Annotated in this window: 423 protein-coding genes, 1 tRNA gene, 2 pseudogenes and 2 riboswitches (2 of these 428 running past the window's edge); of the genes and pseudogenes, 299 read left to right on the forward strand and 127 right to left on the reverse strand. The window is 59.7% G+C overall.

Features of this window, described 5'->3' with window-relative positions; genetic code table 11:
* The 66 genes and pseudogenes from HQL44_04800 to HQL44_05125 all read left to right on the forward strand — a co-directional run.
* Window positions 1–1133, forward strand: partial view of a heparinase II/III family protein gene (locus tag HQL44_04800; protein ID MBF0267887.1) — the 3' portion only. It extends 376 nt beyond the left edge of the window; the window shows 1133 of its 1509 coding nt (coding positions 377–1509); the start codon falls outside the window, past its left edge; the stop codon is at window positions 1131–1133.
* 55 nt (window positions 1134–1188) lie between these two features.
* Window positions 1189–2454 carry a nucleotide sugar dehydrogenase gene (locus HQL44_04805; protein MBF0267888.1) on the forward strand — a complete coding sequence of 422 codons (1266 nt, stop codon included), beginning with the start codon at window positions 1189–1191 and terminating at the stop codon, window positions 2452–2454.
* A complete protein-coding gene (gene pgl, locus HQL44_04810; protein ID MBF0267889.1) occupies window positions 2451–3092 on the forward strand; it encodes a 6-phosphogluconolactonase in 642 nt (213 codons plus the stop codon). Before HQL44_04805 ends, pgl begins: the two co-directional genes overlap by 4 nt.
* 33 nt (window positions 3093–3125) lie before the next feature.
* Window positions 3126–3809, forward strand: coding sequence for a winged helix-turn-helix transcriptional regulator (locus HQL44_04815; protein ID MBF0267890.1), 684 nt, complete (start codon window positions 3126–3128; stop codon window positions 3807–3809).
* On the forward strand, window positions 3806–4309 hold the full coding sequence (locus HQL44_04820; protein MBF0267891.1) for a transcriptional activator RfaH: 504 nt from the start codon (window positions 3806–3808) through the stop codon (window positions 4307–4309). The genes HQL44_04815 and HQL44_04820 overlap by 4 nt, the downstream gene beginning before the upstream one ends.
* Before the next feature lie 75 nt (window positions 4310–4384).
* A complete protein-coding gene (locus tag HQL44_04825) occupies window positions 4385–5590 on the forward strand; it encodes a polysaccharide biosynthesis protein (GenBank protein MBF0267892.1) in 1206 nt (401 codons plus the stop codon).
* 5 nt (window positions 5591–5595) lie between these two features.
* Complete coding sequence (locus HQL44_04830; protein ID MBF0267893.1) at window positions 5596–6738, forward strand: aminotransferase class I/II-fold pyridoxal phosphate-dependent enzyme; 1143 nt, start codon at window positions 5596–5598, stop codon at window positions 6736–6738.
* Window positions 6735–7910 (forward strand): UDP-N-acetylglucosamine 2-epimerase (hydrolyzing), encoded by a 1176-nt coding sequence (gene neuC / locus HQL44_04835; GenBank protein ID MBF0267894.1) that lies wholly within the window; start codon window positions 6735–6737, stop codon window positions 7908–7910. Before HQL44_04830 ends, neuC (HQL44_04835) begins: the two co-directional genes overlap by 4 nt.
* Window positions 7907–8980, forward strand: a complete 1074-nt coding sequence (neuB, locus tag HQL44_04840; protein MBF0267895.1) for an N-acetylneuraminate synthase — start codon at window positions 7907–7909, stop codon at window positions 8978–8980. Before neuC (HQL44_04835) ends, neuB begins: the two co-directional genes overlap by 4 nt.
* Window positions 8977–9612 carry an acetyltransferase gene (locus HQL44_04845; GenBank protein ID MBF0267896.1) on the forward strand — a complete coding sequence of 212 codons (636 nt, stop codon included), beginning with the start codon at window positions 8977–8979 and terminating at the stop codon, window positions 9610–9612. The genes neuB and HQL44_04845 overlap by 4 nt, the downstream gene beginning before the upstream one ends.
* A gap of 2 nt (window positions 9613–9614) precedes the next feature.
* Window positions 9615–10667 carry a nucleotidyltransferase family protein gene (locus tag HQL44_04850; protein ID MBF0267897.1) on the forward strand — a complete coding sequence of 351 codons (1053 nt, stop codon included), beginning with the start codon at window positions 9615–9617 and terminating at the stop codon, window positions 10665–10667.
* A 10-nt stretch (window positions 10668–10677) separates the two neighbouring features.
* The gene (locus HQL44_04855) at window positions 10678–11982 is read left to right on the forward strand and encodes an N-acetyl sugar amidotransferase (GenBank protein ID MBF0267898.1); all 1305 of its coding nucleotides are present in this window, start codon (window positions 10678–10680) and stop codon (window positions 11980–11982) included.
* Between the two features lie 6 nt (window positions 11983–11988).
* On the forward strand, window positions 11989–12651 hold the full coding sequence (locus tag HQL44_04860; GenBank protein MBF0267899.1) for a serine acetyltransferase: 663 nt from the start codon (window positions 11989–11991) through the stop codon (window positions 12649–12651).
* A 2-nt stretch (window positions 12652–12653) separates the two neighbouring features.
* Window positions 12654–14549: a hypothetical protein gene (locus tag HQL44_04865; protein ID MBF0267900.1), complete on the forward strand. Its 1896-nt coding sequence runs from the start codon at window positions 12654–12656 to the stop codon at window positions 14547–14549.
* A gap of 70 nt (window positions 14550–14619) precedes the next feature.
* Window positions 14620–15609, forward strand: a complete 990-nt coding sequence (locus HQL44_04870) for a radical SAM protein (protein ID MBF0267901.1) — start codon at window positions 14620–14622, stop codon at window positions 15607–15609.
* 19 nt (window positions 15610–15628) lie between these two features.
* Window positions 15629–17305, forward strand: a complete 1677-nt coding sequence (locus tag HQL44_04875) for a sulfatase-like hydrolase/transferase (protein MBF0267902.1) — start codon at window positions 15629–15631, stop codon at window positions 17303–17305.
* Entirely contained in the window at window positions 17271–18581 is a 1311-nt protein-coding gene (locus HQL44_04880; GenBank protein ID MBF0267903.1) for a cation:proton antiporter, read from the forward strand. Before HQL44_04875 ends, HQL44_04880 begins: the two co-directional genes overlap by 35 nt.
* Window positions 18582–18593: 12 nt before the next feature.
* A complete protein-coding gene (locus HQL44_04885) occupies window positions 18594–20735 on the forward strand; it encodes a sulfate adenylyltransferase (GenBank protein MBF0267904.1) in 2142 nt (713 codons plus the stop codon).
* On the forward strand, window positions 20732–21268 hold the full coding sequence (cysC, locus tag HQL44_04890) for an adenylyl-sulfate kinase (GenBank protein MBF0267905.1): 537 nt from the start codon (window positions 20732–20734) through the stop codon (window positions 21266–21268). The genes HQL44_04885 and cysC overlap by 4 nt, the downstream gene beginning before the upstream one ends.
* 85 nt (window positions 21269–21353) lie before the next feature.
* On the forward strand, window positions 21354–23090 hold the full coding sequence (locus tag HQL44_04895; GenBank protein ID MBF0267906.1) for an ABC transporter ATP-binding protein: 1737 nt from the start codon (window positions 21354–21356) through the stop codon (window positions 23088–23090).
* Between the two features lies 1 nt (window position 23091).
* The gene (locus HQL44_04900) at window positions 23092–23790 is read left to right on the forward strand and encodes an acylneuraminate cytidylyltransferase family protein (GenBank protein ID MBF0267907.1); all 699 of its coding nucleotides are present in this window, start codon (window positions 23092–23094) and stop codon (window positions 23788–23790) included.
* Window positions 23787–23963, forward strand: coding sequence for a hypothetical protein (locus tag HQL44_04905; GenBank protein MBF0267908.1), 177 nt, complete (start codon window positions 23787–23789; stop codon window positions 23961–23963). The genes HQL44_04900 and HQL44_04905 overlap by 4 nt, the downstream gene beginning before the upstream one ends.
* 41 nt (window positions 23964–24004) lie before the next feature.
* Window positions 24005–24985 (forward strand): hypothetical protein, encoded by a 981-nt coding sequence (locus HQL44_04910; protein MBF0267909.1) that lies wholly within the window; start codon window positions 24005–24007, stop codon window positions 24983–24985.
* The gene (locus HQL44_04915; protein MBF0267910.1) at window positions 24985–26499 is read left to right on the forward strand and encodes a cobalamin-dependent protein; all 1515 of its coding nucleotides are present in this window, start codon (window positions 24985–24987) and stop codon (window positions 26497–26499) included. Before HQL44_04910 ends, HQL44_04915 begins: the two co-directional genes overlap by 1 nt.
* Window positions 26496–27647 carry a UDP-N-acetylglucosamine 2-epimerase (hydrolyzing) gene (gene neuC / locus HQL44_04920; GenBank protein MBF0267911.1) on the forward strand — a complete coding sequence of 384 codons (1152 nt, stop codon included), beginning with the start codon at window positions 26496–26498 and terminating at the stop codon, window positions 27645–27647. Before HQL44_04915 ends, neuC (HQL44_04920) begins: the two co-directional genes overlap by 4 nt.
* A gap of 26 nt (window positions 27648–27673) precedes the next feature.
* Entirely contained in the window at window positions 27674–28600 is a 927-nt protein-coding gene (locus HQL44_04925) for a hydroxyacid dehydrogenase (protein ID MBF0267912.1), read from the forward strand.
* Window positions 28597–29319, forward strand: a complete 723-nt coding sequence (locus HQL44_04930) for an acylneuraminate cytidylyltransferase family protein (protein ID MBF0267913.1) — start codon at window positions 28597–28599, stop codon at window positions 29317–29319. Before HQL44_04925 ends, HQL44_04930 begins: the two co-directional genes overlap by 4 nt.
* The gene (locus HQL44_04935) at window positions 29316–30674 is read left to right on the forward strand and encodes a hypothetical protein (protein MBF0267914.1); all 1359 of its coding nucleotides are present in this window, start codon (window positions 29316–29318) and stop codon (window positions 30672–30674) included. The genes HQL44_04930 and HQL44_04935 overlap by 4 nt, the downstream gene beginning before the upstream one ends.
* Entirely contained in the window at window positions 30671–31678 is a 1008-nt protein-coding gene (locus HQL44_04940) for a hypothetical protein (GenBank protein MBF0267915.1), read from the forward strand. Before HQL44_04935 ends, HQL44_04940 begins: the two co-directional genes overlap by 4 nt.
* Window positions 31679–31715: 37 nt before the next feature.
* Window positions 31716–33779 carry a radical SAM protein gene (locus HQL44_04945; protein MBF0267916.1) on the forward strand — a complete coding sequence of 688 codons (2064 nt, stop codon included), beginning with the start codon at window positions 31716–31718 and terminating at the stop codon, window positions 33777–33779.
* A 19-nt stretch (window positions 33780–33798) separates the two neighbouring features.
* A complete protein-coding gene (locus tag HQL44_04950) occupies window positions 33799–34956 on the forward strand; it encodes an NAD-dependent epimerase/dehydratase family protein (protein ID MBF0267917.1) in 1158 nt (385 codons plus the stop codon).
* Between the two features lie 12 nt (window positions 34957–34968).
* Window positions 34969–36714, forward strand: coding sequence for a hypothetical protein (locus tag HQL44_04955; GenBank protein MBF0267918.1), 1746 nt, complete (start codon window positions 34969–34971; stop codon window positions 36712–36714).
* A gap of 3 nt (window positions 36715–36717) precedes the next feature.
* Complete coding sequence (locus tag HQL44_04960; GenBank protein ID MBF0267919.1) at window positions 36718–37935, forward strand: N-acetyl sugar amidotransferase; 1218 nt, start codon at window positions 36718–36720, stop codon at window positions 37933–37935.
* Window positions 37936–37944: 9 nt separating this feature from the next.
* A complete protein-coding gene (locus HQL44_04965; protein MBF0267920.1) occupies window positions 37945–38976 on the forward strand; it encodes an N-acetylneuraminate synthase family protein in 1032 nt (343 codons plus the stop codon).
* Complete coding sequence (gene hisF, locus HQL44_04970; GenBank protein ID MBF0267921.1) at window positions 38973–39734, forward strand: imidazole glycerol phosphate synthase subunit HisF; 762 nt, start codon at window positions 38973–38975, stop codon at window positions 39732–39734. The genes HQL44_04965 and hisF (HQL44_04970) overlap by 4 nt, the downstream gene beginning before the upstream one ends.
* Window positions 39734–40378, forward strand: coding sequence for an imidazole glycerol phosphate synthase subunit HisH (hisH, locus tag HQL44_04975; GenBank protein ID MBF0267922.1), 645 nt, complete (start codon window positions 39734–39736; stop codon window positions 40376–40378). The genes hisF (HQL44_04970) and hisH (HQL44_04975) overlap by 1 nt, the downstream gene beginning before the upstream one ends.
* Complete coding sequence (locus HQL44_04980; protein ID MBF0267923.1) at window positions 40375–41451, forward strand: histidinol-phosphate aminotransferase family protein; 1077 nt, start codon at window positions 40375–40377, stop codon at window positions 41449–41451. Before hisH (HQL44_04975) ends, HQL44_04980 begins: the two co-directional genes overlap by 4 nt.
* Window positions 41452–41465: 14 nt before the next feature.
* A pseudogene (locus tag HQL44_04985) lies at window positions 41466–42545 on the forward strand (Gfo/Idh/MocA family oxidoreductase).
* A complete protein-coding gene (locus HQL44_04990; protein MBF0267924.1) occupies window positions 42545–43594 on the forward strand; it encodes a Gfo/Idh/MocA family oxidoreductase in 1050 nt (349 codons plus the stop codon). Before HQL44_04985 ends, HQL44_04990 begins: the two are co-directional and overlap by 1 nt.
* A complete protein-coding gene (locus HQL44_04995; GenBank protein MBF0267925.1) occupies window positions 43591–44361 on the forward strand; it encodes a 3-deoxy-manno-octulosonate cytidylyltransferase in 771 nt (256 codons plus the stop codon). The genes HQL44_04990 and HQL44_04995 overlap by 4 nt, the downstream gene beginning before the upstream one ends.
* The gene (locus tag HQL44_05000) at window positions 44358–45401 is read left to right on the forward strand and encodes a methyltransferase domain-containing protein (protein ID MBF0267926.1); all 1044 of its coding nucleotides are present in this window, start codon (window positions 44358–44360) and stop codon (window positions 45399–45401) included. The genes HQL44_04995 and HQL44_05000 overlap by 4 nt, the downstream gene beginning before the upstream one ends.
* Window positions 45371–46105: an SDR family oxidoreductase gene (locus tag HQL44_05005; GenBank protein ID MBF0267927.1), complete on the forward strand. Its 735-nt coding sequence runs from the start codon at window positions 45371–45373 to the stop codon at window positions 46103–46105. The genes HQL44_05000 and HQL44_05005 overlap by 31 nt, the downstream gene beginning before the upstream one ends.
* A gap of 4 nt (window positions 46106–46109) precedes the next feature.
* Complete coding sequence (locus HQL44_05010; GenBank protein MBF0267928.1) at window positions 46110–47171, forward strand: 3-dehydroquinate synthase; 1062 nt, start codon at window positions 46110–46112, stop codon at window positions 47169–47171.
* Window positions 47168–48109, forward strand: coding sequence for a phosphoglycerate dehydrogenase (locus tag HQL44_05015; protein ID MBF0267929.1), 942 nt, complete (start codon window positions 47168–47170; stop codon window positions 48107–48109). The genes HQL44_05010 and HQL44_05015 overlap by 4 nt, the downstream gene beginning before the upstream one ends.
* Entirely contained in the window at window positions 48106–48777 is a 672-nt protein-coding gene (locus HQL44_05020) for a class I SAM-dependent methyltransferase (GenBank protein ID MBF0267930.1), read from the forward strand. Before HQL44_05015 ends, HQL44_05020 begins: the two co-directional genes overlap by 4 nt.
* The gene (locus tag HQL44_05025; protein MBF0267931.1) at window positions 48774–49637 is read left to right on the forward strand and encodes a hypothetical protein; all 864 of its coding nucleotides are present in this window, start codon (window positions 48774–48776) and stop codon (window positions 49635–49637) included. The genes HQL44_05020 and HQL44_05025 overlap by 4 nt, the downstream gene beginning before the upstream one ends.
* A gap of 8 nt (window positions 49638–49645) precedes the next feature.
* Window positions 49646–50347, forward strand: a complete 702-nt coding sequence (locus tag HQL44_05030) for a glycosyltransferase family 2 protein (protein MBF0267932.1) — start codon at window positions 49646–49648, stop codon at window positions 50345–50347.
* Between the two features lie 6 nt (window positions 50348–50353).
* A complete protein-coding gene (locus HQL44_05035; protein ID MBF0267933.1) occupies window positions 50354–51937 on the forward strand; it encodes a hypothetical protein in 1584 nt (527 codons plus the stop codon).
* Entirely contained in the window at window positions 51934–53538 is a 1605-nt protein-coding gene (locus HQL44_05040; GenBank protein ID MBF0267934.1) for a heparinase II/III family protein, read from the forward strand. The genes HQL44_05035 and HQL44_05040 overlap by 4 nt, the downstream gene beginning before the upstream one ends.
* A gap of 1 nt (window position 53539) precedes the next feature.
* Window positions 53540–55399 (forward strand): asparagine synthase (glutamine-hydrolyzing), encoded by a 1860-nt coding sequence (gene asnB, locus HQL44_05045; protein ID MBF0267935.1) that lies wholly within the window; start codon window positions 53540–53542, stop codon window positions 55397–55399.
* On the forward strand, window positions 55396–56385 hold the full coding sequence (locus HQL44_05050; protein MBF0267936.1) for a glycosyltransferase family 2 protein: 990 nt from the start codon (window positions 55396–55398) through the stop codon (window positions 56383–56385). Before asnB (HQL44_05045) ends, HQL44_05050 begins: the two co-directional genes overlap by 4 nt.
* 152 nt (window positions 56386–56537) lie before the next feature.
* Entirely contained in the window at window positions 56538–58313 is a 1776-nt protein-coding gene (locus tag HQL44_05055; GenBank protein ID MBF0267937.1) for a glycosyltransferase family 39 protein, read from the forward strand.
* The gene (locus HQL44_05060) at window positions 58310–59509 is read left to right on the forward strand and encodes a glycosyltransferase family 4 protein (GenBank protein MBF0267938.1); all 1200 of its coding nucleotides are present in this window, start codon (window positions 58310–58312) and stop codon (window positions 59507–59509) included. Before HQL44_05055 ends, HQL44_05060 begins: the two co-directional genes overlap by 4 nt.
* Window positions 59506–61479 carry a glycosyltransferase family 39 protein gene (locus HQL44_05065; protein ID MBF0267939.1) on the forward strand — a complete coding sequence of 658 codons (1974 nt, stop codon included), beginning with the start codon at window positions 59506–59508 and terminating at the stop codon, window positions 61477–61479. The genes HQL44_05060 and HQL44_05065 overlap by 4 nt, the downstream gene beginning before the upstream one ends.
* The gene (locus HQL44_05070) at window positions 61476–61907 is read left to right on the forward strand and encodes a cupin domain-containing protein (protein ID MBF0267940.1); all 432 of its coding nucleotides are present in this window, start codon (window positions 61476–61478) and stop codon (window positions 61905–61907) included. The genes HQL44_05065 and HQL44_05070 overlap by 4 nt, the downstream gene beginning before the upstream one ends.
* Window positions 61904–63160, forward strand: coding sequence for a class I SAM-dependent methyltransferase (locus HQL44_05075; GenBank protein ID MBF0267941.1), 1257 nt, complete (start codon window positions 61904–61906; stop codon window positions 63158–63160). Before HQL44_05070 ends, HQL44_05075 begins: the two co-directional genes overlap by 4 nt.
* The gene (locus HQL44_05080; GenBank protein ID MBF0267942.1) at window positions 63160–64218 is read left to right on the forward strand and encodes an NAD-dependent epimerase/dehydratase family protein; all 1059 of its coding nucleotides are present in this window, start codon (window positions 63160–63162) and stop codon (window positions 64216–64218) included. Before HQL44_05075 ends, HQL44_05080 begins: the two co-directional genes overlap by 1 nt.
* Window positions 64215–65153 carry a Gfo/Idh/MocA family oxidoreductase gene (locus tag HQL44_05085; GenBank protein MBF0267943.1) on the forward strand — a complete coding sequence of 313 codons (939 nt, stop codon included), beginning with the start codon at window positions 64215–64217 and terminating at the stop codon, window positions 65151–65153. Before HQL44_05080 ends, HQL44_05085 begins: the two co-directional genes overlap by 4 nt.
* An 11-nt stretch (window positions 65154–65164) precedes the next feature.
* Entirely contained in the window at window positions 65165–65872 is a 708-nt protein-coding gene (locus HQL44_05090; protein MBF0267944.1) for a glycosyltransferase family 2 protein, read from the forward strand.
* A gap of 23 nt (window positions 65873–65895) precedes the next feature.
* Window positions 65896–67743: an asparagine synthase (glutamine-hydrolyzing) gene (gene asnB, locus HQL44_05095; GenBank protein MBF0267945.1), complete on the forward strand. Its 1848-nt coding sequence runs from the start codon at window positions 65896–65898 to the stop codon at window positions 67741–67743.
* Entirely contained in the window at window positions 67740–69329 is a 1590-nt protein-coding gene (locus HQL44_05100) for a heparinase II/III family protein (GenBank protein ID MBF0267946.1), read from the forward strand. Before asnB (HQL44_05095) ends, HQL44_05100 begins: the two co-directional genes overlap by 4 nt.
* A gap of 93 nt (window positions 69330–69422) precedes the next feature.
* Window positions 69423–70097 (forward strand): winged helix-turn-helix transcriptional regulator, encoded by a 675-nt coding sequence (locus HQL44_05105; GenBank protein MBF0267947.1) that lies wholly within the window; start codon window positions 69423–69425, stop codon window positions 70095–70097.
* Between the two features lie 75 nt (window positions 70098–70172).
* Window positions 70173–71180 carry a glycosyltransferase gene (locus tag HQL44_05110; protein MBF0267948.1) on the forward strand — a complete coding sequence of 336 codons (1008 nt, stop codon included), beginning with the start codon at window positions 70173–70175 and terminating at the stop codon, window positions 71178–71180.
* Window positions 71177–72379, forward strand: a complete 1203-nt coding sequence (locus tag HQL44_05115; GenBank protein ID MBF0267949.1) for a glycosyltransferase — start codon at window positions 71177–71179, stop codon at window positions 72377–72379. Before HQL44_05110 ends, HQL44_05115 begins: the two co-directional genes overlap by 4 nt.
* Window positions 72380–72399: 20 nt before the next feature.
* Window positions 72400–73140, forward strand: a complete 741-nt coding sequence (locus HQL44_05120) for an FkbM family methyltransferase (protein MBF0267950.1) — start codon at window positions 72400–72402, stop codon at window positions 73138–73140.
* Complete coding sequence (locus HQL44_05125) at window positions 73140–73967, forward strand: glycosyltransferase (protein ID MBF0267951.1); 828 nt, start codon at window positions 73140–73142, stop codon at window positions 73965–73967. The genes HQL44_05120 and HQL44_05125 overlap by 1 nt, the downstream gene beginning before the upstream one ends.
* A 22-nt stretch (window positions 73968–73989) precedes the next feature.
* On the opposite strand, the gene HQL44_05130 is transcribed toward HQL44_05125, so the two are convergent.
* Both HQL44_05130 and HQL44_05135 read right to left on the reverse strand, forming a co-directional pair.
* On the reverse strand, window positions 73990–75009 hold the full coding sequence (locus tag HQL44_05130) for a hypothetical protein (protein MBF0267952.1): 1020 nt from the start codon (window positions 75007–75009) through the stop codon (window positions 73990–73992).
* On the reverse strand, window positions 75006–75764 hold the full coding sequence (locus HQL44_05135) for a methyltransferase domain-containing protein (protein MBF0267953.1): 759 nt from the start codon (window positions 75762–75764) through the stop codon (window positions 75006–75008). The genes HQL44_05130 and HQL44_05135 overlap by 4 nt, the downstream gene beginning before the upstream one ends.
* Before the next feature lie 122 nt (window positions 75765–75886).
* Between HQL44_05135 and HQL44_05140 the strand changes: the two genes are divergently transcribed.
* The 10 genes from HQL44_05140 (at window position 75887) to HQL44_05185 (ending at window position 87415) form a co-directional block, all read left to right on the forward strand.
* Window positions 75887–76645 (forward strand): N-acetyltransferase, encoded by a 759-nt coding sequence (locus HQL44_05140; GenBank protein MBF0267954.1) that lies wholly within the window; start codon window positions 75887–75889, stop codon window positions 76643–76645.
* A gap of 39 nt (window positions 76646–76684) precedes the next feature.
* Window positions 76685–77302: an imidazole glycerol phosphate synthase subunit HisH gene (hisH, locus tag HQL44_05145; GenBank protein ID MBF0267955.1), complete on the forward strand. Its 618-nt coding sequence runs from the start codon at window positions 76685–76687 to the stop codon at window positions 77300–77302.
* Between the two features lie 10 nt (window positions 77303–77312).
* Window positions 77313–78092: an imidazole glycerol phosphate synthase subunit HisF gene (gene hisF, locus HQL44_05150; GenBank protein MBF0267956.1), complete on the forward strand. Its 780-nt coding sequence runs from the start codon at window positions 77313–77315 to the stop codon at window positions 78090–78092.
* Window positions 78082–79257, forward strand: a complete 1176-nt coding sequence (locus HQL44_05155; protein ID MBF0267957.1) for an N-acetyl sugar amidotransferase — start codon at window positions 78082–78084, stop codon at window positions 79255–79257. Before hisF (HQL44_05150) ends, HQL44_05155 begins: the two co-directional genes overlap by 11 nt.
* A 193-nt stretch (window positions 79258–79450) precedes the next feature.
* The gene (locus tag HQL44_05160; protein MBF0267958.1) at window positions 79451–81403 is read left to right on the forward strand and encodes a hypothetical protein; all 1953 of its coding nucleotides are present in this window, start codon (window positions 79451–79453) and stop codon (window positions 81401–81403) included.
* Between the two features lie 321 nt (window positions 81404–81724).
* Window positions 81725–82642, forward strand: coding sequence for a methionyl-tRNA formyltransferase (locus HQL44_05165; protein ID MBF0267959.1), 918 nt, complete (start codon window positions 81725–81727; stop codon window positions 82640–82642).
* Window positions 82643–82681: 39 nt separating this feature from the next.
* Window positions 82682–83671, forward strand: coding sequence for an NAD-dependent epimerase/dehydratase family protein (locus HQL44_05170; protein ID MBF0267960.1), 990 nt, complete (start codon window positions 82682–82684; stop codon window positions 83669–83671).
* Window positions 83668–84816 carry a DegT/DnrJ/EryC1/StrS family aminotransferase gene (locus HQL44_05175; protein ID MBF0267961.1) on the forward strand — a complete coding sequence of 383 codons (1149 nt, stop codon included), beginning with the start codon at window positions 83668–83670 and terminating at the stop codon, window positions 84814–84816. The genes HQL44_05170 and HQL44_05175 overlap by 4 nt, the downstream gene beginning before the upstream one ends.
* The gene (gene asnB, locus HQL44_05180; protein MBF0267962.1) at window positions 84816–86696 is read left to right on the forward strand and encodes an asparagine synthase (glutamine-hydrolyzing); all 1881 of its coding nucleotides are present in this window, start codon (window positions 84816–84818) and stop codon (window positions 86694–86696) included. Before HQL44_05175 ends, asnB (HQL44_05180) begins: the two co-directional genes overlap by 1 nt.
* 86 nt (window positions 86697–86782) lie before the next feature.
* Entirely contained in the window at window positions 86783–87415 is a 633-nt protein-coding gene (locus HQL44_05185) for a hypothetical protein (GenBank protein MBF0267963.1), read from the forward strand.
* Here the strand turns inward: HQL44_05185 and HQL44_05190 are convergent.
* Entirely contained in the window at window positions 87405–88373 is a 969-nt protein-coding gene (locus HQL44_05190) for a ketoacyl-ACP synthase III (protein ID MBF0267964.1), read from the reverse strand. The genes HQL44_05185 and HQL44_05190 overlap by 11 nt on opposite strands.
* 198 nt (window positions 88374–88571) lie before the next feature.
* Here HQL44_05190 and HQL44_05195 point away from each other — a divergent pair, with 198 nt between their 5' ends.
* Window positions 88572–89945, forward strand: a complete 1374-nt coding sequence (locus HQL44_05195; GenBank protein MBF0267965.1) for a hypothetical protein — start codon at window positions 88572–88574, stop codon at window positions 89943–89945.
* Here HQL44_05195 and HQL44_05200 read toward each other — a convergent pair.
* Window positions 89917–90963: a hypothetical protein gene (locus tag HQL44_05200; GenBank protein MBF0267966.1), complete on the reverse strand. Its 1047-nt coding sequence runs from the start codon at window positions 90961–90963 to the stop codon at window positions 89917–89919. The two genes, HQL44_05195 and HQL44_05200, sit on opposite strands and share 29 nt — an antisense overlap.
* A gap of 84 nt (window positions 90964–91047) precedes the next feature.
* Between HQL44_05200 and HQL44_05205 the strand changes: the two genes are divergently transcribed.
* The 13 genes from HQL44_05205 to HQL44_05265 all read left to right on the forward strand — a co-directional run bounded on the left by HQL44_05205 (window position 91048) and on the right by HQL44_05265 (window position 105996).
* Window positions 91048–92211, forward strand: a complete 1164-nt coding sequence (locus HQL44_05205; protein ID MBF0267967.1) for a hypothetical protein — start codon at window positions 91048–91050, stop codon at window positions 92209–92211.
* 7 nt (window positions 92212–92218) lie between these two features.
* The gene (locus HQL44_05210) at window positions 92219–94090 is read left to right on the forward strand and encodes an ABC transporter ATP-binding protein (protein ID MBF0267968.1); all 1872 of its coding nucleotides are present in this window, start codon (window positions 92219–92221) and stop codon (window positions 94088–94090) included.
* Between the two features lie 74 nt (window positions 94091–94164).
* Window positions 94165–95187 carry a UDP-N-acetylglucosamine 4,6-dehydratase (inverting) gene (gene pseB / locus HQL44_05215; GenBank protein ID MBF0267969.1) on the forward strand — a complete coding sequence of 341 codons (1023 nt, stop codon included), beginning with the start codon at window positions 94165–94167 and terminating at the stop codon, window positions 95185–95187.
* A complete protein-coding gene (locus HQL44_05220; GenBank protein ID MBF0267970.1) occupies window positions 95147–96076 on the forward strand; it encodes a sugar nucleotide-binding protein in 930 nt (309 codons plus the stop codon). The genes pseB and HQL44_05220 overlap by 41 nt, the downstream gene beginning before the upstream one ends.
* Entirely contained in the window at window positions 96073–97764 is a 1692-nt protein-coding gene (locus HQL44_05225; GenBank protein ID MBF0267971.1) for a carbamoyl transferase, read from the forward strand. The genes HQL44_05220 and HQL44_05225 overlap by 4 nt, the downstream gene beginning before the upstream one ends.
* Window positions 97754–98728 (forward strand): Gfo/Idh/MocA family oxidoreductase, encoded by a 975-nt coding sequence (locus tag HQL44_05230; GenBank protein ID MBF0267972.1) that lies wholly within the window; start codon window positions 97754–97756, stop codon window positions 98726–98728. The genes HQL44_05225 and HQL44_05230 overlap by 11 nt, the downstream gene beginning before the upstream one ends.
* A 25-nt stretch (window positions 98729–98753) precedes the next feature.
* Window positions 98754–99389 carry an imidazole glycerol phosphate synthase subunit HisH gene (gene hisH, locus HQL44_05235; protein MBF0267973.1) on the forward strand — a complete coding sequence of 212 codons (636 nt, stop codon included), beginning with the start codon at window positions 98754–98756 and terminating at the stop codon, window positions 99387–99389.
* 3 nt (window positions 99390–99392) lie between these two features.
* Window positions 99393–101471: an imidazole glycerol phosphate synthase subunit HisF gene (hisF, locus tag HQL44_05240; protein MBF0267974.1), complete on the forward strand. Its 2079-nt coding sequence runs from the start codon at window positions 99393–99395 to the stop codon at window positions 101469–101471.
* 29 nt (window positions 101472–101500) lie between these two features.
* Window positions 101501–102472 (forward strand): methyltransferase domain-containing protein, encoded by a 972-nt coding sequence (locus tag HQL44_05245; GenBank protein ID MBF0267975.1) that lies wholly within the window; start codon window positions 101501–101503, stop codon window positions 102470–102472.
* A 44-nt stretch (window positions 102473–102516) separates the two neighbouring features.
* Entirely contained in the window at window positions 102517–103413 is an 897-nt protein-coding gene (locus tag HQL44_05250; GenBank protein ID MBF0267976.1) for a hypothetical protein, read from the forward strand.
* Between the two features lies 1 nt (window position 103414).
* Complete coding sequence (locus HQL44_05255) at window positions 103415–104608, forward strand: N-acetyl sugar amidotransferase (protein ID MBF0267977.1); 1194 nt, start codon at window positions 103415–103417, stop codon at window positions 104606–104608.
* 5 nt (window positions 104609–104613) lie between these two features.
* Window positions 104614–105243 (forward strand): imidazole glycerol phosphate synthase subunit HisH, encoded by a 630-nt coding sequence (hisH, locus tag HQL44_05260; protein ID MBF0267978.1) that lies wholly within the window; start codon window positions 104614–104616, stop codon window positions 105241–105243.
* A 27-nt stretch (window positions 105244–105270) separates the two neighbouring features.
* Complete coding sequence (locus HQL44_05265; protein ID MBF0267979.1) at window positions 105271–105996, forward strand: imidazole glycerol phosphate synthase subunit HisF; 726 nt, start codon at window positions 105271–105273, stop codon at window positions 105994–105996.
* 6 nt (window positions 105997–106002) lie between these two features.
* Here the strand turns inward: HQL44_05265 and HQL44_05270 are convergent, their stop codons facing one another.
* The gene (locus HQL44_05270) at window positions 106003–106275 is read right to left on the reverse strand and encodes an acyl carrier protein (protein ID MBF0267980.1); all 273 of its coding nucleotides are present in this window, start codon (window positions 106273–106275) and stop codon (window positions 106003–106005) included.
* Between the two features lie 47 nt (window positions 106276–106322).
* Window positions 106323–107999, reverse strand: coding sequence for a radical SAM protein (locus HQL44_05275; GenBank protein ID MBF0267981.1), 1677 nt, complete (start codon window positions 107997–107999; stop codon window positions 106323–106325).
* A gap of 344 nt (window positions 108000–108343) precedes the next feature.
* On the opposite strand from HQL44_05275, the gene HQL44_05280 reads away from it, so the two are divergent.
* From HQL44_05280 to HQL44_05375, 20 genes are all read left to right on the forward strand, one after another.
* Entirely contained in the window at window positions 108344–109249 is a 906-nt protein-coding gene (locus HQL44_05280) for an AAC(3) family N-acetyltransferase (GenBank protein MBF0267982.1), read from the forward strand.
* A 762-nt stretch (window positions 109250–110011) separates the two neighbouring features.
* Window positions 110012–112057 carry an aminotransferase class III-fold pyridoxal phosphate-dependent enzyme gene (locus tag HQL44_05285; protein MBF0267983.1) on the forward strand — a complete coding sequence of 682 codons (2046 nt, stop codon included), beginning with the start codon at window positions 110012–110014 and terminating at the stop codon, window positions 112055–112057.
* Window positions 112058–112084: 27 nt separating this feature from the next.
* The gene (locus HQL44_05290; protein ID MBF0267984.1) at window positions 112085–112618 is read left to right on the forward strand and encodes a GNAT family N-acetyltransferase; all 534 of its coding nucleotides are present in this window, start codon (window positions 112085–112087) and stop codon (window positions 112616–112618) included.
* Window positions 112615–113631 carry a UDP-2,4-diacetamido-2,4,6-trideoxy-beta-L-altropyranose hydrolase gene (pseG, locus tag HQL44_05295; protein MBF0267985.1) on the forward strand — a complete coding sequence of 339 codons (1017 nt, stop codon included), beginning with the start codon at window positions 112615–112617 and terminating at the stop codon, window positions 113629–113631. Before HQL44_05290 ends, pseG begins: the two co-directional genes overlap by 4 nt.
* On the forward strand, window positions 113628–114686 hold the full coding sequence (gene pseI / locus HQL44_05300; GenBank protein MBF0267986.1) for a pseudaminic acid synthase: 1059 nt from the start codon (window positions 113628–113630) through the stop codon (window positions 114684–114686). The genes pseG and pseI overlap by 4 nt, the downstream gene beginning before the upstream one ends.
* A complete protein-coding gene (gene wecB, locus HQL44_05305) occupies window positions 114683–115765 on the forward strand; it encodes a UDP-N-acetylglucosamine 2-epimerase (non-hydrolyzing) (protein MBF0267987.1) in 1083 nt (360 codons plus the stop codon). Before pseI ends, wecB (HQL44_05305) begins: the two co-directional genes overlap by 4 nt.
* A gap of 62 nt (window positions 115766–115827) precedes the next feature.
* Window positions 115828–116853 carry a Gfo/Idh/MocA family oxidoreductase gene (locus HQL44_05310; GenBank protein MBF0267988.1) on the forward strand — a complete coding sequence of 342 codons (1026 nt, stop codon included), beginning with the start codon at window positions 115828–115830 and terminating at the stop codon, window positions 116851–116853.
* A complete protein-coding gene (locus HQL44_05315; protein MBF0267989.1) occupies window positions 116846–117745 on the forward strand; it encodes an NAD(P)-dependent oxidoreductase in 900 nt (299 codons plus the stop codon). The genes HQL44_05310 and HQL44_05315 overlap by 8 nt, the downstream gene beginning before the upstream one ends.
* Window positions 117746–117747: 2 nt before the next feature.
* Entirely contained in the window at window positions 117748–119127 is a 1380-nt protein-coding gene (locus tag HQL44_05320) for an SGNH/GDSL hydrolase family protein (protein MBF0267990.1), read from the forward strand.
* Window positions 119120–120220: a glycosyltransferase family 1 protein gene (locus tag HQL44_05325; protein MBF0267991.1), complete on the forward strand. Its 1101-nt coding sequence runs from the start codon at window positions 119120–119122 to the stop codon at window positions 120218–120220. Before HQL44_05320 ends, HQL44_05325 begins: the two co-directional genes overlap by 8 nt.
* Window positions 120217–121293, forward strand: a complete 1077-nt coding sequence (locus HQL44_05330; GenBank protein MBF0267992.1) for a glycosyltransferase — start codon at window positions 120217–120219, stop codon at window positions 121291–121293. The genes HQL44_05325 and HQL44_05330 overlap by 4 nt, the downstream gene beginning before the upstream one ends.
* 4 nt (window positions 121294–121297) lie before the next feature.
* Complete coding sequence (locus HQL44_05335) at window positions 121298–122416, forward strand: glycosyltransferase family 4 protein (GenBank protein MBF0267993.1); 1119 nt, start codon at window positions 121298–121300, stop codon at window positions 122414–122416.
* Between the two features lie 169 nt (window positions 122417–122585).
* Window positions 122586–124043 (forward strand): hypothetical protein, encoded by a 1458-nt coding sequence (locus HQL44_05340; GenBank protein ID MBF0267994.1) that lies wholly within the window; start codon window positions 122586–122588, stop codon window positions 124041–124043.
* Between the two features lie 61 nt (window positions 124044–124104).
* Window positions 124105–125322 (forward strand): class I SAM-dependent methyltransferase, encoded by a 1218-nt coding sequence (locus HQL44_05345; GenBank protein ID MBF0267995.1) that lies wholly within the window; start codon window positions 124105–124107, stop codon window positions 125320–125322.
* Window positions 125323–125352: 30 nt separating this feature from the next.
* Window positions 125353–126480 carry a DegT/DnrJ/EryC1/StrS family aminotransferase gene (locus HQL44_05350; GenBank protein MBF0267996.1) on the forward strand — a complete coding sequence of 376 codons (1128 nt, stop codon included), beginning with the start codon at window positions 125353–125355 and terminating at the stop codon, window positions 126478–126480.
* Window positions 126477–127244: a class I SAM-dependent methyltransferase gene (locus tag HQL44_05355; protein ID MBF0267997.1), complete on the forward strand. Its 768-nt coding sequence runs from the start codon at window positions 126477–126479 to the stop codon at window positions 127242–127244. Before HQL44_05350 ends, HQL44_05355 begins: the two co-directional genes overlap by 4 nt.
* Window positions 127245–127248: 4 nt before the next feature.
* A complete protein-coding gene (locus tag HQL44_05360) occupies window positions 127249–128415 on the forward strand; it encodes a glycosyltransferase family 1 protein (GenBank protein MBF0267998.1) in 1167 nt (388 codons plus the stop codon).
* Window positions 128412–129617: a hypothetical protein gene (locus tag HQL44_05365; GenBank protein MBF0267999.1), complete on the forward strand. Its 1206-nt coding sequence runs from the start codon at window positions 128412–128414 to the stop codon at window positions 129615–129617. Before HQL44_05360 ends, HQL44_05365 begins: the two co-directional genes overlap by 4 nt.
* The gene (locus tag HQL44_05370) at window positions 129614–131077 is read left to right on the forward strand and encodes an MBOAT family protein (GenBank protein MBF0268000.1); all 1464 of its coding nucleotides are present in this window, start codon (window positions 129614–129616) and stop codon (window positions 131075–131077) included. Before HQL44_05365 ends, HQL44_05370 begins: the two co-directional genes overlap by 4 nt.
* An 8-nt stretch (window positions 131078–131085) precedes the next feature.
* Window positions 131086–132402, forward strand: a complete 1317-nt coding sequence (locus HQL44_05375; protein MBF0268001.1) for a glycosyltransferase family 4 protein — start codon at window positions 131086–131088, stop codon at window positions 132400–132402.
* A 49-nt stretch (window positions 132403–132451) separates the two neighbouring features.
* Here HQL44_05375 and HQL44_05380 read toward each other — a convergent pair whose 3' ends face one another.
* The 3 genes from HQL44_05380 to HQL44_05390 form a co-directional block, all read right to left on the reverse strand.
* Window positions 132452–132727 (reverse strand): hypothetical protein, encoded by a 276-nt coding sequence (locus HQL44_05380; protein MBF0268002.1) that lies wholly within the window; start codon window positions 132725–132727, stop codon window positions 132452–132454.
* A 72-nt stretch (window positions 132728–132799) separates the two neighbouring features.
* Window positions 132800–133147 (reverse strand): hypothetical protein, encoded by a 348-nt coding sequence (locus tag HQL44_05385; GenBank protein MBF0268003.1) that lies wholly within the window; start codon window positions 133145–133147, stop codon window positions 132800–132802.
* The gene (locus HQL44_05390) at window positions 133102–133242 is read right to left on the reverse strand and encodes a transposase (GenBank protein ID MBF0268004.1); all 141 of its coding nucleotides are present in this window, start codon (window positions 133240–133242) and stop codon (window positions 133102–133104) included. The genes HQL44_05385 and HQL44_05390 overlap by 46 nt, the downstream gene beginning before the upstream one ends.
* Before the next feature lie 300 nt (window positions 133243–133542).
* Here HQL44_05390 and HQL44_05395 point away from each other — a divergent pair, with 300 nt between their 5' ends.
* The 8 genes from HQL44_05395 to HQL44_05430 all read left to right on the forward strand — a co-directional run bounded on the left by HQL44_05395 (window position 133543) and on the right by HQL44_05430 (window position 141812).
* Complete coding sequence (locus HQL44_05395) at window positions 133543–134118, forward strand: hypothetical protein (protein ID MBF0268005.1); 576 nt, start codon at window positions 133543–133545, stop codon at window positions 134116–134118.
* The gene (locus tag HQL44_05400; protein ID MBF0268006.1) at window positions 134119–135231 is read left to right on the forward strand and encodes a glycosyltransferase family 4 protein; all 1113 of its coding nucleotides are present in this window, start codon (window positions 134119–134121) and stop codon (window positions 135229–135231) included.
* The gene (locus HQL44_05405) at window positions 135228–135995 is read left to right on the forward strand and encodes a methyltransferase domain-containing protein (protein ID MBF0268007.1); all 768 of its coding nucleotides are present in this window, start codon (window positions 135228–135230) and stop codon (window positions 135993–135995) included. Before HQL44_05400 ends, HQL44_05405 begins: the two co-directional genes overlap by 4 nt.
* Window positions 135985–137601 (forward strand): hypothetical protein, encoded by a 1617-nt coding sequence (locus tag HQL44_05410; GenBank protein ID MBF0268008.1) that lies wholly within the window; start codon window positions 135985–135987, stop codon window positions 137599–137601. Before HQL44_05405 ends, HQL44_05410 begins: the two co-directional genes overlap by 11 nt.
* 83 nt (window positions 137602–137684) lie before the next feature.
* Window positions 137685–139193: a B12-binding domain-containing radical SAM protein gene (locus HQL44_05415; GenBank protein ID MBF0268009.1), complete on the forward strand. Its 1509-nt coding sequence runs from the start codon at window positions 137685–137687 to the stop codon at window positions 139191–139193.
* Between the two features lie 6 nt (window positions 139194–139199).
* Window positions 139200–139964, forward strand: coding sequence for a class I SAM-dependent methyltransferase (locus HQL44_05420; GenBank protein ID MBF0268010.1), 765 nt, complete (start codon window positions 139200–139202; stop codon window positions 139962–139964).
* A gap of 91 nt (window positions 139965–140055) precedes the next feature.
* A complete protein-coding gene (locus HQL44_05425; protein ID MBF0268011.1) occupies window positions 140056–141036 on the forward strand; it encodes a glycosyltransferase in 981 nt (326 codons plus the stop codon).
* Window positions 141033–141812 carry a class I SAM-dependent methyltransferase gene (locus tag HQL44_05430; protein ID MBF0268012.1) on the forward strand — a complete coding sequence of 260 codons (780 nt, stop codon included), beginning with the start codon at window positions 141033–141035 and terminating at the stop codon, window positions 141810–141812. The genes HQL44_05425 and HQL44_05430 overlap by 4 nt, the downstream gene beginning before the upstream one ends.
* Here the strand turns inward: HQL44_05430 and HQL44_05435 are convergent.
* Together HQL44_05435 and HQL44_05440 are read right to left on the reverse strand one after the other, a co-directional pair.
* A complete protein-coding gene (locus tag HQL44_05435; protein MBF0268013.1) occupies window positions 141790–142866 on the reverse strand; it encodes an O-antigen ligase family protein in 1077 nt (358 codons plus the stop codon). The two genes, HQL44_05430 and HQL44_05435, sit on opposite strands and share 23 nt — an antisense overlap.
* 122 nt (window positions 142867–142988) lie before the next feature.
* Window positions 142989–143954, reverse strand: coding sequence for a GDP-mannose 4,6-dehydratase (locus tag HQL44_05440; protein ID MBF0268014.1), 966 nt, complete (start codon window positions 143952–143954; stop codon window positions 142989–142991).
* Window positions 143955–144029: 75 nt separating this feature from the next.
* On the opposite strand from HQL44_05440, the gene HQL44_05445 reads away from it, so the two are divergent.
* A complete protein-coding gene (locus HQL44_05445) occupies window positions 144030–145148 on the forward strand; it encodes a glycosyltransferase family 4 protein (GenBank protein ID MBF0268015.1) in 1119 nt (372 codons plus the stop codon).
* Between the two features lie 3 nt (window positions 145149–145151).
* Window positions 145152–146399, forward strand: a complete 1248-nt coding sequence (locus HQL44_05450; GenBank protein MBF0268016.1) for a glycosyltransferase family 4 protein — start codon at window positions 145152–145154, stop codon at window positions 146397–146399.
* Between the two features lie 15 nt (window positions 146400–146414).
* On the opposite strand, the gene HQL44_05455 is transcribed toward HQL44_05450, so the two are convergent.
* Window positions 146415–147536 (reverse strand): DegT/DnrJ/EryC1/StrS family aminotransferase, encoded by a 1122-nt coding sequence (locus tag HQL44_05455; GenBank protein MBF0268017.1) that lies wholly within the window; start codon window positions 147534–147536, stop codon window positions 146415–146417.
* Window positions 147537–147553: 17 nt separating this feature from the next.
* A complete protein-coding gene (locus HQL44_05460) occupies window positions 147554–148513 on the reverse strand; it encodes a glycosyltransferase family 2 protein (GenBank protein ID MBF0268018.1) in 960 nt (319 codons plus the stop codon).
* Window positions 148514–148583: 70 nt separating this feature from the next.
* Between HQL44_05460 and wecB (HQL44_05465) the strand changes: the two genes are divergently transcribed.
* Genes wecB (HQL44_05465) through HQL44_05495 form a run of 7 tightly spaced genes read left to right on the forward strand, consistent with a single transcriptional unit; the run spans window position 148584 to window position 156695 of the window.
* Window positions 148584–149681 carry a UDP-N-acetylglucosamine 2-epimerase (non-hydrolyzing) gene (wecB, locus tag HQL44_05465; GenBank protein ID MBF0268019.1) on the forward strand — a complete coding sequence of 366 codons (1098 nt, stop codon included), beginning with the start codon at window positions 148584–148586 and terminating at the stop codon, window positions 149679–149681.
* Window positions 149678–150901 carry an O-antigen ligase family protein gene (locus HQL44_05470; protein ID MBF0268020.1) on the forward strand — a complete coding sequence of 408 codons (1224 nt, stop codon included), beginning with the start codon at window positions 149678–149680 and terminating at the stop codon, window positions 150899–150901. Before wecB (HQL44_05465) ends, HQL44_05470 begins: the two co-directional genes overlap by 4 nt.
* The gene (locus tag HQL44_05475) at window positions 150898–151890 is read left to right on the forward strand and encodes a glycosyltransferase family 4 protein (GenBank protein ID MBF0268021.1); all 993 of its coding nucleotides are present in this window, start codon (window positions 150898–150900) and stop codon (window positions 151888–151890) included. Before HQL44_05470 ends, HQL44_05475 begins: the two co-directional genes overlap by 4 nt.
* Window positions 151887–152834: an NAD-dependent epimerase/dehydratase family protein gene (locus HQL44_05480; protein ID MBF0268022.1), complete on the forward strand. Its 948-nt coding sequence runs from the start codon at window positions 151887–151889 to the stop codon at window positions 152832–152834. Before HQL44_05475 ends, HQL44_05480 begins: the two co-directional genes overlap by 4 nt.
* Before the next feature lie 32 nt (window positions 152835–152866).
* Window positions 152867–154783 carry a polysaccharide biosynthesis protein gene (locus HQL44_05485; protein MBF0268023.1) on the forward strand — a complete coding sequence of 639 codons (1917 nt, stop codon included), beginning with the start codon at window positions 152867–152869 and terminating at the stop codon, window positions 154781–154783.
* Window positions 154780–156357 carry a bifunctional phosphoribosylaminoimidazolecarboxamide formyltransferase/IMP cyclohydrolase gene (gene purH / locus HQL44_05490; GenBank protein MBF0268024.1) on the forward strand — a complete coding sequence of 526 codons (1578 nt, stop codon included), beginning with the start codon at window positions 154780–154782 and terminating at the stop codon, window positions 156355–156357. The genes HQL44_05485 and purH overlap by 4 nt, the downstream gene beginning before the upstream one ends.
* A gap of 14 nt (window positions 156358–156371) precedes the next feature.
* Entirely contained in the window at window positions 156372–156695 is a 324-nt protein-coding gene (locus HQL44_05495) for a YbjQ family protein (protein MBF0268025.1), read from the forward strand.
* Here HQL44_05495 and HQL44_05500 read toward each other — a convergent pair.
* Window positions 156692–161290: an NAD-glutamate dehydrogenase gene (locus HQL44_05500; GenBank protein ID MBF0268026.1), complete on the reverse strand. Its 4599-nt coding sequence runs from the start codon at window positions 161288–161290 to the stop codon at window positions 156692–156694. The genes HQL44_05495 and HQL44_05500 overlap by 4 nt on opposite strands.
* 100 nt (window positions 161291–161390) lie before the next feature.
* Here HQL44_05500 and HQL44_05505 point away from each other — a divergent pair, with 100 nt between their 5' ends.
* Window positions 161391–161714, forward strand: coding sequence for a hypothetical protein (locus HQL44_05505; protein MBF0268027.1), 324 nt, complete (start codon window positions 161391–161393; stop codon window positions 161712–161714).
* A 7-nt stretch (window positions 161715–161721) separates the two neighbouring features.
* On the opposite strand, the gene galE is transcribed toward HQL44_05505, so the two are convergent.
* From galE to HQL44_05590, 17 genes and pseudogenes are all read right to left on the reverse strand, one after another.
* Window positions 161722–162717, reverse strand: coding sequence for a UDP-glucose 4-epimerase GalE (gene galE, locus HQL44_05510; GenBank protein MBF0268028.1), 996 nt, complete (start codon window positions 162715–162717; stop codon window positions 161722–161724).
* Window positions 162714–163979: a glycosyltransferase family 4 protein gene (locus HQL44_05515; protein MBF0268029.1), complete on the reverse strand. Its 1266-nt coding sequence runs from the start codon at window positions 163977–163979 to the stop codon at window positions 162714–162716. Before HQL44_05515 ends, galE begins: the two co-directional genes overlap by 4 nt.
* Window positions 163968–165089, reverse strand: a pseudogene (locus tag HQL44_05520) (glycosyltransferase family 4 protein). Before HQL44_05520 ends, HQL44_05515 begins: the two are co-directional and overlap by 12 nt.
* A gap of 4 nt (window positions 165090–165093) precedes the next feature.
* Window positions 165094–166995 (reverse strand): asparagine synthase (glutamine-hydrolyzing), encoded by a 1902-nt coding sequence (gene asnB / locus HQL44_05525; protein MBF0268030.1) that lies wholly within the window; start codon window positions 166993–166995, stop codon window positions 165094–165096.
* A gap of 8 nt (window positions 166996–167003) precedes the next feature.
* Window positions 167004–167852: a glycosyltransferase family 2 protein gene (locus HQL44_05530; GenBank protein ID MBF0268031.1), complete on the reverse strand. Its 849-nt coding sequence runs from the start codon at window positions 167850–167852 to the stop codon at window positions 167004–167006.
* Window positions 167849–168946 carry a glycosyltransferase family 4 protein gene (locus HQL44_05535; GenBank protein ID MBF0268032.1) on the reverse strand — a complete coding sequence of 366 codons (1098 nt, stop codon included), beginning with the start codon at window positions 168944–168946 and terminating at the stop codon, window positions 167849–167851. Before HQL44_05535 ends, HQL44_05530 begins: the two co-directional genes overlap by 4 nt.
* An 82-nt stretch (window positions 168947–169028) precedes the next feature.
* A complete protein-coding gene (locus HQL44_05540; GenBank protein ID MBF0268033.1) occupies window positions 169029–170654 on the reverse strand; it encodes a hypothetical protein in 1626 nt (541 codons plus the stop codon).
* A 1-nt stretch (window position 170655) separates the two neighbouring features.
* Window positions 170656–172545, reverse strand: coding sequence for an asparagine synthase (glutamine-hydrolyzing) (gene asnB / locus HQL44_05545; GenBank protein ID MBF0268034.1), 1890 nt, complete (start codon window positions 172543–172545; stop codon window positions 170656–170658).
* 6 nt (window positions 172546–172551) lie between these two features.
* Window positions 172552–174207, reverse strand: a complete 1656-nt coding sequence (locus HQL44_05550) for a hypothetical protein (GenBank protein MBF0268035.1) — start codon at window positions 174205–174207, stop codon at window positions 172552–172554.
* A complete protein-coding gene (locus HQL44_05555) occupies window positions 174204–175724 on the reverse strand; it encodes a radical SAM protein (protein MBF0268036.1) in 1521 nt (506 codons plus the stop codon). The genes HQL44_05550 and HQL44_05555 overlap by 4 nt, the downstream gene beginning before the upstream one ends.
* Before the next feature lie 6 nt (window positions 175725–175730).
* Entirely contained in the window at window positions 175731–176468 is a 738-nt protein-coding gene (locus tag HQL44_05560; protein ID MBF0268037.1) for an SDR family NAD(P)-dependent oxidoreductase, read from the reverse strand.
* Window positions 176465–177787 carry an FAD-binding oxidoreductase gene (locus HQL44_05565; GenBank protein ID MBF0268038.1) on the reverse strand — a complete coding sequence of 441 codons (1323 nt, stop codon included), beginning with the start codon at window positions 177785–177787 and terminating at the stop codon, window positions 176465–176467. Before HQL44_05565 ends, HQL44_05560 begins: the two co-directional genes overlap by 4 nt.
* A complete protein-coding gene (locus tag HQL44_05570) occupies window positions 177784–178770 on the reverse strand; it encodes a glycosyltransferase family 2 protein (GenBank protein MBF0268039.1) in 987 nt (328 codons plus the stop codon). Before HQL44_05570 ends, HQL44_05565 begins: the two co-directional genes overlap by 4 nt.
* Window positions 178771–178846: 76 nt before the next feature.
* Entirely contained in the window at window positions 178847–179707 is an 861-nt protein-coding gene (locus HQL44_05575) for a dienelactone hydrolase family protein (GenBank protein ID MBF0268040.1), read from the reverse strand.
* A gap of 82 nt (window positions 179708–179789) precedes the next feature.
* A complete protein-coding gene (locus HQL44_05580; protein ID MBF0268041.1) occupies window positions 179790–180224 on the reverse strand; it encodes a hemerythrin family protein in 435 nt (144 codons plus the stop codon).
* A gap of 34 nt (window positions 180225–180258) precedes the next feature.
* Entirely contained in the window at window positions 180259–183045 is a 2787-nt protein-coding gene (locus HQL44_05585) for an EAL domain-containing protein (GenBank protein ID MBF0268042.1), read from the reverse strand.
* A 38-nt stretch (window positions 183046–183083) separates the two neighbouring features.
* The gene (locus HQL44_05590; protein MBF0268043.1) at window positions 183084–183392 is read right to left on the reverse strand and encodes a hypothetical protein; all 309 of its coding nucleotides are present in this window, start codon (window positions 183390–183392) and stop codon (window positions 183084–183086) included.
* Between HQL44_05590 and HQL44_05595 the strand changes: the two genes are divergently transcribed.
* The 5 genes from HQL44_05595 (at window position 183378) to HQL44_05615 (ending at window position 187367) form a co-directional block, all read left to right on the forward strand.
* Window positions 183378–184451, forward strand: coding sequence for a hypothetical protein (locus HQL44_05595; GenBank protein ID MBF0268044.1), 1074 nt, complete (start codon window positions 183378–183380; stop codon window positions 184449–184451). The two genes, HQL44_05590 and HQL44_05595, sit on opposite strands and share 15 nt — an antisense overlap.
* Before the next feature lie 57 nt (window positions 184452–184508).
* Window positions 184509–184787 carry a BrnT family toxin gene (locus HQL44_05600; protein ID MBF0268045.1) on the forward strand — a complete coding sequence of 93 codons (279 nt, stop codon included), beginning with the start codon at window positions 184509–184511 and terminating at the stop codon, window positions 184785–184787.
* The gene (locus HQL44_05605; protein ID MBF0268046.1) at window positions 184762–185046 is read left to right on the forward strand and encodes a BrnA antitoxin family protein; all 285 of its coding nucleotides are present in this window, start codon (window positions 184762–184764) and stop codon (window positions 185044–185046) included. Before HQL44_05600 ends, HQL44_05605 begins: the two co-directional genes overlap by 26 nt.
* Before the next feature lie 132 nt (window positions 185047–185178).
* A complete protein-coding gene (locus HQL44_05610) occupies window positions 185179–186516 on the forward strand; it encodes a hypothetical protein (protein ID MBF0268047.1) in 1338 nt (445 codons plus the stop codon).
* Complete coding sequence (locus HQL44_05615) at window positions 186516–187367, forward strand: DNA adenine methylase (protein MBF0268048.1); 852 nt, start codon at window positions 186516–186518, stop codon at window positions 187365–187367. Before HQL44_05610 ends, HQL44_05615 begins: the two co-directional genes overlap by 1 nt.
* Before the next feature lie 76 nt (window positions 187368–187443).
* Here HQL44_05615 and HQL44_05620 read toward each other — a convergent pair.
* Together HQL44_05620 and HQL44_05625 are read right to left on the reverse strand one after the other, a co-directional pair.
* Window positions 187444–187518, reverse strand: a tRNA-Gly gene (locus tag HQL44_05620).
* A 77-nt stretch (window positions 187519–187595) separates the two neighbouring features.
* Window positions 187596–188831 carry an SGNH/GDSL hydrolase family protein gene (locus HQL44_05625; GenBank protein ID MBF0268049.1) on the reverse strand — a complete coding sequence of 412 codons (1236 nt, stop codon included), beginning with the start codon at window positions 188829–188831 and terminating at the stop codon, window positions 187596–187598.
* 174 nt (window positions 188832–189005) lie between these two features.
* Between HQL44_05625 and trxA the strand changes: the two genes are divergently transcribed.
* The 7 genes from trxA to HQL44_05660 all read left to right on the forward strand — a co-directional run bounded on the left by trxA (window position 189006) and on the right by HQL44_05660 (window position 196686).
* A complete protein-coding gene (trxA, locus tag HQL44_05630; protein MBF0268050.1) occupies window positions 189006–189944 on the forward strand; it encodes a thioredoxin in 939 nt (312 codons plus the stop codon).
* 13 nt (window positions 189945–189957) lie between these two features.
* Window positions 189958–190155 carry a Trm112 family protein gene (locus tag HQL44_05635; protein MBF0268051.1) on the forward strand — a complete coding sequence of 66 codons (198 nt, stop codon included), beginning with the start codon at window positions 189958–189960 and terminating at the stop codon, window positions 190153–190155.
* 4 nt (window positions 190156–190159) lie between these two features.
* Entirely contained in the window at window positions 190160–190543 is a 384-nt protein-coding gene (locus tag HQL44_05640; GenBank protein ID MBF0268052.1) for a DUF971 domain-containing protein, read from the forward strand.
* A gap of 261 nt (window positions 190544–190804) precedes the next feature.
* Window positions 190805–191992, forward strand: a complete 1188-nt coding sequence (locus tag HQL44_05645) for an aminotransferase class I/II-fold pyridoxal phosphate-dependent enzyme (GenBank protein MBF0268053.1) — start codon at window positions 190805–190807, stop codon at window positions 191990–191992.
* The gene (locus HQL44_05650) at window positions 191989–194379 is read left to right on the forward strand and encodes a DNA translocase FtsK 4TM domain-containing protein (GenBank protein MBF0268054.1); all 2391 of its coding nucleotides are present in this window, start codon (window positions 191989–191991) and stop codon (window positions 194377–194379) included. The genes HQL44_05645 and HQL44_05650 overlap by 4 nt, the downstream gene beginning before the upstream one ends.
* A 183-nt stretch (window positions 194380–194562) precedes the next feature.
* On the forward strand, window positions 194563–195948 hold the full coding sequence (locus HQL44_05655) for a hypothetical protein (protein MBF0268055.1): 1386 nt from the start codon (window positions 194563–194565) through the stop codon (window positions 195946–195948).
* Window positions 195949–195963: 15 nt separating this feature from the next.
* A complete protein-coding gene (locus HQL44_05660; protein MBF0268056.1) occupies window positions 195964–196686 on the forward strand; it encodes a hypothetical protein in 723 nt (240 codons plus the stop codon).
* A gap of 17 nt (window positions 196687–196703) precedes the next feature.
* Here HQL44_05660 and HQL44_05665 read toward each other — a convergent pair whose 3' ends face one another.
* Window positions 196704–197987, reverse strand: coding sequence for an OFA family MFS transporter (locus HQL44_05665; GenBank protein MBF0268057.1), 1284 nt, complete (start codon window positions 197985–197987; stop codon window positions 196704–196706).
* 63 nt (window positions 197988–198050) lie between these two features.
* On the opposite strand from HQL44_05665, the gene HQL44_05670 reads away from it, so the two are divergent.
* The 4 genes from HQL44_05670 to HQL44_05685 all read left to right on the forward strand — a co-directional run bounded on the left by HQL44_05670 (window position 198051) and on the right by HQL44_05685 (window position 201455).
* Window positions 198051–198920: a universal stress protein gene (locus HQL44_05670; GenBank protein MBF0268058.1), complete on the forward strand. Its 870-nt coding sequence runs from the start codon at window positions 198051–198053 to the stop codon at window positions 198918–198920.
* Window positions 198921–198954: 34 nt separating this feature from the next.
* On the forward strand, window positions 198955–199623 hold the full coding sequence (locus HQL44_05675; GenBank protein MBF0268059.1) for an outer membrane lipoprotein carrier protein LolA: 669 nt from the start codon (window positions 198955–198957) through the stop codon (window positions 199621–199623).
* 252 nt (window positions 199624–199875) lie between these two features.
* Window positions 199876–200565 (forward strand): fumarylacetoacetate hydrolase family protein, encoded by a 690-nt coding sequence (locus HQL44_05680; protein MBF0268060.1) that lies wholly within the window; start codon window positions 199876–199878, stop codon window positions 200563–200565.
* A gap of 80 nt (window positions 200566–200645) precedes the next feature.
* Window positions 200646–201455, forward strand: a complete 810-nt coding sequence (locus HQL44_05685; protein MBF0268061.1) for an exodeoxyribonuclease III — start codon at window positions 200646–200648, stop codon at window positions 201453–201455.
* Here the strand turns inward: HQL44_05685 and HQL44_05690 are convergent.
* A complete protein-coding gene (locus tag HQL44_05690; protein MBF0268062.1) occupies window positions 201428–202018 on the reverse strand; it encodes a response regulator transcription factor in 591 nt (196 codons plus the stop codon). The genes HQL44_05685 and HQL44_05690 overlap by 28 nt on opposite strands.
* A gap of 104 nt (window positions 202019–202122) precedes the next feature.
* Between HQL44_05690 and ribA the strand changes: the two genes are divergently transcribed.
* From ribA to HQL44_05705, 3 genes are all read left to right on the forward strand, one after another.
* A complete protein-coding gene (ribA, locus tag HQL44_05695; protein MBF0268063.1) occupies window positions 202123–203259 on the forward strand; it encodes a GTP cyclohydrolase II in 1137 nt (378 codons plus the stop codon).
* 170 nt (window positions 203260–203429) lie between these two features.
* On the forward strand, window positions 203430–204464 hold the full coding sequence (locus tag HQL44_05700; protein ID MBF0268064.1) for a hypothetical protein: 1035 nt from the start codon (window positions 203430–203432) through the stop codon (window positions 204462–204464).
* Window positions 204461–204964 carry a L,D-transpeptidase family protein gene (locus tag HQL44_05705; protein MBF0268065.1) on the forward strand — a complete coding sequence of 168 codons (504 nt, stop codon included), beginning with the start codon at window positions 204461–204463 and terminating at the stop codon, window positions 204962–204964. The genes HQL44_05700 and HQL44_05705 overlap by 4 nt, the downstream gene beginning before the upstream one ends.
* Here HQL44_05705 and HQL44_05710 read toward each other — a convergent pair.
* Window positions 204952–205629, reverse strand: coding sequence for a YggS family pyridoxal phosphate-dependent enzyme (locus HQL44_05710; protein MBF0268066.1), 678 nt, complete (start codon window positions 205627–205629; stop codon window positions 204952–204954). The two genes, HQL44_05705 and HQL44_05710, sit on opposite strands and share 13 nt — an antisense overlap.
* Before the next feature lie 80 nt (window positions 205630–205709).
* On the opposite strand from HQL44_05710, the gene HQL44_05715 reads away from it, so the two are divergent.
* The 3 genes from HQL44_05715 to HQL44_05725 are packed head-to-tail and all read left to right on the forward strand — an operon-like array spanning window position 205710 to window position 210141.
* Window positions 205710–207617 carry a tetratricopeptide repeat protein gene (locus HQL44_05715; GenBank protein MBF0268067.1) on the forward strand — a complete coding sequence of 636 codons (1908 nt, stop codon included), beginning with the start codon at window positions 205710–205712 and terminating at the stop codon, window positions 207615–207617.
* 44 nt (window positions 207618–207661) lie between these two features.
* Entirely contained in the window at window positions 207662–209530 is a 1869-nt protein-coding gene (locus tag HQL44_05720) for a tetratricopeptide repeat protein (protein MBF0268068.1), read from the forward strand.
* Entirely contained in the window at window positions 209527–210141 is a 615-nt protein-coding gene (locus HQL44_05725; protein MBF0268069.1) for a thiamine phosphate synthase, read from the forward strand. Before HQL44_05720 ends, HQL44_05725 begins: the two co-directional genes overlap by 4 nt.
* A 77-nt stretch (window positions 210142–210218) precedes the next feature.
* Here the strand turns inward: HQL44_05725 and HQL44_05730 are convergent, their stop codons facing one another.
* Window positions 210219–211394 carry a porin gene (locus HQL44_05730; GenBank protein MBF0268070.1) on the reverse strand — a complete coding sequence of 392 codons (1176 nt, stop codon included), beginning with the start codon at window positions 211392–211394 and terminating at the stop codon, window positions 210219–210221.
* Between the two features lie 266 nt (window positions 211395–211660).
* A complete protein-coding gene (locus HQL44_05735) occupies window positions 211661–212833 on the reverse strand; it encodes a porin (GenBank protein MBF0268071.1) in 1173 nt (390 codons plus the stop codon).
* 254 nt (window positions 212834–213087) lie between these two features.
* Here HQL44_05735 and HQL44_05740 point away from each other — a divergent pair, with 254 nt between their 5' ends.
* The 4 genes from HQL44_05740 to HQL44_05755 are packed head-to-tail and all read left to right on the forward strand — an operon-like array spanning window position 213088 to window position 217790.
* Window positions 213088–213657: a DUF3576 domain-containing protein gene (locus HQL44_05740; GenBank protein ID MBF0268072.1), complete on the forward strand. Its 570-nt coding sequence runs from the start codon at window positions 213088–213090 to the stop codon at window positions 213655–213657.
* 8 nt (window positions 213658–213665) lie between these two features.
* Window positions 213666–216227, forward strand: a complete 2562-nt coding sequence (locus tag HQL44_05745) for a leucine--tRNA ligase (protein MBF0268073.1) — start codon at window positions 213666–213668, stop codon at window positions 216225–216227.
* The gene (locus tag HQL44_05750) at window positions 216214–216744 is read left to right on the forward strand and encodes a hypothetical protein (GenBank protein MBF0268074.1); all 531 of its coding nucleotides are present in this window, start codon (window positions 216214–216216) and stop codon (window positions 216742–216744) included. The genes HQL44_05745 and HQL44_05750 overlap by 14 nt, the downstream gene beginning before the upstream one ends.
* Entirely contained in the window at window positions 216741–217790 is a 1050-nt protein-coding gene (locus HQL44_05755; GenBank protein MBF0268075.1) for a DNA polymerase III subunit delta, read from the forward strand. The genes HQL44_05750 and HQL44_05755 overlap by 4 nt, the downstream gene beginning before the upstream one ends.
* On the opposite strand, the gene HQL44_05760 is transcribed toward HQL44_05755, so the two are convergent.
* From HQL44_05760 to HQL44_05790, 7 genes are read right to left on the reverse strand one after another with little or no spacing between them, the layout of a single operon-like run.
* Complete coding sequence (locus tag HQL44_05760; GenBank protein ID MBF0268076.1) at window positions 217738–218823, reverse strand: ParB/RepB/Spo0J family partition protein; 1086 nt, start codon at window positions 218821–218823, stop codon at window positions 217738–217740. The two genes, HQL44_05755 and HQL44_05760, sit on opposite strands and share 53 nt — an antisense overlap.
* Window positions 218820–219617, reverse strand: a complete 798-nt coding sequence (locus tag HQL44_05765; protein MBF0268077.1) for a ParA family protein — start codon at window positions 219615–219617, stop codon at window positions 218820–218822. Before HQL44_05765 ends, HQL44_05760 begins: the two co-directional genes overlap by 4 nt.
* Window positions 219604–220248 (reverse strand): 16S rRNA (guanine(527)-N(7))-methyltransferase RsmG, encoded by a 645-nt coding sequence (gene rsmG, locus HQL44_05770; protein MBF0268078.1) that lies wholly within the window; start codon window positions 220246–220248, stop codon window positions 219604–219606. Before rsmG ends, HQL44_05765 begins: the two co-directional genes overlap by 14 nt.
* Before the next feature lie 8 nt (window positions 220249–220256).
* A complete protein-coding gene (gene mnmG, locus HQL44_05775) occupies window positions 220257–222140 on the reverse strand; it encodes a tRNA uridine-5-carboxymethylaminomethyl(34) synthesis enzyme MnmG (protein ID MBF0268079.1) in 1884 nt (627 codons plus the stop codon).
* Window positions 222141–222142: 2 nt separating this feature from the next.
* Entirely contained in the window at window positions 222143–223447 is a 1305-nt protein-coding gene (mnmE, locus tag HQL44_05780) for a tRNA uridine-5-carboxymethylaminomethyl(34) synthesis GTPase MnmE (protein MBF0268080.1), read from the reverse strand.
* A gap of 7 nt (window positions 223448–223454) precedes the next feature.
* Window positions 223455–223790, reverse strand: coding sequence for a (2Fe-2S) ferredoxin domain-containing protein (locus HQL44_05785; protein MBF0268081.1), 336 nt, complete (start codon window positions 223788–223790; stop codon window positions 223455–223457).
* Window positions 223791–223793: 3 nt separating this feature from the next.
* On the reverse strand, window positions 223794–224045 hold the full coding sequence (locus HQL44_05790; GenBank protein MBF0268082.1) for a hypothetical protein: 252 nt from the start codon (window positions 224043–224045) through the stop codon (window positions 223794–223796).
* A 97-nt stretch (window positions 224046–224142) separates the two neighbouring features.
* Here HQL44_05790 and HQL44_05795 point away from each other — a divergent pair, with 97 nt between their 5' ends.
* Genes HQL44_05795 through HQL44_05810 form a run of 4 tightly spaced genes read left to right on the forward strand, consistent with a single transcriptional unit; the run spans window position 224143 to window position 228169 of the window.
* Window positions 224143–226116 carry a thioredoxin domain-containing protein gene (locus tag HQL44_05795; GenBank protein ID MBF0268083.1) on the forward strand — a complete coding sequence of 658 codons (1974 nt, stop codon included), beginning with the start codon at window positions 224143–224145 and terminating at the stop codon, window positions 226114–226116.
* Window positions 226117–226119: 3 nt separating this feature from the next.
* Complete coding sequence (locus tag HQL44_05800) at window positions 226120–226569, forward strand: methylated-DNA--[protein]-cysteine S-methyltransferase (GenBank protein ID MBF0268084.1); 450 nt, start codon at window positions 226120–226122, stop codon at window positions 226567–226569.
* The gene (locus HQL44_05805) at window positions 226566–227543 is read left to right on the forward strand and encodes a quinone oxidoreductase (GenBank protein ID MBF0268085.1); all 978 of its coding nucleotides are present in this window, start codon (window positions 226566–226568) and stop codon (window positions 227541–227543) included. Before HQL44_05800 ends, HQL44_05805 begins: the two co-directional genes overlap by 4 nt.
* A gap of 5 nt (window positions 227544–227548) precedes the next feature.
* Complete coding sequence (locus HQL44_05810; GenBank protein ID MBF0268086.1) at window positions 227549–228169, forward strand: class I SAM-dependent methyltransferase; 621 nt, start codon at window positions 227549–227551, stop codon at window positions 228167–228169.
* On the opposite strand, the gene HQL44_05815 is transcribed toward HQL44_05810, so the two are convergent.
* Both HQL44_05815 and HQL44_05820 read right to left on the reverse strand, forming a co-directional pair.
* On the reverse strand, window positions 228166–229311 hold the full coding sequence (locus tag HQL44_05815) for a murein transglycosylase A (protein ID MBF0268087.1): 1146 nt from the start codon (window positions 229309–229311) through the stop codon (window positions 228166–228168). The two genes, HQL44_05810 and HQL44_05815, sit on opposite strands and share 4 nt — an antisense overlap.
* Window positions 229308–230024 (reverse strand): Tim44 domain-containing protein, encoded by a 717-nt coding sequence (locus tag HQL44_05820; protein ID MBF0268088.1) that lies wholly within the window; start codon window positions 230022–230024, stop codon window positions 229308–229310. The genes HQL44_05815 and HQL44_05820 overlap by 4 nt, the downstream gene beginning before the upstream one ends.
* A gap of 146 nt (window positions 230025–230170) precedes the next feature.
* On the opposite strand from HQL44_05820, the gene secB reads away from it, so the two are divergent.
* Window positions 230171–230704 carry a protein-export chaperone SecB gene (gene secB, locus HQL44_05825; protein ID MBF0268089.1) on the forward strand — a complete coding sequence of 178 codons (534 nt, stop codon included), beginning with the start codon at window positions 230171–230173 and terminating at the stop codon, window positions 230702–230704.
* On the opposite strand, the gene dnaQ is transcribed toward secB, so the two are convergent.
* The 5 genes from dnaQ to HQL44_05850 are packed head-to-tail and all read right to left on the reverse strand — an operon-like array spanning window position 230697 to window position 234229.
* Entirely contained in the window at window positions 230697–231389 is a 693-nt protein-coding gene (dnaQ, locus tag HQL44_05830; protein ID MBF0268090.1) for a DNA polymerase III subunit epsilon, read from the reverse strand. The genes secB and dnaQ overlap by 8 nt on opposite strands.
* A gap of 2 nt (window positions 231390–231391) precedes the next feature.
* Complete coding sequence (locus HQL44_05835; protein ID MBF0268091.1) at window positions 231392–231985, reverse strand: dephospho-CoA kinase; 594 nt, start codon at window positions 231983–231985, stop codon at window positions 231392–231394.
* Window positions 231985–232830: a shikimate dehydrogenase gene (locus HQL44_05840; protein ID MBF0268092.1), complete on the reverse strand. Its 846-nt coding sequence runs from the start codon at window positions 232828–232830 to the stop codon at window positions 231985–231987. The genes HQL44_05835 and HQL44_05840 overlap by 1 nt, the downstream gene beginning before the upstream one ends.
* A complete protein-coding gene (maf, locus tag HQL44_05845) occupies window positions 232827–233411 on the reverse strand; it encodes a septum formation protein Maf (GenBank protein MBF0268093.1) in 585 nt (194 codons plus the stop codon). The genes HQL44_05840 and maf overlap by 4 nt, the downstream gene beginning before the upstream one ends.
* On the reverse strand, window positions 233408–234229 hold the full coding sequence (locus HQL44_05850) for a kinase/pyrophosphorylase (GenBank protein ID MBF0268094.1): 822 nt from the start codon (window positions 234227–234229) through the stop codon (window positions 233408–233410). The genes maf and HQL44_05850 overlap by 4 nt, the downstream gene beginning before the upstream one ends.
* A 397-nt stretch (window positions 234230–234626) precedes the next feature.
* On the opposite strand from HQL44_05850, the gene HQL44_05855 reads away from it, so the two are divergent.
* The 12 genes from HQL44_05855 (at window position 234627) to HQL44_05910 (ending at window position 244317) form a co-directional block, all read left to right on the forward strand.
* On the forward strand, window positions 234627–235643 hold the full coding sequence (locus HQL44_05855; protein ID MBF0268095.1) for a uroporphyrinogen decarboxylase: 1017 nt from the start codon (window positions 234627–234629) through the stop codon (window positions 235641–235643).
* A complete protein-coding gene (hemH, locus tag HQL44_05860; GenBank protein MBF0268096.1) occupies window positions 235643–236647 on the forward strand; it encodes a ferrochelatase in 1005 nt (334 codons plus the stop codon). The genes HQL44_05855 and hemH overlap by 1 nt, the downstream gene beginning before the upstream one ends.
* A gap of 5 nt (window positions 236648–236652) precedes the next feature.
* Entirely contained in the window at window positions 236653–237087 is a 435-nt protein-coding gene (hemJ, locus tag HQL44_05865) for a protoporphyrinogen oxidase HemJ (GenBank protein MBF0268097.1), read from the forward strand.
* Window positions 237088–237254: 167 nt separating this feature from the next.
* On the forward strand, window positions 237255–238511 hold the full coding sequence (gene rho / locus HQL44_05870; protein ID MBF0268098.1) for a transcription termination factor Rho: 1257 nt from the start codon (window positions 237255–237257) through the stop codon (window positions 238509–238511).
* 143 nt (window positions 238512–238654) lie between these two features.
* On the forward strand, window positions 238655–239005 hold the full coding sequence (locus HQL44_05875; protein ID MBF0268099.1) for a hypothetical protein: 351 nt from the start codon (window positions 238655–238657) through the stop codon (window positions 239003–239005).
* A 97-nt stretch (window positions 239006–239102) separates the two neighbouring features.
* Window positions 239103–239864: a (Fe-S)-binding protein gene (locus HQL44_05880; protein MBF0268100.1), complete on the forward strand. Its 762-nt coding sequence runs from the start codon at window positions 239103–239105 to the stop codon at window positions 239862–239864.
* A 4-nt stretch (window positions 239865–239868) separates the two neighbouring features.
* The gene (locus HQL44_05885; protein ID MBF0268101.1) at window positions 239869–241296 is read left to right on the forward strand and encodes an iron-sulfur cluster-binding protein; all 1428 of its coding nucleotides are present in this window, start codon (window positions 239869–239871) and stop codon (window positions 241294–241296) included.
* The gene (locus HQL44_05890; GenBank protein MBF0268102.1) at window positions 241293–241811 is read left to right on the forward strand and encodes a hypothetical protein; all 519 of its coding nucleotides are present in this window, start codon (window positions 241293–241295) and stop codon (window positions 241809–241811) included. The genes HQL44_05885 and HQL44_05890 overlap by 4 nt, the downstream gene beginning before the upstream one ends.
* A 25-nt stretch (window positions 241812–241836) precedes the next feature.
* Window positions 241837–242499 carry an LUD domain-containing protein gene (locus HQL44_05895; GenBank protein MBF0268103.1) on the forward strand — a complete coding sequence of 221 codons (663 nt, stop codon included), beginning with the start codon at window positions 241837–241839 and terminating at the stop codon, window positions 242497–242499.
* Between the two features lie 8 nt (window positions 242500–242507).
* Window positions 242508–243068, forward strand: coding sequence for a Smr/MutS family protein (locus HQL44_05900; GenBank protein ID MBF0268104.1), 561 nt, complete (start codon window positions 242508–242510; stop codon window positions 243066–243068).
* Entirely contained in the window at window positions 243065–243421 is a 357-nt protein-coding gene (locus HQL44_05905) for a helix-turn-helix transcriptional regulator (GenBank protein ID MBF0268105.1), read from the forward strand. The genes HQL44_05900 and HQL44_05905 overlap by 4 nt, the downstream gene beginning before the upstream one ends.
* Complete coding sequence (locus HQL44_05910) at window positions 243418–244317, forward strand: glycosyltransferase family 2 protein (GenBank protein MBF0268106.1); 900 nt, start codon at window positions 243418–243420, stop codon at window positions 244315–244317. Before HQL44_05905 ends, HQL44_05910 begins: the two co-directional genes overlap by 4 nt.
* A gap of 153 nt (window positions 244318–244470) precedes the next feature.
* Here the strand turns inward: HQL44_05910 and hslU are convergent, their stop codons facing one another.
* The 3 genes from hslU to pyrF are packed head-to-tail and all read right to left on the reverse strand — an operon-like array spanning window position 244471 to window position 247064.
* On the reverse strand, window positions 244471–245787 hold the full coding sequence (gene hslU / locus HQL44_05915) for an ATP-dependent protease ATPase subunit HslU (GenBank protein MBF0268107.1): 1317 nt from the start codon (window positions 245785–245787) through the stop codon (window positions 244471–244473).
* Window positions 245784–246338 carry an ATP-dependent protease subunit HslV gene (gene hslV, locus HQL44_05920; protein MBF0268108.1) on the reverse strand — a complete coding sequence of 185 codons (555 nt, stop codon included), beginning with the start codon at window positions 246336–246338 and terminating at the stop codon, window positions 245784–245786. The genes hslU and hslV overlap by 4 nt, the downstream gene beginning before the upstream one ends.
* A 3-nt stretch (window positions 246339–246341) precedes the next feature.
* Entirely contained in the window at window positions 246342–247064 is a 723-nt protein-coding gene (pyrF, locus tag HQL44_05925; protein MBF0268109.1) for an orotidine-5'-phosphate decarboxylase, read from the reverse strand.
* A 117-nt stretch (window positions 247065–247181) separates the two neighbouring features.
* Here pyrF and hisB point away from each other — a divergent pair, with 117 nt between their 5' ends.
* The 6 genes from hisB (at window position 247182) to HQL44_05955 (ending at window position 250721) form a co-directional block, all read left to right on the forward strand.
* Window positions 247182–247769, forward strand: coding sequence for an imidazoleglycerol-phosphate dehydratase HisB (hisB, locus tag HQL44_05930; GenBank protein MBF0268110.1), 588 nt, complete (start codon window positions 247182–247184; stop codon window positions 247767–247769).
* Between the two features lie 3 nt (window positions 247770–247772).
* A complete protein-coding gene (gene hisH, locus HQL44_05935) occupies window positions 247773–248420 on the forward strand; it encodes an imidazole glycerol phosphate synthase subunit HisH (protein MBF0268111.1) in 648 nt (215 codons plus the stop codon).
* Entirely contained in the window at window positions 248417–249160 is a 744-nt protein-coding gene (gene hisA, locus HQL44_05940; GenBank protein MBF0268112.1) for a 1-(5-phosphoribosyl)-5-[(5-phosphoribosylamino)methylideneamino]imidazole-4-carboxamide isomerase, read from the forward strand. The genes hisH (HQL44_05935) and hisA overlap by 4 nt, the downstream gene beginning before the upstream one ends.
* 96 nt (window positions 249161–249256) lie before the next feature.
* Window positions 249257–250018: an imidazole glycerol phosphate synthase subunit HisF gene (gene hisF, locus HQL44_05945; GenBank protein ID MBF0268113.1), complete on the forward strand. Its 762-nt coding sequence runs from the start codon at window positions 249257–249259 to the stop codon at window positions 250016–250018.
* Between the two features lie 11 nt (window positions 250019–250029).
* A complete protein-coding gene (locus tag HQL44_05950; protein MBF0268114.1) occupies window positions 250030–250353 on the forward strand; it encodes a phosphoribosyl-ATP diphosphatase in 324 nt (107 codons plus the stop codon).
* Window positions 250350–250721, forward strand: a complete 372-nt coding sequence (locus HQL44_05955) for a histidine triad nucleotide-binding protein (protein ID MBF0268115.1) — start codon at window positions 250350–250352, stop codon at window positions 250719–250721. Before HQL44_05950 ends, HQL44_05955 begins: the two co-directional genes overlap by 4 nt.
* Window positions 250722–251020: 299 nt before the next feature.
* Here HQL44_05955 and HQL44_05960 read toward each other — a convergent pair whose 3' ends face one another.
* From HQL44_05960 to HQL44_05995, 8 genes are all read right to left on the reverse strand, one after another.
* Complete coding sequence (locus HQL44_05960; protein ID MBF0268116.1) at window positions 251021–252547, reverse strand: YifB family Mg chelatase-like AAA ATPase; 1527 nt, start codon at window positions 252545–252547, stop codon at window positions 251021–251023.
* Complete coding sequence (locus HQL44_05965; protein ID MBF0268117.1) at window positions 252548–252793, reverse strand: hypothetical protein; 246 nt, start codon at window positions 252791–252793, stop codon at window positions 252548–252550.
* Window positions 252790–253218: a putative toxin-antitoxin system toxin component, PIN family gene (locus tag HQL44_05970; protein MBF0268118.1), complete on the reverse strand. Its 429-nt coding sequence runs from the start codon at window positions 253216–253218 to the stop codon at window positions 252790–252792. The genes HQL44_05965 and HQL44_05970 overlap by 4 nt, the downstream gene beginning before the upstream one ends.
* 170 nt (window positions 253219–253388) lie before the next feature.
* Window positions 253389–255026, reverse strand: coding sequence for an ankyrin repeat domain-containing protein (locus tag HQL44_05975; protein ID MBF0268119.1), 1638 nt, complete (start codon window positions 255024–255026; stop codon window positions 253389–253391).
* A gap of 129 nt (window positions 255027–255155) precedes the next feature.
* Window positions 255156–255812: a transglutaminase family protein gene (locus HQL44_05980; protein MBF0268120.1), complete on the reverse strand. Its 657-nt coding sequence runs from the start codon at window positions 255810–255812 to the stop codon at window positions 255156–255158.
* 48 nt (window positions 255813–255860) lie between these two features.
* Window positions 255861–257078: a D-alanyl-D-alanine carboxypeptidase gene (locus HQL44_05985; protein MBF0268121.1), complete on the reverse strand. Its 1218-nt coding sequence runs from the start codon at window positions 257076–257078 to the stop codon at window positions 255861–255863.
* Window positions 257079–257116: 38 nt separating this feature from the next.
* Window positions 257117–258061, reverse strand: a complete 945-nt coding sequence (gene gshB / locus HQL44_05990) for a glutathione synthase (GenBank protein MBF0268122.1) — start codon at window positions 258059–258061, stop codon at window positions 257117–257119.
* On the reverse strand, window positions 258052–258873 hold the full coding sequence (locus tag HQL44_05995; GenBank protein ID MBF0268123.1) for an undecaprenyl-diphosphate phosphatase: 822 nt from the start codon (window positions 258871–258873) through the stop codon (window positions 258052–258054). Before HQL44_05995 ends, gshB begins: the two co-directional genes overlap by 10 nt.
* 117 nt (window positions 258874–258990) lie before the next feature.
* Between HQL44_05995 and HQL44_06000 the strand changes: the two genes are divergently transcribed.
* Window positions 258991–259659: a glutathione S-transferase family protein gene (locus tag HQL44_06000; protein MBF0268124.1), complete on the forward strand. Its 669-nt coding sequence runs from the start codon at window positions 258991–258993 to the stop codon at window positions 259657–259659.
* Here the strand turns inward: HQL44_06000 and HQL44_06005 are convergent, their stop codons facing one another.
* Together HQL44_06005 and HQL44_06010 are read right to left on the reverse strand one after the other, a co-directional pair.
* Window positions 259660–260076, reverse strand: coding sequence for a hypothetical protein (locus HQL44_06005; GenBank protein ID MBF0268125.1), 417 nt, complete (start codon window positions 260074–260076; stop codon window positions 259660–259662). It lies immediately after the preceding gene.
* Window positions 260073–260828: a hypothetical protein gene (locus tag HQL44_06010; protein ID MBF0268126.1), complete on the reverse strand. Its 756-nt coding sequence runs from the start codon at window positions 260826–260828 to the stop codon at window positions 260073–260075. The genes HQL44_06005 and HQL44_06010 overlap by 4 nt, the downstream gene beginning before the upstream one ends.
* Window positions 260829–260896: 68 nt before the next feature.
* On the opposite strand from HQL44_06010, the gene HQL44_06015 reads away from it, so the two are divergent.
* Window positions 260897–261748 carry an SDR family oxidoreductase gene (locus HQL44_06015; GenBank protein MBF0268127.1) on the forward strand — a complete coding sequence of 284 codons (852 nt, stop codon included), beginning with the start codon at window positions 260897–260899 and terminating at the stop codon, window positions 261746–261748.
* On the opposite strand, the gene hemW is transcribed toward HQL44_06015, so the two are convergent.
* Genes hemW through rph form a run of 3 tightly spaced genes read right to left on the reverse strand, consistent with a single transcriptional unit; the run spans window position 261720 to window position 264206 of the window.
* Window positions 261720–262892, reverse strand: coding sequence for a radical SAM family heme chaperone HemW (hemW, locus tag HQL44_06020; protein ID MBF0268128.1), 1173 nt, complete (start codon window positions 262890–262892; stop codon window positions 261720–261722). The two genes, HQL44_06015 and hemW, sit on opposite strands and share 29 nt — an antisense overlap.
* Complete coding sequence (gene rdgB, locus HQL44_06025; protein MBF0268129.1) at window positions 262889–263488, reverse strand: RdgB/HAM1 family non-canonical purine NTP pyrophosphatase; 600 nt, start codon at window positions 263486–263488, stop codon at window positions 262889–262891. The genes hemW and rdgB overlap by 4 nt, the downstream gene beginning before the upstream one ends.
* A gap of 1 nt (window position 263489) precedes the next feature.
* Window positions 263490–264206, reverse strand: a complete 717-nt coding sequence (gene rph, locus HQL44_06030) for a ribonuclease PH (protein ID MBF0268130.1) — start codon at window positions 264204–264206, stop codon at window positions 263490–263492.
* 199 nt (window positions 264207–264405) lie between these two features.
* Here rph and hrcA point away from each other — a divergent pair, with 199 nt between their 5' ends.
* Genes hrcA through HQL44_06045 form a run of 3 tightly spaced genes read left to right on the forward strand, consistent with a single transcriptional unit; the run spans window position 264406 to window position 267274 of the window.
* Complete coding sequence (gene hrcA, locus HQL44_06035) at window positions 264406–265458, forward strand: heat-inducible transcriptional repressor HrcA (GenBank protein MBF0268131.1); 1053 nt, start codon at window positions 264406–264408, stop codon at window positions 265456–265458.
* A 15-nt stretch (window positions 265459–265473) separates the two neighbouring features.
* Window positions 265474–266061: a nucleotide exchange factor GrpE gene (gene grpE, locus HQL44_06040; GenBank protein ID MBF0268132.1), complete on the forward strand. Its 588-nt coding sequence runs from the start codon at window positions 265474–265476 to the stop codon at window positions 266059–266061.
* Between the two features lies 1 nt (window position 266062).
* Complete coding sequence (locus tag HQL44_06045; GenBank protein ID MBF0268133.1) at window positions 266063–267274, forward strand: sorbosone dehydrogenase family protein; 1212 nt, start codon at window positions 266063–266065, stop codon at window positions 267272–267274.
* Here the strand turns inward: HQL44_06045 and HQL44_06050 are convergent.
* On the reverse strand, window positions 267271–268791 hold the full coding sequence (locus HQL44_06050) for a penicillin-binding protein activator (protein ID MBF0268134.1): 1521 nt from the start codon (window positions 268789–268791) through the stop codon (window positions 267271–267273). The two genes, HQL44_06045 and HQL44_06050, sit on opposite strands and share 4 nt — an antisense overlap.
* A gap of 149 nt (window positions 268792–268940) precedes the next feature.
* Here HQL44_06050 and rsmI point away from each other — a divergent pair, with 149 nt between their 5' ends.
* From rsmI to HQL44_06065, 3 genes are read left to right on the forward strand one after another with little or no spacing between them, the layout of a single operon-like run.
* Complete coding sequence (rsmI, locus tag HQL44_06055) at window positions 268941–269738, forward strand: 16S rRNA (cytidine(1402)-2'-O)-methyltransferase (GenBank protein ID MBF0268135.1); 798 nt, start codon at window positions 268941–268943, stop codon at window positions 269736–269738.
* Window positions 269644–270078, forward strand: coding sequence for a YraN family protein (locus HQL44_06060; GenBank protein MBF0268136.1), 435 nt, complete (start codon window positions 269644–269646; stop codon window positions 270076–270078). Before rsmI ends, HQL44_06060 begins: the two co-directional genes overlap by 95 nt.
* 51 nt (window positions 270079–270129) lie before the next feature.
* Complete coding sequence (locus tag HQL44_06065) at window positions 270130–270759, forward strand: BON domain-containing protein (GenBank protein ID MBF0268137.1); 630 nt, start codon at window positions 270130–270132, stop codon at window positions 270757–270759.
* Here the strand turns inward: HQL44_06065 and HQL44_06070 are convergent.
* The 3 genes from HQL44_06070 to trpS all read right to left on the reverse strand — a co-directional run bounded on the left by HQL44_06070 (window position 270756) and on the right by trpS (window position 273463).
* Complete coding sequence (locus HQL44_06070) at window positions 270756–271733, reverse strand: glucosaminidase domain-containing protein (protein MBF0268138.1); 978 nt, start codon at window positions 271731–271733, stop codon at window positions 270756–270758. The two genes, HQL44_06065 and HQL44_06070, sit on opposite strands and share 4 nt — an antisense overlap.
* 112 nt (window positions 271734–271845) lie before the next feature.
* Window positions 271846–272394 (reverse strand): NifU family protein, encoded by a 549-nt coding sequence (locus HQL44_06075; protein ID MBF0268139.1) that lies wholly within the window; start codon window positions 272392–272394, stop codon window positions 271846–271848.
* A 64-nt stretch (window positions 272395–272458) separates the two neighbouring features.
* A complete protein-coding gene (trpS, locus tag HQL44_06080; GenBank protein MBF0268140.1) occupies window positions 272459–273463 on the reverse strand; it encodes a tryptophan--tRNA ligase in 1005 nt (334 codons plus the stop codon).
* A 142-nt stretch (window positions 273464–273605) separates the two neighbouring features.
* Between trpS and HQL44_06085 the strand changes: the two genes are divergently transcribed.
* From HQL44_06085 to HQL44_06095, 3 genes are read left to right on the forward strand one after another with little or no spacing between them, the layout of a single operon-like run.
* Window positions 273606–274613, forward strand: a complete 1008-nt coding sequence (locus HQL44_06085) for a glycosyltransferase family 9 protein (protein MBF0268141.1) — start codon at window positions 273606–273608, stop codon at window positions 274611–274613.
* Entirely contained in the window at window positions 274610–275728 is a 1119-nt protein-coding gene (locus HQL44_06090; protein MBF0268142.1) for a lipopolysaccharide heptosyltransferase family protein, read from the forward strand. The genes HQL44_06085 and HQL44_06090 overlap by 4 nt, the downstream gene beginning before the upstream one ends.
* Complete coding sequence (locus HQL44_06095; protein MBF0268143.1) at window positions 275719–276981, forward strand: AmpG family muropeptide MFS transporter; 1263 nt, start codon at window positions 275719–275721, stop codon at window positions 276979–276981. Before HQL44_06090 ends, HQL44_06095 begins: the two co-directional genes overlap by 10 nt.
* A 10-nt stretch (window positions 276982–276991) precedes the next feature.
* Here HQL44_06095 and HQL44_06100 read toward each other — a convergent pair whose 3' ends face one another.
* From HQL44_06100 to HQL44_06110, 3 genes are read right to left on the reverse strand one after another with little or no spacing between them, the layout of a single operon-like run.
* On the reverse strand, window positions 276992–278176 hold the full coding sequence (locus tag HQL44_06100) for a glycosyltransferase family 9 protein (protein ID MBF0268144.1): 1185 nt from the start codon (window positions 278174–278176) through the stop codon (window positions 276992–276994).
* 48 nt (window positions 278177–278224) lie between these two features.
* Window positions 278225–280042 carry a translational GTPase TypA gene (typA, locus tag HQL44_06105; GenBank protein ID MBF0268145.1) on the reverse strand — a complete coding sequence of 606 codons (1818 nt, stop codon included), beginning with the start codon at window positions 280040–280042 and terminating at the stop codon, window positions 278225–278227.
* Window positions 280043–280054: 12 nt separating this feature from the next.
* Window positions 280055–281044 carry an adenosine kinase gene (locus HQL44_06110; protein MBF0268146.1) on the reverse strand — a complete coding sequence of 330 codons (990 nt, stop codon included), beginning with the start codon at window positions 281042–281044 and terminating at the stop codon, window positions 280055–280057.
* 90 nt (window positions 281045–281134) lie between these two features.
* On the opposite strand from HQL44_06110, the gene HQL44_06115 reads away from it, so the two are divergent.
* The 13 genes from HQL44_06115 (at window position 281135) to HQL44_06175 (ending at window position 290697) form a co-directional block, all read left to right on the forward strand.
* Entirely contained in the window at window positions 281135–281806 is a 672-nt protein-coding gene (locus tag HQL44_06115; GenBank protein MBF0268147.1) for an EI24 domain-containing protein, read from the forward strand.
* Between the two features lie 63 nt (window positions 281807–281869).
* The gene (locus HQL44_06120; protein ID MBF0268148.1) at window positions 281870–282514 is read left to right on the forward strand and encodes a polymer-forming cytoskeletal protein; all 645 of its coding nucleotides are present in this window, start codon (window positions 281870–281872) and stop codon (window positions 282512–282514) included.
* Window positions 282511–282894 (forward strand): hypothetical protein, encoded by a 384-nt coding sequence (locus tag HQL44_06125; GenBank protein MBF0268149.1) that lies wholly within the window; start codon window positions 282511–282513, stop codon window positions 282892–282894. Before HQL44_06120 ends, HQL44_06125 begins: the two co-directional genes overlap by 4 nt.
* Window positions 282895–283079: 185 nt before the next feature.
* Entirely contained in the window at window positions 283080–285014 is a 1935-nt protein-coding gene (gene dnaK / locus HQL44_06130) for a molecular chaperone DnaK (protein ID MBF0268150.1), read from the forward strand.
* Window positions 285015–285058: 44 nt separating this feature from the next.
* Window positions 285059–286207, forward strand: coding sequence for a molecular chaperone DnaJ (gene dnaJ, locus HQL44_06135; GenBank protein ID MBF0268151.1), 1149 nt, complete (start codon window positions 285059–285061; stop codon window positions 286205–286207).
* Between the two features lie 49 nt (window positions 286208–286256).
* Window positions 286257–286517 (forward strand): type II toxin-antitoxin system CcdA family antitoxin, encoded by a 261-nt coding sequence (locus HQL44_06140; GenBank protein ID MBF0268152.1) that lies wholly within the window; start codon window positions 286257–286259, stop codon window positions 286515–286517.
* Complete coding sequence (locus tag HQL44_06145; protein MBF0268153.1) at window positions 286517–286825, forward strand: CcdB family protein; 309 nt, start codon at window positions 286517–286519, stop codon at window positions 286823–286825. Before HQL44_06140 ends, HQL44_06145 begins: the two co-directional genes overlap by 1 nt.
* A gap of 9 nt (window positions 286826–286834) precedes the next feature.
* Window positions 286835–287632, forward strand: coding sequence for a 4-hydroxy-tetrahydrodipicolinate reductase (locus HQL44_06150; protein MBF0268154.1), 798 nt, complete (start codon window positions 286835–286837; stop codon window positions 287630–287632).
* Window positions 287629–288261, forward strand: coding sequence for an endonuclease III (gene nth / locus HQL44_06155; GenBank protein MBF0268155.1), 633 nt, complete (start codon window positions 287629–287631; stop codon window positions 288259–288261). Before HQL44_06150 ends, nth begins: the two co-directional genes overlap by 4 nt.
* A gap of 84 nt (window positions 288262–288345) precedes the next feature.
* Window positions 288346–288693 (forward strand): helix-turn-helix transcriptional regulator, encoded by a 348-nt coding sequence (locus HQL44_06160; protein MBF0268156.1) that lies wholly within the window; start codon window positions 288346–288348, stop codon window positions 288691–288693.
* Complete coding sequence (locus HQL44_06165) at window positions 288690–289979, forward strand: type II toxin-antitoxin system HipA family toxin (GenBank protein ID MBF0268157.1); 1290 nt, start codon at window positions 288690–288692, stop codon at window positions 289977–289979. Before HQL44_06160 ends, HQL44_06165 begins: the two co-directional genes overlap by 4 nt.
* A gap of 194 nt (window positions 289980–290173) precedes the next feature.
* Window positions 290174–290404 (forward strand): hypothetical protein, encoded by a 231-nt coding sequence (locus HQL44_06170; protein MBF0268158.1) that lies wholly within the window; start codon window positions 290174–290176, stop codon window positions 290402–290404.
* 5 nt (window positions 290405–290409) lie between these two features.
* Window positions 290410–290697: a type II toxin-antitoxin system RelE/ParE family toxin gene (locus tag HQL44_06175; protein ID MBF0268159.1), complete on the forward strand. Its 288-nt coding sequence runs from the start codon at window positions 290410–290412 to the stop codon at window positions 290695–290697.
* Between the two features lie 3 nt (window positions 290698–290700).
* On the opposite strand, the gene HQL44_06180 is transcribed toward HQL44_06175, so the two are convergent.
* Window positions 290701–291534, reverse strand: coding sequence for a hypothetical protein (locus tag HQL44_06180; GenBank protein MBF0268160.1), 834 nt, complete (start codon window positions 291532–291534; stop codon window positions 290701–290703).
* Between the two features lie 60 nt (window positions 291535–291594).
* On the reverse strand, window positions 291595–293079 hold the full coding sequence (locus HQL44_06185) for a thymidine phosphorylase family protein (protein ID MBF0268161.1): 1485 nt from the start codon (window positions 293077–293079) through the stop codon (window positions 291595–291597).
* 36 nt (window positions 293080–293115) lie between these two features.
* Between HQL44_06185 and HQL44_06190 the strand changes: the two genes are divergently transcribed.
* From HQL44_06190 to HQL44_06215, 6 genes are read left to right on the forward strand one after another with little or no spacing between them, the layout of a single operon-like run.
* Window positions 293116–294033, forward strand: coding sequence for a DUF1848 family protein (locus HQL44_06190; GenBank protein MBF0268162.1), 918 nt, complete (start codon window positions 293116–293118; stop codon window positions 294031–294033).
* A gap of 12 nt (window positions 294034–294045) precedes the next feature.
* Window positions 294046–296889, forward strand: a complete 2844-nt coding sequence (locus HQL44_06195) for a [protein-PII] uridylyltransferase (protein MBF0268163.1) — start codon at window positions 294046–294048, stop codon at window positions 296887–296889.
* Between the two features lies 1 nt (window position 296890).
* On the forward strand, window positions 296891–298429 hold the full coding sequence (gene murJ / locus HQL44_06200; GenBank protein MBF0268164.1) for a murein biosynthesis integral membrane protein MurJ: 1539 nt from the start codon (window positions 296891–296893) through the stop codon (window positions 298427–298429).
* On the forward strand, window positions 298426–299544 hold the full coding sequence (gene ald / locus HQL44_06205; GenBank protein MBF0268165.1) for an alanine dehydrogenase: 1119 nt from the start codon (window positions 298426–298428) through the stop codon (window positions 299542–299544). The genes murJ and ald overlap by 4 nt, the downstream gene beginning before the upstream one ends.
* A gap of 8 nt (window positions 299545–299552) precedes the next feature.
* On the forward strand, window positions 299553–300086 hold the full coding sequence (gene ppa, locus HQL44_06210; protein ID MBF0268166.1) for an inorganic diphosphatase: 534 nt from the start codon (window positions 299553–299555) through the stop codon (window positions 300084–300086).
* A 4-nt stretch (window positions 300087–300090) separates the two neighbouring features.
* Window positions 300091–300600 carry an O-acetyl-ADP-ribose deacetylase gene (locus HQL44_06215; protein MBF0268167.1) on the forward strand — a complete coding sequence of 170 codons (510 nt, stop codon included), beginning with the start codon at window positions 300091–300093 and terminating at the stop codon, window positions 300598–300600.
* On the opposite strand, the gene HQL44_06220 is transcribed toward HQL44_06215, so the two are convergent.
* Genes HQL44_06220 through HQL44_06230 form a run of 3 tightly spaced genes read right to left on the reverse strand, consistent with a single transcriptional unit; the run spans window position 300576 to window position 304781 of the window.
* Window positions 300576–301988, reverse strand: coding sequence for a PAS domain-containing protein (locus HQL44_06220; protein ID MBF0268168.1), 1413 nt, complete (start codon window positions 301986–301988; stop codon window positions 300576–300578). The two genes, HQL44_06215 and HQL44_06220, sit on opposite strands and share 25 nt — an antisense overlap.
* The gene (locus HQL44_06225; GenBank protein MBF0268169.1) at window positions 301988–304249 is read right to left on the reverse strand and encodes an NADP-dependent malic enzyme; all 2262 of its coding nucleotides are present in this window, start codon (window positions 304247–304249) and stop codon (window positions 301988–301990) included. The genes HQL44_06220 and HQL44_06225 overlap by 1 nt, the downstream gene beginning before the upstream one ends.
* 4 nt (window positions 304250–304253) lie before the next feature.
* On the reverse strand, window positions 304254–304781 hold the full coding sequence (locus HQL44_06230; GenBank protein ID MBF0268170.1) for a hypothetical protein: 528 nt from the start codon (window positions 304779–304781) through the stop codon (window positions 304254–304256).
* Window positions 304782–304862: 81 nt separating this feature from the next.
* On the opposite strand from HQL44_06230, the gene HQL44_06235 reads away from it, so the two are divergent.
* From HQL44_06235 to HQL44_06255, 5 genes are all read left to right on the forward strand, one after another.
* Complete coding sequence (locus tag HQL44_06235; GenBank protein ID MBF0268171.1) at window positions 304863–305123, forward strand: hypothetical protein; 261 nt, start codon at window positions 304863–304865, stop codon at window positions 305121–305123.
* Between the two features lie 55 nt (window positions 305124–305178).
* The gene (locus HQL44_06240) at window positions 305179–306045 is read left to right on the forward strand and encodes a glycine--tRNA ligase subunit alpha (protein ID MBF0268172.1); all 867 of its coding nucleotides are present in this window, start codon (window positions 305179–305181) and stop codon (window positions 306043–306045) included.
* Window positions 306046–306048: 3 nt separating this feature from the next.
* Window positions 306049–308214 carry a glycine--tRNA ligase subunit beta gene (locus HQL44_06245; GenBank protein MBF0268173.1) on the forward strand — a complete coding sequence of 722 codons (2166 nt, stop codon included), beginning with the start codon at window positions 306049–306051 and terminating at the stop codon, window positions 308212–308214.
* 4 nt (window positions 308215–308218) lie between these two features.
* Complete coding sequence (locus HQL44_06250) at window positions 308219–310894, forward strand: pyruvate, phosphate dikinase (GenBank protein MBF0268174.1); 2676 nt, start codon at window positions 308219–308221, stop codon at window positions 310892–310894.
* An 87-nt stretch (window positions 310895–310981) separates the two neighbouring features.
* Complete coding sequence (locus HQL44_06255; GenBank protein MBF0268175.1) at window positions 310982–311401, forward strand: HIT family protein; 420 nt, start codon at window positions 310982–310984, stop codon at window positions 311399–311401.
* On the opposite strand, the gene HQL44_06260 is transcribed toward HQL44_06255, so the two are convergent.
* Window positions 311398–312306 (reverse strand): folate-binding protein YgfZ, encoded by a 909-nt coding sequence (locus HQL44_06260; GenBank protein ID MBF0268176.1) that lies wholly within the window; start codon window positions 312304–312306, stop codon window positions 311398–311400. The two genes, HQL44_06255 and HQL44_06260, sit on opposite strands and share 4 nt — an antisense overlap.
* Before the next feature lie 43 nt (window positions 312307–312349).
* On the opposite strand from HQL44_06260, the gene HQL44_06265 reads away from it, so the two are divergent.
* Entirely contained in the window at window positions 312350–314017 is a 1668-nt protein-coding gene (locus HQL44_06265; GenBank protein MBF0268177.1) for a tetratricopeptide repeat protein, read from the forward strand.
* Here HQL44_06265 and HQL44_06270 read toward each other — a convergent pair.
* The 3 genes from HQL44_06270 to HQL44_06280 form a co-directional block, all read right to left on the reverse strand.
* On the reverse strand, window positions 314007–314729 hold the full coding sequence (locus HQL44_06270) for a DUF2652 domain-containing protein (GenBank protein MBF0268178.1): 723 nt from the start codon (window positions 314727–314729) through the stop codon (window positions 314007–314009). The two genes, HQL44_06265 and HQL44_06270, sit on opposite strands and share 11 nt — an antisense overlap.
* A 13-nt stretch (window positions 314730–314742) precedes the next feature.
* A complete protein-coding gene (locus HQL44_06275) occupies window positions 314743–315762 on the reverse strand; it encodes an aspartate-semialdehyde dehydrogenase (protein MBF0268179.1) in 1020 nt (339 codons plus the stop codon).
* A gap of 160 nt (window positions 315763–315922) precedes the next feature.
* The gene (locus HQL44_06280) at window positions 315923–316417 is read right to left on the reverse strand and encodes a pentapeptide repeat-containing protein (GenBank protein ID MBF0268180.1); all 495 of its coding nucleotides are present in this window, start codon (window positions 316415–316417) and stop codon (window positions 315923–315925) included.
* An 84-nt stretch (window positions 316418–316501) separates the two neighbouring features.
* Between HQL44_06280 and HQL44_06285 the strand changes: the two genes are divergently transcribed.
* From HQL44_06285 to HQL44_06295, 3 genes are read left to right on the forward strand one after another with little or no spacing between them, the layout of a single operon-like run.
* Entirely contained in the window at window positions 316502–317386 is an 885-nt protein-coding gene (locus tag HQL44_06285) for a hypothetical protein (protein MBF0268181.1), read from the forward strand.
* Window positions 317383–318204, forward strand: coding sequence for a polysaccharide deacetylase family protein (locus HQL44_06290; protein MBF0268182.1), 822 nt, complete (start codon window positions 317383–317385; stop codon window positions 318202–318204). The genes HQL44_06285 and HQL44_06290 overlap by 4 nt, the downstream gene beginning before the upstream one ends.
* Window positions 318201–319286 carry a hypothetical protein gene (locus tag HQL44_06295; GenBank protein ID MBF0268183.1) on the forward strand — a complete coding sequence of 362 codons (1086 nt, stop codon included), beginning with the start codon at window positions 318201–318203 and terminating at the stop codon, window positions 319284–319286. The genes HQL44_06290 and HQL44_06295 overlap by 4 nt, the downstream gene beginning before the upstream one ends.
* Before the next feature lie 271 nt (window positions 319287–319557).
* Here HQL44_06295 and HQL44_06300 read toward each other — a convergent pair whose 3' ends face one another.
* The 4 genes from HQL44_06300 to HQL44_06315 form a co-directional block, all read right to left on the reverse strand.
* Window positions 319558–320076, reverse strand: coding sequence for a hypothetical protein (locus tag HQL44_06300; GenBank protein ID MBF0268184.1), 519 nt, complete (start codon window positions 320074–320076; stop codon window positions 319558–319560).
* 6 nt (window positions 320077–320082) lie between these two features.
* A complete protein-coding gene (gene metH / locus HQL44_06305) occupies window positions 320083–323520 on the reverse strand; it encodes a methionine synthase (GenBank protein ID MBF0268185.1) in 3438 nt (1145 codons plus the stop codon).
* 2 nt (window positions 323521–323522) lie between these two features.
* On the reverse strand, window positions 323523–324323 hold the full coding sequence (gene metF / locus HQL44_06310; GenBank protein MBF0268186.1) for a methylenetetrahydrofolate reductase [NAD(P)H]: 801 nt from the start codon (window positions 324321–324323) through the stop codon (window positions 323523–323525).
* A gap of 71 nt (window positions 324324–324394) precedes the next feature.
* A complete protein-coding gene (locus HQL44_06315) occupies window positions 324395–325390 on the reverse strand; it encodes a metalloregulator ArsR/SmtB family transcription factor (protein ID MBF0268187.1) in 996 nt (331 codons plus the stop codon).
* 308 nt (window positions 325391–325698) lie between these two features.
* Here HQL44_06315 and HQL44_06320 point away from each other — a divergent pair, with 308 nt between their 5' ends.
* The 9 genes from HQL44_06320 to HQL44_06360 all read left to right on the forward strand — a co-directional run bounded on the left by HQL44_06320 (window position 325699) and on the right by HQL44_06360 (window position 334112).
* Window positions 325699–326502 carry a VacJ family lipoprotein gene (locus HQL44_06320; GenBank protein MBF0268188.1) on the forward strand — a complete coding sequence of 268 codons (804 nt, stop codon included), beginning with the start codon at window positions 325699–325701 and terminating at the stop codon, window positions 326500–326502.
* A 115-nt stretch (window positions 326503–326617) separates the two neighbouring features.
* On the forward strand, window positions 326618–327280 hold the full coding sequence (locus tag HQL44_06325; protein MBF0268189.1) for an ABC transporter substrate-binding protein: 663 nt from the start codon (window positions 326618–326620) through the stop codon (window positions 327278–327280).
* Between the two features lie 105 nt (window positions 327281–327385).
* A complete protein-coding gene (locus tag HQL44_06330) occupies window positions 327386–327988 on the forward strand; it encodes a DsbA family protein (protein MBF0268190.1) in 603 nt (200 codons plus the stop codon).
* 4 nt (window positions 327989–327992) lie between these two features.
* A complete protein-coding gene (smc, locus tag HQL44_06335) occupies window positions 327993–331448 on the forward strand; it encodes a chromosome segregation protein SMC (GenBank protein ID MBF0268191.1) in 3456 nt (1151 codons plus the stop codon).
* Window positions 331449–331604: 156 nt separating this feature from the next.
* Window positions 331605–331976, forward strand: a complete 372-nt coding sequence (locus HQL44_06340) for an AtpZ/AtpI family protein (protein MBF0268192.1) — start codon at window positions 331605–331607, stop codon at window positions 331974–331976.
* A 46-nt stretch (window positions 331977–332022) separates the two neighbouring features.
* Window positions 332023–332745 carry a F0F1 ATP synthase subunit A gene (locus tag HQL44_06345; protein MBF0268193.1) on the forward strand — a complete coding sequence of 241 codons (723 nt, stop codon included), beginning with the start codon at window positions 332023–332025 and terminating at the stop codon, window positions 332743–332745.
* A gap of 47 nt (window positions 332746–332792) precedes the next feature.
* A complete protein-coding gene (gene atpE / locus HQL44_06350; protein ID MBF0268194.1) occupies window positions 332793–333020 on the forward strand; it encodes an ATP synthase F0 subunit C in 228 nt (75 codons plus the stop codon).
* A gap of 67 nt (window positions 333021–333087) precedes the next feature.
* Window positions 333088–333576, forward strand: a complete 489-nt coding sequence (locus HQL44_06355; GenBank protein ID MBF0268195.1) for a F0F1 ATP synthase subunit B' — start codon at window positions 333088–333090, stop codon at window positions 333574–333576.
* A complete protein-coding gene (locus HQL44_06360) occupies window positions 333576–334112 on the forward strand; it encodes a F0F1 ATP synthase subunit B (protein MBF0268196.1) in 537 nt (178 codons plus the stop codon). The genes HQL44_06355 and HQL44_06360 overlap by 1 nt, the downstream gene beginning before the upstream one ends.
* A gap of 281 nt (window positions 334113–334393) precedes the next feature.
* On the opposite strand, the gene HQL44_06365 is transcribed toward HQL44_06360, so the two are convergent.
* Window positions 334394–336235 carry a phosphoenolpyruvate carboxykinase (GTP) gene (locus HQL44_06365; GenBank protein ID MBF0268197.1) on the reverse strand — a complete coding sequence of 614 codons (1842 nt, stop codon included), beginning with the start codon at window positions 336233–336235 and terminating at the stop codon, window positions 334394–334396.
* Between the two features lie 79 nt (window positions 336236–336314).
* On the reverse strand, window positions 336315–338216 hold the full coding sequence (locus HQL44_06370; protein ID MBF0268198.1) for a DUF4914 family protein: 1902 nt from the start codon (window positions 338214–338216) through the stop codon (window positions 336315–336317).
* 145 nt (window positions 338217–338361) lie between these two features.
* On the opposite strand from HQL44_06370, the gene gloB reads away from it, so the two are divergent.
* The 4 genes from gloB to HQL44_06390 are packed head-to-tail and all read left to right on the forward strand — an operon-like array spanning window position 338362 to window position 342289.
* Window positions 338362–339087, forward strand: coding sequence for a hydroxyacylglutathione hydrolase (gloB, locus tag HQL44_06375; GenBank protein ID MBF0268199.1), 726 nt, complete (start codon window positions 338362–338364; stop codon window positions 339085–339087).
* Entirely contained in the window at window positions 339084–340619 is a 1536-nt protein-coding gene (locus HQL44_06380; protein MBF0268200.1) for an AAA family ATPase, read from the forward strand. The genes gloB and HQL44_06380 overlap by 4 nt, the downstream gene beginning before the upstream one ends.
* A 59-nt stretch (window positions 340620–340678) precedes the next feature.
* Window positions 340679–341542, forward strand: coding sequence for a universal stress protein (locus HQL44_06385; GenBank protein ID MBF0268201.1), 864 nt, complete (start codon window positions 340679–340681; stop codon window positions 341540–341542).
* A 9-nt stretch (window positions 341543–341551) separates the two neighbouring features.
* Entirely contained in the window at window positions 341552–342289 is a 738-nt protein-coding gene (locus tag HQL44_06390) for an SDR family oxidoreductase (GenBank protein ID MBF0268202.1), read from the forward strand.
* 68 nt (window positions 342290–342357) lie between these two features.
* On the opposite strand, the gene HQL44_06395 is transcribed toward HQL44_06390, so the two are convergent.
* On the reverse strand, window positions 342358–342915 hold the full coding sequence (locus HQL44_06395) for a class I SAM-dependent methyltransferase (protein ID MBF0268203.1): 558 nt from the start codon (window positions 342913–342915) through the stop codon (window positions 342358–342360).
* Between the two features lie 44 nt (window positions 342916–342959).
* On the opposite strand from HQL44_06395, the gene HQL44_06400 reads away from it, so the two are divergent.
* The 13 genes from HQL44_06400 (at window position 342960) to HQL44_06460 (ending at window position 355135) form a co-directional block, all read left to right on the forward strand.
* Window positions 342960–343427 (forward strand): DUF1178 family protein, encoded by a 468-nt coding sequence (locus tag HQL44_06400; GenBank protein ID MBF0268204.1) that lies wholly within the window; start codon window positions 342960–342962, stop codon window positions 343425–343427.
* 101 nt (window positions 343428–343528) lie between these two features.
* Window positions 343529–344200, forward strand: a complete 672-nt coding sequence (locus HQL44_06405) for an HAD-IA family hydrolase (GenBank protein MBF0268205.1) — start codon at window positions 343529–343531, stop codon at window positions 344198–344200.
* A gap of 22 nt (window positions 344201–344222) precedes the next feature.
* Window positions 344223–346190 carry an AsmA family protein gene (locus HQL44_06410; protein ID MBF0268206.1) on the forward strand — a complete coding sequence of 656 codons (1968 nt, stop codon included), beginning with the start codon at window positions 344223–344225 and terminating at the stop codon, window positions 346188–346190.
* Window positions 346190–346891, forward strand: a complete 702-nt coding sequence (locus HQL44_06415; protein ID MBF0268207.1) for an ATPase — start codon at window positions 346190–346192, stop codon at window positions 346889–346891. Before HQL44_06410 ends, HQL44_06415 begins: the two co-directional genes overlap by 1 nt.
* Window positions 346888–347790 (forward strand): DMT family transporter, encoded by a 903-nt coding sequence (locus HQL44_06420; protein MBF0268208.1) that lies wholly within the window; start codon window positions 346888–346890, stop codon window positions 347788–347790. Before HQL44_06415 ends, HQL44_06420 begins: the two co-directional genes overlap by 4 nt.
* Window positions 347791–347821: 31 nt before the next feature.
* A complete protein-coding gene (locus HQL44_06425; protein MBF0268209.1) occupies window positions 347822–348583 on the forward strand; it encodes an SDR family NAD(P)-dependent oxidoreductase in 762 nt (253 codons plus the stop codon).
* 3 nt (window positions 348584–348586) lie between these two features.
* Window positions 348587–349006, forward strand: a complete 420-nt coding sequence (locus HQL44_06430; GenBank protein ID MBF0268210.1) for a YjbQ family protein — start codon at window positions 348587–348589, stop codon at window positions 349004–349006.
* A 142-nt stretch (window positions 349007–349148) separates the two neighbouring features.
* Window positions 349149–349421 carry a DUF485 domain-containing protein gene (locus HQL44_06435; GenBank protein ID MBF0268211.1) on the forward strand — a complete coding sequence of 91 codons (273 nt, stop codon included), beginning with the start codon at window positions 349149–349151 and terminating at the stop codon, window positions 349419–349421.
* Window positions 349422–349427: 6 nt separating this feature from the next.
* Complete coding sequence (actP, locus tag HQL44_06440) at window positions 349428–350951, forward strand: cation/acetate symporter ActP (protein ID MBF0268212.1); 1524 nt, start codon at window positions 349428–349430, stop codon at window positions 350949–350951.
* An 84-nt stretch (window positions 350952–351035) separates the two neighbouring features.
* On the forward strand, window positions 351036–352484 hold the full coding sequence (locus HQL44_06445) for a CBS domain-containing protein (protein MBF0268213.1): 1449 nt from the start codon (window positions 351036–351038) through the stop codon (window positions 352482–352484).
* Between the two features lie 12 nt (window positions 352485–352496).
* Window positions 352497–353960 carry a DUF4118 domain-containing protein gene (locus tag HQL44_06450; GenBank protein MBF0268214.1) on the forward strand — a complete coding sequence of 488 codons (1464 nt, stop codon included), beginning with the start codon at window positions 352497–352499 and terminating at the stop codon, window positions 353958–353960.
* A complete protein-coding gene (locus HQL44_06455; protein MBF0268215.1) occupies window positions 353953–354648 on the forward strand; it encodes a response regulator transcription factor in 696 nt (231 codons plus the stop codon). Before HQL44_06450 ends, HQL44_06455 begins: the two co-directional genes overlap by 8 nt.
* Before the next feature lie 46 nt (window positions 354649–354694).
* A complete protein-coding gene (locus tag HQL44_06460; protein ID MBF0268216.1) occupies window positions 354695–355135 on the forward strand; it encodes a hypothetical protein in 441 nt (146 codons plus the stop codon).
* Here the strand turns inward: HQL44_06460 and HQL44_06465 are convergent, their stop codons facing one another.
* Genes HQL44_06465 through HQL44_06480 form a run of 4 tightly spaced genes read right to left on the reverse strand, consistent with a single transcriptional unit; the run spans window position 355136 to window position 358159 of the window.
* Window positions 355136–355804 carry an RlmE family RNA methyltransferase gene (locus HQL44_06465; GenBank protein MBF0268217.1) on the reverse strand — a complete coding sequence of 223 codons (669 nt, stop codon included), beginning with the start codon at window positions 355802–355804 and terminating at the stop codon, window positions 355136–355138.
* Entirely contained in the window at window positions 355801–356736 is a 936-nt protein-coding gene (locus HQL44_06470; protein ID MBF0268218.1) for a Ppx/GppA family phosphatase, read from the reverse strand. Before HQL44_06470 ends, HQL44_06465 begins: the two co-directional genes overlap by 4 nt.
* An 8-nt stretch (window positions 356737–356744) precedes the next feature.
* Window positions 356745–357764 (reverse strand): NAD(P)/FAD-dependent oxidoreductase, encoded by a 1020-nt coding sequence (locus HQL44_06475; GenBank protein ID MBF0268219.1) that lies wholly within the window; start codon window positions 357762–357764, stop codon window positions 356745–356747.
* A complete protein-coding gene (locus HQL44_06480) occupies window positions 357761–358159 on the reverse strand; it encodes a hypothetical protein (protein MBF0268220.1) in 399 nt (132 codons plus the stop codon). The genes HQL44_06475 and HQL44_06480 overlap by 4 nt, the downstream gene beginning before the upstream one ends.
* An 80-nt stretch (window positions 358160–358239) precedes the next feature.
* On the opposite strand from HQL44_06480, the gene tsaE reads away from it, so the two are divergent.
* The 5 genes from tsaE to addA are packed head-to-tail and all read left to right on the forward strand — an operon-like array spanning window position 358240 to window position 366680.
* Complete coding sequence (gene tsaE / locus HQL44_06485) at window positions 358240–358695, forward strand: tRNA (adenosine(37)-N6)-threonylcarbamoyltransferase complex ATPase subunit type 1 TsaE (GenBank protein MBF0268221.1); 456 nt, start codon at window positions 358240–358242, stop codon at window positions 358693–358695.
* Window positions 358688–359686, forward strand: coding sequence for a phosphotransferase (locus HQL44_06490; GenBank protein MBF0268222.1), 999 nt, complete (start codon window positions 358688–358690; stop codon window positions 359684–359686). The genes tsaE and HQL44_06490 overlap by 8 nt, the downstream gene beginning before the upstream one ends.
* Window positions 359683–360387 carry a nucleotidyltransferase family protein gene (locus tag HQL44_06495; protein MBF0268223.1) on the forward strand — a complete coding sequence of 235 codons (705 nt, stop codon included), beginning with the start codon at window positions 359683–359685 and terminating at the stop codon, window positions 360385–360387. Before HQL44_06490 ends, HQL44_06495 begins: the two co-directional genes overlap by 4 nt.
* A gap of 3 nt (window positions 360388–360390) precedes the next feature.
* Window positions 360391–363288, forward strand: a complete 2898-nt coding sequence (addB, locus tag HQL44_06500; protein ID MBF0268224.1) for a double-strand break repair protein AddB — start codon at window positions 360391–360393, stop codon at window positions 363286–363288.
* The gene (gene addA / locus HQL44_06505; protein ID MBF0268225.1) at window positions 363285–366680 is read left to right on the forward strand and encodes a double-strand break repair helicase AddA; all 3396 of its coding nucleotides are present in this window, start codon (window positions 363285–363287) and stop codon (window positions 366678–366680) included. Before addB ends, addA begins: the two co-directional genes overlap by 4 nt.
* On the opposite strand, the gene HQL44_06510 is transcribed toward addA, so the two are convergent.
* Window positions 366667–366921 (reverse strand): sulfurtransferase TusA family protein, encoded by a 255-nt coding sequence (locus HQL44_06510; GenBank protein ID MBF0268226.1) that lies wholly within the window; start codon window positions 366919–366921, stop codon window positions 366667–366669. The two genes, addA and HQL44_06510, sit on opposite strands and share 14 nt — an antisense overlap.
* Window positions 366922–367010: 89 nt before the next feature.
* On the opposite strand from HQL44_06510, the gene HQL44_06515 reads away from it, so the two are divergent.
* From HQL44_06515 to trmB, 13 genes are all read left to right on the forward strand, one after another.
* A complete protein-coding gene (locus tag HQL44_06515; GenBank protein MBF0268227.1) occupies window positions 367011–367433 on the forward strand; it encodes a MucR family transcriptional regulator in 423 nt (140 codons plus the stop codon).
* Window positions 367434–367539: 106 nt separating this feature from the next.
* A complete protein-coding gene (locus HQL44_06520; protein ID MBF0268228.1) occupies window positions 367540–367959 on the forward strand; it encodes a transcriptional repressor in 420 nt (139 codons plus the stop codon).
* 29 nt (window positions 367960–367988) lie between these two features.
* Window positions 367989–368798 carry a GNAT family N-acetyltransferase gene (locus HQL44_06525; protein MBF0268229.1) on the forward strand — a complete coding sequence of 270 codons (810 nt, stop codon included), beginning with the start codon at window positions 367989–367991 and terminating at the stop codon, window positions 368796–368798.
* Window positions 368799–368808: 10 nt separating this feature from the next.
* On the forward strand, window positions 368809–369636 hold the full coding sequence (locus HQL44_06530) for a 1-acyl-sn-glycerol-3-phosphate acyltransferase (protein ID MBF0268230.1): 828 nt from the start codon (window positions 368809–368811) through the stop codon (window positions 369634–369636).
* A complete protein-coding gene (gene miaB, locus HQL44_06535; protein ID MBF0268231.1) occupies window positions 369629–370939 on the forward strand; it encodes a tRNA (N6-isopentenyl adenosine(37)-C2)-methylthiotransferase MiaB in 1311 nt (436 codons plus the stop codon). The genes HQL44_06530 and miaB overlap by 8 nt, the downstream gene beginning before the upstream one ends.
* The gene (locus HQL44_06540) at window positions 370936–371892 is read left to right on the forward strand and encodes a PhoH family protein (protein ID MBF0268232.1); all 957 of its coding nucleotides are present in this window, start codon (window positions 370936–370938) and stop codon (window positions 371890–371892) included. Before miaB ends, HQL44_06540 begins: the two co-directional genes overlap by 4 nt.
* Complete coding sequence (gene ybeY / locus HQL44_06545; GenBank protein ID MBF0268233.1) at window positions 371885–372370, forward strand: rRNA maturation RNase YbeY; 486 nt, start codon at window positions 371885–371887, stop codon at window positions 372368–372370. Before HQL44_06540 ends, ybeY begins: the two co-directional genes overlap by 8 nt.
* Window positions 372371–372376: 6 nt before the next feature.
* On the forward strand, window positions 372377–373264 hold the full coding sequence (locus tag HQL44_06550; GenBank protein MBF0268234.1) for an HlyC/CorC family transporter: 888 nt from the start codon (window positions 372377–372379) through the stop codon (window positions 373262–373264).
* Window positions 373261–374820 carry an apolipoprotein N-acyltransferase gene (lnt, locus tag HQL44_06555; protein ID MBF0268235.1) on the forward strand — a complete coding sequence of 520 codons (1560 nt, stop codon included), beginning with the start codon at window positions 373261–373263 and terminating at the stop codon, window positions 374818–374820. Before HQL44_06550 ends, lnt begins: the two co-directional genes overlap by 4 nt.
* A 109-nt stretch (window positions 374821–374929) precedes the next feature.
* The gene (locus tag HQL44_06560; protein MBF0268236.1) at window positions 374930–375430 is read left to right on the forward strand and encodes a helix-turn-helix transcriptional regulator; all 501 of its coding nucleotides are present in this window, start codon (window positions 374930–374932) and stop codon (window positions 375428–375430) included.
* 114 nt (window positions 375431–375544) lie between these two features.
* Entirely contained in the window at window positions 375545–375925 is a 381-nt protein-coding gene (locus HQL44_06565) for a helix-turn-helix transcriptional regulator (GenBank protein ID MBF0268237.1), read from the forward strand.
* A gap of 87 nt (window positions 375926–376012) precedes the next feature.
* Entirely contained in the window at window positions 376013–377185 is a 1173-nt protein-coding gene (locus HQL44_06570) for a methionine adenosyltransferase (GenBank protein MBF0268238.1), read from the forward strand.
* A complete protein-coding gene (gene trmB, locus HQL44_06575) occupies window positions 377115–377897 on the forward strand; it encodes a tRNA (guanosine(46)-N7)-methyltransferase TrmB (GenBank protein MBF0268239.1) in 783 nt (260 codons plus the stop codon). Before HQL44_06570 ends, trmB begins: the two co-directional genes overlap by 71 nt.
* Window positions 377898–378112: 215 nt before the next feature.
* Here trmB and ptsP read toward each other — a convergent pair whose 3' ends face one another.
* The 7 genes from ptsP to HQL44_06610 are packed head-to-tail and all read right to left on the reverse strand — an operon-like array spanning window position 378113 to window position 384290.
* Window positions 378113–379882 carry a phosphoenolpyruvate--protein phosphotransferase gene (ptsP, locus tag HQL44_06580; protein MBF0268240.1) on the reverse strand — a complete coding sequence of 590 codons (1770 nt, stop codon included), beginning with the start codon at window positions 379880–379882 and terminating at the stop codon, window positions 378113–378115.
* On the reverse strand, window positions 379872–380147 hold the full coding sequence (locus HQL44_06585) for an HPr family phosphocarrier protein (protein MBF0268241.1): 276 nt from the start codon (window positions 380145–380147) through the stop codon (window positions 379872–379874). Before HQL44_06585 ends, ptsP begins: the two co-directional genes overlap by 11 nt.
* A 9-nt stretch (window positions 380148–380156) precedes the next feature.
* Window positions 380157–380555, reverse strand: a complete 399-nt coding sequence (locus tag HQL44_06590) for a PTS sugar transporter subunit IIA (protein ID MBF0268242.1) — start codon at window positions 380553–380555, stop codon at window positions 380157–380159.
* A gap of 25 nt (window positions 380556–380580) precedes the next feature.
* On the reverse strand, window positions 380581–381495 hold the full coding sequence (gene rapZ / locus HQL44_06595; protein ID MBF0268243.1) for an RNase adapter RapZ: 915 nt from the start codon (window positions 381493–381495) through the stop codon (window positions 380581–380583).
* Entirely contained in the window at window positions 381492–381926 is a 435-nt protein-coding gene (locus HQL44_06600) for a hypothetical protein (protein MBF0268244.1), read from the reverse strand. The genes rapZ and HQL44_06600 overlap by 4 nt, the downstream gene beginning before the upstream one ends.
* A gap of 31 nt (window positions 381927–381957) precedes the next feature.
* Window positions 381958–383598: a stimulus-sensing domain-containing protein gene (locus HQL44_06605; GenBank protein ID MBF0268245.1), complete on the reverse strand. Its 1641-nt coding sequence runs from the start codon at window positions 383596–383598 to the stop codon at window positions 381958–381960.
* The gene (locus HQL44_06610) at window positions 383598–384290 is read right to left on the reverse strand and encodes a response regulator transcription factor (protein ID MBF0268246.1); all 693 of its coding nucleotides are present in this window, start codon (window positions 384288–384290) and stop codon (window positions 383598–383600) included. The genes HQL44_06605 and HQL44_06610 overlap by 1 nt, the downstream gene beginning before the upstream one ends.
* Window positions 384291–384344: 54 nt before the next feature.
* Window positions 384345–384570: riboswitch (cobalamin riboswitch) on the forward strand.
* A 101-nt stretch (window positions 384571–384671) separates the two neighbouring features.
* Between HQL44_06610 and HQL44_06615 the strand changes: the two genes are divergently transcribed.
* The 9 genes from HQL44_06615 to HQL44_06655 all read left to right on the forward strand — a co-directional run bounded on the left by HQL44_06615 (window position 384672) and on the right by HQL44_06655 (window position 392825).
* Window positions 384672–385316: an energy-coupling factor ABC transporter permease gene (locus tag HQL44_06615; protein MBF0268247.1), complete on the forward strand. Its 645-nt coding sequence runs from the start codon at window positions 384672–384674 to the stop codon at window positions 385314–385316.
* Window positions 385313–385597 (forward strand): energy-coupling factor ABC transporter substrate-binding protein, encoded by a 285-nt coding sequence (locus HQL44_06620; protein MBF0268248.1) that lies wholly within the window; start codon window positions 385313–385315, stop codon window positions 385595–385597. The genes HQL44_06615 and HQL44_06620 overlap by 4 nt, the downstream gene beginning before the upstream one ends.
* Window positions 385591–386319 carry a cobalt ECF transporter T component CbiQ gene (cbiQ, locus tag HQL44_06625; protein ID MBF0268249.1) on the forward strand — a complete coding sequence of 243 codons (729 nt, stop codon included), beginning with the start codon at window positions 385591–385593 and terminating at the stop codon, window positions 386317–386319. Before HQL44_06620 ends, cbiQ begins: the two co-directional genes overlap by 7 nt.
* Complete coding sequence (locus tag HQL44_06630) at window positions 386316–387146, forward strand: ATP-binding cassette domain-containing protein (GenBank protein MBF0268250.1); 831 nt, start codon at window positions 386316–386318, stop codon at window positions 387144–387146. Before cbiQ ends, HQL44_06630 begins: the two co-directional genes overlap by 4 nt.
* Entirely contained in the window at window positions 387143–388306 is a 1164-nt protein-coding gene (locus tag HQL44_06635) for a glycosyltransferase family 4 protein (protein MBF0268251.1), read from the forward strand. Before HQL44_06630 ends, HQL44_06635 begins: the two co-directional genes overlap by 4 nt.
* The gene (locus HQL44_06640; protein ID MBF0268252.1) at window positions 388303–388950 is read left to right on the forward strand and encodes a pyridoxamine 5'-phosphate oxidase family protein; all 648 of its coding nucleotides are present in this window, start codon (window positions 388303–388305) and stop codon (window positions 388948–388950) included. The genes HQL44_06635 and HQL44_06640 overlap by 4 nt, the downstream gene beginning before the upstream one ends.
* A gap of 2 nt (window positions 388951–388952) precedes the next feature.
* A riboswitch (SAM riboswitch) is annotated at window positions 388953–389030 on the forward strand.
* A 51-nt stretch (window positions 389031–389081) separates the two neighbouring features.
* Window positions 389082–390269, forward strand: a complete 1188-nt coding sequence (gene metZ / locus HQL44_06645) for an O-succinylhomoserine sulfhydrylase (protein MBF0268253.1) — start codon at window positions 389082–389084, stop codon at window positions 390267–390269.
* A gap of 25 nt (window positions 390270–390294) precedes the next feature.
* Window positions 390295–391749 (forward strand): NAD-dependent succinate-semialdehyde dehydrogenase, encoded by a 1455-nt coding sequence (locus HQL44_06650; GenBank protein MBF0268254.1) that lies wholly within the window; start codon window positions 390295–390297, stop codon window positions 391747–391749.
* Window positions 391731–392825 (forward strand): glycosyltransferase family 4 protein, encoded by a 1095-nt coding sequence (locus HQL44_06655; protein MBF0268255.1) that lies wholly within the window; start codon window positions 391731–391733, stop codon window positions 392823–392825. Before HQL44_06650 ends, HQL44_06655 begins: the two co-directional genes overlap by 19 nt.
* On the opposite strand, the gene HQL44_06660 is transcribed toward HQL44_06655, so the two are convergent.
* The 8 genes from HQL44_06660 to HQL44_06695 are packed head-to-tail and all read right to left on the reverse strand — an operon-like array spanning window position 392822 to window position 401984.
* Window positions 392822–395479, reverse strand: coding sequence for a bifunctional acetate--CoA ligase family protein/GNAT family N-acetyltransferase (locus tag HQL44_06660; protein ID MBF0268256.1), 2658 nt, complete (start codon window positions 395477–395479; stop codon window positions 392822–392824). The genes HQL44_06655 and HQL44_06660 overlap by 4 nt on opposite strands.
* On the reverse strand, window positions 395476–396084 hold the full coding sequence (locus tag HQL44_06665) for a leucyl/phenylalanyl-tRNA--protein transferase (protein MBF0268257.1): 609 nt from the start codon (window positions 396082–396084) through the stop codon (window positions 395476–395478). The genes HQL44_06660 and HQL44_06665 overlap by 4 nt, the downstream gene beginning before the upstream one ends.
* 2 nt (window positions 396085–396086) lie before the next feature.
* The gene (accC, locus tag HQL44_06670; GenBank protein ID MBF0268258.1) at window positions 396087–397430 is read right to left on the reverse strand and encodes an acetyl-CoA carboxylase biotin carboxylase subunit; all 1344 of its coding nucleotides are present in this window, start codon (window positions 397428–397430) and stop codon (window positions 396087–396089) included.
* Window positions 397431–397433: 3 nt separating this feature from the next.
* On the reverse strand, window positions 397434–397883 hold the full coding sequence (locus HQL44_06675; GenBank protein ID MBF0268259.1) for an acetyl-CoA carboxylase biotin carboxyl carrier protein: 450 nt from the start codon (window positions 397881–397883) through the stop codon (window positions 397434–397436).
* Between the two features lie 7 nt (window positions 397884–397890).
* Window positions 397891–398361 (reverse strand): type II 3-dehydroquinate dehydratase, encoded by a 471-nt coding sequence (gene aroQ / locus HQL44_06680; protein MBF0268260.1) that lies wholly within the window; start codon window positions 398359–398361, stop codon window positions 397891–397893.
* 41 nt (window positions 398362–398402) lie between these two features.
* A complete protein-coding gene (gene cobT / locus HQL44_06685; protein MBF0268261.1) occupies window positions 398403–400346 on the reverse strand; it encodes a cobaltochelatase subunit CobT in 1944 nt (647 codons plus the stop codon).
* Window position 400347: 1 nt separating this feature from the next.
* The gene (gene cobS, locus HQL44_06690) at window positions 400348–401346 is read right to left on the reverse strand and encodes a cobaltochelatase subunit CobS (protein MBF0268262.1); all 999 of its coding nucleotides are present in this window, start codon (window positions 401344–401346) and stop codon (window positions 400348–400350) included.
* Between the two features lie 47 nt (window positions 401347–401393).
* On the reverse strand, window positions 401394–401984 hold the full coding sequence (locus HQL44_06695; GenBank protein ID MBF0268263.1) for a J domain-containing protein: 591 nt from the start codon (window positions 401982–401984) through the stop codon (window positions 401394–401396).
* An 80-nt stretch (window positions 401985–402064) separates the two neighbouring features.
* On the opposite strand from HQL44_06695, the gene HQL44_06700 reads away from it, so the two are divergent.
* The gene (locus HQL44_06700) at window positions 402065–402358 is read left to right on the forward strand and encodes a BolA family transcriptional regulator (GenBank protein MBF0268264.1); all 294 of its coding nucleotides are present in this window, start codon (window positions 402065–402067) and stop codon (window positions 402356–402358) included.
* Window positions 402359–402520: 162 nt separating this feature from the next.
* The gene (locus tag HQL44_06705; protein MBF0268265.1) at window positions 402521–402787 is read left to right on the forward strand and encodes a ribbon-helix-helix domain-containing protein; all 267 of its coding nucleotides are present in this window, start codon (window positions 402521–402523) and stop codon (window positions 402785–402787) included.
* Here HQL44_06705 and HQL44_06710 read toward each other — a convergent pair.
* Window positions 402753–403616, reverse strand: a complete 864-nt coding sequence (locus HQL44_06710; GenBank protein MBF0268266.1) for a hypothetical protein — start codon at window positions 403614–403616, stop codon at window positions 402753–402755. The two genes, HQL44_06705 and HQL44_06710, sit on opposite strands and share 35 nt — an antisense overlap.
* Before the next feature lie 59 nt (window positions 403617–403675).
* On the opposite strand from HQL44_06710, the gene HQL44_06715 reads away from it, so the two are divergent.
* On the forward strand, window positions 403676–405016 hold the full coding sequence (locus HQL44_06715) for a tetratricopeptide repeat protein (GenBank protein MBF0268267.1): 1341 nt from the start codon (window positions 403676–403678) through the stop codon (window positions 405014–405016).
* Here HQL44_06715 and HQL44_06720 read toward each other — a convergent pair.
* The 4 genes from HQL44_06720 to gmd are packed head-to-tail and all read right to left on the reverse strand — an operon-like array spanning window position 404973 to window position 411178.
* Entirely contained in the window at window positions 404973–407234 is a 2262-nt protein-coding gene (locus tag HQL44_06720; GenBank protein ID MBF0268268.1) for a tetratricopeptide repeat protein, read from the reverse strand. The genes HQL44_06715 and HQL44_06720 overlap by 44 nt on opposite strands.
* Window positions 407231–409171 (reverse strand): tetratricopeptide repeat protein, encoded by a 1941-nt coding sequence (locus HQL44_06725; protein ID MBF0268269.1) that lies wholly within the window; start codon window positions 409169–409171, stop codon window positions 407231–407233. The genes HQL44_06720 and HQL44_06725 overlap by 4 nt, the downstream gene beginning before the upstream one ends.
* A complete protein-coding gene (locus tag HQL44_06730; GenBank protein MBF0268270.1) occupies window positions 409168–410127 on the reverse strand; it encodes a GDP-L-fucose synthase in 960 nt (319 codons plus the stop codon). The genes HQL44_06725 and HQL44_06730 overlap by 4 nt, the downstream gene beginning before the upstream one ends.
* A complete protein-coding gene (gene gmd / locus HQL44_06735; protein ID MBF0268271.1) occupies window positions 410114–411178 on the reverse strand; it encodes a GDP-mannose 4,6-dehydratase in 1065 nt (354 codons plus the stop codon). Before gmd ends, HQL44_06730 begins: the two co-directional genes overlap by 14 nt.
* Before the next feature lie 71 nt (window positions 411179–411249).
* On the opposite strand from gmd, the gene HQL44_06740 reads away from it, so the two are divergent.
* The gene (locus tag HQL44_06740; protein ID MBF0268272.1) at window positions 411250–412398 is read left to right on the forward strand and encodes a glycosyltransferase; all 1149 of its coding nucleotides are present in this window, start codon (window positions 411250–411252) and stop codon (window positions 412396–412398) included.
* Here the strand turns inward: HQL44_06740 and HQL44_06745 are convergent.
* Window positions 412337–413770, reverse strand: a complete 1434-nt coding sequence (locus HQL44_06745; GenBank protein ID MBF0268273.1) for a tetratricopeptide repeat protein — start codon at window positions 413768–413770, stop codon at window positions 412337–412339. The genes HQL44_06740 and HQL44_06745 overlap by 62 nt on opposite strands.
* Window positions 413771–413992: 222 nt before the next feature.
* Here HQL44_06745 and HQL44_06750 point away from each other — a divergent pair, with 222 nt between their 5' ends.
* From HQL44_06750 to HQL44_06765, 4 genes are all read left to right on the forward strand, one after another.
* Entirely contained in the window at window positions 413993–415816 is a 1824-nt protein-coding gene (locus HQL44_06750; GenBank protein ID MBF0268274.1) for a flagellar hook-length control protein FliK, read from the forward strand.
* Between the two features lie 11 nt (window positions 415817–415827).
* Window positions 415828–416508, forward strand: coding sequence for a flagellar hook assembly protein FlgD (locus HQL44_06755; protein ID MBF0268275.1), 681 nt, complete (start codon window positions 415828–415830; stop codon window positions 416506–416508).
* A gap of 33 nt (window positions 416509–416541) precedes the next feature.
* Window positions 416542–418398, forward strand: coding sequence for a flagellar hook-basal body complex protein (locus HQL44_06760; GenBank protein MBF0268276.1), 1857 nt, complete (start codon window positions 416542–416544; stop codon window positions 418396–418398).
* Window positions 418399–418475: 77 nt separating this feature from the next.
* Window positions 418476–420149: a tetratricopeptide repeat protein gene (locus tag HQL44_06765; GenBank protein MBF0268277.1), complete on the forward strand. Its 1674-nt coding sequence runs from the start codon at window positions 418476–418478 to the stop codon at window positions 420147–420149.
* On the opposite strand, the gene HQL44_06770 is transcribed toward HQL44_06765, so the two are convergent.
* Window positions 420118–423135 (reverse strand): tetratricopeptide repeat protein, encoded by a 3018-nt coding sequence (locus HQL44_06770; GenBank protein ID MBF0268278.1) that lies wholly within the window; start codon window positions 423133–423135, stop codon window positions 420118–420120. The genes HQL44_06765 and HQL44_06770 overlap by 32 nt on opposite strands.
* Window positions 423136–423275: 140 nt before the next feature.
* Here HQL44_06770 and HQL44_06775 point away from each other — a divergent pair, with 140 nt between their 5' ends.
* The 4 genes from HQL44_06775 (at window position 423276) to HQL44_06790 (ending at window position 427145) form a co-directional block, all read left to right on the forward strand.
* A complete protein-coding gene (locus HQL44_06775) occupies window positions 423276–424142 on the forward strand; it encodes a hypothetical protein (protein MBF0268279.1) in 867 nt (288 codons plus the stop codon).
* A 2-nt stretch (window positions 424143–424144) separates the two neighbouring features.
* On the forward strand, window positions 424145–425275 hold the full coding sequence (locus HQL44_06780; GenBank protein ID MBF0268280.1) for a PQQ-like beta-propeller repeat protein: 1131 nt from the start codon (window positions 424145–424147) through the stop codon (window positions 425273–425275).
* An 81-nt stretch (window positions 425276–425356) separates the two neighbouring features.
* Complete coding sequence (locus HQL44_06785) at window positions 425357–426556, forward strand: pyridoxal phosphate-dependent aminotransferase (protein ID MBF0268281.1); 1200 nt, start codon at window positions 425357–425359, stop codon at window positions 426554–426556.
* Between the two features lie 79 nt (window positions 426557–426635).
* Window positions 426636–427145 carry a hypothetical protein gene (locus HQL44_06790; GenBank protein ID MBF0268282.1) on the forward strand — a complete coding sequence of 170 codons (510 nt, stop codon included), beginning with the start codon at window positions 426636–426638 and terminating at the stop codon, window positions 427143–427145.
* Window positions 427146–427152: 7 nt separating this feature from the next.
* On the opposite strand, the gene HQL44_06795 is transcribed toward HQL44_06790, so the two are convergent.
* Window positions 427153–427473 carry a BrnA antitoxin family protein gene (locus tag HQL44_06795; GenBank protein MBF0268283.1) on the reverse strand — a complete coding sequence of 107 codons (321 nt, stop codon included), beginning with the start codon at window positions 427471–427473 and terminating at the stop codon, window positions 427153–427155.
* The gene (locus HQL44_06800) at window positions 427415–427705 is read right to left on the reverse strand and encodes a BrnT family toxin (protein MBF0268284.1); all 291 of its coding nucleotides are present in this window, start codon (window positions 427703–427705) and stop codon (window positions 427415–427417) included. The genes HQL44_06795 and HQL44_06800 overlap by 59 nt, the downstream gene beginning before the upstream one ends.
* Window positions 427706–427956: 251 nt before the next feature.
* On the opposite strand from HQL44_06800, the gene HQL44_06805 reads away from it, so the two are divergent.
* From HQL44_06805 to HQL44_06825, 5 genes are all read left to right on the forward strand, one after another.
* Entirely contained in the window at window positions 427957–429996 is a 2040-nt protein-coding gene (locus HQL44_06805; GenBank protein MBF0268285.1) for an elongation factor G, read from the forward strand.
* 73 nt (window positions 429997–430069) lie between these two features.
* A complete protein-coding gene (locus HQL44_06810) occupies window positions 430070–432580 on the forward strand; it encodes a glycogen/starch/alpha-glucan phosphorylase (protein MBF0268286.1) in 2511 nt (836 codons plus the stop codon).
* An 87-nt stretch (window positions 432581–432667) separates the two neighbouring features.
* Window positions 432668–433492: a hemerythrin family protein gene (locus HQL44_06815; GenBank protein MBF0268287.1), complete on the forward strand. Its 825-nt coding sequence runs from the start codon at window positions 432668–432670 to the stop codon at window positions 433490–433492.
* A gap of 62 nt (window positions 433493–433554) precedes the next feature.
* A complete protein-coding gene (locus HQL44_06820; GenBank protein MBF0268288.1) occupies window positions 433555–434235 on the forward strand; it encodes an N-formylglutamate amidohydrolase in 681 nt (226 codons plus the stop codon).
* Window positions 434232–435008 (forward strand): methyltransferase domain-containing protein, encoded by a 777-nt coding sequence (locus HQL44_06825; GenBank protein MBF0268289.1) that lies wholly within the window; start codon window positions 434232–434234, stop codon window positions 435006–435008. The genes HQL44_06820 and HQL44_06825 overlap by 4 nt, the downstream gene beginning before the upstream one ends.
* A 75-nt stretch (window positions 435009–435083) precedes the next feature.
* On the opposite strand, the gene mutS is transcribed toward HQL44_06825, so the two are convergent.
* Both mutS and HQL44_06835 read right to left on the reverse strand, forming a co-directional pair.
* Complete coding sequence (mutS, locus tag HQL44_06830) at window positions 435084–437693, reverse strand: DNA mismatch repair protein MutS (protein ID MBF0268290.1); 2610 nt, start codon at window positions 437691–437693, stop codon at window positions 435084–435086.
* Between the two features lie 23 nt (window positions 437694–437716).
* Window positions 437717–438256 (reverse strand): hypothetical protein, encoded by a 540-nt coding sequence (locus tag HQL44_06835; GenBank protein ID MBF0268291.1) that lies wholly within the window; start codon window positions 438254–438256, stop codon window positions 437717–437719.
* A gap of 119 nt (window positions 438257–438375) precedes the next feature.
* Between HQL44_06835 and HQL44_06840 the strand changes: the two genes are divergently transcribed.
* On the forward strand, window positions 438376–439344 hold the full coding sequence (locus HQL44_06840) for a homoserine kinase (protein ID MBF0268292.1): 969 nt from the start codon (window positions 438376–438378) through the stop codon (window positions 439342–439344).
* Window positions 439334–439792, forward strand: coding sequence for a ribonuclease HI (rnhA, locus tag HQL44_06845; protein ID MBF0268293.1), 459 nt, complete (start codon window positions 439334–439336; stop codon window positions 439790–439792). The genes HQL44_06840 and rnhA overlap by 11 nt, the downstream gene beginning before the upstream one ends.
* Window positions 439793–440270: 478 nt before the next feature.
* Here the strand turns inward: rnhA and HQL44_06850 are convergent, their stop codons facing one another.
* A complete protein-coding gene (locus tag HQL44_06850) occupies window positions 440271–442325 on the reverse strand; it encodes a thioredoxin family protein (GenBank protein ID MBF0268294.1) in 2055 nt (684 codons plus the stop codon).
* A 28-nt stretch (window positions 442326–442353) separates the two neighbouring features.
* On the opposite strand from HQL44_06850, the gene HQL44_06855 reads away from it, so the two are divergent.
* The gene (locus HQL44_06855; GenBank protein ID MBF0268295.1) at window positions 442354–442935 is read left to right on the forward strand and encodes a YqgE/AlgH family protein; all 582 of its coding nucleotides are present in this window, start codon (window positions 442354–442356) and stop codon (window positions 442933–442935) included.
* A 276-nt stretch (window positions 442936–443211) separates the two neighbouring features.
* Here the strand turns inward: HQL44_06855 and HQL44_06860 are convergent, their stop codons facing one another.
* From HQL44_06860 to HQL44_06875, 4 genes are read right to left on the reverse strand one after another with little or no spacing between them, the layout of a single operon-like run.
* Entirely contained in the window at window positions 443212–443730 is a 519-nt protein-coding gene (locus tag HQL44_06860) for an amino acid-binding protein (protein ID MBF0268296.1), read from the reverse strand.
* Window positions 443731–443743: 13 nt separating this feature from the next.
* On the reverse strand, window positions 443744–445534 hold the full coding sequence (locus HQL44_06865; protein MBF0268297.1) for an EAL domain-containing protein: 1791 nt from the start codon (window positions 445532–445534) through the stop codon (window positions 443744–443746).
* A complete protein-coding gene (locus HQL44_06870) occupies window positions 445459–446094 on the reverse strand; it encodes a hypothetical protein (protein MBF0268298.1) in 636 nt (211 codons plus the stop codon). Before HQL44_06870 ends, HQL44_06865 begins: the two co-directional genes overlap by 76 nt.
* Before the next feature lie 19 nt (window positions 446095–446113).
* Window positions 446114–447970: a polyhydroxyalkanoic acid synthase gene (locus HQL44_06875; protein ID MBF0268299.1), complete on the reverse strand. Its 1857-nt coding sequence runs from the start codon at window positions 447968–447970 to the stop codon at window positions 446114–446116.
* Between the two features lie 134 nt (window positions 447971–448104).
* Between HQL44_06875 and HQL44_06880 the strand changes: the two genes are divergently transcribed.
* The 10 genes from HQL44_06880 to rnr form a co-directional block, all read left to right on the forward strand.
* The gene (locus HQL44_06880) at window positions 448105–449487 is read left to right on the forward strand and encodes a 3-deoxy-7-phosphoheptulonate synthase class II (protein MBF0268300.1); all 1383 of its coding nucleotides are present in this window, start codon (window positions 448105–448107) and stop codon (window positions 449485–449487) included.
* Between the two features lie 5 nt (window positions 449488–449492).
* Window positions 449493–450626, forward strand: coding sequence for a nicotinate phosphoribosyltransferase (locus HQL44_06885; GenBank protein MBF0268301.1), 1134 nt, complete (start codon window positions 449493–449495; stop codon window positions 450624–450626).
* Window positions 450623–452260, forward strand: coding sequence for an NAD+ synthase (locus tag HQL44_06890; protein MBF0268302.1), 1638 nt, complete (start codon window positions 450623–450625; stop codon window positions 452258–452260). The genes HQL44_06885 and HQL44_06890 overlap by 4 nt, the downstream gene beginning before the upstream one ends.
* Window positions 452261–452384: 124 nt before the next feature.
* Window positions 452385–453707, forward strand: coding sequence for a glutamate--tRNA ligase (locus HQL44_06895; protein MBF0268303.1), 1323 nt, complete (start codon window positions 452385–452387; stop codon window positions 453705–453707).
* Window positions 453704–455068, forward strand: a complete 1365-nt coding sequence (locus tag HQL44_06900; GenBank protein MBF0268304.1) for a cysteine--tRNA ligase — start codon at window positions 453704–453706, stop codon at window positions 455066–455068. The genes HQL44_06895 and HQL44_06900 overlap by 4 nt, the downstream gene beginning before the upstream one ends.
* Before the next feature lie 68 nt (window positions 455069–455136).
* Complete coding sequence (locus HQL44_06905; protein ID MBF0268305.1) at window positions 455137–455742, forward strand: hemerythrin family protein; 606 nt, start codon at window positions 455137–455139, stop codon at window positions 455740–455742.
* A gap of 47 nt (window positions 455743–455789) precedes the next feature.
* A complete protein-coding gene (gene dprA, locus HQL44_06910; protein ID MBF0268306.1) occupies window positions 455790–456920 on the forward strand; it encodes a DNA-protecting protein DprA in 1131 nt (376 codons plus the stop codon).
* A gap of 30 nt (window positions 456921–456950) precedes the next feature.
* Window positions 456951–459551, forward strand: coding sequence for a type I DNA topoisomerase (topA, locus tag HQL44_06915; GenBank protein MBF0268307.1), 2601 nt, complete (start codon window positions 456951–456953; stop codon window positions 459549–459551).
* Window positions 459552–459604: 53 nt separating this feature from the next.
* Window positions 459605–460477, forward strand: a complete 873-nt coding sequence (locus tag HQL44_06920; GenBank protein MBF0268308.1) for a DUF4405 domain-containing protein — start codon at window positions 459605–459607, stop codon at window positions 460475–460477.
* A gap of 50 nt (window positions 460478–460527) precedes the next feature.
* Window positions 460528–461373, forward strand: the start of a protein-coding gene (gene rnr, locus HQL44_06925) for a ribonuclease R (protein ID MBF0268309.1). It continues 1329 nt past the right edge of the window; 846 of the gene's 2175 nt are visible here — the first part of the coding sequence; it begins with the start codon at window positions 460528–460530; its stop codon lies off the right edge, out of view.

Consider the following 461373-nt stretch of genomic DNA (forward strand, 5'->3'; position numbering starts at 1 on the left):
GCCTCGCCCAGGACCTGAGGACGGCGGCCTCGCTGCAAGCCCGCCACTTGGCCCGCACCCTGAACTGGCCGCCCGAGGGGCGCCCCCGGCTGGCATCGGCCAAGGGGCTTCTTCTTTGGGCCTTGGCCGAGTCAAACGAAGACCTTCTGGCCTTGGCGGCAAATGCCTTGTCCGTTGAGCTGGCCCAACAGATACAGCCTGACGGAGGCCACATCAGCCGCAGCCCGGCGGTTCATCTGGACGTGCTCAAAGACCTGATCGACTTGAAGATCTGGCTGAACGCCGCCAATCGGGAATTGCCCGAAGGATTGCAAGGAGCGCTCGACCGCATGGGACCCATGGCGCGCTTCTGGCGCATGGGCGATGGCACGCTGGCCCATTTCAACGATACCGGCCATGTCCCGGCCGCCCAACTTTCCCTGGCCCTGGCCTTGTGCGGCAGCCGGGGCAAGCCGATGCCCAGCGCGCCCCATTCGGGATTCGAACGCTTAAGCGCCGGAAGAACCCTGGCCATCATGGATACAGGGAAACCGGCCAGTGACATCCACGCCCATGCCGGGACCTTGTCTTTCGAATTATGCGTGGGAAAGCAAAGAGTCGTCGGCAATATGGGCATGGCGCCTTTTCGCCAGCAGGAATGGCGCCAAGCCCTTAAGCACACCGCCGCCCATTCCACGGTAACGGCGGGAAACGCCGATTCCCAGCCCCTAACGGTGAGCGCCGAGCGCCAGGAAGACCAAGGGGCGGTATGGGTCAACGCCAGTCATGACGGCTATCTGCTTTCACACGGCCTCACGCACAAGCGCCGCTTGCATCTGGACGGTCAGGGAACGGTTTTACGGGGCGAGGACAGTTTGGAAGGCAAGGCGGGCGTTGACGTGGCCTTGCGGTTTCATCTCGATCCATCGGTACAGGCAGCGCTTTCGGGCGACGCCAAAGCCGTTTTGTTGAAGCTAGCGGATGGCGCCGGGTGGCGGTTCAGAGCCAAGGGGGCCTTGATCGAGATGGAATCCAGCGCCTTCAAATCGGGCGACGATCCGCCCAAGCGCAGCCAGCAGATCGTGCTGAAAGGTCAAACCGGAGAGGGGGGGGCCTTGGTCAAATGGGCCTTTGATTCTTTGGGCAAGCGTTGACAAGCCCAGCCAGCCCACTTAAATCTCGCCGTTCCGCAAGGATAAGGGGTATCGAATGACTTCGCTGAAAATTGCCGTCGTGGGGCTGGGTTACGTTGGCCTGCCCTTGGCCGTGGCTTTGGCCCGCAAATTTGAAGTGATCGGCTTCGATATCGACCAGCGACGAATAGCCGAACTTAAACAAGGACATGACCGCACAGGCGAGGTCGAACAGGCCCCCATGCGTTCAACCACGGCGCACCTGACAGCCAAGCCCGAAGACATGTCCCCGGCCAAGGTCTTCATCGTCACCGTCCCCACCCCCGTCACCCCCGACAACAAGCCCGACTTGGGGGCCGTACTCTCGGCTTGCCGCAGTGTGGGCAAGGTGATGGGCAGGGGATCGATCGTGGTCTTCGAAAGCACGGTCTATCCGGGCGTCACCGAAGACATTTGCGGACCTGAATTGGAGCGTGCGTCGGGCTTGGTCTGCGGGCGCGATTTCTTCCTGGGCTACAGTCCCGAGCGCATCAATCCAGGCGACCGCGAGCATACGGTGGACCGCATCACCAAAGTGGTGGCCGGGCAGACCCCCGAGGTGGCGCGCCAGCTTTGCGACATCTACGGCGCCATCACCACCGGCGGCACCTTCATGGCGGCCAGCATCAAGGCGGCTGAAGCGTCGAAGGTGATCGAGAACGCCCAGCGCGACATCAACATCGCCTTCATTAATGAAGTGACGATGATCTTCTCGAAACTGGGGCTTTCGATCCACGACGTGTTGGAAGCATCGGCCACCAAATGGAACTTCTTGAAATTTCAGCCGGGCTTGGTGGGCGGCCACTGCATCGGCGTCGATCCCTTCTATCTGGCTCAATGCGCCATCGACAACGGTCACCATCCGGATGTCATTCTGGCCGGTCGCAAGATCAACGATTCGATGGGCAGGTTCGTCGCCGAGCAAATCAATGCGCAATTGCGCCCCGGCTCGAAGGTGCTGGTTCTGGGCCTGACCTTCAAGGAAGACGTGCCCGACCTGCGCAATTCGAAGGTGATCGACGTCATCGCGGGCCTGCGGGAGCTTGGCCATGCGGTCGATGTGCACGACCCGCTGGCCGACCCCGAAGAAGCGCAGCACGAATATGGCATCGCCTTGATGCCCAGCCTGGAGGGGGCTTCGGGCTACCACGCGCTGATCGGCGCCGTCGCCCATGACGCCTACGCCAATTTCGGCCCCGACAGTTTCCTTCGCCTGTTGGAAGAGGACGCCCTGGTGGCCGACATCAAGGGCATGTGGCGCAAACGCGAGTTGCCTGCGGGCCTTAGGCGCTGGATGTTGTGAAGTCTGCCAGCTACACGCCTGAGAACCTAGCTCGTTTCATGGCTGCGGGCCTGTTGGACGGCTTGAAACATGCCCCCTACGTCAGCCTTGCCGTGTCGGGCGGGCGCACGCCCGAAGCGGTCTTCCCCCTTTTGGCGCAAGCCGACCTTGCCTGGGAGCGCGTCTGGATCACGCTGACCGACGAGCGCTGGTTGCCTCCCGACCATGAGGGCAGCAACGAGGGGCTGGCTAGGCGTTTGCTGCTGCAAGGCAAAGCCGGACGCGCCCGTTTCGTGGGCTTCTGGAGCGAGGCCAGCAGCCCCGAGAGCGCCCTGCCCGGCCTGGAATATCGTTTAAGTCAAATGCCTTGGCCGCTCGACATGGTCTTTCTGGGCATGGGGACGGACGGGCATGTGGCCTCCTTGTTTCCAAACGATGGCGCTCTCGAGGTCGAAACCGGGCGGGTGACCACAGCCAGAGGACCTGCCCCCTACACAGAACGCGCCAGCCTGGTATTGCCTGAACTTGTCCGCGCCAAGAGGGTGGCCCTGCTGGCCAATGGCTTGGAAAAACAGACTGTTCTGCAACGAGGAAGCAAAGCCTTGCCGGTTCATCGATTCCTGGCCCTTTCCAACGAGTCGGTCACTGTTTTCGGTTGACGTTCATCGAACGAACACGCTATCGTTCGCGCCGTGAACAAGCTGGGAATCGCCACCTTAGACGAGCAGGAATCAGGGCCGCTGGGTCTTTCCAGCGAGGCGGAAATCACGCTTGGTCTGTTGAACGCCGTTCACGACAACAGCGAGCACACCCAGCGTTCGATTTCCAAGGACCTGGGCATCGCGCTGGGCATGGCCAACGCCTATCTGAAGCGCTGCGCCAAGAAGGGGCTGATCAAGATCGCCCAGATGCCCCCCAACCGCTACGCCTATTACCTGACGCCGCAGGGATTCGCCGAGAAAAGCCGCCTGACGGCGGAATATCTGTCGCAATCCTTCAATCTGTTCCGCGTGGCTAGGCGCCAGTACGAGGATTTGTTTCAGTTATGCGCCGAAAATGGCTGGCAGCGCGTGGCGTTGGCGGGCGTTGGCGATATTGGCGAAATTGCGCTGCTAAGCCGAGGCGGCCATTCGATCACCGTGCTTGGTTTCGTCGATGCCAAGGCGGCGGCGGACAGCTATCTGGATCTGAAAGTGGCAAGACAGCCCTTGGAGTTTGAGCCGCTCGACGCCTTGCTGCTGACGGACATGAAGGACCCCCAGGGCACCTTCGACGCCTTGCAGGCCATTTTCGATCCCAAACGCGTTTTGTTTCCCGCCTTCATGAACGTGTCGCGCCGCCCGCCGCCAATCGTCGGCGAGGAGTTGGCGTCATGATGCGCTGGTACGCCGTTCATACCCAGCCCAAGGGCGAACGACTGGCTCAGGACAATCTGACGCGCCAGGGGTTCGAGGCCTATCTGCCGCTTTACAGCAAGAAGCGCCGTCACGCCCGCAAGACCGATTTTGTCCCCGCCCCTTTGTTCCCGCGCTATCTGTTCGTCAACATGGATACCGAGGCCACGCGCTGGCGCTCGATCCGCTCGACCTACGGCGTGGTGCATCTGGTCTGTCAGGGCGAAACGCCAGTCGCTCTTCCCGAAGGCGTGGTGGAAGCCATCCGTGCCCGCCAAGACGAAGGCGGACTCGTTCAACTAAGCCTTGCCCTTCCCTTCAAGCCCGGCGAGAAGGTTGAAGTGCTGGATGGTCCCTTGAAGGAATTGACCGGCATTTTCCAATCCATCTCGGACGATCAGCGCGTCATCGTGCTGCTGGAGATGCTGGGCCGCCCGGTCAAGGTGCGCCTGCCCATAGACGCAGTCGGCTCGGCCGCCTGACGTCGCTTTTCTTGCAAGCACTCCGGTGAACCTGTTTCACCCGGAGTGCGGTAGCCTGCCTGGACCCTGACGAACTTGTATCCCCGAGACCTTGACGATCCTCTGCTAAGCCGCCTTCTGGGGCGCCGCCAATCGTTGTTCGACGGCGACGTTAGGAACAATGCGCCAGAGCTGTCGGACGCCGTCAAATCCAGCCGCATCCTGGTGGTGGGGGCGGCAGGATCGATCGGTCAAGCCTTCGTCAAGCAGTTGCTGGCTTTCGCGCCAAAAGCGCTGCATCTGGCAGACCTGAACGAGAACATGTTGGTCGAGCTGGTGCGCGACCTGCGCTCCGGCAATGCTGACTTGCCCAAGGATTTCGCCACCTTCAGCATTGATTTTTGCGGCCCCGAATTCGCGGCCATGGTCGCGGCAAACGGTCCCTTCGACGTCTTCTTGAATTTCTCGGCCCTAAAGCATGTGCGGGCCGAGCGAGATCCCTTCAGCCTGATGCGCATGATCGACGTGAATGTCCTGGCTCTGGCCGATTTTCTCGATCATCCGGCCAGCCAAACGCTTAAGCGCGCCTTCTCGGTCTCCACCGACAAATCGGTGCGCCCCGAGAATCTGATGGGAGCCACCAAGAATCTGATGGAACGCGTCTTGTTCGCGCAGTCGCATCGGCTGCTGGCCAATTCGGCGCGTTTCGCCAATGTCGCCTTTTCCGCCGGAAGCCTGCTGGAGGGTTTTGAATACCGGCTGCAAAAGAACCAGCCGATCGCCGCCCCTTCGGATGTCCGGCGCTACTTCATCAGCCATGCGGAAGCCGGACAATTATGCTTGCTGGGCGCTTTTCTTTGCCAAACGCGCGATGTGGTGTTTCCCAAGCTGAACCCGCAAGACCATCTGATGAGTTTCGAAGCCATCGCCAGGGCCTTTCTGGCCAGCCACGGTTTCGACGCCCTGGCCTGCGCCAGCGAGGAAGAAGCCAGGGCGCGTTTCAAGGATCGTCCCGCCAAGGCTTGGCCTTGCGTTTTTTCAGGCTCCGACACCACGGGCGAAAAACTGGCCGAGGAATTCCTGCGCCCGGACGACAAGCCCGATCTGTCCCGTTTCGCCCAAGCGGGCGTCGTGCAGGAAGCCGTGGCGAACACTGGCCTGCTGAACGCCTTTCGCCAAGAAATCGGCGACATCAAGAAGCGGGCAAGCTGGAGCAAGAAAGACTTGGCGCAGGCCATTCGAAGAGCCGTGCCCGATCTCGTTCATGAAGAGCGGGGCAAAAGCCTGGACCAGAAGATGTGACGCGCGTGATCCCCCTATCCATCCCCGATCTGTCCGGCAACGAAGCGCGCTATTTGCAGCAGTGCATCGAGGATGGCTTCGTCTCGACCGCAGGCGCCTTTGTGCCCCGCTTCGAAGAAATGGTCGCCCTGGCTGTCGGCTCCCGCCAGGCCGTGGCCATCGCGTCGGGCACCTCGGCCCTGCATGTCGCCCTGGTGGCGTTGGGCGTCAAGCCGGGCGATCTGGTGGTTCTGCCCAGTTACACTTTTATCGCCAGCGCCAATGCGATTTCGCATGCGGGCGCAACGCCCTGGTTGTTCGACATCGCCCCCGACAGCTGGACTTTGGACCCCAAGCTGCTGGCCGAGCGCTTGGAAAGCGAAACCAAGCGCGTGGGAACGGACATCATTCACCGCGCTTCTGGCCGTCGCGTGGCTGCCATCATGCCGGTTTACGCCCTGGGCCTGCCCGCCGACATGGACCCGCTGACGGCCTTGGCCCGTCAATATGGGCTGCCCGTGTTGGCCGATGCGGCCGCCGCCATCGGCGCCGCCTATATGGGCCGCCCCATCGGGCGGCTGGGAGCCGATCTGTCGATGCTTTCCTTCAACGGCAACAAGACCGTCACCTCGGGCGGGGGCGGTGCCATCATCGGCGACAACCTTGAGCTGACCGGGCTAGTCAAGCATTTGGCCTCGACGGCGCGCACCGGCGATGATTACACGCATGACCGCGTGGGCTATAATTACCGGATGACGAATGTCGAGGCCGCCGTGGGTTGCGCCCAAATGGAGCGTTTTGAACAATTGGTCAGCGCCAAGAAGCGCATCCGCGTCGTTTACGACAGCGAATTGTCGGCCCTGCCCGGCGTCGGCCTTTTCCCCGCTCCGGCTTGGGCGGAAAGTGCCTGCTGGTTTTCCGGCGTCACCTTAGCCCCGCCCGCCCCCTCACCCGACCAACTGCGCCGTCGGCTGCGCGAGTCCGGCATCGAAGGGCGGCCTTTCTGGAAGCCCATGCACCTGCAAGACCCGTATCGAGACGCGCCACGCACCGACATGCCGGTCGCCGACGACATTTGGAAGCGCGTCCTGACCTTGCCCTGTTCGGCGCATCTGACCCAATCCGATCAGGCCAAGGTGATTGGCGTTTTGAAGGAGGCGCTGTCATGAGCAAGCGCGTTTGCATCGTGACGGGATCGCGGGCCGATTACGGTCTGCTGACCGGATTGATGCGCGAGATCGCCGCCGATCCAGGCATGGAACTGCAGGTCGTGGCGACGGGTTCGCATCTGTCGCAAAAATTCGGCCATACCGTGGATGTCATGCGGGCCGAGGGATTCAAGGTGAATGCCGAAGTTCCCCTGGAACTGGAAGACGACAGCCGTTTCGCCATGGCCAACGCCGCAGGTCAAGCGCTGTCGGGCATGGCCGACGCCTTTCGCCAGCTTCAGCCCGAAGTGGTGGTGGTGCTTGGCGACCGCTACGAAATTTTCGCCGCCGCCTCGGCCGCCCTTCTGCTGGGAATTCCCATCGCCCACATTCACGGGGGCGAATTGACCCTGGGCGCCATCGACGACGCGCTGCGCCACGCCATAACGAAAATGGCCAGCCTGCATTTCGTGGCTGCGCATGATTACGCCAGACGCGTGGTTCAAATGGGCGAGCCTGCCGAGCGCGTTTTCGAAGTGGGAGCGCCCGGCATCGATCAAATGCGCACCGTTTCCTATGCCGACGCTGAGAGTTTGGGCAAGGAGCTGGGCTTGGCCCTGTTCAATCCGCTGCTGCTGGTCACCTATCATCCGGTCACCAGACGCAGCAGCGGCGACGAAGGGGCGGCGATGGACGAGTTGCTGACCGCCCTCGAGCGCATGTCGGACGCTAGAATCGTCATTACCGGCGTCAACGCCGATGCGGGCAACCACATCGTCTCTGAGCGCATGCAGAACTTCGCCAACCGTCATTCCGACCGCGTCAGCTTGCACAACTCTCTAGGGCAGGCCAGATATTTGGGCGTCATGCGCCTAGCTGGCGCCGTGGTCGGCAATTCGTCGAGCGGCATCATCGAAGCGCCGGCGCTTGGCATTCCCACCGTCAATATCGGCGCGCGCCAGAGCGGGCGCTTGCGCTGCTATTCGGTGATCGATTGCGAGGAAGACGCAGGCGCCATTTTCAACGCCATCAAGAAGGCGCTTGATCCGTCCTTTCGCGCTTCCATCGCCGGGCAACCCCTGCCCTATGGACATGGGGGTGCTGCCCGCATGATGAAGGACGTCCTGAAAACCTTCTCTGCCGAGCAGTTGGCGGAACCCAAACCCTTCCATGACCTGATCGGGCGGCTGTGAGCGTATTCATCATTGCCGAAGCCGGCGTCAATCACAACGGCGACATCAAAAAGGCGATGGAACTAGTCGAAGTTGCCGCGCAGGCCGGAGCCGATGCCGTCAAGTTCCAGACGTTCAAGGCAGAATCTCTGGTCGCGAAAGACGCGCCTAAGGCCTCCTACCAAGTTCGCAATACAGGCGTTGATGATGGGCAATATGCCATGCTGAAAGCGCTTGAGCTAAGTGCTGACGATCATCGGGTTCTGCTTTCCCATTGCCAGAAGTTGGGGATTGGCTTTCTGTCCTCACCCTTTGATCGGCAAAGCCTCGATTTCCTTGCCGACGATCTGGGTTTGGGCGTTATTAAGCTGGGCTCTGGCGAAATCACCAACGCTCCTTTGCTGCTGGCGGCCGGTCGCAAGGCTAGGCACGTCATTCTATCGACGGGAATGAGCACGCTGGTTGAAATTGAAGACGCTTTGGGCGTGCTGGCCTTTGCAGCGACAACGCCTAACGATGCGCAGCCCGGCGCATCCTCCTTTCGCGCGGCATACGCCTCAAAGGAAGGAAAGCTGGCGCTGTACAACAAGGTGACGCTTCTTCACTGCACGACCGATTATCCGGCAATTCCAGAAGACGCTAATCTGAAAGCGATCCCCGCCATGGCGGAACGCTTCAAGTTGCGGGTCGGTTTCTCTGATCATACGCCGGGCATTGTCATTTCACTGGGCGCTGTCGCCCTTGGCGCCACCGTCATCGAAAAGCACTTGACCCTGGACCGAACGCTTCCCGGTCCCGATCACATGGCTTCGCTGGAACCTGGCGACTTCAAGTCACTCGTCGATGGCGTTCGGTTGTTGGAGGGCGCTCTTGGCGATGGCGTCAAGCGCTGCATGGCATCTGAACAGGGCAACCGGCTTGTCGCCAGAAAAAGTCTGGCCGCCATTAAGACCATTGCGAAAGGCGATGCCTATACGAAGGACAATATCGGCGCCCTGCGCCCCGGCGACGGCATTTCGCCGATGGCATACTGGGAAATGCTTGGCACTTCGGCCGCGGCAGATTTGAACCCTGGGGATCGCATCCAATGACCGCCGATGCCCGCATCGTCATTTTGGGAGCCGGAGGACACGGCAAGGTTCTAGCCGCCGCCTTGCTTCGCAATGGAACGCCTGTTTATGGCTTCGCCGACGCCGACCCATCTCTTTCGGGCCGGAAGATTCTAGGGATTGCCGTTCTGGGCGGCGACGAAATCCTTGAAAGCGGCATGTTGCTTGTAAATGGCATTGGCAGCACCGGACGCCCCGCCAGACGGCGGGAAGTTTTCGAAAAGTACAAAGGCATGGGCTTCTCATTCCTATCCGTGATCGACCCCAGCGCCATACTAGGCCCCGAAGTCGACATCGCTGAGGGCGCACAAATTCTGGCGGGAGTCGTTATTCAACCCGGCGCCTATATCGGCCGCAACAGCATTGTAAACACCATGGCCTCGATCGATCATGACGTGACTCTGGGCGCTCATGTGCATGTAGCACCCGGCGCCGTTCTTTCGGGCGGCGTTGTCGTAGGCGACGAGGTTCATATCGGAACCGGCGCCTGCGTCAAGCAAGGCGTGCGCATTGGCTCTGGGTCTGTGATTGGGGTCGGCGCGGCGGTTATTGCTGACGTAGCGGCTGATTCGCTTCTGGCAGGCGTGCCTGCCCGCTCTCTATTAACGAGTTGACCATGGCTGACTGGACCGCAACCTTACTTCCGCAAAATGCGTCGCTGGCCGAGGCGATCAGCGTTCTCGAAGGATCGCCCTACAAAATTTGTCTGGTCACCGACGAGACGCGCAAACTGATGGGCACCATTACCGATGGCGATGTGCGCCGCGCCATTTTGCGCGGTCATGGGCTTGACTCAGCCGCCGCCAACGCCATGAAGGAGACGCCAACGACGGCGCTGGTTGGCCAGCCGCCAGAAGTTCTGCGCGATCTCATGCTGCGTCTGGATTTAAGCCAGATTCCACTTCTCGATACTCAAGGCCGGGTCGTCGGGCTGACCACCTTGAAGTCGCTGGCGCATGCGGGAGAACCGCGCGACAACTGGGTGGTGCTGATGGCGGGCGGCCTTGGCAACCGTCTTCGTCCCCTGACCGAGGACGTTCCCAAACCTCTGTTGAAGGTAGGGCGCAAACCCCTGCTGGAAACCATCCTGGAAACCTTCAGAAGCCATGAATTTCGCAACTTCTACATTTCGGTCAACTACAAGGCCGAGATGATCAAGGCGCATTTCGGCGACGGCGAAAAGTGGAAATGCAACATCCGCTATCTCGAGGAAAGCGACCGGCTGGGCACCGCTGGCGCGCTGGGACTTATTCCAGAGATCCCGGATCAGCCGCTTTTGATCATGAATGGCGACGTGCTGACCAATGTCGATTTCTCGAGCCTGCTGGAATTTCACAACGAGCAAAGCGCCAAGGCGACCATGTGCGTGCGCGAGTTCGACTTCCAAGTGCCCTATGGCGTGGTCAATATCGACGAGCACCGGATCACCAGCGTGGTCGAGAAGCCCGTTCACAGCTTTTTCGTCAATGCCGGCATCTATGTCATCGAACCCGAGCTTCTGACCTTGGTGCCGAATCAGGCCAGCTTCGACATGCCGGAGCTTTTTGCCAAGGCGCTGGACCTAAAGATGACGACGGCGGCCTTTCCGATCCGCGAATACTGGACGGATATCGGACGGATTGACGATTTTCACCGCGCCAATGGCGATTACGACAGCATCTTCCTGTAAGAGAGACTCCATGACCCTTTTTCCCCGCATCAAGGCCGTCGATCTCGCCCCTTTCAAGATGGAAGGTCCCAACCTGCCGACCCGCTACGGCTTGCCCAGCGAGGTCAAATTTTGCAAACACTGCGTCATTTCCAACCAGCGCCCCAACTCGGCGCCGGAATTCGCCCATACGCAAGACAGCCAGAAGTCGACCATCAACTTCGACGCTGAGGGCGTGTGTGACGCCTGTCGCGCCGCCGAGCAAAAGGCGAAGATCGATTGGCTGGGGCGCGAGCAGGAGCTGCGCGATCTTTGTGACCGCTATCGCAAGCATGACGGCTCGTATGATTGCATCGTTCCCGGCTCGGGCGGCAAGGACAGTTTCTACGCGGCTCATGTGCTGAAGTATAAGTACGGCATGCATCCGCTGACTGTTACCTGGGCGCCCCACATCTATACAGACTGGGGCTGGCGCAACATGCAAAATTGGATTCATTCCGGTTTCGACAATATGCTGTCCACGCCAAATGGTCGGGTTCACAAGCTGCTGACCCGTCTGGCCGTCGAGGTCCTGTTCCATCCATTTCAGCCCTTCATTCTGGGGCAAAAGCAGATCGCCCCCAAGATGAGCGCGCTTTACGGCATTCCGCTGGTTTTCTACGGCGAGAACGAAGCAGAATACGGCAATCCGGTTTCCGACAACACGCAAGCCACGCGCGATTGGAGCTACTTTACCGCTGCCGACCCGGACAAAATCTATCTAAGCGGCGTTTCCGTCGCTGATTTGAAGAAGAGCTTCGGCATCGACGCCAACGACTTGTCCCCCTATATGCCTGCCGATCCAGAGGCCCTGAAGCGCACGAAGACAGAGGTGCATTATCTGGGCTATTACCTGAAATGGCATCCACAAAGCTGCTATTACTATTCGGTTGAACATGGCAATTTCGAAGCCAGCCCGGAACGCACGCCCGGCACCTATTCGAAATACAACTCCATCGACGACCGTGTAGACGACCTGCACTATTTCACCACGCATGTGAAGTTCGGCATTGGGCGCGCCACCTACGACGCCTCGCAGGAAATCCGCTCGGGCGACATTACCCGGGACGAAGGCGTGGCTTTGGTCAGGCGATATGACGGGGAGTTTCCCGAACGTTTCATCGACCAACTGATGGACTATCTGAGTTTGCCCGCCGAACAGTTTCCCGAGGCATCCAGTATGTTCGAACAGCCCGTCATGGACCGCGACTATTTTCTGCACCTAGCCGACCGCTTCCGCTCGCCGCATTTGTGGGCGAACGAAAATGGCGCTTGGCGACTGCGTCACAAGGTCTAGCGTTACATGCGTTCCAGCCTGGATCGCGACTCGTTGGCCGCCTATACCGGACGACAGCTTGCGTACTTCTTTCCCGATGATGCCCCGCCTCCTTCGGATTGGTCCATGTTGGTGGGCAAAGCGCTCGAGCGCGTAGAGACTTGCTTTCGAAACATCCGCCAGCGCTACTATCGAGACGAAGACGGGCAGGCGCTGTTCAGTCACCTGAACACGGATCAATACGCCGCCTACCTTTATCTGCTTGGCAACACCATCTTTCGTGAATCGGGCGATGCGGCCTTGCCCGCCAAATTGTATGGACTGAACAAGGCGTTGCATGGCCTGGACATATTCTATGAAGTTGAGTTGCCCGAAATCTTCGCCTTCGTCCACCCCGTGGGCACGGTCGTCGGACGCGCCGTCTACGGCAACTTTTTCTGCATCTACCAAAATTGCACGGTCGGCGGCGATCTTGAGGGAAACCATCCTACGTTGGGCGAAGGCGTTGTGATGTTCGGCGGTTCGCGCATTATCGGCAAGGCAGACGTCGGCTCTAACTGCCTATTGTCGGCAGGGAGCATCGTTTTGGCTGAGCATATCCCCGACAACAGCGTTCTATTCGGCATTTCGCCGCATCTGGTGAGGAAGCAGACGACGCGCAGCGTCAAGGCCGACATGTTCGGCGCCTAGCGATGCAAGTCCCAGATCAAATTTTAAGTGTCCTGAGCCAGGACGCCTTTCCCCAAGACCCTTGCGACCGCCTCGTCCTGGCCTCGTCGAGCGAAGAGTTGACGGACCTTGATCCCCGCCAGCCAGGGCTGGTTGTTTTCATCACGGATTGGCTGGGTTGGTTGACATGGCGGCAAAATGGCGGCCAAGCCGTTCATTACGAGAGTTATCTGTCCGAATGGCCGCAGGAGCTAGGTCCGCAGGAAAGTTTCCAACAGCGCGCCGTGACCTGGATGTATGACGACGGCACGGACGCGACGCTGTTCGAGGGCGTCTCGCTGGGCAAGCAATTCAACTGGGAAGTGACCGGCGTTCGCTTGGCGGCTGGGCGAATACTGTTTTCATTGTCGCAGGCGATTCAGCGAATGCAACCTCGCGAGATTGAGTATCGGGGCTTGAGGGCAGAATACGCATTCCTTGACGATTCCACACTTTTCGATCTGGCGAGCGCGGCGGCTGAACGCAAGAGCATGGCCTTGACTGATCGCAGAAGCCAAACAAGCGCTTTGCGCCGTCTTGATCCAGAACTGCCTTTCAATGGCGAGTTTTCGCCGCCGTCCCTGTCGCGTCGATTGACGCTACGCATGACGGAGCTGGTCACTGACGCCTTCTCTCGCCTATTTGGTCTCTTGCGCGGCCCAGCGCCGCGAATTTTCATTTTGCACAATTTGCTGGTCGTCAAGAGCCTGATTGAGCATCTGCCTGTCGGCCAGGCGATCCCGGTTCTTGTCGCCAGAATTCATCCCAAGCGCCCTTCCTTTTTGATCGACGCTTGGCGCAAGGGCGTGCGGTTGGTGGCGCTTCCCTCGTTGTCGTTGGGTCCTCAGGCCAGACAGAGGCTAGAGGAAATTCGCGGATGGATTGCCAAAGTCGCTGAGCGCGCAAATGCTTCGCCAGAGGATCGGGCCGTCAACGACTACCTGCGCCGTCATCTGATTTCCACTTCGACTCTTGAGGCCAAGGCCCATGAGGTCCTGCAGTTCAAGCGCCTGTTCGAAGCCGAACGGCCTTCGCGCATTCTGGTCGGCGACAGCGAGAACCATATGGTACGCATGGCCTGTGAGGTGGCGCAGGGGCTTGGCATCGGCGTTGACGAACTGCCCAACGGCATGTTCCTGACCGCCCAGCGCATGGACAGTCGTTCGGGCGATGGCGTGCGCGGCCCGGTGATCGATCGCTTTCTTGCCTGGGGCGAGGCCAATTTGCGCTGGGCCAAGCGTTCGAAGGTTGGCGTTGCAACGCTGCCCACAGGATATCCGGTGGCGGACAGTTTGCTGAATTGTCCAGCACCTGCTGCAACAGGATCGGGGCGCGCTCTTATTTTGCCGCTGCATGTGGACAAGACGGATCTGTGCGGACTGTACAGCGAAGTGTTCGTCAATCTTGTTCGCGCCGTTCAAGCAGCGAGGGACGCAGGCTATGGCGACATCCGCATCAAGGTGCATCCCGGCTTCATCAATCTCGACTATTACCAAGAAGTTGCGAAGCGCTTTGGCCTTGACGCGCTTGTCTTCAAGGATGGCTCATTGCTGCCTCACATCGAATGGGCGGATATCGTGATCGGACCCGTCAATTCCGGCGCCATGATCGAGGCGGCTGCTCTTGGCAGACCCTATCTTTCCGTGCTGAACCCACCCACCGCCATCGATCCCGATTTGACCCTGCCCGCCAGACCCATTCTACCAAGCCAGATTGCCGATTCCTTAAGAAGCAGAAGCTATTGCAATCCTAAAAGCATTTTATCAGACATTGCTGGTTGCCAAGAAGACAGACCGAGCGGACACCGTGTTTGGCAGGCCGTGCTGAAGGGGAACGGAAAGAAGACCACATCCCTCTCACCACACTGTGAGGCCGCCTGAACATGGCGGCAAGCAATGCTCAATTAATCTTCAATGCAGCGCAAGTCTTCAAACAGGACAAACTAGTCACATGACGCACCGCACAAATCCTTTCGCGCCGCTATACGCTCACTGCAATGCTGGCAATTCGAAGCAGAAGATCGCCAATCTTCCAGATTTTCCTTATATTATCGATATTGAGCTGACTAATTTGTGCAATTTCCGCTGCTTGATGTGCCCAACAGGCAATCATTCGCAACAACGTCTGCAAGGCTTGATGGCGGAAGATGTTTTCTATCGGATCCTTGATGAAATTCGAGGCCGTCAATTAGGGTTGCGTTTTATCCGCTGGGGCGAACCTCTAATGCACCCGAACGTGATCGACTTTCTGAAGGCCGCGAAGAAAGATGGTCATCTTGTTCATCTTAACACCAACGGCAGTTTTTTAACCTCTGAGATGGCCGACCGCCTGCTGGAAGTGCCCATCGATTCCTTGAAATTCTCGGTTCAGGGCGTCGACCGCGACAGTTACCGCGAAATGAGAAACATCGACTTCTTTGACAAGCTTCTCGAAACAGCGGCGATGCTGCATGAAAAGCGAGGCGCCAGGGCGCTGCCCTTTCTGCAAATCTCGACAACCGTCACATACGAAAGCAAGAAAACCCAGGATGCCTTCTTGGAACGAGTCAGCCATATCTGCGACGCCACCAACATCGGCGCCACCAACTTCGATTGGCTGGATCTGAATGCCGTGCGGCTGAAGCCTGCCGAAATAGATCTCTTGCGGACGTTGGCTAAGCAAGATTCCGTTCAGCGCATTCACCCCGAGTGCCCCGAAGTGTTCGACAAACTGTCCTTTAATTGGGATGGAAAGGTTACCGCCTGCTGCATGGACAGCAATGATCTGATGGTGGTTGGCGACATAAAGACGCAAGGTATTCAAGACATCTGGCGCTCTGATCGATTGAATGAATATCGCAGGATGTTGGCTGACATGCGCCATGACGATATCGAGTTGTGCAAGCATTGCTGGGATACCCATAACCTATTCGTGCCATCCCCTGACGATGCTGCCGAGTAGCCGATAGGGTTAGGCGTACATGTCGATATTCAAGAAACTTCTTTTGCGGGCAATCTATAGCCTGATCGGCTATCTGATTGCCAAACGCGATGCCCGCAGCTCATCCGCGAAGTGGTTTCCCAACTGTTTCGGAAAAAATTTCCTATACAGCCCACTGTTTCCTCAAGCCGATGGCAAGGCTTATTGGGCGAAGTATCATGCCGAAAAGCTGGATAATCCGCTGACCGTAAACTTCAAGCGCTTCAAGGCGGATATCTTAAAGGGTCAGCTCTGTTGTGCGGGGAGCTGGCACGAATTGAACATTGATGTTCCGTCAGCGCTGCCATATGCCGTTACGGGCGTCCCCATTCATCAACTTGATCGCGAATATGAGGCGTTGCTCCGCTGCAGCGGCAGTACGATGAGGTTGGGCGGCTTGGCGGCTGATCGGTTCTATTACCTGCCCATTCGTGAACCCGGTGAAGTCGCCCTGAAATCCGATCATAATTTGATCGTCGCCGAAGCTATCCCACTTCAACAGAAGAAGAAGCACCCTCTTCGCATGGTGATGACGGTTTTCATCGACAATTTCGGCTGGGACGTCCTTCACCACATCGATGTCGAAACATCACTTCCTAACATTTCCCGCTTTTTCTCGAAGGGGGCGGTTTTCGAGAACTGTTACAGCGCCTCGAACTGGACCCTGGCCGGCGTGGGATCCATCGTCTCCGGCAAGCTGTTGTCCTCGCACAATATGTTTCACTTTTCAAAAGACGACGTCCTTTTGGGAGACGGCTACAAGGTGTTGCCGGAATATTTTCAAGAGGACGGTTATCTAACGTTCCAGGTTTGCGGCAACACACGCAAGTCGCCAGGGTACCGTTACGTCAAAGGGTATGACCGGACTGTCTATCGCAATGAAATGCCGCTATGCGAGAGTCTGGATGTTCTGTACGACCATGTTCGCGCCTTTCCAGAACGCGATCATTTTGTTTGGCTTACGATTATGGACGCCCATCACACGCTGGCCGCCGAACCTGACGTTGCCAACCAACTTCAAGCGCATCTAATGGCGCAAGATTACGCCCGGCCCAAGGGAAAGTCTCCGATGCAGCTGGGATTCGATGCGCCTGTCCTTGCCCGATATGTCGAGGAATTGAAGCGGATCGATTTTCATCTAGGCATGCTCTTTTCCTTTCTTGAGGAACGCTACAGCGACGATGACATGGTTGTGGCGCTGGTCAGCGATCATGGCCCCGGATGCCTTAGCAACGACCCTCACCCCCTTGCGCACCAGAAAACACATGTGGCTTATATGTTGCGTGGGCGGGGCGTTTCACCTGGGCGCATTCAAGAAATCACCCATGTAACTGATATCTTGCCATCCTTGCTGAAGCTGGCCAGTTTGCCGCCGGCCAGTTCCATTGACGGGCGGCTCCCGGTAGCCTTGGGGGGAAATGAAGCCCGCAGTTTCGCAACGGCAGAGATAAAATATGCCGGGCTTCCCTACGAGGCGTCGATTAAGGATGCCGAGTTCGAGTTCTACCTGAAGACAAAGGCCCGCGTTGACGATAAGGGAAATGTCGATATCGCCGACCATGATGTTGAACTGTTCCCCAAGCTCGATTGGTCACGCGATGTAATTGCGGACCATCCAGAATTGGCCGCAGGCTACACGGCACATGTTGCAAGCATTTTGGGTCAAAGCCGGTCATGACTGCTTATTTTTCTGTCTGCGGCACATCATGAACGACACCGAGCTTCTGCGCTTCTTGCTGGCGACAGTGGCGCTGCTGGGTTCGGCACATTTCACTGGATATCTTTTCCAGCGTTTTGGGCTTCCAAGAGTCGTCGGCGAGATTTGCGGAGGCATTGTTCTTGGCAAGACGGGCCTGGGCTATGCCCTGCCAGACATACACGCTTGGTTGTTCGATGGCTTCGATGCCGAACCCAAACTTCTTGCCGCCTTTTATTGGCTTGGCCTCATTCTTCTGATGTTTACTTCGGGCTTCACCATGGAAAGTGGAAGGGCACGAACGAATTTGCGCTTGGTCGTGATTCTTGTGATTGGCTCAACCAGCCTGCCCTTCCTGGCCGGTTGGCTGGCAACGACAAGCGTTGATTTCTCTCCCTACCAAGGTTCGGCCAACAATGCCGCGGCACTTTCTTTGGTCGTAGCAATCGCCGTGGCCGTTACTTCGATACCTGTCATCTCACGCATATTTCTTGACCTTGGCATTGCCACCACTTCATTTGCTCGAAATGTTCTGGCAACAGCCGTCGCGCATGACATTATTTTGTGGGGTGTGCTGGCGGTGGCTACCAGCCTTGTCAGCGCTGGTTCAACTGACGGCTGGGCCATCGTCTTCACCATTGTCAAAACCGTTGTCTTCTTCAGCCTTTCCATCTGGATCGGGCCGCGCCTTCTAGACTATCTGACCCGCTCACGCTACAACCTTGTCCGGAAAGGTTCGCCAATCGGCTGGGTTCTGATTATTTGCTTTCTGCTAGCGGCCCTGGCTAGCATCCTAAATGTCAACGTTATATTCGGAGCGCTTATAGCAGGACTGCTATTCGGTTTGGCGCGCCACCCGGATATCGAGACTGTTCGCAGCCGGATCAGCGATTTTTCCTTTGCTTTCTTCGTGCCGTTCTATTTTGCCATGGTCGGCATGAAGCTTGACCTGATTGCCGAGTTCGACCCTCTCTTCACTTTGGCGTTCATCCTTTTCTGCACAGCCTGCCAAATGCTTGCGACCGTGGCCAGCGCTAAGCTGGCGCGGCGAGGCTGGGCTGAAGCATTTGATCTGGGCGTGGCGATGAATGCGCGCGGCGGCCCTGGCATCGTTCTCGCAACGGTCGCCCTGGAGTTTGGCATCATCAACGGCGTATTTTACACCACCCTGATTCTTCTGGCGATTTTGACTTCGCTTGCCGCTGGGTCTTGGTTCCGTCGCCAGTTGGTCTGCAATCGCCCCCCGCACCTCTACTAGGGAAGTAATGGTATGAGCACCGAAATACTGTGCACCTTAGGACCGGCCTCGATGAACGAACGCATCATATCGCGCCTCGAGCATTTGGGCGTGTCGCTGTTTCGGGTCAATCTTTCGCATACAAAATTGGAAGACGTTGAATCAGTCATTCGGTTCATCCAAAGCCACACCTCGGTTCCCGTTTGCCTTGACACTGAGGGTGCCCAGATACGCACGACGGCCTTAGTGGACGGACAAGTGACCTTGCGTGAGAACACCATGGTCACCTTGCACTCGCGGCTAGTTCCTGGCGATTCGTACAATATCGGCTTTTATCCACCCTCAACGATAGCGGAGTTGCAGGCTGGGGATTTTATCAGCATCGACTTTAATGCGGTGCTGGTTCAGGTCGTCGAGCCGGGACTTGAACGGGTCGCCGTTCGAATTGTCAGTGGCGGACAAATTGGTTCGAACAAGGCCGTCACGGTACACCGACCAATTTTGATGCCAGTTCTTACAGACAAGGACAAGGCAGCCATCGCCATCGGACGACGCTTGGGCATACGACATGTGGCGCTTTCCTTCGCCAACCGGGCGGATGACGTGGATGAGGTTCGCAACCTGACCGGAGACGCATTCATCATATCGAAGATCGAATGCCGCAACGGCCTAGACAATCTGCGGGCCATAGCGCAAAAGTCTGATGCAATCCTGATCGACCGCGGAGACTTGTCGCGGGAAATTCCCATTGAACGCATTCCATCGGCTCAGAAATACATCATCCGCACAACCAAGGAAATTGGCCGCAAGGTTTACGTTGCAACAAACCTTCTGGAAACCATGGTTTCATCGCCGCTTCCTACGAGGGCGGAGGTAAACGATATCTTCAACACCTTGCAAGACGGTGCGGACGGCCTGGTTCTTGCCGCAGAAACAGCTGTCGGCAAATATCCGATCAACTGTGCCGCCATGGTGGTTAAGTTGCAACGAGAGTTCAGCGAGGAAACCAAGGGTTTGCCGACGTCGGAAGTTTTCTCGCTGCTTCCGTCTCCGCATGGCGGAACTCTCAACATTGCCCTGTCCGGCGAGGAAGATAAGAACAGCATTCATGATTTGCGTCGAATTGCTGTCCCGGAGACCACTTTGAGGGATGCAGAACAAATCGCTCTTGGCGTCTATTCTCCTTTGTCAGGCTTTATGAATCGCGAAGAGCTTGAGGGCGTGCTGTCAAATTTCAGACTGCCTGACGGCGCAATCTGGACGATGCCGATTATTCTGCAACTGCCACTCGGGCAAAGAAGTGTCTCGACGGGTGATCGCGTGGCGCTGACATCCGATTCTGGCGCCATCCACACCGTCATGGACGTTTCAGAGACGTTTGTGATGGATCTGCACAAGCTGGCCGAGCGTTGGTTTGCAACCGATTCGCCCAAGCATCCGGGCGTGGCGCGCCTGCTTTCAGGAAGCGACGTCATGGTTGCCGGTAAAGTGCGGCTTTTTCAAAAATTGCCTTCGCCATGGCGGGCTTACGAGCTAACGCCCGAGCAGTGCCGTTTTATCTTTACGCAAAAGGGCTGGACACGGGTGGTCGGCTTCCACGGTCGCAATGTTCCGCATCGGGCGCATGAGCACATTCAGCAAGCGGCTCTTGACCTAACCCACGCCGACGGTCTTTTCATTAGCCCCGTCGTCGGGCCGCGCAAAAGCGGCGATTTCTTGCCGTCAGCCATTCTTAAGGCCTATGAGGCGCTGCTGGAATTCGGGATCTACCCCAAGGATCGCGCGGTGCTTGGCGCCTTTGCCAGCTACCCACGCTTTTCCGGCCCGCGCGAGGCGGTCTTTACCGCACTTTGCCGCAAGAATATGGGCTGTAGCCACTTCATCATCGGACGCGACCATGCGGGCGTCGGAAGTTTCTACGGCCCCAGCGACAACCGTCGTCTTTTCGAGAGTCTGGACGATCTAGGTATCGAACCGGTGTTTTTCGATCCCATTGGTTGGGATGTCGAGGCCAACGCCTATACCACTTCACCTAATGCGCTCTCAATTAGCGGAACAGAGGTCCGCATGGCTTTTTCCTCGGGTCAACCGCTCCCCAATTGGGCGATACGACCGATCGTGCAGGATGCGCTTAGGGCCGAAGTTGCTTTGGGTCGGGAGCTGTTTGAGCCGTGAGCGAAAGAGGATTGGTATTCTGGTTCACCGGTTTGTCAGGAGCTGGGAAGTCCACGGTGGCGCAATTGTCGAAGACAAGGCTTTGCGAATGCGGAATTTCCACGCTGGTGTTGGATGGCGACGATCTGCGCGCCGCAATTAGCCGCGATCTTGGTTTCGACAGGGAGAGCGTACGAGAAAACAACCGGCGAGTTGCCACTTATTGCGCAGAACGCCGATGGGACGCCAATGCCGTTCTCGTGCCGATAATATCGCCTTTCGAATCAGATCGCGCCATGGTCCGCGAAATATTGGAACCAGGTTTCTTCGAGATTTGGTTGGCGGCCGATATCAAGGCTGTTGTGACCCGCGACCCAAAGGGGCTTTATGCCAAGGCCAGATCCGGTGAAATTACCAACATGATCGGCTACGCGCCCGATTATCCCTACGAAGCGCCAAAGCGCGCCGACCTAGTAATCCAAAGCGATCAAGAGGAACCAGAAGTTTCGGCAGGAAAGCTGACGGCCTTTATCCTGGAAAGGTGCAAGACATGACTAGGGACGAGAGCAGACATTTATGCTGAGATCGCTAGCCCAACTTTATGCGTTGTTCAACGGTCAAACACGCCGTCGACTGCTAATGCTCTTTTTGGCCATGCTGCTTGGTGGACTGTTGGAAATGGGAGGCATCGGCCTGATCCTTCCGTTCCTGCAAGCCATTGTGCAGCCCGAGAAGTTGATTCAATTGTCGGGTAAAATTGGTATGGCGGAGTTTTTGGCAGAAATTGAGCCGCCGGCGCTGATAGTAGGACTCGCCTTGGTTCTGTTCGCGTTCTACTTTGTGAAAAACGTTTATTTGTATCTGCTGAATCGCTATTCCCTGTTCGTGACGTTTCAAGCCGAGGAGGCAATGAAGCTGCGCTTGCTTGGCGCTTACCTCGCCCTGCCCTATGCCGAGCGCTTGACTTACAATACCGCGCAGTTTTCCCGGACCATCATTCATTCGACCCACGTCGTCTGTAAAGGCTCCTTGAACGCAATGCTGATCCTGGCCATGGAGGGAATTCTTGCCCTGGCGGCGGTTTCTGTGCTGCTGCTAGCTGCGCCGGTTGGCGGGCTTGCTTCTGGCATATTGCTGCTGGCCTTGATGGCAGGTCTTTATCTTCCTTTGCGACGCAAGCTGGCGAATGGCGGACATGAAGCCAATCAACAGCAAGCGAAGATTTTTCTGTGGTTGAATCAAAGTTTTGGCGCCGTCAAGGAAACCATTCTCCTCAAGCGCGAAGCATTTTTTCTGGATCGATTCGGACACGAGACCGGTCGACTGGCGCAGATCATGGCGCGCAATCAAAGCATGATGCAGTTACCGCGCTTCATCGCCGAATTGGTCGTGCTCGGCGCCATTCTGGCCTATCTGGCCAGTTCGGTCGTCGTCAATCCTCAAGGCCTGGAAGACGCTTTGCCGATTCTGGGCGTTATCGCCGCTGCTGCTCTGCGCCTGCTACCTTCGGCAACCCGCATTGTGACCCAGCTGAACACTATTCGCCATGGAAGCTCTGCTTTGACGGCCGTCAGCGACGATATAGGGAAGCTGCCAAGCAGGGCGAAAATTGCGTCTGGCGGGGAAGGCGATAAAGTGACTTTTCAGTTCCGAATCCAACTGGAAGGCGTGGGCTTTCGCTATCCCGCCACTTCTGACAACGCCTTGAGCGACATTGAATTCTCCATTACTCGCGGCGAGGCCGTCGCGTTGGTAGGGCCTTCGGGATCTGGCAAGACAACTCTGGCAGATATCGTTCTTGGCCTGCTTTCGCCCAGCGCAGGACGCATTCTGGTAGACGGCAAGGACATTCAAGGCGATCTTAATGGCTGGCAGGACAAATTAGGTTACGTTCCTCAGCACATTTACCTGCTGGACGACACTGTGTTTCGCAACGTGGCCTTCGCCCTGCGCGACGAGGAGATTGACCCTGAACTCGTAAGAACGGCGCTGGCCAAAGTGCGCCTCCTGGAATATTTCGAGGGTCTGCCCGATGGCCTTGAGACGAGGCTGGGCGAGCACGGATCACGCCTTTCGGGCGGGCAGCGTCAGCGCATCGGCATCGCACGCGCGCTTTACCACAATCCAGATCTGCTTGTTTTCGACGAGGCGACCAGCGCCCTGGACAGCGGCACAGAGCGTGACGTTATTGAAGCCATCGACGCCCTGCGCGGCACGATGACTATGATCGTCATCGCGCACCGCATGAGTACCGTGCGCCATTGTGATCGCATCGTTGTGCTTGACAAAGGCCGCATCGAACTAATTGGGACTTATGACGAGCTTCAGGCGGCCAGTCCATTGTTTCAGAACTTGACCCAGCAACCGGCGGCCTAGCATGACTAATGCGCTAGCCGTCATTTGTGGACGCGGCGGGTCGAAGGGCCTGCCCCGCAAGAACGTGCTGGAACTGGGCGGCAAACCCCTTGTTGCTTGGAGTGTGGCGGCGGCGCTTGGCGCCAAATCGATCGGCCGAACTATTCTTTCTACTGACGACGATGAAATTGCAGCTGCCGCCAGACAGGCTGGCTGCGACGTGCCCTTCATGCGCCCTCCCGAACTGGCCAGCGACACGGCTTCGATCTATGACGTTCTTTTCCATGCGTTGGACAATGCTGGGCAGACCTATGACATGGTCGTTCTCCTGCAAGCCACGTCCCCACTACGGACATCGCGGGACATTGACGCTTGCATTGACCTGTGTGTCTCGACGAACGCGCCATCATGCATATCGGTGACGGTTGCAGCAAAGCCGCCCCATTGGATGTATGTGCAAGACAGCAATGGTTGTCTGCTGCCCGCGCTTCCCAGTGAAAGTCAGCTCGATAGGCGTCAGGACGCGCCCGTCTATTACCTACCCAACGGAGCGGTCTACGTGGCGCGAACCGATTGGCTAAGGCAGAACAATAGTTTCGTCGGCCATGGGACCAGGGCATATCTCATGCCCAACTGGCGGTCTGTTGATGTCGACAGTTATCTCGATTTGGTATATGCCCGCGCCATACTGGCCGAACTTGAGAAAGGGAACCTCATATGAGCAGCGTTCTTAAAGGCAACTTCCAGACGGCTAAATCCGTTGAGGCGAAAAAGGTCCTGGAGCCTGATGACCTTGATTCGCGCTTTGAGCGCGAAGCGATGAAGAAGCTGGGCGGGTCGATCGCCTACGTCGCCAAAAAGAAGGTGAAGTGGGCCGAGGAAGACAGCAAGTGAACAACCCCCAAGGATCGCTTGGTCTCCAACTGGTAGCCAAGATGGAGGAACTGACGTGGGACCGCCACGGCCCCATGGGCGTGGCCAATGCCAAACGCAACAATGCCTTCAAGGACAAGGGCAAATCTCTGGCGGCCCTTCGGCGCGAAAGCGTGGGAGACGGCAATTCTGCCGTGGTCATCGCCGCCGGACCTAGCCTGAAGCGTCAAGATCCCGCCAAATTGCTGCTGGAGCGTAGTTACAAAGGCGCCGTCGTTACCACTGAAAGCGCACTGCTTTACTGCCTACGCCAAGGCTTGGTGCCGGACCTTACCGTGACCTTGGACCCGCACGCCACGCGCATCGTCCGCTGGTTCGGCGATCCGCATCTTAGCCACGACTCGCTTAAAGCTGACGATTACTTCTCGCGCCAGGATATGGACAAGGCCTTCGCCGATGAAATGGCCGCCAACAAGGAAATTCTGAGCCTTCTGGATCAGTACGGTCCGCGCATCCGCATCGCCTTATCGACTTCGGCGTCAGAGGCGGTTGTCAACCGCGTGTTAGAAACCGGCATGCAGGTTTACTGGTGGAATCCCATGTTTGACGATCCCGATGCACCCGGCAGCATCACCGGTGAATTGCAGGCTATGAATAAATTTCCCTGCGTCAATGCCGGAGGCAATGTTGGCACCACCGCCTGGATGATGGCTGGGGAAGTTTTGGGGAAATCGCGCGTGGCGCTAACCGGCGTCGACTTCTCCTATTACGACGAGACGCCATACCGCAATACGCAATATTACAAGGAAGCGCTGGCTCTGGTTGGCGAGGAAAACCTCGACAGCATTTACATTCGCCTGTTCAATCCGCATGTTGAGGCATGGTTCTATACCGACCCGGCCTATATGTGGTATCGCGAGGCTTTCATGGAAATGGCAAAGGATGCCGATTTCCAAACTTTCAACTGCACGGGCGGCGGCATCGTCTTTGGAGACCCTGTCATTGTCTGCCCATTGGCGGAATTTTTGGATAAGCACGTCTGATGTCAAAGGTCCTCTTCATTAATCCCGTTGTGCGCGAGGAAGACGTTCCCCGCCATGTTCCTTATGGCATTGCGCTTTTGGCCGCCATCGCCATAGACAAGGGCCATCAAGTCCAGGTTTACGACGCCAATGCTTGGCGATTGGGAGAGGAGACATTGCGCGAGGTGCTGGCCGCAGATGATTGGCAGGCGATTGCGCTTGGCGGCATCACCACGGCGTATGGCTCAATAAAGCATACAATTAAAGTGGCCAGGGAAGTGTGCCCAAACGCCGTCATCATGCTGGGCGGCGGCGTGCTGACCAGCCTGCCCCAAGATATGATGCGCTGGTTGCCGGAGGTCGATGTTGGGTGCGTCGGCGAAGGTTTTGTCACCTTCCCAGAAATGCTGTCCATGATCGACAGCGGTCGGCGAGACTGGCAACAAATTCCCGGCACCATCTCGCGCGACGGCGCGGGAAATCCTGTTTTGTCCGCACAGCGCGCCTTGCTCGAAGATCTTGATTCCCTGCCCTATCCGGCCTGGGACCTCTTTCCGTTGGAAGAAGTATATTTCAAAAACAGTCAAATGCTTTATTCGCCGGAAGGCATGATGGCCCAAAGACGCCTCGACATCAATGTCAGCTACGGCTGTTCAATGATCTGCCGGTACTGTTACCATCTTGGCATCGCAGGCGACATGCGCTATGCCACCGGCGTGAACGGAGAAACGACGGTCGAATTTGACCAGCCCGGCAATTACACCAGATCCATTCGTTATCACAGTCCAGAATATATCGTGCGCATGGTTAAGCACATGCAAGATGCATACGCCGTCGATTACGTGCTGTTCCTAGATGAGAATCTGATGACGATGGATCAGCATTCCGGTCGCACCTGGATGAAGGAAATCTGCCGCCTCTGGCACGAGAACGGCCTTGCTCCAGTGCCGCGTCTTGATGAAGCGGGCATGATGACGGGCTGGACGGGCATTCATTGGTCAGGCACAAGCCACGCCACCCTTTGCACCAGGGAGGTATTGCAGATCATGCGGGCAGCCGGATGCTCGCATTTGGTCTATGGCTATGAGAGCTTTGCGCCGCATGTCTTAAAAACAGTTGGCAAGGGTTCGACCCCCGCCACCAACGAGCGCAGCTTTTACTGGACGCTGGAATCAGGCATCCGTCCAGTTCCAAATGTCATCATCGGATTCCCAAACGAGGATTTTGAATCCATTCGAGATAATATGGCCGCCTTCGAAAGGCTGGGCATTCAAGTCAGGCCGCATTTTGCAACCGCCTATCCAGGTTCGGAATGGTTTACCGTGTACCGCAAAAGCCTGGAAGAGCAGTATGGCGGCGATCTTGAGGCCTATATTCTCGATCTAGGCGATGCCACCAAGATCACAGGCATCATCTGCGAGAATTTCACGGCCGTTGAACTGATTGGTTTGCGCGAGCTGATGTGCGACGGCAACCATCGACTGATCGACGCCTATGAGCAAGCCTGGCTCCAGCGTCGAGGGCATAAGCCATGACGGCGGCCCGCAAAGTTTTCGTCCTTACGGGAAAGCGCGGCGGCTTCGGAGCCATGAAACCGATGCTTCGCCTGCTGCGCGACCGTGCCAACTTCCACCTGCAGCTTGTCGTCACCGATCAGCATGTCAGCGATAAGTTTGGCCGCACTATTCAGGAGGTCGAGCGCGAATTCAGCGTGGCGGCGGCAGTCGATATGGAGCAGAGTGACGATTCGCCAAAGGCGCGCGCCAAAGCTCTGGGCGTATGTCTTCAGCGCATGACCGACACCTTGACGGAATTAAAGCCGGATATATGCGTATTGTACGGAGACAGAGGCGAAGTGCTAGCCACAGCGACGGCAGCCACCATTCTCGGCATTCCCATTGCGCATTTGCAGGGCGGCGACGTTTCGGGATCACTGGATGAGCAAATGCGCCATGCCGTGACAAAATTATCGCATCTGCATTTTCCATCCACACAAGAGAGCGCCAACCGTATCTTGAAGATGGGCGAAGAGGATTGGCGGGTTCATGTGGTGGGTGACAATCACATCGACTTGATCGTTGCCGGTGATTATGCAAAACCCGACGAGGTTGAAGCTGAACTGGGCCTCGATTTGTCAAAGCCCGTCATCGTCGTTCTGCAGCATTCGGAAACGACGCAGCCCTCTGCTGCCTACAGCCAGATGGCGGAAACGCTGAAAGCGGTGGCCTCAACCGGGCATCAAGCAGTGGTGGTGCATCCTTGTTCGGATCAGGGATATGAAGGCATTTTGCGAGCCATTGACGAATTTGCCCCCTCCCCGCAATTCACGGTTCGGGTGAATCTGGACGCGCACTTATTCTGGGGTCTCTTGTCCGTGGCGTCGGTTATGGTCGGCAACTCCTCAGCGGGGCTGATCGAAACGCCCACTTTCCGCCTGCCCGCAATTAATGTCGGTCGCAGGCAGATAGGCAGGCTATGCGCCGAGAACGTCATCCATGCGCCTCACGAAGAGGACGCGATATCCAAGGCCCTGAGCGTTGCTCTGAGTGACGCCGCGTTTTTGCAACAAGTCAAGGCTTGCCGCCAACCCTTTGGCGACGGAACGGCGGGCATTCGCATCGTCGAGCTGCTGGGCAACATTCCTCTCGATCAGACACTGCTTGTCAAACGGATGACCTATTGAAACCCAGGGCCCTTTATTATAGCTGCTTGGCCTATCAGCCTGGGCCGCTGACGTTGGTTCACACAGCATTTGACGTTGTCGAACTGGAGGATCCGCGTTGCGACAAGGATGATATCCTGGCAGAGATAGACGTGCTGTTCGCTCCCCTGGGGTTTCCGGTCGATTCGTCTAGGATGAACCGCTGCAAGAGATTGCGTGCCATCGTCTCAAATACAACCGGCGTGCCGCATATCGACATGCAGGAAGCCAAAAGGCGCGGCATAGTCGTTTGTGCCTTGCATGATGAGCAGGCCTTTCTTGACACCATCACACCAACTGCGGAACACACGATAGGACTGATGATGGCCGCTTGGCGGCGCATTCCAGCCTGTCATGCCGCCGCTTGCGGTGGCGCGTGGGACCGCTTTCCCTGGGGTGCGCCCCGTATGCTCTCGCGCATGCGTTTAGGCTTGGTGGGCTATGGCCGCTTGGGGCGCAAGGTAGCTCAAATCGCCAAGGCCATGGGCATGGACGTCGCCTATTACGATCCTTTCGTGCCGGGCGGCATGACAGAGCTGCTTGCCCTGGCCAAGCGTTCGGACGTGCTAAGCTTGCATGCGCCAGCCACGGTGGAAACCAAGGGGTTGGTGCATCGAGAAATTCTGCAAGCCCTGCCTCAAGGCGCCATGGTCGTCAACACGGCAAGGGGAGAGTTGTTGGATAGTGAGGCGCTGCTCGACCTTCTGGAGGCAGGACACCTGTTTGCGGCGGCGCTCGACACGATCGACGGCGAGTATGACCCCGGATTCTCCAAATCCTTTGCCTCGTCACGTTTAGCCCGCTACGCCCGTGAGCATGACAATCTGGTGCTGACGCCCCATATCGGCGGCTCGACTGTCGATGCTTGGAGCGAAACCCAAACCCACGCAGTGATGAAGGCCGTCCGCGTCCTGGGATTGGAGATCGGACGATGATCGCCTGGGGGTTGGTGCCCGCCCGCGGCGGGTCAAAAAGCATTCCATACAAGAATTTGGTGCCCGTTGCGGGAATTCCTCTGCTGGATTACGGCGCTTTGGCCGCGCAGTCGTCTGGGGTCCTTGATAGGATTGTTTGCTCGACTGACGACGACATGATTGCAGGGCGCGCGCGCCACCTTGGAATCGAGGTCGACCGGCGACCTGATCACTTGGCTACTGACGATGCGGCTGTAGCCGACGTCGCGCGAGATTTCTTGAGTCGGCAACCGGTTGGCAACCGACCAGACGTCATCGTTCTCATTCAGCCAACCAGTCCATTTTTGTTGCCGCAGCACGTTCGAATGCTGGTCAAGGCTTTGGAATCGGATTTGACGGCCAATTCCGCCCAAACGGTAACGACGGTTCCACATAACCATCATGCCTGGAACCAGCGCGTGGTCGATGGCGATTATGTTTCTTTTCACTTCGAGGCAGAAAGAGCCATCGCCTACAACAAACAGAAAAAGCCCAAACTGTACATTTTCGGCAATCTCGTCGCAGCGCGCAGCCGCGCCCTATTGGCAGGCGAATCCTTTTTCGCAAAACCGTCGGTCTTCAAGGAAATCCCTTGGCCCTACGACCTTGATCTTGACTCGCCGCAAGATCTGAAATTGGCAGAGGCGATGCTAAGCGCTGGATTGGTCGATCTTCCACACATAATAAAGACTGAACCATGAGACTGTTTGACCGCGTCATATCCTTTGCCGTTGTGGCTTGCCTCCTTTTGTCAGTCGGGGTGCTGGCCTTTAGCACCTATCACTTTGGAAACGGCGCCCTGACCTGGCAAAAGGGATTGGTCGGTTTTGTCATTCCATCTGCAACCGCCCTGGGCGCGTGGATGACGCTGCGGGTTAGCCTTGCCGCGCGCAGGTTGATAGCGCTTTACGCGTTTTGCTGCGCCATTTCTGTTTACGCCGCACAAGCCTTTCTTTTATTTCGGCCGGCAGAAATGGAGAATTCTGCTGCCGCCCTTGGACAAAAGCTTGGCTTGCCCGTCGACCCTCGCACGAAGCGCGAAGTCATTGACGATTTGCGAAGCCAGGGCAAGGACGCTTGGCCTGCAGTCGTCACCACCAAATATCTGACCTCGCCGATTGAACATGATGGAAGGTCCATCTTGCCGCTTTCGGGCATCAGCCGCGTCCTGTCGGTCAATTGCAATGAATTCGGCACTTGGATGATCTATCCCGCCGATGAGCACGGCTTTAACAATCCTCTTGGTTTATGGCAAAGGCAGGTTCACATTCTTGCCATTGGCGATTCATTCGTGCATGGCGCCTGCGAACCGCCCGGCAAAGACCTTGTCTCTGTGCTGCGTGAAAGTGAACCCGCCACATTGAACATTGGCATCGGTGGCCGCGGTCCCTTAATGGAGCTGGCAACATTCATCGAGTACGCGCCGACGGTGCGCCCCGCACTGACCTTATGGTTCTATTACGATGGCAACGACCTTGTGAACCTAGCCGACGAGCGGAATCGGGAAATTCTGATGCGCTACCTGCGCCAGGATTTCAGCCAAGGGCTCATCAACCAACAAGATGCCATCGATACAGCACTCAAGCAGCTCGTCAATCAGGCCGCATCAGGAGATTTTCGCAAGTCTGCGAGAGCGGCAATCGTTGACTTCATCTTGCTGCGCCCGCTTCGCGCTACGCTTGGCCTGAATGCAACCGGCACCGTCGAAGTCCTGACTACAGTTGAGGATTATCTGTCCTTAATTCCCTTGTTCAAAGAAACCATGACCAAGGCCGTAAAGCTGGCGCAGAGCTGGAACGGCAAGATCGTGTTCGTATATTTGCCGTCTCTCGAAATGCTGGTAGATCCCAAACATATTGACACGCGGCAGGCCGTGCTTAACGCGGCACGGGACAGCGGCCTTGAAATCTTGGACCTCACCGCCGCCTTTAAGGCAGAGGATGCCGCTGCTACAAGATTTTGGTACGGCCCGGGAACCCATTATTCGGCGGAAGGGTACCGGTTCGTCGCTGAATCGGTTTCGCGCTCCATCGCCCAGACCAAGGACCTCCGATGAGACGCGTAAAGTGCGCCTCCTCTCTTGGCTTTGGCGCGTTTCTTTGCTTTCTTTTTCTGCTCGCGGATCTCGCTGTGTCTGTTACCGCCTTGCGCGATAGACCCGGCATTCCAGCCGGCCTTTACGTTCAAGATCAAGATCGCCCCTATGCCATGGCCCAAAATGTCGCCATCTCCATTGACGAAGGAGTTGCCTATACGGTCCGCACGAATGAGCGAGGATATCGGGATGATGCCTGGACGCTGAATGCCACCATACGTGTTCTTGTTCTTGGTGACGGCATGGCGACGGGTGCGGGCGGTCCAAGCGAGGATGCCTTTCCCGCAAAGGCGGGCCGCCTTCTAGAAAGGGCCAATGTCAGGCTCTACAATGCAGCGGTAGGCGGTTACGGGCTGCACGAGAACTTGGCGACGTTGAAGCGCGAGTGTGCATTTCTTAGGCCGACACTTGTCCTCACGGCATATTGGTATGATGACATGCTGCCTGTCGCTAGCGCGCCGTCAACTGTTGCTGCGCAAACGGACAAACCGATTTCAAGCTATTTCAAGCTGGCGCATCTAAGGGCCTGGCTTTCGTACTACGGCTGGCACCCGACGCAAATTGCTGAGCGTATTTGGGGCCTAGCTGATCTTGATGCCTCCTATTTGGCGCGATACCTGAAGACCGGACATGGCGACTTTCTGAAGAAGGAACGGGCAGAAGCGGCTGCTGACATTGTTCTCAAGATGCAGGCCGAGGCAAATGCATGCGGCAGCGGTTTTGCCCTGGCAGTTTTACCGACCTTTGCCGAAGCCTATTACGGGCTTCGCGAACCTGCGACGCAAAATTTGTTGGCCGCAATTGGTTCAAGCGTCAATGTGCTGGACATAAGGAACCACATTCCGCTCGGCAGCCGCCTGATGTCAGGCCTTGACAATCACTACGACAGATTTGGCAATGAAATGATTGCTGGCATTCTAGCGGATTTCGTCGGCAATTCCTTGGCGTTGTCTAACAAGCCATGAAGTATCGAGTCCGCCTTCACTTGATGGGTTATCATTGATGCCTTTATCCGTATATTTGGTTGATCTTACCTATACCCAGCAGACTGTCGCCGCCGATGTCATGCCTGCCGGCGTTGGGTGCCTAGCGACTTATGCAGAGGCGCATGGCGCCGCAACTGATCGCATTCGCCTGTTTAAATATCCCGAAAAGCTGATCGAAGCTCTAGAGGTCGATTCCTTTCCAAACGTCATTGGGTTCTCGAATTATATTTGGAACGGAACACTAGCCTACGAATTCGCCAAGACGATCAAGCGCCAGAACCCTGAAACGATCATCGTTTTCGGCGGCCCCAACTATCCGCTTGAACCTGCGCCTCAAATAGCGTGGCTCAAGGAACATCCAGCCGTCGATTTTTATGTCGCCAAGGAAGGAGAATTGGCCTTCCTACGTCTCCTGCATGCGCTGGCGCAAGGTGACGTCGATGCAGTAAAGCGCCAAAGCATTCCCTCTGTGCATGCCATCGCAAGCGACGGACAGGCCTTCATCTCCCCCCTAGGCGAACGAGTCGCCGAACTTGATGAGATTCCATCCCCCTACTCAACTGGCCGCTTGGATGAATTCTTCGATGGGACCTTGCTGCCCATTGTACAGACGAACCGCGGTTGCCCCTTCACCTGCACTTTCTGCATTGAGGGAGACAGCTTCTTCTCGAAGGTTTATCGCAACTCTGCAGACAAGATTGGCGAAGAGCTAAGCTATATCGGACGCAAGATGCAGGACGTGCGGAGCAGGGGTGGCCGCAACGACTTGTTCATCGCCGATTCAAATTTTGGCATGTACGTAAACGATCTTGATACGTGTCGCGCTCTAGCGCAGACCCGCCTCGACTTCGGATGGCCTGAGTACATCAATGTCGCTACCGGCAAAAACCAAAAGGAGCGCGTGCTGGAGGCATCGAAGATCATCGACGGCGCCTTGCGTCTTTCCGGCTCGGTGCAAAGCCTGACGCCAGAGGTGCTGGACAATATCAAGCGCAAAAATATTTCACCAGACGACATCATGGACCTGGCGCTGAAGGCCAGTGAAACTGGCGCGAACACCTACAGCGAAATCATTATGGCCTTGCCAGGAGAGACCAGAGCCACTCATCTCGAGACTATCCGCACGGTAATGGATGCAGGCTTCACAAATCTTTATCTTTTTCAGCTGATGATGCTTCCTGGCACAGAGTTGTCGGCGCCGCATACGCGGGAGAGGTTCTCCATGCAGGGACGGTTTCGCGTTCTTCCGCGCTGCTACGGCCACTTCAAGCTGGGCGGGGATGAAGTGCTGGCGGCAGAGATCGAGGAAATCTGCGTGGAAACCAGCACATTTTCCTTCGACGACTATGTCGTCTGTCGGCGATTCCATCTATTGGTGACGCTGTTTTACAACGATGGCGTTTTTGGCACGCTGCTGAAGCTGCTGCGCCTACTTAAGCTCTCGGTCTTTCGCTGGGTAGAGTGCATCGCCGAGACAAAGATGTCACCGCGCCTGCAAGGGCTGATCGACGCGTTCGATCAAGCGACGCAAGACGAACTTTGGACATCGCGAGAAGACCTTGAAGCCTTTACGAAAGCCCCGGGTTCAGTCGAGCGCTATATCGCAGGGGAGCTAGGCAACAATCTTCTGTATGTACATAAGACCCTGGCTATCACACAGTATGTTGACGAACTCGTCTTACTCTCCAGGGACAGCATGAGGAAGGTTTTGTCAGAGGGCGGGCTTGACACTCCCTCGCATTTAGCCTTCGTCGACGATGCTTTGACATACCACCGTTCTCGCCTGTTTGATCTCTTTTCTGATCTGGATCGCAAGGTGGAAGTGATGCAAGAATTTGACATCGCGGCCTTCGAAAGCGATCCGCAAGCTGCTGACATCGACAGTTATCGCCTTGAGACGCCGACTATGTATGTCTTCCAACTTGCAGACGAGCAAAAGGAGCTGATTCGCCGCAATCTTGGCATTTACGGCTCGACCCCGGTCGGCATAGGTCGCATCCTGTCGAAAGTTTACGTCAAGCGCATTTTGCGCCATTCCAAACCGCAGGCTGGCAAGGCCTGCACACTTCCTTCCCTATAAGACTAGAAGAGGTTCTTCCATGCGCATTATGATTTTGGGCGGTGACGGTTACCTTGGCTGGCCGACGGCTATGTACTTTTCTAAGCAAGGACACGACGTCGCGATCGTCGATAGCCTTAGCAAGCGCTATTGGGAGGCTGAAGTCGGTGCCGAGCCTTTGGTGCCTATCCGCACCCTTCAGGCCCGCGTGCGACGCTGGCAGGAGCTGACCGGGCGCAGCATAGACTTGTTCGTTGGCGACATCGCAGCCAACCACCGCTTTACCTACAACGTGCTGGAGAGTTTCAATCCAGAAGCAATCATTCACTATGCCGAGCAGCCCTCGGCGCCATATTCGATGCAGGATCGCGCCAGTTGTGTCAGCACGCAGCACAACAACGTCGTCGGCACACTGAATGTCATGTTCGCCATGCAGCACACCTGCCCTAAGGCCCACATGGTCAAGCTGGGCACGATGGGCGAGTACGGCACGCCCAACATTGACATTGAAGAGGGATGGCTGGAAGTCGAGCATAAGGGCAGAAAGGATCGTATGCTCTACCCCAAGAAACCAGGCTCCTTCTACCATCTCTCCAAGGTCCATGACTCGAACAATCTGGAATTCGCCTGCCGCGTTTGGGGTATGCGCGTGACCGATTTGAATCAGGGAGTGGTCTATGGCATAGACACCGATGAAACGACGCTGCATGCCGACTGCAATACGAGTTTTCACTACGACGCCGTCTTCGGTACTGTTCTCAACCGCTTTATCGTGCAGGCGGTATTTGGCGCGCCGCTGACTGTTTACGGCAAGGGCGGGCAGACGCGCGGCTTCCTTAACGTCCGCGACACACTGCGCTGTGTCGAACTGGCCGTTCAGAATCCCGCCGGGGAGGGTGAGTTTAGGGTCTTTAACCAGTTCACCGAGCAATTCTCGGTGATGGACTTAGCGCTGTTGGTTGAGAAAGCAGGCGCTACGGCAGGGCTTAAGGTCAAGATTGACCATATTGTCAATCCGCGAGTTGAGCAGGAGGAGCACTATTACAACGCCGTCCACACCGGCCTGCCAAAACTTGGACTTAAGCCGCACCTGCTTAACCAGGAACTGTTGCTGTCCATGATTGCCTATGTGCAAAAGCACAAGGAGCGCATTGATCCCAATCTCATTCAACCGACTGTTCGCTGGAAGTTGCGCTGAGCGAGACTTGTCGTGGCCTCGGTCGATCTCGTCTTTCTGAACGGCTGGACTTTTGTTCCTGCAGTTCTTAAGGCGGCGACCGGGCGCCCGGTTGCCATCCTGGGGCGCAACTTCGCTTTTAGGCCGTTCAGGCCTTTGTTGAACAAGCTGGCAGATGTCGCCGAAAATTCTGGGCTGTTCCGTCCGCTTTACGACTTATGCCCAGAGCTGGCCTATTACCGCGAATTTCTGGGCTATGCGGACCGCACAGACCTATTCGCCCGCACCCTGAACGCTCAGCGGCAACTATACGGCTTCTCGGTCTTCGACAGTCATGCGCCGGATTATGCCATCGCCGCCAAGCACGCCGCCTGCAACAATACGCGACTTTTAGCGCTGACCCCATTCTTGCTGCAAGCCTTGGAGGCACGCCGCGATGAAGGAGACACACGAGTCTCCGGCGTTGACCAGGACGCGCTAGCTCTGCATGAGGCTTACTTCGGGAAAGGCCCCGCGTTTTCCGTCGAAGCAAGACGAGAGATGCGCATCCTGACAAACGCACTGCATGCTCTTATGATGCTGGCTTATGGTTGCCTTTGGATATTGTCTCGCATACGGATGAACGCAAATCATGACGCGCGCCGCCGACTTGGTGTCGATTTTTCCGGAGCCGACGACAGGCGCGGTTTTCAGTTGGTTCGCGAAATTGTTTCCAGCCCTGGCGACGTGCTCTACGTCTTTCGTCGCCCAAATCCGCCGCCCCAAGATGTCTTGGCTGTCGCCGGTTATGCTTGCGCAGCCATCGGAGATGGATACTTCACGCCCAAAGCGGCGCTCGCGGCCATTAAGCTGCTGATTAACGACACGCTGCGTTTGGCGCGCCTAGCCATCAATTTGTCGCCGGAACTGTTCACGCAAGTCACCGCCATGCCCGTGCGCAGGCTTGCCTACCGCGCCTTTTTCAACCGCCACCCGTGCGACTACTTTCTAGCCCGCGACGATTACAACAGCGAGCACAGCTTGCGTTCTCAGGAACTAAGGCGGATCGGCGGCCGTTCGCTTGGCATCATGCACGCCATTCCGTCCGACAATGACGAGGAACCCAGCATGTGGTTCGTCGATTTTGATTATTACTACTGCTTCGGCAGGCGGATCGTTAAACACCACCCCGAGTGGCCCAAGCACATGACGGTTAGGCTGGAAGGCGCCTGGGCCATGTCAAGCCAGCAACTTGAGCGGCTGCATGATCCCAGACCCAACGATTTCATCTTCTACGGCCGGGGCGGTCTGCGAGAAGGTGCAATGATTGACGTCGTGCGCAAGCTGGCTGTGCACTTTAAGGATCGCACTGTCTATATCAAGCTGAAGGCTGGAAGCCGACGTTATCCACCAAACATGCAGGAATTGATGAAGGACCTGCCAAGGAACGTCTCTGTTATAGACCCCGCTGCAGATACCTACGACCTAATGTTCAAGGCGCAGTACGCTTTCAGCTCTGGCTCGACTGTCATTGCAGAGGCGCTGCAATATGGCTTAAAGGTCTTTGTGTTCGATCTGCATCCAGAGCTGCCCTTTGTATTCCGCAACTTTCCGGGCTTGATCGTCGGTTCGGCTGAAGAAATGATTAAGCGGATAGAGAGGATGGAAAGCGGGCAAGAAACATACGATGCCGCCAGATTCAGCGATCTGATAGAGATCGGTTCTCGGAACATATTCAAGGTCATTCGCAGCGATATGAGCCAGCCGCCCAATAAGGCGCCTAACTCTCAACCGAGGTAGATTATGCAGCAACAGACGCAAACGCCAACCGACGATGTATTGTTTGGTCTTCCCCGCGAAGTCAGATTCTGCAAGCACTGCATCATCTCGAACCAACGTCCTTCATCAACCGTGGAATTCAAGAACGAGAACAAGAAGGAGACGATTGGCTTCGACGAGGATGGCGTATGCTCGGCTTGTCGCTTTCATGAGCGAAAGTGGAGCGAAATCGATTGGGAGGCGCGCCACCGTCAGTTTCTTGAACTTCTTGACCGCCACCGCAGCAAGGACGGCAGTTACGACGTTGTCGTGCCGGGTTCAGGGGGCAAGGACAGCGTCTATGCTTCTCATGTTCTGAAGCATAAGTATGGCATGCATCCGCTAACTGTTACGTGGCCGCCGCACATGTATACCGACATTGGGCGCCACAATTTCGAGGCCTGGATCGCTAGCGGCTTTGACAATATTAGTGTGCATCCCAATGGCAAGGTGCATCGCTTGCTAACCCGCCTAGCCTTCCTGCGACTCTTGCACCCATTTCAGCCTTTCATTCTGGGCCAAAAGCAAGTGGGACCTAGGATCGCCCTTAAATACGGCGTTAAGCTTGTAATGTACGGCGAGAGCCAGGCCGAAGGCGGCACCAAGGTTGACGATGATGGGCGTGTCATGCCCAGGCATTTTTATTCGGCGCCATCCACCGAGAGGCTAAATGTCAAACTGGGCGGCACCAGCATTCCAGAATTGATGGGCATGGGCATCGATCTGTCTGAACTGCACCCCTACCTGCCGCTGGATATCAACGACGTCGCTAAAGCCGGAATCGAGGTCCATCACATGGGCTATTACGAACATTGGCGCCAGCAGGAAAAGTACTATTATGCCGTCGATAATTGCGGCTTTAAGCCCAATCCCGAGCGTCTGGAAGGCACTTACCAAAAGTATTCCAGTCTCGACGACAAGTTGGATAGCTTCCACTACTACACGACTTTCGTTAAGTTCGGCATTGGTAGAGCCAGCTATGATGCCGCCCAGGAAATCCGCAACCGCCACATTACCCGAGAAGAAGGCGTCGCTCTGGTTCAGCGCTATGACGGCGAATTTCCGAAGAAGTATTTTCCGGAATTTCTGGAATATACTGGCCTCGACGAGGAAGCTTTCTGGGCAAGGATTGACGCTAACCGCTCGCCTCACTTATGGACGAAGAAGGGCAACGAGTGGGTTCTGCGCCATCAGGTAAGCTAGGGATCAGACATGGAGCACTTCGCATCCTGCTTTGCCATTGGCGACCGGCGCATCGGACCTATGCACCCTTGTTTCGTTATTGCCGAAGCGGGGGTCAATCATTTCGGCAGTATGGAGAAGGCATGCGCCCTGATTGACCTTTCGGTACGGGCAGGTGCCGATGCCGTCAAGTTCCAACACTTCAAAACGGATCGGCTGGTCGGAGCCAGCGCCCCGGATTGGCGCGAACGCCTGCGAAGCAAGGAACTGCCTGATGACGACATACTGCGCCTTCGTGATTACGCGAAGGGACAGGGCATTATGTTTCTATGCACAGGCCATGATGAGGAAGCACTTGATTTTCTCGATAGAACGGTCGGCGTCCCGGCTTTCAAGATCGGTTCGGGCGAGGTTGGCAACTGGCCTTGGCTGAAGGAGATCGCCAAAAGAGGAAAGCCAATCATTCTGTCCACTGGAATGTATGGGATCGAGGATGTAAATGCAGCCACACGCGCAATTGCAGAGGGGGGTGAATCGCGATTGTCCTTGCTGCATTGCGTGACAAGTTACCCAACCGACCCCAAGGACGCAAATTTGTCGGCTATTGCACAATTAAAAGCGATTTTCAACGGCCCAGTCGGTTATTCAGATCATACCGTCGGCACAGCAGTGCCGTTGGCCGCGGTCGCATTGGGGGCCAGAGTAATCGAAAAACATATCACGCTTGATCGCGACGTCCCCAACGCCCAGGATTGGAAGGTTTCTTGTGACGCCGAAAGCTTTCCTCGCTTCGTAACTGAGATCAGGGAAGTCGAAGCTGCGCTTGGCGGCGCCGTGAAGGCGCCAACGCAAGCTGAGAGAAAGTCCGTCGCCTGGGCCAGGAAAAGTTTGTCTGCGCGCAGCGACATTCCTGCCGGCACTGTTCTGACGCAAGGCCATCTGCTGGCGCAGCGCCCCGGCAACGGCATCCCACCCAGCCAGGAATCCAGTCTGATCGGCCGAAAGGTCCGCTTTGATATTTCCGAGGGTACGCAATTGACATTCGAAATGCTTGAGTCATGAACAATCTGCGGCTAATCGCTAGGCTTGACATCAAAGGACCTAATCTGGTTAAGACCGTTCAGCTTGAGGGACTTCGTGTGGTCGGAGACCCCCAGGAACACGCGACGCGCTACTATCAATTGGGCGCCGATGAATTCATCTACATGGACATCGTCGCCAGCCTTTACGGGCGTAACAACCTGCAAGACATCGTCCGGCGAACGGCTGAGAAGGTTTTCGTACCCGTCACCGTCGGAGGCGGATTGCGCTCCGTCGAAGACGTGCGCTCGATCCTACTTGCAGGCGCCGACAAGGCGGCAATCAACACCGCCGCTATCGCTCGACCGCAACTGATCAGCGAAACGGCGGAGCAGTTCGGTTCGCAATGCATGGTCCTGTCGATTGAAGCCAAGCAAATTGCCCCTAGCAAGTGGGAGTGCTACACCGACAACGGACGTGAACGAACCGGGCGCGACGTTGTCGAATGGGCCAAGCACGGCGAAAGCCTGGGTGCTGGAGAAATTCTCATTACTTCAGTCGACCGCGAGGGAACGCGCAAGGGATTCGACATGGATCTGATTAAATCCGTTACCAATGCCGTCGGCATACCGGTCATTGCTTCCGGAGGACTTGGCAGTTCCGAGGACCTCATCAAAGTGGCAAGGGAGACCGAAGTCAGCGCAGTGGCAATGGCCGATATTCTTCATTTCAAACGAAAGACTTTGCCCGAAATCCGCCAGGCCGCCATTAGCGCTGGCCTTTCCGTGCGGAGAATATGATGACCACTGTGACTGTAATCGATTATGGCGTCGGCAATCTTTTGAGCGTGGCGCGCGCATTAAGTCAGATCGGCGCTACGCCCGTCGTGACGGACGATTTGAATCTAATTGCCAGTGCACAGCATCTAGTTCTGCCTGGCGTCGGCGCCTTTGCCCACGGCATGCAGGGCCTATCCAAGCGCGGCATGGACAAGTTGGCCATCGCCCACGCTCAAGCAGGAAAGCCGTTGCTGGGGATTTGCCTTGGCATGCAGATGCTGTTGGATGAGAGCGGCGAATTCGGTGTGCATGCGGGACTTGGCTTGATTTCCGGCAAAGTGTCGGCAATTCCCAACACCGACGCCCAGGGCAAACCGCACCGCATTCCGCATATTGGATGGAACGCTCTGAGGCCGCCGCAGGGGAGGGACTGGAGAGGCACGTTGCTGGAGAGTACCCCTGACGGCGCCTGCGTATATTTCGTGCATTCCTTTGCCGCCAACCCATCGCATGCCGCCGACAATTTGGCCGAGGTTGACTATAATGGACTTAAAATCTGCGCCGCCGTTCAAAGAGATAATGTCATGGGCTGTCAATTCCATCCCGAAAAGAGCGGAGACGTCGGTCTGTCCATTTTGAAGCGCTTCACGGAACTTTCGCAATGACCGTCCCCCGTCCCTCTGTTGCCGATCCGGCGCTTTCGCGACCCGACTGGACGAAGGCCCAGCCCCGCGACCCGACCAAATTGTGGCTCGACAAGAACGAGAATTGCGACCCAGAACTGTCGCGAATCGTGACCGCGGTCATGCGCTCGCTGCCGCCCGAAGCCTACTTTACCTATCCCGACAATGCGCCGCTCTATGCAAAGCTGGCCGACAGTTTGGAGCTGTTTCCCGAGCAGTTAATCTTGACCGCGGGATCCGACGGCGCCATCCGCGCCGTCTTCGAGGCCTATATTTCGCCGGGCGACGTGGTTCTGCACACCAATCCCACCTTCGCCATGTACAGCGTCTATTCGCGCATGTATGGCGCCAAAGCCATTGCGCTTGATTACCAGCCCTCAGACGATGGCCCGCAATTGCTGTCGGCACAAATTATCGAGGCGATTGCCAAGCAACGCCCGAAGCTGGTCTGCCTGCCCAATCCCGACAGCCCCACCGGCACCGTTTTTCCCATTCGAGAGATGGAGCTGATCATCCGGGCGGCAGGGCGCGTTGGCGCGCTGATCCTGATCGACGAAGCCTATTTCCCCTTCCACGCCGAAAGCTGCATCGCCTGGACGCGCCGCTTCGAGCACCTAGTGGTGGCGCGCTCGACCGGCAAGGCCTGGGGTTTGGCGGGCCTTCGCATCGGCTATGCCGCCGCCTCGCCAGAAGTCGCAAAGGTATTGCACAAGGTGCGCCCCATGTATGAGGTGAACACCGTCGCCGTGCACGCTTTCGAACGCATGCTGGACCATGCGGGGGATATGCTGCAATCGGTAAGGCGCTTGCAAGCAGGCAAGGACTTGTTCCTTTCAGAAATGACAAGGCTTGGCTATCGCACCTTGAAGGGGCAGGGCAATTTCTTGCATGTCGCCTTCGCGGCCAACGCCGACAAGGTGCATGCAGCGCTTGAGTCTTTGGCCTATTACCGCAAGGACTTCAACGAGCCTTGCCTTAAAGGCTATTCGCGCTTTTCGGCCACCACGGCCCAATTGTTCCAGCCCCTGATTGATCGCATCTCGGAGGTATCGTGACGCCCAACGCCATTCATGTAGCGGTTATCGGCTGCGGCAGGATCGCAGGCCATCATTGCCGTTCGATCGCCGGAATGCCCGGCGTGAAGCTGGCCGCCGTCTGCGATTTGGTTCCGGAGAAGGCCAAGGCTTACGGCGACGAGTTCGCCGTTCCCTTCTACACCGATTATCGAAAGCTGCTGACGCAGCATCCGGAAATCAGCGTGGTGGCGGTGATCACCCCATCTGGCATGCATCACGAACATGCGCTTGAGATGATCGAACGTTGGGGCAAGCATGTGGTGGTGGAAAAGCCCACTTTCATGAAGCCCAGTCAGTTGACCGACGCCTCCGAAAGAGCGCAAAAGGCTGGCGTGCAACTTTTTCCAGTTTTTCAAAACCGGCACAATCTGGCGGTCAAGCGCGTGAAGAAGGCCATCGATACTGGCGAATTGGGCGAGATTCGCATTATGGCGGTGCGTACGCGCTGGTGTCGCCCGCAGCGTTACTATGACATGGCCCCGTGGCGCGGCACTTTCGCCCAGGATGGCGGCTGCCTGACCAACCAGGGCATTCATCATGTCGATCTGCTGCGCCATCTGGGCGGCGAGGTCAAGCGCGTCTCGGCAACCATGCGCACGCTGGGGGCTTCAATCGAGGTGGAGGACACGGTTGTCGCTACCGTGACCTATGGCGATTCCAAGGTCGGCACGCTGGAAGTGACGACGGCGGCAAGGCCGATCGACTATGAAGCGTCGCTGTCCATCGTGGGGTCGGAAGGCTTGGCGCAGATCGGCGGCATCGCCGTCAACGAGCTTCAGGTTTTCACCCCCGATCCTTCCGCCTGTGCTGCCAATTCGGAAGATTTCTCCGGCTGCGTCTATGGCGAGGGGCACAAAGTGATCTACCAGGACATTGCGGCTTTCTTCAATGAAGGCAGGCCTTATCCCGTGACGCAGGAAGACGCTTTCGCCTCGATACGCCTGCTCAATTCCTTTTATCGCTCCGACGAGGCGAATGGCGGCTGGATTGACGTGATGGACGGCGGCGAATCGACCCGTCTGGGCCGCTACAGCGAGGAACTGGCCAATCTATACCGGACGGTCGAAGCATGATGCGGGTTGGCATTGCGGGCTATGGCGTCGTCGGCAAACGCCGTCGCCACTTCATCGATCTGCGCGACGACATGCAGACGGTCGCCGTCTGCGACCGCAACTTCGCCCAGGAAGGCGCGTTCGAGGATGGCGTCCGACATTACCAGACGCCCCAACGCCTGTTGGAGGCCGAGGATCTCGACGCCCTGTTCGTCTGCCTGACCAACGACGTGGCCGCCAACGTCACCATTGCCGGATTCGAGAAGGGCCTACATGTCTTTTGCGAAAAGCCGCCGGGGCGCGATCTGGCCGATATCGCGCGTGTGATCGAAGCCGAGCGGAAGCATCCGAAGCTGGTCTTGAAATACGGCTTCAATCACCGCTATCACGATTCGGTGCGCGACGCGCTGTCCATCATGCGCTCGGGCGAGCTGGGACGCGCCGTCAATCTGCGCGGCGTCTACGGCAAGTCCAAGTTCGTGAGCTTCGGAGCGCATTCCGACTGGCGCACCAAGCGCGAGCAATCGGGCGGCGGCATCTTGCTCGACCAAGGCATCCATATGGTGGATTTGATGCGCCTGTTCGCAGGCGAATTCACCGAGGTGAAAAGTTTCGTCGACAATCGTTTCTGGGGCCACGACATCGAGGACAACGCCTACGCGCTGATGCGCACGCATGACGGCGTGGTGGCGATGCTGCATTCCACCGCCACTCAATGGCGCCACCGCTTCAGTCTTGAGATAACGTTGGAGAAGGGCGCCCTGATCCTGTCCGGCATTCTTTCCGGCTCGAAAAGCTATGGCGCCGAGACGCTGACTGTGCTGTGGGCCGACGCCGAGGACGATTCAGGCGATCCCAGGGAACAAACCACGCGTTACCGCAAGGACCCGTCCTGGGCTGACGAGGTGGGCGAATTCGCCAACGCCGTCTTGCGGGGCGGAAAGATCGAAGCCGGCTCGTCGCTGGATGCCTGGAATACGATGCAGCTGGTCTATCGCATTTACTGCGCCGATCCGGCATGGCAAGCCAAGTGGAACCTGTTTGACAGCGTGGAGAACTTCATCCCATGACGCGCATTATCGGACTCGTCCCCGCCCGCATGGCGGCCAGCCGATTTCCCGGCAAGCCCCTGTTTCCTATCTTTGGGCGACCCATGCTGGAACATGTGTTCGAACGCGCCAAGATGTTCAAGCGCTGGGACGCCTTGGCCATCTGCACCTGCGACGAAGAGATCAAATCCTTTGCCGACGCCAGGGGCTATCCGGTCATCATGACGCGATCAGATCACGTGCGCGCCCTGGACCGCGTGGCGGAAGCCGCGACCAAATGCGGATTTGACATCCAAGATGGCGACATCGTGCTCAACGTGCAAGGCGACGAGCCGATGATGCACCCCGACATGATCGCCGCTACCATCGCACCGATGGAAGATCGCCCCCAGGAAGTGCAAGGCACGATCCTGGCCATGGATATCGTCGATGAGGCGCAGTACCGCAACCCGGACGCCCTGAAGATCATCTGGGACCTGAAGGGCAAGGTGCTTTACACGTCGCGAGCACCTCTGCCCTATTGCAAAAGTTTTTCTCCAGATTTGGGGGCCAGGCGCATCTACGGCATTTTCGGCTTTCGCTGGCATTTTCTGAAATTGTTCACCCAGTTGGAACCCTCGCCGCTGGAAGTCAAGGAAGCCTGCGACAGCAACCGTCTGTATGATCACGGCTACCACCAGCACATAGCGCCTTATCCCTATCGGCCCAGCTTTTCCGTGGACAGCCCGCACGACATCGCCACCGTCGAGGCGGCGATGGCGCAAGATCCCCTGTGGGGCAGCTATTGACCGAGCATCTTCGTTGCCCGGCCTGCCATGCCCACCCGCTGCAGTCGGGGGACGCTGGCCTTTCCTGCCCCGCCTGCGGCAAATCCTTTCCCATCGATCCGAATTTGGGGATCGTTCAGTTTCTTGCCCCCGAAGAAGCGGGATCCAACAAGGGAAACATCCAGGCATGGTGGAGCGACCTCTACCGCCAGCTCTACGAGCCAACCGACCGCGCCCTGACCCGAGAATCATTTGCCTGCAAGCTGGCGCAGACCGAAGACCTGTTTCGCAAGCGCCGATTGCTTCCGGTCGTCGAGATGCCGCTTTCATCCCTCGCTGGCAAGCAGGTACTTGAAATTGGGCCGGGCGGCGGGGCGCATTCCTGTCTCTTCGCCCAATACGGAGCCAAGGTCACGGCACTGGACATTACCCCGCCGCGCGCCGCCTCGACCAACAGGAAGCTGAAACTGATTGGCGACGGATCGGGACAAGCCTATCAGGGTGACGGCGAGAATCTGCCCTTCCAGGACGCCAGCTTTGATATCGTCTATTCCAATGGCGTTCTTCACCATTCGGAGAATACGAAGCGCTGTCTGGCCGAAGTCTTCAGGGTTCTAAAACCGGGCGGCAAGGCCGTGCTCATGCTTTACGCCCGCCACTCGGCGATTTTCTGGTGCAACATCGTGCCGCGCGGATTGTTCACTGGCGAGATGTTCCGCTGGCCAGAAGCCGAATGGATCGGGCGCGTCACCGAGGGCAAGCCCAAATTCGGCCAGACCAAGAACCCCTATACCCGCGTTTACAGCGAAGCCGAACTGAGGCGCGAACTTCAAATCTTCAAGATCACAAGCCTTAGAAAATCAAGTTTCCAGTGGGACAATTTCGCCATCCCGCGTCTGACGCAGTTTCGAAACTGGATTCTCATGCGGCTGGGGCGCAAGCCGCACCCTGGCGGCGAACTGGTCTATGGCGCGCCCTTCGTCGCTGAAACAGGGTGCGAGCTTTCGCTGGGCAAATATATCGGTTTTGCATGGAACATCGTGGCGGAGAAAGCGCAATGAGCGACAAAACGGCCCTGGTGACGGGCGGCACGCGCGGCATCGGCAGGGCCATCGCCGAGGCGCTGCACAAGCGGGGCGAGCGTGTCATCGTGACGGGAACGAAGCCGGACGGGCTTGCCCCCGACGGCTGCCAATATGAGGCGATCGACTTTGCCGATGGTCAGGCGACAGCCGAATTTGCCAGGCGCGTCGCGGCCATGGGCATCGACATCCTGATCAACAATGCGGGCATCAATAAAATCGCCCCCTTCGCCGAAATCGATCCTGGCGACTTCGCGGCCATTCAAGCCGTCAACGTCACGGCGCCCTTTCTGCTGGCGCGCGCCGTTTTGGGACACATGAAAACGTCCGGCTGGGGGCGCATCGTGAACGTCTCCTCGATCTGGGGAAAAATATCGCGCGCGCAGCGCGGCGCCTATTCCACCAGCAAATTCGCGCTGGACGGCATGACGGCGGCCCTGGCCGCCGAAGTTGCCGCCGATGGCATTCTGGTCAACTGCATAGCACCCGGCTTCATCGATACCGAACTGACAAGACGGGTGCTGGGGCCGGAAGGTTTTGCGAAGGTGGTTGCCGACATTCCAATCGGTCGGCTGGGCAAGCCAAACGAAATCGCCACCTTTGCCGCTTGGCTTGCCAGCCCGGAAAATACCTACATTTCCGGCCAGAACATAGCCATCGACGGGGGCTTCACACGTGTTTGAGCCTTTGGTCATACAGTCGCACAAGGGGCCTTACGAGGTTCACTTTATCGAGGGCGCTCTTGAACAGCTGAACCAATCCGACCTGTCGAAGTCGCATCTGATCATTGATCGTCGCGTGGCTGAACTTTACGCAGGCCAGATGGATCGCCTGCTGGCTCACCCTTCGCTGCTTCTGATCGACGCCACGGAAGACGCCAAATCGCTGGAACGCTTCCCTGGCTACGTGTCTCACCTCGTGGCCAAGGGCGTTAAGCGCGGCCATATGCTGGTCGCCATCGGCGGCGGCATCTTGCAAGACATCACCTGCTTTCTGGCGGCCACCATGTTGCGCGGCCTTGATTGGCGCTTTCTGCCGACCACGCTGTTGGCCCAGGCCGATTCCTGCATCGGCTCGAAAAGTTCCATCAATTGCGCCGACGCCAAGAATATTCTGGGCACCTTTACCCCGCCCAGGCGCATCGATCTGTCGACCCGTTTTCTCGATACCTTGGACGAGCGCGACGTGCGCTCGGGCATCGGCGAAATGCTGAAGGTGCACGCCATCGACGGACCGGCCTCGTTCCAAGCCATCGCTCTCGACTACCACGCCATGTTGAGCGAGCGCTCCGTCATGCTGCGCTATCTCAGGGCCAGCTTGGAGGTCAAGAAGCGCTATATCGAGCAAGACGAGTTCGATCAAGGGCCGCGCAACATCTTCAATTACGGCCATAGTTTTGGCCATGCCATCGAGGCCGCTACCCAGTTCGCTGTGCCGCACGGCATCGCCGTCACCATCGGACTGGACATGGCCAATCACATGGCGGCGTGGCTGGGGCTATGCGACCCCGGCTTGGCCGAGGCCAGGCGTTACGTCTTGAAGGAAAACTACAAAGGATTCGAGCGCGTCGCCGTTCCCTTCGACGCCTTCATGGCCGCCTTGGCCAAGGACAAAAAGAATGAAGGAGCAGGTTCGGTGACGGTTATCCTTCCCCATGGCGATGGACGCATCGAGAGACGAACCCTTGACGTGGACCAAACATTCCGGGCACTGGCTCAAGACTTTCTGGAATCGGTGCGCGCCCAATGATTAAAGTCGCCGTCGCCTCGCGCTCATTTTCCAAACATCCTGTCTTGCGCGCCGAACTGCTGGCCCGCTACCCATCGACCACCTTCAACGACGAGGGTAAGTCGCTGGCTGGCGACGAACTGGCGGCCTTTCTGCAAGGCCATGAGAAGATCGTCACGGCGCTTGAAAGACTGGATGACGCTTTGTTCGACCGCCTGCCCGGTCTGAAGGTGGTGGCGAAATACGGCGTCGGCCTGGACATGATCGACCTTGAAGCGATGCAGCGGCGCGGGCTTCAACTTGGCTGGACGGGCGGCGTCAATCGCCGTTCGGTTTCGGAACTGGTCATCAGCTATGCGGTGGCCCTGCTGCGCCATGTTCCGCAGGGACATGCGCAGGTTCTGGGCGGCGGATGGAAACAGTTGATGGGCCGCCAGTTGTCTGACCGCACGGTTGGCATTGTCGGTCTTGGCCATATCGGCAAGGATTTGACGCAATTGCTAAAGCCCTGGGGCTGTCGCGTCATCGCCCACGACATCAAGCCGATGCCAGATTTCTGCGCCCAGTGGGGCGTCGATATGATGGAGCTTGAGGCGTTGCTGCGCCAAGCCGACGTCATCACATTGCATTTGCCGCTGGATGACAGTACCCGCAACATTCTAAGCGCCGAACGGATGCGCTTGATGCGCTCAGACGCCATCTTGATCAACGCCGCGCGCGGCGGCCTGCTAGACGAAGCCGAGCTGAAGGCGATGCTGATGGAAGGCAGACTGGCGGGAGCGGCGCTGGATGTTTTCGCGGTCGAGCCGCCCACGGACATGGAACTGATCAAACTGCCCAACTTTCTGGTAACCCCGCATATCGGCGGATCGGCCGAGGAAGCGGTTCTGGCCATGGGGCGCGCCGCCATCGAGGGCTTGGACAGGTTTGGCGATCCGCTCAAGGTGGCGCAGTCATGAGCCACGCCCAATCCTGGAGCCAGCCGGGCGTGCTTGATTTCTTTTCCAAGGAACGCGGCACGACAAGCGATGTTTATCCGTCGGAATGGTTCTTTCTGAAAGATCGCCTGAAGGAGGGCATGCGCGTCCTGGACATCGGCTGCGCACAGGGCGGCTTCGCTTCGGTCTTAGGCGAGCATCTGAAGTCCTTCAGCTATACGGGCGTCGACATCAGCGAGGACATGATCGCCAAAGCCAAGCTGCGCCATCCTGGACAACGGTTCCTTTGCTGCCCCGAGGGCGATCTGTCCGCGCTGGGCGACGAAACATTCGATTTGGTTCTAGTCCTGGGCATTCTGCACCTGCACGAAAGCTGGCGGGCGACGCTTGCAAGCGCTTGGAAGCGCACGGGCGGGGCCTTGCTGTTCGATCTGCGAGAATCGGAAGGAGCCTCGTTGGAAGACAAGTCCGTTTCCTGGTTCGGCATGGATTTTTCGGGCGATGCCGAGCGGCCTGAATTGCGTTTGCCCTATATCGTTCTCAATGCCGGCGACGCCTTGGGCGAAGCCGTGCGCCTGACCGAGGGTGCTGCCAGACTTTCGCGCTATGGCTACCGCCATCCGCCATCAAGGGCTGCGCGCACGCCCCTGTCCATGATCATGACCTCAGCCTATCTGGCGGAAAGATGACCCTTATAAAAATCGCAAAATCGCTGGGCCTGGATACGCGGGCCCTGTACCACAAGCTCTCGGCGGCATCATTGGATGCTGCGGCCCAAGAGCAGGGCTTGGCCGAATTGCGCGAGAAATTGCGCCAAATTCTGCCCGACATTCGCGACCAGTACAGCGCCAAGCTGGATGAAGACGAGTATCTGCGCTTCTGGGAACGCAAGATGCGCACGCTGCACGCCTTTCAGGTGCGCATGGCGCAAGACGCCATCGCCCATGTCGGCGGCGACAACCTCGTTCTGGCCGATATCGGCGATTCGTCGGGCAATCACAGCACCTACATCAAGGCGCTTGAACCCAGGGTGTCGCGCGTGATCAGCGTCAATCTCGATCCCATCGCCGTCGACAAGGTAAAGTCCAAAGGCGGAGACGCCCTGCTGGCCAGGGCGGAAGAAATGGACCTGGAGGGCGTCGCCCCCGACATGTTCATGTCATTCGAGATGGTCGAACATTTAAGCGATCCCATCCGTTTTTTGCACCGTCTGGCAGAGCGCGGAAAATCGCCCTGGCTCTTGATGTCGGTTCCCTATGTAAGGCGGAGCCGCTTCGGCGGGCGCGAGCTTGACATGCCGCTAGAAGACCTGCCCGCGCAAATGACCGCCGAGGAATTGCATCTCTTCGAACTGTCGCCCCATGATTGGCTGCGGCTTGCCAGAATCTCGGGATTTATGCCCGTATTCTCGCGCACCTACCGGCAATATCCCCTGAAGCACCCCCTTGTCCTGACCCAGCCTCTATGGTCGCGCCTGGATTTCGAGGGCTTCTTTGCCGTCTTCTTGAAGCGCGACTTGTCGCTCGCCAACCGCTACACCGCATGGTAAGGCAAACTATGATCAAAATCAGCGTGCTTATCCCGGTTTACAACGAGCAGGCCACCATCCTGGCTTGCCTTGAGCGCGTGCGCGCGCAAAGTGTGCCGGGCGTCGAGTTTGAAATCGTCGTCGTCAACGACGGATCGAAGGATGCGACGGTCGAACGCTTGAAATCGCGACCTGATCTTTACGACCGGCTGATCGATCGGCCGGCCAACGGCGGCAAGGGCGCTGCGGTGCAAGATGGACTGCGCCAGGCCAGCGGCGATTATGTCTTGTTTCAAGACGCCGATCTGGAATACGACCCCGGCGACTATGCCGCCCTTCTGGCCCCCATCGTCGATCATCAGGCGGAAGTGGTGATGGGCAGCCGCTTCGTAGCGCCCAAGCAAACGCGCGTTTTCTATTTCTGGCACCGTCTGGGAAACAGCATGATCACGCTGCTGTTCAATCTGGTCAACAACACTACCTTTACCGACATTTATTCATGCTATCTGGCCTTCAAGCGCGATCTGATTGATCCTTCGCGCTTGACCACATTCGGCTGGGAGCAGCAGGCAGAAATCCTGACCAAAGCAGTCAAGGCCAGTCGGGTCTGGTACGAAGTGCCGATCAATTATCATGGCCGCAGCTATGCCGAGGGCAAGAAGATTCGCGCCCATCACGCCATTCCGGTTTTTCTGACCATCCTAAGCCAAGGCTTGCTGCCCAAGCGCTGATGATCCATGACCGTTCTTCTTAGCCGCTCCGCCCGCCCCCCAAAGTCGGGCTTTGATCGCTGGTGCGCCATTGCAGGAGCGCCGGGTCCTGCGGCTTTGCATCCCGCGATGAAGGCGCTTGACTTGGCACAGAAGCTGGAAGGCGCTTATGACGCTGCGGTCGAGGAATGGTGGAGTCTAGCGCAGGCGCTGGGACAGGAAGCGTCCAGCGTCCTGGCGCACACACCCGCTTGCGCCGCCAACATATCGGATTTCGGCCTGATGCTTGCCTGGACGCGCCTCGTCGACGAATGGGCAGCCGGTCCTGAAACCGTTCTGGTCATCTGCGACGATCCCTGGCTGTTTCGACATTTGGCGCAGCGCCAAGGGGTCAATCGCATCGCGTCCGCTCCGCCCTTGCTGCTGGCCGAGACCCTCCTTAAGTTGCGCGGCCTGTTAGCGCGCCTTGCCGCAAGTCGGCGTTTTGCTTCCTGGGCGCGAAAGCTGCAAGCGCACAGCCAGAAATGCCCCAAGGAAAGGCCTGCCCTTCTGGTCTATGCGCATCCGTCCAGTAACGCCGAGGGCTATGACGCCTATTTTGGCAAGCTGATGACGGATGTACCTGACCTCGTGCGCCTGATTCACGTTGATGGCACGCCCGACAAGGTGGCCCCCTTATGCAGTGATGGCCGCAGTTTCAGCCTGCATGGCTTCGGCGATCCGGCTTTTGCGCGTCGTTTGTGGAAATTTCAATGGCAACCGGTGATAACCGACAACTGGCTGGTGCGACGAGCCGCCGTCCTGGAAGGCTCGACCGCGCAGTCGGTCGCCATCGCTTGGCAGATTCATTGCGTCGTCGCCTGGATGGACAAGGCGAAGCCAAAAACCATCGCTTGGCCCTGGGAAAACCATTCCTGGGAGCGCGCCATGGTTCGCGCCGCCAAAGCCCGACGCGTTCGAACCATTGGCTATCAGCACGCCACGGTCGGCTGGCGCGAATGGAATTACGCGCCGCATTCCAATCCCGACGGTTCGGCCAGCTTACCCGACAGCATCCTGGCCGTGGGGCCTTCCGATCTGGCAAGGCTGATGCGCTATGGCTGCCCGCGCCATATTCTAAGCGTGGGCGGCGCTTTGCGCTTTCCCAAACTTCCGACCCCCAGGCAGGACACAACCGCCCCCGTCTTCGTGGCCTTGCCGTTCGACGCCGATATTTCCGTCCAGATGCTGGATGCCATCCGCCCCTTGGCCGCCGACGGCTATCGCTTCCTGGTCAAGGATCATCCGATGAATCCCTTTCAGATTGAGCCAAGGCCCGGCATCGAACCCACCGGCCAGCGATTGAGCGACATCGACGCAGTATCGGGCGTTCTTTACTGTCTGACCACGGTGGGGCTGGAAGCGGTGCTGGCGGGCCTGCCAACCTTGCGCTTCATTCCACAAGGCAAGGTGCCGGTCGACGTCATGCCGGACGGCGTGAAAATTCCAGCTGCCGATGCGAATTCCTTGAAGCGGGAACTGGCGCAGCTGGCTGCCCCGCCCGCCATCGATGCGCAGCAGGTCTTTGCGCAAGCAGACCCCGAATTCTGGGTCAAGGCGCTGTCGGCGTGACCTCTGCCTCTATTCGTAAACTTCGCCAACTTGCCAGTGACCAAACTTTGCAAAGCTGGCTATGGGCGCGACTGATTGGCCGCGAAGCGGCGCCTCCCACCTTCACGGCGCACCGCCCGCCCTATCTGGACGATTTGGACCTGGGCGCGCCGCCCCCGCCGACCGATTCCTTTGCCGCGCTCCGTGCTGCACCGCCAACCGGTCCCCTTCGTCTTGACTTGGCAGGCTTGGCGATTGATCTGCGCCCCGGCCAGGAAGCGGCGCTGTTCGACCACAAGTTCGACGATATCGAACAGCTGCTGGCCCTGCATCGATTCGCCTGGATCGATGAGACAACCGACCCCGCCTGGATCGCCGTCATCTGGAACACTTGGCGTCAGCGCTTTCAAACGCCGGATGCCGACTGGCCCTGGCATCCCTACACGGCGGCCGAGCGGGCCATCAATCTTCTGTCCTTCGCCAAGCGGCATGGCTTGGTGGAACCCTATGCCGACAGTTGGCGCACCCTGGCGGCGCACGCGCCCGCCATCGCCGCCAAGCTGGAATATTTCGGCCCCCATTACACCGGCAATCATCTGGCCAATAATGGGCGCGGCCTTTACTGCCTGGGCGTTCATCTGGGCTGGGAGCAGGCGGCAAGACTTGGCGGAACCATTCTGCTTCATGAGGCCAAACGGATTTTCAGCGCCAGCGGCCTGTTGATTGAAGGTTCAGCGCACTACCATTGTCTGCTGACCAGAAACTATGAGCTGGCGGCGCAGTGGGCCAGGGAGGCACAGCGCCCCGAAGCCGCCGCATTGGCTGAGATCGCTGCGAAGGCGCGCCATGCCGCGGGCGGATTGCTGCTGGCGGGCGGCCTGCCTTTGATCGGCGACATCTCCCCAGATCTGGCGCCTGCGCGTCTGACTTCGCATTTCAGCCGGACCGCAGCCGATCTGACCGCCGATGGCTGGCATCGCTTCGAGCATGGCGACTGGTCGATGCTGCTGTACGCGCCGCCCGACGGCTGGCCGCCGATGCCGGGACATGGACATCAGGATCTTGGCGGTTTCGAGCTGCACTGGAAGGGCATTGCGTTGATTGTCGATCCGGGGCGCGGACGTTACGGGGAAGATGGCGAGGCGGCACTTTATCGCAGCGCCGCCGTCCATAGCGGCATCACGCTTTCGCGGCAGGATCCCAGGCCCGCCAATCGGCCCTATTATTCGGATGCGTTCAGACGCCGGGCAGGTGGCGCGCCTCCCAAGGCAACGGCTTCGTCAAACGCCCTGACCTTGCAGTACGGCATTGGCAGGGCGAACGTCGCGCGCGTCTTCGCCGCCGACCTTGGCCGCTTTTCCATCAAGGACAATGTCGACGGATGTGGACGTTTTGAGATCGAGCGCGGTTTGGTGATCCCTTTGCCGGTTGACATTCAAGGAAACCAGGCCAGCATTCGCACGCCAGCGGGCGATGTTCGCCTGATCGCGGATGCGCCGCTGTCGGCCAGCCAGATCACGCGCTGGACGCGCTATGGCCAGGGACAGCCCGCCACGCGGATCAGCATCAAACAGGAGGCGCGCCTGCCCTGGCAAGGCCGCCTAAGCCTGGGGGCCGCCTGACATGTGCGGTTTGGCCGGTCTGTTCCTGCCCTTGGGCGTTGCGCCAGTCGCGGCGAACATGGACGCCATGCTGGGCGTTCTGGCCCATCGCGGCCCAGATGGCGAAGGGCGTTACACCAGCCCGGATCATCGCTTCCAGGCGGGTTTTCGCCGTCTGGCCATCATCGATCTGGCGACCGGCCAGCAACCCCTGACCGCCCAGGGGCGCGTCTTGATGGGCAATGGCGAAATCTACAATTACCGCGAATTGCGCCAGCGTTTTTCCTCGTACGCCTACACGACGGAAGGCGACATGGAAACCGCCCTGGCGGCCTATGACGCCTTAGGCGGCGCATTCGTTCACGAACTTAACGGCATGTACGGCATCGCCCTTTACGACCGGGGGCGACTGCTGCTGCTGCGTGATCGGCTGGGCATCAAGCCGCTTTATTGGACCAGACTGTCGAATGGCGGCATTCTGTTCGCGTCGGAACCCAAGGCCCTGTTCGCCTCGGGCCTTCTGTCGCCAGAAGTCGATGAATCAAGCGTTACCGCCTATCTCGCGCATGGCTATGTGCCCGCCCCGGCCACCTTGTACAAGGGGATCTACAAACTGCCGCCCGCCACTTTGATGACGGTGGAGCAGAATGGGGAAATCCGTTTTGAGCGCTATTGGCGGGCCAAGCCCAGCCAGCCGCCCCAGGAGGCCAAGAGCGAATTGCTGGCCTTGCTCGATGAAGCGGTGCGGCTGCAATTGCGCAGCGACGTGCCGGTGGGAGCGCTTTTGTCGGGCGGCATCGATTCCGGCCTGCTGGTCGCCCTGGCGGCCCGTCAGTCCGAGCGCCAGCTTAAAACCTATACCGTGCGCTTCGCGGGCGCTTCCTACGACGAATCGCCCCTGGCCGCCAAGGTAGCCGAAAGATACGGCACGCAACATCATTTGATCGATGTGGAAGCGGGCGACGTCGCCAAGTCCTTGCCTCGTCTGGCTTGGCATTGCGATGAGCCGCTGGCCGACGCCAGCTTGCTGCCCAACCAGATGATCGAGGATGTTCTGGGCCGCGAGATACGGGTGGCGCTGAACGGAACCGGCGGCGACGAGCTGTTCGCAGGCTACGGACGCTATTTCCAACTGCCGGTCGAACGGCGCTATCTGAAACTGCCCACCGTTCTGCGCAAGGGCATGATCGAACCCATAACCGGACTTCTTGATCCGCATCTGGCCTTTCGCCTGAAGCGAGCCGGTTTGATCGGTAAGAATCCGGGGAAATATCTGTGGGCGCATTCCACCCAGTTTCCGTCGCACTTTCTAGAACTGATCGGCCATGCCCGCTCGTTGCCTGCCCCGGCGCACTCGGCCTTCGCCGACGAGTGGGAAGGTGATGCGCAGGCAGGTTTGCTGTGGGCCGACATCAACACCTATCTGCCGGAAGATTTGCTGTTGCTGTTGGACCGTACCAGCATGGCAGCCAGCGTGGAAGGGCGCGTGCCCTATCTGGATCACCGGCTAGTCGAGATGGCGCTGTCGCTACCGCAAAGCCTGCGCACGCCGGGTGGGCGGCAAAAGGGCCTGGAACGCGCCATGGCCGAAGGTTTGTTGCCTGCTGAAATCATCGATGCGCCCAAGCAGGGCTTTGCGTCGCCGGTGCCAAAATGGATGGCGGGACCCTTGGGCGCAACCGCCCAAAAATTGTTGACGCGTAAAAGAAGCCTGGAGCGCGGCTGGTGGACGGCGATGGGGATCGAGCGTCTTTGCGCCGAACCCGCGCGTCACGCCTTTCGCATCTATCAGCTTTTGATGTTGGAACTGGCCGTGCGACTGCATGTGGAAGCGCCTTGTCTGGATGCGCCGGATTTCGGACTTGAGGAGTTGATCGGTTGAGCCAAACGGTAAGCGTCATCATTCCCGCCTGGCGATCCGCCGCCACAATCGGGCGCGCTTTGCGATCGGTCGCCGCTCAGACGGTCAAGCCTTTGGAAGTCATCGTCATCGACGACGGATCGGACGACGGCTCCTTCGAGGCGGCCGAGGCCTGCCGCGAGATGATGAACGGCATCCATCTTGTGGTGATCCGCCAAGACAACAAGGGAGCGGGAGCGGCCCGCAACGCCGGGGTGCGGGCTGCGAAGGGCGAATGGCTGGCCTTCCTCGACGCCGATGACGAATGGCTGCCAAACAAGTTGGAGCGCTCGCTGGCGCATGCCGAAGGGGCCAGCCTGATCGCGCACGACTATATCGAGGTCAAGGGCGGACATGAGACGCCTATGGATTGCACGCGCCATTTTAGGGCCGCAGAGGATCCCTTTGCGGCGCTGATGTTGCGCGGATTCATTCCTTCAATCACCGTTCTGGCCAGACGCGCCGATGTGCTGGCGGTCGGCGGCTTCGAAGAAAGCCTGCCCGCCGCCCAGGATTACGATTTGTGGTTGAAGCTGCTTTCATTGCCGGATGCGCGCCTCGCCATGTTTCCCGAAGCCTTGGCGCGCTATTACGTATCGGGAACCGGAATCACCAGCCAGGTCGAGCAGCGCAGACGTTGCTCAATGCGGGTTCTGATGAGGCACCTGGAGCAACTGTCGTCGCGCCCCAACGCCTTGCTCACGGCCTGGCGGCGCGTGATGATCATCCATTACGAAGCCTTGGCGGCGCACAGGGAGCAAGGCAAGCGCTTAGCCGCCCTTATTTCTCTACGCCACCTTCCCATAAGCATGATTCGACCTTTATTGGCGTTGCGCGGCGCAGAGCTGGCACTGGTTCACGGGTTGGCCGTTACGACGGCCTATCTTTGGTTTAGCCGTGGTTACTATATGGAAAAGCTGTCGGTTTTTTCGCAGTTCCTGCTTCCAAAGATGACTGGGTTTTTCTGATCATGATCGCAACCATTTTCACTCTGACTTGCGCATGCGTTTTTCTTGGCCTTGGCTGGCCTATCGCGACACGGCTTGACCCAGAAAGGCGCCTAACGCCGACCGAACGCGCGCTCTCCGGTTTTTTAATAGGCGTTTTGATACTTAGCCTGTTGGTTGGCGTTACGGGACGCTTCCGTCTGGATGCCCTCAGCATGGGCGGGCTTGGCGCCTGTTTGTCGCTGCTTTCCTTGCCTGGACTAAGGGCTCTTCCCTGGAAACATTTCGTCCACGAGCTTGGCAAGGGATCGCGCTGGCTCACCCTTCTTCTCTTGCTGGTCTGTCTGTCTTCATTCCTGCAAGGCCTAGCTCCGCCCAATGACTACGATAGTTTGATGTATCACCTCGCAGTTCCAAAATCAGACATCGAGCGTGGCTTCATCGCCCCAGACTGGGCAAGAGGAATGCCTCATGCCATGTTCCCCGATCTGGTCGGAAACTTGTCGCGTTTCGCGCTGGCTCTTGCGGGCGAGCAGGCTGCACAGCCTATGGCGGCTCTTTTGGGCATGGCGGCAACTTGCGGAGCCGGCCTGTTAGCCATCAGGGTTGGACTCAGCACGAATGGCGCGCTGCTGGCCGCTCTGATTTTCGCTTCGGTGCGAGCGGTCGTCTGGGAAATGGGGACCGTCGAGGTCGACGTTCCTTTGGCAGCCAGCGCCGCCGCCGCCCTGATCGTGCTGCTCGCAAGCCGACCACACCCAAAGCTGGGTCTAATGCTTCTGCTGGGGATCATGCTAGGCATAGGTTTCAACACCAAGTATCAGGGCGGCCTGGTCGCCGTGGCGTTGGCCCTGATCCCCGTCTATGACTGGATGCAGCGAAAGACGTCCTTTGCAGCGCTGGTCGTCATGGGCGCAAGCGCGTTGGTGGTTTTCGCTCCACACATGTACGCCAATTGGAGCATCACCGGAAATCCTGTCTTTCCGATGGTCAACAAAATTTTCGTGCCAGATGGCGTCGCCTTCTACCAGGATTACAATCTGACCTACGGAACAGGGCGCAACTTTGTCGATTTCCTTATGGCGCCCTGGACATTGTCGATCGCTCCCATGCAATTGTTCGATGGCATGGTTTTAGGCGCGCCGGTCTTCATGGCGCTGATGCCTGGCCTTTTGGCGTCGCGCAAGCAGTTGACGAATTTGGGGCCAATATTCGCTTTTGTCGTCGGCTATTTTGCGCTCTGGTTCTACGTTCAGCCACAGCAAGTTCGCTTTTTGATTCCAGCGACGCCAGCCCTGTCTGCCCTGGCGGGAGCAGGAGCGCTTTGTCTGTGGCAAGCCTCAAAGACCTCTGCGGCCAAGCGGCTGGGTGTCATTTGCGTATTTTTGCTTCTTGGCCTCAATGAGGCGATGTTCGTCGGCATCTATAGTCTGCTTCGCCTGCCGGCGGCACTTGGATTTGTAAGCCCTCTTGATTATCACGCCAAGACGCCGACCCTGCAAGGCGCCAACTATGCCACCTGCGTGTACATTACGGAGAATTTGAAGCCTGGCGAACGTTATCTGTCGCTTCTGGGACCCCATTCTTATTATTGTCCGCAGATCCAAACGCAGTTGCGCTATTTTAAGGACGAAGAACGTGACTGGCTGTGGGACAAACCTCGCCACAAGATTGGCTTTACAGACTTTCTGGCTAGGCTGGAAAAACAGGACATCCGTTTTGTTATCGTACCGGTGGCTGGCGAGAACCGTCGCAACGACACAGGCGCCCCGGTTTCTGTAGCCATCGATTTCAACGAATCTAGATTTGGCCCTTTCATTGAACCCGCAATCAGACGCTTGACCCCAGTTGCGACGGAGCGCTTTTCCGCCGTCTACGACGGTGCGCAGGTGCTGAAAGCCATGCGCGACATGCATTCAAGCGGCGATTATGCAGGCGAAGCCAGATGAAACAACCCTGCCGCATCCTCGTCAACGCGCTGCACGCCAAGACCGGCGGCGGCATAACCTATCTTCAAGCCATGCTGCCCAGACTGGCGGCAAGAAGCGATATTGAACTGCATCTGGCGATCCATGAAAGCCAGCTGGAGCAGTTTCCCGATAACCTGCCCAACGTGAAGCGTCACATTTCAATATTCAAGGATGGCTTTCTCCGCCGATTGATGTGGGAGCAATTCGTTCTGCCTGCTATTGCCTGGCAACAGGCGGATGTTACTTTCTCGCCTGCCAATTTCGGCCCGTTGTTCGCGCCCAGGCCCGTCGTGCTGCTCCGCAATGCCTTGGGCGTGGCCGATCATGATAAGCGCTTCGTAAAGCAGATGTATTGGAAGGCGCTAGGCGCTGTGACTTGGCTGTCGCTGGCCTTGGCGCCAAAAGCGATCGCCGTGTCGGCCTATGCAAAGCGACATTTGGCCTTTGGCTTCGCAAGCAAGGTGTCGGTCGTGCATCACGGCGTTGATGCGGGCCAGTTCATGCCGCCAGAAAGCAGCCGCCAAGACTATATCCTTGCCGTGGGCGATTTGACGGTGCAGAAGAATTTTCATACGCTGATCGAAGCCGTCGCACAGCTTCCCGGTCAGCGCTTACTGATCGCTGGCAAGATGATCGATCTTGTCTATGCCCGCCAGATTGAGGATCAGATCAAGCGCCTGGGGCTGAACGACAGAGTAATCCTGCTGGGCGGCGTATCGCGCGAGAGGCTGGCAGAGCTTTACGGGGAATGCAAAGCGTTCGCCTTTTCCTCGACGGTTGAGACCTTTGGCAATCCACTTCTAGAGGCCATGGCTAGCGGCTGTCCCATCCTTTGCTCGAACGCGGCCGCCATGCCAGAGATCCTGGGGGGAGCGGGTCTGCTGGTAGAAGCCCAGGATGCAAAAGCCTGGGAGCAGGCCCTTGCAAGGCTATTCGCCGATCCCGGGCTTTCTACAAGGCTGTCTTTGATGGCCCTGGCTCGCGCCAAGGACTTTTCCTGGGACGTGACCGCCCTACAAACAGCCTCTCTCCTGGCGGAGGCCAAAGGCGCTGGGTCGCCGCGTGACAAAATTGAGTTTGCGGCCTGGCTGTGGGTGGTGTTTATGCTGGGCGCTTATTTGTCGCAATTCCTGAATTTTCTACCGGCTATCAGCGCGGCGTTATCTGTTTCATGATTCTTTCGGGACTGACGGTTGGCCTGGAAATGTTATCCTGTGTCGGGCTAGGCGCACTGGCCTTGAGGCTGATGGGATTGCAAGCATCCATTCCCTCAATCGAGAGGCTGTCCTGGACTTTTGCGCTTGGCTTCGGCCTTTTATCCTTGTTGGTCTTTCCCCTGGCGCTACTTGGATGGATCAGTCAGGGGCATTTGATTTTATTGCTCGCTGGTTGCGCAGCTGGCTTGCCCTTTCTTTCTCATTCCTTCTGGTTGCGCCCTCATCTCGGCGGGAATCCGCTTTCTCTTTTTCTTGCAGCCCTCCTTGTGCTGGTGCTGGTCTTACATCTAGTCGGCGGGTTAGCCCCGCCAGCAGATGGCGACAGCATGGCTTACCACTTCGCCCGCATCAAGCAGACGGCGCTTCAGGGCCAATTGGTCTTTCTGCCGCAAGCGGTCGAGGGTGCGGCGCCGATGATGGCCCACATGACCTACCTGCCCGCCTACATTCTTGGCGGCGAACGGGCTATGACCCTTTGGACCACCGCCAGCGGGCTGATGACCAGCCTGTTCTTTTATGCCGTCGTCAGACGCTGGCTTACCCCACCACTTTCTTTGCTGTTGACGCTTATATTGCTGACGACGCCCGCCGTTGTCTTCGGCACTTCGTCGGGTCAGGTGGAAATTCGCAACGCCCAGTTCGTGATGCTGAGCGCGCTGGCAGTTATGCAATCGAGAAGTGATCGTCGATGGCATTGGCTGGTTCTTGCTGGGCTAAGCGCTGGGTTCTTCGCCGGGTCCAAAGTATTTGGATTGTTGTGGGTTGGAGCCGCAGGTTTAACGATCATCTGGCGGCGCGATTGGCTGAAGGCAGGAACGATCTTCGGCCTTTCGGCCCTGTTGTCCGCCTGCCCGTGGTATTTATGGAACGTCTTTGAAGCTGGAGACCCCCTGTTTCCGATGCTTTATCGGATTCTGGGCATGCCGGACGGACCCTATTGGACGGCTGGCCACCTAAATGATCTGCTGACCCATTTGCGGGCCACTGAACAACCAGCGCCACCCACTTTGGGCTGGTTCCTGGCCTACCCCTTTCTGGCGACGTTAAAGGGATTTCAGGTTTGGGAGTCTGGGCGCACGGGATTGGGCGTTTTCTGCCTGCTGGCTCTGCCCTTTTCGCTAGCTGGGGCATGGTTTCGCCTTGCCAGGCCTGGGCAAAGCCCTTTATGGACCATTGCTTGGCTTGTCCTCTTGTTCTACGCGCTGTGGTTCTTTTTCGGCACTGCGCAGCGGATCCGGCACCTTCTGCCTCTTTACCCTCTGCTGCTTCTTATTATGGGCGTCGCCGCCTTTCACTACGCCAACAATCTTCGTCCATACAAACCGCTTCTGGGAGCGACATTGGCGGTTATTGCCATTCAGACAGGCGGGTTAATCCTATTTGCCCTGTCGCCATTGAAATATCAATTGTCGAACGAACCACGTTCGGCTTTCCTTGAACGCTCGATTTCCTTTTACGGGATCGTCCCTTGGATCAATGAAAATCTTGCGTCAAGCGACCGGTTGCTGATCGATCAGCGCCAATTGCTCTATCATCTGAACATTCCCTATTTCTTCGCCCACCCACTCCATCAAGCCAGAATAGACCTGCGGCCAGATCAGCCGAATAACCCCGAGGCGCGCTGGCGTGAAATGCAGGGCTTGGGGATTACACATGCCCTGATAACGCCGTCCTTGTCCCAAAACGGCGCCAATTCCTCTATTCACCGCGCTTTTGCGACTTTCACTGAGTCCGGCTGCGCCAGTCTAATGCATGCCGAAGACGGCTATACCTTTGCTTCTAGAACGCTTTCCGGCCTCGTCAAATGGCAAGAGCGCTTAGAGATTTATCGCCTGACCCCACTTTCCTGCCCTATTGAGGCAAACTTGCAAAAATTGCCCGATACCGCTACAAACTCCCTGATTCCCAACGAAGAGAGCCGCAAATGACCGTACATCTCCGCCCCGTTACCCCAGAAGAGCGCGCAGGCTGGCCCAAGGACGTCATCGTTCCCTTGGAAAAGCCCTTCGTTGACGACCGCGGCGCCATTCAGCCGCTGGTCGACGTGCCGATGGAAAGCTGCGTGCTGATCCAGTCCAAAAAGGGCACGGTCAGGGCCAACCACGTCCACACCACCGACTGGCATTACTGCTATGTGCTGGACGGCGAGATCGACTATTACCATCGTCCGCACGGTTCCAGCGAAACGCCCGAGAAGATCACCATCGTCAAGGGCCAGATGTTCTTCACCCCGCCCGAAGTGGACCATGCCATGGTTTTCACCAAGGACACCTCGTTCCTGACCTGGGGCCGCAATTCCCGCGCCCAGGAAGTGTATGAGGCCGACATCCGGCGCATTCCGCCCATCAATCCGTGACCGTCTCAGCGAACGAACTTTGCCATCGCAGAACGGGCTGCCGCCTGTGCGGCTCGGACCGCCTGAGCCTTGTGCTGAAGCTGGCGCCGACACCGCCCGCCAACGCCTTTGTTCCGGCAAAAGAACTGGCCGTCGCGCAACCTTGCTTTCCCCTGGATGTCTTCTTCTGCGAGGACTGCAAGCACGTTCAGTTGCTAGACGTCGTCGATCCCAGGCATCTGTTTGAAAAGTACGTTTACGTTTCGGGCACCTCGCCGGTTTTCGTCAAGCATTTCGAGGACTATGCCGCCGATCTGTGCCAACGCTTCAAGCCCAGCGACGGCGCGCTGGCCTTCGATATCGGATCGAATGACGGCACGCTGCTGAGGGCTTTCAAGGCGCAAGGGCTTAGGGTGCTGGGCATCGATCCGGCCATCGAGATCGCCAAGCGCGCGACCGGTGCTGGCATCGAGACCATCGCGGGATTCTTTACGCCCGAGCAGGCGCAAGAAATCCGCAGCCAGCATGGCCCGGCGACTATGATCACCGCCAACAACGTCTTCGCCCATATCGACGATCTGGGCGGCGTGGCGGATGGAATCGCCACCTTGCTGGCGCCCGACGGCGTCTTCGCCTTCGAAGTCTCCTATCTGAAGGACGTCGTCGAAAAGACGCTGTTTGACACCATCTATCACGAACATCTGGATTACCACTCGGTCATTCCCCTGATCGGCTTCTTGAAGCGCCATGGATTGGAGCTGATCGAGGCGCTGCCAGTCGATTCGCACGGCGGTTCCTTGCGCGGCATCGCCAAACTGGCGGGCGGATCGTGGCCGGTCGGCGGATCGGTCGCCAAAGCGATTGCGCAAGAAAGCGCTATGGGGCTGGACAAGGCCGAGACCTTCCGCCAGTTCGCGGCCGATATCGAAGCCAAGAAGCAAAAGTTGAACGCGGTTCTGAAGGGCTTCAAGGCCGAAGGCAAGAAAATCGCCGCCTTTGGCGCCCCGGCCAAAGCCACCACCTTGATGTATCATTTCGGCATCGGCGCCGATCTGGTTGACTTCATCATCGACGACAGCCCGTTGAAGCAAGGTCTTTTCTCGCCGGGCATGCATATCCCCGTCCTGCCGGGCAGCGCCATCGTAGAAAAAAAGCCTGATATCCTGGTCATCTTGGCCTGGAATTTCGCCGCACCAATCATCGCCAAGAATCAGTCCTTCCGCGAAGCGGGCGGACGGTTCGTGATCCCCCTTCCCGAAGTCGAGGTCGTATAATGGAAGAGTTTCTCTTAAAGTCGGACGTGCAGGAAATCGCCGAGCGTCTGCGTGGACCCGCCCAGGATTTCGCGGGCAAGACGGTGCTGCTGACCGGCGGACGCGGCTTTCTTGGCCGCTACTTCATGGAAGTCTTTGCCGAAATGAACAAGTACCTGCCAAAGCCGGTGACTTTGGTGGCCCTTGACAATCTGATCACGGCAGGCAAGGAAGGTGCGAAGGTGGCCGAGTACCCGCACACCACCTTCTTCCAGCACGACGTCATCAAGCCCTATAAGTGGAAGGGCCCGCTGCATTACGTGATCCAGGCGGCGGGCATCGCCAGCCCCTTCTATTATCGCGCCTATCCGCTGGAGACGCTTGACGTCGCCATCAACGGCACGCGCAACATGCTGGAGCTGGCAGAGAAGCATCAGGCGCGCTTCACCTTCTTCTCGTCATCCGAAATTTATGGCGATCCCGATCCCAAAAGCGTTCCGACGCAAGAATCCTATCGCGGTTACGTTTCGTGCCAAGGTCCGCGTTCTTGCTATGACGAAAGCAAGCGCGTCGGCGAAACCCTGTGCTACATCTTCCATGAAAAGCACGGCACCCATACGAACTGCATCCGCCCCTTCAACGTGTTCGGTCCCGGGATGCAGGAAACCGACTATCGCGTATTGCCCAACTTCGGCAATCACATCAAGGGCAATCGCCCGGTCAGCGTTTACGGCAGCGGCAATCAGACGCGCACCTTCTGCTACATCACCGACGCCATGGTGGGCTTCTTGCTGACCATCCTGAAGGGCGTGCCGGGCGAGTCCTACAACATCGGCAATCCAAAGCCGGAAATCTCCATGCTGGAGCTGGTCAAGCATATCGAAACCGTGCTGGAACGCCCCGTGCCCTGCAACGTCATCGAGTATCCCGACAGCTATCCGGCAGACGAACCCAACCGGCGCTGCCCGGACATCAGAAAGGCCCGCCTGCAGTTGGGCTATGAGCCTTCGGTCGATCTGAACGAGGGGCTAAAGCGCTTCTTCACCTGGTCGAACCGCGTTTACACCGGCGAGCCGTGATTAAACTTGGCCTGATCGGGGCGGGCCGCTGGGGCCGCAATTACATCCGCACCATTGCGGCGATGCAGGGCGTGCGTCTTGATCTGGTGGCTAGCCAGAATCCGGAAACGGCGGCCCTGGTTCCCGAAGGCTGCCGCGTGGTTCCCGATTGGCAGAGCGTGGCCCAAGCACCCGGCATCCAAGGGCTGATCGTGGCGACGCCACCCGCCCTGCATGCCGAGATGGCGACGGTGGCGATCGAAGTGGGCCTGCCTGTCCTGATCGAAAAGCCGCTGACGCTTTCGCTGGCCGAGGCCTCGAAGCTGCGCGGTCTGGCCGCCGAGCGCTCCAGCTTCGTCATGGTCGATCATACGCATCTTTACAATCCGGCCTTCCGAGCACTCGGCGAGCTTGGCCTGCATCTGGGCCGCCTGAAAGCCATGTGGGGCGAGGCGGGAAATTACGGGCCGTTTCGCAAGGATGCGGATGTCTTGTGGGATTGGGGCTGCCATGACGTGGCGATGTGCCTCAACCTCGCTGGACGAATGCCGGACAAGGTTGCCGCCAAGCGACTTCAAGACAAGGCGATCGAAGGCGGCATTGCTCAGGATATCGAGCTTTCCTTGGCTTTTCCCCAGGAGATCGAAGCCAGGATCGAGCTGTCGAATCTGCGGGCCGAGAAGCGTCGGCGTTTCACCGCCTATTTCGATTTGGCGACGTTGCTTTTCGACGATCTCGCCCCCAATAAATTGGTTCTGCATCCCCCGTCCGACTCGTTCGCGCGTCCCGAGGGAGAGGGCGAAGCCATCGACATCGCGCCGACCTCTCCGCTGGAACTGGTGGTCCGCGAATTCACGGACGCCATCAAGTTCGAGCGCGAGGATTTGCACAATCTGGATCATGCCGTCGCGGTCGTCGCCGTGCTGGAAGAGGCCCAAAGGCGGATGAAATCATGACGGAAACACCCATGCGCAAATTGTCCATCGTTATTCCCTGTTACAACGAAGAGGCGACGCTGGAAGCCATTGTCCAGCGCGTGTTTGCAGCTGACGTGTCGGGCATGGAGCGCGAACTGCTGATCGTCGATGATGGTTCGCGCGATAGGTCTGTCGCCATCGCCAAGCAATTAGCCGCCAAGCATCCTGAAATTCGCGTGCTTGAGCACGGCGCAAACCAGGGCAAGGGCGCCGCGCTGCGCACTGGTTTCGCACAGGCTAGCGGCGACGTGGTTCTGGTGCAGGATGCCGATTTGGAATATAACCCGGCGGAATATCCCCGGCTTTTGAAGCCCATCCTGGATGGCAGAGCGGATGTCGTCTTTGGCTCGCGTTTCAGATCCAGCGAGGAAATGCGCGTTCTATACTTCTGGCACTATGTCGCCAATATGGGCCTGACCCTGGCATCGAACATGCTGACTAATCTCAACCTGACCGACATGGAAACTTGCTACAAGTTATTCCGCCGCGAGATTATTCAGGGCATCCATATCAAGGAAAACCGCTTCGGTTTCGAGCCGGAAATCACCGCCAAGATCGCGCATCTCGATCCTCAACCCCGCATCTACGAAGTGGGTATCAGCTATTCAGGCCGCACCTACAAGGAAGGCAAGAAGATCGGCTGGAAAGATGGCGTGCGCGCCCTGTGGTGCATTTTCTACTACAATCTTTTCCGCTGACATATCCATAAGCGCCCCCTGACATGTGCGGCATAGCCGGACTTTCAAACGCAACGCCCTCTTTGCTAAAGGAGATGGTCGAGCGGTTGGCGCATCGCGGCCCCGACGGCGACGGCGTCTGGACGGATTCGCAATCCGGCCTGGGTCTGATTCATACGCGCTTGGCCATCATCGATCTGTCGCACGGCGGCGCGCAGCCCATGCATTCGCCCTGCCAGCGCTATGTGATCGTCTTCAACGGCGAAATCTATAACCACAAGGAATTGCGCGGCGAGCTGGAACGCCAAGGCGAAGTCTTTTCATCGACCAGCGACACCGAGGTTTTGCTGCGCCTGATGATGCGGGAAGGCAAGCAGGCCCTTTCCAAGCTGGTCGGCATGTTCGCCTTTGCCTTATGGGACAATGAAGCCCGCGAACTGTTTCTGGCCCGCGACGCTCTCGGCATCAAGCCGCTGCTCTATGCTGCCTTGCCAAAGGGCGGCCTTGCCTTCGCCTCGGAACTGCTGGCTTTGGTGCATGTTCCAGGGGTCGACATCTCAATCGACCGACAAGCGCTCAGCGAATATCTGGCCTGCCTTTATGTGCCAGCGCCACGCACGATCTATGCAGGCATCAAGAAATTGCCGCCCGGTTGCTGGCTAAGCTGGAAGCCGGGCCAAGAACCGGCAACGGGGACATGGTGGCGACCGGGCTTTTCTGGCGACTCCCATATCCGATCCGTCGCCGACGCCACCGAACATTTGATGCCGCATCTTCGCCGCGCCGTTCGGGGTTGCCTGGTTTCGGATGTCGAGGTTGGTTGCTTCCTATCGGGCGGCATCGATAGTGGCGTCATCGCCGCCCTGATGGCCGAGGCCGCCCAGGAAAGGCAGGCCCCGCCGCCCCGCTCCTTCACCATGACCTTCGAGGAAGGCTTGTATGACGAGCGTGAGGCGGCGGCGCTGACCGCCAAGCATGTCGGCACGCGCCATCAGGAGCTTCCAGCACTACCCCGCGCAGCCGACTCCTTGCCCGCCATGGTGCGCGCTTTTGGCGAACCCTTTGGCAATCCAACCGCCCTGCTGATCTACGAATTGTCGCGCCGCGCGCGCTCGGAAGTCAGCGTCGCCCTGGTCGGCGATGGGGGCGATGAAGTCTTTGCAGGCTATCCCCGCCATCAAGGCGCTTTGCTGGCGGACGACACCCTTAAATTCATCCCCGAGTTTTTGCGCCGAAACATTGCGGCGCTGATTCCCGAAAGCCAATCCGGGCTGCATGCATTAAGAAGGGCGCGCGAGTTTCTCTCATCACCGGCCGATCCGGCGCAGCGCTATGCCTCGTGGGTCGAATATTTCTCGCCCCTGGAAAGACAGCAATTGCTGGGGCTGGATGAAACGCCCACGCGCCCCATTGCCGATCTCTATCGATCGCTGCCGCAGAAGCCGCTTCTCGATTGCGTACAGGCCACCGATTTACTGTCCTTCCTGCCGGGAAACCTTCTCGCTTACGGCGACGCCATGAGCATGGCGCATGCCTTGGAGCTGCGCTTGCCGCTGCTTGATCATCGCCTTGTCGAGGCGGTCAGCGCCATCCCCGCGAAATTGCGCTTCGCCAACGGCAAGAAGACGCTTTTGAAGGCCTGCGCTCAATCGCTGCTTCCCGGCGAGATCGTCAATCGGCCCAAACTTGGCTTCAATCCGCCGATGGCCAAATGGCTACGAACCGACTTGCGACCGCTGGTTCGCACTTATTTGACCCCAGAACGCATGGAACGCCTCGGCATCAATTGGGAGCCGGTGCGCGCTCTGTTGCACGAGCGCGTCCGCGACAATTCGCTTAAAATATGGGCCTTGCTTGTCCTGTCGGCCTGGCAGGAGACCTTCGACCGGTGAGCATCGGCCAGACGCTGCGTTGGGCCGTCCATCTTAGGCCCAGCCAAATTTTCTGGCGTCTACTGCGCAGGACGCAGCGGCGTTTCTTGAAGATGCCGAGCGGTCATGCGGAGATGCCGGTTTGCTTTCCCGCCGACCCCTGGCCGGGCAATGCCGAAAACGGCAAGCGCATTGCCGACGATGGCGTGATTCGGCTTCTCAATCTAGAACATGCCCTGGCGGCGCCCATCGACTGGACGCCACAGGATAAGGACGCGCTGTGGCGTTTTACCCTGAATTATTTTGAATGGCTGGCCGATCTCAAGGCGGCGGACAGGCCGCAAACGGCGCGGGATATGATCTTGGATTGGATCGCGGGCAACCGCGACCCACGCAAGGAGACATGGCATCCCTATCCTTTGTCCTTGCGTCTTTTCGCTTGGTTGAGATTCGCGCCATGGATACTCGAAGGTTCTGATCAGAAGTTTGAACGGTCCTTTCTGTCAAGCCTCGACGCCCATGCCGATTTGCTGGCGCGTATGATCGAATATGACGTCGGCGGCAATCATCTGATCAAGAATCTGAAAGGGTTGATCGCAGCGGCAGCTTGCCTGCCATCGCATGCGCATCTGCGTGATCGCTGGATGACGGCGCTAAAGGAACAGATCGACGAGCAAATTCTGCCTGATGGCTTTCATTACGAACGCTCGCCCTCGTACCATCTTCAGGTGCTGATCGATCTGATCGACATTTCAGATCTTCTGGATGCTCCGCCTGCCTGGCTTTCCGACGCCATCTTGCGCATGTTGCCTGCGCTGTCCACCATGCGCCACCCGGATGGCGGCTTAGCCTTGTTCAATGACGGCGATGTGGGCGACCCCAAATTGCTGGGCGCGCTGGACAGCCGCTTTGGCAAACCCGCCCCGCATCCCATGCTGCCCGACGCCGGGTATGCAAGGCTTGAAGTGGGCGATATGGTTGTCATTTTCGACGCAGGACTTTGCTGCCCAGACCATTTAACGGCGCATGCGCATGCAGATACTTTGTCTTTTGAGATGTCGGTCGGCAAGGAGCGCGTGATCGTCAATGGCGGCACCTATGCTTATCAAGACCCCTTACGCAATCACTTTCGCGGCACGGCGGCGCATTCGACCATTATGGTCAACAACGAGGATTGCGCGGAAGTGTTCGGAACCTTCCGGCTGGGACGACGGCCAAAGAAAGCCGAGCTGTTTTGGGATGGCGACTGGCTCGTCGGTCGCCATGACGGCTATCGGCATCTGGGGGTCACGGTTGAACGTCGTTTGCGGCTGACCGAAGAGGGGTTGGAAGGGAGAGATCGATTGCTGGGAAACAACCTCCTTCATTTCGGTTCGGCATTTATATCAATGCATAATACTAATTTTGAAAATCACAGTATGTATTCGCTAGCATTAAAACATAATGGCGGGTTCGTGCAGCACAAATGTAAGCTGGCGCCAACCTTTTTTAATATAATAGATTCAGAGGCGTTGTTGGTTTACTTAAATTATAAGCCGGTCTTAGCCGACAATAATCCAGAAGGCGTCGAAGCGCATGTCCTTCGCTGGACCTGGAGCAGGGGTTAGCGGCCGCCCACATGGCGACGCCACGATTTGGTTATCGCGCGATATATATTCCCTCTTTGACAATCAAGGCTTGAGTGAATTATGGTTCACGGCATGAATGAATCGGCGAGCGCCTCCACTGGCCTTTCTTTTCCCACCGGGTCGGATGGTTCGTCCGGAGCGGACGCCGCCACCACGGTTCACCTGTTTTCCGAAATCGAGCAAGGCGGCACAATTTCCCAAGAGTCGATCGCCACCAAGCTGGGCATCGCCGTCGGCCTAACCAACGCCTACATCAAGAAATGCGTGCGCAAGGGCTACATCAAGATGCAGAGGGTCCCTGCGCGCCGGTATGCCTATTTCTTGACGCCTGCCGGTTTTGCGGAAAAGGCCTCGCTTACGGCAGAGTATCTGTCGCATTCCTTCAGTTTTTTTCGTCGCGCGCGCAGCCAATGTCAAGAGCAACTGGCCTACTGCGCAAGGCGGGGCTGGAACAGGGTGCTGCTGGCTGGCACCGGCGAACTGGCCGAGGTGGCGGTGCTGTCGGCGATGGAAATTCCAGAAGTCCGCCTTACCGGCATTTTGGCACCGGGCAAGAACATCGGCCACTTCGCTGGCCTGCCGGTTTTGTCCTCGGCGGGAGGCGATTTCGACGCTGTTCTCATCACTGACACGGCGCGCCCCCATGTAACTTATGAAAATCTGCGGCAGCAGATGAATGATGATCGCATCCTGCTGGTTCCTCTGCTGCACATTGTGCGCAAGGACTGTTCGGCGGCGGAACGCTAGTTCCGCCTTTTTCTTTTTGCGCTTCGGATGTTTTCACCCGAAGTGCGGTAGCGCGCCTGCTTTCGAACAAGGATGATGAACGCAAGTCCCAAGGTCAGCATCGTCATGGCGGTCAGGGACGGGGCCTCCTATTTGCAGAGCACGCTAGAGAGCCTGCGTGCCCAAACCCTGCCGGATTACGAGTTGATTGCGGTCGACGATGGCTCCCAGGACGCCACTCCGGCCATTCTGGACGGCTGGCCGGACAGGCGAATGATCCGGATACGCAATCCTAGCCCGCTTGGCTTGGCGGCTTCTCTTAACCGCGGACTTGAAATTGCGCGCGCAGACTATGTCGCCAGACAAGATGCGGATGACTTGGCAAGGCCGGATCGACTGGCTGAGCAGGTTTCTTTTCTTGACGCCCATTCTTCTGTTGTCCTTCTCGGCTCGTCCTATCATCTGATCGACGAAGCGGGGCGAAACATCGGCATTCAGCGCCAGCCTTGCGACGATGACGCCATCCGCTGGCAGATGCTGTTTCACAACGCTTTCTGTCACAGTTCAGTCATGGCGCGCCGAAGCTGTATCGAGAAAAGCGGCTTTTACGACCCTTCTCTGACCTTCGCTCAAGATTACGACCTCTGGTCGCGTTGTCTTAAGTTTGGCCAGGGCGCCAATCTGGATGCGCCATTGATTTCCCTGCGTCAGCATATGTCCAGCATGTCGGCGGTGGCAAAGCAGGAGCAACAGCGAACCGCCGGCAAAATTGCTCTCTCCAACATGAAGGACGCCTTGGGTTGCGAGCCGGACGACACGTCGGCAGCTCTTTTGCGATCATGGTATTATGGTCTGCCCGAGCAATTGCCTGCAGGGGGCGCAGCGGCAATTTTGCTGATGCGAGATTTGCTGAAGCGCAGAGGCACCGACAGGGCCAAAGTGCAATGGGCCAGGCGCCTATTGCGACATCCTGACGCGCCGGTTGGGCCAACGATTCGCTATTTTATTGGCCAAGCCCCGCGGGCAGCCATGATTTCCTTGCTTTTGCGCCTGTTGGGGCGTACCGCCACAAGACCAGATCGCGTGCGCAAGATCGCCCAATGAACAATCCAAAACGGCGGGTGGCAGTGGTTGCCGCAGCATTCCCGCCAGCCGTTGGCGGAGGCGTCGCGGCGGCGCATCATCAGTTGGCAGGCCTTCTGCAGAAGGCGGGCGCCGAGGTGCGTAGATTCTCTTTTCTTGATTCGTTGCCCTCGGAGCAGGGCACCATTCGCCGCGACAGCCCACTGGTCTGGAAGCGTATCTCCCGGCGGGTCTGCGCTCTGGCCTTTCGCCTGCTTGATCCTTCCGGGCGCGCCTATCAGACGGCCGATATCCTGGAATGCTGGCCCGGCGCATATAAATTAAAGTCGGAAATTTCGGCTTTTGCGCCCGATGAAATCATCCTACCCGATCACGGCTGTCCGGGCTTGGCTCTGGGCAAATGGCCGAAATCCGCACGGGTGACATTGGTCTCTCATCACAACCCCATGCGCTTCGTGAACCAGGCCGGACTGAATGCCCATTCTAGGCTGGACGCGCGAAGCGCCGTCCTTCTTGAAAGCCTGTCTCTTCGCCATGTCGACCGGGTTGTTGCGCCTTGCCTTTACATGGCTGACTGCTTCAAATCCACTTATCGATTCTCCGGTCCCGTCGATGTCATTCCCAATCTTATCGACTTTGAAAGCCTTGATGACGTCATCAGTCATGATCCAAGACCCGAGATGGGCTTGGCGCCGGATGCAAAGCTGGTCTACGTTCCGTCGGCAGGCAGCGTCTTTAAGGGAAGCAAGATACTGCCCGAACTGCTGGCCCGCTTATGCAAACTTGTTTCCGAACCTTTTGGCGTCTTCTTGTCTGGCTCGATGACAGTTGAACAGTTGGGCAAATTGCCGGTCGGTCTGCCTGTGCATGCGCCTGGCTACCTTTCGGTTTGCGACAATTTGGCTCGCGTCAAATCGTGCAATCTAGCGCTGTCTCCCACGCTCATTGAGAACTTCAGCATGGCGCTTTTGGAAGCGCAGCTATTGGGTCTGCCGGTGGCCTCGTTCGATGTAGGCGGAAATGCAGAACTGATAGAGGAAGGCGTTACGGGAAGGCTGGCAAAGCCGGGTGATGTTGAGGCGCTGGCTCGCTTGGCGTCAACCCTGTTGCCCGAGGCCCTTGGCGACCGCCTAAGCAATATCCGCTATCGCAGCCGATTGCGGTTTGACCCTGATCGCTGGCTTTCCGCCTGGGCAGGACAGGATGCGCAATCAACATGATAAAATGTTTGATTCTAGGCTTGCTGCGCCAGCTTGGTTACGAGCTTGTTTCCATAGAAGGTCGAGGGACGCTTGAAGGCGTTCTTGCCAATGCCAAGCGCTGCGGCCTCAAGCCCGATCTGGTGATCGACGTAGGCGCAGGGCGCGGAGATTTCGCCAAAAGGGCCGCGGCAATATTTCCCGATGCCGCCTTGCTGCTCGTCGAGCCATTGTCCGAATTTACTCAGGCCCTGAATGATTTGTGCGCCACACTGCCTCAGGCGCGGTGGATAGCTGCCGTCGCTTCTGACCAAACCAGCTCCATGACACTCAATGTTCATCCCGATCTTTTCGGCTCTTCCCTGCTGCTTGAGGATGAGTGTACGAACGTTAACGGAACGCCACGTTCTGTGTCTTCGATCACGCTCGATTCGCAAATTATCGAGGCCCACGCGATTGTTTTAAAAATCGACGTCCAGGGCGCCGAGTTGAAAGTGCTTGCGGGTGCCGCAGACGTCCTGAAGCGCGCCGAACTCGTGATCCTTGAAACCTCGTTCTTTCACTTCTTTCCGCAAGGCCCGCTTTTCGACCAAGTCGTCAGCTTCATGCTTGATCAGGGCTTTGTCCTTTATGATCTTTTCGGTCTTTCTCACCGACCTCTCGATGGAGCCTTGGCCCAAGTTGACGCGGTTTTTGCCAAAAGGGAGGGCACTCTGCGCAGCCTTCACCATTACGCGACTCCAGAGCAGCGCGCAAAGTTAACTAGGCGGCTTCGAAGCTGATGCGCATTTCTCTGGTAACTCCCAGCTTCAACAAGGCGGCATTCCTTGAGGCTTCACTTCGTTCGGTTCTTGACCAGCGACATCCCAATCTGGAATACGGCGTTGTAGACGGCGCATCGACAGATGCCACCCATGACATTCTGGCCCGCTACAAAGATAGGCTTTCCTTCTGCATATCAGAACCCGATCAGGGCATGTACGATGCCGTGGCAAAGGGTTTTGCCCGGACTAGCGGCGAGATCATGGGATATTTGGGTGCAGACGATCTGCATATGCCGTGGACGCTTTCAGTCGTGGAGGAAATTTTCAGCTCGTTTCCCAGCATCCAATGGATTACCTCGGCCTATCCTATGACGACCGATGCAAAGGGGCGCGTTCTGAAAGCTCGCCGTCTCATCCCGCCCACTGCCGCGTCATTCTGGCGCGGCGAAAATCTGCCAGGCTTTTCTTGGTGGTCGGCGGGTTGGATACAGCAAGAATCGACCTTCTGGCGACGCAGTCTTTGGGAGAAGGCGGGGGGGCTGGATTCTTCCTTAAAATTTGCAGGCGATTTTGATTTATGGTGCCGCTTTATGCACTTGGCTGATCCAGCAACCGTTGAAACGCCATTAGCAGCCTTTCGCAGGCACGGCCAACAAATTACCGGCACGCATGCACAGGCCTATGCCAAGGAAGCCAAGGAAGCTTTGACAAGGCATGGCGGGTGTCCGGCTGGCCGCTATGCCTCTAGATTTCGGGCATTGCTTTGCCGGGCTGGCCTTGCCCGCCGCGGAAGCACGCTCACCTATGATTTCGCAAGGCAGACCTGGGTCCGTCTTGCGTCATAGGGCTTTGTTGCCGCCGCCTTCTCTAAAGCGGCAGCTGCGTTAACAGCCAATAGAGCAGCAGCCGAAGCGGTTTGCGGGACTGAATCAGTTTATCTCGCTGTCCCATCAGCTCCTCGAACAGCGCCAGATAGTTCGCACACATGTCGTCAGCGCTATGTCTATAGTCGGAAAGCGCCTCGAGATGCCTGTCGTAGCCATCTATAAGCCGCAGCAGCGACTCTTCGACATCGTGGGGTCCTGCGAACATTTCGCCAAATCCATCGCAATATTCCGGCAGGGCGCCGCTGTTGCGGTAAAGTAGCGGCAAGCCGCAAAGCGCACCTTCGATATGATGCATGCCCGCAGGTTCGTTAATAGATGCCGTTATGTAGGCATGGTGACGTTTCAACTCCTGGGCCAGATCTTCGCCATCCAGCGGAGACACAAGTCGCACATTGCGAAAGCGGACTGTCTTAGGAATGTTGCCAATATACGTGAAAGCAAAGGTGCCTCTCCACTTTGGCTCATCAAGCAAGCTATCTAGTCGTTCATAAACGTCAAACCCCTTGAGGGCATGGGCGCCCCAATGGTGAGTAACCAATTTGATTGGCCCGGTTTTCGACCATGGGACATGACCGTTGCGATTGAATATGCGCGCGTCGGCTCCGTTCAGAACGACACTGTGTCCGGAATGTCTGTGCCATACCTCAAGCGTACGAAGCCAGTGGCCGATGAATACCGTGTGATCGGCAAGAGAGTTGGCCACTCGCAGCCTGAAGTTCATCGTTCGCGTTCCCTTGCGTTCATCACATTCATTGATCCGATGCAGCACGAGAGTCTTAGGGTGTCGCAAACGGTATCGAAGAATCTGTCCAGGCGTGAAGGCGACGTTCGGGTTCCTAGCCCTGGGATCTACCATCACGATCAGATCAATGTCAGGATCGTTCAGACCATACACAACCTGATCGCCGCGTGAGGTTAAGGCTTGCGCAAGCGCAGCGGAAAATCGGTTGCCACCACCCCAAGGGCCAGACTTCAACTTATGACCAAGCGCGATTTTCATTGTTTGACTTTCGCTGCCGCCCAAATCTCGCCCCAAACCGTGATTTTCTCCGTTACTTCCAGACCAGCAGCATCCATTTCAGCTTGAAACTCGGCTAGTGTAGGCTCAATGAAGTGCGTCGGATCAGAACGAAAATCGACCCCCAATTCGCGGCGAAGCGCCATTTGCCAGTCACGTTCAAACAAGGGCACGCGAAGCAGCAGCAAACCAGGACTGGCCATGGCTACCAACTGCCTTAGGAACTCAACCCGCCTTTCGATATGTTCAAGAACATTGGACAGCACGACCACATCCCACGGCCCCACGGGAATGCCGCTTGTCGCATCGCCTTTCTCAAAAACCAGTCCCGGCGGATTGTCAATTTCCCGCGCTCGCGCCAGAACTTTCTCATCCATGTCAACGCCAACTACCCGCGCACCGGGAACTCGACTTGCGATCGATCTCGCCACTTCCCCAATTCCGCAACCCAGGTCAAGAACGCGCTGGTTGGGCAGTATTCGGTCAACGAAGAAGTCATGATAGCGAGTGAGCCTGTGTTTGGGATTGATACCCCCGCCGTAAGCCGTCGCCCGCTCGGATATAAGCCGCTTAATGTCGTCTTCGATGGCAAACAGTCGCTTAAGCGCCGCGTCTGGCGCGCCGATACGCGATTCGATCAACAACAATGCACGGAGTATTGCTCGTCTAACCGCAAGCGGCAGAATGCCAGCCGCGAAGGCAACGACAGCTGCAACTCTTTTTGCCCAATCAAGCATAGAATCATTTATCCTTTTGCATGCGCAGCGCCCTTTTTATCATTCTCTGGTTTCTGGTTCCATAGCGGTAAAATGGGCGGCCTTGATATCAACAATTTCACCACTCTCAGCTTAGGTGCTCCATGGCAACGGATTCAGGGCAGATTGACCATACCGCCAGCATCGGCAGCGGCTTTTCCCATGGATTCAATCTTATCGTAGGGACTGGCGTCAGCATCGGCGAAGACGTCGAAATTGGCCATAATGTCATCATTCATGCCGATGTCGTGATAGGCAATGGAGTCCGGATTGCCGACAACGCGGTCTTGGGACGCAAACCAGCCCCAGGGCCGACCAGCACGGCCAAAGTGGCGGCGGATTTGCCCGCCCTTCGGATCGGCGATCATTCCATGGTAGGCGTTGGCGCTGTCATTTACGCTGGAACACTGATCGGCTCGAAGACCGTCATTGCCGATCAGGCATTTGTGCGCGAATCCTGCGTGATTGGTGACTTGGTCATCGTAGGCCGTGGCTCGACGCTCGAAAACAGGGTCATCGTGGGTTCGCACGCCAAGATTCAAAGCCAAGTTTACATACCCACCGATACCGTGATCGAGGAGCATGTTTTTCTGGCGCCCTGCGTCGTCATGGCTAACGACAATTTCATGGGCCGGACAAAAGAGCGCTTTAAGTTTCGTAAGGGCCCGACAATCCGCCGTGGCGCCCGCATTGGCGCCAACGCCGTCCTGCTGCCGGGCGTTGAAATCGGCGCCGAGGCCTTTGTCGCGTCAGCTTCAGTCGTGACCCGAGATGTTCCGCCCGGAAGGCTGGTTATGGGCGTTCCAGCAAAGGCCGTCAGGGACGTGCCGGAGCGCGAAATGATCGACCATGGCGAGCACTAAGATAGCCCGTGAGATTCCGAGACCATGAATGATATTAGGTTGACAACCATTATCGACTATGGTGTCGGCAATATTGCCTCGATAGAGAACATGTTGCGCCGACTTGACATTCCAGTTTGTGTCGGAACGGGGCCCAAGGACTTGGAAAGGGCGAAACGAATCATTCTTCCTGGTGTTGGCTCCTTCGACACTGGGATGCGCAACCTACGCCAATCTGGCCTTCTGCCAGCGCTGGAAGAGCGCGTTCTGGGTGATCGGGTGCCCGTGCTTGGCATTTGTCTGGGCATGCAGCTTTTCGCCAACGGAAGCGAAGAAGGAGCGGAAAGGGGGCTTGGCTGGATACCCGGATTTTGCAGAAGATTTCCCCCAGAAGTCGCTGACAAGCGCCTTCGCATTCCGCATATGGGTTGGAACAGCGTTACACCCTTACCTCGGTCGCGCCTGTTCGAGCCTGCCGCTCAAAACCTACATTACTACTTCGTTCATTCGTACTTTTTCGAATGTGACTCCGAAGGCGACGTCTCTGCGAAAACTAGTTACGGCATCGATTTCTCTTCCGCCATTGAGCGCGACAATATTTTCGGCGTACAGTTTCATCCAGAAAAAAGCCATCGATTCGGCCTATCATTATTCAATAGCTTCGTAACACAAACCTGACGGATTCCCTGTGCTGCGCTCACGCGTTATTCCCTGCCTTTTGTTACATGATGGCGCTCTTGTCAAAACACAGCGCTTCGGTAAGTTCGACTATATAGGTGAGCCTCTCAACACAGTTCGCATTTTTAACGAACTTGAGGTCGATGAAATTGTCGTTCTCGATATTCTGGCCTCACGTAGAGGGCTGGCGCCAGACTATCGCTTGATATCAGAGATGGCCAGCGAGTGCTTTATGCCGCTGAGTTACGGCGGAGGAATAGCAACCATTGACCAAGCAAAAAGGATTTTTGCTTCAGGGGTCGAGAAGGTCATCGTCAATAGCGGCTTTATTCAACGCCCTGGCTTGGTTACGGAAATCGCCAAACATTCCGGCAGCCAAAGCGTCATTGTATCAATTGATGTTCGCAGAGGTTTTGGAAAGACACCTGTTGTCGCTTCCGCTCATGGCCTGCCCTGCAAGATATCTGATCCCGTTGAGGCCGCCAAGCATGCCGTGCAGCTTGGTGCCGGGGAACTGCTCTTGACCTCTATGGATCGTGACGGCACTTGGGAAGGATATGATCTCGCCTTGGTAAAGTCTGTGGCTGACGCCGTCGATGTCCCCATTATTGCTAGCGGTGGCGCAGGCAACGTTCAGGACATCAAGTCCCTCATTTGCAGCGCAGGCGCTTCGGCAGCAGCCGTCGGCAGCATGGTCGTATATCAGAAGAAAGGATTTGGAGTGCTCGTCCATTTTCCCGACCGGGCCAAGCTGGATGCTGAGCTGCTGAGTGGACAACATGGACGTTAGTCCGATTTCTTTGGCTGCAGAAGGGTCCAAGCAGGTCTGCAATCGGTGTCTTTACGATGACCGCGTCCCAAAGATCTCGTTTGATGACTCGGGAATTTGCAGCTACTGCAAACTTCATGACCAAATGGAGCAAGAATATCCCAACGGTCCAGAAGGCGAGCGCAGGCTTGCGGCAATGGTCGATGAGATCAGGCGGGCTGGAAAGGGAAAGCCATACGATTGCGTGGTTGGAGTTAGCGGAGGCTGCGATTCCACCTATTTGCTTTACCGCATGAAGCAATATGGGCTTAGGCCTTTGGCGGCGTATTTTGACAACACCTGGACAACCACTGCAGCAACCATGAATATCCGCAACGCCACCGAGGCGCTGGGGGTAGACCTTTATACGCATGTCGCTAACAACCGGGAATATGATGACATTTACCGGGCATTTATCGCTGCTGGCGTTCCAGATATCGAAGGGCCAACGGATTTAGCGTTAGCAGCAACGCACTATCATGCTGCTGCGAAGTTCGGAATTCGGCATATTATCGAAGGCCACTCCTTTAGAACCGAGGGAATATCTCCTCTCGGTTGGCTATATATGGATGCAAAGTATGTCCAAAGCGTGCATCGCAAATTTGGCGAAAGGACTCTGACAACGATTCCCCAGCTTTGGCTTTCAAGTCAATTGCGCTGGATGATTGTTAATCGCATCAAAAAGGTGCGCCCCCTGTACTTCATGAATTACAATAAAGCTGAAGCGATGGAGCTTATGAAGCGCGAGCTTGGCTGGCAATGGTACGGCGGCCATCATCTTGATAATCGCTTCACAGCCTTTTACCACCGATACTACATGCCCGTCAGGTTCGGCATTGACCAGCGCGTTCTTGGCTGCAGCGCCCTTATGCGATCAGGACAAATGACCCGTGACGAGGCGCTTGCCGAAATGGCGACTCCACCCCACCTGAACCCCGATATTATCTCGATCACGGAATTCGTGAAAAAACGTCTTGGCTATAGCAACAATGAATTTATATCGCTCATGGAGGCGCCGAGGCATTCTTATAAGGAATTCGTTACCTATAAGAAAGCCTTTGAACGGCTTCGCCCGCTTTTTTGGTTGATGTACAAGCTGGAACTTGTGCCAAAATCCTTTTATATCAAGTTTACCGCTAAGGATTAGCAAGGATATCAGAACTTCTAATTTATAAGCCATTTTGGAAGCATTTACTTGCTAGTGTTCTCGTCAATTTAATGGTTTGGAAATGGCCGCAATTCCCAAATTCGTCACCGGTCACTAGAGGAGCTTAGCAATTTCACTGCGCATCGCCCTGGCTCACCCCACCCACTCGACTCTTGGGCGGCATAATATTTTCATGCCCCTGAATATCGGTCTGATAGGGGCCTTGGTAAAGCATTGCGTCCAGGATTCGCAGACGGAGTTACGACTTTACAACGACGCCAATAGTCTTCTTGCGGAGATTGATACTTGGCGGCCGGATGTCATTGGCGCTTCAAACTATGTCTGGAACTCAAGGCTTTCCATGCACTGCCTTGCATACGCCAAGGCTAGGCTGCCAGATGTTGTCACAATTTCTGGAGGGCCGAATTTCCCAAATGCGCCAGAGGAAGTGCAGGAGTTTCTGCGGCAATATCCCCAGATCGATTTCTACGCTCCCCTCGAAGCCGAGGTGGCCGTTGCTGGTCTGGTTAAGTCGCTTCTGAGTGGAACAAGCCTTCAGCAGTTGAAACTTAATCCGCAGGATGGGCTTATGGCCTACAGCCAGGATTTACATGAAGTGCTTGCGGGTAAGGCGGCAACGCGCCCGCAAGAGCTCGACTTCCTTCCGTCACCGTACCTCAATGGGCTGATGGATAAGTGGTTTGACGGAACCTGGGCGCCTTCCGTAGAATTTTCTCGGGGCTGCCCCTATCACTGCACTTATTGCGTCCAGGGAAGTGACGTCTATTCCGGCATCGCACGCCACTCTACGCAGAGAATTGCTCATGAGATGGAATATATAGCGGCGAGAATGGCGCCTTATCCCGACATTCCCCTGGGCATTTGCGATTCCAACTTCGGCATGTACAAGCAGGATGAGGAAATCGCTGACATTCTGGTCAATGTGCGCGCCCGTTACGGTTGGCCGAATTCCTTCGACGTCACGACGGGGAAGTCACAATACGAACGCATTTTGCGCATTTCTGATAAGCTGGACAGAAAGTTGAATGTCTGTGCGTCGACGCAGTCCATGAACAGCCCTACCTTGTCAGCGATCAAAAGGCACAACCTTTCGGAAGAAGCTTATTGGGCGCTTATCCGTGAACTGTTGGACCGCAGGATGCTGACTTCGGTTGAATTGATCGTGCCGCTTCCCGGAGAAACAAAGGAGACATATCTTAACGGAATCCGCAAGCTGATGAGGTTCGGCGTCACCTATTTCCAGCCCTACACGACGATGATGCTAATGGGCACCGAATTATCATCGCAGGCTGTCCGCAAAGAGAATGGCTACGTCACAAAATGGCGTCTGCTGCCGCAGCAGTTTGGAGAATACAGGGGCGCCCGCGTTTTCGAAATCGAGGAAGTGGGCGTCGCCACCAACGCCATGCCCTTCGAAGACTATCTGGAATGCCGTAGCCTGGGCCTAGTTGCTGCTGCATTTTGTAGCGAGCAATTTGACGTGTTCCACAAGCTGACGGAAATTTGTGGGCTAACCCGATATGATTTCATCGAAAGAGTATGGAATCGAATACACCAGACAAAAGGTGCGATTTATTGCACGCTGAAGGAATACCAGGCTGCCAGCGCTGACGAACTCTTCCCCACGCTAGAGAATGCTGATGCGCATTATGCGCAGGACCATGTTTATGACAAACTCCTGGCGGGTGAAGTGGGAGACAATCTGATGCGCCGCTTCCGCGGTCAGATGATCATGCGCCACTCGCGCGAGGCTATCGACGTCGCCTTCGCCATCACACGCGAGTATGCCTCTGCAACTCTACTGGACGAATTGGAGAAATGGGTGCGAGCCTCCAGGGACCTAAATCAATACTTGAACCTTGGCGCCGCCAGCGGTCCTGTAGAACTTGAACTGCGATGGGACGCGCCGGGCTGGTATGAGCAAGGTTGCCCAGAGAACCTGAATGACTTCTGGCGCCCGGTGAAATACCTGATTGGCGCGAATATCGATGAACTGAATGAATTTGTGGCCTCTGCCGAGAAACTTTGCGGGGTCGATCTTAAGAAGAATCCGCTCTTCGTTTTGCCTCGTCTGCTCGACTGGTGGCAGATAGAAAAGCTTTGGCTAAGTTCGAAGAAGATTTAGCAGACGCTGAAAACCTCTCGTTTTGAAGTTCTGCCGTGATGCACTTTTTTGAGGGATCAGAGAGTTCAAGATGCGCGGCTCGGACGTTCAAGGCAGGAGTCTTTTCAGTAGTGTTCAACTTGAGGCACTGGTTCCGAAGTGGCGCCAGCTTCACCTGCGACTGGCGCATTTATGCGGAGCGGCACATCGGCAACCTCTCCGCATATCGAAAGAATGGAGCGGCTTAATGTGTCAACCGCCTAACGATTTAGTTTATGGATGTTCTGCAGTAAGTATGCTTCTTAAATGTTTCCACAAGGCTTCGCTTGGCGACCTCTCCAAATGACTAACTCGGCCCTTTTTGTCGGAAGTAAAATCTTTGGCCTCAATGTGCTCAAGCTACTTTACGAGACAACGCCTCAACATTTCTCAGATATTGTTTCCCTGGATGATCGAGATGACAGTCGGTCTGCATTCGATGGCTTTTCAAATTTTGCCCGCGAAATGTCCTTGGATCTACATTTGGACCCGACCCCAGAACATCTTCGCAGTCTGATCGAACGCGTCAAGCCAGACGTCATGTTCTTCTGCGGATGGTATCGCCTGATTCCTCAGACAATTCTAGATTTCCTGCCACTAGGGGCTCTGGGAATCCATCATTCTTTGCTGCCCAAATATCGGGGCGGCGCGCCACTCGTGTGGGCCATGATTAATGGTGAAGATGAAGTTGGATCGAGCATCTTCAGATTTACTTCTGGCATGGACAGCGGCGACACCCTTCTGCAAGTGCGTACGTCTGTTCAAGTTGAGGACTCGATTAATTCGGTTTCCTCTCGCCTCGAGGCAGAACTGCTTGCAGCACTGCCAAAACTATGGATCGACTATGTTAATGGTCGAGCAAAATCAACCCCCCAGGACCATGCAGCAGCATCATACTGCAGCCAGCGCAAGCCTGATGACGGATTGATCGATTGGACCCTTCCCGCTGCCAAGCTCCACGACTTCATTCGCGCTCAGTCTTTTCCCTATCCTGGTGCCTTTACCATCTTTAAAGGCACGCGGCTGGTCATCCAAAGCGCCTCACTATTTGAATGGCCTTGCTCAGGGGTGCCGGGGCAGGTTGTCCTTATTCACGACGGCAATGTCGTTGTCGCCTGCGGCGAACAATCAGCCCTTCGCTTGCTCAAGGTAGACTTTGACGATCAGCATCTGCCTGCGGTGAGCGTTCTAAATCGAATCGGCATTAGGCTGCCATCGTAGAGATGGCCCAGCTCCTTCAGACACAAACAGGGGATTGATATGGATATTCGCGGTAAAAAACTTGTTCTGATCGGCGGGGCCGGTCTCATCGGTTCACACACTGCCGACCAGTTGCTGGCGGAGGACGTCGGTGAAATTGTCATCTACGATAACTTTGTGCGAGGCACGCACGAGAACTTGACCAGCGCCTTGAAAGACCCGCGTGTCAAGATCTTCGACGTGGGCGGCGATATATGTCAGACGGACATTCTTGAGGCCGCCATCAAGGGCGCCGATGGCGTCTTCCACTTCGCCGCGCTTTGGCTTTTGCAATGCTACGATTTTCCGCGCGCAGCCTTCGACGTTAACATCCGCGGTACGTTCAACGTGCTGGAGGGGTGCTACAAGAACAACGTTAAACGGCTGGTATATTCGTCATCCGCCTCGGTTTATGGTGACGCCGTCGCAGAGCCGATGACGGAAGATCACCCCTTCAACAATACGAACTTCTACGGTGCCACTAAAATCGCTGGCGAGGCGATGGCCAAGGCGCTTCATCATCGCTATGGCCTGCCCTATGTCGGCCTTCGTTACATGAATGTTTATGGGCCGCGCCAAGATTATCAGGGCGCCTACATTGCCGTAATCATGAAGATGCTAGACAATCTCGACCGCGGCCAACCCTTGGTCGTGTATGGCGACGGAAGCCAGGCATATGACTTCGTTTATGTCGGCGACTGCGCGGCGGCGAATATCTGCGCCATGAAAGCCGAATCGGTGGACCGCTTTTACAACGTTGGAACGGGCAAGCGTACATCGATCAAGGAGTTGGGAGAATTGTTACTTCGCATCACAGGCTCCAGCGCCGGGATCACTTACAATCCGGGGGGCCTGACATTTGTGAAAAACCGGATTGGCTGCCCCAAGCAAGCCAGCAAGGAAATTGGCTTTGACGCCAAGGTAGGTCTTGAGGAAGGTTTGGAGAGACTTATTGAATGGCGGAGCGCTCACAAGGAAGAGGTTGTGGCCAGACGGGCGAAGGCGCGATGACAGTGAAGCGAAACATCGCCATCGCCCTGCCCTCAACAGGCGAAGAGGAGTGGCTTGCACTGCGCGAGCCAGTTATGTCGGGCTGGTTGACGCAAGGCCCGAAGGTTGCGGCATTTGAGAAGGCCTTCGCAGAGCGGCACCATGTTGCGCATGCATTTGCGGTTACGTCATGCACGACCGGCCTGCATTTGGCTCTTCTGGCCTTGGGCGTAGGCCCTGGCGATGAAGTAATCGTTCCAGCCTTTACGTGGGTCGCCACTGCCAATGCAGTAATCTATTGCGGAGCGAAGCCAGTTTTTTGCGACGTTGATCGCAAGACATTCAACATTGATCCGCTATTGGTACCTCCCCTTGTCACGTCACGCACGAAAGCACTGATCGCCGTGCATCTTTTCGGCCTATGTGCCGACATGTCCGCCCTGCGTGAAGCGCTCCCAGCCCATGTCGGCATTGTCGAAGATGCTGCTTGTGCTGCCGGCGCCGCCTATCAAGGTAAGTTCGCTGGCGGCTTGGGCGAGGTTGCGTCTTTTTCCTTTCACCCGAGGAAGTCAATTACGACTGGAGAGGGCGGCATGGTTACAACCAACCATGCTGATCTGGCAGTAATGATTGACCGCATGCGCAATCATGGGGCCACGGTTTCAGAAGAGCAGCGGCACAGAGGGCCGCGGCCCTACCTTTTGCCCGATTTTGACATATTGGGTTACAATTATCGCATGACCGATTTGCAAGGAGCGATCGGTCTGGTCCAACTGGGCAAGTTGGATTTCTTTATAGAGGAGCGCTCACAGTGGGCCGCATGGTACCGCAGCGAGCTGGAGGGTATTGACTGGTTGCGCTTGCCAGATGAGCCGACGTATGGGCGTCACGCCTGGCAGGCCTATGTGACATACGTAGATCCGTCAAAGGCCCCAATGCCCCGCAACCAGATGATGGAAAGATTGCAAGAGAGCGGCATATCCACCAGACCCGGAACGCACGCCATACATATGTTGGGCTTCTACAAATCATCCTTCTCAATTCACGGCGACGATTTTCCCGCCTCAAGAGACTGTGACTTGAACTCGATGGCTATCCCCCTCCACAATCGGATGGTAGAGGCCGACTACGCTTATGTTGTGAAAATGCTGAAGGCTCTGGGCTGATGTGCGGAATTGCAGGCGCGTTCTGCCCTGAGGGCGGCCCCCCAGGGGTTGATATCTCCGCCATGATCAGCGCCATCGCGCATCGCGGTCCGGATGGCGAGGGTGTTTGGATGGATGGGCCTGTTGCGATGGGCCATCGCCGACTTGCGATCCTTGACCTGAGTCCAGCCGCGGCGCAACCCATGCTGTCTGAATGCGGTCGCTTCGCCTTAATCTATAACGGTGAAATCTATAACCATGACGAGTTGAAGCGGGAACTAATTGACCTTGGCTACGTTTTTCGAAGCCGCTCGGATACCGAGGTTCTCCTGATTGCCCTGTTGTGCTGGGGTGAGCGAGTCGTCAATAGACTTAATGGAATGTTTGCCTTTGCACTTTGGGACTGCAGGGAGAAGACGCTCCTGCTTGGTCGCGATCGCTACGGCATCAAGCCCCTTTACGTTGCTTGGAGCGGATCGACCTTTTTGTTCGGTTCCGAGATCAAGGCCCTTTTGGCCTCCGGAGTGTTAAGCGCAGAATTAGACCGCGAGGGTCTGACGGAATATTTTACCTTCCAGAATTTCTTTACTGAACGCACCCTGTTTCGCAACGTACACCTGATGCCTGCCGGCCATACGTTGCGACTTTCGGCAGATTCACAGCCCGGTATGTTTCGATTCAATCAATATTGGGATTTCTTGTTCGCAGAACCCACTTCCAATAACCGGGCGCAAACAGAGATTGCCGATGAACTGGACCATTTGTTCGAACAGGCCGTAAAGCGGCAACTTGTCGCTGACGTCGATATTGGCGCCTACCTTTCAGGCGGTGCCGACTCTGGTTCCATCACGGCCATTGCGGCCCGCATGCTGCCAAATCTGCGCAGTTATACCGTCGGATTCGATTTGCGCTCGGCTTCCGGCATTGAAATGGCTTTCGACGAGCGCGCGTCAGCCGAGTACATGTCGTATCTTTTCCGCACAGAGCATTATGAAATGGTGCTGAAATCGGGCGACATGGAGCGCTCGCTTCCAAGCGTCGTGCGTTACCTTGAAGAACCACGCGTTGGCCAAAGCTATCCGAATTACTTTGCAGCCAAACTCGCATCACGCTCGGAAAAGGTCGTCCTTTCTGGAACCGGCGGCGACGAACTTTTTGGCGGTTATCCCTGGCGCTATTATCGCGCCACGCAGAGTTCTGATTTTCCATCCTATATCGACAACTATTATTCATACTGGCAACGTCTGCTCCCCCAGGGTATCGCCCAGAAATTCTTCGCGCCGATTTGGGGCGAGGCAAAATCCGTCGATGCTCGTGAAATTTTCCGCGGCGTATTTCGCAACAATGTCGGACCGTTGGATCGACCGGAAGACTACATCAACCACTCTTTGTATTTTGAATGTAAAACTTTCCTTCATGGCCTGCTTTCGGTTGAGGACAAGCTGAGCATGGCCTTTGGTCTAGAAACTCGTGTTCCCTTTCTTGACAATGATCTCGTCGAATTCGCCATGCGGCTTCCAGTTCGCTACAAGCTTGCAAACCTAGGCGCGCTCAACTTCAGACTTAATGAGAATATTTCAGGACGGAAGAACGACATATTCTTCCAGAGGACACATGATGGAAAGTTGCTCCTGCGGGAAGTTCTCGGTCGCTACGTTCCCGAGGAAGTGCGTAGCGCAGCGAAACAGGGTTTTTCCGCTCCGGATGCCAGTTGGTTTAGGGGCGAGAGCATCGACTACGTCCGTCGGCTCTTGTTGGAAGGCCCTCAGAGGTATGCGGAGTTTCTCGATAAAGATACAGTTTGCTCTCTTGTCAATGAGCACCTATCCGGAACGGAAAACCGCCGCCTGTTGATCTGGTCGCTGATTTACTTTGAACGCTGGTGCAGGGAGTTTTTGTGATAACGTCTTCTCAATTCCCCGCGCAGTCTCATCTTCTCCCTTGCGGCTTCCAGCCTGAATGGGTGATTGCCAGCCATCGCTCAAGCATGTGGTTCGAAGGCTCGAGGAATTATGTGCAGGGTGCCGTTATGGCAAGCCAGGCGATTGAGTTGCTTGGACTCTCTTCCTTTGGCAGCAACGTCAAGGTCCGGCACGTTAAGTTCCCGCAGGAGGTGGTCTGCGATGGGTTCTTTATCTTGCTCAAAGACGATGGCGCAGATGAGCTTGCGGTTAACTCCAGCATGGTCATGGCTCTCAATGTGGACGGAACTGGTTATTCCGCCTTATTTCTTCCAGATCCGTCTACTCCCATTCATGAGCGCAGGACTGGAGAATTTGGCCAAAGCCTGCTGTGTGGCGTGATGGCTCAATCGCCTTATACGGGCACTGCCGAAGCATGCGGCTTGTCAAAAGGCTGGCATTTGTTTTCTGCGCTTGTCGCGGCGAATAAGGCGATCCATCAGGAAACGGTTCCTGGCATCGGCGCCATTCGCCTTGGATTTATTGCGGGGCTAAGGGTGCCGATGGATAACGATGTTGTCGACAGGACCTTCTCGATTTCAGTGCTCGGGCACGAAATTAAAAGAGAGGGGGGCACCGCAACCTCGATTGCTGAGCTGAGCTATCAGACGGACAAGGACCGTGAAAGTGCCAGCATGTGCTTTGTCTTTACTGTTTAGCCTGTCCCTCGTAGGATGTCAGGATCGTAGAGGCCCAAGACAAACCTACGCCAAAGCCGGCGATAAGAATTCTTCTCGCGCTCCTAAGGCGTGTTGCATCGAGCCGGGCCAGGGCAATGGGGATGGAAGAAGATGTCGTGTTGCCGAATTCTGCAACGTCGACAACCAGACGGTCTAAGGGAATTTTTAGGGCGGCGCCCATAGCCTCGAGGATATAGCGGTTCGCTTGATGAAAAACCCAAAGGTCGATGTCTTGGCTGGCAAGCTGGTTTATCTCAAGACAACGCCGAATATCGCTTAGTACTTGCTCCATGGTGAAGTTGAATATTTCCCTGCCATCCATGAAGAGCGGCCTTCTTTCGACGGGCGCCGCGCCAGTTCCCAGCGCAGTCAGAGCGGCATGTTTGTCGCCAGCCGTTCCAAAGGTTGTCCTTCCAACTGTAAAGCGTGGATTGTCACACAACAAAGAGCTGGCTGCTGCATCGCCAAACAAGGGTGCGGTCGCCCGGTCCTTTGGATCGATCAGGCGAGAATATGTGTCCGCCGTTATCAGTATAGCCTTCTTCCAGCCGTGTGCCGACATGGCTGGCAGCAAAAGGCCAAGACCATAGACAAATCCCGAGCAGCCAAGTCCAATGTCAAAGGCTGCTACATCCTTGCGAAATCCAAGGGCTGCGTGCAGCAGCGCGGAAACATGCGGGATCAAGTGATCCGGCGTTTGCGTGACGACGGCCAGAGCGTCAATTTCCTGCGCGGGCGTACCTGTTTCTTGAAGAAGCTTGCGTGCCGCTCTAACAGCAAGGACAGCAGTTGTTTCGTCCTCTGCCACAATTGGGCGGCTGTGGATTCCAAGCTTCTCTTTCAGAAACTCCGAGGAGAAACCTTGCTCCGTCGCCAATTGGTCGCTGCTTTTTCGCTCGCTTCCACAGGCATAGGAAATATGGTGGATACCTATCATGCTTTTTTCATCGTCCGCTTCTCTTTGCTGGCCTCAGCCTGGGGTGCAATCACCCATCCATTCGTGGTAATCCTAAATTCGAATCGCCGTCTGAGCAATGGTTGAAGGAACCTCCGGAACATTCATGAACGGCTCCTTGCTTTGACCTTTTTCACGAATTTCAGCACGCGTCTATATGCCACAGGATGGCAGGTTCTTTTGTGGCTGGCCTACGGACCTTCAGCCACATTACTTTGTGCATTAGTCTACAGATATCTTTTTATTGCAAAAAGTGCTTGGCATGCCAACAGATGGCTATCGAGCTGGCAGCTGCGTCTCATTCCAACCATGTTCTCGCAAGAGGCCCCCAGCTTCTCGTTGCAGGGTTCTGCATTCCATGCCGGAGTAATGGCCCGGCTTGAAGAACCGCACGCAATGAAGCAAAGGCGACCGGTAGCCAAGTGTGTTTCACGCAAACCTCGTATCGGGTGTCTGGGCCGCTTTGCAGGAGCTTTAAGCTTTGGAACAGACTTCTTTCTTGGTTTTCCAAAGGATGCCGAACTTATCGTCTTCGACCTTCCTTTCGAAGGCCGTGCTTTGGAGCGCCTAGCAGAACTGCCCTTGAAATACATTCAGGTTTCAGACAGTGCCAACTGGGCTGACGCAGCCGGACACCCGCCACTGTCAGAGGCAATTGAAGCCGAGAACCTGGATGTCCTTGTTAATATATGGAGAAAGGCGCCGTCACAGCTGTTCGATTCGATCAGCGTTCCCATGATTGCTCACGTCAGTGGAGGGTCAGATATTCTGCATCACCCCAGAATAGACTTGAACATCATTGCGCAGTTAGCTCCTCATACTCATATTAAGAAGGGGCGCATCCACTGCAGGCTTACCGATAAAGCGTTTGGCCAGAGAACAGAATATTTAGGCATGATTTATGATGCGCGCGACATCGTCGCATCAGAGCAACGAAAATGGCGGGATAGACAACCTTTTCTTTTTGCTTTCGGCTCGTTGTTCAAGTTCTCGCCACGCTGGCTGGACAGTGTGTTGACGGTCCTTGCCGATGATCAGAATGTTGATCTGGTCATCATGGGCAGAGACTCGAATGGAGCCCTGGACAGAATTCGCCGTCATATAGCGACGTGGAATCTTCAGGGCCGCTTTCATTTTGAGGGTGGCTTCTCGTCAACCCGCGACAAGAACGGCGATATCCCGGATCCAAATTGGCAGCGCTGCAAGGATCTATTGTCCAAGACCAGGGTTTCACCTGATAGTTGGCCAAACACCGGCGGCTCCAGTCGTTTTGAAGCCTACTTGTTAGGGGCACCCTTTCCCTATATGCAAATTCCTAAGGACGTCGGCGTTGGAGGAAGACGATCATATGCAGAGTTTGCCCTGCCGATTCTTGACATTCCGGAAACAGAGGCATTCACCCCGGAAGAGTTTACCAGCCTGATCCGCCGGTGCTTGTACGACGAGTGTTTTGCCGATTTGGTGGCCACCAAACAGACGGAAACGACTCGAGCGGCAGGAGACGCGAAGCGCTGGTGGCGCGAGTTCATGCAATTGCTGGAACTGGGTCGTTAGATGAAATTACAAATGGATCTGCCACAAAGGCGCTGTCCCACGCATTTTGATTCGGCGACCTGCTCAGTGACGTCCGATAATTCACCCACTGCCCCTTATCTGTTTGCGACAATTGGCCGATCTCCATATACCGGCGCCCAGCAGCCGTTAGGTTGTAAGCGTGAACGTACAAGCGGTTGCCCTCGACTTCCGGCAGCAGGTGGGCGTGAGCCAGCCCCTGCACCCCCCGTTCCAGGCCAAGCCGAGGCAGAATCATTTGTTTCATGCGCTGATACGAACCCAGCGCGCGCACAGCAAGGCGTCGAGCGGCAACTGACTTTTTTAGCGACATGGCTGCCCGAGGAGTATCCCACATCTCGCCTGTGATCAGAAATGGGTCTCGAAATTCAAGCCCGTCTTGTGAAGATAGGCTATAGATCGCATGAGAGTCGCTTCTTACTGTGACATACATAGTGAAGCCAGAGCCTTCCCGCACGACTTGCGGATACCAGATGGAGCCAAAGGGAAAGGCCGCCCCGGTAAGAACCGGGGTCGGATCAACGCGCCAACGAACAAGGTCTGTACTGCGAGCATGATATATGGCGTTGCCGGAAGCGCTTTTGTGCCGATAGACGAACCAAAGTCGATATCCATTCTCGACCTCTAGCACACATGGTTCGATGACACTGGCCATCGACCCATGCATAAGTCCGCTATCGATTTCTTGAACTTGCGTCCCGCGCAAAACTGGCGCGGCGTGGCAATTCCAGGCAAAGCCATCGCTTGACGTTGCGAGTCCAATGCAGCTGGCTTCGTTGGCAGCGGCAATACCCTGGTACAGCATTGCATAGCCGTTCCCAACCGGCAGGACATGGGGGTTGCACACCCTTAAGTTCTTCCAGTCACTGGCCGGATCAATGGGTATGATCATGCCGTCTGCGCCATACCGGTGGAAGACTTCTCCATCATCGGAAAGGGCGAGGCCAATTTGTTCGGTCGTCCAATTTGAAGCCATGCCGGCATAATAAAGAAAATACATGGTTGCGACCGCCGGTTAATGATATAGAGCAAGGAGCGAACACTATATACACTGCACGGTCAAAGAAGTGCAATCGAAACAGTCATGAAGCCTCTTAATAGCCTGTTTTTTTTGTTTGTTGTTGCTGTACTTTGCGCAGGATCGGCAGGTTTTGCTGTTGGCGCGATTACGGTTCACTTCAACTTGCCCCCATACAAAGCACTGGTCTCCTCTGTTTGGCTGGCAGAGCTGCGGACGCGGATTCGCCCAGACACCCAAAGCGGACCCGAGACCGGCCAAAGCCGAGAGAATCTGACGCGTGGAGAAGGTGAGGTGTTGGCGCAAGCCTTCACTGACGATCTTGTTGCGCCCAGCGATCAGATGTTTTCCCCTGTGCTATCCCTGGACGAATTGCATCAACGCCTTGAGGCGATGAGAATTCCTGACGCAAGTCTTCCCCGCGCCTATAGCGATCTCAGTTTGAGTGGTGCTGATGAACGCTCCCGGCCTGGCGTGCTTATTGTCAGCTTTGACTTTTTTGGCAAGCGACAAGCGCTCGCCTACAAGCGGCACGGACCAGACAAGTCAAGATGCGCGCTGTTGGTAATCCCCGGCTCTGGATACAATCAAGCCTGGGAAATGATGCGGTCGAAGGAGCCGAATTACCAAAAAAACATCGTCTCTATTGGCCCCGCCTTCTGCGATACTTTTGTCCAGATTAAGCCGGCCGACTCTATTGCCGCCATCCACGATGGTCAGCGCAGCCTGAATTTTCGGTCCATTGCCTATTACCTAATTAATCGGGGCGCGTCCTATTCGACGCTTTATCTGACCGAAGCGCTTGCCCTCGCGAAGCACCTGCGCAAATCCTATCCGAAACTGGTTATTGCAGGACTCTCGCAGGGTGGGCAGGCGGCGGCTATATTATCAACCTTGTCTAATCCAGACGGAGCTATTATCGCTTCCGGATATAGTGTTCTTAATGACAAATATGAAATAGCCGGCATGGATCAACTTGCAGCCTCTGGCCTTTATGAATTGTACTCGCAAGAAGCAATCAAGGCGTGGCTGGCAAAGGGCAAAACCCAATCTCTTTTTACCTGGGGAAGCCAGGAGGGCGGCGTTTACGGAATGGATGCGATGTCACAACTGACGTGCGAGAGTTTCAAGGAGTTCAAGAACGTCCAATGTCGCGTCCACCCTGCCGGTCACGTTTACTGGCAGCCTTATGTTACTGACTTTTTATCTGTCGTTTTAGAAATGAAGTGATGAGTTGATGAACCGTTCCACAGAAGCGCCAGCAAACGAAAAAACCCTGATTACCAGGGATGTTCCTTTTTTCTGGCGCCTAGTTAAGCTGTCGTGGAAGTATCCACTGACTGTCGCCATGGTCAGCATTTTGGCGATGCTCTCTGATTTTGTTTCAATTGGATTGCTTGTCCCATTTCTCCAGGCTCTCATGGGTGGAGGTATCGGCGCACGCATGGCCGACACTCCCCTGGGCTTTTTAACGCCATTTTTTTCCAATCTTGATCAGCTTAGCGGTATTCGCTGGCTGGCCTTGGCAATTATCTGCACAACGCTGCTGCGCGTTGGGCTTACCTACGGGGCAACGCTTTTAAATTTTAGATTTCAAGTCGATGTCGAGCGGCGCGTTCGGAAAAAACTCTTTGATGCCGCACTTTTTATGAACTTCGATTCTGTGAACAAATCACGGCTGAGCGACATTTTCTTCATTTTGAACAATCTCCCCAGCAGCGTTTCGTACAGCATGTTCACCCTTGTGTCATTTCTGCCCGCCTTTCTTTCGCTTGCTCTTTTCTCGACCGTCGTTCTTTTGGTCTCGTGGCAATTAACCGTCCTTGGGATGGGGCTATTTGCAATGACCTATTTTCTGGTCCAGAGGATCAATCGGCAAATCCGCAAGAATGCCCGCGACCAAAATACCATCGTAGCCGATCTTCACCACACGGTTATGGAATGCGTCAACGGCCTATCCGTTATTCGACCGTTTACCCGTGAGGATTGGGCGGCAAAGCGCTATGCCGATCATCTTGCCTCGTATATTCGCGCCCTGACGACAGGGGTCGAGCTTCGCGCCAAGTCGCAGCCGATTCACTCGCTTGCCAGTACCTTTTCACTGGCCTTGATCTTGTTTTTTGGCACTTTTGTACTTACGGTCGACGGGCAGATTTGGTCTGAAATGATCGTCTTATACCTAATTGTCATGGCTAGGCTTTCAGGCCCGGTGAGTACGATTCTTAGGCTTAGAAGTGATCTTGCCGCACAGGCCCCGGGCATTGCCCAAGTTGCGGACTTCTTGAGAGCAAACAAGCCGCAGCAGAACCTTGCAGAGGGCAAACCTTTTCCAGGCATTCAGACGAACATTCGCCTTGAACATGTCAGCTTCTCTTACTCGGGAAACGGCATGGCTGTGCTTGATGACGTCTCGTTGACGCTTGAAAATGGAAAAACGCTTGCGTTGGTTGGAGCCTCTGGTTCTGGAAAATCAACGCTGATCAAACTCTTGGCGCGGTTTTACTCGCCGACGCAGGGGGTTATTTCCTGTAACGGCATGAATATCGAGGACTTCGAGATTGCCTCCTGGCGAAAGTCGATCGGCATTGTCAGTCAGTCGACATTTCTATTCAACGATACCATCCGCGAAAACATTAGGTTCGGCAAACTTGAAGCTGACGATCAGCAAGTTGAAGAAGCCGCTAAATTGGCGCATGCGCACGACTTCATCTTAGAAACGGAACAAGGTTACGACACTCTTGTCGGTGACCGCGGCGTGCGGCTTTCTGGAGGTCAGGCTCAACGCATCGCAATTGCCCGCGCTCTACTGGCTAATCCATCCATTCTCATACTTGATGAAGCAACTAGCGCCCTGGACGCCGTTTCGGAACAGCACGTTCAAGAGGCCCTGGCTTTTCTCTGCCAAGACCGCACGGTTTTGGTCATCGCGCACAGGCTGGCCACAATTCGCAATGCCGACCACATTGTTGTTCTCGAGAACGGCCGTGTTGCCGAAGAAGGGTCATATTCAAGCCTATTTGAGCGCCGCGGCACATTTTGGAATTATGCCCGCCTTCAACACTTGAGTGACGACAACGAGGTTGCAGAACCTCTGCTTTTCTCTAAGTAGCATGCCCCTCCCACTAACGCACATTCTTTGATGATGCGTAACCTAAACTCAGTCGTAATCGGAGCCGTTCCAAAATGGTAAGAGACTTTCTCGTTCCCAGCCCGGACTTAAATGGCAAGACCATTCTAATTACCGGCGGCACCGGTTCTTTCGGCAAACACTTTTCACACGCGGTTCTAAAGCGCTTTCAGGCAAAAAAGATCATAATCTTCTCGCGCGACGAGCATAAACAAGTCGAGATGATGCCAGACTTTAATGAAGTGGAAATGGACATCATGCGCTTCTTCATCGGAGACGTGCGAGATGAACAGCGCCTTGACATGGCCATGAACGGCGTCGATGTCGTCATCCACGCGGCTGCGCTCAAGCATGTGCCGGTAGCCGAGTACAACCCTTTCGAATGCATCAACACCAATGTGATGGGCGCCGAAAATGTCGTGCGCGCCGCCCTCAGGAACAATGTGCCTAGGGTTATGGCGCTTTCGACCGATAAGGCCGTCAATCCTGTCAATCTATACGGCGCCAGCAAACTGGCCGCCGACAAGATATTTGTGGCGGCGAACCACCTTTCCGGCAACCGCCTTACACGCTTTTCAGTCGTCAGGTACGGAAATGTCGTTGGCTCGCGTGGAAGCGTCGTACCCTTGTTTCGCAAGCTGATTAGGGAAGGCGCAACCAGCCTTCCGATTACAGACCCTCGAATGACGCGCTTTTGGATCACGCTTGAGCAAGGCGTCAACTTTGTTCTATCCTCGCTTGCCATGATGCAAGGATGGGAAATCTTTGTTCCCAAAATCCCCAGCATGCGCGTCACCGACTTAGCGGCGTCCATGGGGGCAGGTCTGCCGCACAAGGTTGTTGGGATACGGCCTGGCGAAAAGCTGCATGAGCTTCTTCTGACAGAGGACGATGCCCGAGGAACCTTAGAGCTTGAGGACAGATATTTGGTTCTTCCAGCTTCTGCTGTGCCCGAAATGGAGCAGTACAAACAGCGCGGCGCAAAACAAGTTCCGGAGAGCTTTCGCTACGCCAGTGACACCAATGACGAATGGGCGAGTGCCGATCTCATCAATTCTTGGCTTTCTGACGAAACCTAAGCAAACAAGCGGCTGTTTAATGACGCTTCTAATCATCGGTGGGTCTGGAACACTTGGAAAAGCGCTTTGCGTCGAATCTCGTCGGCGCGGCATTGCCTATAATGGCTTGGCGCGCTCAGGCTCAGAAATCGAGCTGGACATTCAAGACGCTTGCGCCCTTGCAGGGGCCGTTATGGCCGTCAAGCCCACATTGGTCATCAATTCAGCCGCTATCGTAGATTTGGCGGTCTGCGAGAGCGATCCAGGCGGCGCCTATGCCGTAAATGCGCGCCCAGCAGCTATTTTGGCGCACACTTGCCGTGAGATCGGCGCCAAGTTCGTTCATATTTCCACCGATCACTTCTACTTGGGCGACTGCGATGTGGCGCATGATGAGACGGCAAGCGTGACCCTGGTCAATGAATACGCAAGAAGCAAGTGGGCGGCAGAATCATTCGCCCTGACGCTGCCGGGCACTCTTGTCGTCCGCACGAATTTTACCGGCTGGCGCGGTCTTCAAAACCGTCCAACCTTCATCGAATGGGCCGTGCGCTCGCTTCTTGACCGCTCGCCACTGACCCTTTTCAACGACTTCTGGACTTCGACATTGGATGCGCCGAGTCTAGCCAAGGCAATTTTCGATTTGTCCTTCAAGGATGCTAGCGGCATTTTCAATGTCGCCTCGCGCACCGTTTCTACAAAGCAAGATTTTGTCGCAGCCGTTGCCTGTCAGATGGGGATTGATCTTGATTGGACCGTAACGGGTTCGGTCTCAGGCCTGACGCCTATGCGCGCTGACAGTCTTGGCTTGAACGTCTCAAAGGCGGAAACGGCCCTTGGCTACAATTTGCCTACGCTCCAGCAGGCCATCACCAGCCTTCTCTCCTCGCGGCCCACAGGTTATATATGATTATTCTTGGCCTCGGCTTTCTTTCAGACGCATCGGCCTGCATCTTGCGAGACGGCGAGCTACTTGCTGCCGTAAGCGAGGAGAGGCTAAACCGCATTAAGCTATGGCATGGCGTTCCGCATGCATCCATAGAATGCGTTCTGGCGCAAACGGGTTTGTCGCTTCAGGATGTTGATTTGGTGGCCACGCATGGCGCAACCGATGGCGCCTTCGCGGAAATTCCATTCGACGATAAGGCCAAACTTATCAGCGACTCTTCTTTGTCCGCCGAGCGGAAGACCTTTCAGCTTAAGGCCCTGCAGTCCAGACGCGACCATGAACGAATGGTAGTTTCAGTCCGCACGCCTGACTATCTTGCCGAAGTAGCGAAACTTGGCAGACCCGTCCGCGTCTATTCCCATCATCAGGCCCACGCCGCCTGCGCCTTTTACGGCTCGGGCTGGGAAGACGCGCTTGTGCTAACGGCCGATGGCTGGGGCGAGGATGCTTCATCTACCCTTTGGCTCGGTCATGGTTCTGAATTAACAAGGCTCTCTTATTCTCACACCTTCGATTCCCTTGGTTATTTCTACGGGGGCATCACGAAGGCCCTTGGTTTCATTCCGCATCGTCACGAGGGAAAAGTGCTTGGGCTGGCCGCCTTCTGCGCTGATCCGAAATCCTATTCCGCCATTGCTGATATGGTTGACGTATTGCCTGAAGAGGGCCGTTTCCTCGGACGCATGGAGAACGGTCTTTATTTGCCGCGCTACGACAATCCTGCGCTGGCTGAGTTCGTTATGGACTTTAGCCGCGAGGATGTCGCAGCTGCCGCGCAACGCCGTCTCGAAGAGGTTGTCTGCGCCCTCGTTGCCAAGCAAGGCGACAGGGCGCGTCGCTTGGCCCTGGCGGGGGGGATTTTCGCCAACGTCAAACTGAACCAAAGACTGGCTGAATTAGACAATGTTGAAGAGGTCTATGTCTTTCCAAACATGGGAGACGGGGGACTTTCCGTCGGCTCGGCGTGGCTTGCCCACGCGGAAATTTATGGCGTCGCGCCTCGGCCAGCGACAAGCATGTATTTAGGTCCATCCATAGACAATCGTGAAGCGCTGGCGTGTTTGGAGCAATCGGGTTTTCCATTCACGCGCCCAGCGAACATCGCCGAGACTGTGGGGAACTTATTGGCTGACGGACATGTGGTGATCCGTTGTACTGGCGCCATGGAATTCGGGCCGCGAGCTCTTGGCCACCGCAGCATTCTTTACCGCGCCAGCGACGCATCCGTGAACGACTGGCTGAACCGTCGTCTTCACAGGTCGGAATTCATGCCCTTTGCCCCGGCAACCTTGGCCAGCGACGCGCCTTCTTGCTACAGGAATCTTGATGCGGGTCGCAGCCCGGCGCGCTTCATGGCCATGACCTTTGATTGCACACAAAAGATGAGGGAGCAGGCGCCAGCCGCCGTTCATGTTGACGGAACGGCAAGGCCGCAACTGGTCTCAGAAGCGGACTACCCCGATTTCTTCGCCATCCTAACCGCCTATCATGCCAAAACGGGCCTTTCAAGCCTCGTCAACACAAGTTTCAACATGCACGAAGAACCGATCGTTTGCTCTGCGCAGGACGCCTTGCGCGCCTTCTCGGCAAGCGGCCTTCCTTTCATGGCGCTTGGCGACTTTCTGGTGGAGGGTCCCGATGTGGCGTAAGGGCGAGCCGATCGGCGTTCTGGGTTTGGGATCAATCGGGTTGCGCCACGCGCGCAACTTGATCAAACTTGGGCAACAGGTCATTGGCTTCGACCCAAACCTTGAGCGGCGCCATCTTCTTGAGCAGGCAGGGGGAGGTACAACGACCGAGCGCAAGGACGTCTTGGGTTGCGCTGCCCTGGTCATTGCTTCCCCTCCTGGCCAGCATTTGCAGGATCTGGCTGAAGCCGTGGCGCTTGGCCATTCGTGCTTGATAGAGAAACCTATCGCACACACGGACCAGGGACTGCAACAAATCTTGGATCATGCCGACAGCGCTGGTTTGATTGTCTATGTTGGGTTCATGCTGCGCTTTCACGCCTGCGTCACGCAAGCCAAACAGGCGCTTGAGAGCGGCGAGATTGGCCGCCCACTTTGGGCGCGATTCTTGGCGTCTGCATATTTGCCCTCGTGGCGGCCATATCAAGATTACCGAAATGGCTACGCCGCCGACCCTGCTACCGGTGGCGTGCTGTTCGACGACATTCACGAGATAGACCTAGCCACATACCTGCTCGGGCGCGCCAGCCTTTCCGGCGCTGCAGTTTCAAACAGCCAAACGCTTGGTCTGGCGTCTGAAGACGTGGCTCAATTGATCCTAAGCCACCAGGGTGGACACATAAGCACGATCCACCTTGATTACTGCAGTCGGCCCGCGCGCCGTGAAGTTGAGATCATGGGGACGCTTGGCTCGTTGCGCCTTGATCTGATCGCAAGGCGTTTGCAGATGATCGACTTAGATGGTCGCATTGTGACAGATGCAACTTTGCCCGGTTCCTTCGATCAAGACTACGAAGAGGAAATGCGCAGCTACCTTGCCTGCCTTGAAGGCAAGGCTTTGCCGCCTTGCGACGGACGCGGAGCAGCGGAGGTTCTTGACATTGTTCTGCGGGCAAGGCGGCTTTGCTCTTTGCCCGTCCTTTGATCAATCATGAATGCGGAGTGATTTTTTGACGCTGGCAATTGTGAATCTAGGCATCAGCAACGTCAGTTCGGTCGAACACGCTTTTGACAGGTTGGGCGTTGGCTGGTCGCGCGCCGATAGTCCGCAAGATATTGAAAGCGCCAGCGCAGTCGTCCTGCCGGGCGTCGGCGCATTTCCTGACGGAATGAGGCGTCTTGCCGCCAAGGGACTTGTTGAACCCCTAAGACGCCATGCGGGAACCCAGAGAAAACCCTTGCTTGGTATTTGCCTTGGCATGCAACTGCTAGCCGACCTGGGCGAGGAGCACGAACCTACGCAAGGTTTGGGCCTTATTCCCGGCAAGGTTACGCGGCTTCAGCCGCAGGAGGGGGCTCGCGTGCCGAATATTGGATGGTGCGGCGTGGAAGCGGCCGCCAATTCACGCCTTTTCTCGTGCGCCAAGACAGATCCTACCTTCTACTTCGTGCACAGTTACCAATTCATATGCGAAAGCTCAGGTCACGTTTCCGCTACAATGCGGTTTGGCTCCACTTCTGTCGTGGCGGCCGTCGAATCGGGTCAGACCTTTGGCGTTCAGTTCCATCCTGAAAAGAGCCAGGATGCTGGAATGGACCTTCTTGAGGCCTTTGTCAAAATCATTGGCATGCGGATCGGAAGTTAGCGAATGCCCTTTCCTCGTTTAATTCCCTGTCTGCTGCTCAAGAACGGTTTGCTGATGCGCAGCCAGTTGTTCAAGGTTCATCAGGTTATCGGCAACCCAATGAGCACGGTCGAACGGTTCTCGTCGTGGAACGTCGACGAGTTGGTTATTCTCGACATCAGCGCCGAAGACCGGCATGACCTGCGCCGCGACGATCTGGCACACCGCTACGACGGATCAACCGCCCTGGATGTCTTGAAGGCCATCGCCCGCGTTTGCTGCATGCCGCTGGCATTTGGCGGGCGCATACGGTCATTGGATGACATTTCCGCAAGGCTGGAAGCCGGAGCGGACAAGGTCGTCATCAACAGCCAGGCTTTGAAGTCTCCGCAATTCATTGCAAACGCCGCCAGGCGCTTTGGCAGCCAGTGTATCGTCGTCAGCATTGATGCTAAGCGTGCAGCCGATGGAAGTTACGAGGCATTCTCCGACAGCGGCGTCTGCCCTTCCGGCAAGACGGCATCCGCCTGGGCGCGGGAAGTTGAAAACCTGGGCGCCGGTGAGATTCTGCTGAACTCTATCGACAGAGACGGTTCTGGTCTTGGATATGACCTTGATTTGGTTCGGTCGGTAACTGAAAGCGTTGCCATTCCCGTCATCGCGCTTGGGGGCGTGGGCAATTACGGGCATTTCGCGCTAGGCGTCAAGGATGGCGGGGCGTCGGCCGTTTCGGCCGCCAACATCTTTCATTTCTTTGAACTCAGCTATCCATTGGCGAAGCAATCTTGCATTGATGCTGGCATTCCCATGCGTCGCGTTTCGCTTAACAGTCGGTGGTTTCCGCGAGAACCTGTTTTTGACGTACAGGCTGAAAATGCGAGGCTTGAAAAGCGGATGGCGCGAGCCAGGGCCATTCAGAGCGATGGGCCTGACGCAGACCCGTTTCCGCCGTCGCATGACGCAAGGCCAAAAGCCAGCTGGTGTACGAAATGCACTTACCCCTACCTATCTGCGGCGCCGATGGAGATGGATGACCAAGGCGTCTGCATGGGTTGCCGCATGTCAGAGGTCAAGCAAGCGATTCCGATGTCTGAGTGGAATCGTAGACGAGATCTTCTAAAGGAGATCGTCGAGCAGGCACGATGCCGCGACGGCAGCAGACACGATTGCGTGATTGCGGTTTCAGGCGGCAAGGACAGCTATTTTCAAGCGCATGTACTGAAGAATGAATTTGGCCTTAATCCATTGCTCGTCACATACAATGGAAATAACTATACGCCGGTTGGATGGCGAAACCTTCATCGCATGAAGGAGGCTTTTGGTCTCGACCATGTGATTTATGCCCCAAATGTTGACGCGCTGAAAAAGTTGAACCGCCTCTCCTTTAAAGTCATGGGAGACATGAACTGGCACGCCCATGCGGGCATTACCACCATTCCAGTCCGCATCGCGGCACAGAACAAAATCCCGCTGGTATTCTGGGGCGAGCATGGCTATCTCGACCTTTGCGGACAGTTCTCGATGAACGACTTTCCAGAGATGAGCTATCGCGACCGGCTCGAGCATTTTGCTAGGAGCTATGAGTGGAATTATTTTGAAGGCAGAGAAGGCTTGACCAGCCAGGACCTGATTCCTTGGAAGTACCCAAGCGACCAAGAATTGTTCGACCTCAATATGCGAGGCATATATCTTGGCAACTATGTTTACTGGGAGGCCAACAACCATACGGACATGGTCATTGAGCGCTACGGCTTCGAGGTCAGCGACGAGCCATTCGACAGGACCTACCGCAGAATGTCCAATCTGGACGACATGCACGAGAATGGAATTCACGACTATCTCAAATTCATTAAGTTTGGCTACGGACGCTGCACCGATCACACCAGCAAGGACCTCCGGGCAGGCTTAATGGATCGTACGAAAGCGCTTGAGTTGGTAATGTCCTATGACCCGGTTAAGCCCAGGGACTTGGCACGTTGGCTGCAATATGTCGGAATGAGTGAGGCAGAGTTCGACGCAATTGCCGATACTTTTCGCGATCCTCGCGTATGGTGGCGAGAAGGCGGCAAATGGGTCAAGCACGATATCATAGAGCAAGGTTAATTATTTGTTGATCAGAGACTGGATTCAACATGACTGAAATTCCAATCAGACCCGATGCCCTTGAAAAATTAGAGGCTCAGTTCGAGCCTTTAGCCCCTTGGATGCATTGCTTCAAGTTTCATGACTCTGCCTATGTCGGCTACTACAAAATCCAGGGCCGCAACCTTAATGAAACATACTGCCACCGTGCGTCAGATGCGGGAAGAATTGATCTTCTGCGTACGGCCTACCAAAAATCCAATATTGCCTACCCTCGCCGATGGTTTGCGTCACTCTGCGACCATCTAGAGCTTTCTGATTTGAGCCAGTCAAGTCTTCTCGACATCTCAAGCGCAACTGGGGAAAAGTCGTTTTGGTTTGCCAAGCTCGGTTTTGGCAAAGTTGTTTCCACAGAAATTCGTAGAAATCAGCACCTGCAGCACCAGGCCATTCTCGATTCAACCAGCGATCAGGACTATTCCAGAATTACAGCCGTGCACGACGCTGTATCAGCAGACCATCCTGACTTTCCTGAGAGATACGAGAAGTTCGATGTCGTTTGCAGTTTTGGCCTCTTGTATCACTTGTCAAATCCGTACCAGCATATTCTCAATCTGTATCAGCTGAGCAAACGGTACGTTCTGTTAGAAACATTCACGCATCAAGACCACAACGCCATGGATTACTGGGCGTTTTTGCCAGAAGATCAGAGCGTCATTACAAAGGCCATTTCGTCGATCTCATGGCGCCCGCATTACTTGGCCGTACGAAAAATTGCCCGGCTTGCAGGTTTTCGGCGTGTTGAAATTCTTTATCCGGATTGCTTCTCTGTAAATTTTCCCGATTTTGAGTCAGGAGATTTCCCGAGAAATGAGCGTTGTCGCGAGGGCCTTCTACGCAAACTCGGCGTAAAAACCGATTATCATTGCCGAATGTCCGCCTTTCGAAAAAACTATGACCCCACCTACTACGAGCCGACAGGCATGAACCCAAATTACTTTTATTATATACTTGAGAAATAGCATGCCGCCCCTCGGCAATCCGTTTGATTCTGGATGATCCCAACATGACTTCATTTTCACAATACAATGACATTTTTGCTGGACAGGATGCTTCGGAGCCGAAATGGCCGAAATGGCAAGCGCAGTGGATGCGCCTATATTCGCGTGTCCTTTTACACTTAGCCCAGCACCGGTACTCAAGGCTAACCCAGGCGCAACTTCTTTCCCGCAAGACAAGTGACAGCATTTTTATTTTTGGTTCAGGTCTTTCAATTGAAAGCCTGTCGCCAGAGGAATGGGAAGCCTTTTCCCGCCACAACACAATGGGCTTCAACTGGTTTGCCTTTAACCAGCGCGTTCGGATCGACTATCACCTTGTCAGAGAAACCGTTGCATTCAACAACATTTCTCATATGTGGCGCGTTGTCAGATATTATGGCGAACTCATCGCAGAAAATATTTGTTATTCGAATTGCGTTCTCATATATCAGGATGAATTGAGAGGTTTTGCTTCTGCCAGATTGCTTGCCTCCGGTGCCCTGCGAGAGGGGATGGCCGTTTTTCCATACCACACGAAATCCAGAGGCAAGAGCGAGCCTCCTAGTAAGAGCTTTTCCGAAGGCCTCGTGCATGGCGCCAGCACTTTGATTGATTCCATAAATTTCGCATCAATCATGGGATATAGGCATATCGTGCTGGTTGGAGTCGACCTTTACGACTCCCGCTATTTCTTTGCTCAAGATGGCGACAAGAGCACCGAATGCCAGCGCGGAAATAGCGCCGATGACAAGCACCATTCTACCAGGAATGAAATTATCCCATTTCTGGAAAGTTGGGGGCGCCACCTTGCCAATCAAGGCCAGCGGCTTTCTGTTTACAACCCACGCTCTCTTCTTGCCGAAGTGCTTCCAACCTATCCAAGTTTCCAAAAGACATGCGCTACTTCCAACCATGAGAAATAATATGTCCAATCTTCGTCTCTGCACACGTTGCGTCATGCCGGAAACAGCGGAATCTCTCACCTTTGATACGCAAGGCGTCTGTTCAGTTTGCAAACAGATCGAGGTCAAGCAGACGACCGTGGATTGGGCCGCCAGAGGCGCTGAGTTTTCCATGATCGTCGATAAGGTCAGGGGCCGGCATGATTACGACTGCATTGTTCCTTTTTCGGGCGGCAAGGATTCCACATATACGCTCTGGCATCTTGTGAAGGAAAGAGGGCTGAAACCCCTTGTCGTTCGATTTGACCACGGCTTTATGCGCCAAAACTTGCAAGAGAACGTCTTAAGGACCCTCAGAATTCTGGGGTGCGACGCCGTCACTTTCACGCCAAACTGGCAGGTCGTGCGCAAGCTTATGTTTGAATCTCTGAAGCGGCGCGGTGATTTCTGCTGGCATTGTCACACGGGTATTTTTGCATACCCAATGTGGGTGGCTCTTGAAAAATGCGTGCCGCTCGTCATTTGGGGTGAGCCCTCTTCTGAATATTCTTCGTTTTATTCATATGAGGATGATGAGGAAGTTGACGAAAGGCGATTCAACGCCTTCGTCAATCTTGGCATCAATGCAGAAGACATGTTAGGCATGTTGGATAATTCCATCTCATCCTATCCTGTGACGCCACGAGACTTGAAGCCCTACACCTATCCGCCTGCGGTGGAAATTCGCAAAGGCAAAATTCGTTCGGTGTGCCTTGGCTCTTACCAGCCATGGGATGTCAAGGAGCAGACGAAGATCATAGAGCGCGAATTGGGATGGAAGGGTGACGAGGTTGAGGGTGTTCCGCCGGAATATTCCTATGAGAAGATTGAGTGCTTTATGCAAGGCGTCCGTGACTATCTGAAGTTCCTTAAACGCGGTTTTGGCAGAACGTCTCATCTGGTTTCCATCGACATACGCAACAACCGCAAGACAAGGGCGGAGGCGCTGGACTTGGTTGAGCGCTACGATGGCAAGAAACCTTATGCTTTGGAATTGTTTCTGTCCTATCTCGGCATTGACGAACCAACCTTTTACAACCTGGTTAAAATGCATGTCGTCGCCCCGCACTCGATGCCGCCTCAGAGCGACCTAATGCAGTCAGTATCCGACTGGAAACCTGCCGACGCAGCCAGATGGCCACGCATTTCCGGCGACAGGGATTGGGACGTCGGCTGACAATAATGCGAATTTCAATCGTCGACTGCGGCGTTGGAAATCTGGAATCCGTCAGAAATTCCTTTTTGCGCCTTGGCGCTGAAACCGAAGTGGTTGATACCCCGGAAGCCGTCTTGCGCGCTAGCCGCCTTGTGCTTCCAGGCGTCGGCGCGGCTGGCTATGTTCTTGATGCTTTGCGACATCGTGGCCTTGATGCTGCCTTGAGTGAGGCGGTTTTACAGAATGCTACGCCTTTACTGGGCATATGCGTAGGCATGCAGATTATGGCCTCGACCTTGCACGAATTCGGCAGACATCAGGGGCTAGGATGGATCAAGGGGGAAGTTGTGCCTTTGACGAGCGTTCGAGAGGGGCCGCCAATCCGGGTGCCTCACATGGGCTGGAGTCCCATCACAGTTGAACCAGTCGGCCAGAATTTCTTCGTCGACATTAGAGGAGAGAAGCAGTTTTACTTTTGCCACTCCTTTGGCCTTTTGGATGCAAGCGCCGAGATTGTGTCGGCCAGCTGCGCGTATGGACAACCGTTTGTCGCTGCCCTGCAATGGCAAACGGTGTTTGCCACGCAATTTCACCCGGAGAAGAGCCAGAGTAACGGCGAGAAACTATTGTCGGCTTTTATGGACTGGGCACCCTGAATGCCATCAAACCGCATAATTCCTTCGATGCTGCTGCGCAAGCAGCGTTTGGTGAAGGGCGTTTCCTACGCCAATCATCAAGATGCCGGAGCGCCAGCAACGACCGCAAAGGCCTATGACGCACAGAAAGCGGATGAATTGATTTTAGTCGATATAGACGCCGCTCGGGAAGGAAGGGGGCCTGATCTAGAGGCCGTTCGCGCGGTTGCAAGAAACTGCATGTCGCCCCTTACTGTTGGTGGAGGCATCGTTTCACCTGAGATCGGACGCTCCTGTCTTGGCTCCGGCGCTGACAAATTATGCGTCAACTCGACAGCTCTTGCCAAACCTTCGCTTATCGAAGAGCTGGCCCACGCCTTTGGCAGTCAGGCGGTGGCTCTTGCCCTGGACTTGGTTCGGGATAGGCATGGCTGGCTTATCTATGATCATCTCAAGGGAACGTGCTTTGAGCAGCCTTGGCAGGACTGGGTGGTCATGGCGCTCCGGCTAGGCGCCGGGGAGATCAAACTGACGTCCGTCGACCGAGAGGGAACTCGGACAGGGCTTGATATTCAATTGTGGCAAGCAGCACGCGCCATTGGCGACGTTCCAATGATTCTTGAAGGCGGCGCAGGATCGCTGGACCACCTTGCCCACGCTATGACTGAAGGTGTGGACTCGATTGCCATTGGCACCATGCTTGTCTTTTCAGACAACAACATCATTCAACTGAAGCGCCACCTAAAGAATATCGGGTTCCCGATCAGAATGTAATGATCACTATGGCGTAGTTTTTTCTGATATATAGTCGGTCAGCGCTCCAATGCTGGAAAGTCCATGACTTGAAATGTCCTCGGCGGAAATCTTGAACGAAAATGTTTTTTCAATTTTAAAGTAGAGGTTGATGACGTCGAGGCTGTCGAGTCCCATATCCTTGTCCAAAACCGCTCCCAAAATTTTCTCTGCCTGCCAACTCAACGCTGGGGCTTTCGGACGAATTTCTGCAATCATCGCCAAAAGCGCTTTAGTGATTTCTGCCTTACTATTCGTCATGTCCATAGTCTCCTTTGAATTATATGATCGCGCGTTCTACGGCAATTCTACACCGCCGCCTGCGGACTCAGCCGTTTAATTATTCTCGCCGGCAACTGATTGGCCGTGACGCACAGTTCCTGCCAAATTCTCCTCTTGGCCTCCTGCGTTGTTCCCTCAGTCCATTCCGCAAGAAGAATCCGTTGGAGGACTCTGGTCGCCTCCTCAAGGCGCTGGTTGTAGTCGACCGCGCCAGGATTGACAAAGCCGGGCGCATGGTTGCGCAAAATATTGACGAACAAGCTGTCTGTACCCTCGATCAATCGACGCATAACGTACTGGATATGCTGGGGCAGTTGGTGCAAACTCATTGTCTTATGGGACCATAAGCCGCTTTCCGTCATCGTAATTCCGTATTTCTCTCGAAGATTCCAAAGCGGGGTGTCGCGCACAATGCCCAAAGGATGCAGGAAGACGAAGTCGAAATTGCTGGCGGTCAGCGCGTCCAGGGTGTTGGAAATCGTCTTTTCTGTTTCGCCGGGGTAGCCAAGAATAAAGGAGGCCGTGACCTTGATGCCTTTCTGCTTTGCCAGTTTGGCTCCCTGCACCATTTCCCCGACATTGTAATACTTTTTCATTTCCATCAAAATCGACTCGTCACCCGATTCCATGCCAAAAGTTATGTCGCTTACACCGGCATCGACCATTAGGTCCAGCAGATCCGTGTGCCTGGAAAGCAGATCAAGCCTTGCGTACATCCACAGCGTCATGTTCAGGCCGGAGTCTCTGATGGCCTCAAAAACGCTACGGCTGTGCTTAATGGGGGCAATAAATTCCGCCCCTACGAAGGAGACGCCCGTGAAGCCTTGGCGCTTCATTGCCGCCATTTCATCGACGATACGTTGCGGACTTTTTCTTCGGAAGGCCGAGTATGTATGATAGGAACAGAAGCGGCACTTGAAAACGCAGCCTCTTCCTTCCTCTAGAGAAGGGAATTGCGGGCGGTACAGACTGCGATCAAAACGGTCGGCGTTGATGCGGCATTTATCGATTAGGCTGTAGTCGGGAATCGGCACATGATCCAACTCGACGGAAGCTGGCTTGTCGCTGCCGTGCCAGCTTAATCCGTCTTTATAAAGGATGCCGGGGAGTTCAGGCCGTGGTCGGCCTTGGCTGAAAAAGCCGACGAGAGGCGCGATCAGTTCATCCGCCTCCCCCATAACGATGGCGGCCACGCCGTCGAATAATGTTGGTTCCGGCTCTGTCAAAGGATTCAGCCGCAGCGCCATCAACCCCTGCCCGCCCAAAATAATTGGAATGTCGGGTGCGGCGGTGCGGATCTGCGCCAAAAACTCTTCCAGCTCGAAACGGCTGGTGATGTAGGTCGTCGAGACGGCGATCACCCTGGCGCGACGCAGTTCCCTTGTGGCAAGGTCGCCATATTTCTCAAATAGGTCGTCATCGTCGACTATGGCGCAGGAAAGTCCGCCACGATCCAAGGCGGTCGCCAGTACGATGCTGGTCAAGGAAATCGCCCCCGACATCCCATGATTGGCCAACATTTCAATGGGGGGATGGCGCAATTCCTTGGGGATTGGAAAATCGTTGGCTTTCGCTTCGTCCACAAAATCTTCCAGCGCCCTCCAGGCCATCCTGGCAATCATATCCGGCTCGGACGCCAGTCGCTTGACAAGGATAAGGCAGTCAACTGTCGCGTTAGAAGGATCGGTGTCGATCGGGATCATCTCGTTGCTTCCTGGACCTCAGACGCACAGCAAGCCAAGGGGCATGCGGGCACCGAAGAATAGACTTCCGACAATAGCCATGTGAAGATGAAATATCCCCCTTACGTGGGGCATTTATTCATGGTAGGCGGGCCTGAATAATTCTCGTCCTTTCCCGCCCGGACTTGCAGCAAAGGCACTGACTTTGAACGCAAATAATACATTATGAATCATGATGGATCAACTGACCAGCATGCTGACATCCTGAAAGCGACGTTATGAGCGCCCTACCCCGCCTTATAAAGTCCATGCTTGGGCCAATAGGAATGCGTCGGCTGAACATCATGCGCTCTTGCCTAGCGCAGATGCGCGACGTTCGGCCAGAGCCAAAGCCCGAGGCACGTTTTCCAGTGCCTCTTTCGAAACTGCGCGCGGCGCTTGAACAAACCGGGGTGCGCAAGGGGGATTTGGTGCTTGTGCACAGCTCAACCCGCCGTTTGATGGATGGCTGGCCGCTTCCCGATGACGAAACGCCGACCAGCCTCATTCCCTACAGCCTAGCCGTTATTGATTTGTTGATTGATGCGGTAGGACCAACTGGCCATGTTCTCATGCCGACTGAATCCAAACAGGCGGGCCATCCCCTTGGCCGTTTCTTTAATGGAAGTCTCTTCGACTATAGAACCGCACCTTCTTCGCGCGGGCTTATTACCGAGCTTTTCAGAAGGAAAAGCGATGTCGTGCGCAGCGTGGCGCCTTGGTACAATATCAGTGTCTGGGGGCCTGATGCGACCGAACTGGTACAAGAGCATATCTCGGCCGCTCCCTTTCCCATGGGTCCCGGTTCGCCTTGGTTCAAATTTCACGAGCGAGGCGGCAAGGTCGCTCTTCTCGGCACGGGCTTTGGCAAGAACTCCATAATTCGTCTGCCGGAAATGACGATGCCACAGCTTTTTCCGCATCCAATCCATTACGATAAGCCAATCGCGCTAAAATACATCGATCGGGACAACCTACAGAAAGAAGCTGCCTTCTTGATCAGAATCATAAACAATGAGAATTTCGAGTTGGAGAGATTTGCGGGATATGTCCTGAAGAAGCACGGCATTTATTCCGGCGTCAAGCTCGGTTCGACGGAGATATGGGTTTACTCGTCTCAGCAGCAGTACGACATGCTGATCGCAGAGATGAAGAATGGCGTCTATCCGGCAATGGCCAGACAGTGGGGCGACGAATTCCTTGAGATGACGAAGTTGCCTGAGACAATATGATGTCCTTGATACCCCATCCAAAAACCAGCCCGCCAACAACCCTCTGGTTCGAGGAGGGGCGCCCGTATATTCAGGCATCCGTCCTAACCGGTCAGGCGATCTCCTTTCTTGAGCAAAGCCTACCAGCTTTGACCAGATCGCTTGGCGTTCTGCGCGTAGAGCACTGCAAGTACTCCCACGAGACAACTAGAAACGGGCGTTTTTATCTCTTTGACTCCTGCGAACCAGATGACGAAGCACTGGCGTTGTCTCCTCTGCATTTAAGGTGGCGGGCAAACGAGCGGCGGGGTTCTATCGTATTTCGTGAAGATCCGGCGTTATCTGCGCCGATTCGATTGCAATCTTGCAAGGGAGACGCGCTTGTTGCTGACATAACGCTATCATCACCTTGGCGGGCGAAGGCCTTACTCGCGCCGCCTACAATACCGACTGACTTGTTGACAGCCCTTGTCACCGCAGTCAGGAAAGTGAACCTTCTGACGTTGCCTGAAACGAGACGCATACGCTGTGGATTTATTGCCAATTATACCGTACCCATGGCCGAGGACTTGGCGAAGACGCCAGTTCCAATTGTCATCGAAGGCCATCAGGCATCAAAAACCGAAGCAACAAGCATCGCCCTGTCCGAAATATCCTATTCCTTAGCCGGAAAGCGCCAATCCATGTCGATCTGCTTTTTCTTGTGGGCCTAGTCTTCACGACATATTCTTGTCACTCAATCGGGCGGGTTGCGCCCGACTTCATTGAAAGAATGATAGAACTATGACAACGCTTGCCCTCATCCAAGCCCGCATGGGTTCCTCGCGCTTTCCCGGCAAGATGTTGACCGATCTCTGCGGCAAGCCACTATTACAGTGGTGCGTCGAGGGGGCGTCATTGATACCGGGCGTCGACAAAGTCGCCGTCGCCACCTCAAGCGCGCCATCCGACGATGCAATTGCGGCTTGGTGTCAGGCCAACGGCGCGGCTTGTCATCGCGGCTCCGAAGAAGACGTCTTGGATCGCTTCTATCAGGCGGCCAAATCGGAAGGCGCCGAAACCGTTCTGCGCCTGGTCGGCGATTGCCCTTTGCTCGATCCAATCGTCTGCGGCCAAGTATTGATGTTGTTGCGCATGACGGGCGCCGATTACGCGGCATCGTGCAATCCGCCTTCCTGGCCGGACGGACTCGATGCCGAGGCCATGACTTTTGCCGCCCTGGAAACGGCGGCCAAGCACGCCAAGCGCAAGCCGGAGCGCGAGCATGTCACGCCTTGGCTGCGCAATAACCGCCATCGCTTCAAGGTGGAACTTCTGGTCTGCCCTCTGCCGAACCTGTCGCACGAGCGCTGGACGGTGGACTATCCCGAAGATCTGGAATTTCTGAAGGCCGTCATTGAAAGGCTGCCCAAAGACCGCCGTCCGTCTTACCTTGATGTCTTGTCGGTTTTGATGGCAGAACCCGATCTGCGCAAGATCAATTCTGGGTCGGTTCGCAACGAAGGGCTGGCGCGCTCTCTTGCCGCCGAACCAGTCCCGCAGGAGCGAGACTACACTGCATCAAAAGCCATGTTTGAGCGGGCGGTGAAAACCATTCCTCTGGCCTGCCAAACCTTCAGCAAATCCCACATACAGTGGCCAGCGCCAAAAGCGCCGCTTTTCCTCACGCATGGCGAGGGCGGCAGGTCCTGGGACATTGACGGAAACGAGTATGTTGATCTTGTTTCCGGCTTGTTGCCGGTCGTTTTGGGCTACCAGGACCAGGATGTCGATCAAGCGGTTCGTCGCCAATTGACCAATGGCGTATCGATGAGTCTTGCCACGGAATTGGAAACCCAGTTGGCCGAGCGATTCGCTCGTTTGATCCCTTGCGCGGAAATGGTGCGTTTCGGCAAAAACGGAACCGATGCGACCTCCGCTGCCGTTCGCATCGCACGCGCGGCCACGCGCCGCGACCGCATCGCGGTTTGCGGCTATCATGGCTGGCAAGATTGGTACATCGGCGCCACGACGCGCAACAAAGGCGTGCCCGCCGCCGTGAGCGGCCTTACGCATATGCTGGCCTACAACAACCTGGACAAGCTGCGCGAAACGCTGCTGTCACATCCTGGAGAGTTCGCGGCCATTATTATGGAGCCAATGGGCGCCATCGAACCTTACCAGGGATTCCTGGCCGAGATGATGGAATTGGCCCACCAACATGGCGCTCTGTTTGTCTTTGACGAAGTGATTACGGGTTTTCGCTATGCCCTAGGCGGCGCTCAAAGCTACTTCAGCGTCACGCCAGACCTTGCATGTTTCGGCAAAGCCATGGCCAACGGCCTGCCCATAGCCGCCGTTGTCGGCAAGGGTAGATATATGCGCGAAATGGAGGAAATTTTTATCTCCTCGACTTTCGGCGGCGAGGCTTTGTCCCTGGCCGCCTCGATCGCCACCATTGACAAAATGGAGCGCGAGCCAGTGATCGAACGGCTCTGGTCTACGGGCGCTAGGCTCGCTACTGGCGCGCGGGAACGCATTAAGGCCGCGGGACTCGAAGGGGTCATTACACTGTCCGGCAGCGCGCCTTGGATGATCCTGGGTGTGACCGATCACCCCAAGGCCCGCAAGGAGGCCATCAAGACCCTGTTCTTGCGCGAGATGCTGCGGGCCGGGATATTGGTCAACGCCAGCCACAACGTCACTTACGCCCACAATGAGGCAGATGTCGTCAATGTGTTGGCAGCCTATGAATCGGCGCTGTCGATCGTGGCCTGCGAATTGGATGGCGGCAAGCTGGAAGATCGGCTTGGCCTGCCGGTGATTGAGCCTGTCTTCAAGGTCCGCTAGGAAGCCGGCAGCTACGGGAGACCGCGCATGAACGATGCCCCTGTCCTTAAAAGCGGCAATGTCGAATTGGCCCTATTTGGCCGTGAGCATGTCAGCGAGCGCTACCTCGGCTGGATTAACGATCCCGTCACCATGCGCTATACCGAGGCGCGCTATCGCTCCTACAGCCGGGAGGAAGCGGAAGCCTATGTCGAAGCCAGCAACGCCGGAGCATCCGCAAGACTATTTCGAATTCTCAGCGATGGCCGTCATGTCGGCAACCTAAGGCTTTCCGACATCAATTATTTTCATCGCAGAACGGACATGGCCATCATCATCGGCGAGCCGGATTGCCGAGGAAGGGGCGTCGGAGCCGCCGCCATCGGTCTTGGCGCACGCTTCGCCTTTTCCGCCCTGGCCCTGCACAAGGTTACGGCTGGCATGTATTGCGTCAACCAGGCTTCCGTCCGGGCCTTTGAAAAGGCAGGTTTCAGAACCGAGGCGCTGCAGAAAAGCCACTATTTCTGTGAGGGCGAGTGGGTTGATGGCATCCTCATGGGGAAATTGGCCCCAGACGCATGACACGGCCAAAACAGGCGCTTTTTCGTTGTGACGCCTCAGCCCAGCTAGGTGGCGGGCATGTGATGCGCTGTTTGGCGCTTGCAGATCACATGACGGCGCGTGGCTGGCGTTGCGTTTTTGCATCTTCATACGACCTTGCCACACTCGTTCCCGCGTTGGCTCGGGCGGGACATCGCTTTCTGCGCCTACCTTCGCCGCTTGACCTTGTGCCGCAGACTTGGGAACTTGTCGTTGTCGATAGCCCGGAATCGTCTTATTCGCTTGAACAAATTTGGCGCAAATCGGCGGACGTCCTGTTGTCTTTTGAAGACATCCCCAGTCCCCGGCATGAATGCGACATCCTTATCAACCAGAATCTTGGTCAGGAATCCTCTTACGAGGGCGCTGCCCTCGCCCCGAATGTTCGCCTGCTTCTGGGTCCCTCTTTTGCCCTGCTCAGGGCCGAATTTTCCAACATGCGTTCGACGGCGCTGGCTCGCCGGAAGGACGATCCTGCCCGACATCTCTTGCTGTCTCTGGGGCTGATGGATGGCGACAACATCACCGGATGGGTCCTGGAATGTTTGGAATTCATTGACCAGCCGCTTGAGATTGACGTCGTTCTGGGCAGCCAAGCGCCTCATCTTGCGGCCGTGCGCAGGCAAGCCAAGACCTCAAAGCACCGGATTGTCATCCATGTGGACAGCAACGACATGGGCAAGCTGATGGTCAAGGCGGATCTGGCGATTGGCGCAGGCGGCATCACCTCGTGGGAGCGTTGCTGTCTGGGCCTGCCCTCGTTGATTCTTCTGCTGGCGGAGAATCAGCGGTCGAATGCCCAAGAGCTAGACAGGATGGGCGCCGCCCTGAATCTGGGCGCACTTACTACATTGGGACGTGATAAACTTGCCTTGGAAGCAACGCGCCTGCTTGGCGATGCGAGGGCACGGCTGGCAATGTCGGTCAGGGCAGCGGCGGTATGCGATGGCATGGGGGCAAGACGAGTGGTTCAAGTGATTGAGGATGCCCGATGAGCCACAACATCGTCATTTCTGGCCGCGAAATTGGCCCAAACCAACCGCCCTACGTGATTGCTGAAATGTCGGGTAATCACAATGGGTCGCTGGACCGCGCTCTGGCCTTGATTGAAGCGGCGCACAAGGCAGGCGCCGACGCCATCAAACTGCAAACCTATACGGCAGACACCATCACCATCGACCATGATGGGCCGGAATTTTTTATCACCGGTGGCCTTTGGCATGGAAAATCGCTTTATCAACTGTACCAGGAGGCATCAACCCCCTGGGAATGGCACGAGGCTCTATTCGCCAAGGCCCGCGCATTGGGAATTGGCGTCTTCAGCACGCCGTTCGATGAAACGGCGATCGACTTTCTGGAACAGCTGAACGTTCCGGCCTACAAGATCGCCTCTTTCGAATGCGTCGATTTACCTTTGATTCGCAGAGCGGCGCAAACTGGCAAGCCCCTCATCATTTCCACCGGAATGGCGGACGAGCGTGAGATTGATGAGGCCGTTCAGGCGGCGCGGCAGGCAGGCTGCAAGGAGCTGATCCTTCTTCATTGCGTCAGCGGCTACCCGCTCCCTCCAGAGGACGCCAATCTGCGCACCATGGTCGATCTTGGCCAGCGATTCCAGACACTGGTCGGCCTTTCAGATCACAGTCTGGAGACCGCCGTCTCGACGGCTGCCGTGGCCCTAGGTGCGCAAGTCATTGAGAAGCATGTCACTTTGGCGCGTTCGGACGGGGGGCCAGACGCCGCTTTTTCCCTTGAACCCGACGAATTGGCAAGGTTGGTTCAAGGATGCCGCGCAGCGCATGCGGCGATGGGTCGAATCGATTACGGTCTGAAAAGCAGCGAGCGGGCGAATATCGTCTTTCGACGCTCGCTCTACGCCGTTAAGGACATCGCGCTAGGCGAGATCTTCACCAAAGATAATGTTCGCTCCATCCGCCCCGGATACGGCTTGGCGCCCAAGCATCTGCCAGACCTACTGGGGCGGCGCGCCAGCAGCGCCCTTTCTAGAGGAACGGCGCTGAATTGGTCAATGGTTTCCAAAGGAGAATAGCCGTGCGCCTTCTTACCGTCGTCGGCGCCCGCCCGCAATTCATCAAGGCCATGCCCGTCTGCCGCGCCCTAAAGGCGGCTGGGATTGAGGAATATTTGGTCCATACGGGCCAGCATTACGATGCCGCGATGTCAGATGTATTTTTTGCTGAACTCAATCTGCCTGCACCCAGCGTCCATCTCGGCATTGGCTCCAGTTCGCATGGTCAGCAAACTGGGCGCATGCTTATCGCCCTGGAAGAAGCCATGCAAACCCAGAGGCCCGATTGCGTTCTTGTCTACGGCGACACCAACTCAACCCTGGCGGGGGCGCTGGCGGCAGCCAAACTGCGTATTCCTTTGGCCCATGTCGAAGCCGGTTTGCGATCCTTTAATCGCGAGATGCCCGAAGAGATCAACCGCGTCCTCACGGATCATTGCTCGACCCTTCTTTTCTGCCCTACGCGGACTGCCGTTGACAACCTGGGACGGGAGGGAATCGAGAAGGGCGTCCATCTGGTCGGAGACACCATGTTGGATGCCGTTCGACTGATCCGCCCAATAGCCGAGGCCAAAGCGCAGCGCTTCGGTCAACTTGGCCTAGCGCCGCAAGGCTATTATCTGCTGACCCTGCACAGGCCCTATAATGTCGATGACCCAGCCAAACTAAGAGCCATTCTTGACGCCATGGCCGGGCTAAGCCAACCCGTCATCTTTCCCGTCCATCCCAGAACCCGCGCCGTCTTATGCGGCTTTGCGCCGCCAAAACCAAGCGCCTTGCGGCTCATCGACCCGGTGGGCTATCTCGACATGCTGAAGCTGGAAGCCAATGCGCTGGCAATCTTGACCGATTCCGGGGGCGTGCAGAAAGAGGCGCACATGCTGGCCGTTCCTTGCCTGACCATCAGGCCCGAGACCGAATGGGTGGAGACGCTGGAAGGCGGCTGGAATCGCCTAGTCCCCGCCGAGCCGGAAGCGATTCTTAACGCCATTCACTTGTTACGCTTGCCTCAAGGGCGCCCGCCCGCCGCTTTCGGAGACGGGAAGGCATCCGAGACAGTCGTCAGTCTGCTGGCCGGACTGCGGGCACCGCAAAACTAGACGCCTTTTACCAAGGCCAAGTCTATGCTATCTACAACTCGCTACAATCAATGGGTTTTCACATGATCGGTCTTGCACAAATCGGCGTCGGCTACTGGGGCGGCAATTTATTGCGCTCCTTCAACTCGGTTGAAGGGGGCCTTCTGCGCAGGATTTGCGACGACGACAGCGCCAAATCCGCCAAACTGGCCCGCCAGTATCCCAACGCCGTCATAACCTCTGACTTTCGCGACTTGCTGAAGGCTAGTGACGTCGATGCCGTGGCGATCGCCACGCCCGCCCCGACGCATTACGACCTAGCGCGCGCGTTTCTTGAGGCTGGAAAGCACGTCTTCGTCGAAAAGCCTTTTGTGCTTGACCTAGGCCAAGCTGAAGAACTGACCGAGCTGGCCGCCCGCAAGAATCTGGTGCTGATGGTGGGGCACTTGCTGTTGTACCACCCGGCCTATGTCGAACTAAAGCGCCGCGTCGCCCTGCCCGAGTTCGGCGACTTGCGCTACGTCGTGTCGGAACGCGCCAGCCTTGGCATCATCCGCACAAATGAGAATGTCATGTGGAGCTTTGCGCCGCACGACATCGCGCTTGCGCTCTTCCTGATCAACGAGACTCCTTGCGAAATTCAGGCGATGGGACAGGCCTATATGCAACGGGGCATCGAGGACGTTTGCTTCCTGACCCTTCGCTTCCCCAGCGGACGAATGGCCCAGATACATGTCAGCTGGATGTTCCCAAGGAAAGTCCGCTTGCTGACCGCCGTCGGGTCAAGCCAGATGATTCAGGTGGACGATGCGGAAATGAACGACAAAATGGCGATTTTCAATATCGACGCCGATGGAAGGAAAGCCGCCGATGCTGGCTCGGGGGGCTACGCTGACCGTTATCAGTATGAAACGATCACCTTCAAGCGCGGCGACACGATTCTGCCGCGGATCAGCGGCGCCGAGCCGTTGAAACTTGAATGCCAGCATTTCGTCGATTGCATCAAGAACGGCAGCGAACCTGTTTCTAGCGGCAGGGCAAGCCTTGACGTTGTGCGCATCCTGGCGGAAGCCGACCGGCAGCTTAGAAAGGCGCGTGGCGATGCGTAAAGCGCTTCTCATCGGCTCCATGGGCAATATCGGCGTTCCGCTATCGAAGCATCTGCGCAAGCAAGGCTGGCAGGTGCTTGAATCGGATCATCATCCGGCTTGGCGCGATGACTACCTGATGGCTGACATCAATCAGCCGCTGGATTTGCTGCCAGCCTTCGACTGGAAACCGGATGTGGTTTTCCTGCTGGCCGCCATGGTCAGCAGAGTCACCTGCGAGCAGGCAGGCGGACTGGCGGTCGAGACCAATCTTAAGGGACTTTTCAACGTTCTTGAGCTGTGCAAGCGCTCAAACGCCAAATGCGTCTTCTTTTCAACGTCGGAAGTGTATGGGCCGGAATGCGACCCGATGGACGAAGCCATCTCGGACCCCATGCCCAACAATCGTTATGGATTGACCAAACTTCTTGGCGAGAAATTGGTTGAATACGAAGTCAGGCAGCACGGCATGAAGGCGGTTATCCTGCGGCCATTCATGATGTATGACGAGAACGAGGACTTTGGAGACCATCGGTCTGCCATGATTCGCTTTGCCTGGAGGCTGGCGCAAGGTTGGCCAATTGAAGTACATCAGGGAAGCGCGCGCGGCTGGTTCCATGCCGACGATGCCGTGCGGGCCATTGCCGCCGCAGCCGACTACAACGAATTCTCGATCATCAATATCGGCCATCCGGATATTGTTCCGATAGCCGATTTGGCCGAGATGGTGCGCACTCAACTAGGGGCCGCCAAGGAACTGGTCAGCATTCGCGACCTGCCCGAGCGCATGACGCTAATCAAGCGCCCGTCGCTCGACCGCCAGTCCAAGCTTTTGGGCATTGTGCCACAAGTTTCGCTGTCCGAAGGGGTCGCCCGCGTTTGCCGAACCGCCGTCGAGCGGCTGCAGGCATAGCAATGAAACTGAATCTTGCAATGCCCGAACGACTTTTTCGATTTTGCCTTTTGGGCCTTGCAGTCACTTTAATTGCTCTGCCGCTAATTCATCAGGAGTTAGGGAGCGGTGAAGACTTCCCACTATTTCGTCTGATCGGACTTACCAGATCGCTTTCCTTTGTATTGGGAATTGTAGCTGGCGCGATCTGGCTTTTCGCGCTTTGGATGGCCGCCGCAAGAAGCGGTCAAGATATCAAGAAGGCAGTACCTTCAAACATTAAACGCCCCATTCTGACGCTTTCACTCTTTCTTCTCCTTGTTTTCGTCATTGGGCTAGCAGTAACTGATGTTATTATCGGTGCCTTAAGTTCGGATCCGGGGCAAACCATGGCCGGGAGATATATTCGTCTGCGCGAATACCCTGTCTCCAGTACTTACACGCGCAAGCCCCGACCAAGCATGGCTACCCGACCAGGGTTGAAGCCAGAGTACTCTATCCGTACAGATGCAAACGGTTTTATTGAACCGGTCAGGCTTCATGACCGGCCGGATATCGTCATCGCCTTTCTCGGCGGTTCCACCACGGAAAATCTTTACCTCGACGAACTGGACCGCTTCCCTTATCTCGCCGCGAAAAAGTTGCACGAGAAGACAGGAGTGAAGGTCAACGTCTTGAACGCAGCACAGAGCGCAAATACATCGATTCACAATTTGAATATCCTGCTCAACAAAGTTGCTCCCGCCAAGCCTGACATTATCGTGTTTATGGAAGCGATCAATGACCTGTCCATGCTTCTGCACGAAGGAAGTTACTGGCCGATAGCCCACAGCCGATCGCCGATCATCGAGATCGAGGCGAAGAACATTGCTGGAAGATCCCTAATTCATGCGGCAGCGGATTGGTTCAAGCACCCCTTTCCTAATCTTAGAGTGCTTTTGCAGAAACCTCTCAAGACTGGCGAGGGTGACGAATTTGCAGCGACACGGCTTACTCCCCGACTCCTTGATGAAGATGCAATGATTGCGGCCTTCAAAGGAAATTTGCGACTTTTCGTTCATATGGCTCGCGATTTGGGGTTCCAGCCTGTCTTGATGACCCAGCCAAATATGTTCGGGCCGCTTGCATCGCAGGAAGTGCGCAGCGCCTATGATAGAATGTCTGTGAGCGGCATAAATTTTGATCGCTATTCTGAGCTTTACGCAGCATTCAACGAATCGATCCGCCAAGTTGGCGACGAGCTAATTGTCGACATCATCGACCTGGATAGGGAGATGGGCAAGTTGCAGTCAGACTATTTCGATCTCGTCCATTTTGAAACCTCTGGTTCGCATCGGGCCGCAGAAATCATCTCCAGACATCTTGAGAAGCAGGTAATGCTAATAAAGAAGCGGAATGGCTAACATCTATATCTGCGCCATCGACGACAGCGACACGCTTTCCTACTATCAGGATTGGCGTGACGCGTTTGCCCAGGCAGGTTTCAAGATTGTCAACCTGCGCAATGCGACAAAATGGGATGTCGTTAAAATTGGGATGCTAGGTCTGCTTAATTGCCAGTGGATAGTTCTTGGCCATTCCAGTTACTACAAACTAAGTGGAGCGACCCGCTATTACCTTAGTCGCTTGTTGCCAAAACTGGCGGCGAGAAAAGCCTTTTTCCTGGACAACGAATTCCGCCTTTTTCGTGAAAAGATCGCCTTTGCCCAATCAACTGGGGCTGAAGTCATCGTTTCCCAATTTCCTCAAGACGTAGCGGAATCGTTCTATGGGCCGCACACGGATCTGCACATTCTTTCCTTGCCGCACGCTCTCAATCCCGACGTTTTCAAGCCAGGCCCCCATGCCCAGCTTCGCCCGATCGACGTTGGCAGCAGATCGCACGACTTTGCCTTCTATCTAGGCGACCGGGACCGGCAGAATGCTCTTTGCTTCACGCAACATCTGCAAGATATCCCAGACCTAAAAATCGATATTTCGACGGACGCCAACAGCCGTTTTACCCGAGCGCAATGGGCGGCGTTCTTGCAGTCGTGCAAGATGACGATCGCCTCCGAGGCTGGTTCAAGTTTTATTGAATATGACGACCGAACAAGGTTTGCCGTTAATGATTTCCTAGAAGCGAACCCCGGCGCATCGTTCAATGACGTCTTCGATAGGTTTTTTGCCAACTATGCAAATCCCGTCTCCGGCAAGATCATCTCGCCGCGGCACTTTGACGCCGCGGGCACCAAGACATGCCAAATTCTTATGGAAGGGCGCTACAACGACATTCTTTTGCCCAGTGTTCATTACATTCCGCTAAAGCGCGATCTGTCCAACCAGGCGGATGTTATTGAAATGATGCGCAACCCCGACCTGAGTTGGCGCATTGCCGAACAGGCATACAACCATATTCTTTCCGCGCACACCTACCAGAAGAGAGTTGCCACTTTCTTGGGTTTACTTGAAGGGTTGCGTCCAATCCGGGCTGATTTGCGGAGAAATGCCTCGTGAAACTGCGCCTAGCCATGAACATTAATTCCATTGCTGGCGCTTATGGCGGCGGCAATATCTTTGCGAACTTTGTCGAGCGCGCTATGCAGGCCCATGGACACGAGGTTTTTCGTTCCCTTGTCCCAGGGCTTGATCTAATTCTTATCGTTTCATCCAATTACCACCCTGCCACCTCCTCTTTCTCCGTGCAGGACATCTTGGCCTATCGGGAAGCAAATCCGCAGACGGTGGTTTTGCATCGCGTCAACACCTCGGACGAGGCGCGCGGCGTCAATGGTGGCCTTAACCAAGCGGTCCAGTTTGCATTTACGGCAGCCGATCATGTGGTGTTTGTCAGTCAGTTTATCCGAGATCTCTTCATCAGTCATGGGTATGACCCCCAACGGCCCCACTCCATCATCACAACCGGATCTGACGAAAGGATTTTCTATCCTGATGTCAATTCAGACTGGGTGGTGGATACCCCCCTGCGAATAGTGACACACCACTGGTCAAACAACTACCTGAAGGGTTTTGACATTTATCAGCGCCTTGATGAAATGCTGGCGCAATCGTCATTCAGGCAACGTTTCTCCTTTACCTGCATTGGTCGTCTACCAATCGGAGTCCAACTGAGCAATTCGACGGTATTGCCACCATTGCCACCCAGCGATCTCGGCAGCACCCTACGGCAGCACCATGTCTATCTTTCGGCCGCCCGCTATGAAGCCGCAGGGAACCACTTTATAGAAGGCATGCGGTGCGGCCTGCCCATTCTGTATTTGAATAGTGGCTCGCTACCGGAATATGCCGCCCCCTTTGGTCTTGGTTTCACGCTGAATTCTTTTCCAGATCGCCTTGCCGAAATGCCCATCCGCTATGCCGAACTTAGAGCCAAGGCGCTGCAGTGCCCTTATACCGCCGATTTGATGACTAATAACTATGTGTCGCTTATGCTTAGGCTTGTTGAGGAAAGGCGATGCCGCCCGCTTGCCTCGCCTTCCTTCTCAACCCTGGCTCACTATCGGTTGACAAAGGCGCGCAGAAAATTAGGGCGAATACGTCGCCGTTTGTGCAAACTCATTTGCGGGTGATGCGATGCTGAGACGTGTCAAACGCCGATTGGCAACGAGCTATGCCGACCTGAAACAGGTTTTCTTTCCGCAACCTTGTTTTCCAATTACTCTTGTTTCGGATGGCGCGGATTGGGCGCTGGATCGCGTGGCGCAAGATATCTTAAGGGGGCTTGAGGTAATCCATCCAGGAATGGCGACAATCTCGTCATCGATTTCCCACCATAGAAATTCTACCGTCCATTTCATGAGCCGCAATCTCTGGAATGGACGAGGAGGTGGTCTTCACCCATCGAACCGTGCCGTTGTCTTTTCATTGCATGGCCAGCCGGATGATAGCCCCGGCTTGGCAGAAGAAATTTCATCCTTCGTGGGCAGCCTTCGCCGCATTTCGCTAGTAGCGACATGCAATGAGACATTACGTCTTAGATTGCTTCAATGGGGCATTCCCAAAGACAAGCTGGCCATCATTCCGCATGCAGTTGATTGCTCTTTGCTTAGACCTTGTGACAACAAACATAGGCAGACTATTCGCCAGGAACTCGGAATCCCTCACGACAGCTTTTGCATTGGTTCCTTCCAGAAGGACGGAGAGGGATGGGAAGCGGGTATGGTCCCCAAGCTCGTAAAGGGACCAGATCTCTTTCTGGCCACGATCGAAAACGTTGCAAAGCGGGTGCCTTTGTTTGTTCTTTTGACGGGGCCTGCCCGCGGTTACGTCAAGGCAGGACTGGATCGAATCGGCGTTCCCTATCGTCATGTCATGGTGGAGCGCTACGAGGATATTGTCCCATGCCATCAGGCAATCGATCTTTATCTGGTGAGTTCGCGAGATGAGGGAGGGCCGCTTGCTTCTCTGGAAGCCTTGGCCTGCGCCACGCCCGTCGTCAGCACTCCCGTCGGCATGCTCAAGGATCTCATTCGCAATAATTTTGACGGCGTAATTGCTGAGAGTTTTGACCCACTGGAACTGTCCGGCATCGTCATCGCGCTTTATGAGGCTCCAGAGGAGCGCAAGCGCATCGGCAACCGGGGCAGGGACCTTGCCCTGACAATCGATCTTGTCCCCGTTGCCCGACAATGGTGGGAAAAAGTCTATGCGCCCCAGTTGATGGCATTGGGCCGACTTGATACAATACGTTAGGCGCAAGATGATCACTGTTAGTCGGCGCTGACGGGCGAAAAGCCGAAGGACAAGTTTCATCACGCTGGCGGGGACGCAGTCATTTTGAACCTTTTTGGATGACTTTTCTTTTGACCAAGCGAGCCGATGCGAATGACGTCCCGCGACAAAATAGCCCTGCAATATATCCATGAATCCGTTTGCCCTCTTTGCCGTGTTATTGGCAAATAGATTGCGCCGCGCCCTCCCTCTAATCCGGCTGGGATTGACCGCCTTGGGGCTTTCGGGTCTAGGGGCTGTCGGTCTTGCCTCTCGATTTGGATTTGGCGATCCCCAATTTGGCCCACTTGAGCAGGCGGCTTTGGTGGATAGTGGGTTGTTGCTGGCGGCGGCTGGCCTTACCTTTGTCGGCCCAATTCAACAACAGCTAAAAACCTCCTTCCTGGTTATTCTTCGTCTTGGGCTTGGACTTGTAGCGCTTCTTGCCTTTGCCGTCCCAGCAGTTATTGCACCCAGCCCTGAATTTCCCATCGATCCAAATCGCATGTGGCTTTACGTAACCCTGCCATGCGCTCTAGGCATCTTTGCGATGGCGATGGCCTTACTCCCTCGGACAATCCGCATTCAACTCATCATCTTTCTGTCTTTAGTCGCCCTTATGGAATTAGGGACCAGGGCAGTTGGCTATTTTTCAGGGCCAGCCTCTTCGGGCGGAGCAAGCGCCGCCGTTTCGGTAGAGGGTACGTATTACAGCGGGTATTTCGAATACGATTCGTTGTTGGGGTATCGCGGCCGCGCAAACCGCGAAAGCCGTTCAATCCGTCGGCAAGGCGAGCATACGATCTACGATGTCCGCTACACAATCGGGCCGGAAGGGTTTCGCGAAACGCCTCAGGCCAACAGCGGACAAAAGACCTTCGCGGCCTTTTTCGGCGATTCCTTTACGGTTGGCGAGGGCGTTGAAGATGATGAGACCCTGCCTGCTCAGTTTTCCAAGCTGCTCCCGCAGCTGAAGGGATATAATTACGGTTTCCATGGCTATGGGCCGCAGCAAATGCTGGCGCTTCTCAACGCAGGCGACCGACTGACTGCTATTGCCGAAAGAGAAGGCTACGCTTTTTACCTGTATCTACCGTCGCACATTTTGCGCCTGAAGGGCTCACTTCAAGTTCAGGCATGGGGCCATCACATGCCACGCTACATTCTGGATTCCGAAGGCCAACTAAAGTTGGCTGCCAACTTCACAACAGGCAGGCCCGTTTTCGCGGCCCTTTATCCTCTACTGGTTCGTAGCCGCGTTTTGAAGCTAATGAAATTTGACCCTTGGGCGACAATTTCAGAATCTGACGAATACCTTGCCGCCGCTGTCTTCCAGCAGGCCTGCGCGCGCTTTGCTGAACGTTTTGTCTCCAAAGGCTGTACCGTTGTCTTCTTTCCTGGATCGCAAGACGAAGCGAAGCGCCTGACTCCCCGCCTGCGTGAAGTGGGAGTGAATTCCGTGGATCTGAGCTCCGCCTGGGGGTCGGTAGAAAATAGCGCGTGGCGAATTCAAGGCGACGGTCACGCAACAGCGCTAGGTTATCGGGATATCGCAGAAAGGCTTTCCCGCCTTGTAAATGGTTCCACCCGTCAGCCATTAGCCCAATGATCCTGTGCCCAAAGCAAGTTCATCTTTTTAAACAGATTGCCCACCATGAGGGTGTTGGATTATGAGTTTCTCCCGCTTGACCCGTAGTTTTCTTCGTCGCGCCTTAGGACGATCAGCTCCTGCCCTGCCCGTGGCTTTGTCTAGCAGCGAGCTATCCCTCACCCACCTTCCCGCGCCAACAGAAGAGCCGGAATTTCATAAGATATCCACGAGCGGCAGAATTGTTCCTATTTATCCGTCCTATCGCTACGGCCTTAAACGCGGATGGCTATATTATTCTTCGCTCTCCGCGCTGAACGATCTCATGCAACGCGAGCTTTTACCCAAGGAAGGAGTTGAGTTTCTAGCCCTTACCTCAGGGACGAGAACGTTGACTATGCCTCTTGGTGAAGTGGACCAGATGGCAAAGGCGTGGATCGAACCCTATGCCGACTTGTTCATTGGCGGAATCCTCCCCCCCAGTAGCGGAGCCATGCTTGATCCCGGAGATCCAACGTTGGTAGCCGCCAAAAGCGCGATGGCCGTGGGTTATCGGCAAATCATGGAAAAAGTCAAACGCACGACAGACATCTCAATGTCCGATCTGTGCGGCCATGATCTCCTGGAAATTGGCTTTAACGATGGCCTGTCCTGCCTCGCCTGGGAAGAACTTGGTTTTCGAGTTACGGCCATAGACAATGGATATGGCATCGGTGCGCACGATCCCGCCGCTCCCTTCATCCAAAAACGCTTAGGGGGGCGGGCAGCATTTCAATTTGGCGACGTCGTAAAGGGCTTGGCGTTTTCCAACGGAGCCTTTTCCGTCATCGTTTCGACGAGCGTTCTCGAGCATATTTTGGATCTTCCCGCCGCCCTCAAGGAAATGCACAGGCTGTTGGCGGACGACGGCATCATGATTCACTCTTATCATCCCTATTTTGGCCCGGATGGCGGCCACGCCCAAACGATTCCGGATTTTCCGTGGGGCCATGTCAGGCTTTCGCTGAACGACTATTCTGCCTATCTTGATGATTTCCGACCTCATGAGGCGGAGGTTGCCAAACAATTCCTTTCCGAAGGTCTTCACCGCTCGTATCCGATAGCCTCCATGCAGACCGTGCTGGCCGCTAGCGGCTTCGAACTCCTCCTCTGGCGAGAAGATGCAGCAAGCCAGGAAAAGCTCATAGGCTTGTGTCCACAAGTCTGTTATGAAGCCCAACAAGCCTACCCGGGCGTGTCTTTGAGAGATCTTATTGCACGCAATATATTTTTTATCGCCCGCAAAAGCAAAATCGACTAAAATTGTCTTTTTCATCAACTGTCCGGCAAAATGATCCCTGTCAACGAACCCTGGCTTGAAGAGAGCGACCTAGCCAACATCACAGACTGCGTACGCACCGGCTGGATTTCATCCGCTGGAACATATATTGAATCCTTTGAGCGCGGCTGGGCTGCCTATTGCGGCAGAAAGCACGGTATTGCCGTTGCCAATGGAACCGTTGCGTTAGACCTTGCCGTTGCCGCCCTTTCGCTGGAGAAGGGGTCGGAAGTCATCCTGCCTAGCTTTACCATCATTTCTTGCGTCACGGCTCTGCTCAATCACGGCTTGGTGCCGGTTCTCGTGGATTGCGATCCAGATACTTGGTGCATGGATGTCGAGCATGTTGCCTCCAAGATAACGTTGCGCACCAAGGCTATAATGCCGGTTCATATCTATGGTCATCCGGTAGACATGGATCCGCTGCTTGACCTTGCGGATAAATATGGTCTCGCCATCATTGAGGATGCCGCCGAGGTTCATGGCTCAGAATATTTGAGTAAGCGTGGAGCCACGAGCGAGTGGAAGCGCTGCGGGTCGTTCGGTGAATTCAGCTGCTTCAGCTTTTACGCCAATAAGATCGTTACGACCGGTGAAGGTGGCATGGTTTTGACGGACGATGATCGGCTCGCCGAACGCGCCCGATCCATCCGCAATCTTTGTTTTGGCCCGCAACGTTTTTTGCACCGTGAGCTTGGCTACAATTACCGGCTAACGAACATGCAGGCCGCCTTGGGCGTGGCCCAGCTTGGCCGCATCGACCGCATTCTTGAACGCAAGGCTTGGCTGGGACGAAGCTATGCGGAGGGCCTGTCTGGAATAGAGGGCCTGCAGCTTCCTGTCGAGCGCGCCTGGGCAAAAAATGTCTGGTGGATGTTTGGGGTTGTGCTGGACGACGGCATTCCATTCGATGCTTCCGCCTTTGCGGAGAAACTGAAGAATTTGGGGGTCGACACCAGACCGTTCTTTCAGGGCATGCACTTACAGCCCGCCCTTCTTGATCGCGGACTGTTCGAAGGGGAGAGCTATCCTGTCACCGAGCGAATATCAAGACGTGGCCTCTATCTGCCCTCCGGTCTCAAGATGACGCAAGATCAGATGCGCGCCGTCTGCTCAGCCGTCCGCGAGGCCTTGTCATGAAGGATGTGTTTGGATCGACTTACGCCGACGCATATGACAGTCTCTACGCAAGCAAGGATTACGCTGCGGAATGTCGCCTGATTGAACAATTGGCGACAGAACATGGCTTGACCGGCCCGGGTCGCCTGATCGACTTTGGGTGCGGCACGGGAAGTCACGCGATTATTCTTGCCCAAAGCGGCTGGTCGGTTTCCGGTATTGATCTGTCGCGCGAGATGCTGTCTCAGGCTGCCGGCAAGGCCAAGGCGCTTCAGGTTGAAATCGACCTGCATGAAGGGGACGTGAAATGCGCATGCGCTGGGACCGATTTCGATCTGGCCGTGATGATGTTCGCAGTTCTTGGCTATCAGAAAAGCAATGCCGATGTTTTGGCGGCTCTTCGCAACGTTCGCAACCACTTGCGCCCCGATGGCTTGTTCGTTTTTGACGTCTGGCATGGGCCTGCCGTGCTATCGGAGAAGCCGGGAGAGCGACTGAAGCGAATTTCATTCGAGGGTGGAGAGATGCTCAGGGCGGCCAAGGGATCTCTAGACGTCCGCAGGCATCTTTGTGCGGTCGACTACGACTTATGGATATTCAACGGCAACCAACTTGCGCGTCGGACTAGCGAACGGCATGAAATGCGTTTCTTTTTTCCACTCGAGATCGAGTTCTTTCTCAGTCAGTCAGGCTTTCGGATATTGCGGTTGGCCAGTTTCGACGAGCCCACTCTCGAACCTACCCTAACAGATTGGAATATGTTCGTCGTCGCCCAGGCAGCTTAGCCAGATGCGCGTCCTTGTTCTTAACACGGACTATTCACCCTTCTTAGATCGGCTTTATGGGGACGCCCCAAAGCTTGCGGAGCGCTCCTACGCTGACCAGATGGCGGCGAGAAACGCCTCTTTGTTTGGCGTGTTCGATTCCTACTCGCGCCACCTGACGGCAGCAGGCTGCGAGGCCTGGGAAATCCATGCCAACAACGAGCCAATGCAAAAACGCTGGGCAACAGAAGCAGGTTTAGATTATGGCGGCCCTGTACTTTTCCAAAGCCAACTGAGCAAGCGGATTGCCAAGCTACCCATCCTCGGCCGCAAGTTTCGCCGACGCCCCAGTAGAGAACCATGGTTCCTCGATATTTTGAAGAGCCAGATCGCGCACTATCACCCTGACGTCATCTTGAACCAGGACGTCTACCAGATCTCCGGGTATTTTCTTCGTCGGCAAATGGGGGAGAAGGGTCTTGTCGTTGGTCAGCTCGCATCCCACCTTCCAACGTCTGCGGATTGGGGTGGATATGATTTGATGATTTCATCCCTTCCTAATCTGGTTGAATATTTCAGCAACCAGGGACTGGCGGCTGAATTCTGCCCGCTTGGCTTTGACTCGGCTGTATATGCTTACGCCACGCCAGCCATAGAGCGCGATATTCCGGTTCTTTTTGTTGGCTCTCTCACAAGTCAGCACCAAACCCGCATCGAGCTGCTGGAGTATCTCTGCCGCCATATTGACATCGAGATCCGGGGCGCCAGCCTATCGGCCCTGGAACCCGGGTCGCCTGTCCGCAATTGCGTCAAGGGCGAAGCCTGGGGCGTCGAGATGTATCGCCTTTTAGGCCGGGCGGCCATTGCGCTTAACCAGCATATCGACATGGCGGGACCCTATGCCAACAACTGCCGCCTGTTTGAAGCAACAGGCATGGGCGCCATGCTTCTCACCGACCGCAAGAGCAACCTGGACTACTATTTCAAGCCTGGAATCGAGGTGGCTGATTTTGGCTCGCCGCAGGAGTGCCTGGAAAGGATTCGCTATTTCCAAGACAATCTCGGAGAGCGTCAGCGCATAGCCGAGGCGGGAAGAAATCGCGTTCTTGCCAGCCATGGGTACGCCCAGCGCATGAACGACCTTGCCGCCTTGTTTGGTCGGTACTTGACGGAAAAGCGGCGAGCGCTGTGATCGATTCGACGGAGGCCAACAAGGCGGGATATGCGAAGCGCAGCCTACTGCGCCTTGCTCTTGCTCTGATCTTGGCAATGACGCTTTTGTATGTACTCTTTGCCAATGATAGAACCGACTTTGCGCAGGCTGGTCTTGGCGCGGACGCAGTCAGCGTTTACGCGCAACAAGATGGCGTAAAGGTTCATTGCGCAAGTCCATGGGATGATGCGAGCTGTCTGCCTTCCCCCTCGGCCAAATCGCATGTGCTTTGGCTTGGCGCTTCACAGCTGCACGTGATCATGCGCGCCAAACTTGGCGAAAGGACGGCGCCAGACCTTCTGGCGGAGGCCCTGAGCGTCCATGGCGTAGAAGTGAAAACCTATTCTGTCGGCAATGCAAACCTCCAAGAAATGAGGATTATGCTGGAAGGGGCAATTGCCGGAGCAAAGCCTAACTATCTTGTCCTTGGCTTGGTTTATGATGATCTTAAGGAGGAGGATATCCATCCTCAGGTGGCTGAAATCTTGGGAAACGCTTCGGCCGTAGCCAAGTTGAGAGCCACCCATTCCGGTCGCAGCTTGCTTGAGCAAGTGACAGCACTCAAGTCCCGCTTTGAATCTGCAAACGCCGCCACCTCTCAAGCGCAGACGTCGGATCGCACCGCCTCAGCGAAACCGCGCATTGTAACTCTGCAGGAGGGCGTCGAGGCCGCATTGACTGGTTGGCTGTCTAACCATAGTGAGTTATGGCGTTTGCGCGATGCCGCCCGTGGACACCTGAGGATAGTTTTGACTAAGGCCCACGACGAGATTCTTCTCTTACGTTATACGTTGCTTGGCAAAAAGCCACCTTCTAGCCATGTGCCAATTCCCGAAGCAATCCGCCAAAGGAATTGGATGGCCTTTCTTGACCTTCTCGAACGATCACGCGAGGCGGGGATTCATCCTTTTGTCTATATCGCGCCAAAGCCGAAAGGCGCCTTCTTTCCCTACAGCCAGGGTGATTATGCCGCCTTCAAGCAGCAAGCAGCCCTAGCCGTTGGGAAAATGGGGGGGGATTTTGTCGACCTCGAGGATGCGCTTGATGACGATGGTGTTTGGGGAACAATCTTCGACGGCAAGGGCAGAACGGCAATGGATATTTTCCATTTTGATGGCAAGGGACACCAGGACTTCTTCAGGGTGATAGAGGCACACCTTGAAAGGATAATGACGCCGTGATCTTTAATTCCGTCAGCTTTATACTTTTCCTTGCCGCCTTCACTTCCTTGTGGTGGATGCTTCCCGAAAGGCCGCGCCATTGGCTGATATTCTTGGGCAGTTTGCTTTTCTACGGCTTCTGGCGTGTCGAATTCGTCGCCGTCTTGCTGCTATCTATGAGCACGGATTATGCCGCCGCACTCGCACTTGATCGAACAACGACGCGCTGGAAGCGTCGCGCCCTGTTGTCTCTCAGCGTGTTGGTCAATCTGGGCCTGCTGACTTACTTCAAATACGCGGATTTTCTTTTGTCCAATTTTGCCAAACTATCGCTGCTGACAGGATTTGATCTAAGCGTCACGCCCTTGAACATCGTGCTGCCTTTAGGGATTAGTTTTTATACTTTTCAGAGCATCAGCTACACCGTGGATGTCTATCGCCGTCAAGTCAGAGCCGAGCGCGATTACCTTTGCTTTGCCAATTTCGTTCTCTTTTTCCCACAGTTGGTGGCCGGGCCGATTCTGAGAGCCGCCGAGGTTATTGAACAACTGAAGTCGAGGCAGCCGTTCAGACTTTTCGATTTGTCCTTCGGCATCAAAACCATTCTGAGCGGCATGTTTCTTAAGGTGGTCCTGGCTGATAATTTAGCGCCTCTAGTCGACGACGCCTTTAGCATGCCATCAGGATCATTCGGGGCCAAAGAAAGCTGGGCCCTGGCAAGTCTTTTCGGCTACCAGATTTACTTCGATTTTGCCGGTTACTCTCTGATCGCAATCGGTAGCGCCCGCCTAATGGGCGTCCACTTCCCGGCAAATTTCGACTGGCCCTATATCAGCCGCAGCCCAAGAGAATTCTGGAGACGTTGGCATATATCTCTCTCAAGCTGGATCCGCGATTACCTTTATTTACCTCTTTGCGGAATGCGCACGAGGGATGATTCGCTAGGCGGTCTTGCGGAGGTGGCGCAACAAGACGTCAAGACGCGCGAAGGCAAGCGCATTTGGGCGCTCTTGGTTACCTGGGCGATCATGGGTCTCTGGCATGGCGCCAATTGGACCTTTGTTCTGTGGGGCTTGTGGCACGCCGTCCTGATTTTGGGCTACCGTCTGTTGACGCCACGCTTGGTTCTCCCACGCCCTCTGGCGGCAATTGGCGGATGGCTGGTTACTTATCCTTTGATTCTTCTGGGCTGGATCCCCTTTCGGGCACAGTCTGTCTCCGAAGCCGTGTCTCTCATGATCAACGCCTTCACGCCTTCCAGTTATCTGCTGCCCTTTGCTCTACCCCGACATTATTATACGCTGTCCCTTCTTTTGCCGCTGGCAATGGTTACGGCCTACATACTCCACGTTTCGTGGCCGCGCCTTCGCCGCCTGCCTGTCGTGGGCGACGTAATGCACATCGGCGGACTAGCCTTCGCGTTCGGATTGGTTTTTGTGTTTTTCCGCCCTATCCGCCAGTTTATCTACTTTCAGTTCTAGGCTGACCGATGCATCTTGGCGTAGTTCCCCTTCTTGATGGCAATAGCGGAGGTGTTTATCAATATAGCCTGTCCGTTCTAAGGGCGCTTGGAACACCCGGCGTGCTGTCCGCCAATGATCGCGTAACGCTTTTCGTGCACGACCCGAAGGCTCCGGTTCTGGCGCGCGTGAAGCAGCCGGAATGGAAAGTGCTGCCTTTAAGCCCGCCGACATGGCGCCAGCGCATCTCTAGGCTTGCTCGTTACATTCCCGGCATCAAAATGGTCGTTGACCGGATCCGCGCCAACCAAGGGAAGGGGGCGCCGCGCGAACCTGCAGACCTGGATCGACCGCGATACAATCACGCCCTTAACCAGTGGTTTAAAAAGTCCGGGGTAGAGATAATTCTCTATCCTGTGCCGATGTCGATCTCCTTTGAATGCGGCGTGCCCTATATCTTCACCGTTCACGACCTTCAGCACCGACTGCAGCCACAATTTCCCGAGGTCGGGGACCCAAAGGAGTGGCATTTGCGCGAGTATCTTTTCCGCAATGGCGTTCGCAACGCTCTCGTTATTGTTGCTGATTCGCAGGTTGGTCGTGAGGATGTTTTGTCCTGTTATGGCGAGTACGGCGTTCCGGCTGAGGATGTGTTCGCCCTTCCCTTTCTGCCCGCCGACTACATTCCTAGGCAAGTGGATGCGAGGCAAGTGGAAAGCTCTCGGCAGCGCCATGGGCTTTCCGAGACCTATTTTTTCTATCCCGCCCAACTCTGGCCCCACAAGAACCATGCACGCCTCGTAGAGGCGCTTTCGATTCTCAAAATTCGCGACAAGCTTATGCCAACGCTGGTTCTTTGCGGATCACATAAAAATGCGATAAGGGAGGCGACTTTCAGCGAAGTTATGGCTCTTGCGGATAAGCTTGGCGTTCTCGAACAGATACGCTATTTAGGCTTTATCCCAGATGATGAGATGGCTGCGCTTTATGCTGGCGCGGAGGGCTTGCTTATGCCCACCTTCTTTGGCCCAACCAACATTCCCATTCTCGAGGCGTGGTCGCTTGGCTGCCCCGTTATGACTTCAGACATCAGAGGCGTTCGCGAACAGGCAGGAGATGCCGCTATCCTCGTCGATCCAACCCAGTCCCCTGCCATCGCGGACGCCATGGCAAGACTATTGAGCGACAAGGAATTTTGCGAGGAGCTGAGGGGCAGGGGGAGAATTCGCCTGAAATCCTGGGGGCCAGATGACTTCTCACATAGACTTTCAGAAATCCTATCTCACGCCCGAAGCCGTCTTTCTGCCAGTGGGTTACGGCAAGAGTCGGCGAGTTATATCTCGTAGCAGAAAAGTTGTGTGCTGATTGATTTGCGGGAAAACCGGCACAGAAGAGCTAGCTGGCAGCTGGAAAACTCGTCATGATCGGTTTGGATTTTCGCTTTTGACCGTCATTTTGATGGTTTGGGCGCTGGACGAGGCTGCATTTCGCCGCACCTTTTGTTTTTTCGTTCGATCCGTGGAATTTGGGCGCGGTCATCCCGTTTTGGCCAGAGGTTTGAATGTGCGGCGTTACGTTCCGCTCAAACAAATCGCTTATGAACTCGCTTGCCTCATATCCCTTGTCGCCGCCCAAGGGTGATCCGACGCTTGCCGCTTCCTGCGACGTCAAGTATCGAAAGCGCCGCTTCGCGCTCCGTCGCGCCGGTGGCACGCGTCACCTCCAGACCGTTGCGGTTCTCCATCAGCGCGCGGCCCATGTAGCGCAGCGGCTGAAGTGCCCGTTGCCCTTGCGGTACAGGCGGTCATCGGGATCGGTTGTGCTGGCATGCGTCTCGTTCGAACGTTTCTTGCCCTTGAAATCACGTTCGGCATTGCTTCCCCGCCCCGGCGGATCTACAGGGCCGTTCTTGAGCTGGAAGCTCTTCATCGACGCCAGGGCGTCGAGCAGTGTGCCTTCCACCGAAAAATGCTCGTGCGACAGATGCCGCTTCACCCGCGAATTCGACAATAGGCCAGAGAGAAGACCCTGCGCCACCTCCACCGTCAAAAGCCGGTCACGGATCTTCGAAAATGTGCTGGCGCCCCACACCTATCGTCGATTCCAAGCCCAACAAACCAGCGGAAAGGCATGTCGAACTCGATGTGGTTCACCAACTGGCGCTCAGAGCGGATCGTATACAGCATCTGCGGCAGGCGCTCCGGCGCAATCGACGGTCGCCCTTCGTCGGCCTAGAGCCGGCCAAACTCGCCTTTCAGCCCGGCCAACGCCTAGTTCGCCAAATCCCGGATCAGGCTAAGCGGGTGTTACTTCGGAAACCGCGCATCAAGGTGGACGTAATTGAAAAGGCTGCCGCTTTGAATGTCCAATCCGCGCATTCGCCCCCCATGTCCGTTCCAAAAGTGAATTACGGCCAATGCGTCAATGCCAGGAGTTTTTCAGCAACCCGCTTGACGACCAAGCGGACCCAGCACAGGTGCCGGGAAATGGCGTCACTGGCCAAGCAGTGCGGTATCAAGAAGATTGCACAGGTTACACCCTCTGGAACTTTTTATTGTTTCACGCTATCTTTGCGCACTCATGTATACGCCCTTCCATTCCATATGGCAGATTCGACAGGAAACGCTTTAAGCATGGATACTAGGCCACTTGCGGTCGATTACATTCACCGTGCTGGCGCTCTTCGCGCCCTGATCGTCCGCAGCAGGGCGACCCCAGATCAAACCACCTTCTTGACCGAAGACGACGCCCTGTTTCAGGCCGGTTTCATCGTTTACGCAGCGGGCGGCGCCGTGGCGCCCCACTATCACAAACCGGTTGAGCGGCAAATTTCTGGAACCTGCGAGGCCATTCTGGTCCGCTCCGGATCCTGTCACTTGGATTTGTACGGGGATGATTTGAAATGCTTCGCCACCCGGGAATTGCATGCGGGAGATCTGGTCGTTCTATACGGAGGTGGCCATGGCTTTCGCATGATCGAGGACTGCACCCTATTCGAGATTAAGCAGGGGCCCTATGGCGGCCTTCAGGAAAAAGAACGTTTTATCCCGATTGTCGATTGAATGCGGCTGGTCCTCGTCTTTTCACGCTGGATGTCGCTGGGCCGATGGGATGAGCTTGGAATGTTCGAGCGGGAGACGGCCCTGTATCGGCGCTTGTCCGCTATGGGCGTGCAAGTCAGTTTCCTGACCTGGGGCGCTGGGGCCGAGTTGGATTTTGCGGCTCGTCTTCCAGGAATCTCGATTCTTTGCAACCGCTTCAATCTTCCGACCAAGCATTACGAGCGCTTGGCGCCGCTTCTTCACGCCCGTCATCTCTGGCAAGCCGATGCGATTAAAACGAACCAGGCCAGCGCGGCGACAATAGCGCAGCCTGCCGCTAAGTTATGGCGTCGCCCCTTGATCGCTCGCATGGGTTTCATGGCCTCCGAATTCGCCGCGCGCGATTTTGGAGATGGGTCGCCGGAATATCGGACGGAAATTATGAGGGAAGACACGCTATTTTCTGCAGCGCGCGCCATCGTCGTCACAACGCCGACCATGGCGGACAATGTTGCAAACCGCCACCCAGATGCTCAAAACCGAATTCGGGTCATTCCAAATTACGTCGATACGGAGTTGTTCGCGCCTTTGCCAAGCGTAGAAAAGCTCTATGACGTCGTTTTTATCGGCAGGCTGACGGCGCAAAAGAACATCCCAGTTCTGCTTGAGGCCCTGGAAATCAGCGGATCTCGGGCGCTGATTGTCGGGAGCGGTCCACTGGAGAACCTTGTCATTAGTGCATCAACCAACTCTCAAGGCATGATCTCGTGGCTGCCGTCACTGCCCAACGAGCAGCTGCCGCGAGCCATAGCAGAGGCGGACATGTTCGTTCTGCCTTCTCTGTGGGAGGGTCATCCAAAAACGCTGATAGAGGCCATGTCGGCGGGAGCGGCTGTTATTGGCGCTGACTCTCCTGGAATTAATGGCGTGATCAAGCCCGAGACGACGGGCCTGCTGTGCCCCGCCAATGCCAGTGGCTTGGCACAAGCCATTTCCCGCCTCAAGACCCAACCATTGCTAAGGAAAGAACTTGGAGAAAGGGCGCGGCAATTTGCCTGTGAATCCTGGTCGTTGGAACGTATCCTCCAACTAGAGCTGGCCCTTATCAAGGAATTTGCTGGAACTAGCCCATGATGCGACTTTTGTTTAAGGCGCTTGCCGCCATCTCCCGTCGGCTGCCCGCCTCCTGGGTTGAAGCTCTGGTTCTGACCTTGATCAACGCCAGGGCCGATTCCTTGCCCTCGCCACAGGGCCTGCGGATGCTCTTTCGCCTGGACAACCGCCTTTACGAAGCGCAAAGCAGACTGGCGCAGCGACATGATGGCGGGACCCATCCGAAGCATCGCATCACGCGCTATCACGATTTCTTCGTCGATCGCATTGGCGGGGGCGAACGCGTTCTGGATGTGGGGTGCGGCAAGGGCGCCCTGTCCTTTTCGTTGGCGACGCAGGCTGGCGCACAGGTGACCGGCATCGATCTATCAGCCGATAATATTGCAACGGCAAAGCAAAGATTCAAACACGCGAGTCTTTCCTTTCTTGAAGGGGACGCCCTTAGCGCGTTGCCGGAAGGTCGGTTCGACGCAGTCATTTTGTCCAATGTGCTTGAGCATCTGCCCGAGCGCCCCGCTTTTCTCAAGCGCCTGATGACCGCCTCGTGTGCTCGCAAAATCTTGCTGCGCGTGCCTTTGATTGAGCGCGACTGGCGCGCCCCTTTGAAGCGTGAGTTGGGCGTCGAGTGGCGAACAGACCCGACCCACCACATTGAATACACTTTGCAGGAACTGGCCGATGAGCTGCAAAGCGGCGGCTTGACTGTTGACGAAATCAAAGTGTGTTGGGGAGAGGCATGGGTTGTCGCCCATCCAGTCGCGATGGAGGGCGGGCATGAAGTTTAGCCCGTTCGGCTCATCGGCCGCCCTGCTGTTCTGGAGCGGCATATATACCCTTGTCTGGTTCAACATTACCTTTACGACTTATCCGGGTTTTTGGCTGGTCGATGAGGAAATGGCCATTCACAGCCTGGGGCATGGCGCTTACATTGACAACCTGTTGGTTGCTGGAAACGGTCACGCCAACAGCTTCTTCCAATTTCTGCATCCGGGCTTGCCGTTGCAGCTATGCGCTTGGCTTGCCTATCGCCTGACATCGCCAAATCCCTTGGCTGCGGCGCCCGATGTGTTTCACGCTACTTTGCTCAACCCAGAACCTTTTCATCTTGCCACTCAGACGATGGGCTGGGTGATCGTTCTTTTGGGCCTTTTTCTCATCTGGAGGCAGTTGCGCGATGTTGGCCTTGTCGCAGCTTTCGTCGCTTTAAGCCTGCCGTTCGCCTGCCAAGGCAATTGGTCCGTTGGCTTCTGGCGGTTGGATAGCGAGACCTTTTCTCTTGTGCTGGCTGCCGCCTACTTTGGAGCGCTTGGCTTGGCGCTGACCAGAATGCCAGCCAAAAACTGGTTTTGGCCCGGCTGGTTCTGGCTGGGCGCGCTTTTGGGCTGCGCCTATCTGAACAAAGTCAGCCACATTTCCTGGTTTGCGGGGGCTGCAGCCGGATGGCTTGGCTGGTTGTGGTTTCGTAAAGCCAGTGCGCGGGTTGCCGCGCAGACAGTCGGCTCAGTCCTGATCGGCGGATTTGTAGCGGGCTTAGTAGGCCTCCTTATCATGGGTCCCAGACAATTTTATCAGATGCTTCATTTGCACTGGCGGATCGCCACGCATAGCGGCACGATCGGCGAAGGGACTGTCGGCTTTGTCGATGCCGCTTCGTTGGTTTTGCCGACGGATCCAGCCTTCTTTTTGGCGATAGCGATACTGCTTCTGGTTTGTCTTCGCATCTGGCTGAAACGTGGCGATCCCACCTGGCTGGCAAGGCACGCGCCCATGGCCGCTGCGCTTGGCATAGCCGTGCTGGCAGGCCTGCTGATCATTTTGCGCCAGAAGTCGGACCATTACTTTTCGCCGACGGCGGCTCTTCTCCCCATGTTGGCTCTGTGGCTGTTTCAGGCATGGGATCGCCGAATCGCTTACGTCCTTCTTCTGGCTCCCCTGGCCGCCATTATTCCCATCAAGGACAGCTGGCACCGAGCGGCGAGCAGAGCGGCCGTCGCCATGGAGCGCCAGGCGGAGATTGACGAGATCTTGGCCCTGCCGCTTCCAGAAGGTCAAATCCGTCTTTGGTCTTTCAAAGTGCAAACGCCCCATTACCTGCGCAGACTTGCCGTCGAACAGTCGGGGATCCGCAGCCTTTCCAAGGTTGCCGACCTCATACATCCCCAGGATTTCGACTTCAATATTTGGAACAAAATGGTTCGCCTGGACGATGGCTGGCACGACCAAAACGAATTGCCATGGCGTCTCGCTATTTTCGAACGGCGATACTTCAAACAAATATCGGACTTGCCTAAAGCCTTCCAAGATTCCGCGTTTACCTACAATTTGCGCAAACGCCATATCTGGGTCGAACGCCATCCAAGCGCCCAAATGCCGGGGCTTGCCCCTGGTTAAGCAAGGGGATATTTGCTATATGATTCCGCAAATGGGGTGCCAACCCTTAAGTCGTTAGATTCGTTCCGTATCGAGGCCACTTGATGAAAGTCCTTCTGGTCAACCCACCGGCCGAGAATGTCAGGTCGGGAAATCCCGATGAAGAGCAATTCCTCGACACCAAGGATTTTGGGCTGTTCCCACCCCTGGGCCTTCTTTACGTCTATAGCTACCTTGAGGCCCACAGTCAGGGGCACGAGCTGCATTTCCACGATTGCGTGGGGGAAAAGCTGTCGCATCAAGATCTTCGCCTCATCTTGCGGCAGATCAAGCCCGACATCGTCGGCGTAACGTCATTTACGGTTTCTTTAATCGACGTGATTGAAGTGGCTCGCATGGTGCGCGAGGAATCGCCACAGGCCCATATCTGCATGGGCGGGCACCATCCCATCGCCTTCCCCATTGAGGCGGCCCAAACCAAGGAGTTCGACTCCATCATCGTGGGCGAGGGTGAATATGCCTTTACCGATCTGGTGCGGGCGATTGAATCCGGCGGCGACATAACGCAAATCGAGGGCGTTTATACGGCCAAATCGATACTGCCCTATATCGGCCAGCCGATGGCTCAGGACAGACGCTTCTTGCAAAGCGTGATGGTCCCTCCTGCCTATGTCGATAATTTGGACGATCTGCCGCCACCCAATCGCAAACTTATTCGTCAAATCAATTACCATAGCACCGTAGGCGTCAGCGGCAATCTAGCGACCATCATAACAACGCGGGGCTGCCCTTATTTGTGCGCATTCTGCGATGTGCCCTACAAAAAATACAGGCAGCGCAGCGTGGATCTCGTTCTTGACGAAGTCCAGCAGTGTCTGGACATGGGATATGACGAATTTCATTTCTATGATGACTTGTTCAATGTCAATCCACGCAAGGTCATCGAGTTTTGCGATGCCGTTGAACGACGCGGCATGAAATTCGCTTGGGACTTCAGAGGCCGGGTCAATGCCGTGACCCGCGAAAGCCTTGAAAGGGCCAAGCGCGCAGGACTTCGTCAGATATCGTTTGGCGTTGAGACGGGGACCAACGAGGGTCTCGACTACCTCAAAAAGGGCACCAACGTTCAGCAGATCCGTGACGCGTTCCGCTGGTGCCGGGAACTGGGCATACGCACGGTTGCCGACTATATTCTGGGCTTTCCTTTCGAGAAATCAGCCGATGACGTCAGACGCAATATCGACTTTCTGATCGATCTCGATCCCGACTACGCCCTCTTTAGCATCTTGCAATTGCTGCCCAACACCGCCCTTTACCGCGAGGCGGTCGCCAAGGGATTGGTGAAAGATGGATCATGGGAGGCGTTCTCAGCCAACCCCAGCCTAGACTTCAAAGTCGAACATTGGACCGAGCATCTAAGCCTGGCCGAACTGATTGCCCTCAGGCGCGAGGCCTATCGCAAACTTTACCTCAGGCCTAGCTACATTTTGCGCAACATTCTGCAAACCAGAACACCCCACGAATTCATGCTGAAATTCAGGGGGTTCTTGCTTTTGTTGGGCGGCGTCGCCAGTTCTATGCGGCATCGACTGCTAACTTCCAACCGCGCCTGACGCGACATGGAAGAACAAGTTTACGCCTACCACAATGAAGAGGAGGGTCGCCACTGGTGGTTCGTCAGCCGAAGACGAGTCCTGACCCCTTTGATTGATTTCTGCATGCGCCAGCATCGCGACGACTTGATCGTCGATGTGGGCTGCGGCACTGGAGGAACGGTCAGCGATCTTTCGCCCCGCTTCGCCTGCATTGGCATCGACCACTCCCAACAGGCCATCGCCATGGCAAGGGGCAAATACCCTCACTGCCGGTTCGTTTGCGGCCCACTAGAGAGCGAATTGCCCGCGCTGGCGCCGAACGTCGCGCTTTACACATTGATGGACGTTCTTGAACATATCGAAGATGATCGTGGATTCTTGAACCAGATCGCTATCGTCATGCGGCCCGGTTCAAGGCTATTGATCACTGTGCCCGCCGACATGTCGCTATGGAGCGAACATGATGTTGCTGCTAGGCATCTGCGCCGCTACGATTCCGAGACGCTGGCAGCGCTATGGAAGAATCAACCACTCAAATTGGTTGCGGCAACGCCCTTCAACGCTAGGCTCTACCCGCTTATCCGAATGGCTCGCTTGATCGGAAAGTGGTTTGGCGTTTTCAATGGTAGAGGGGGACGGGACCTTGCCACGCCTCCCTGGCCGATCAACAGGCTTTTGACGGCCATATTTTCTAGCGAACAGCGCCGAATTTCTTCGCTTGTATCTCCGGCGGGGGGGCGGCCGTTTCGGCGTGGCACAAGCCTTCTGGCGTTGCTTGAGCGAATCTGATGATGTCTTGGCGTCACCCGACAACTGATGTATAGCAAGAAGGAAGGAGGGGGGCGGATCATTGGAAACGCAGGGGAAACTAGGCATCTTGATGGCAACCTACGACGACTGGATGTCGGTAGGCCATATATTGCCCGTCATCGACGCAACTCTGCATCAACTTGGCCATAAAGCGCATGTTGTGATCGTCGATGATTCGTCGCGTCATTTCGAAGGCAAGGAACAAATCCGCCCGGAAAACTTCAAAGCCATCGAAGCCATCGACGAAATTCAACTGGGCAGCAATCAGGGCAACCAGCGCGCCCTTGCGGTTGGCCTTGGATATATCGCCAGAAACTTGATGTTTGACGCTTTGGTCGTCATGGACTCCGACAACGAGGACAAGCCGGAAGACTTGCCGGCTCTGCTTAAGGCATATCTAGACCACCAGGGCGCAAAAATCGTATTTGCCGAAAGGACGAAGCGGTCTGAAAGCAGCGTTTTTAAGTTTTTCTACGTCCTCTATAAATGGCTGTTCAAATTTTTGACCGGCCATTCGATTTCGATGGGAAACTTCTGCATTATTCCTTGGCATTCCATCAGACGCATTGCGCACTTGGCAGAACTTTGGAACCATTTTCCAGTAAGCGTCATGCGTTCCGGACTGTCTTTCGCCAAAATACCGACAACGCGGGGAATTCGTCTTTTCGGAAAGGGCAAAATGAATCTCGTCCGATTGATCATACATGCCTTCAGTGGATTCAGCATTCATGCCGACGTCATCGCCGTGCGGATCATGCTTCTCGCCACTGGGCTGGTCGGCGTTTTTCTTCTTCTGACCATGGCGGGCGTCATCATTCATTTCACCAACGATATTTTCGTGCCTGGCTGGACGTCGCAATTCCTGTTTCAGTTCCTGCTGCTGGCCACCATGGTCATGTGCACGGCCGTCGTGGTGCTGATCTCCGTCCTGTCCATGCGCATGCAGCCGCCGTTGGTGCCCTTCCATGATTACTCAAAATTCGTTTTTGAAATCGTTCGTCAAGAGTGCGGACGCGAAGGCTTGGCGCCCTACAAAATTGAGGCTTCATGAGCCTACGACCGGCGCAGGAGAATCGAAGGTTGGCCCTGACCAGAGATGGATCGAATTTGGGGATTCTGCTGCGCGAGCGTTATAAGTTTCTAGGCGCATATGTGAATAGCGGAGATCGCGTCCTTGAAATTGGCGCCGGGATCGGCATAACGACGCGTTACCTGCCGGCCGTCAATCTGATTTGTACCGACGTGGAAGCCAATCCCTGGATCGATGCCCTGGCGGATGGCCAGGCGCTGCCCTTTCCCGACGCTTCTTTCGACGCCGTTGTTTGCATTGCGGCGCTTCATCACATGCGCCACCCGCTTCTTGCCCTGCGCGAGATGGCGCGCGTTCTAAAGCCCAGCGGAAAAGCGCTGATCATGGAAGTTCACGCCAGCCTGCTTCTTCGCATGTTGCTTAAAATTACCGGCCACGAATATGTTGATAGGAATGTCGATCCCTTCGGACCAAACAGCTGCCAATCAAGACAGGGCGGCAACTGGGACGGCAACAACGCAATTGGCGATTTGTTGTTCGCAGATCGCAAGCGAATCGCCGAGGCTCTGCCTTCGCTCAAGATCATCCATCACCGCTATACCGAATCGTTTCTTTTCGTCAACTCGGGCGGCGTCAATTACAAGACCCCGCACATACCGCTGCCGACAATCGTTCTTGAGCTGGTGGTTGCCCTGGATCGATGGCTTGGAAAAATGGCGCCCGATGTCTTTTCAATCTGCCAAGAGATCGTCCTGGAGCGCGAGCAAGCGGGCTTTACCCCTTCACCGCGATCCTGAACAACAAGACCGCAAACATGACGCTGGAGAGCCACCAGTTCTGCCAGGTTCCAAAGCTAAGTTGCGCCTGCACCGCATAACCCATGAACGTCGCTACGGCGAAAGCGCCCGCCACGCGGTCGCTCATCACACGCTCAAGCCTGCGGCCAACAAAAAGCAGGGCGGTCAAGTAGAGAACGGCGCCCACCACTCCTAATTCAAGCCAGATCTGAAGCGCGCTGCTGTGGGGGTGCAGCGGCATAAACTCGGCAATCGTGTCGGGGATGTTCTCGCGCCCACCAGGTATCTCTCGCGATGCGTCCAACCCCCAGCCGAAGAACGGTTTCTCCAAGAATCGCGCAACGCCAAATCGCCAGATTTCAAATCGATGCCCCAGCGACCAGGATTTTACTTCATGTCGCAAGACCAACATATTGGGGGCTATGAAAAAATGTATAATAAAGGGCGTGGCGAGAAAATACGCGGCTAGGCCGCCATAAGCCAGTCGCAGCATCCAACGCCCGAACAACAGGGCCACGCCGAAGCCAAGGGCGGCGAGGACCATACCAATCAGAGGCGTCAACGCGTTGCCGCCCCAAACCGCCAATATCGCCAAACACATAAACGCCAGGGCTGACGCGCGCCCTGCCGTCTTAAACAGGCAAAATGCGATGGGCCACGAAAACAAGGCCAGCAAGGCGACGCCGTTGTTGATATAGGTGATGTAGTCGTTGCTGCCCGGCCCGCGCTTCAGGCCTTTAAGCCAAGTCATGATCGACAGGTCAGTCACGATATCTAGGCCAACCAGAACCAAAAGAGCTATGCCGCTGCCAGCCGCCAGTCTGATAAGCCGGTGGAGCCGGTCGGACGGGAGGAGCGTGATCAATTCGGACAGGAAATAGCCCGCCGTCAACAGAACGGCCAGCCGTGGCGCCAGCAAAGCCGAGTGCGCGGGCGCAACCGACCACAGCGACGTCGTCAGGCCCCAGACGAGCAATGGCGCAAAGACACTCGCCAGCCACGGCCACTCCATATGGCGCGCATTCGCTCGCAGACGCGGATCGAGCGCGGCCAAGGCGGCGCCCGCCAGCAATAGGGTTGTTGTCCCCTTAGAGGCGTAGTGGGCGACAAATGGCAAGCACAGCAGCAAGCAGGAAACGACCGCCGCCCCCCACGCGCCGTTGTCAGACCGTCGGCTCACTCTGGCTTTTCCATCGCGGCTTCGATCATCGTCTTGATGATGTCCTTCATCCGCATTTTTGCTTGCCAGCCCAGAAGCCGCCCGGCCTTGGAAGGATTGCCGACGCTGACGGCAAGGTCGCTGGGCCTGTACAAAGACGAATCCGTTTCGACGTGGTTGTGCCAATCCAGTCCTTCGCTACGGAAGGCTTCGGCAACGAATTCCTCCAGCGTGTGGCTTTCGCCGGTGGCAATGACGAAATCTTCAGGCCGCTCGAAAGCCAACATGCCAACCATCGCCTCGACATATTCTGGTCCCCAGCCCCAATCGCGCCTTACGTCCAGCCGTCCCAGTTTCAGCTTCTCTTGCGAACCGGCGGCGATGCGCGCGGCGGAATCGACGATCTTGCGGGTCACGAAGCGGGCTGGCCGCAAAGGAGATTCGTGGTTGAATAGAATGCCCGAGCAAGCGAACAGCCCGTATGCCTCACGGTAGTTCGCCACCTCCCAAAAGGCCGCCGCCTTTGCCACCGCATAGGGACTGCGGGGCCGAAACGGCGTTTCCTCGTCGGCGGGTCCATGCTCGGTATTTCCGAAGCATTCCGATGAACAGGCGTTGTAGAAGCGCAAGCCGCCCCCCAGCATGCGCATCGCCTCCAGGATGTTGAGAGTGCCGATGGCGTGGCTTTCCAACGTCTCGGCAGGCTGGCCGAAAGAAAGTCCAACCGAGCTTTGCCCGGCCAGATTATAGATTTCCGTGGGTTCGACGCGCGTGATGGCCTGAATGACGCTGCGAAAATCGGTCGGCACGGCGGAAAGCGTGCGCACATGCTGGCGGATTTCAAGTCGGGAAAGATTGGCGAATGTCGCCAACTCGGCATCTCTGGACGTGCCGTGAACCTCGTAGCCCTTGTCAAGCAGATGGCGAGCCAGATAGGCTCCGTCCTGCCCCGAAACGCCAAAGATCAAAGCCTTGCCGCTCATGCCGCTTTCCCTGGTTGCGATAAGGCTTTCATACGTTATCCTCTGCCGTTGCTCAACCTCTAAGAACCGAACGTCATGCCCAGCCTGAAGCAGATCGCCTTACCCGCAGCGCGCCGTGCGCTGGCCGGCGGATATTCGTGGGCCAGACGGTTGGGGCTCTACCATCCTAACGCGGCTCCTATTCACTATATTGCCGAAAAGACGGACTGGGTCATTCGGCAAGACGCCATTGCCTATCAGAACGCCATTGAGCGCCGCCATCCCGGCGCCGTCGTCGTGACGGATCGACCTGAGCGAGCCACCGGGCGCATCGCTCATTTCGCTTCGCAATTCATATGGCAAGCCTGGGCGCCCGCGCTAGACAAGGACACGCGCTGTCTGATCACTTATTTTCACGGCAAGCCCGAAGACGGGCCGGAAATGGCGCGCCACGTCGCCTTCTTTCTCGACCATCTAAACCGTCTTGAGCGAATCGTCACGGCCGCCAGCCGCATCGAAGCGCGCCTCCTGGAATGGGGCGTTCCGCGAGAAAAGCTTGTACGTGTGCCATTAGGGGTCGATTTTCAGAAATTTCGTCCCCCTTCCAGCGACGAGCGGCGCGAATTTCGCGCAAATTTCGGGATTCCAGAAGCGAGCCTTTGCATTGGCTCTTTCCAAAAGGATGGCGAGGGATGGGGCGACGGCATGGTGCCCAAGCTTATTAAGGGACCAGATCTCTTCGTCGAAACCGTCGGTCGCCTTGCGCGGCACTTTCCAGTTTTCGTTTTTCTGACCGGCCCGGCTCGCGGCTACGTCAAGCGGGGGCTGGAGGCTATCAACGTTCCCTACGTCCATCACAATCTGCCGCAAGCGGACATGGTTGCGGATGCCTTCCGAGCGCTCGACCTCTATATCGTCGCTTCGCGAGAGGAGGGCGGACCCAAGGCGGTGCTGGAAAGTTTGGCGTCTGGCGTCCCTCTGGTGACGACGCGCGTTGGCATGGCGCAGGACGTCGTTGAGGACGGCGTCAACGGCTTCTTGGTTGACAAACCAGACGCTGGGTTGCTTGCAGATCGGGCAGCGGCCCTTCTTTCCCAACCGGAACTTGCCAGCCGCCATGTCGAGCGAGGGCTATTGGACATCCGCCGCTTCGCGTGGGACATCGTCGCGGAACAGCTTTACGACCGCGCCTATCGCGGCTTGCTGGAACGCTAAGAAATGAATAACGGTCCGGTCCTCTTCCTGTTCAAGTCGGGGCGCAAGGCTAGATTGGCCGAGAACGGCCCGCGCGAATTTTTTTATGGCTTCACCGAAATGGCAAGGCTCGGCATCGAAGCCGAATTGCTGGAAGAGGATGATCTACCCTTGCCGTCCTTGGGCGGCGCGCTAGCGCATGATCGTTTAACTCCGGGTCACCCCGGTGACGCGGAATTAAACGTGAATCGTTCGCTAACACAAATTTCTAGTGCAGATTCACGCCTTCAATCAAAGCCGTTTATCGGCTTCGATTTCAGACGATCTGCTCTAGAGCGGCTGGCCACCCGCTTGCTGGATCCGCTGGCGGCATTGAACGCCGCCACCTTGGCCCGCCTTTCGACAAAGGAGACCTTGTCGAAACTAAACGCGGCGCAAGCCATCGTGGCTACGACGAACGCGCATGGCTTGGCGCTCGGTTTCTTGAAGTGGCGGGGACTGTTGGCCCCTCCCGTTTTGCTTCTGCCAATGGGCGTCTGGCCTTTGAAGGTCAACCCCCTGCGCCGCCGCTTGTTGGGGCGCTGGCTGCGCGAGTTGTCTTTGGCTCCGATTTCCAAGGCGGAAGCCGATTGGCTTAAAGCAAGGCTAGATCCCTTTTCTGATGTCTCGTATCTGCCCTTTGGAACGGACGTCGATTTTTGGTCTTCGCCGCAGGAGGAAGGCAGCGAAGACGACGGCGCTCTCGCTATTGGCAACGACCCGCATCGCGATTGGGCTTGCTTGTCGTCCGCCTGGATGCCGGATCTGCTTCCGCTGACGATTGTGACCCGCCGTCAGGTTCCGCCGGCGCAAGGAGCCGTTCGTGTGCTGGCTGGCGATTGGAATGAAAGACCCATTTCCGATTGCGGGATACGCGACCTTTATCACAGGTCTCGTTTCGTCATTATCCCCATCAAGGACACTATCCAGCCGTCGGGGCAAAGCGCCTGTTTACAAGCCATGAGCATGGGCAAGGCCGTGATTTTGTCCAGAATCGCCGGGCTTTGGGACAATGAACTTCTTAAGGACGGGGAGACCTGCCTGCTGGTCCCGCCGGGCGATGCCCAGGCCCTGGCCCAGGCGGTGCGTCGGTTGCAGGCCGATCCAGGTTTGGTTTCAAGATTGGGCACGACGGCCAGGGAAATCGTGAAGCGTCGTTTTACAATTGAGCGCATGGGCGAAGCGCTGGCGGCTAAGCTCCATGTCTTGCTGGCGCAGGCGCCGACCCGTTAGGGCACATGGGAAGGGTCAGACCGAGGACCGAATTGCCGCGACAATCCTGTCTTGAACCATTTCATCCAGGTAGGGATGCATCGGCAGACTAAGAACCTCGGCGGACAGTTTCTCGCAAACCCTTAATCCCGCCGGATCAGCCGGAAAGTTCCGATACGCCGTTTGCAGATGCAGCGGCGTTGGATAATAAATCGCCGTCGGAATGCCTGATTCCTTCAGGCTTTTGGCCAAACGGTCACGATCAGGATGTTTGATGGTATATTGCGCCCAAGCTGACTGGTGGCCAGACGGTATGGCTTGCGTTTCGACAACGCCTGCCAACTTGCGGACGTATCGCTCGGCGACGATCTGACGGCGTGCCATTTCATCTTCCAGAATGGCCAATTTCTCAATCAGGATGGCCGCCTGCAGCGTGTCGAGGCGGCTGTTCTGGCCGATGCGAACATTGTCGTATTTGTCACGGCCCTTTCCATGAACGCGCAGCGAGCGCAAAATCTCGGCGAGCGCATCGTCGTCGGTCAGGATGGCGCCGCCGTCCCCATAGCATCCCAAGGGTTTGGCGGGGAAAAAACTCGTCGTCGTTATCGGAGCTAGGCCGCCGACACGTTTGCCATGCTGCATGCCTCCGAAGCTTTGAGCGGCGTCTGATAGGATCGTCATGCCCTCACGTTCCGCCAGCGCCGCGATGGCGGCATAGTCGGCGGGCAAGCCAAATAGATCAACGGGAATGATGGCGCGCGGCTTCAGGCTGAACTTGCGGGCAAAAGCAATGGACCGCTCCAGGCTGCCGGGATCGATGTTAAAGGTCTGGGGGTCAACATCGACCAGAACGGGCGTCGCCCCAACGAGAACCGGAGCCTCTGCCGTTGCTACGAACGTAAATGATGGTACCAGCACGGCATCGCCCGGACCAATCCCCAGGGCCATCAGAGCCAGCACCAGGGCATCGGTGCCGTTGGCGCAAGTTACCGCATGCTGGACGCCGGCGTAGGCCGCCAGTTCTTTTTCGAACTGTTTGACCTCGGGTCCCATGATGAACTGGCCATGCTCGAGCACGCGCATTATGGCGCTTTCAATGCGTCCCGCTATACGGTTGCGCTGGGCATTCAAATCGATAAATTCTATACGCTCATTCATTTCTTAAGATCCTTACTTCATTTCTCGATCCCGTGCGTCGAGCGCACGATCCAAAGAGGGCGGCCCTTCACTTCATTGAAAACACGCCCGATATAGTCGCCCAGGATGCCCAGCGTCAAAAGCTGCATGCCGCCCAAAAACAGCATGATGATCAGAATCGATTCGTAGCCGGGAATGTCCACTCCGAACAGCAGCGTCCTGATCACGCGAAACACGATGTATATGAAGGCCAGGGCGGCGATGGCGCCGCCGACATAGCTCCAGACGCGCAAGGGGAAGGTTGAAAACGAGGTCAGCCCATCCAGCGCAAAGCTAAACAGTTTCAGGAACCCCCATTTGGTGCCGCCCGCCATCCTTTCGCCTTGCTCGTAGGGAATGCCGGTCTGGCGAAAGCCGACCCAGGCGAAAATGCCCTTCATGAAGCGCGAGCGTTCGGGCATGCGGTTGATGACGTCCACCACCTTGCGGTCCATCAGGCGAAAATCGCCCGCCTCGCGGGGCAGGGGCACTTCGGCCAGGTTTTCGAAGACCCAATAGAAGACCCTGGCGAACAGGCGCGACGCCAGGCTCTGCCCCACCCTGGCGTGACGCACGGCATAGACCACGTCAAAGCCCTCGCGCCACTTCTCCAACATCTGAAGAATCGCTTCCGGCGGATGCTGCAAATCGGCATCCATGGGAATGACCGCGTCGCCTTTGGTGTGCGCCAGCCCACAAGACAGAGCCAGCTCCTTGCCGAAATTGCGCGACAGGTCCACCACCTTGATGCGTCCATCGGCCTTGTGCGCCGCTAGAAGCCGGGCCAAAGTGTCGTCCCTGGACCCATCATTGACGCAAACCACCTCCCAGGCCATGCCCAGCCGGTCCAGCATGGCCGTTAGTTTTGCGAACAAAGCCTCGACATTCGGCCCTTCGTTGTAAAAGGGCACGACGATGGACAGCAGGGGTGACGGCGGAACTTGGGTCATGGCGCTCATTTCTGTTAGTGATTGTGGCCCGAGAAAGGCGCTGTTGTCGAGACCCCTCGAATTGGGGTATTGCAAACCCATGATCAGAAAATCGGTCCTGTGCGTGGTGGGCGCCCGTCCCAACTACATGAAAGTCGCCCCCATCTTGGCCGCGATGGGCGATGGCGCCCTGACAGGCCGCCTTGTGCATACCGGCCAGCATTACGACAAGGCGATGAACGACGATTTCTTCGCCGACCTTAAAATACCGGAACCCGAGGCCAATCTGGGCGTGGGGTCAGGCAGCCACGCCCAGCAGACGGCAGACGTCATGATGCGGTTCGAACCCGTGCTGGACGCCAACCGCCCCGATTGCGTACTGGTGGTGGGAGACGTCAATTCGACCCTGGCCTGCGCCCTGGTCGCCGTAAAGAAGGCCATCCCCGTCGTTCATGTCGAGGCGGGGCTGCGCAGCTACGACCGCGCCATGCCCGAAGAGATCAACCGGGTGCTGACCGACCAGATCTGCGACCTTCTCTTCACCACCGAGAAAGACGCCCTGACCAATCTGACACGCGAGGGGATCGATCCCAAGCGGGTTCACTTCGTGGGCAATGTCATGATCGACAGCCTGCTGTGGAATCTGAAGCGCGCCGTGCCCGCCCAGGAAACCCTGAACGGCTTTGCACCCCAGGGCTTCGGGCTGGTCACGCTGCACCGCCCCTCGAATGTCGATGACCCCATCATTCTGGCCCGTCTGTTCAAGACCCTGGCGGAAATTTCCCAGAGCCTGCCCTTGGTTTTTCCCATTCACCCGCGCACGAAGGCGCAGGCGGAACGGTTGGGGCTTCTTGAGGGAAATGGGCATATCCGCTTCCTGCCGCCCCTGGGTTATCTCAACCTGCTTGGCCTGCTGAGGGAATCACGCTTGGTCCTGACCGATTCGGGTGGGCTGCAGGAAGAAAGCACGGCGCTGGGCGTGGCCTGCCTGACCCTGCGCGAGAATACCGAGCGCCCCGTCACCATCACCGAAGGCACCAATACGCTGGTCGGCAACGATCCTGATCGCATTCTTGCCGCCTTCCATGACGTTATGCAAAAGGGCGGCAAACGGGGCCGCGTGCCCGACCTATGGGATGGACAGGCCGCCACGCGCATCGTCTCGGTCTTGTCCAGTTGGCTGGGCGCTTGCGCATGAACCGCTGGGGCGCCGCTTTGTTCGGCCTGCTGTCCGCCTTGCCGGTTCTCATCGCCCTGCACATGGCCAGGGGCGTCGCCCCGCTTTTTTCCCTGCTGGGCCTTGCCGCGCTGGCCTTGCATCTTTGGCCCCAGCGTCAAAGGCTGCGTTTGGAAGCGCCCTATTTGTGGCTGATGACAGGGCTGTGCCTATGGGCCTTGGCCAGCGCCTTATGGGCTTTTGACCCAGTGGCCAACGGCTTTGGCGCCCTGCGGCTGGGCCTGCTGATGTTGGCCGGTCTTTTGCTGGTTTCCCTGGCGGGCGGGATGACTGCGGATCAATCCCGCCTGTTTTGTAGGACCTTCGTTGTTGCCTATGCGGCCATCGCCCTGCTGATCGCCTTCGACTTGGCTTCGGGCATGCCGGTGACGCGCGCCTCTTACGCCTTGCGCGGCATGTTCCCCCAAGACGACTTCGATTTCAGCCACGACACCAAAAACCGAGCTGTTCTGCTGGCTTTGCTGCTGCCGCCGGCCTTCCTGGCGGCTAGGCGCGAATGGGGATTAAAGACCTCCCTGCCTCTGGCCTGTTTGGCCCTTCTTCTGATCCTGCTGCACCATTCCGAGACGTCTCTTTTGTGCGTGATCGGCATGGCCGCCGCCGCTCCGCTGGCTTTTTGGCGGCCCAAGCCCCTGCTGTGGGCCGGGCTTCTCGGCCTGGGCCTGCTTTTCGCCCTGCCGCCGCTCTTGCATGGAAACATGCTGACGGCGCGCGAGATCGCGCGGCAGTTTCCCGACACGTCCAAATCGCTGCTGGCCCGCTTTATCATTTGGGAATACGCCGCCGAACGCATTCGAGAAAAACCCCTGGCCGGTCTGGGCTTTGACGCCGCCCGCGAGATCGGCGGGCGCGAACCGATGCGCCATTACGATTTCGACCCTTTTCCCGATGGCGCGACCTACCGGCCCTTGATGGAACCCATCCCCTTGCACACCCATAACGGGGTTATCCAACTGTGGTTGGAACTGGGCGCGGTCGGGGCCGTCCTGGGCGGATTGCTCCTTGCCTTGGCCTGGAGGGGCGGACTTCGCAAGGCCGATCCCTGGCAGCGGGCGGGATCGGCGGCTTTGTTCATGGCGGCCATGGCCCCCATGCTGTCCAGCTATGGCCTGTTCCAGAATTGGTGGGTGGGTTCGGTCTGGATCGCCATCGCGGCCCTGCAAGCGCAGGATGCGGCATGATCGCAAGCATTCTCTCCCATAGCATCTTGCCTCTGGCCGTTTTCCTGGCCAGCGCCGCCTGCGTGCGGCTTTTGCAGCGCTGGCTGATCCGCAAGGCCATCCTTGATCTGCCCAACGAAAGGTCCAGCCACAGCGTGCCGACACCCAGGGGCGGCGGGCTGGCGGTGATGGCCGTGGTGCTGGCGGTCTGGTCGATGCTGGGCCTGCAACTGGGCGCTCCCCAGGAACTATGGATCGTGATTCCAGCCGCCTTGCTGCTGATGGGCCTGTCTTGGATCGATGATCGCAAGGGACTTTCCCCCCTGATCCGTCTGGCGGTTCAGGCCGTGGCCGTGGGTATTGGGCTGCTGGCTTTGCCCGCCGGTCCGGTCTTTCAAGACGGGCTGCCCTGGTGGCTGGACCGCACCCTGGCAGGCCTAGCTTGGCTGTGGTTCGTCAATCTATTCAATTTCATGGACGGCATCGACGGCATTTCGGGCGTCGAAACCATCGCCATCGGCACAGGCGTCGCCCTGCTGGTCGAGATGTGCGCCCTGCATCCCGACCTGTATGATTTGGCCCTGGTCCTGGTTGCCGTCGCCTTGGGCTTTTTGGTCTGGAACTGGCACCCCGCCAAGATCTTCCTGGGCGATGTGGGCAGCGTTCCCCTGGGATTTTTGTTGGGCTGGCTGCTGTTGACCCTGGCGGCCCTAGGTCTGTGGGCGCCCGCCCTTCTTCTGCCCGCTTATTATTTGGCCGACGCCACCATCACCCTATTCAAGCGCGCCCTTCGGCGCGAAAAAATCTGGCAGGCCCATCGCAGCCATTTTTATCAGCAGGCCGTTCAGGCCGGAAACAGCCATGCGCGGGTCGCCAGTTGGATCGGCTTGGCCAATTTTCTGCTGATCGGCCTAGCCTTGCTCAGCCTTGAAAAGCCCGTGCCCGCACTGGTGGCCGGTCTGCTGGTCGTCGGCCTGCTGCTGGCCCTGTTGGGCCGGAAACGCCCATGAGCAAGGGAGCCGTTCTCGTCACCGGCGCCAACGGCTTTGTGGGCCGCGCAGTTTGCCGCCATTTGCGGGAAAATGGCTGGCCCGTTCTGGCCGCCGTTCGACCGGGCCGCCCGGTTCCCGAGGGCTGCGAGGCCAGAATCGCCCCCGATCTTTCACCAGACGCCGACTGGCGGGCCGCGCTGGCCGGGGCTTCCTATGTCATCCACAGCGCCGCCCGCGTGCATCAGATGGGCGAATCGCCTGAATTAGCCTGGGAAGCGCATCGCAAAGCCAACCTTGACGGCACCCTGACCCTGGCCCGACAAGCAGCCGAAGCCGGGGTGAAGCGCTTCGTTTTCGTCAGCACCGCCAAGGTGATGGGCGAGCACAATCCGCCAGATCATCCCTTTGCCGATCAAGACCCGCCCAACCCGCAGGACCCCTACGCCCATTCGAAATGGCAGGCGGAACAAGCACTTCTGGCTTTGCCTGGGCTTGAAACGGCGATCTTGCGCCCGCCCCTGGTTTACGGGGCTGGGGCGACAGCCAATCTGGAATCCCTAATGCGGCTGATCATGAAGGGGGTGCCCCTGCCCTTTGGTGGGGTCGACAATCGGCGCAGCCTAGTTTCCGCCAGCAATCTGGCGCATGCCCTGGCTTTGCTGCTGATCCACCCCGCCGCCGCAGGTAAATCATTTTTGGTCAAAGACTTAGATGTTTCCACCCCCGGCCTGATCCGTCAATTGGCTCAGGCGCTGGATCGCCCTGCCCGCCTGCTTTTCGTCCCTGTGGGCTTGCTGACTTGGGGGGCGCGCCTGCTTGGCAAGCGCGATCTGGCCGAGCGAGTCCTGGGATCGCTGGAAATCGATGACTCGCATCTGCGCCAGACCCTGGGCTGGACCCCGGCCTTCGATCCCGCCCAGGAAATGGCCCGCATGGCCAAGGCCTTCACCCAGGACTTGTAACCAAGCAACCAAGCCGCCACAATGCGCCGCCCATGAAAGCCTTTGCCCTCAACCGCGGACATTTCGTCTATCTGCATGACATCGTCATGGCGGGGCTGTCCTTTTTTCTGGCTCTGTATCTGCGACTGGGCGACGAGGTCTGGGAGCGGGCCTATCTATGGAACGGCATCGCCATGTTCGCGGGCGTGGCCGCCGTCGTCTTTTGGTCGATGCGTCTTTATGGCGGCGTCTGGCGCTATGCCTCGCTCAATGATCTGATCGCCATCGCCAAGGCGGCCACGCTGAGCGTTCTGATCTTCCTGCCGCTTCTGTTTCTGGTGTCGCGTCTGGAGGGCCTGCCGCGCTCGATCGTTTTCATCAACTGGTTCACCTTGATGGCCCTGCTGGGCGGGCCGCGCTTTTTCTACCGCCTGCTGAAGGACCGCCATATCAGCCTGAAGATGGAACAGGCCAGGGACGGCGCGCGCAAGGTTCCCGTGTTGCTGCTGGGGGCTGGCGACGAGGCCGAGCTGTTCATCCGCGCCATGAGCCGGGGCGAGGGCGCCGAATATCAGGTGCTGGGCATCGTGTCGCTGTCCGGCACTCGGATCGGGCGCGCCATTCACGGCATCGAGGTGCTGGGATCATTGGAAGAGCTGGCGCTGATCAGCCAGCGCCTGACGGGGCAGGGCACGAAGCCGCAGCGGTTGATCCTGACCAAGGACGATCTTGAGCCGCCCGTACTGCGCCAACTTCTGGAGACCAGCGAACAGCTGGGCATGGCGCTGGCCCGTCTGCCCAGGCTGACCGACTTCAAGGACGGCGCCCAGGACCGCATCGAATTGCAGCCCGTGGCGCTGGAAGATCTGCTGGGCCGCCCGCAAGCGGTGCTGGATCGCGCCGCCATGCAAGGCCTGATCGCCAATAAGCGCGTGCTGGTGACCGGGTCAGGCGGCTCGATCGGCCAGGAACTGGTGCGCCAAATCGCCGGCCTGTCGCCCGCAACAATTATTCTGCTCGATAATTCCGAATTCAACCTGTACGCCATCGATCTTGAACTGGGCGAAAGCTGGCCCAGCCTGCCCCGCAGCGCTTTGATCGCCGATGTGCGAGACAGCCAGCGCCTGCAATCGATCTTCCTGGCCGTCAGGCCCGATCTGGTTTTTCACGCTGCCGCCCTGAAACATGTGCCGATGGTCGAGGCCAATCCTTCCGAAGGCGCGTTCACCAACGCCATCGGCACCCGGAACATGGCCCAGGCCTGTCGTCTGGCGAGCGTTCAGGTGATGGTGACCATCTCGACCGACAAGGCGGTCAATCCAACCAACATCATGGGAGCCACCAAGCGCTTGGCGGAAAGCTATTGCCAAGCACTCGACCTGGCGCATCGCCACAACGGCCCGGCCACCCGTTTCGTGACGGTGCGCTTTGGCAATGTGCTGGGATCGACCGGCTCGGTGGTGCCTTTGTTCCAGCGCCAGCTTGCCAAGGGCGGCCCCTTGACCGTAACGCATCCAGACGTCACGCGCTTTTTCATGACCATCCGGGAAGCGGTGGAGCTGATCTTGATGGCCTCGGCCCTGGGGGCGGCGCACGATTCCTATCGCGGACGCATTTTCGTGCTCGACATGGGCGAGCCGGTGAAAATCATCGATCTGGCCCGCCAGATGATCCGCTTGGCCGGAAAACGTCCGGACAAGGATGTCGAGATCAGAATCACCGGCCTGCGCCCGGGCGAAAAGCTGTATGAAGAGGTGCTGCACGAGGCCGAGCCGACGCTGCCCACCGAACAGGCGGGCATTCTGGTCGCCGACCCGCGCCATACCGACGCCGATCAGTTGGAGGAATCGCTTTCCTTGCTTGAATCCGCCTGCCAAAAAGGCGATGACGAGAAGGCGCGCCAGCTTGTCATTTCGCTCGTTCCAGAATACAGAGAACCCGACCATCATTCCAAGGAGACCTTGCCGTGACCGCCACCCCCATCCGCCGCGCCCTGCTTAGCGTTTCCGACAAGACCGGCCTGATCGAGTTCGGAAAATTTCTGGCCGCAAGCAAGGTGGAGATCCTGTCCACCGGCGGCACGGCCAAGGCGCTGCGCGAGGCTGGCGTTCCCGTCAAGGACGTGTCGGAACATACCGGCTTTCCCGAAATGCTGGATGGTCGCGTTAAAACCCTGCATCCCATGGTGCATGGCGGCCTTCTGGGCATTCGCGGCAACGCCACCCATGAAGGCGAGATGGCCAAGCACAACATCACCAACATCGATCTGCTGGTCGTTAATCTTTATCCGTTCGAAGCCACGGTGGCCAAGGGCGCCGATTTCGAAACCTGCATCGAGAATATCGACATCGGCGGCCCGGCCATGATCCGCTCGGCCTCCAAAAACCACGAAGCGGTGACGGTGGTGGTCGATGCTTCTGATTACGACGCCGTCAAGGAAGCGATGACCGCCAATCAGGGCGCCACTACGCATGAACTGCGCCGCAAATTGGCCGCCAAGGCCTTCGCCCGCACCGGCGCCTACGATGCCGCCATCTCGCAATGGTTCGCAGGCCAGTTGGGCGACACTTTCCCGACACGCATGGTCGTAGCCGGGGAACTGAAGCAAACGCTGCGCTACGGCGAGAATCCGCATCAGGACGCCGCCTTCTACGTCAATGCGCAGGCCCGGCCCGGCGTCGCTACCGCCAAGCAACTGCAGGGCAAGGAATTGTCCTACAACAATCTGAACGACACCGACGCCGCCTTCGAGCTGGTCAGCGAATTCGACGGTCCCGCCGTCGCCATCATCAAACACGCCAATCCCTGTGGCGTCGCCCTGGGCGGCAATCTGCTGGAAGCCTATAAAAAGGCCCTGATTTGCGATCCGACCAGCGCGTTCGGCGGCATCGTGGCCGTCAACCGCCCGCTCGACGGACCCACCGCTGAGGAAATCGCCAAGCTGTTCACCGAAGTGGTGATCGCCCCCGAAGCCGACGAAGCGGCCATCGCCGCCTTCGCCGCCAAGAAGAATCTGCGCTTGCTGGTCACCGGCGCCATGGCCGACCCCAAGGCTTTGGGCATGACGCTGAAATCGCTGGCGGGCGGCTACCTTTTGCAAAGCCGTGACGCCGGGCGCGTCATGCCCGCCGATCTTAAGGTGGTGACCAAGCGCGCGCCTACTGCCCAGGAAATGGAAGACCTGTTGTTCGCCTTCCGCGTCTGCAAGCATGTGAAGTCGAACGCCATCGTCTATTGCAAGAACGGCAGCACGGTGGGCATTGGCGCGGGCCAGATGAGCCGCGTCGATTCGGCCAGAATCGCCGCCTGGAAATCAGCCGAAGCGGCCAAGTCGGCAGGTGTCGCCGAACCGCTGGCCAAGGGTTCGGTGGTGGCGTCCGACGCCTTCTTCCCCTTCGCCGACGGCTTGCTGGCCGCCGCCGAGGCGGGTGCTACGGCGGTCATTCAGCCGGGCGGCTCGATGCGCGACGACGAAGTGATCAAGGCCGCCGACGAAAAGGGCCTGGCCATGGTCATGACCGGCATGCGCCACTTTAGGCATTAACGGAGAAACGTCCCATGATCGTCACCACCACGGATTCAATCGAAGGCAAGAAGGTCACCGCCTATCTTGGACTGGTAACCGGCGAGGCGGTTCAGGGCACCAACTTGTTCAAGGACCTGTTCGCGGGCATCCGCGACATCGTGGGCGGGCGCTCGGGGGCTTACGAAAACGAATTGCGCAAGGCCAAGGATACGGCTCTGGCGGAAATGACCGAGGAAGCCAAGGCTCTGGGCGCCGACGCCGTGGTCGGCGTCGATCTTGATTATCAGGCCATCGGCGGGGATTCGAAAACCCTGCTCATGGTCAGCGTCAACGGCACGGCGGTCAAGCTGGGTTAGCTTTCCAGCGCCGTCCTGAGCTGTCTGGCCACCAGGGCCAAGGCAGCCAGTTCGATCGGTTCCTGGGCCTTCACTTCGCTGGTCAGGGAATCGATTCGGGCGGTTTGCGCCTGATGCGACTTCAGCCAAGCGTCAAGGCCGCCCGCCTTCAGCACGCGCACCGTCAGGTCGCGCTGGCATTGATGCAGCTCTTCGATCACCGCGAAGCGCGCCAGACGCTGCCAGTGGCTGCCACCGGTCAGAATCTCGGCGGCGCGCTTAAAGCCGCCCAGCGAGAATCTGGCGCCGACGCCGAAATAGGCCTTGGCTACTTGGTCCGGCTTCTTTCTTGAGACGTCGGCGGCGGCCGCGACATCGGACACCGCCGCCATCAAAATCAGATTGGCGACTTTCGAGGCCAAGCCCAGTGGCGCTCCCAAGGCTACGAAACTTTTCACCCGCTCATCCATCGGCTTTTTCGCCTCGTCATCGAGCAGACTGGGCAGAAGCGGCATCAATTCGCGCGCCATGCCGCCGAGGCGCTTGACGCAAGCGGCCAAGTCCAATTTTTCCTGGGCGCGCAAGACACCTGCCGCCACCCGCTCGGCCAGCCGGTTGATCTCGGCCAGCAGCGCATATTGCGCGCGCGCCGGAATGGCGCCCGAGCCGATCACCTCGTCCCACAAATCCCGCAACCCGAAACTGTCGCGCACCACCAGATAGGCGGTGGCAGCTTCAATGGGCGATGCGCCCGTGCGCTCCATCAGTTGAACCGCGAAGGTGGGACCCAACCGGTTGACCAGCGAATTGACGACGTGGGTAGCCAGAATTTCCCGCCTTAACGGATGCTTGAAGACGGCCTCGGGGAAACGGCGCGCCACCTGCGGCGGAAAACAGCCCAGCAGCTCGCCCTCCAACGCCGGATCGTCGGGCAGGCCGCTCATCAGAACCTCGTTCTTCAACCAGATCTTACCATGCGCCAACAGCTCGGCCAGCTCGGGGCGGGTCAATCCCTGGCCCTTGGCTTGGCGCTCCGAAAAGTCTTCCTCATCGGGCAAGCCCGCCAACTTGCGGCTGAGAATCCCCTGTTTTTCCAGATGGCGAATCAGGCGGATCTGCGCATCCAACAAGTCAAGCCCCTGATCTTCCGACAAGGACAGGGACAGGGTTTGCAAGCGATTGTCGCGCAGCACCAGTTCGGCCACGCCATTCGTCATCTCTTGAAGCATCCGGTCGCGCCGGGCAGGGGTCAGTTTTCGCTGGGCGACGCAGGCATCGAGCAAAATCTTGATATTGACCTCGTGATCCGACGTGTCCACGCCCGCCGAATTGTCGATGGCGTCGGTATTAAGCCGCCCGCCCAGAAGCGCGAAGGCCACGCGCCCCGCCTGGGTAACGCCCAGATTGGCCCCTTCGCCGATCACCTTCACCTGCAATTCTTCGGCATCGACGCGCACCGCGTCATTGGCACGGTCGCCGACCTCGGCATTGTTCTCAACCCCCGCCTTCACATATGTGCCGATGCCGCCGAACCAAAGAAGATCGGCCTTCGCCCTCAGCAACGCCTTCACCAGATCGGCAGGCGCTAGGCTTGCGGCCCTTACCCCCAGCATCTCTTGAATCTCTGGCGTCAGCTTGACCGATTTGGCCGTTCTTTCAAAGACGCCGCCGCCCTGCGAGATCAGCTTGGCGTCGTAATCGGCCCAGCTGGAACGCGCCAGAGCGAACAATCGGCTTCTTTCCTTGAAGGACTTTTCTGTGTCGGGATCGGGATCGAGAAAGATGTGCCGATGATCGAAGGCGCCCACCAGCTTGATGGTTTTCGAGCGCAAAAGGCCGTTGCCAAAGACGTCGCCCGACATGTCGCCGACGCCGATCACGCGGATGACGTCTTGCTCGGGATCGGTTCCCATTTCACAGAAATGGCGCTTCACCGAGATCCAAGCGCCCCTTGCGGTGATGCCCATCCCCTTGTGGTCGTAGCCTTTCGATCCACCCGAGGCGAAGGCGTCGCCCAGCCAGAAGCCCTGCTCTTGCGAAATGGCGTTGGCGATGTCGGAAAAGCTGGCCGTGCCTTTGTCGGCGGCCACCACCAGATAGGGATCGTCCTGGTCCAGGCGCAAGATGCCCTGGGGAGGCACGCAGCGGCCAGCAACCAGATTGTCGGTAAGCTCCAGCAACGATCCGATGAACAGCTTGTAGCAGGCGATGCCCTCGGCCTGCATCGCGTCCCGCCCGCCCAGTTTGGGGGCTTGGCGCAAGACAAAACCTCCCTTGGCCCCCACCGGCACGATCACCGTATTCTTCACCGTCTGCGCTTTCATCAGGCCCAGAATTTCGGTGCGGAAATCCTCGGGCCGATCCGACCAGCGAATGCCGCCCCTGGCCACCTTGCCGCCGCGCAGATGAATGCCCTCGACCCTTGGACTGTGGACCCAAATTTCCGCCCAGGGCTTGGGATCGGGCAGGCCCTCGACCAAATGACTGCGTATCTTGAAAGCCAGAACGGAGGAGCTCTTGAAATAATTGGTGCGCAGAATGGCCTCGATCAGATTGAGCAGGCGGCGCAGAACGCGGTCTTCGCTGGCATTGGCCACGCCATCCAGATAATCCGCCAATCGTTTGGCGATCTGGGCCGCGTCTTGCGGCTTTTGCCCAGGCTGAAGACGCGCTTGGAACAAAGCCACCAGATCGGACGCCGCCTTGGGATGCGCCTCCAGCGTGCCGGCCATATAGGCCAGACTGACCGGACTGCCCACCTGGGTCAGATAGCGGGACAGGGCGCGCAGCAACCCCGCCTGACGCCAATCAAGGCCCGCCGCACCGATCAGCCGGTTGAAGGAATCGTCATCGGTCTCGCCGCGCCAGACGGCCAGGAATCCTTGGGCGACATGGGCGGCCAGCACGGGATCGGGCGCGTGCTGGCGCTCCACCTCGAAAACATGCAGCCAAACATCCGGGCCATCGGTGGGTTTCAGGCGGAACGGCGTTTCGCTCAAGACCGTGAAGCCCAAATTTTCAAGCCGGGGCAATACCAGCGACAAGGGAACCATGGTCTGCAGGCGGGCCAGCTTGAACAAGCTGCGCCCACCCTGTTCTTCCAAGGCCGCCACGATGTCGGCCCCTTGCAGCAAGGCTTCGGCGCGGTCGATGTCGGCAAGTGCTGTCTCGGCCGCGACCGCTTCGCGATAGGCGGCGGGGAAGGCCTTGGCGTAACCCAGATAACGTCGCCGCCCTTCCTTGTCGCCCAGCGCCGACAACAAATGCTCGGACAATTCCTCGTTCCAGCCCCTGGCCGCACGGGCCAAGCGCGCTTCCAACTGCCGCTCGTCGATGGCAGGGCTGCCAGGCGGCCTAGTCACCACCAGATGCAAACGGGCCAGGGGAGAATCGTTCACCAGCACCGTCTGGCCGATAACCTGGCCCTTGGCCGCTTCCTCGATCAAGGCCTGCAGCGTCAAGCGCAAATGCGTGTCATAGCCCTCGCGGGGCACATAGACGAGGGCTTGGACGAAGCGGTTGAAATCGTCTTGCAGCAAAAACAAGGCCACGCGGGCGCGGGTTTGCAAATCCAGCACGCCCTGGGTCAGGCGGATCAGACTGTTCGTGTCGGACTGAAACAAGGCGTCGCGCGGCAGGGTTTCAAGAATATTGTTCAGCAAGCGGCCGTTGTGGCTGAAGGGATCGAAGGCGAAATGGTCCTGCACCTCCTTGACCTTGCGTCTGGCCCAGGGCAGCGACGCCACTTCACCGGCATAGGCGTCGGCGGTCAGAAGGCCCAGGAACACGTCCAACTTGCCCTCGCCCGCCGGAACCCCGATCAGATCCAGCAGGGCCGGGCGATGCACGATTGATTTGCGGTTGGCCTTGGTGATGAACAGCCAATGCCGGTCCGCCCCCGCCGCCAGGGCCTGGGTATCGAAATGCCCGCCCGCACCCCTTGCCAGCAGGCCCAAACCCCTGCCGGACGGCACAAGGCGGCCCTGGCGCTTTGCGAAGCGGCCATAGCCCATCAACGTGAAATGGCCACCTTCGATCCATTCCAGAAAGGTCTTGGCCTCGGGATCCGATTGCCTGGCGGCCGCGCCAAACACTTTCTGGCGCATGGCGAACCAGTCGCCCACCACTTGGCCGACCTGCCGCAATACGCCGCCCAGCTCTTCAGCAATCGATGCCTGGGCGGCTTCGGCCAGAGGGTCGCGCAAGATGAATTGCATCCAAGATTCGCCCGGCGCTTCAAGGTCGTGCAAGGTTTTAACGCGCCCCCGGCCATCGCGGCGAACCTTCACCACCGGATGCGCCACCCGTTTGATGTCGATCTCTCTGGCGCCAAGCGCCATCGACACCGAAGCCAGCAGGAACGGCATGTCGGGATGGACGATCTCGATGCCGGTCATGCCGCCCGGTTCCTGAAAGATGCGCACCATGCCGCCGACCGGCAGGGGCTTGTGCGCGGTTTCATAAAGCGAGGCGATCAGCTTGGCTTCAAGGGCGGGCGTCAGGCGGTCGGAATCGGCCAGACCATCCAGATAATCCCCCGCTAACTTGGCGGCAGCCTGCCCGAGACGCCGCGACAGCAGCTTTTGCGCCGCCTTTTTCCATTCCTGCCTGGTCATGTCCACACCCCGCCGAAAGCCTGTGATGAATCATCTAGGCAATCCGAGCTTAATCGCCTAGTGTTTGAATATAAATAGGTTCCGATAGGGAGATGGAGCCATGGCAAACGGCTCGGCAGAATTGGGCGAAGGCTATTTTCAAGGCTCGAGCGAACCGTCGGCCCCGAATGACGGCCAGAACCGTTCGTCGTGGCAGAACAGCCATCCCGTCAATATCCGCTTTACGCTTCCCCTGCCGCATCGGCGCATCTACGTCACCGTCGTCTGCGGCACCGAAAAGCGCGCCCCCGACCGCCGACAGGTCGATCGCGACGAACATCCGATCCTGACCTTCGGCAATTTCCTGTTCGTGCTGGGGGTGGGCGCCGCCATTTACATGGCGGGGCTGATCGGCCTGTTCCTGTACGGATCTTTCTTCGGCTAAGGCAGAATCAGGAATCCGAGAATTTCTGCTTGCGCTGGCCCTCCCAGGCCAGGGCGGAACGGACGATCTCGTCTAGCGAGTCATGTTTGGGAACCCATCCCAATTTCTTTCGGATCAGGTCGGCATCCGAAATCACGATGGAGCTGTCGCCGGCGCGCCTGGGTCCCTCCACGACATTAAGCGGCTTGCCGCTTGCCTTTTCGACGGCGCGCACCACCTCGCGCACCGACGTTGCCCTGCCGTAGCCGACGTTCAAGGTGAGGTTCTCGCCGCCCGCTTCCAGATGGCCGAGTGCGGCCAGATGCGCATCGACCAGATCGGTGACATGGATGTAGTCGCGCAGGCAGGTGCCGTCCGGCGTCGGATAATCAGTGCCGTGGATTTCCATGCCGGACCTGCTTCCTTGCGCGACTTCGCAAGCCACGCGAATCAGATGGGTCGATTGCGGGCCGCATTGTCCGCTACGCCCCTTAGGGTCGGCCCCGGCCACGTTGAAATAGCGCAAGATGACATGGCGAAGCCCAAACGCCTCTCCCGCCGCCCGGATCAGATTCTCGGCTGCCAGCTTGGATGCGCCATATGGATTGCAGGGCTGTGTTGCGTCGCTTTCGACGCAAGGCATGTTTCGGCCCTCGCCATACACCGCCGCCGTCGAACTGAAGATCAAGCGTCCGATCCCCTCCGCCTTGCAGGCGTCGAGCAGGCTTTTCGTGCCATCCGTGTTGACCGACCAGTACAGCTCCGGCTCGCGCACGGACTCCTCAACCGCGATCTTGCCCGCGAAATGCAGAACCTCGCGGCAATCATGGGCTTTAATCGTTTCCCTCAGCTTGGCGGTGTCTCGAATGTCGCCCACCGCCAGCGCAACGCCAGCGGGCAACAATTCTTTGCGCCCGGTGGACAGGTCGTCATACACGACGGCTTCACGCCCGCATTCTTGCAAGGCGAGAACCATGTGGCTGCCGATGTATCCGGCACCGCCGGTAACCAGAATGGGCGTCATGACTTTCCCGTCACGCGATTTAGAACCGCCATCATCTCCTCGGCCTGACGCTCGCGGCTGTGCAGCGGCGCCGAGGCCAAGCTGCGCTCGGCCAATTGACCGCGCAAGCCTGCGTCGTTTTTAAGGCGAAGCGCTGCCTCTGCCAACGCTTTTGGATCGCCTGCGGGAACCCAAAGTCCGGCCCGATCTTCGAGCACGATGGCGCTGGCCTCGCCTTCGGGTGCGGCCAGAAGAATGGGCAGCCCCATACCCATGGCCTCGAAAATCTTGGAGGGAATCACTTCGGCAAAGGCCTCGGCGTTTTTCAGATGAACCAGCGCAACGTCAAGCAGGCTCCAAATGACCGGCATGGCGTCCTTGGGCTGGGCGGGCATGAAGACCACATTGGTCAATCCCCTAGCCTTGGCGGCATCAATCAACATCTGGCGCTCGGCCCCGGCGCCGACCAATAAAAACGCCAAGCCCGTTTCATTCTTCAGAATCTCGGCGGCATCAAGCACATTGATCAGGCCATGCGCCATGCCGTGCGTGCCGACATAGCCAAGGACGAATTTGCCATCAAGGCCCCATTGCCTGGCCAGATCGAGATCGCGCGCCCTGGGCGCATAGCGGGGCAGATCGACGCCGTTGCGCACGACATCGATCTTTTCAGATATGATGCCGCGCTCTTCCAGGTCGCGCTTGAAGGCGTGGGTCAGGGCCACCACCGCCGCCGAGCGGCGGTAAAGGAACAACTCCATCCTTTCCATGAGCCGAAGCGCCAAAGGCGCCTTCATGGCGCCCACGGCGATGATCGAGCGCGGCCAGAGATCTCCCAGCTCGAAGACAAACGGACTTAACCTGAAGACGCCCAGCATCCAACCGCAAATGGCGGCGAAGAACTGTGGCGAGGTCGCCACCACCACATCGGGCTTGCGCTCGAAGAGTCCCGCGAAGAATGCGCTGACCATGAAACTTAGAAAATCCAGCGTCCTTAGCATCACGCCTTCATTGGCGGTGATGAACGTCTTGACCCGCACCACCCGGATGCCAGCCATGGTCTCCACCTGATGCCAGCGATTCTCATAACCCTGGAAAATCCGCCCCGTTGGAAAATTGGGCGCCGAGGTCAGCACGGTGACGCGATGGCCCCACTTCACCCAATAACAGGCGCGTTCGAAAACGCGCGTCGCGGCGGCATTGGTCTCGGGCGGAAAATTATCCGCCACGAACAGAATGTCGAGGCCTTTGTCGTCAGAGCGGGCAGAGCGCGTCTTGACCACTTGCTTGTAAAGATCAAGATGTTGCGAAATGACCAGTTCATCGCGAAAGTCCTGCTCGGCTTGGCACCGCGCTGCCTGACCAAACCGTTTTCTCAGCTGGGCGTCTAGGGCTAAGCGCTCCAGGGCCAGGGCCAGCGCCTGCACATCGCGCGAGGGCACCAGGAACCCGTTTTCTCCCTCGCGAACCACTTCCTTGCAGCCCGGCACATCGGTCGCCACGATGGGGCGGGCGCAAGCCGCAGCCTCAAGCAGGCTTTTCGGCAAACCCTCGCGCCTGGAAGGAAGGCAGGCGATGTGCGCCCGCTTCCAAACGTCACGCACATCTTCGACATAACCCATCCACTCGATTCCCGGATCGTCGTTCCAGGCCTTGAGCTGCTGGATGGGGATCGAAGCGGGATTGTCGGGGTCGGGATCGCCCGCCAGCAGCAGCCGCAAGGGAACGCCCTTGCGGCGCAGCAGTTGCACCGCCTCGACAAGATTGTGAACGCCCTTGTCCCACAGCATGCGCGCCACGATGGCGACGGTGATCTCGCCCTCCGGCTCGGACAGACTCGTGAAATGGCGGATATCGACGCCCGAGCCGCGAATCAGCGTAACATGCTGGCGCTCGACGATTCCCAAATCCTGCAACAGAGCAAGATCGTCTTCGTTTTGCAAAATCAGCGAGGTGCGCTTGTTGTTGAGCAGCAGGCGCAGGAAGGTTTGGATAAAAGGCCTTAGAATCCGGGCATGCGTGCTGGACGAGGTGAAGACATAGCCCATGCCCGCCACCGCGTTCACCACACCCGGCAGACCCGCGATCATCGCGGCCAATGATCCGAACAGCATCGGCTTCAACGCCACGTGATGCACGATGTCGGGGCGCTCCTGGCGATAGATGCGCACCAATTCGGCCAGCGTCTTCAATTCCTGCCAGGGACTTCCGAATCTGCGGCGCATGCGGATGGGGATCAGCTTGAATCCCTCGGCCTCGATAAGATGTCCATGTGACTGGACGCGCGTCGCCACGACTACCTTGAAACCCGCCGCCCTGGCCGCCTTGGCGATTTCCAGTCGGTGCGAACAAAAGTACCAATCTTCGGTGACGAGATAGAGCAGCTTGGGCATGCGGCTAGCGTTCCTCGCGCCAGGACTGGAACATAAGCAAGGACCACAGGGCATGGTGGCGCTTGCGCCGTCCCGTCTGATGATCCGCCCACCAGCCATCGATGACGCGCGCATCGAACAGGCCGCTGCTCTTGGCGCGGCCCAAAAGATCGCCCGCCCAGTCCTTCAATGAACCCTTCAGCCACTCATCGATGGGAACGGCGAAGCCCTGTTTGGGACGACCTTCGAACAAATGGGCGGGCAGACGCTTTTGCAAAATTCGGCGCAGCAACGCCTTGCCCTGGCCGTCCTGAAAGCGCTGATGCGGGCCTTGCGCAAAAGCCAGGGGGATCAGCCGATGGTCCAAAAGCGGCACGCGCACTTCCAACCCGCAGGCCATGCTGGCGCGGTCAACCTTGGTCAGGATGTCGCCGGGCAGATAGTGGCGGATGTCTTTAAGCTGCATAAGGTCCAGCGGATGAAGATCCAAGTCCGAGATGGTTGACGGAGGCACAGGGTAGGGGCTGGCCTTCGTCATGGCAAGCGGGCTTTCCCCTTCTAGAAGCCCTTGCCCAAGCAAGCAATCATAAGCCGCATCAAGCGTGCGCAAGGGCAGAATCGCCGCCAGTTTTTGCATCTTCTCGGCCAACAGTTTTTGGCCCGAGAACGTCCCCAGCGCCCCCCAGACGCCATGTGGCAGGGCCAGGGCCAGTCCGGCCAGCGCTTGGCGCATCGGTCCAGGGATCATTTGCAGCCTTGGCCAATCTTGAAACGCGAAACGATGGCGGTTGTAGCCTGCGAAGAGTTCGTCGCCGCCGTCGCCCGACAAGACCACCTTGACCTTTTGCCTTGCAAAACGCGAGATCAAAACCGCGGGGATTTGCGACGAGTCGGCGAAAGGCTCGTCATAGATCCGCGCCAGTTCGGGCACGATGGACAGCGCGTCGCAAGCGGTCAGCCGTTGCTCGTGATGGCGAAACCCCAGATGATCGGCGATTCGCTTGGCGTAACCGCTTTCGTCATAGCCCGTCTCGTCGAAGGCGACGGTAAAACTGTCCAGCCCGTCCCCCGCCCTGGCGGCCAGATGGCTGGCGACGGTGGAGGAATCGATGCCGCCCGACAGGAACACGCCGATGGGCACGTCGGACACCGTCTGACGCCCGATGGCGTCTTGCAGCAAGGCCTCGGTTTCCTCGGCCAGACCGTCCTGCCCAACCGATCCTTGGCGGGCCACGCCCGCCCGGATGGCGGTTGCAGCATCCCACCAGCGATGGATCGCGGGTTCCTGTCCCGGCGTCAGCGTCAGAAGCGATCCCGGTTCCAGCTTCCTGGCCGCCTTCCAGATCGACAAGGGATCCGGCACATAACCCAGGCGCAGCAGGGCCGCCAGCGCCTCCTCGTCCAGATCGCGGCTGAAATTCGTATCGGCGCAAAGTGCGCGCAGCTCGGAAGCGAACAGAAAATCTTGCCCGCCCTTAGCCCAATAAAGCGGTTTGATGCCGAAACGGTCGCGGGCCAGGGTCAGGGTTTTGCTTTCGCGGTCCCAAAGGGCGAAGGCGAACATGCCGTTGGCGGCTTCAAGCGTCTGGGCTAGGCCAAAGGCCGCGCAATGTTCCAGCAAAATCTCGGTGTCGGACGTGCCCCGCCACATCCGGCCCGGCAGGGCAGCCTTCAACTCGTCGGCATTGTAAAGTTCGCCATTGTAGGTGATGGCGAAACGCTGGCAGGCCGAGATCATGGGCTGCGCGCCCGCAGGTGTCAGATCGCGGATGGACAGGCGGGCATGGCCCAGCGCGACGCCGTTCAGCGGATCGCTCCAAACGCCGCTGCCATCGGGACCGCGATGACCTATCGCCGCCGTCATGGCTTTAATCCGCGCCTCAAGCTGGCGAGGGTCCTGGCTGAGCAATCCCGCAATGCCGCACATTTTGCCCCCTAGCCCGCGCGCCTGGCCGCCGAGAAACCCAGCAGCCATGCATAGAGCGCGTTGAACCAGGCATCTGGCAACAGCCGATGAGCGACCAGCAGCCCCAGCAAGAAGATCGCCGGATAGGGAAGAGGTGCGGCGTCGCAGGCCCGTTTCATTTTCATCAGGGACGCCAAGCGATAGAGACCGGGATGCTTTTGCTGAATGGCCCGCCACAACTGGGCGTGCCTGCTTCTGGACACGCTGTTCAGCATGCCGCCCGCCCGAACGCGGTAAACGAACAAGGGCTTGTCGATGGCGGCGGCGCGCTGGCCTTGCGCAATCAGGCGGATGTTGAATTCCCAATCCTCATAGCCCAGACGGAAGGTTTCATCATAGCCGCCCGCTTTTTCCCAGACGCTTTTTCGCATCAACAGGCAGTAGGGCAATTGGTTGAGAAAAAGTTGGGCGAAGGGATTGAAGCATTTTTTCGTCTCGCCTTGCAGATCGCCGGTCAGGCGCATCTGCGCGAAGACGAAGCCAACGTCCGGGTGATTTTGCAAGGCGTTCAGCCCATCGGCCAGAAAGGACGGTTCCAGACAATCGTCGCAATCGAGCGGCAATAAATACGTCCCTCTCGCCGCCCGCATGCCATGATTGCGCGCTGAGGGCAATCCCTTGTTGTCTTGACGGATTTGGCGAATATGCCTGGGCAGGCTTTGCAGATAGGCGAGCGTTTTCGCATCCGTGCTGCCGTCGTCAACCAAGATGACTTCAAAATCCTTGAAGGTCTGACGCTCGAGCGAGGCCAGGGTTTCGGGCAAGTCCGCGCCGCCGTTGTAGCAAGGGATCACGATGCTGACGACTGGCTCGCTCATGTCCGCTCCAGCAAGTCTTGAAATACCCGCCGATGGCGCTCGATCCAGGCGTCGAAACTGAAATGTGCCTGGGCGCGGCTTCGCGCCAACGGCGACAAGGTTGCGCGCTCTGCCGCCGCCTTCAGCATGGCCTTCGCCACCGCGTCGGCGCTGGGAATCAAGGGCTTGTCCCAATCCTCGCCGGTTTCGATGGCGATGCCCGCCTCAGCCGCCAACTCCGGCACGCCGCCGGATGTCGGATGGATGATGGGCAGGCCCGCAGCCATCGCTTCGAGAACGCCCGTCGGGCAGGCGTCTTGATGGGTCAGCGTCAGATAGGCCTGGGCCGAGCGATAAAGGCCGGGCGCTTGCGCTTGCGAATAAGGGCCGGGCAACAACACGAAATTTTGCAGCGACTGACGGTCGATGATCACCTGGGCTTGGCGTTTGACTTCGTCGTCCAGAATGCCGGCCACGATCAGCCCGGCATGCAATCCAAGCCCACGGGCCAGCGCAAGCCCCTCTAGGGCCTGGGTGACACGATAGGCTTGATGCGCGTCGATTTTGCCGGTGACGAGAAACAGAAACGGCGACGATTCTTGCTCTGCGGCTGGCGTGAAAGCGTCGATGTCGACGGCGTTGTACAAAATCTCCCAGCCCGCGGGGCGCGGACCCAGAAATTTCAGGGAGGCGCGGCGGCAAAATTCGCTTTGGTAAAAGACATGGTCGGCCCATTCATGGGCGATCGCCATTTGCAGATTGCGCGCCCGCCAATCGCCAGCAAACCAGGCCCGATAGAACACGCCGTTCTGATTGAGCGCCGTCTTGACGCCCGCCTTGCGCAAGCGCTTAAAGGACGCAGGCGACAGATAAGGAGCGTTGCTGAGCAGATAGGCCAGATTGAAATGACGCTTTGCCGGCGGAAAGATCGCCGCCAGCTTGGCCAGCTTCAGGGCAGGCCCACCCGCCGCTCCCGCCCTGGCCCCGCCATACCAAAGGCAGGGGGCAGCGCCTTGGCGCAAGGCTGGCGGCAGGCCCATCGTCCGCCAATTGACCCCCAGGCGATAAGCGCAGGCCCCCAGGCGGCGCCAGACCGGATCGGGTCTGGCGCTCATGTCCTGTCAGTCCGCAAGGGTTTGGTCTTCATGGGGCGGCATCATAGAGCGGCTTGACGCCGGAAAGAATCGGCTTTTTCGCTCACGGCGAAACGATCCTCAAGGTCACCCGGCCATCTGCCTCGACCGCCTTGGCAAGGCGCAGTCTCTCAGAGGCCATCGCCATCGGCTCGGGCGCAATCAATCCGTTCGCATCGCGAGCCAAGCACAGAACTTGAACGCCGCCCGCTCCTTGCAACTCATCGCTGATCGCTACCTGGCGGTCTTCGATGGCAATCGTCCGCGTAAAGACATATCCGCCCTCGCCAGCCAGGGGGGCCGCCGACTGGTTGATGGCGGTGCGTTTTTTAAGACGATAGGCGTCGATCAACGAGCGCAGCAGCCGCGATGACCAAGGCGTTATACAGCCCAGCCGCAACATCAGACGCGACAGAAAACTGGGATAGAAGAATCCGGCAGGCCCCAAAGACGAGGTCAGCACAGCCCCGTTCCCTTCCCAAGCGACAGCGCGTTCAGGATCATAGCCGCCGCCACTAAATCCCCCGCCCGCTCCCGTCACCGCCAATCCCGGATCGTCCAGCAAGCGGCGCTGACCGTGATAAACCCGCACGGCCCCGCCGCCGGCGGGCGAGAAGAAAACATGCAGGTCATTCTGGTGATAGGCGGCGATGGCTGCGCTCTGGCGTTTCGTCCAGCCCTGCGGATAGGCCATGCCGCCCGCTGCCGTCTTAAAACCATCCTTCATCAGCCAGCAGCAAAGCGGCAGATAACTCCAGCGTGCGAAGCGCAGATCGTCGGCTAGATAAGGGGTCAGGCCCTGAAGGCCGGGGCTTTGTTCGCGCAAGTTTCCCGTCAGACTAGCGGCTGCTTCGTCATGGGCTGACAGCAGGCCGAAGCCCAGTCGTGACACATAGGGATTGAGACACAGTCCGGCCTCGGCCATGATGGTGAGATCGGGTTCGATATGCGGCGCCATGAAGGCGAACAGCTTGCGCATGGCGGGCAGCGGGCTTTGGTCGCCCGTAACCTCGACATACAGCATCGCGTAATCCAGCAGCACCGAGCAATAGCCGAGATCCATGCCGCCCACTTCGGGAAACCAGCCTTCTTCAGTCTGGCGCGACAATGTGTCAGCCATCATGCCTTGCGCCGCTTTCAGGAAAGTCTCTTCGCCGGTTGCCTTCCAGGCCAGCGCCATGGCGGCGGCCCCAGCCGCTTCGTGATTGGCCTTCACCTTGTCATGGCGCAACGCCAACCAATGACCGGCCTTGGTCATGACATCGATCAGGATTCTGCGCTCGGGCGCTTTCACATGCTCGCCCATTAACAACGAACACAGGCCAAAGGCGATCATGGGGAATTCGGTGGCGGCGAAACCGCGCTCGCCTTTGTACCATTCGTCGAAACAGCCTTCGGGATATTGCTGGGCCTGCCAATTCAACAACGCAGCGCGAAAGCCCTGGTACAATTCCTCGGATGAGGCCAGCATCCCCTTGGCCCGCCATTCGTCGAAGGCGGGCAATGACAACAGGCCAAGCGCCGCGCCGCCTTCTTGAAATCGGACATCTGGAAATTCCGAGGTCTTGTCGCGCCAATAGGCCAAGTGAAGGCAGCCGAAACTGGGCGAGAGCGGATTGGCATCTTGCAGCCCCATCATCCGCCAAGCGTTGGCCGCCACGAAATCCGTTTGGAAAAAAAGATCGTCCATGTCAGTGATCCGATAGGCCAAGAGTGGGATAGCGCTCGCGCCAAGCCTGGAAGGCCATGAGGTGATAGAGCGTGCGGTAGTGATTGGCCGTTCCCGCCAGATGCTCATCGATCATCCGCCCAAGAACATCTTGATCGATCAAGCCCTGCGACCAGCCGGGGCGCAAGGTCAACGCCTGCAGTCTGGATTTCAAGGGTCCCTTCAACCATCGCGCCACAGGAAAGGTGAAACCTTGCTTCTTCTGGGCGATGATCGCCGGAGGCAAACCTTTCTTCTCGGCCAGCCGCTTCAAAAGATGCTTGAGATTTCCTCTAGGCATCTTCATGCCAGCGGGCAGCCGGTTGGCGAATTCGATCAAGGGGCGCGACAGCAAGGGGGCGCGCACTTCAAGCGAAGAGCGCATGGCGGCACGGTCGGTATGCAGACAAACGAATTCGGGCAGGAACAGGGTTTGATAATAATGCAACAGTTGGTCGAGACGGCCAGCTTTGGCCGTTGCTTTCAACAGATGCGGCAAATCCGCGAAGGGATTTCCAGCATCGCCGCTTAGGGCGCGGCAGTCGCTTTCGTCCATCCCCGACAGCCAGCGGTCGAAGCGTTCGGGATCGGATGAAGGAAAGCCCCGCAGATAGGCATCCAGCTTAAAACGCAAATTCAGATAAGTGTCGCTGGCGGGAACAAGACGCGCAGACCGCTTGATCAGAGCGATCATGAAATCAGGCAGCGCCGCCAGCAGCGCCGCCCCTAGCAATCCGGCGAAAGGGGCGTAGCCCGCGAACAATTCGTCGCCGCCGTCGCCTGCCAGCGCCACCGTCAGATGTGGGCGGCACGAAGCGGCCAGGAAGGCGGCGTTGACGTAACCTGGGTCGCCGTGCGGCTCGTCCAGCGTTGTAAAAACGCGCTCCAGGCTGGCCTGCACCGCCTCGCCATCCATGATGAAGGTCTTGGCCTGCTTGATGCCCAGATGACGGATCATCAAGTCGGCCTTCGAACTCTCATCGAAATCTTTCTCGCCCATGCCCACGCAAAAGGCCCGGATGTCGGGTTGCACGTCATGGCAATAGGCCAGCACCAGTGAACTATCTATGCCGCCTGAAAGAAACACGCCATAGGGCACATCGGAACGCAGACCTTCGCGGCACGAACGGGCGAGCAGCCGGTCCAGTTCCGCCACCGCTTCGTCCTCGCCGATGTCCAGACTGTTTTCGCCCGGAACCGAATGCCAGTAGCGTTCAAGTCGCGCTTGGCCGTTTTCATAAAACAGCAGATGGCCGGGCGGCAGCTTTCTGATTTCTCGGATCGGCGTTTCATCCCAACCGTAATAGCCGCGCAGCAAGAAGCGCCTGAAGGCTGCGCGATCCAGCGCAAAGGAAAATCCCGGCAGTTCCAACAACGGCGACAATTCTGAAGCGTAGACCAGACCCTTTTCCGTCACCGCGTAGTAAAGCGGCTTCTGGCCCAGAAAATCGCGGGCCAGCAGATGGCGTCCGCTTTGCCTGTCATGCAGGGCGAAGGCGAACATGCCGTCGAATTTCGAAAGCGCCCCGGTTCCCCAGCGCCTGATGGCGGCCAACACCACTTCGGTGTCGGAATGAGTGGCGAAGACTTCGCCTTCATTTCTCAGCTCGTCTTGCAGTTCGAGGTAGTTGTAAACTTCGCCGTTATAGGCCAAAACGAAACGGCCATCGACGCCCTGGAATGGCTGATGCGCCGCCTGGGAAAGATCGATGATCGACAGGCGTCGATGGCCCATGAAGACGGACTTGTCGTGCCATTCACCCTGATGATCCGGGCCGCGATGGGCCAGCTTGGCGGTCGCCTGCCTGGCGTCGGCGATCTTATCCGCTTCCAATCCTTCCGATTTTGCCACCCAACCGAAAATGCCGCACATGTCCCGTCAACTCGCCAGACGAAGAAGGTTGAGGGCGGCCTTCGTCGAGGTCGCCTTGAACGGCTGGCACAGATCGACGCGCGCAAGATGCTTTTTCACCTCGACGCCGCAAACCATCCTATCGCCGTCTAGCAGTCGTAGAACGTTGTCGGATAATTCAGGGCGCATGATCAGCGTCTTGACGTCGGCGCTTTCCATATTGCGCGCCAAACGTTCCGCCAGCTGCGCTTCCTTGGCGCTGTCTTCCCTGGGCGATGAGTGGCCCGGTATGACATAGATGGCTGGCAGCACCGGCTGCTTCTTGGCAAAGGCGTAGTGCCATGGCGACAGACCCAGCAGCATGACATTGCCGTTCAGCGCCTTCAGTTCGGATTGAACATCGGCGAATGCCTCGAGGTAGGTGGAATTGGCGGTTAGCGGCACATATTCCACATGGGCCAGTTCAGGCAGTCCGGATGCGCCGCGCGCTTGCATGGCTGAAATGTCAAAGTCAAGGTCGTACGAAACGCGGCGCTTGACGACGGTGCGATTGTATTCGCTGACATCCATGGCCACGAAGGCCAGAATCAGGACGGAGCAAACAAGCCGGGCCAAATCGACAGCAGCGCCATCGTTCAATCCCTTGAGAAGGGCGGCGTGCGCCAGGGCGATGGCAGGCACGATCAAAACGACGTGCGCGGAAGGCGGTTGGCCTATGTGGGTGACGTGAAACACCGTGATCAGCACAAAACAAAATGCCAGCAGCAAAGGCAGCAGAACTGTCTGGCGGAAGGTTTCGTCGATGACGTGGCGAAGCCTTAGCGCCAAAAGCGTCAGGCCCGCAGCAAGAATGGCGTAAGACAAGGTGAAGCTGGGAAAGCGGGCATAGTCCCCCAGCTTCAAAATTGGCCACGAGCCTCCGGACCGCTCTTTGGCGATCTCTCCGGGCAGCGTTATCATGTAGAAGACAAGATTGTCCATGAAGCCGGGATAGACGGCCTCGATCAGCAATCCTGAAAGCAAGACAGCGCCCAGCGCGGCAAAGCCGCCGCCTAGCGCCGCCAGCCATTGCCGCTTTCCCGACAAGCCCAGAAGGGCCGCCGCCCCGACAAGCGGATACAGCAAAGTGGGATTGGCCTTGCAAAAGAAGGCGGCGACGTAGCTGAGCGCCGCCCCGGCATAGAGCGCCGCCGTCTTTCTCTGCGACGAGTCCTTAGCCGCCGTCAATTGCAGCACCAAGCCCAGAATCAGAAATAGAAAACTATGCTTGTCGGGTTGCGGATAGCCCATGACCGGGTAATAGACGATGGCGGCGCACCAAGCATAGATGAAGGCCATCCAGAGCGACAGGCCGAAGCGCTTCAGCAGCAGCAAGACTAAAAGCGCATAGGCGGCGTTGAAGGCGGCGGCATGAGCGCAATAGACCAGCCAGGAGGGGCCGAACAAATGCATCAGTCCGCCCTGAATCAGATATTGGACGGCGCCATAGGAAACAAAAAAGTCGATATAGGGCAGGTTGCCGTTGGCGACCTGCCAACCGCCGTAGAAGACGATGTCGGCGGCATTGTTGAAGCCACGCAATCCGTAACGGAGCGAGTGGTAAAAGGCAAAGGCCATCAAGGGCAGCGCCGCTAGCCCGGTCAGCAAAGGCGCGGTCCTCGCCCTCAGCCATGCCGCCCTCATGCAAACTCCGCTTTCTGGCGCAATTCGAAGGTCATGCGCAAAGGCTCGGCTACGTCCAACGCCGTATCCAGGAAATCTTCTTCCTTCAAGTTCTTCCAGCACGACCAGACGTCGTGATCTTGCTGCTTCTTGTGCTTGCCCAGCAGCAGCACGGTGGCGGCCAGGAAGTAATCGCGCAAATGGCGCAGGTTGGCGGTACGGGCTAACATGCGCAACATCGCCTTGGGGCGCAGATAGAAACGCCGGAAGGCATAGCGCTCGAAGCGGAAGATGTCGGCGTCGGAAATCTGCGGCTGCGTCACCAGCACATCGCCCTGGCCGTAGGAATACCAGTTGTGATGCTTGATCCAGCCCTTTTCCGACGCCTCGTTGTACAGGGCGGTGCCGGGATAAGGGGTCGAGATATTAAGCTGGAACAGATCGACATCCAGCTCCAGGGCGAAATCCAGGGTTTCTTGCATCGTCTCCCAGGTTTCGTCCATATTGCCGATGATGAAGGAGCCGCGCACCTCCAGCCCATGCTTGTGCGCGATATCCACTGTTTCCTTGTATCGCGCGCGGTCGATGGGCTTGCCGATCTTCTGGGCGATTTTTTCCGAACCCGTCTCGATGCCCATCAGAACCTGATGGCAGCCAGCCTTCTTCATGGCGATGGCCATATCTTCCGAGAAACAATCGCCGCGGATATAAGCCGTCCAGGTGATGCCGAGATTTTCGGCGCTCAAGCGCTCGCAGAAATCCAGCACATGCTTTTTGAAGACGGTGAAGGTGTCGTCGTAGAACTGGATCTGGCGGATGCCGAACTTTTCTCGCAGCAGCTTGATTTGTTCCACCACGCGCTCGGGCGAACGGGCGCGCAGGGTGGTGCGGGCCGAATTGCAAAAGGCGCAGCGGCCTGGACAGCCCCTGGTCATCAGCATGTTGATGGCGGGCAGATTGCGATACGAGCCGACGGCGGGAAAATAATTGGCGAAATCGACCAGGTGATAGGCAGGGAAGGGATAGCGGTCGAGATCCATGTTGACGGCGCGGGGCGGATTGTGAATCACGGCGCCGTTCTTGCGATAACTTAAGCCCTCGATCTCCGAGAATGGCTGGCCTTCCAGCAGGGCGCGCACGATTTCCTCGCCGTCGCCGCGACCCACGGCATCGATGGCGCCGTTCTTCAGCATGCGTTCGGGCATCGCCTCGGCATGCACGCCGCCCACCACGATCATGGCGTCCGGCAGCACTTCACGCGCGATGCGGGCGATCTTATGGGCAGGCAGGCTCATATTGGTCAGCACGCTAATGCCAACTAGGCGCGGGCGATGCTTCAAAAGCCGGGAACGCAGCTCCTCCTCGCCCAGCTTCTCGCCATGCACGTCGCAAACCACGACCTTATAGCCCAGCTCCTCGGCATAGGCGCCGATCGACAGCAGGCCCAGGGGCGGCAGGCTGTTTTGCAAAATGGCCCGGTCGTCCAGCACCGGCCAGGGCGGATAGATCAAGAACAGGTCGGCGTTTCGGTCGGTCATAAGCTCTCAGATGTTCAGACGGCGGAAAATGGGCCAAGGCAGCAAGCAGATCACAGTCATGATCAAGCGCCACCAGCCGGGAAGATACACCATGCCCAGGTCGCGGCCCATATTCCCGACGATGATTTTCGCCGCAGCCTCCGGCTCCATGGCCGGGAAGGGCAGTTTTTGGCCGAAGGTCATGCGGGTTTTCAGATAGCCCAGCCGATAGGTCTGCACCGTGCAAGCCGAGTTCTTGCCCGCCAGATAGTGGCGCAGCGAATCGGCATAGGCTTCCAGGCCGCGCTTGGCGGCGCCGTAAACCATGTTGGCGCGCCGCCCCCTCGCCGCCGCGACCGACCCAGCGGTCACGATCGAGCCTTTGCCCGCCTCCAGTTCCGGCAGAAAGGCATTGGCGATGCGCAAATGAGCGGTGAAATTGACCGCCATCAGCCGCGTGGCGATGAGATCGGGCAGGGCGCCTCGGTCATGTTCAAGATCGGAAAAGCCCGCGATCAGGCACAAATTGTCAAGCCCGCCCAGCAAGGACAGCACCCGCGCCTTCAGATCATCGGCATTCAGCGCCGCCAGATCGATGACCAGCGCATGGACCTCGGCCCCGGTTTGAAGCCGGATATCCTGGGCGGTGCGCTCGAGATCGGCAGCCGTAGACGCTACCAGCGCCAGCCGGTGCCCTTGGCTTGCCAGTTGCGTCGCGATGGCCCGGCCCAATCCGGCTGACGCGCCGATGACGAGACTTCTCATAAACCCAGCCTTTCCGACAGCGTGGAGCGAAAGCGCCGCCTGGGATCGAATGTCCTAAGGCGCGCCTTGAACTCATCGTAGCCCCTGTATTGGGCCTGCGCCACTGAGGATGACAGGCGCGAATCCTTCAAAACACCCGTCACGACGCCATGTTCCGTGTTCAACCCATCCAGCTCGGCCAACATCGCCAAGGCCCTGGGCGTCGCCGCCACGTCAATGGTGAAGGAATAGCCTTCGCCATCATAGCGCAGGGCGGTTTGGCTACCGCCTTCGAAGATCTTCAAAGTGGCCAGAATGACCGGCACGTCATGGCGCGACAGCAAGGACCTAAACGCCGGTAAGTAAGAATCGGCAGCCTCGAAAGGCAGCAGCATCTGCAACTCGACGAAACCGCGATCACCATAAAAATGGAAATAACTTTCCTTTCCGGCGGCGGGAAACAAAAAGACGGGCAGGCCGATGCGGACAGCACCCCCATGCCGCAATCCCTGCCAGCGGTAAAGCCGGTTGATCCAGGGCATGGTGAAACGATTGAAGAGAGGACGGCGCTTCAGATTTGACCCCGACGGGTCCAGACATGCTGGCGGCGCGTGCATTTCCTGCGGCAAGGGGCCAGGGATCAGGTCGGCGGTAGCGATATAGCCCTTGCCAGCGGCCTTTTTCGCTTCGGCCAGATCCAGCCAGGCATACAGCATGTCGTGGCGGTCTTTCAGTTTCAGCGCCTGCGCGAAGGCCTCTTCCAGACTGTCCACCGGCCAGTGGCGTTCCTCGACCCAAGCACCTTTCAAGGGCGCCAGCTTGATTCGGGCGCGCAGGATCAGGCCCGTCAGGCCCAGCCCGCCCAGGGTCAGATCGAAGACTTCGGCATTTTCGTCAGGCGAACACCACAGGCGTCCGTGATCTGGATGCAAAAGCTCGAAGCCCAGCACATGGCGCTTGAACGTGCCCTCGCGCAAATGATTCTTGCCATGCACATCGCCGGCGATGCAGCCGCCCAGGGTGATGCCGGGATAGCCGGGCTGCACTGCCAATTGCCAACCCCTGGGGGCCAAGAAGCGGAACAACTGGCCCAGCGTGATGCCCGCCTCGGCCTCGATCCAGCCTTCCTGTGCATTAAAATCCAGCAGCCTGTCGAAGACGCTGACATCCAGGCTGACGGCGGTTTCGTCGAAGCTGGCGGCCACATAGGACAGACCGGCCCCGCGCCCGATCAGGAAATCTTCTCCCGGCCAGCGCTCCAGATCGCCCTGGCGTTCCAGCAGGCGTTGCTCCGCCATGCAAGCCGCCTGGCGGTCGAGACTGGAGCGCAAGACCTTCATGCCTCGCCGCCATCCTCGTCGATGGCCAGGCCCAGGATCATGTCGATGCGGCTGCGAATTTGATGATGCAAGATGAAGTCGCAGACAAAGCCGGTCAGGAAGATGAAGACCGAGAACAGGAAAGCGGTGAGCGCGATCGACAGCATGGGCCGGTTGGCGACCAGGAATTCCTCGCCGAAACCTAGCCAGTAAAGGCTTTGCTCGCCCACGAAGAACAGCAGCACCAACAGGCTGGGAATCATCACCACGGCACTGATGACGCCAAAGAAATGCAAAGGGTTCAGCGCATAGCGATGCGTGAACAGAATCGACAGCAGATCGAACAGGCCCTGATAGCGGAAGGTGGCGTATTTCGAACTGCCATGCTTGCGCGGGCTGTTGGACACCGGAATCTCGGTTACCTTGAATCCGGCCAGATGGGCCTGCAGCGGAATATAGCGGTGATACTGGCCATAGACGCACAGGCTTTTCACAAGCGTGCGGCGATAGGCCTTCAGCCCGCAATTCATGTCTTGCAGCCCCAGCCCGGTCAGCCTGCGCACAGTGGCGTTGTAAAGGCGCGAACCCAGCTTGCGGGCGCTTTGATCTTGGCGGTCGATGCGCTGGCCGTTGACCAGATCATAGCCTTCATCGATCTTGGCCATCAAGGCGGGCAGGTCTTCCGGATTGTCCTGCAGATCACCATCCATGGTGACCACCACCTCGCCCCGCGCCTTCTTGAACCCGGCCATCAAGGCCAGCGACTTGCCGTGATTGCGCCGAAGGCGCACATGCCTAACCTGGGCATGCTTGGCCATCAGAGCGCGGATGGTGTCCGGCGTGGCATCGGTCGAGCCATCGTCGATGAACAGAATTTCCGCCTTGTTGGCGATTCCCATCCGCTCGAACATCAATAGCGCACGGTCCGCCAACTCACCCAGGCTTTGGGCTTCGTTATAGACGGGCACCACCAAAGACAGGCGGCAGGATTCTGTAGCGGACATGAAGTCTCCCCTTGCGGGTCCGACTTTACCAGCCGGTCCCCCGCCGAAGCAAGCTGGGGGAGACGAAAACTAAGACCTACACCCCGTTCTGCTTCATCCAGCCCAGCATGCGCTTCCAGCCGTCGTCCGCCGGTTCCTTGCGGTAGCTGGGCCGGTAATCGGCGTTGAAGGCATGCGGCGCCTCGGGATAGACCACGATTTCGGCCAGCTTGGTGGCTCTTTTCAGAGACTCCCGCATTTTCTCGACAGTGTCTTGGGGGATGCCGGGATCGGCCCCGCCATACAGGCCCAGCACCGGCGCCTTGATCTCGGTTGCGATGTCCTGGGGATGTTTGGGGGTGTTTTCGGTCACGGCGCCAACCAGACGGCCATACCAGGCCACGCCCGCCTTCAGGCGCGAACTGTGGGCGGCGTACAGCCAAACGATTCGCCCGCCCCAGCAAAAGCCGGTGATGGCCAGACGGTTGATGTCGCCGCCCTGCAAGGCCGCCCAATCGGCGCAAGCGTCGAGATCGGCCATCACCTGGGCGTCGGGCACCATGGGCACGATGGTCTTCATGATGCTTTGGATGTCGGCCACGGTCTTGGGATCGCCCTGGCGCACGTAAAGCTCGGGCGCCACCGCCATATAGCCCTGCTTGGCCAAGCGTCGGCACACATCCTTGATATGTTCATGGACGCCGAAAATCTCCTGGATCACCAGCACGATCGGCCATTTCGAACCCGCTTCTGGCCGGGCCATATAGGCGGGCACCTGCGCGCCCAGGCTGGTAAACGCACCCATCCCCTCTTTCAGCCCCTTGGCGTCGGTGCTGATGGCCTGGGCGCCGACCGGCTGCACGGCCAGCGCGAAACCGGCCACCACCGTCGCGCCGACCAGAAAGTCGCGCCGCCCCACACCCATCGAATCGAGAAGGCTTTTAAGCTCTTTGTCCATGCCAAGCTCCTCAAAAGTCATGCCCTTGCTAGCAGCATGTTACCCTAGTTGGCCGCGCTGCCCAAGCCTAGCAATGGCCGGATCAAGCTTGCGAGTGGTGTGCGGCCAGATATTCGCCCAGGCGCTTGTCGGTGTTCATGATGTGATTGATAAGCCAGTTGTTGAGGAACGCCAACAGGTCGTCCCGGGGTATGCGCGTGCCCGCCTTGATCTGATTGCGTACCTCGACGACCTTGGCGGAAAAGTTGCGATGCTGCTCAAAGTGGGTCTGTGCTTCCTGCGGACGCCGTTCGCCATAGGCCGACTCCTGCATAAGCCGCTCCTCCGTCTCGAAGTGATAAAGCGCGTAACTCAGCAGGTCCTTGGTGATCTGCTCAAGCAGATCCAGGGGACTTTCGTCGGTCAGGCGAATATTGGCCTCATTCAGCGTATTGACGAGAATCTGGTGCTGACCGTCTATTTCCGCGCTGCCGGTCGCCAATTGCTCGTTCCATACAATCAGTTTCGCGTCATTCATGGCCGGTATGCCTTTCCTGGTTTCACTCATGTCTTCAGACGTGCCCCGCATGCGGCAGGACGGCGCGCACACGGCGAAGTTCCTGGATCAAGCCGTCGCGGGCCTTTTCAAGCTCCGCCTGCGTGATGACGACGGCGTCGCGGTCACCCATTTCGACCTCGCCAACCAGACGCTGGCCCAGCTTATGCAAGTTAGCGTGCAAGGACTCTATGTCTCCGAAGGTCCTATAGCCGCCATATCGGCTGAAACCCTCGCCATAATACCAGAGGCCGAAGTGACAGCTGCGATGGTCCAACAGCAAGGACTTCCCATTTTTGCCCGTTTCTGCAAAATCGATCAGCTGCTCGACCCAATGCCGGTGATTGGCCTCGGCCAGCAACAACTGGAAATCTCCGCGGCTGGGGCGCGGATTCGAGGCCAACTGCCAGCGCGGATCGGGCTTGAATTGTCGCGCCCAGGCGCTGAATGCCTCGGGCGGAAGCGGACGGGACAGGACGTAGCCTTGCATGGTCTCGCAACCCAGCTCCAGCAGCATCAGGAGCTGGTCGATATTCTCGACGCCTTCGGCCACGACATCGCACTGAAAGGCCATGGCCATGGCCACGACGCCCTCGACGATGGCCAGATTGGCGGAGTCTTCCAGCATATCGGCCACAAATGTCTGGTCGATCTTCAGCGCCGCTGGCGCCAGGCGCTTGAGATGGACCAGCGAAGAGAAGCCGGTTCCGAAGTCATCAAGGGCGAAATGGATGCCCATTTCGTTGCAGGCCTTTAGAATATCGGCGACGGAGTTGGTGTCCTCGAGCGCCGCATTCTCGACGATTTCAAGTTTCAAATGGCGGTAGGTCTCGCCGGGATAGGGCTGGATCAGCTCCTTCAGGCGTTCGATGAAATTCTTGCGGTGCAGCTGACGGGCGGACAGATTGACCGCGACGTCCAATTCCAGGCCTTGTTGGCGCCAAAGCGCGATTTGGCTCAAGGATTGCGCAATCGCCATTTCGCCCAGGTGGATAATCAGGTCGTCACGCTCGATCAGGGGCAGGAACTCGCCCGGCGTCAAATCGCCCAGAAGGGGGTGTCGCCAGCGGATCAGCGCCTCGGCGCCCAGAACAAGGCCTTTGCGGCAATTCACCACCGGCTGATAGAGCAAGAAGAACTGTCCGCCCTCAAGCGCCTCGCCCATCTTGCGTAAGGTGGCGTGATTGGCCTTGCTGCGCTGGTCGGCGCCGGGATCGAACAGAGTAAAGCAGTTCTTGCCAGACTGTTTGGCCTTGTACATGGCTTGGTCGGCATGGCGCAGCAATTGATCGGAATCCACTCCGTCATTGGGAAAGATCGTCACCCCGATGCTGGCCGATACCTGAACGACGGCTCCCGTCACCGAATAAGGCATCGACACTGCCTTCAAGATGCGTTGAAGCGCCGTCTCGCATTCCTGAACGGTCTTAATGCCTCCCAGCAGCAGGGCGAACTCGTCGCCGCCTATGCGCGCCGCCGTGTCATCGCCACGGATGTTTTCAACTAGGCGAGTTGCAACCTCGCGCAACAGCTGGTCGCCGGCTTTATGGCCATAGGTATCGTTCACCGCTTTGAAGCCATCGAGGTCAAGCATGCACACGGCCAGGAATTCGCCGCTGCGTCGGCTGGTGGCAATGGCTTGGCACATTCTGTCGGCCAGCATGATTCGATTGGGCAGACGAGTTAGCGCGTCAAAATGCGCCAGCTTGCGCAGATGGCGTTCATGTTCCTGCGCCATCGACACGTCGCGGAAAACCATCACCGCGCCCTTGCCGCCGCTGCCGTAGTCAAGCAATCGAATGACATATTCGGCGGGAAATTTGGTGCCGTCCCTGCGGCAAAATAGGTCGGACTTATGCTCGTCATTGTCTGGACCTGCCAGCAGCTTGTGGACTTCGCACTCCTCGCTGCTATGCGGTTCGCTCGTCAGGGCGTGATGAATCAGGTCATGAACCTTTCGACCAACCATTTCCTCGCCGTCTTGACCCAGCAGAGCAAGGGCGGCCTGATTGACGAAGGTGACCCGGCCCTGCGCGTCAAGCCCTAAGATCGCCTCGCCCGCTGTATTCAGCAGCAGATGCAGCATGTCCTTTTGTTCGTTGAGCAGTTTCTGATTTTCCGCCAGCGCCCTTTGTTGGCTGTGCAACAAGCGCTCGGCCCGGCGGACAACCAGCACCAGAGCGCCGTACAGGGCGGCAAAACATGCGAGGATGAGCGCTGCGGCCTTGAGCATGGCCCCGGACAGACGCTCGCGCGCGGCGCTGACGTCGAAATACAGCTCGAAGATGCCTTGCGTGCGGCCGTCGGCACCGATGATGGGTCGGTAGGTTTCGACGACATGCACGTCGTTGGCAACGCCCGTGAAACCTTCGAATCGGTCCTTGAAGGAGAGGATACTGGAGGATCGACCGGCCAGGGCTTCCTGAACGGCCTTGTCGGCAATGGCCGAACGACCGATTTCGGAAGTAACCGGCGAATAGATGATGGTGCCGCTGTCATTGAATATCTTGATTTTCGAAATCGGCTGGCCTTCGACCTGGGTGCGCAAAGCGGCGTCAAGCACCTGAAGTTCGCCACTGCCAGCCCAGGTTTCGGGGGGCTCCTTCGACAGGGCAGATATGGTCGGCAACAACTGCGGCCAGAACGACCGGGCAAAGACTTCGGCCAGATGCAGATTGGCTTCCTCGGCCAATTGAACATGCTCATGCGTCTGATCCATGCGGTAAGCCTGGACCAACAGGGCTGCCGAAACCGTCACGGCCACGGCGCTAATGACCGAGAAATATCGAAGAAGCCTGAACATCCGCCCCGCAATCTTTCTTTTATCTGAAACAATTATGTTCAGCGGCGCAAATATAGACAAGATAAAATCGTGAAAATAAATTGTAGGTTGATGTTGACTGATTTTTCCTTAATGACGATTGCGTTGCCACACAGGGTGAATGCCGGCCAGAAAGTCGCGCCGCCCCACACCCATTGCATCGAGAAGGCTTTTTGGCTTCCTCCGTCTGTGGCGAACTTATTGCCTGAAGAACAGTCTAAACAGGCATCGTCCGTATTCTCTTTTCGATGTAGCGTTGGTTTCTTGAAGGTTCGATTTAAAGACCGCGCAAGAGTTAACGGGGTGAACAGACCATGATCGATATTCACAGCAAGCCCATTGCGCAGCGCATCGCATGGCTGTTCGACCTGGCCCATCGCCACGGCGAAACCTTCCGCAGCCCGGAAGCGTGGCTGGCCCGGGAACGCTATCTGGCCCAACACCCCACCGCCATCGCGGTTCTGAAATGCATGGACGGGCGGATCAACATCCCGGTGGCGACCAACACGCCGCCCGGCATCCTGATGCCTTTTCGCAATCTGGGCGGCATGTTTGATCTGGGCTGGCCGCATTTGGGCGAGGTGCTGGCGCATCATGTGTTGCGCATGGTGGGCAGCGGGCGGCGCGTGCTGTTTCTGATCACCTATCACTGGTCGAAGGCCGACCCCAAACGAGGCTGCGCCGGTTTCCAATTCGACAAGGCGGCGGCGATGGCCCATACGCAAGAAATCCGCCGTCAGGTCGAACATATTTTCGGCCGCAACCACGCCACCGTTTACCCGCTGGTCTGCGGCTTCGAAACCGACGAGGACGCCTTGGTGCTGCACGGGGCCGATGGGGCCACGCTTGATCTGGCCAGCCTGTCCGCCGACGAGGCCGAAGGCTTGAAGCCGCGTCTGGCGGCCCTGCTGCCCGACATGCAAGCCCAGATGCGGGCCGATTTATTGCCGCTGCTGCAGGGCAATCTTGAACATATCGCCCAGGTGCGCGCGCAAGCCGAAAGGCGGGAACGCCTGCTGGATGCCGAGCACCGCGAATGGACGATCTGCCTGGGCCGCGGCTTCGACTTTCTGCATACGCCCAATCAGGCCCTGATCATCGGCCCCTACAGCCCGGACTTGGCCGACCCGCTGCGCAAGGCCGCCGCCATCATCTTGAACAATATGGCGGTGGGGCGCATTCCCGATGACGGATTCTTGCTGCTGGCTTCGGTGCCCTACGAAGAAGTGGGCGTCGATCGCGCCAGAGCCGAACTGAAATCGCGCTTTCTATCCAATTACGCCGCCGGGGTGATCAAATCCGAATTCCCGGCCCTGGCGGACAAGATGACCAAACATACGGCGGTGCTGGATTGGCGCTCGAGACAACTAGAATTGATTGAGGGGTAGGAACAGTGACGCCATGATGGGGCTTGCGGACCAGCCATTTCGTAGCTACATTATATTATGATTTACGGTTGGGATGAAGCCAAGCGAAGGGCCAACCTGGATAAGCACGGTGTGGACTTCGCAAAGGCCGAGGGGTTCGACTGGGAGACGGCGCTGGTGATTGAAGACCGGCGTCAGGACTATGGCGAACCCCGCTTTTCGGCCTTGGGCTATATCGGCAAGCGGCTGCACGTTCTGATCTTTACGCCGCGAGGACGGGACGTTCGCTTGATCGGCCTGCGCAAGGCAAATGTGAGAGAGGTTCGCCAGTATGAGCAAGAGTCAGCGCAAGCCTAAAGCCGTTGCGGCATCCAGCCAGGGCGATGACGACATCCCGGAATGGACGGCAGCGGATTTCAAACGCGCCCGCCCGGCGGCGAAGGTCGTGCCCGAGATCGTGGCCGAATATCGGCGCGGTCGCGGGCCGCAGAAGACGCCGACCAAGAAGCTGGTCTCCCTGCGCTTGTCGCAAGAGGTGCTGGACCACTTCAAAGCCACCGGCCCCGGCTGGCAAACCCGTATTGATAAGGCGTTGAAGAAGGTGGTGGGGGTGTAGATAATATTTTCTAGAAAACTCAAAACTTGCCTCATTACCTTGATCACAGTGGCTCCAAATAGGGCACCCCACTTTTGGTTGATCGTTGACAGTAATTTATGCTTCAATAATTCTGCAATGCAGGGGGTGAGCATGTTTTCGAAGTTCAAATACGAGTCTGTTCCGCTAAAGGATATCCTTCTCGATGATAGAAACCCGCGCCTCGTCACGCAGAAAAAGCTGACTACGCAAGATAAGATCGTCGAATATCTTTTCGACCACGAGGACTTGTCCGTGTTTCTCAAGAAAGTCGCGGCTGAGGGAAAAAATCACGGCGCCGAGCGGCCATATATCGTGAAAACTGGATCAAAATTTACGGTAATCGAAGGCAACACACGCATTGCTGCCTATAAACTTCTTACGGGCCTTTTGTCTGCACCAAAAGCCTATGCAACTTCAGTCCCTAACGTATCGCAGGGCGTTAAGGATAGTATGTTGGATGTGGATTGCAGCATTGCGCCAAGTCGTGACATCCTCATGCCCATTATGGCCCGCGCGCACTTTGGAAAAGGCGACAAATCCAGTTGGGGATATCTTGGTAGTCGCAAAGCTATTTACGATGAGTGGAAAGCTAATAAATCAATCTCTGTTCTTGCTAAAACATTTGAAGTCACACAAGGGGACATCAGGGACTTCATTCTCGAGTATGAACTTTACAATCAAGTTCTAGGCATGAACTGGACAAATGAGGAGCAAGAAGTTCTTCTTGACCCGAATGTAAAATTCAATCCTCCCGTTCGTTTTTTACAAACTGGTGGCCACAGCGACTTGGTTGGTATTAGTTATGATCGAACTAACTTAAAAGTATTATTTTCGAATGCAGAAGCAAAAAAGAAGCTCAAACATCTAATTCTTAATCTTGTAATAAATCCAAAGAGGGGCCTTGGAGCTACAGCGTCATATGACGACGTGTTTAAGGACTACAAAACAAGCGCCAAGAGTAAAGATGGAGCTGGGTCAGGAAAGTCCAGCACAAAAGGAACCAAACAAGGAGGTGGTAAGACTTCATCAAGTGGGAAGGGGGGATGCTCTTCGAAACCCATGCCCCAAGCGCTATTTAATTATATAAGTAGTATGAACAATGGTCTAGTTGACCAATTAATGAAAGAAGCAAAAAACTTGAACTGCAAGAACTTCCCTGCGGCAGGAACATTTTTACTTCGCAACATCGTTGAGGCGATTCTTAAACACATCATAGATCAGCAAAAAGCGAATTCCCTTGGAGTGGAACTGAGCCTTGAAGGGAGTCTTTCTCTATGCAAGAGCGATAAGGTTAAGCTCCCCAACGATGATAAAAAGGTGCTAAAGGAATTTGAAAAAAGCCACCTTAGCTATCTAAATCTTGGTGCTCATGGAAATGTGATCCCAAACTCGGATAGGCTATTTGGGGCTAGGGACTGCATCGACCAATTTGTGAAGAGGCATGTGTAGTGATTTCGTCCCCCTTACGCTATCCAGGAGGCAAGGCAAAGCTCTTCCCATTCTTCGTTGAGTTGATCAAGGAGAACTGTCTCTTCGGATCAGAATACTGTGAGCCGTATGCTGGCGGCGCAGGGCTGGCAATCCAGCTACTAACTCAAGGATTTGTAAATCGCGTTTCGATAAACGATATTGATGCGTCCATCTATGCGTTCTGGAAGTCTGCCTTATTTGAAACGGACAAGTTTTGCAGACTCATTGAGCGCACACCCATTTGCATTGATGAGTGGCACAAGCAAAAGGCGGTGTGGATTCAAGGTGATGTTGAGAATTTTCTGGCCCTTGGCTTTTCAGCGTATTTTTTAAATCGTACCAATCGTTCCGGAATTATTGAGGGAGCTGGCCCGATTGGTGGCTACGCACAAAGTGGTACTTGGAAAATTGATGTGCGCCTAAATAAGGAAGCCCAGATCAAGAACTTTAAAATGTTGTCTAGATATTCTGATCAAATCTCTGTCAGCAACCTGGATGCTTTGGATTTTTTTCGAAGGACTGTAGCTATAAATAGTGCCTTAATTTATTTAGACCCTCCATATTATGTAAAGGGTCATAAGCTCTACAAGAACTTTTACGAGCCTGAAGACCACATTAAAATTGCAAAGGAGCTTGCTCGACGAAGGAAGGTCAAATGGGTGGTTTCCTATGACGATGTTAGAGAAATCCGAGAAGCTTACAGATCCTTCACTCCTATCGTATATTCCCTGAATTACAGCGCGGGTGAAAAAACTATTGGATCGGAAGTTATTTTCTTGAGTGATTCATTATCAATGCCAGAAGTTGGTGGTTTCTCTCGTGCCGCTTAAATGCTTCCCAGGCGCCCAATGCACAAAAGCCGCCCAACGGCGGCCCACCACAACACATTGATTTTATTTGAAAATTTGGAGCGGGCGAAGGGATTCGAACCCTCGACCCCAACCTTGGCAAGGTTGTGCTCTACCCCTGAGCTACGCCCGCTCGATGGCGTGTTCCCGTCCAAAAAGGCGCGGGAAGGCGCGCATCATACGCAAAAGAGACGTCTTTGCAAGCCCCTTTCACATGCCGCCTTCAGCCTTGCCGGAGCCCAGCAGCGTCGGCAGGGCGGTTTCCAGCTCGTCGGCCACCAATTCATGGCCCAGTGCGCTGTAGTGAGGGTCTTGGAGATTGGGCCAAACCTTGTCCGCAAGGCGGTCTTTTTCGATGCGGGCCAGTATTGCCGGATTGGGGTTGACCAGCGCAAAGCCTTGCTTTCGCGCCATGGCGGACAATTCCACCACCGGCTGGTCGGCCTTGTATCGAAAGACGCCGCCGGGCGAATCGTAATCCTGCTCGAACGCGGCTCCGGTTACGAAACGCAAATCGGCGGGAATCAACGTGTCGGGATGAAGCAATACGGCCATTTTCCCGCCCCGTGCCTGAATGGCGCCGTTCATCTGGCCTAAAATGGCTTCGGTCAGCCGCCATGCCGTGGCGCTGAAGCGATTGCCGTCGGGCAGATAGGCGCTCAAATGGCTGACCGTAGCCCTGGGGTCCCAAGCGGCGCGCTTTTGCGGCTCGGCCAAGAACAGCACGTCGTCGCACACAGTCAGGTTTTTGCGCTCGCTTTTGGCGGAAGCGGACGTGCCGCAAAACAGATCATAGTCCGGGTCACCCGCCGCCAGACCGGCGGAACCAGAGGCCAGCATGCCATTGGGAAGAATCACCGATTCAAGCGCGGGAACCTTGCCCCGCAGCCCGGCCATCATTTTGCGCCAATTGATGACGATCAGCCGCCATGCTTGAGAATCGTACTTGTCCGAGGCGAAGGCGGGCACATCTTGCAGCACCGTTTCCACCGACTGGCTGGGCATCAGGCTGTTGCGCAGCGCCCCATCCCGGTCGAAGAAGAAGTAGGGTTTTTGCCCGCCCTCTCTAGAGAAGTTGTTGGCGGCGTCGTTGATGGCCGTGAAGGCCACCACCACAAGATCGGGCTTCCAGGCCATGCCCTTGGCGAACAGAGCGATCATCTGCTGGTCTGTCCCCCAACCGCCGGTGGCCAGGATCGCCGTGCAGATGCCTGGATGGCGCTTGCTGATCAATGTGGGAAAGCGCGCATCCTCGCCGGGAAGCGCCGCAAGATAGGAATCGCCCAAGAACAGAATGCGCTTCTGGCATGCGGCCCATTCCGGCGCAAAGGGGTTGAACTTGACGACCTCGGGACTTGACCATCCGATCAGCTTCGAGGTGGTGTTGGTAAATTTAAGCTGTGGCACGAAGAGGCGCGTCCCCGCCTCGGCAAAGGCAAAGGTCACGCAACATGCCAAGGCTAACAAAACAAGATTTCCGGCCCAACGCTTCATGCGCCAGACCATATCAGCTAGGCTTTTGCGATGCAAAGCGCCAAGCAACCGGCTCTTTGCCCTTGCGCTTTGTCCTTATTCGCTCCATCTAATGGGCGGTTCAAGCCGCAAGGGGGTCTCTAAGCCATGGAATTCATTATCGGCAAGGATGGCGCGGGCGCGCCCGGCGCAGGCGCAGGCGCAGCGCCAGCTGGGGATTTGATCAAAGAGTCCAGCATGAACGCCTTCATGGCCGACGTCATCGAAGCGTCGAAGTCGGCGCTGGTTCTGGTCGATTTCTGGGCCACTTGGTGTGGCCCCTGCAAACAGTTGGGGCCTGCCCTGGACAAGGTGGTGCGCCAGATGAACGGCGCCGTGCGCTTGGTCAAAATCGATGTCGACAAGAACCAGCCCTTGGCCCAGCAATTGGGCATTCAGTCGGTGCCCACGGTCTACGCCTTCAAGAACGGCCAGCCGGTCGATGCCTTTGCGGGCGCCTTGCCTGAAAGCCAGATCAAGGAATTCATCACGCGCCTTCTGGGCGATACGGCGCCGGTCGATCAACTGGCCCAGGCCCTGGCGGTGGCCGAGGAAATGCTGGCCCAAGGCGACGCCGCCGGGGCCGCCCAGATTTTCGCCCAGATCCTGGCCCATGATCCGGAAAGCGCCGAGGCCCTGGCGGGGCTGGTGCGCACCGAGATCAAGACCGGGCAGTTGGAGCAGGCGCAGCGTTTCTTGGATCAAGCCCCCGCCAAGCTGCAAACCCACGCCGCCATTCTGGCCGCCCGGGCGGCGCTGGATTTGGCCCGCCAGCTTGAAAAGACCGGCAGCACCGCCGATTTGCGCCGCAAGCTGGCCGAAAACCCCCAAGACCATCAGATCCGCTTCGATCTGGCCCTGGCCTATTTCGCCAGCGACGAGCGTGAAGCCGCTGTCGAGGAACTGCTTGAAATCATCAAGCGCGACCGCAAATGGAATGACGAGGCGGCCCGCAAGCAGCTTGTCCTATTCTTCGACGCCTTCGGCCAAACCGATCCCCTGACCATCGAGTCGCGGCGCAAGCTGTCGGCCATTTTGTTTTCCTAGTCCGGAGTGCCAGATGAACCAGCCCCATCCCGAGATCGACCCCAAACTGCTGGAAATCCTGGTCTGTCCCCTGACCAAGGGGCCTTTGTCCTACGACCGCGAGGCGCAGGAGCTGATCAGCCAGCAAGCCGGGCTGGCCTATCCCATCCGAGACGGCATCCCCATCATGCTGGCCGATGAAGCCAGACCCCTGGATCAAGCGAAGGCCTGACGCCATGACCGAGTTCGGCACCCAGCACTGGCCCCTGGAAATCCATCTGAAGCGCGCCGAAAAAAGCCTGGAAGTCACCTTCGAGGATGGGCTGCACTTTGTTTTTCCGGCGGAATTCCTGCGCGTCAACAGCCCCTCGGCCGAGGTGCAGGGCCATTCCCCCGCCGAACGGAAATTGGTTTCGGGGCGCAAGCATGTGGGCATCCTTGAGGTCAAGCCGGTCGGCAATTACGCCGTGAAGCTGGTTTTCGACGATTTGCACGACAGCGGGCTGTATAGCTGGGATCTGCTGTACGATTACGGCATGCGCCAAAGCGACATGTGGCAGGCCTACGAGGCCGAATTGGCGGCGGCCGGGCTGTCGCGCGAGCCGGACAGAAGAGACTGATCGACTGGCCCTTGAGGGGTCGCATCAATCATCAACCACCCTTAATCCTTTCTTCACCCCTGCCTGTTAATCTCAAGCCTACGGGACTCCGCTAGGCCTTGAGATTGCCCGGTTGCGCTTTGGAGTTTGTCGCGGGCAGTCCGGCCCTGATGGCGCCGCCTCGTAAGATGATGACTCCTCCCGCTTTCTGGCCCCGCGGCACAACCGTGGGGCCTTTTTTGGTTTTGTTCTTGAGAAAATCTCGTTATATTCTGGAGCGTGATGCTAAACCCGCGTCTTGAGCAACTGGCCGACTATCCTTTCACCCGCCTGGCCGCCCTGTTGAACGGGCTGCAGCCGGGGGGCGAACCTTTGATCATGTCGATCGGCGAGCCGCAGCATGCCGCCCCGGCCCTGCTGGCCGATGCCCTGAACGCATCGGCCCATCTGTGGGGCAAATATCCGCCCGTGCAGGGCACGCCCGAATTCAGGGCCAGCGCCGGAAACTGGCTGAAGCGCCGCTATGGCCTGCCCGCCCAGGCGCTCGACGCTGACAAGACGATCCTGCCCGTCGCCGGCACCCGAGAGGCTTTGTACCTCGCCGCCCAGATGTGCGTGCCCGACAGCAAGCGGGGTCATGTGCCCGCCGTGTTGATTCCCAATCCCTTCTATCAGGTCTATTTCGGGGCCGCCGTTCTGTCCGGGGCCGAACCGGTGATGGTGGACGCCCCCCAAGGCGTGCCCGATTTTTCGCTGGTGCCGCCCTCCATCCTGGAACGCACGGCGCTGGCCTATCTGTGCTCGCCCGCCAATCCGCAAGGGTCGGTGGCCAATCTCAAGCAACTGGAAGCCGCCATCGCCACCGCCCGCCAACATGGTTTCGTTCTGGCGGTCGATGAATGCTATGCAGAAATCTGGGACATGGCGCCGCCGCCCGGCGCCCTGCAAGCCGCCTGGGATCTGAGCAAGTCTTTCGACAATGTGCTGGTCTTTCATTCCCTGTCCAAGCGCTCCAGCGTGCCCGGCCTGCGGTCGGGCTTCGTGGCGGGCGACGCCAAGCTGATCGAGGCCTTCTCGCGTTTGCGCTCCTATGGCGGCGCCACGCTTGCTTTGCCTGTCTTGTCCGCCTCGACGGCGCTGTGGAACGACGAGGCGCATGTGACCGAGAATCAGCGGCTTTATCGCGCCAAGCTGGATTTGGCCGAACGTCATCTTGGCCGCCATCCCGGCTTTGCTAGGCCCGAGGGCGGTTTTTTCATCTGGCTTGATGTCGGCGATGGCGAGGCGGCTGCAAAAAAGCTGTGGCAAAAAACCGGCATTCGCGTTCTGCCGGGCGCTTATCTGTCCCGGCCCAGCGCCAATGGGCGCAATCCGGGCGCGCCCTTTGTGCGCATCGCACTGGTCCACGATCTGCCCACCACCGACCGAGCGCTTGCCGCCATCGCCGCCACCTTGCTGGAGGGTTCATGAGCGTCGCCGCCCGCCTGCTGTCCGGTCGAACCACCGCCGATGCGAACGGAAAGTTCCTGCCCGAAGGCGTCGCCGATTTCATCAAGCGCCGTCTGGTGCAATTGGGCGGTTTGGTCCTGTTGGCGCTGGGCGTCCTGCTGGCCGCCGCCCTTCTTACCTATTCCGCCAGCGATCCGTCGCTAGACACCGCCACCTCGGCGCCGGTCGCCAACCGGCTTGGCTATGGCGGCGCCGTTATTTCCGATCTGATTTTGCAAAGCCTGGGGCTGGCGGGCGCCATGCTGGCCCTGTTGCCCATGGTCTGGGGCCTGCGCCTGCTGTTCTTGCAGCCGCTAACGCTTTGGGGCTTGCGCCTGGCGGCGATGCTGGTCGGCCTGCTGCTGGCTGTTCTGCCCCTGGCTCAATGGCCCGCCCCCGCGGGCTGGACGCTGCGCCTGGGTGGCTTTCTGGGCGAAATTCTCGATGCCAAACTGGTCGGGGCGATGGCGATGTTTTTGGACGAGGCGGAAGCCTCGCTGCCGCTGTCCTTCGCCGCCGTCCTGTCGGCGGTCCTGGCATTAGCACTTTTGCTTTGGTCGCTGGCCATGTCCTTCGAGGACTGGCGGGGCCTGGGGCAACGGCTTTCGATATTCGGGCGCGCCACCGGGCGCTTCGGCAACGAAGGTGTTGCGGTCGTGCGCCGCATTTCCTCGCATCTGCCAGGACGGCGCGAGCCGCATCTGTTCGATGACGCAAGCTCGGAACCCGAGGAGGAAAGCAGCGAGCCAAGGCTTGAACGCATAGCCGCCAAGGACGCGCAGCCCTTGGTGGTGGCCCCCACGCCCAAGCGCGCCCAGCCCGGCAAGCGCGAGAAAATGGGGCGCGAACGTCAAGGCTCGCTGGCCCTGGTCGATGGCGCGGTCACACCATTTGAATTGCCGCCGCTGTCGCTGCTGGCCCCCGCGCCCAAGGAGGGACAGGGCCTGCATTTGAACGAGGAATCGCTGGCCAATAACGCCAAGCTTTTGGAATCGGTGCTGGAAGATTTCGGCGTCAAGGGCCAAATCGTCAAGGTGCGCCCCGGCCCGGTGGTGACGCTCTACGAACTGGAACCGGCACCCGGCACCAAGACCAGCCGCGTCATCGCATTGTCCGACGACATCGCTCGTTCCATGAGCGCGATCAGCGTGCGCATCGCCGTGATTCCCGGGCGCAACGTGATCGGCATCGAACTGCCCAACGCCAAGCGCGAAACCGTTTACCTGCGAGAATTGTTGGCCTCGGAAAGTTTCGAGCGCGCCCCCGCTCCGCTCACCCTGGCCTTGGGCAAGGATATCGGCGGCCAGCCGGTGCTGGTCGATCTTGCCCGCATGCCGCATCTGCTGGTGGCGGGCACCACCGGCTCGGGCAAGTCGGTGGGCGTCAACGCCATGATCTTGTCGCTGCTTTATCGCCTGTCGCCCGAACAATGCCGCTTCATCATGATCGATCCCAAGATGCTGGAATTGTCGGTCTATGACGGCATTCCCCATCTGCTCACCCCCGTGGTCACCGATCCCAAAAAGGCGGTGGTGGCTTTGAAATGGGCGGTGCGCGAAATGGAAGACCGCTACCGCGCCATGAGCCAATTGGGCGTGCGCAACGTGCTTGGCTACAATCAGCGTCTGATCGAGGCCAAGGCCAAGAACACACCGCTATCGCGCACCGTGCAGACCGGCTTCGATCCCGAGACCGGCAAGCCGATCTATGAAGACCAGCCGCTTAACCTGACGCCGCTGCCTTATATCGTGGTGGTGGTCGATGAAATGGCCGACCTGATGCTGGTGGCGGGCAAGGACATCGAGGGTGCCATCCAGCGTTTGGCGCAGATGGCCAGGGCGGCGGGCATTCATTTGATCATGGCGACGCAACGCCCTTCAGTCGATGTGATCACCGGCACCATCAAGGCCAACTTCCCGACGCGCATCAGCTTCCAGGTGACCAGCAAGATCGACAGCCGCACCATCCTGGGCGAGCAAGGCGCCGAACAATTGCTGGGCCAGGGCGACATGCTGTACATGGCCGCCGGCGGGCGCATCACCCGCGTGCATGGCCCCTTCGCCAGCGACGGCGAGGTCGAGCAGGTGGCCGATCATCTGCGCGCCCAGGGCGAACCCGACTATGTCGATGACGTGACCAAGGAAGAGGAAGAGGAAATCCCCGGCGCCGACGGCGCCGACGCGGAAGGCGACCAGCTTTATCAACAAGCGCTCGATCTGATTTTGCGCGAAAAGAAATGTTCGACCAGCTTCATCCAGCGCCATCTGCAGATCGGCTACAACCGCGCCGCCAGATTGGTCGACATGATGGAATCGCGCGGCGTGGTCGGACCCGCCAACCATGTCGGCAAACGCGAGATTTTGTATTAGGGCTTTTGCTCACGCGGCGCATAATTTCTTTACATGAAAATTTTGTTGACGGGCATCTGAAAGCAAAATAGCCTTCCGAAATTACCGCCCTTATTGCGACCAAAGGCCACCCTGGCATCAGCCCGGGTGGCCTTTTGCGTTTTGGGGCGTTTTCGTCTCAACCTTCATCATAGGAGGTCCACCATGGGTGGCTTCAATTCAGTCACGGAGGCTCTGCCCTCCGGGAAACGTACAACCGCGTCCGGCGTGCCGCTGGGCAATACGGCTTCGGAAGACAGCGGCCTTGCCTTTGCGCCTTCCAGCGCAATGGCGCAGCAAATGCCCGAGCAACCCGACAACGGTACAGGCTGGAAGCCCAATCAGGGCGAGCTTGAAAGGGCGTCGCGCAATCTCTTGGACAACATGACTCCAAAGCCTTCATCCGCCTTCGGCGACGGGTTGCTGAAGGACGATGGCGAGGATGATCGCGCACTCAAGCCCATCTTCTCGAAGCTAGCCAAGGAACATCCCAAAAATCCTGTGCGTCTGCAGGGCGGCTTGTTGGGTGCGCCCGAACCTACGCAAGACATCCGACGTTTCATCACCCCCATCAACCCCAACGATCCGACTTGGCCCAAACCAAAGCTGCCCAAATTCAATTGGCTGGCGCAACGCAAACAAGACCAAACGCCGATTGGCTTTGCATCCCATTCCGATTTGTCTGAATCATCTCGCAACCTGCTGGACTATCCACAAACTCTATCGCCACGCCCCGATTTGGGAGATCAGAGGCCTGACGCTGGCTCACAGATCGCCGCTGCGCCAGCCGCAGCACTGGCCGCACCCTATGTCATCGAAGGCGCTGCCGCCGCATCGACGGCTGCGGCCGCCTATTGGGCGGCACATCCGGAATTGCACCCCAAAGAACCCAACTGGTTCAGTAAAATGCTGGGAAAGAGCGAGACCAGCGTTGCCGACCCCGAGGCTGCAAAGCCGAAAATCGAGACCTTCCCTTCAGAAGCAGGGAAACCTCCCCCGCTTGGAGGCCATCCCAGCGAACCGCCGCGCTTGTCCGGCAAGGAAGTTTTTCCTGCCCAGGAAACCAGGAAGGGCGGCAACATCATTCACGAGCAGCGGCCAGCCAAAGTCGATCTGCCCGATGTGTTGGACATCAGATCGATCAATCCGGTGGCGCTGGGAAAGGGAAAATCACATCCCGACATGGAGAAAGCCATCGACAACATTTCCGATCAGGCTGCTCAGAAGGCAACCCGCTTGCATATCTATGGAAGCGGCACCTTGAACGGTATTGGGGAGAAAGCATCGAACGTCATTGCGCCGCCGGTGCCCAGAGGCCAGGAATTCGACGCCGCAAAGAAGGACTGGAAGGCCTTCATCAGGCAGGCAAATGGCGATTTGAAGAAGGTGAGGACCGAGAATGACGGAGTGCTCGTCTGGGAATCAGACGACAAAAGCATTTCAGCGAACCTCCACCCGAGCAAATCCCGGAATGGCGAGACCACCTTCGAAGTGCAAATCAAGGAGAAAGGTAGTACTTTCCAGCATAAGCGAAGATACCCAGGTGAATAGAAAAGGGACCGCTTCATGTCGAAAAGCCGCCTCATCACCCTCCAGGAATTCGAGAAGGACTGGTTGCCAACCTGTCTTCGGATTTTTCCCTCCGCCAAGCGTGAGGGTAGTGGCGAGGGATCCGATGTCGAGCAGTTCCATCGCGAAGGTGGCTTTATCGACAAGTCATGGATATGTATTGCCATACCGGAACTGTTTACCGAAGGCTTCGGCTGCGTGACATATGCCGGTCCGGTCTGTGACGGGAAATGCGGCGGCAATGGAGAGCTTGAAGACAAATACGACATATTGTTCCGAACGCTTTTTGAGCGAGGCGTGGAAGAAATCTGCGCTTCGTCAGGACAAGCTCATGATCGTGCCAGCGGCATCATGGCACTTTCTGAGCTATATGGGCGTGAGAACGGTGTAGCTATCGAGAATCTTCCCATAGAGTTGCTTTGGCCCTATGTCGTCTTCAGCCGCGATGCGGATTGGGGATTGGTGAATTTAAGGTGGTCCGAAGCCTCTATCCTCGGCGGCTCGGCGGATTTCATGGCGCATTATCTTAAGAACGCTGGCGGGCTGGAGAAAGTCCGCCAGCACTTCTACGACTTCGACCTGTGGGGATGGGGATATTTCGACCGCCCGCCAGATCAGTGGATCGCCGACTATGTCTACGAACTTGTCGGATGGGAGAAGCCATATTACCCGCCCGGCAGTTTCGGCAACTATGTGCTCGAGCGTGACGGCAATCTATGAAGCCTGCCCGTGGAGGCTCATCCCCCAACCCCATCCAACTTCGCCGGTTTCACGAAGAAGATCATCACAGCGCCCAGCAGGCAGGCCACGCCGCAGATAGTGAAGGCCAGCGGGAAATTGCCAAGGTCGCCCAGCGCTCCGCCCAACAAGGGACCCGCGATGCCGCCGACGCCGTAGGACAGAAACACATAAGGATAATTCTGCCCCACGCTGTTGGTGCCGAACGTGTCGGCGGTGATGGTGGGAAATAGCGCGAAATTGCCGCCGAAATTAAAGCCGATCAGGGCGGCCCCCAGATACAGCGTGGCCTCGTGCCCCGCCATTTGGGTGAAAGCCAGAAAGATGGCGCCCTGCGTGGCGCTCATCACCAGAATGGCCGCCCGCCTGCCGATGCGATCGCTGATAGCACCCCAGGCGATGCGCCCGATGCCGTTGGCCAGGCTGAAAAACACGGCCATCGCCGTGCCTGCAATGGCGCTGGCCTCGGCCAGACTAAGGCCGTTCGCCTGCAAGGCCTCCATCGGATAGAGCTTCATCAGCCCCACCGCCATCAGCCCGGCGCTGGCCCCCACCGCGAAGGTTAAGAAGATCAGATAGAATTGATAGGTCTTCAGCATGTCTTGCGGGGTGAAATCGCGCCCAGCGCTGGCTTGGGCCTTGGGCGGCGGCGTCCAGCCTTGGGGCAACCAGCCGCCAGGGGGGAAGACCATCCATAGGCTGCCGATCAGGACCAGCCCGGCAAAGGCGATGCCGTAAACGATGAAGGTGTTGGCCAGACCGATGGAGGGAATCAGATGGCCCCAACTGTCGGCCAGCTTCACCCAGCCCATGGCGCCGAAACCGAAACCGGCCACCGCGATGCCGGTGATCATGCCCTTTTTGTCGGGAAACCAGCGCATGGCGACCGCGATGGGCACCACATAGCCCAGGCCGATCCCGGCCCCGCCCACCACGCCGATGCACAGGGCCAGCGCCCAGAAATTTGTGCCGCCCAGCAGCCCGGCCAACAGATAGCCCAGTCCCAGCACCAGCCCGCCCGAAGCCGCCAACTTGCGCGGCCCCCAAACGGCGATGCGCCTGCCCGCCCAGACCATGACGATGGCGAAGCTGGCCAAGCCAATGGAAAAAACGATCTGCGTATCCAGCTTCGACCAGCCCGCCTTGGTCAAAGCGGGCGTGAAGACCGACCAGGCGTAAATGGCGCCCAGCGACAATTGCACCAGCACCGCCCCCAGCACGACGAACCATCGGTTGGGGAAAGTCTTGCTTCCGGGCAGAACGAACAGGTCGCGCAGTTTCATGATCTAGATGTAACCGAACCCTGCCTTGAATACAAAGGACGAAACGATTAAGGTCGCATCATCATGACGATCAAAAGCATTCTGGCAACCCTGGACGGCGGCGAACAGACCACGGCAACGCTGGAAGCGGCGCTGGCGCTGGTGAAGCGGCTTGGCGTCCATGCCGACATCTTGCATGTGCGCCCCGACACGCTGACCGAGGTTCCGGCCATCGGCGACGGCATGAGTTCCGATCTGGCAGACGCGCTGGCCAGCGGCGGCGATGTCCGTTCCGACCTTAGGGCCAAGCAGGCAAGGGCGGTGTTCGATCGGGTTCTGACAGGCTCGGGCATCGAGGTCGTGGCACCCGATGCCGTGCCGCCGGGCGCTTCGGTTTCCTTCATCGAACGCACCGGCAGGCGGCATGCCGTGATGGCGCGCCTGGGCCGCGTGCATGATCTGATCCTGACCGGACTGCCCTCCGATCCGCGCGACATGTCGCACAGCCTGACCATGGACGCCCTGTTCGAAACCGGGCGTCCGGTGCTGGTGCTCCCCCATCAGCCGCCCGCCAGCCTGGGCAAACATATCGCCGTGGCCTGGAACGGCAGCCGCGAATGCGCGCGCGCCCTGGGCGGGGCCACCAATTTCTTCGCCTTCGCCGAACAGGTGACGGTGCTGACCGCCGAAAGCGAGCGCACGCCGCGCTCGGTGGTGCCGGATCTGGTCGATTATCTCAAGCGGCATGTTGCCAAGATCGACACCAAAATCATCGCCAGCCTGGGCAAGAAGCATCTGGGTGGTCGCCAATTGCTGGACGCGGTCAAGGATTGCGGGGCCGATCTATTGGTCATGGGGGCGCATAACGCAGGCCCCCTGAAGCGCTTGATGCTGGGCAGCGCCACCCACGAGGTTCTGGCCCAATCCCATGTGCCGGTTTTGATGGGCCATTGAACCCCTTGCCCTTTCTCTCTACATTCCGCTCATGATGAATCGCCGCCCCTTCCTGTTTGCAGCCCTTGCCGCTGGCTTTTTGCTGTTCCAGTCCGTCCCCTTGGCCCGCGCCGCAAGCGTCAAGGCCAAACCCGCCAGCCTGACCGAAAGCCAGAAAGCGGAAGTAAGCCGCGCCGAGACTTATCTGAACGATATGCGCACGCTCAAAGCGCGCTTCTTGCAATCGGCCCCGGACGGCAGCTTTGCCCAGGGCACTTTCTATCTGTCGCGTCCCGGCAAGCTGCGTTTGGAATATGATCCGCCCAGCCCGATGCTGATCATCGGCACCGGCCATCTGCTGGTCTATCACGACACCCAGTTGAAGCAGACCTCACAAATGCCCATCGATTCCAGCCCGGCGGGCATTCTGGTGCGCCAGAAAATCGAGCTGACGGGGGGCGACGTCACCGTCACCGATTTTGCCCAGAAAAGCGGCCTTGCGCACATCACCCTGGCCCAGACCGACGATCCGCAAGCGGGCAGCATTACCCTGATTTTCACCCGCGAACCTTATCAACTGCGCCAATGGATCGTTCGCGACCCGCAGGGCCAGTTTACCACCATCACCCTTTCCGACGCCCATCCGGGCATCGCCATGGATCAAAAACTGTTTGTTTTCAATGATCCGAATGAGGCTTCGCCCTACCAGCGAAACCTACAGTAGAGTAGTCATGCGCGCTATGCATGACTGATATTCAGCATCTCCCCCTAGATTGCTTTCAAACTTTAACCACATACATAACATGAAGGGCCGAGCCGCAATGGCTCGGGCCTGTGAGGCCGGTTTCCCCTGCCGAGCCTCACTGCTCCCCCCCCAAGGAGCAAGCACGGCGCCCGGTAACCCCCCTTACCGGGCGCTTTTCTTTTGCCCCGATCGGCGTCACCATGCGCCATCCGTTTCGAAAGGGATCGTCACATGGGTTTCGTCTTTTCGCCGCCTGTTCAGCCTTCGGTGCCGGTCGCTGGAACCAAAGATCTGTTTCCCGTGCGCCGCATCTGGTGCGTGGCGCGCAATTACGCGGCGCATGCCCGCGAGATGGGGGCGAACCCCGACCAGGAGCCGCCCTTCTTTTTCGCCAAGCCCGCCGACGCCGTGGTGATGAACGGGGCCGTGCTTGCCTATCCCAGTGCCACTGCCAATCTGCACCACGAGGCCGAGCTGGTGGTGGCTCTGAAATCTGGCGGCCAGGACTTGTCGCAAGACAAGGCGCTAGATTGCGTGTTCGGTTATGCGCCAGGCATCGATCTGACGCGCCGCGATCTTCAAGAACAAGCCAAGAAGGCGGGCAGGCCCTGGGACGTCGCCAAGGGCTTCGACCATTCCGCCCCCATCGGCGTCCTGCGTCCGGCCAGCCAGATCGGCCACCCCGCCAAGGGTTCCATCACGCTTAGCGTGAACGGCCAGATGCGCCAGTCGGGCGATCTGTCCGACATGATCTGGCCGGTGGCGGACGTGCTGGCCCATTTGTCCAAGCTGGTCCGCCTTGAGGCGGGCGACCTGATCTTCACCGGCACGCCCGAAGGCGTGGGGCCGCTGGTCAAGGGCGATCATGCCCAGGTCGTGATCGAGGGCGTGGGGTCGCTGGACATAACGATTGCACCCTAAGCCGTCAGGCATCAGCTTTCAGCCGCCAGCAAGATGGCGGACAAGCTGATCGCTGAAGGCTGATTGCTGAAGGCATTCTCATGCGTCTGGTTACTTGGAACATCAATTCGGTGCGCTTGCGCTTGCCGCTGCTTGAGCGACTGGCGCATGAGGTCAATCCCGACGTGATCTGCCTTCAAGAAACCAAGGTCGAAGACCATCTGTTTCCCAAGGACGCCATCGCTGAACTTGGCTTTCCTCATCAGGCTTTCGCTGGCCAAAAAAGCTATAACGGCGTGGCGGTGCTCTCGAAGCGGCCCATCCTGTCCAGCCGGGTCCAAAATTGGTGCGGGCGCGTTGATTGCCGCCATCTGATCGTTTCGCTCGATGGCGGCGTCGAGTTGCACAACATCTATATTCCGGCGGGCGGCGATCTGCCCGATCCGGAGGCGAACGACAAATTCGCCCACAAACTGTCATTTCTGGAAGAGCTGGCCCAATGGTACGGATCGGCCTATGCGTCCAGCGACAAGCTGATCTTGGTGGGTGATTTCAATGTCGCCCCGCTCGAAAACGATGTTTGGTCGCACAAGCAGATGCTGAAAATCATCAGCCATACGCCGGGCGAGGTCCTGCGCCTGAACCGTTTCCAAGACTCGTTGGGCTTCATCGACGCGCCAAGGCATTTCGTGCCGCCGGATCTGAAACTTTACACTTGGTGGAGCTATCGGGCGGCCGACTGGGCGGCCTCGGATCGCGGACGGCGCCTCGATCACATTTGGGTGACGCCGCCCCTCAAAAGCGCCCTGGCGGGATCGATGGTGGTGCGCGAGGCCAGAAGCTGGCCGCAGCCTTCCGACCATGTGCCGCTGATCGTCGATTTCTATTCGGACGAAATGTTCAGCCGATAGCCGCCATCCTCGGTCAGAAGATAGACGGGATTGGCGGGATCGGTCTCGATCTTCTGGCGCAGGCGGTAGATGTGGGTTTCCAGCGTATGCGTGCTGATGCCCGAGCCATAGCCCCAGACATTTTCCAAAAGTTCGTCCCTGGCGGCAAATCCATCGTGATCGCACAGATAGACCAGAATGGCCGCCTCCTTGCCGGTCAGCCTTTGACGTTCGGACCCGCCGATCAGAATCCCCGCCCCGACATCCAGCAGCCAGGGGCCGATCCGATAGCTGCGCTCGTCATGGCCGCGCCTAGCCGTTTGCTGCAAGGCCTCGGCCAATTGGGCTAGGCGCACCGGCTTGACCAGATAGGCTTCGTCGCAACCCGGCTCGCAGCCGGGCGCTACCAGCCGCAGGACAGGACCCAGCCCCGGATCGACCGTCTGCAGGCCATCCAGCAGAACGGCGTCGAAACGCTCGGAACCCGCCTCGCCAGTGCAGGCAAAGCCCAGCGGTTCCAGCTGGGCGGCCAGGGCCTGGCGGAACAAGGGTTCGTCGGAAATCAGCAAAAGTCGCAATTTCATGGCGTGGCCATGCTATCATGATCGCCCTTTGTTGCGTTTTTCTTTTACCCAACCCAGATTCCCGCTATGTTGCGCACTTGTCTAATATGTATGCCTCGAGTTCGATGACCCACGCCTTGGAACGCCCCTCTGACACAATGTCGGCCTCACCCTGCCTGCGCCAGGTGGATCGGGCGCTGTCGGAACTGCGCCGGGGCGGCCTTGTGATCTTGTTAGGCGAGAATGGCGAGTCCGGCCTGGTCCTGGCCGCCGAGGCCGTTACCCAACAGGCTTTGCAGCAACTGAGGCAACTGGCCGCCAGCCGCCCGGTTCTGGCCATCACCAATCGCCGGGCCGAGGTTCTGGGCCTGGGCAGCGCCCAATCAGAGGCCGTTTCCCTGACCCTCGATGACGGGGCGGATGCGGAATTCGTGCAATCCATCGCCGACCCTTTGGCGCCGCGCCCCATTGCCACCCGCCCGATGGGCCTAGCCCCGGCTGACGGCGCCTGCTGCGCCGGCGCCGCCGTTCGTCTGGCCAAGCTGGCCCGCCTTCTGCCCGCCGCCCTGATGGCCCCTCTGCCGCAGGAAGGCCAGCGCGAAGCCCTGGCCAAAAGCCACGACCTGCTGACCGTGACCGTGGCCGACATCCTGGCCTATCCGGAAACCGCGGCGCGCTCGATGCGCCAAGTCGCCTGGGCGCGCGTGCCGCTTGAATCCGAACTGGAAACCAAGATCCTGGCCTTTCGCCCCGCCGATGGCGGCATCGAACATCTGGCCATTCTGATCGGCAACCCGGATGTTTCGCAGCCGGTCCTGGTGCGCCTGCATTCGGAATGTTTCACCGGCGATCTGCTGGGCAGCCTGCGCTGCGATTGCGGCGACCAGCTGCGCGGCGCCATCGCCGAAATCGCCAAGACGGGCGGCGGCGCGTTGCTTTATCTGGCCCAGGAAGGCCGCGGCATCGGTTTGGTCAACAAGTTGCGCGCCTACCGGCTTCAGGACGCGGGCCTGGACACACTGGACGCCAATGGCGAACTGGGATTCGAAGATGACGAGCGCGTCTACCTGCCTGCCGCCGAAATGCTGCGCCAGCTTGGCTTTTCCAGCGTTCGCCTGCTGACCAACAATCCCCTGAAGGTCAAGGCGTTGGCCAAGCACGGCATCGACGTCGCCGAGCGCGTGCCGCATGTTTTTCCCTCGAACGGCCATAACGAATTCTATCTGCGCACCAAGGCGGACAAGGCCGGGCATCTTTTTTAATTGTCCCTTGAAGCGCCGGGGTAAGCGGGCATATTTGGCCCTTTGGCCGATCCGCCCCGGTAAAAGCTGCCGCCTTTGGCGCGCCCTCTCTTCTATCTTGCTGTTTTCATTGGCTTAATAACTTGGCACTGCCCTTGCAGAACATCTCTTGCCGTTCAACGAGGTGTGCCATGAGCGTTTCATTTCCCTACAACAACATCTACGAGACTCATCCGCCCCCGGCTCCCAGCGTTTCCCACGCCGCCCCGAAGGGCGATCAGGCGCCGTTCGCCAATCAGTCGGACACGCCCAGCTTCTGGGACTTCGTTGACGCCATCAATCCGCTGCAACATCTGCCGGTGGTTTCCACCATCTACCGCGCCATCACCGGCGACGAGATCGCACCCGTGCCGCGCATCGTGGGCGGCATGTTGTTTGGCGGCCCTTTGGGGCTGATCGGCGCCATTGCCAACGAAACGGTTCGCCAGGATACGGGACAGGATTTGGGCGAACACGCATTGGCTTTCCTGTTTCCGCAGGAGGCGCAGCCGCAATTCGCCAAGCAGGGCGAAACGCTGGCCCAACCTGGCGAGATGGCGATGCAGGCTTTCGACGCCGTGAACGAACAGACGGCCCAGGCGAGCGCCGAAGAACCGCCGATGATCCTGCCGCAGCCGCCGATGCCGGTCGCCCAGGCCCCTTTGCCCTTGCAAGCCCAGCCCCCTCAGTCGCAAGGCGCCATTACGGGTTCCTTGTTCGTGCCCTTGAACCAGCCGCTTAGCATGTCGGCGGCCGAGCCGCCCGCCGAGATTCTGGCGGCGGCCCCCACTGTCGTTCCACCACCGCCGCCGCCCCCTTCTTTCATGCCCGCTCAGGCGACATCGGCAGCCGAGAAGCTGGCTAATGTCGGCGCGGTTCAACCCCTGACCGCCCCGCCAACCGCCCCCGGCGCGGTTGCCGCCGCCAGTTCCAAGACCTTCGAGGCCAAGGTTTCTCCCCTGCAGCACGGCAAGATGTTCGCCGCCGCCGCCCCTTACATGAACAAGGTCGATCCGGCCCAGAAGATCGCGCAGGCCCAGGGCATTCCGGCCACCCATCCGATGTTGCTGGCCGCCCAGAACGGACAGTCCGACTGGATGGCGGGCGCCATGACGGACGCGCTTGAAAAATATGGCCGCACCCAAAAGCTGGTGCCTGAAACCCAGGCAGGCGGCCCGCCCTCATGATCCTGACCGTTTCGCCTGAAGGAACCCTGGTCGTCCCGAACATCGCCAACTTTAGATGCGCCTTGGGAAGATCCGGCGTTTCGACGGCGAAGCGCGAGGGCGATGGAGCCACGCCCGCAGGCCGCTTTCCCTTGCGCCGCGTCTTTTTTCGCCCTGACCGGCTTGATCCGCCGCTGACCCGCCTGCCCGTTCTGGCCCTGCATCCTGACGATGGCTGGTGCGACGACCCCGGCCATCTTGATTACAACCGGCCCGTCCGCCTGCCTTTCGCCGCCTCGCACGAGAAGATGTGGCGCGAGGATGCGCTATATGACCTGGGAGCCGTGCTGGGCCATAATGACGCGCCGCCCGTGCCCTATCTGGGCAGCGCCATCTTCTTGCATGTGGCCAAGCCCGATTACGCGCCCACTGAAGGCTGCGTCGCCTTGGCGCTGGACGATTTGCGATCGTTGCTGTTGCGCGCCGAGCCGGGCGATTGCCTGGACATTCAAGCCGAGTAATCGCGCCTGCCAAAAATGGCCGTTCCGATGCGCACATGGGTAGCACCGCAGGCGATGGCCTGGGCGAAATCATCGCTCATGCCCATGGAAAGAATATGCAGGCCGTGGCGCGCCGCCAAAGCGCGCAAGATTTCAAAATGCGCCACGGGATCGCAGCCCACCGGCGGAATGCACATCAGCCCCGCCACCGGCAGGCCCCATTTCGTTTTGCAGTCTTCGATGAAAGCCTCGGCGTCTTGCAAAGCAACGCCCGCCTTTTGCGGCTCGGCCCCGCTATTGACCTGAATCAGGCAAACGGGACGACGATTTTGCCGCGCCATTTCCTTGGTCAGGGCCTCGGCCAAGGAAGGGCGGTCAAGGCTTTCGATTACGTCGAACAGCGCCACGGCGTCCTTGACCTTGTTGGTCTGCAAGGGTCCGATCAGATGCAATTCCACGTCCTGAAACGCTTCCTGCAAGGCGGGCCATTTCGCCTTGGCTTCCTGCACGCGGTTCTCGCCAAACACCCGATGCCCGGCCTGCAGGGCGGGCAGGATGCGCTCGGACTCGTGCGTCTTGCTGACCGCCACCAGGGTGACGTCGCCCTCAGGGCGGCCCGCCTGTCGCAAGGCAGCGGCGATGCGGTCTTGAACTTCCGCCAGATGCTGTTGTACGTCATTGTTCATGGTGACATTATGCTGCTTGAATTTGTTTTCGCAACCAGGGACGGCGTCTGTCGCATGAATGACATGGAAGATTGCGCTTAATGACGCAGCCCTCTTTTGCGCCGATTGTTCAGCTGTATCAGTCTGGCCAGCACGCCCTGGCGGCGGCGCAATGCCGCTCCCTTTTATCGGTCAATCCGAAGCACCCAGACGCCAATCATCTGTTGGGCGTCATTTTGCTTCAAGGCGGCCATGTGCCTGATGCCGTGTCCCATCTTGAGGCCGCCGTCCAGGCGCGTCGATCGAACCACGATGCGCAGATGTTGCTAGGCCAGGCGCTAGGCATGAGCGGGCAGCTTGAAGCCGCTTTGCGCTGCTTCGAGAAGGTTGTCCGCGCACAGCCCGACAATTTGCCTGCACTCTACAATCTTGGTCTTTCTCAGGCCTATCTTGGCAGACACGAAGCGTCGCGCCAGATCTTTGCCAAGCTGTTGGCCAAGGATTCCAAGAATGTCGACTATTGGGTCGGTCAGGGCAATGCGCTCGCAGCGCTGGGCGAATCAGATCGGGCAACTGACAGTTTTGCCAAGGCCAATTCCTTGGCGCGGGGCCACCCCGATCTGTTGGAACGCCTTGCCATGACCTATCTGAGCAGCCGCAGATTTGAGGAGGCGGCAGCCATTGCCAGACAGGCCTTGTCCATCAGGCCCCTGCCCCGCTTGCGCGCCATTCTTGGTCACGCCCTGTATGTGCTTGAGGCATTCGATTCGGCAGAGATTGAGCTGCGCTCCGCCGTCCATGATCAGCCAAACGATACCCAAACACGCACCTTGCTTGCCTCGTTGCTGCGCCGCGTCGGCAAGTTGGACGAGGCGCACGACATGCTTGCCGATTTGGTCAAACTGGTTCCCACCACCCGTTTGAATTTCAGCTTGTGCCTTAAGGATATGGGGCGGCTTGAGGAAGCTCTTGCCCAGGCCGATGCGGCCCTGGCATTGAATCAAGGCAATCCGGATATGCGCCACTGCAGGGCGCAACTTCTTCTTCAGGCAGGGCAATTGGAGGAGGGCTGGCGGGAATATGCCGCCCGTTTTGACACCGTCATTGATCCGGTTGCAAGATTGAATTTTTCATTTCCCCCTTTGTCGCCAGGCGATGATCCGGCAAAGGAGACCGTTCTAGTCTGGCCTGAGCAGAGCATCGGTGCGCAAATCACCTTCGTCTCTGCTCTTCCCGATTTGATTGACCGTGCGGGCGCGGTCGAGTTGATGACATTCCCCAAGCTGGTTCCCCTTTTCAGCCGGTCATTTCCCAAGGCCCGCGTGTTTGCCAGCCAGCATGAAACCAAGGCTAGTCGGCATATGCCAAGCGGCGACCTGTTTTCCATGTTCCGTCGCAAGATCGAGAGTTTTCCGAAAGCGCCCTATCTCGTTTCAGATCCAGACAAGGTAGCCAGTATCAGCTCTAGGCTTGACTCTTTTGGCCCTGGATTGAAAGTGGGCATCGGTTGGCGTAGCACCTCTGTTAACCGCGAGCGCCAGAAGCATTTCTTTTCTTCTCTCTTGCAGTTGGGTCCTATCCTCTCTGTTTTGGGTGTTGTCTTTGTCAATTTCCAACCCAAGTCGGAGCCTCAAGAATTGGACGAGGCGCGCAGGGCTTTCGGGTGCCGGATAGAGAATTTCGAAGACATCGACCTCTTTGACGACCTGGACACCACGGCAGCCCTTTCCTCCGCGCTTGATCTTGTCGTTAGCAATGGTTCCGCCAACGCGTTTCTGGCGGCCGCTCTTGGAACCCCGGTATGGATGTTTTTCTTAGCCGATGCGCATTGGGACAAGCTAGGCAGCGATCATATTCCCTGGTTGCCATCCCTGGTTCCTGTTGAGAGACTATGGAACGAGAGCTGGGATTCGGCTGTCAAGCGTATCGCCGACGCGTTGGATTCAAGCGTCAGGAATCACTCTTTGATAGCCCCGCAAGCCGCTTCGCCGCTTAGAATGCCGCTCTGAATCCGTGAAGTCCATTTTGCCGCAAATTTGGAGCGCCTTAGACCATGGATAGGAAGATTCGCAGGGCCGGTAAGGCGACATCAAAGACCCAGGCGAAGATGTCGCCCTTTCTGGTTCAGGCCATGCAACTGCATCAGGCAGGTCAACTTGCCCAGGCTGAAGCCGCTTATCGCACAGCCCTAGCCCAGAATGACAAGAACGCCGACGCGCTTTATTTGCTTGGCGTATTGTGCGCCCAGAAGGGCGCTTTCGCCGATGCCGAGCAACTGCTGAAACAGACCACCGGATTGCGGCCCTTGTTTCCCGACGCCTGGTACAATCTGGCTACGCTTTATCTTCAAACCACGCGACAGGCCGAGGCCGAAGCGGCGCTGAAAGCCTGCCTTAAGCAACAGCCGCAACATGTGGGCGCGTTGTGGAATTTGGGCAGTCTTTATTATGAAATTGGCAAGCCGCTCGAGGCGGAGCCGCTGTTCACAAGATACGTGAAGCTGAGGCCGGATCATTTTGAAGCACGGCTTGCCTTGGCGACGATTTTTTCTAAGCAGCACCGCTATGGCGATGCCGCAACCGAAGCCCAGGCTGCGCTCAAAATTCGCAATGACCCCACCGCGAATGCCCTGCTTGGCCATGCGCTTTATATGCTGAACGATCTTGATGCCGCAGAGGCGCATCTGCAAAGGGCCATTGAGGACTTTCCAGATCAAGTCGTCTACCGCACGCTGATGGCCACCCTTCTCAGCCGGATTGGCGACTTCTCAAATTCCGCCAAGTTGTTTGAATCATTGCTGCGCGAGTTTCCTAACGACCCCTATGTGCTTTTCAATCATGGCACCATGCTTGTCCATATGGGACAAGCAGATAAGGGCCTTGAGCAGGTCGAGCTGGCTAATGCCTTGAAGCCGAACGATCCCGGCATTCTGACCAGTCGTGGCATGATTTTTCTGCAAATGGGTAGGCTTGAGGAAGGCTGGCGCGACTTTCGTTTTCGGTTTGATTCCAACCAAAGAGATGCCAGACGCCAAAATTTTAAGTTCCCGGCCTTTGACGACAAGGATCAACTGGCCGATCATTCCATATTGCTCTGGCCCGAACAGGGCGTTGGCGACCAGATTACCTATGCTTCAGCCATTTCAGACGTGATCAAGGATACGCGCGAAGTCGAAATTCTTTCCGTACCCAAGCTGGCCACCTTGTTCAAACGCAGTTTTCCGAATGCGCGCATCATTACTGACCCTGGCCGCAGCCGGGCGTCGCGCCACATGCCGCTTGGCGAGCTATTTTCACGCTATCGCCCCAGCCTGTCCGCATTTTTGGGCCGAGGCGCCTATTTGACCCCCGACCCCTCTGCCGTCATGCAGTTCAAGAAGCGTCTGGAACTGCTTGGGCCAGGCCTGAAGGTCGGCATCGGCTGGCGAAGCACATCGGTCAATCGTGAAAGACTGAGACATTTCTTCCCTTCTTTGCTGCCCTGGGCCCCGATCTTGAAAGTTCCGGGGGTCATTTTCATTAATTGCCAGCCCAATATCGCGCCTCATGAGCTTGATGAGGCGAGGCAGGCCTTTGGTTGCCGAATTGAAAATTTTGCCGATGTCGATCTGTTCGACGATCTGGATGCATCTGCCGCATTAAGCGCAGCTCTTGACCTGCTGATTTGCAATGGCTCGGCGGGCGCATTTCTGGCAGCGGCCGTCGATACGCCGGTTTGGATGTTTTACGCTTCCGATGCCCATTGGGACAGATTGGGCACGATGTCCATTCCCTGGCTGCCTTCCCTGATCCCTGTAGAACGGCTTTGGAACGAAGGCTGGGATTTGGCTGTAGGGCGCATCGCCGAGGCGCTGGGTGAAAGTGCGCGACTGGGGCATTTGGTCAACCCGGCAAGCGCCTCTCCGCTAAGAACGCATTCGTGACAATTTCTTGGACTGACACAGGACTGGTGGGGCCAGTCAATACCGTCTTTGGCAAGCCTGTTCTTGTTTTGATGACAGATCGCCGCCTTGCAGACCCCTTGTCAGCAGTTGCAAAGCTGCCGCGTGGATCCTGGGTTATTTTGCGTTTTGAAGATGCGGCGTCTCCACCGTCTTATGCCGTCGCTCTGCGCGGACTTTGCCGACTGCGCAGACTTCGATTTCTGGTTGCTGGAAATCATAGATTGGCCGCAAAGCTGAAGGCAGACGGTCTGCACATGTCAGAGCGCCAGGCGCAATCAGCCTGCCTATCTGCGTCGCTAAGTTGGCTTGCCAACAAAAAGCCCCGGCGATTGTTGAGCGTTGCCGCTCATTCTTCACTGGGATTGGCGCGAGCCGCATGTATCAAGGCCGATGCGGCGATTTTATCGCCAGTCTTTGCAACAAGCAGCCACCCAGATGCTAGGCCGCTCGGCTTGATCAAATTTCGCAACCTGTCCAGGGCGGCCAAACTCCGCGTGATTGCCCTGGGAGGCGTCACGATGCAATCCGCTAGGCAACTGAGGAGTGCCCGGATTGTCGGCCTAGCAGGCGTTTCTATGTTTGAGGTTTAGAGCCTCTGTATTGAACGGAAAGAAAACCCCGCCAGCTTGCGCTGACGGGGCTTCTTCTGTTCGGAACTTAGCTTCGATTAGAAGCTGAGCTTCAGACCGGTGATCAGAGCAAGCGATTCTTGCTTGTTGCCAACCGTGGTCGCATTTTCTTCCTGGTTCTTCAGATAGGCCACGTTCGCCGTCACAACGACGCCCGGACCCATCGTGTACTGGCCGCCACCATTGTGGACGTCCTGCTTGTCGCGACCCTGGTTGGTCACGATGTCGCCAGCCAGCGAAGACTTGTAGTAGGCATAGCCGAACTTCCAGGGGCCGGTCGTGTAGGCAGCGCCGACATCGAAGGCATAGCCGTCGAACGAACCAGCAGCGGCGTTGTTGGCAGTGCCCTGACCCGTCTTCATGCTGTCCATGATGCGGATGTAAGAACCACCGAATTCGAAGCCGGCATAACCCAACTTCACGCCAACGGGCACGCCATGAACGACGCCAGTGGCGTTATTGGTGAGCGAGCCAGTGACGTTGATGCTGTGGTCATAGTCGAAGCGCGCGTAAGCGACGTCGGCATTGACGGCGACGGGACCCCACTTGTCGGCATAGACGAAAGCGGCGCCCATCAGATCGTTCAGGCTGTTGCCTTCCTGAGCGAAACCGCGGCTGTTGATGTTCGGGGTATAGGTGATGCCGAAAGCGAACGGGCCAAACATCGGCGAGATGTAGTCAATGGCCATCGAGCAACGACCAGCGTTGGCGATGCCGTCAACCGAAGTGTACTGGTTGGCCATGCCCGTCATCGTGTTGCCGTTCGGCACCGAGGAGGGGAACATGTTCACGGCGTCGGCGTTGTTGGCGCCAGCGGTGGGGGCCTGGTTGTGGACGAGCTGGGCGGCGTTCAGCATTTCACCGACGCGAACCTGACCCCAGCCACCCGACAGGGTGACGAACTGCTGGTCAGAGTTGCGGCCGGTCGCCGAAGCGGTGCGCTCGGCTTCGAGTTCGATCACGACGGCGACCTTGAGGCCGTTGTCCAGCGTGGTGGCGCCCTTGAAGTGAACTTCGGTGTCCGACACCAGCGAAACGTTGCCGTATTCGCGGACGCGGCCCGTGGCGTAGGTGTAGCTATCGACGTCGCCGATCGCCATGAACTGGTTCATGAAACCGCCAACCGACAGCTTGATCGGCTCGGCGGCCTGAGCGGCAGTGCCGAACATGCCAGCGGCAACCAGCGCGGTCGTGCCGAAAAGTACTTTCTTCATTTAAAACTCCTCTCTTCTGCTTGATCGCGGGAACTGCCGACTACCGGCGCACCCAGGTACATGCCAAGTCCGAGCATCTAGCCACGATCGGACTTTAGGGTCAACAAGCGATCAACGCTTCTGTGATGAAACTGGCGCACTGTGGCAATCGCGCAACATCTTTGGTTTGATGACAGCTTAATTCGGCGCACAACGCACTGATATTCAAAGAAAATCCCCGCCACCTGACGATGACGGGGATTTCCAAAATTGCGGCTGACTTCAGATTAGAAGGCCAGCGACAGGCCGGTGATCAGGCCAAAGGCTTCCTGCTTGTTGCCGACGACGGACGAGTCCTCGTCGCGGTACTTCTGATAGGCGGCATTGGCCGAAACGGTAACGCCAGGACCCATCGAGTAGGCACCACCCGCATTGTGGATGTTGTGCTGGTCCTTGCCCCTGACGGTCAAGTCGCCAGCGAGCGACGAGCTGTAATACTGGTAGCCGAACTTCCAAGGACCGGTCGTGTAAGCAACGCCGGCATCCCAGGCATGGCCGTCATACGAACCGGCGGCGGCATTGTTGGCAACGCCCTGGCCCGTCTTCAGGCTGTCCATGATGCGGATGTAAGAACCACCAACTTCAAAGCCGGCATATCCGAACTTCAAGCCAAAGGGCACGGCTTGCGTAACGCCAGTGGCGTTGTTGGTGACGGTGCCGGCAGAGCCGATGCTGTGGTCATAGTCGAAGCGCGCATAGGCGATGTCGGCATTGACGGCGACCGGACCCCACTTGTCAGCATAGACGAAAGCAGCGCCCAGCAGATCGTTCAGGCTGTTGCTTTCCTGCGCGAAGCCACGGCCCAGAACGCGCGGCGTATAGGTGATGCCGAAGGCGAAGGGGCCGAACATCGGCGAGATATAGTCCATGGCGACCGAACCGGCGCCGGCATCGGCGATGCCGTCAACCGTGGTGACGCTGCTCGACAGAGTCTGGAGGCTGCCGCCATTGGGAACGCTGGCGGGGAAGACGGCGGAAACGTCAGAGAATGCGGCGCCAGCGCCAGGAGCCTGGTTATGGACGATCGTCGCGGCGTTCAGCATTTCACCGACGCGAACCTGACCCCAACCACCCGACAGGGTGACATACTGCTGATCGGCATTGCGGGCCGTCGAACCATCGGTGCGCTCGGCTTCCAGTTCGATCACAACGGCGACCTTCAGGCCGTTGTCGAGCGTGGTGTCGCCCTTGAAGTGGACTTCGGTGTCGGAGATGAGTCCGACATTGCCATATTCGCGAACGCGGCCCGTGGCATAGGTGTAGCTGTCGACATCGCCGATGGTCAGCCACTGGTTCATCATACCGCCCACGGAAAGCTTGATGGGATCGGCAGCCTGGGCGGCGCCGGCAAGGGTGCCAACCGCAATCAGGGCCGTCGTACCGGCAAGAATCTTCTTCATTTTGTATCCTTCCAAGTTTCGCATGTAGCGTTTGTGGGCATTGTTCACAGCAAAGCGGCGCTAACGCCTAAAATCTGACCTTTTATATTTCACAGACTAATTATCGGTCAAACTGAATGTGACAGACCCTTGACGAAGGTCACAGTCTGTTGCAATCGGGCAACAGGTGAGGCAACCTTGCCCGCACGAGACTCTTAACAGATGCTTTATAATAGGTTAAGCCTATGGGCCTCGAACCACTGGAAAGACCGGACATGTCCCTACCCGCCTTCCCCCGCGCATATCCCCGCCAATTTTTTGGGCTGCTTTTTGGCTTGGCCGCCATTCTGGCGCTGAATGCCTGCGGCGCAGACACCAAAGCCGTCTATCCCGAGAAGGGACGCGGCGACACCAGCCCGACCTGGGGCGAAAAACCCAGGGAAACCATCTTTGGCGATTGCGGTTTGTTCGACACCAGCTGCAAGCGCAAGTCGGCGCAAGAGGCCAGCGGCGGCGGCATCGGCGTTAACGCTTTCCTCTGGCGCGCCGCCCTCGACACTTTCGCCTTCATGCCGCTTTCTTCAGCCGATCCCTTTGGCGGCGTCATCATCACCGACTGGTATCAGCCCCCCGAAACCCAGAACGAGCGTTTCAAGACGCAGATCTATATTCTGGACAAAGTGCTGCGGGCCGATGGCGTGAAGGTGAATCTGTTCCGTCAGGTGCGCGATTCCACCGGCAACTGGGCCGATGCGCAGACCGACGCCAAGACGGTGGTCGATCTTGAGAATTCCATTCTTACCCGGGCGCGTCAGTTGCGCACGGCCAGTCAGGACGCAAACTAGGTTTCATTATGGCGCGCTACAACGTCAAGGAAAACGAGGCCCATTGGCAGGCCGAGTGGGAACGTCAGGCTGTATTCGCAGCCAGGCTCGATCCGTCCAGACCTAAATACTACGTGCTCGAGATGTTTCCCTATCCCTCGGGACGCATCCATATGGGCCATGTGCGCAATTACACGCTGGGCGATGTGGTCGCCAGGCTGAAGCGCGCTCAGGGCTTCAATGTTCTGCATCCGATGGGTTGGGACGCTTTCGGCCTGCCTGCGGAAAACGCCGCCATTCAGAACAAGGTCCATCCCGCAAAATGGACGCGCGAGAATATCGCGGCCATGCGCGAGCAATTGAAAAGCATGGGCCTGTCCTACGACTGGTCGCGCGAGCTAGCCACCTGCGAGCCGGACTATTATCGCTTCGAACAAAAGATGTTTCTCGATTTCCTGAAAGCGGGTTTGGTTTACCGCAAGGAATCCTGGGTCAATTGGGATCCGGTCGAGAATACCGTGCTGGCCAATGAACAGGTCATCGACGGCAGGGGCTGGCGCTCGGGCGCCTTGGTTGAAAAGCGGCTGCTGAGCCAATGGTTCTTGAAAATCACGCATTATGCCGAAGAGTTGCTGGCCGCTCTGCCGGGTCTGGAGCGCTGGCCGGACCGCGTGCGCCTGATGCAGGAAAATTGGATCGGACGGTCCGAGGGCTTGCGCTTTACCTTCGACATCGCCGAGCGCGACGACAAGATCGACGTTTACACCACGCGACCCGACACATTGTTCGGCGCCAGTTTCTGCGCTATCGCCGCCAACCATCCTTTGTCGGAATCCCTGGCCCTGGACAACCCGGCGCTTAAGGATTTCGTCGCCGAGTGCAATCGCATGGGTACCAGCGAAGTCGCCATCGAAACCGCCGAGAAGAAGGGATTCGATACCGGCCTGCGCGTCGTGCATCCGTTCGACCCCGACATCACCTTGCCCGTTTACGTGGCGAATTTCGTGTTGATGGATTACGGCACCGGCGCGATTTTCGGCTGTCCGGCGCATGATCAGCGCGATTACGAATTCGCCAAGAAATACGGCCTGCCCATCATGCCGGTGGTCTGTCCCAAGGGCGTCGATGCCGCAACTTTCACGCTGAATGACGGGCCTTTTACCGAAGACGGCACGCTGATCAATTCCCGTTTTCTCGATGGGCTGGATGTCGCCTCGGCCAAGAAGGCGGCCATCGACAAGATGGAATCCATGCATCGCGGCCAGCGGATGGTGAATTGGCGGCTGCGCGATTGGGGCGTGTCGCGCCAGCGCTATTGGGGCTGCCCGATTCCCATTATCCATTGCGATTCTTGCGGCATCGTCAAAGTGCCCGAAGCGGATCTTCCCGTCGTGCTGCCCGAGGATGTGGGTTTCGACAAGCCCGGCAATCCGCTTGAACATCACCCGACCTGGAAAAACGTTCCTTGCCCGCAATGCGGCAAGCCGGCTAGGCGCGAGACAGACACGTTCGACACCTTCTTCGAATCATCTTGGTATTTCGCCAGATTCACCTCGCCCGGTTCCGAGCGCGCCTTTGACCGTGAGGAATGCGATTACTGGATGCCCGTCGATCAGTATATCGGCGGCATCGAACATGCCGTGCTGCATCTTCTCTACTCACGTTTTTTTACCCGCGCCCTGAAGGAATGCGGCTATCTGAACGTGCCCGAGCCCTTCGCGGGCTTGATGACCCAGGGCATGATCTGCCACGAGACCTACAAGGATGGCGATGGCCATTGGCTTTTCCCAACCGAGGTCGAACGCAAGGCGGATGGCGCGCTGGCCAGGATCAAGGATGGCGCGGCCGTAACTTCGGGCCGCTCCGAGAAAATGAGCAAGTCGAAGAAGAACGTCGTCGATCCCGAGATCATCATTCAGACCTACGGCGCCGACACGGCCCGCTTATTCATGCTGTCGGACAGCCCGCCGGATCGCGATCTTGATTGGACGGAATCGGGCATCGATGGCGCTTGGCGCTATGTGAACCGGCTGTGGCGCATGATCGACGAGCCTTGCGTCGAGATCGCGCCCATGAATTCGCCAATGCCGGAGTTGGACGACAGCGGCAGGAAGTTGTGGAGCCTGGTCCATAAAACCATCGCCGCCGTCACCGAGGACCTGGACAAGTTTCACTTCAACAAGGCCGTGGCCCGCATTCGCGAGCTGACCAATGCGCTTGGAGATTTGAAACCAGGCCAAGCCGGGGCTGGCTGGCTGATGCGCCAAGGGCTAGAAACGGCTCTGGTGCTGATCAATCCCATGACGCCGCATCTGGCGGAAGCCTTGTGGCAAAAACTTGGGCACGCCAAGATGCTGGTGGACACGGCCTGGCCGAAGGCGGATCCTGCCTTGTTGACCGACGACAGCGTCAAGCTGGCCGTGCAGGTGAACGGTAAATTGCGCGGCGACATCGAATTGCCTCGCGACGCCAGTCAGGAGCAGGCGGAAGCGGCGGCGCTGGCGCATCCCAATGTTCAGCTGGCCATCGGCGGCAAGGCTGTGCGCAAAATCATTCTCGTGCCAAACCGGATCGTCAATGTCGTCATCTAGAAAAGTCCTGTTTCCGATTGCGCTGTTGGCCATGCTGGCTCTTTCGGCCTGCGGCTTCCAGCCTTTGCATGGCGGCAAGGGCAAGCAATCGGCGACTGTGCCCGAAATGGCTCATATCAAGATTCTGACGATTGCCGACCGCAGCGGCCAGCTGGTGCGCAATGCGCTGCTGGATCGCTTGACCCCCACGGGTCAACCGGAGAAGCCCGTTTATACTTTGACGGTGAAGCTTTCCGAATCCAAACAGTCGCTGGGAATTTTAAAAGATGAAACAGCCAGCCGGGCGAATTACACCCTGAACGCAGGATTCGCTTTGGCAAACAAAGATGGAGCTACTTTGTACAGCAGTTCGACCTCGTCACAGGCCAGCTACAATATTCTGACCGAACATTACGCTTCCACGGCTTCGGAAAAGAATGCCCGCGACAGAACGGCCGAGGAAGTGGCTGACGCCATCGCCATGCAGCTGGCCGCTTATTTCTCGCGGTCTCGCGTTGCGAAAGAGCAGGCCAAATGAAGATCCAGGCCGGGCGCGCCGATGGTTTCGTTGCCCGCCCGCCCCCTGATTGCCGGGCGATTTTGTTGTATGGACCTGATGCCGGGCTGGTGCGTGAGCGCCTGACCATCGCCACCAAAGCAATTGCCGACGACGTCTCTGACCCTTTTCGCGTGGCTGACTTGTCGCCCTCCCTTCTGAAGGACGACCCGGCCCGGCTGCGTGACGAGGCCGCCGCCCTGTCGCTGACCGGCGGGCAACGCGTGGTGCGCGTCTTGAATGCCCCGGATTCCCTGGCCGGTCTGCTGGGAGATTTCCTGGCCAAGCCAATCGGCGATGCCCTGATTTTGATCACTGCCGGCGAGTTGGGTCCGAAATCACCCCTGCGCAAATTGTTCGAAGACGAGCCAGCCGGGGCCGCCATCGCCTGCTATGCCGACGAGGGCCAGGGGCTTGATGGGCTGATCACCCAGCATTTGGCCAAGCAGAATTTGCGAATCAACCCCGACGCCTTGCAAGTTCTTGCCGCAAGGCTGGGGGCCGACCGTTTGATGGTGCGCAGCGAGTTGGACAAACTGGCGCTGTATGTTGGCAACGCTGGCGCGGTCACGCTCACCGATATCCAGGAATGTATGGGCGACGGTGCCGAGGCGACCCAGGACGAATTGGCGATGGCCGTCATGTCGGGCAGGCAGGCCGAGGCGCAAACCGCCCTCGAAAGATTATTGCGCGAAGGCACGGCCGCGGTGGGAATTTTACGCTCGGTCGGGCGCCATGTGCAGCGCCTTCATTTGGCATCCGGTCATGTTCGCAAGGGCAAGTCGCCGGATCAGGCGATCGACTCCCTGCGCCCCCCGGTCTTCTTTAAGCACAAATCCAACATGGCCAGCCAACTGCGCGGCTGGTCGCCCGAGCGTCTCGCCCAGGCCATGGAGATGCTGGTGCAAGCCGAGCTGGATTGCAAAACCACCGGCATGCCGGCGGACGCGGTCTGCGGGCGCGTCCTGATGCAGATTACGCGCGCCGCTCCCCAGCCCCGTTCGCCTGCTCCTCGTCGGGCAGGATAAGATCGCCCAGCTCCAAAATCTCTTCGCCCTCGCCCGCGAGCAGATCGGTTTCCGCGACTTGCTGATCGACGTTCCCAGCAAAATCCAGCGACTCTTCTTCACCCTTGCCCGGGCGACGCTCTTCCTTGGGCGAGCTTAAACGGTGCAGCACGTCGTCAAGCTGCTCAAGCGACTTATAATGAATCACCAGTTCGCCGCCATCGCCGCGAAATTTGATGTTCACCTTCAAACCCAGCAAATTCGACAAATCGCGCTCGAGCGCCAGAGTGTCGGCGTCATGTTCCTCGCCCGTCCCCTTGGCTGTGGCGGAAGCGGAACCTGCCCTGACCGGCTTGCCGCCCTCGGCCTGCGCCAGCTTCTCAGTTTGGCGGACGCTTAAACCCTTGGCGACGACTTTCTCGGCCAGTTCCTCGGCATTGGGCGCGCCAAGCAGTGCGCGGGCATGCCCCGCCGAAAGCGTTCCTTCCTCAACCAATGTCCTAACAAGCGCCGGTAACGTCAAGAGACGCAAAGTATTTGCCACATGGCTTCGACTTTTACCGACTACCTTGGCCAAGTCTTCCTGCGTGTGCCGGAATTCCTCCATCAGTCGCTTATAGCCCTCGGCCTCCTCGATGGCAGACAGATCCTGGCGCTGCAAATTCTCGACCAGAGCGACTTCCAACGCTTCCTTGTCGGAAAATTCGCGAACGATGACGGGAACATCATGCAGCTTCGCCATCTGAGCGGCACGCCAACGTCGCTCGCCCGCGATTATTTCGAAACTGTTACGTTCATCCGGGTGACGCCGCACCAAAATAGGCTGCAGGATGCCCTTGGCACGCACCGACTCAACCAGCTCCTGGAACTTGTCGTCGTCAAAGTTATGCCGCGGCTGGAACTTTCCCGGCCTTAGGAATTCGACTGGCACGTTCTTCGAAGAGCGCAGCTTGTCAAGTTCGCCCAAATCGGCGGCAGGCTCGTCGTCGCCCAACAGCGACGACAGGCCGCGTCCCAGATTGCGCTTTTTATGTTCGACGTCTGCTGGACTCATGCCGCCAAATCCCGCTCACGGCGAAGCACTTCGCCCGCCAAATGCAGATAGGCTTCGGAGCCGGGGCACTTCATGTCATAGACAATCACCGGCTTGCCGTGCGACGGCGCTTCCGAAACGCGGACATTGCGCGGGATGACGGTCTTATAAACGATGTCGCCGAAATGGCCGCGAACGTCCGAGGCCACCATGTCGGAGAGGTTGTTTCGCTTATCAAACATCGTCAGCACGATGCCTTGGATTTCCAACTCGGGATTCAAAGCCTTCTTAACGCGCTCGATGGTACGCACCAGATGGCTGATACCTTCCAGGGCAAAGAACTCGCATTGCAGGGGAACCATCACGGCATGCGTGGCGACAAGACCATTCAAGGTCAGCAGGCCCAGCGAGGGCGGGCAGTCGATCAGCACGTAGTCGTAATGACTTAGGTCGCCGCTGGCCAGCGCATCACGCAGACGGAATTCACGCCGCTCCAGATCGACCATCTCAATCTCGGCGCCCGACAGATCGACGCCAGCCGGGATGATATCCAGACCAGGGATCAGTGTTGGGATAATGGCCTCGCGGATGGGGGCCTCACCAATCAAGATATGGTAGGCGTTGACGCGTCGGTTATGACGCTGAATGCCCAGGCCGGTGCTGGCATTGCCCTGAGGATCAAGGTCGAAAATCAGAACCCGCTTTTTCACCGCCGCCATGGCCGTCGCCAGATTGATCGTGGTGGTTGTCTTTCCCACCCCGCCCTTCTGGTTGGCGATTGCTATAACCCTCGGTTTTTGTTCAGTTTTTTCCAGGTTGAGCTGGTTCAGATCGGTCAGTTTTTCCACGGCGCACCTCGCTAATTTTGAGGATCGCACCCTCCGGATCAGTCCGGCTGGGGATGCTCTCTGCGCGCATCATCCATTTTTTTTCTGCGCTCGTCAATTCCTCTTGCCACGATTTTCCCTTCAGGAAGAGGCACTGACCCCCTATATCTAGGAAAGGGTAAGCAAATTCAAGCAGATGGTCGAGTGAAGAAAGTGCGCGCGAGGTGACAAAATCTACCGAAAACGGGGTCAGTTTCTCTATTCGGACAGCATGAAGATGGATATTTGCCCCGGTCAGCCTCCCCGCCTCGCGCATGAAGGCCACTTTTCGCTGATCACTCTCGACCAGGTGAACCTCCAGCCTCTCCCCCATGATGGCTAGGATGAGACCGGGGAATCCCGCCCCGCTTCCTAGGTCGAGTATCTTGCTCCCTGGCTTGGTGTGCGGCAGGAGCTGTGCGCTATCCTGGATATGCCTCCGCCAGACATCTTCCAGGCTCTTGGGGCTGACCAGATTTATCCTGGCCTGCCATCGAATCAGCTCGCTGACGAAACAGTCAAGGCGCCGGATTGTTTCACGTGAAACATGCTCACAGGCAGCGAACTCGTCAGCGGTCATGATTCTCATTACAAGGTCTCCGATGTTTCACGTGAAACATATGGGCGCTTCGTGACATGCGCCAGTAGCGCGATAATCGCCGCCGGTGTGATGCCGGGAATTCTGCCCGCCGCCCCCAAAGAGGTTGGGCGAACCGCTTTCAACTTGGCTCGCACCTCATTCGAAAGACCACCAACGGCATCGTAGTCCAAATCACTTGGCAGCTTCTTCTCCTCTTCACTCCGATAAGAGTCGACATCTCTCTGCTGACGGGACAGATAGCCTTGATAGCGCCCCTCAATTTCAAGGCTCTCTCTGGCGGCACCCCCAATCCCTCCTAACTCAGGCCAGATAGCCGACAGCCGCTCGAGCGAAACGTCAGGATAGGATAGAAGGTCGAAAGCTGACCTTGCTTGTCCGTCCAGTCGGACCTGAAGACCTGCTTCCACTAAGCTGGTTGGGCTTGCCGTCAACTTCGTTAAAAGAGTCTTACCCTGATCGTAATCAGCGCGACGAGCGGTAAAAGATGTACGGCGCTCGGAGCCGACACAGCCGATTGCCAAGCCCCTCTCAGTCAAACGAAGGTCTGCATTGTCGTTGCGCAGGAGCAGGCGATACTCCGCCCGCGAGGTGAACATGCGATAGGGTTCGTTGGTGCCCAGGGTTGTCAGGTCATCGATCATCACGCCCATATAGGCCTCTGAGCGATCCAAAATGAACGGGGGGCGTCCCGCTACAGCTAGTGCAGCATTGATACCTGCCCACAATCCCTGGGCCGCTGCCTCCTCATAGCCCGTTGTCCCATTAATCTGGCCCGCAAAGAACAGACGCTTGAGCCGCTTTGTCTCCAAACTCGGCCATAATTCCCTAGGATCGACGAAGTCATACTCAATGGCATAGCCGGGCCGAAGGATCTCTGCTCTCTCCAATCCCGGAATAGACGCGATCATTTGGGCCTGAACATCCTCGGGCAGAGAGGTCGAAATGCCGTTCGGATAGACCGTGTCGTCATCCAAACCCTCCGGTTCAAGGAAGATTTGATGGGCCTGACGGTCGGAAAATCGCACCACCTTATCCTCTATCGAGGGGCAATATCTTGGTCCCACACCCTGAATCTGGCCACTGAACATCGGTGCCCGATGTAGGTTGTCCTGGATGATTTGATGGGTTTCTGGGGTGGTGTGCGTAATGCCACACCAGATTTGGGGGGTCGAAATGGCTCTAGTCAGACTGGAAAAGGGGGTCGGCACCTCGTCGCCATACTGTTTCTCCAATCTGTCCCAATCGATGCTGCGTCCATTCAGCCTGGCGGGGGTTCCGGTCTTCAGACGGCCCATGGGAAAACCGATCCGACGCAAACTATCAGACAGGCCCAGGCTAGGTGAATCGCCAAATCGCCCGGCCTGGAAAGTCACTTCCCCAACATGGATAAGGCCGGACAGGAAGGTTCCGGTGGTCAAAATCACAGCCTCAGCCGAGAATTGCCGACCATCGGCCATAACTACGCCTGCTGCCCGTTCGTTACCCTCCGTCACCAGATCCTCGACAGAACCGATTTCTATATGTAGATGAGCCGTCTGACGCAGCGCCGTCTGCATGGCCTGCCGATAGAGCTTGCGGTCTGCCTGAGCGCGAAGCCCCTGAACCGCTGGTCCCTTGCTTCGATTGAGCATGCGAAACTGGATGCCCGCCCGGTCAATAACCCGTCCCATAACCCCATCCAGGGCATCGATCTCGCGGACAAGGTGCCCCTTGCCCAAGCCGCCAATGGCTGGGTTACAAGACATCTCACCGATGGTTTCCATTCTTTGGGTAATTAGAAGCGTCTTGGCGCCCATGCGGGCCGCTGCCGCCGCCGCCTCGCAACCGGCATGACCGGCCCCGATCACAATCACGTCCCAGTCATTTCTCATAGCTATTTACCAATGCAGAATTCACCAAAGATCAAATCAAGCAACTCCTCTACCCCGACCCGTCCGGCAATGCGCCCAAGCGATTGGGCGGCCAGACGCAGCTCCTCCCCGGCGAGGTCAGCCGAGGGGGCGGTCATATAACGTTGGAGGGCAGATAGGGATTCCTCGATCGCCTGGCGATGGCGCAGCCGAGTGATCAGAACCGACTCACCCAGTCCAAACATTTCGCCGACACGCTGCTCGATGAGGGACAGTAGAGCATCCAATCCCTCGCCGGTCTGAACCGACAGGCCCAGACGCCCACCCAGGTCTATATCCGCCACTCGATCGATCCGGCTAACCACCTCGATGGCTCGCTCGTCCAATTGGCCTAGGCTGGATATATCCCTCTCCGGCCAGACCGAAGCATCGAACAGAACCAGCTTCAGATCGGCGGTCTCGGCCCTGGCCAAAGCGCGGCGAATGCCCTCCGCCTCGATCCCCTCCTCTGCCTCGCGCAAACCGGCTGTATCAAGCAAGGTGACGGGATAGCCGCCCAGATCGAGATGCACTTCCAGCACGTCACGGGTGGTTCCGGCATGTTCCGAGACGATGGCGACGTCTCGTCCGGCCAGCGCATTCATCAGGCTCGACTTCCCGGCATTCGGCGCCCCCAGAATGGCGACCACAATCCCTTCCCGCAGCCGTTCGCCACTGCGCCGGTACTCAAGATATGGGGTAATATCACCAATCAAATCCGCTACAATTTGGGTTATATCGCCGCTCAGCCCATCTGGCAGCTCCTCGTCGGGGAAATCGATCATGGCTTCCTGACGCGCCAGGGCCGAAACCAACCGCTCTCGCCAGGCTTCAACCTCCTTCGAAAGCGCGCCGCCCTCCTGCCTGAGGGCCTGACGACGCTGACATGCCGTTTCGGAATCGATCAGATCGGCCAGCGCCTCGACCTGGGTCAGGTCCAGCTTACCATTCTCGAAGGCGCGTCTGGCGAAATCGCCCGGCCCCGCCGGTCTCATCCCCAGAGCCAACAGCGCCTTCGATACTCCCTCGACCACCGCCCGCCCGCCATGAAGATGGAACTCGACCATGTCCTCGCCGGTAAAACTGGCCGGGGCGGGGAACCACAGAATCAGGGCATGATCCAATGATTCGGACTCATAACGAAGATGGGCCAGGGTGGCGCGCCTTGCTTTGGGCAGCGTTCCAGCGATAGAAGCGCAAACGGGACCGCAAAGCGGTCCCGTGGCGCGGATCACAGCGATTCCGGAACGACCGGGTGCCGTGGACAGGGCAAAAAGAGTTTGGGTCACTGTCGCGTCAGGCGGGCACCATCAGGCGCTTGACCCGCTCGCCCTTGGCCAGATGCGACTTCAGAACCTCTTCCACATCTTCCTTGGTCTTCACCGTGTACCAAACGCCCTCGGGATAGATCACCAGGGCGGGCTTCTTGTCGCAGCGGCCCAGACAGCCGGAAGCCGCAACGCGGGCATCCTCAATCCCCAGCTCTTTGAAGGTCTGGCGCAGATGGTCGGCCAATTCCTGCGCCCCCTCCTCGCCACACGACCCCCAGGGATTGCCGGGCGGCCGCTTGTTGGTGCACATGAACAGATGCGCCCGATAGAAGGGGGGCGGGTCATCGGGAAGACGGGTCATCGACTATTTCTCCTTGCTGTTCGGAAAACCGGCGCCAAATTGCGACCAGAACATTTTTTGCATCTGCTCCATACCCTGGATGCCGGCGGGCATCCAGATCTTCATCATCGTATCGGGGTCCATGGCCGACAAGGCTTGCTTCATCCTTTCCTCGACCTGACGCATCATGGCTTCCTGCATGGGCTGCACGTCGGGCAGGCCCAGAAAGGTTCGGGCCTCTTCGGGCGTACATTCGACATCGACGGTAAATTTCATGGCCCTCTCCAATCCAAGCGCTTTGCCCTTGCAGGGACAGTTCTTTCCACCAACCTAATCATGAGCCATCCTTTGTGCAACAGCCCCAGGTGAAACGATGAACCGGCTGCATCTTGAAACCAGCCCCTATCTTTTGCAGCACAAGGACAATCCAGTCCATTGGCGGGCCTGGAATCCCGAGGCGTTCGAGGAATCGAAGCGCCTGAATCGTCCCATCTTGCTGTCGGTCGGCTATGCGGCCTGTCATTGGTGCCATGTCATGGCCCATGAAAGTTTCGAGAATGACGAAATCGCCAAATTGATCAATCAGCACTTTATTCCCGTAAAGGTTGATCGCGAAGAACGCCCCGACGTCGATCTGATCTATCAGCAATCCCTGTCCTTGACCGGCCAGCATGGCGGTTGGCCCTTGACCATGTTCCTGACCCCCGAAGGCGACAGTTTCTGGGGCGGCACCTATTTTCCGCCCTTCGCCAATTTCGGCCGTCCAGGCTTCGCCGATGTTCTGCTCAGCATTTCCAAACATTGGCAGGAATCACCGGGCCAGGTCCGGCACAACGCCATGCAAGTCAGGGCGGCCCTGCAATCGCTGGCACTGCTGGGACAGGCGGGCGCGGGACAGGAATGCAGCCAGGCCTTTCAGGATTTCGCCGCCAGCCAACTGCTGCAAGACATCGACCCGGAATTCGGCGGCTTTCAGGGAGCGCCGAAATTTCCCCAAATTCCCAGCCTGATGTTTCTGTGGCGGGGCTGGCGCAGAACGGGTTCCAAGCCCATGCGCCGCGCGGTGCTGAACACGCTGGACTCCATGATCAAGGGCGGCATCCACGATCATGTCGGCGGCGGCTTTGCCCGCTACGCCACCGATCACCGTTGGCTGGTGCCGCATTTCGAAAAGATGCTTTACGACAATGCCCAGATTTTGGAACTGCTGGCCCTGGTCTGGCCCGAAAACAAGAAGCTGCCCTATCTGATGGCGGCGGAAGGAATCGTCGGCTGGCTGGCTCGCGAGATGAAAGGCCCCCAAGGCGGCTTGTGCGCCTCGCTTGACGCCGACAGCGAAGGCGAGGAAGGGCTTTACTACACCTGGACTCAAGACGAGATCGAACAGGTCCTGGGCAATCTGGCTCCCACTTTCATGAAGGCGCATGGCGTACATGCCGACGGCAATTGGGAGAATGGGCGCAACATCCTGAACCGTTTGACTGCGCAAGATGATTGGGACGATTCCTTCGCTCCCGATCTGCAATTGCTGCTGAAGGCGCGCCAATCGCGCACGCCGCCAGGACGCGACGACAAGATTCTGGCCGACTGGAACGGCATGGCCATCGCCGCCATGGCGCGCGCCGGTTGGGTCTTCGACCGGGCCGATTGGGTGGTGGCGGCTAGAGACGCCTATCGCTTCGTGCTGACCCACATGACCAAGGACGGCTGTCTTTATCATTCCTGGTGCGCGGGCAAGGCGGGAACGCCGGGGATTTTGGACGATTATGCCCAAATGGCCAGGGCGGCTTTGTTCATTCACGAAATCACCGGCGAAGAGGCCTTCCTCAGCCATGCCCAGGTCTGGGCGGAATCGGCGATAACCCATCACTGGGACGAGGAAGGCGGCGGCTTCTTCCTGACGGCGGCAAACAGTTGCGATCTTCCGGTGCGGGCCAAGCCCTTTCACGACAACGCCACCCCCGCGGGCAATGGCGTGATGGCCGAGGTGATGGCCAGGCTTTACCATCTGACCGGCGAAAGCCAATGGTTCGAGCGTTGCCAAGCCACGCTGCAGGCCTTTTCTGGCGCTTATGAACGCCAGTTCCAGGGCATGACCAGCCTGCTGGGAGCGGCCGGGCATCTGGACGGCGGCATGCTGGTCAGCGTGCATGGCGGTTTGCACGCCAAGGATACCGACCTGCTGATCGGCGCAGTTCTCGACCTGTCCTTGCCCGACCGCATCTTGCGTTTCCTTGAGCAAGATGAGGGTCCCGCCTATGCCACCGTCTGCCGTGATCAGGTTTGTTCGGCCCCCATCTTCGATGCAGACGCGTTGCGAAGCGAACTGCTTTCGGGTTACGCTTGACCCATGGCCCAGCTTTCATTTCACTCTCCGATTGGCGATCTGACCTTAAGCGAGGAAGAGGGACGCATCGTCTCGCTGGATTGGGGTTGGGCGCGCGACCAGCAGGCCACGCCGCTTCTGAATCAGGCCAGGGACCAAGTGCAGGATTATCTGGCGGGCAAGCGCAAGGATTTCGATCTGCCGCTTGATCCCATGGGCACCGATTTTCAAAAGCGGGTCTGGAAGGCGATGGTCGCCATCGGCTATGGCAAGACCAAAAGCTATGGCGAGATCGCGGTCAAACTGAAATCGTCGCCCCGCGCCGTCGGCACCGCTTGCGGGCGCAATCCCATTCCTTTGATCATCCCCTGCCATCGCGTGCTGGGCGCCAAGGGCGCATTGGGCGGTTATTCAGGCGAAGGCGGCACCGACACCAAACGCTGGCTTTTGAATTTGGAAGGATTGACGGCATGACCAAGGCGATCCGCATCCACGAACATGGCGGCCCCGACGTGCTGCGCTGGGAAGAGATCGAGGTCGGCACACCCGGCCCCGGCCAAGCGCGCATCCGCCATCATGCGGTGGGGCTTAATTATATCGACACCTATCACCGCACCGGTCTTTACCCGCCCGGCCCGCTGCCTTGCGTGCTGGGCATGGAAGGGGCTGGCGAAGTGACGGCGCTGGGCGACGGCGTGGCCGATTTGAAAATCGGCGATCGCGTGGCCTATGCGATGGCTCCCTGCGGCTCCTATGCCGAAGAACGCCTGTATCCGGCCGAGCGTCTGGTCAAACTGCCAGACGCCATCTCGTATCAGCAAGCCGGGGCCATGATGCTGCAAGGCATGACGGCGGAATATCTTGTACGGCGCACCTATCCGGTGAAAGCTGGCGAGGCCATTCTGGTTCATGCGGCGGCGGGCGGCGTTGGCCTTATCTTGTGCCAATGGGCCAAACATATCGGCGCCACTGTGATCGGCACCGTGGGGTCCGAGGCCAAGGCCGAATTGGCCAGGGCGCATGGCTGCGACCATCCCATTCTGTACGCCAAGGAAGATTTCCAAAAGCGCGTCCGCGACCTGACCGACGGAAAAGGCGTGCGCGTGGTTTATGACGGCATCGGCAAGGACACGTTCGATGCCTCGCTCGATTGTCTGGGCCTGCGCGGCATGATGGTGACGTTCGGCAATGCGTCGGGACCGGTGCCGCCGCTCGATCTATTAAAGCTGTCGGCCAAGGGCGGCCTGTTCGTCACCCGCCCCTCGCTGGCCAATTACACCGCCACGCGCGACGAATTGCTGGGCAGCGCCAACGCCCTGTTCGACATGGTGGGCAAGGGCGCGGTGAAGATTGAGATCAACCAGACCTATGCGCTGAAGGACGCCGCCAAGGCGCATCGCGATCTGGAAGCCAGGAAGACGACCGGTTCCACCATTCTGATTCCGTGATCCGCATGGATCGCAAACAGCATTGGGAAAAAGTTTACCAAACGAAATCCGCCGAGACCGTCAGCTGGTTCCAGCCGCAGGCCCAAACCTCGCTGCGCCTGATCCAGAACACGGGCGCTGAGAAGACGGCTTCGATCATCGATGTCGGCGGCGGCGCCTCGACGCTGGTTGATGGATTGTTAGACGACGGCTATCTCGATGTGTCGGTGCTGGATCTGTCGGGTGAAGCGCTGTCGGTGGCCAAAAAAAGACTGGGCAAAAAGGCGAAGCGCGTGACCTGGATCGAAGGCGACATTACGAACGCGCCGCTGCCTCGCCACCGATACGACATCTGGCACGACAGGGCGGTCTTTCATTTCCTGACCGAGCTGAAAGATCGCCAGGCCTATGTGGACCAAGTGCTAAAGTCGGTCAGGCCGGGCGGTCATGTCATCGTGGCGTCATTTGCCGAAGACGGACCCGAAAAATGCAGCGGTCTGGACGTGGTGCGCTACAGCCCCGATGGTTTGCATTCGCAATTCGGCGGCGCATTTCGCCTGCTCGGTCACGAACGCGAAACGCACCGAACGCCCGCTGGCAAGGAACAGCTGTTCGTCTATTGCTATTGCCGGATGGAAAATAATTAAGAACCCGCCTGTTCGGGCGTCATGCCGACCGGCAACAACAACCAGTAACGGCCCGCTTCCTTCTGCCGCCCCGCCTTTTCGAAGGCGGGCTTTCCGGTTCCAAAAAAGATGTCGCCGCGCACGGCGCCCTTGATGGCCGATCCCGTATCCTGGGCCAGCATCAAGCGCTGATAGGTTTGGCCACCCGCCAGTTTCGTCGCCAACCAGACAGGCGCGCCCAAGGGCAGAAGCGTATTGTCGATGGCCAGCGAGCGCTCCGGCGTCAGCGCCACGCCCAGGGAACCGACCGGCCCCTCGCCCTCGACCTTGCGGAAAAAGATGTATCGCGGATTCTCGGCCATCAGACGCCGCCCCTCGGCCTGATTGGCGCGCAGCCAGCGTTCGATGGCGGGCATGGTGGAATCCTCGCCCGGTCGGATCTTGCCCTTTTCCTTCAAGATGGCCCCGATACCCTTGAAGGCATGACCGTTCGATCCGGCGAACCCGGCGCGCATCACGCTGCCGTCATCCATCTGCAGGCGGCCCGATCCTTGGATGGACAGAATATGCGCATCCACCGCATCGGCCCAGGCCAGGACCGGGGCCTTGCCGTTCAAGACGCCGCTTTCGATTTCGGCGCGGCTGAAATAGGGAATCATCTTGCGCTGCTCGACGCGCCCATCGATCCGCCTGCCCTTTAGGCTATTGTCGAACAAGGCAAGATCAGCCGTCACCAAATCGGGGGGCGGCCCCAACAGCGGCACCTGATGGGCGGACGTCTGATGGCGGGTGACGGGAAATTCCGCCTCATAATAGCCGGTAAACAGGCCATCGGGATTGCCCCCGCCCGCCTGCACGCGCCAGGGACGGAATTGTCCTTCCAGAAAATTCCTGATGATGGCCGGATCGCCAGAAAGGTTTTGCGCTGTCTTGCAAGAAGCCGCCCAGCCGGGCTTGCTTTTCAGCTTAAGACAAGATTTTTGAAAGGCGGGCAAAACGCCTGCAAAAGCGTCGCTTCCCCAGCCCGGCAGATCGGAAAATTGGGCGGGCACGATCTCAAGACCCGTGGTCGGGCGGGCGGGGGGCGATGGTTCGGGCGGCACGCCCGTCCTGGGCGCGCAGGCAGCCAGCAACAACAACAGGAGGGCCGCTAGGAACCTCATTCCGGAGATTGGGTCTCGGCCAGGAACCAGTTGGGATCGCGCGAACGGGTATCGCGGGTGAAGGTCCAGATATCGACGACGCGCTCGACCTTGGTTGGATCGCCATCGATCACAGCGCCGGACTTGTCCTTCAGGGCGTTCACCTGCTCGCTGACGAAGCGAACGGTGACATGGGCCTGGGTTCCGTCAAGCCGGGCATTGTCGACCGTGCTGCTGATCACGCCCACCAGTTCGCTGACCAGCGTTTGGCCTTCCTTGGCCCTGGCCTCGATGGCGGACGAGAAATCCTTGAAGACATGCGGGGCCAGCAGGGTTTTCAGGGTTTTGCCGTCACCCTTGGCATAGGCGGTGACAATCATATCGAACGCGCCCTTGGCCCCTTCCAGGAAGGACTTGGGATCGAAAGAAGGATCGGCCTTATGAATGGCCTCAAGCCCCAATCCGGCGGCGCCAAAGGCTTCGAAATCGATGGGCGGTTTGACGGGCGGCTTGGCGGCGGCTTCCTCGAACTCGGCCTCACGCACGTCGGCGGGCTGGCTTTGGCCAGGAAAACGCACGACCTTGCCTTCGTCGGGTTCGCTGGGGCGGGGCGAATAGGGATCGGTGGGCGGCTTTTCCTCGCCATTGCGCTGGCCCAGCACGCTTCGCAGGCGCAAAGCCAGAAAAACCGCGATCAATCCAAAAATCAGAATATCGAAATAATGCATGTCCATCAGCCCTCGGACGCCGGGCGCGCCAATTTCGTTCACACTCTAGATAAGCCTGTCATGGTCCCAGGGCAAGGGCTAAACCATTCGCCGGGCTTGAGACTTGCCCCGCTTCGTGCTAGCCCTTGGAAAGAATTGAAGGAGACCCAGAAATGACCGATGCCCCGGCCCAGCCGCCCAGCGCCACTCCCGACCATCCGCCCGCTCACGGCCAGCCCCCGATCGTCATCAATACCCAATATATCCGGGATTTGTCTTTCGAAGTGCCGGGCGCTCCCGAAGTCTTCCGCCAGCAGGGCGAGGGCCAGGAAATTCCCATCGGCATCGAGGTGCAGACCCGCCATCTCGAAGCCAACATGTTCGAAGTCGTGCTGCATATGCGCGTCGAGGCCAAGAACCAGACCCGCCAGCTTTTCATGCTGGAAATCGCCTATGGCGCGCTTTGCACCATCAATGTCCCCGAGCAGCATCTGCAGCCGGTGCTGCTGGTCGAAGTGCCGCGCCTGCTGTTCCCCTTCGTGCGCTCGCTGATCGCCGACCTGACCCGCGACGGCGGCTTCCCGCCCCTGCTGGTCACGCCCATCGATTTCGCCGAACTCTATCGCCAGCGCCTGGCCCAGATGCAGGCCCAACAAGCCCAGCAGGCCCAGGCCCAGACGCCGCCCGAAGGGGCTGCGATCAACTAAGGTCGGCCAGCCACATTGGGTTCTTGATTTTGGAAAGCGCCTTCGCATGCGCCTCCAGCTCGTCGGGGCTGGGCGCGTGGGGCCTGGCTTCCCGCTTCACCGCCTCAACCAGAACGACCGAGCCTTGCTGCTGCGCTGCCGCAGCGCCCAGCCCCAATAATTCAAGCCCCGGCTGACGGCCGCCGATCAGTTCCAGATACACTTCGGCCAGCAACTGGGAGTCGAGCAAAGCGCCATGCTTGTCGCGGGCCGACAGATCGATGCCGAACCGCTTGCACAACGCATCCAGATTCACCTGGGCGCCCGGAAAGCGACGTCTGGCCATGGGAATGGTGTCGGTGACCCGGCTCATGGGAATGGGCGGAAAGCCCAAGCGGCCCAATTCGTGATTGAGGAAACCCATGTCGAACGAGGCGTTATGGGCCACCAGCTGGGCGTCGCCCAGAAAATCCAGAAAATCAGCCACCACTTCGGCAAAGGTGGGGTGGTTGATCAGGAATTCGCGGGTCAGCCCATGCACGCGCACCACCTCGTCGGGCACGTCGCGCTCGGGATTCAGATAACGGTGAAAATGATTGCCCGTCGGCAGGTGATTGAACAATTCGACGCAGCCGATCTCGACGATGCGATGGCCCGAATTGGGATCAAGACCGGTGGTTTCCGTATCGAAAACGATCTCGCGCAAAATCAATCCTCTCGAAGGGTCGATACGATGGCCCGAATGCGTCTGAAGGTATGCAACTTTCCCTGCCCTGTTTTCAAGACCCAGGTGGCGCGGCGCATCTTTTCATGCTCGGGCATTTGGCGAGCGCGGATGTTCTGGAATTTTTCCGCCGTCATGCCAGGACGCTTCAAAACGCGGCTTCTTTGCATGAACAAAGGGGCCGTGACCACCGCCACCGCATCGCATCGCTCGTCGCCGCCGGTTTCGAACAAGAGCGGAATGTCGAGCACGGCCAATTTACAGCGCCTCGCCCTGGCCCGTTTCAAGAAACGCTCTTCGGCCGCCCGCACCATCGGATGCAAAATAGCTTCCAGCCTCTTCAAAGCCGCATCGTCGCCGAAGACCAGAGCGCCCAGCTTCTGGCGGTCGATGCCGCCTTGCGCGTTCAACGAAGCGGGAAATTGCCTTGCGATGGCCGACGCCGCGCCGCCGCCCGGCGCCATCAGATCATGCACCGTTCGGTCGGCGTCGTGCACCGGACAGCCCAGGCGTCGGAACATGTTGGCCGCTGTGCTTTTGCCCATGCCGATCGATCCGGTCAGGCCCAAGACGAACATCAGCCATCCGCCAGCACATGGTTGCGTAATTCCTGGCTGATTTCGGGGGCCAGGCCGAACCAGGCGGCGAATCCGGGCCGCGCCTGATGCAACAGCATGCCCAGTCCATCGACGGTTTTGTTGCCGCGCGCCTTTGCCTCGGCCAGCAGCGCTGTTTCCAAGGGGGCGTAAACGATGTCGGTCACCAGGGCCGATTTGGGCAAATGGTCAAGGGCGATGTTCAAGATGGGTTGGCCGTTCATGCCCAGGCTGGTGGTGTTGACCAGCAGAGCGGCCCCCGCAAGCGCCTGGGCGCGCTCTTCCCAGGCGATCACCTTGGCCTGTCCATCAAGGCGCTGGGCCAGCGCGTGGGCCTTTTCGGGCGTGCGGTTCGCGATGCGTATTTCTGGGCAGCCATCCTCTTGCAGCGCGAAGGCGATGGCGGCCGCAGCGCCTCCCGCGCCCAATATGACGGCAGGGCCCTTGGCGCACGAAAAACCAGCAGAGGAATGGCGCAGATTTTCCAAAAATCCCAAACCGTCGGTGCAAGAACCGATCGACTTGCCCTGGCTGGTGAAAATGATGGTGTTGACGGCGCCGATGCGCATGGCCGTTGGGTCGACCTGATCGACCAGGCGCAAAGCCGCTTCCTTATGCGGCAAGGTCAGGTTGACGCCCACGAATCCCATGCGGGGCAGGGCCTTCAAGACCTCGCCCAGATGATCGGGATGCACCGGCAAAGGAACGTAAACTCCGTCGATCTTGTGCTTTTCCAGCCAGTAATTATGCAGCCTGGGCGATCTGGAATGTGAGACCGGCCAACCGATCACGCCAGCCAGTTTGGCGCTGCCGCTGATCGCTCTCATGCGGGCAAGACTCCTCTGTCGCGCAACTCCCGAAGCAAGGCCAGCAGGGGCAGGCCCTGAATGGTGAAAAGATCGCCTTTCACGGTTTCGAACAATTGCGCGCCCAATCCTTCAAGCCGGTAAGCGCCAACCGATTGCAGCGCCAAGTCGCCCTCGCGCTCAAGATAATTTGAGATGAAGTCGTCGGAAATCTCGCGCATGCGCAAGACCGCCTCCTCGACATGATGCCAAAGAACCGCTCCATCCTTGACCAGGGCGGCCGCGCTGATCAAGCGGTGTTTCCTGCCGCGAAGCGTTTTCAATTGGCTGGCCGCCGCCTGTCGGTCGATAGGCTTGTCGTAAAGCCGCCCCTCGCACTCCAGCAATTGGTCCGCCCCCAGAACCAGCTTGCCGGGATGGCGCTGGCTGACATCCTTGGCCTTGGCTTGGGCCAGAAAAATGGCCAGTCGTTCGAGAGAAAGCAGGGCTTGCTCGGATTTTATCCGGGCTTCGTCGATCCGGCTGGGTTCGGCCAAGACGTCCAATCCCGCATCGGCAAGCAGCCGCATCCGCGCTTGGCTTGCCGAGGCCAGGACAATCATGCCGCCTCGCCCTGGCGTTTGGCCAGCAATTGCAGAATGCTGGCCGAGGCTTCCTCGATCGAGCGGCGCGTCACGTCGATGACCGGCCAGCCATGCGCCGCAAACAGGCGCCTGGCCGACAGCACTTCCTCGCGCACCTTTTCTTCGTCAGCATAGTCGCTTTCTTCGTCGTGATCGAGCAAGCGCAGGCGATTCTTGCGAATGTCGGAGAGGCTGGACGGCTCGCGCGTCAAACCGACGATCAAAGCCTTCTTGGCTTGCAAAACTTCGTCGGGCAGCGGCATGCCGGGCACCAGGGGCACATTGGCCGCCTTGACGCCGCGATTGGCCAGATACATGCAAGTCGGGGTTTTCGAGGTGCGCGAAACGCCCAATAAGATAACGTCGGCTTTTTCAAGCCCGGCCATCAACTGCCCATCGTCATGGGCGATAGTGTAATGCATGGCGTCGATGCGCTTGAAATATTCGTCATCCAGAACATGCTGGCGGCCCGGCGATGGCTTGTCCATTTCATGATGAAGATAATCTTCCAAACCGGCCAGCACGGGGTTGAGAATGCCGATGCAGGGCAGCCCCAAGGCCCGGCAGCCTGTGGCCAGCCTCTCGCTGATGATCGGATCGACCAATGTATAAAGAACGATTCCCGGATGGTGGGAAATTCCCTGCAGCGCCCGGTCAACCTGTCCTTCGCTGCGAACCAGCCACCATTGATGCAAAGTGGATTGGATGGTTTCGAACTGGACCAGACAGGCTCTGGCAACGCTGGTGACCGTCTCGCCGGTGGCATCCGAGACCAGATGGAGATGAAAGTTTTTCATAAGCCGCTTGTGGATGGTTTCTGCGTTGCGTGGACAGGTCCGAACATATCCACAATCGCTTGCCGATGCCAGCGCCTATCCCGAATCCGCCCGACCTTGCATCCTCATGTGGGGCTTTTTGCCCCCGGTCCTTTGTCAGGATGGACAATCTGTTTTATCCCCGTCATTCACAGAGGGGTCAACTTGACGGCAAGAGAGGCAATAGCCAAGGTTTAGCAGCCTGTCTTCCCCGTCGGCCAGGACCTGAAAATTCCTGTCGATAAGCCGTGGATGACCGCTCCTCCCCGTTATCCACAGGCCCTACCTACAACAACTACCTTTTTACTTTTATATAAAGATTGTAGAGATAGGGGGTCATGGGGAAAACGGTGAGAGAAAGACCTTGAGCGACAAACTTCTGATTCGTGCCCTGAAGGGTGAGCGAACCCGCCCCACACCCTTCTGGCTGATGCGCCAGGCCGGGCGGTACTTGCCCGAATATCGGGTAATCCGCGCCAAAGCCAGAAACTTTCTGGATTTCTGCGCCAGCCCGGGCCTGACGGTCGAAGCCACGCTGCAGCCGCTTCGCCGCTACAACATGGATGCCGCGATCCTGTTTTCGGACATTCTGGTGGTGCCACACGCGCTGGGCCAGGAAGTCAGCTTCCAGGAAGGCGAGGGGCCAAAATTGAAAGCCCTGACCGGCAAGGACGACATCGCCCGTCTTAGCATCGAACAATTTCACGAACGGCTCGAGCCGTCCTACGAAACCTTGCGCCAACTGGTTTTCGCCATTCCGGAAAGCACGGCGCTGATCGGTTTCGCGGGCGCTCCTTGGACCGTGGCCACCTATATGATCGAGGGTGGGTCGTCGAAGGAATTCGTCAAGGCCAAGGGCTGGGCCTATCGCCAGACGGCTGATCTTGAACGTCTGATCGATCTGCTGACCGAAATGACGGCGGAATATCTCTTGATGCAGATTGCCGCCGGGGCTGAAGTGATTCAGCTTTTCGACAGTTGGGCCGGCGTGTTGCCGGAAGAGGAATTTCGCAAATGGTCGATCCGGCCCGCCCGCCAGATCGTGGAACGTCTGCGCGCCCGCTGTCCCAACGTACCCATCATCGGTTTTCCCAAGGGGGCCGGAGCGCTCTACGAGGCCTATGTCAAGGAAACGGGCGTCGATGCGGTCAGCCTGGACAGCACGGTGCCGCTTTCCTGGGCTGCCAAGACCTTGCAGCCGCATGCCGCCCTACAGGGCAATCTAGACAATGTGTTGCTGTTGGCCGGCGGCGAGGCGATGGAGCGCGAAACCAAGCGCATCATCAATACGCTGGGCGATGGCGGCTTCGTCTTCAATCTGGGGCATGGCATCTTGCAGCAAACGCCGCCGGAACATGTAGCCCGGCTGGCCGACATCATTCGCGAGGCCGGTTGATGCAGCAAAAAACGGCGGTCGTTCTGTTCAATCTGGGCGGACCCGACAGTCTTGCCGCGGTGCGGCCCTTTCTGTTCAATCTGTTTAGCGATCCGGCGATCATTGCAGCGCCCAGGCCCATTCGCTGGCTGCTGGCCAAATATATTTCCGCCAAGCGCGCCCCCGTGGCCCAGGACATTTATCGCCAGATCGGCGGGCGCTCGCCGCTTTTGGAACAAACCCAGCGCCAAGCCTCTGCGCTGGAAGCCAGGCTGGGCAACGGCTATAAATGTTTCATCGCCATGCGCTATTGGCATCCTTTTACCGAGGAAGCCGTAGAGGCAGTTCGCCAATTCGCCCCCCAGCGCGTGGTCTTGCTGCCGCTCTATCCTCAATATTCCCACACCACCAGCGGCTCTTCCTTTGGCGCTTGGGCCAAGGCGGCTGCGGATCTGCCCGACCCTTATCGCATTTGCTGCTATCCGGAACTGCCGGGTCTGGCCCAGGCCTTCGCCGAAGGCCTGCATCAGGCCTTGATCGAAGCCTCTCGCTTCGGGCCGCCCAAAGTGCTGTTTTCGGCGCATGGCCTGCCCAAGAAACTGATCTTGAAGGGCGATCCTTATCAGCATCAGGTCGAACGCACGGCGGCGTCCATCAGGCGAGCGCTTGGCGAAAAAATCGACAGCCAAGTCTGCTATCAAAGCCGGGTCGGGCCTTTGGAATGGATCGGACCGGAAACAGTGACTGAGATCAAGGCGGCGGGGGCCGAAAGCAGGCCCGTGATCGTCGTGCCGCTGGCTTTCGTTTCCGAACATTCCGAAACGCTGGTCGAATTGGACATCGAATATCGGCATGTGGCCGAGGCGTCGGGATCGCCTTGTTATCTGCGCGTACCAACACCTTGCGACCATCCGGCCTTCATCGCCGATCTGGCCGAGTTGGCGCAGAACGCCAAGCCGGGCACCGAGCCGGGCGGCGCTGCCTGCGCCGGAACGGGTTTCACATGTCCGGGGGCGCATCTGTGATCGAGATGTCCGCAACCGCCTATCTGTGGCTGAAGGCTTGGCACGTCATTTCCTTCGCAGCCTGGATGGCCGGGCTTTTTTATCTGCCGCGCCTGTTCGTCTATCACAGCCAGACGCGGGTCGGCAGCGAGCAGTCGGAATTGTTCAAGGTGATGGAGCGCCGCCTTTATAAGGCGATCATGATGCCCGCCATGCTGGCGACCGTCGCTTTCGGCCTGCCCATGCTGCTGGCCTCCGATCACCTAACCCAGGGCTGGATGCATGCCAAGCTGCTGCTGGTGCTGGGACTGGTGGTCTTTCATTTCTACTGCGCTCGCTGGAAGAACGATTTCGCCGCCGATAAGAATCAACGCTCGCAGCGCTATTTTCGCATCGCCAACGAAATCCCCACCCTTCTGATGATCGGCATCGTCATTCTGGTGATTGTGAAACCTTTCTAACCCCCATTGACAGCAAGGCCCAGGCCAGCTACATCATAGCGCAACACAAGGGCACCCCCATTTGACGGGGCTTCGCCCCAGGCCCCGCCACGATCCATGGGGCGCGCTTCTCCCAGAAACAAACATCCTTCTTTGCCTTCCCTCCCCCCTTTCCATTCGGAATTTTCATGAATCTTCAGGAATTAAAAGCCAAAACGCCCGCCGAGCTGCTCGCCTTCGCCGAAGAGCTGCAAATCGAAAACGCCAGCGCCATGCGCAAGCAGGAGCTGATGTTCGCCATCCTGAAGACGCTGGCCGACAACGACACGCCGATCTATGGCAGCGGCGTTTTGGAAATCCTGCAAGACGGCTTCGGCTTTCTGCGTTCGCCCGAAGCCAATTACCTGCCTGGCCCCGACGACATTTACGTCAGCCCCAGCCAGACGCGCCGTTTCGGCCTGCGTACCGGCGACACGGTGGAAGGCCAGATCCGTTCGCCCAAGGACGGCGAGCGCTATTTCGCCATGCTCAAGGTCAATACGATCAATTTCGAGCCGCCCGAGAATGTGCGCCACCGCATCAACTTCGACAATCTGACGCCGCTTTATCCCGACCGCCGCTTGAAGCTTGAAGTGGATGATCCGACCAAGAAGGACAACACGTCGCGCGTCATCGACCTGATCTCGCCCTTGGGCATGGGCCAGCGCGCCCTGATCGTGGCGCCGCCGCGCACCGGCAAGACGGTGATGCTGCAAAATCTGGCGCACGCCATCGCCGCCAATCATCCGGAAGTTTATCTGATCGTGCTGCTGATCGACGAGCGCCCGGAAGAAGTGACCGACATGGCGCGTAGCGTGAAGGGCGAAGTGGTCAGCTCCACCTTCGATGAACCCGCCACCCGCCATGTGGCGGTGACCGAAATGGTTTTGGAGAAGGCCAAGCGATTGGTCGAACACAAGCGCGACGTGGTGATCTTGCTGGACTCGATCACGCGTCTGGCTCGCGCCTACAACACCGTGGTTCCCAGCTCGGGCAAGGTGCTGACCGGCGGCGTGGACGCCAATGCGCTGCAACGCCCCAAGCGCTTCTTCGGCGCAGCCCGCAACATCGAGGAAGGCGGTTCGCTCACCATCATCGCCACGGCGCTGATCGATACCGGGTCTCGCATGGACGAAGTGATCTTCGAAGAGTTCAAGGGTACGGGCAATTCGGAAATCATCCTGGATCGCAAACTGTCGGACAAGCGCACCTTCCCCGCCATCGACATCACCAAGTCGGGTACGCGCAAGGAAGAGCTGCTGGTCGACAAGGGCACGCTGTCGAAAATGTGGGTCCTGCGCCGTATCCTGATGCCGATGGGCGTGGTCGATTCCATGGAATTCCTGGTCGACAAGCTGAAGGGCACCAAGAACAACAACGACTTCTTCGACGCCATGAACAGCTGATCACGGTCAGCTTTCAGCCGCCAGCCGTCAGCGAAAAGCCCGGGGAAATCCCGGGCTTTTTGCCGTCTTACCGGTTTACCTGCTTGGAATCCTACCTTATTCTGGCCGCGGAGTAGGTATTTTCCGCAAGGGGGACAAACGAGATGAGTGAAGCCTTGGTACCGCCCCAAGAGGGCAAGACAGCCAATTTGATTTACATTCTTTATCTGGCCAGCCTGCTGGTGGGCATCACCGGCCTGATCGGTCTGGTCATGGCCTACATCAATCGCGCGGGTGCTCCGGAATGGGTGCAGACCCATTACCGTTTCCAGATCCGCACCTTCTGGATCAGCCTGCTGATGGGGGTGATCGGCGTGATGACGACGATGATCGGCGTCGGTTTCCTGATCTTGCTGTTCATGATGGTCTGGTTTGTCGTGCGCTGCGTCAAGGGCATGAAATACGTGGCCCAGGGTCAGGCGCATCCCAATCCGGCGGGTTGGATGTTTTCGTAATGGAAAAGCCCGGCGAAAGCCGGGCTTTTTCCTTCTCCGCTTGCCTTTTCGACCCCGAAAGACCATCCTTGGCTTTCGCACTTTGAGGGACGAAAAGATGGCCAAAGAGCCGCGTGTCGGGCTTTTCGCGACCTGTCTGGTGGACGCCATGCGTCCGCAGATCGGCTTTGCCGCGGCCAAGCTGTTGGAAGATGCCGGTTGCATCGTCGAGGTTCCCCCCAGCCAGACCTGCTGCGGCCAGCCTGCCTACAACAATGGCGATCGCGAAACCGCGCGCGCCCTGGCCCGCCAAGTCATCGACGCCTTCAAGGAATATGACTATGTCGTCGTGCCGTCGGGATCATGCGCTGGCATGATTCACGCGCATTATCCGGCCCTGCTGGCCGACGATCCCAATTACGCCGCCCTGGCCTTGTCGCTGGCCAGCCGCACTTACGAACTGGTCAGTTTTCTGGTGCGCGTTCTGAAGCTGGAACGGGCCACGGCCAGCTATGGCGAAGCGGTGGCCTATCACGATTCCTGCTCGGGCCTGCGCGAACTGGGCATCAAGGACGAACCCAGGCAATTGCTGGCGGGCGTCGATGGGCTTGAGCTTCGGGAACTGGCGGGGGCCGAGGAATGTTGCGGCTTCGGCGGCACCTTCTGCGTCAAATATCCCGACATCTCCACCAAGATGGTGAATGACAAGGTTGCCGATATCGAAGCGACCGGGGCCACCACCATTTTGGCGGGTGATCTGGGCTGCTTGATGAACATCGCCGGGCGCTTGAAGCGCAAAGGATCCGGCGTAAAGGCGCGCCATGTCGCCGAAGTGCTGGCAGGTTTCGTGGGCGGCCCCGCCATCGGCGAGGAGCGCTAGCCCCATGAGAAGCCGCCCCGGCAGCATCAAAAGCAACACCGGCGCCGCCCTGGCCGATCCGGTCTTGCAAGAGGCGTTGGCCAAATTGAAAACCGGCTTCCAGGCCAAACGCAAAATAGCGGCGGCCAATCTGCCTGAATTCGACGCCCTGCGCGATCAGGCCCGCGACATGAAACGCGCCGTGCTGGACGATCTCGATTCCTATCTCGAGATTTTCGAATCAAAGGTGATTGAACAAGGCGGCCAAGTCCATTGGGCCGAAACAGCCCAAGACGCGCGCGACATCGTGCTGGCGATCTGCAAGAAGGCCAATGCGAAGCTGATCGCCAAGGGCAAATCGATGATCTCGGAAGAGATCATGCTCAATCACTGGCTGGAAGAACACGGGCTTGAGGTGGTGGAAACCGACCTTGGCGAATATATCATCCAATTGCGCAAGGAACCGCCCAGCCACATCATCGCCCCCGCCATCCATCTGAACCGCAAACAGGTGGCGAGCGCCTTCAAGGAACGCCACAAGGAATTGGACGGCGACCGTCCGCTCGATGAACCGCGCGCGCTGCTTGATGAAGCCAGAGCCATTCTGCGCCAGAAATTCCTGGCCGCCGACGTGGGCATCACCGGGGCCAATTTCCTGGTCGCCGAAACCGGCAGTTTCGTGTTGGTCACCAACGAGGGCAATGGCGATCTGACGCAAACCCTGCCTCGCGTGCATATCGTGCTGGCCAGCATCGAAAAGCTGGTGCCGACGCTGGAAGCGGCCAGTCTGGCGGTGCGTCTGCTGGCCCGTTCGGCGACCGGCCAGGAGATGACCTCATATACCACCGTCACCACCGGACCGAAGCGCGCCGGCGATCTGGACGGGCCTGACGAATTCCATATCGTGCTGCTCGACAACGGGCGCACGGCGATGATGGGCGGTCCTTTCGAAGACATGCTGCGCTGCATCCGCTGCGCCGCTTGCATCAATCACTGTCCGGTTTACGGCGCCATCGGCGGGCACGCCTACGCCTCCTTCTATTGCGGACCGATGGGCGCCGTTCTAACGCCCGCCCTGGCCGGTCTCGAGGACTGGGCCGAAATGCCCGACGCCTCCACCTTTTGCGGGCGCTGCGAGCAAGTCTGTCCGATGCGCATTCCGCTGCCGCGCATGATGCGCGCCTGGCGCGAACGCGCCTTCGAGCGCGCCATCACGCCAGCCGCCACGCGCTTCGGCCTGGGCGTTTGGGGGTTCGTGGCGCGTCGACCCTGGCTGTACCGAACGTTGGTCAATCTGGGCATGCCGCTGCTGGCGATGCTGGCGGGCAAGCGCGGGCGTTTCGCCCAGCTGCCGCTGGCTTCGGGCTGGACGAAATCACGCGATCTGCCAGCGCCCGAGGGCAAGACCTTTCTGGCGCAATGGGAAGCCTACAAGAAGGGCGGCCAGCGATGACGCGCGAGGAAGAAATGTTCATGGCCCTGAAGGCGGCCTACGAACACAGCATGCTGGATGCGGTGGGCAACATGAAAATGCTCAATCATCCCCACTCGCCGCTTTATAATCCCTGGGACAATGTAGGGCCGCTGCTGGTGCTGATTCTGGGCAGTCTCGCCATCATGATGGTCTACAAACTTCTGTGGGGCACCATTGCCCTGTTGGCTGCCTGCGGCATTTACATTTTCGTGGTCCGCCGCTGGATGGCTTGGCGTCTGCACGGACGCCTGATCGGTTTGCTGCTGCGCGATCTGCACGCTTTCAAAATGCTTTGGCGGCTGGGCGGCTTTTCGCTGGTCTGGGCGGGCTATCCGCCCGACTACTGTCAGGCCCCCAAAGGCGACTGGCAGAAATTCGCCGAACGTCACGCCCAGCCGCTGGCCCTGCCCGGAGCCGAGCAGGCGGAAGGCGAGAGCGGGGAAGGCGATGAGGAAGGCGGGCTGGGCAAGCGCGAGGAAAGGCGAAGCGCATGACGATTATTGATAGGGCATGCATCGCATGACGACTTCAAAGGAAGCCATTCTGTCGCGCATTCGCCAGTCCAAGGGCCGCCAAGCCTTGGATGCGGCGCGCAGGCTTGATGTGGAAAGGCGCATTGCCGACCGCAAACCCTTCCTGGTTCCCGCCCGCGCCCAATTGGGGGTCGAGGAGCTGCGCACCTTGTTCATCGCCAAGGCCGAGGAAGTGTCGGCCCGCGTGCTGGCCCTGCGCTCGAAAAACGACATTCCCGCCGCCATCCGGCCGTTGCTGGACGAGTCCGGCCTGGCCTATCGTCTGGCCGTTTCGCCCGATCCCTGGTTCGACGGCATCGACTGGAACGAATTCGAGATTCACAAGGGCGCGCCCCGGCCCGACGATATGGCGGGTCTGGCCCATGCCAGGGCGGGCATCGCGGAAACCGGCACCTTGATGCTGTCGTCGGGTGCGGCCAGCCCCACGCTGATGAATTTCATGCCCGATCTGCATATCGTGGTTCTTTCGGAATCGCGCATCCTGGGCACCTATGAAGACGCCTGGGACATGCAAAGGCGCGAAAGCAACGCCATGCCGCGCGCCATCAATCTGATTACCGGGCCGTCGCGCACCGGCGATATCGAACAGACCATCCTTCTGGGCGCGCATGGCCCCAGGCGTCTGGTCATTCTGCTGATCGAGGATTGACCAGTCCCATGTCGTTTCGCCGCACGCGTCATCCCACGCACGAGGAAATTTTACTTTGGCGCCATGTCATGCGCGAGGCGCAGCCTTTGCGCCCGGTGCCCGAAATGTCGACCTATGCCGACAATGACAACGAAAAACCTGTTGCCGTCGCCAAGGCGAAGCCTGCGGCGGCTGCGCCGCAACCGCCGTCCCCCAAGCCGAAGGGCAAGCTGAAGGAGCTGGTGCCCGATCTGTTGCCCGACATGGACAAGCGAACGGCGGAACGTTTGGCCAAGGGGCAGATGGCCATCGAAGGCAGGCTTGATCTGCATGGGTTGACCGAACCGCAGGCGCATGCGGCACTTCTGAAATTCCTGCATGTCTCCAGTTCGCTGGGCAGGCGTTGCGTGATGGTGATCACCGGCAAGGGCGTGGAAGGCAAAGGCGTGATCCGCGCCGCCCTGCCCAAATGGCTGAACACGGTCGAGCTTCGCCCGCTGGTGCTGGGCATTTCGCAAGCCAAGCCCAAGGATGGCGGGGCAGGCGCCTATTATGTGTTGCTCAAACGCCGCCGGGGCCTGGCTGAATGACGCCTTTTGGCGCTCGCATTCGTCAATTGCGCCAGGATAAGGGCCTGACCCTGTCTCGCATGGCGGAGGATTTGGGCGTCACCCCCGCTTACCTGTCGGCCCTTGAACATGGACGGCGCGGCAGGCCCGCCCCTGGGCTGATCATGCAAATGTGCGGCGTGCTGAATCTGATTTGGGACGAGGCGGCGGAGCTGAAGGAACTGGCGAAAATATCGCATCCCAAGGTGACGTTGGATACGTCGGGCCTGACGCCGCTGGCCACCGAATTCGCCAACCGTTTGCAAAGCGCCATTCGCGATCTGGATGACGAAACGATTGCCTCCATGCTGGCGCATTTGCCGGAGCGCAAATGAGATTAAGCGTTGTCATGCCGGTCTACAACGCAGCACCCTATGTAAGGGCGGCGGCAAGCAGCGCGCTTATGCAAATGCAAGGTGATGCAGAGTTGATTTGCGTCGATGACGGCAGCACGGACACATCCTGGGATGAAATCGCAAGAATATCCGATCCGCGTTTGAAGCGTCTGCGCCAAGAAAACCAAGGAGCCGCTGCGGCTCGCAATGCGGCGCTTGATTTGGCGCAAGGCGACGCCATCGCCTTTCTGGATGCCGACGATCTAGCACTTCCTGGGCGCTTCGAGATTCCCTTGCAAGCGCTGACGGCGGATTCTTCCTTGTCCATCGTGGGGGCATCGTTGCGCGTCATTGATCCCCAAGGCCTTGTGCTGCGCGACGATGGCAAATCCGCGCAAGATACTTATCTGCGATGGATCACCCTGTTCAACTCGCCCTTCACCTTTAGCGCCGTCACGGTGCGACGCAGTGATTTACGCTTCGATTCATCGGTGATTCCGGCGGAAGATTACGCCTATTGCGCCGACATGCTGGACAGGGGCAAGGGCGTCATTCTGGCGGATGTGCTTTGCGCCTACCGCGTCCATCCGGGCCAAGTAACCCAGCGCAGGAACGACGCGCTACGCGATTCAGGCAACCGCATCTCGCAAAGAAAGATCCGCGAGCGCCTTGGCGTGGATGTGCCGCTGGAGCTGGTGTTTCTGATGCGCCATTTGCTGGCCTTCGGCTGGGAGCGATTAAGCCCCGAACATCACGCCATGGCCTTCGAGGCGCAAAGAACGCTTCAGCATCTGTTCTCGCTGTTCAAACGGGGTGATGGCTTGGATGCGGGGGACGTGGCGAAGATCGAAGAAGGATTTTGCCATTTTGGGCTTAAGAAAAGCGCCTCATCCTGAGGAGGGCCGAAGGCCCGTCTGGAAGGATGAGGGGCAGCACGTTCCATCTTCGCCGCATCTTTCGTGACGCTTCGCTCCTCAAGATGAGGCGAAGAAGGCCAGAATGCTTAACCCAAGCAGCCCCGGGACAAGCCTGGGTGTGACGAAATAGCGCTACAAAATAAACTTCGACAGATCGGTATTCTCGGCCAGCACGGCGACTTTTTCCTGCACCAGCTTGGGATCGATGGTGATGCTGGCGCCGGAATTGTCGGTGGCGGAAAAGCTGATGTCTTCCAGCAATTTTTCCAGCACCGTATGCAAGCGCCTGGCCCCGATGTTTTCCACCGAACGGTTGATGGCGGCGGCCAAGCTGGCCAGTTCCTCGATGGCTTCTTGCGTAAAGTCCAGCGTCACTCCTTCGGTCGCCATCAGGGCCTTGTATTGCACGATCAGGCTAGCTTCCGGTTCGGTCAGGATACGCACGAAGTCGTCCTTGTCCAGGGCCTTCAGCGCCACGCGGATGGGCAAGCGGCCCTGAAGTTCGGGCAGCAGGTCGGATGGCTTGGCCAGATGGAAAGCACCCGAGGCAATGAACAAGATATGGTCGGTCTTGACCGAACCATGCTTGGTCGAAACCGTGGTGCCTTCGATCAGGGGCAACAGGTCGCGCTGCACGCCTTCGCGCGACACGTCGGAGCCAGAGCGATGCTCTTCCGAGCGGGCGCAGATTTTGTCGATCTCGTCCAGAAAGACGATGCCGTTGTTTTCCACCGCCTCGATGGCTTCGCGCACCACCTTGTCCTGATCCAATAATTTGTCGCCTTCCTCGGCGATCAGCACCTTGTAGGCCTCGCCCACCGAGAGCTTGCGGGGCTTGGTGCGCCCGCCCATCATCTTGCCCAGCATGTCGTTGATGTTGAGCATGCCCACACTGGTGCCGGGCTGTCCCGGCATGTCGAACATGGGAAAGGCGGCCCCGGAATTGTCGGCCAAATGAATTTCGATCTCGCGGTCGTTCAGCAGATTCTCGCGCAGCATCTTCCTGAATTTCTGGCGGGTCTCCACGCTTGAATTGTCGCCCACCAGCGCGTCCAGCACGCGTTCCTCGGCGGCCAGCTCGGCTTTGCCCTCGACCGAGCGGCGCAATTTCTCGCGCGTCATGACGATGGCGCTGTCCAACAGGTCGCGCACGATCTGTTCGACGTCGCGCCCCACATAGCCGACTTCGGTAAAGCGCGTCGCTTCCACCTTGATGAAGGGGGCCTGGGCCAACTTGGCCAGCCTGCGGGCGATTTCGGTCTTGCCGACGCCGGTGGGTCCGATCATCAAGATGTTCTTGGGCAGCACCTCTTCCTTCAGTTCGGGCGACAATTGCTGGCGGCGCCAGCGATTGCGCAGCGCGATGGCGACGGCGCGCTTGGCGTCGTGCTGGCCCACGATGAACCGGTCGAGTTCGGAAACGATCTCACGCGGAGAAAAACTGCTCATAGGCATTCGACGATGATCCGCTCGTTGGTGTAAACGCAAATGCCCGCCGCCACGGCCATCGCTTTCCTGGCGATGGTTTCGGCGTCCAGCCCCTCGATGTCCTGAAGCGCACGGGCAGCCGACAGCGCATACATGCCGCCCGAACCGATGCCGATCAATCCGTCCTCGGGTTCCAGCACGTCGCCAGTACCGGTCAGCACCAAGGAAACATCCTTGTCGGCCACCGCCATCATGGCTTCCAGGCGGCGCAGATAACGGTCGGTGCGCCAATCCTTGGCCAGTTCCACGCAGGCCCGCATCAACTGGCCGGGATGTTTTTCCAGCTTGGCTTCCAGGCGCTCGAACAAGGTGAAGGCGTCGGCGGTAGCACCCGCGAAACCGCCAATCACCAATCCGTCCGCACCCAGCCTGCGCACTTTCTTGGCGTTCGATTTGATGACCGTGGCCCCCAGGGTCACTTGGCCGTCGCCCGCGATCACCACCTTGCCCCCCTTGCGGATGGACAGAATGGTGGTGCCATGCCAGCCGGTGGGGTCGTGCGCCTCGCCCATGATCTATGCCCTCTTCTCGAAATAGGCCTTGATGCGGGCCTGAACGTCTTGGGCTGCCTGTTTGGGATTCTCGGCACCCCGGATCGGACGCCCCACCACGATATAATCGGCCCCCATTTCGAAAGCCTCTTCCACATCCACCGTGCGCTTTTGATCGTCGGCGGGCTTGTTGGCGACCGGGCGGATGCCGGGCACCACCACCAGCAGGCGGTGGTCCAGATTGGCGCGCAGTTGGCTGGCCTCCAGTCCCGACGAAACCACGCCGTCGCAGCCGATCTCGAGTGCTCGTTTGGCGCGCGACAGCACCAGGGCGGCGACGTCGGTCTTGAAGCCCAGATCGTCGATATCGCCCTGGTCCAGGCTGGTCAGCACGGTCACGGCCAGCAGTTTCAGGTCGCCCTTTTCGCGCACGGCGGCCCGCATGATGGAATCATTGCCGTGAATGGTGGCCAGATCGGCCCCCCTTGTGCGCAATTGACGCACCGCCGAGGCCACGGTTTCCGGGACGTCGAAGAATTTCAGATCCACGAAAACCTTCTTGCCCCGTGCCTTCAGCCAGTCGAGCAGCTCGAAATAGCCCCCGGCCATGAACAGCTCCAGGCCGATCTTGTAGAATTGTACGCTGTCGCCCAGAAGCTCGACCAGTTTCCTGGCCTCGTCGGGGCTGGGGACGTCAAGAGCCAGAATCAAGCGTTCTGCAACGGAAATGTCTTTTGGCGCTAACATGGGACCTCGTGATTTATTACCCCCCCACATATACGGCTTGTCAGCCATGCGCTCAACCGCTCTGGCAAAAAAGGGCGGCACCTGCTAAAAAATCGGGTCAATTCAGGAGATATCCCTATGCGCACGGCCAGTTTAGAGCGCGCCACCATGGAAACCCGCATTTCCGTCTCGGTCAATCTGGACGGAACGGGCCAATATACGGTCTCGACCGGGATCGGCTTTCTCGACCATATGCTGGAACAATTGTCCCGCCACGGCTTGTTCGATCTGACGGTCAAGGCCGAGGGCGACCTTCATATCGATTTTCACCACACCACCGAAGATGTCGGCATCACGCTGGGCCAGGCTTTCGCCAAGGCGCTGGGCGACCGCAAGGGCATCCGCCGCTATGGCGATTCCACCTGTCCGATGGATGAAACCCTGGTCAGGGTGGCGCTGGACATTTCGAACCGGCCCTATTTGATCTGGCGGGTCGAGTTCCCCAAGCCCAAGGTGGGCGAGATGGATACCGAACTGTTCAAGGAATGGTTCCAGGCCTTTGCGCAGGCGGCGGGCATCACCTTGCATGTCGAATGTTTCTATGGCGACAACAGCCACCACATCGTCGAGGCCTGTTTCAAGGCGCTGGCCCGGGCCTTGCGCCAGGCCACCGAAATCGACCCCAGGCGTTCGGATGCCGTTCCCTCGACCAAGGGGGTTTTGTAAACGGTGTCCACGGTCGCCATCATCGATTACGGCTCGGGCAACCTGCGCTCGGCCGCCAAGGCCTTCGAGCGCGCCGTCCTTGAAGAAGGACTGGCCCAGAAGATATTGGTGACCGCCGATCCCGAGGCGGCAAGGCAGGCCGGGCGCATCGTGCTGCCCGGCGTCGGGGCTTTTGCCGATTGCAAACGCGGCCTGGATGCCGTTCCCGGCATGGTCGAGGCGTTGGAAGAGCGCGTGCTGAAAGCGGGCGTGCCCTTTCTGGGCATTTGCGTGGGCATGCAGCTTCTGGCCAGCCAGGGCCACGAACATGGAGACCATCAGGGGCTGGGCTGGATCGAAGGCGAGGTCGATCATATCGCCCCCGCCGATGCCGCGCTGAAAATCCCCCATATGGGTTGGAACGAACTGGCCTTCGAGCCGGGCGCGCATCCGCTTTTGAAGGGGTTGTCGGCGGGCGCGCATGCTTATTTCGTACACAGCTACGCATTCAAGGCCAAAAACCCGGCCCATGTGCTGGCCACGGTCGATTACGGCGGGCCGGTCAATGCCTTGATTGGGCGCGACAATATCGCGGGCACCCAGTTTCACCCCGAAAAAAGCCAAAAGGCGGGGCTTTGTCTGATCGCCAATTTTCTGAAGTGGACGCCATGATCCTGTTTCCCGCCATCGACCTCAAAGAAGGGCGCTGTGTCCGCCTGAAGCTGGGCGACATGAGCCAGGCCACCGTCTTTAACGACGATCCCGCCGATCAGGCCGCCAAGTTCCAGGCCAGCGGCTGCCAGTGGATTCATGTCGTCGATCTGAACGGCGCCTTCGCAGGCAAGCCGGTGAATGGCGAGGCGGTGGACGCCATCTTGAAGGCGGTGACGGTGCCCATTCAGTTGGGCGGCGGCATCCGCGACCTAGCCACCATCGAAATGTGGCTCGATCGCGGGGTGGCGCGGGTCATTTTGGGGACGGTGGCGCTGAAAAATCCGGCCCTGGTCAAGGACGCCTGCGCCCTGTTTCCCGGCCGGGTGGCGGTGGGCATCGATGCCAAGGGCGGCAAGGTGGCGGTGGAAGGCTGGGCCGAAACCAGCGAATTGACGGCGCTGGAACTGGCCAAAATGTATGAGGGCGCCGGGGCGGCGGCCATCATCTATACCGATATCGACCGCGACGGCGTGCTGAAGGGCGTCAATGTCGAGGCCACGGCCTTCCTGGCCCATGAGATCGAAACGCCGGTCATCGCCTCGGGCGGCGTGTCGTCGGTGGAAGATCTGAAGCGCCTGATGGCGGCGAAGGAACCCGGCATTCTGGGCGTCATCTCTGGCCGCGCCATCTATGACGGACGGCTGGACCTGGGGGAAGCCTTGAAGGTGTTAAATGAACGGAGTTTGGGCGATGCGTAGCATCGAACAAACGACTGGGCGCAAGCGCCCCGCGCGAATTTTCGCGCGTGAGCCAAGCGCCCACAGGGCGCGCCCGGCGATTGAGGGGCAGACAAAATGCTAAAAATGCGGGTGATTCCTTGCCTGGACGTAAAAGACGGGCGGGTGGTCAAAGGGGTCAATTTCGTCAATCTGACCGATGCGGGCGATCCGGTCGAACAGGCCAAACTGTATGATCGCGAAGGGGCCGACGAGCTGACCTTCCTTGACATCACCGCCAGCCATGAAAACCGCGACACCATATATAACGTGGTCAGCCGCACCGCCGAACAATGTTTCATGCCGCTGACCGTGGGCGGCGGCGTGCGGGTGGTGGAAGACATCCGCAAGCTGCTGCTGGCCGGGGCCGACAAGGTGTCGATCAACACGGCAGCCGTGAAGCGCCCGGAATTCGTGGCCGAGGCGGCCCAGAAATTCGGCAGCCAATGTATCGTAGTGGCCATCGACGCCAAGTCGGTGGGGCCGGATCGTTTCGAGATTTTCACGCATGGCGGGCGCGAAGCCACCGGCATCGACGCCGTCGCCTGGGCGAAACGGATGGAAGAATATGGGGCGGGCGAGATTCTGCTGACCTCGATGGACCGCGACGGCACCAAACAAGGCTTCAATCTGCCCCTGACCCGCACGATAGCCGATGCCGTAACGATTCCTGTCATCGCCTCGGGCGGGGTGGGGACGCTTGAACATATGGCCGAAGGCATTCTGGAAGGCCATGCCACCGCCGTGCTGGCGGCCAGCATTTTTCATTTCGGTACATTCAGCATCCGCCAAGTAAAGGAATATATGTCTAGTCGCGGCATCCCGGTGCGACTGGCTTAGGGAGGGCGTTCATGGGTCCGGAAATCATCGACGACCTCTTTCGCGTGATCGATTCTCGCAAAGAATCCGATCCCGAAACGTCTTACACCGCCAAGCTGTTCGCCAAGGGGCGGCTGAAAATCGCCCAGAAGCTGGGCGAGGAGGCGGTGGAAACCGCCCTAGCCGCCGTCGCCCAGGGGCCTGAGCAAGTGGCTTCGGAAAGCGCTGACCTGCTCTATCACCTGTTGGTGCTGTGGGCCGATGCGGGCGTTCAGCCTGCCGATGTGTGGGAAAAACTGGCGGAACGCAAGGGTCGTTCCGGTATCGAAGAGAAATCTTCAAGGCCCAAATCATGACCTACGACCCCAAGAACGTCTTTGCCAAGATTCTGCGGGGCGAGATCCCATCTCAGAAGCTGGGCGAGGATGAGCACAGCCTAGCCTTCGAAGACATTCACCCCCTAGCCCCGGTCCATACGCTGGTCATTCCCAAAGGGCCTTACGAAAGCCTGCTCGATTTTGCCGACCAAGCGAGCGACGCCGAGCTGGCCTCGCTGGTTCGCATGCTGGCTAAGGTGGCGCGTGACAAACAGGTCGATAGGACCGGATTCCGCATCATCGCCAATACCGGCAGCGATGGCGGCCAGGATGTGCCGCATCTGCATTTTCATGTTCTGGGTGGTCGCAGGCTTGGGCCGATGGTCAAGCGGCCCAGCGACGGCTGATTTTAATTTTTCCTTAACTTTCAAAGACTGTAAACGCATTCTTAAAGTAGGGCTTTGCGGCGTCTTTGTTGCGCAGCGAGAAGAGTCGGGCAAAGGTTAACAGATTATTATCCTGGGGATAACTGAGATTGTAGTTGCAGCCCCCTTGATTCTCCGCGATTTTCAACCACAAGAGTCGTTAACCATTCCAAGCGCCCAAACCAGCGCCTACATGCGCAGTCCTGTGGATGAATCGAAATCTGACTTTATTTATATAGTGTTGGAAACCGATGCTCAGACACTAGGGGCTGGGATCGGATTCAGGCCACCGCCAGTGGATTGCGGCCCGGCACGACGCGCCGATAGCTGAGCGCCTCGGCGACATGCAGGCGGGCGACGTTTTCCGATCCTTCCAGATCGGCCAAGGTGCGCGCCACCCTAAGCACCCGGTGATAGCCCCTGGCCGACAGTTTCATGCGTTCGGCGGCCTCGGTCAGCAGCTTGCGTCCCTGGGCATCGGGCGAGGCCACCTCTTCCAGCAACTGGCCGTCGGCCTCGGCATTGGTGCGCATTGTCGTGCCTGCATAGCGCTCGGCCTGAATTCGTCTGGCCTCGGCCACGCGGGCCGCCACCTGCGCCGACCCTTCGGCGGGCGGGGGCAGCGACAGGTCGGAGGGGTTAACCGCAGGCACGTCGATATGCAGATCGATGCGGTCGAACAAAGGCCCCGAGATGCGCGACTGGTATTCGTGGGCGCATTTGGGGGCCCTGGAACAGGCAAGCTGAGGGTCGTCAAGGTGCCCGCACTTGCAGGGATTCATCGCCGCCACTAGTTGGAAGCGGGCGGGGTAGCGAACATGGGCCTGGACACGGGCGATCACGGCATGGCCGCTTTCCACCGGCTGGCGCAATGATTCCAGTGCTTGGCGCTGGAACTCGGGCAGTTCATCCAGGAACAAAACGCCCAGATGCGCCAGCGACACTTCGCCCGGCTTGGCCTTCGATCCGCCGCCCACCAGGGCAGGCAGCGACGCCGAATGATGCGGATCGCGAAAGGGCCGGTTGCGCTTCAGTTTGCCGTTGTTCAAAAGCCCGGCCACGCTATGGATCATGCTGACTTCCAGCGCCTCGGCCGGAGACAGGGGCGGCAGAATGCCCGGCAGGCGGCTGGCCAGCATCGACTTGCCAGCCCCCGGCGGGCCGATCATCAGCAGATTATGTCCACCGGCGGCGGCGATCTCGAGCGCCCGCTTGGCGGTTTCCTGACCCTTGATGTCAGCCAGATCAAGATGCGAAATCAGCTCGTCGTCGATCTCGCCTTTGGGCGCGCTCAAAACCTGCGTGCCCTTGAAATGATTGACCAGCGACAGCAAGGATGAGGGCGCCAGCACGCGGATCTCGCCCGCCCAGGCCGCCTCGCCGCCTTGGGCCTGCGGACAGATCAGCCCCTTGTCTTGCGCATTGGCGGCAATGGCGGCGGGCAACACGCCCGCCACCGGGGCGATGCTTCCATCCAGCCCCATCTCGCCCAGGGCCACGAATTCACTTAGTTCGTCTTGCGGCAACACGCCCATGGCGGCCAGCAGGCCCAGCGCGATGGGCAGATCGAAATGGCTGCCTTCCTTTTGCAGATCGGCAGGCGCCAGGTTCACGGTGATGCGCTTGGGCGGCAGGGCCAAACCGATGGCGTTCAGCGCGGCGCGCACGCGTTCTTTCGATTCACCCACCGCCTTGTCGGCCAAGCCCACCAGCGTGAAGGCGGGCAGACCGTTGGCCAGTTGCACCTGCACATCAACCGGACGGCAGTCGATGCCCTGAAAAGCGACGGTGGCGATATGGGCGGTCATTTAAAGCTCATCGCCCGGCATAGGCGGATTGCCTTTGCCTGCCCGCTTCAGAACCTTCAGCGCTGCGGGCACATTGCCGCGCTCGGCTCGCTCGCGAAAATAGTCTTCGGTTCGCAAAGCGGACAATTTCTCGGCAACGGCGACATTGATGAATTGGTTCAGCGCTACCCCCTCACACTCGGCCACCTTGCGAACCTCGTCCAGCAAGGATGGTTGGAGCCTAAGCGCGAAATTGCTTTTCCTCATGGCTGTTTCTCCAACAGCCGGGCGGCTTCGCCCGGCGAAAGAATGGATAGATTAAAACGCCTGACGCCGGAACGAAAGTCCTGCTGGTTGAAAGTGACGATGGCGTCCGCCTGACCGTTCACCGCTGTTTCGAGAACCATGTCGTCATTGGCGTCTTTCAACGCCGGTCGCCACAGAAAGGCCAGACGAACTTGCGTTGCCACCAAGGCGGCGGCATCCAGAAGCAGCCCGACATCGCTTGCAGACAGGCGAGAGGCTGCTAAATGCTCTGGCCTCGTCATCACGGCTTCGTATTCAATCAGCAGCGGAACTGACAGAAGCAAAGAGAAGCGTGCTTCAAGCGCCGCAGACAAAAGCCTGCGCGATGCTCCCGCATCGCTGCGGATGGCCGCCACCAGCACATCGGTATCCAAAACCCAGCGCATCAGCAATCATATGCTATTGCATGCAATATTGCAAGTGGCCGCCACGAGTGACGGTGGCGATATGGGCGGTAATAGCGAGAAACGAACCAAGTAATCTAAATGAGGTCAATGGCGATAAAGTTAGGGTACTCCACGCATGCAGGCAATGATTGAACCTTTCCAGGCCTTCATCATGGAAATGACAAGTAAGGCGGTATTAACCATTTCTCTATCCTGGCCGCCAGATCGTCTGAAATATTGGGGTTCCGTTCCTTCGAATCTGCACCCGTGAAGCGGCGCAGCCAGTCCAGCGGCGTCTCCTCGGCCATGGGATAGCTATTATGGTTCTGTGCTTTGGCAGTTGGGCGCGCACCCTTGTCGAGCAGCAACCGGATGAAGGTCGGCGAGGCGTAGCGGATGGCATAGTGCAGCGGAGTCATTTTGAATGTACGCAGTGTGTAATAACAACTATCTGCCGGCTGGGTCGTCTCTGCATTAACATCGGCACCATGTTCGATCAGCAAGCTAGCAGATTCAATTTGGTTGTACTGGGCGGCATACATAAGAGGTGTTTTCCCAAAACCATTGCTGTGATTCGGGTTAAGGCCTGAATGAAGAAGAAGACGCAAGGCCTCCGGATGTTCAATCGCAACGCTAAGAATAGATTCAGACAGTTCAGGTGCCACACTCCAAGGGTTCTCTTTGTAATCGATATTTTCTATATCAAAAGGGATGGTGCGGATCACACTGATATCCTGCTTCTCCAGAATGGCCTGCCTCAATTCCTCTTCGCCCTTCGCAAAATGAGGATCATACATGTAGAAACGAATCCCCCCGCTCACAGCACCCTTTAGGGCTTCTGAAGCCATTTCCATTGCCGTGTCCGTAGGCCAGCCGTTTGCCTTAAGGAAATACGCCGCCAACTGGTTCGTTGTCGCCATAAATTGAGTTCGGAAGCGTTGAAGCGCGCGGTATTCGGAGATGCCAAGCAAGGACCATTGCTTCAAGTATTTCATATCATTTTGGTAACTGCCGTCTTCATCGACGCCGGGATAACGTTCTCGAAGTGTCCAGGGCCGATAGAGGACTGTTTGAAAGGCATCGTCAACTCTATCAATCCATCGAGAATGCGTCCGCATTGTGCCACAACTATAGCCAGACCCGCGCATCAGACCTCCCACCGACTGACGTAATTGTGCCAGCGAGTCCAATAGCTGGGAATTGTTGAAAGGCTCCCTCTCAGGCATTTTCAAAGGTGCCGTCGAAATCCTGCAGGCCATTGCCCAGCGACCTTCTAGGGCCAAGCGATAGACCAGGATTTGATTCTCGAATGCGCTAGCGTGCGACACGGAAAAAAGATAAACGCTATCCTCGGAGGCCCTGGCAATCGTGTAATTGTAACCAACGACAGGCGGCGCTTGCTCGGCCAGCGACTGCAGATAAGCATAGTCACGCGGCTTCGGAAACGGTTCCTTGGAGATCAGCGGCTGATTGGTTTCACAGGCGCCGCCGCAACCAGGATGATTCACGTAATCGAGATAATAGGTATTTCCAAATGCTTTGATTTCGCCCTGGCCCACCCCGCCGACGACTTCCCAATCCAATATTGTGCCTGTCTCCGAAAAGCCGAACCCTCTGACGCCATAGGCCTCATTAAAACTCGAATCCGAAAAGAATTTCTCTCGTGCGTCCTTCAATAAGTTTTTACAGGCGGGATCGTTGTCCTCCGTCAAGACCGGCATAAACCAGGACGAAGCTATGTTGAGATTTTCTGCAAATGCAGGCCTTCCCAGACAAGCCAATATGATCAGAAAGAGAAAGCGCCGCATAATGTTCCTCACTGAATCAGTTAGAATTAGCGACTTGTCAACATTCCCAACCAGGTGTTCAGCTCAGCGCCATAACCCTTGTCGCCCTCGGCGCGCTGCGAGATGAAGACGACGACATAGTTGGGCGATTCACACGGCATCCGGCAGATTCTCCAACAACGCATCCCAGCTTTTGAATCTCGTCAGCGCCGCCGCCACCTCGGGCAAGGGTTCGGCATGGCGCTCAGGCAAATCGCCCTCGCCGTTCAGCTTGGGCTTAAAGGCCAGATGTTCTTGCGGCGGATCGAAACGCGCCGCCACGCCCGGCTTGTTGCCGCGCGCATCAATGCGATACCAGCCGATGCCCTTCAAATGTACGGCATTCAAGCCATGCAGGCAGAAGGGCGGGCCATTGTCGTCGATGCTTAGGCGCTGATAGCAAAGAGCGGTGGGAATCTGGTTGGCGCGCAGCAACGCCGCCAGCAGATGGCTTTTGGCATAGCAATAGCCGGTGCCGTGCTTCAGCACATCGGATGCTTTGCAGGTGACGGGATTTTGTTGCGCATCGACGCTGTGCGAAATTCTGTCGCGGACAAATTCAAAACAGGCTTTGGCGATCTCGACGTCGCTGGACTTTCCCGCCGCCAGTTCAAGCGCTTTCGCCAACACATCCGGTTGGTCGAAGTTGATGATGGAAGAGGCCAGCAGAAAGGAATCGAATTCTCTGGTCACCCCAGAAGGGCTGGCCTTGCCATCGGCAGGCGGCGAAGCCGGATCAAGGGCTGGCTTGCGAAGCGGATCGGTCATGGCAAATGGCCCCTTTCCCCACAACCATAATGCGAGTTGGGGCCAGCTTCAATCCCTGGCTACGAAGCGCGACAAGCGCCGCTGTTCCTCGAAGGCGCCCTTTAGCATCTGCGGATTCAGCACCAGACAATCGCCGCCCTTGGCGCGGTAATTAAGGCAGCTTTTTACCGCCGTCTCCTCGCTAAGGCCCGCCAGCAATCCGCGATAGCGGGCATCGCCACTGAAGGGCGCTCGCACCACCAGGGTCTGGCCGCCAAGCCCCAAGCGGCTTTGCGCCGCCAGCAGATCGCGATGCGCCGTTCCCGCCTGGCGGGCGAAAGACAGTTCCAACGCCCAGCCCGACGGATAGCTGACGGCCACTCTGCCATTGTCGCCCGGCACGATGCCGCCAGCACAAACCGTGCCCGACAGGTCCGGCAGCGAATTGGCCAGCGAGGCCTTTTCCAAGACGCTGGCCGGTTCCTTGGGCGTGCCGTTTTTGAAGGCGCGGCTGAGATTCTGCGCCATCAAGGATTCGCGCTCTTCCTTCGAGCGAGCGCCCAGCACAACGCCGATGATGCGCTTGCCGTCGCGTTGGGCGGCGGCGACCAGATTATATCCGGCTGGGCAGGTAAAGCCGGTCTTCAAACCCTCGGCCCCCGAAAAAGCGCCCAGAAAACCGTTCAGATTGGGCAGTTGCTGGCGCTTCCAATCAACGCTGCGCCGCGCGAAACGCGCATAGTCGGCGGGAAAATCGCGCCTGAGCGCCATCGCCAATCCCGCCATGTCGGCGGCGGTCGTCACCTGCCCTTGGGCGCTAAGACCGGTGGCGTTCTTGAAGCTGGTCGCCATCAGGCCCAGCCTCTTCGCCTGTTCGGTCATGCGGCTGGCGAAACCAGCTTCCGATCCGCCCAGATATTCGGCCAGCGCCACGGCGGCGTCATTGGCCGAGCGGGCGATCACGGCCATCACGGCCTCTTCCACCGTCAGGCTGTCGCCTGTTCGCAAACCCAAAACCGAGCCGCCCTGAAGGGCCGCCTGCGCCGAGACCTTGATCGTCGTGTCCCAGCGCGCCTGGCTTTCTCCGATCGCCTTGAAAGCGAGATAGACGGTCATCAGTTTTGCCAGCGAAGCCGGATGACGGGGCTGGCTGGCCAGACGCGAATCAAGAATCACGCCGGTCTGTCCATCGGCCACCACATAGGCGGGCAGCGGCGGATCGCGGGCCAGGGCCGGTTCCGCTTGGGTCAGAAAAACCGTAACCCCAAGTAATAGAAGGCGCTTCATATGAAAGAGGTAAGAGCGCAACTAAAAAAGGGCAAGCGCTATTTGTGCAATCTAGCCTCGATGGCGTTCCAGATGTCGGCTTCGATCTTGGTGTGCGACAGCCGGTTGATTTCCTGAATGCCGGTGGGAGAGGTGACGTTGATCTCGGTCAGCCGGTCGCCGATTACGTCGATGCCCACGAAAATCAGCCCGCGCCTTTTCAGCTCGGGACCGATGGTCTCGCAGATCTCGTGCTCAATCCGCGTCAGCTCGGTCGCGACGGCGCGCCCGCCCACATGCAGATTGGCCCTGGCCTCGCCCTGGCTTGGCACGCGCAGAACGGCGCCTTTCGCCACGCCATCGACCAGGATGATGCGCTTGTCGCCCGCCCTGACCTCGGGCAGATATTTTTGCGCCATGATCGGTTCCGAAGATTGGCTGGCGAACATTTCCAACAAGGCGTTGAAATTGTCGTCTTGCGCGGTGACGTGAAAGACGCCAGCGCCGCCATTGCCGTAAAGAGGCTTCAGAACGATCTCGCCGTGGCGGGCGCGAAAATCGGCGATGGCTTTGGCGTCGGCGCTGATCAAGGTGGGCGCCATCAGGCCGGGCCAAAGGGTGGCGAACAGTTTTTCCGGAGCGTTGCGCACGCTGGCCGGGTCGTTGACGACCAGCGTTTTGGGGTGAATGCGCTCCAGCAAATGGGTGGCCGTGATATAGGCCATGTCGAAGGGCGGGTCCTGGCGCATCAGCACCACATCCATCTGCGCCAAATCAAGACGAAGCGATTGTCCCAGCGTGAAATGGTTTCCCTTCTCGCGCCGCACGCCTAAAGGATGGGCAAGGGCGGTCAGACGACCATCCTCCAGCGCCAGACGCTGGGGCAGGTAATGATAAAGAACATGGCCGCGGGCTTGCGCTTCCAGGGCCAGCATGAAAGTGGAATCGGCATCGATGTCGATGGACGCGATCGGGTCCATCTGAATGGCGACGCTTAAGACCATGGCGTCAAACCATACAGGAACAGCAGCAAAGCCAGGCCAACGGCAAGGCGATAAAGCACGAAAGGCAACAGGCTGGACTGCCTGAGCCAGCTCATCAGAAATGAAATGGCCAGCAGGCCCGCCAGCGCCGTTGCGCCAAAGGCGATCAGCAAATCCTGCGCGCCCACCAGGGAAGCGTTTGCCCCGCCGCCGACCAGCCCGTAGACATCAAGCGCCAGTCTGCCCAGCAGCAGGGGGATGAACAAAAGCAGCGCAAAGCGCGCCGCCTCGGTGCGCTCGTAACCTAGAAAGCGGGCGGCGGTCAGGCTTGCCGCCACGCCCCCAATTCCCGGAATGAAGGCCAAGCAAAGGGCGCAACCGATGAACAGCGATTGGCTTATCGACATATGCTGCATGCGCCAGATGGTGACGCCGAACTTGTCGAACAGAAACAGGAGCGGGGCGAAACCGGCCATCGCCCAGGCGATGGTCAGGGGCGCGCTGGGCGGCTCGATGCCGAGATATCGCAAGGCAAAGGCCAGGGCAAGCGTTGGAATCGTGGCCGCCAGCAGCAGCAGGGCCAGTTTGGCGCCCGGCCTAGTGCGGCCCTTGAACAGGCTGGGCAAGTCCTTGGCGATGTCCCAGACATCGCGCCAGAAATAAAGCAGCAAAGCGACCAGGGCACCGCCATGCAGCGCGGCGCCGAGGGAAAGCCCCGCCGCCTGCCAGCCGAGGAAAAGCGGCGCCAGCCCCAGATGGCCCGAGGCAGACAGGGGCAGAAACCCGGCCAGCCCTTGAATCACAGCCATCACTACGACCTGTTCGATCGGCACGCCATTCCTCTCAAGAGTTTTTTAGGATTCACTTTGGTAGCATCATAACCGGACATCTCTTGCGCCGCCAGGGTCACTGGCGTTATAGACTCCTCAGGTGGGGAAAATTACCAAGACATGCGCACGCTTCATCATCTCTGGCTTTCAGCGCATTCGCGCAAGGTGCGCATAGCGCTTGGCGAGAAAAAGCTGGGCTTTCGCCTGGAGGCGGAAAAAACCTGGGAGCGCCGTCCTGAATTTCTGGCCCTGAACCCGGCGGGCGAGGTTCCGGTGCTGATCGAGGAAGATGGTCTGACCCTGGCCGAACATGCGTCGATCTGCGAATATCTGGACGAAACCTATCCCGAGCCGCGGCTGATCGGGGCCGACCCGGTCGAGCGGGCCGAGGTGCGCCGTCTTTGCGCCTGGTTCGACCAGAAGTTCGAAACCGAAGTAACGCGGCATCTGGTCACTGAAAAGTTGATGAAGCGCTTTTTGGGCCTGGGCGAGCCGGACTCGCGGGCCATCCGGGCCGGTTTGCAAAATCTGGAAAGCCACCTGGCTTATCTGACCTGGCTGACCGAGCGGCGCAACTGGCTGGCCGGGAACAGCTTTACCTTGGCCGATATCGCGGCGGCGGCCCATCTGTCTTGCATCGATTATGTGGGCGACATCGCCTGGGACCAAGTGCCGCATGTCAAGGATTGGTACGCCAAGATCAAATCGCGCCCCTCCTTCCGCCCTCTGCTGACCGATCACATCCCAGGTGCGCGGCCGCCCGCGCATTACGCGGATCTCGATTTTTAATTAGCCGTCGATCAACGACCAGTCGGAGAAAACAGCCGCCTCGCCGCGTTCCTGGCGTGGGCGAATTTCGCCGGTCTCGATATCGACATAGGCAAGATGGCGCTGGCCATCCTTCTTAATATCCAGAACTTTGATGAAGCGCTTGCCGCTTTCCAGCACCAGCGCGTCGCCCGGCTGCATTTGCTCGCCCTTGGATCTTGGCTGCGTCTGCACGAACTGAGGGGCCTCGCCCATCGGCTCCAATTCCGTTTCTGGATCGATATAAGCCAGCGTCAGGCCGGGGCTGGCCATGGCGGCGACGAGATAGTGATTGACGTAATCCTTGCTGTCGCGCCAGGCCTTCAGCCAAAGACGGTCTTGATGGCGGACCAAGCGGCCCCCTGGCATGTCATGGGCGGGCAGTTTGGGCTGGCTCATTTTTCGGCCCCCTTCACATCCATCAGTTCAAGATTGCGCCTTGCATTGTCCGCCGTTTCGCCATCGGGATTGATCGCCAGAATGGCCAGCCAGTCCTGGCGCGCCCCCGCCTTGTTTCCCTTAAGCCTTCTCAAGATGCCGCGTTCCAGCAATGCCTCGGGATACTTGCCGCCCGACAGGGTGACGGCCTGCTCGGCATCCGCCAAGGCGGGGTCTACCATATCCTGGAATCGTTTCGCCGCCGAACGAAGCGCGTATGGCTCGGCCCTCTTGGGCGACAACAGAATGGCGGCATCCAAATCCTTGACCGCGCCGCCGTAATCGCCCGCCGCGAACATCACCACCGCCCGGTCGATATATATATCGGGGTTGCGGGAATCGAGTTTCAAGGCGGCTGTCAAATCTGCATTGGCTTGGCTCAGATTATCCAGCATCAGCTGGGCCTGGGCGGCCTGGGCCAACATCTCGGCCCGCTTGGGCGCTGGCAGCAGGGTCGAGATGGCCAGCGCCTCCAACCGATAGGCCGCCTCGTCATGCTTGCCCAGATACATCAGGGCCACGGCCTGGCAATGTTTGGCGGCGTCCCCGCCGCCCATGCCCTGCCATCCCACGGCATGTTCATAGGCCGTCGATGCATCCTGCTTGGCCAGGGCCAGGCAATTTACATATTCCTGGCGATAATCCATTGGCTCGGCAGCCACCGGAAGGCCATAGGCAAGGAATATGAGGGCAAGAAAAAACGGGCGGCGCATGGAAAGCCTTGATGGTTGAGGGCTAGAATGAATTAGAGTGGAAATATCGGATTTGTAAAGGGCGGCGCATGAAGCTGTTCATTTTTGGACTGGGTTTCTCGGGGTTGGCGATTGCCAAGGCGGCGCTGGCCAAGGGCTATGAGGTGGTCGGGACGCATCAGGAGCCTGCGCGGCCCCCGGTCGAAGGGGTGGGGTGTATATCTTTTGGCCCAGGCCACCCTCTGCCCAAAGACGCTTTGGACGGGGTTATATGTCTTCTTTCTACGATTCCACCCACAGAATCGGGCGATCCCGCACTTGACGCGCTCAAAAAAGATATTAACATAATGGAACGATTCGCCTGGGTTGGTTATCTCTCCACGACCGGTGTCTACGGCGATCGACAGGGCGGGCTGGTTGATGAGACCAGCCCGCTCCTGCCGTCTTCAGAGCGGTCAAAACGACGCGTTCAGGCAGAGGCCTCTTGGCTAGGCCTTTGGGAAAAAAGCAAAATCCCAGTTCACATCTTCCGGCTGGCGGGCATTTACGGGCCGGGTCGCTCGGCCATCGACAGTTTGCGGGCAGGCAAGGCGCATCGGGTCGTCAAGCCCGGACAGGTCTTTTCGCGCATCCATGTCGATGACATTGCGGGGGCCGTGCTGGCCTCGATGGCACGCCCGACGCCCGGCGAGATATATAACCTTTGTGATGACGATCCCGCAGCGCCCGATGAGGTTATAGACTATGGGGCCGGTCTGCTGGGCATTGATCCGCCTGTCGCCATTCCCTTCGATCAGGCCGACCTTTCGCCGATGGCGCGAAGCTTCTACGCCGACAATAAGCGGGTTTCAAACGCCAAGATGAAAGAGGTTCTGGGTTATAGGCCGCTTTATCCCAGCTATCGGGACGGGCTTAAAGCGATTCTGAAAGCAGAATCCTAGTCACTGAATCAAGCAGCTGTCGCCCTTGGCGGGTGGTGCGTATGGATGTGCAGTCTTGCTGTATATAACCATCCGCCGCCATCCGCTGAACAGCCAAGGGGTTTATAACTTCCGACAGCTCGAACCCGGTTTGACGCGCAAAGCGGGCGCGGTCTATCCCCTCGGTCAGGCGCAATCCCAGCAAGATCAGCTCTTGCGCCCGCTCGCCGGGCAGCAGGGGTTCGCAGGTCCTATATCCATGCTCCCTGGCCGCAACCTGCTTGGCCCATGCCAGCGGATCGGCCAGCCGCTCAGTTGCATGGATCTGCCCCCCCCTTGGCTCGCGGCCATGCGCGCCGGGACCAATCCCCAGATAGGCCCCACCCCGCCAGATATCCCGGTTATGCTTGCAGACTGCTGATTTTTCAGCATAATTCGATATCTCGTAAGCACAACGATTTGCCGCCGCCATTTGATCTTGCGTCATTGCAAAAAAATCGGCCTCGCTGTCGCCGTCCAGCGGCATAATGCGCCCCTCCAAAGCCGCCCGGCCCAGGGGGGTCGAGGACTCATAGGTCAACTGGTAAAGCGAATAATGGTCAAGGCCCAGCGCTATCGCTCTTGCTAGCTCGTCTTGCCAGTCGGACAGGCTTTGGCCGGGTCTTCCATAGATCAGATCGATCGAGACGCGCTCGAACCGCTTTCGAATCAAATCAAGCGCCTTCAGGGCCGTCTTCATGTCATGACTGCGGCCCAATTGCCTAAGTGATTGATCGTCAAGGGCTTGTACACCCAAGGAGAGCCGGTTCACGCCCACCTGCTTAAACTGATCCAGGCGCTTGGCGTCGATTGTGCCGGGGTTGGCTTCAAGCGTTACTTCAAGTTGCTTAGATATAGGCCTGTGTTTGGACAGCAATTCGAGAATGGCCGAGATGGTGGCCGGATCAATCAGCGACGGCGTGCCGCCGCCGAAAAAGACCGATCCGATGCGCGACTTATCTGTTTCACCTAGGCAATGATATAGTTCGGCCAACAAGGACTTACGCCAAGATTCCTGATCTATGTCTTTAGGATCAATCGCTTGACTGTTGAAATCACAATAAGGACATTTGGATCGGCACCAAGGCCAATGGATATAGACCCCCAATTGCGGGTCGCGGCTCATGCAGCGAAGGCACCCGCCACCAGCTTATGAAAAGCATCGGCCCGGTGGCTGATGGCATGTTTGGCGGCTGGTTCCATTTCGCCAAAGGTCAGATCAAAGGATCGGGGCTGAAAGATGGGATCGAAGCCAAAACCGTTACGACCGCGAAGCGGCCAAACCAACTGGCCGTCAACGCGCCCCTCATAAAGATCACAGTGCCCGTCCGGCCAGGCGATGGCCAATGCGCAAACGAAATAGGCGGACTTGTCGGCGTGCGGCGCCAAGCTGCGCCATAGTTGTTCCATGGCCGGTTCGAAGCCGCCCGCCTGTTTGGCATAGCGGGCCGAATGGATGCCGGGCGCGCCGTTCAAAGCCACGACCGCCAATCCCGAATCATCGGCCAAGGCGGGATGGCCGCTGGCCAGCGCCGCTGCCCTGGCCTTCAAGGCCGCGTTCTCGGCAAAGGTCGTTCCGGTTTCTTCAGGTTCTGGCAAATTCAGCTCGCCCGCCGAGATGACCTCGGCGCCCAAGGGGGCCAGCAAGTCGCCGATCTCGCGCACCTTGCCCTGGTTGTGGCTGGCGATGACCAGCCTGCCACCTTCGAAGCGGCGGGTCATTTTACAATCCCAGAACTTTCTTTTGGCAAGCCACCAGCTCGGCGATGCCCTTCTCGGCCAGACCCATAAGCGCGTCGAAATCTGTGCGGCCGAAGGCCTCTTTCTCGGCGGTGGCCTGAACCTCAACGATATTTCCTTTGGCGGTCAGCACGAAATTGGCGTCGGCCTGGGCGTTTGAATCCTCAGTATATTCAAGATCCAGGCAGGCATGACCATCCACCAGGCCGCAGGAAATGGCGGCCACCAGATCAGTCATCGGATGCGCCTTCACCATGCCAAGGGCGCGCATCTTCTCGCAGGCCAGCCATAAGGCGACGCAAGCGCCAGTGATCGAGGCGGTGCGCGTGCCGCCATCGGCCTGAATGACGTCGCAATCGATCTTGATCTGACGCTCGCCCAGCACCGCCAAGTCGATCACCGACCGTAAAGAACGCCCGATAAGCCGTTGAATTTCCTGGGTACGACCCGATTGCTTGCCCTTGGCCGCCTCGCGGTCGGTGCGGTCATGGGTGGCGCGGGGCAGCATGCCATATTCCGCAGTCACCCAACCTTTGCCGCTATTGCGCAGGAAAGAGGGCACGCGCTCCTCGACCGAGGCGGTGCAGATGACATGCGTCTCGCCGAACCGGGCCAGACACGAGCCTTCGGCATATTTGGAAAAGCCGGGTTCCAGCGAAATGGGGCGAAGCTGGTCATAGGCGCGGCCCGAGGCTCTCATCTGTGTCATCCTTATATATTATGGCGTGGGGAAGGTAGCCGGACCCCTCGATTGACGCAAGCTGCATCGCTCACGTTGTTTTGCCCCTAGCCGGGCGCATTCCTTCGGAATGCTTGGCCGCCGCCCCTTGGCGGACCGTGGCGAATTGACGCAAGGGCTAACGCTCACTACATTTCCGGTCCAGTCAGGAGAGGAATGGATGGAAGAGCGGGCTACCGCAATCGCGCAGCTGAACGAACGCTCGCGCGAGATTTTCCGCAATATCGTGGACGCCTATGTGCAAACGGGCGAGCCGGTGGGGTCGCGCACGCTTTCCAGGCGGGCGGGGCTGCCCCTGTCGCCCGCCAGCATTCGCAATGTGATGGCCGATCTGGAAGATCTGGGCTTGATCTATGCGCCCCACACATCGGCGGGCCGGATGCCGACCGAAGCCGGACTTCGCCTCTATGTCAGCGGCTTGCTTGAGGTGGGGCGTCTGGCTCCCGAAGAGCGCCACGCCATCGAGGCGCGTTGCGCCAATCTGGGCCGCTCGGTCGAGCAAACCCTGAACGAGGCGATTTCAACCCTGTCCGGCCTGGCCCGTTGCGCCAGTCTGGTGGTGGCGCCCAAGACCGATCTGGGATTTCGCCATCTGGAATTCGTGCCCATCGGGGCGGGCCGCGCCTTGGTGGTGATGGTGACCGAGCAGGGGCTGGTCGAAAATCGCATCATCGAGGTTCCGGCCCATCTGCCGCCTTCGTCCCTGGTCGAAGCGGGGAATTATCTGTCGTCCCGGCTGGCCGGGCGCACCTTTCAGGAAGCCGGGCAGGAAATTTTGGAAGAACTGGCCCAGCACAAGGCCCAGCTTGACGAACTGACCAGCAAAGTGGTCGAGGCCGGACTGGCCGTTTGGGGGGGCGAACCCAAAACCGGCTCGCTTTTAGTGCGCGGACAGGCGCATCTTTTGGAGAATGTCGGGGCTTTGGCTGACCTGGAGCGCATCCGCACCCTGTTCGAGGCGCTGGAAACCAAGGAACATATGTTAAAACTGCTCGACGTGGCCAATAACGGCCAGGGCGTGCAGATTTTCGTGGGCGCTCAGAACGAGCTGTTCGGCCTGGCCGGATGTTCGATGATCGTAGCGCCCTATCAGAACAGCCGCGAGCAGATCGTGGGCGCCATCGGCGTCATCGGTCCGACCCGGCTCAACTATGCGCGCATCATTCCCTTGGTGGATTATACGGCCCAGGTGGTCGGCCGCCTGATCGGTTAGAGAGGATATTTGATAATGACTGAGAACGAATCGAATCCCGATGTCGAAGCGCTGGATACCCAGGCCCCGCCCTCGGAGGCGCAAAGCGACCCCATGACCTTGCTTCAGGCCGAGAACGATCGGTTGAAGACCGAGATCGACGCCATCAAGCGGGCCGCCGCCGAGGAGCGCAACCGCGCCAACCGCATCGAGCGCGACGCCGAGGATCGGGTGAAATTCGCCGTCACCGCCTTTGCCAAGGAATTGCTGGCGGTGGCCGACAATCTGCGCCGCGCGCTCGAGGCCGTGCCCGGATTTTTGCAAGAAGACAGCCAGGCCAAGGCCTTCGTCGATGGCGTGGACATGACGGAAAAGGCGCTGCTGGGCGCATTTGAAAAATTCGGCATCAAAACGATTATGGCGATGGATCAGCGCTTCGATCCAAATCTGCATCAGGCCATGTTCGAACTGGAAGATGTCAGCAAACCCGCCGGTACGGTGGTTCAAGTCATGCAAGGCGGTTATACGCTGAACGAAAGGCTGTTACGCCCGGCTCTGGTCGGCGTGTCGAAGGGTGGCCCCAAGGCCAACGCCGCTCAGGGCGGGCTTGATACGGTTGCGTAAGATGAAATGGCGCGCGGTTCCCTTGCTTGGAACTGCGTTGCTGATGTCATCGGCATGGGCCGATATGCCCGTACCAGGAAAGGCCTATGTCGTTTCGCCCGCGCAACTGGCCAAGCCAGGGGAAACCCCCGTTGCGGCCAACCCGTCTCGCATCCGGCCCCTGCCGCAACCCGTTCCCCTACAGGTCCCCAAAGGGTTCAAGGCCAGTCTGTTTGCCGATAACCTAGAGAACGCCCGTTGGCTGGCCAGCTCGTCCCAGGGCGACATTGTTCTAGCCCAGCCCAATCTGGGCCGCGTGGTGCAGTTGGAGGACAAGGACGGCGACGGGCGGGCGGAAACGATTTCGCTGGTGGCCGTCAATCTGAACCGCCCGCACGGCCTAGCCTTCCACAATGACTTTTTATATATCGCCGATCTCGATCATGTCTGGAAACTGCCCTGGCCGTTCAAGGCTGGGGAAAGGCCCCAACCCATAACCGCCAAGGGTGCCCTGGGCGATGGGGGCGGGCATTGGACGCGCAATTTGGCCATCTCGCCGGATGGCAAGCAGCTTTATGTCTCGATCGGGTCGCGCAGCAATATCGGCGAGGAAGCTCCGCCGCGGGCGACGGTGATGGCGTTCAATATCGATGGATCGGGCGGGCGCGTGCTGGCGTCGGGTCTTCGCAATCCGGTGGGCATCGCCTTTCGCCCGGGCAGCGGCGACTTATGGACCGTGGTCAATGAGCGCGACGGGCTGGGCGACGGGCTGGTCCCCGATTATCTGGCCCGCATCGACGAAGGCGGATTCTTCGGCTGGCCCTACAGTTATATCGGAAGCAATCCCCAACCAGGATATGAAGGGCGTCGGCCCGATTTGGTCAAGGCCGCCAAAGTGCCGGAAGTTCTGTTTCGCGCTCACTCGGCCCCCTTGGGGCTGGTTTTCTACGATGGCGCTCAATTTCCCGCCGATTATCGGGGCGACGCCTTCGTGGCCTTGCACGGATCCTGGAACGCCAGCCGAGCCGAAGGCTATATGGTGGCCCGCGTGAAATTCAGAAACGGTCGTCCGGTCGGCGGGTACGAGACTTTCGCCAGCGGCTTTCTGATTTCTGACGGCCCCTTTGTCGAAGCCTGGGGACGCCCGGTTGGGCTGGCCCTGGCCAAGGATGGCAGTTTGCTGATTGCCGATGACGCGGCGCACGCCGTCTGGCGGGTCAGCTATCAGCCCTAAAATCCACCAGGGGCGGGGGCCAATACTTTTGGCCCGCCGCGCGACACTTCCAGCACGGCTAGGCCACGCTCGCTCGATCCATCAGGCAGGAAGCGGAAAACGCCATCGATGCCGGTAAAGCCCATCGGATTTTGCAGCTGCTGCGTCGAGATCGTTCCGGTTTGGGCCAGAACGGCGGTCAGGGCCGCCGCGTCATAGCCCAGGCTGGCCAGCCGTGGGGGCTTTTGGCCATAGGCCTGGCGATAGCGGTTGTCGAAATCGGCGCGCCCGTCAGGCGGCGCGCTGGCGTACCAAGCCCCGGTCAGGGCTGGCTCGGTGGCCAGGATGGGATCGTCCCACTGCATGGTGCCCAGCAGCTTGATACGGGGCGTATCGATATCGTAATAAGGCAGCAAGGCGGCCAGACTGCGCAGGCGTCCGCCCTCATCGGGCAGGAAAACCGCCTCGAAATCGACATCGCCCAGCGTGTCTTGCTTTTCCATCCGCTTCAGCTGTTGCCTTTCGCCCTTGGCCTCCAACTGGCGGCGCAACTGATTCAAAGCCGCCTTGCGGCTGTCATAGCGGGCCAGCCGCTTGACCACGTCGCTATGGTCCTTGGCCAAAGGATCAAAATACATGGCTTCGACCAGCGTGCCGCCATGCTGTGCGACGCTGGTGCGAAAGGCTTCCATCATTGCCTTGCCGTAATCATTGCTGGGGGCCAGGGCGGCAAAGCGGGTGATCCCCTGCTGGCTGGCATGGGCCACCACGCGCTCGACCTGCGGGCGCGGCAGGAAACCCAACAGATAAACGCCCGGCTGCGAGGCGGAACGGTCGCTTGAAAAGGCGATCACATTGACGCCGGACGATAAGGCGATGGGGGCCACCGCCTTGACCTCGGCGGAGAACAGGGGACCCAGGATGATCTGCGCCCCATGGCTGATGGCTTGGCGGGCCGCCGCCGCCGCCCCTTCGGGCGTGCCTTTGGTATCGACGGGCAATAAGGAAAAGCCTGCCCCGCCCATTTCGAACAAGGCAAGCTGGGCGGCGTTAGAAAGCGACTTGCCCAAAGCGGCCGACGGTCCTGACAACGGAACCAGCAGGGCGGCGCGCAATCCCCCCTGGCTGGCCGTGCGCGTGCTTAGGGAAGGCAAGCTGCCCGGCGGCAAAGAGGCCAGCATATTGGGCACGTCCTCGCCTGGTGGGACATAGGTTAGGTCAGGCGTGCGGATGGCTCCTGTTTGGGGAGCGTCGCCTGTCTGCGGGGGCAAGGACTGCGGCGGCTGGAAGGGCTGAATCGATTGCGGAGATTGCGACGGCGCAGCTTGGGGTGGGGTGACCGGGGGAGGAGGTAGTGCCGCCGTTTCAACCTTGGGCGCCGGGGTCACGGCTGGCTGCGGCTTGGCGGGTGGCGTTTTGGTCGCTTGCTGCGGGTTTTCTGTGCCGGAAGAACGTGATAGACCAGGAAGGCCCGACAGGCCCTGGCCCTCGCAGGCCGTCACCAGCAATAGAAGGACGATCGGGATTGAGCGCAGCAAAACCCGGCCAAGTAGGTAGGGCCTTGAAAAGAAAGACAACGGCAACGTCCTCCGGGTCGGGTGCGGCAGTTGCTGGCGAGACTAGCCAAGCTGCGGGCGGAAGTAAACGGGCGGGCGAACTTTTCGTTGTGGCGACGCCGATTGGAAATATGGGCGACATCACCTTGCGCGCCATCGAAACCTTGAAAAGTTGCGACGGCGTGGTTTGCGAGGACAGCCGCGTTTCGGGCGGGCTGCTGAATCGGCTGGGATTCAAAAAACCCCTGACCCCTTATCATGACCACAATGCCGATGAGATGCGCCCCAAGCTGCTGGCCCGTCTGTTGGCTGGCGAAAAACTGGCCTTGATCTCGGATGCGGGAACGCCGCTCGTTTCGGACCCGGGATGTAAATTGGTGCGCGAAGCGCTGGCGGCTGACATCTCGGTCACGGCGCTGCCCGGCGCTTCGGCTCTGTTGGCGGCGCTGGTGCTTTCCGGCTTGCCCAGCGACCGATTCTTGTTTGCGGGCTTCCTGCCCGCCAAGCAAAGTGCCAGGCGCAAAGTTATAGACGAGCTGAAATCAGTCGCTGCCACGCTGATCTTCTATGAAGCGCCGCATCGCTTGGCCGAGACGTTGGATGATCTGCTTTTGGGGCTGGGTGACCGTTCCGCCTGCGTAGCGCGAGAGTTGACGAAGTTGTTCGAGGAAGTGCGCCGGGGAGGCCTGGGTGAGTTGGCCGGGCATTATAACCAAAGCGGCGCACCCAAAGGCGAGGTGGTGGTGGTTATAGCCCCGCCCGACCTAGAGTCTAGTGAATTGATAGACATAGAGGCCTTGCTTCATACCGCACTCGAAACAATGAGCTTGCGCGATGCCGCCGAATCCGTGGCCAAAGCCAGCGGTCGGCCCAAGCGCGAGGTCTATAACTTGGCGCTCTCCCTTGGCAAAAAGAACGACCAGTTATAAGCGGGGCCGCTTGGCCGAAGAGGGGGCCGTCTGGCTATTGCGCCTGAAGGGCTGGCGCATCCTGGAACGTCGATTCGTTACGGGTCGCGGCAGTGGCGCTGGCGAGGTGGACATCATCGCCTGCAAAGGCGGAATTTTGGCCTTCGTCGAAGTCAAGGCGCGTAACGATCTGGCAACAGCCGCCGAAGCCATCGAACCCCGTCAACAGGCCCGCATCGCCAGGGGGGCCGAAGCCTATCTGGCCCATCATGGGGAATTGGCAAATCTGGCGGTGCGTTTCGATGCCGTTCTGGTGGGTGGCGGCATGATGACGCATCTTCAAGATGCTTGGCGGCCTTGATCTGGCCATAAAGCAAGATTAGAAAGATGCTGTCCATAACCGGGGTTTGCCATGACTAATCGTTTCGCCGCCGTTTCCGTTCTGCTGGCCGTTGCCGCCGCGTCTCAAGCCTGCACGCCGATTGGCGCCGCCGTGGGCGCCGGGGCCACCGTGGGCGTCGCCGCTTCCGAGGAGCGCGGCGTCTCGGGCGTGGTGGATGACGCCAAGATCCGGCTGGAAATCAACAAGCTGTGGCTGGACCAGGATTTCGAAATGTACCGCAAGGTGGACATGTCGGTCGTCGAGGGCCGCGTGTTGCTGACCGGCGAGGTCGCCAAGCCTGAACACCGCGTCGAGGCCGTGCGCCTGACTTGGCAGGCCGAGGGCGTGCGCGAAGTGATCAACGAGATCAAAGTCGGCGATACGGCGGGCATCAAGGATTTCAAGAATGATGTTTGGATCGGCGCCGAACTGCGCTCGCGCCTGATGTTCGACAAATTCATCCGCAACATCAATTACAATGTCGATGTGGTGAATGGCGACGTTTACCTGACCGGCATCGCCCAGAACCAATCCGAGCTGAACCGGGTGATCGACCATGCCCGCGAAGTGCCCCGCGTTCGGCGCATCGTCAATTATGTCGTGATGAAGGACGATCCCAAGCGCAAAAAGGCGGGGGAACCCGCCCCCGCCAAAAATTAATAGCTCGGTCCCAGCGCCCTTTGGCCCAGCCGGGCCTCGTCCAGGGCGCCCAGCTCGTTCTGGCGCATCAGCTTGCGCAAGGTGGCAACATATTCGTCGCCCCTCTCCGAATAGCGGTGCAAGGCCTCGCTCAGCTGATAGCCGTCCAGCGGCTGGTCGGCCTCGCGGGCCGCGAAGCGAGCGTCTCGGAATTCGGCATAGGCGTTATGAGTGTTCAGATTATGGGCATAGGATTTGACCGCCTCGGCCAATGACCCGAAGCTGCGCACGGCATAGGTGGCGTTGCGGGCGCGTTCGGTCGGCACCAAGCCCTTCCCCTCGCTTTGGGTCCATTGGCCGAACAAGGCGTTGCCTTGTTGGGCAAAGCGCGACGTGCCCCAGCCCGATTCCTCGGCCGCCTGGGCCAAAGCCAGCGAGGGCGGAATCACATCGACCCGTTTGAGCAAGGCGAACAGGTCATTGTCTTCAACGTCGTAGCGCAAGAACAAATCGTTCAGCCAGTCGCGCTCGGCCGGAATGATGCGCAGGCCCGCCTTCACGCGCTCGGCATAGGCCAGCAGGCGCTTGCGGTCGGCCTGGATGGTCTCGTTCATGCTGAGCACCAGCGGCAGCATGGCGCGCAGGAACAAGGCCTTGCGCAGGCCAGCGTCATTGATGTCGTCGAGATCGGCGGGCAGGTTGGCCAAATACAGGCGCGGCACCGCCGTTTCGCCCCTAGCCACCAGATCCAACTCGTAGCCCATGCCCTGGAAGGCCTGCGCCAACTGCGCCGACTGCGGACGATCCTCGTCGCTATCGCCAAGGGCTGGCGGCAGCAAGCCGCGGGCGCGCAACACTTCCATCGGAATGTCGGCCTTTTGGCCGAAGCTGGTGGTCAGGCTGACGGTGTAAAGTCCCGCCACGCACAGGGCCAGAACCCCCAGCGCAGCGCCTTCAAAACGCTTGCGGCTTAACTTCTTCTTCGCTGTCCTCAACGCTCTTTTCCTTGTCCTTCAATCGGCGGCAGGCATGAAGCGCCTCTCGCCATGGGGGCAAACAGAAACCGTTCCCTCGGGCAGCATTACGACCAAACGTGTTTTTATTATGTTAATCGACCGCCTGCACGGCCTGAACCTCAGGCACGTAATAGCGCAGCATGTTCTCGATGCCGTGCTTCAAGGTCGCCGTCGAACTCGGGCATCCGGAACAAGCACCCTGCATGTGCAGGTAAACCGTCCCGTCCTCGAAGCCGCGAAAGATGATGTCGCCGCCATCCTGGGCCACCGCCGGGCGAATGCGCGTATCCAGCAGTTCCTTGATCTTGGTGACGATTTCATCGTCCAGCGTTTCCGCCTCGCCGATCTCGGCGCCTTCGGCCAGGATCGGACGATTATGGGTGAAATGATCCATGATGGCGCCCAGCACCTGGGGCTTCAGATTGGTCCAGTCCGCATGGTCATGCTTGGAGACGCTGACGAAATCGGACCCCAGAAACACCGAAACAACCCCATCGATGCCGAACAGTGCGCTGGCCAGCGGCGAGCGAGCGGCCTTGTCGGCGCTCGGAAAATCGGCCGTTCCCTTGGTCATCACGGTCTGGCCGGGAAGAAATTTTAAGGTGGCGGGATTGGGCGTGCTTTCGGTCTCGATGAACATGCGTATCTCCTTATAGGCCCCCATTAGATAGGCGGCCTTGGCCCCTGGATCAAGCCCAAAGCGGCTATGGTTTTAGGAAGCCAACGATATCATAGACTTGCGACAAGATAGGCTCGGCCATCGCCCTGGCCTTCTCGCCGCCGCGCTTCAAAATGCCGTCGATATGGGCGGGATCGTCCATCAGCCGCTTCATTTCGGCATTGATGGGTCCCAGAACCGAAACCGACAGATCGACCAGCTCTTGCTTGAAGGCCGAGAATTGGAGGCCTGCGAATTTCTGCAAGGCAGCTTCCTTGTCCATGTCGGAAAGGGCGGCGTAAATGCCCAGCAGATTCGAGGCTTCGGGGCGCGAGTCCATATTCTCGACCGTATCCGGCATGGCGTCGGGATCTGTCTTGGCCCGCCTGATCTTCTGGGCGATGGCGTCGGCATCGTCGGTCATGTTGATGCGCGAATAATCCGATTCCTCGGACTTGCTCATCTTGCGCGTGCCGTCACGCAGGCTCATCACCCTTGTGGCCGCCCCAAAGATCAGGGGTTCGGTGATGGGAAAGAAATCGACCTTGAAATCGTTGTTGAACTTGATGGCGATGTCGCGCGTCAATTCAAGATGCTGCTTTTGGTCCTCGCCCACCGGCACATGGGTGGCCTTGTAGGCTAGAATGTCGGCGGCCATCAGATTGGGATAGGCGAACAGGCCGACCGAGGCGTTTTCCTTGTGCTTGCCCGCCTTCTCCTTGAACTGGGTCATGCGGTTCAGCCAACCCATGCGCGCCACGCAATTGAAGATCCAGGCCAATTCGGCATGGGCGGGCACCTGGCTTTGGTTGAACAAGATGTTCTTTTCGGGATCGACGCCCGAAGCCAGCATGCCGGCGGCCACTTCCCTGGTGTTGCGGCGCAGCTCTTGCGGGTCTTGCCAAACCGTGATGGCGTGCAGATCGACCATGCAGAACAGGCATTCGTAATCGCCCTGCAGGCGCACCCAATTGCGGATGGCCCCCAGATAATTGCCGAGATGCAGATTGCCGGTGGGCTGGATACCCGAGAAGATGCGTTTGGCAGACATAGGCCGCTCCATGTGGACTGGATGAATAAGACATGCGCGCTTGCCGGTTGGAAGGGCAAGAAAGCCGGGGGAGGAAGCCAGAAATCATCCCAAGGGTCAAGAGCGCTTCCTTGGGCGGGCAGCATGTGTTAGATGCAAATCCATGGCCAGCAAGAAAATTCAGCCCCAAACCATTCTCGTCTATGTCGGTCTCGACCGCGTGGGCGACGCGCTGTTGAAGCTGCCTTTCGTGCGCGGGCTGCGCGCCGCCTTTCCCGAGGCGCGCATCACCTGGCTGGCCGGAAAGGACACCAGCGTCTATGCCAGCCAGATGGCGCCCGCCGTCCAAGGCCTGATCGACGAAGTGATCGAGCAAGCGAATATCGGCCTTGATCCGCTGGAACTGTTGCATCGGCCCCTGAACGGGCGGCGTTTCGACCTGGTGATCGATACCCAGCGCGTCGCCCTGGCCTCGCTGGCCCTGATGCGCATCCCCGCCCGCTGGCGTCTGTCACCCTTCGCTCATTTCCTCTTTTCAAGCCGCAAGCCGCCCAAAGGATATAAATTTCCCAAGACCATGCTGCGCCAGATGCTGGACCTGTTGGAGCTGGCGACCGGCGAAAGCGTCGCCACGCCAAAACGGATCGACGTATCGATCCCCGATGACATGCATGAAGAAGCCAAGCGCCTGCTGCCCGAGGGCAAGCGTTATGTGGGGCTGGCGCCGGGCGCTGGCGGCAAACCAAAATGCTGGCCGCTGGACCGTTTCGCAGAAGTGGGGCGGGCCTTGTCGCAAGACGGCTTCACCCCTGTCTATCTATTGGGTCCGCAGGAGCCGGACTGGCAAGAGCCATTGGCCAAGCAGGTTCCTGCGGCGCTGTTTCCCCTGCAGCAATCGGGCGTGGCCCAGCGCTTCGCCTATTCGCCGCTGCTGACCATCGCGCTGGGCGAAAGGCTGGCGGCCTCGCTGGCCAATGATTCCGGGGTTGGCCATATGTTGGCCTTAAGCGGGCGTCCGCTGGTCTCGCTGTTCGGACCCACCAGCCCGGCCAAATTCGCCCCCGTTTCCTCGTGCCTGACCATCGTGACGGCCCAGGAATTTGGCGGGCGCGAGATGGGCTTGATTCCAACCGAAGCGGCATTGCAGGCGCTGAAAGCGCAACTGGCATGAAATTGTCGATGCTGCTCGATCAAATTCTGATGCGTCTGGCGGCATCCAAGACAAGCAAGGAAAACAGATCGGGCGTGCTGCTGATCGCCGCCGGCGGGCTTGGCGACGCCGTGCTTCTGATGGCGGTGCTGGACCGCTTTCTGGCCTTGGCCAATAGGGGCGAGCAGGTCACGCTGTTGATGCGCAAGGATGCGGCCAAAATGAGTTTCCTGGCTCCGCCTGAGCTGGAAATTCTGAGCATCGATTTTCCCCGTTTGAAAAGCGATTGGGCCTATCGGCTGGCCTGCTTTCGCGGTCTGGCCGCCAGAAACCTGCGCCTGGCGGTCAGCCTTGATTACTTGCGCCACCCCCATCTGGACGAGGCCTTGATCAAGGCCTGCGGCGCTTGCGAAACGGCGGCCATGAAAGCCAAGCCCTGGGCGAAATATCAAACGGAACTTGACGCCAACCAAACAATCTACACGCGCCTTTATGACAGCGGCGGCGCATTGGTTGACAAGGTTCTGCGCTGGGCGGGCTTTGCCGATTGGCTGACCGGCAAGACCTTGCCGCCCCCCGTTCTGGCCCTTCCCGAATCGCGCATGCAGCCCGCCGCCACTGATCTGGCGCCCACCGTTTTCATCCAGCCCTTTTCGGCGGTAACTTCAAAGCAATGTCCGCCCGAATTCTATCTGCCCCTGCTGGACGCCCTGCCCAAGGAAGTCAAGGTGGCGCTGCTGGGCGCACCCGGCGATCTGGAACGCAATCCCGACTTTCGCCGCCTGTTGGCCCGTCCGAACCTGACCTTCGACGCCAGGCCCTTCAAGGACTTGCTGCCCAGCTTGCGCGCAGCCAAACTGGTGGTCAGTGTCGATACGGCCCTGATGCATCTGGCCGCCCTGTCGGGCGCGCCGACGCTCTGTCTGGCAAGTGCTGCCTATGCGGGCGAGATCGTGCCCTATCCCGCCGAGACCTGTCCTTCGAATGTGCGATTCTTGATGGCCGAGATGGATTGCAAGGGTTGCCTGGGCGTTTGCATCCATCCCAACCATGAACGCATCTATCCTTGCGTCGCCAAATTGAACGCCAGCGAAGCGGCGAAGGCAGGGCTGGAATTGCTGGAGGAATTTGCGTGAATTCCTGGCTGAAGGCGCTGGCTGTTTACTGGGATCGGCGCATTCTGGCGGTCTTGTTCCTGGGCTTCTCCAGCGGCCTGCCCTTGGCGCTGACCGGTCAAACCCTGATGGCCTGGTTGACCGAGGCCCAAGCCGACCTGACCACCATCGGCCTCTTCGCCCTGGTGGGCGTTCCCTATAGCGTCAAATTCCTGTGGGCGCCGCTGATCGATCGTTTAAGCCTGCCCATCTTGTCCCGACTGGGACGGCGCAGAGGATGGGGCCTGTTCGTCCAGGCCAGTCTGGCCGCATTGCTTGTCTTGTTGGGCGGCATTGATCCCGCCAGCCAACCGGGAGCCTTTGCGGCAATCGCCGTCCTGATCGCTTTCGCCTCGGCCAGCCAGGATATCGTGATCGACGCCTTCAGGGTCGAGATCCTGGAAGAGAAACAATATGGCGCGGGTGCGGCCGCCGTGCAGTTCGGCTATCGCATCGGCATGCTGATTTCCGGCGCAGGCTCGCTGTTTTTGGCCGAGGCGATGCCCTGGCCGCAGGTTTACGCCGTGATGGCGGGATTGATGGGCGTCGGCGCCTTGACGCTGCTGCTGAACAAGGAACCCAAGGAGGTTCCGGCCCCCGCTTCGGGCAACTGGCTGAGAGACAAGGTACTGGCCCCCTTCGCCGACATCGTGAGCCGCTTGGGCTGGCAAGTGCTGGCCGTCTTCGCCTTCATCGTGCTTTACAAGCTGGGTGACGCCCTGGCCGGCATGATCTCGACCACCTTCTATCTGAAGATGGGTTTCGCCAAATCCGAAATCGCCGAAATCAGCAAGCTGTTTGGCTTCGGGGCGACAATTCTGGGCACTTTCCTGGGCGGGGTGGGGGTGGCGCGTTTCGGCATCGGCAAAAGCCTGATCGTCTTTGGCGTTTTCCAGATGGGATCGAATTTGATGTTCGCCTGGATGGCGACCCGGGGTCACGACATTCCGGCGCTGTACGCCACCATCGGCATCGAGAATCTGGCGGGCGGCATGGGGTCGGCCGCTTTCGTGGCCTATCTGTCGCGCCTGTGCAACCTGTCCTTCACCGGCACGCAATATGCGCTTTTGTCGTCGCCCGCCGCCCTTGGGCGCACCCTGTTCGCGTCATCCAGCGGCTGGCTGGTCGTGCAACTGGGTTGGGTGAACTTCTTTGCCCTCAGCACGGTCGCAGCACTTCCCGGCCTGCTGCTGCTGTTTTGGATGCTCAAGCGCTTTCCGGCGACGACGAGATAAGCGTCCGACGCTATGCCAACGGCAATAGTTGCGACAATTCCCGCCAGACCTCATCCACCGGCACGGCCTCGATGCAAGGAAAGACGTCTTCCTTGGTGGCGCGTTTCGTGCAGCGCCAGAAACAGTGATAGCAATCCATCTCGCGATAGACGAAACGGGCGTTGGCGGGCGTAGCTTCGGGCGGATAGGGCACGAAGCTGCCGAAATGGCCGCCGCCTACCACCACCACCGTGGGGGTTCCAAGGGCGACCGACAAATGCGCCGGTCCCGTATCGTTGGACAACACGGCCAGGGCGTGTTTCATCAGGTCAAGCAGCGTGGGCAGGTTGGTGCGCCCGATCATGTCGATCACGCCGGGGCGGTTGAGAACGCGGCGCATCTCGGGCTGGCGCGCCCTTTCCGCTTCGCTGCCGCCGGTGAAGGCCACGCGATAGCCCAGATCGAGCAGCCTGTTCGCCACGACCAGATAGGCTTCGAACGGCCAGCGCCTTCCCGGCTCGTTCGAGCCGAAATTCAGCACCACATAAGGAGGGCCGTCGAAAACGGGAGAGGGCGCGTCGCGCCAATCGATCTTGGGCGATTGGGGTGCGATGTCGCGTCCGGCCATTTGCGAGACGAACTTGAAATGGCGGATGATTTCATGTGTGGGATAGGGGCCGGTATCGATCACGCGAACGTTTTCGCTTAGGTAATAGCCGAATTCGCCCTTGGTGGCGTCGCTGATATAGGGCTTGGACATGACCTTCAGGGGAGCGGCCGAGAACCAGACCAGGCTGTCGGCGGTCAGCGCCTTTCGAAAGAAGATGTCCGATACGGCGATCGCGAAACCTTGCTTGCGCACCCACAAGGCTTCCTTGAAGCGATAGAAGGGTTTGCGCTCGAAGGCGTGCTCGTCGATGATGCGGCACTTGTAGCCCTTGAACACTTCGGACGTGATGCCGCCCCACGAGGCGCAGCCCAGCACCGTGATGTCTTGCTTGTCGACGCCGAAGGCCTGGGCGTAGTGATCAAGGGCGCGGCGAAACAGCACCATGTCGCCGATGCCGTCCATGCGCACCGCCAGCAGGCCCTTGGGCTTCTTGAAGACCGGCCAGTAGCGCACGACCAGATCAAGCGGGCGGAACATCCACCAGCGCCTGCGCATGCCGGCGGGCATCAAACGGTCAAACGGGTATCGGCCAGGCGCGTCGGTCATCGGGCGATTGTTGCAGCGAAGCTCGCCTTTGTCACCAGTCCGCCTTCATCACGACTCGGCCTTGCGCGAGGCCTTCTTGCGCTCGTTGGCGTCCAGGTCGCGCTTCCTAAGCCGGATGCTTTTGGGCGTGACCTCGACCAGCTCGTCGTCTTGGATATAGGCGATGGCGTCTTCCAGCGACATTTTCCTGGGCGTGGTCAGGCGAACCGCCTCGTCCTTGCCGCTGGCCCGGATATTGGTCAGCTGCTTGGCCTTCAGGCAATTGACCTCAAGATCGTTGCCGCGCGAATGTTCGCCGATGATCATGCCTTCATAGGTCTTCACGCCCGCGCCCACGAACAGAGGCCCGCGTTCCTCAAGATACCACAAGCCATAGGCGACGGTTTCGCCCAGACCGTTCGAGATCAGCACGCCGTTGCGTCGGCCCTCGATCGGGCCTTTCCACGGTGCATAGCCCGCAAAGCTGCGGTTCATCAGGCCCGTACCCCTGGTGTCGGTCAGGAATTCGCCGTGATAGCCGATCAGGCCGCGTGAAGGGGCGCGGAACACGATGCGCACCTTGCCTGCACCCGAGGGGCGCATTTCGGTCAATTCGGCCTTGCGGTTGGCCATCTTTTCGACCACCGACCCTGAATATTCCTCGTCGACGTCGATCTGCACGTCTTCGAAAGGTTCCGTGCGCTCGCCGTTCTCGTCGGTGCGGAACAGCACGCGGGGGCGCGAAATCGACAGTTCGAACCCTTCGCGGCGCATTTGTTCGATCAAGACGCCCAGCTGCAATTCGCCGCGACCCGAAACCTCGTAGGAATCGCGCTCTTCGCTTTCCTTGACGCTGATCGCCACATTGCCCTCGGACTCGCGCTTCAAGCGGTCGCCGATCATGCGCGACGTGACTTTCGTGCCTTCCTGCCCGGCATAGGGTGAATCATTGACCGAGAAGGTCATCGACAAAGTGGGCGGATCGACGGGAATCGCCGTCAACGGCTGGGTGAATTCAAGGGCGCACAGCGTGTCGGCCACGGTGGCGTTGGTCAGGCCCGCGATGGCGACGATGTCGCCCGCCTCGGCCTCGTCGGCGGGGATGCGCTCAAGGCCTCTGAAGGTCAGCAGCTTGGAAACGCGGGCCTGCTCGACCAGCTTGCCGTCCGGCGTCAGCGCCTTGATCGGCATGTTGGCCTTGACGCGTCCGGTCTCGACGCGGCCCGTGAGCACGCGGCCCAGATAGGGATCATATTCCAGCAGCGTGACCAGCATCGAGAAGTTCTGCTCCATGTCGCGCTTGGGCGGCGGCACATGCTTCAAGATCAGGTCGAACAGCGGGGTAAGGTTTTCCTTGGGACCGTCGGGCGATTCGGCGGCCCAGCCGTCGCGGCCCACTGCGAACAGGGTGGGGAAATCCAACTGGTCGTCATTGGCGTCCAGGATGGCGAACAGATCGAACACTTCATCATGCACTTCGTGGGCGCGGGCGTCCTGGCGATCGACCTTGTTGATCAGCACGATGGGGCGCAGGCCCTGGGCCAGGGCCTTTTGCGTCACGAACTTGGTTTGCGGCATCGGGCCTTCGGCGGCGTCGACCAGCACCACCACGCCGTCAACCATCGACAAGATGCGCTCGACCTCGCCGCCGAAATCGGCATGGCCCGGCGTGTCCACGATGTTGATGCGCACGTCCTTCCAGATCACCGAGGTGCATTTGGCCAAAATCGTGATGCCGCGCTCGCGCTCGAGATCGTTCTTGTCCATGGCCCGTTCGGCCACTTGCTGATTGTCGCGGAAAGTCCCGCTTTGGCGCAGAAGCGCATCGACAAGCGTCGTTTTCCCATGATCGACATGGGCGATGATAGCAATGTTGCGGATGTCCATTTTGTCCCGGTTTCAGCCTAGTTTTTCGGCCATGAGTTTGGCCAGATCGCAAGATGGTCTGGCGCCGATATGTGAAATGACTTCGGCGGCGCAAATGCCGCCCGCCCTTGCCGAATCGGCTAGGGAACGGTTTTGGGTCAAGGCCCACAGGAAACCGGCGGCGAACAGGTCGCCCGCCCCCGTCGTGTCCTCGACCTTATGAACCTTCTCGGCGTCGATGACGTGCATCTCGTCGCCCGCCACCACCACCGACCCCTTGGCCGAGCGGGTCAGCACCACCACCGAGCACAGACCGCGGGCCTTTTGCAGGGCCAGGTCGAAATTGTCGGTCTGGAACAGCGATTCGATTTCCGACTCGTTGGCGAACAGGATGTCTGTATAGCCTTGCGCGAATTCCAGGAATTCGGCGCGGTGGCGATTGACGCAAAAGGAATCGGACAGCGACAAGGCCACCTTGCGTCCCGCCCCATGCGCCAGCTTGGCCGCCTTTTTGAAGGCTTCCTTGGCCCTGGGGGGATCGTACAGATAACCCTCAAGATAGGTGACCTGGCTGTTGACGATCAGGTCCTCGTCGATGTCTTCCGGCCCCAGCTCGATGCAAGCGCCCAGATAGGTCTGCATGGTGCGCTGGGCGTCGGGGGTGACCAGGATCAGGCAACGCGCAGTGGTGGGGCCACGCCTGAGCGAAGGGGTGCGGTAATGAACGCCGATGGCCGACAGGTCGTGGCGAAACACCCGGCCCAGCACGTCGTCATGGACCTTGCCGATATAGGCGGCGGCGCCCTTCAGCGAGGCGATGCCCGCCATGGTATTGGCGGCCGAGCCGCCCGAACATTCGATGGCCGGTCCCATTTGGGCATAAAGACGCTGCGCCTGATGAGCGTCGATCAGGGTCATCGCCCCCTTGGGCAGGTTCTGTTCGGTCAGGAACGAATCGGAGGCATGGGCGAGCACATCGACGATGGCGTTGCCGATACCGACGACGTGATAGCTCTCCGTCATCGAAACTTGTCATCCTTAAGTCTTGCAGGGCCTGAAATTAGCGGCGCAGTATAACCACCGCGTGAACAAGGGCAAGAGAAGAGAAAAATTATGTTGCACGGTTTCCTTAAGGCCCTGAAACAATTGTCGGACCCCAAATTAAAGGGGGTGCTTATGATTGGCATCCTGGGCGCCCTGGGCCTCGAGGTGGCCCTTTGGTTCCTGCTTTGGCAGGGCGTGTCCCTGCTGCAGCTGGTGCAATTGGAATGGCTGGATCAGGCGTTGGATGTCGGCGCCCTGCTGGTCGTGATGCTGGCCAGTCTGTGGTTTTTTCCCGTCGTCGCCACGCTGATCGTCGGTTTTTTTCTGGAACGCGTGGCAGGCGCGGTGGAAGAGCGCCATTATCCGGGCTTGGCCCAACCCCGCGACGTCAGCCCGTTTGAAAGCCTGGGCACGGCGCTGCGTTTCGTGCTGGCCAGTCTGGGCTTCAACCTTCTGGCCTTGCCCTTCTACTTCATTCCGCTCTTGAATCTGGGGGTTTTCCTGCTGCTGAACGGCTATCTGCTGGGCCGGGAATATTTCGAACTGGTGGCCGCCAGAAGGCTTGCGCCGGGAGAGATGGCCCAGATGCGCCTGGCGCATCGAGGGCGCTTGCTGCTGACCGGCATAGCCGGGGCGGCCCTGATGACCATCCCCCTGGTCAATTTGGCCACGCCCGTTCTGCTGACCGCCTGGATGGTGCATGTGTTCCAGTCGTTGCTTGAGAAACAAAAGCCGCTATAATCGCCCGGCAATCAGCAAAAGCGCGAAAAATGCGCATCACCCAGGGAAAAGAGTGGAGTTCGGATGTTCCGCCGTAAAAGGACTGAGGACGAAGCGGCTGGCATGGACAATGCCAGCCTGGAAAATGGACAGGCGCAAAGCCCGAACGATGAGGGTTCGGACGATATGAGCGCGCCGCCCATGAAACCCTTTTCGCGCAAAGGTACGCACATGCCCAACAAGCCGCCCGCCACCCCTTTTCGGACGGACATTCCCCGACGCGTGGTCGACATTCCCGGGGCGGCGCGCCGCTCCCCTTCCGCCTCGACCGAGGTGGACGGCAAGAAGCTGATCGTCGGGCGCGACATCTGCCTGACCGGCGAGATCAGCGCTTGCGACCGTTTGGTGGTCGAAGGGCGGGTCGAAGCCTCGCTGTCCGACGCCCGTTCGGTGGAGATTTCCGAAACCGGCTATTTCAAGGGCAATGCCGAGGTCGAGGAAGCCACCATCGCGGGCAGTTTCGAAGGCCAACTGGCCGTTCGAGGCCGCCTGATCATTAAGGGCACCGGTCGCGTGCGGGGTTCGGTGCGCTATGCCAGTCTGGTTGTCGAACAGGGCGGCCAGTTGTCGGGATCGGTCGAATTGGCCGAAGCACCCGAGGCCAGCGCCCCCAACATGCCCCCGCTTCTGGGCTTGGCCTCTGGTGCCGGAACCGAGGGACGCAATTGAACCTGGCGCGTGCGGCGGCTTGGCTGGGCCTCGCCCTAAGCCTAGCCGCCTGCCAGACGGCGGAGCAGCCGGAAGCCCGCCTCGCCGCGGCTTCGCCCGGCCCGGCTTTATCTTCGCCATCTGTGCCGATGACGCCCGAGAAGCTGGTCGGCCTTTCCGAATCCGAGGTTCAGGGGTTTCTTGGCCAGCCCAATCTGCGGCGAAAGGAAGCGCCGGCCGAACTGTGGCAGTATAGTGGTGGTGGGTGTGTGATCGATCTATATCTATATCGTGAGGGCGAAGCCCAGAAAGTGTCCTATGTCAGCCTGCGCGATCAGGTGACGGGGCGCATCGGGGGTGCTGCCTGTCAGGAGCGGCTGGCCAAGCTGGCCGGACATTAACGAAGTAATAAGTCACCTAAGGTAAAGGCTTGTCGGCCTGGATGGTTGCGGGCTGGAACGGCTTTCCCTATATATCCGCCAGGGCCGGGGCAAAGCCCAGGCTATGATCCAACACCCGAAGGGGGCCGGACGCCGATCGCCTAGAAGGGATCGCAAGGGCCTGCCGGACAGAGAACGAGGATGAGATGAGCAAGGTAATCGGCATCGATTTGGGCACCACGAATTCGTGCGTCGCCATCATGGAAGGCAAAGGCGCCAAAGTCATCGAGAATTCCGAGGGCGCCAGAACCACGCCGTCGATGGTCGCCTTCGCCGATTCCGGCGAGCGTCTGGTCGGCCAGGCCGCCAAGCGCCAGGCGGTGACCAATCCCGCCCACACCCTGTTCGCCATCAAGCGCCTGATCGGACGGCGCTATGACGATCCGTTGGTGGAAAAGGACAAGGGCCTGGTTCCCTACAAGATCGTGCCCGGCGACAATGGCGATGCCTGGGTCGAGATCGACGGCAAGAAGATGAGTCCCAGCCAGGTCTCGGCCTTCATCCTGACCAAGATGAAGGAAACGGCGGAAGCCTATCTGGGCGAGAAGGTTTCGCAGGCCGTCATCACCGTGCCCGCCTATTTCAACGATTCACAGCGCCAAGCGACCAAGGACGCGGGCAAGATCGCGGGCCTGGAAGTGTTGCGCATCATCAACGAACCCACCGCCGCGGCGCTGGCCTATGGCATGGAAAAGAAGGGTGCGGGCGTCATCGTGGTCTATGACCTGGGCGGCGGCACTTTCGACGTCTCGGTGCTGGAAATCGGCGACGGCGTTTTCGAAGTGAAATCGACCAACGGCGACACGTTCCTGGGCGGCGAAGATTTCGACGCTCGCATCATCGACTATCTGGCCGACGAGTTTAAGAAAGAACAGGGCATTGATCTGCGCCAGGACCGTTTGGCCCTGCAGCGCTTGAAGGAAGCCGCCGAAAAGGCCAAGATCGAACTGTCCAGCGCCATGCAGACCGACGTCAATCTGCCCTTCATCACGGCCGACCAGTCGGGACCCAAGCATCTGAACGTGAAGCTGACGCGCGCCAAGCTGGAAGCACTGGTCGAGGAACTGATCCAGCGCACCATCGGCCCTTGCCGCGCCGCGCTGAAAGATGCGGGCATCAAGGCCAGCGAAATCGACGAAGTGATCATGGTCGGCGGCATGACCCGCATGCCCAAGGTTTACGACGTGGTCAAGGAATTCTTCGGTCGCGAGCCGCATAAGGGCGTCAATCCCGACGAGGTGGTGGCGCTGGGTGCTGCCATCCAGGGCGGCGTTCTGAAGGGCGACGTCAAGGACGTGCTGCTCTTGGACGTGACGCCGCTTTCGCTCGGCATCGAAACGCTGGGCGGCGTCTTCACGCGCCTGATCGACCGCAACACCACCATCCCCACCCGCAAAAGCCAGACCTTCTCGACGGCGGAAGACGGGCAGACGGCGGTCACCATCCGCGTCTTCCAGGGCGAGCGCGAAATGGCTGCCGACAACAAGATGCTGGGCCAGTTCGATCTGGTCGGCATTCCGCCCGCCCCCAGGGGCGTGCCGCAGATCGAGGTCACTTTCGACATCGACGCCAACGGCATCGTGCATGTCACCGCCAAGGACAAGGCTACCGGCAAGGAGCAGAATATCCGCATCCAGGCTTCGGGCGGCTTGGGCGACGCCGACATCGACCGCATGGTCAAGGAAGCCGAGCTGCATGCCGAGGAAGACAAGAAGCGGCGCGAATTGGTGGATGCCAGAAACCATGCCGACGCCATGATCCACACTACGGAAAAGAATTTGAAGGAACATGGCGAGGCGATCGGAAGCGAAATCAGGGACGCCATCACCAAGGATGTCGAGGCCTTGAAGGCGGTCATGGGCGGCGAGGATCTGGCCGACATCAAGGCCAAGACCGACGCGCTTATGCAGACCTCGATCAAGCTGGGCGAGGCCATGTACAAGGCGCAGCAGGAAGCGGGGGCCGGCGGCACTCATCCCAACGATGCGGCTTCGCATCAGGGCGAGTCGCATGACAAGGATGGCGGCGCCGACAAGGTGGTCGATGCCGACTTCACCGAAGTCGATCCGGACAAGAAGTAACAATGAAGGGCGGGACGTGATGTCCCGCCCGGCGGTTTGGGGCCATGGCGAAAAAAGATTTTTACGAACTTCTGGGAGTCGCCAAAGGGGCGAGCGCCGATGACCTGAAAAAGGCCTATCGCAAGCTGGCCATGCAATGGCATCCCGACAAGAATCCGGGCGACAAGGCGGCCGAACAGAAGTTCAAGGACATCAGCGAAGCCTACGAAATTCTGAAGGACGATCAGAAGCGGGCCGCCTATGACCGTTTCGGCCATGCCGCCTTCGAACAGGGCGGCGGCTTCAGGCCGGGCGGCGGCGCTGGCGGCGCGCACGATTTCGGGGGAGCCGGTTTCGCCGACATCTTCGACGAAATGTTCGGCGACTTCATGGGTGCCGGGCGCCGGGGCGGCGCCCAGCCGGGGCGCGGCCAGGACCTGCGCTACAACATGGATGTATCGCTGGAAGAAGCGCATAAGGGCCTTAACACCTCGGTGCGCGTGCCCTCGTCGGTGGCCTGCGAGGCCTGCAAGGGCACCGGCTCGGCGGGCGGCAGCGCGCCCGCCACCTGCCAGACCTGCCATGGCCATGGCAAGGTGCGCGCCACCCAAGGCTTTTTCACCATCGAGCGGCCCTGCCCCACCTGTCACGGCATGGGCAAGGTGATTTCCGATCCCTGCAAACCCTGCCAGGGGTCGGGACGCGTGCGCAAGGAAAAGACCCTGTCGGTCAACATTCCGCCCGGCGTCGAGGACGGCACGCGCATTCGCCTGGCCGGAGAAGGCGAGGCGGGGTTGCGTGGCGCGGCGGCGGGCGATCTTTACATCTTCCTCAGCCTAAAGCCGCATCGCTTCTTTCAGCGCGACGGCGCCAACATTTATTGCCGGGTGCCCATTCCCATGACCACGGCGGCCCTGGGCGGCCAGATCGAGGTGCCGACCATCGACGGCAACCGCGCCAAGGTGACCATTCCCGCCGGAACGCAAACCGGCCACCAGTTCCGCCTGAAGGCCAAGGGCATGGCGATTTTGAAAAGCCCGGCCAGGGGCGACATGTTCATCCAGGCCATGGTCGAAACGCCGGTCAAGCTCTCGAAGAAACAGTTGGATCTTTTGAAGGAATTCGAGAAATCGGGGTCCGACAAGGACACCAGCCCCGAATCGGCGGGCTTCTTCGCCAAGGTCAAGGAACTGTGGGAAGACCTTAAGGAGTAGATGCGCATTCTCCATGCGCATGCTATATGTGGATAGCGTATGCGCATGGATGGAGCGCCCCCCCGTGAATCATCTCTTCGATCCCAAGGCAGGCAAGAAGGCGGTGAATGTCACCGTCAATCAGGATCTTCTGCGCCAAGCCCGCGAAGCGGGCCTTAACCTGTCGGCGGCGCTTGAGGAAAAACTGGCCGAGGAGGTGCGGGCGATCAAAAAGGCGCGCTGGCAGGAAGAAAACCGCGAAACCATCGACGCCTATAATCGTTCCGTCGAAAAGAATGGACTGTGGAGCGATGGATACCGGCGGTTCTGATGGCGCAGTTTGATCTGCACCTTCCGGCCAGGCCGATGCGCGTCGCCTATTTCATCGACCTGCAAACTGACTTTCTGGACCGTCTGAATACGGTGGTCGTAGCGCCGTTGGTGGCGGAAGAGCAGGCGGAAAACAGTGGTCATCGAACCCTGTCGCCGCGTTTCACCATCGAAGGAAAAACCTATATTCTGGAAGCCGTGCATCTGGCCGCCATCGAAAGACGGATGCTTGGCCCCAAGGTGGGGTCGCTTGCCGACCAAAGATATGACATTCTGGCGGCGTTGGATTTCATCTTCACGGGAATCTGAGGGAAAAACATGAAAATAGGAATCGTCGGCTGCGCTGGGCGCATGGGTCAGATGTTGGTGCGCGAAGTGCTGCAAACGCCGGGCGCTCATTTGGCGGGCGGCACCGAAAGGCCGGGCGCCGACGTCATCGGGCGCGACATCGGCGAGATCGTTGGTTTCGGCAAATTGGGGATTGCGGTATCGGCCAGTGCAGCCGAGATGTTCCACCATGTCGACGCCGTCATCGACTTCACCGTGCCGCCGGCCAGCATCGAACATGCGAAGATCGCGGCGCAGCACAACAAGGTGCTGATCATCGGCACCACCGGCATGACGGACGCCCAGTCACGACAAGTGGCCGAACAGGCGCACTCGGCCCGCATCGTCATGACTCCCAATTTCAGCCTCGGCGTTACGTTGGCGATGGCGATGGTGGAACAGGCGGCGGCGATCCTGGACGATGCCTATGATATCGAAGTCGTGGAAATGCATCATCGCCACAAGATCGACGCGCCCTCGGGCACCGCTCTGGGGCTGGGCCGCGCGGCGGCCAAGGGGCGCGGCGTGGTGCTGGACGAAGTGGCCTGCAAAGCGCGCGACGGCCAGATTGGGGCCAGGCATCGGGGCGAGATCGGTTTTGCCACGCTTCGCGGCGGCGACGTGGTGGGCGACCATACGGTGATCTTCGCCGCCGACGGCGAGCGTTTCGAAATCACGCACAAAGCCTCAAGCCGCCAGATCTTCGCCAAGGGCGCGGTGCGCGCCGCCCTGTGGTGCAAGGGCAAGAAGCATGGGCTTTACACGATGAAGGATGTTCTGGGGCTATGACGCCCAAGAAAGTCCGCGATCTTTTCAGCCGTCTGCAAGCGCAGAATCCGTCGCCCAAAAGCGAGTTGGATTATGTGAACTCCTTTACGCTGCTGGTGGCGGTGGTGCTGTCGGCGCAGGCCACCGACAAGGGGGTGAACAAGGCCACGGCGCCCTTGTTCAAAAAGGTGACGACGCCAGAAGCCATGCTGAAGCTGGGGCTGGAGGGCTTGAAGGATTACGTGAAGTCGATCGGGCTTTACAACAGCAAGGCCGCCAACATCATCGAGCTATCGCGCCTGCTGATCGAGAAGCATGGCGGCCAAGTGCCACATGATCGGGATGCCTTGCAGGCCCTGCCCGGCGTGGGCCGCAAGACCGCCAATGTGGTTCTGAACGTCGCCTTCGGCGAACCCACCATGGCGGTGGATACGCATGTGTTCCGTCTAGCCAACCGCACCGGGCTAGCCAAGGGCAAGACGCCGGAAGCGGTCGAGGCCGGGTTGCTGAAGGTGACGCCGCCGGAGTTCATGGACCACGCCCATCACTGGCTGATCTTGCATGGCCGCTATATCTGCAAGGCCAAGAATCCCCGTTGCCAGGACTGCATCATCCGCGATCTGTGCGGCTGGGGGGAGAAACCCCTGTAAAATGTCGCCGAACGGCGACCTTTATTAAATGTTGCCGATCGTATACTTATATCGTAAGTTATCGTTCGGTGACATGGAGTCAAGATGTTTGCACGAACCGCGCTAGACCTGGGACTGATTGTTCGGGAACGCCGCCGGAATCTCGGCATGGATCAAAGCGATCTTGCCGCAAGGGCTGGCGTTAGCCGCCAATGGATCATCGACATCGAGAAAGGAAAACCTCGCGCCGAAGTCGGTTTGGTTTTGCGAACACTGACGGAGTTGGGACTCAAAGTTCGAGTCGAGAGCGAGATTCCAGAAGGCCAATTCGAAGGCAATGGAGCCGGAGCCGGAAGTGGCGCGGGGAATGGTGACGGCACCGGTTATGGTGTCGGAAGCTGGGATTTCAACATTGACGACGTCATCGAAAGGGCGCGGGGCAAAAAGAAATGACAGGCCGTATTCTTGTTGTTCTTTTTGCAGGACAGGAAATCGGACAGGTCGAGCGCAATCAGGCTGGGCGGCTGACCTTCAGGTATAGCGAGAAATGGCAAAGATTCGCTGAAGCTGTTCCACTATCCTTATCGATGCCTCTCGCAGCCAAAGAGCATCGGCATGAAAAAATAGACGCCTTCATGAACGGTCTGCTGCCGGACAATGAAGTCGTTCTCGCCCGCTGGGCACGAGACTTCCAAGTTTCGGCGCGCAACGCCTTTTCGCTATTAGCCTATGTCGGCGAGGACTGTCCCGGCGCAGTTCAGTTCATCCCACCGGAGAAGCTTGCCGCCGTTCTTAAGCCCTCAGCGCCAGAGATTGCGTGGCTAGACGAGGCGGAAGTGGCCGAGCGCTTGAGAATACTAAGAAACGATCAATCTTCATGGCGCATGCCGCGTGACGCCGGACAATTCAGTCTGGCCGGCGCGCAACCCAAGACAGCGTTGTACTTTGAAAATGAACGTTGGGGAGTCCCTTCGGGACGAACGCCGACGACGCATATTCTCAAGCCCCCATCGGCGGAGTACGAGGGCCATGCTGAAAACGAACACTTCTGCTTGACCTTGGCCCGCGAAGTCGGCTTGCCGGCGGCGAGTTCCGAGATAAGGCGCTTCAATGGTGAAACGGTTTTCGTGACGGAACGATATGATCGTATTCGTCTGGCAAAAACCCAACCTGTTCTAAGACTCCATCAAGAGGATATGTGCCAAGCGCTTGGACTATACCCGACCAGCAAATATCAAAATGACGGCGGCCCAGGTCCTGAGACGATCATACAACTTCTAAAAACAAATTCGAGTCGACCAGCGGATGATGTCGGCACATTTATCGAGGCCCTGGCCTTCAACTGGATGATTGGCGGCACGGATGCCCATGCCAAGAATTATTCGCTACTGCACGGGGGCGGAGGGCGCGTACGACTGGCGCCGCTCTATGATGTTGCCAGCGTGCTGCCATACCCGGGCATTGACCCTCAGAGCATCAAACTGGCCATGAAGATCGGCGACGAATACCGTCTCAGGGACATCGGTCCTCGTCAGTGGCATAAATTGGCAAATGCCATTTCCTATGATCAAGGCATGCTGACAGAGCGCTTGGCCGCACTTGCATTGAAAACGGCGGAACAGGCAGGAACCGTCCGTGACCGTCTCCAAAGCGAAGGGGTCGTGAATCCGATTATTAATAGGCTGGCGGAAACCATTTCAACAAGAGCGGCTCATTGCGCTGAACTGCTTCGGATGTAGCGTAAATTCCCTCACCCCAACACTCTCTCCCCGCAAGCGGGTGGAGAGGGAATTCGCTAGGGAATCGGTTGATTCTGATTTTCCTCCCTCTCCCCCTTTCCTTGGGGGAGAGGGTCGGGGGAAACTGCTCAACCGGTCAGCCATGGATCAAGTCCGGGCATGACGTTTTCAATAAGAAAGGCTATACTCCACCCATGGCGACAAGACTGGTTAGCACTGTTGAACTGGCAGCAGAGGCCCTGGCGAAAGCGGGCCTTCCCGGCAACCGACCCGTGACCATGATCGTTTTCGACAGTGAGGACGAAGCCAAGCTGGCCGACCTGAAATCCGCCATCCACGAAGCTGATTCCAGCGGCGCTTTCATCGACGCCGATCAGGCGTTCGAGATGCTGAAAGCCGATCTGCGCAAGAAATATCCCCTCTGACGGAAATGGCGCGGCTGGTTCTTGAAAGAACGGCGATAAGGGACTTGGGAGAGATCGCCGAATTCATCGCGCAAGATAATCCAGTGCGGGCCTTCACCTTCATTGAAGAAATCAAGGACGCGTGCCGCACCTGGGCGGAGAATCCGCTTTCCGGAAGGGCTCGGCCCGAAATCGCCCAAGGCCTGCGCAGCTTTCCGCATGGCAATTACGTCATCTTCTATCGCCCGCTGCCCGACGGCATCGCCGTGCTGAGAGTGTTGCATGGGAAACGGGACACGGAGCGGGGGATTTGATCGTTAGGTATCAATTTGTTCAGGTAATATATCTATTGTCGGGGGCTCAAGCAGTTTATGCTCGCTGAATTCGTGTAATTCTGACTTAAGAAAATTAAGTAATTTCTGTCCCCTGTTGTAGTGATTCTCAAGTGCAGTAGAGGCTGCGTCGCTGACGATTAGAAGTTGAACCGTCGCAGCAATGACTACTAAGGCTTTTTTTGCGAATTCAGGAACAGTTAGGTTAGAGCATTGGCAGTTTGCTGGGCGATCTAATATTGCTGCTTGAATCTCAAAAGCCGCAGCGCATAATTTATCGATAAGACAATCAGCCCCAAAAAACTCCAGTTTCTCAATGAATAATTTTATTCCGTTAAGGGATGTAAGAACCATTTGGGCATGAATAGAATTTTGGAAAGTGACATCGTGTAAAATAGACGAAATATCATCCGACAATTTTTTTCGTTCTTGGTCCGATAGTTTTATCAAAACATGTGTCTTTTTTAGCGATATATTTGCCATGCCAACAGATATGAGGTGGTGTTCAGGTAGACAAGCATTTTTTCTGTCATTCCACGCAGCATGTAATAATTGTGTAGAGAAAATACTACTCATAACAGTGATGGCAGAAATAATATTACCTTTGTGCCCATCTAATTCAGGATCATTACTGACTAATTCTTTGAACCGGACACACCTTGATGTGATGACGCTAAGCAATAAATAATAGACATCGTCATCCGCTTTGCATCCAAAAATCGCGGCTAAAGCATCTCGCGTAGATCCGCGCATTTCGTAGTTTTTTAAGTGTCGAAAAAGCTGCTCAAGCTCTGTTGCTGGGTCTGTAAATTCAGACATTAAGAAGTCCACTCCTTGTATTGGACACAACGGAAAGTGGATCATCCAGGGAAAAGAAAGTCAACCCAACTCCACCCCGCTGTTTTCCCGCGCCAAAGCCGTGGCGAAGGCGAAGTCGGATTTGTTGGCGGCATAGATGCGATAAAGAATTTCGCCCGCCTTCACATGGTCGCCGACGCGCTTCATGAGGTCGAGGCCCGATCCCTTGTCCATCGGCGCACCCGCCAAGCGGGCGACGCGGGCGATGCGCGCGCAATCGATGTTGGAAACCACGCCCGTCCGAGGCGCCGCGACGTCCTCGGTGAAGCTGCCCAGAATGGCGGGCACGCCCGAAGGGCCTTGGGCGGCGATGATGCGCTCCATCGTCGTCAGGGCGCGACCAGAGTCCAGAATGTCGCGGGCGATGGCATAGCCCTGCCCACCCTTCACCTTGGGATCGAATTCGATCAGCATGCCCGCCAGTTCCAGCGATTTCTCGCGCAGGTCCATGGGGGCCAAGGGTTCGCGCCTTAGAACCTGCATGACGTCGCGCGCCTCGAGCAACGGGCCGATGCCGCGTCCGATCGGCTGGGTGCCGTCGGAAATGATCACCACCATCTGCATGCCCATGGCCGAACCGACATGTTCGAATAATTTGCGCAGTCTGATGGCCTCCGACTGGCTGCGCACCTTGGCGGTGGGGCCGACCGGAATGTCGATCAACAGATGGGTGGAACCGGCGGCGGCCTTTTTTGCCAGGATGCTGGCCACCATCTGTTCGGGCGTGTCCACGTTCAAAGGCCGCTCGACCGAGATCAGCACATCGTCGGCGGGGGCCAAATTCATATGCCCGCCCCAGACCAGACAGCCCCGCTCGGCGCTGACGATCTCGCGCAGCCTGGGCAGCGGAATATCGACATTGGCCAGCACTTCCATCGTGTCGGCAGTGCCCGAAGGGCTGGTGATGGCGCGAGACGAGCTTTTGGGAATGGGAAGCCCATGCGCGGCTACGATCGGCACCACGATCATCGAAGTGCGGTTGCCGGGCAGGCCGCCCACGCAATGTTTGTCGACCACCACCGGATCGGGCCAGCTAAGGCGCGTGCCGGTGCCCGCCATGGCGCGGGTAAGGGCCAGCACTTCAGCGGTGGTCATGAAACCGGCCAGCGAGACCAGAAAGGCCGCCAGCTCCATCTGCGAATAGCGGTGCGCAGCCACATCCTCGATGATGGCCTTATAGTCCTGAGGCTCCAGCGTCTCGCCCCTGATTTTGGCGCGCACCGCCTCCAGGCTTTCCGGCGGGCTGGCCTGGCGGATCGACACTTCGGCCCCTTCGGGCAGGCCCAGCGACTTGAAGGCTTGCAGCGACAGACCCAATTCGTCGGGGCCGACGATCAGGCCGTTTTCTACCACATTCAGGGTGGCCAGCACATGTTTGCTGTCGGACCGAACCTCGATCTTGGCCAGGGCCTTGAATCCTTCGGCGCGATAGACGGCGCAGTCCTGACTTAGGAAGGCGACATATTCGCGTTGGGTGTCGATAGGGACGCGTTTGAGCTTGAGCATCTATATAATATAATCCTTTCAAGGTCCGACCGCACGATGATCATTTCAGCCAGCTATCGCACCGACATTCCAGCCTTCTATGGCGATTGGTTCAGAAACCGCCTGAAGGCCGGGTTCGCGCGCGTCGAAAGCCCCTATGGCGGCAAATCATCCACAGTGTCGTTGCGGCGTTCGGATGTGGATGGATTCGTGTTCTGGACCAGGAACATAGCGCCATTTCTTGGCGTACTTGGCGAAGTTCATGAACAGACTTATCCCTTCGTCGTCAGTCATACGCTGACCGGCTATCCCCGCGAATTAGACGCCCGCGTGGCCGACGCCCATGCCAGCATCAAGGCCATGCAAAGACTGGCCGATTTGTACGGCCCCCTGGCCCTGGTCTGGCGCTACGATCCCATTCTGATCTCGTCGCTAACTCCCGCCGCTTGGCATCTCGAGAATTTCTCAGGCCTGGCCAGGGGCCTGAAGGGGGCCTGCGACGAGGTGGTGGTCTCGTTTGCGCAAATCTACAAGAAGACGCGGCGCAATCTGGACGCGGCGGCCAAAAACCATGGCTTTGGCTGGCACGACCCCGATCCCGGCGAAAAGCGCCGCCTGATCGGCCAATTGGCCGCCATCGCAGCAGAGCAAGGCATGCGCCTGTCCGTTTGCTGCCAGCCCGATCTGACGCCTGAGGGGGTCGGTCTGGCCCGCTGCGTCGATCCCAAGCGGCTGATGGCGCGGGCTGGGCGAGAATTTTCTTTCAAATTCAAAGGCAACCGTCCTGACTGTGGCTGTGCTGAAAGCCGCGACATTGGGGCCTATGACAGTTGCCCGCATGGTTGCGCCTATTGCTATGCCGTGGGCGAGCGGGGCGGGGCCGCCAAGCGCTTCAAGACCCACGATCCGAATGGCGAATTTCTAATCACGCCAGAAAAGCCGCCTGTTTCATCGACAGGCGATCTTTTTGAGTGATATCTTCCGCTTATGAGCAAAGTTGCCGATCCCCGCGCCATCATCGAGCGCAAGGAATTGATCGCGAAGCTGGATGCGCTGGCAGGCGATCCAGAGACGCCCAAGTCCAAACTGCGTCCCAAGGTCCTGGAATGTCTGAAGACGGCCCTGGCCGAAGGGCGCGCCGAAGTGCGGCGTCGCTTCGAGGAGCAAAAAGCCAGCGGCGCCGAGACGGTGGCGGCCAATTGCTTCCTGATCGATCAGTTGATCCGCGTCATTTACGATTTCGCGGTCGAGCGCATCTTGCCGCAGGGCGTGCGCACCCAGGGCGAACAGATTTCGGTGGCGGCCCAGGGCGGCTATGGTCGCGGCGAATTGTCGCCGCATTCCGACATCGATCTGTTGTTCCTGCTGCCCACCGCCAAGCCCACGCCCTATGCCGAGCAACTGGTCGAATATATTTTATACATGCTGTGGGATCTGGGCCTGACCGTCGGTCACGCCACGCGCTCGGTCGATGAATGTTTGCGCCAAGCCATGAACGATCTGACCATTCGCACGGCGCTGTTGGAAGTGCGTTGGCTGTGGGGCGAAAAAGCCTTGGTCGAGCAGTTGCAGCTTCGCTACCGCACCGAGATCGCCCTGACCACCGCCGAGAGCTTCGCCGAATCGAAACTGGCCGAACGCGACGCCCGGCACGAGCGCATGGGCGATTCGCGCTATGTGCTGGAACCCAACATCAAGGAAGGCAAGGGTGGGCTTCGCGATCTGCAAACGCTGCTGTGGATCGCCAAATATCTTTACTACGTCCAAGACATTCATGATCTGGTGCCCAGGGGCGTGCTGACCGCGCAGGCGGCGCGCAAATTCGCCCAGGCTCAAAACTTCATGTGGACGGTGCGTTGCCATCTGCATTACCTGACCGGGCGCGAGGAAGACCGTCTGACCTTCGACGTGCAGCCGGAATTGGCCAAGCGCATGGGCTATGCCGGTCGCTCGGGTTCCAGATCGGTCGAGCGCTTCATGAAGCATTATTTTCTGATCGCCAAATATGTGGGCGATCTTACGCGCATCGTCTGCGCGGTGCTGGAAGAAAGCCATAAGCGCAGGCCCAAGGCCGGACGTTTGCTGGCCAAGCTGTCGCTGAAAAAAGCCATCGACGGTTTCAGGGTCGAGGGCGGGCGGCTGAACGTGATGCATGACGACGACTTCGAGCGCGAGCCGATCCGCATTCTGTCCATCTTCCGCCGCGCCCAGGAAAACGGGCTGGATATCCATCCCAAGGCCTTGGGGCAGATCACCAAACATCTGCGCCTACTTGATCCGCTCAGGAATTCCAAGGACGCCAATCAGATCTTCATGGACATCCTGTCCAGCCCCAAGGGGGCGGAAGACAGTTTGCGCAAGATGAACGAAGCCGGGGTGTTCGGCCGCTTCATTCCCGCCTTCGGGCGCGTGGTGGCGCAGATGCAGTTCGACATGTACCATGTGTACACGGTCGACGAACACACGATCCGCGCCATCGGCATCTTGAACAAGATCGAGCAGGGCGACTACAAGGCCGATCATCCGGTGGCCCATAAGGTGATCCATCAATTGCAGTCCAGGCGCGCCCTATACGCCGCCGCCTTGATGCACGACATCGCCAAGGGCAGGGGCGGCGAACATTCCGAACTGGGGGCCGAGATCGCGCTGAAGCTGGGGCCGCGCATGGGCTTGACCGACGAGGAAACGGAAAGCGTAAGCTGGCTGGTGCGCCACCATTTGTTCATGAGCCAGACAGCCTTCAAGCGCGACATCGACGATCCGAAAACCATTTCCGACTTTGTGGAAATCGTGCAATCGCCCGAGCGGCTGAAGCTGCTTTTGATCCTGACCGTGGCCGACATCCGCGCCGTCGGCCCCACCGTGTGGAACAATTGGAAGGCTGGCCTGTTGCGCGAGCTTTATTACCGCGCCGAGGAAATGATCAGCGGCTCGTTGTCGCCGGGCGAAGAACGCAGCACGCGCGTCGAGGCCGCCAAGCAAGCGCTGGCCAAGGCGCTGGACAAGGCGGGCTGGCCGAAGGCGGAGATCGAGGCGCATCTGTCGCGCGGTTATCCGTCCTATTGGCTGTCCTCCGATCTGGAAGAGCAAATCTGGCACGCCAACATGATCCGCGACGCCGAAGCCAACAAATCGGCGCTGACCGTGCGCTATCATGTCGATACGGCGCATGCGGTGACGGCGGTGACCATCTATACCGACGATCATCCGGGCCTGTTCTCGCAGATCGCCGGCGCCATGGCGCTGTCGGGGGCGGGGATCGTGGACGCCAAGATCGTCACCCTGGCCAACGGCATGGCGCTGGATACTTTCGGCGTGCAGGATGCCGATGGCGGGCCGCTGGAAGACAAGGCGCGCATGAAGAAGCTGGAGGGCAATCTGGAGCGCGCCCTGACCGGGCGCATCCGTCTGGGCAAGGAATTGGCGGCCAAGCGCAGCCAGCTTCCCACCAGGGCCAGCGCCTTTCGCGTGCCGGTGCGCGTGTTCCTAGACAATATGGCCAGCCGCACCCATACGCTGATCGAAGTCAATGGACGCGACAGACCCGGCTTTTTGTTCGACGTCACCTCGGCCATTACCGGGCAGGGTTTGCAAATTTCCTCGGCCCATATTTCCACCTATGGCGAGCGGGTGGTTGACGTTTTCTATGTGAAGGACATTTTCGGCATGAAGGTGGATCATGAAGCCAAGCTCAAGCAATTGAGAAAGGCGCTGGAAGCCGCGGTGGCCGATCCTTTGAATCCCGCCGATCCCGCCAATCCATCGCCGCCCAGGTCGGCGGTCAAGCGCAAGGCGCCGCCCGCCAGCGCGCCGCCGCAGGCCAGCGCTTGACATGTCGCTTGGAAAAGCCATCGGAACGGTTGGCTTCTACACGGGACTAAGCCGCGTCACCGGCTTTCTGCGCGACATTCTGGCGGCGCAAATCCTGGGGGCGGGCCTGGTGTCCGACGCCTTCTTCGTCGCCTTCAAATTCCCCAATCTGTTTCGCCGCCTGTTCGGCGAAGGCGCCTTCAACGCCGCCTTCGTGCCCCTGTTCTCCCGCGAGCTGGAGGGGGCGGGCGGCAAGCAAGGTGCGCTGGCCTTCGCAGGCCGGGCCTTTTCGGGACTGGCCTTGGTGCTGGCCTTGTTCGTGGGATTGTTCGAACTGATCATGCCGCTGGCCATGTATGTCTTTGCGCCCGGCTTCGTGGAGAATCCGGAAAAATTCGATCTGGCGGTCACGCTGTCGCGCATCACATTTCCCTATCTGCTGCTGATTTCGCTGGTCTCTCTGCTGTCGGGAATCCTGAACGCCTTCCATAAATTCGCGGCGGCGGCGGCAACCCCCATCTTGCTCAACTTGACGCTGATCGCCAGCCTACTGCTGCTGGTCGAGCATATGCCCACACCCGGCCACGCCATGGCCGTCGGAACCAGCCTGGCCGGGCTGATCCAATTGGCCTGGGTGGGCATGGCTTGTCGCAAGATGGGCTTCACCTTCGCCCTGACCCGGCCCCGTCTCACGCCCGACATCAAGCGGCTGCTGAAGCGCATTCTGCCGGGCGCGGTGGGGGCGGGCATTTATCAGATGAATCTGCTGGTCGATATCATGCTGGCGTCGTTGGTTGCCGAAGGTGCGGTTTCCTACCTTTATTACGCCGACCGCGTGAATCAATTGCCGCTGGGCATCGTAGGCGCCGCCATCGGCACGGCGCTGTTGCCCATTTTGTCGCGCCATCTGGCGGCGGGCAACGATCAGGCGGCGCAATCGGCGCAGAACCGCTCGCTGGAATTCGGTTTGCTGATCGCTCTGCCCTCGGCCTTCGGCCTGATGGCGCTGGCGCTACCGATCACGCAGGTTTTGTTCGAGCGCGGCGCTTTCGACTATGCCGCCAGCCTCGCCACCGCCAAGGCCTTGGCCGCCTTCGCGCTGGGTCTGCCCGCCTTCGTGCTGGTCAAGACGCTGACCCCCGCCTTCTTCGCCCGCGAAGACACGGCGACGCCGGTGAAAACCGCCAGCATCGCCATGCTGGCCAATATCGCCATCGCCTTCGCCTTGATGCCGCTGTGGGGATTCGTCGGCATCGCGCTGGCTTCGGCGGCCTCGGCCTGGCTGAATGTGGCGATGCTCTACCGCCTGACCAGAAAACATGGCTGGTTCAAAGCCGATCAGCGTTTGAAATTCCGCCTGCCCCGCATTCTGCTGGCCGCCATGGCCACGGGTCTTTGCGCCTTTGGCATTGGATCGCTGAGCGACAGCGCCCATGTGCTGGGTCAGGCCCTGTCGCTGGCCCTGGCCATCGGGGGGGCGATTCTCGTCTATGCCAGCTTGCTGCTGCTGCTCAAAGCGGCCTCGCTCAAGGAATTCAAGCGTCGCGGAGGCGTATCATGATCGTCGGCGTGCCCAAGGAGATCAAGACGCACGAATATCGGGTGGGGTTGGTGCCCGGCTCGGTGCGCGAACTGGTGCATCACGGCCATGACGTGCTGGTGCAGACCGGCGCTGGCCTGGGGGCCGGTCACGAGGACCAAGCCTTTGTCGATGTCGGCGCGCGCATTCTGGGAACGGCGCACGAGGTCTTCGCCCAGGCCCAGCTGATCGTCAAGGTCAAGGAGCCGCAGCCACAGGAAATCGCCTTGCTGCGGGCGGGCCAGACCCTGTTCACCTATTTGCACTTGGCCCCCGATCCCAAGCAGGCCAAGGGGCTGCAAGACAGCAAGGCCACGGCCATCGCCTATGAAACCGTGACCGACGCCAAGGGCCGATTGCCGCTGCTGGCCCCGATGAGCGAGGTAGCCGGGCGCATGGCTGTGCAGGCGGGTGCCCATCATCTGGAAAAAGAACAGGGCGGAGCGGGGATTCTGCTGGGCGGCGTGCCGGGCGTCGCACCCGCCAATGTCGTGGTGCTGGGCGGCGGCGTGGTGGGATCGAACGCGGCGCGCATGGCGATCGGCCTGGGCGCTCGCGTCACCTTGCTGGATCGGAACCTGGCGCGCTTGGCCGAGTTGGAAGACCATTTCGGAGCTTCGCTGACCACCATTTTCGCCACGCTGGACGCTGTCGAGCGCCATGTGCTGGCCGCCGATCTGGTGATCGGCGCCGTTCTGCTGCCGGGCGGCGCGGCTCCTCGGCTGATCACCAGAAAGATGATCGGGCGCATGCGTCCAGGCTCGGTGCTGGTCGATGTCGCCATCGATCAGGGCGGCTGCGCCGAAACCAGCCGCCCCACCACCCATGCCGATCCCACCTATGTGGTGGATGGCGTGGTCCATTATTGTGTCGCCAACATGCCGGGCGCGGTGGCCCGCACCTCGGCCCAGGCGCTCAACAACGCCACCCTGCCTTTCGTGCTGGCCCTGGCCGATCTCGGCGTCAAGCAGGCCCTGCGTCAGGATGCGCATCTGCTGGCGGGGCTGAACGTGTATGATGGAATGCTTACGCACGAAGCTGTGGCAAAGGCGCTTGGCATAGCTTATGTTCCCGCGCTTGCAGCCCTAAACCAGTAGGTAGAACCATGGACGTCAAAAAAATCCCCATCGGGTCCAACCCGCCCTACGAAGTCAATGTCATCATCGAAATTCCCATGGGCGGCAGCCCGGTGAAATACGAGATGGACAAGGAATCGGGGGCCATCTTCGTCGACCGCTTCTTGCACACGGCGATGTACTATCCGATGAATTATGGATTCATTCCGCACACGCTAAGCCAGGATGGCGATCCCATCGACGCCGCTGTGCTGGGCAACATTCCGGTCATTCCCGGCGTGGTCATCCGCTCGCGCCCCATCGGCGTTCTGCTGATGGAAGACGAAGGCGGCATCGACGAGAAAATTCTGTGCGTGCCCGTCGACAAGCTGCATCCTTTCCATTCCAACGTCGGCTCGTACCGCGACCTGCAAGGCATCATGCTGGAACAGATCGCCCACTTCTTCGCCCATTACAAAGACCTGGAAAAGGGCAAATGGGTGCAGGTCAAGCGTTGGGGCGAGCCTGAGGAAGCGCTGGATCTGATCCGCCAGGGCATCGAGCGGGCGAAAGAAGCGAAATAGCTCCATGTCCCGCCTTTACGTTCACGAAGGCGACATCACCCGTTTGCAGGTGGACGCCATCGTGAACGCCGCCAATGAATCGCTATTGGGCGGGGGCGGCGTCGATGGCGCCATCCATCTTGCCGCTGGTCCCGGCCTACTGGAAGAATGCAAAACCCTGGGCGGCTGCGCCACCGGCGAGGCGAAGGTCACCAAGGGCTACGGCCTGCCCGCCAAGTGGATCATCCATACGGTGGGGCCGGTCTGGCAAGATGGTTCGCAAGGCGAAGATGCGCTGCTGGCGTCTTGTTATCGCCGCTGCATGGAAGAGGCGGGTCGGCTGAAAGTCGCCTCGCTGGCCTTTCCCTGCATTGCCACCGGCGTCTATGGCTATCCCCCGGAGCGCGCCGCTCGCATCGCCGTCGCTACCGTCACGGCCGGTCTGGCGACATGCGAGATGCTGGAGCGCGTGGTCTTCGTTACCTTCGATCCCTCAGCCACGCAAATCTATCAGGCGTTGTTGCCGGTTTCCTGATAACGCGGCAGGAAGACCGTAAAGCGCGACCCGACGCCCAGCGTGCTTTCGATTTGCAGCGCGCCGCGATGGCGGTTCACCATATGTTTGACGATGGCCAGGCCCAGGCCGGTGCCGCCCATGGCGCGCGATCTGGCCGTATCGACGCGATAAAACCGCTCGGTCAGGCGCGGCAGATGCTCCTTTGCGATGCCCTCGCCTTCGTCGCTGACAGTGATCGCCACGCAATCTTGCCGCGCTTCGGGTCCCATGGTCATCGGACCCCTATCGACGCGCCGGACCTCGACGCCGACATTGCCGCCGCGCTTGCCGTACTTGATGGCGTTGTCGATCAGGTTTTGAAAAATCTGCGTCAGCTCGTCGGCGGCGCCGGTTACCAGCGGCAGGTCCGGCGGCAGCGACAAGGACAGCGTCGCCTCCTTGGCCTTGGCGTTGATCGCCAAACCGTCAGTGACGGATGACAGCAGCTTGCCCAGATCAACGCTTTCGGTGGGCGGGGTCAGTTCGTTCAGCTCGACCCTGGACAGGCTTAGCAGATCTTGCACCAGACGCGACATGCGAGACGTTTGGTCGAACATGATGGCCAGGAATTTTTCATGCGCCTCGGCATCGTCCTTGGCGGGGCCTTGCAGGGTTTCGATGAAACCCGAAAGCGTGGCCAGCGGCGTGCGCAATTCGTGGCTGGCGTTGGCCACGAAGTCAGCGCGCATCTGCTCGGTGCGCTTAAGCGCGGTGATGTCGTGGAAGGTCAGCAGCGCCACCGCGTTGTCGAGCGCCTTGACCGGCAAAGGTTCGATGCGCGCCAGGAAAATGCGCGCCACCGTGCCCGCCGATTCGAAAGGCACTTCCTGGCCGCTGGTTCCCGCCAGAACGGCGTCCACCGCTTCCAGCACGTCGGGATCGCGCAGGAACTGGGCCAAGTCGCGCTCGCGCAGGTCGCGACCGAACAATTTGCGCGCCGTCAGATTGGCGCGGACCACGCGCCGCTTATCGTCAAGCAGCAGCAGCGGGTCGGGCAGGCTGTCCAGCACGGTTTCGTAAGTGCCCGCGATGGCGTATTGGCGGCGCAGCTCGCGGCTCCAATTCTCGCGCAGGCGGAAAAGCTGCGCGATCAGCCCGGCGGCCCAGCCGCGCTCGGGCCGGTAATATGTCTTTTGATTGGCGTCGTCGAGAGAGCGGACCAGCGCCTCGGCGGCCAGCAAGTCGGTCAGATGGCGGTGAATGAGCAGGGCGGTGGCTGCGAAGACCAGGGCGCTGGCCGCGAAAAAGGCCCAGAAGGGCATCAGGCGCAGAAAGGCCAGGACGAACATGACCAGAATGGCGGGCGTCGCCACGGCCAGCGCGGCGGGCAGATAGCGGGCTGGCTGAATGGCTGGGGGACGCGGCATCAATCCAACGCGTCGTGGGCGGCCAGCAGCGCCATATGCAAGATATCGGTCACCGTGGCGTCCATGGGCACGATCTGCGCGGGTTTGGACAAGCCCATCAGCACGGGTCCGATCACCGACGCCTTGCCCAGCTTCTGGATCAGCTTCGATGAAATCGCGGCGCTGTACAGGCCCGGCATGATCAGCACATTGGCCGGTCCCGACAGGCGGCAGAAGGGATAATGTTTCATCATCTCGGGATCGAGCGCCACGTCGGCGGCCATTTCGCCGTCATATTCGAAATCGACCTTTTGCTTGTCCAGCAGCGCCACGGCGTCGCGCACGCGCTCGGCCTGAAGCGACGGCGGATTGCCGAAATTGGAGTAAGAGAGCAAGGCAAGCCTAGGTTCATGCCCCCAGCGCCGGGCCTTGGCCGCCATTTGCCTCGCGATATGGGCGATGGTTTCGGGGTCGGGCGTTTCATGCACGGCGGTATCGGCGATGAAAACCGTGCGTCCGCTGGCAATCAGGATCGAATGGCCGAAAACCAGTTCGCCGGGATGGGGGTCGATGACGCGGGTGATCTCGTCGAAGGCCGCCGAATAGCTGCGCGTCAGGCCGGTCACCATGGCGTCGGCGTCGCCCGCCTCCACCATCAGGGCGGCGAAGATGTTGCGCTCCAGATTGACCATGCGCATGGCGTCGCGCTTCAATAGGCCTTGGCGCTGCATGCGGGCATACAGGCGTTCGGCGTAAAGGGCGTTGCGGTCGGACAGGCGGGCGTTGAGCACCTCAAGCTCCTCGGCGCCCTGCAGGCCAAGATCGCGAATGGTTTTCTGGATGCGCTCTTCCCTGCCGATCAGCACCGGCGTGCCGTAGCCTGCATGCAAGAAGGCCAGGGCGGCGCGGATGCTTTTTTCCTCCTCGCCCTCGGCGAAGGCGATGCGCTTGGGATTGGCGCGCACCTTTTCGGCGATGGCCTCCAGCGTCGAGGCGGTGGGGTCCAGGCGGGCCGACAGCTTTTTGACATAGGCGTCAAGATCGGCGATCGGACGTCGCGCCACGCCGGAATCCATGGCGGCCTTGGCGACGGCCAGCGGCACCGAGGCGATCAGGCGTGGATCGAAGGGAACGGGAATGATGTAATCGGGTCCGTAGCGAAGATGGCGTCCGGCATAGGCGGCGTCCACCTCGTCGGGCACGTCCTGGCGGGCCAGGGAGGCGATGGCGTGGGCGGCGGCGACCTTCATCTCTTCATTGATGGTTCTGGCGCGCACGTCCAAAGCGCCCCGGAAGATATAGGGAAAGCCCAGCACATTGTTGATCTGGTTGGGATAGTCGCTGCGTCCGGTCGCCACGATGGCGTCGGGGACAGCGGCCCTGGCCTCCTCGGGCGTGATTTCAGGATCGGGATTGGCCATGGCGAACAGGATCGGCTTGGGGGCCATGCTTTTGACCATGGCCTGTGTCACGCAACCCTTGACCGACAGGCCCAGGAAAATGTCGGCCCCCTCCATCGCCTGCTCAAGCGTGCGGGCCTTGGTGGGCACGGCATGGGCACTTTTCCATTGGTTCATGCCTTCGGTGCGGCCCTGATAGACCACGCCCTTGGTGTCGCACAAAAGCGCGTTTTCGTGGGGAAGACCCAGGGCTTTCACCAGTTCCAGACAGGCGATGCCAGCGGCACCCGCGCCATTCACCACCATCTTCACCTTCTTGATGTCGCGGCCCGTGAGGTCAAGCGCGTTCAAAAGGCCGGCGGCGGCGATGATGGCGGTGCCGTGCTGGTCGTCGTGAAAGACCGGAATGTCCATCAGCTCGCGCAAGCGGCTTTCGATGATGAAACATTCGGGGGCCTTGATGTCTTCCAGATTGATGCCGCCGAAGGTGGGGCCCAGGAAGCGCACGCAATTGACGAATTCGTCGACGTCCCTTGTGTCGACTTCAAGATCGATGCCGTCGATATCGGCGAAGCGCTTGAACAGAACCGCCTTGCCTTCCATCACCGGCTTGCCCGCCAGCGCCCCCAGATCGCCCAGGCCCAGCACCGCCGTGCCGTTCGAGATGATGGCGACCAGATTGCCCTTGGCCGTGTAGTCATAGGCCAGTTCGGGATCCTTGGCGATCATCAGGCAAGGAGCGGCAACCCCCGGCGAATAGGCCAGCGACAGGTCGCGCTGGGTGTTCAAGGGTTTGGTGGGCGCGATCTCCAGCTTGCCCGGCTTGCCCTGGGCATGCATCAGCAGGGCTTCGCGATCCAGGCTGGAGAATTCGCTGGTCATGACCTTACGCCCCCTTGCGCTCCACGATGTGCAGATTGGCCGCCCCGTGACTTTGCAAAACACCCCTGGCCCGGCCCTCGCGCAAATCGTCCTGCGCCGCTACCCACAAGATGATCGAACCGGCCTCGATGGCGCGCTCGAACTCCTTGGAGTCAGGGGTGGCGGTCACGTCGCCCAGGAATTCGCTCAGCGCAAAGGCGCCGACGCTTGCCGCCACGACGCCCGCCAAGGCGGCGCCCACCGGCCCGGCGGCCAGGGCGATCAGACCGGCGGCCACCAGCGGCCCTTCGTATTTCATCTCGCCCACCAGTCCAGTCAGGCGCTCCTTCAGGCTGGCCGCCTCGGGCCTTGCGGCGTCCAAGGAGCTGTGCGAGGCCAGGACGGACAGATCGGAAGGCTCGAAACCCGCCTTCAGCAGGGCCTCGACGCAAGATTCGAATTTGGACTTGTCGGCGATGATGCCGACCAGCTCGCGGTGGGGATGTTGGGATGACACGGGCGTTCCTTGCTTGAATAAACTAGACCTTCCCATTCTGCCCCAGTTGTTGGGCCAGGGGCAAGAAAGCCTTGCCGAAGCCATCCTTGCGTGCAAGATGGCGCGATGCTGACACCGATGAAAGTTTTCTTACTGCTTTTGCTGGCCGCCGCCATTTGGTACGGCTTTAAGTTCTGGCGCTGGCAAAACAATTTTCGTAAGGAATTTCAAAGACAAATGGACGAAGCCGCGCAGTTTTCCAGGCCGTCTTCGCCCCCTCCCTCGCCCGTGCCGGACACGGGAATCGACGATCTTGCCCCCTGCCCGGTCTGCAATACCTATGGCGTTCCCGGACAAATGAAAAGCTGCGGACGTCCCGACTGCCCATATCCCGGTTGACCTGAGCCACCCCCCTTGGGTAGCTTGGCGCCGCCCGCCCAACCAATTTGGTGTCATGCACAACAAGAAACCCAGTTTCCAGGATCTGATCCTGACCCTGCAGGCCTTCTGGGCCAGGCAGGGCTGTGTGATTTTGCAGCCCTACGACATGGAAGTGGGGGCTGGCACCTTCCATCCCGCCACCACCTTGCGGGCCTTGGGCAAGAAACCCTGGAAGGCGGCCTATGTGCAGCCCTCGCGCCGCCCGGCCGACGGGCGCTATGGCGAGAATCCCAACCGGCTGCAGCATTATTACCAATTCCAGGTCATCTTGAAGCCCAGCCCGGCCAATGCGCAGGATTTGTATCTGCAAAGCCTGAAGGAACTGGGCATCGATCCCATGAAGCACGACATTCGCTTCGTGGAAGACGATTGGGAAAGCCCCACCTTGGGGGCCTGGGGCTTGGGCTGGGAAGTGTGGTGCGACGGCATGGAAGTGACGCAGTTCACCTATTTCCAGCAAGTGGGCGGCATCGAATGCGACCCGGTCTCGGCCGAGCTGACCTATGGGCTTGAGCGCTTGGCCATGTACATCCAAGGCGTCGAGAATGTCTTCGACCTCGATTTCAACGGCCAGGGCGTCAAATACGGCGACGTCTTCCATCAGGCCGAGGTGGAATATTCGGCCCATAATTTCGAACATGCGGGCACCGACATGCTGCTGCGCCATTTCGAAGACGCCGAAGCCGAATGCAAGGCGCTGCTGGGCCAGAATCTGGCCCTGCCCGCCTATGACCAATGCATCAAGGCCAGCCATCGCTTCAATCTGCTGGACGCCAGGGGCGTGATCAGCGTGGCCGAGCGCCAGGCCTATATCGGGCGCGTTCGCCAGTTGGCCAAGGCCTGCTGCGAAGGCTGGCTCAAAAGCCAAGGGGAGCTGTAGGCCATGCCCGAGCTTCTGCTTGAACTTTTCTCGGAAGAAATTCCCGCCCGCATGCAAGACGAGGCGGCCAGGGCGCTGGCCCACGGCGTGATGTCCGGGCTGAACGCCAATGGCCTTGGCGTCGGCGATCACGACATCGAATTCTTCGCCACGCCGCGCCGACTGGTCCTGATCGTGCACAATCTGCCCGAGCTGCAGCCCGACGTGAAGGAAGAGCGCAAGGGACCGCGCGTCGGCGCCCCCCAGCAGGCCATCGACGGCTTCTTGAAGTCGGCGGGTCTTGCGTCGCTGGACCAGTGCGAAAAGCAAGATACCGGCAAGGGCGAATTCTGGATCGCCAATATCGAAAAGAAGGGGCGTCGCACCAAATATGTTTTGGTCGATATCCTGAAAACGGTGATCTGCGGTTTCGCCTGGCCGAAATCGATGCGCTGGTCGGACTATAATTTCCGCTGGGTGCGTCCGCTTCACAACATTCTGGCCCTGTTCGACGGCCAGCCCATTCCGCTGCTCATCGAGCGCAAGGGCGAGAACAAGCCCTACGATCCCAGCACCTACGAACAACCGGGGGCCTGGGCCGAAATCCAGGCCGCCAAAAGCGCCGTGCTGGCCGCCAACGACAAAACCTGCGGGCACCGTTTCATGGCGCCCGACCCGTTCGCCGTGCGGGACGTCAAGGATTACCTGGGCCGCCTGAAATCGGTTTACGTGGTTCTGGACGGCGACGAAAGGAAGCGCATCATCGCCACGCAGCTTGGCAATATGTGCGAGGATGCCGGGCTTAAACTGCGCGACGACAAGGGCCTGCTCGATGAAGTGGCGGGACTGGTCGAATGGCCGGTGGTGCTGATGGGGCGCATCGACGACAAATTCATGGATGTGCCGCCCGAAGTGCTGATCACCTCGATGCGCAGCCATCAGAAATATTTCTCGTTGCTCAATGCCGACGGTTCGTTGGCACCGCGCTTCGCCCTGGTCTCCAACATGGTGACCGAGGACAAAGGCAAGGCCATCGTGGCGGGCAATGAGCGCGTGTTGCGCGCCCGTTTGTCGGACGCCAAATTCTTCTGGGACCAGGACAGGAAGCACAGTCTGGAATCGCGCCTGCCCAAGCTGGACCAGCGCGTCTTCTACAAGGGCCTGGGCACCATGCAAGACAAGGCAAGGCGCTTGGAGAAGCTGGCCGAGGGGCTGGCTGCTTTCGTGCCCGGCTGCGATGCTGGGCTGGCCGCCAGAGCCGCGAAACTGGCCAAGGCCGACCTGTCCACCGGCATGGTTGGCGAATTCCCCGAACTGCAGGGCGTGATGGGCCGCTATTACGCCCAGAACGACGGCGAGCAAGCCGATGTCGCCCAGGCGGTGGCCGACCATTACGCGCCCCAGGGGCCTTCCGACCGCTGCCCCACAGCGCCCGTGTCGGTGGCCGTGGCGCTGGCCGACAAGCTGGACACGTTGGTCGGTTTCTTCGCCATCGGCGAAAAGCCCACGGGGTCCAAGGATCCGTTCGCGCTCAGGCGCGCCGCCCTCGGCGTCATCCGCCTGATCATCGAAAACAAGCTGCGCCTGCCCCTAAGCGCCGCCTTCATGATGGCGGGCAACCAATATGGCGAGCTTCTGGACGAAAGCGGGCTGAAAGCCGCCTATGCCGACCTGCCCGGCTTCTTCGCCGACCGTTTGAAAGTGCATCTGAAGGAGCAGAAAACGCGCCACGATCTGGTGGACGCGGTCTTCGCCCTGGGCGGCGAGGACGATCTGGTCCGCCTGCTGGCTCGAGTCGCGGCCCTTCAGGCTTTTCTGGCCAGCGCCGACGGGGCCAATCTGCTGACCGGCTACAAGCGGGCGGCCAATATCTTGAAAATTGAGGAAAAGAAAGACAAAAAGGGCTATAGTGAAGCCGTTCTTCTGGACAGGCTTCAAGAAGCCCCGGAACGGGCCTTGGCCGATGCTCTTGGGAAAGCCCAGGGGCTGATCGGCGAAAGCCTGCGGGCCGAGGACTTCATGGGGGCGATGGGTGTGATGGCTGGCCTGCGCCAGCCAGTGGACGCCTTTTTCGACCAAGTCACGGTCAATTCGGAAGAACAAGAACTTCGGGCCAACCGGCTCAGGCTTCTGGCCGGCATCCGATCGGCCGTGGATCAGGTAGCGGATTTCTCAAAGATCGAGGGGTAAAGTCATGACGAAATGGGTCTACACGTTCGGTGGCGGCAGTTCCGAAGGACGCGCCGACATGAAGAACCTTCTGGGCGGCAAGGGTGCCAATCTGGCCGAAATGGCCGGACTGGGTCTGCCCGTTCCCCCCGGCTTCACCATCACCACCGAAGTCTGCACCTACTATTACGCCAACAAGGAAACCTATCCGTCCGACCTTGACGCCCAGATCGAGGCTGGCTTGGCCCACATCGAAAAGATCGTCGACGCCAAGTTCGGCGACACGGCCAATCCGCTGCTGGTTTCGGTGCGCTCTGGCGCCAGGGCCTCGATGCCCGGCATGATGGACACCGTGCTCAATCTTGGCCTCAACGACGCCACCGTGGCGGGTCTGGCCAAGCGGGCCGGCGACGAACGCTTCGCCTTCGACAGCTACCGGCGCTTCATCCAGATGTATTGCAACGTGGTTCTTGAAATTCCCTCGCACAATTTCGAGGAAATTCTGGAAGGCGTTAAGGAAGACAAAGGCTATCATCTGGACACCGACCTGAAGGCCGACGACTGGAAGAAAGTGGTCGAGCTTTACAAGAAGAAGGTGCAAGACAAGCTGGGCAAGCCCTTCCCGCAGGACCCCAAGGAACAGCTGCGGGGCGCCGTGGGCGCCGTGTTCGGCTCGTGGATGAACCAGCGCGCCTGCACCTATCGCCGCTTGCATGACATCCCCGAATCCTGGGGCACGGCGGTCAATGTTCAGGCCATGGTGTTCGGCAACATGGGCGACGATTCGGCGACTGGCGTTTGCTTTACCCGCAATCCCTCGACCGGCGAGAATCTGTTCTACGGCGAATTCCTGATCAACGCCCAGGGCGAAGACGTGGTGGCGGGCATCCGCACGCCGCAGCAGATCACCCTGGCGGGCAAGAACGCCCAGAAAAGCGATCTTCCGGCCATGGAAGAAGTGATGCCCGTCATGTTCAAGGAATTGAACGACGTGCGATTGAAGCTGGAAAAACATTACCGCGACATGCAGGACATGGAGTTCACCATCCAGAAGGGCAAGTTGTGGATGCTCCAGACCCGCAACGGCAAGCGCACCGCCAAGGCGGCGCTGCGGGTCGCCGTCGAGATGGCGAACGAGGGCCTGATCACCAAGGAAGAGGCGATCAAGCGCGTCGAGCCGCAGGCGCTTGATCAGCTCTTGCATCCCACGCTGGACCCCAAGGCCAAGCGCGACGTGCTGGGCAAGGGCCTGCCCGCCTCGCCGGGCGCTGCGTCGGGCCGTGTCGTGTTCACCGCCGACGAGGCCGAAGCCTGGGCCCAGAAGGGCGAGAAGGTCATGCTGGTGCGCGTCGAAACCAGCCCCGAAGACATCGGCGGCATGCATGTGGCGCAAGGCATCCTGACCACGCGCGGCGGCATGACCAGCCACGCCGCCGTGGTGGCCCGCGGCATGGGCCGTCCTTGCGTCGCCGGTTGCGGCGAATTGCGCGTTGATTACGCCGCCAAAACCTTCAAGGCGGGTGCCCGCATCGTTAAGGAAGGCGACGTCATCACCATCGACGGCTCGTCGGGCGAAGTGATGATGGGCGAAGTGCCGACCATCCAGCCGGAACTGACCGGCGACTTCGGTCGCCTGATGGAATGGGCCGACGCCGTGCGCAAGCTGAAGGTGCGCGCCAATGCCGAGACGCCGCTGGATGCCAGCACGGCCCGCAAGTTCGGGGCCGAGGGCATCGGACTGTGCCGCACCGAGCATATGTTCTTCGATCCCAAGCGCATCATCGCCATGCGCGAAATGATCCTGGCCGACAACGAGGCGGGACGGCGCACGGCGCTGGCCAAGCTGATTCCCTTCCAGCGCCAGGATTTCATTGATCTCTTCACCATCATGCGCGGCCTGCCGGTGACCATCCGCCTTCTGGATCCGCCGCTGCATGAATTCCTGCCCCAGGGCGAGGCCGAGGCAGCCGACGTCGCCAAGGAAGCGGGCGTCGACATCGCCACCGTCAGGGCGCGTTCAGCCGCCTTGCACGAAGCCAATCCCATGCTGGGCCATCGCGGCTGCCGCCTGGGCGTCACCTATCCCGAAATCTACGAGATGCAGGCCCAGGCCATTTTCGAAGCCGCGGTCGAAGTTTCGAAGTCTGGCGAGCCGGTGGTGCCCGAGATCATGATTCCCTTGGTCAGCACCAAGAAGGAGCTTGATCTGATGAAGGCCTCGGTCGACAAGATGGCGGCGGAAGTCTTCGCCAAGGCTGGCAAGAAGCTGGTCTATCACGTCGGCACCATGATCGAACTGCCCAGGGCCGCCCTGCAGGCGGGCAAGATCGCCGAGACGGCCGAGTTCTTCAGCTTCGGCACCAACGATCTGACCCAGACCACGCTGGGCATGTCGCGTGACGATTCGGGACCGTTCCTGGAAGTCTATCGCGCCAAGGGCATCTATGAGCAAGACCCCTTCGCGTCGCTTGACGTCGATGGCGTCGGCGAGCTGATCAAGATCGCCAAGGAGCGCGGTCGCGCCACTCGCGCCGACATCAAGCTGGGAATCTGCGGCGAACATGGCGGCGATCCGGCCTCGATCCAGTTCTGCCAGAAGGTGGGGCTGGATTACGTGTCCTGCTCGCCTTACCGCGTGCCCATCGCGCGCCTGGCCGCAGCGCAGGCCGCCCTGGGTTCGCACGAAGACCGCACGGCGTAAGTTAATTCCCGGGTGCGCCTGCGGCGCACCCGGATTCCGCGCCACCGCGCGCGCGGGCCTTGCCCGCGTTTTTGAAGGCAGGTTGTTATGCACAAGGACTGCATTTTTTGCAAAATCGTGGCGGGAGTCATTCCCTGCTTCAAGATTTACGAAGACGAGCACACGCTGGCCTTCATGGACATCAACCCGGTCAATCCCGGCCACTGTCTGGTGGTGCCCAAGAACCACGCGCCCAATCTGTTCGAAAGCGACGACGCCGATCTGGCTCGCACCATGGCCGTCGTGCGCAAAATTTCCAGGGCGGTTCAAAAGGCGCTGAACCCCTATGGCCTTAATCTGTTGCAGGCCAACGGACCGGGAGCGGCGCAGTCGGTTTTCCATCTGCATCTGCACATCATCCCGCGCGAGCGCGATGACGATCTGCGCATGAATTGGGGCTTGAAGTCGGGCAACAAGGACGAGATCGCCGCCATCGCCGAAAAGATCAAGGAAGCGATCGAGGATTAACCGGCGACATCCGGTTCGGGCAGTTTCATCCAGGCGCAGATTTCAGGTGTCAGCACTTTGCCTGCAACGGTCATCAACTCGCGCCGACCCAAGGCCTCGAGACGGATTTTCGCCACGCCCAACCCGTTCATGCCCGAGCGCATCTCGCCCGCCTCCATCTCGCCTTGCATGATCGGCGAGCCGGGCGGCGGGGCTTCGCCTTCATAGCGCACCGGCAGCAGGCGCTTCTTGATCAGCCCGCGATATTTCGTGCGCGCCGTCAATTCCTGGCCCAAATAGCATCCTTTCTTCCAATCGACGCCGCCCAACTCGTCATAGCCCGCTTCCAGCAGCAAATCCTTCTCGGGCGTCAGATCGCCAGCCCCATCGGGCAAGGCCAGGGCCAACCGGTGGCGGTCCCAGGCTTCGAAGGGGGCCGGCGAAAAGCCAACCGCCTCCAGGGCGGCCAATCCGACGTCGGCGGGCAGGGCCAAGCGCGCCCCTGCTTCCAAAAGCCTGGGATCGGCATAGGCGACGCCGTTTGCGAAGGAAACAGCTTCGCCCGCCGTTTGCCCGCCCAGCCCCAGGGCCTTCAAGACGCCGTCTCCGAAAGCCGCCAGCGCCGTCCATTCGGGGGCCAGGCGCAGGGAGACCTTCGAGCGCAGCTTGTACATCGACAGCTTCTTCAGCATGGCTTCAGCGCGTTCGGCCTCGACCTCAAGCAGAAAGACGTCGCCTTGCTCGATCAGGAAGAAGTCGAACATGAACTTGCCCTGCGCGGTCAACATGGCGCCGAACAGGGCCTGGCTTGGCGTCAGGCGCATCACGTCGGCTGAAACCAGACCTTGCAAAAAGGCGCGCCTGTCCTCGCCCGCCAGTTCAAGGAAAGAGCGTTGCTTCAAATGCACAGCCTTCAAACCGCTCATCGACGTCTCCTCTATCGCTTCACCTATGATATAACATCAAACCATGAGCAATGAAGCCTGGCTGAAGGCCGAAATCGGTTTTACCCAATATCTGATCCAGGCCGGGCGTCTGGACGCGGCCCGCGATTCGCTGGCGGCGCTGGAAGGTCCCGAACCCGTCGGCCCGATCGCCGATGCCTGGAAGGAATTGGGCGGCGCCTATTTCAGCCAGGATCGCCATCGCGAGGCCGAGGCGGCCTTTCGCCGCGCCCTGGACAAATTTCCGGCGGACGACGAGGCCAGAATGGGACTGGGTTACGCCCTGTTCAACCAGACCAGGACAAGCGAGGCGGAAAACTGCTTCAAACAGGTGGCGCAAAGCGCCGGGGGCAACGCCGTCGCCTGGCGCGCCCTGTGCGCGACCCGCCTCAATTTGCATGATCACGAGGGAGCTGCCAAGGCCATTGCCCGCGCCTTGGCGCTGAACGGCAAGGATGCGGAAACGCATGCCCTTAGGGGATTGCTGGCCTACCGAAAAAGCCAAGCAGGTCGACGCTGGCGCGATTGGACGCGCCAGAATCTGAAAGACCCGGCGGCGCGGCCCAATCTGTTGGCTGGCGTGATGGATCAGCGGGAATTGGACGATTCCCTAAGATCGATCCAGGATGCGCGCCAGATCGATCCCAGAATTCGCACCGACGAACTGGGCGCGCGCCTGCTTGTCGCCATGGGCCGGCCCGAGGAAGCGCTTGAATTCCTGGCCGCCAGTCCGCAGCCGGATGCGCGCAGCTGGCAACTGACCGCCGATGTTTGCTGGCTGCTGCGCCAAGAAGACGAGGCGCGCATCTATTTGAAGAAATCCTTGGAAGCGCGCATGTTTCCTGAACCCGAGCCGCGCCCGCTGGAAGAAGAGACGCTATGCCAGGCCAGGGTCGCCGCCGGGCTGAATCGCCACAAGCATGAAAGCCCGTCGGCAACGCCCCTGGTCTGGGTTCATTGGGACGCGCCCGCCTATTTCAGCCAAAGCATCGGCTCGGCCCTGGCCGCCAGCCCGTCCACGCCCCTCGTGATTCTGGGCGATTCAACCAATGCATTCTCGCCCTGCCAGCATATGCCGCTCTCGCGCCGGGCGGCCTCGGCCTGGGCGTTCCTGGAGCGCTATCGTCACGCCAGCGAAAACGATTTCGTCTATGAGGCTTTCTGCCTGATGCGCTGGTTCTTCTTGCAAGACTGGTCTTGCGTCGCTGGCGTGGAGCGACTGGCGGCGGTCGATTCCGACCTGCTGCTTTATTGCGACGTCGAGCGCGAGCTGGTTCCCAGGATGAAAGGGCTGGATCTGGCCTTCACCGGCGAGATGGGGCCGCATCTGGCGCTGCTGACCAGCCAGGGCCTCTCGGATTTGTGCGGCTTCTTCATGGATGCCTATGCGAACGGAGCGCCATCCATCGGCTGTCAAGTCAGCGACATGCTGCTGCTGCCGCACTTTCTGAAGACGCGGCGCTGGGCGGATCTGTCGCAAATCGAGACCGGTTGCCGGGTAGACATGAACATGCGCCTGTCGGAAGGTTTTTGCATGGCGGGCGAGATCAAGCAGGTCAGCTTTCGCCAAGGCCAAGCCTTCGCCAAGAATCGGGAAACCGGCCTCGAAACGCGTTTGTTGGCGCTGCACTTTCAAGGGCCTGCCAAGCCCTACATGGGCCAAGCCCTAAGACAGGAAGACTTTACAGTCTAAGGTCGCCCCAATTGGGCGGCTTCTTCAAGCCCAGCGGAAACAGGAATTCCGCCGCATGCTTGACGGCAATGTCCTTCATGCGCGCCCAGCCTTTTGCCGGGGCGACGGCGTCGGGCAACAGGGCGGGATCGGCGGGAATCCGCACCACCATGGTTTCCACCTCGCCGACGCCTTCGTAATGTTCGTTGTGCGATTGGGCGCCCAGCGGGGCGGCTTGCTGGAATCTGTCCCATGCCGGGCGCGAGGCCAGAAAATAGCGCTTGGCGTTGACGCCGTTCTTAAGCAAGCGGTGCGCCAGAACGACGTCGAAGCCCGACAATTCCTCGAACCGCTTCAGGCGATAGAGCAAAGCGCGCCCGAAATGCACCAGCACCTTCAGATCAAGATGGCGAATGCGCGCACAGGCCCGGCAAGGGCAGGCGTTGGTCAACACCATCTGGCGGCGCTTGTCGTCGAAGGCTTCGAAGAAATTCAGCGCCGCCTTGGCGACCTGCTGCCCTGCCCCCTCGGCCTCGGGAGCGTGCAGGAAGATGGCGTCGCCTTCCAGCTTGTTGGCGATCAGATTGTCGGGAGCGGCGTCGAGCACGGCCTCGATCAGCGCGCTGACGACATGCTGGGCATGGGTGATTTCCTGCCTGTTGAAAGACATGAAATCGGTGTAGCCCGAGATGTCGGCCAGGACCAGAAAGGTATTGATCTCTTTCTGGTCCATGGCCTAGTTCGTCCTATTTCTTCAGATAATCTTTGATCAGCACTTCGGCGATCTGCACGGCGTTGAGGGCTGCGCCCTTCCTGAGATTGTCGGCCACCACCCACATGGACAGCCCGTTGGGCACCGTGGGGTCCTTGCGGATGCGGCTGACATAGGTTGCGTCTTCGCCCGCGCATTCGGCGGGTGTCACATAGCCGCCCGGCTCGCGGTGATCGACCACCACCACGCCCGGCGCCTTCGCAAGCGCCCTTCTGGCTTGATCGACGGTGATCGGGCGCTCGAACTCGATATTGATCGATTCGGCGTGGCCGATGAACACGGGCACGCGCACGCAGGTGGCGTTCACCTGAATGTCGGGGTCCATGATCTTCTTGGTCTCGACCACCATCTTCCATTCTTCCTTGGTCGAGCCGTCTTCCATGAAGACGTCGATGTGCGGAATCACGTTGAAGGCGATCTGCTTGGTGAATTTGTGCGGCTCGACCGGATCGTTGACGTAGATGGCCCTGGTCTGGTTGAACAGCTCATCCATGGCGTCCTTGCCGGCGCCCGAGGTCGACTGATAGGTCGAGACCACGACGCGCTTGATCTTGGCCAGGTCGTGCAGGGGCTTTAAGGCCACCACCATCTGGATGGTCGAGCAATTGGGATTGGCGATGATGCCGCGCTTCTTGTACTTGGCGATGGCTTCGGGATTGACCTCGGGCACCACCAGGGGAATGTCGTGCTCCATGCGGAAATGCGAGGTGTTGTCGATCACCACGCAGCCAGCGGCGGCGGCCCTGGGGCTGTGCACAGCCGAAACCTTGGCGCCGGGCGAAGACAGCGCGATGTCGATGCCCTTGAAGTCGAACTTGGCGAGGTCCTGAATTTTCAGCACTTCGTCCTCGCCGAACGACACTTCGCGCCCGGCCGAACGTTCGCTCGCCAGCGCAATCACCTCGTCGCAGGGAAAATCGCGCTCGGCCAGCGTCTGCAACATCTCGCGGCCCACATTGCCGGTGGCGCCGATCACGGCAACCCGATAACCCATTGTCCTGGTCCTTGCATCTGTCGTTAACGTAAAGGGCGGAAAAACTACTCTCTCGGGGCCGGGAATTCAATATGTGTATTTACACGACCTCAAGCGCCGGGTGCGCCCTGCGGGCGCTTGGCTCCCGCTCACAGGGATGCTCGCGAGCGGGCCTTGCCCGCTAATTACACTGGCCCAGCGAGCCTTCAGCGCAAATATGCTTACCGTCGGTCCAGATGGCGCCCGTCAGGTCGGCATAGAGGAAATCGGCCCCCAGCAGGCGGGCGCCGGTCAGGTTGGCGCCCTTCAGCGCCGCCCTGTAAAAACGCGCTCGTCTCAGGTCGGCGCCTTTGAAGCTGGCCTTGGTCAGGTCGGCCTTGGTGAAATCCGCCTCGGTGGCGTCGGCTTGGTCGAAAACTGTGTCCTTTAGGCCGGCGCTGATGAATTTGGCCCGATAAGCGTTGGCGCCGGTAAAATCACTGCCCGACAAATCGCTGCGCTGAAAGGTGGCGTCGCGCAGATTGGCCTCTTTCAGGTCACTTTTCGCCAAGTCGCGCCCATCGTGATAGCAGCGCCGCCAGTCGACGCCGGGCGCCGCCGGTTCTGCGCAGCTGTTTGTCTGCGCCAAAGCGGGCAGGCCGATCAAAAGCAAGGGCAGAAGCCAAAAAGATCTCATGAAACAAGATGTAGTCAACCGAAGGGCATTTGGCAAAGGCAGAATTGGAGGTTAAAATGGAAACCAGAAGCCAAGGAGAGAGAGATGCAAAAATCGAAGGCCGAAGAGGCGCTCAGCCAGGCCGAACAGCATTGGACGGATGGCGATATGGCCGCCGCCAGGGAAGCCTTCCGGCGCGCTAGGCTGCATTTTCACGAGGCGGGGGACAGGGGCGGCGAATCCGGCACCCTGACCCGGCTGGGCGAGCTTGAGCATCGCCAGGGACATATGAAGGCGGCCCGCGAGCTGTATGTCGAGGCGCGCACGCTGCTGACCGGCGAGGCCGATCCCCTGGCCCAGGCCGACGTGCTGATCTTGCTGGGCGAGTTGGAACGCAGCGAAAACAATCAGACTGCTGCGCGTCAGGCTCTTGAATCGGCACGAGAATTATATCATGGCGGCGGCGATTTGGGCGGCGAGACGCAAGCCTGGCTGCGCCTGGGCTGGGTGGCTTCCTCGGAGGGGCGCGAAGACAAGGCGCTCGACGCTTTCAAAAAGGCCGAGCAACTGGCCCGTCAGGCGGGCGACGATCAGGCGGGCGGGCAGGCGCTGATGGCGCTGGCCGACATCGAACGCAAGCTCAACCGCCTGGATCTGGCCCATCAGGCCATTTCGCAAGCGCTGGCTCTGTTCAAAAGCTCGGGCGACGTGCTGGACGAGGCGGCCGCCATGGCCGAGCTGGCCACCTTGGCCCGCGACGTGGGCGAACGGGTTCAGGCTGTCGAAGGCTATCAGAAGGCGGCCCATCTGTTCGCGGCGGCGGGCGATCTGAAGGGCGAGGCCCTGGTGCTGCTGGCCTTGGCCCGCTTGGAATACGGCCACGATTCGCAAGCCGCCCGCAAGGCGGCCGAACATGCGGCGCAATTGCTCGAACGCGTGGGCGACCGCGATCACATGGAGCAGGCAAAGCAGTTGTTGGCCGGGCTTTGACCCAACCCGTCCGCACCTTCGCCCAGTTCTCGGCGCATGAGGACGCCAAGACGCGCCTGCGTTCGCTGGCGCGCGATTTGGCTATCCGCGCCCTGTCGCTGGCCAGAAAGCCGGACCGAGCCGCTGGCGGCATCCGCTTTCCCTTTTGGCATCACGTGTTCGACGACGAGCGGGCGGACTTCGAGCGGCAATTGCGCTGGATGAAGCGCCATGGCGACTTCATCGGCTTTGATCAGGCCGTGGCCTTGCTGGCGTCGGGCGACAAGATCGACGGACGGTATTTTTGCCTGTCCTTCGACGACGGCTTCAAGAACGTGCTGTCCAACGGCGCGCCCATCTTGGACGCGGTCGGCGCCAAGGCGATGGTCTATCTGGCGACCGGTTATGTGGGGGAAAGCGATCCCGCCAAGCTCAGGGGCTTTTACGATCACGGCCAGTTGCTGGTCGAATTCATGGACTGGTCCGACGCCAAAGCCTGGCTGGCGGCGGGCCATGAGGTGGGGTCGCACACCCAAAAGCATGCCTGTCTGGCCCTGCTGGAAGCTGGCGGGGTCAGGGCCGAACTGGCTTCGTCGCGGGCGGACATCGAGACGAATCTGGGAATCGCATGCCGCCATTTCTGCGTGCCTTTCGGTATCGCCGGAAATCATTTCGACCGCTTGCGCGACCCAAGATTGACCAGAGATGCGGGCTATGCGTCCTTCGCCACCAGCCACCGCGGCCGCATGGGGCAGGGCGGCGATCCCTTCTTCTTGCTGCGCGATCATCTGCTGGCCAAGTCGGGGGATCATCAACTGCGCTATTTTCTGGGGGCATGATGCCGGGAATCGTTCGCCTGGCCGTTCCAGACGACGCCCAAGAAGCAACCGATCTGTTGCGAAAGCTGGGTCTGACAATGCCCGGTTGCGCAAAGACGCACTGGTCGCGCATGTGGATCAACAACCCCGCACTGGCTGGGGCCGGGCCGCATCCGCCGCTGGGCTGGGTGTTGGAAGACGACAGCGGACGCATGCAGGGCTTCTTCGCCAATATCCCCATGGCCTACTGTTTCGGGGGCAACGATGTGACGGTGGGCTGCGCCAGTCAATGGGGGGTAACGAAGGAGTGGCGTTCTCATGTGCCGCAACTGGCAGAGTGCTATTTCACGCAAAACCATAGCGATCTTTTGCTGGTCACGACCGCCATCAAGCCGACAGGGCGCATTTTTGAGCGCTTTGGCGGCATAAAGGTGCCGCAAGACGATCTCGATCGCACCGCTTTCTGGATTGGCGATGCCAAAGGGTTTCTAGCGTCGGTCCTACGAAAACAGGGCCGCAATCCCTGGCCGGCTGCCTTCCTGGCGCCGACCCTGACATTTGCGGCTTGGCTAAAGCGACGCCTGCGCAGCGATTTGCCAAGCGACGATTTCGAACCAGAAGGCGCCGCCCCTGAAATTGACGCGCTTTGGCGGGAGAAACTTCAAGAAGCGCCGCGCTTGTTGGCCTTGCGTACAGCCACCGCCCTGCGCTGGCATTATCCCAAAGAGCGCGGCGCTCAGTTCTTCGGTCTTTGGCGCAAGGGTTTGTTGCGGGGCTATGGTGTGCTGCTGGCCGACCACGCGCCCGCCATAGGGCTTAAACGTTGGCGCTTGGCCGATCTTCTGGTTCTAGAAGACGATCCGCTGGTCATCAGGGCGCTTCTCGCAGAGGCCTTCCGACGGGCGCAGCAACTCGGCGCCCATGTGTTGGAAATTAGCGGCCTACCCAAGAATCTGCGCGCCCAACTGAACTTGGGCGGAGCTTTTGAACGCCCGCTGCCGACTTGGCCCGCCTACTACAAAACCTTGAACACAAAATTTGACTTGACCCAGGAAGGCAGCTGGTACCTGACCGGCTATGACGGCGACGCGACTCTTGTTTGAATGCCCCTCAAGCGCCGGGCGGCGCATTCCATGCGCCTTGGCTTTCGCGCCATGAGGCGCGGGGCGCGTTGCGCCCAGTCGCTGCGCTCCTTATTTGAATGACCCTCAGTCGCTGGGCGGCGCATTCCATGCGCCTTGGCTTTCGCGCCATGAGGCGCGGGGCGCGTTGCGCCCAGTCGCTGCGCTCCTTGTTTGAATGACCCTCAGTCGCTGGGCGGCGCATTCCATGCGCCTTGGCTTTTGCGCCATGAGGCGCCGGGCGAGGTCGCGCCTATTTTTTCTTGCCGGTGGGCTTCTTTCTAGGCCCCAGCGGACCGGTATAGAAAACCCGGCAGTTGCCCCAGTTGGCGCTGTAGAAGAAATAGGTTTCGCCCTCGCGGGCCAGCTTTCCCGGATCGATCAGCAAATCGTGGCGTCCCTTGGGAATCACGCCCAGGACGGCCGCCCCCTCCTTGCCATTGAAAACGGCGGCCAGACGCAAGGGGCTGACCGGAATAAACTGGCCGGTACGGCAAGCCTGATCCAGTACTTGATCGGCCTTGCCCGCCGTCCAATAGGGTTTTGTCGAGCGGCTCAGCTGGATATATTCGAAGGCGTCCGGCCAGCGCGACCTTGTGGGCGGGCTTGGCACCGTGTCGGGCGGCGAGACGCGCGGCGGCGGTTGTGGCGAGGTCGGCTCGACGGTTTGGCCTAGCGCCTGAGGCGCTGAGAAAGATAAACAGAACCACCAAGACACTAAGGCGCCAAGAAGAAGGTCGTTCCTTGGTGTCTTGGCGCCTTGATGGTTCATAAAGACCTACACTCTGAAGTACTTCGCCTTCGGATGATGCAAGACGATGGCTGAGGTGGACTGTTCGGGCGTCAGCTGGTCCTCGTCGGTCAGCGCCACGCCGATGCGCTTGGCGTCCAGCAAGGCCAGCAACTGACGCTGATCGGCCAGATTGGGGCAGGCCGGATAGCCGAAGGAATAACGCGAGCCGCGATAATTCTGCTTGACCATCTCGTCGATGTCGCGGGCGTCCTCGTGTCCGAAGCCCAGTTCGTCGCGGATGCGCTTATGGACATATTCGGCCAAGGCCTCGGCCATCTCGACGCCCAGCCCGTGCAGGGCGTGATAGTCGCGGTAGCGGTCGGTCTCGAACCAGTCATGGCCGACGTCGGTCAGCTTCTGGCCAATCGTCACCACTTGCAGGGCGATGACGTCCTGTCCGTCCTCACGCACGAAATCGGCGATGCACTGACCATCCGGGCCGGGCTGGCGGGGCAGATCGAAGCGCGCCAGCTGCGCGCCCGATTCCGACAAAAGCAGAATGGCGTCGCCCTCGGATTTGGCGCGGAAATAGCCATAGGCGGCCTGCGGCAGAAGAATTTTTTCGTCCTCGCAAATGCGCAGCAGGCGATCCAAAGTTGGCCCGGCTTCCTTCTCGACCTCGGCCTTCCATTGCTCGAGCGTGCGCCCTGCCTTCTTGAAGCCCCAGTGAAACTGATAAAGCATGGTGCGGTTGAGGTAAGGCAGCAAGGCCTTGGGTTCGACGCGCTCAATCAGCCTGGCGCCGAAGAAGGGGGGCTTGGGCGCTTCGGCCAACGCCGCCAGTTCGGCCCGATGTTTGGCCACTGCGCTTGCATCGGCGACCTGGGCAGGGGCCTTGGCGGGCGCGTCCTTGGCAGGCGTTCGCCTGGGCGCATGGCTGGTCACGAAGTCGTCGAAACTGCCGCCCGCCACGCGGGCCATCAGCTCCAATCCGTCGAAGGCGTCGCGGGCATAGGCGACGCGGCCCTGCACATAGGCACTGCGGCAATCACTTTCCACGAAGTTGCGGGTCAGCGCGGCCCCGCCCAACAGCACGGGCAGATCGATGCCTGCATCCTTCATCGCCTCCAGATTCTCTTTCATGATGACGGTGGATTTGACCAACAGGCCCGACATGCCCACGGCGTCGGGCTTGTGGGCGCGCACCGCCTCGATGATGGCGTTCACCGGCTGCTTGATGCCAAGATTGACCACCTTATAGCCGTTGTTGGATAGGATGATGTCGACCAGATTCTTGCCGATGTCGTGCACGTCGCCCTTTACGGTCGCCAGCACCATCGTGGCCTTGGCCTCGCCATCCTTCTTTTCCATGAAGGGTTCAAGATAGGCGACGGCTGCTTTCATGGTCTCGGCCGACTGCAGCACGAAAGGCAGTTGCATCTTGCCCGAACCGAACAGCTCGCCCACCACCTTCATGCCTTCCAGCAGCAGCTGGTTGACGATGTCCAGGGGCTTCCATGTCTTCATGGCTTCGGCAAGATCGTCGCCCAGGCCCGTGCGGTCGCCGTCGATGATGCGCAGCTTCAAACGCTCCTCGACCGATTCCGGGCGCTCCTTCTTGACCGACACCGTCTGGCGATCCTCGAAGAAGGCGATGAAATCCTTCAGCGCCTCGGGGGAACGATCGAAGATCAGCGCTTCCGCCGCCGCCACCTCTTCTGCGGGGATTTTGTGCAAAGGCAGAATTTTCGAGGTATGCACAATGGCCGCCGTCATGCCCGCCTGCATGGCATGATCCAGGAAAACTGAATTCAGCACTTGGCGGGCGGCGGGTTTCAAGCCGAACGAGATGTTCGACAAGCCCAGCACGACGCCGCATTCGGGCAATTCGGCGCGAATGCGCCGGATGGCCTCCAGCGTCTCGATCGCCAGCTTGCGGTCGCTTTCGTTGCCAGTGCAAATGGTGAAGGTGAGCGGATCGAACAACAGGTCGCTGGCCTGCAAGCCATGCTTGTTGACGGCATAGTCGAACAGGCGGTGCGCGATCCTCAGCTTGGCGTCGGCATCCTTGGCCATGCCCTCTTCGTCGATGGTCAGCGCCACCACTGCCGAGCCGTGCTTCTTGGCTAATTGCAAGCGCTTGGCGGCGTCGCCCTCGCCATTCTCGAAATTGATCGAATTGATGACCGCCTTGCCGCCATAAAGCTCCAGCGCCGCTTCCAGCACCGGAAACTCGGTCGAATCGATGACCAGGGGGGCGGTGACGGCGCCGCGCAAACGGCTGACCACCTCGCACATCGCCGCCTTTTCGTCTTGGCCCACGAAAGCGGTGCAGACGTCCAGCGTATGCGAGCCTTCCTTCACTTGCTCCTTGGCCATGGCGGTGATGCCATCCCAGTTGGCGGCCGCCTGAAGCTCGCGGAACTGTTTCGAGCCGTTGGCGTTCAGCCGCTCGCCGATCGACAGGAAGGCGTTCTCCTGCACCATGGGAACTTGGCCATACAACGAGGCCAGCGAGGGTGCCCAATGATGCGAGCGCGTCTTGGGCTGCGGGCGCTTGGGATCGAGCGAAACCAGCATCTGATGCGTTGCGGCGATATGGGCGGGCGAGGTGCCGCAGCAGCCGCCCACGATATTGACGCCGTCCTCCAACACGAAACGCTTGTGCCAATGGGCGAAGGTTTCCGGCCCCAACGGATAGACCGCCTTGCCATCCACCACTTCGGGCAGTCCGGCATTGGGCTGCACCGAAAGGAAGCCTGGCCAGTTGGCGGCCAGCCAGCCGATATTCTCGCCCATCTCCTGCGGTCCTGTGGCGCAATTCATGCCCATCGAATCGACGCCCAGGGCTTGCATCAAGGTTGCTGCCGCCGCGATGTCGGACCCCACCAGCATGGTGCCGGTGGTCTCCACCGTCACCTGCACGAAGATGGCCAGCCTTGCCTGCGCCTTCTCTCTGGCGATCTTGGCGGCATTGACGGCGGCTTTGATCTGCAAAGGGTCCTGACAGGTCTCGATCAGCACCGCATCGGCCAGGCCCGCGATCAGACCTTCCATCTGCGTGACATACGAGGCTTCCAGTCGCGCGTAATCGATATGCGCCAGCGTGGGCAGCTTGGTGCCGGGGCCGATTGATCCCAGCACATAGCGTTTGCGCCCATCGCCCTTGAATTTGTCCATCGCCTCACGGGCCAGTTCGGCCGAGCGCTTGTTCAGCTCGAAGGCTTCGGCTTCAAGGCCGAATTCGGACAAGGTCGTTGGCGACGCGCCGAAGGTGTTGGTTTCCACCATGTCGGCGCCAGCCTCGAAATAGGCTTGGTGGATGGCGCGCACCACGTCGGGACGCGTGCGGGTGAGAATGTCGGTGCAATTCTCGTGGCCGTCGTAATCCTCCAGGGTCAGATGCCGGGCCTGGACCTGCGTGCCCATGGCGCCGTCGCACAGCAAGACCTTGCTTTTCAGGGCTTCGAGAATGTCGGACATGATCATTGCTCCTTCGGGCGAACGCCCAGGATATGGCAGATGGCGAAAACCAAGTCGGCGCGGTTCAGTGTGTAGAAATGGAAATGTTCGACGCCTTCGCCAGCCAGGGCGCGGCATAGTTCGGCGGTGACGGTGGCGGCGACCAGCCTTCTGGTGTCGGGGTCGTCGTCCAGTCCCTTGAACAGATCGGCCATCCAGGCGGGCACGTTGGTGCCGCAGGCCGCCGAGAATTTCTGCACCTGGGCGAAATTGGTCACCGGCAGAATGCCGGGTACGATGGGCACTTGGATGCCCGCCTTGCGGGCGCGTTCCAGGAATCTCAGATAAGTCGATGTCTCGAAGAAATACTGGGTGATGGCGCGGGTCGCCCCGGCATCGATCTTGCGCTTCAGATTGTCGAGATCGGCCTCGGCGCTAGCCGCCTCGGGATGGGTTTCCGGATAGGCGGCAACACTGATTTCGAAATCGGCGATGCGCTTCAAACCCTTCACCAGATCGACGGCATAGGCGTAGCCGTCCGGGTGGGGTTGGTACTTGCCGCCGTCGGGCGGATCGCCCCGAAGCGCCACGATGTGGCGAACGCCCTCCTGCCAGTAAAGGCGCGCCACGTCGTCCACTTCGGCTTGGCTTGCGGCAACGCAAGTCAAATGCGCCGCCGGGGCCAGGCCCTTCTCGCGCTTCAAGCGCAGAACCGTGTCGTGGGTGCGTTCCCGCGTCGAGCCGCCGGCGCCATAGGTGACCGACACGAAACCCGGCTGCAAGGGGGCCAGACGCGCCACGCTCTCCCACAACTGTTCTTGCATCTTCTCGGTCTTGGGCGGGAAGAACTCGAACGAAACGGAAACTGAAAGCGGCAAGATGCGTTCGGAAACGGTCACGAATTGGGTCCTTTGTCGGTTGCTTCGGCGGGCTGCGGTTTGGCCGCCAGCCAGATGGTGACGGCAAGCGGGCGTCCAGGCAAGGTCCGGGTGTCGTAAGGGATCAGACCGGCTTCGCGCAAGGCCTCTTCCAACTCGGCGGCGGCGAATCCCAGGCGGCGGTGCTGATGCTCAAGGCGCAAGACCTCCAGATCGTGCGGGGCAAGGTCGATGACGGCCAGCCTTCCGCCGGGCGCTAGGATGCGCGCCGCTTCAGCCAGCAGCTGCTCGGGATGGGGGGCGAAATGCAGAACCTGATGAATCAGCGCCAGATCGAAACTGGTGCTTTTAAGGGGCAGGTGAGTCAGATCGGCATGTCTGAGATCGACGTTCCGGATGCCTCGCGCCTCGAGTTTCAGGCGCGCGACGTCCAACATCTCGCGCGAGCCGTCGATGCCTGCCGCCTGAACGACATGCGGCGCGAACAGTTCCAGCATGCGTCCCGTGCCGGTGCCGATATCGGCCAGACGCTTTGGCTGGTGCCCCAACAGCGCGTCCAACAGGGTGCGTTCGATCACCGCGTCATCGACATGCAGCGAGCGCAGCGCGTCCCAGCGTCTGGCATTGGCCGCAAAATAGGCGCTGGCCTTTTGCGCGCGGCGTTGGCGCAAGTCCTTAAGGCGCCCCCGGTCACTTGCCAATTCTGGATCCTGCTGGGGCAAAAGGGCCGCCAAGCGCTCGGCCAGGGGGCTGGAGGGGGTCAAGCGGTAGAAGACGGAAGCGCCGTCGCGATTGCGCACCAGCAAGCCCGATTCGGCCAGCAATTTCAGGTGGCGCGACACCCTTGGCTGGCTTTGCCCCAAGATCTCGACCAGTTCGCCGACCGACAAGGCCTCGCCTTCGCACAGCGACAACAGGCGCAGTCGAGTCGGGTCCGCCGCCGCCTTCAAGGCGGCTAGCAAGTCTGCAAGGCTGGCTGGTCCGGCAGAACGGCCTAATTTGTGGTCAGTCATTATGTACATATAAACATGTCTTTATGTAATGGGCAAGTCGAATCACTCAACGACTCGTAATCAAGGGCTTCTGGCTGTGGCACGATGGCAACAGTGATGCAGAGAGGCTTCAGACCCCCTAGGTGGTTCTGGAAAGCCGTTGCGGGTTATGCTAATCGAAACGCTAAGAATGCGGGACGTGGGTGTCTGATCCCTGTCTGAACGAGCAACGGAGTTTTAACGCCGTTGAGGGAAAGTCGTGTTATAGTCTGGCTTCAAGCGCTGCCGCGCGGATGGCCTCCAATGTGTCGATCGAAAGCAGGGGACCTATGAAGAGCAATAAAACGAAGACATTCGCCTCCAGCTCCGCCGTTTCACTCTTCGCGCTGGCTCTTCTGGCCGGTTGCGCCGCCGCCCCTGAGGCTGGCGACAAGGAAGCTCAGGCCGAGTGGAAGCAGATCAACGATCCCGCCGAGCCGACCAACCGCAACATTCATGGTTTCAACAAGGGCGTTGACGACAACGCTTTGAAGCCGATGGCCGAGGGATATCGCGAATATGTGCCGGGCAACTTCCGCACCAATATTCGCAACGTGCTGACCAATCTGGGCGAGCCGGTGACGGCGGTGAACGACCTGCTGCAGGGCGAATTCCTGCGCGCCGCTTCGGCAGTCGGCCGCTTCTGCGTGAACAGCACTTTCGGCTTCCTGGGCATGGGCGATGTCGCCGGCGGCGGCGGCATGGAGCATCACAGCGAAGACTTCGGCCAGACGTTGGCCGTTTGGGGCGTCGGCGAAGGGCCTTATATGGTCCTGCCGATCCTGGGACCCTCGAATCCGCGCGACGCCACGGGCTTCGTCGTTGATCGCTTCTTAGACCCAATCAGCTGGGTGATGCCGTCGATGCCGCTGGTCGCTTCGGTCGGCAAGGGCACGGTAGAGGCGGTCGACAAGCGCGAGAAATACATCGATCCTCTGAACGAGATTCAGCGCACGTCGCTTGATTACTACGCTTCTCTGCGCAGCCTTTATCGCCAGAAGCGGGCCGATGACATCCTCAACGGCAAGAAGGGTCCGATGATGCCTGCTCCCGGTCTTGCCTATGAAAGCAAGTCTGGCCAAGCTGGCAACTGAGGCCTCGATCCATCTCGGGGGAGAGTGGTGAGGGCAGACGGACGTCCGCGCTTTTGCGGGCGCGCCGTGCCCTGTAAATGAACCGGTCATGCAACTCGGGTGGAATTGACGCATCATGAACAAGCTTCTGCTTAACGCCTCGTTGGCTTTCGCCCTGGCGGCTTCCTGCTTTGTGGGCTTGCCCGCCAGCTCTTCGGAACTGGCCAATGGCGCGAAAACATTCGTCGCCCAACTGTCCGACCGCGCGGTCAATCAGATCGGCAAGGCGCAAGTCAGCGAGGAAGAGCGCGCCAACCGCGTGCGCGCCCTGATGCAAGACAGTTTCGACATTCCCTGGATCTCCCGTTTCGTGACCGGGCGCGTGGGCGCCGCCGCCACCGAGGCCGCCCGCAAGGAGTTCGAGCAGGTTTTTCTCGACTATCAGGTTTACACCTGGACCAAGCGCTTCAAGGATTATGGCGGCCAGACCCTGACGATCGGCAGCGCCATGCCGCCAGATGAGTCGGGCGAAGTCTCGGTGGACAGCCGACTGGTCGATCCGGCTGGCAAGCCGCCGGTGAATGTGACTTGGCGGGTGCGCCCCGAAGGCGGCAGCTACAAGGGCGTCGATATCGTCGTCGAAGGGGTGAGCATGCGGATCACCATGCAGTCCGATTACCGCTCTCTTTTGCAGCGGCAAGGCCTGCCCGGTCTGACCGCGGCGCTCAAGGAAAGGGTCGACGGCATCCGTTCCGGCAAGTTCGAAGTGCCGCCCCTGAAGGCCGGAACGGCAAAATAGCTTAAAAAAGCCGGGTTTTTCCCCGTTATCCACAACCCGCCCCCCTGGACGCCAGGGGAGTGGCGCTCTACACTCCGTCCCCCATCGGATAGAGGGATTTTGCGCGTGATCCGTCGATATCAGCTTGCATTCGCGGCGCTGCTGGCGCTTTTCGGTTTTCTGGGGGCGCCCGCCAGGGCCGCCAATCCCATGGATGAGATTGCGTTGGGCAAGCCCGACGCCAAGATCACCATCATCGAATATTTTTCGATGACCTGTTCGCATTGCGCCACTTTCGAAATCGAAACCCTGCCCGAGCTGCGCAAGGCCTGGATCGATACCGGCAAGGCGCGCTTCGTTTTCAGGGATTTCCCGCTTGATCAAGTGGCGCTGCTCGCGGCGCAGCTGGGCCGTTGTCTGGCGGCCGACAAGGGCGCTGAAACCTACGCACGCTTCGTCTCCCTTCTGATGAAGGGTCAGCAGAGCTGGGCAATCAGCAAGGATCCGATCCAGTCGCTGGGCGCTTCGGCGCGGCTGGCCGGGATGAGCAAGGAGAGGATCGAATCTTGCGTTCTAGACAAGAAGCTGGAAAACGACATTTTGCAAAGCCAGCTTGATGCTCAGAAGAAATACGGCATCAGATCGACCCCCAGCTTCGTCGTCAACGGCAAGCTCTATAGTGGCAGCATGACATTCGAGCAATTCGACAAAGTGCTTAAGGGGCAGTGATCGGATGATCCAGTTCGAGAGCATCCGGCTCACGGGCTTCAAGTCCTTTGTCGATCCGTCCGAGCTTGTGATCGAGCCGGGACTGACCGGCGTGGTCGGCCCCAACGGATGCGGCAAATCGAATTTGGTCGAGGCGTTGCGCTGGGCGATGGGCGAGACATCGGCCAAGCAGATGCGCGGCGCCGACATGGACGACGTGATTTTCGGCGGCACCCAGTCGCGACCGGCGCGCAACATCGCGGAAGTGCTGATCACGCTCGACAATCGCGCCCGCGTGGCGCCCGCCATGTTCAATGAGCATGACCGGCTGGAAGTCCTGCGCCGCATCGAGCGTGGCCAGGGGTCGCATTACAAGGTCAATGGGCGCGAAGTGCGCGCCCGCGACGTGGCGCTTTTGTTCGCCGACGCCGCCACAGGCGCCCGCTCGACGGCCATGGTCAGCCAGGGGCGCATCGGCGCCATCATCAACGCCAAGCCCGCCGACCGCCGCTCGCTTCTGGAAGAGGCGGCGGGCATTTCGGGCCTGCATACGCGCAGGCACGAAGCGGAAATCCGCTTAAAGGCCGCCGAAGCCAATCTGTCGCGCCTGGACGACGTGCTGGTCACTTTGGAAGCGCAGATGCAAAGCCTGTCCAAACAGGCCAAGCAAGCGTCGCGCTACCGCACCATCAACGACCAAATCCGCTCGGTGGAAGCCAGGCTCTTGCATCTGCGCTGGCAGCAGGCGATCGACTCGCTCGACGCCGCCGAGGCGGGCATGCGCGACATCGAGGTCGAGGTGGGCGCGCGCACCGGCGAGGCCGCCCAGGCCGCCACCCGTCAGGCCGAAGCCGCCGCCTCTCTGCCCCAGCTTCGTCAGACCGAGGCCGAGGCTTCGGCGCGTTTCCAGCGCCTGCTGGTGGCGGGCGAACAATTGGACGCCGAGGAAAAGCGCGTTGCCGAAGCCAGGGCGGAAATTTCAAGGCGACTGTTGCAGATTGCCGAAGACCGGGCGCGCGAAGAGGCCAGAACGCAAGACGCCGCCAGCGCGCTGGAGCGCTTGTCGGGCGAGCGGCAAAACCTGATTCAGGCAGGCGAGGGCGAGGAACAGGCCCAGGCCAAGGCCAAGGAGCAATTGTCCCAGGCGGCCCAGGTCGTGAACGCCACCGAGTCGGAATTGTCGCAACTGACCGAACGGGTCGCCGCCCAGGAAGCCAGACGCGCCGCCCTGGAACGCCGCAAGAGCGAAATCTCGGAACGTTTGGCCCGTCTGAAGGCCAGGGCCGAGGAATTGGGCCGCCAGATTGCCGCCTCGGAAGCTGAGGCGGCGCAAGATTCGGAAGTGATCGCCGCCGAAGCGCGCATTGCTGCGGCGGCAGGCGCGCTCGACGAGGCGCGTGGCCAGTTGGAAGGCAGCGAGAAGCTGCTGGAACAAACCAGCCAAGCGCGCAGTCAGGCCAGAACCCGCCTGCAGGACGAAGAAGCCCAGATGAGCCGCCTGAAGGCCGAGGCCGAGGGCTTGAAGGCTTTGCTGTCGGCGGGCAAGCGCGAAGGCACGCCCATCCTTGACGCCGTTTCCGTGGCGCCGGGCTATGAAGCTGCCCTGGGCGCCGCGCTGGGCGAGGATTTGGAAGCGCCCGCCGATGACAGCTCGCCCCATCGCTGGAGCCGCCTTGATCCTTACGCCGAACCGCAGCCCTTGCCTGTCGGCGTCCGGCCTTTGTCCGAACTGGTCAAAGCTCCGCCCGAATTGGCTAGGCGCCTAAGCCAGACCGGCCTGACCGAAAACGGCGCGCATCTGGCGGCTTCGCTCAAGCCCGGTCAACGCTTGGTCAGTGCCGAGGGGGCGCTTTGGCGCTGGGACGGTTTCGTGATCGCGGCGGGTGCGCCCAGCGCCGCCGCCACAAGGCTGCAAACGCGCAATCGTTTGGCCGAGGTGGATGGGCTGATGCAGTCCGCCCAGGCCGCGCTGGCCAGCGCGCAAAGCGAGGACAAAAGTGCTCAGGACGCGGCGCAGGCCGCCCAGGACGCGGCCCGGCTGGCTCGCGAGCGGGTGCGCCACGCCGAAGCCGAACAACAAAACGCGACCAGGGCGCAGGCCCAGTTGATGGAACGCGCCCAGGCCAGGGCCAGCAAGCTGGCTGGCCTGAAGGCGCAGGCAAGCCAGATCGAGGGCGATGTGGCCGAAGCCGAAAGCCAACTGGACGAGGCGACCAAGCAGGTGGCGGAATTGCCCGATCCCTCGACCGGACGCCAGGAAGCGGCCAGTCTGCGCGACCGTTTGGGGGCCGAGCGGTCCGCCTTGCTGGAAGCCAGGGCGGCGCATGACCGTTTGATGCGCGAAGCGGGCGAGCGTCAGCGCCGTCTGGAAAGCGTCAATCTGGACATCGAATCTTGGAAAAGCCGCGAGGCCGAGGCTTTGGGCCACCGTCAGGCCCTCGACGTTCGTCAGGCCGAAGCGGCTGGTGAGGAAGCTAGGCTGGCCGCGCTGCCCGGCGAGATTGCCGAAAAGCGCGAGCGTTTGCTGACCGAAAAGCAAACGGCGGAAACCGTCCGGCGCGAGGCGGCCGATGCGCTGACCGTGGCCGAGACGGCCTTGCGCGAAGCCGACAAGGCCCTGAAGACCGCCGAGTCGGAATTGGCCCGCGTGCGAGAAGAGCGCGTGCGCAAGGAAGCCGCCATCGAGCAAGGCAAGCAGACCTGCCGCACGGTGGCCGAGCGGATCGCCGAGCGTCTGGAATGCCGTCCCGAGCAGATTGCCGAAGTGGCCGACATCGCGCCCGACGAAAAACTGCCCGAACCCGACGAACTGGATCGCAAGCTGGAGCGACTGGTGCGCGAGCGCGACGGCATGGGGCCGGTCAATCTGCGCGCCGAAACCGAATCGGAAGAGCTGGGGCTGCAAATCAATTCGCTGAAGACCGAGCGCGAAGACCTGATCAACGCCATCGCAAGGCTGCGCCAGGGTATTTCGGAACTTAACCGTGAAGGGCGCGAGCGCCTGCTGGCCTCGTTCAAGGCGGTGGACCAGCATTTCCGCGAGCTGTTCGTGCGCCTGTTCGGCGGCGGGCGCGCCCATCTGACCCTGACCGAGGCCGAAGACCCGTTGGATTCGGGCCTGGAAATCATGGCCAGCCCGCCCGGCAAGAAGATGCAGGTGCTCAGCCTGCTTTCGGGCGGCGAGCAGGCCCTGACCGCTCTGGCCCTGTTGTTCGCCGTGTTCCTCACCAATCCCGCCCCCATCTGCGTGCTGGACGAAGTGGACGCCCCCTTGGACGACGCCAACGTGGACCGCTTTTGTTCGCTTTTGTCGCAGATCACCGAAAGCTCGAAGACGCGCTTCATGGTGGTCACCCATCACCGCATGACCATGGCCCGCATGGACCGCCTGTTCGGCGTCACCATGTCCGAAAGGGGCATCTCGCGACTGGTCTCGGTCGATCTTCGCACTGCCGAAAGACTGCGCGACGCGGTGTTGTAGAAGCCTTTCTACGTGGGCTTTTTGGCAAATAGTGCGGCGCAGCGAAAAGGGGTTTTGGCGCTTGACACCCAAAGGGGTAGGACGCTATTGTGCGACCCGCTTTCGGGGCGGCTTCGCGGCCCGAAAAGCGGCTTGCGTTTCTTGAGGGTGGCGGCCATGGGCGACGACGCTTCTTCCCCGACCCCAAAGGAAATCGAGGCCCGGCTGCGAAAGTTGCATGCCGAGGGCGGACAGCAAGGCGCTTCTTCGGACAAGAACGGCCCGGACCCATCGTCGATGACGGCGGGACTGGGGGTTGCGATGCGCATCGGCGTCGAATTGGTTTCGGCGCTGATGGTCGGAGTGGGGATCGGCTTCGGGCTTGATTACCTCTTCGATACCAAGCCCTGGTTGATGTTGGTGTTTTTCTTCGTAGGTTCCGCCGCCGGAATCATGAATGTCTGGCGGGTGGTTTCGGGGCAGGGCTTTACGGCCGGTTACCGGGATCAAACAGGGGGCGACGACAAGAAGGACAATGCGAAGCGCTAGCCGTCGGTTGGCGCGGTTGAGGACGAGAAGATAAGGATCGCAAACTGTGGCCAGTCCGCTGCATCAGTTCGAAGTGACGCCCTTGATCCCCATCCATATCGGGGGCGTCGATCTGTCCTTCACCAATTCCTCGGCCTTCATGGTGGCCGCCGTGGGCGCCGCCGCCTTGTTCTTCATTTACGGATCGAAGGGCCGCGCTCTGGTGCCGGGCCGCTGGCAGTCGCTGGCCGAGCTGACCTATGAATTCGTGGCCGGCATGGTGCGCGAGAATGTGGGGCAGGAAGGGCGCAAATATTTTCCCGCCGTGCTCTCGCTGTTCTGCTTCATCCTGTTTTGCAATTTGCTGGGCCTGCTGCCCTATTCCTTCACCGTAACCAGCCACATCGTCGTCACTTTCGCGCTGGCCTTCACCGCCTTCATCGGCGTGACGCTGGTCGGCATCATGCGCCATGGGCTGCATTTCTTCTCGCTGTTCGTGCCTTCGGGCGTGTCGCCGGTGTTGCTGCCGCTCTTGATCCCGATCGAGATCGTCTCGTACCTCTCGCGCCCGGTCAGCCTGTCGGTTCGTCTGTTCGCCAACATGATGGCGGGCCACACGATGATGAAGGTGTTCGCCAGCTTCATCCTGCCGCTGGGCGTGTTCGGCATCGCGCCTTTCGCCATTGACGTGGTGCTGACCGGCTTCGAGTTCGGCATCGCCATCATTCAGGCTTACATCTTTACCGTGCTTACCTGCCTTTATCTGCACGACGCCGTGCATCTGCACTGAAGGCTAAGAACATTTCTGCCCAACGTTAACTGTAAGGAACTTAGACGATGGAAGTTGCAGCCGCAAAATTGATTGGCGCCGGTTTGGCCGTGATTGGCCTGGGTGGCGTGGGTGCCGGTATCGGCCAGATCTTCGCGACCCTGGTCTCGTCGGTGGCCCGCAATCCGGCCGCCAAGCCGCAGGTTCAGGGCTTGGCCTTCATCGGCTTCGCGCTGGTGGAAGCGGTGGCTCTGTACGCGCTCGTGATCGCGTTCCTGATCCTGTACGCTTTTTAATTAGCTCCGTATCTTCCGGCCCGGACCGCCACATGCTGGCGGCTCCGGGCGGATTAGAGGACGTGCCATGCCTCAGCTGAATATCGCCATGTTTCCCACCCAGCTTTTCTGGCTGGCTGTCTGCTTCGTGGCGCTGTACCTGATGGTCAGCTACGTGATCGTGCCGCGCCTTGGCTCGGTGCTTGATGAACGCCAGCGCCGCATCGACGACAATCTCGAGCGGGCGACCGAATTGAAGGCCGAGGCCGAAACCGCCATCGCCGTCTATGAGAAGGCGCTGGCCGAGGCCAGATCGAAAGCCCAGGAAACCTTGCGCGAAAAGACGGCGGCCATGCAGGCCGAAGCCGAGACGCGTTCGCGTTCGTTAAGTGAAAAGCTGGCGGCTGAAATCAAGGCGGGCGAAGCTCGCGTGGCGGCAGCCAAGGAAGCGGCCATTCAGGGCGTGCGCGGATTGGCCGCCGAAGTGGCGGGCGATCTGGCTTCGCGCCTGACCGCTGGCGCGGTGGATGGGGCCAAGGCCTCGACCGCGGTCGATAGCGTGATGGGGAGCCGCTGATGTTCATTTCCCAAGCCTTTGCCGCCGACGCCGGGCACGCCGCCGCCGCTCCTTTCTGGCAGGCGCCCGAATTCTTCGTGATGCTGGCCTTCTTCGTGATGATCGGCTTGGCTCTAAAGCCGGTGTCGCGCGCCTTAGCTTCGGCGCTCGATCTTCGGGCCGAAAAGATCAAGGCCCGGCTCGACGACGCGCAGAAGCTGCGCGAAGACGCCCAGGAAATGCTGGCCCGCTATCAGCGCCGCCAAGCCCAGGCGCTGAAGGAAGCCGAGGAAATCGTCGCCCATGCGCAGGCCGAAGCCGAACGCTTGTCAAAGCAGGCGGCCAAGGATCTGGAAGAAACGCTCAAGCGGCGCGAGCAGCAAGCTATGGAGCGCATCGCCCAGGCCGAAGCCAAGGCGGTGAAGGAAGTGCGCGATATCGTGGTCGATATCGCCACGCAAGCCGCCGAGAAGGTGATCCGCGAACAATTGCCCGCCCAGGCCGCTTCGTCGCTGATCGACGCCGCCATCAAGGAAGTGGGCGTCAAGCTGAACTAGATTTAGGCGGCATTGAATTGCGAAAAGGCCGGGTGAATGCCCGGCCTTTTTTATAGCCTGCCCAGCCAGATCAGCACGGCGAAGAACAGCGCCAGCAGGGCGAAGGTGGCCAGGATGCGCCATTTCCCCGGCGGCTTCTTGCTCTCGAACGGGCAGTTGCAATTTGGTTCGTTCATCCGAAAATCGCCAGTCCGATCAGCCACAACAAAAACAGCAGACTGCCCGCCAAGGGCACCGCGGCCAGGCCAAGGCAGCCGCTAAGAGGGCCGGATTTGGCGCCGCTATTTGCCATCCAGCTCCCACACGGCGGGCGCTCGCCACAAGCGCGACTTCAACAGCATGCGTTCATACAGCATTTCCTTGGGCGCCCTGTCGAAGAAGCGGTCGAACAATTCTTCCTGGCTTTGCGCGTCGGCCACACCCGCCCCTTGATCGACCCGCATCAATTCTTGGAACTTGTCCTTTGGATAATCGAGGCCCGACCATTCCAGATCGTCATATTGGGGCACGAAGCCAAGGGGGCTTTCCACCGCCTTGGCACGGCCATGCACGCGCTCGACGATCCATTTCAGCACGCGCATATTCTCGCCGAAGCCCGGCCACATGAACTTGCCCCGCTCGTCCTTCCGAAACCAGTTGACGCGGAAAATCGGCGGCGGGTAATTCACCTTGCGGCCCATATCCAGCCAGTGATTGAAGTAATCGGCCATGTTGTAGCCGCAGAAGGGCAGCATGGCGAAAGGGTCGCGCCGGATGGCGGCCTGGCCGACGGCGGCGGCGGTGGCTTCCGATCCCATGGTCGCCCCCAGATAGACGCCATGCGTCCAGTTGAAGGCCTGCAGCACCAAAGGCGCGTTCTTGCTGAGGCGTCCGCCAACGATGAAGGCCGAGATCGGCACGCCCTGGGGATCATCCCAGCCGGGATCGGTCGAGGGACATTGCTGCAAGGGGGCAGTGAAGCGGGCATTGGGGTGGGCGGCCAGACGCCCGCAGTCGGGGGTCCAGTCCTGTCCCAGCCAATCGGTCAGATGGGCGGGCGGCTGGTCGGTCATGCCCTCCCACCACACGTCGCCGTCATCTGTCAGCGCCACATTGGTGAAGATGCTGTTGGCCGAGCAGGACGCCATGGCGTTGGGATTGGTGGCGGCACCGGTGCCCGGCGCCACGCCGAAAAATCCGGCCTCGGGATTGATGGCGTAGAAGCGTCCGTCGGCACCGGGCTTGATCCAGGCGATGTCGTCGCCGATGGTGTGAATCTTCCAGCCTTCGAATCCTTTAGGCGGCACCAGCATGGCGAAATTGGTCTTGCCGCAAGCCGAGGGAAAGGCGGCGGCGACATAGGTTTTCTCGCCCTGGGGCGATTCGACGCCCACGATCAGCATATGTTCGGCCAGCCAACCCTGGTCGCGGCCCATCGAACTGGCGATGCGCAGCGCGAAACATTTTTTGCCCAGCAAAGCGTTGCCGCCATAGCCCGAACCGTAAGACCAGATGGCGCGTTCTTCAGGGAAATGCGAGATGTAGATGCTGTCAGGATTGCAAGGCCAAGGCACGTCGGCTTGGCCCGCCGACAGCGGCATGCCCACCGAATGCAGGCAGGGCACGAAATCGCCGTCCTTGCCCAGCACGTTCAGCACCGCTTGGCCCATGCGGGTCATGATGCGCATGTTCACGCAGACATAGGGTGAATCGGTGATCTCGACGCCAATATGGGCGATGTCGGACCCCAGCGGCCCCATCGAGAAGGGCACCACATACATGGTGCGCCCTCGCATGCAGCCATCGTAAAGACCCGTCATCAGGGCCTTCATCTCCTTGGGGTCCATCCAATTGTTGGTGGGACCCGCATCGCCACGGTTGTGCGAACAGATGAAGGTGCGGTCTTCGACCCTGGCGACATCCTTGGGGTCGGAACGGACCAGATAGCTGTTGGGGCGCTTGGCGTCGTTCAGGCGGATCATGGCGCCCTGTTCGATCATCTGGGCGCAAAGCTGGTCATATTCGCCCTGACTGCCGTCACAGATATGGATCTTGTCGGGGCGGCACAGTCTGGCGGCCTCGTCGATCCAGGCCAGCAGCCTGGCATTCATCGTGGTTCCGCCCAGAAGGCCCGCTTCTCCCATGATCCTCGTCTCCCATGTTGAACGGCTTGCATCCGTTCTAACATGGGTAGGTCGGGTAGGGTGAACAAGAAAAAAAGTTCTAAAGAACCCCACCCAGGTAGGAGTCGTAATCCTTGACCTGTGCGCCATCCAGACAGGCTTTGATGATCTTGGCACCCAGGGGATCAAGCGTGGATTCGCTTAAATAGCCGACGATCTCTTGCTTGAAGAAGGCTTCCAGCATGGCGGCCCCGGCGTCATAGGCCTCGATGCCCATTTCAAGTTGGTTTTCGGTGCGCAAGAACCAGGTGGGGATCTGGTAGCCCTCGACCAGCATGGAATTCAGCGCATAGCCCAGCAGGGGCGAACGGGCGGGCACGATTTGATCGGCCCTGAATTTTGCGCCGCCTCGGCGGGCCAGATATTCGCGGGCGATCATCTGGCCGTTGAAGCCCACTTTCCAGGCCCCGATATGCTGGTTGGGAATCAGAACATGGCGGGTGGCCTCGCAATCGCGAATTTGATCAAGCAGCAGATTGGCGTAATCCACCTTGCGCCCGGTGGCGAAGGGCCAGAACGAGCCGACGCCCTCGCTGACCAGCCCGTCGGCGGCGGCGATGATCGACGGATTGCCGTGGCCTCTGGGGGCGACCAGACGCCACAACCAGGCGATGGCGGGCGGCAGCAAATGCAACAGGCCGATGATGCCGTAGCTGGGAGCTTCCTTGGTGCAAGGCGGGCAGCGCACGCCGAAACTGCGCACATCGACTTCCACCGGCTCGTTGACGATGCGGTGAATGATGCTGCGCGGCAAGATCACACGCGGATTCGAGCAGCGCTTGCCGGGCGCATCCTCGATATGATCCCAGGGCAGGCAGGTCGCTCCCGGCACGCCCTCGACATTCAAGAACACCAACGGCTGCTCAGGGTGCATGCACATGCGCTCGATCTCGGGATTGGCGCCGTAGCGGCCGATGCCGTCGACCCGCACGAACCAAGCATTCTCGGCGTCGGTGACCACCAGCTTCTTGTGCAGGCCCTGATGGGCGGGGTGGCATAGCGCCATATCGTCGGTGACTGGTTCCAACGAGCAATTCTGTCCCAAGGGAACCCGGCGCTGTTCGCCGGTCACTACATTGGTGCCCAGCGGCAAGCGCCCGTCTTCTTCGCGGGTGGGATATTCCAGCATCTCGGATTTGCCGCCGCCCGAAGCGCCCTCATGCATGATGGTGAGCGGGCAATCATAGGGTGTCACCACCCGCACCGCCGAAGCGTGCGCCGTCACCCAGCCCTCGCTTTCGCCCAGATCGAGCAGCACGCCGTAAATGCCCTTCTTGGCGCTGGGACCGGGGTAAAGATTGAGCGCAAACACTTCGTGGCAAGCGTCCATGCGGTTATGCACCACAACTTGCTTGCCCTTGCAGTGGGTATGGCGAAAGGGCGGGGCCAGATACAAGATGGCCTTGGGGGAGAAACCGTCGCGCAACTCGCAGACGCGGACCATGCCTTGCAGGTCGGTCAGCGCCGCCGCGAAGAAGGCGGCGTTGGCCGGGCCTACGAACAAGGCGTCGTGATCGATGCGCCCCGATCCTGCCGAGAAGGGAATGCAGATCAATTCCTGGCTTCCCAGCCAATCGAACATCTCGTCGCGCAGGTTTGCGAAAGGATAGCCGAAGCGCTCGGCAAAGCGCGGCTTGTCGGTAGGCAGATCGTCGCCAATCGCCATCGTGTCGGGATCGCGCCTGCGCATATAGGGTTCTGGATAATTGGCGGCGACGCCGTTCTTGCAGCGCACGATGTCGGCTTCGGTCACCATTCCCTGTCCGGGAACGTCATAGGCCACGGTGAATCGGTCCTGGCCCGTGCCGCCCAGCGCCATATCGAGCAATTGCGAGCGTGACGTCGGCCAGATCACCTTGGGCGATTTCTTCAAGGCGCGGGCAAGATCGGGCAGATGCTCCAGCCAGGGCAGGTCGGGCACCAGACATTCGGCTTTCGACATTTCATTCATGGCGTCACCCCTTTGCAGGTGAACCACAGTTAGCGCAAGGGAATTGGCCGCGGCACACCCGGGGCGGGTGGGACTGCGCTCTCTTTTCGGGGAGGGATTTGTGATACGATGCCAGCCTGCAAGAAAGGACAACTCGATGCTCGCCATCCATCAACTGCTGGCCTTCAACGACAATTACATCCACGTAGCGCTGGACGAAGCCAGCGGCGAGGGTGCGGTGATCGATCCCGGTGATGCCGAACCGGTGCTGCGGGCGGCTGGCCAGAATGGTTGGAAGCTGACGCAGATTTGGACCACCCATCACCATGCCGATCATGCGGGCGGAACGGAAGAACTGAAGGCGAAGCTGGGGCTGAAGGTTTTCGGCGCCGCTATCGATGCGCACCGCCTGCCCGGTCTCGATGTGGGGCTTAAGGATCAAGACGAGTTGCAACTGGGCGAACATCGGGCCAAGGCGCTGTTCGTGCCCGGCCATACGTCGGGACATCTGGCCTATTGGTTCGAAGAGGATAAACTTCTGTTTCCGGGCGACACGCTGTTCGCCATGGGATGTGGGCGATTGTTCGAGGAACCGGCCGAGGTCATGTGGGCCTCGCTGTCGCGTCTTAAGGCGTTGCCGGGCGACACGCTGGTCTATTGCGCCCACGAATATACGCTGGCCAATGGACGATTCGCCAAAACCATCGAGCCGGAAAACGAATCCCTTCTCTTGCGCCTGAACGAGGCGCGGGCCATGCGCGACAAGGGGCTGTCCACCGTTCCCTTCCGCCTCGATCTGGATCTGGCGACCAATCCGTTCCTGCGCGCAGGCTCTGCCCCGGCCTTCGCCGACCTGCGCCGCCAAAAGGACGTTTTCAAATGAGCCAGGAAGAGGTGCTGTCCTTTCTGGCCGATCCCGCCAGCTATGGATTGGCGGCGGGCGAGAAGATTGAGCGCATCGATACGCACATTTCGGCGGTGTTTCTGGCGGGCGACAAGGCCTACAAGCTGAAGAAGGCGGTCAAGCTGCCTTTCCTCGACTTCTCGACGCTTGAAGCGCGCCAAACATTTTGCCGCGCTGAGTTGACGGTCAATCGGCGCACGGCGCCCGATCTGTATCTGGGGGTCGAACCGCTGGTCAGGCGCGCCGACGGAACGCTCGGTTTTGGCGGCGAGGGCGAGGTCGCCGACTGGCTGGTGGTGATGAAACGCTTCGATCAGGAGGAGCGGCTGGATCGCCTGTCGGCCATGGGCGAACTTGACCGCCACGCCATGATGGAGCTGGCCGAAGTGGTGGCCGATTTTCACGTCAAGGCGCCGCATCGTTCCGACTATGGCGGTGTGGCCGGTCTGGCCCATGTGATCGGCACCAACGATTCCACATTCGCCGAAACCGATTTGCCGCGCGACTGCACGCTGCGCCTGACCCAGCATTCGATGGAGCGCCTTAGCGAGTGCGCCGAAATTCTGGAGGCCAGACGCCAACAAGGCTATGTGCGCCGCGTCCATGGCGATCTGCATCTGGGCAACGTGTTTCGCCACCAAGGCAAGCCGGTGCTGTTCGATGCCATCGAATTCAACGAGGATTTCGCCTGCGTCGATACTTTGTTCGATCTGGCCTTCCTGCTGATGGACCTTGATCACGGCGGCTATCGCTCGCTGGGGTCGGTTCTGTTCAACCACTATCTGCCCTTTGCTGGCGAATGGGCGGGCGGCGAGGCGGGCGGGTTGAAGGCGCTGCCCTTGTTCTTGTCGCTTCGGGCCGCCATCCGCGCCCATGTGCTGGCGACCAGGGCGCGGCAAGCGAGCGGGGCGGAAGCCGAGCGCGCCCTCAAGGAAGCCACGATGTATTTGGATGCGGCGCTCGATTATCTCGATCCGCCGCCGCCCCGCCTGTGCGCCATCGGCGGCTTGTCGGGCAGCGGCAAGTCGCGTCTGGCCCGCGATCTGGCCCGCTATCTGGGCGCTGCGCCCGGCGCTTTGGTGCTGCGCTCGGACGTAATCCGCAAGCGCCTGCTGGGCAAGACCATGTTCGAACGCCTGGTCCCCGAGGCTTATGGCGCCGAGATGACGATCCGCACCTTCGACACGCTGTTCCAAGAGGCCGAGGCGGCCCTGAAGGCCGGGCATTCGGTGATCTGCGACGCCGTTTTCGCCAGGCCCGAACAGCGCAAGCAGGCGCAAGACTTGGCCTTGCGCCTGAAAGTGCCCTTTACGGCGGGTTGGGCCGACGCGCCGCCCGAGATTTTGCGAAAACGCGTGGCCGAGCGAAAGCGCAACGCCTCGGACGCCACCGAACCCGTGCTTGAGATGCAATTCGGCTATGACCTAAGCGCTCTGGACTGGGCGAAAATCGACACTTCGGGGAGCAAGGACGAGTCCTTTCGCCTAGCTAGGCGGGTGCTAAGAATCTGACGGCGCTTTCTTTTTCGTTCATTTCGGTTCATGATGAAAGATCGCTTGGGGAGGACGAGATGAGCAGCATCAAAAGTCTGATCGCCGTGATCGAAGACGCGAACAGTCGAGCGTCCCTGGAATCGGCGCTGGCCATCGGGCGCGCCTTTTCCGCCCATGTCACCGCCCTGCATGTGAAGGCCGACCCTTCCAACGCCGTGCCTTTGCTGGGCGAGGGCATGTCGGGCGGCATGATTGAGGAAATGATGTCGGTGGCCGAAAAGGAGGCCAACGAAAAAGCCAAGCTGGCACGCGCCATGTTCGACGAGATCGTGGCGGCGGCGAAAATCCCCCTGATCGCCACGCCGCCCGCCCCGTCTGAAGCGTCGGTCGCCTTTTACGAGGAAGCCGGGCTGGAAGAGGAAATCGTGGCCCGCAAGGGGCGCCTGGCCGACCTGATCGTACTGACCAGGCCCGAGGGCGAAACCGACCTGCCTGCCGCCACCACCTTGAATGCCGCCTTGTTTGAAACGGGCCGTCCGGTTCTGATGACCGGCAAATCCCTGTCCGAGGCCGCTAGGCGGATCGCCATCGCCTGGAACGGTTCCGCCGAAGCCGCCAGGGCGCTGGCCGCCGCCATGCCCTTCCTGACAAGGGACGGCGTTTCGGTGGCGCTGCTGGTGGGCGAGGAAGAGGGGCGCGCCGCCTATGGCCGCTCGGTTCAGGAATATCTGGCATGGCACGGGGTGGCTTGCGAGATTCGCCTGTTCGCCGCCCATGGCGGGCAGACCGGCGAAAGCCTGCTGCATGAAATGGAGCAGTTCAAGGCCGACATGCTGGTTATGGGCGCCTATACGCATAGCAGGTTGCGCCAATTGATCATGGGCGGCGTGACGCGCCATGTCGTGGCCAACTGCTCCGTGCCCGTGCTGTTCGCCCACTGACGCGCCGGGATGGATACTAAGAAAACCGTCATCGTCACCGGGGCCAGCCAAGGCATCGGTCACGCCATTGCGGCGCGCTTCTTGCTCGAAGATTGGCGCGTCATCACCTGTTCGCGCCAGGACGTGCCCCCGCATTGCAAGATGAATCCCAACTGGGCGCACCATATCGTGACCGATCTGGTCAAGGACGAGGACGTCGCCCGTTTCATCGAAGCCGCCAACGCTATTCTGGACGGCGGCCCCTTGCACGCCTTGATCAACAATGCGGGCGTCTCGCCCAAGACCAGCTACAAGGAACGTTTGGGCATTTTGAACGGCCCCATCCAGGGCTGGCGCGACGTGTTCGACCTTAATTTCTTCGCACCACTGAAACTGGCTCGCGGCTTCGCTTCGGCGCTCAATCGCGGCAAGGGGGCGATCGTCAACATCACCTCGATCGCCGGGCATTACGTGCATCCCTTCGCAGGCTCGGCCTATTCCACCTCGAAAGCGGCGCTGTCAGGATTGACCCGCGAAATGGCGGTCGAGTTCGCCCAGCTTGGCGTGCGCGTCAATGCGCTGGCGCCGGGCGAAATCAAGACCGGCATGATCTCGCCCGACTACGAGGCCTTCATTCCGCGCATTCCCCTGGAACGCATGGGATCGACCGACGACGTGGCGGGCGTGGCCTTCAGGCTTTGCTCGGACGATTTCGCCTATGTCACGGGCACCGAGGTCTTCGTGACCGGCGGCCAGCATTTGTTGTAGGGAAGCCCTCAGCGGTCAGCCGTCAGCTTTCAGATAAAAAGGCTGATGGCTGAATGCTGAAAGCTATTTCAAACCCGATGCGGCCCGTAGGTCTTGGCGGCGCAGAGGCGCTGGATGACGGCGGGGCCTTTGCTGCGCGTCACGACGCCCTGTTCGAAGGCGATGACCGACAATTTGCCATGCACGATGTTCAGCAATTCGTCGGGTTGCAGCAGATGGGCTGGATTGCGCGGGCTGGTCAGCGCATAGGTTTCGTTGCCATGGGCGAAGGTTTCGTAGATCAGAACGCCGTCTTCGGCCAAGGCGTCGATCAGATGCGCAAAAAGCGGGCGAAAAAGGTAATTGGTGACCACGATGGCCTGGAATTTGCGGCCCTCGAGCGGCCAGGGCGCGCCATTCTCAAGATCGGCCTTGACGATTTCGAAGCCCGGGGCCGGGGTCAGCAGGCTGGTGTCGCGATCAACAGCCGTCACCTTGTTGCCTTGCCGCAAGAACAGGCGGCTGTGCCGCCCGGCGCCCGCCGCTAGGTCCAGCACCTCGCCCTCTGGTGGAATCAAAGGCGCGAAGCGTTCCACCCAGGCTGAGGGGGCATCGGGTCCGGGCGTGACAATATGTTTGCAGCGCATGGAAGGAGATTGCCCATCAGCGCCGGGCGCGGTAAAGGAAAATCATGATCCTGTTCATGCTGAAATGCCCGTCCGACCACCGGTTCGAGGGCTGGTTCAAGGACGGCGCCGCCTATGAGCGCCAGGCCAAGCGTCGTCTGATCGCCTGTCCGGTCTGCGAAAGCAGCGAGATTTCCAAGGCCCCGATGGCGCCCCGCATCTCGAAAGGGCTGGCGCGCAACGAGGAAGCGGCCCCTTTGGCGCCGCCGCAAGACTCCATCCCCACGCCGCCGGTTCCCGCCCAGGAGGCAACCCTGCCCGCCTCGCCCGAATTGCTGACGGCTTTGCGGGACGTGGTGGAAAAACACTGCGAAAACGTGGGCAGCCGCTTCGCCGAGGAAGCCCGGAGAATCCACTACGGGGAATCCGAGGCGCGGGGCATTTACGGCCAGACCGATCCAGAAGAGACCAAGGCCTTGCTCGAGGAAGGCATCGACATCCTTCCCCTGCCCTGGCCGACCCGCAACGCCTGACCGGCGATTATGGGTCTCTGCCATCACATTTCGTCATATCTGAAAACTGGCAGACCGGCCCGACTGGGGTTAAGATTATCGCCCAACAACCAAGGGTCCGCATGGCCAGCAGCCAGGATTTGCGTCTCGTCGTCTTCGATGTCGACGGCACGCTGATCGACAGTCAGCACAATATCGTGAACGCCGTGGCGGACGCCTGGCGGGCGGAGGGGCTTGACGTTCCCGCCCCCTGGCAAGTGCGGCGCAATATCGGCTTGCCCTTGGAAGAGGCCATCGCCGCTCTGATCCCCGAGGCCGAGCGCGATTTCCATCTGCATCTAACCGAACTGTACAAACAGGCCTTCGCCGCCAACAGAAAGCGCGCCGACTATGCCGAGCCGCTCTATCCCGGCGTTCTGGAAGCGATGGACCGGCTGGAAGCCTGCGGCTGCCTGTTGGGCATCGCCACCGGCAAGTCGCGCCGGGGCCTGGACGCTGTTTTCGAACGCCATGGCTTTGGGCACCGCTTCGTGACCGTGCAAACGGCCGACGACGCGCCCGGCAAGCCAAATCCGGGCATGTTGCTGAACGCCATGCAAGAAACCGGGGTCCTGTCCTTGCGGACCTACATGGTGGGCGATACCTGGTTCGACATGCAGATGGCGGCCAATGCGGGAACGCGAGCAATCGGCGTCGATTGGGGCTATCATGACGTCAGCGAATTGAAACAGGCGGGGGCCGAGCTGATACTCAGCGCCTTTGCCGAACTACCCGGCGCCGTCGCCGATTTATGAATTTGAAAAAAGGGGTGATGATATGAAACTGGCAAAAATCATAGGGATCGTGGTTGGCGTGGTCGTGTTGGCCATTGGCGGCCTGCTGGGCTATCTGTCGACGATCGACGTCAACAAGTACAAGCCGATGATCTCGGAAGAGGTCAAGAAGGCGACCGGTCGCGATCTGGTGATCGGCGGCAACGTGTCGCTGAAAGTGTCGCTCTCGCCCGCCGTGGTGGTCGAGAACGTCACCTTCTCCAACATGGCGGGCGGTTCGCGTCCCGAGATGGCGAAGATCAAGCGCTTCGAAGCGCAAGTGTCGCTGCTTCCCTTGCTGTCGGGCGCCATTCAGGTCAACCGGCTGGTGATCGTCGAGCCCGACATCCTGATCGAGACCGACAAGCGCGGCAAAGGTAATTGGGAAATGGGCGACGTCGCCGCCAAGTCGGATCAAGCGGCGCCCGCAACCCCGCCCGAGGGCGGCAAGGCAGCATTGCCCAACATCGCCGTCGAAGAAGTGCGCATCGAAAAAGCGATGTTCGTCAATCGCGACGGCGTCAAGGGCGAGGCGATGAAGGTGGCAATCGAACAATTGGTTCTGCGCGCCAAGTCGCTGACCAGCCCCTTGTCGATCGAGTTGGCCGGTTCGCTGGACGACAAGGCTTTCGAGTTGAAGGGCACCACCGGGCCGGTGGCCGATCTGCTGGCCGCCAAGGCTTGGCCGATGGACCTGAACGCCAAGGCGGGTTTCCTGCTGCCCGTTCCCATTCAACTGGCGGGAACGCTGACCATGGGCGACAAAAGCTACGCCATGGACAATCTGAAGCTGGTGCTTGGCAAAAGCACGCTTTCGGGAACGGCCAAGATGGCGATGGCCGACCGTCCCCGGGCCACGGTGCGTCTGTCTTCTGACCTGATCGATCTGTCGGAGATCACCCCGGTTTCCGACAAGAAGTCGGAACCGGCCAAGAAATCGGCCGATGGGCGCGTTTTCCCCGCCGATCCGTTGCCCTTGTCCGGCCTGAAGGCGGCCGACGCCGACGCCGAAATCAAGATCGGCAAGCTGATTTTGCCCAACAAGCTGGCTTTCGACGGCATCAACGCCAAGATCTTGCTGAACAACGGGCGCTTGGAAACCAAGCCCTTCTCGCTGAACCTGGGTGGCGGCAATATCGCCACCAACATGGTGCTGGACGCCAGCTCCGGCAATTCGGCGGCGCTTAATCTGAATGTCGTCGGCAAGCAGGTGGTGGCGGGCACCATCGCCAAGGAAATGGGCCAATCCGACATGTTCACCGGCGGCCCCACCGACATCAATATCGACCTGCGCGGCAATGGCGGATCGGTGCGTTCCTTGATGGCGGGGCTGAACGGCGACATCCAGATCGTGATGGGCCAGGGCCGCGTCAACAATACGCTGATCAACTGGGGCGGCGGCGACATCCTGACCCAGGTCTTTAATGCCGCCAATCCGATGGCCAAGAAGGAAGACCACACGCCGATTTCCTGCGGCGTGGTGCGTTTCAAGGTCACCGACGGCATGGCCAACGCGCCCAAGGGCATCGCCGTCGAGACCGACAAGCTCGACATCGTGGGCGACGGCACGGCTAATTTGAAGACCGAGGGCCTCGACTTCGGCATCAAGCCCACCGTCAAGGAAGGGCTGGGGGTCGGCGTCGGCAATCTGGCCAGCATGATCCGCCTTTCCGGGACCATGGGCAGTCCTTCGGTGGGCGTCGATGCCGCCGAGGCCGCCAAGACGGCCCTGAAAACCGGCGCCGCCGTGGCGACCGGCGGCCTGTCGGTGTTGGGCGGCGCGTTGCTCGACAAGACGGGCGTGACCACCGCCGCCTCGTCGGGGCCGCCCTGCCAAGTGGCGCTGGGTAAGGGCACGCCCGCCAAGAGCGAGCCAGCGGGATCCAAGCCAGCCGCCCAAACCGCGCCTGCCAAGGATAGCGGTCCCGCCGGTGCGGTCGGCGGCGCCTTGAAGGGACTCTTCGGGCGCTAATGACGGCACTTCGCAAGCGTTTCTACAAAGAAGCCGCCGCCGGTTCAGCCGACGGCGGCTTCGCCGTTCTTCTGGACGGGCGGCAGGTCAAAACCCCCAAGGGGCATCCGCTGATTCTGCCGACGCTGGGTTTGGCCGAGGCGATTGCCCAGGAATGGGCGGCGCAAGGTGAGAAGATCGAGCCGGAAACCATGCCGCAAATGCAGGTGGCGGCCACCGCCATCGACCGCGTGGGCAGCGAACGTGCCGCCATGCATGCGAGTTTGATGCGCTATTGCGAAACGGATCTGCTTTGCTACCGTGCTGCGCACCCTGCCGATCTGGTCAAGCGCCAGACTGAAGTTTGGCAACCGGTGCAAGATTGGGTGGCCTTGCATCTGGACGCTCCGCTTAGGATCACGGAAGGGCTGAGGCCCATAGAACAGCCCGAACAGGCGCTGAAGGCCATCGCGGCGCAGTTGGAACGCTACGATCACTGGCGCTTTACGGCTTTGTCGGTGGCGGCCTCGGCCAGCGGCTCGCTGCTGTTGGCCTTGGCTTTGGTCGAGGGGCATCTGGACGCCCAAGGCGTGATCGCGGCCAGCCAGTTGGACGAAACCTATCAGCAGGAATTGTGGGGCGAGGACGAAGAGGCCCAGGAACGTCAAAGGGCGCTGGCGCAAGACATTCTGGCGGCTGGGCGTCTGCTGGCTCTGATATGATCGCCCATCTGTCCCGCCTGTCCCCCAACCAGCGAGGAGCGCTTTGGCTGTTGGGGTCGTCGGCGGCCTTCGCCGCCATGAACGGCGTGATCAAGCTGCTGGGTTCCGACATTCCAACCTCGCAGCTCGTGCTGTTCCGCTGTCTCTTTGGCCTAGTGGCGCTGTCGCCTTTCATTCTGGCCAATCCCAGACAAGCGCTGGTCGTTTCCAGGCCGGGGCTGCATGTGCTGCGCGCCCTTCTGGGCGTGGCCGCCATGTCGGCCAATTTCTGGTGCGTGGCCAATTTGCCGCTGGCCTCCGCCACCTCGCTGTTTTTCACCAAGCCGTTGTTCATGCCCCTGCTGGCCGCCTTGTTCCTGGGCGAGAGGTTTCGCCTGGGCAGGGGCTTGGCGACGCTGGTCGGATTTCTGGGCGTTCTGGCGATGCTGAATCCGCAAGACGGCGCCGATCCCATGTCTCTGGGCGTCGGCTTGGCCGGGGCTTTCTGCGTGGCGCTGGTGATGATCGTCATCAAGAAACTGACCTTGAGCGAGCAGCCGCTGGCCGTGCTGGTCTGGTTCACGCTGCTCTCGACGCTGGGCGCCGCACCCTTCGCCGCGATGAGCTGGGTGACCCCCGATTTCGCTCAATGGGGTCTGCTGGCATCCCTGGGCTTCATCGGCACGCTGGGCCAGTATCTTCTGATCCGCGCCTACCGGGTTGGCGAAGCCTCGGCGATCACGCCGATCGACTTCACCCAGCTGCTGTTCGCCGGACTCATGGGCCTTCTGTTCTTCGGCGAATTGCCGTCGCTGCAAAGCTGGGCGGGCATCGCCATCATCGTCGCCGCTGCCTTGTTCCTGACCTTGCAGGAAAGAAAGTCGGCCCCCTCTCGTCCATTGCCCGGCGATCTGCTATAAGAACTCCAGTTTACGTAAAGGGAGGCGCAGCATGGATGTTCAAGGAAAAGCCGCCATCGTCACAGGCGGCGCATCGGGTTTGGGCGAGGCGACGGCGAAGGCGCTGGCCAAGGCGGGGGCCAAGGTCACGGTGATCGATCTGAAGGCCGAGGCCGCCCTTAAGGTGGCTGGCGAGATCGGCGGGCTGGGCTTGGCCTGCGACATCACCGACGGCCCGGCCACCGAGGCCGCCATCAAAACGGCCAGAGAGACGCACGGCCCGGCCCGCATCCTGGTCAATTGCGCCGGTGTGGCCACCGGCGCTCGCGTGATCAATCGCGACGGCCCGGCCTCGCTGGATGGTTTCGCCCGCACGGTGGCGATCAATCTGGTCGGCACCTTCAACGCCATGCGCCTGTGCGCCTGGGACATGTCGACGCTGGAGCCGCTGGCCGACGGCGAACGCGGCTTCATCGTCAACACCTCCTCGATCGCCGCCTTCGAAGGACAGATCGGCCAGTGCGCCTATTCCTCGTCGAAATCGGGCGTGGCGGCGCTGACCTTGCCCGCCGCCCGCGAGTTGGCCAAATTCGGCGTGCGCGTGCTGTGCATCGCCCCCGGCCTGTTCGCCACCCCGATGATGTTCGGCCTGCCGCCCGAAGTGCAGGAAAGCCTGGGCAGCAAGACTCCTTTCCCGCAACGTCTGGGCAGGCCCGAGGAATTCGCGGCCCTGGTCATGATGATGGCGGGCAATGTGATGCTGAACGGCGAGGTGGTGCGCCTTGACGGCGGCGTGCGCCTTGAACCCAAATAGGGCATGCGCCAGCATCAAACGCTTCTGACCATTGAAACCAAGGGGGCCGGGCTTTACGAGTTCACCTCCGATGCGGCGTCCTTTGTCGCCAAGGCAGGCCTGCAAACGGGCCTGTTGACGCTGTTTTGCCGCCATACCTCGGCCTCGCTGACCATCCAGGAAAACGCCGATCCCGACGTGGCCCGCGATCTGCAAGAATGGTTCGCGCGCGCCGCACCCGAAGGGGCGGGCTGGATGCGCCACACGCTTGAGGGACCCGACGACATGCCCGCCCATATCAAGGCGGCGCTGACGAATGTGTCGCTGTCTATCCCCGTCATGGACAAGCGGCTGGCGCTGGGCAGCTGGCAGGGCTTGTATTTGTTCGAACACCGCAAAAACCCGCATCGACGCCAGATCGTCTTGCATCTGATGGGCGCCTGACCGTTCGTTGATGCGCCGTTGATATCTTTCCTCGCCTTGTGAAATGGACCGTTGATTAATCCTTTGGGTAGGGTGAACCACCGCTCATGCCGATCAAACAACCGCAACAACCGGGTCGGCGCAACACCCAAGGGAGTCCGTTATGTCCGACAAAGAAAAGGAAATGCACGCCATATCGGCGTTGCGTTGGCGCGTAGCCACACTGCTTAGCGCCGCCATGCTTTCGATCTATTTCGGTTTTATCTTGCTGGTCGCTTTCGACAAGCCGCTGCTTTCGACCTTGCTGACCGATGGTTTGTCGCTGGGCATTTTGCTGGGCGCTTCGGTGATCGTCGGCGCCTGGGTGCTGACGACGATTTACGTCTGGTGGGCCAACACCACCTATGACAGCGCCGTCGCAAAGATCAAGGGGTAAGCCGACATGGAATCGATTCTCTTATTCTTCTTCTTCATCGCTGCGACGATGGGCATCACCTATTGGGCGGCCAAGCGCACGAAAACGGCCGAGCATTTCTATACCGCCGGACATTCGGTCACCGGCTTTCAGAACGGCCTGGCCCTGGCGGGCGACTATATGAGCGCCGCCAGCTTCCTGGGCATCGCGGGCCTGGTGGCGCTGAACGGCTTTGACGGATTGATCTATTCCACCGGCTGGCTGGTCGGCTGGCCGATCATTCTGTTCCTGATCGCCGAGCCTTTGCGCAACCTGGGCAAATACACCTTCACCGACGTGGTGGCCTATCGCCTGAAGCAAAAACCCGTCCGTATCGCCGCCGCCGTCGGCACGATGTCGGTGGTGCTAACCTATCTGATCGCTCAGATGGTGGGCGCCGGCACGCTGATCAAGCTGCTGTTCGGCCTGGATTACAAGCTGGCCTGCACCATCGTCGGCGTGGTGATGATGATCTACGTGCTGTTCGGCGGCATGATCGCCACCACTTGGGTGCAGATCATCAAGGCCTGCCTATTGCTGGGCGGCGCCACCGCCATGGCGATCATGGTTCTGGCCCAGTTCGATTTCAATCCCCTGAACCTGTTCGCCAAGGCCTCCGAAATGTACGGCCAGAAAGTGCTGGAACCCGGCACCAAGGTGGTGACCGGCGCCTGGGACGCCGTATCGCTGGGCTTGGCCCTGATGTTCGGCACGGCTGGCCTGCCCCACATTCTGATGCGCTTTTACACGGTGCCGTCGGCCAAGGACGCGCGGGTATCCGTGAAATGGGCGACCATCTGGATCGGTTCGTTCTACCTGATCACCTTCATCCTGGGCTTCGGCGCCATGGTGCTGGTGGGCATGGATGGCATCAAGGCGGCGGGCGGCGGCGGCAACATGGCGGCTCCGCTGCTGGCCAAGGCGCTGGCCGGCGACGCCTTCTTCGGCTTCATCTGCGCCGTCGCCTTCGCCACCATTCTGGCAGTGGTGGCCGGTTTGACGCTTTCGGGCGCCGCCGCCTTGTCGCACGATCTGTGGGTGAACGTCGTCAAGGGCGGCCATGCCTCGGAAAGCGAGCAGTTGAAAGTGGCCAGGATCGCATCGATCATCCTGGGCATCTGCGCCATCCTTCTGGGCATCGTCTTCGAGGGACAGAACGTCGCCTACATGGTGGGCCTTACCTTCTCGATCGCGGCATCGGCCAATTTCCCGGCCCTGGTGATGTCGATCTTCTGGAAGAAGTTCACCACGGCAGGCGCGGTCACCAGCATCCTGTTCGGCTCGATCGGCACCTTGGTGCTGATCTATCTGGGGCCGACCATTCAGGTCGATCTGTTGAAGAACGATCCGGCCAGCGTGCTGTTCCCGCTGAAGAACCCCTGTCTGGTCACCATGACCGGGGCTTTTCTGATCGGAGCCATCGTTTCCTTGCTTGCCCCTGAAAAGTCGGCGGAGGAAGGCTTCAAGGAAGTCGAGCACCGCACCTTGATGGGAGCCGATGGCTACCACTGAGGACTGATCGCTCATGATGCGGGGGCCGGGTGGCTTTGTCGCCCGGCCCTTTTCATTTCAACGGCAAGACATTAGGTTACGGCCATGCTCATCGACACCGCGCCGCTTTCCAAACTGGACAGTTTCCCCTATCGCCACCGCGTGGCGGAGGTGATGAACCGCCCCTTGCTGACCGGCCCAGCCTCGCTCTCGCTGGGCGAGGCCTGCCAGCGGATCGCCAAGGCCCGCGTCAGCGCCTTGGTGGTGGTGGACGGAGAGGACCGCCCCATCGGCGTGATGACCGAGCGCGATCTGGTGAACGCCATCGCCCATCGGGGCAAGGCGGCGCTGGACCTGATCGTGCACGACGTGATGTCGCGCCCGGTGCAAACGGTGGCCGACAAGGATTTCGTCCATGTCGCCCTGGGGCGCATGTCCCGGCTGGGCGTTCGGCATTTGGTGGCGGTCGATTGCGAGGGCAAGGCCATCGGCATGGTCACGGGCCGCGCGCTGCTGCAACTGCGCTCGCGCGAGACCATCTTGCTGGCCGACGGCGTCGCCACGGCGCAGAACGCCTTCGATCTGTACCGCGTCAAGATGGCGCTGCCTGAACTGGCGCGCCATCTGCTGGCCGAAGGGTTGGGAATGTTGGAAATCGCGGCGGTGATGTCCTCGACCTTGAAGGGAATCGTGGCCCGCGCCAGCGAACTGGCCGTCCAGTCCTTGGCCGACGACGGATGGGGTCAGGCCCCGGTCAAATTCTGCCTGCTGGCTCTGGGGTCGGTGGGGCGCGGCGAATCCCTGTTGGGCGGCGATCAGGACACCGCCCTGATTTTCGACGGCGGGCCAGAGCACGACGCCTGGTTCGCCGAGTTCGGCAAACGCGTCAGCCGTCTGCTGGCCGATTCCGGCATCCCTTACTGCCAAGGCAAGGTGATGGCCAGCGAAGCCTTCTGGCGCCGTCCGCTCGCCGACTGGAAGATCGAGATTTCCCGCTGGGTCGACAAGGCCATGCCGGAAACCATGCTGAACGTCGACATCTTCTTCGACTTCGCGCCCGCTTTCGGCGACGTGACGCTGGCGGCTTCGCTGAAGGCGCATGCGTTGGCCACGGCCGGCGCTTCGCCTTTCTTCCTGCGCATGCTGGCCAACGAGGTCGAACGGGCCGAACCGCCCCTGGGCGTTCTGGGCGGCTTTGATCTCGAAGACGGACGCCTTGCCGTCAAGCTGCATGGCCTGCTGCCCATCGTCAACGCCGCGCGCGTCATGAGCTTGAAAGCCGGTGTGGACGCCAACGGCACGGCGGCGCGCCTGGCCGGTCTGGCCTCGCTTGGCAAGATCGAGGAAAGCGATGCGGCGGAAACCCGCGACATCTACGAGCTGTTCTTGTCCGTCCTGCTCGATCAGCAACTGTTCGACTTGTCGGAAGGCCGTCCAGCCTCCTCCAAAATCGATCCCACGCGTTTCAAACGCTCGCAGCTGAACCGACTGAAGACAGGCTTCAAGCATCTGAAATTGACCAAGTCGATGATTGCCCATCTGCTGGGTCATTGAAGGCGCGCCCGGATGCCACCTCCCCTCTTGCCAGAAGTCTCGCCGCCGGAACAATCCTATGGCGCCAGATTGACCGGCGTGCTCGCCGCCCTGGCGGCCTTGGCCGGAACCGGCATGGCTGCTGGTATTCTTGGCGATCACCTGACCGGCAGCGACGTGACCATGCTGTTCCTGATCGTCGTCGTCTGGGCGGGCCTGACCTTCGGCCATTTGGCGGGCGGCGTCGCCGCCGTGGCGGGCATGCTGGCCAGCAACTTCTTTTTCTTCGAACCGCAAGGGGCTTTCGGATTCGACACCACGCGCGACGCCATCACCTTGTTCGTCTTCATCCTGGTCGCGATGACCACCAGCACGCTGGCGGCCAAGCTGCGCGAGGAAAAGGAGCGTCAGCGCTGGCACGGCGAACTGGCCGACCGTACCGCAAAGGCGCTGTACACCTTGTTCGAAGTCAATCAAACCCTGGCCAAGGTCATGCGGCGCGAAGAGCTGGTCGATTTGGTGGAGCAGGACATTTCCAGGCTGCTTGGCCAGCGCGTTCGCATGCTCGAAGGCGAGGAGATCGAAATTCCGCCCGCCTGCCACAGCGTAATCTTGAAAACGCCGCGCAAGATCTGGGGCGCGCTGGTGTTCGAGAATGCGCCGCAAGAATCCGAGGCGCTCGACCAGAACTTGCTGCACGAGGCGGTGGGCGAGCAGGTGGGGCTGGCGCTGGAGCGCATAGCGCTCACGGAAGAAATGGCCGAGACGCGCCTGCTGGCCGACGGCGAACGTTTAAGGCGCGCGCTGATGAATTCCATCTCGCACGATCTTCGAACGCCGATCGGCTCGATCATGGGGGCCGCTTCCAGCCTGCTGTCGGGCGAGGCGGAATTCAACGAACAGGCCAGACGCGATCAACTGACGACCATCATGCAGGCATCCAGGCGCCTAAGCCGCTATGTGCGCAACTTGCTGGACACGACGGTCATCGAGGCGGGCGCCTTGCAGCTGAATTGCGACTGGGTCGATCTGGCCGACACGGTTTCGGTGGCGCTCGATGCCGCCGAGCCGGTGTTGCAGGGCCGGCCTGTCGCCTTGAAAATGGATGCCGGCTTGCCGCTGCTGTGGCTGGATGCCATGCTGGTTGAACGCATTTTCGTTAACCTGTTCGAAAACGCCGCCAAATATTCGCCGCCCGGCGGCCTGATCGAAGTCAGGGCCAGCGTCGCCGGTCAGGAACTGACGGCCAGCGTCTTCAACGAAACCGAACTGCCGCAAGGCTTGGCCCTGGAACGCCTGTTCGATTCATACTATCGCGGGCCGTCGCCCGACCAACAAAAAGGGTCTGGCCTGGGCCTGTCGATCTGTCGAGCCTTCATGCACGCGCATGGGGGCGAGATTTCGGCCCAGTACGACGCGCAAAGACAGGGCTTGACCATCCGCCTGCGATTCATGATGACTGAGCAGGCCCCATGCGAGGAGACGATGGATGACTGACCCGCGCAGAATCGCCGTCATCGAGGACGATCCGCAACTGCGCCGCTTTCTTAAGACCGGCCTGGAGGCGCATGGATTCGAGGTGACGGCCGTGGAAACCGGCCGCGAGGGGTTGGCCATGCTGGTCGCCCAGCCCGCCGACGTGCTGCTGTTGGATCTCATGCTGCCCGACGCCGACGGCGCCGATCTGGTCAGGGAAATCAGGGGCTGGTCGCAGGTGCCGATCATCGTTCTGTCCAGCAAAAGCGCCGCCCAGGACAAGATCGATCTGTTGGATCTGGGCGCCAACGACTATCTCGCCAAGCCCTTCGACATGGGCGAGCTGCTGGCCCGCATCCGGGCGGCGCTGCGCCAGGGCATCGTCGCCAAGGGAAGCGATCCCGTCTTCAAAAGCGGCGCGCTTCGCATCGATCTGGTTCGCCATGTCGTTACCGTCGACGGCAAGACGATCCATTTGTCGCCGCGCGAATTCGCCCTGCTGCGCTATATGGCCCAACATGCCGACAAGGTGATCACCCATCAGATGATCTTGAAAGAGGTCTGGGGGGCCGCGCATCTGAACGATACGCATTACCTGCGGGTTTTCGTGGGCCGCCTGCGCCAGAAGCTCGAAGCCGACCCCGCCCGTCCCAGGCTGTTGGTGACGGTGTCGGGCGTTGGTTACCGTCTGTGCCGGATCGACGATTAGCCGTTCCTTTGCTAAGCTGTCGGCTTGCAAGGAAGAGGGGGGCGGCATGCGGCGGCAATTCATCTTGCTCTTCGAGCGACTGGTTTACGGCGACACCGATCAGCCCTGTCGCGAACGCATCGAAAAAATCCTGCGGGGCATCGGCCTCTCGATCCTGACCCTGCACGCGTTGATCGTCTGGCAGCAAGTCACCCAGCTGCAGATCTCGTACTTCTTCAGCATCCTGATCGATTCGCCGCTGAAATACGCCAGCCGGACGGCAAGCACCGTGCTCTTCGCCTTCGACGGCTCCTGGTGGGAAATCGCCATCAAGCTGTTCTTGTTGGTCACCGGCTATCTGCCAAGCCTGGTGATCCTTGTCGGCCCGCTCTTGCTGGTTCTGGCGCGTCTGGCTGAAAGCCGTCACTGGCGCGTCTGGCTCGATATCGTCCTGGCCGCCAACTGGCTGCTGTTCGGCATGAATGTCATGGCGATGCGCTGGGAGTGATCAAGCCTTCTTCGGCTCGCCCCTGAAACCCATCGCCACGACATAGGTTTCCTTGGAATCCTGGCGGCTGGCTTGCGGCTTGGCGTGGCGCACGGTGGCGAAATTCGTCTTCATGCGGTCGAGCAGGATCTTTTCCGCCCCGCCCTGAAACAGCTTGGCCACGAAGGCGCCCCCCGGCGCCAGAACGCCAAGGGCGAATTCAAGCGCCGTCTCGGCCAGATGCATGATGCGCAGATGATCGGTCGGCGCATGGCCGGTGGTGGGAGCGGCCATGTCGGACAGAACCACGTCGCATGGTCCGTGCAGGGCCGCCTTCAGCCGCTCCTCGGCCCCCTCGGCCAAAAAGTCGCCCAGCAGAACTTCGGCGTTCGGCACCGGGTCCATGGGCAGGATGTCGAGACCGGCCACCAGGCCGCCGCCCGGCTCCCCGGCCTTGACCCTCGCCACCGCCACCTGCGTCCAGCCGCCCGGCGCGGCGCCCAGATCGGCCACCCGCGCTCCCTTTTTAAGAAAGTGAAACTTGTCGTCCAATTGTTCGAGCTTGAAGGCCGCCCTGGAACGGTAGCCCTGGCGCTTGGCCGCCTCGACATAGGGGTCGTTGATCTGGCGGGTCAGCCATTGGCGTTGCGACAAGGTGCGCTTTTTCTTCGATTTTAGATTCTGCTTCATGCCGTAAGTCCATCAGCCAAAAGACATAATAGGCCTTCGCGCAGACCGCGATCAGCGATCCCCAGCACGGGGGCAGGCCATTGGTCATGCAGGATGCGGAATATCTCGATGCCCGACGGTACCAAGTCGGCGCGCTCGGGTCCGATGCAAGGATGGGCGGCGCGTTCAAGTTGCGACATGGCCGTCAGCCGTTCGCTGACCGCCCGCAGCTCGCTTAGGGTCAGCATCAAGCCATCGACCCGCTTGCGCTCGTAGCGGCCCAGGCCAAGGTGAACGGCCCCCATGGTGGTCACGGTGCCCGACGTGCCCAGCATGCCCGCCTCGCCACTTAGCAAACTATCGCGCAGGCGGTGGCGACGCTCGAAATTCTCCAGGCGCGAGCGCATGGCGGCCAGAGATTGGTTGCGCGCTTCTTCTGCGCGCTCCGACAGCGTGACCACGCCGATGGGCAGGGAATCGCAAGCCACGACCCCGTGATTTTCGCTTTTCTCGCGATCGACCCAGGTGACTTCCGTACTGCCGCCGCCGATGTCGAAGATCAGCGCGAAACGCGTCCTGGCGTCCAGCAGCGACCGGCAGCCGAGCGCTCCCAGCGTGGCTTCCTCGTCGCTGCTGATGATGTCGAGCTTCAGCCCGGTTTCTTGGGCCACGCGTCCGATGAAGGCCTGGCCGTTGCTGGCCTGGCGGCAGGCCGCCGTCGCCACCAGGCGCGTTAGTTCAACGCCGCGCTTGGCGATCAGGCGCGCGCAGTGGTCCAGCGCTTCAAGCGTGCGCGCCTGGGCGGCCTCGCTCAGATAACCGTTGGCCGACAGGCCTTCGCCCAGCCGCGTGATGCGCGAAAAGGACTCGACCACGTTAAAGCGCCCCTCGCCCATGGCGCGGGCCAGCAGCAGGCGGCAATTGTTGGTGCCCAGATCGAGGGCGGCGAGCATGGGGCCGTTCATGGGCCTGTCTTACCAGGAAGGCCCAGGCTGGTGGAATGGACTTCATGCAAGGACTGGCCGGGAAAAACATGTCCGTAGGCGCTTCTGGCCGCCAAGGCGGCCTCGGCGAAACCGGTCAGGATCAGTTTCAGCTTGCCGGGATAGCTGGCGATGTCGCCGATAGCGAAAACGCCGGGCAGGCTGGTGGCCATGGTGGCGGGGTCGGTCACGATGCGCCCCTTTTGCATTTCAAACCCCCAACTTGCCACGGGGCCGGGGTCGCCCAGCAAGCCGAAGAAACATAGCAGTCTGTCCGCATCCAGGCTTCTGCGCCCGCCCGCCAGATCGTCGATCACGATTTCGGACAGATGGCCTGACTCGCCTCGCAATTCGGCCAACTGGCCGGGAGCCACCAGTTCGATCTTGCCCTCGGCCACCAGCGCCATCAGCGCATCGATGCTTGATCCGGCGGCCCTGAATTGCGGGCGGCGGTGAATCAGCCAGACCTTGGCCGCCGTCTTGGCCAGCAAGATGGCCCAGTCCACCGCCGAATCGCCGCCGCCCGCGATGGCTATGCGCTTGCCCGCCAGATCGGCGGCCCGCTTCACCATGTAATGGACGGAAATCCCCTCGAACCTTTCGATGCCCTCCAGGGGCGGGCGCTTGGGGCCGAAGGCTCCGGCTCCCGAGGCGATGATCACGGCGGGGGCGGACAAGACAAGGCCGGTCTGGGTCTCAATCCGCCAGCCGCCTTCATGGGCCAGCAGCCTCTCCGCGCGCTGGTTCATGTGATAGGCGGGGTCGAAGGGTTCCGCCTGCGACACCAGACGGTCGATCAGTTCGCCGCCCAGGATCGTCGGCTGGGCGGGAATGTCATAGATCGGCTTTTCGGGATAGAGTGCGGCGCATTGCCCGCCCGGCTCGGGCAACGCATCGACCAGCAGCGCCTTCATGCGCGCCATGCCCAGGGCGAAGGCGGCAAACAGGCCTGCGGGTCCAGCGCCAACCACGATGGCTCCCGGAAAGGTTTCGCTCATGGCTCTTCCTCGCTGCCCGTTTTGCGTCTTTGCGGTTCGGGCTTATTGCGAAACAGGCCGCCGGGCGGCGGGCGCTTGGGCATGGCCAGTTTGGTGACCAGCCAGATCAGCAGCAAGGGCGGGGCGAAAACGATGACGAAACGTTCGGTCCAGTCGTAGAATTCGCCGCGCAGCTTCGACAAGATCAGCGATTCGCGGCAGTCGTAGCGCTGGCTGGAACGCTCGCCCCGGCATTCATCAATCTTGCGATTGTAGCGCTGCTGCTCGAAATAGGCTTCATGGCTGGGCACGTAAAATTCGCTCCAGCCCATGAAAAGGACCCAGATCAGGCCTGCCGCCATGGCAAGGTAGCGAAATCTCTGGGCGCGGCGCAGTTTGGCGTTATATGGGTGCATGACGGATCAAGTTTAGCCGCATTCCGTCAAGAATTCATCACCTGCTTGCCCGCCGCCGCGGGCTTGGCTACAACCTTGGCATGCTGGTGATCGATCTGGACGGCGAAACCGCCACCGCGACCTTGGGAGAACGCTTGGCCGCCCTGGCCAAGCCGGGCGACGTTCTGGCTCTAAGGGGCGGGTTGGGGGCGGGAAAAACGGCGCTGGCCCGGGCTTTCGTGCGCGCCTATACCGGCAGAAGCAATGAAGACGTGCCCAGCCCCACCTTCACCTTGGCGCAAATATACGAGGGTCCGCGCGGCGAATGCTGGCATTTCGACCTTTATCGGCTGGAGCGGGCCGAAGACGCCAGGGAGTTGGACATCGAAGAGGCTTTCGCCAACGCGGTCAGCCTGGTCGAATGGCCCGAGCGCCTGGGCGTCTTGCTGCCCGCCAGCGCCTTGCAGGTCGAGATCGGATTCGCCGATGATCCTTCTTGCAGGCGGGCTAGGCTGACCGGCTGGGACGAGCGGCTGAGGGGTGGTTTCAATGAGTGATGACTCGCGCCGCCAGGACATGGAGGCTTTTCTGAAGCGCGCGGGCTGGGCAGAGGCCCTGCGCCGCCCGCTGCCGGGCGACGCCTCATTTCGCCACTACATCCGCCTTGATCGCAATGGCCAAGCGGCCATGTTGATGGATGCCCCGCCGCCCAAGGAAGACGTGCGCCCCTTTCTTCTGGTGGCCCGCCATCTGACGGGGCTGGGCCTATCGGCGCCTAAGATTCTGGCCGAGGATTGCGACAAGGGTTTCCTGCTGCTCGAAGATCTGGGCGACGCCACCTTCACCCGCCAGTTGGCTTTGGGCGAAAGCGAGACGCGCCTGTACGATCTGGCGGTCGATACGCTGATCGGCCTGCATGCCAATCCATCGGCGGCCAGGATCGACGTGCCCCCCTATGACGACGACAGGCTGATGACCGAAGCCTGCCTGCTGGTCGATTGGTACATGCCCGCCATGCTGGGCTGCGAAACGCCAAAGGACGCAATCGACGATTATCGATCCATCTGGCGGCCTTTGTTCGAGCAAGCTAGGCGCGTGCCGGAAACGCTGGTGCTGCGCGATTTCCATGTCGACAATCTGATGGAGCTGCAGGGCCGCCAGAAGTCGGCCGCCTGCGGATTGCTCGATTTCCAAGATGCCGTGCTGGGGCCCATCACCTACGATTTGATGTCGCTGATCGAGGATGCCAGACGCGATCTGGCCCCCGGTCTGCCCGAAAGGCTGAAACAACGTTATTTGGCGGCCTTTCCAGCGCTTGACCGCCAAGCCTTCGACGCATCAATGGCGATCCTGGCCGCCCAGCGTCATTGCAAGGTGATCGGCATTTTCACAAGGCTCTATAAGCGCGACGGCAAACCGGTTTATCTGGGGCACATTCCCAGGCTGTGGCGTTTGCTGAACTCCTCGCTTGCCCATCCGGCGCTGGGCGGGCTGAAAAACTGGCTGGACCAGCACATGCCCGCCGACCGGCGAGGCGTTCCGTCATGATGCGGGCCATCGCCCTTGCCGCTGGCCTTGGGCTGCGGCTGCGCCCGCTGACGCTGACGACGCCCAAGCCGCTGGTCAGCGTGGCGGGCAAGACGCTGCTTGATCACGCGCTGGACAAGATGGCGGCATTGGGCGTCGAAGACTGCGTCGTCAACATGCATCATCTGGCCGACAAGATCGCTTCGCATGTGGCGGGGCGGCGCAAGCCCAAGATAACTTTGTCGGACGAGACCGGTCAGCTTTTGGAAACCGGCGGCGGCATCGCCAAAGCGCTGTCCTTCTTTGAAGGACAGGCCTTCATTGCCGCCAATGCCGACATTTTATGGACCGATGCGCCCGCAGCGCCCCAAGCCCTCGAACGTTTGCGCATCGCTTGGGACGAAGACAAGATGGACGGGCTGCTGCTGCTTGTCCCCAGGCCGGGGGCCTTCGGCTATGAAGGTGCAGGCGATTTCTTCATAGAGGCGGATCAGCGCCTGCGCAGAAAGCAGCCCGGCCAGCAAGCGCCCTTTGTTTTCGCGGGCGTGCAAATCTTGCATCCGAACCTGTTCGACGAGGCACCCGCTGGCGCCTTCTCGCTTAACCTTCTGTATGACAAGGCGCTGGCCAGGGGCCGTCTGTTCGGCCTGATCCATGATGGCGGCTGGTACCATATCGGAACGCCCGAGGCATTGGCCCAGGCGCAAGAGCTGCTGGGCTAATCGATGAACGTCTATTCCATCTCGCCCGGCCTGGCCTTCGTCGATGTGCTGGCGGCTGGACTGCTGGAACGCGCCCGGCGCGATCCGCTTCAACTGTCGGACTACACGGTTTTGCTGCCGACCCGCCGCTCGATCCGCGCCCTGAAGGACGCCTTCTTGCGCCATGCGGGCGAGATGGAGGGTGGCGGGGCCTTGCTGTTGCCGCGCCTGATGACGCTGGGCGATCTGGACGAGGACGAGCTGATCTTTTCGGCCAGCCTTGAAGCGGGCCTGCCGCCCGCCATTGATCCCCTGCGCAGAAAACTGCTGCTGGCCCGGCTGATCATGGCGGCCAGGGAAAATCTGACCTGGGACCGCGCGGCCCGGCTGGCGGGCGAGTTGGGACGTTTCCTGGATCAGATGCAAACCCAGGGCATCGCGCTCGAGCGTCTCAATGATCTGGTGCCCGAGGATTTCGCCACCCACTGGGGCGAGGTGCTGAAATTCCTGGGGCTGTTGTCCGATTTGTGGCCGGGCCTGCTGGCCCAGGAACAGGCCATCGATCCGGCAGAGCGGCGCAACCGGCTGCTGCTGGCCCAGGCCGAGGACTGGGAGCGCCAGCCGCCAGCCGGTCCGGTGATTGCAGCCGGTTCCACCGGCAGTCTGCCCGCCACCGCGGCCCTCTTGAAGCGGGTGGCGTCGCTTGAAAAGGGTGCTGTGGTGCTGCCGGGTTTGGACGCGCAACTTGAAGAGGCGGCCTGGAAACAATTGGACGCCAGCCATCCGCAATTCGGCATGAAGCAGTTGCTAGACGAGTTGGGAATCGGGCGCGACGCCGTTCGCCCCTGGCACGATGCGCCGTCGCGCACCTTCCCAGCCCGGCTGAAACTGGTCAGCGAGGCCTTTCGCCCCGCCGCCGCCAGCGACGCCTGGCGCTCGCTGCCGCCACTCCCCGCCCAAGCGCTGGAGGGTCTTTTCTATCTTGAAGCGCCCGACGCCAGAAGCGAGGCCCTGGCCATCGCCCTTTTGCTGCGCAAGGCGGCGGAAAACAAAAGCCAGACGGCGGCCCTGGTCACGCCTGACCGCGATCTGGCCCGACGGGTCAAGGGCGAGCTGGAACGTTGGAACATCGCCATCAATGATTCGGCGGGCAGTCCCTTGTCATCCACCGGCCCCGGCCTGTTCTTGCGCCTTTCGCTGGCGGCGCTGACGGAAGACTTCGCGCCCGTGCCATTGCTGGCGTTGCTGAAATCTCCGCTGGCTGGCCTGGGATTGAGCCCGGCCCGGCTGGGGAGCCTCGCGCGCAGGCTCGAGATCGAAAGCCTGAGAGGTCCGCGCCCAGCACCCGGCTTGGCGGCGTTGCTGCCCGCCCATGATTGGCTTGCCGCCTTGGATCAGGCGGCACAGCCGCTAATGGCCCTGCTTAAGATGCCGTCGGCGCCCTTGTCCGAGCTGGTTGCGGCGCATGCCTTGCTGGCCGAGCGATTGTCGGCCAGCGACGGCGAGACCGGGGCGGCGCGTCTGTGGGCAGGCGAGGCGGGCGAAGCGGCGCTGGATTTCATCACCCGCCTGATGGCGTCGGCAAAGGACAGCGCTGACATTCCGGGGGCGGCCTATCCGGCCCTGTTCGATGCGCTACTCGAGGAGGTGACGATACGCCCCGCCTTCGGCATGCATCCGCGCCTGCATATCTGGGGGCCATTGGAAGCGCGCCTGCAACAAGCCGATCTGCTGATTCTGGGCGGCATGAATGAAGGTGTGTGGCCCGCCCTGCCGCCCGCCGATCCTTGGCTTAGCCGTCCCATGCGCGAAAAACTGGGGTTGCTGTCGCCCGAGCGGCGCATCGGCCTGGCCGCCCATGACGCGGCCCAGGGCCTGTGCGCGCCGGAAGTCATCCTGACCCGTTCGGCCAGGTCGGGAGGGGCGCCCACCCAACCGTCCCGCTTCATCCGCCGTCTGGAAGCGGTGATGAACGCCACCGGCCTTTTGGGTCCGGCTGGCGGCGAGGCCTGGCGATTGGAAGAGCCGCTGGCCTGGGGCGAAGCGCTTGATCACGCCATGCGTCAGTTGGCCGTCGGCCCGCCCGCCCCTTGCCCGCCGTTAAAGGCCAGACCAAACAGCTTGTCGGTCACCCGCATCGAAACCTGGATGCGCGATCCCTATGCGCTTTACGCGCAAAAGATATTAAGGCTCGAGGCGCTCGATCCCATCGATGCCGATCCGGGGGCCGCCGATTATGGCACCCTGATCCATAAGGTGCTGGAGCTTTACGTCCAGAAATGGCCGCAATCGCCGCCCGCTGATTGCCTGGGCGAGTTGCTGCGCCTGGGCGAGGATTGCTTCAGGGCGACATTGGATCGGCCCGGCATCTGGGCCTTTTGGTGGCCGCGCTTCAAAAGCGTGGCGGCTTTCGTGGCGGGGCTTGAGCAAGAGCGCGGTTCATCGGCGCGCCGGCGTTTCGCCGAATGCAAGGGAAGCCTTGAGATCGACGATTTCACGCTGACCGCCAAGGCCGACCGCATCGATCTGCTGACCGGCGGCGGTCTGTCGCTGATCGATTACAAGACGGGTGCCCCGCCGTCTTGGAAACAGGTGAAGGCGGGTTTCGCGCCGCAATTGCCGTTGGAAGCGGCGATGCTGATGGCGGGCGCCTTCAAGGACGTGCCCAAGGGCAAGGTGGAGGAACTGGCCTTCTGGCATTTGTCGGGCGGGCAGAAGGGGGGCGGCCAGTCGGTCTTCAAGGAAGATGTCGAGACGCTGGCGCAAGAAGCCCTTAAGGGCCTTAAGGGCCTGCTGGCGGCCTATCGCAGACCCGAAACCCCCTATCACGCCTGCCCAACCCCCGGCCAAGCGCCCGGCTGGTCGGATTATGCGCATCTGGAACGCAGGCCCGAATGGCAAAGCGAAGAGGACGCGTCATGAGCGGCCTGTCCTTGGAAGCGGCGCGCGAGCAGCGCAGGGCCGCCGATGCAAAGGCTTCGGCCTGGGTCTCGGCCTCGGCGGGTTCGGGCAAGACCAAGGTGCTGGTTGACCGCTTGCTGACTCTGCTGCTGGCGGGCGCCAAGCCGCACCGCCTGCTGTGCCTGACCTATACCAAGGCGGCGGCGGCGGAAATGGCCAACCGCCTGTCGTCCATGTTGTCGTCTTGGGTCACGCTGCCCGAAGCCGACTTGACCAAAAGCCTTGAAGAGTTGCTGGGCCAACCGCCCCAAGCCGATCAATTGACCAGGGCGCGACGCTTGTTCGCCCAGGTGCTGGATGCGCCGGGGGGGCTGCATATCCAGACCCTGCATTCCTTCGCCCAATCGCTGCTGGCCCGCTTTCCGCTGGAAGCGGGGATTGCGCCGCATTTCACGGTGATGGACGAGCGCGACCAAGCGCAGCTGCTCGACGAAGCGCTGCAAGACGTGCTGAACCAGGCGCGCCTGGGGCTGGACGAACCTTTGGCCTTGGCGCTGGAACAAGTGACGGCGCGCATTCACGAGACGCGCTTTGCCGATTTGATGAAGGAATTGTCCAGCGCAAGGGCCAGACTGGCCCGCCTGCTGGCGGCCAAGGGCGGCGTTTCGGGCGTCATGCGAGACGTGCGCGTTCATCTGGGCCTTCATGATGCGGGCGAAACGCTTGAAACGGCGCTGTTGGCGGCCTGCCGCGAAACCGCCTTCGACCAAGCTGGTCTGAAAGCCGCCTTAAGCGCCTTGCAGCAAGGATCGAAAACCGACATGGCGCGCGGCGAGCTGATGGCGATTTGGATGGCGGCAAGCCATCAGGATCGGGCGGCGGGTTTCGATGCTTACGCCCAGGCTTATTTGAAACAGGATATGGGACCGCGCCAGAAAATGGCGACCAAGGCCGCCGCCGAAATCCTGCCCGGCATCGACGAGATTCTGCTAACCGAACAGGCGCGCCTGCTGGCGGTTTACGAGAAACTGCGCGCGCATAAGGTGGCCTTGTCGACGGGGGCCTTGCTGACTTTGGCCGACGCCGTTCTCGACGGTTACGCCAGGCTCAAGGAGCGCCGGGGCAGGCTGGATTACGACGATCTGATCCAGGCGGCAAGGCGGTTGATCCGCCAGGGAACCTCGTGGGTTCTTTACAAGCTGGACGGCGGCATCGACCATGTGCTGATCGACGAGGCGCAAGACACCAGCCCGGATCAGTGGGACATCGTGACCAGCCTGTGCGACGAATTCTTCGCGGGCGAAGGGGCCGGGGTGCAGCCGCGCACCGTGTTCGCGGTGGGCGACGTCAAGCAGTCGATCTACAGTTTTCAAGGCGCCGACCCGTCATCCTTCGAGATCATGCGAGACAGGCTGTCCAGGCAGGTGCCGGAAGGCGGCGGGCGCTGGGAGCCGGTCGATCTGGTGGTCAGCTTTCGTTCAACACGTGCTGTGCTGGAAGCGGTGGACGCCGTTTTCGCCGAAGGCGAGGCCCTGGCGGGGGTCGATCTGGGGCGCGGCTATAAGCGCCATCTTGCGCATCGGGCGAAGGCGGGCGGGGTGGTGGATTTATGGCCGCCTCTGGAACCTCGGGCGCTTGACGAACCGGAACCTTGGAATCCGCCGGTCGAGCGACTGCGCGGCGATGCGCCATCGACCCGCATGGCCCGCCTGCTGGCTAGGCGCATCCAGGCCATGGTGGGCGGCGAACGGTTGGAATCGCAAGACCGGCTTATCGAACCCGGCGACATTCTGGTGCTGGTGCAAAGGCGCGGCGGCTTCATGGCCGATCTGGTGCGAGCGCTTAAATCCCTGGGCGTTCCGGTGGCGGGCGTCGATCGGTTGGTGGTGACCGACCAACTGGCGGTGGCCGACCTGATGGCGCTGGCCCGCTTTGCCCTGCTGCCCGAGGACGACCTGAATCTGGCCTGCGTCCTGAAAGGCCCCTTCCTGGGCTTTGACGAGGAACGCTTGTTCCAGGCCTGTCATCAGCGCAAGGCCAGCCTGTGGGCGGCGCTGGCCGAAAAGGACAAGGGCGCTCATGCTTGGCTAGGCGATCTGCTGCCCCTGGCGGCCCGTTTGGCGCCGCATGATTTCTTCGCGCATCTCTTGGGGCCGCTGGGCGGGCGCAAGGCGCTGTTGGCTCGCCTGGGCCAGGAGGCCCTGGACGCGGTGGACGAATTCATGACGCTGGCCCTGGATTACGAGCGCAGCCATGCGCCCTCCCTGACCGGCTTTCTATCCTGGCTGGAAGCAGGAAAAGTCGAGATCAAGCGCGATCCCGAGCCGGGTTCGGGCGGTTTCGTGCGCGTCATGACCGTTCATGGCGCCAAGGGGCTGCAAGCGCCGGTGGTTTTTTTGCCCGATACGCTGTCGGCCTCGAAGGGGCGCGATTTCCTGGTTTGGACGGCCAAGGGCGCGGAAGGCCTGCCCCTATGGGCGCCCAGCGTCGCTGACCGGTGCCAAGCCGTGACAATTGCCGCTGAAGAGGCCGTGCAGCGGCGTCGCCAGGAATCGCATCGCTTGCTGTATGTGGCGATGACCAGGGCCGAGGACCGGCTGACCATCGCTGGCTGGCAAACATCGCAAACCGCGCCCGCCGACGCTTGGTATCCGCTGATCAAGCAGGGCTTTCTGCGCGTGCAGGCCCCCGAGACCGACGACGCCTGGCTTGCCCAGGATGCCGATTCGCCCGGCCAGAAACTATGGCGTCTGTCATGTCCGCAAGAAGAAGCGGGAATTTCCAAAGAAAAGAAGGCGACAGGGCAAAAGAAAAGCCGGCTGCCGGACTGGGCGTTGCTGCCCGTGGCCAGCGAACCTTTGCCGCTGCGCCCCTTGATCCCTTCGGCGCCCGATTATGTCGAGCCGCTGGCCTTGTCGCCGCTCGATCCCCAAAACGCCCAGCGCTTCGAGCGGGGCCGCTTGATCCACCGCCTGCTGCAAACCCTGCCCGATCTGGACCAGTCCCTACGGATCAACGCCGCCAGCCGCTATCTGGCCCATGCCGCCGCCCATTGGTCCGAAGAGGCCCGCCTAGCCCTGATCAGCGAAGTGCTCATGGTTCTTCAGGACACAGCGCTATCCCCGCTGTTCGGGGCCGGATCGCGGGCCGAAGCGCCGCTGGTGGGGCTGGTCGATGGGCGGGTTCTTTCAGGACAGGTGGACCGTCTGGCCAGAGTGGGGGACGAAATCTGGGTGGCCGATTTTAAAACCAACCGCCCCGTGCCCGCCGATGTTTCGGAAATTCCAGGCGCCTATCTGCGCCAGATGGCGCTGTACCGGGCTGCGGCGCGGCTGCTCTGGCCTGATCTGGCCGTCCGCACGTTCCTGTTGTGGACCGATGGTCCGCTGCTTATGGAAATCAGGCCTTCCTGACCAGCAGGCGGTGAATGCCCAAGGGCGATTCAGAAGACTCTGGAAGAAAAGACAAGATTTCATGGCCCAGTCCCTTGAGGGAACGTGGAACATTCGTCAGTGGTTCTTGACCACAAAGACGAACTTCCAAAACTTCGCCAGGCCTCATCCGCTCTATTTTCAGTTTCGTTTTGACAAAGGTCATAGGGCATACTTCGCCCGTGATATCGATGAAGTAATCAGCATTGGCGGTTTCAGACATAAACTTTCCCGGAACACTAACTTTTGCAGTTGCCAAGAAATCAAAAAAGATGTAGGGAGGTTAGGTCTACATTATCAGGGGCCATTATAATGTCCGGTCTGAACGAATCAAACGAAATGCTCTCGCTGACGGCGCGCATCGTGGCGGCCCATGTCTCCAACAATACAGTGGCGCTTAACGACCTGACGGGTCTCATTCACGATGTCTATCGCGCCTTGACGAATGTTGGCGCCGCCGCGCCGGCCCCGGAACGCCCCCAGCCCGCCGTGCCGGTCAAGAAGTCGGTCACCCCGGACTACATCATCTGCCTGGAAGACGGCAAAAAACTTAAGATGCTGAAGCGCCACCTGAAAACGGCTTACGGCATGTCGCCCGAACAGTATCGCGAACGTTGGGGCCTGACGCCCGACTATCCGATGGTGGCCCCCAATTACGCCGAGCATCGCTCGAGCCTTGCCAAGAAGATCGGCCTGGGCACCAAGCCTCGCAAGCGCTCGCGCCGCCACGACTGAAGTTAACGTTTCATGACGAGCGAAGGGCGCCTTGCGGGCGCCCTTTTGCTTCTGGCCGGTTCTCGGTTATAGTCTTCGACCGTTTGCGTTTATTGACGAAGGAAACATGGCCTCGCGTCTCGAGGAACGTTGTATCGAACAGGGTTTGAAGATGACCGGCCAACGCCGCGTGATCGCCCGTGTGCTGTCGGATGCCGAAGACCATCCCGATGTCGAGGAAGTGTATCGACGGGCCAGCGGCATCGACCCCAAGATCAGCATCGCCACCGTCTACCGCACCGTCCGCCTGTTCGAGGAATCCGGCATTCTGGAGCGTCACGATTTTGGCGACGGCCGCGCCCGCTACGAGCGTCACCCCACCCAGCATCACGACCACCTGATCGATACCAGCACGGGACGGGTGATCGAATTCCAAAGCGGCGAGATCGAGTCTTTGCAACGCGAGATCGCCAAGCGTCTGGGTTTCAAGCTGACCGGACATCGGCTGGAACTGTTTGGCGTTCCCATCAAGGACGGCGACGCCTAAGCGTGGCCGCCAAAGAAGGTCGAGGTTTCATGCCGACACAAGCATCACCCGCCATCCGCGCCGGCCGCTTGGAAGTGCGCTTGGCCGAATCCTTGGCCGAGATCGACGCCTCGCAGGCCCTGCGTTACCGTGTCTTCTATGACGAAATGGGGGCCAAGCCTTCCCCGGACATGGCCGCCAAGGCCCGCGATTTCGACGCCTTCGACGAGGTGTGCGACCATCTGCTGGTTCTTGATCACGGCAAGGAAGAAGGGGCGGCAATCCAGGTGGTCGGCACCTACCGTCTGATGCGCCGCGAGCACGCCCTGAAGGCGGGGCGTTTCTATTCGTCGGGCGAATATGACATCACCTCCATCCTGGCCCATCCCAAGCCGATCATGGAATTGGGACGCTCTTGCGTCGATGCCGCCTATCGCACGCGGGCCAGCACCATGCAGCTTTTGTGGGCGGGCATCGCCGCCTATGTCTTCAAGCACGGCATCGACGTCATGTTCGGCTGCGCCAGCCTGCACGGCACCGATCCCAAGGCGCTGTCGGTGCCACTGTCCTACCTGCATCATTTCTGCCAAGCGCCGCAAGCTCTGTGCCCCAGGGCTTTGCCCGCCCTGTATACCAACATGAACCTGCTGCCCAAGGACGCCATCGACGAAAAATCCGCCCTGGCCGAACTGCCGCCTCTGATCAAGGGCTATCTGCGCCTGGGCGGTTTCGTGGGCGACGGCGCGGTGATCGATCACCAGTTCAACACCACCGATGTGGCGGTGATCGTCAAGACCGACATGGTGGCCGAGAAATACTACAAGCATTACGAACGCACGGCCGGATCGGGAGAGGCTTGACCCACCCGCCATGGTTTCCACCGCAAGCGCCGCCATCCGCCTCTCCTTGTTCATCGCCTGGACATTGCTGTGCCTTGTTCCCTATTTGCTTTTGATGATCCTAAGGGCCGAGGGCGGGCTTTGCCTGTTCTACTGGCGGATCGTTTGCCGCATCACCGGGTTGAATGTCGCCGTTTTCGGACAGATGACCACTGAGCGCCCGGCGCTGTTCGTTTCGAATCACGTTTCCTATCTGGACATTCTGGTGCTGGGCGGTTTGATCCGGGCCAGTTTCGTGGCCAAAAGCGAGGTCGCCGGTTGGCCGGGGATCAACATCATCGCCAGATTGGGGCGCACCATTTTCGTCGAGCGGCGGCCCGTGCGCGCCGCCAAGCAAACCGGCCAACTGGCCAGACGACTTCTTAAAGGCGACTCGTTGATCGTGTTTCCTGAAGGAACCAGCACTGACGGCAACCGGCTGATGCCGTTCAAAAGCACGCTGTTTTCTGCGGCTGAAATCGAGATCAACGGCCAACCGGTCTTGGTGCAGCCTCTGACCATCACCTATACGCGCCTGAATGGCATGCCGATGGGCCGGGTGCTGCGCCCCCTCTACGCCTGGTATGGCGACATGAGTTTGGCGCCACATCTATGGAAAGTGCTGGGTCTGGGCCAGGCCCAGGTCGAAGTGGAATTCCATCCGCCGGTGCGTCTGACCGATTACGCCACGCGCAAAGGCTTGGCTTTGCATTGCCACCGCGCGGTCAGACACGGCCTGTCGCGCGGCCTTTCCGGACGCAGAGACGAACCCGTTCGCACAAAAGCCCCGCAATCAGCTACAGTCGACGCCCATGGCTAAGAAATTGCACATCAAGACCTATGGCTGCCAGATGAACGCCTATGATTCGGCGCGCATGTACGACGTGCTGGCTCCCTTGGGCTACGAGCCGACCGACACGCCCGATGGGGCGGACATGGTGATCTTGAACACCTGCCACATCCGCGAAAAAGCCGCCGAAAAGGTGTTTTCGGAACTGGGCCGCTTAAAGCGTTTGAAAGCGGATGGCCAGCCGATGATCTTGGCCGTTGGCGGCTGCGTCGCCCAGGCCGAGGGCGACCATATCTTGAAGCGTGCGCCGCAGGTCGATCTGGTTTTTGGTCCGCAAAGCTATCACCGCCTGCCCGAACTGGTGGCCAGAGCCGAGCGCCAGCGCGGCCAAGGTGTGCTGGACATCGACATTCTGCCCGAGCCGAAATTCGATCAATTGCCCGAAAGCGGGGCCAGGGGTCCCGCCGCCTTCATCGCCATCCAGGAAGGCTGCGACCGTTTTTGCACCTACTGCGTGGTGCCCTATACCAGGGGCGCCGAATATTGCAGGCCCGCCGCCGACATTCTGGCCGAAGCCGGGCATCTGGCCGCCAGCGGCACGCGGGAACTGACGCTGCTGGGGCAGAATGTGAATGCTTGGCAGCAAGGCGGGCTGGGGCTGGGCCGCCTGATCCGCCAAGTGGCGGCCATACCCGGCATCGAGCGCGTGCGCTACACCACCTCGCATCCGGCCCATGTCGATGAGGAACTGATCGAGGCCCATGCGAACGAAGCCAAGCTGATGCCTTATCTGCATCTGCCGGTGCAATCGGGGTCGGACAAGATTCTGAAGGCGATGAATCGCGGCCACGATGCCGATGATTACCGGCTGCTGGCCCATCGCCTGAAAAGCGCAAGGTCCGACTTGGCCTTGTCGTCCGATTTCATCGTGGGTTTTCCCGGCGAAAGCGAAGCCGATTTCCAGGCCACGCTGGACTTGATCGACGAAGTGGGCTTCGTGCTGGCCTACTCCTTCAAATTCAGCCCGCGTCCCGGCACCGGGGCCGCCGTCATGGATGGGCAGGTGCCCGAAGAGGTGAAGACCGAACGCTTGGCCCGCCTGCAAACCAAGCTGGAAGCCATCCAGGCCAATTGGTACCAAACCATGGTGGGCCGCGACATGGATGTTTTGTTCGACCGCGTCGGACGCCACAAGGGTCAGTTGCTGGGCCGCAGTCCCTTCATGCAGCCGGTGCATGTGAAGGCGCCGGAAAGTCTGATGGGCGGGCTGGCCAAGGTGCGCATTCTGGAAAGCCACGCCAACAGTTTGGCGGGCATGCTGGTGGCGGCATGAAGACGCAGGAACTGACCTTCGCCGACAATGGCCGGCTGCGCGTCATGCTGGGGCCGCACAATCTGAATCTGGAACGATTGGCTAGGCGGGCGGGCATTCAGGCCACCAGCCGCGGCAACAAGATCACGCTGAAGGGACCCGCCGACAGTTTGGCCGAGGTCGAGGCGGCGTTGCTGAGCCTGTGGGAACGCGCGGGCCAGGACGGCGTTCTGGAAACCGCCGACGTCGATGCCGCCCTGCGTCTGTCCGAAGGCGGGGCGGGCGATGTGTCGGGCCTGATCATCCGCACCAAAAAGCGCGTCATCCATCCGCGCAGCCCCAATCAGGCCGCCTATGTGCAGGCCTTGAAAAGTTGCGACCTGGCTTTCGGGCTGGGACCGGCGGGGACAGGCAAAACCTATCTGGCCGTCGCCAAGGCGGTGGCGCAGCTGATCCGCGGCGATGTCGAGCGCATCGTGCTGTCGCGCCCGGCGGTCGAGGCGGGCGAACGGCTGGGCTTCCTGCCTGGAGACCTGCGCGAAAAGGTCGACCCCTATCTGCGCCCGCTTTACGACGCGCTCTACGACATGCTGCCCGCCGACCAAGTGAAGAAGAAACTGGAATCGGGCGAGATCGAAGTGGCTCCCCTGGCCTTCATGCGCGGGCGCACGCTGGCCAACGCCTTCGTCATTCTGGATGAGGCGCAAAACACCTCGCCCATGCAGATGAAGATGTTTCTGACCCGTTTGGGCGAAGGATCGCGCATGGCGGTGACGGGCGATCCCAGCCAGATCGATCTGCCTGCGGGCCAGGCCTCCGGCCTGTTGGACGCCCTGGAGACGCTGAAAGGGGTGACGGGCGTGGGCGTCGTGCGCTTCGGCGCCGAAGACGTGGTGCGCCACGATTTGGTGACGCGCATCGTGAAAGCCTACGAAGCCAAAGAGAAAAAGCGGGAGAGAGCCAGACATGGCTAGCCTTGTCCTTTCCTTGCGCGTCGAAGACGCTGGCTGGAAGAAGAAATTGAAGGCGCCCGCCAAATTGCTGGGCGCCGCCGCGAAGAAAGCCGTGCTGATGGGGGCCAAGGATCTGTCGGGCAAGGTGGAGATCGCGGCCCTGCTGTCATGCGACGACGAGGTCAAGGCGCTGAACAAGCAATGGCGGGGCAAGGCCAAGCCCACCAATGTTCTCTCCTTTCCAGCGCTTGCGGAATCGTCGCCGCCGGGCGGCCCGGTTTTTCTGGGCGATCTGGTTTTGGCGCTGGAGACCATCGAGCGCGAGGCCCTTCAGCAAGGCAAAAGTTTCGAGGCTCATGTCGTTCACCTGACGGTTCACGGTGTTCTGCATCTGCTGGGCTATGACCATCTGGACGGCGAGCAGGCTCGCCAGATGGAGGGATTGGAGCAAGACGTCATGACGTCTTTGGGTTATCCTGACCCCTACCTTGAGGGATAAAAAAAGATGGACGATGGCAGTAGTCGGTTCTTCGGCTTTTTCGGACGCTGGCTGAAGGAGTTCCAGAAGGGAAAGCAAGGCGAATCATCGACCGGGCTTGAGACTCTGGAAGAACTGATCGAGGAGCGCGAGGAAAACGAAGAGCCGTTGGACGCGCACGAACGCCGCTTGCTGGGCAATGTGCTGCGCCTGCGCGACGTGACCGCCTATGACGTGATGGTCCCCAGGGCCGACATCGTGGGCGTGCCCTCGACGCTGACCCTTCCCGAACTGCTGGAAGTTTTCACCCGCGAGGGTCATTCGCGCATGCCGGTCTATCGCGGCACCATGGACGATGCGGTCGGCATGGTTCACATCAAGGACGTTCTGGCCGCCGAAATTTCGGGCCAGCCCTTTCAACTGGGCCGCATCATCCGTCGCGTACTGTTCGTGGCCCCCTCGATGCGCGTCCTCGACCTACTGCTGGAAATGCGCATCAAGCGCATGCATCTGGCCCTGGTGGTCGATGAATATGGCGGCATCGACGGGCTGATCACCATCGAAGACTTGGTCGAGCAGATCGTGGGCGAGATCGAGGACGAGCATGACGAAATGAACGCGCCCGACATCGTGCGCAGGCCCGACGGCCATCTGGATGCCGACGCAAGGGCCACTGTGGAAGAGTTGGAAGAATTGGTCGGCCCCCTTCTAAGCCAGGAAGAGCGCGACGAGATCGACACGTTGGGCGGCCTGGTGGTGGCGCTGGCGGGTCATGTGCCCGCACGCGGCGAATTGATCCGCCACCAGTCGGGCATGGAATTCGAAGTGCTGGAAGCCGATCCCAGGCGCGTGCGTCGCCTGCGCATCCGAAGGCCGACAGCCGACGCGGACGCGCCGCAGGCCGAGGTTTCGTGACCCCGTTCCTCGCCAAATTGGAAGCCTTGTCGGGTTGGCGTCGTCGCGGCTTTCTTGCCGCTTTGGGCGGGTTTGCCGCGCTGGCCTTGCCACCCATCTATTTTTTGCCTGTCCTTGGCTTGTCCTTTGCGGGTCTTGCCTTGCTGTTAAGCGGGGCGGCCAGCCGCAAAAGCGCCTTCGCTACCGGCTGGTGGTTCGGGCTGGGCTTTTTTACCGCCGGACTGTACTGGATTTCCAACGCCCTGCTGGTCGATGCCGCCCGTTTTGCCTGGTTCATTCCCTTCTCCCTTTTCGGCCTGTCGGGCGTGCTGGCGATCTTTTGCGGCTTGGCCACGCTTCTGTCTTGGCGGATTTGCCGCAAGGGCGTGGGCGGCGCGCTGGCCCTGGCCGCCGCCTGGGTCTTGCTGGAATGGCTGCGCAGCTTCGTTTTCACCGGATTTCCCTGGAATCTGATCGCCAGCATCTGGGTGCCGGTCTTGCCGGTGCTGCAATCCGAAGCCTGGATTGGTCCCTATGGGCTGGGTTTCCTGACACTTTGGGCCGCCATCGTCTGGCCTCTGATTTTTCGTGATAGATCGGCGCGCCATCGCTTGCTGGCGGGCCTGCCATTTCTGATTTTGTTGCTGCTGGGAATGGGCGGCTTGATGCGCCTTCAGGGCGGCGACATCGTCATGACCGACGATGTGCGCCTGCGCCTCGTGCAGCCCAATATTCCCCAAACCCTGAAATGGAAGAACGAGCTGCGCTTCGCGCATCTCTTGAAGCTGATCGAGATGAGCCAAGTAGCCAGCGACGAGCCGCCCACGCATGTGATCTGGGCGGAAACCGCCGTGCCCTATATATTGGATCACGATGTGCAGGCTAGGCTGGCGGTGGCCAAGGCGGTTCCCGCGAATGGCTTGGTGATTACCGGCGCGGTGCGCACCACCGAGCCGGGTTTGGAACCCTACCAGATATGGAACAGCCTGCTGGCGATTGACGAATCCGGCCTGATCCGGGGCGTCTTCGACAAATTCCATCTGGTGCCCTTTGGCGAATACATGCCGCTGAAATCGATCCTGCCCTTGAAGAAAATCACCGAGGGCGCCACCGATTTTTCGCCCGGCCCCGGCCCGCTGACCATCGCCCTGCCGGGTCTGCCTCCCGTCGGGCCTTTGATCTGCTACGAGGTCATCTTCCCCCATGCGGTGGCCGAACCCGGCAAACGCCCAGATTGGCTGCTCAATCTCACCAATGACAGCTGGTACGGGATAAGCACCGGTCCTCACCAGCATTTTGCAACCGCCCGCATGCGCGCGGTCGAAGAGGGGCTGCCGCTCGTTCGAGTTGCAAACAGCGGCATCTCGGGCGTCATCGACCCCTATGGCCGCGTAGTGGCCGAATTGGGACTTGGGCAAGAAGGCATCTTGGATAGCCGCCTTCCCAAGCCATTGAATGAGGCAACGATTTACGCCCGGACAGGAGACGTGCCCAGCATTGGAGTTCTTATTCTTTTACTTATTGTCTTGAAATTCATGGTTTGTCACACGGGATTTTCCTCAATACGATACTCGTGAAGCGGTTGACTTACATATTTGCGTATGTCTTACTTTCGGAAAGCCGACGACAACTAGCGTTGGGACAGATCGGCTAACCTTGCGGATCAACACGAAAGAACATAATAAAATGGCTAAAAGTCCCACTCGGAATAAGGGTCCCGTTTCCCGTAAGTCCAGCCGCGGCCGGACGGCGACGGGCAAGCCGAACCCCATCGACGTGCATGTCGGCAACCGCGTTCGCCTGCGTCGGACGTTGCTGGGCATGAGCCAGGAGAAGCTCGGCGAAGCGATCGGGCTGACCTTCCAACAGGTGCAGAAGTACGAGCGCGGCGCCAACCGCGTCGGCGCATCGCGCCTGTACGACCTGTCGCAGGTTCTGGATGTGCCGGTGTCGTATTTCTTTGACGACATGCCTGACGAAGTCACCCGCTCAAGCCCGCGCCAGATTCTCGGCATGTCCGAAGATCCGGCCGCCGATTTCGAGCACGACCCTATGACCAAGCGCGAAACGCTGGAACTGGTGCGCGCCTATTACCGCGTGACCAATCCCGCCGTGCGCCGTCGCCTGTTCGAATTGGCCAAGTCGCTGGCCAATGTCGAAAGCGAAGAAGAAGTCAGCGAAGACTGACGGCAACCATTGCGTGAAGTAATCGCGTATTATTTTTCGCGGTACGCGTAACAACTGCTAGACGCCAAAAACTCCATGTGTAACACTTGTAAAGTGTTAGCATGGAGTTTTACCTTGTCGCGTCCTCAGCCCTACGATTCATCTTCGCCCGCCCCCTCCCAGGATTTTCTTGCCCAGCTTGGACAACGACTTGAAAATCTGCGCCAAGCCAGCGGGTTCGAACGCGCGCAACTGGCAAAATGCGTAGGAATCACGGGCGGCAGGCTGAAGAGGATCGAAGAAGGCCAGGCGCGTCTCGAAGCCAGCCTGCTCTATGCGCTTCTGCAGGCGATGAACGTAAAAGTAGCCGACTTCTTCGATGGGGCCGCCCAAGCCGGGCCGTCGCCGCTTGATCCTGAGGCGCAAGAACTGATGCGCCTGTTCAGCACCATTCCGGACGCTGGCATCCGCCGCTCGATCTTGAAACTGGCCAAGTCTTTGTCGGAAAAACCTTGACGGTTGGCTGATTCCCTGGGAAAACGCACTCCGCGCCAAGCCTTGCGGCATGGCGATTCCCTTTCCTTGATGCCGAAGGAGCCAAGCGTGTCCAAGGCCGACTTTCTGTTCACCAGCGAATCCGTTTCCGAAGGCCATCCCGACAAGGTCTGTGACCGCATTTCGGACGCCGTCGTCGACATCTTTCTGAGCGCCGACCCGTACGCCCGAGTCGCCTGCGAGACGCTGTGCACCACCAACCGGGTTGTCCTGGCCGGCGAAGTGCGCGGACCCGCCTCGATCACGACGCAGCTGATCGAAGACACGACGCGCCAAGCCATCCGCGACATCGGCTACGAGCAGGACGGCTTCCATTGGAAGAACGCCAAGGTCGAGATTCTGCTGCACTCGCAATCGGCGGACATCGCGGTCGGCGTCGACGCTGCGGGCAACAAGGACGAGGGCGCTGGCGACCAGGGCATCATGTTCGGCTATGCCTGCACCGAAACGCCGGTTCTGATGCCTGCCCCCATTTATTACGCGCATGAAATTCTGCGTTCGCTGGCCGAAGCGCGCCATTCGGGGGCCACCACCAAGCTGGGTCCCGACGCCAAGAGCCAAGTGACGCTGCAATATGTGAACGGCAAGCCGGTGCGCGCCACGTCGGTCGTGGTCTCGACCCAGCACACCGAAGACGTCAACCAGGAAGAAGTGCGCGAGATCGTGCGCCCGCACGTGCTGAACGTTCTGCCCAAGGGCTGGATGTGCGACGAGCCGCATTTCTACGTCAATCCCACCGGTCGTTTCGTTATTGGCGGTCCCGACGGCGACGCCGGCCTGACCGGTCGCAAGATCATCGTCGATACTTACGGCGGCGCGGCCCCGCATGGCGGCGGCGCTTTCTCGGGCAAGGACCCGACCAAGGTCGACCGCTCGGCCGCCTATGCGTCGCGCTATCTGGCCAAGAACGTGGTGGCCGCCGGTCTGGCCGACCGCTGCGTGATCCAGCTGTCTTACGCCATCGGCGTTTCGAAGCCCCTGTCGGTTTACATCGACACTTTCGGCACCGGAAAAGTGGACGAGGACAAGCTGTCCAACGTTCTGCAAGATCTGGTGAACTTAAGCCCGCGCGGCATTCGCGAGCATCTGGGCCTGAACAAGCCCATCTATGCCCGCACCGCCTCTTACGGCCATTTCGGGCGCAACCCCGATGCCGACGGCGGCTTCTCGTGGGAAAAGACCGATCTGGTCGATCAGCTCAAGAAAGCCTTTGGCGCCTGATCAGCCCGATAAGGAACGATGCGACGGGGCGGCAGGTCAATCCTGCCGCCCTCCCCGTTTCTATGGTCGGCGCAAGGGAAAGCCGCTGCGCCAGGGCAAGCAGGAACTGATTCAAAATCTGCTGCCCGGCTTGGCGATTTCCACGCCCGCTGCGGGCGAGACCATCGATCCCTTTGCTTTGTTCTCACCCCCGCCAAGCGAGTTGTGGCTGGAAGTGGGATTCGGGGCGGGTGAACACACGGCGGCCCAGGCCAGCGCCAATCCGCATGTCGGGTTGATCGCGTCGGAAGTATTCCTGAACGGGCTGGGCGGACTGTTGAAACATATTGCGGCCTTGGATTTGGCCAACATCCGCATCTATCCCGAGGATGTGCGCAAACTTCTGCCCTCCCTGCCCGATGCTTGCCTGGGGCGCGTCTTCGTTCTCTTCCCCGATCCTTGGCCCAAAAAGCGCCATGCAGTGCGCCGCTTCATCGGACAGGACAATCTGGACCAATTGTCGCGCCTGCTGGCCCCTGGCAAAGAATTGCGCGTCGCCAGCGACCATCCGGTCTATATCGACTGGACGCAAGAACAGATGTCCTTGCGCGATGATTTCAAGCCGGTCTTGCAGACAAGCCTGCGGCCCAGCGATTGGCCGCCGTCCCGCTATGAGCAAAAGGCGCTCGAGAAGGGCGTCGGCTGCACCTATATGGCGTGGGAAAAAAAGTAGCTGTCAGCTATCAGCCGTCTGCGCGCCCGGCGCCGAGGGTCGGCATCACGCGGGCAAGGCCCGCGCGGCGGGTTCCACCCCGCCGAGAGCCAAGCGCCCAAGGGGCGCGCCCGGCGTCTGAGGGACGGCATCACGCGGGCAAGGCCCGCGCGGCGGGTTCCACCCCGCCGAGAGCCAAGCGCCCAAGGGGCGCGCCCGGCGCCTGAGGGGCAGCATTAAGAAGCATCCGCCTCGTCGTTGAAACTGTCAATCAGGGCCGATATGCGTGCCGAATCCACCTGATCCATGATGCTGCGCGCCCTGCGGATGGCGCCGCTCAGATTCATGGCGCGGATGCGCTGCTTGACGCGGCCCAGATGGATGGGGGCCATCGACAATTCGCGGATACCCAATCCCAGCAGCAGCCCGGTCAAGCGGGCCTCGCCCGCCATTTCGCCGCAGACCGACACGGGAATGCGCGCCCGCAAAGCCGCCTCGGTGGCGAATTGAATCATGCGCAACACGGCGGGGTGCAGCGGATTGTAAAGACTGGCCACCTGCTCGTCCGAACGGTCGATGGCCAGCGTGTACATGGTCAGGTCGTTGGTGCCGATGGCGAAAAAATCGGCATGCGTGGCCAGGGCGTCGGCGGTGATGGCGGCGCCCGGAATTTCGATCATGATGCCCAGCGGCGGCAGCGGGTCAGCGATCGGCACCCGCTTGCGCTTCAATTTCTTGGCGATGCGCGTCATCGCCTCGCGCACGCAGGTCACTTCGGCCACGGTCATGACCATGGGCAACAGAATGCGGATCGGTCCATGCGCCCCGGCGCGAAGGCAAGCCGCCAGTTGGGGTTCCAGCAGTTCCGGATGCTTGAGCGACAGGCGAATGGCGCGCAAGCCCAAGGCGGGGTTGAGGCCCGGCGAATCGAGATCGGGCAGTTTCTCGCTGCCCGCGTCCAGGGTTCTGATGGTGACGGGTCGGCCCTTCATCGCCTTGACGATGCCCGAAAGCGCTTGATACTGCTCGTCCTCGTTGGGCAAGTCGCTGCGGTTCATGAACAAGAACTCGCTGCGCAGCAGGCCAACCCCCATGGCGCCCGCGTTCAAAACGCCGTCGACTTCTCCGGGCAGTTCGATATTGGCCATCAGGGAAATCGTCTCGCCGTCCTTGGTCACGGCAGGCAGGCTCGACAGGCCTTCAAGCTGGCGGCGGATGCGCAGATGCTGGGCGCGCAGAGCGCGGTAAGCCGACAAAGTCGCAGCGGAAGGATTGATGATGACCTGGCCAAGCCCGCCGTCGATGATGACGGTCTCGCCGCCGCGCAACCCATCGAGCAAGCCGGAAACGCCCAACACCGATGGAATGCCCAAGGAACGGGCCATGATGGCGGTGTGGCTTTCCATGCCGCCCGCTTCCGTCGCCAATCCAACAACCAGCTTGGGATCGAGAAGGGCGGTGTCGGCGGGCGACAATTCATCGGCCAGCACGGCTGAATTCTTGTTCAATTGCTCGAAGGGCCGCCAGGCGGATTTGTTGAGGGCGCGGATCAGGCGCGATCCCACTTCGCTGATGTCGGCGGCCCTGGCCGCCAGATAGGAATCATCGACCGCCGCCAGCCCCTCGACGATCTCGCCGATCTCGCGCATGACGGCGGATTCGGCATTGATACGTTCTTGCTTGATGCGCGATTCAACGCCGCGCACCAAGCGCGACCCCTTCAGCATTTGAAGATAGGCTTCCAAAAGGTAACCCATTTCCTCGGCCGCCGCCGAAGGCAATTTCTTGGCCTTGTGCAGCAAGTCGTCGACCTGTCGTCCGGCCTGGCTGGCCGCCTGCTGAAAGCGCGCCAGTTCGTCGTCAATGCGAGAAGCGGGAATGCGGTATTCGGGCACATGCACTTGGCCGTGCTCGTGGCGATGCGCGACGCCAACCGCAATGCCGGGAGCTGCGGCCAGACCTTCTAAGATGCGCTCCTTGCCCGATACGGGCTGGCTAGTCTTCATCGAATTTGCGCTCCACAAGATCGGTCAAGGCAGTCAATGCCGCTTCGGCGTCGTCGCCCAGAGTGCGGATTTCGATTTGCGTGCCGGGGGCGGCGGCCAGCATCATCAGACCCATGATCGAGACGCCGGAAACTTCCTGTCCCTTGCGGCTGACGAAGGTTTGGGCGCTGAACTGCCCCGCCGTCTTGACGAATTTCGCGGCGGCCCTGGCGTGCAAACCCAGGCGATTGACGATGGTGACGGTGCGGCTAAGGGCTTCAGGCATGCTCGCCCCCTACTGCGCCAACAGGCGCGAGGCCACGTTGATATATTTGCGCCCCGCTTCCTGGGCGCTTGAAACCGCCATGCCCAGGGGTTCGGAATTGCGCACGCTGGCCAGCTTGATCAGCATGGGCAGATTGACGCCGGCGATCACTTCGATATGCGCCTTGTCCATGATCGAAATGGCCAGATTGGAGGGCGTGCCGCCAAACATGTCGGTCAGCACGACGACGCCCGCTCCCGCATCCACCTTGGCGACCTTGTCCAGAATTTCCTGGCGGCGCACCTCCATGTCGTCATCGGGCTGAATGCAGACCAGCTCGACGGCGGGTTGCTTGCCGACGACATGCTCAAGCGCCGCAACCAGTTCGACCGCCAGGCGGCCGTGGGTAACAAGGACAAGTCCGATCATGAAGAGATTCCGGTCAATTGAGTGATCATGTGAGAGACGACAGCTCGCGGTGGCGCAATTCGACGGCTTGGCCCTGCAAGGAAAGCCAGTCGGCCAATCGCTCCGCCACGAAGACAGAGCGATGCCGTCCGCCGGTGCAGCCGATGGCGATGGTCAGATAGCTTTTTCCCTCGGCGGCGAAGCGGGGCAGCAAGGGCGCCAGAAGGCCGGTCAGGCGCGAAAAATAATCGTCGAAGCTGGGGTCTGCCGCGACATAGGCGGCCACCTTCGCATCGCGCCCGGTCAGCGGCCTCAGGTCCGGCACGTAATGGGGATTGATCAGAAAGCGGGCGTCGAAAACCAGATCGGCTTCGCGCGGCAGGCCCTGACGATAGGAAAACGAGGTGACGAACACCACCAGCCGGTGGCGGCTATCCAGGCCGTATTGCGTCTCCATCAAATGGCGGAACTCGCCGATGGCCAGGCGCGAGGAATCGATGACCAGATCGGCGCGCAATTTCAAGGGAGCCAGCAAGGCGCGCTCATGCTGAATGCCGTCGATCAGGGGGCGGTCGGTGGCCAGGGGATGTCGGCGGCGCGTCTCGGTGAAGCGTCTGGCCAGCGCATCGTCGTCGGCGTCCAGAAACAAAAGTTTCACATCGACCGGCGTTTCATGGATCATGCGCGCGATGGCGGCGTCGATGTCGTTGACGCCAAAGTCGCGCGTGCGGATGTCGATGCCGACCGCCAGCGGGCGTTCCAGGACCGCATCGGGGCGCACCAACTGGGCAAACAGAGACAGCGGCAAATTGTCGACCGCTTCATAGCCCAGGTCCTCAAGCGCCTTCAGGGCCGAAGTGCGGCCAGCCCCCGACATGCCGGTCACGATAACCACGCGGGCGGACGCCGTTTGGGCGGGCGCCTGGGACATTTTGTTCTGGCTGGCCGGAGCGTCGGTCATTGCGGGCGCATTATAGCCTCATCCCCACCCATGAGGGCAAGGCGCAGCTTGGCGGGCGTCGAGTCCGCGAAGGGGTCCAGCCGCAATAGAGGCAATTGGCCAAGATCGCACGTCCAGGCGGCGGGATCGGGCAGGCGCTCGACCAGCGCCCTGGCGACCAGCTCGACCGCCAGAACCAGGGGGGCCTTGGTCAGATAGGGCAGGCGCAGCAGGCCGATGCCCCTGGCTTCGATCAGTCCGGCGATGGGGGGCGGCGGCGAGGCCGTCAGACGACCGGCTTCAAGGGCGATTTCGACTTGATCGTCGGATATCAGAACGGCGCCCCGGTCGATCAGGCGCAAGGCCAGGTCGCTTTTTCCGCTGCCCGATGGACCGAGAAGCAAAAGGCCCTGCCCGTCAAGAGCGACCGATGTGGCATGAACGAGCGCCATGGCCGAAGGTTGGCCGCAGGCGGGGCTTCTGTCAATCGTCCTTCGCGGGCAACAAGACGGTGAATCTGGCCCCCAGGACCGAGCCGTCCGGGCCGACGCGGTTTTCCGCCTGGATGCTTCCTTGATGGGCGGTGACGATCTGGCGTGAAATCGCCAGACCCAGGCCGGAATGGGTGCCGAATTTCTCGCCCGCCGGCCGCTCGCTGTAGAAGCGGTCGAAGATGGCCTCGGTCTTGCCGTCGGGAATGCCAGGCCCTTCGTCTTCCACGTCGATGCGGACCAATCCATCTGACCGCAGGGCCCGCACGCGAATGGTTCCGCCCATAGGGCTGAAGGAAACGGCGTTGGCGATCAGGTTGCGCATGACCTGGGCCAAGCGGCTTTCAATGCCGGGCACGCTTAGAGAATCGTCGTCGGGAAGCGCAAGCTCAAGGCTGGGGGCGCCCGGCTTCTTGGTGGCGCCATGGATATCGGCCAGGGTTTGCAGCAGCGAGGCCAGGGGGACCGGCTGGGCCTCGGCGCGCGACAATTCGGCATCCAGGCGCGAGGCGTCGGAAATGTCGGTGATCAAACGGTCCAGACGTCCCACGTCATCGACGATGATCGCCATTAGGCGGGCCTTCTGGTCGGGATCTGCCACCAACGAGATGGTTTCCACGGCGCTTCTTAAGCTGGTCAGCGGGTTCTTAATTTCGTGCGCCACGTCGGCCGCGAAGGATTCGATGGCGTCCATGCGCGCCCACAAAGCCTCGGTCATGTCGGCCAGGGCATGGGCCAGTTCCGAAATTTCATCATGTCGGCCCGGAAAGCGGGGAATGTCGGGCCGCCTGCCATGGCCCCGGCGCACCCGTTCGGCGGCAAGTGCTAACCTGCGCACCGGCCTTGCGATGGTGCCCGCCAGATAAAGCGACAACAGAACCGTAACGCCCAGGGCCAGGGCCGTCATTTCCAGGATGTTGAGGCGCACTTGCAAGAGGCGCTGTTCAATTTCGCGGCTGTCTTGCATCAGCATAAGCGCGCCGACCACCTGCTTGAAGCGCTGCACAGGCACGGCGATGCTGAGAAAGACGCCACCCTCGGCGTTCGAGCGGATCATTTCCGACATGTCGCCATCCAGGGCGGACAGCACTTCGACATAATCCTTGGCCTTCTGCGGGTGGCTTTCGCGGTAGCGTGGCAAGGCCGCCTCGTTGGCGACGGGGCGCATCAGCCAGGCGCGCAATTTGTCGGTCAGACTCGACAATCCCTTCTCGCGGTGCGGCGGCGCCAATTCCTCGACTTCGATTTCGCCGGAAGGGCCGTACAGCGTGCGGCTGTCGGCCAGCAGCGCGCCCTCCAGCGAAAACAGGCGCGCCCGCAGCTCGGCCGGTTCGGCCAGCCTTCGCACCATGTTGCGGGCGATCGACAAATCGATTGGCGTCGCGCCTTCGGGGTCGTCCTCGCTGGACTCTTCATAGACGGCGCCCTCGGCCAGGGCGGCGGCGAACATCTGGCCTTGGGTGTGCAGCGAGGCCAGGGTCTGTTCGACCAAGGTGGCGCGATATTCGTCGAGATAGAGAAGGCCCACGACCAGAACCAGGATCGGCATCATGTTGACGGCCAGAATCCGGCGCGTCAGCGGCGACAGGCGCTGGTGGCGCGGCCTTGCTTCCTGAGGTCCGGTTTCGCTCATCAAGCGTCGCGATAGCGATAGCCGACGCCGTACAGCGTTTCGATGTGCTGGAACTCGTTGTCGATCTCGCGGAACTTGCGGCGCATGCGCTTGATGTGGCTGTCGATGGTGCGGTCGTCAACATAGACCGTTTCGCCATAAGCGGCGTCGATCAGCTGGTCGCGGTTCTTCACATGGCCGGGGCGCATGGCCAGCGCCTTCAGCAACAGGAATTCGGTGACGGTCAATTCGACATGCTTGCCTTCCCAACTACAGGCATGACGGGTGGGGGCCAGTTCAAGCTTGCCCCGCTTGATCAGGCTGGCGTCCGCCGCCTCGCCGCCCTCGACGGCTTCCTTGCGTCTGAGCAGCGCCTTGATGCGCTCCAGCAGCAAGCGCTGCGAGAAAGGCTTCTTGATGTAATCGTCTGCCCCCATGCGCAGACCGAGAAGCTCGTCGCTCTCATCGTCCTTCGAGGTGAGGAAGATGACCGGCAACTGGCTTTTCTGCCGCAGCTTTTGCAGCAGTTCCAAGCCGTCCATGCGCGGCATCTTGATGTCCAGCACGGCCAGATCGGGCGGTTCCGCGCCGATGCCCCGCAAAGCCTCGGCGCCGTCGGTATAGGTGCGGACCTTGAATCCTTCGGCCTCCAGCATCAGGGAAACCGAAGCCAGGATGTTGCGGTCGTCATCGACCAAAGCGATGGTGTTCATACGTTTGCCCCAATCGGTATTACCGAAAGCAATTGACGAGATGTTTGTGGCGAAATTATAGTGGGACTTGACGGTTTCCGTGAGGGGATAAAATGTCCCGCCCCGGAAAAAGGGAACTTAGGTGCCGCGATTTCGCATCGCCAAGCCTGGGCTGCCCCCGCAACTGTAAGCGGCGAGCCGGTCTTTCGACAACGCCACTGAGGCCAAAACGCCTTGGGAAGGCAGAAAGATCAGCCAAGACCCGCGAGCCAGGAAACCTGCCGTCATCCGTTGCCTGTGCGTGCCTTTGGGGCGGGGTGTCCCCTTGGACGTGGCGTTTTCCCTTCAGGGGAAACCTCCCACCGCGGGTTCCGGTTTGGCTCAAACGGTGAGGAGAGGTCGATGCACATCATGGAAGGCTACCTTCCCCCGGCGCATGCGGCGTTCTGGACGCTGGCGGCTGCCCCTTTCGTCATCCACGGCTCGATGAAGCTGAAGCAACGCTTCAAGGACCATCCCGAAGAACGACTTCTAATCGGCGCGGCAGGCGCTTTCGCCTTTGTCCTGTCGGCCCTGAAATTGCCCAGCGTCACCGGCAGTTGCTCGCATCCCACCGGGGTTGGCTTGGGCGCCGCCCTGTTCGGCCCGGCCCCGATGGCGGTGCTGGGAACGGCGGTCCTGCTTTTCCAGGCGCTGCTGCTGGCGCATGGCGGCATCACGACGCTGGGGGCCAACGTCTTCTCGATGGGGATTGTCGGGCCTTGGGTGGCCTTTGGCTTGTGGAATGGCGCTCGCGCCATGGGTCTGGGGGCCGGTGTGGCCATGTTCCTGGCGGCCAGCCTGGGCGATCTGGCGACCTATCTGGTCACCTCGGCCCAATTGGCTTTCGCCTACCCCGATCCGGCAAGCGGCATCGGCGGGGCCTTCGCCAAATTCGCGGGCATCTTCGCGCTGACCCAAATTCCCCTGGCCATCGCCGAGGGGCTGCTCAGCGTGGTGGCGATGAATTTGCTGATCCAGCGCGGGCTGGCGGGGGCGCGGCCATGACGCGCGCGAATTATGTGCTGCTGGCGCTGACGGCTCTGATCGTCATCGCCCCTTTGTTGGTTCCGGGCATGTCCGGCAGTTTCGAGGGTTCCGACGCCCAGGTCCAGGCCGCCTTGCAGGAACAAGGCGTCAAGCCCTGGTTCTCAAGCCTGTGGGAGCCGCCGTCCGGCGAGATCGAAAGCCTGTTGTTCGCCCTGCAGGCCGCCATCGGGGCGGGCGTCTTCGGCTATGTGCTGGGGCGCAGGCAAGGCGCCAAGAAGCCATCCGACGATCAATGCTGATTGATCGCATCGCTTTCGAGGGCCGCTTGGCGGGCAGACCGCCCGGCGAGAAGCTGGCGGTGGCCGCCTCGGGGATCGGTCTGTCGCTTCTTCTGCCGCCCTGGCCGTGGGCGCTGGTCACCGGGCTTGCCGCCCTGCTGGCCGCCCTGGTCTGGGCCAGGCTGAGGCCTCGCCTGTTCCTGGGCTGGGCGGGCTTGCCGCTGGGATTCCTGGCGGCGGGGGCGGTCGGGCTGGCGCTGTCGCCCAGCCCCGATTTTCCCTGGCTTGCCATCGGTCCAGACGGCTTGCGTCAAGCTGTGCGGGTCAGCCTGCGCGCCTTTTCGGCCAGCCTGTGGATGCTCTGGCTGGCTTTCACGACGCCGGTTTCGCATCTGGCCGCTTTGCTGGCCCGCTTGCCCGGGCTGGGCGTGCTGGCCGAGGTGATGCTGCTGATCTACCGCCAGCTTGTGCTGCTGATGAAAACCGCCGCGGCCATGCAGGCCGCGCAGGCGGCTAGGCTGGGCTATCGCGATGTGAAAAGCACGCTTCTGTCGCTGGGCCGCCTGGGCGCTGGATTGCTGCCGCGCGCTCTGGACCGGGCGGGGCGCATGGAGATCGGCCTGGCGGCACGCGGTTTGGATGGTTCCGCCATGGCGCATCCATCCTTGCGCGGTGCCTCGCCACGGATTCTGGCCTCCATCTTGGCGTTCGATGCGCTGCTGCTGGCCTGGGGTCTGACATGATCTTGGAAGCGCTGGGGCTATGTTACAGCTATCCCGATGGAACAAGCGCCCTGGCGGGCCTGGATTTGCAGGTGGGCCGGGCCAGGCGGCTGGCCATTCTTGGCCCCAACGGCTCGGGCAAGACCACGCTGCTGTTGCATTTGAACGGCACGCTGAAACCGACGGCGGGACAAGTGATGCTGGATGCCAAAGCCGCTGGCTATGATCGCGCCGCTCTGACGGCTTGGCGCAGGCGGGTGGGACTGGTGCTGCAAGATCCCGACGATCAATTGTTCGCCCCCACGGTGGGCGAGGATGTCGGCTATGGGCCGTTGCAGGCCGGTCAATCCGGGTCCGAGGCCCTGGAATCGGCCAAATGGGCGATGGGCGCCTTGCGCATTGCCGATCTGGCGTCGCGGCCCACGCACGCCCTTAGCTACGGGCAGAAGAAAAGGGTGGCGATCGCGGGTGTGGTCGCCATGCGGCCAGAAGCGCTGCTGCTCGACGAGCCGTCGGCCGGGCTTGACGCGCATGGGGTGGCGCATCTGATGGCGTTGCTGGATCAATTGGTGGCGGGCGGCATGACGCTGGTTTTTTCCACCCACGACGCCGAACTGGCGCTGGCGCATGCCGATCAGGTCGCCTTGTTCCATCAGGGCCGGGTGCTGGCGCAAGGCGAATCCTCGCACCTGCTATGCGATGAGGGCCTGCTGAAAAAAGCGCATCTTAAACGCCCATGGGCGCTTGAGGTGGGGTTGCGGGCGCGTCAGAATGGCTTGATCGCCAGCGACGCGCCCTTGCCGACCAACCGCAAGGACGCTTTGGCCCTTTTGGATCGGATGACGTGACGCACCAAGCCCTGCTGGGCATCAATTGGACGCTGTCCAGCTTTCACGGCTGGGGAATTCTGGGCGTCAATCTGGCGCTGGCAGCGCTTCGGGCGGGCCGCCTTCCCGCGCCCTTGCAGGAAACCTCGCTTAGTCTTGCCGATGATGATTGGCGGCGCATCGCCCCCGCCCTCGAGGCGGGAGAGGAAATCAGAAAACTGATGACGCCCGGCCAGCGATTCCAACTGGGCTTTCCCGTGCTGCAACCGGTGGGCAACGCCATGCGCTGGGACGAGATGATTCTCGGCACGCCCGACCTGGGTGTCACCTTCTTTGAAAACACGCATTTGGACCAAGAGGCCTGCCAGCGCGGCCAATCGCTTGCGCGCCTGATCACCGGCAGCCGATGGGCCGACGCCATCTTGCAAGATTTGGGATTTTCCAATACCGCCGTGCGCTATCAGGGCGTCGATCCAAGACTGTATTTTCACAAGCCCTTGCGACGGAAGAATGAGCCGGGGCGCTTCGTGGTTTTCTCAGGCGGCAAGCTGGAATTCAGGAAGGGCCAAGACATCGCCCTGGAAGGCTTCAAGCGCTTCCATGCCAAACATCCAGATTCGTTGCTGCTGACCGCATGGCAAAATCCCTGGCCCGAATCCGCCGCCAACATATCGCGTAGCCGCTACGCCAAGGCGCAGCCGCAACCGGGCGTCGGCGTGCCGCTCGATATCGAAGGCTGGGTGACGGCGCAAGGCCTTGCGAAGGAGGCGCACCGCGACATCGGCTTCGTGGCGCATGGCCTGCTGCCCGATTTGATGCGCCAAGCCGACGTGGCGCTGATGACCAGCCGTGCCGAAAGCGGGACCAATCTGGTGGCGATGGAGGCGCTGGCACTCGGCCTGCCCACCATCTTGTCGGCCAATACCGGCCATCTTGATCTGATCAAAACCATTCCCTGCCTGGCCTTGAAGCGCCAATCGCCGGTCACGCCGCTGATGGCGGAAGACGGCGTTCTGGGCTGGGGCGAATCCGACCCCGACGAAATTGCCGAACTGCTGGGGCAGGCTTATGATCGCAAGACCGATATGGCGCGGCTTGGAGAACAGGCCGCCTTGCAGATGAAGAACTGGGCGTGGGAGACGCGCATGGATCAGATGATAGAGGCGCTGGAACTGGCATGATCGATCTGGGCGACAACAATCCGCTGGTTTCCAGGCGCATTCTGCGCATGGCCTCCTTCGCTTCCCTGGCCACGTTGAAAGACGGCTTGCCCTACGCCTCGTTGGTCACGCCCGCCACGGCGCATGACGGTTCTCCCTTGCTGCTTTTGTCCAAGCTGGCCGACCATACGCAAAATCTGCTGGCCAACGAGCGGGCCTCGCTGCTGTTCGCCTTGCCCGAGGGACATGCCAATCCGCAAACCGCGCCCCGCGTCACCGTGATGGGACGTCTTTTACCGTCCGACCTGATAATGGACCGCGCGCGCTATCTGGCCCGCAATCCAGGCGCGGCGCTATATGCGGGCTTTGCCGATTTTTCCATCTGGCGCATGGCGGTCGAACGTTTTCATTTCGTGGGTGGCTTCGGGCGCGCCGTCTGGCTGGAGGCCAAACATGTTTTGCTGGATCAGAAAATCGCCAGCCTCTTTGCCGAAAGCGAAGGCAAGCTGATCGAGCGATTTTCACAAAAACAAACCGGTGTTTGCGCCGTCGATGCCGATGGCATTGATGTCGGGGGGCAAGATGGCGGCGTGAAGCGCTTGTTGTTCGCCCGGCCATTAGCCTCGCCCGACGAGGCGCTTGACGCGCCATTCCTTGAGGGGTAACAATTATTCTCCGTGGTGATTTGAGCGACCGGCTTGCGGCCACGTTAAACAAACAGCTAAAAGGTTCGGCGCTTTCTTGAAAAGAAGCCCTGACCCGCCCGGTCGGGGCTTTTGTTTTTGGAGCATGCGAGATGAGCAAGGATGAACAGAACTGGGGACCCAATACGCGCTTGGTGCGCGCTGGCCTGCACCGTTCCGAATTCGAGGAAACCAGCGAGGCTTTGTATCTGACCTCGGGCTATGTCTATCAAAGTGCCGAGGAGGCCGAAGCCGCCTTCGTCAATGACGGCAGTCGATATGTTTATGGCCGCTTCGGCAATCCCACCATCACCTTGTTCGAGGAGCGCTTGGCCGCCCTTGAAGGGGCCGAGGCCTGCAAGGGCGTGGCCAGCGGCATGGCCGCCGTCTTCGCCAGCATCGCTTGTCAGGTGCGGGCGGGTGATCGGCTGGTCGCACCCCGCGCCCTGTTCGGCTCCTGCACCTATATCCTGGGCGACCTGATGGGGCGCTTCGGTGTTGCCTGCGATTTCGTGGACGGCACGGATTTGGCGCAGTGGGAGCAGGCATTGTCCAAACCCGCCAAGGCGGTGTTCGTGGAAACGCCCTCGAACCCGTCGCTGGAATTGGTCGATCTAAAGGCGGTCGCCGCCCTGTGCAAAAAGGCGGGGGCGCGCCTGATCGTCGACAATGTCTTCGCCACCCCCTTGTTTCAAAAGCCGCTGCAACTGGGTGCTGACATCGTGGTTTATTCCGCCACCAAACATATCGACGGCCAGGGCCGCTGCCTGGGCGGCGCCATTCTGGGAAGTAAGGAATTCATCGCGGGCGAACTGGCCCCATTTCTGCGCCATACTGGCCCGGCCCTGTCGCCCTTCAACGCCTGGACGCTGGCCAAGGGGTTGGAGACGCTGTCCCTGCGCGTTCAGCGCCAAGCCGACAGTTCGCTGGCCCTGGCGCGCTTTCTTGAGACCGAGAAGGGCATTCAGTCGGTGCGCCATCCAGGCCTTGAAAGCCATCCGCAGCACGAACTGGCCAAGCGCCAGATGAGCGGCTTTGGCACCATGCTGGGCATTGAGGTGGCGGGCGGGCAGGAAGCCGCCTTCCGCTTTCTGAACGCGCTGTCGCTGATCGACATTTCCAACAATCTGGGCGACGCCAAAAGCCTGATCACCCATCCGGCCACCACCACCCATCAGCGCTTGACGCCCGAAGACAAGCTGCGCCAGGGCATTACGCCCGGCCTGTTGCGCCTGTCGGTGGGGCTTGAGGATCTGGCCGATCTGCAAGCCGACTTGATGCAAGGTCTGGCGGCGGTGTGATATCCTGCGAGCAAAGGAGATCGCCATGCAGCTTCAAGACAAATCTTTGTTTCGCACGCAGGCCTATGTCGGCGGCGAATGGATAGAAGCCGATTCCAAGGCCAGTTTCGCCGTGACCGATCCGGCGACGGGGGCAGAGCTGGCGCAGGTGGCGGAATTGGGAAGTGCGGAGGCCCAGCGCGCCGTCGCTGCCGCAGAAGCTGCCTTCCCGGCTTGGCGGGCGCTGACCGCCAAACAGAGGGCGCAAATCTTGCGCAAATGGTTCGACCTGATTCTGGCCAACCAAGAAGACTTAGCGCAATTGCTGACCGCCGAACAGGGCAAGCCTTTGGCCGAGGCCAGGGGCGAAATCGCCTACGGCGCTTCCTTCATCGAATGGTTCGCCGAGGAAGGCAAGCGCGTCTATGGCGACGTGATCCCTTCGCATGGTCCCGACAAGCGCATCATCGTGCTGAAACAGCCCATCGGCGTGGTGGCGGCGGTAACGCCCTGGAATTTCCCCAACGCCATGATCACGCGCAAGGTGGCTCCGGCCCTGGCCGCCGGTTGCACGGTGGTGATCAAACCCGCCGAGGATACGCCGCTGTCGGCCCTGGCGCTGGCGGAATTGGCTGAGCGTGCGGGCATGCCTGCGGGCGTGTTCAATATCGTGACCTGCAAGAATCCCAAGGGTGTCGGCGCTGTACTGACGGGTGACGCGCGTGTGCGCAAATTCACCTTCACCGGTTCCACCGAGACCGGCAAGATGCTGATGCGCCAATGCGCCGACACGGTAAAGAAGGTCTCGCTGGAACTGGGCGGCAATGCGCCCTTCATCGTGTTCGACGACGCCGATCTTGACGCCGCGGTGGCGGGCGCCATGGCGTCGAAATACCGCAATGCCGGGCAGACTTGCGTGTGCGCCAACCGGTTGCTGGTGCAAGAAGGCGTATACGACGCTTTTGCGGCCAAGCTGGGGGAAAAAGTGGCCGCCTTGAAAGTGGGTCCGGGCACCGGCGAAGGCGTTGCGCAAGGTCCGCTGATCAATGACGAGGCGATCTTGAAGGTGGAACGATTGGTGGCCGACGCGCTGGCCAAGGGAGCCAGGGTGATCGTGGGCGGCAAGCGCCACGAACTGGGCGGCACTTTCTATCAGCCCACCATCCTGGCCGACGTCACGCCAGCCATGGATTGCGCGTCTCAGGAAATCTTCGGACCCGTCGCCCCGCTGTACAAATTCAAGACGGAAGACGAAGCGGTGCGCCTAGCCAATGACACGCCCTTTGGTCTGGCCGCCTATTTCTACGCCCGCGACGTGGGCCGTGTTATGCGCGTGGCCGAGGCGCTGGAATACGGCATCGTCGGCATCAATGAAGGCATCATCTCGACCGAGGTGGCGCCCTTCGGTGGCGTCAAGGAATCGGGCATCGGTCGCGAAGGCTCGAAATACGGCATCGATGATTTTCTGGAAATCAAATATCTGTGCCTGGGGGGCGTTTGACAAGGCTGGGCATCGACTGGCCCATCTCCAGCTATTCGGGCTGGGGCGTCTTCGGCTTGCATCTGTGTCTGGCGTTGCTTCGGCGCAAGTCCGCCCAGCCGGTCTTGTTTCATCCGCCGCAGCTTGATCTGACGCCCGCCCAGCAAGCGCTGTTCTCCAAGGTGTATGTACAAAAAATCCCAGCCTCGCGCCGCGTCGATTTTCCGGTTTTGCATGCGCTGGGCAATCAACTGGCCGATTTCGGGTTGGTGAGCGGCATCGGCGATGCGGGCCTGGTCTTTTTCGAAGAACCCGTCTTGCAAGAGATTGCGAAAGAGCGGGCCAAAAACCATCGGATCATCGTTGCCGGATCGCAATGGAACGCCGACCTGCTTTGCGCCAACGGAATCACGAACGTAGTTGTCGCCCAACAGGGCTATGACGAAACCGTCTTCCATCCGGGGCCGAGAAACCCCGCCTGGCCGGGGCGCTTCGCGATTTTCTCGGGCGGCAAGTTGGAAGCCAGAAAGGCACAAGACATTGTCTTGCAGGCCTTCGCCGAATTTCGCGAGCGCCACGGTGAAGCGCTGCTGGTGACCGCTTGGCGGGGATTCTCGGAAGAGACGGATATCGATCTTCCCAGAACGCCCGAGGGCAAGACCGATCTGGCCGCCTGGGCCACCTGCTATGGCATCCCCCCAGATGCCGTGGTGGATGTTGGCTTCATCCCCAACCGCTTGATGGGCGAGGTATTGCGCGGCTGCGACGCCGCCCTATTCCCAAATCGTTGCGAGGGTGGGACGAACTTGGTGGCGATGGAGGCCCTGGCCAGCGGCCTGCCCACCATTCTGTCGGCCAATACCGGCCATCTCGATCTGACCGGCTCTGTGCCTTGCTGGATGCTGAAGCGCCAGGGCGCATCGATGAAGCCCGGCTGGGGCGAAAGCGATGTCGGCGAATGCGTAGCGAAGCTGGAAGAAATTTACGCCGATCCGAAGGGGGCGAGAGCCAGGGGGCTGGAGGCCGCCCGAGTCATGCAAGAAAACTGGAGCTGGAGCTTACGCGCGGGCAAGGTTGCTGAGGCCCTTGGCTATTAGGACAGATAAATCTCGGCCAGCACGACATCGGGTTCCGGCCCGTCCTTGATGACGAAGCCCAGGCGCTTGGCCAGTTCCTGCATCGGTTTGTTCTCGGCCAGAATGGTGCCGAAGACGCGCTTCACCGGCTTGTCCTTGCGGTGATAGGCAAGAATTTTTTCCATCAGTTTTTTGCCCAGCCCCTGGCCCTTCATGTCGGAGCGAATGGCGATGGCGAATTCTGCTTCGCGCTCGTCGGCGTCGGCCACGGTGCGCACCACGCCCAAGGTTTCCGGCGCACCCGCGTCGTCGAACAAGGTGGCGATGAAGGCCATTTCGCGGTCGTAGTCGATCTGCGTCAAGCGCGCCATTTCAGAGTGCGGCAGGCTTTGCAGCACGCTGAAGAAGCGCATGCGCAAATCGTCGGCGGTCATGCGCTCGATCAGGCCGTAATGCGCCGGTTCGTCTTCGGGCTTGATGGGGCGCAGCATGATCTTGCGCCCGTCCTTCAGCAGCGCCTCTTCCTCCAGGCTTTGCGGATAGGGATGAATGGCCAGATGGAAGCCGGGCCGTCCGTGATAGGGGGCCACGCGGATATGGGCATCGACGGCGGTCACCCCCTTGTCGTCGGCGAACAGCGGGTTGATGTCCAACTCGACGATTTCGGGATGGTCGATCAGGATCTGCGAGACCTGCATCAGCGCCAGGCCGATGGCTTCGCGGTCGGCGGCAGGACGATCAAAATAGGCGTCAAGCAGATGCGACATGCGCGTGCGTTCGATCAGCTCTTGCGCCAAGGTCACGTTCAAAGGCGGCAGGGCCACGGCATGATCGCGAATCACTTCGACGGCGCGCCCGCCTTCGCCAAACATAATGACCGGGCCGAACAGGGGGTCGGTGGTGACGGCGATGATCAACTGGCGGGCGTTCTGGCGCGACACCATGCGCTGCACGGTAAAGCCGTCGATCCTGGCACCCGGCTTTCTGGCCTCGATGCGCCCGATCATGCCTTCGGCCGCCGCCGTCACCGCCTCGGCGGTTTCCAAGCTGAGCGCCACGCCGCCGACATCCCATTTGCGCGTAATGTCTGGCGATACCACGGTCAGCGCCGCCGGATAGCCCAGTTGCTTGGAAATGTCTCCGGCTTCTTGGGGCGTGTGTGCGATGCGCACTTCCGCCGCCTTGATGCCGTAAGCCATCAGCACCGACTTCGATTCCGGTTCGGTCAGGATGCCGTTGCCGCGCCCCAGCGCCGCTTCGATCACCTGCCTGGCCTGCGCCTTGTCGGGCCTGAAAACGGTGGGCGCTTCCGGCGGCGTCTGCATCAGGATTTCGCGGTTCTTCCTGTGCGTCACCATATGCTGGAAGGCGCGCACCGCCTGCCTGGGCGTTTCATAGGTGGGCAAGCCGCCTTCGGCGAACCGCTTGCGGGCGGGCGTCGCCGCCTCGTCGCCGACCCAACAGGTCAGCACGTTGCCGCCGTGCTTCTTCACGGTGGCGATCACCTGCTCGGCGATTTCCATGGTCGAGGCCAGCGCGTTGGGCGAATGGATGACCAGCACGGCGTCGATCTCGCGGTCCTCGGCCAGAATGCGCACCACGTCGCCATAGCGGCTGGCTGGCGCATCGACCTGGATATCCACCGGATTGGCCCCGTTCCAGCTTTTCGGCGCGACCTGTCTTAGCTTTGCGGTGGTGGCGTCGGAAAGCAGGGCCGGGCGCATGCCGCTTTCCATCAGCGCGTCTTCCGCCATCACGCCGGCGCCACCGCCATTACTGACGATGGCCAGCCGCTCGCCCTTCATGGGGCGCGCCCGGGCCAGCGTTTCCACGGCACCGAACAATTCGTCGATATTGTCAACGCGCAGAATGCCCGCACGGCGCAGGGCGGCGTCCCACACATCGTCATGCTCGGCCAAGGCGCCCGAGCGTCCGGCTTCGGCTTCCGACCTTCTGGCCCGCCTGCCCGCCTTGACGGCCAGCACCGGCTTGTTGCGCGCCGCGGCGCGCGCCGCCGCCATGAAGGTGCGCCGCTCCTTGATCTCTTCGATGTACAGCAAGATGGCGCGGGTGGCCGGATCGGTGCCCATGAAATCCAGCATGTCGGCGAAATCGAGATCCGACGCGTCGCCCAGCGAGACGAAATGCGAAAAACCAATGCCCTTGGGATGCGCCCAATCCAGAACATGCGTGCACAACGCGCCCGACTGCGAGACGAAGCCCAGATTGCCGGGCAGGGCGGGCACATGCGCGATGCTGGCGTTCAGCCCATTCTTGGGCGACAGCACACCCAGGGTGGAAGGCCCCAGCAGGCGCACGCCGGTTGTCTTGGCGGCGGCGATCAGACGCAGACGCTCGTCGCCCGCGACGTCGGCGACCACCAGGGCGATCCTTGTACCCATCAGGCCCAGCCTGCGCACGAAATCGGCGGTCATCTGGGCAGGCACGCACAGAATGGCCATTTCGGGCGGCTTGGGCAGGCTTTCCACGTCGGGATAGGCCAGGATGCCGCCCACCGCTTCATACTTCGGGTTCACCGGCATGATGGGACCCTTGAAGCCGCCCTTAAGCAAACTATCCATGAAGACGGAGCCCGAGCGGCGCGCGCGGTTCGATGCACCGATCACGGCGATCGATTGGGGTGCGAACAAGGATCGGATATGGCGCAGACTCATGCCAGCTCCAAGGCGTGGAAATCGGCGGGGATCTGAAGGGCGCGGGCCAATAGACTGTGGTACTCGGCCCTGGGGATGTCAATGGCGCCAAAGCGGGCCAGATGGCTGGTGATGAACTGAATGTCCAAAAGAATAAATCCGCCCGCTCGCAACCGCTCGACCAGATGGGCCAAGGCCACCTTGCTGGCGTCAGTGGCGCGCGAGAACATGCTTTCGCCGAAAAAGGCGCCGCCCATCGCCAAGCCGTAAAGACCGCCCGCCAGTTTTCCGTCTTGCCAGGCTTCCACGCTATGGGCCAGGCGCATGGCGTGCAGCTCAAGGAACAAGCTGCGGATGACCGGATTGATCCAACTATCCTCGCGCCCGGGCGCCGCATCGGCGCATCCGTCGATCACCGCCTCGAAATCAACATCGACGCGAATCTGGAACCGGCCCTGGCGGATCGTCTTGGCTAGGCTTTTGGGAAGGTGGAAATCGTCCAACGGCAAGATGCCCCGGCGCTCGGGATCGATCCAGTGCAGATAGGAGTCCTGCTTGGACTCGGCCATCGGAAACACGCCCGCGGCATAGGCCGACAGCAAGATTTCCGGGGTCAGGCCGCGCATTTTCAATCCTGGCGGTGGACGAAATGTTCCAGCCAGTGAATGTCGTAGGCCCCGTTCACGAAATCGGGTTCGGCGATCAGGCGCTGATGCAGCGGCAATGTGGTGCTAAGCCCCTCGATCACGAATTCGCCGAGTGCGCGTTTCAGGCGCATCATGCATTCGTTGCGGCTGGTGCCGTGCACGATCAGCTTGGCGATCATGCTGTCGTAATGGGGCGGCACCCGGTATCCGGTGTACAGGGCGGAATCGACGCGCACGCCCAAGCCGCCCGGCGCGTGGTAGATGCCCACCTTGCCCGGCGAGGGCACGAAGGTGTCGGGATTTTCGGCGTTGACGCGGCATTCGATGGCGTGGCCCGAGAAGCGAACCTCGTCTTGCGTATAGCCAAGCGGCGCTCCGGCGGCGATGCGGATCTGCTCGCGCACGATGTCGAGGCCGGTGATCATTTCGGTGATCGGATGTTCCACCTGCAAACGGGTGTTCATTTCGATGAAAAAGAACTGGCCGTCCTCATACAGGAATTCGATGGTGCCCGCGTTGCGGTAGCCCAGCTTCTTCATGGCGGTGGTGGCGGTGGTGCCGATCATTTCGCGCAATTCGGCATTGAGCGCGGGCGAGGGCGCTTCCTCCAGCACCTTTTGATGGCGGCGCTGCAACGAGCAATCGCGCTCGCCCAGATGCACCACATTGCCGTGATTGTCGGCCAAAATCTGAATTTCGATATGCCTGGGCTTGCCCAGATATTTTTCCATGTACAAGTCGGGATTGCCAAAGGCGCTGCCCGCTTCCGAGCGGGCCAGACGCCAGGCCTCCTCGATCTCGGTTTCGTCCTTGGCCACCTTCATGCCCTTGCCGCCGCCGCCCGCCGTGGCCTTCAGCAACACCGGATAGCCGATCTCGGCGGCCACTTGCTTGGCGTGTTCCTGGCTTTCGATGGCGCCGTCGGAACCGGGCACCACCGGCAAGCCCGCCTCTTTGGCGGCGTTCTTGGCCGTGATCTTGTCGCCCATCATGCGGATATGGCTGGGGCTGGGTCCGATGAAGGTGAAGCCGTGTTCTTCGACCATCGAGGCGAAGTCGGCATTCTCGCTTAGGAACCCGTAACCGGGATGAATGGCCTCGGCCCCGGTGATGGTGGCCGCCGACAGAATGGCCGGAATATTCAGATAGCTTTGCTTGGCCGAAGGCGGGCCGATGCAAACCGCCTCGTCGGCAAGGCGCACATGCATGGCGTCCTCGTCGGCGGTCGAATGCACCGCCACCGTGCGGATGCCCATCTCGCGACAAGCGCGGTGGATGCGTAACGCGATCTCGCCCCGGTTGGCGATGAGGACCTTGTCAAACATCCGCTACTCGACGATGACCAGGGGTTCGCCGAATTCCACCGGCTGGCCGTTGCCGATCAGAATCTGCGTAACCAGCCCGCCCTTGGGCGCGCGGATGGGATTGAAGGTCTTCATGGCTTCGATCAGGCACAAGGTCTGGCCCTCGGTCACCCGGTCGCCCACCTTGATGAAATGGGCGGCGCTGGGTTCGGGCGACAGATAGGCCACGCCGACCATGGGCGAGGTGACGGCGCCCGGATGGTTGGCCGCATCAAGGGCGGCCGATTGCGCCACCGGCGCGCCCGGAGCACCCGGCATGGCCATGGGGGCGTGGGCGACCGCCGTCAACTGACGGGCCACACGCAGCCGAAGGCTACCCGTGTCGTATTCGATCTCGCTTAAGCCTGTTTCGTTCAGAAGTTCGGCCAGCGTGCGGACGAGTTCGGCGTCGATCTTGGCGGTTGGGGTCGTCATGCTTCCTCTAGGATTTGTGAATCAGGCGGGCAAGCGCTTCTAGCGCCAGCTCGTAGCCATGCGCCCCCAAGCCCGAGATCAATCCCTGGGCCGCCGGGGTGACGAAACTGTGATGGCGGAAAGGCTCGCGGTTCAAAGGCTGAGACAGATGAACCTCGATGGTCGGCACCTGCGCGAAGTTCAGCGCGTCCAGCAGGGCAACCGAGGTGTGGGTATAGGCGCCTGCGTTCAAGATCATGCCGCTGGCCTGCCCCTTGGATTGCTGAATCCAGGTGACCAGTTCGCCTTCGTGGTTGGTTTGGCGGAAATCGACGGCCAGATTCAGCGCCTTGGCGCGGGCCTGGCAAGCCGTCTCGATCTCGGGCAGGGTCGTGCGGCCATAGATTTCCGGCTCGCGCTTGCCCAACAGATTGAGGTTGGGGCCGTTCAGCACCCAAACGATGGGGCTGGCCCCGGTTTTGGCCCGTTTCGTCGTCATGCAGGGGTTATAGCACGGGGGGTGGGTATTTCAAGGAGGGATCAGGCCGCCCGTCCGGGTTTTTCCATAGGGATGGCGCGGCGCGACATTTTGGGGGCCTGGGCGTCGGGGCTGGATTCGTCGAACAGGCTGGTCAATTGCTTGAGCATGGCGCCGCCCAACTCCTCGGCGTCCATGATGGTGACGGCGCGTTTGTAATAGCGCGTCACGTCATGGCCGATGCCGATGGCGATCAGTTGAACCAGCCCCACGCCCTCGATCCAGGCGATCACGTCGCGCAGATGGCGTTCCAGATAATTGCCGGGATTGACCGAAAGCGTCGAATCGTCCACCGGCGCGCCATCCGAAATCACCATTAAAATACGCCGTTGCTCGGGCCTGGCCATCAACCGGTTATGCGCCCACAACAGGGCTTCGCCGTCGATATTCTCTTTCAAGATGCCTTCGCGCAGCATCAGTCCCAGATTCTTGCGAGCACGCCGCCAAGGCGCATCGGCCTGCTTGTAAACAATATGGCGCAGATCGTTCAGACGCCCCGGATTGGCGGGCTTGCCGTCGGCCACCCAGGATTCGCGGGCTTGGCCGCCCTTCCAGGCCTTGGTGGTGAAGCCCAGAACCTCGACCTTGACCGCGCAGCGCTCCAGCGTGCGGGCCAGGATGTCGGCGCTCATGGCGGCCACCGAAATCGGGCGTCCGCGCATCGAGCCTGAATTGTCGATCAGCAGCGAAACCACGGTATCGCGGAAATCGGCCTCGCGCTCCATCTTGAAGGACAGGGCATGGGTGGGATTGGCGACGACGCGGGCCAGACGCCCGGAATCGAGGACGCCTTCCTCCAGATCGAAATCCCAACTGCGTTGCTGTTGCGCCATTAATTTGCGCTGCAGGCGATTGGCCAGCCTAGCCACCACGCCGGTGAGCGAGGCCAGATGGTTGTCGAGCTGCTGGCGCAGCCGGTCCAACTCTTCGGCATCGCACAGCTCCGGCGCGTCGATCACCTGGTCGAAACGCTGGGTGTAGACCCGGTAGATGGGACCATGCTTGCCTTCAAGGTCGTTCTTGCCATGGGCTTGCTGCGTGGGGCCGCCCGGCTCGTCGGTGCCATGGCCGGGCGCCAGCATGTCCTCGGCCCCCTCGTCGCCATCTGATTCGCCGCCCACATCGCCGGAATCGGCGGCTGCCAGTTGCATATCCTCGTCTGCCTGGCCTTCATGGCCGCCCTCTGCATCGGACTTGCTCTCGCCGTCCTCGGATTCCTGGCCCGAACCTTGGCTTTGCTGCTCGGACTCCGCCGATTGCTGCTCGTCCTCAAGGGGGGCTTGCGACAGTTCAAGCGCATGCAAAAAGGCGCGCAGATGCTTTGCGAACTCGTTCTGGTCGGCCAGTGCCCCGGCCATTTTGTCCAAAGCGTCGCCCGCGCGCTCCATGACCCAGCCCTGCCACAGATCACCGACATGGCGCGTGGCGGGCAGGCAGCTATCGGCCGTGCCCAGAAAGGCGTTGCGGGCGACGACGCGCAGCGCCTCGGCCAGGGGGATTTCCTCGCGGCAACTGGAGCGTCCGAAGCCTTCGCCCTTCAAGCGCAGCTCGACGGCGCTGGCGACATTCTGCGCCAAGCCCGGATAGCGTTTGGCCCCCAGCGCCTCGACCCTTGATTGTTCGATGGCGTCATAGACCAGCCTTGCCTCGGGTTCGTCGGGGGCGCGCCTGGCATGCAGCTTCTCGTCGTGATGCTTGAGCTTCAAGGCCACCGCGTCGGCCGAGCCGCGCAGGCGGATCAGATCTTCAAGCAGGGGTCGTCGGGCCGCCAAAGGCAGATGTGCCGTGGGCGTGGGGGCCGCCAGGGGCTGGTTCGAATTGCGAGCGAAGGTCAGGGTCGCGGGTCCGGGGCCGAACCCGACATAGGCGTCGGGCCGTTCCGAGACGGCACGCAAGGCAGCCGAAGTGGCGCGCTTCATGGCGTCGATGGGGCTTTCGCCCTCCATCTTAGCCTACCAACGCCTTGGCGGGCGATTGCGGCAGTTCAGCGGCGAAGGCGCGTTGGTAATATTCGGCGATCACCGGGCGCTCCGTTTCGTCGCACTTGTTCAAGAAGGTGACGCGGAAGGCGAAATTGACGTCGCCGCCGAAGATGGTGGCGTTTTCCGCCCAGGTGATGACGGTTCTAGGACTCATGACCGTGGAAATGTCGCCGCCGATGAAGCCCTGGCGCGTCAGATCGGCCAGCGCCACCATCTGCGACACGGTCTTGCGGCCTTCCTCGGTGTTCCAATCGGGCAGCTTGGCCACCACGATCTCCACCTCGGCGTCATGCTCCAGATAATTCAGCGTGGTCACGATATTCCAGCGGTCCATCTGGCCTTGATTGATCTGCTGCGTGCCGTGATATAAGCCGGTGGTGTCGCCAAGCCCGATGGTGTTGGCGGTGGCGAACAGCCTGAAGGCGGGATGCGGGCGGATCACCTTGTTCTGATCCAGAAGCGTAAGTTTTCCTTCCACCTCCAGCACGCGCTGGATCACGAACATCACGTCGGGCCTGCCCGCGTCATATTCGTCGAAGACCAGCGCGCAAGGATGTTGCAGCGCCCAGGGCAAAATGCCTTCCTTGAATTCGGTAACCTGCTGGCCGTCCTTAATCACGATGGCGTCGCGTCCCACCAGGTCGATGCGGCTGACATGGCTGTCCAGGTTGATGCGGATGCAGGGCCAGTTGAGCCTGGCCGCTACCTGCTCGATATGGGTCGATTTGCCGGTGCCGTGATAGCCCTGGATGATGACGCGCCGATTGAAGGCAAAACCGGCCAGAATGGCTTGCGTGGTTTCCGGATCGAAGCGGTAGGCGGGGTCCAGGTCGGGCACATGTTCGGTGCGCGCCGAAAAGGCGGGGGCCTTCATGTCGGAATCGATGCCGAAGACCTTGCGCACGTCGACGGTGGCGTCGGGCATGTCGGTCATCAAGGCAGAGGGAAAAACGTTGGCGGTCATGATGTCTTCAATCTGATGTTCAACACAAAACGGAACGGGCCTGGACCCTAGCGGGCGGCCTTCAGCCTGTCGAGCAGGATCTTATAGGCTTCGGTCACCGACTTGAAGCGCTCTTCCGCCCCTTTGTCGCCGTTGTTGGCGTCGGGATGGTGCAGGCGCGCCAGTTGCTTGTATTTGCGCTTCAAGTTGAATTCGGTATAGCCCGGCTCCAGGCCCATCAGCGTCATCGCCTTGGCCTCTGGCCCCATCGGCTTCTTGGGCTGCGGGTTGGCGCGCGCCCGCCCCTTGGTTTGCTGGAACAGCGAGAAAGGGTCCTTGGCGACGGTTCCGGGTCCGACGTCGAAAATGACGCAGCCTTCCTGGCGTCCCAGGGGCCAGGTCGGGCGATGCCAAGTGGTGTCGGCCCGAACCATGTTCTCGATGGCGTCGACGCCCATACCTTTGCAGAAATCCCACGAGCGGTTGTAGGCCTGCACATGTTCAAGACAGAACCAGTAGTAGGAGGATAAATCGTCTGGCGCTCGCGGCGCGCGATAAAGCCCCTCCCCCTCGCAAGCGGGATGATCGCAGCGGCGGGTCTTCTTGGAATCATCCTTCTCGCGAACGAAGGCATCCTGACGGGGTTGATAATGACGCATCCTAGTACTATGGGCGGCCAGAAGTATGAGCGCAAGTCCGCGGGTTGAACGACGCCTTGCGGCTGCCTACATCTGGAATCATGAACCGCGCCAAACGCATGGAAACCCTGATCCGCAACGCCCTGTCTCCCACCCATCTTCAGGTGGTGGACGAATCGGCCCGCCATGCCGGGCACGCTGGGGCAAGGCCCGAGGGGGAAACCCACTACAGAATCGTGGCGGTCTGCCCCTCCTTCGAGGGTCAGGGTAGGGCCGAAAGGCATCGGGCCATCTATGCGCTGCTGGACCAGGAATTGCGCCAGGGCCTTCACGCCCTGTCGTTGGAATTGGCGGCCCCTTCAGAGCTAGGTTCAGCACAAAGCCCACAATCTTAATGCGTAAATAGACTTTATCTGCCGTTTTTGATTGAATATTACGGTCGTTCGGTTACAGTTCTCACGCCGAAGGGCTTGGGGGATAATCGAAAAGGGTATAATGCCGTGGGAGAGGGCCGGTTAGTCTGCCGCAATATTTTGGTTGGCGGACGGCGCACGAGTATGCGTCTAGAACTGTATTCCTGGGATGCGCTGCGTGAAATCTGCGAGCGGGAGAATTTATCGCTCAACGAACTTTGCTCGATGATCGACAAAAGGCGCGGCGTCATGGGGCTGACGGCGGCGATCCGCGTCATGATCTTGGGCTATTTTCGCGAAACCCTGGCGCAACAAAGCGGGCAGGCGACGCTGCGCCATGGCACGCCCGCCTTCGTGGCCGACATCATGGGTCGGCTTAAAGCTCAATCAGGCGGGCCTGACGGCGCATGAACATGAAGGTCGTTTCGTTCAGCGCGTCGGTGAATTCGGCGAACTGGGCGGCGACGTGGAATTTCTCGTCTTGCGCCAGATCGGCGGTGTCGCTGCCCAAAAGCCGACCGTGAATCTTGCCGTAATAATAGCTGAAAAAACCTTGCAGAAAAACGAAGGACGGGTCTGCGGGCATTCTCGCCCGGGCGATTTCGTCTTGCAGGAATTTCACGAACATATGACTGAACAAGAAGCGCTTGCCCGACCACGCCTCGGCGTGCTTCAGGTGAAAGGCGACATCGTTCTTGTTCTGCTTCAAGGCCTGGTCATGGATGGCCGCCGTCATCGGCATCCAATAATCCCAAAAGGGCATGCCCAGGCAAAAGCCGCAGTCGGTAAAGCGCTTGGCCATTTCGGTGTCCAGAAACATGGCGTCGAAACCCCACAGATTGCGCTTGCCGGTGCGCTCTCCTAGGTCTGTTATTTCCACGCGCGTGGTGACCAGCAAAGAACCCTGCGCTTCATTGGCCACGCGCTGCCTAAATCCCTCGCTGGCATCCAGCAGAATGTCGGAATTGACGATGCCGAACACGCCCGCCTGGCGGGCGATGAAATGGCCAAGGATATCGGCCAGATAGATCAGCGGCTTGCCGGTGGTGTCGTAGGCGTCGCGCCCCGGATCGTGAAAGGCGACGCCGGGAAAATCCAAGCGAAGACGTTCGATCTCGCAGTCTCGATTGAAGGAAAGGATGTCGAAACCCAAGGCTCGCCAACTGGCGACGGCTTGGCGCTGGACGTCAAGATTGCGCCCGGGGACAAGGCTGGTGGCGAGGGTGAAGGTTTCGGACATTGGGCCTGGGCACCTTGTTGTGTTAGAAGGCATTATTGCTGGCCCAAGGACAAGTGGCAATGGATGACGGCGAAATTCAGTTCCGCCAGGCTCTGGCGTTGCAGGCGGACGGGCATTGGTCCGAGGCGTTGACGATTTACGAGGCGTTGCTGCAGGCAAGGCCGGAACTGAACGCGGTGCGCAACAATCTGGCGGTCTGCCTGAACGAGTTGGGCAGGCCAAACGAGGCGCTGGCCGTTCTGGCGCCCTTGGCGCAAAATCACGCGCCACCAGAGATGCTCACCAATCGGGGCAATGCGTTGCGGGCGCTGGGCCGTTTCGCCGAGGCCGAGGCGGCTTATGCGCTTGTGGTCAACTCAACCCCGATGGACGCAATGGCGCTTAGCAATCTGGCTTTGTCGTTGCAAGATCAGGGCAAACTTCAAGAAGCGGTCAAGGCGTTCGAGCGGGCCTGCGCCATGATGCCGGGCGATGCCAGCCTAAGGGCCAATCTGGGCGGCGCCCTTCTGATGGCGGGCGATTTCGCCAAGGGCTTTGCTGCACACGAGTTTCGTCTGGCAGGCTCGGCCACCGAAGCGGCGATGAAGGCTTGCGGCCTGCCCTTGTGGGACGGCAAGCCCTTGAACGGTCGAAGGCTGTTGGTCTGGACAGAGCAAGGACTGGGCGATTCCTTGCAGTTCCTGCGCTTTCTGCCCGGCCTGGATGGCAAGGCAACGGTGATGGCGCAAGGGGCGCTGATGCGCCTTGTCCAGTCGGTCGGCAATGTCGAAGCGGTTTATGGATGGAACGATGTCCCGCCGACCTGCGACGTGCAAATCGCGCTGCTGTCGCTGGCCCGCCTTATGAACTGCAAAAGCGAGACGGACATTCCTCCCAGCGGTCTTGTGCCTGATCCCTTGCTGAAGGATCTGTGGGGACAAAGACTGTCCGATCTTAACCGCCCGCGCATCGGCCTGTCCTGGCAGGGCAATCCGGCCATGAAGGCCGACAAGGCCCGCTCGGTCGGATTGGGCCAGCTAAAGCCGCTGTTCGATGTGCCGGGCGTCAATTGGATATCACTGCAAACCGGAGATGTGGGCGGGCAGATCGAGGGTCTGGGGCTTCCCCTGCTCGATCTGGGCCGTGAGATCAGCGATCTGGCCGATACGGCGGCCATCATGGCGCATCTTGATCTGGTGATCGCCATCGACAGCGCCGCTGCGCATCTGGCGGGCAGCCTTGGCCGTCCGACCTGGATCATGGTGCGGGCCAATCCCGATTGGCGCTGGCCACCCAAGGCCGAAAACACACCCTGGTATCCGCAGGCCAGATTGTGGCGTCAGCAGCGGCTGGGCGATTGGAAGCCCATCGTCGAAGCTATGGCTTCGGCCCTTCCCACATTTTTGCGAGGGCTTGGGTGAAGCTGGCGGCGAAGGCCTGCTTGTCCATCAAGGGCGACGCGGCAAGGATTGCGCGCTGGCTTTCGCGCTGGCTGGCCAAGGCGGGGATGTCGCTGGCCAGCTTGGCGGCCAGCGCCACGTAAGCGGCTTCGTCGTTTGCGATCAGATGGGGCAGATTGGCGCAAGAAAGGATGGAAGCGCCGACGCGCTGGGCATGGCGCGATCCCGCCAGCGTGACCAGCGGCAGGCCCATCCACAAAGCCTCGCAGCTGGTGGCGGTGCCGTTGTAGTGAACCGGGTCCAGCGCGATGTCGATGCGTGCATAAAGGGCCAGATGGCCGCCGGTTTCGGGGACGCGCCCCAGCAGCTCGACTTGCAAAGGATCGATGCCGTGATGGTCCAGGCGCTGATACAGGCGCTTCTTCACGCCTTCGTCGGCCAGCGGGCGGGCTTTCAGCAAGAAACGCGACTGGGGAACTTGTTTCAGGATACGCCCGATCAGGGACAGATCGCGCTCGGTCAGCTTGGCCAGGGCGTTGAACGAGCCGAAGGTGACGAACCCATTGGCCAGGGCGGGCGATGGTGCGGGTTGCGGCGCATTCTCGTCTGGCCGGTAGCACAAGAATCCGGGCAGGCGCGCCAGCCGCTCGGCTCCCTTGCCGTCCTCAGGATCTGCAAAGGCGTCGGTGATGCGCCAATCGATGCGCGACAGACCGGTGCTGGCCGGATAGCCCAGCCAACTGGCCTGCACGGGGGCGGGCTTCAAGACGAACAGTGGCAAGCGGTTGCCCGCCGTATGGCCGGACAGATCGATCAGAATATGAATGCCATCGTCGCGCACTTGCTTGGCCGCCTGCTCGTCGCTCAGGCCCATCAGGTCGCGCCAAACATGGGCGTACCCCTTTAACCGTTCCGTCACCTCGTCTGGATTGGCCACGTCGGCATAAAGATAAAGCTGCACCTCTTCGCGGTTCAGCGCTTCCAGCAAAGGTTCCAGGAAATAAGCCACCGAATGGCGCTTGAAATCCGCCGACACAAGGCCCAGCCGCAAGGGCTTGGGCAATTTGCCGCCCGCCTTCGCCACGCCGGGTAACACCGTGATCCGCTTCTCCTGGTAATCGCCCCAGCGGCGATGCTCAAGCGACAAAGCCTTGGCGTCCGTCGTCTCGTCATAGTTCAGGCACATCAGAAAATTTTGCGACGCCGCGCGGTCTTGGGCGTTTAAGGCGATGGCGCGCTTAAAGGCGGCCTTGGCCTCCGCGATGCGGGCCGTCGCCGTCAGCGCATTGCCAAGATTCACATAGGCATCGGCAAAACTGGGGTTGCGGGCGATGGCTTGCTCATGGCTGCGGATGGCCTCGTCGGTGCGCCCCATGGCGGCCTGCGCCACGCCCAAAGCGTCAAGTGCTGCGCTCGAGGCAGGATCGTGGGACAGGGCATGACGGTAATGGCGCTGCGCTAAGTCATAGCCGCCCTCTTCCATGGCCAGACGGCCCAGATTGAGATGCGCCTCGACATAATTAGGCCGCAGGGCGGCGGCGCGGCCATAGCTTTCCCTGGCCTCCTCGCGCTTGCCTTGGGCCGAAAGAATATTGCCCAGCACGTTATGGGCCTCGGGCAATTGCGGCGCAAGCGTCAGGGAATGTCTGGCCGCCGGTTCGGCCTGGGCGGCGCGCCCCAGATGGGACAAGGCGGTAGCCAGATTGACCCAGGCGGCGGCGAAAGCAGGGGCGAGGTTGGCCGCCTTCCCGAAGGCTTCGGCTGCCCCCTCATAGTCGGCAAGGCCCATCAGGGCCACGCCCAGATTGTTCCAAGGTTCGTGACGGGCGGGGGCCAGCCTAGCCGCCTCGCGGAAGGATTGGGCGGCGTCGCCCGTCAGGCCCAGCGACAACAGCGCGTTGCCCAGATTGTTGTGGGCCGAGACGATCGCAGGATCGATGGAAATGACATGGCGATAGGCGACGACGGCCTTGTCCAGGCGGCCTTGCGCAAAGCGTACATCGCCCAGACGCAGCCAGACGGCCGGGTTGGAACTCGCCTGGGCGCTGACCACTTCAAGTTCGAGCGACGCTTCGTCCTGGCGGCCCAACTGGTGCAGGACGCCGCCCAGTTCGTATCGCGCTTCGCCGAAGGCAGGGTCCTGCTTCAAGGCCTCGCGCAGCAAGGGTTCGGCCAGTTCGGGTTTGCCCGCGCGCAGCGCCTCTTGCGCATCCTTTAACAGTTGCTTGGGGGAGTTCATGTCGCTTCCCACATTTTTGCGAGGGCTTGGGTGAAGCTGGCGGCGAAGGCCTGCTTGTCCATCAAGGGCGACGCGGCAAGGATTGCGCGCTGGCTTTCGCGCTGGCTGGCCAAGGCGGGGATGTCGCTGGCCAGCTTGGCGGCCAGCGCCACGTAAGCGGCTTCGTCGTTTGCGATCAGATGGGGCAGATTGGCGCAAGAAAGGATGGAAGCGCCGACGCGCTGGGCATGGCGCGATCCCGCCAGCGTGACCAGCGGCAGGCCCATCCACAAAGCCTCGCAGCTGGTGGCGGTGCCGTTGTAGTGAACCGGGTCCAGCGCGATGTCGATGCGTGCATAAAGGGCCAGATGGCCGCCGGTTTCGGGGACGCGCCCCAGCAGCTCGACTTGCAAAGGATCGATGCCGTGATGGTCCAGGCGCTGATACAGGCGCTTCTTCACGCCTTCGTCGGCCAGCGGGCGGGCTTTCAGCAAGAAACGCGACTGGGGAACTTGTTTCAGGATACGCCCGATCAGGGACAGATCGCGCTCGGTCAGCTTGGCCAGGGCGTTGAACGAGCCGAAGGTGACGAACCCATTGGCCAGGGCGGGCGATGGTGCGGGTTGCGGCGCATTCTCGTCTGGCCGGTAGCACAAGAATCCGGGCAGGCGCGCCAGCCGCTCGGCTCCCTTGCCGTCCTCAGGATCTGCAAAGGCGTCGGTGATGCGCCAATCGATGCGCGACAGACCGGTGCTGGCCGGATAGCCCAGCCAACTGGCCTGCACGGGGGCGGGCTTCAAGACGAACAGTGGCAAGCGGTTGCCCGCCGTATGGCCGGACAGATCGATCAGAATATGAATGCCATCGTCGCGCACTTGCTTGGCCGCCTGCTCGTCGCTCAGGCCCATCAGGTCGCGCCAAACATGGGCGTACCCCTTTAACCGTTCCGTCACCTCGTCTGGATTGGCCACGTCGGCATAAAGATAAAGCTGCACCTCTTCGCGGTTCAGCGCTTCCAGCAAAGGTTCCAGGAAATAAGCCACCGAATGGCGCTTGAAATCCGCCGACACAAGGCCCAGCCGCAAGGGCTTGGGCAATTTGCCGCCCGCCTTCGCCACGCCGGGTAACACCGTGATCCGCTTCTCCTGGTAATCGCCCCAGCGGCGATGCTCAAGCGACAAAGCCTTGGCGTCCGTCGTCTCGTCATAGTTCAGGCACATCAGAAAATTTTGCGACGCCGCGCGCTCGTTCTTCTCCATCACCTGCGCCCAGCGCAGGGCCGCCACCGCCGCCTTGATGCGCCCCTCGGCCATGAAGGCGCTGGCCAGATTGACCCGCGCCGAGGCGAAGCTGGGATCGATGGCGATGGCCTGCTCGTGGCATTCGATGGCGTCGCTTAAGCGGCCCACCAGTTGCATCAGGCCGCCCAGATTGTCTTGCGCCTTGGCGTGCATGGGGTCGATATTCAGCGATTGCCGATACCAAGCCTCGGCCTCGGCCAGCCGTTCGGCCTTTTGCAGAATGGCGCCCAGATTGTTGGCCGTGCCGGCGTCGGGTGTCTGGAAAAAGGCCTTTTGCAACATATCGACCGCTTCTTCGTAGCGACCAATCTGCGCCAGAAGCAGGCCCAGGCGCTGATGGGCCTGCGCCATTTTGGGGTCTTGGGCCAGGCATCGCTCGAAGAAGGCGATGGCTTCGTCATGCTTGCCCTGAGCTTGAAGAACTTCGGCTAGGTTGAGGAACAGCTCGGCGGTTTGAAATCCTGCGTCCAATACGGCGCGAAAGCAGCGCTCGGCCTCGTCCGGCCGTTCCAAGGCGAAGGCGATGCCGCCCAGCAGATATTGGGCTTCAATGTCGCAGGGATTGGCGGTCAACACGTCGCTGGCCGCTGCCTTGGCCTCCTGCAACTTGCCTTGCGCGTAAAGCTGAAAGGCGCCTGCAAGGGGGGATGACGTCATTTTCCGCCCATCTCGTTGGCAAGAAACCAAGCATAGGCTTTGACCAGTCCCTCGGCCAGATTGGTTTTCGGCTTCCAGCCCAGGGCTTTTAGGCGCGAACTGTCCATCAGCTTTCTGGGGGTGCCGTCCGGCTTCGACAAATCATGAGCAAAGCGGCCCTGCCATCCGACGGCGCTGGCGATGTGCTGCGCCAGTTCCAGGATGGAATGTTCAAGCCCAGTGCCCAGATTGATGAAATCCTCGTTTGAATAGGACTTGAGCAAAAAGATAAGGCCGTCGGCGCAATCATCGACGAACAGGAATTCGCGGGTCGGCTTGCCCGTCCCCCACATGACGACTTCGTCTAGGCCCTTGATCTTGGCCTCATGCACCTTGCGGATCAGGGCCGCCACGGCATGACTGTTTTCGGGATGGTAGTTGTCGCCGGGGCCGTACAGGTTGGTCGGCATGGCGGCGATGAAATCGCAGCCATATTGGCGACGATAGGCCTGGCACAGCTTGATGCCCGCGATCTTGGCCACCGCGTACCATTCGTTGGTGGGTTCCAGGGGGCCGGTCAGCAAGGCGTCTTCATGCAGGGGCTGCGGGGCTAGGCGGGGATAGATGCAAGACGATCCCAGGAACAACAGCTTCTCGACGCCCAGCCGATAGGCGGCGTGGATGATGTTGGTTTCGATGGCCAGATTGTCGTAGATGAAATTGGCGGGGTAGGAATCGTTGGCGTGAATGCCGCCCACTTTGGCCGCCGCCATGATGATCGCCTGCGGCTTCTTGGCCGCCATCCAGTCTTCCACCGCCTGCTGGCGGGTAAGATCCAGTTCGGCATGGCTGGCGGTTAAAATCTCGCAGTCTTCGGTCGCCAAGCGGCGCAGCAGGGCGGCACCCACCATGCCGCGATGGCCAGCCACCCAGACCCGCTTGCCCGCAAGCTGGAACATGGCGTCAGTCGTGGGCATGCGCCCCCTTGGCCTTGAAGAGGGCAAGGTCGGCTTCCACCATTTCCCGAACCAGATCGGCGAAGTGGATTTTAGGCTCCCAGCCCAGCTTGGCGCGCGATTTCTCGGCGTCGCCCAACAGCAGGTCAACTTCCGCCGGGCGGAAATAGCGCGGGTCGATCTCCACCAGCACTTGGCCGGTCCTGGCGCAAAGCCCCTTCTCCTCGACGCCCGCCCCCGTCCAGTTTATGTTTCTGCCGACCACCGCGAAGGCGGCCTCGACGAATTCGCGTACCGAATGGGTTTCGCCGGTCGCCAGCACGTAATCGTCGGGCTGGGCCTGCTGCAGAATGCGCCACATGCCTTCCACATATTCCCTGGCATGGCCCCAATCGCGCTTGGCGTCCATATTGCCGAGATACAACCTGTCTTGCTTGCCCATTTCCATGGCGGCGACGGCGCGGGTGATCTTGCGGGTGACGAAGGTTTCGCCGCGCGTGGGACCCTCATGGTTGAACAGAATGCCGTTCGATGCGTGAAAGCCATAGGCCTCGCGGTAATTGACCGTGATCCAATAGCCGTACAGCTTAGCCACCGCATAGGGGCTGCGCGGATGGAAGGGCGTGGTTTCGCTTTGCGGCGTTTCATGCACCTTACCGTACAATTCGCTGGTCGAGGCCTGGTAGAAACGCACGCGGTCCTTCATGTCCAGAATGCGAATGGCTTCCAGCAGGCGCAGCACGCCCAGCGCGTCGGCGTTGGCGGTGTATTCGGGGCTTTCGAAACTGACCTGGACATGGCTTTGGGCGGCCAGATTGTAGATTTCCGTGGGCTGCACTTCCTGCACCAGCCTGATCAGCGCCGTCGAATCGGTCATGTCGCCGTAATGCAACTTGAACTGCACGTTCTTCTCGTGCAGGTCGCGATACAGATGATCGACCCGCCCCGAATTGAACGAGGAGGAGCGGCGCTTGACGCCATGCACCTGATAGCCCTTGGCCAGCAGCAATTCGGCCAAATAGGCCCCGTCCTGACCGGTCACCCCGGTGATCAATGCTATTTTGCCCGTCACGTGAAAGATCCCTATGGTACGAAAGCCTGTCCGTTATACTACGGGCAGGGGGTTTGTCAGGAGGAAAAGAGGTGGTCAGCGGCTCAAACACCCTTGGATTGACCTGGGCCTTGTCCAGCCTGTCGGGCTATGGGGTCTATGGAACCCGCCTTGCCCTGTCCTGGCTCAAAAGCGGGCGCGGGCCGGTGGCGCTGTATCAAACCCCGCTGGCCTTGTCCCTCAATCCGCTGGAGGAGCGCCGTCTTGCCCTGTCCCTGGCGGCGGCAAAGCACTTCGAAGCGTCAGAGGAACTGATCCGGCCCGCGCATCCCGTCTTGCACGGGCTGGGCAACGGCATGGCCATGCACCCCCTGTCCGATCGCGTGTGGGGCCAGCCCGACATCGGCTGCATCGCCTTCGAAGACACGCGTTTTTCGCCCCCCGAGATCGAACGCGCCAAAAGATTCGCCCGCCTGATCGCCATCTCGGCCTGGAACGCCCAATTGCTGAAGGGGCTGGGCTTCGAAAACGTCGTGCTGGCCCGCCAGGGCGTGTCGCCCGATCTGTTCCACCCCCGGCCCCGGCGCGGAATGTTTGGCGAGCGTTTCGTCGTCTTCTCGGGCGGCAAGCTGGAATATCGCAAGGGCCAGGATATCGTCCTGGCGGCCTTTCGCCTGTTTCGCCAGCGCCATCCCGAGGCGCTGTTGCTGACCGCTTGGCAAAGCCCGCATGCTGAAGACGCCAAAGCCTTCGAACTGGTTGGCCATGTCGCGGGCCTTCCGGAAAAGAACGGGCAGGGCGGCCTAAGGATCGCCGACTGGGCCGCTGAAAACGGCGTGCCCGAAGAGTCCTTTATCGATCTGGGCTATGTGCCCAACGCCATGATGCCCGCCGTGCTGGGCGAATGCGACGCCGCCCTGTTTCCCAATCGCTGCGAGGGGGGAACCAATCTGGTCGCCATGGAATGTCTGGCCATGGGTTTGCCCACGATCCTGGCGGCCAATACCGGACAAAAGGATGTGCTGGATCTGGTGGGCGGCGTGGCGCTGGGCAGGCAAGGCCCCGTCCTGCCCGCCCATCTTGGGGCGGGGGTCGATGGCTGGGGCGAATCGGACGTCGAGGAAGCGCTGGAGGCGCTGGAGGCGATATATCAAAAGCGCGAGCGCTGGCCCGAAACGGCTAGCAAGATGATGACATGGGATTGGGATTCCCAGAACGAGCGGCTTTTTCAAGCTCTGTAGCCACCCGTTCGATCACGCCCGGCCAGTCGCCCGGCCTGGATTGGCGAAACAGGCGCATCGTCGGGTACCAGGGCGTTGCCTCGCCCTCATGGCCCCAGCGCCAATCGGGCGCATAGGGAATCAGCGTCCAGACCGGACGGCCCAGCGCGCCAGCCAAATGGGCAGGCGCTGTATCGGCGCTGATCAACAGGTCAAGACCGGCGATGGCGTTGGCCGTGTCGCCAAGCTGGCGGATGGCGGGCGCCAGATCACGCATGCCGACGGGCGGGCTTCCCTTGCCAATCTGCAGGGAATAGGCGCTGATCCCTGGCAAGGCCAGCAGAGGGGCTAGAAGATCGGGAGAGAGCGAGCGATTCTTGTCGTTGGCATGTCCCGCCCGCCCGGCCCAAACGAAGCCGACCTTAAAGTCGCCGTCCAAAGCCAAGGGTTCGTCCGCCGTCAGATAGGGAACCTTGGCGAAAAGTTCTGGCGCCTCAAGCCCCAGCGCCAAGGGCAGCGACAACAGCGGGCAATAAGCATCGTGCAAAGGCAACGCTTGGCTTTCGTCTGCCGTTTCGCAAAGCGGCGCGAACAGGCTGTGCATCGCCCGGTCGCAGGCCAGGATCAGCTTACCCGCCTTCTGGGCCGCCAGGGGCAGCAGACGGGCGAATTGAATGGCGTCGCCGAATCCTTGTTCGGCCATGACCAGCAGGGTTTCGCCGGGCATCGCTTGGCCCATCCAGCGCGGTTTGGGCGAGGGCAGGGCGGCGGGCAGGCGCACTTCATAGGCGGCAAATCCATCTCGCCAGCGGCCCATCGACAGCAAGGCATGGGCGCGGTTGAGCGCCGCCTCGCGTGATCCGGGGGCCAGCTTGAGCGCTTGGTCCAAAAAGGCGATGGCTTCCTGGGGCCTGCCGCTTTCTTGCAGGGCCAGGCCCAGATTGTTGAGAATCTGCCACTGTCCTGGACATTCCAAGATCCCTTGGCGCAGAACGAGGATGGCCTCTTCATGACGGCCCTCGGCCAGCAGCAGGCTCGACCAATTGATCCTGGCCGCCAGGTGATCCGGCTTCAGCAGCAAGGCGCGCTTTAACCAAGTCGCCGCTTCGGACGCGGCACACATGGTCTTCAGAACCAGCCCCATCGTGGCGCAGTCTTGCGCGTCCAAAGGATCGATCGCACTTTCCAACCCCTTCAGCGCCAGGTCGCTCTTGCCCTGGGACAAGCGGGCGGTCGCCAGATCGCAGCGATAGGAGGAAACGGCAGGGTCCAGCAAGGCGGCTTTGGCAAAGCAGCTTTCCGCCAGGGCGAAATCGCTTTGGCCATAGGCTTGGGCCGCCAGGGCCGCCGCCTGGGCGGCAAGCTGGCGAGAGGAAGGGGCGTGGTTGGTCATCGACGGCACCATAACCCATCCCGGACCCGGCACAAAATGCCGGGTTTGGAGGGGGGCTGGTGGCAGGAAGTGCCGCCCACCAGGGTCATCTCAGCCCCGTCTATAAAAAAACATATAGCATAATCAGCGCTCTATAAGGCTTGTCGGGCGCTTGGCCGAGTTGGCCCGACCTTTGCTGAGTAAAAAGCCGACGTGTCACCGCGTGACTGAAGGACGAGAACCATGCAGGTAAATCCCACAAAGTCGACCCAGGCGGCCAGCCCGCTCGACGGTTTGATGGCAGAGAAAACCGCCGCCCAGTCGGCCGCCGAGGCATTTGCCGCGGTCTTGGCCAAGGCGGGGTTGAATGTGCAGGCGGGTGTGTCTGCCAGTCTGCAAGCGCCTGCCAGCTTGGCTCCGGTGATCGAAAAGCATCAGCGCATCGAGGTTCGCGACACGTCGCGCGATGAAGCCCGCCCGGCCAACGACAAGGCCGTGGCCCGCGGCCGCGATGAAGACAAGACAACCGGCCAGGAGCGCGCTCAGGAAGTGCGCCCCGAGGGCAAGCCCGCCGCCAAGGCGGATAAGAGCGACCGCGCCAACGACGAGCGCAAATCGGTCGAGCGCTCGGATGGCGCTTCCGAGGCTGGCGACGAAAATGTGGAAGCGGGCGGCGAGACGCAAGTCGTGGCCGATCAGTCTGGCGGCGAGGCCGGCGAGACCGTTGCGGCTGGAACCAACGACAAGGCGGCCATGGTGGCGGCGGTCGAGGAAAAGACGGCAGCGGTCATTGCCGTCATGTCTGCTCAGCCGGTCGCGCAAGATCCGAAATTGACCAAGCTGAGCAATGAACAGACCGCCGATGCCGCGCAGACCCTTGTAACCGAGGGCGACGAAGGCGAGGTCGATGCCGCCCTGCTTCAGACCGGACGGGAAACCAAAGCCGAGGCCGGTCCCCAGACGCAGGCCAAGACCGTCTTCAACCAAGATGATGGGTTGGAAGAATTTGAGCAGGCGGTCATCTCGCTGCGCCCTGCCACCGCCAACGCCAACGCCGCCAAAACGGCGCAGACGGGTGAACAGGCAGCGGAGACGCAGAATGTCGCCAATCCCGAAGCCGACCGCCAAGCCGCCATGCTGTCTCGCATCGTAGGCGAGCGCGGCCAGGTTTCGATCGAGTCGGCGGGCAAGAACGCCCAGCCCGTTTCGCAGCCCAGCAGCATGTTGACGACCGGCCTGCTGGCCGTCGAAACCCAAACCCAAGAAGCCGTTGCGGGAGCCGAGGGCGGTTTCTCGAACGGCACCGATCTGGGCGGGGGCATGGCGCAGAACGGATCAGGCAAGAACGCCAACGCCGCCCAGGCGGCGATGCCTGCCAATGCCCAGTTGGGCGCTGGCGTGGCCGCGACGGCGCAGACTCAGTCGGGCGGTTTCTCGGCGGCGCTGGTCGGCGCCCAGGCGGGGGCAGGCGACGGCGGAGCGGAAATTCAGGGCGTTCAGGGCGCGCAGGGCAGCCAGTCGGCCTCCAGCGCCCAGCAGGCTTCGAACGGTTTGGCCCAGGCGCAGACGCCGCAAGAAGCGCGCGCCGCCAATGCGGCCCAGGCCGCCGAAAAGCCGCACGAGGTCAAACAGCCCGTGCCCGCCAAAGAGATCATGGATCAGATCAATGTTCAGATCAGCAAGGCGGCCAAGGAAGGTCTGGACAAAATCACCGTGCAGATGCGCCCCGAGGCGCTGGGCCGGGTCGAAGTGCAGCTGAAGCTGGGCACAGACGGACAATTGAGCGCCCTGATCGTGGCCGACAAGGCGGAAACGTTGGAGGCCTTGAAGCGTGACGCGTCGCAGCTGGAAAAATCGCTGGCAGACGCCGGATTCAAGACCGACCAAGGTTCGCTGCAATTCAGCCTGCGCGGCGAGCAGCAGGGCAATCAGCAGAAAGCCGAAGGCGGCAAGGGCCTGAACGGGTTCGAGCGCGGCCAGGCGTTGGACGAAGCCAGCGCCGAGGAAACCATCGCACAGTCCCGTCCGCGCGCCTCGTCGCGTTCCGGCGTCGACATCAGCGTGTAAGGAAAACGACCATGACGACCACAAACAACATTCTTGGAACCGGCCAGGGCACGGGCGTCGCCGAGGCGACCAAGGCTTCGAAGGCCAAGGACCAACTGGCCGCCGACATGAACCAGTTCCTGACCCTGCTGACGACGCAGCTGGCCAATCAAGACCCGCTGTCGCCCATGGACTCGACCGAATTCACCAATCAGTTGGTGCAGTACGCCAACGTCGAACAGAACATCCAGACCAACGAAAACCTGGAAAATCTGATCGCCGTGCAGCAGTCGGCCATGACGCTGTCCAGCGCCAACTACATCGGCAAGACGGTCAGCGTGGCCACCGACGTGTTGCCGCTGCAGGGCGGCAAGGCCACCTTCGGCTACAGTTTCGACGCCGTGCCCGAACAGGCGACGGTGGTGATCACCAACAGTTCCGGCAATATCGTGAAAGTGCTGTCGCCCGACCTGGCGGAAGGCACGCATGCCGTGGAATGGGACGGCAAGGACGACAATGGCACGCAGCTCGCCGACGGCGCCTACAAGGTTCAGATCATGGCGCTCAAGGCGAATGGCGACGCCGTCACTTCCGACGTCGTGGTTACGGGCAAGGTGACCGGCGTTTCCGTCTATGGCGGCGAAGTCACTTTGAAAATGGGCAGCGCCTCGGCGTCGCTTGCGGATGTTCAGTCGATCGATCAGTCCTTGTAAGGACCGCTCAGGATTAGGATTTAGGAGGGTAAAATGAGCCTCTACGGTGCACTTTTCTCGGGCGTTTCCGGCCTCTCGTCGCAAGCCAGCGCCATGGGCGCCATCTCGGACAACGTGACCAACGTCAATACGATTGGCTACAAGGGAACCAAGGTCAACTTTCAGACCCTGATCACCAAGCAGGTGTCGCTGACCAAATATTCGCCGGGCGGCGTGCAGTCAAAGCCCAGGGCGCAGATCGACGTGCAAGGTCTGCTGCAGTCCACCTCCTCGGCCACCGACATCGGCATGTCGGGCCAGGGCTTCTTCGTGGTCAACGCGGTGTCCGATCCGGCGGCCGCATCGGGCGGCTTCTTCGGCTATACGCGCGCTGGCAGCTTCAAGGCGGACAAGCAGGGATTCTTGCAAAACGCCTCGGGCTTCTTTCTTCAGGGCTGGCCTCTGATCCGCGCCACCTCGTCGGCGCCCGCCTCCTCGATCCTGACCATCGAGGACACCAACTACATGCGGTCCTACATCAATGACGACGGCACCTATCACTACGTCAACGCCAATATCGTCAGTCCGCAGGAACTGAAGGGGCTGAACCTGAACACCATCGGCGGCACGGCCACCGCCACCGCCGCCATCCGCATGGGCGCCAACTTGCCTTCCGAGGATCCGATTTACGATCCGACCTCGCCCGACAACGGCGGCCAGCATCAGACCAGCATTCTGATCTACGATTCATTGGGCAATCCGCACAATACGGATTTCACCTGGACCAAGACGGCGACCAACACCTGGAACATCGAGGCGGCGCCGCCCCCGAACTCCACGGTCATCACGGCACAGTTCGTCGATGGCGCTGGCACCACGACGAACTATTGGTCGCAGGGTCAGATCGAATTCGCGGGCGATTTTTCAAGCTCGGCGATCACCGGCATCAACGGCGACAGCATTCAGATCAACGGCACCTCCTACGATTTCTCGTCGGCCGACTCGCCTTGCTCGACCGGCCTGATCGAAATCGGCGGCTGCAACAGCTGGGGCGACCTGGTGGCGCGCATCAAGACCGCCATCGACTTCTCGGAAGCGGCGGCCACCACCTCCTACAACGGCTATCAAGACAATGCCGGGCGCTTCTTCCAGGACGGCGCTTCGACCAACCGCCTTCTGATCCGTCAATTTTCGACCCAGGCCGCTGTTTCGATTGCGGGAGCGGTCGACGCGACCAGCAACGGGCTGGCCCTCTATCTGCGCCAGTACAGCCAGTGCAACACGACCGACGGCACCAGCTATTCGGTTCAGTTGCTGGATGCAGGCGCGAACTTCTACGACCAGAGCACCATCGACTTCAACGGCAACGGCACGCCCGACAACATCAACGTCAATACGCTGGACATCCGCTGGGCCAACGGCGCCCAGAACATGGACGGCGCGACCAGTTCGAAGCCCAGCATCTTCCTGGGCAACCAGAATCTGGCAGACGGCATGACGCAGCTGTCGGGCAACTATCAGGTCACCTATATCACCCAGGACGGCGCCAAGTTCGGCAACTTCTCGGGCGTGTCGATCGGCGACGACGGCGTGGTGACCGCCCTGTTCGACAACGGCGTGCGCCGCCCGGTGTACCAGATCCCGGTGGCTACCTTCGTCAATCCGAACGGCATGGAATCGCTGACCGGCAACACCTTCATCGAAACCGACACATCGGGTGCCTACACCCTGCGCTCGGCCAAGGAAGCGGGTGCAGGCTCCATCGCCTCGGCCTCGTTGGAATCCTCCACCGTCGATCTTGGCGAGGAATTCACCAACATGATCGTAACCCAGCGCGCCTATTCCGCCTCGGCCAAGATCATCACCACCTCCGACCAGATGCTGGACGAATTGGTCAACATCAAGCGCTAAGTTTAGCCGCCAGCCTTCAGCCGTCAGTCATCAGCCAAGCTGATGGCTGACGGCCTTCTTATGGTCTAAGATGGGCCATGACAAATTCCAGCCAACAGATGCAAGCCGCCATCGCCGCTTATCAGGAAGGCCTGCGCGATCAGGCCGAGGCGCTGGCAAGGCGCGTCCTGGACGTCGATCCTTTAAACCTCCATGCCCTGACCCTATTGGGTTCCATCTTGTGCGAAACCGGCCAGCGCGCGGATGGGCTGGCGCATTTGGCCAGGGCCTTTGACTTGGCGGCCCATGACGCCACCGTCGCACTGGCTTATGGCAAGGCGCTCAGGGAAGAGGAGAAGTTCACAGAGGCCGAGGCGGTGCTGGCCAAAGCGGCGGAATTGGCGCCCGAAGACGGTGGCATCCTGGCCGAGCATGGCATGAGCCTGCGCGACCTGATGCGCCTGGACGAGGCCGAGGCGCGTTTGCGTGCCGCCGTGGCCCTGCCAAGCGGCGGGCCGCGAAAATATGCCGGGCTGGGGCTGATTCTGTTCGAGACTGGAAGACCCGACGAATCGGCCGCCTTCATGAGCCAAGCGGCCAAGCTGATTCCGGACGACCCCGAAATTCTGACTCATCTGGCCCTGGCGCTGCAGGATCTGGGGCGCGCCTTCGAAGCGGAATCGCTGTTTCGCCGCGTGCTTGAGTTGGCGCCCCAGGGCGATCACGAGGAAGCTAGGCGTCAGCGCGGCGTCTATACCGGCAATCTGGCGCTCAATCTTTTGTCCCTGGGAAAGATCGCCGAAGGATGGGACCTGTTCGAGGCAAGGGCGGCATTCCCCAATTGGAAACGCAGCCAGCGGCGCTATCCGGCGCCGCTCTGGAGCGGTCAGCGCTACGATGGACAGACCCTGTTGGCTTGGCGCGAACAGGGGTTGGGCGACGAAATCCGCATGGGTAGCTGCGTTCGCCAATTGGCGCAGCTGGGCGGCCAACTGGTGTTGGATTGCGATTCCAGGCTTGAGGCACTTTACCGGCGCTCGTTTCCAGACATATCGGTGCGCGAAGCCGGGCCGCACGGCGATTTGAAATTCGACCTGCATGTGCCCATCGCCTCGCTGCCGCGCTTTTTCAGACGCCGCCTTGAAGATTTTCCAGGCCCCGTCGCCTATTTGAAACCCGATCCCATCCTGGTCGAGAAGTGGCAAGCCAGGCTTGCCGCCCTGCCCGGCAAGATCAAGGCGGGCATCTGCTGGAAAACGGGGGTCACCGCCTCGCACCGCTTATGGAACATCTCGAGTCTTGAAAGCTGGCGGCCCTTGCTGAGCATGCAAGACGTCGCCTTCGTCAATCTGCAATATGGCGATTGCGAAGAGGAACTACGCGCCGCCGAGGCCGCGCAGGGCATTACCGTCCATCGCTGGCCCGATCTTGATCTTCGCAACGATCTAGAAAATATCGTGGCGCTGATCAAGGCGCTTGATCTGGTGATCACGGTGGGAACGGCGGTCAACGATCTGGCAGGCTCGGTTGGCTGCGACACTTGGCTGATCTTGAAGACGCCGCATTACGACATGATGGGAACCGACCGATATCCCTGGTATCCGGCCACGCGCGTCTTTCCAAGGCCCTGGAATCTCGATTGGTCGCGGGCGATGGCCCGCGTCGCCATGGCCATGCGGGAACGGTTGGGCGAAGAGTCGGGGCGCAACGCGTCCTGCCCCTGCGGCTCGGGCAAGCGCTTCAAACATTGCTGCGGGGCGGAAGGGCTTTGACCCACTCGGCGGCCTTGCTGGCTGCCGTTTCCCAAGGCTCGTTCCAGGCGCAATCGAACAGTTTGGCGGCTGGCAACCAGGGCAGATGATCCGTGCCCAGGCGATCCCAACTGGCGTGGGCGCGCAACAGAAGCGCCGTCGGCACGCCCAAGCCTCCCGCCAGCATGCCGATGGCCGAGCCGTTGACCGCCACACCGTCCAGGGCCGAGATCAGGGCCGCCGTTTCGTCGAGATCGTCGAACAAATCGCAATCAGCGAATGATGCCAGCCCGTTCAATTCCTCGGGCCTTGCCTGGGCCTGAAGATTGATCGCGACGACGCCTTGCAGGGCAAGCAAGGGAGCCAAAGCGCTCGGATGGCCGGGAAAATGCCGGGCGCGCTCGCGGGTCACCTGTGTGCTGCGCCAAGCCATGCCCACTTTCTTGCCTGGCCCCAACTCGGCCAGTCGCTTTTTCCATTTGCTGGCCTTGGCGGGATCGGCCTTCAGGAAGGGGGAAGATGCTTGAAAACTGTCCAAAGAAGGACGGAAGAAATGAAACAGGCTGCCCAAGGGCAGGGCCAGATGATGCGCGGGCGGCGGCTCCTTCTCATCAAGCGGCAGAATGTCTGGAAACGAGCGGGCCAGCAGGGCATGCAACTTCTTGGGAGCGGCCAGATAGACCCGCTCGGCCTGCTTCAAAAGATCGGCCAGAGCCGAGCCATAAATCAGCACGTCGCCGACACCTTGCTCGGCCTGCACGAAGACGGTTTTGCCCCGACAATCAGGCAGGTTTTTGCCACACCATCCGCCCGGACGATATTCGATGCCCGCCCAGCCGCGTTGCAAGTCGCCCATCTGCAAACATGTGGCGCCGATTTCCCAAAGCGTGAAAGGGTCAGGATGCGCGATGGTTCGCAATTGCGCCAGCGCCTCCTGGCAGCGGCCCAGCTCGCGCAGGGTCTTGGCGTAGTTGAAACGCGCCTGCATGACGGCGGGGGCAGTCTTTACCGCCTTGGCGAGCCAATAGTCCGACTCGTCCAGCCGGCCAAGCAGGCGAAGCGCATTGCCCAGATCGTTCATCAAGGGGGCGTTGGCCGGTTCCAGGCGCAGGGCGTCGCTTAAAGGGGCGACGGCCTCTTCCAGCCTGTCTTGGCGGATCAGCATGCGGCCCAGATTGTCGTGGATGGCCGGTTCGTTGGGATGCTTGCGCCGTGCTTGCTCCAAAAGCTGGATGGCGGCAGGGGTGCGTCCCGATTCGTCTTGCAGCGCCGCCAAATTGACCAAGGCTTCGGCGCGGTCTGGGTCGCGTTCCAGCACAAGGCGGTACAGGGATTCGGCTTGATCCTTGAGGCCCGCCAGATGCGCGGCCGTCGCCTGATCGAGCAGTGCCTCGGCGCCCGATGCGCCGATGCCAATATTCTTGGGCGCAGGCGTCGCTGCCTTGCTGATCCGCTCTCCCCCGGCCCACTCAGCCGCGCCCTGCACGGCGGCGTCCCAGCTCTCGTTCCAGGCCCGGCGAAACAAGGCAACGCGGGGAAGCCAAGCAATGCCTTGTGTTCCCATCGGGTCCCATTGCGCGTGTTTCAGCAAGAACATGGCGGTGGGAATCCCCAGGGCCGCCGACAGAATGGCGGTGGCGGTGCCGATGGCCACCACCTTGTCCAGCGAGGCCATCAGGGCGGCCGACCCGTCCAGGTCGTCGAACAGGTCGAGATCGTCGAAATGATGAATCATGGCCCCGGTGCGGCTGGCCGCCTGGGCGATTTCATCCAGATTGGCCCGCGGCTGCAGATTGACGAATTGCACGCCCTTCACGCGCAGCAGGCTGTCTAGCTGATCCAGGCTGGGCAGGAAGGTGGGCAGGCGCGACGGCGTGGCCAGCGTGCTCTTCCAGGCGATGCCGATTTTGGGTTCGCCTCCCAGCGCGTCCAGGCGCGCCTTCCAGGCCGCCGCCTTCTGATGGTCGGCGATCAGATAGGCGTCGCGCTTTGGAAAGCTCTCGACGCTGGGACGGAAAAAGGGAAACAGATCGCCCATCGGCAAATGGGCGTCGATGCTGGGTGCCTTGGGATCAAGCCTGCGGTCCTCAGCCCGGATCAGTGCTTCGGGGAAGGATCGGGCAAAAAGGGAAACCAGCTTCGCGGAACATTCGACCACCACTTGGCCCGCTCGTTCGATCAGGTCGGGAAGGGCCGAGGCAAAGGTGATCTCGTCGCCCACGCCTTGTTCGCGCCAGACCAGAACGGTCTTGCCCTTCAAATCATCCTTGCCGTTCCAACGCGGCGCTTCCAGATGTCGAGAATGACTGGGAAAGCCGGGGAACTCCCAGCGATGGGCGAATTCCTGCCAGCCTGGGGTCAATTGCCCGCAATCGAGCAGGGCCAGGGCCAGGGCATGGCGAACCCCCGCCAAGTCCGGATTGAGCGCCAGGGCGGCGCGGCCCGCCTCGATGGCTTCGCCATGGCGGCCCAGGGAGGTCAGAACCGGCGCCAGCGCTCCCAAAAGCTGGGGATCTCCGGGGGCCTTGCCCAGGGCTTGGCGCAACAGGGTTTCCGCCTTGTCCGGCTGACCCAATCTGTGGGCCAGCGCCGCTCTTTCCTGCGGCCACCCCGACGGGGCTTGCTTCAACAATTCCTGCGCTTCGCCAAATCGCTCTTCCGCCATCAGCAGGCGCAGCAGGGGGCCGAAGGCGTCGGGAAAGCCGGGTGCCAGATCGAGAACGCGGCGGAACTGCGCCTCGGCCTCGTCGGGTCGGCCCAGCGACGCCAGAACCACGGCACGATTAGCCATCGCTTCCGGATAGTGCGGATGGTCTTTCAGCAAAGCGTCCAGATCGATCAGCGCGTCTTTTGAGCGCCCCGTCTGATGCTTAAGAACCGCCAGAAGACGCCTTGCATCTTCATGCCGGGGATGAGCCGACAGAAATTGTCGATAGGTGCGCTCCGCCTCGGCAAGCCTGCCGGCGCGGTGATGATTGAGCGCTTTTGATAAATTAAAATCTGCCACAAAGAAGCCTTACCTCAGCCTGACGAAAGAGTCTCGAAGCAAAAAAATATTAGACCTTGATTTACATCAATATCGCGGCAACACTTTTGGAAAGAAAGAACTAAATACAAGCAACGACTAATATGACCTGGGGAGGTTCCATGTTCAAACGCTTCCGTACCGCAAGCGCCATCCTGCTCGGCGCTTCCATGCTATTTGGTCTCGCGCAAACCGCCAAGGCCGACGACAAGAAGAACGAAAGTCTCTTCAAGAGCGTCTATTCGGAATACAAAAGCGGCAAGATCACGATCGAAGGTGACCATGCCGCCGTGACGGAATTGATCATCAAGCGCGACATTCCGGTCACCTACGAATATATCGCCCAGTTGATGCGGGCACCCAATGCCTTCGGCGCGGGTCCGGCCTGCATCGTCTGCCACGGTTCGACCAATCCCAAGACCAGCTATCGCGGCCTGAACCTGTCCACCTGCGAAGGCATCATGACCGGCGCCACCGAGGAGCCGGCCAGGCGCATCGTGATCGCCGGAGCGCCCAATAAAAGCATGATCCGGCGCATGATCCGCAACAACCGCATGCCGCTGGGCGTTTCCTTCGCCTATCCCACCGACACGCCGGAAATCAACGCGGTCAAGGATTGGATCAATGCAGGCGCCAAGGACGATGCTGCGGGCAAGAAGATCATCGCCCTGTTCAAGAAGCCGGGCGCTTTCGGCACCGAACAAGCCTGCGTCGATTGCCATATGTCGAACGAAGAACCTCCGAGCTTCCACGAGCTGGATTTGACAAGCATCAAGGGAATGATGAAGGGGGCCGATTCGATCGCCAACGCCAAGTTGGGCAAGCCAGCCACGCCGGTGGTCATCCCCGGCAATGCGGCGGATAGCCCGCTTTACCAGCGTCTGGTCGAGAATCGCATGCCGCCCGGCATCGATCCCGGCGAAGATCGCGACCATCCCAACACCCAGCTTCTGCTGCATTGGATCAAGCAAGGGGCCAAGTGCAACTGAAGTTGAGTAATCATAATCAAGAACATGCCTATGCAAGGCGGCGCTTCCTGGCAACGGGGGGCGCCGCTCTTCTGCTTGGCGCATTGCCTTGCAAGGCGATAGCCCAGGAGCGGCATGCGCCGCCCCGCCCCGCCAAAATTCTAGGCAGATGGCAGACCGGCAACCGGCATCTTGTGCCGCCGGGCGTTTTGGACAGCGGCATGGTTTTGGCTGGCGATACGGCGGTTGAATATTGGAGCCTTGAAACCGGCCAAGCCAAACGCCGCTGGTCAATGCCTTTGGGCGACGATCCCGCCACCTTCAAGCCGCGCATCGATGGCGATCTGGCGCTGGTGTCCGGGCGCAACTTTCTGGCGGTCCATGCTCTATCCGATGGGCGCAGGCTGTGGCGTCAGGAACCCAAGAGCGAGGAATTCTCGGTACCCTTGATCGCAGGGGGGCGCGTCTATGTGGGCGACGGTTTCACGCTGCGCTGCTTCGATGCGCGCACCGGGGCCGAACTGTGGTCAACCGTTACCGATCCCGCCATTCGCATCCATTACGGCCCCGCCATCAAGGGCGACACGGTTTATCTATGTCCGGGCGACGGCGTGCTCTACGCCTTTGACGCCGCCAGCGGCAAGATCAAATGGACCGTCGACAAATCCGAACAATGGCAGTATTTGCGCCAGTTGCATTTCTGGGGCGATGTGCTGGTCGGCGGCGGCTATCACGATGAAGTCTGGGGCTTGGCCGCCGATGACGGGCGGGTGCTGTGGCGCTTCGTGGCAGGCAATTTCGTCAATTCGCATCTGGTGTCCGGCAAGGGGGTTTACTTCTGGTCGCCCACCGGCTGGATCTACAAGCTGAATCCCGCCGACGGCCTCGTTCAGTGGCGTCACCATACGGTGGACTATGTGAAGAAGCAGGGATGGAACTGGGCGCCCTTGATGGCCGAATTGGCCGCCACAGAAAGCCGCCTGTTCTGCCTGGACATGAAACATGTGCTGCATGTGCTGGATGTCGAGACCGGCGACGAAACCCACCGCCTGACCCTGCCCGCCTGCCGCGCCTTCGTGACGCCGGGCGACAAGGGGGAAAGCGCCTGGGTGGGCAGCCTGTCCGGCGAGCTTTTGAACCTGGGCATCGGTTAAATAAGCCTATTTTGCCAGTTGCGCGGCGATTTGGCGGGGGGTAGGCTTTGCGCCCCCATTTTCCGAAACTTGGAGTCTTCCATGTCCTTCATCGCCGACCGGCTGTCCGCCATCAAGCCGTCCCCGACCATCGCGGTGACCAACAAGGCCGCCGAGCTGAAAGCCGCCGGGCGCGACGTGATCGGCCTGGGGGCGGGTGAACCCGATTTCGACACGCCCGACAACATCAAGGCGGCGGCCAAGGCGGCCATCGACAAGGGCCTGACCAAATACGGCCCGCCTGCGGGCACCGTGGATCTGCGCAAGGCCATTGCGGCCAAGTTCAAGCGCGAGAACGGGTTGGACTACACGCCCGACCAGATCACGGTTGGCGTTGGCGGCAAGGGCGTCATCTTCAACGCCTTCATGGCCACCATCAATCCGGGCGACGAGGTGATCGTGCCCGCACCCTATTGGGTCAGCTATCCCGACATCGCCCTGATGTTCGGAGGCGTTCCCGTCTTCGTCACCTGTCCCGAGGACAAGGGCTTCAAGCTGCAAGCCGCCGATCTGGAAAAAGCGATCACGCCGAAGACCAAGTGGCTGGTGCTGAATTCGCCGTCCAATCCCACGGGAGCGGCCTATACGGAAAGCGAGCTGCGGGCGCTTTGCGACGTGCTGCTTAAGCATCCGCATGTCTACATCATGTCCGACGACATGTACGAACATCTGGTCTATGACGGTTTCAAGTTCACCACACCGGCCCAGGTCGAACCCAAGCTCTATGACCGCACGCTGACCATGAACGGCGTATCGAAGGCCTATGCCATGACCGGCTGGCGCGTCGGCTATGCCGCCGGTCCGTTGCCGATCATCAAGGCCATCAACATGATCCAGTCGCAGTCGGTGACCCACACTTCGTCGATCAGTCAGGCGGCCGCGGTCGAGGCGTTGAACGGCACCCAAGACTTTATCCCGAAGAACGCCGAAGTGTTCAAGGCGCGCCGCGATCTGGTGGTAAAGCTGCTCAACGAGTGCAAGGGCGTCACCTGCTTGAAGCCCGAAGGCGCATTTTACGTCTATCCGTCCTGTGCGGGCGTCATCGGCAAAAGCTGGAACGGCAAGAAGATCGAGACCGACAGCCAGTTCGTGGAATATCTGCTGGAAGCCGAAGGTGTCGCGGTGGTGCAAGGAGCGGCCTTCGGCCTGTCGCCCTATTTCCGCATTTCCTACGCCACCTCGACCTCGGCCCTTGAAAAGGCCTGTGCCCGCATCAAGAAGTTCTGCGAGGAATTGAAATAAGGATAGCGGCAAGCCCGGATTGCGGGCTGCCTTGGCATCGGCTAAGCTCCCCCCATCAGGATAAAGGGGGAGCGAGGCCATGAATCTGCGTCATCTTGCCAAGACAGCCCTGTTGCTGTTTGCCCTTCCCTTTCCCGCCCTGGCCGGGGAAAGCCAGTTCTGCCTTGATTATGCGAATGGCGCCTGTGCCTCACCCGTTTTGAGCGGCGGTCAAGTCCGTCTTGAAAGCCTGTCTCGCAACGCCAACGGCGATCGCGTGCTGTTTCTGTCCAGCCAGCAGGCGGCCAGTGATGGACAAATCCTGTTTCATCACTGGGAGATGTCGCAGACCGCGCGCGGGCGTGGCGGCGAAGCGCATCGCTGGATCGGCGTTACCCCCGACGAGTCCGCCAAGGCGGCCTTGTCGGCCCAGAATTTGGGGGCAGGGCCAGCCAAGGCCAGCTTCGGTTTCGCCGTCAAGACCGGTGGAAAAAGCTATCGCCTGCATAGCTGGCGCGTGATCTATGGCCCCGGCAAGGTGGCCGCCACTGTCGCTGGCGCAGACGGCCAACCGCTGGGAAATCCAGTCACGCTCGAAATTCTGGAATAAAAAGCGGTCAGCCCGCTTTTTTCGTCTGCGCTTCCATATAGGCGCGCAACACCGCATTCATGCGCGACTGATAACCCTTGCCGTGGCTTTTGAACCAAGCCAGCACATCGCTATCGACGCGCAGCGATAAAGCTGATTTTCCGGGCGGAAAGACGATCTCGGCGTTTTTAAACCATTCCTCGTCCAGGATAGGGGCGGCGTCGGGATCGGAGGCTATCGCCTTCTCGATGTCGGCGTCGGTGAGCGCATCCACCCGCGCCCAATCGGTTCTATCCTTCAGCTGTTTGATCTCTGCGAGTGTATATCTGACGATATGCTCTGATTTCATTGTCTCTGGCCCTTCTTGCCGAGATGATGCGTAAGGCCTCGTCGCGAATGGTATAGACGACGGTCAACATTTTACCGCCTACGTTACCCACAGCCAACCACCGCTTCTCGCTTGCATGGGCCGAGGGCAGGTTCAAGAACTCGTTCTCGAAAACATGCGCCGCTAGAACGAAGTCAATGCCATGCTTGGCAAGGTTGGCTTCTCTCTTGTTCTCGTCCCATTCAAAAAGCATTGTATCTACGTTTGTCATGGCAGGCAAGCCCCTGCTGGCACAGCCTCTCGTTGTACTAAAAGGTACATGATTCGCGGGGCGAAAAGAAATGGGTGATCCTGGCCGACAGGAGTAAGTTAACCTGCACGAATTCAAGAATTTAGTAACTCGTGTGAAATCGTCACGTAAGCACCTGCTTTCCCCCTTGCTTTCCCCTCCCCAGCCTGAAAACAATAGGTTAGGCGTTAGAACCGACTTGGGGAGAGGGAACCATGCCCAACCGTCCAGTATCGAAGCCACGCGTGGCGGCCCTGGTGGGGCCTTATCTTTCGGGCAAAACCTCGCTACTTGAAGCCCTGCTGTTCGAAGCCGAGGCCGTGCATCGAAAAGGGCTGGTCAAGGACGGCAGTTCGGTGGGCGACGCCTCGTCCGAGGCCAGGGCGCGTCAGATGAGCACCGAACTGAATATCGTCAACGTCAACTATCTGGGCGATCCATGGACGCTGATCGATTGCCCCGGCTCGATCGAACTGGCCCAGGAAAGCATGAACGCCCTGGCGGTGGCCGATGTCGCCGTGGTGGTGGCCGAACCCGATCCAGCTCGCGCCCTGATGCTGTCGCCCCTGCTGAAGTTTTTAGACGACCACAAAATTCCGCACATCTTGTTCTTGAACAAGATGGACGCCTCGACGATCAAGGTGCGCGACGCCCTGGAAGCCCTGCAAACCGTGTCCGAACGCCCGCTGGTGCTGCGTGAAATCCCGCTGCGCGACGGCGACAAGGTGACCGGCTATATCGATCTGGTGAGCGAGCGCGCCTATAAATATCATCCGGGCGACAATTCCGACCTGATCCAAATTCCAAAGTCGGCTGCGGAAATCGAACATCAGGCCAGGCAGCAATTGCTCGAACATCTGGCCGATTACGACGATCACCTGATGGAAGAGCTGCTGACCGACGTCGTGCCGCCGACGACCGAAGTTTATGAAACTCTGGCGCGCGATCTAAAAGACGATCTGATCGTGCCGGTCTTCTTCGGCTCGGCCCAAGCCGATGGCGGCATCAGGCGCTTGTGGAAGGCGTTGCGCCATGAAACGCCCGAGCCGCATGAAACCTTCGCCCGCCTGGGATTGAAGGCGGACAAGGACGGGCCGCTGGTCCAGATTTTCAAGACGCTGCACGCCGCCCATACCGGCAAGATGTCGCTGGCCCGCATCTGGAAGGGCGAGGTGGCGGATGGCCAGAATATTGCGGGGGCGCGCGTGGTTGGCGTGATGGCGCTGCAAGGGGCAAAGCACGACAAGAAGCCCAAGGCAGGCGAGGGCGAGGTGGTGGGTCTTGGGCGATTGGAGGCCTTGTCCACGGGCCAATTGGCCGACGGCGAAAGGGCCGCCGATTCGGGTTGGCTGGCGCCCTTGCCGCCCTTGTTCGCGCTGGGTGTGGCGGTTTCCAAGAAGGCCGACGAAGTGAAATTGTCGGGAGCGCTGGCCAAGCTGGCCGAGGAAGACCCATCGCTGTCCGTCGAACATGCGCAAGACACCCACGAAACGCTGCTGTGGGGACAGGGCGAAATCCATTTGCAGATCGCCGCCGAGCGTTTGAAGAACCGCTTCGGGCTGGATGTGGTGACGCATCGCCCGCAAGTGCCCTACAAGGAAACCATCAAAAAGCCAACGCAGGTGCATGGCCGCCACAAGCGTCAGTCGGGCGGCCACGGGCAGTTCGGCGACGTGCATATCGCCATCAAGCCGCAAGCGCGGGGGGCGGGATTCGCCTTCTCGGATACGATCGTCGGCGGGGCCATCCCAAAGCAATATATTCAGCCGGTCTGCGAGGGCGTCGAGGATGTTTTGAAACAAGGACCGTTGGGATTTGCGGTGGTCGATCTGGCCGTTACCCTGACCGATGGGTCCTTCCACGCCGTCGACAGTTCCGACATGGCCTTCAAAACGGCGGGCGCCATGGCCATGCGCGAAGGCCTGCCGCAATGCGAGCCGGTGCTGCTGGAACCCGTTTTGTCGGTCGAGATCGCCATTCCGGCTGAGCACACATCGAAGGCGCAACGCTTGGTGTCGTCGCGCCGCGGCCAGATTTTGGGCTTCGACGCCAAGGATGGCTGGAAAGGTTGGGACGTGGTCTCGGCGCAACTGCCGCAGGCGGAAATGCACGACCTGATCATCGAATTGCGCTCGCTGACCATGGGGGTCGGCACTTTTGCATGGCGTTTCGATCACATGCAGGAGTTGTCGGGCCGCTCGGCCGACAAGGTGGTCGAAGACCGCAAGGCTTTGTTGTCGGCGGCCAGGGGGTGATTGCATTATCGCCTTTCCGTATCAGGCCATTCAGGTCTAAGCTGGAAATGTGATAACCGTCCGGGGGTGGTGCATGGACGTTACTTCGCCTCTCGATGCTTCCGAGCCGCCAGCCAAGGAAGTCGATTCCTTCAAGCGGCGTTTGCTGGAACATCTGGTTCATACCGTAGGCAAGGATCAGGTTACGACCACGGGTCGCGACTGGTACAACGCCTTGGCGCGCACGGTGCGCGATCTGCTGGTCGAAATGTGGATGGACTCGACGCGCTCCAGCTATCGCGGCGACGTCAAGCGCGTCTATTACCTGTCGCTCGAATTCCTGATCGGGCGCTCGCTGATGAACAATCTGATCAATACCGGGTTTCTAGACATCGCGCGCAAAACCCTGGCCGAGCTGGGGCTTGATCTCGACCTCGTGGCGGAAGAGGAACCCGAGGCGGCGCTGGGCAATGGCGGCTTGGGCCGTCTGGCCGCCTGCTTCATCGATTCCATGGCCACCCAGGGCATCGCCGGCTACGGCTACGGCATTCGCTACGAATACGGCATGTTCGCCCAGGAAATCGAAGACGGCTGGCAATCGGAAATGCCCGACCACTGGCTTTATCACGGCAACGCCTGGGAATTCGCCAGACCCGAAGTGGTCTATCCGGTGCGCTTCTACGGCAAGGTCGAAACCAAGACCGATTCCGAAGGCAAAACCGTCTATCTATGGACGGGCGACGAGGAAATTTTGGCTCAGGCCTACGACCAGCCGGTGCCCGGCTTCGGCGCCTGGACGGTCAACAACACGCGGCTATGGGCCGCCAAATCGTCGCGCGTCTTCGATCTTAAACGCTTCAACCAGGGCGACTATCTGGGATCGGTGCGAAGCCAGGGCGAATCCGAGAATCTGTCTCGCGTGCTTTACCCCGACGATTCCACCAGCATGGGCAAGGAACTGCGCCTAAAGCAGGAGTATTTCTTCGTCTGCGCTGCCTTGAAGGACATTCTGCGCCGCTTTCGAAGCCAGCATCCCGACTGGTCGCTGCTGCCCGAGAAAGTGGCGATCCAATTGAACGACACGCATCCGGCGCTGGCGGTGCCGGAAATGATGCGCCTCTTGATGGACAAGTTCGGCCTTGACTGGGACTTTGCCTGGAGCCTGTCTTGCCGCGTCTTCAGCTATACCAATCACACTTTGTTGCCGGAAGCTCTCGAGACTTGGCCGGTGGCCTTGTTCGAATCCATGTTGCCCCGCCATTTGATGATCATCTTCGAGATCAACCGGCGTTTTCTGGAAGAGGTGCGCCAACGTTTCCCCGGCGACGAGGATCTGATCAGGCGCGTTTCGCTGATCGACGAGGATCACGGGCGACGCGTGCGCATGGCGCATATCGCCTTCGTGGGCAGCCATGCCGTCAATGGCGTGGCCCGCATCCATACCGAACTGATGAAGACCACCATCTTCGCCGATTTTCACAAATTATATCCCGAGCGCATCGTCAACAAGACGAACGGCGTTACGCCCAGGCGCTGGGTCAATCAAGCCAATCGCGATCTGGCGCAACTGGTCAAGGGGCGCGTTGACGAAAACTGGCCCGCCAATCTGGAGGAATTCAGAAAACTGGTGCCCTTGGCCGACGACAAATCCTTCCGCCAAGCCTTTCGCGAGGTCAAGAAGCGCAACAAGGAGCGCTTGGCCAAGCTGATCGCCCAGAAACTGGGCGAGGAGGTCAGCGCCGACTCGCTGTTCGACGTGCATGTCAAACGCATCCACGAATACAAGCGCCAGCTTCTGAACGTTCTGGGCGTCATCGCCCGCTACAACTGCTTGAAGGCGGGCGGCAAGGAAGCGCAAAAGATGGCGGCCCGCACCGTCATTCTGGCGGGCAAGGCAGCACCCGGCTATCACACGGCCAAGCTGATCATCAAGCTGATCCATGACGTGGCCAAGGTCATCAATGCCGATCCCGCAACCAACAAGCGGCTGAAACTGATCTTCCTGCCCAATTACAATGTGGCGCTGGCCGAGAAAATCATCCCGGCGGCCGATCTGTCGCAGCAGATTTCCACCGCCGGAACCGAGGCCTCGGGTACGGGCAACATGAAGCTGGCGCTGAACGGCGCTTTAACCATCGGCACCCGGGACGGGGCCAATATCGAAATCGCCGAGGAAGTGGGCGAGGAGAATGTCTTCTTTTTCGGCCTTCTCGCCGACGAGGTGATGCGGTTGCGCCAGCCCGGCGCCTACGACCCCAGGGATGTGATCGCCAAGAATGCGGAACTGGCCCAGGTTCTGGACATGATCGGAAGCGGTTTCTTCTCGCCCGAAGACAAGGACCGGTTCAAATCGATCCATGATTCGCTGGTTCATCACGGCGATTGGTATCTTCTGTGTGCCGATTTTGCCGACTACATGGCCGCGCAGGAGCGGGTTGACCGTTTGTGGGCCGACAAAGAGGCCTGGAGTGCCGCCGCCATCTACAATGTCGCGCGCATGGGGCGCTTTTCCAGCGACGTCACCATCATGGAATATGCCAAAGATATCTGGCGGGTATCGCCCCACCGCCCGGCCCCCGGCCTGGGAGAAGCGCTGATGGGTTGACCCCAAGCCCTCATCCCCCCATCTCTTGTAGATGCATGCAAGCAGGGCCATCTAGGGCCGAAGCCGGCAAAGCCAAAGCTGAGACAGATGAAGTTTATCGATCCCACCCTTATTCCCGCCACGGGCAATCCGGAAATCGATCGCGACCACCGCAAGATGGCCGAGACGATGAACCGCGTCTATGACGACTGGCAGCAGGGCAAGCGCTGTCCCGAGCTGGCCGAGCGGATGGAGGAGTTGAAAAGCCAGATCGTTTCCCACTTCGCCAAGGAAACCACCATCTCGCGCGGGGCGGGCTATAAGGAATGGCTGATCCATCATCAAGAACACAAGCGCTTCCTGGGCCGCTTCAACGCCTTTCTGGAAAGTTGTCGCAAACGGCCCGGCCCCGACAACGCCAACATCGAAATGTTCATGGAGCTGGAACGCCATCTGTTCGAGCACGAAGTCCTGACCGATCAGGAAATGTGGGGACTGTGGTCGACGCCGCCTCATGAAGGAGCCAATAAGGATGGGTTGCTGATCGGCTGGAAGCCGGAATATGCGGTCGGCGTCGAACAGATCGACGGCCAGCATCGGCGCCTGATCGACATGCTGAACGAAATTCACCGGCGCATGCGAGATGAAACGCCGCCCTTGTCTTATGTGATCGAACGGCTCAAGGCGGTCTTCCAGGAAGCCGTTCAGCATTTCCTCACCGAGGAAAAATATTTTGCACAGCTTCCAGATGCGCTGGCCGAGCAGCATCGCGGCGCGCATGAAGGCTTGATCCGCGAACTGAAGCGGGCGATCGACGACCATGAATCGGCCGATCTCGAAGGTTTTGCCGCCCTGATCGAAGGCTATCTGAAATTCTGGTTGCTCGATCACATCTTGAATACCGACTCGCGCCTAAGGGAATTCCTCAAATAAGCACTGCCTTGCCGTCCTTGATCGTCGAGACCGTCAATCCGGGGGCCAGCCAGCCCCTGCTGCTGATTTGCGATCACGCCTCGAATGTCATTCCGGCGCATCTGAAGGAGCTGGGTCTGCCAAAGGCCGAGCGGGAGCGCCACATCGCTTGGGACATCGGAGCAGGAGCCGTCACGCGCCAACTGGCGAAGCAATTGGGCGTTGCAGCGGTTCTGGGCGGCGTGTCGCGTTTGGTGATCGATCTGAACCGCGCACCCGACGATGCCAACGCCATGCCTGTTCAAAGCGACGGCACGCCGGTTCCCGGCAATCAGAATCTTGACCGCGACCGGATCAACGAACGCATCCGCGATTATTTCACGCCCTATCACGCAGAAGTGTCGTCGCAAATCGCTCGCCTGCAGGGGCTGGGGATCGCCCCCGTCTTGCTTGCGGTCCACAGTTTCACGCCAAGCATGAATGGGCGAAGCAGGCCCTGGCATGCGGGCATTCTATGGAACCAGGACGACAGGCTGGCCGCGCCGCTGATCGAAGCGCTTAGGAGCGAGCCAGGCCTGTGCATCGGCGACAACGAACCTTATTCGGGGCGCGATCTGGCTTACAGCTTGAACAGACATGCGGGGGCCGCTGGTCTTCTGCATGCCGGGATCGAAATCCGACAGGACTTGATCGAAACAGAGGAACAGGCGCAAGATTGGGCGCGTCTTTTGGCCCGCCTCTTGAAAGATCTTGTGCCGATATGAGTTGGGATCCACAGCAATATCTGAAATTCGCCGATCTTCGGCTGCGCCCAGCGCTTGATCTGCTGGCGCGCATTCCGGCCCAATCGCCCGCCAGCGTCTTCGACCTGGGTTGCGGGGCGGGCAATGTCACGCGCCAACTGGCGGCGCGCTGGCCGCACGCCTCGATCACCGGTCTCGATTCCTCGCCCGACATGCTGGCCGAAGCCAAACGGCAACTGCCAAGCGCTCGCTGGCTGCAGGCCGATTTGTCGATCTGGCGGCCCAGCCAACCCGCCGACGTCATTTTCTCGAATGCGCTGTTTCACTGGATCAAGAATCACCGCCAGGTCTTTGCGGGTCTTTTCGAAAGCCTGTCTCCTGGCGGCGTGTTGGCGATCCAGATGCCCCGCAACCAGCAAGAACCGTCGCACACCGTCACCAGTCAGGTGGCTGGCTCTGGTCCATGGCGCGAACGGCTGGCCCCCTTGGCCGATCTGTTCGAAATCTGGCCGCCTGATTTTTATCACGACTTGCTGCGCGGACAGGGTGCGGCCCATATCGACATTTGGGAAAGCGTGTATCAGCAAGCGCTGGTCGGCCCTGATCCGGTCTTGGAATGGATCAAGGGCACGGCGCTGCGCCCCTATCTGGCGGCACTTTCCGATGCGCCTGATCTGCAGGCCGGATTCTTGAAGGAAGTGGGCCTTCGCCTGCGAGACGCCTATCCCATGGGCCAAGATGGCGTCACGCTTCTGCCCTTCCGCCGCCTGTTCATCGTGGCGGCGCGGAAATAATCTAACCGTCATGCCCGTGCTTGACACGGGCATCCACATGGACCCCCGGATCAAGTCCGGGGGTGACGCGCGTTGCTACGGCGAGCCTTTGATCAAACTCTTTAACCGATACAGCGCCTCAAGCGCTTCCTTGGGCGTCAATGCATCGGGATCGATCAAGGTCAGGGCTTCGGTCAAGGGCGAGGGCCTGGCGTCGGCGCCGCTTTTGGGCCTTGCCGCGGCGAACAGGGGCAGGTCGTCGGCCAGCCTCGCCAGGGCTGAACTTTGCTCGCCCTTCTCCAGCAAGGCCAGCACATCTTCCGCTCTGGCGATGACGCTAGAGGGCAATCCCGCCAGCTTGGCGACGTGGATGCCGTAAGAGCGGTCGGCGGTGCCGGGCGCGATTTCGTGCAGGAAGACCACCTCGCCCTTCCATTCCTTGACCCGCATCGTGTGGCAGGCCAGATGTGAAAGCCGCGCCGCCAGCGCCGTCAATTCGTGATAATGGGTGGCGAACAGGGCGCGGCAGCGGTTGGTTTCGTGCAGATGTTCGACCGCCGCCCAGGCGATGGACAACCCGTCGAAGGTGGCGGTGCCACGCCCGATCTCGTCTAGGATCACCAAGGCGCGCTCGCCCGCCTGGTTGAGAATGGCCGCCGTCTCGACCATCTCGACCATGAAGGTCGAACGCCCGCGCGCCAGATCGTCGGCGGCCCCAACCCGCGAGAAGAGGCGATCAACGATGCCGATGCGGGCCGACTGGGCGGGCACGAAAGACCCCATCTGGGCCAGCAGAACGATCAACGCGTTCTGGCGCAGATAGGTGCTTTTGCCCGCCATGTTGGGGCCGGTCAGCAGCCACAGGCGCTGGTTCTCGGACAGGTCGCAATCATTGGCGACAAAGGGTCCGCCTTGGCTGTTCTTGAGCGCCGCTTCCACCACCGGATGGCGTCCGGCCTCGATCTTGAAATCAAGGCTGCGGTCCAGTTCGGGGCGGCACCAGTCCTCCAGCCGCGCCAACTCGGCCAAACCGGCCAGCGCATCCAGCTCGGACAAGGCCTGCGCCGCAGCGAACAGGCTTTCCTTGGCCGCCAAGGTCTGGCTGACCAGGGCGTCGAACAATTCCCGCTCAAGCGCTACCGCTTTGCCTTGCGCGCCGCGCAGCTTTTCTTCCAGCGTGATCAGTTCGGGCGTGGTGTAGCGCACGGCGCCCGCCATGGTCTGGCGGTGAATGAAGGCGTTGCCCATGCGCGCCGCCTGCTTGGCTGGCACTTCCAGATACAACCCGATCACATTGTTCTGACGCAGTTTCAAGACGGGAATACCGGTCTCATCGGCATAGCGTGCCTGAAGGGCGGCCATCACGCGATGGCTTTCGCTGGCGATCTCGCGCAATTCGTCCAGGCCCGCGTGATAGCCAGCCGCGATGAAGCCGCCGTCGCTGGCCGATGGCGGCAGATCGGGACCCAGCGCATTCGACAATTGGCTGGCCAGATCGTCATGCGTCTCCATGCGTCCAATCAGACGCGCCAAGCCAGGGGGCGGCGCCAAGTCGGGGGCGGCCAATCTGCGGCGCAGGCTGGGAATGCGGGCCAGCGTTTCTCGGATGCAGGCCAGATCGCGCGGCCCGCCACGCGCCAGCCCCAGGCGGGCCAGGGCGCGCTCCATATCGGCGGTTTGGCGCAATTCTGTCCTGATGTCGCCGCGCAGCCGGTCGGCGTCCCTGAAGAAACCCACCAGATCATGGCGCGCCGCGATGGCCAAAGGATCGGTCAGGGGCGCTGACAGCCATTGCGCCAAGCGCCTGGCCCCTGGCCCGGTCTGGGTGCGGTCGATGCAGGCAAGCAGACTGCCGCGACGCTCGCCCGACAAGGTTTCAGTCAGTTCCAGATTGCGCCTGGTGGCGGCGTCGATGGCCATCACAGCGCCTTCGCTGATGCGCACCGGCGGGGCCAGCAGGGCCAGCTTGCCCTTTTGAGTCAGTTCGACATAATCGATCAAGGCCCCCAGGGCCGCCGTTTCCGCCTTCGAGAAGGCGCCATATGCGTCCAGCGTTGCCACGCCATAGAGCTTTTCAAGACGCAATCTGGCATTGGCGGCGTCGAAGCGGCTGGCGGGCAAGGGGTTCAGGCGCGGCTTCCAGTCGGCCAAGCTCTGGGCCAGCGCCGGATGCGTGGGCAAGCGGTCGGGCAGCAGGATTTCGCCTGCATTCAGGCAAGACAGCATGGCCGACAGATCGACAAGCGCCAACTCTTGCGACGAAACCTCGCCAGTCGACAGGTCAAGCCAAGCCATGGCCAAGCCGCCCGCCACCTCGCCGATCGCCGCGAGGTAATTGTTGGCCCTGGAATCGAGCAGCGTTTCCTCGGTCAGCGTGCCCGGCGTGATCAGTCGGACGACATCGCGTTTGACCACCGACTTTGACCCGCGCTTCTTGGCCTCGGCCGGGTCTTCCAACTGCTCGCACACCGCCACCTTGAAGCCCTGGCGGATCAGCTTGGCCAGATAGGCCTCGTGACTGTGGACGGGCACGCCGCACATGGGGATGTCTTGATCTTGGTGCTTGCCGCGCTTGGTCAGGGCGATGTCGAGCGCCGCCGCCGCCAGGGCGGCGTCATCGAAGAACAGTTCGTAGAAGTCGCCCATGCGGTAGAAAAGCAGGCAATCGGGATACTGGGCCTTGATGCCCAGATACTGCGCCATCATCGGCGAAGCTGCGGCTTCTTCCGTCACTTCCTGTTGCGGCGATTATAGTCCAGCTCATCGGGGGTGAGCTGAAGGCCCAGCCAGATCACGGTGTTGTAGGGCGTGTCGCCGGGGCGGATGGGGATGTCGATCGACACTTCCTCGTCTACCTGGCGCAGCCTAGGCGTGCTGGCGGGGAATTTGAACTTGGTCGAGAAGACTTGCTTTTGGCGGTCTTGGACGGCGACGAAATACTGGATTTCGCCCAGGCCCTGCGCATTGGCGGCCCCCCGGTCGACGTCGAACATGACCTTCAGCGCCGTTTCGACATGGCTGTCCTCGTCGCGATAGCCGCAGTTCCCTTGATAATTCACAATATCGACCGTGTATAGAACGTCGGTGATGTCGCGGCCCGGGCCGGGCTTGAACTTGGTCAGATGGGCGGCGTCGGCGAGGATGTTGATGGTCGGGCATTTGCCCGGTTCCTTGCCCATGACCCGGTTCTTCATCTCGGCGCAGCCGGAAAGAAGGACGCCTGCGGCCAACAAGGGAAGAAGGCTCTTCAAAGGAAGGTGTTTGGGCATCTTGGTTCGCTTTGCCGTCTGTGCTAGGAGTAGCCGCCGGGGGCCACTCTAGTTGAGGCCGCCCTTGGGCACAAGGCCCGGCGCATCTTTATCCACAAGCTCTAGCGTGTACCAACCCCATGGCTGTCTATACCGAGGTATCCGACGAAGACTTGGCTGCTTTCGCGGCCTTGTACGATATCGGCCAGGTGCAGAGCTTCAAGGGCATCGCCGAGGGGGTGGAGAACTCGAACTTCCTGCTGGAAACCGAGAAAGACCGCTACATCCTGACCCTGTACGAAAAGCGCACCAAGCCGGAAGACCTGCCCTTCTTTCTGGGTTTGATGGAGCATTTGGCGGCCAAGGGCATCGCCTGCCCGACGCCCATTCACGCCCGCGACGGCCAAGCGCTCAAGAATCTATGCGGCAAACCCGCCGCCATGGTCAGCTTTCTGAAGGGCATTTCGGCGCGCAGCATCAAGCCTTGGCACTGCCAAGCCCTGGGCCATGCCTTGGCCAGCTTTCATCTGGCCGGGTCGGATTTCAAGGGCCAAAGGCCCAATGCCTTGTCGGTGTCGGGCTGGCGGCCCTTGTTCGAAGCGTCGCGCCACGGCGCCGACGAGCTGGCCCCCGGTCTCGAGGCGCTGATCGCTGGCGAATTGGACCGGTTGGAAAGGGAATGGCCGCAGAACTTGCCCAGGGGCGTCATCCATGCCGATCTGTTTCCCGACAATGTGTTCTTTCTGGGCGACGCCCTGTCTGGCCTGATCGACTTCTATTTCGCCTGCACCGACTTTCTGGCCTACGACATCGCCGTCTGCGTGAATGCTTGGTGCTTCGAGAAGGATCTAAGTTTCAACGCCACCAAGGCGCGCCTGTTGCTGGGGGCCTATGAAAAGGTGCGCCGCCTGGATGATGCCGAAGTGGCGATGCTGCCGCTGCTGTGCCGGGGTGCGGCCATGCGCTTCTTGCTGACCCGCTTGTATGACTGGCTGCATACGCCGCCCGGCGCTTTCGTCACCCGCAAGGACCCGCGCGAATATTTGAAGAAGCTGCGCTTTCATCAAGAGGTCAAGCGCGCCGAAGCCTACGGTCTCAATGCCCGATAAGATCAGGATTTGGACCGACGGCGCTTGCTCCGGCAATCCCGGCCCCGGCGGCTGGGGGGCGGTGCTGATCTGGCGCGGCCATGAAAAGGATTTGTCGGGGGGCGAAAGCGCTACCACCAACAACCGCATGGAAATGATGGCGGCCATCGCGGCGCTGGAAAGCCTGAAACGTCCCTCGAAGGTCGAGATCGCCACCGACAGCCAGTATCTGCACAAGGGCATCACCGAATGGCTGCCCGGCTGGAAGGCCAGAAGCTGGCGCACCGCCGACAAGAAGCCGGTGAAGAACGCCGATTTGTGGCAAAGGCTGGATCAGGCGGTCAAAGGGCACGAGATTCACTGGCGCTGGGTCAAGGGCCATGCTGGCGACGCCATGAACGAGCGGGCCGACAAGCTGGCCCGGGAAGCGATCAAGGGGCTTGCCCAGCAGACTGAGCAAGCCCCTTGAGGCTTCACATCTAGTCGCAGATTGTCGCGTCGGCGATGGCGCAGGCCGTGCCGTAGGCTGCCCAGGCCGCCGCGATTGCCACCGCGTTCGCGGGAACCGGAAGCAGGACGGCAGCCGCAATTGCTGCATCTCGAATCTGCGCGGCAGCCTGATAGGCCGCAGACCGGCGCGATTTGCAGTCCGGAGAGGCACAAGAACATCCCCTTGTAAGCGGAACTTTCGGTTCGGCCTCGAGCTTATTAAAATAGTCATCCACGGCCCTAGCCAGAACATCAGGGCTTGGCGCCTCCCCCGGCCATTGAGCGGCAAAAACACGCATGAGAAGTGATCTGGTCTGAAGGTCCATATTCTCCCCCTATGGATGTAGTCAATGTAAGCAATACTGCTATTAATATCTTTTGAGGTCAAGCAAGAACCCATGCGTATCCTGGCTGAAAGCGAGGGTGCTAAGGCATAGGAGAGGCGAGTGCCTTGAAAATCAATGACTAGATGCGCTTTTCAAGGCTGTTATGACCGCACTCTCGCTCAAAAGTTCGGGCAGGGCGATGCCCTCGGGGGCGTTGGGGCCGTAAACCACATTGAAGGGGATGCCGTAACGGCCGAACTTGGCCAGATAAGCGCCGATGGCGTCGTTGGGTTTCGTCCAATCGGCCTTCATCGCCACAAGGCCCGGTTGCATCAGCAGGGCGTGAATGGGTTCGCGGTTCAAGACAAGGCGTTTGTTGACCTGACAGGTGACGCACCAGTCGGCGGTGACGTCAACGAACACCAGCTTGCCGCTTTTGACCAGGGCGGGAATCGCCGCCTCGTCGAACGGTTGCCAAAAGGCCTCACTGACCTTTGCCGTTTGCGAAGCGTCGGGCATCAAACGGGGTGCCGGAACCGCCAGCAGAGCGGCCAACAGGGCCGCCAGCCCCAGGGCCGGAAGATCAAGCCGATGGCGCAGATACAAAAACAAGACCGTCAGCGTCAACAGCACGGCGACCGCCAGGGCGCTGATATACCCGGCCTGTGAATCGATGACGCTAAGCAGCCAAAGGGCGGTCGCCAACAGGGCCAGGGACAGGACCTGTTTTAGGCGAAGCATCCAGCGGCCAGGGCGCGGCAGGCTGGCCGCCAATTGCGGCCATGCCGCCACGGCCAGATAAGGGCCGGCCATGCCCAGTCCCAGACACAAAAAGATGGTCAGAATTTCCAAAGGTCCAGCGGCCAGCGCGAATCCAACCGCCGTGCCCAGGAAGGGGGCGGAGCAGGGGGTGGCCAGCAAGGTGGCGAACATGCCCGCCGCGAAATGCTGGGCCAGACCATGCGGATGTCCCAGGGCGCGCCCGCTGCCGCCCAGCCAGTGGGGAATGCCGATTTCGAAAATTCCCGCCATGTTGGCCGCGAACAGCACAACCAAGGCGGCCAGGAACGACAGGAACACGGGTTCTTGGAATTGCAATCCCCAGCCGACGGCATTGCCGGTCAGTTTCAGCCCCACGGCGGCCAGCCCCAGGATCAGGAACGAGGCCAGAATGCCCATGGCCGAGGCGATGAAGCTGATGCGAACTTGCCCTCGTTCGGCCCCGCCATGGCCGATCAGGCTCATGATCTTCAAGGAAAGAACCGGCAGCACGCAAGGCATCAGGTTCAAAATCAGGCCGCCCAACAGGGCCAAGCCGATCATGCCCAGCAGCGACGCCATCCGGGGCTTGGGCGGTTGCGCCTCGGCTGGCGTCAGGCTGGCTTCCAGGCCCCGCTTGCCGTCGGCCAGGGTGAAAACCAGCGGCGCGCCCGCCAAGCCCTGCTTGGGCGCTTCAACCACGTTGATCTCGAAACGCGCCGCTTGGCCGCGCCGTTCCAGCGTGACCTTCGGGGCGGAAAAGAAAAAGCCGGGCGGACCTTCGACGAATAGATCGGGCTTTTCGAAGGGGGGATTCGCCAAAGCGTCCAGAACCAGCCGCTTCTCGCCCTCCCGCCAGACCCCCACCAGCTTCAGCCCATGTTTGGCGCCGTCGCCCGGCACGGCGGCGGCGAATTGATTGATGCGCTGGGCTTCAAGGGCCGCCCCGGCCGGACCCTTGGGCAGGTCGAGCGCTAGTTGGGCCATGACGGGAATGCAAATATCCTTGCAAGCCAGAACGTCGAGCGACAATTTCAACCCAAGCGGCTGGCCTGGCTCGGACAAATGGGCCTTTAGCGGCAAGACGAGTTCGTGCTTATAACCGATGGTCTCGATGCCCAGGATGGTGAAGCGTTCGGGCAAGGGCCATGAAACATCCATCGCCGCCAGATTGGCCGATCCCGTCCAGTCCATTTTAGGGGGATATCCGGCATCGCCCGGCGAGCGCCAATAGATTTTCCAGTCGCTTTTCAAGGAAAATTCAAGGCCCAGCAAGATAGCGCCGTCATCCCCCACGCCCTCTTGGGCCGAAATGAGGCGCATGGCCCCCACCTCGCTTTGGACCCAGGGCGAAGCCCCGGCCCAGGCCTTGGAAAAGGGAGCCAAAACAAGCAGCAGCAGCAAGAAGATGCGAAGGCGATTTGACATGGGGCGAGGCTAGGCCTATCTCATAATTATGTCGAGTGAAGAACCCAAGGGCGGCTTTCTGGCCGGTCAGCTATTGATCGCCATGCCGCAGATGAACGACCCGCGATTTTCCCGGGCGGTCATATACGTATGCGCGCATGGGCCGGAAGGCGCCATGGGCTTGGTGGTCAACCGCGTGCTGGACAGTTTCAACTTTGGCGACCTGCTGGAACAACTGGGCATCGTGGCCGATCCGTTGGCGTCGCATATTCGCGTTCATTTCGGCGGCCCCGTCGAAACGGGGCGCGGCTTCGTGCTGCATTCGGCCGAGTATCGCCACGAATCGACCCTGGTGGTCGATGGCCAGATCGGCCTGACCGCCACCATCGACGTGCTGAAGGACATCGTGGGCGGACATGGACCCAAGAAAAACATCCTGGCCCTGGGCTATGCGGGCTGGGGGGCCGGACAACTCGAACATGAAATCTCCGAGAATGTCTGGCTGACCGCTCCGGCCAGCGAGGATCTATTGTTCGGCGACGAAACCGGCACGACCTGGGAACGCGCCATGAAAAAAATCCACACCCATGTCGATCCGGCGCTGCTGGCTGGACAAGCCGGGCATGCGTAATTTGCTGTCCCTCAAGCGCCGGGCGCGACACTCCGCGTCGCTTGGCTCACGCGCGAAAATTCGCGCGGGCGCTTAACGCGCCAGTCGCTGCGCTCCATAGTTAGTTGTCCCTCAAGCGCCGGGCGCGACACTCCGCGTCGCTTGGCTCACGCGCCAGCAGGCGCGCGGCCCTTTGGGCCTAGCTTCACGCCGCCAAGGGCGGCGCGGCGGGTTCCATCCCGCCGGAAGCCAAGACGCCGGAGGCGTCGCGCGGCGTTTGAGCGCCACAAAAGCTATTCACTCAAATATAACCGTCTGGCTGAGTTCTTCCGCCGTGTTGGCGATGGTGGCCAGACAGGAATTGGCGCGCCCTTCCGGGATGGCCACCGCAAAGCGGATGATATAGCGGGCTTTGCCCTGATGGCCGGGCACATGTTCGGCATTCATGGTCACGATATTGGCGTCGAAATCGCCGAACACTTCTGAAAGCCTTGCCACCAATCCGGGCCGGTCGCCGCCCGCCACCGTCACCCGGTGGGTAACGCGCCCCGCCGGTCCATGCGCCGGGTCCAGCGAGAAGGGCGTAACCGCCAGCTTGGCGTCTTGCAATTCCGGCAGCGCCGCCAGATGGGCTTGCAGCTCTTCTTGCGTCAGGCTTTCTGGAATATCGCAAACGGCGCTCATCTCGGCCCCGGTGCCCAGCACGGCGAAGCTGGCGTCGCCCAGATTGGCCCCCAGTTCGAACAAGCGGCCCGCGACGGCGGCCACCAGACCAGTGCGGTCGGGGGCGAAAAAGGAAATCAATACCAGGGCCATGCGGTTTCTCCTGTCAACCAGTCCAATAAAGCCGCCCGTCCCTGCGCGCAAATCCCGACGGAGCGGCCTCGCCCCGTGGTCCGCCAAGACCCTGATCGGGGCGTCCGAAATAATAGCCCTGACCATACTGCACGCCCAGGCTTTTCAGCAATTCCGCCGTGCCCGCATCCTCGATCATTTCGGCGATCATGCTGATCTTAAGATCCTTGCACAATTGCGCGATGGCCTTCAGGAAGGGAATGTCCTTGGGCTGCTTGAGCACATGCTGCACATAGCTTCCATCGATCTTCACGAAATCGACTGTCAGCGCGCGCAGATAGTGGAAGGCGGCGGAACCTGCTCCGAAATCGTCCAGGCATACCGGATGGCCGCGCTTTCGCAGCTCTTGCAAGCGGGCGTTGACGGCGGCAAGGTCTCGCACTTCCGAGGATTCCGTCATTTCGAACAGAAGGCGGCCCCGATAAGGCGGCGCCGCATCCAGCGCGCCATACAGGCTTTTCATGAATTGGCCGTCGGACAGCGAATGGCCCGACAGATTGACCGCCAAACTGACGGCCGCGTCTCCCATGAAATTGCGGTGCAACAGATCGATCACACGCTCATAGATCGCCTTGTCCAGAAGGCCGATCAGGCCGGTGTCCTCGGCGAAGGTAACCAAGCGGAAGGGCGATTCCTCACCCGCCTCAGTGCTTCTCAGGCGGGCCAGGCTTTCGAAATGATGAATGACATGGCTGCCCAGGGAAACCACGGGCTGATAGGCCAAGTCGAAGCGGCCCTCGCCGATCAGGGACTTCAACAGCCCCATTTCGCTGACCGTGGCCGACAACTGGCCATGCACGCCCCGGCTTAGGGCTTCGACGGTGAAGGCCGATCCTTCCTGGCGCGAGAATTGATTGATGGTGTAGACCAGCGCTTGGGCCGCTTCCTCGTCGCTGATGCCCGAGGCGTCCAGATCCAAGGTGGCCAGATTGACGCCCATCGTCTGACCTTCTGGCAAACTGCGTCCGGCCAGCTCGGCGATTTTGCGCTTCAGTTTGTTCTGGTCCAGCGAGCTGTCGTGGACAAGGCCGAATTTGGTGTCGGACAGCAAGCCCGCCGATTCGCCGCCCACCGAATGGGCGCGCAGAAGCTGGGCCAGATCGTGCTTGAAGGCCTGGGCGGCTTCTGGGCCTTCTTGCTGCGCCAGCGCCTTGACCTCGGGCAAATCCAGCAAGGTCAGGCCGTAAGTCAGGCCCGCTTGCCCGGCCTCGGCCAGCCTGGATTGGGCGATGCGCGCAAAATCGTCGCGATCGGGAAGGGCGGTTCGCTGGCTTGCCGGGGACACTGGGGGTTGAAGCGCAGGCGGGCGGTTCGCCAAGGCCAAAAAGAGATGGCCGTCGAAGTCTTCGGGAATCCGATAGCCCGAAAGCCAAATCGAATGGCGGCCGCCATCAGGCAAAACGATGTCGAAGGCGATGGCCGACAGCCGCCTGCCCTGGCGCATGCGCTCCAGCGCTTGCTCCAGCCTGGGTTTGTCGGCTTCTTGAAAAAGGGAGGAGAGGGAGCTGCCCTCAAGCGCCTTGGCGCCGCGTCCCGCCAGCGCTCTGGCTTGCCCGACGGCGAAGACGACCTGGCCGTCTTGCGTCGCTTCCAAGAGCAGATCGGCCCCCGCCAAGGCCAGGGCCAGAAAGCGATCCCTGGTCTGGCGAAGATGGTCCGCCAGCGGTTCGCTATTGTCTGACGTGCTGGTCAGGCCAACACTCCGTCGTAAAGGTCGGTATAGAATTTTGCCGCCGTCGAGGCGGCGTTCGCCATGGCGGGCCATTGCGCCTCGGCGATCGGAGCCTTGCGCAAGACATCCAGCAAACCGTCGTCGGAGGGCTGGGTGCGGTAAAAGAAACTGGCCTGGCTGGGCTTCAGGTTGAGCGTTTGAAACAGCTTGGCGCTGTAGTTCTGGCCGAAATTGGACAAAAGCGCGTTCAGCATGGCGATGATGGCCATGCGCCCGGCGGGCAGGCGCAGCGCGATGTAGTAGTTGTAGGCGACGAAGGCCTGGACCGGGGCGATGGGGAACTGGTCGCGCGGATCGGGGCCTTTGTAATCGGTGGCTTCAAGATCGGACAGCACCCAGCGCCAATTGTCGCGCACGCGCTCGGCGTGGCGCAAAAGATAATCGCGCACGTCCTCCATGCCGATCGGGCACTGGGCCGCGGCCAGCGCCGAGACGTTGGGCGCCTCATGGCTGATGTGAAAAAGGGTCAGCAGAACCCGGTGGTAATCGGGCAGCGTGACCTGCCCGGCCAGAACCCGGCGGCACAGACGGTTGTCCGGAAACGCCAAGGTGGCGTCGGTAATCGCCTTCAAGACATCGTCAATCCCGGCCATTCAATTCGCCCCTCTCATCTCAAGCGCCAAGCACATAAACGCCCGGCGCATCCGAAATCGGCGGATAGCCGACCTTGCCGTTCCCCATCGGCGGCGGGGGCATGGTGCCTGAAGAATGGGCACTTATCCAGCCCTCCCATGCGGGCCACCAGGACCCTTCGAAGCGGGGGGCCTGGGCCGCCCAGCTATCCGGGTCGATGAACTTGTCCTGATCCTTGCGGGTCGCCATCTGGAAGCTGCGCCTGGAATGGCCCGGCTCGCTGACGATGCCCGCATTATGGCCGCCCGAGGTCAGCAGGAAGGTGACGTCGGTATCGGAAAGGATGCCGATCTTGTAGACGGATTTCCAGGGCGCCACATGGTCCTTGGTGGTGCCGACGGCGAAGATGGGACAGCGGATGTCGGTCAGGGCCACCGGCTTGCCATCCACCATCAACCGGCCCTTGGACAATTCATTGTCCAGGAACAGGCGGCGCAGATATTCCGAATGCATGCGAAACGGCATGCGGGTGGCGTCAGCGTTCCAGGCCATCAGGTCGTTCATGGCGTCGGGCTGGCCCAGCAGATAATGGCTGACCACGCGCGACCAGATCAGATCGTTCGAGCGCAGCATCTGAAAGGCGCCCGCCATCTGCTTGGTGTCCAGAACACCCTTGTCCCACATTTGGTCTTCCAGATAGGTGACCTGCGATTCGTCGATGAACAGCATGATCTCGCCCGCATCCTCGAAATCTGTCTGCGCTGCGAACAAGGTCATGCTGGCCAGCCGGTCGTCGCCGTCGCGGGCCATGGCCGCAGCCGCGATGGCCAAAAGCGTGCCGCCCAGGCAGTAGCCGGCGGCATGAAACCTTTTCTTGGGGACGATGGCGGATATGGCGTCCATCGCCGCCATGACGCCCAGTTGGCGGTAACTGTCCATGCTGAGATGGCGGTCTTCGGGGCCCGGATTCTTCCAGGAAATCATGAAGACCGTATGGCCCTGATCGACCAGATATTTGACCAGCGAATTATGAGGCGACAGGTCGAGGATATAGTATTTCATGATCCAGGCGGGCACGATCAGGATCGGCTCGGCCTTGACCTTGGAGGTGGTGGGAGCGTACTGGATCAACTCGATCAGCTCGTTCTTCAGCACGACCTTGCCCGGCGTGACCGCGACCGCCGCGCCCGGCGCGAATTCATGGGCGCTGTCGGGCCTCGACCCGCTTTGCGCGCGCTCCAGATCGTCCAGGAAATAACGATGGCCGCGCACCAGATTCTGCCCGCCTTCCTTGATGGTGGCCGCGATCACGTCGGGATTGGTCAGCAGGAAATTGGAGGGCGCCATCATGTCGAGAATCTGGCGGGCGGCGAAGGAAACCACGTCCTCGTGATGCTTGGACAGGCCGCTGACCCCGGTGGTGGCATAGTGCCACCATTGCTCGGCCAGCAGGAAATTCTGCACGAAGAGATTGAAGGGCCATTGTTTCCATTGCTCGCTGGCAAAGCGCCGGTCGTTGGCCAGCGGCGCGATGAAAGCACCTGGGTCCTTGCCCTCGGCCAACTGGCGGGCGGCATGGGTCAGAAAGGTCATGGTCTTGGCCGCCGCGTTCTCGCCCAGCTCGCTCATCTTGCCTGCCGAACTGGCGAAATGGATCAGCCAGTCCAGATAGGCCAAGGTCAGGGAGGCTGGCGACAGGCCCAGCGTGAAGCGGCTTTGCAGCGCCCGGATCATGCGGTCGATGGCCTGGGTGTTACGTCCCCAGCGGGCGGGATCGGTAGGCGGCAACGGCGGCGGAACGATGGCGGCTGGCGGTGCGGACGGGGGCTTGGGGGGCGTGGGGGCGGGGCTGCGGGCCGGTTTGGCGCCCGGCTTCAAGGCTGGTTTGCGGGCCATGGGGGCGAACCTTCTTGTTCTTCAAGGAATTGCTTGATCAGTATAGCCGATTTCTCCCCGAGAAGGTTGCAAAACTTGCGAAAAGCGGCGTATAGATCACCCTTTGCAGTCGCTTGGACATGAGGATCAAGACAATGGGCGGGAAATGGACCCCGGACAGTTGGCGGGGCAAGCCGATCGTGCAGGTGCCGGACTATCCGGACATCCTGGCGCTGGAGCGCGTCGAAACCACGCTCAAGAACTATCCCCCGCTGGTCTTCGCGGGCGAGGCCAGGCGCCTGAAGGCCGCCTTGGCCAAGGTGGCGGCGGGCAAGGCGTTCTTGATGCAAGGCGGCGATTGCGCCGAAAGTTTCGCCGAATTCCATCCCAACAACATCCGCGACACGTTCCGCGTTCTATTGCAGATGGCGGTGGTCCTGACCTTCGGCGGCGCCTTTCCGGTGGTCAAGGTCAGCCGCATGGCGGGCCAGTTCGCCAAGCCGCGCTCGTCGAACACCGAAACGGTGGATGGGGTGACGCTGCCTAGCTATCGCGGCGACATGATCAACGGCCCCGACTTCACGCCCGAATCCCGCACGCCCGATCCCGAACGCATGCTCCGCGTCTTCAACCAATCGGCGGCGACCATGAATCTGCTGCGCGCCTTCTCGCAGGGCGGCTATGCCGATCTGCACAAGGTGCATCAGTGGACGCTGGGTTTCGTGGCGGGCAGCCCGCAGGGCGAGCGATACCGCGATCTGGCCAACCGCTTGGATGAAACGCTGGCTTTCATGGAGGCTTGCGGCATCACCTCGGAAACCACGCCGCAAATCCGCGAGACCGATTTCTTCACCTCGCACGAGGCGTTGCTGCTCAATTACGAACAGGCGCTGACCCGTGTCGATTCCACCACCGGCGACTGGTACGACTGTTCGGCCCACATGCTGTGGATCGGCGAGCGCACCCGCCAGCCCGACGGGGCGCATATCGAATTCCTGCGGGGCGTCGGCAATCCGCTGGGCGTCAAGGTGGGTCCCAAGGCTTCCAGCGACGAATTGCTGCGCCTGATCGATTTGATGAATCCGGCCAACGAGCCGGGCCGCCTGACCTTGATCACCCGCATGGGGGCCGAGCAGATCGCGCAAAGCCTGCCGCCTTTGATCCGCGCCGTCGAGCGCGAGGGCAGAAGCGTGGTTTGGTGCTGCGATCCCATGCACGCCAACACCATTTCGACGGCTTCGGGCTACAAGACCCGCGTCTTCGACCGCATCTTGGACGAGGTGAAACGCTTCTTCCAAATCCACAAGGCGGAAGGAACGCATGCGGGCGGCGTGCATTTCGAGCTGACCGGCCAGGAAGTGACCGAATGCGTGGGCGGCGCCCAGGCCATCACCGAAGCCAGACTGTCCGACCGCTACGAAACGATGTGCGATCCCAGGCTCAATGCCAGCCAGTCGCTGGAACTGGCGTTCCAACTGGCCGAACTGCTGAAGTCCGAGCGCCGGGCCGAGGCCGACCGGCTGGCGGCGGCGGGCTAGCGGCGATGCATCCCAAGGACGCAGAGGTTGCCCGTTTCACCGACAGCTATTTCGTGCGCACGAAGGGCGTGGTCGAGAAGTTCGGCGACTGCGCCGTCACCTACGCTATCTTTCTGCGCCGTCCCTGCGTGGCGGCCCCCCGTCTGGCCGTCGACTGGCTGCAAGAAATAGCCAAGGCGCGCGGCACGCGCTTTCAGATCGACCTCAACTTCGCCGAGGGTGACTGGGTGGGTGCCGGCGAGCCATTGTTGTATCTGTCCGGTTCGTTCAAGCATCTGGCCGATCTGGAAACGCTTTACCTGCAAAAGCTGGGCGCTTGCTGCGTGGCTGCCTACAACGCCTACACCATGTGCATCGATCTTCCGCATGTTTCCTTCATGGCGATGGACGCCAGACATTGCGCAGGCACCGAAATGGCCGAGATGATGGCCTATGCCGCCTCGGTGGGATCGCAAGCCGCCCAGCGCCAAAGCGGCGCCTCGGGCTTCATCGGCAACGCCAACGATTCGACGGCGCATTATTTCGGGCGCGACAAAGGCCTGGGCACCATGCCGCACGCCTTGATCGGCTATGCGGGCAGCACGCTTAGGGCCGCCGAAATGTTCGTGGAAACCTATCCCGACCAGGACCTAACCGTGCTGGTCGATTATTTCGGACGCGAAGTGACGGACGGGCTGGAGGTCTGCAAGCGTTTTCCCGAACTGGCGGCCAAGGGGCGCATCGGCATGCGCCTCGACACCCATGGCGGGCGCTTCCTGGAAGGTCTCGATCCCCAGAAATCCTATGCCGTTCTCGAGCGGTTCGAGCCGAAATCGATCCGCGGCTATCGCACCGAAACCGAGCTGCGCTATCTGGTCGGCACCGGCGTGTCGGCTGCCGCCATTTGGCATATGCGCGAACAGCTAGACGCGCATGGCTTCGACAAGGTGAAGATCGTCGCCTCGTCGGGCTTCGGCCCGGCCAAATGCAAGGTGATGGCCTATTCAAGGGCGCCCATTGACGTCATCGGCACGGGGTCGTATCTGCCCGAGGTTTGGACCGAGACCTACGCCACCTCGGACGTCATCTCATATGACGGCGCGCCTCGCGTGAAGGTGGGACGCGAATTCCTTTTGAAGAAGCAGGAAGGCCAGCCGTGATCCGCTTGTGTCTGGCGCAGCTTGACCCCACGCTGGGCGACCTGCCCGGCAACCAAGGCAAAATCGTGGCGGCGCGTGATCAGGCCAAGGCGATGGGGGCCGATCTTCTGGTCACCAGCGAATTGGCGCTGATCGGCTATCCGCCCGAGGATCTGGTCAAGAAGCCCGCCTTCCTGAAAGCTGCGCAGGCGCATCTGGAGAGTCTGGCGCAAGCGACGGCGGATGGCGGTCCCGCCATGCTGGTCGGAGCACCCTGGGCCGAAGACGGCAAGCTCTACAATGCCGCCCTGCTGCTGGAAGATGGCAAAATCGCGCAGGCGGTGCGCAAGGTTCATCTGCCCAATTACGGCGTCTTCGATGAAATGCGCGTGTTCGACGCCGCTTCTTTGCAAGAGCCGATCCCCTTCAAGGGACTGAAGCTGGGCGTGCTGATCTGCGAGGACATGTGGTATGCCGATGTGGCGGCGCATCTGAAAGCCCAAGGTGCGGATATATTGATCGTGCCCAACGGCTCGCCTTTCGAATTGGACAAGCCAGGCCTGCGCGTGGCGCACGCCAAGGCGCGGGTTGGCGAAACCGGTCTGGCCTTGGTTTACGTCAACCAGATGGGCGGCCAGGACGAGCTGGTCTTCGATGGCGCCTCCTTCGCGCTGGGGCGCGACGCAACGCTGAAACTGCAAGCCCCCTTCTGGCAGGAAGCCGTTCTTCCTTGCGATATCCAAGCGGGCGGCGATGTGGCGGTGGGCAAGATCGTTTCCCCTCCCGACGACATGTGCGCCATTTACCAAGCCATGATGGTGGGGCTGCGCGACTATGTGCAAAAGAACCGCTTTCCCGGCGTCATTCTGGGCCTGTCCGGCGGCATCGACAGTGCTTTGACCGCCGCCGTCGCCGCCGACGCGCTGGGGCCGGATAAGGTGCATACGGTGATGATGCCCTCGCCCTACACCTCGCAAGAAAGTTTGGAAGACGCCAAGGCCTGCGCCGATCTGCTGGGCATCGGCTACGACATGGTGGGGATCGAGCCGGCCATGCAGGCCTTCGGGCAAATGCTGGCCCCGGTCTTTGTTGGCAAATCCGCCGACATCACCGAAGAAAACATCCAAGCCCGCTCGCGTGGGCTGTTGCTGATGGCGATTTCCAACAAGCTGGGGCTGATGCTGCTGACCACCGGCAACAAATCGGAAATGAGCGTCGGCTACGCCACCTTGTATGGCGACATGTGCGGCGGCTATTCGGTCTTGAAGGACGTTTATAAAATGACGGTCTTCGCGCTTTGCCGCTGGCGCAACGCCAACCAGCCGGAAGGTGCGCTGGGTCCGGCTGGCCCCGTGATGCCCGAACGCATCATCACCAAACCTCCCTCGGCCGAGTTGAAGCCTAACCAGACCGACCAGGATTCGCTGCCGCCCTACGAGGTGCTGGACGGCATTTTGCAGGGCTTGGTGGAAAACGAGGCGACGGTGGAATCGCTGGCGCAAAAGGGCTATGACGAAGCCACGGTCAAGCGCGTGGCCCGCATGCTCGATCTGGCCGAGTACAAGCGCCGCCAGGCTCCGCCCGGCGTCAAGATCACCAGCCGGGCCTTCGGGCGCGACCGGCGCTATCCCATCACCAATGCGTTTAGGCCATGATTTTCATGCACGCCCACTGCCTTGCGCCTCGCCCTTCGAGATGGGCCTTCGGCCCTCCTCAGGGTGAGGCGGAAAGGAAATTCCTCATCCTGAGGAGCGAAGCGTCTCGAAGGATGAGAGGCATATGATTAAAGTTCGTTTTGCGCCCAGCCCCACCGGATATCTCCATGTCGGCAATGCCCGCGTGGCGCTGATCAACTGGCTGTTCGCCAAATCCAAGGGCGGGCAATTCATTCTGCGCTTCGACGATACGGACATTGAACGCTCGAAGCAGGAATATGTCGAGGCGATCCGTCGCGATCTGTCCTGGCTGGGCCTTGATTGGGACGTCGAGGAATTCCAGTCGAAGCGGCTGGAGCGCTATCAGGCGGCGGCTGAAAGGCTGAAGGCCGACGGTCGGCTGTATCTCTGTTATGAAACGTCGCAAGAGCTGGAATTCAAGCGCAAGCTGCAACTGTCCAGAAAACAGCCGCCGGTCTATGACCGCGCCGCGCTGAAACTTTCCGATGCCGAACGGGCGGGCTTTGAGACAGAAGGGCGCAAGCCGCATTGGCGTTTCAAACTGTCGGACGCCAAGGCCAGTTGGAACGATCAGGCCCGCCATCACAACATTGCCATTGATCTGGCCAGCGTCAGCGATCCGGTGCTGGTGCGCGAAGACGGCACGTTTCTGTACACGCTGCCTTCGGTGATCGACGATATCGACATGGGCATCACGCACGTCATCCGCGGCGAGGACCATATCACCAACGCAGGCGTCCAGATCGACCTGACCCATGCCTTGGGTGCGGTGCCGCCCGCCTATGCCCATCTGTCTTTGCTGATCGATGCTTCCGGCAAGGGATTTTCCAAGCGCGAAGGCAGTGCCAGCCTGCAGGAACTGCGCGAGACCGGATTCGAAAATCTTGCCTTGTGCGCCTATCTGGCCCGCCTGGGATCGGCGCATGCTCCCGAACCCGTTCTGTCCTTGCGCGAGTTGATTCAAGGTTTCGATCTGGCCGATTTCTCCCATTCGACGCCGCATGTCGATTTGGCCGAGCTTGAGCGTTTGAACGCCCGGCTTTTGCACCAAATGCCCTATGAAATGGCGCAAGAGCGGCTTGGCCTGGACGAGACTTTCTGGCTTGGCGTGCGCGGCAATCTGAAAAAATTGTCCGACGCGAAACAATGGTGGGACATTCTGCGCCAGCCGGTCGCCCCGGTGATCGAAGATGGGGAATTCACCGAGGTCGCAGCAGGCTTGCTGCCCGCCGAACCTTGGGACGAAGCCACCTGGCCCGCCTTCACGGCGCGGGTGAAGGAAAAGACCGGGCGCTCGGGCAAGGCCTTGTTCCATCCTTTGCGCCTGGCGTTGACGGGGCAGGAACAAGGGCCAGAGATGAAGACGCTGCTGCCGCTGATCGGGTTTGAGCGCGCCCAGGCCCGGCTTAAGGGAACGACCGCATGAGCGACTTGAAACTGCACAACACATTGACGAAATCCAAAGAGAGCTTTGTCGCGCTCGATCCGGCCCATGTGCGGATGTATGTCTGCGGCCCCACCGTCTATGACCGCGCCCATATCGGCAATGCGCGCCCCGTCATCGTGTTCGACGTGCTGGCGCGCCTGCTGCGCAGGCTTTATCCGCGCGTGACTTACGTGCGCAACATCACCGACGTCGACGACAAGATCAACGCCAAGGCCAAGGCGTCAGGCCGTCCCATCGCCGAGATCACGGCCGAAACCACGAAGCTGTTCCATGAAGACATGGCGCTGCTGGGCGCATTGCCGCCCGACATCGAACCGCGCGCCACCGCCCATATCGCCCAGATGATCGCCATGATCGGGCGCCTGATTGACGAAGGCCACGCCTATGAAGCCGAGGGCCATGTGCTGTTTCACGTCGCCAGCATGGAAGATTACGGCAAATTGTCGGGGCGCTCGCGCGATGAAATGATCGCGGGTGCCAGGGTGGAAGTGGCGCCCTACAAGAAGGACGCGGCGGATTTCGTGCTGTGGAAGCCCAGCACGGATGATCTGCCGGGTTGGGACTCGCCCTGGGGGCGAGGCCGCCCCGGCTGGCATATCGAATGTTCGGCCATGAGCCGCGAATATCTGGGCGAGACGTTCGACATCCATGGCGGCGGGCAGGATTTGATCTTTCCGCACCATGAAAACGAAATCGCGCAAAGCGAATGCTGCAACCACGCGCCCTTTGCCCGCTTCTGGCTGCATAACGGCTTCTTGAAGGTCGGCGGCGAGAAAATGAGCAAGTCGATCGGCAATATCTTGTCGGTGCATCAACTGCTGGACGAAGCGCCCGGCGAGGCGATCCGCTTTGCCGTTCTGTCGGCCCATTACCGCCAGCCGCTTGATTGGACCGACGAAGGGTTGAAAGCCGCCAAATCGGCCTTGGATCGTTTGTACCGCGCCCTTGAAGCCGCGCCGAACGCCAAGGCGGCGGCTACCGTGCCCGAGAATGTCTTGGCGGCGCTGATGGACGATCTGAACACGCCGCTTGCCATCAGCCATCTGCATGAATTGGCCAGCGCGCTCAACAAGGCAACCGATCAAAGCGAGAAAGACCGCTGGGCGGGTGATCTGTTGGCGGCGGGCGCTCTGATGGGACTGTTGCAGACCGATCCGACAGGTTGGTTGCAAGGGGCCGGGAAGGAAGGGGTCAGCGAGATCGAGGCTCTGATCGAGCAGCGCATCGCCGCCAAGAAGGCCAGGGACTTCGCTTTGGCGGATCGCATCCGCGACGAGTTGAAGGCGCAAGGCATCTTGCTCGAGGATGGCCCCGGCGGCACAAGCTGGCGTAAGTTATAAGCGGGCCACTTGTTGACCAATATCAACAATTCTGTCGATTAGTGACGAAAACGTGATATATTTGCGTCATGAACCATATGGCGCAAGTGACCGTGATGTCCCGCTTGGTTTTTACGCCCGAGATGGCCACGGGCATTCGTGCGATCGACAACGACAACCGCATGCTGTTCGACATTGCGAACGCATTGGCCGACGATGTGGCGGCAGGACACGCGCAAGACAAGCTAGGTTCCACGCTTGAAGCCCTGACCCGCTATGTCGAGGAACATTTCCGCCGCGAAGAAAAAATGATGGCCGACTGCGCTTACGCCGACCTGACGGCGCATATGCGCGGCCATCAAAATCTGTCGCGCTCGGTTTATGAAATCAACCAGCTCTTTCGCACGCATCCCGATCAGGTGCCCTGGGACCAGGTTGGCGCCTTCGTCACAAACTGGCTGAAGGACCATATCCTAAAGACCGACATGGCCTATGTGCCCTGCATCCGCAATTTCGACGGCACGAAGAAATGCGGGGGTCAGGCCGCCATCCAGCCCATTACCATGCATGTGGTTCCCAGCCGGGCAGACCTGCTGTTCCGCTGTTCAAATCTGCTGATGGAAGACGGCGAAGCGGCCAAGCGGCTGGAAGAAGCGGTGGCCGCCATCGAGGCCGCACAACCCCCACCCGGTTGACAACAATTGGTTGACGAATGGGCGTCTTGCCGCGCAATTTAGCGCGCATGAACAAGACGTCACGCCCCCTTGAGCCTGCCGAACGCCTTGACTGGTTGCGCCTGAGCCGCTCCGAGCGGGTGGGGCCGGTCACGTTTCACCGATTGATCGAACGTTTCGGCACGGCATCTGCCGCCCTGGCCGCCCTGCCGGATTTGGCCAAGCGCGGCGGCAAGCAAAGCGGCTTTAAGGTCTGCGCGAAGTCGGAGGCCGAAAAGGAACTGGCGGCGGCAAGCCGATTGGGCGCGCAAGTCGTCGCTTGGTGCGAGCCTGCCTATCCGGCTTGGCTGAAAGCCACGGAAGATGCGCCGCCGCTTATTTGCGTGCTGGGCAACCTGCATCTTTTGCAAAAGCCGATGGTGGGAATCGTCGGCGCCAGGAACGCCTCGATCAATGGGCGGCGTTTCGCCAAAAGGCTGGCCGAAAGTCTGGGGGCGGCGGGCATCGTGGTGGCTTCGGGCATGGCGCGCGGCATTGATGGTGCTGCCCATGAGGGCGCTTTGGCCAACGGCACCGTGGCGGTGCTGGCGGGCGGGGTGGACAATATTTATCCCCCCGAACATGCCGATCTCTATCGGCGCATCGTTGATGCTGGAGCCGTGATGAGCGAAATGCCGCCCGGAACCGTGCCCCAAGCCAGCCATTTTCCCAGACGCAACCGCATCGTATCGGGCTTGTCGCTGGGCTTGGTGGTGGTCGAGGCCGCCGCCAAGTCAGGATCCCTGATCACCGCCCGTCTGGCTGCCGAACAGGGCCGCGAGGTTTTTGCGGTGCCCGGCCATCCCGACGATCCCAGGGCGCATGGCCCCAACCGGCTGATCAAGGACGGGGCCTGTCTGGTCAGCGACCCCCAGGACGTACTGAGCGTGGTAACCGCCCTTTTGCGACGCCCGCTCTCGGAACCGGCGCAAAAAGACCTGTTTGACCCACCGACGGCCAGCCTGATGGCTGGCGAGCTGGACCGGGCGCGGGAAGAAATCCTTGCGATTCTAGGGCTTTCGCCGGTTTCAGTTGACGAAATCCTTCGCGAGTGCCATTTGTCGCCCCCCGTGGTGGCCACTGTTCTGCTGGAATTGGAACTGGCAGGCAGGCTGGAACGCCACCCCGGTAACCGCGTCGCCCGGCTGGCGGACGCATAATTATATAGACTCGGGGTCAAGCACCGTCTCATGCGCGTCGTCGTCGTCGAATCACCCGCCAAGGCCAAAACGATCAACAAATATCTGGGCAAGGACTATGTCGTGCTGGCCAGCTTCGGCCATGTGCGCGACCTGCCCGCCAAGGACGGCTCGGTCGAGCCGGACAATGATTTCCACATGCATTGGGAAACCGACGCGCGGGGGAAAAAGGCCTTAAGCGAGATATCGAAGGCCCTGAAGGGTGCCGAAAAACTGATCCTGGCCACCGACCCTGATCGCGAGGGCGAGGCCATTTCCTGGCATGTGCAAGACGAGTTGGGCAAGAAGCTGAAGGGCATCGCGGTCGAGCGCGTCGTCTTCAACGAAATCACCAAGACCGCCATCTTGAATGCGATGAAGCATCCGCGCGCCATCGATCAGGAACTGGTCGACGCCTATATGGCCAGACGCGCGCTGGATTATCTGGTGGGCTTTACCTTGTCGCCCGTGCTGTGGCGCAAGCTGCCCGGCTCGCGTTCGGCGGGGCGCGTGCAGTCGGTGGCGCTGCGTCTGGTTTGCGAGCGCGAGTCGGAAATCGAACGGTTCAAGCCCCGCGAATATTGGACGATCGAAGCCGACCTGACCACCAAGGGCGGCGCCCAGGTGACCGCAACGCTCAATCAATTGAACGGCAAGAAGCTGGACAAGTTCGATCTGTCCAACCAGGCCGACGCCATGGCCGCCAAGAAGGCGGTGGAAGCCGGTCCGCTCGATGTCTGGCGGGTCGAAAAGAAGCGGGTCAAGCGCCATCCCTTCGCGCCCTTCACCACGTCAACGCTTCAGCAGGAAGCCTCGCGCAAGCTGGGCTTCTCGGCCAAACAGACCATGCAACTGGCCCAGCGCTTGTATGAAGGTGTGGATATCGGCGGCGAAACGGTGGGTTTGATCACCTATATGCGAACCGACGGCGTGACCATGGCCGAAGAGGCCATCGGCGCTTGCCGCTCGCTGATCACGCGCAATTTCGGCGGCGATTATCTGCCCGCCGCGCCCCGCATCTACAAGACCAAGGCCAAGAACGCGCAAGAAGCGCATGAAGCCATTCGCCCCACCGACATTTTCAGAAAGCCCGAAGATGTGGGCCGCTATCTGGACCGCGAACAACTGCGCCTGTACGAACTGATCTGGAAGCGCACGCTGGCGTCGCAGATGGAAAGCGCCGAGATGGACCAAGTGTCGGCCGATTTCGCCGATGGCGGCAGAAAGACCGTGCTGCGCGCCACCGGCTCGACCATCGCCTTCGACGGCTTCTTGAAGCTGTACCGCGAAGACCGCGACGATCCCGAAGAGGACGAGGGTGAGGGCAAGCGGCTGCCGCCCTTGAACGAGGGCGAAGCGGTTTCGCTCAAGGAAACGCGGCCCATCCAGCATTTCACCGAACCCCTGCCCCGCTACACCGAAGCCAGCTTGGTCAAGAAGCTGGAAGAGCTGGGCATCGGCAGGCCCTCGACCTACGCCTCGATCCTGTCCGTGCTGCAGGAACGCAATTACGTGGTGCTGGACGGCAAGCGCTTCATCCCCGAAGACCGTGGCCGTCTGGTCACCGCCTTCCTGGAAAGTTTCTTCTCGCGCTATGTCGAATACAGCTTCACCGCCGATCTGGAAGAGAAGCTCGACGATGTGTCGGGCGGACGCATGGCTTGGCGCAAGGTGCTTGCCGATTTCTGGAACGCCTTCTCGGCTTCGGTGGGCGAGACCAAGGAATTGCGCGTCTCCGACGTTCTGAACGCGCTTGACGAATCCTTGGGGCCGCACTTTTTCCCGCCTAGGGCCGATGGCACGGATTCGCGCATTTGCTCAAGCTGCGGCACGGGCCGCCTAAGCCTCAAGCTGGGCAAGTTCGGCGCCTTCATCGGCTGTTCGAACTATCCCGAATGCAAGGTCACCAAGCCGCTGGCGGTGGCCAATGGCGAAGCCGGGGCCGATGGCGGCGAACAGGAAGGGCCGAAAATTCTGGGCAAGTCGGCGGCTGGCTATGACGTCACGCTGCGCCAAGGCCCCTATGGCCCCTATGTGCAGGAAGGCGATGCCGACACGCTGCCCCCGGTGGTCAAGGAGACCAAGAAGGGCGGGCGCAAGGAAAGCCCGGCCAAGCCCAAGCGCGTCTCGCTGCCCAAGGGGCTTGAGCCTGCGGCGGTCGATCTGGCCAAGGCGCTGCAACTGCTGACCTTGCCGCGCGAAGTTGGCGTGCATCCCGAGACCAAGACCAAAATTCTGGCAGGCATCGGACGCTTTGGCCCCTATCTTAAATATGGCGAGACGTTCAAATCGATTCCGGCGGGCGACGATGTGCTGACCATCGGCCTGAACCGCGCCGTCGTGCTGCTGGCCGAGCCGAAGCGCGGACGCGGCGGCCAGGCCGCCAAGGCCGAAGGCCGCACGCTTGGCAATCATCCCGAGGACGGCAAGCCGGTGGTGGCGCATAACGGTCGCTATGGCCCCTATGTGGCGCATAACGGCGTCAACGCTACGCTCCCCAAGGACATCGCGCTGGAAGCCGTGACGTTGGAACAGGCCATTCCCCTGCTGGCGGCGCGTAAGGGCAAGGCTCCGGCCAAGAAGCCCTTCAAGCGGGCCGCCAAGAAAGGCTAGCTTATCGACTGATTTGTTCGTAGTCTCGCTCCCAGGTTGAAATGGAGGGTGGCTTGCGACAGGCGATCAATAGCCGGGGTCTTATTTCCTTTCTTGTTTTCGGCGGTTTTCTGGTCATGACTCTGACCGGGCTGGTGCTGTATGTCGTGCCGCCCGGCCGTGTCGCCAACTGGATCGACTGGGCGCTGTTTGGCCTAAGCAAGGAACAGTGGGCCGATATCCACATCACCTTCAGCCTGCTGTTCGTCATCGCCGGAATCGTGCATCTGTTCTTCAACTGGAAACCCTTCCTCCATTATCTTGGAACGCGCCTGTTGGGCCATTTCCAGATGCGCTGGGAAGGCGTCGCCACGCTGGCCATTTTGATCTTGATGGTGGCGGGTACGCTCGCCCCCTGGCCTCCCTTCACGCAAATTCTCGCTTTCAACGAAGTGCTGCGCAATAGCTGGTCCACGGGCGCCGACGCCGAGCCGCCCTTCGGCCATGCCGAAGAAGTGACGTTGCAATCCCTGGCTGATAAAATGCGCTTCGACGCGCAAGAGGCGCTCGACGCCTTGCGGGATGCTGGTCTCCATGCAGAAGGCAAATCCAGTTCAGTCCGCCAAATCGCCAATGCGAACAAGCGCTCGCCATCGGAAATTTACGCCATCATCGCAGCCAAGGCCAGAAAGGGCGGACAGGCCGGTGGGCCGACGGACATGACGGCGCAGGACATCGACGCCAAGTTCGCGGGCACCGGCATGGGACGCAAGACGGTGGCGCAGGCCGCAGCCGATGCTGGCGTTCCCGCCAATCTGGCCATAAACCGATTGACCGCCGCCGGTTTTCAGGCGCTGCCAGACGAGCGGCTAAAGGACATCGCGGCCCGGCATGAGGGGAAGGAAGCCATGGATTTGTTCAAAATCATGGTTGCCGCCAAGCCGTAAAAGACGCGGTGGCTTGTGGCATGCCGCCTTTGACATTAGTCTGAGACGACATGACCCATCGTCCCAAACATCCAGCACCCTTTCCCACCAAGCAACAGTTGCTTGAGTTCATCCGCGAGACTCCCGGCGAGGTGGGCAAGCGCGAGATCGCGCGCGCCTTTCGCATTGGTCCCGCCGACAAACAGGCCCTGAAAGCCTTGATGCGCGAGATGGTTGATGACGGCGTGCTGGAGCGAGGCAGGAAGCGGCGCGTGGCGCGTCCCGGAGCGCTGTCCGACACCGCCATCGTCGAGGTGACCGGCACCGACACCGACGGCGAGCTGATCGCCAAGCCCATCGCCTGGGAACAGGAGGGCAGGCCGCCCCGCATTTTGCTGGCTCCTGAACGGCGCGGCCAAGGCGGGGCCATCGGGGTTGGCGACCGCGTGCTGGCCAAGCTGCGCCGCATCAACGACCATCTTTACGAAGCCAGGCCAATCCGTCGTCTGGCCGCCGAACCGTCGCGCGTGCTGGGCGTTTTCGAGCCGGGCGTCGGCGGCGACGGTCGCTTGCTGTCGGTCGAGAAGCGCGACCGCGCCGAATACATGATCGGGCGCGAAGATGCCGTGGGCTTGCAAAAGGGCGAACTGGTGCTTGCCGAACTGTTGCCGGGTCGCCATTACGGCATGCGCCTCGTCAAGCCGGTGGAACGGTTGGGCGATATGAAGCAGCCTCGGGCGGTCAGCCTGATAGCCATCCATGCCAGGGGCATTCCGGCGGTCTTTCCCGAATCCACGCTAAAGCAGGCTGAGGATTGCAAGGCGACGCCGCTGGGCGAGCGCGAAGACTTGCGCCAAATTCCGCTGGTCACCATCGATGGGGAAGACGCCCGCGATTTCGACGATGCGGTGTTCGCC

This window comes from Alphaproteobacteria bacterium, assembly GCA_015231795.1.
GTDB lineage: Bacteria > Pseudomonadota > Alphaproteobacteria > Rhodospirillales > WMHbin7 > WMHbin7.

Bases quoted from the DNA above. Each gene is read 5' to 3' on its own strand.
- HQL44_05440 (MBF0268014.1), bottom strand. From the start codon at position 143,954: ATGAGCGGCAAGGCTTTGATCTTTGGCGTTTCGGGGCAGGACGGAGCC.
- actP (MBF0268212.1), top strand. From the start codon at position 349,428: ATGGAATCGATTCTCTTATTCTTCTTCTTCATCGCTGCGACGATGGGC.
- HQL44_06600 (MBF0268244.1), bottom strand. From the start codon at position 381,926: ATGGCGCTCGTTCATGCCACATCGGTCGCTCTTGACGGGCAGGGCCTT.
- HQL44_05290 (MBF0267984.1), top strand. From the start codon at position 112,085: ATGAACGATGCCCCTGTCCTTAAAAGCGGCAATGTCGAATTGGCCCTA.
- HQL44_05880 (MBF0268100.1), top strand. From the start codon at position 239,103: ATGGCCAAAGAGCCGCGTGTCGGGCTTTTCGCGACCTGTCTGGTGGAC.
- metZ (MBF0268253.1), top strand. From the start codon at position 389,082: ATGAGCAAGGATGAACAGAACTGGGGACCCAATACGCGCTTGGTGCGC.
- HQL44_06760 (MBF0268276.1), top strand. From the start codon at position 416,542: ATGAGCCTCTACGGTGCACTTTTCTCGGGCGTTTCCGGCCTCTCGTCG.
- asnB (MBF0267962.1), top strand. From the start codon at position 84,816: ATGTGCGGAATTGCAGGCGCGTTCTGCCCTGAGGGCGGCCCCCCAGGG.
- HQL44_06355 (MBF0268195.1), top strand. From the start codon at position 333,088: ATGCCTCAGCTGAATATCGCCATGTTTCCCACCCAGCTTTTCTGGCTG.
- HQL44_06230 (MBF0268170.1), bottom strand. From the start codon at position 304,781: ATGGGAAGGTCTAGTTTATTCAAGCAAGGAACGCCCGTGTCATCCCAA.
- HQL44_04980 (MBF0267923.1), top strand. From the start codon at position 40,375: ATGACCGTCCCCCGTCCCTCTGTTGCCGATCCGGCGCTTTCGCGACCC.
- HQL44_05875 (MBF0268099.1), top strand. From the start codon at position 238,655: ATGAGTGAAGCCTTGGTACCGCCCCAAGAGGGCAAGACAGCCAATTTG.
- grpE (MBF0268132.1), top strand. From the start codon at position 265,474: ATGACTGAGAACGAATCGAATCCCGATGTCGAAGCGCTGGATACCCAG.
- HQL44_05210 (MBF0267968.1), top strand. From the start codon at position 92,219: ATGAACCGTTCCACAGAAGCGCCAGCAAACGAAAAAACCCTGATTACC.
- HQL44_05355 (MBF0267997.1), top strand. From the start codon at position 126,477: ATGAAGGATGTGTTTGGATCGACTTACGCCGACGCATATGACAGTCTC.
- HQL44_04935 (MBF0267914.1), top strand. From the start codon at position 29,316: ATGAGACTGTTTGACCGCGTCATATCCTTTGCCGTTGTGGCTTGCCTC.
- HQL44_06460 (MBF0268216.1), top strand. From the start codon at position 354,695: ATGCGGCGGCAATTCATCTTGCTCTTCGAGCGACTGGTTTACGGCGAC.
- HQL44_06605 (MBF0268245.1), bottom strand. From the start codon at position 383,598: ATGAGCGAAACCGGACCTCAGGAAGCAAGGCCGCGCCACCAGCGCCTG.
- HQL44_06725 (MBF0268269.1), bottom strand. From the start codon at position 409,171: ATGACGTCATCCCCCCTTGCAGGCGCCTTTCAGCTTTACGCGCAAGGC.
- HQL44_06165 (MBF0268157.1), top strand. From the start codon at position 288,690: ATGACAGGCCGTATTCTTGTTGTTCTTTTTGCAGGACAGGAAATCGGA.
- HQL44_04805 (MBF0267888.1), top strand. From the start codon at position 1,189: ATGACTTCGCTGAAAATTGCCGTCGTGGGGCTGGGTTACGTTGGCCTG.
- pseB (MBF0267969.1), top strand. From the start codon at position 94,165: ATGGTAAGAGACTTTCTCGTTCCCAGCCCGGACTTAAATGGCAAGACC.
- HQL44_06810 (MBF0268286.1), top strand. From the start codon at position 430,070: ATGGACGTTACTTCGCCTCTCGATGCTTCCGAGCCGCCAGCCAAGGAA.
- hemW (MBF0268128.1), bottom strand. From the start codon at position 262,892: ATGAGCCGCGACCCGCAATTGGGGGTCTATATCCATTGGCCTTGGTGC.
- neuC (MBF0267894.1), top strand. From the start codon at position 6,735: ATGAGCAAGCGCGTTTGCATCGTGACGGGATCGCGGGCCGATTACGGT.
- ald (MBF0268165.1), top strand. From the start codon at position 298,426: ATGATCGTCGGCGTGCCCAAGGAGATCAAGACGCACGAATATCGGGTG.
- HQL44_06285 (MBF0268181.1), top strand. From the start codon at position 316,502: ATGCAAAAATCGAAGGCCGAAGAGGCGCTCAGCCAGGCCGAACAGCAT.
- HQL44_06010 (MBF0268126.1), bottom strand. From the start codon at position 260,828: ATGCGCCGCCCGTTTTTTCTTGCCCTCATATTCCTTGCCTATGGCCTT.
- HQL44_05530 (MBF0268031.1), bottom strand. From the start codon at position 167,852: ATGAGCGAGCCAGTCGTCAGCATCGTGATCCCTTGCTACAACGGCGGC.
- hrcA (MBF0268131.1), top strand. From the start codon at position 264,406: ATGGAAGAGCGGGCTACCGCAATCGCGCAGCTGAACGAACGCTCGCGC.
- HQL44_05900 (MBF0268104.1), top strand. From the start codon at position 242,508: ATGTCGTTTCGCCGCACGCGTCATCCCACGCACGAGGAAATTTTACTT.
- HQL44_05495 (MBF0268025.1), top strand. From the start codon at position 156,372: ATGATCGTCACCACCACGGATTCAATCGAAGGCAAGAAGGTCACCGCC.
- HQL44_05955 (MBF0268115.1), top strand. From the start codon at position 250,350: ATGACCTACGACCCCAAGAACGTCTTTGCCAAGATTCTGCGGGGCGAG.
- HQL44_04860 (MBF0267899.1), top strand. From the start codon at position 11,989: ATGCGTTCCAGCCTGGATCGCGACTCGTTGGCCGCCTATACCGGACGA.
- HQL44_06005 (MBF0268125.1), bottom strand. From the start codon at position 260,076: ATGAGCCAGCCCAAACTGCCCGCCCATGACATGCCAGGGGGCCGCTTG.
- HQL44_05660 (MBF0268056.1), top strand. From the start codon at position 195,964: ATGTCGAAAAGCCGCCTCATCACCCTCCAGGAATTCGAGAAGGACTGG.
- HQL44_05575 (MBF0268040.1), bottom strand. From the start codon at position 179,707: ATGGACAAAGAGCTTAAAAGCCTTCTCGATTCGATGGGTGTGGGGCGG.
- HQL44_05025 (MBF0267931.1), top strand. From the start codon at position 48,774: ATGACCCTTATAAAAATCGCAAAATCGCTGGGCCTGGATACGCGGGCC.
- murJ (MBF0268164.1), top strand. From the start codon at position 296,891: ATGTCGCTTGGAAAAGCCATCGGAACGGTTGGCTTCTACACGGGACTA.
- HQL44_06115 (MBF0268147.1), top strand. From the start codon at position 281,135: ATGTTGCACGGTTTCCTTAAGGCCCTGAAACAATTGTCGGACCCCAAA.
- HQL44_06620 (MBF0268248.1), top strand. From the start codon at position 385,313: ATGACGCGCGCGAATTATGTGCTGCTGGCGCTGACGGCTCTGATCGTC.
- HQL44_05835 (MBF0268091.1), bottom strand. From the start codon at position 231,985: ATGTTCGTCTTGGGCCTGACCGGATCGATCGGCATGGGCAAAAGCACA.
- HQL44_05270 (MBF0267980.1), bottom strand. From the start codon at position 106,275: ATGACGAATAGTAAGGCAGAAATCACTAAAGCGCTTTTGGCGATGATT.
- HQL44_05430 (MBF0268012.1), top strand. From the start codon at position 141,033: ATGAGCCTACGACCGGCGCAGGAGAATCGAAGGTTGGCCCTGACCAGA.
- HQL44_06860 (MBF0268296.1), bottom strand. From the start codon at position 443,730: ATGGCCCTGGTATTGATTTCCTTTTTCGCCCCCGACCGCACTGGTCTG.
- gloB (MBF0268199.1), top strand. From the start codon at position 338,362: ATGCTCGCCATCCATCAACTGCTGGCCTTCAACGACAATTACATCCAC.
- HQL44_05470 (MBF0268020.1), top strand. From the start codon at position 149,678: ATGAACCGCTGGGGCGCCGCTTTGTTCGGCCTGCTGTCCGCCTTGCCG.
- pseG (MBF0267985.1), top strand. From the start codon at position 112,615: ATGACACGGCCAAAACAGGCGCTTTTTCGTTGTGACGCCTCAGCCCAG.
- HQL44_06875 (MBF0268299.1), bottom strand. From the start codon at position 447,970: ATGGCCCGCAAACCAGCCTTGAAGCCGGGCGCCAAACCGGCCCGCAGC.
- HQL44_05580 (MBF0268041.1), bottom strand. From the start codon at position 180,224: ATGAATGACGCGAAACTGATTGTATGGAACGAGCAATTGGCGACCGGC.
- HQL44_06585 (MBF0268241.1), bottom strand. From the start codon at position 380,147: ATGCCTGAAGCCCTTAGCCGCACCGTCACCATCGTCAATCGCCTGGGT.
- HQL44_06710 (MBF0268266.1), bottom strand. From the start codon at position 403,616: ATGTCCGAAACCTTCACCCTCGCCACCAGCCTTGTCCCCGGGCGCAAT.
- HQL44_06775 (MBF0268279.1), top strand. From the start codon at position 423,276: ATGTTCAAACGCTTCCGTACCGCAAGCGCCATCCTGCTCGGCGCTTCC.
- HQL44_06435 (MBF0268211.1), top strand. From the start codon at position 349,149: ATGTCCGACAAAGAAAAGGAAATGCACGCCATATCGGCGTTGCGTTGG.
- HQL44_06255 (MBF0268175.1), top strand. From the start codon at position 310,982: ATGCACAAGGACTGCATTTTTTGCAAAATCGTGGCGGGAGTCATTCCC.
- gshB (MBF0268122.1), bottom strand. From the start codon at position 258,061: ATGGTCTTAAGCGTCGCCATTCAGATGGACCCGATCGCGTCCATCGAC.
- HQL44_05315 (MBF0267989.1), top strand. From the start codon at position 116,846: ATGCGTAAAGCGCTTCTCATCGGCTCCATGGGCAATATCGGCGTTCCG.
- HQL44_05175 (MBF0267961.1), top strand. From the start codon at position 83,668: ATGACAGTGAAGCGAAACATCGCCATCGCCCTGCCCTCAACAGGCGAA.
- HQL44_06475 (MBF0268219.1), bottom strand. From the start codon at position 357,764: ATGAGCGAAACCTTTCCGGGAGCCATCGTGGTTGGCGCTGGACCCGCA.
- HQL44_06270 (MBF0268178.1), bottom strand. From the start codon at position 314,729: ATGGACCAGAAAGAGATCAATACCTTTCTGGTCCTGGCCGACATCTCG.
- HQL44_05890 (MBF0268102.1), top strand. From the start codon at position 241,293: ATGACGCGCGAGGAAGAAATGTTCATGGCCCTGAAGGCGGCCTACGAA.
- HQL44_05605 (MBF0268046.1), top strand. From the start codon at position 184,762: ATGAGCAAGAGTCAGCGCAAGCCTAAAGCCGTTGCGGCATCCAGCCAG.
- HQL44_06650 (MBF0268254.1), top strand. From the start codon at position 390,295: ATGCAGCTTCAAGACAAATCTTTGTTTCGCACGCAGGCCTATGTCGGC.
- HQL44_06695 (MBF0268263.1), bottom strand. From the start codon at position 401,984: ATGCGTCATTATCAACCCCGTCAGGATGCCTTCGTTCGCGAGAAGGAT.
- hisF (MBF0267921.1), top strand. From the start codon at position 38,973: ATGAACAATCTGCGGCTAATCGCTAGGCTTGACATCAAAGGACCTAAT.
- HQL44_04915 (MBF0267910.1), top strand. From the start codon at position 24,985: ATGTCAAAGGTCCTCTTCATTAATCCCGTTGTGCGCGAGGAAGACGTT.
- HQL44_06445 (MBF0268213.1), top strand. From the start codon at position 351,036: ATGCTCATCGACACCGCGCCGCTTTCCAAACTGGACAGTTTCCCCTAT.
- HQL44_05795 (MBF0268083.1), top strand. From the start codon at position 224,143: ATGAACCGGCTGCATCTTGAAACCAGCCCCTATCTTTTGCAGCACAAG.
- HQL44_06515 (MBF0268227.1), top strand. From the start codon at position 367,011: ATGTCCGGTCTGAACGAATCAAACGAAATGCTCTCGCTGACGGCGCGC.
- HQL44_05110 (MBF0267948.1), top strand. From the start codon at position 70,173: ATGAACGCAAGTCCCAAGGTCAGCATCGTCATGGCGGTCAGGGACGGG.
- HQL44_05800 (MBF0268084.1), top strand. From the start codon at position 226,120: ATGGCCCAGCTTTCATTTCACTCTCCGATTGGCGATCTGACCTTAAGC.
- tsaE (MBF0268221.1), top strand. From the start codon at position 358,240: ATGCTGGTGATCGATCTGGACGGCGAAACCGCCACCGCGACCTTGGGA.
- HQL44_05105 (MBF0267947.1), top strand. From the start codon at position 69,423: ATGAATGAATCGGCGAGCGCCTCCACTGGCCTTTCTTTTCCCACCGGG.
- cobT (MBF0268261.1), bottom strand. From the start codon at position 400,346: ATGGAGGGCGAAAGCCCCATCGACGCCATGAAGCGCGCCACTTCGGCT.
- HQL44_05350 (MBF0267996.1), top strand. From the start codon at position 125,353: ATGATCCCTGTCAACGAACCCTGGCTTGAAGAGAGCGACCTAGCCAAC.
- dprA (MBF0268306.1), top strand. From the start codon at position 455,790: ATGAACAAGACGTCACGCCCCCTTGAGCCTGCCGAACGCCTTGACTGG.
- HQL44_05250 (MBF0267976.1), top strand. From the start codon at position 102,517: ATGACTTCATTTTCACAATACAATGACATTTTTGCTGGACAGGATGCT.
- HQL44_05750 (MBF0268074.1), top strand. From the start codon at position 216,214: ATGTCGTCATCTAGAAAAGTCCTGTTTCCGATTGCGCTGTTGGCCATG.
- HQL44_06805 (MBF0268285.1), top strand. From the start codon at position 427,957: ATGCCCAACCGTCCAGTATCGAAGCCACGCGTGGCGGCCCTGGTGGGG.
- HQL44_06180 (MBF0268160.1), bottom strand. From the start codon at position 291,534: ATGTCTGAATTTACAGACCCAGCAACAGAGCTTGAGCAGCTTTTTCGA.
- hemJ (MBF0268097.1), top strand. From the start codon at position 236,653: ATGTCCGCAACCGCCTATCTGTGGCTGAAGGCTTGGCACGTCATTTCC.
- HQL44_05675 (MBF0268059.1), top strand. From the start codon at position 198,955: ATGAATCGCCGCCCCTTCCTGTTTGCAGCCCTTGCCGCTGGCTTTTTG.
- HQL44_06280 (MBF0268180.1), bottom strand. From the start codon at position 316,417: ATGAGATCTTTTTGGCTTCTGCCCTTGCTTTTGATCGGCCTGCCCGCT.
- HQL44_05060 (MBF0267938.1), top strand. From the start codon at position 58,310: ATGAAACAACCCTGCCGCATCCTCGTCAACGCGCTGCACGCCAAGACC.
- HQL44_06715 (MBF0268267.1), top strand. From the start codon at position 403,676: ATGGATGACGGCGAAATTCAGTTCCGCCAGGCTCTGGCGTTGCAGGCG.
- hisH (MBF0267922.1), top strand. From the start codon at position 39,734: ATGACCACTGTGACTGTAATCGATTATGGCGTCGGCAATCTTTTGAGC.
- HQL44_05420 (MBF0268010.1), top strand. From the start codon at position 139,200: ATGGAAGAACAAGTTTACGCCTACCACAATGAAGAGGAGGGTCGCCAC.
- HQL44_05505 (MBF0268027.1), top strand. From the start codon at position 161,391: ATGGCAAACGGCTCGGCAGAATTGGGCGAAGGCTATTTTCAAGGCTCG.
- HQL44_04850 (MBF0267897.1), top strand. From the start codon at position 9,615: ATGGCTGACTGGACCGCAACCTTACTTCCGCAAAATGCGTCGCTGGCC.
- HQL44_05985 (MBF0268121.1), bottom strand. From the start codon at position 257,078: ATGAAGCGCCTTCTATTACTTGGGGTTACGGTTTTTCTGACCCAAGCG.
- galE (MBF0268028.1), bottom strand. From the start codon at position 162,717: ATGACGCCCATTCTGGTTACCGGCGGTGCCGGATACATCGGCAGCCAC.
- HQL44_06170 (MBF0268158.1), top strand. From the start codon at position 290,174: ATGGCGACAAGACTGGTTAGCACTGTTGAACTGGCAGCAGAGGCCCTG.
- HQL44_05115 (MBF0267949.1), top strand. From the start codon at position 71,177: ATGAACAATCCAAAACGGCGGGTGGCAGTGGTTGCCGCAGCATTCCCG.
- HQL44_04965 (MBF0267920.1), top strand. From the start codon at position 37,945: ATGGAGCACTTCGCATCCTGCTTTGCCATTGGCGACCGGCGCATCGGA.
- maf (MBF0268093.1), bottom strand. From the start codon at position 233,411: ATGATTGTCCTGGCCTCGGCAAGCCAAGCGCGGATGCGGCTGCTTGCC.
- HQL44_05285 (MBF0267983.1), top strand. From the start codon at position 110,012: ATGACAACGCTTGCCCTCATCCAAGCCCGCATGGGTTCCTCGCGCTTT.
- asnB (MBF0268030.1), bottom strand. From the start codon at position 166,995: ATGTGCGGCATTGCGGGATTGCTCAGCCAGGACCCTCGCCAGCTTGAG.
- HQL44_06215 (MBF0268167.1), top strand. From the start codon at position 300,091: ATGTCCCGCCTTTACGTTCACGAAGGCGACATCACCCGTTTGCAGGTG.
- HQL44_06265 (MBF0268177.1), top strand. From the start codon at position 312,350: ATGAGCAATGAAGCCTGGCTGAAGGCCGAAATCGGTTTTACCCAATAT.
- HQL44_06430 (MBF0268210.1), top strand. From the start codon at position 348,587: ATGCGCCAGCATCAAACGCTTCTGACCATTGAAACCAAGGGGGCCGGG.
- HQL44_06320 (MBF0268188.1), top strand. From the start codon at position 325,699: ATGAAGAGCAATAAAACGAAGACATTCGCCTCCAGCTCCGCCGTTTCA.
- HQL44_04960 (MBF0267919.1), top strand. From the start codon at position 36,718: ATGCAGCAACAGACGCAAACGCCAACCGACGATGTATTGTTTGGTCTT.
- trmB (MBF0268239.1), top strand. From the start codon at position 377,115: ATGCCGACGGCGGCTTCTCGTGGGAAAAGACCGATCTGGTCGATCAGC.
- cobS (MBF0268262.1), bottom strand. From the start codon at position 401,346: ATGACCGCCAACGTTTTTCCCTCTGCCTTGATGACCGACATGCCCGAC.
- HQL44_06660 (MBF0268256.1), bottom strand. From the start codon at position 395,479: ATGAGTCTGCGCCATATCCGATCCTTGTTCGCACCCCAATCGATCGCC.
- HQL44_05720 (MBF0268068.1), top strand. From the start codon at position 207,662: ATGGATAGGAAGATTCGCAGGGCCGGTAAGGCGACATCAAAGACCCAG.
- HQL44_05135 (MBF0267953.1), bottom strand. From the start codon at position 75,764: ATGCTTGATTGGGCAAAAAGAGTTGCAGCTGTCGTTGCCTTCGCGGCT.
- HQL44_05155 (MBF0267957.1), top strand. From the start codon at position 78,082: ATGGACGTTAGTCCGATTTCTTTGGCTGCAGAAGGGTCCAAGCAGGTC.
- HQL44_06900 (MBF0268304.1), top strand. From the start codon at position 453,704: ATGAGCGACTTGAAACTGCACAACACATTGACGAAATCCAAAGAGAGC.
- HQL44_05535 (MBF0268032.1), bottom strand. From the start codon at position 168,946: ATGAGCGCCAGACCCGATCCGGTCTGGCGCCGCCTGGGGGCCTGCGCT.
- rsmG (MBF0268078.1), bottom strand. From the start codon at position 220,248: ATGACCGCTGACGAGTTCGCTGCCTGTGAGCATGTTTCACGTGAAACA.
- HQL44_06470 (MBF0268218.1), bottom strand. From the start codon at position 356,736: ATGCTCGCCGCCCTCGATCTGGGCACCAACAATTGCCGCCTGCTGCTG.
- HQL44_05475 (MBF0268021.1), top strand. From the start codon at position 150,898: ATGATCGCAAGCATTCTCTCCCATAGCATCTTGCCTCTGGCCGTTTTC.
- HQL44_06250 (MBF0268174.1), top strand. From the start codon at position 308,219: ATGACGAAATGGGTCTACACGTTCGGTGGCGGCAGTTCCGAAGGACGC.
- HQL44_05335 (MBF0267993.1), top strand. From the start codon at position 121,298: ATGCTGAGACGTGTCAAACGCCGATTGGCAACGAGCTATGCCGACCTG.
- HQL44_04885 (MBF0267904.1), top strand. From the start codon at position 18,594: ATGAGCACCGAAATACTGTGCACCTTAGGACCGGCCTCGATGAACGAA.
- HQL44_06615 (MBF0268247.1), top strand. From the start codon at position 384,672: ATGCACATCATGGAAGGCTACCTTCCCCCGGCGCATGCGGCGTTCTGG.
- HQL44_05980 (MBF0268120.1), bottom strand. From the start codon at position 255,812: ATGACCGATCCGCTTCGCAAGCCAGCCCTTGATCCGGCTTCGCCGCCT.
- secB (MBF0268089.1), top strand. From the start codon at position 230,171: ATGACCGATGCCCCGGCCCAGCCGCCCAGCGCCACTCCCGACCATCCG.
- HQL44_05965 (MBF0268117.1), bottom strand. From the start codon at position 252,793: ATGAGGAAAAGCAATTTCGCGCTTAGGCTCCAACCATCCTTGCTGGAC.
- wecB (MBF0268019.1), top strand. From the start codon at position 148,584: ATGATCAGAAAATCGGTCCTGTGCGTGGTGGGCGCCCGTCCCAACTAC.
- HQL44_05730 (MBF0268070.1), bottom strand. From the start codon at position 211,394: ATGAAGAAAGTACTTTTCGGCACGACCGCGCTGGTTGCCGCTGGCATG.
- HQL44_05810 (MBF0268086.1), top strand. From the start codon at position 227,549: ATGGATCGCAAACAGCATTGGGAAAAAGTTTACCAAACGAAATCCGCC.
- neuC (MBF0267911.1), top strand. From the start codon at position 26,496: ATGACGGCGGCCCGCAAAGTTTTCGTCCTTACGGGAAAGCGCGGCGGC.
- HQL44_06295 (MBF0268183.1), top strand. From the start codon at position 318,201: ATGATGCCGGGAATCGTTCGCCTGGCCGTTCCAGACGACGCCCAAGAA.
- mnmG (MBF0268079.1), bottom strand. From the start codon at position 222,140: ATGAGAAATGACTGGGACGTGATTGTGATCGGGGCCGGTCATGCCGGT.
- HQL44_05650 (MBF0268054.1), top strand. From the start codon at position 191,989: ATGAGCGTCGCCGCCCGCCTGCTGTCCGGTCGAACCACCGCCGATGCG.
- rapZ (MBF0268243.1), bottom strand. From the start codon at position 381,495: ATGACCGACGCTCCGGCCAGCCAGAACAAAATGTCCCAGGCGCCCGCC.
- HQL44_05665 (MBF0268057.1), bottom strand. From the start codon at position 197,987: ATGAAACTGCGCGACCTGTTCGTTCTGCCCGGAAGCAAGACTTTCCCC.
- HQL44_05140 (MBF0267954.1), top strand. From the start codon at position 75,887: ATGGCAACGGATTCAGGGCAGATTGACCATACCGCCAGCATCGGCAGC.
- aroQ (MBF0268260.1), bottom strand. From the start codon at position 398,361: ATGACGACGAAACGGGCCAAAACCGGGGCCAGCCCCATCGTTTGGGTG.
- HQL44_06425 (MBF0268209.1), top strand. From the start codon at position 347,822: ATGGATGTTCAAGGAAAAGCCGCCATCGTCACAGGCGGCGCATCGGGT.
- HQL44_06380 (MBF0268200.1), top strand. From the start codon at position 339,084: ATGAGCCAGGAAGAGGTGCTGTCCTTTCTGGCCGATCCCGCCAGCTAT.
- HQL44_05645 (MBF0268053.1), top strand. From the start codon at position 190,805: ATGCTAAACCCGCGTCTTGAGCAACTGGCCGACTATCCTTTCACCCGC.
- HQL44_06630 (MBF0268250.1), top strand. From the start codon at position 386,316: ATGATCTTGGAAGCGCTGGGGCTATGTTACAGCTATCCCGATGGAACA.
- typA (MBF0268145.1), bottom strand. From the start codon at position 280,042: ATGGACATCCGCAACATTGCTATCATCGCCCATGTCGATCATGGGAAA.
- rsmI (MBF0268135.1), top strand. From the start codon at position 268,941: ATGGGCGACATCACCTTGCGCGCCATCGAAACCTTGAAAAGTTGCGAC.
- HQL44_05225 (MBF0267971.1), top strand. From the start codon at position 96,073: ATGATTATTCTTGGCCTCGGCTTTCTTTCAGACGCATCGGCCTGCATC.
- rdgB (MBF0268129.1), bottom strand. From the start codon at position 263,488: ATGACCCGCCGCTTCGAAGGTGGCAGGCTGGTCATCGCCAGCCACAAC.
- HQL44_05760 (MBF0268076.1), bottom strand. From the start codon at position 218,823: ATGAGTCCAGCAGACGTCGAACATAAAAAGCGCAATCTGGGACGCGGC.
- HQL44_06525 (MBF0268229.1), top strand. From the start codon at position 367,989: ATGCCGACACAAGCATCACCCGCCATCCGCGCCGGCCGCTTGGAAGTG.
- HQL44_05080 (MBF0267942.1), top strand. From the start codon at position 63,160: ATGGAAGAGTTTCTCTTAAAGTCGGACGTGCAGGAAATCGCCGAGCGT.
- HQL44_05130 (MBF0267952.1), bottom strand. From the start codon at position 75,009: ATGAAAATCGCGCTTGGTCATAAGTTGAAGTCTGGCCCTTGGGGTGGT.
- HQL44_06245 (MBF0268173.1), top strand. From the start codon at position 306,049: ATGCCCGAGCTTCTGCTTGAACTTTTCTCGGAAGAAATTCCCGCCCGC.
- HQL44_06175 (MBF0268159.1), top strand. From the start codon at position 290,410: ATGGCGCGGCTGGTTCTTGAAAGAACGGCGATAAGGGACTTGGGAGAG.
- HQL44_06480 (MBF0268220.1), bottom strand. From the start codon at position 358,159: ATGCACCCATATAACGCCAAACTGCGCCGCGCCCAGAGATTTCGCTAC.
- HQL44_05325 (MBF0267991.1), top strand. From the start codon at position 119,120: ATGGCTAACATCTATATCTGCGCCATCGACGACAGCGACACGCTTTCC.
- HQL44_06110 (MBF0268146.1), bottom strand. From the start codon at position 281,044: ATGACGGAGAGCTATCACGTCGTCGGTATCGGCAACGCCATCGTCGAT.
- HQL44_05070 (MBF0267940.1), top strand. From the start codon at position 61,476: ATGACCGTACATCTCCGCCCCGTTACCCCAGAAGAGCGCGCAGGCTGG.
- asnB (MBF0267945.1), top strand. From the start codon at position 65,896: ATGTGCGGCATAGCCGGACTTTCAAACGCAACGCCCTCTTTGCTAAAG.
- HQL44_05905 (MBF0268105.1), top strand. From the start codon at position 243,065: ATGACGCCTTTTGGCGCTCGCATTCGTCAATTGCGCCAGGATAAGGGC.
- HQL44_06765 (MBF0268277.1), top strand. From the start codon at position 418,476: ATGACAAATTCCAGCCAACAGATGCAAGCCGCCATCGCCGCTTATCAG.
- HQL44_06610 (MBF0268246.1), bottom strand. From the start codon at position 384,290: ATGAACACCATCGCTTTGGTCGATGACGACCGCAACATCCTGGCTTCG.
- HQL44_06705 (MBF0268265.1), top strand. From the start codon at position 402,521: ATGCGTCTAGAACTGTATTCCTGGGATGCGCTGCGTGAAATCTGCGAG.
- HQL44_06730 (MBF0268270.1), bottom strand. From the start codon at position 410,127: ATGCCCACGACTGACGCCATGTTCCAGCTTGCGGGCAAGCGGGTCTGG.
- HQL44_06640 (MBF0268252.1), top strand. From the start codon at position 388,303: ATGATCGATCTGGGCGACAACAATCCGCTGGTTTCCAGGCGCATTCTG.
- HQL44_06590 (MBF0268242.1), bottom strand. From the start codon at position 380,555: ATGATCGGACTTGTCCTTGTTACCCACGGCCGCCTGGCGGTCGAACTG.
- HQL44_06495 (MBF0268223.1), top strand. From the start codon at position 359,683: ATGATGCGGGCCATCGCCCTTGCCGCTGGCCTTGGGCTGCGGCTGCGC.
- metF (MBF0268186.1), bottom strand. From the start codon at position 324,323: ATGCAAGAACAGTTGTGGGAGAGCGTGGCGCGTCTGGCCCCCTTGCAG.
- HQL44_05200 (MBF0267966.1), bottom strand. From the start codon at position 90,963: ATGTATTTTCTTTATTATGCCGGCATGGCTTCAAATTGGACGACCGAA.
- HQL44_06015 (MBF0268127.1), top strand. From the start codon at position 260,897: ATGAAGCTGTTCATTTTTGGACTGGGTTTCTCGGGGTTGGCGATTGCC.
- HQL44_05165 (MBF0267959.1), top strand. From the start codon at position 81,725: ATGACTAACTCGGCCCTTTTTGTCGGAAGTAAAATCTTTGGCCTCAAT.
- HQL44_05950 (MBF0268114.1), top strand. From the start codon at position 250,030: ATGGGTCCGGAAATCATCGACGACCTCTTTCGCGTGATCGATTCTCGC.
- HQL44_05805 (MBF0268085.1), top strand. From the start codon at position 226,566: ATGACCAAGGCGATCCGCATCCACGAACATGGCGGCCCCGACGTGCTG.
- HQL44_05550 (MBF0268035.1), bottom strand. From the start codon at position 174,207: ATGAGGGCGGCATGGCTGAGGGCGAGGACCGCGCCTTTGCTGACCGGG.
- HQL44_05655 (MBF0268055.1), top strand. From the start codon at position 194,563: ATGGGTGGCTTCAATTCAGTCACGGAGGCTCTGCCCTCCGGGAAACGT.
- HQL44_05500 (MBF0268026.1), bottom strand. From the start codon at position 161,290: ATGACCAGGCAGGAATGGAAAAAGGCGGCGCAAAAGCTGCTGTCGCGG.
- HQL44_05275 (MBF0267981.1), bottom strand. From the start codon at position 107,999: ATGATCCCGATCGACACCGATCCTTCTAACGCGACAGTTGACTGCCTT.
- HQL44_04910 (MBF0267909.1), top strand. From the start codon at position 24,005: ATGGAGGAACTGACGTGGGACCGCCACGGCCCCATGGGCGTGGCCAAT.
- trxA (MBF0268050.1), top strand. From the start codon at position 189,006: ATGGAATTCATTATCGGCAAGGATGGCGCGGGCGCGCCCGGCGCAGGC.
- cbiQ (MBF0268249.1), top strand. From the start codon at position 385,591: ATGCTGATTGATCGCATCGCTTTCGAGGGCCGCTTGGCGGGCAGACCG.
- HQL44_05910 (MBF0268106.1), top strand. From the start codon at position 243,418: ATGAGATTAAGCGTTGTCATGCCGGTCTACAACGCAGCACCCTATGTA.
- ribA (MBF0268063.1), top strand. From the start codon at position 202,123: ATGACCCACGCCTTGGAACGCCCCTCTGACACAATGTCGGCCTCACCC.
- HQL44_05705 (MBF0268065.1), top strand. From the start codon at position 204,461: ATGATCCTGACCGTTTCGCCTGAAGGAACCCTGGTCGTCCCGAACATC.
- HQL44_06150 (MBF0268154.1), top strand. From the start codon at position 286,835: ATGAAAATAGGAATCGTCGGCTGCGCTGGGCGCATGGGTCAGATGTTG.
- HQL44_05975 (MBF0268119.1), bottom strand. From the start codon at position 255,026: ATGCGGCGCTTTCTCTTTCTGATCATATTGGCTTGTCTGGGAAGGCCT.
- HQL44_06060 (MBF0268136.1), top strand. From the start codon at position 269,644: ATGCCGCCGAATCCGTGGCCAAAGCCAGCGGTCGGCCCAAGCGCGAGG.
- HQL44_06855 (MBF0268295.1), top strand. From the start codon at position 442,354: ATGTCGAGTGAAGAACCCAAGGGCGGCTTTCTGGCCGGTCAGCTATTG.
- miaB (MBF0268231.1), top strand. From the start codon at position 369,629: ATGGCTAAGAAATTGCACATCAAGACCTATGGCTGCCAGATGAACGCC.
- HQL44_06235 (MBF0268171.1), top strand. From the start codon at position 304,863: ATGAAAGTTTTCTTACTGCTTTTGCTGGCCGCCGCCATTTGGTACGGC.
- HQL44_05850 (MBF0268094.1), bottom strand. From the start codon at position 234,229: ATGAAAAACTTTCATCTCCATCTGGTCTCGGATGCCACCGGCGAGACG.
- hslV (MBF0268108.1), bottom strand. From the start codon at position 246,338: ATGGGCGAGGCGCACGACCCCACCGGCTGGCATGGCACCACCATTCTG.
- topA (MBF0268307.1), top strand. From the start codon at position 456,951: ATGCGCGTCGTCGTCGTCGAATCACCCGCCAAGGCCAAAACGATCAAC.
- ptsP (MBF0268240.1), bottom strand. From the start codon at position 379,882: ATGAAGACTAGCCAGCCCGTATCGGGCAAGGAGCGCATCTTAGAAGGT.
- HQL44_05360 (MBF0267998.1), top strand. From the start codon at position 127,249: ATGCGCGTCCTTGTTCTTAACACGGACTATTCACCCTTCTTAGATCGG.
- dnaK (MBF0268150.1), top strand. From the start codon at position 283,080: ATGAGCAAGGTAATCGGCATCGATTTGGGCACCACGAATTCGTGCGTC.
- HQL44_05970 (MBF0268118.1), bottom strand. From the start codon at position 253,218: ATGCGCTGGGTTTTGGATACCGATGTGCTGGTGGCGGCCATCCGCAGC.
- HQL44_05690 (MBF0268062.1), bottom strand. From the start codon at position 202,018: ATGAAATTGCGACTTTTGCTGATTTCCGACGAACCCTTGTTCCGCCAG.
- trpS (MBF0268140.1), bottom strand. From the start codon at position 273,463: ATGTCTGCCAAACGCATCTTCTCGGGTATCCAGCCCACCGGCAATCTG.
- HQL44_06145 (MBF0268153.1), top strand. From the start codon at position 286,517: ATGGCGCAGTTTGATCTGCACCTTCCGGCCAGGCCGATGCGCGTCGCC.
- HQL44_05455 (MBF0268017.1), bottom strand. From the start codon at position 147,536: ATGAATGAGCGTATAGAATTTATCGATTTGAATGCCCAGCGCAACCGT.
- hisH (MBF0267978.1), top strand. From the start codon at position 104,614: ATGCGAATTTCAATCGTCGACTGCGGCGTTGGAAATCTGGAATCCGTC.
- ybeY (MBF0268233.1), top strand. From the start codon at position 371,885: ATGGCTAGCCTTGTCCTTTCCTTGCGCGTCGAAGACGCTGGCTGGAAG.
- HQL44_05740 (MBF0268072.1), top strand. From the start codon at position 213,088: ATGTCCCTACCCGCCTTCCCCCGCGCATATCCCCGCCAATTTTTTGGG.
- HQL44_04870 (MBF0267901.1), top strand. From the start codon at position 14,620: ATGACGCACCGCACAAATCCTTTCGCGCCGCTATACGCTCACTGCAAT.
- HQL44_06420 (MBF0268208.1), top strand. From the start codon at position 346,888: ATGATCGCCCATCTGTCCCGCCTGTCCCCCAACCAGCGAGGAGCGCTT.
- HQL44_05555 (MBF0268036.1), bottom strand. From the start codon at position 175,724: ATGACCGACCGAAACGCCGACCTGTTCTTGATCTATCCGCCCTGGCCG.
- HQL44_05395 (MBF0268005.1), top strand. From the start codon at position 133,543: ATGGCGTCACTGGCCAAGCAGTGCGGTATCAAGAAGATTGCACAGGTT.
- hslU (MBF0268107.1), bottom strand. From the start codon at position 245,787: ATGAGCAGTTTTTCTCCGCGTGAGATCGTTTCCGAACTCGACCGGTTC.
- HQL44_06745 (MBF0268273.1), bottom strand. From the start codon at position 413,770: ATGACCAACCACGCCCCTTCCTCTCGCCAGCTTGCCGCCCAGGCGGCG.
- HQL44_06300 (MBF0268184.1), bottom strand. From the start codon at position 320,076: ATGAACCATCAAGGCGCCAAGACACCAAGGAACGACCTTCTTCTTGGC.
- HQL44_05030 (MBF0267932.1), top strand. From the start codon at position 49,646: ATGATCAAAATCAGCGTGCTTATCCCGGTTTACAACGAGCAGGCCACC.
- HQL44_04845 (MBF0267896.1), top strand. From the start codon at position 8,977: ATGACCGCCGATGCCCGCATCGTCATTTTGGGAGCCGGAGGACACGGC.
- HQL44_05020 (MBF0267930.1), top strand. From the start codon at position 48,106: ATGAGCCACGCCCAATCCTGGAGCCAGCCGGGCGTGCTTGATTTCTTT.
- HQL44_06530 (MBF0268230.1), top strand. From the start codon at position 368,809: ATGGTTTCCACCGCAAGCGCCGCCATCCGCCTCTCCTTGTTCATCGCC.
- HQL44_06140 (MBF0268152.1), top strand. From the start codon at position 286,257: ATGGAGCGCCCCCCCGTGAATCATCTCTTCGATCCCAAGGCAGGCAAG.
- HQL44_04905 (MBF0267908.1), top strand. From the start codon at position 23,787: ATGAGCAGCGTTCTTAAAGGCAACTTCCAGACGGCTAAATCCGTTGAG.
- HQL44_05445 (MBF0268015.1), top strand. From the start codon at position 144,030: ATGCCCAGCCTGAAGCAGATCGCCTTACCCGCAGCGCGCCGTGCGCTG.
- HQL44_06455 (MBF0268215.1), top strand. From the start codon at position 353,953: ATGACTGACCCGCGCAGAATCGCCGTCATCGAGGACGATCCGCAACTG.
- HQL44_05185 (MBF0267963.1), top strand. From the start codon at position 86,783: ATGTGGTTCGAAGGCTCGAGGAATTATGTGCAGGGTGCCGTTATGGCA.
- HQL44_05540 (MBF0268033.1), bottom strand. From the start codon at position 170,654: ATGGACGATCTTTTTTTCCAAACGGATTTCGTGGCGGCCAACGCTTGG.
- HQL44_05640 (MBF0268052.1), top strand. From the start codon at position 190,160: ATGACCGAGTTCGGCACCCAGCACTGGCCCCTGGAAATCCATCTGAAG.
- HQL44_05595 (MBF0268044.1), top strand. From the start codon at position 183,378: ATGATCGATATTCACAGCAAGCCCATTGCGCAGCGCATCGCATGGCTG.
- HQL44_04930 (MBF0267913.1), top strand. From the start codon at position 28,597: ATGATCGCCTGGGGGTTGGTGCCCGCCCGCGGCGGGTCAAAAAGCATT.
- HQL44_05160 (MBF0267958.1), top strand. From the start codon at position 79,451: ATGCCCCTGAATATCGGTCTGATAGGGGCCTTGGTAAAGCATTGCGTC.
- rph (MBF0268130.1), bottom strand. From the start codon at position 264,206: ATGAGAGCCTCGGGCCGCGCCTATGACCAGCTTCGCCCCATTTCGCTG.
- HQL44_06880 (MBF0268300.1), top strand. From the start codon at position 448,105: ATGGGCGGGAAATGGACCCCGGACAGTTGGCGGGGCAAGCCGATCGTG.
- HQL44_06075 (MBF0268139.1), bottom strand. From the start codon at position 272,394: ATGTTCATCGAGACCGAAAGCACGCCCAATCCCGCCACCTTAAAATTT.
- HQL44_06045 (MBF0268133.1), top strand. From the start codon at position 266,063: ATGAAATGGCGCGCGGTTCCCTTGCTTGGAACTGCGTTGCTGATGTCA.
- HQL44_04950 (MBF0267917.1), top strand. From the start codon at position 33,799: ATGCGCATTATGATTTTGGGCGGTGACGGTTACCTTGGCTGGCCGACG.
- HQL44_06410 (MBF0268206.1), top strand. From the start codon at position 344,223: ATGAAACTGGCAAAAATCATAGGGATCGTGGTTGGCGTGGTCGTGTTG.
- HQL44_06885 (MBF0268301.1), top strand. From the start codon at position 449,493: ATGCATCCCAAGGACGCAGAGGTTGCCCGTTTCACCGACAGCTATTTC.
- rnhA (MBF0268293.1), top strand. From the start codon at position 439,334: ATGCCCGATAAGATCAGGATTTGGACCGACGGCGCTTGCTCCGGCAAT.
- HQL44_06120 (MBF0268148.1), top strand. From the start codon at position 281,870: ATGTTCCGCCGTAAAAGGACTGAGGACGAAGCGGCTGGCATGGACAAT.
- HQL44_05755 (MBF0268075.1), top strand. From the start codon at position 216,741: ATGAAGATCCAGGCCGGGCGCGCCGATGGTTTCGTTGCCCGCCCGCCC.
- HQL44_05635 (MBF0268051.1), top strand. From the start codon at position 189,958: ATGAACCAGCCCCATCCCGAGATCGACCCCAAACTGCTGGAAATCCTG.
- HQL44_05405 (MBF0268007.1), top strand. From the start codon at position 135,228: ATGATGCGACTTTTGTTTAAGGCGCTTGCCGCCATCTCCCGTCGGCTG.
- HQL44_06905 (MBF0268305.1), top strand. From the start codon at position 455,137: ATGAACCATATGGCGCAAGTGACCGTGATGTCCCGCTTGGTTTTTACG.
- mutS (MBF0268290.1), bottom strand. From the start codon at position 437,693: ATGATGGCGCAGTATCTGGGCATCAAGGCCCAGTATCCCGATTGCCTG.
- HQL44_05245 (MBF0267975.1), top strand. From the start codon at position 101,501: ATGACTGAAATTCCAATCAGACCCGATGCCCTTGAAAAATTAGAGGCT.
- HQL44_05390 (MBF0268004.1), bottom strand. From the start codon at position 133,242: ATGCTGTATACGATCCGCTCTGAGCGCCAGTTGGTGAACCACATCGAG.
- HQL44_06750 (MBF0268274.1), top strand. From the start codon at position 413,993: ATGCAGGTAAATCCCACAAAGTCGACCCAGGCGGCCAGCCCGCTCGAC.
- HQL44_05745 (MBF0268073.1), top strand. From the start codon at position 213,666: ATGGCGCGCTACAACGTCAAGGAAAACGAGGCCCATTGGCAGGCCGAG.
- pseI (MBF0267986.1), top strand. From the start codon at position 113,628: ATGAGCCACAACATCGTCATTTCTGGCCGCGAAATTGGCCCAAACCAA.
- HQL44_06825 (MBF0268289.1), top strand. From the start codon at position 434,232: ATGAGTTGGGATCCACAGCAATATCTGAAATTCGCCGATCTTCGGCTG.
- HQL44_06065 (MBF0268137.1), top strand. From the start codon at position 270,130: ATGACTAATCGTTTCGCCGCCGTTTCCGTTCTGCTGGCCGTTGCCGCC.
- HQL44_05065 (MBF0267939.1), top strand. From the start codon at position 59,506: ATGATTCTTTCGGGACTGACGGTTGGCCTGGAAATGTTATCCTGTGTC.
- HQL44_04895 (MBF0267906.1), top strand. From the start codon at position 21,354: ATGCTCTTTTTGGCCATGCTGCTTGGTGGACTGTTGGAAATGGGAGGC.
- HQL44_06390 (MBF0268202.1), top strand. From the start codon at position 341,552: ATGGATACTAAGAAAACCGTCATCGTCACCGGGGCCAGCCAAGGCATC.
- HQL44_04855 (MBF0267898.1), top strand. From the start codon at position 10,678: ATGACCCTTTTTCCCCGCATCAAGGCCGTCGATCTCGCCCCTTTCAAG.
- HQL44_06755 (MBF0268275.1), top strand. From the start codon at position 415,828: ATGACGACCACAAACAACATTCTTGGAACCGGCCAGGGCACGGGCGTC.
- HQL44_04945 (MBF0267916.1), top strand. From the start codon at position 31,716: ATGCCTTTATCCGTATATTTGGTTGATCTTACCTATACCCAGCAGACT.
- HQL44_05680 (MBF0268060.1), top strand. From the start codon at position 199,876: ATGGGTTTCGTCTTTTCGCCGCCTGTTCAGCCTTCGGTGCCGGTCGCT.
- HQL44_05425 (MBF0268011.1), top strand. From the start codon at position 140,056: ATGGCAACCTACGACGACTGGATGTCGGTAGGCCATATATTGCCCGTC.
- HQL44_05600 (MBF0268045.1), top strand. From the start codon at position 184,509: ATGATTTACGGTTGGGATGAAGCCAAGCGAAGGGCCAACCTGGATAAG.
- HQL44_05125 (MBF0267951.1), top strand. From the start codon at position 73,140: ATGCGCATTTCTCTGGTAACTCCCAGCTTCAACAAGGCGGCATTCCTT.
- HQL44_06510 (MBF0268226.1), bottom strand. From the start codon at position 366,921: ATGTCTGAAACCGCCAATGCTGATTACTTCATCGATATCACGGGCGAA.
- HQL44_06195 (MBF0268163.1), top strand. From the start codon at position 294,046: ATGAGCAAAGTTGCCGATCCCCGCGCCATCATCGAGCGCAAGGAATTG.
- HQL44_06190 (MBF0268162.1), top strand. From the start codon at position 293,116: ATGATCATTTCAGCCAGCTATCGCACCGACATTCCAGCCTTCTATGGC.
- HQL44_05340 (MBF0267994.1), top strand. From the start codon at position 122,586: ATGAATCCGTTTGCCCTCTTTGCCGTGTTATTGGCAAATAGATTGCGC.
- HQL44_06850 (MBF0268294.1), bottom strand. From the start codon at position 442,325: ATGTCAAATCGCCTTCGCATCTTCTTGCTGCTGCTGCTTGTTTTGGCT.
- HQL44_05610 (MBF0268047.1), top strand. From the start codon at position 185,179: ATGTTTTCGAAGTTCAAATACGAGTCTGTTCCGCTAAAGGATATCCTT.
- HQL44_04820 (MBF0267891.1), top strand. From the start codon at position 3,806: ATGATGCGCTGGTACGCCGTTCATACCCAGCCCAAGGGCGAACGACTG.
- HQL44_06700 (MBF0268264.1), top strand. From the start codon at position 402,065: ATGAACCGCGCCAAACGCATGGAAACCCTGATCCGCAACGCCCTGTCT.
- HQL44_06865 (MBF0268297.1), bottom strand. From the start codon at position 445,534: ATGGCCCGCCATGGCGAACGCCGCCTCGACGGCGGCAAAATTCTATAC.
- HQL44_05885 (MBF0268101.1), top strand. From the start codon at position 239,869: ATGAGAAGCCGCCCCGGCAGCATCAAAAGCAACACCGGCGCCGCCCTG.
- HQL44_04865 (MBF0267900.1), top strand. From the start codon at position 12,654: ATGCAAGTCCCAGATCAAATTTTAAGTGTCCTGAGCCAGGACGCCTTT.
- HQL44_06370 (MBF0268198.1), bottom strand. From the start codon at position 338,216: ATGTCGAAAGCCGAATGTCTGGTGCCCGACCTGCCCTGGCTGGAGCAT.
- HQL44_04990 (MBF0267924.1), top strand. From the start codon at position 42,545: ATGCGGGTTGGCATTGCGGGCTATGGCGTCGTCGGCAAACGCCGTCGC.
- HQL44_06520 (MBF0268228.1), top strand. From the start codon at position 367,540: ATGGCCTCGCGTCTCGAGGAACGTTGTATCGAACAGGGTTTGAAGATG.
- HQL44_06325 (MBF0268189.1), top strand. From the start codon at position 326,618: ATGAACAAGCTTCTGCTTAACGCCTCGTTGGCTTTCGCCCTGGCGGCT.
- HQL44_05205 (MBF0267967.1), top strand. From the start codon at position 91,048: ATGAAGCCTCTTAATAGCCTGTTTTTTTTGTTTGTTGTTGCTGTACTT.
- HQL44_06085 (MBF0268141.1), top strand. From the start codon at position 273,606: ATGGCCAGCAAGAAAATTCAGCCCCAAACCATTCTCGTCTATGTCGGT.
- addA (MBF0268225.1), top strand. From the start codon at position 363,285: ATGAGCGGCCTGTCCTTGGAAGCGGCGCGCGAGCAGCGCAGGGCCGCC.
- HQL44_04880 (MBF0267903.1), top strand. From the start codon at position 17,271: ATGTTGCAAGCATTTTGGGTCAAAGCCGGTCATGACTGCTTATTTTTC.
- HQL44_05570 (MBF0268039.1), bottom strand. From the start codon at position 178,770: ATGTCCGCTACAGAATCCTGCCGCCTGTCTTTGGTGGTGCCCGTCTAT.
- HQL44_06720 (MBF0268268.1), bottom strand. From the start codon at position 407,234: ATGAACTCCCCCAAGCAACTGTTAAAGGATGCGCAAGAGGCGCTGCGC.
- HQL44_05785 (MBF0268081.1), bottom strand. From the start codon at position 223,790: ATGACCCGTCTTCCCGATGACCCGCCCCCCTTCTATCGGGCGCATCTG.
- metH (MBF0268185.1), bottom strand. From the start codon at position 323,520: ATGTCCGACATTCTCGAAGCCCTGAAAAGCAAGGTCTTGCTGTGCGAC.
- HQL44_06465 (MBF0268217.1), bottom strand. From the start codon at position 355,804: ATGAAGCAGAATCTAAAATCGAAGAAAAAGCGCACCTTGTCGCAACGC.
- HQL44_05815 (MBF0268087.1), bottom strand. From the start codon at position 229,311: ATGAGGTTCCTAGCGGCCCTCCTGTTGTTGTTGCTGGCTGCCTGCGCG.
- nth (MBF0268155.1), top strand. From the start codon at position 287,629: ATGACGCCCAAGAAAGTCCGCGATCTTTTCAGCCGTCTGCAAGCGCAG.
- HQL44_05005 (MBF0267927.1), top strand. From the start codon at position 45,371: ATGGAACATCGTGGCGGAGAAAGCGCAATGAGCGACAAAACGGCCCTG.
- HQL44_06870 (MBF0268298.1), bottom strand. From the start codon at position 446,094: ATGGCCGGGATTGACGATGTCTTGAAGGCGATTACCGACGCCACCTTG.
- HQL44_05410 (MBF0268008.1), top strand. From the start codon at position 135,985: ATGAAGTTTAGCCCGTTCGGCTCATCGGCCGCCCTGCTGTTCTGGAGC.
- HQL44_06405 (MBF0268205.1), top strand. From the start codon at position 343,529: ATGGCCAGCAGCCAGGATTTGCGTCTCGTCGTCTTCGATGTCGACGGC.
- HQL44_05670 (MBF0268058.1), top strand. From the start codon at position 198,051: ATGACGATCAAAAGCATTCTGGCAACCCTGGACGGCGGCGAACAGACC.
- HQL44_05015 (MBF0267929.1), top strand. From the start codon at position 47,168: ATGATTAAAGTCGCCGTCGCCTCGCGCTCATTTTCCAAACATCCTGTC.
- HQL44_05400 (MBF0268006.1), top strand. From the start codon at position 134,119: ATGCGGCTGGTCCTCGTCTTTTCACGCTGGATGTCGCTGGGCCGATGG.
- HQL44_06490 (MBF0268222.1), top strand. From the start codon at position 358,688: ATGAGTGATGACTCGCGCCGCCAGGACATGGAGGCTTTTCTGAAGCGC.
- HQL44_06160 (MBF0268156.1), top strand. From the start codon at position 288,346: ATGTTTGCACGAACCGCGCTAGACCTGGGACTGATTGTTCGGGAACGC.
- HQL44_05895 (MBF0268103.1), top strand. From the start codon at position 241,837: ATGACGACTTCAAAGGAAGCCATTCTGTCGCGCATTCGCCAGTCCAAG.
- HQL44_06225 (MBF0268169.1), bottom strand. From the start codon at position 304,249: ATGACCAGCGAATTCTCCAGCCTGGATCGCGAAGCCCTGCTGATGCAT.
- HQL44_04995 (MBF0267925.1), top strand. From the start codon at position 43,591: ATGACGCGCATTATCGGACTCGTCCCCGCCCGCATGGCGGCCAGCCGA.
- hisF (MBF0268113.1), top strand. From the start codon at position 249,257: ATGCTAAAAATGCGGGTGATTCCTTGCCTGGACGTAAAAGACGGGCGG.
- HQL44_06840 (MBF0268292.1), top strand. From the start codon at position 438,376: ATGGCTGTCTATACCGAGGTATCCGACGAAGACTTGGCTGCTTTCGCG.
- HQL44_05345 (MBF0267995.1), top strand. From the start codon at position 124,105: ATGAGTTTCTCCCGCTTGACCCGTAGTTTTCTTCGTCGCGCCTTAGGA.
- HQL44_05310 (MBF0267988.1), top strand. From the start codon at position 115,828: ATGATCGGTCTTGCACAAATCGGCGTCGGCTACTGGGGCGGCAATTTA.
- HQL44_05375 (MBF0268001.1), top strand. From the start codon at position 131,086: ATGCATCTTGGCGTAGTTCCCCTTCTTGATGGCAATAGCGGAGGTGTT.
- hemH (MBF0268096.1), top strand. From the start codon at position 235,643: ATGCAGCAAAAAACGGCGGTCGTTCTGTTCAATCTGGGCGGACCCGAC.
- ppa (MBF0268166.1), top strand. From the start codon at position 299,553: ATGGACGTCAAAAAAATCCCCATCGGGTCCAACCCGCCCTACGAAGTC.
- HQL44_06795 (MBF0268283.1), bottom strand. From the start codon at position 427,473: ATGAAATCAGAGCATATCGTCAGATATACACTCGCAGAGATCAAACAG.
- HQL44_06260 (MBF0268176.1), bottom strand. From the start codon at position 312,306: ATGAGCGGTTTGAAGGCTGTGCATTTGAAGCAACGCTCTTTCCTTGAA.
- HQL44_05565 (MBF0268038.1), bottom strand. From the start codon at position 177,787: ATGAAGGTCTTGCGCTCCAGTCTCGACCGCCAGGCGGCTTGCATGGCG.
- HQL44_06675 (MBF0268259.1), bottom strand. From the start codon at position 397,883: ATGACGACCCCAACCGCCAAGATCGACGCCGAACTCGTCCGCACGCTG.
- HQL44_05485 (MBF0268023.1), top strand. From the start codon at position 152,867: ATGAAAGCCTTTGCCCTCAACCGCGGACATTTCGTCTATCTGCATGAC.
- HQL44_06815 (MBF0268287.1), top strand. From the start codon at position 432,668: ATGAAGTTTATCGATCCCACCCTTATTCCCGCCACGGGCAATCCGGAA.
- HQL44_05480 (MBF0268022.1), top strand. From the start codon at position 151,887: ATGAGCAAGGGAGCCGTTCTCGTCACCGGCGCCAACGGCTTTGTGGGC.
- HQL44_05090 (MBF0267944.1), top strand. From the start codon at position 65,165: ATGCGCAAATTGTCCATCGTTATTCCCTGTTACAACGAAGAGGCGACG.
- HQL44_05710 (MBF0268066.1), bottom strand. From the start codon at position 205,629: ATGAACAATGACGTACAACAGCATCTGGCGGAAGTTCAAGACCGCATC.
- HQL44_06365 (MBF0268197.1), bottom strand. From the start codon at position 336,235: ATGGGAGAAGCGGGCCTTCTGGGCGGAACCACGATGAATGCCAGGCTG.
- HQL44_06360 (MBF0268196.1), top strand. From the start codon at position 333,576: ATGTTCATTTCCCAAGCCTTTGCCGCCGACGCCGGGCACGCCGCCGCC.
- HQL44_04900 (MBF0267907.1), top strand. From the start codon at position 23,092: ATGACTAATGCGCTAGCCGTCATTTGTGGACGCGGCGGGTCGAAGGGC.
- HQL44_06000 (MBF0268124.1), top strand. From the start codon at position 258,991: ATGCGCACGCTTCATCATCTCTGGCTTTCAGCGCATTCGCGCAAGGTG.
- HQL44_06790 (MBF0268282.1), top strand. From the start codon at position 426,636: ATGAATCTGCGTCATCTTGCCAAGACAGCCCTGTTGCTGTTTGCCCTT.
- HQL44_05735 (MBF0268071.1), bottom strand. From the start codon at position 212,833: ATGAAGAAGATTCTTGCCGGTACGACGGCCCTGATTGCGGTTGGCACC.
- HQL44_05715 (MBF0268067.1), top strand. From the start codon at position 205,710: ATGACGCAGCCCTCTTTTGCGCCGATTGTTCAGCTGTATCAGTCTGGC.
- HQL44_06400 (MBF0268204.1), top strand. From the start codon at position 342,960: ATGATCCTGTTCATGCTGAAATGCCCGTCCGACCACCGGTTCGAGGGC.
- HQL44_06540 (MBF0268232.1), top strand. From the start codon at position 370,936: ATGAAGACGCAGGAACTGACCTTCGCCGACAATGGCCGGCTGCGCGTC.
- HQL44_04875 (MBF0267902.1), top strand. From the start codon at position 15,629: ATGTCGATATTCAAGAAACTTCTTTTGCGGGCAATCTATAGCCTGATC.
- HQL44_06090 (MBF0268142.1), top strand. From the start codon at position 274,610: ATGAAATTGTCGATGCTGCTCGATCAAATTCTGATGCGTCTGGCGGCA.
- HQL44_05450 (MBF0268016.1), top strand. From the start codon at position 145,152: ATGAATAACGGTCCGGTCCTCTTCCTGTTCAAGTCGGGGCGCAAGGCT.
- HQL44_05190 (MBF0267964.1), bottom strand. From the start codon at position 88,373: ATGATAGGTATCCACCATATTTCCTATGCCTGTGGAAGCGAGCGAAAA.
- HQL44_06560 (MBF0268236.1), top strand. From the start codon at position 374,930: ATGGCTAAAAGTCCCACTCGGAATAAGGGTCCCGTTTCCCGTAAGTCC.
- HQL44_06665 (MBF0268257.1), bottom strand. From the start codon at position 396,084: ATGCGCGGCCTGACCCCGGAAATCTTGCTGTCGGCCTATGCCGCGGGC.
- HQL44_05820 (MBF0268088.1), bottom strand. From the start codon at position 230,024: ATGGACATGCATTATTTCGATATTCTGATTTTTGGATTGATCGCGGTT.
- HQL44_05560 (MBF0268037.1), bottom strand. From the start codon at position 176,468: ATGAGAAGTCTCGTCATCGGCGCGTCAGCCGGATTGGGCCGGGCCATC.
- HQL44_05960 (MBF0268116.1), bottom strand. From the start codon at position 252,547: ATGACCGCCCATATCGCCACCGTCGCTTTTCAGGGCATCGACTGCCGT.
- HQL44_06450 (MBF0268214.1), top strand. From the start codon at position 352,497: ATGCCACCTCCCCTCTTGCCAGAAGTCTCGCCGCCGGAACAATCCTAT.
- HQL44_05585 (MBF0268042.1), bottom strand. From the start codon at position 183,045: ATGTTCAGGCTTCTTCGATATTTCTCGGTCATTAGCGCCGTGGCCGTG.
- hisA (MBF0268112.1), top strand. From the start codon at position 248,417: ATGATCCTGTTTCCCGCCATCGACCTCAAAGAAGGGCGCTGTGTCCGC.
- HQL44_04940 (MBF0267915.1), top strand. From the start codon at position 30,671: ATGAGACGCGTAAAGTGCGCCTCCTCTCTTGGCTTTGGCGCGTTTCTT.
- addB (MBF0268224.1), top strand. From the start codon at position 360,391: ATGAACGTCTATTCCATCTCGCCCGGCCTGGCCTTCGTCGATGTGCTG.
- HQL44_06100 (MBF0268144.1), bottom strand. From the start codon at position 278,176: ATGACCGACGCGCCTGGCCGATACCCGTTTGACCGTTTGATGCCCGCC.
- pyrF (MBF0268109.1), bottom strand. From the start codon at position 247,064: ATGTTAGCGCCAAAAGACATTTCCGTTGCAGAACGCTTGATTCTGGCT.
- HQL44_05170 (MBF0267960.1), top strand. From the start codon at position 82,682: ATGGATATTCGCGGTAAAAAACTTGTTCTGATCGGCGGGGCCGGTCTC.
- rho (MBF0268098.1), top strand. From the start codon at position 237,255: ATGAATCTTCAGGAATTAAAAGCCAAAACGCCCGCCGAGCTGCTCGCC.
- accC (MBF0268258.1), bottom strand. From the start codon at position 397,430: ATGTTTGACAAGGTCCTCATCGCCAACCGGGGCGAGATCGCGTTACGC.
- HQL44_05840 (MBF0268092.1), bottom strand. From the start codon at position 232,830: ATGAGAGCGATCAGCGGCAGCGCCAAACTGGCTGGCGTGATCGGTTGG.
- HQL44_06340 (MBF0268192.1), top strand. From the start codon at position 331,605: ATGGGCGACGACGCTTCTTCCCCGACCCCAAAGGAAATCGAGGCCCGG.
- HQL44_05700 (MBF0268064.1), top strand. From the start codon at position 203,430: ATGAGCGTTTCATTTCCCTACAACAACATCTACGAGACTCATCCGCCC.
- smc (MBF0268191.1), top strand. From the start codon at position 327,993: ATGATCCAGTTCGAGAGCATCCGGCTCACGGGCTTCAAGTCCTTTGTC.
- HQL44_06550 (MBF0268234.1), top strand. From the start codon at position 372,377: ATGGACGATGGCAGTAGTCGGTTCTTCGGCTTTTTCGGACGCTGGCTG.
- HQL44_05685 (MBF0268061.1), top strand. From the start codon at position 200,646: ATGCGTCTGGTTACTTGGAACATCAATTCGGTGCGCTTGCGCTTGCCG.
- atpE (MBF0268194.1), top strand. From the start codon at position 332,793: ATGGAAGTTGCAGCCGCAAAATTGATTGGCGCCGGTTTGGCCGTGATT.
- HQL44_05280 (MBF0267982.1), top strand. From the start codon at position 108,344: ATGCGCGACGTTCGGCCAGAGCCAAAGCCCGAGGCACGTTTTCCAGTG.
- asnB (MBF0268034.1), bottom strand. From the start codon at position 172,545: ATGTGCGGCATTTTCGGTTGGGTGGCAAAATCGGAAGGATTGGAAGCG.
- asnB (MBF0267935.1), top strand. From the start codon at position 53,540: ATGTGCGGTTTGGCCGGTCTGTTCCTGCCCTTGGGCGTTGCGCCAGTC.
- hisF (MBF0267974.1), top strand. From the start codon at position 99,393: ATGCCCTTTCCTCGTTTAATTCCCTGTCTGCTGCTCAAGAACGGTTTG.
- hisB (MBF0268110.1), top strand. From the start codon at position 247,182: ATGCGCACGGCCAGTTTAGAGCGCGCCACCATGGAAACCCGCATTTCC.
- HQL44_06185 (MBF0268161.1), bottom strand. From the start codon at position 293,079: ATGCTCAAGCTCAAACGCGTCCCTATCGACACCCAACGCGAATATGTC.
- HQL44_05320 (MBF0267990.1), top strand. From the start codon at position 117,748: ATGAAACTGAATCTTGCAATGCCCGAACGACTTTTTCGATTTTGCCTT.
- HQL44_05255 (MBF0267977.1), top strand. From the start codon at position 103,415: ATGTCCAATCTTCGTCTCTGCACACGTTGCGTCATGCCGGAAACAGCG.
- HQL44_05790 (MBF0268082.1), bottom strand. From the start codon at position 224,045: ATGAAATTTACCGTCGATGTCGAATGTACGCCCGAAGAGGCCCGAACC.
- HQL44_06785 (MBF0268281.1), top strand. From the start codon at position 425,357: ATGTCCTTCATCGCCGACCGGCTGTCCGCCATCAAGCCGTCCCCGACC.
- HQL44_06385 (MBF0268201.1), top strand. From the start codon at position 340,679: ATGAGCAGCATCAAAAGTCTGATCGCCGTGATCGAAGACGCGAACAGT.
- HQL44_05460 (MBF0268018.1), bottom strand. From the start codon at position 148,513: ATGAGCGCCATGACCCAAGTTCCGCCGTCACCCCTGCTGTCCATCGTC.
- HQL44_06240 (MBF0268172.1), top strand. From the start codon at position 305,179: ATGCACAACAAGAAACCCAGTTTCCAGGATCTGATCCTGACCCTGCAG.
- HQL44_05265 (MBF0267979.1), top strand. From the start codon at position 105,271: ATGCTGCTGCGCAAGCAGCGTTTGGTGAAGGGCGTTTCCTACGCCAAT.
- dnaJ (MBF0268151.1), top strand. From the start codon at position 285,059: ATGGCGAAAAAAGATTTTTACGAACTTCTGGGAGTCGCCAAAGGGGCG.
- HQL44_06395 (MBF0268203.1), bottom strand. From the start codon at position 342,915: ATGCGCTGCAAACATATTGTCACGCCCGGACCCGATGCCCCCTCAGCC.
- HQL44_06315 (MBF0268187.1), bottom strand. From the start codon at position 325,390: ATGACTGACCACAAATTAGGCCGTTCTGCCGGACCAGCCAGCCTTGCA.
- HQL44_05035 (MBF0267933.1), top strand. From the start codon at position 50,354: ATGACCGTTCTTCTTAGCCGCTCCGCCCGCCCCCCAAAGTCGGGCTTT.
- HQL44_06275 (MBF0268179.1), bottom strand. From the start codon at position 315,762: ATGGGTTATCGGGTTGCCGTGATCGGCGCCACCGGCAATGTGGGCCGC.
- HQL44_06220 (MBF0268168.1), bottom strand. From the start codon at position 301,988: ATGCCGCGTCCCCCAGCCATTCAGCCAGCCCGCTATCTGCCCGCCGCG.
- HQL44_06895 (MBF0268303.1), top strand. From the start codon at position 452,385: ATGATTAAAGTTCGTTTTGCGCCCAGCCCCACCGGATATCTCCATGTC.
- HQL44_06415 (MBF0268207.1), top strand. From the start codon at position 346,190: ATGACGGCACTTCGCAAGCGTTTCTACAAAGAAGCCGCCGCCGGTTCA.
- HQL44_05230 (MBF0267972.1), top strand. From the start codon at position 97,754: ATGTGGCGTAAGGGCGAGCCGATCGGCGTTCTGGGTTTGGGATCAATC.
- HQL44_06835 (MBF0268291.1), bottom strand. From the start codon at position 438,256: ATGCCCAAACACCTTCCTTTGAAGAGCCTTCTTCCCTTGTTGGCCGCA.
- HQL44_05415 (MBF0268009.1), top strand. From the start codon at position 137,685: ATGAAAGTCCTTCTGGTCAACCCACCGGCCGAGAATGTCAGGTCGGGA.
- HQL44_06800 (MBF0268284.1), bottom strand. From the start codon at position 427,705: ATGCTTTTTGAATGGGACGAGAACAAGAGAGAAGCCAACCTTGCCAAG.